The organism is Neorhizobium descurainiae, assembly GCF_051400715.1.
In the GTDB taxonomy this organism is placed as follows: domain Bacteria; phylum Pseudomonadota; class Alphaproteobacteria; order Rhizobiales; family Rhizobiaceae; genus Neorhizobium.
Genome location: NZ_JBLFFK010000004.1, coordinates 55202 through 426509, shown reverse-complemented (window position 1 = coordinate 426509; position 371308 = coordinate 55202). Strand labels below are relative to the sequence as shown.

Genomic DNA, 371308 nt, shown 5'->3' with positions numbered 1-371308 from the left:
CGCGGGGTGGAGCAGCCCGGTAGCTCGTCAGGCTCATAACCTGAAGGCCGCAGGTTCAAATCCTGCCCCCGCAACCAACGATCCCTGGAATTGCTCGTTATCGCTGGCGCGAAGACTTCATCTTCGCTGGCGATGGTAGCCCGTCGTCCTGCGGACCATAACCTCAAGGCCGCAGGTTCAAATCCTGCCCCCCAAAGCCTACCGAACAATCTCAATTTACAAACCATATCAAAGGCTCCGGGGAAACCTGGAGCCTTTTTGCGTTCATGGCCGTGTCCGCAGGCTCAAAAGCACGACCCATCCGAGGACGCGCCATCATACATGTCCCGATAGCGGTTTCGGCAGATAATCCTGCTCCAATTCGGCGACATCCTCATTGGTCAGCCTGATCCGAAGCGCGGCCACTGCATGTTCGAACTGTTCGATGCGGGATATCCCAACAATGGGCGCCGTGATCGCCGGACGGCTGGCGACCCAGGCATAAGCGATCTGCGCCATCGGTTTGCCGTGGCGCTCCGCGACATTCCGCAATCTTGCGATGACCGCATCATCCGTGGCCTTGGAGCGGTCGTAAAGCGAACGCGCGGTGTTGTCTGTCTGTCCCCGCTTCGTGTCGCTGTCTGCCCGCCCGGCAAGCCGGCCCCGCGCAAGCGGGCTCCACGGCACGACGCCGATGCCTTCGCTGAGGCAAAGCGGCAGCATTTCCCGCTCTTCCTCGCGGTAGATCAGGTTGTAGTGCGGCTGCATCGATACGAACGGCGCCCAGCCATGCTGGCGCTGCAGGCCGATCGCCTTCATGAACTGCCAGGCAAACATGGAGGAGGCGCCGAGATAGCGCACCTTGCCGGCGCGCACGACATCGTTCAGCGCGTCCAGCGTCTCTTCGAGCGGCGTGTCGTAGTCGAACCGGTGAAGCTGGTAAAGGTCGATGTAATCGGTTCCGAGGCGTCTTAGGCTGCCGTCGACGGCCTCAAAGACATGCTTGCGCGAAAGTCCCCAGTCATTCACGTCGCCGCTCATCGGATTGTAGAGCTTGGTGGCGATGACAAGTTTGTGGCGCGGCACGAGATCGAGCAGGACCTTGCCGACAATCTCCTCGCTCCTGCCCAGCGAGTACATGTCCGCCGTGTCGAAGAAGTTGATGCCGAGCTCGACCGCGTGCCGGAGGATTTTGGCGCTCTCTTCCTGATCGAGCACCCAAGGCGCCCAGTCGCTCGATCCGAAGGTCATGCAGCCCAGAGCCAAACGCGATACTTTGAGCCCCGTGCGGCCCAGGTTGACATAATCCATTGATACACCTCATGCTTCGGGAATGACACTGCAAGCGCGGTCTTCGCATTGGCAGGCCATTAAATTGGAAGTTTTCCAGGCAATCAATTGCCTTGCTGTCAAAATATGCAAATTTTTATCAGGGGGCTTGTCATCCTCATATTGCGTGATACGGTCAGTGTATCAATCGAGTAATACACGCATGTTCACCATCGACGCTTCCAGCATTGACCGCTCTCTGCCGGTTCCGGTCGGCAAGCAGCTCTATGGACTTTTGAGCTACATGCTCTCCTTCGGCGACATGCCGAAGGGAGTGAAGCTCCAGTCCGTGCGCCAGCTTGCGGCGGAGCTCGACATCGCGCCGATGACGGTGGCGGAGGTCTACAAGCAGCTCCGCGCCGAAGGGCTGGTGGAGATCAGGCCGGGGCTTGGCGCATTCACGGTCTATGAGCCGAACCGGCAGGTCGGCCGCATGGCGCCGGCCAATGCGCTCGGCGCCGATATCGACCATCTTTTGGAGAAAGCGGAGGGACTCGGCATCTCGCCGATCACTCTCGCGTCGATGGTGCAGGCACAGGCGAAGCTCAGAAAGCCTCGCGTCCATCTCAATGTCGTCTTCGTCGCGATCTTCGAGGCGCCGGGACGGGATTACATCGAACAGATCCGGCCGACATTCGCGGCGAATGACGTCATCGGCCTTGTGACCGTCGATCAGGTGCGCGAGAGCGAAGACATCCGCCGGCAATGCAGCGAGGCCGATCTCGTCCTCACCTTCGTGCATCGCGAGGCGGAACTGCGCGGTCTTGTGCCGGACGCCAATATTCTGGCGTTGCGCTTCATTCCCTCCGAACGCACCCGCCAGTCGCTCGCTCTCCTCGACCCCCGCATGCGGATTGCCGCCGTCACCCAGCTCAAGGACTACATCGCCATCATGCGTCCGAGCGTGCGCGAATTCGCGCCGCACATCTCGGACATTACCGTCGCGTGGTCCTATGACGAGAACCTTCCCGACATCATCGCCCGCTGCGACGTGGTGATCTACGCCTCCGGTGCGGATCACGTCGCCGATCTTGCCGGACCGAACAAACGCTGCTTCGAATACCGGCATGCGCCGGATCCGGGCGTGCTGGAGAACCTTCTGGCGCCGGCGCTCGCCGAACTGCGCCACAACAAAATCGCCGCCGGCGGCAACGCGCCAGCCAAGGTTTCCGACCTCGCATCGCGGAGAGCCAAAACCCGCTGAACCTCGACGCTTTGAACGGCTCATAACCAATAAGGGAACAGACATGAGCAAAGCATTATCGATCACCGCAGCCTTCCTGCTTGCAGGGTTTTCCTTCACCGCACTGTCTTCGGCTGAGGCAGCGACCGTGACCATCGGCACCGACGTCGACGCCGGCACGCTCGACCCGCGGCTTGCCCGCGATACGACAGCCTATCGCGCCACCGATCTCATCTATTCCGGCCTTGTCCATCTGACGCCGAGCCTGGAAGCCAAGCCGGACCTCGCCGAAAGCTGGGAGACGCCCGATCCGACGACCTGGATCTTCAAGCTTCGCCCGAACCTGAAATTCTCCGACGGCAGCCCGCTCACGGCCGACGACGTGGTCTTCACGTTCAACACCATCCTCAACAAGGACTTCAACGCGCCGATGCGGGCGCTTTACACGCCGATTTCGGCGGTCGAGGCCGTCGATCCGCAGACCGTCAAGTTTACGCTGTCGGCGCCTTATGCGCCGCTCTTGAGCTATCTCGACATCGGCATCGTGCCGAAGGCGCTCGTGGAAGGCGGCACGGACATCGCGCTGAAGCCGGTCGGCGCCGGGCCGCTGAAACTCGCCTCCTGGACGCGGGGCAGCGCGATCGAGCTCGAAGCCAACCCGAACTATTGGGGTGAGAAGCCGAAGGCCGACAGGGTCAGCCTCAAGATCATCGGCGATGGCTCGGCCCGTGCCCAGGCCTTCGAGGCCGGCGACCTTGATGTCATCCAGTCTCCGCTCGCGCCCCAGGACGTGAAGCGTCTCGAGGCCGACGACCGTTTCGGCCATGCCATCCAGGCCGGCCTCGGCGTCACCTACGTGAACTTCAATACCAAGGATCCGCTGCTTTCCAGCCCGAAGATGCGCAAGGCGTTTTCCATGCTGATCGATCAGAAGACCATCGTCGACGACATCTATCAGGGTGTCGATCAGGTGGCCTCCTCGATCATCCTGCCGTCGTCCTGGGCCTATTCCGCCGATATCAAGCAGCCCGGCTTCGACATCGAAGGCGCCGCGGCGCTTTTCAAGGAGGAAGGTTGGGCCGATGCGAACGGCGACGGCATCCTCGACAAGGGCGGCAAACCGCTGACGGTGACGCTTTCGACCCATAGCGAGGATTCCAACCGCGTCCAGACGGTCGAATTCCTGCAGGCGATCTTCCAGGCGGCCGGGGTCGATGCCAAGACGCAGATCAGCGACTGGCCGTCTTTCTCCGCCAATTACGTCCAGAAGAGCCAGCACCAGATTGCGCTTCTCGGCTGGCTGAACATCGTGGATCCGGACCGGTTGTTGTTCGCGCAGCTCACCACCGGCGGTTCGACCAACTGGGGCGGTTATTCCAACCCGGCCGTCGATGACCTTCTGAAGCAGGGCCGCTCGGCAACCACGCAGGCCGACCGCACCGCGGCCTACCAGAAAGCCGCCGGGATCCTTGCGGACGAACTGCCCTATTACATCGTCTCCTATCAGGGCTATCAGCTCTTCTATTCCAAGAAGCTGCCCTTCGAAGTGCAGGCGACGCCGCGCGGCAATATGCGTGGCCTGGTCGGTCTCAAGGACTGAAATTCGCCGGGGCCGGCGCGTCCGGCCCCTGCTTGTCAGAGACATTGCAGCTCAGGGTGATCCGATGGCTTTCTCACAGCGTCTCGGCGCGGACTTCTATGCCAAAATACACCGCGAGATCCGCACCCGAATGGAAACGGCAGGCATCGATCTGTTGCTCCTCGATTCGAACGACGACGTCATCTACACGACCGGCTTTTCGCATTACACGACCGAACGGCCCGTCGTCTTCGCCATCACTGCCGCCGATGCCTTCCTGCTGGTCCCGGAGTTCGAGCGCACGCATGCGGCGCACCAGAAGATCGCGGCGGAACCGATCGTCTATTTCGAGTTTCCCGGCGTCGACAGACCGTTCGACGTGCTCGGCCGCGCCTTTCCGGGCTTCAAGGGCACGGTCGCTTACAGTCACACCATATCGCTTGCTCGCGTCCAGCCGATCGAGGCGGCGTTTGCGAATGCCGAGCGGGTGATCCCGAGCAACATCGTTCAGCAGATGCGGCTCAGGAAACATCCGGAGGAGATCACCCTCCACCGGGAAGCTGCGCGCCTTTCGGACCGCATGGTCGAGGTGGGCGCCGAGCTGATCCGCGAGGCCATGCGCGGGGGCGGGTCCCTGCCGAGCGAGGTCGAGATCGAATCCCACGTCTCGCGACATGCCATGCGGACGATGCACGAGGAGCATGAGGACGTCATGCTGGTTCAGGGCCTTGCAAGCGGGCTCGTCTATTCCGGCGCCCGTTCCGCTTTCCCGCACGGCATGCCGACCGGCAATCCGGTGAAGGTCGGCGAGAGCATCATTCTGTCGCTCGGCTGCCGCGTCGGCGGGCGCGCGGCCGAAAGCGAGCGAACCTTTTTCATCGGCGAGCCGTCGCAGATCCAGCAGGAGCACTATGCCGTCGCCTTCGAGGCGCAACGCATGGCCACCGCGGCGCTCATCGCCGGCAAGACCTGCGCCTCGGCCGACAATCTGGCGCTGGCCTATATACGCGACAGCGGCATGGGCGAATATCTCCTTCACCGCGTCGGTCACGGCATGGGCATCATGTTCCATGAGCCGCCCTGGGTGGAAGGTGGCGATCAGACCCTCCTTGAACCCGGCATGATCACTTCCAGCGAACCGGCGATTTTCGTGCCCGGTTTTGCCGGTTACCGCATCGCCGACACCGTGCTGATCACCGCCGACGGACCGGACAGCATGACGGCCTATCCCCGCCGTATAGACGAGGTGGTCATCCAATGACGCGTTTTCCGCCATCGATCGACATGGAAGGCGGCTGCCGATGCTGAGCTATGTGATCCGTCGTCTGCTGCTGCTGATCCCGATGGCCGCCGGCATGGTGATCGTCACCTTCGGTCTGCTGCTCCTCATCCCCGGCGATCCGGCCTCCGTGCTGCTCGGACAGGAAGCCTCGGCGGAGGCGATCAACAATCTGCGCAATACGCTCGGCCTCAACGATCCCTGGTATATCCGGCTCGGTTCGTATTTCGTTGCGCTTCTTCAGGGAGACATGGGCCGCTCCATCTTCCAGAACCAGGCCGTCTCGGAGATCATCGCCGGCCGGCTCGGCGCGACGATCGAGCTTGCGGTCGTCGCGCTCATCCTCGCCTGTCTGATCGGCATCTCGCTCGGCGTGCTCGCCGCGACGAAGCAGGGTTCGTTCATCGATACGGCCTCGATGATCTTTGCTCAACTTGGGGTCTCGATGCCGGTCTATTGGCTCGGTTTGCTCCTCATGCTTCTTTTTGCCGTTACGCTCGGCTGGCTGCCATCGATCGGGAGGGGAACTCCGCTTCCCGAAGCCCTGATCGCGGCGATCACAGGTCAGCCGGGCGTATTCCTCGATTCGCTTTCCCACATCATCCTGCCGGCGGTGGCGCTGGCCGCCAATTCGGCAGCGATCATCTCACGCCTGGTGCGCGCTTCGATGCTGGAGGTGCTGCGCGAGGATTTCGTCCGCACCGCCTATGCCAAGGGTCTGCGCCGGAGGCGGGTCATCATCCGCCATGCGCTGCGCAATGCGCTCCTGCCGGTGCTGAGCGTCATCGGCCTGCGCTTCGGAGCATTGCTCGGCGGCGCGGTATTGACCGAGAGCATCTTTGCCTGGCCCGGGCTCGGTCAGCTCACCATCACCGCGATCTCGCAGCGCGACCTGCCGCTCATCCAGGGTATCGTGCTCACCTTCGCAATCATCTTCGCGCTGGTGAACCTCGTCGTCGATCTTCTCTATGCGGCCGTCGATCCGCGCATCCGTTTGGGCTAGGTTCATGAGATTACCCAAGCGTTTCCGCAACATCTCCCTGATCCTCGGCGCGATCATCGTGCTGGCGATCGTCATCTGCGCCGTCTTCGCCCCCTATCTCTCGACGCACGGCATCGAGCAGATGGACATGCGCAACCGCTTCTCCGGCCCGACGCTGGCGCATTGGCTCGGCACGGACAATTTCGGCCGCGATCTCTGGTCCCGGTTGATCTACGGCGCGCGCGTTTCGCTTTTGATCGCCTGCATCTCGGTCTTTGCCTCGGCCACCATCGGGACGGCGGTCGGACTGGCCGCGGGGTATTTCGGCGGCTGGACAGACCTGATCCTGATGCGCATCACCGACATCTTCCTCGGCTTTCCGGCGATTGTCCTGGCGCTGGCGATCGTCGCCGTGCTCGGCCCCGGCATCGTCAATGTGGCGATCGCCATCATCGTCGTCGCCTGGACGGAATATGCCCGCGTGGTGCGCGCCACGACGCTGGTGCTGCGCGAGCAGAACTATGTGCAGGCGGCCAAAGCGCTCGGCGCGCATCCGTTCCGCATCTTGGTCAAGGAAATCCTGCCGAACGCCATGGGGCCGATCATCGTGCTTGCCTCGCTCGGCTTCGGCACGGCGATCATCGCGGAATCGGCCTTGAGCTTTCTCGGCTTCGGCCTGCCGCCGCCGGCGCCCACCTGGGGCTGGACGCTCGCCTACGGCACCCGCTTCATGCGCGACGAGCCCTGGCTGGCGATCATTTCCGGCGCGACGATCATGATCACCGTGCTCGGCTTCAACCTGCTGGGCGACGGCCTGCGCGATGCACTCGATCCGCGCCACCTCTCCCGCGCGGCCGGCAGGAAGAAATAGCAATCTTTCGGATCACACAGACAATGACAGCGAAAGGAAATGTCCATGGTCAAGTCGATCAACAAGCTCCGCCCCAAATTCACCACCCATGCGGACGGCAGCGATGCCGTGCTCTTCATGCACGAGCTGGTGGGTGAGGAGGACGGACCGACGATCGGCATTTCCGGCTCGATCCACGGCAACGAAAATGCCGGTTCGCAGGCGATCGTCGACCTCTACCGCATCCTGAAGGACCAGCCGCTCAAGGGTCGCATCCTTCTGCTGCCGGTTGCCAATTCGCGCGCCTTTGCCGTCAATCACCGTTTCACGCCGATCGACGAACTGAACCTCAACCGAGAATTCCCCGGCAATCCAAAGGGCAACTACACCCAGCAGCTCGCTTATGCGATCGCCGCCGAATTCCTGGACAAGATCGACATACACCTCGACCTGCATTCCGGCACCGACCGCCCCACGGTCGATTACGTCTACATCTGGAACGACGAGCCGCTGTCGCGCGCCTTCGGTTCCAAGGTTCTGTATCGCCCGGTCCAGGGCAAGGACGGCACCGTCTATTCCGGCACGACCAAGTCGGTGACGATCGACAAACGCGGCATTCCGGTGGTGGTCGTGGAACTCGGCGGCGGCATTGTCGACCAAGGTCCCTATGTCGACCGCACGGTGGCGGGTCTTCTCAACATGCTGCGCCATCTCGGGGTGATCACGGGCGACGTGAAGCCCAATCCGAAGCAGGTCGTGGTGAACGAGATCGCCGGCGTGCGCCCGACACAGGCCGGATGGCTGGAACCGCTGGCGCCTGCAAACGGCGAGCTGATCAAGCGCGGCCAATTTCTCGGCCGCGTCGTCAGCCCCTATACTTTCGAGGTCTTGGAAGAAATCCCGACGCCCTTCGAAAACGGCATCATGATCATGCAGCACCTCTCCCGCAACCTCGTGGAATCCGGAGACTACGGCTACATGGTCGGCAATATGGAAGGCGCGACCGACTGATCATCGGCCGCCGCTTTTATGGGATGAACGGATGGAAAATCGGGCAACAGAGACAGCCGAACCGGTGCTGGCCGTCAGCGACCTGAACGTCGAGATCCTCGGGGAGAACGGGGCCTTCCCCGTGGTTTCCGAGATGAGTCTTTCGGTCCGTCCCGGCGAAACGGTCTGCATCGTCGGCGAAAGCGGCTGCGGCAAGTCGATGACCGCGCTGGCGCTCCTGCGCCTTCTTCCCGACAGCGCCCGCATCGCATCCGGCTCCATCAGAATCCATGGCGAGGATTTCCTGGCCATGGATCAGCGGCATGTCGAGGATTTTCGAGGCGACAAGATCGCCATGATCTTTCAGGAGCCGCTGACCGCGCTCAATCCGGTTCTGACGATCGGCGAGCAGATCGCCGAGTCCGTCCGCCAGCATCGCAAGGTCGGCAAGCGCGAAGCCTTCGCGCGCGCCGTCAAATGCCTTGAGCTGGTGCAGATGCCGGATTCGGAGCGGCGCGCGCGGCAATATCCGCACGAGCTTTCCGGCGGCATGCGGCAGCGGGCGATGATCGCCCTGGCGCTCGCCTGCGAACCGAAGATCATCGTGGCGGACGAGCCCACGACGGCGCTCGACGTGACGGTGCAGGCGCAGATCCTCGGTCTCATTTCCGACCTGCAGAAACGGCTCGGCACAGCGCAGATCCTGATTACCCACGATCTTGGCGTGGTGGCGGAGATCGCCGACCGGGTGATCGTCATGTATGCCGGCCGGCGGGTGGAGGAATGCAGTGTCTACGAACTCTTCGACAACCCGATCCACCCTTACACGATCGGTCTGATGGGGGCCGTGCCCCACAGGGGCGATCCCGAAGCCGCTCCCGAGCGGCTGACCGACATTCCGGGCACCGTGCCGCCGCTTTGGGATCTGCCGAAAGGCTGCGCCTTTGCGCCGCGCTGTCCAGGCGCCTCGGCCCGCTGTCTCGAAGAGCGCCCGCCCTTTATCGAAAAGAAACCCGGCCACTTCGCCGCCTGTTGGGAGCATGACGATGTCTGACGGCGCTTCCTCTCCCCTGCTCGCGGTCGAGAACCTGAAGGTGCATTTCGCCATCCGCGCCGGTATCTTCCAGCAGCGTGTCGGCGAGGTGAAAGCCGTCGACGGCGTTTCCTTTTCGATCGATGCCGGCGAGACGCTCGGCCTTGTCGGCGAAAGCGGCTGCGGCAAATCGACGACCGGTCTTGCCCTCATGGGGCTGGTGAAGGCCACCGATGGCCGCATCGCAATGAAGGGCGCCCAGAGCGTGACACAGATGCGGTCGGTGCCGAAATCGCATCGCCGCCGCATGCAGATCATCTTCCAGGATCCCTTCTCTTCGCTCAACCCGCGTCAGCGGGTGCGTGACATCATCCGTGCGCCGCTCGATATCCATGGGATCGGCACGGCGGAGGAACGGCGCGCCGAGGTGGCCAAGCTGATCTCGCTGGTTGGTCTTCGGCCGGACCAGGCCGACAATTTTCCGCATCAGTTCTCCGGCGGCCAAAGGCAGCGCATCGGCATTGCCCGCGCGCTGGCGCTGAAACCCGACATCATCGTCTGCGACGAACCGGTTTCCGCTCTCGACGTCTCCGTGCAGGCGCAGATTCTCAACCTGCTTGCCGACCTGCAGAAGGAATTCGGCCTTTCCTATCTCTTCATCTCGCATGATCTGGGCGTCGTCGAGCACGTCTCGCACCGGGTCGCTGTCATGTATCTCGGAAGGATCGTCGAGACCGGATCGAAAAAGGCAATCTTCTCGAAGCCGTTGCATCCCTATTCCGAACTGCTGCTGCGTTCGGCCCCGGCGCACGATCCGCACAAGCGGCACCGGTTCAGCGCCGTCAGCGACGACATTCCGAGCGCCACGCGAAAACCGTCCGGCTGCGCCTTCCATACCCGCTGCCCGCTGGCGACCGATATCTGCCGGCAGGTCGAGCCGGTACTCGAACAGAAGGCCGATGGCCAGTCCGTCGCCTGCCATCATCGCTAGAGAGGGTTTCATGATGATCGAAGATCTTGTCGAACTTCTCGCCGAGCCCGGCCAGCCGAATTTCTTCTACGACGCATTGGATGCTGCGCTTGCCCACCGCGTCGGGCATAGATTGCTGACCTTGCTCTACAAGGACGGTGAGGAAGTGGCGCGCGTCTATTCCAACATGCCGGACGTCTACCCGGTCTTCGGCCGCAAGCCGATGGGGGTCACGCCCTGGGGCGACCTTGTGCTGCGCCGACAGCAGCCGTTTCTCGGTCGCGATCGCGAGGCGATCAAGTGGGCCTTCTTCGACCACGAACTCATCGAAAGCCTCGGCCTTGGCTCTGCGATCAATATTCCCGTCGTCTATGACGGTGAGACGATCGGCACGATCAATCTGCTGCACGAGGAGCTCTTCTACACCGAAGAGCATGTCGGGATCGCACGGCGGTTCGCGCCGCTTCTGATCCCGGCCTTCCTCGAAGCCCGCCGCGGCAACATCACTCCCACCACCTGACGAGGAGCGTAATCGTGACCGCCTATCTTTTCGAAAACGCCCGTATCGTCGACGGAACCAGCCCGGAGGCCGGCGAACCCACAAGCGTACTCGTCGAAGGCAATCTCATCCGCGATGTGGGACCATCGGCCGGAAGCGAGAGCGCCGAGCGGATCGACCTTGCCGGCCGCACGCTGATGCCGGGCCTCATCGATGCGCATGTGCATGTCATCGCAGGCATGGCCAATCTCGGCCAGAACGCGAAGCTGCCCGATCCGGTCGTCACCGTCCGCGCCTTCAAGATCATGGGCGAGATGCTGATGCGCGGCTTCACCACCGTTCGTGACCTCGGCGGTGCGACATCCGGCCTCGTTGCCGCCGCGGCGGAAGCGCCATGGCCCACGCCGCGGCTCAATATCTGCGGCAAGGCGCTGTCCCAATCCGGAGGCCATACGGACTATCGCGGTCCCTACGACGACACACCGGCACTGAAGACCGGCCACACGCTCGGCAATCTCGGCCGTATCTGCGATGGCGTGCCGGAAGTCCGCAAAGCGGCCCGCGAAGAGCTCAAGTCCGGCGCCCATTTCATCAAGGTCATGGCGAACGGCGGCATCGCCTCGCCAACAGATCCCATTCATTTCCTCGGTTTTTCCCGCGAGGAATTGATGGCAGCCGTCGAAGAGGCGGAGAATGCCGGCACCTATGTTGCCGCGCATCTCTATACGGACAAGGCGATCCTCCGGGCGATCGAATGCGGCATCCGCTCACTGGAGCATTGCAACCTGATCGTGCCCGAGACGGCGAAGCTCGCCGTCGAGAACGGCTGCATCGCGGTGCCGACGCTGGTGACCTACGAGAAGCTCGGCGTTGAAGGTCCGGCACTCGGCTTGCCGCCTGCTTCGATCGCCAAGGTGGATTCGGTGCGGCTCGCCGGGATGGAATCGCTCGCGATCATGCGCGAAGCGGGGCTTTCCATGGCTTTCGGGACGGACCTGCTCGGGGAAATGCATCGTCATCAGTCGGAAGAATTCGTCATCCGCTCCCGTGTTCTTCCCGTCCATGAAGTGATCGCCGCCGCAACCCACGTCGCGGCGAAGCTGTTGCGGATGGAAGGCAAGATCGGCTGTATCGCACCAGGCGCCTTCGCCGACCTCATCGTCGTTGACGGCGATCCGCTCAAGGACATCTCGCTCCTGACCAGGCAGGGCGCCCATCTGCCAATGATCATGAAGGACGGCGTGTTTATAAAACGCGGGTGATGGAAAGGGCCGTTTCCGGCTTCAGACCTCTTCGCCAGTCTCGCCGATATCCCAGTAGAGTCCCGCCATCATCGCCAGCCCCTCGCGGACGATCGAAATCGGCAGATGCTCGTTCGCAGCGTGCTGCAGGCAGCCGGGATAGGAATGCGGGATCCAGATGGTCGGCAGGCCGAGCAGGTCGGAGAAGATGTTGTTCGGCAGCGAACCGCCGAGATTGGGCAGAATGGCCGGCGGTGCGTCCAGCGTCGTTTCGATCGAGGCGGCGACACGTCCCACCCAGGGGTGGTCCGGATCGAGGCGGCTCGCGAGGAAGATCGCGTCGGTCGGATCCTTCACCACGACCCGGTCGTAACCGGCATCCTTCAGCGCCTTTCGGACAGCCGGAACGACCGCATCCGGATCGACGCCGACCGGGAAACGGAGCTGCACGCGGGCGCGGGCCTTCGGCGGAATGGCGTAGAGCGGCTGGGCGAGGTTGCCGCATTCCATCTCCATCACCTCGAAGGAACTCCAGGCGAAGACCTTCTCTTCCGGCGTCAGCCCTGGCTCGCCCCACCAGGGTTCGATAGGCGGGTCATCGGCAGCCGGGGTGATCTTGCAATCCTTCAGCGCGGCACGGACGTTTTCCGGGATCGAGCCGGGCGTCATTTCGCGCACTTTGATTTTACCCGTCCGGTCCACTAGTGCGGCGATGGCGTGGCAGAGCTCGATTCCCGGATTGGAGAGGATGCCGCCCCAATTACCTGAATGCTGGAAGCTTTCCCGCGCATTGATCTCCAGATGAAAGGACATGCCGCCGCGGGCGCCGAGGAAGATGGTCGGCCGGTCGAGGGCAAGCCGCGGGCCGTCGGAAGCGATGAAGACGTCCGCTTTCAGCTCGTCTCTATGGGCGGTGCACATCTCTTCCAATCCCAGAGAGCCGGATTCCTCGCCCATCTCGATCAGGTATTTGAGATTGAAGCCGAGCGAGCCCTTGACCGCCAGCAGCGCCTCGATCGCGGCGAGGTTCACCGCATGCTGGCCCTTGTTGTCGGCAGTTCCGCGGCCGTACCAGGAGCTATTCTTCTCGGTCATCTCGAACGGGGAAAGCCCCTCTTCCCATTGACCCTCGAGTCCTGCAACGACGTCGCCATGGCCGTATTGCAAGACGGTCGTAAAGCTCGGGTCCTCGATACGTTCTGCGAGCAGGAAGGGGCCCGGTGCCAGCTCGTTCTCGTAGATCTTCGTGGTGAAACCGAGCCGTTCGAAGAGGGGCTGCATGTCGTCGGTCACATAGCGCCAGAGGTCCGGCTTGTTGGACGCGACACGGCTGGCGGACGGGATTGCCACCCGCTTGCGAAGCGCCGCCTCGAAGGAGCCGTCATCGAGATAACCCACGGCCTTGTCGATCGTCGCCTGGCGGGAGGGGGCAGTCGTCATCGTGGCATCCTCGGGATTTCAGGCGGTTCTGGCGTCGGCGGTCGGCGAAATCGCCTGCGCGCTCGACAAATCGAGATCGAAATGACAGCGGAACATGCCGCCGGTCCCAGTCGTCTTCTGCGGCGGCGCCATGCTGCGGCAGACATCTTTTGCAAAGGGACAACGCGTGTGGAAACGGCATCCGGAGGGCGGGAAGGCCGGATTGGGCAGTTCGCCAGCGATCGGATGCAGCGTGCGGTCACTGGTATCCATGTCCGGGGCGGCATCGATCAGGAGGCGCGTGTAAGGATGGCGGGGCTTCAGGAACAGCTCTTCCGACGGCGCCTCCTCGACCAGCTCGCCGAGATACATGACGCCGATCCGATCGGCCATGATCCGCACGACCGAGAGATTGTGGGTGATGAACAGGCTGGTCAGCGCCAGGTTCTTCTGCAGGTCGCGCAAAAGGTTGAGGATCTGCGCCTGGACGGACACGTCGAGCGCCGAGGTCGGCTCATCGAGGATCAGGAATTCGGGCTCGCCCGCGAGCGCCCGGGCGATGCAGATGCGCTGGCGCTGGCCGCCGGAAAACTCCTGCGGATATTTTTCCGCATCGGCCGGCGACAGACCGACCTGGATCAGCAGTTCATCGACGCGGGCGCGAATGGCCGCACGGCCCTGGCGCAGTTTATGGACGCGGATCGGTTCGGCAATGATGTCCTCGATCGTCCAGCGGCCGTTCAGCGAGGAATAGGGGTCCTGAAAGATCATCTGCAGGCGCGGCGCCCTGCCGGCTCGATCCTTGCGGAAGGCGATCTCGCCTGAAGTCGGCTCCATGAGGCCGGAGACGAGGCGGGCAAGCGTGGACTTGCCGCAGCCGCTTTCGCCGACAAGGCCCATTGTCTCGCCATGCCGGACGGCGAGGCTGACGTCGCTGACCGCCTTCGTGCCGCCCGCGTGGGTCTTCTTCAGCCGCTCCAGAAGGCTTTGGTTGCGACGATAGACCTTGCTGACATGGTTGAGGACGAGAAAATCCTGTGCGCTCATGCAGGTTCCCTTTCCAACGGGTGGAAACAGGAAAACGCAGCGCTTTCCTTTGTGGTCAGCGGCGGGATGGCCGTGCGGCAGTCGCCTTCCGCCTTGAAGCAGCGCGGATTGAAAGCGCAACCCGGCGGGACAGCCCCAAGCCCCGGCATGGCGCCCGGAATCTGATCGAGCCGCACTTCGCCGTCGGCCGAAGGCATCGGAGTGGCCCGGATCAGGCCGCGCGTATAGGGATGCTTCGGCGCGTTGAAGAGTTCGCCTACGGGGCTGATCTCGGCAACGCGTCCGGCATAGAGCACCGCCACGCGATCCGCCATCTTGGCGATCACGCCGAGATCATGGGTGATCAGCATCATGCTCACCCTGCTCTCGCGATGGAGGTCGCGCATGAGCTGCAGGATATGTGCCTGGACCGAGACATCGAGCGCTGTCGTCGGTTCGTCGGCGATGACCAGCGCCGGGTTGGCGCAGAGCGCCAGAGCGATGACGATGCGCTGCCGCATGCCGCCGGAAAGCTGGTGGGGATAGCGCCTGAACTGCACCTCAGGGTTCGGCAGGCCGACGCGCTCGATCCATTCGAGCGCCTTTTTCTTCGCCCTGTCGCCGCCGATCTTCAGATGCGCCTCGATCGTGTCGCAGAGCTGTCGGCCGACTGATATGACCGGGTTGAGGCTGGTCATCGGGTCCTGGAAGATGAAGCCGATCCTGCCGCCACGGACGCTGCGCATCGCCTTCGGCGAAAGCTGGTCGAGGCGTTCGCCGGCGAGCGTGATCGTGCCACCTGTGCGTTTCAGGGGCGGGACGAGGAGATCGATAATGGCCGCGCCGGTGATCGACTTGCCGGCGCCGGATTCCCCGACGATGCCGAGCACCTCGCCCGGATTGATGAAGAACGAGACCTTGTCGAGCGCGGTGATCAGGTGGCCGTCGCGATTGATGGTGACGGTCAGGTCGCGGACGTCGAGAAGCGGTGTCGTCATGAACGGCCTCTCAGTCGCGGGTTGTAGACATCGCGCAGGTGGTCGCCGAGGATGTTGACCGAAACGACGAAGGCGACGAGCACGAGGCAGGGCCAGACGGATATCCACCATTCGCCGGATTGCAGGAAGTTGTTGCCGTTGCGGATCAGCGTGCCGAGCGACGGTGAGGTGACCGGAATGCCGATGCCTAGGAAGCTCAGCGTCGCCTCGGTGATGATGGCGATGCCGAGATTGATGGTGGCGATGACGAGCACCGGCGCCATGACGTTCGGCAGGATGTGCAGGACGATGATCGAGAGATTGCTGCGGCCGGTGATGCGGGCAGCCGAAACATAATCCTGGTCGCGTTCGATCATGACGGAGGAGCGGATGGTGCGGGCATATTGCACCCAGAAGGCGATGCCGATCGACAGGACCACGATGGTGATGGCGGTTGTGACGCTGCGTTCGGCCCCCAGCGCGGCACGGGCTGCGCCATCGATGATCATGGCGAGCAGCAGCGCCGGGTAGGCGAGCTGGACATCGGCGACGCGCATGATGAAGGCGTCCACCTTGCCGCCGACGAAGCCGGCGATGAGGCCAAGGCCGCCGCCGAGCACAAGGCCGATGACGACCGACAAAAAGCCGACGATGATCGAGGTGCGCATGCCATAGGCCATCGCCGTCAGAAGATTGCGGCCCTGGTCGTCAGTGCCGAGCGGGAAATCCGGCATGCCGTCGGCCATCCACATGGGCGGAATGAAGCTGTCCATCACCGACATGCCGGAGAATTCGAACGGGTTCAGCGATACCCAGGGAGTCACGAAGGCGTAGACGAGCAGCGCGAGAATAACGAAAGCGCAAAAGGTCGGGCCTGGCGCCTTGCGCATCGCGCGGAGGAGTTTCGACAGGCGGCTGCGGCGTACCGTTGGAACGGACGGAGTGTTGACGACAGGCGTCATGATTGCCTCCTCAACACGCGGGCGTCGATCAGCGGATAAAGCAGTTCGACGACGAGATTAATGACCATGAAAACCAGGCCGACGAAGATCAGATAGATGGCGATGACCGGAATGTCGGCTGCCTGGATCGACTGCAGGAAGAGCGAGCCGAGTCCCGGCCAGGCGAAGACGTTTTCCGTTACCACGGAAAAGGCGATGATGTTGCCGAGCTGCAGGCCGAGCATGGTGATGACCGGCAAGAGCGTGTTCCTGATGGCGTAGACATACCAGATGCGCGCTTCCGACAGGCCCCGTGCGCGGGCGAAACGGATATGCTCGCTCTGGCCGACCTCCATGAGCTGCGTGCGCAGCATGCGGATGATGAAGGCGACCTGGAAGGTAGAGAGCGTCGCCGCCGGCAGGATGATCGCCCGCCAGCCGGAGACGGAGAGCAGGCCCGTCGTCCAGAAGCCGAGATCGACGACCGTGCCCCGCCCGAAGGACGGAAGCAGGCCGAGCTGTACGGAAAAGACGGCGATCAGCAGCAGGCCGACGACGAAATTCGGCAGGGTGATGCCGGCCGTCGAGATCAGCATGATGAAGCGGCCGAACAGCGAGTTCGGGTGGACGCCGCAGTAAATGCCCGCCGGCACTCCGACCAGAATGGTGATCAGCAGGCTGACGAAGGCGAGCTCGATCGTCGCCGGCAGGCGTTCGGCAATCAAGTTGGCGACCGGATCCTGCGTGCGGTAGGACATGCCGAAATCGCCCTGCAGGAGATTGCCGAGAAAATGCAGGAAGCGTGTCCCGAGCGGCTGGTCGAGGCCAAGCCTGGCGATCAGTTCCATGCGCTCGTTAACGGTCGCGTCCGCGGAGAGAAGCGCCGCCAGCGGATCGCCGATATTGGCGACCAGCAGGAAGGCGATGAAGCTGATCACGAGCAGGACGATGATCGTCTGAACGATCCGTGACGCGGCATAATTCAGCACTACGAAATCCTCAGCAGCAGGTATCCCCGAGCTGGTCAAGAAAGGCGACGCAGCGTTCGAGCTCGGAAATCGCAACCGACTCGTCCGGCTGGTGCGCGTCGGCGATATCGCCCGGACCGATGACGACCGAAGGGACGCCGGCGATCTGGAAGATGCCCGCTTCCGTGCCATAGGGAACATAGCGAGGTTCCGTGCGGCCGAGAAGCGTCAGGAGCTCCTTGTCGAGCGCCGGGTCGTCGTTCGGTTTCAGGCCGGGAATACGCGCCTGGACATCGAAGACGATGCCGCAGGAGGGATCGATCGCCTTCATGGCCGGCTCCAGCTTCTCGGCCGCAAAACGCTTCATGTGCTCCAGTACGGCGATGTCGCTTTCACCCGGAATGATGCGCATCTCCCAGAAGAATTCGCAGTTTTCCGAGACGATGTTGCCGTGAAGGCCGCCTTTGATGACGTTGACCTGAATGGTCGAATAGGGCGGGTCGAGGCCTTCGAACTGCGGTCCGTTGCGCATGTCCTCGCGGATCTGATTGATCTCGGCGATCATGTCGCCAGCCACCATGACCGCGTTGACGTAACGGTCCGGCTGGGAGGAGTGGCCCGGCTTGCCCTTGATGCGGCACCAGCCGATCAGCCCGCCCTTGTGAGCGGCGATCAGATCCATGCCAGTCGCCTCGCCGATGACGGCGAGACGCGGTTTCAGGTCGCTTTGCCCCACCCATTCCGCCATGCTGCCGACGCCGGTGCAGCCGACTTCCTCGTCATAGGAAAAGGCGAGATGGATCGGCTTCTTGAGGTTCTTTTTCGCAATGCCGGGTGCGGCGGCAAGACAGCAGGCGAGAAACCCCTTCATGTCTGTCGCACCGCGGCCGATCAGCCGCCCGTTCGCTTCCCTGAGCGTCCAGGGATCGCCGGTCCAGGCCTGGCCTTCGGTCGGCACGACGTCCGTATGACCGCTGAAGATGATGCCGCCCGACGCTTCCGGACCGATCGAGACGAGCACATTTGCCTTGTCGCCTTCGGCATTGGGAAAGCGCCGGACACGCGCCCCGAAGGGAGCGGTCTGGTCTTCGACATATTTGATCAGGTCGAGGTTCGAAACTGCGCTGACCGTCGGGAAGGAGACAAGTCCGGCGAGCTGCTTCGTAATGTCCTGCTTAGTGATACCGGGGGCAATGGTCATTACTTCACCGTGAAATAGCGCAGCGGGTAAGCAAGGTCGGCGGGCTGCACGACGGTGACATTGTCCTTCACGCCCCAGAGAATGTTGAGCTGGTGAAGCGGAATGAAGCCGACATCCGCCTTGATGAGCTTGAAGGCCTGCTTGATGAGATCGGTGCGCTTGGCCTGATCGGTTTCCTTGCCGATCGCGTCGATCAGCTTGTCCACTTCGGGGCTGGAGTAACCGCCGATGTTGAAGGCGCCGAGGCCGCTTTTCGGATCGCGGGTGGCGGCGATAGAGGTCAGGAAGATGTGGGCGTCGTAGGTCGCAGGTGAGTAACCCAGCATGGCGAGGCTGGTATTGTATTCCGGCGGATTGACCTGGGTAGCCCAGCGGCTGGTCGCCTGGGCGCGCGGCTCGACCTTGATGTTGATGCGGGCGAGCGAGGCGGCGACCGCAAGGCAGGTCGGCTCGTCGTTCATGAAGCGGTCGTTGGTGCAGTCGAGCGTGACGGAGAAGCCGTTCTCATAACCGGCTTCCTTCATCAGGGCCTTGGCCTTGTCGATATCCGGCTTGACCGGTGCGCCGAGCGTCTCGTCGAAACCGTTGACTTCATGGCCGATCGGCAGGCCGACCGGAACCGAATAATTGCGCATGATGCGCTTCTGGATCGCGCCGGTATCGATCGCCAGTTCCATGGCCTGCCGGACCTTCAGGTCCTTGAAGGGGTTCTTGGTCTTTTCGCTGCCGAAGACCAGGCTGTCGCGGGCGACATCCGGCTGGATATAGATGGTGCGAAGATCGGGGCCTGCCTGCACGCGCAGCCCATCGGCCTTCTCGATCCGCTCCGCGTCCTGCGGCGGCACGCCGTCGATCATGTCCACTTCGCCGGAGATCAGCGCCGAGACGCGTGTCGAAGGATTCGGGATCACGAAGAAGGTGGCGTTGTCGATATTGCCGGTCTTCTTGTCCCACCAGCCCGGATTGGCGGCGAAAACGGTCTTCACGCCCGGATCGCGTTCCTTGATGACGAAGGGACCGGTGCCCATGGCGTTGCGGTTGGCGAAGGTCTCGGTGGCGTTGTTGGCTGAACCCGGCTGGACGGCGCCGTTCGCCTCGGCCCATTCCTTGTCCATGATGAACCAGTTGGTGACCTGGTTCGGCAGGATGGGGTTCACGGCGCGGGTCTTGATACGGACCTTGTAATCGTCGATTTTCTCGATCGAGGCGATCGAATTCAGATTGGCCTTGATGCCGCCGGCCTGGCCGCGCGTTAGAGAGAAGACCACGTCGTCGGCGGTAAAGGGATTGCCGTTCGAGAACTTGACGCCCTGGCGGAGGTTGAATTCCCAGGTGGTGCCATCGATCTGCTTCCAATCGGTCGCAAGCGCCGGTTCCAGCTTCTGGTCGGCACCGCGGCGAACAAGTGGTTCATAGACATTAGCGAGCACGGCGAAAATAAGCGTATTCGAGACTGCATGAGGATCGAGCGTATAGGCGTCGAGCGGGCCTGCGAACTTGAAATCCGCGGCTTCGGCATTGGCGGCCAGCGGAACCGCCATAGCTGCGGCGATCGTGCCCAGCAGCATCTTACGTTTGAATGGGGAAAACGAGAAAGACATCATGCTCTCCTAAGCGCGCCACGGAAAATCTGAATGCGGGCAACGGCCAGATATTTTAAATTTAAAATATCTGCGGAAAGGAAGCTCATAAGGTGCGGACATGCAGCGTTCCCTGTCGTTGCTGAAATGCCTACTTGCGAGGCTTGAGGCAAACAATAGGCGATTTCGGGAAACATGCAAGCATGTTTGATCAAATGAGCGAAACTCTTTTAAGGAAGCAAATATGCAGGCAGCCGTCATCCTCCCGCTCGCGTCGGATGAAGGGGGTATATAAGATATTCAATGAGTTATTTCACAAAAAAGAGCTTGCGGCTCAGTTCCTGGCGAACATTGGTCCGCCCTTGTGGGCGGGAAAGCCGTAGCCGTTGATCATCACAAGGTCGATATCGCCCGGCCGGGCGGCGATGCCTTCGGCGAGCAAAGCCTCGCCTTCCGCCGCCATGGCATCCAGCAGGCGTCGAAGAATTTCGTCTTTGGAGAAAGCGCGCGGCGTGATGCCCTTCCTGACGCGGGCGGCTCCGATGATCGCGGTCACTTCAGGATCGATCGTCCTCTTGCCCTCGGGATAGGCGTACCAGCCGCGGCCGGCTTTCTGGCCGAGGCGGCCTGCCTCGCATAGCTTATCGGCAATCTCGACGTAACGGGCCGAGGGATCGCGGGTGGAGGCCTGCCGCTTGCGGCGCGCCCAGGCGATTTCAAGCCCTGCCATGTCATAGACGGCGAAGAGCCCCATCGGGAAACCGTAGTCTTCCAGTGCGGCATCGATCTCGTGCGGCAGGGCGCCGTCCTCCAGCAGGAATTCCGCCTCGCGGCGATAGGCGGAGAATATCCGGTTGCCGATGAAGCCTTCGGTGACGCCGGTCACGACCGGCAGTTTCCGCAGCTTCCTGGCGACGGCGAGCCCGGTCGCCAATACATCCGGTGCTGTCTCGGCGCAACGCACGACTTCCAGCAGGCGCATCACGTGGGCGGGCGAGAAAAAATGCAGGCCGAGGACCCGTTCCGGGTTGGCGGTCGCGGCGGCGATCTCGTCCGGGTTCAGATAGCTGGTATTGGTCGCCAGCACCGCATCCATCCGGACAACCTTGTCGAGGCGCCGGAAAAGATCGGTCTTGACGGCGAGATCATCGAAAACCGCTTCGATGACAAGGTCGCAGGAAGCGAGATCGGCGTCCGATGCGGTCACCGAGAGCTTGGCTTTCTGGGCTTCGAAACCGGTTTGATCGAGGCGGCCTGATGCGACGCTGCGCTCCAGCAGACCGATAACGCGTTCCCGGCCCTTCTCTGCGGCTTCCGGCGTCTGGTCGAGTCCGATGACCGCGTATCCGGCGCTAAGCGCCGCGACCGCGATGCCGCTTCCCATCAAGCCGAGGCCACAGATGCCGATCGTCGAGACCGGGCAAGCCTCGACGCCTTCCAGGCCCTCGACCTTGGAGGATTCACGTTCGGCGAAGAAGACGTGTCGCAATGCCGCCGCCTCGCGGCTGTCGCGGAGCGCGAGGAACGTGGCGCGCTCGTCTGCCAAGCCCTCCGCGAAGGGACGGGTCGAGGAGGTAACCAGCCGCACGGCTTCGGCCGGTGCCCTCTGGCCGCGCGCCTTGGCGAGGATCTTTGCCGAGGACTTTTCGATTTCGGCCGGATCGGCCGTGGCGACGGTCAATTCACCTGCGCGGCGGAGCGGTTCGCCGACGAGCTTCAGTGCGGCCGAAACGGCGGCTTCCACAAGTGCACCCGGAACGATCTCGTCGACGATGCCAAGCGAGAAGGCCTCTTCGGCCTTCACGGTACGTCCGGAGGCGATGAGATCGAGCGCTGCCGGAATACCGATCAGGCGCGGCAGACGCTGCGTGCCGCCAGCACCCGGCACGATGCCAAGCTTCACCTCCGGCAGACCGACCTGGGCGGCGGCGGAAGCGACGCGATAATGGCAGGCAAGAGCCAATTCCAACCCGCCGCCGAGTGCAGCGCCGTTGAGCGCCGCAACGACCGGCTTCGAGAGCGTTTCGATCTTCTCGATGACGGCGGGCAGTGTCGGTTCGATGGCCGGCTTGCCGAATTCCTTGATATCGGCGCCGCCGATGAAGGTCTTGCCGGCGCCGGTGATGACGACGCCCGTCACATCGGCTGCCGCCTCCGCATGGAAAAGCGCTTTTTCAAGCCCGGCGCGGACATCCGCGGATGTCGCGTTGACCGGGGCGTTGTCGATCGTGACGACCAGGATCCCGTTCCGGGCCGTAGCCGAACTTGGGGCCGAAACCGTTGCGGAAAATGCGGTCGTCTCGCTCATGGTCTTCAATCCGGAATGACGGCGGTTGCCTGAATCTCGATCTTGGCGCGGTCTTCCACCAATGCCACGACCTGAATCGCTGCCATGGCCGGAAAATGCTTGCCCATGACCTCGCGATAGGCCTGGCCAATGCCCTTCAGATTGTCGAGATATTCGGCCTTGTCGGTGAAATACCAGGTCATCGTGGTGACGTGTTCCGGCCTTGCGCCGGCTTCTGCCAGCACGGCTACGACGTTTAAAAGCGTCTGGCGCACCTGGCCAACGAAATCGTCCGTTTCGAACCGGCACTGGGCGTTCCAGCCGATCTGCCCGCCGACGAAGACCTGGCGGCCGGTGGCGGCGACGCCGTTGGCGTAACCGATCGGTTTGGCCCAGCCTTCAGGCTGCAGAATCATGTGCATCTTTCTTCTCCAAATGCTGTGTGAGCGCTGCGCGCATATCGTCCGGCCAATGACAGGCCTTGTGTGTTTCGAGGGAGGTGGCGACCAATCGCTGCTTCGCAGTCCAGAGCAACCGGTCGCCCGCCTTTACCTCGTGTTCGAGGTCAACCGAGCTGTTGCCGATCCGGACGACCCTGACGGTGAAATTCATCATGTCGCCGTGGAAGCCGGGACTTTTGAAGGTCAGATCCAGAGTCACGGTCGGAAGGCCGACTTTCCGTTCATTGATCATTTCCGGCCAGGCAAAGCCGATCGCCCTGAAGAACTCTTCGTAAACCCCGACGAGAACGTTGAGGTAGGAGGGGAAGTAGGCGATGCCGGAAGGGTCGCAATCTCCGAAGTTCAAGCGGCGGGACGTGGTGTAAGCCATGATCGCCTCACGTCTTCAGAAGTTCGCGGGCGATGATGAGCTTCTGCACTTCCGTTGCGCCCTCGTAGATGCGCAGCGCCCGGATTTCCCGATAGAGGCTCTCGGTGATCTCGCCGCTCTTCACGCCGCGGCCGCCGAAAATCTGCACGGCGCGGTCGATGACCGTCTGGGCATTTTCGGTCGCGACCATCTTGGCCATGGCGGCTTCCTTGGTGGTCGGCAGACCCTGCACGTCGCGACGCCAGGCCGCGCGATAGGTGAGCAGCGCGCCGGCATCGATTTGTGCGGCCATGTCCCCGAATGCGGCCTGGGTGAGCTGCAGGTCGGAAAGGTGGTTGCCGAACATCGGCCGCGCCTTGGCATAAACGACCGCTTCGTCTAGCGCGCGTTTGGCAAAGCCCAGGGCCGCGGCTGCAACGGAAGCGCGGAAGATGTCGAGCGTCCGCATCGCGATCTTGAAGCCTTCGCCGGGGCTGCCAAGCAGGCGCGAGGCGGGGATGCGGCAATTCTCGAAGCGGATCGTCGCCAGCGGATGCGGGGCGATCACGTCGATCCGTTCGGCGATCAAGAAGCCCGGATCGTCGGCGAAGATCACAAAGGCGGAAATACCGCGCGTGCCGGGTGCCTCGCCGGTGCGGACGAAAACTGTATAAACGTCCGCGATGCCGCCGTTTGAAATCCAGGTCTTTTCGCCTTCGAGAACATAGTGGTCGCCGTCCTTACGCGCGGCGCAGGCCATGGCTGCGACATCCGAGCCGGCTTCCTTCTCGGACAGAGCGAATGCCGAAATCCATTCGCCGGACTGCGCCTTCGGCAGCACCGTGCGGCGCAGTTCCTCCGATCCGGACAAGCCTATCGCGCCGGTGCCGAGGCCCTGCATAGCGAAAGCGAAGTCGGCGAGCCCGTCATGCCAGGCGAGCGCTTCGCGGGTCAGGCAGGCGGCGCGGGAATCGATCGGTTCCTTGCCGCCGGCGCCGGTGGCGGCGTCCAGCAGGCCGGCTTTTCCAAGCGCCTTGACGATCGAGCGGCAGGCGCCGTCCGTATCCGAATGGTCGATGGCCGACAGCGCGCCCGAGGCCGCGAAGGCGTCGAGCTTATCGGCCAGCGCCTTATGGCTCTCGTCGAAAAACGGCCAGTCGAGGAAATCCCGACTCGGACCTTTGAGGGTCGTGGGCGTCGCCATCAGTTGCCCTCGAAGACCGGCTTGCGTTTCTCGGCGAAGGCTTCGAAGGCGCGGCGGAAATCCTTGGTCGCCATGCAGACTGCCTGGGCCTGGGCTTCGGATTCGATCATTTCGTCGATGCCCATGGCCCATTCCTGGTTCAGCATGGTCTTGGTCATCGTATGCGCAAACCACGGACCGTCGGCCAGCGAATGGGCGAGCTTGATCGCCTCAGCCTCGACCTCCTCGGCCGTATGCAGGGCGTTGTAGAAGCCCCAGGCCTGCCCCTCCTCGGCGCTCATGGAACGGCCGGTGAAGAGCAGTTCGGCGGCGCGGCCCTGGCCGATGATGCGAGGCAGTATCCCGCAGGCGCCCATGTCCGCACCGGCCAAGCCGACACGGGTGAAGAGAAACGCGGTCTTGGCTGCCGGTGTCGCCAGCCGCATGTCGGAGGCCATGGCGAGGATCGCGCCGGCGCCGACGCAGATGCCATCGACGGCGGCCACGATCGGCTGTGGGCATTTCCGCATCGCCTTGACGAGATCGCCCGTCATGCGCGTGAAGGCAAGAAGGTCCGGCATCGCCATATGGGTCAGCGGCTCGATGATTTCGAAGACGTCACCGCCGGAGGAGAAATTACCGCCTGCGCCGGTCAGAACGACAGCGCGGATATCGGACGCATAAACGAGATCGCGGAAGAGATCGCGCAGTTCCGCATAGCTTTCGAAGGTCAGCGGGTTCTTGCGCTCCGGCCGGTTCAGGCGGATTGTCGCGACACGGCCGTTTTCACTCACTTCCCAGAGGAAATGCCTGGGCCGGTAATCGCGAAAGCTGCGTCTCATTTCTCTCATCACGTCGCTCATGCTCATTTCCTCCCGTCGCCGGCCGGCCGCCTTGTCAGGTGGCCGTGACGCATCTTCCGTGTATTAGTCGTTGGCCGAGGGTGGCAGGAAATCCACCTCGTGCGCAGCGGAAACCTTCACGATTTCCTCCACGTCGGTCATGTCGCTCAGCTCCCCGAAAAGCTCCGGAAGCTTGCGGGCCGGCGAGACCCAGAAGAGCGCCCGGCACGGCTTGTCGGATTTGTTGAAATAGCCGTGAGGAACGCCGCGCGGCATGCGGACCAGATCTCCGGCCTTTGCCTTGACCCATTGGCCATCAAGCTTCAGATCGAGTTCGCCTTCCTGCACAAGGATGAACTCGTCCTGGGTCGGGTGGATATGCACCGGCACGAACTGTCCCGGCAGGCTGTTCGTCTCAAAGGCGAAGGTGTCGTCGCAGACCGCCTTCGGAAAATAGACCTGACCCAGGATGTTCCAGGTGGTGCCGTTATATCCGCTACCGTTCTTGGTAACGCCCTTTTCCAGTTCCATCTTGCGTCTCCCAGCTTTCGTTCCGTGATTCATGCCCGGCCAACTAGCCTGTCATGACTTCTCCCCCGGCAACTGCGATTGCCTGCCCGTTGATCGATGCCGCTCCGGGCGATGCCAGCCACAGAACCGTGTCCGCGACTTCCTCCGGCTTCACCAGCCGTCCTTGCGGATTGCTCCTGGTGAATTCCTTCAACGTCTCTTCGGACGTGCGGCCGGTCTTCGCAACGATCGTCTCGATCGAGCGGGCGATCAGCGGCGTATCGGTGAAGCCCGGGCAGACGGCATTGACGGTGATGCCTGTTTTCGCCAGTTCGAGTGCCAGCGACCGGGTGAGGCCGACGACGCCGTGTTTGGCGGCGACATAGGCCGAGACATAGGCATAGCCCGTCAGTCCGGCCGTGGAGGCGATGTTGATGATGCGGGCACCCGCGCCATAGGACTTGAGATCGGGCAGCACGGCCTGGGTCACCAGGAAGACACCGGTGAGGTCCACGGAGATCACCCGGTTCCACATGTCAGGCGAGGTCTTTTCAAAGGGCGCGCTCGGGCCTTCTCCGGCATTGTTCACCAGGATGTCGACCGGGCTGAACGCAGCGCGCGCCGTCTTCAAGCCGTTGTCGATGGCGATCTCGTCGGTCACGTCGAAGCCATCCGCAACGCAGACCCTGTCGGTTCCAAGCGTCTTCGCCAGCGCCTCCAAAGGCCCGGCCCGGCGGCCGGCCAATGTCACGCGCGCCCCGGCCTCGACCAGCGCCGTTGCGATCGCCGCGCCGATGCCTGAGCCCGCGCCGGTGACAAGGGCATGGCGATTGGCAAGCCTGGCCGAAGTCGCTTCGCTCATGACGCCTTCCTTACTTCGCCACTGCCGGCCCGGGTGCGGGTGCGGCAGTGGCTGCCGCGGCTCGGGCGAGGTTTGTCTCGTATTGCGACTTGCCGGAATAATACTGCTTCGGCCACGGAATGTTCGTCAGGCCGATCTTTGCGGCTTCGTGCAGCACCCAGGCGGGATCGGCGAGATGCGGACGGGCGACGGCGCAGAGATCGGCGCGGCCGGCGGCGATGATCGAATTGGCATGATCGGCTTCCGAAATCGCGCCGACGGCAATCGTCGGAATGCCGATCTCGTTACGGATCTTGTCGGAAAAGGGCGTCTGGAAGAGGCGGCCATAGACCGGCTTTTCTTCCTTCCACACCTGGCCGGACGAGCAATCGATCAGGTCTGCGCCGGCCTCCTTGAACATCCCGGCAAAGAGTGCGGCGTCTTCCGGCGTGTTGCCGCCCTCGAACCAGTCGTGGCAGGAAAGGCGCACCGAGATCGGCTTGTCCTCCGGCCAGACCTTGCGGATCGCCTTGAAGACTTCGAGTGGATAACGGGCGCGGTTCTCGTGGCTGCCGCCGTATTCGTCGGCGCGGATATTGGTCAGCGGCGAGAGGAAGCTCGACAGCAGATAGCCGTGGGCGCAGTGCAGCTCCAGCCAGTCGGCACCGGCTTCCGCGGCGTATTTCGCGGCGCGTACGTGATCGGCCTTCACCCGGTCCATGTCGGTGCGGTCCATCGCCTTCGGCACCTGACTGTTTTTGAGATAGGGGATCGCGGAAGCCGAGATCAGCGGCCAGCCGCTTTCCTCCAAGGGCTGGTCGATCCCTTCCCAGGCGACCTTGGTGCTGCCCTTGCGGCCGGCATGGCCGAGCTGGATGCCCACCTTGGCGGCGGAATTGTCATGCACGAAATCGACGAAGCGTTTCCAGCGCGCCGCCTGCTCGTCGTTCCAGAGGCCAAGGCAACCGGGGGTGATGCGTGCATCCGGCGAGACGCAGGTCATTTCCGCAAAGACGAGGCCGGCGCCGCCGAGTGCGCGGGAGCCGAGATGGACGAGATGGAAATCGTCCATCAGCCCGTCCTTGGCGGAATACATCGCCATGGGCGACATGACGATGCGGTTCGGCAGATGGGTTTCGCGCAGCGAATAGGGCGTGAACATGGGCGGCAGGGTGCGGCCTTTGCCGCTAACATCAAGGCCGTTCTTCTTGGCGAACCAGCGTTCGTAACCCTCAAGCCATTTCGGATCGCGCAGGCGCAGGTTCTCGTGGCTGATACGCTGCGAGCGGGTCAGCATGGAATACATGAACTGCTCCGGCTCCAGCGTATCGGCATAACGCTGGCCGACCACCTCGAACCACTCCATCGCGTTGCGGGCCGCGTTCTGAATGCGGGCGACGTCGACGCGGCGGATTTCCTCATAAGTTTCGAGGACTGCCGGAATCTTGTCTTTCGTATGCCCCAGCTTGTTGAACTGGTTTGTGAGTTCGATCGCGTCGTCGATCGCGAGCTTGGTGCCGGAACCGATCGCAAAATGTGCGGTATGGGCGGCGTCGCCCATCAGGACCACATGAGAATTGCCGTTGAAATGGCTCCATTTGCCGCAGATCAGCCGGTTGAAGTTCAGCCAGGCGCTCCCACGCAGATGCCGCGCATTGGTCATCAGCTCGGCACCTTCCAGCACTTCCGAGAAGAGGTTCTGGCAGAAGTCGATCGAGCCCTGCTGGTCCATCTCGCCGAGGCCGTGCTTTTCATAGGCTTCTTCGGTCGTCTCGACGATGAAGGTCGAGGTCTTGTCGTCGAACTTGTAGATATGCGCCTGGAACCAGCCGTGCTCCGTCTTGCGGAAATCGAAGGTGAAGGCGTCGAAGAGCTTGTTGGTGCCGAGCCAGATATAGCGGTTCGGGCGGACGACGAGATCCGGTTCGAAAACGTCCGGATAGCGGTTGCGGACCTTCGAATTGAAGCCGTCGGAGGCGATGATCAGGTCGGCATCCGGATAATCCGTGTCGCCGTTGGCCTCCGTCTCGAAGACCAGTTCGACGCCAAGTGCTTCGCATCGGCGTTGCAGGATGTTCAGAAGCTTCTTGCGGCCGATGCCGACGAAGCCATGCCCGGACGTGCGCTGGCGCGTACCCTTGAAGAGCAGCTCGATATCGTCCCAATGGTTGAAGGCATCCTCGATTTCGGCCGCACTTTCCGGGTCCCAGGCCCGCATGGAGACCATCGTCGCGTCCGAGAAAACCACGCCCCAGCCGAACGTGTCATAGGGCCGGTTGCGCTCGACCACCGAGATCGAATGCTCGGGATGAAACTTCTTCATCAGGAGCGCGAAATAAAGACCCGCGGGACCACCACCGATACAGACGATGCGCATATCCTAGTCCTCCTGACGTTCTATCATTCATTATTTTAAGTTTAAACTATATGGCGTTTGATCAAAGCGTCAAGCGGATAATTCCCTCGACATGGCTTTTATCGGACCGCCTCTTCACGCTTCGCTTTTTCGCTCCAGCCAGCCCGGATCGTATTCGGGCAGCGGGATGGCGTCGAGAAGCGCGCGGGTGTAAGCGGCGGAAGGCCTTGCGAAAACCTGCTCGCAAGGACCTTCCTCGACGATCTTTCCGAGCCGCAGTACATAGACATAGTCGCAGACGGCGCGGATGACAGAGAGATCATGGCTGATGAATGCCATGGCAAGCCCGAGCTCGCGTGTAAGGTCCTTCAGCAGTCTCAGCACCTGCGCTTGAGTGGAGACGTCGAGCCCGGAGACGATCTCGTCGGCCAGCACGAAATCCGGCCGCATCAGCGCGGCACGGGCAATGCCGATACGCTGGCGCTGACCGCCGGAAAGCTCATGCGGGTAGCGGTCGAGGCAGGCGATGGGCAGGGAGACGCGTTCGAGGACGGATCTTACTCGCTCCAGCGCCGAAGCCGTATCGCTCGCCAACTCGTGCAGCAGGAGCGGACCGGTGAGGATGCGGCGGATCGTATGGCGCGGATTGAGCGAGGCCATCGGGTCCTGAAAGATCATCTGCATGCGCCGGCGCAACGGCCGCATCTCGCCTTCCGGGATGTGGGTTATGTCCTTGCCGTCGAAGATGATATTGCCGGCGGAGACATCGACGAGGCGCAGCAGAGCACGTCCGAGTGTCGTCTTTCCAGAACCGGATTCGCCGACGATGCCGACGGTCCGGCCTCGGCCGATGCGAATATCGATGCCGCGCAGGACCGGGGTCGCGGGCGTGACGCCGAACAGGCCGGCACGCTTGCCATAGGTGACTTCGATACCGGTGGCGGTGAGAAGGTTGCTCTCCATCAGCTGATCCCGATCTCCCGGCGAAGTTCGTGGAAGACGGCTTCCGGCACGGGCTCCAGTCCGGCATCCGGCCGGTCGTAACGTGGCCCGGCGGCGATCAGCGCCCTGGTGTAATTGTGCTGCGGGCTTCCGAGCACGGTGCGTACAGGCCCTTCCTCGACGACTTTGCCGGCATAGAGGAGCGTGACGCTGTCACAGATCTGCGCAACAATGCCGAGGTCGTGGGTGACGAACAGCACACCGGTGCCATGGGTTTCCTGCATGCGGCGGATAAGGCGGAGGATTTCCTTCTGCACGGTCACGTCGAGCGCAGTCGTCGGCTCGTCGGCGACGACCAATTCCGGCTCGATGGCGAAGGCCGCGGCGATCAGCACACGCTGTCGCATGCCGCCGGAGAGTTCGTGCGGGAAGCTCCTCATCACCCGATCCGGATCGCGGATCTGCACGTCGGCGAGCAGTTGCAGCGCGCGAGCTTCGGCTTGCTTGGCCGACATGCCGCGCTTCAGCCTCAGGCCGTCTGCGAGCTGTGCCCCGATCGGGCGGGCGGGATTGAGCGCCGTCTGCGGGTCCTGCGGGATAAGCGCGATTTCCGATCCCATGATGCCGCGAAGTTCCGGCGGCTTCATTGCCAGCAGATCGCGGCCCTTGAAATCGATCCGGCCGCCGGTGACGCGCACCGTGCGCGGCAGGATGCCGAGGATCGCCTTGGCGATGGTCGATTTGCCGGCGCCGCTTTCGCCGACGAGACCGCGCACTTCGCCTTGTTCCAGCGTCAAACCGACATCGCGCAGCACGGGCATGCCGCCTTCGCGATCGGAGACGGCGGAAAGACCGGTCACGGTGAGCAGGGTTTTCGTCATCGCCTGAGCACCGGATCGAGCGCCCGGCGCAGGCCGCTGCCGAGCTGGTTGAAGGCGAGGACCGTGGCGAAGAGCAGGCCAAGCGGCGCGACGAGCAACCACCAGGCATGATGGATGAGCTGGCGCCCTTGCGCGATCATGCCGCCCCAGGTCGGCGTGTCTGAGGACACCGACAGGCCGACAAAGGAAAGGATCGCCTCGACCACGACGGCGATACCCATTTCGAGACTGACCAGCGCGATCAGCACCGGCACGACGTTCGGAAAGATTTCCCGCGTCAGGATTTTTATGCGCGGGAAGCCGACCGTGCGGGCGGCGGTCACGTAGTCGAGCTGCGCCTGGGCTAATGTTTCGGCGCGCACCACGCGACAGAAGCGGGTCCAGTCGATGATAACGATCGCGGCTATGACGGAATGCACACCGGAGCCGAAGACCGCGACGAGCAGAATCGACAGAAGAACGGGCGGGAAGGCCATCCAGATGTCAACGATCCGCGAAATGATCCGGTCCGTCCAACCGCCATACCAGCCGGCGAGCAGGCCAAGCACGGTGCCGATCAGCGCTGCGAGGCTTGCAGAAACGAAGGCTACGAACAGTGCGATCCTGCTGCCGTGAAGCAGGCGGGAGAGCACGTCGCGGCCAAGGTCGTCGGTGCCGAGATAGTAACCGGGTTCCGCGCCGTCGAGCCATACCGGCGGCAGAGAGCCGAGCATGAGATCCTGCTCCAGCGGGTCCTTCGGCGCAATCCAGGGCGCGAACACTGCGATGACGATGAGGAGCAGGATAAAGCTGCCGCCGAGTAGCACTTTCGGCTCCGTGAGTAGGCTTCTCGATCGCGACGGTGCGGGACGAGGCTTTGTTGTCTGGACGGCGATGGTGACGGGTTCAGCCATGGCGTAGCCTGGGATTAAGCGCCACGGCGAGAAGATCGACGGCGAGATTGATGACGATGAAGATCGCCCCGAAGATCAGCACGAGGCCCTGGATCAGCGGCAGATCGCGGTTGATGACCGCATCGATCGCCATGTTGCCGATACCGGGATAGGCGAAGATGCGTTCGACGATGACCGTACCGCCCACAAGGAAGGTGAATTGCACGCCGGTCAGCGACAGCGCCGGCCCTACGGCATTGCGGAGCGCCTCCTGCAGCACGAGCCGGGTTTCCGACATGCCTTTCAGCCGCGCCAGCAAAACGTAGTCCTGCACCATTGCCTCCAGCAGCGTTTCCTTGAGGATGCGGGTGACGACGGTGGCGAGCGGTAGAGCGAGCGCCAGCACGGGCATGACCATATGGGCCGAGACATCGAGGAAGACATTGAAGCGCAGGCGCACCAGGCTTTCGAGCAGGTAAAATGAGGTTAGGAAATCGATCGACAGTGTCGGGTCGATGCGGCCGGAGAGCGGAAAGACTGGAATGAAGACGCCGAGCACGAGGACAAGCGCCAGCGCCCAGACGAAATCCGGCACCGCAAGCAGCACGCCGTTCGTCGCGTCGATTGCAGGCTCCAGCGGCGTGCGGCGGAAGAGCGTGCCGATGACCGCCACCGCGCCGCCGACAGCCAGGGCGACGATGAGGGCGGCGAAGGCGAGTTCGAGTGTGGCGGGGAGGCGTCCAAGCAGCAGTTCCAGAACATCACGACGAAGCGAGATCGACGTGCCGAAATCGCCGACCAGCGCTGCCTGAAGCCACACTCCGAATTGCGCCGGCAAGCTCAGGTCGAGGCCGTATTTGGCGCGCAGGGCGGCGATGTCGCCAGGACTCGCGCCCGGCGCGATCATCATGGCGACCGGATCGCCCGGTACGACGCGAAGGAGCACGAAGACGATCACGGCAACGCCGAACAGCGTCACCGCCGCCATGATCAGTCTGTTGAGGATGGATACGGCGATCATCTGCATTCCTGGATTTAGTGCCCCTCATCCGGCTGCCGCCACCTTCGCCCCGCGAGCGGGGAGAAGGATGTGCCGCGCCGTCGTGTTCCATCGCGGCCGCGAGTTTGGCACGTTCCCTCGCCCCACGTGCGGGGAGAGGGTTGGGGCGAGGGGCAATCCGCCAATCAGGCCTTCGACACCAAGGTCGGCTGCAGGGCGCCGGAGACGATCGGCACGACCTTCAGCTTGTCCTTATAGACGATCGGCTGGACATACTGCAGCAGCGGGATCACATAGCCCTGTTCGGCAATATATTTGCTGACCGCCTTCCAGCCGTCGATGCGCTTCTCCTCGTCCTTTTCTCCCCAGAGCGGCATGATCATGTTGTCGAGGTCATCCGTGTTCCAGACCGAATGCGGCGAGGGGCCGAACATCGCAAAGCCGGTCGAGGTGGTCGGGTCGCCGATCGCGTTGCCCCAGTTGTAGAAGGCGGCGGGTGCCAGCTGGTCGGCGGCGCGCAGTTCGTAATGCTTGGCGATCTCGTAGACTTCGATCTCCGCCTCGATACCGACCCGGCGCCACATGCCGACGATCGCCTGGATCATTTCGTAATCCTTCGGCTTGAAGCCGCGCGTCGTCTGGATCTTGAACTTCACCGGCTTGTCGGTGGAATAACCGGAAGCGGCGAGGAGTTCCTTTGCCTTCGCCTGATCGTAGCCGACCTTGATGGATGGATCGTAGGCATCGTATTCCGGTGCCTCGAGCGTGTCGATCGGCACGCCGTAACCCTTCAGCAGCCGATCGACGATCGCCTTCTTGTCTATGGCGTGATGGGCGGCGAGACGCACGTTCTTGTCGAGCATCGCGTCGATATTGTTGATGAAGATCATGCCGATGTCGGAAATCGGTGCAGCGACGCCCTTCAGCCCCGCCTTTTCCTTCAGGCGGTCGTATTCCTCATAGGGGATTTCGAGCGTGATATCGGAGGAGCCGGATTCGATCTCAGCGACGCGGCTCGTCGCATCCGGCACGAACTTGAAGATGACGGTATCGAAAGCGGGCTTGCCACCATAATAGTTCGGATTGGCTTTGAGGCGCAGGAAGGCATTGCCTTCGTAAGCGTCGAACATATAGGGGCCGGTGCCGACCGGCTTCTTCTCGAAGCCTTCGGCGCCGACCTTTTCATAATAGGCTTTCGGCATGACGTAGCCGGTCAGGAAAGCCATCCATTTAAAAAAAGTCGGGTCGAACTGCTTGACGTCGCCGGTGATGCGCTTGCCGTCGATCTTGTAGTTGCCGGCGGTCGACCAGACGAATTGGATCGGATTGCCGGTCTCCTGCCTGGCGGCACGTTCCAGCGACCAGACGATGTCTTCCGGCGTGAAATCGGAGCCGTCATGCCATTTGACGCCCTCGCGCACGTCCATCCAGACCTGCGTCTTGTCGTCGTTCCAGCCCCAGGCGGTGAGAAGTCCCGGCTGAAAGGAAAGGTCAGGACCCTGGCCGATGAACTGGTCGAAGATCGAGCGGTAGATCGCTTGGATCGTCGGATTGACGGCAGAAGGGCCGACCGTCGGGTCGAAGGAAGGCAGGTTGACGTTATAGGCAATCGTCAGCGTCGAGCTGTCCTGCGCGAAAACTGTATTACGTCCGGAAAATATGCCTGTCAGAAAGGTGGCCGCGCCAAGACTCAAGGCCTGGCGCCGAGAGAGCGTCATCATGATCTAACTCCATTGTTCCCACTCGGCCGAACTTGCGGACAGGCAGTCCGTGTCGGGCTCGCTTGTTGAATGGTTGAACGTTAAAATAAGTGCTGAACGGCGGCAAGGATTATTTGTAACCAAAGCGAGCGACTTTCGCGGTGGAGAGCATCCAATAATATGCATAAGCATATAAAATGATACTTAGAGGCTTCTGGAGAAGCGCCTTTGGAGGGCTGCAATAAGCCGGTCACCCCCGCAGGTAATTGTGAATTGACAAACGCGTCACGCAGAAAATATGCTTTTGCAAATGTTTGGAACTTGAAGCCGGAAAGGCAAAAGGGGAACTGCCATGGCCGAACGATCTTTTGCCCGCGAAGTGCAAGATTTGAAGCTTGGGGAAGGCGATATTTTCCGCGGCGAGGGCATCCTCGCAATCACCAAGGCGCTGCTCCAATCCGGCGTTTCCTACGTCGGCGGTTATCAGGGTTCGCCGATCTCGCATCTGATGGACGTGCTGGCCGACGCCAAGGACGTGATGGAGGATCTCGGCGTGCATTTCGAGACCTCGGCGTCGGAGGCCGCCGCCGCAGCCATGCTGTCCGCCTCCGTCATGTACCCGGTGCGCGGTGCCGTGACCTGGAAGTCGACGGCGGGTACCAATGTGGCGTCGGACGCGCTCTCGAACCTTTCCTCCGGCGGCGTGAACGGCGGCGCGCTGATCATCCTCGGCGAGGATTTCGGCGAGGGCTCCTCGATCATGCAGGAGCGTAGCCATGCGTTTGCGATGAAGTCGCAGATGTGGCTGCTCGATCCGCGGCCCAACCTGCCGTCGATTGTTCAGGCGGTGGAGGACGGTTTCGAGCTTTCGGAAGCCTCGAACACACCGGTCATGCTGCAGGTCCGTATCCGCGCCTGTCACGTCCACGGCCAGTTCGTAGCCAAGGACAACAAGCGGCCCGCCTATACGCTGAAGCAGGCGCTGGAAAATCCTGTCCGCGACGTCAACCGCATCGTGCTGCCGCCGGCGAACTTCATCCATGAAAAGGACAAGCTGGAACGCCGCTGGCCGGCCGCCGTCAACTTCATCAAGGAAAGGAAGCTCAACGAGTTCTTCGGTCCGGAAGAAGGCGAGATCGGCATCATCATGCTGGGCGGCATGTACAATGGCGTCATGCGCGCTCTGCAGCAACTCGGCCTTGCGGATGTCTACGGCAATTCGTCGATCCCGCTTTACGTGATGAACGTCGCCTATCCGACAATCGATGACGAGGTCGTCGACTTCTGTATCGGCAAGAAGGCCGTCATCATGGTGGAAGAAGGGGCGCCGGAATACATCGAGCAGACCCTTCACACCCTGATGCGCCGCCGCGATATCCAGACCAAGCTGCACGGCAAGGACATTCTGCCGCTCGGCGGGGAATATACCGCGCCCGTTATGATGAAGGGCCTCAAGGCCTTCATCGAGATGTATGACCGGATGCTGCTCGGCAACCAGCCGCCGGTGCCGGACCCGACGCCCATCCTCAACGATCCGAAGGTGAGGGCGCTTGCCGAAGTGGTGCCTGCGCGTCCGGCCGGTTTCTGCACGGGCTGTCCAGAGCGGCCGATCTTTGCGGCCATGAAGCTGGTCGAGAAGGAACTCGGCGAGCATCACGTCTCGGCCGATATCGGCTGTCACCTCTTCTCCATCCTGCCGCCTTTCAACATCGGCGGCACGACCATGGGCTACGGCCTCGGCCCGGCCTCGGCTTCGGCTTTCAACGTCGAGGCCGGGAAACGCTCCATCGCCGTGATGGGCGACGGCGGCTTCTGGCACAACGGCCTTGCGACGTCGGTCGGCAATGCGGTCTTCAACAAGCAGGACGGCGTCATTCTCGTCGTCGACAACTATTATTCGGCGGCGACCGGCGGGCAGGACATCCTGTCGTCCCGGGCCATCAATCCGAACCGCAAGACGAACAATTCCATCGTCAATGCGGTGAAGGGCATCGGCGCCACCTGGGTGCGCCAGATCGACCGCACCTATGATGTCGCGAAGATGCGCGACACGCTGAAGGAGGCGCTGACGACCAAGGAAAAGGGGCCGAAGATCATCGTTGCCTCTTCCGAATGCATGCTGAACAAGCAGCGTCGCGTGAAGCCGCAATTCGCCAAGGCGGTGAAGGACGGCAAGCGCATGGTGAAGGAACGCTTCGGCGTGGACGAGGATGTCTGCACGGGCGATCATGCCTGCATCCGGCTCTCCGGCTGCCCGTCGCTTTCGGTGAAGCACACCGACGATCCGCTCAAGGACGATCCGGTTGCGGCGATCGACAATTCATGCGTCGGCTGCGGCAATTGCGGCGAGGTTTCGGAAGCGGCCGTCCTCTGTCCGTCCTTCTATCGCGCCGATGTCATCCATAACCCGACCGGCTGGGACAGGTTCGTCTCCCGCATGCGCAATGCGGTGATCGGCTGGCTGCAGGCTCGCCGCGCCGCCGGCCGCGTCGTTTTTGCGGATTGAGGATAGGCCATGAACGAGACCGTGAACCCGAAGTCGTTGATTGCCTCCGACAAGCCGCTCACGCTTGCCATTCTTGCCATGGGCGGCCAGGGCGGCGGCGTGCTGGCTGACTGGATCGTCGGCCTTGCCGAGGAACAGGGCTGGATGGCTCAGTCCACCTCCGTACCGGGCGTTGCCCAGCGCACCGGCGCGACGATCTATTATATCGAGATGCTGCCGGCCAGGGATGGGGTCTCGCCGATCTTTTCGCTGATGCCGACGCCCGGCGACGTGGATGTCGTGCTCGCCGCCGAACTGATGGAAGCCGGCCGCTCCGTGCTGCGGGGCCTCGTCACGCCCGACAAGACGACGCTGATCGCTTCCACGCATCGTTCCTATGCGGTCGGTGAGAAGGAAAAGCCCGGCGACGGCACGGGCGATCCGACTGTGGTGGTGGGCGCCACGGACTTCGCCGCCAAGCGTACCATCGCTTTCGACATGGACACCCTGGCGCTGAAGAACGGCAGCGTCATCTCCGCTTCAATGTTTGGAGCCCTTGCCGCGGCCGAAGTGCTGCCTTTTTCCAAAGAGGCTTTCGAGGGGACGATCCGGGGTGGCGGCAAGGGCGTGGAGCCGAGCCTCAAAGCCTTCAATGCGGCCTACGACCGCGCCAAAGCCAGGCCGCGCGAGGAAATCGCCGCCTCACCGTCGAAACGCTTCGACGTCATGCCGGAAACCGCCGGCCATCCGGAGCTCGACCGGCTGGTGCACCGCCTGCGCGCCGAATTTCCGGAAGCGGCCTGGCCGCTGCTTTTTGCCGGCGTCAGGAAGCTTACCGATTTTCAGGATCCGGCCTATGCCGGCGAATATCTCGACCGCGTCGGCAAGCTTCTCACCCTCGACCGTGCCAATGGCGGTGAAGAAAGGGATTACGCCTTCACGGTCCAGTCGGCGAAATATGTGGCTGTCGCCATGGCCTATGACGATGTCGTCCGCGTCGCCGACCTGAAGACGCGCGGCTCGCGCTTTGAGCGGGTCCGCAAGGAGGTCGGCGTCAAGCAGAATCAGATCCTCTACATGACCGAATATATGCATCCGCGTATGGAGGAGGTCTGCGGCACGCTACCGAAGGGGCTGGGCCTCTGGATCGAGAGCCGCCCGAAGCTTTTCGCCTGGCTCGATCGCCGCATCAACAAGGGCCGGCGGGTACAGACAGGCACGCTCTCCTGGTTCATGACGCTTTATATACTCGCAGCTCTGCGCCGCACGCGCCGCGGTACGCTGCGGCATATGCGCGAGACCGAGCACCGGGAAGCCTGGCTCAATGCGGCCGCCTCGCTTCTGCCGCGGAATTACGATCTCGCGGTCGAGGTGATCAACAATCGCCGGCTGGTGAAAGGCTATTCCGACACGCATGCGCGCGGCCTTTCGAAGTTCGACCGCGTCATGTCGGCACTGACCACACTGCAGGATCGCGAAGACGGCGCAGCCTGGATGAAGCGCCTGCGGCAGGCGGCGCTTCTCGACGAGAACGGCATCGCCCTCGACGGCGCGCTCAAGACGGTGGCGACGCTTTAAGCATATCAGACACATTTACGCCGTGATCCCGTTGCTTTTGCTGCGCGTCCGATCAAAGTCTATACGCGCAGCTTCTCAGCATCGGCAGTCGAAATGGAATCCACGGATCGTCAGCCTAGCCGCTTTCGAGACCTCCTTGAGGCGTATCGCCCTTACCTCATCGCTTTGGCGATGCTGGCGGTTTTCGCGTTCACCACGTTTGCGATCTACGATCTGACCACTGAGGTGAGCTATGACGATGTGGTCGAAGCACTCGGCAACACACGCTGGTCCTCGATCGGCCTTGCGGTCTTCTTCACCGCATTGAGTTTTGCCGCCCTCGTCGGCTACGACGTGAACGCGCTCACCTATATCGGCCGGTCGCTGCCCATCGTACCGGTCGCCATGACTGCGTTCAGCGCCTATGCGGTCGGTAACACGGCGGGGTTCGGAGCGCTGAGCGGCGGCGCCATACGTTTCCGGGTCTATTCGCGGCTTGGTCTTTCGCCGGACGATATCGGCCGGGTCATCGCTTTCGTGACGCTGGCTTTCGGCCTCGGATTGCTTGCCGTTACCGCGCTTGCTTCACTCGTCACGGCACCGAGGATCGGTGACATTATCGGTATCGGCGGCGGCTGGGTTCGTGGTGGAGCGATCCTGATCGTTGTATTGCTTTCCGCTCTGGTGATCCTCGGACGCAACGGGCGTACGATCTCGGTCGGCGGATTGAGCGCTCGTCTGCCGGATACCCGCACGTCTTCGCAGCAGTTCCTCATCACCGCGCTGGACATCGCTGCCTCGGCGTCGGTCCTCTATGTCCTCCTGCCGCAGACGGAGATCGGCTGGCCTTCCTTCCTGGCGATCTATGCCACCGCGGTCGGCCTTGGCGTGCTGAGCCATGTGCCGGCAGGCCTCGGCGTCTTCGAGACGGTGATCGTCGCGGCCCTCGGCAGCGCGGTCAGCATCGATCAGGTGCTCGGGAGCCTGGTTCTCTACCGCGTCATCTATCACGTCCTGCCGCTGCTCATCGCGACATTGGTGGTGATCGGCGTCGAAATCCGCCAGCTTGCGCATCATCCCGTCGCCTCGACGCTTCGAAAGCTGGAATTCCGGCTCGCACCGCCGCTGCTCGCGACATTCGCGATCATCGCCGGCACCATGCTCATCTTTTCCAGCGTGACGCCGACACCGGATTCCGACCTCGATTTCCTAGCCGGCTATCTGCCGCTGCCTCTCGTGGAAGGTGCGCATTTCATCTCCAGCATTCTCGGCCTCATCCTGTTCGTTGCAGCGCGTGGGATCGGCGCACGATTGGACGGGGCCTGGTGGACAGGAATGATCTGCAGCGTGCTGGCGCTCGTTTTCGCCTTCGTGCGCGCGATCGCTCCCTTCGAAGCGGCGTTTCTTATCGTCCTCCTGGCCGGCCTCTTTCTCAGCGCGAAACAGTTCGACCGTCGGGCATCTTTGTTCGGTCAGGTGCTGACGCCGAGCTGGATTGCCGCAATGCTCATCATCGTGGCTGCGGCCGTCACCGTGCTGCTCTTCGTCTATCGCGAGGTGGAATATAGTCACGAGCTCTGGTGGCAGTTCGAATTTTCCGAGGAGGCGCCGCGCGGTTTGCGCGCTGTTCTGGGGCTGGCGATCTTTGCAGCAAGCATCTCGCTTTTCAGCTTGCTCCGGCCGGCCGTCCGGCGTTCGCCGCCGTCGACCTCCGGCGATCTCAATCGGGCGATCGAAATCGTGATGGCGCAGGACAATGCCGACGCCAATCTTGTCAGAATGGGCGACAAGCGGCTTATGTTCTCCGACAGCGGCAAGGCCTTCATCATGTACGGCATTCAAGGCCGTTCCTGGATCGCGCTCTTCGATCCGGTCGGGCCGCAGGGGGAAATGGCCGATCTCGTCTGGCGCTTCGTCGAGGAGGCGCGAGCACAGGGCGGGCGCGCTGTCTTCTACCAGATATCTCCAGGCCTCCTTTCCCATTGCGCCGATGCTGGGTTGAGAGCCTTCAGGCTGGGTGAACTGGCGATCGTCGATCTCTCGCGCTTCGATCTCAAGGGTGGACGGCTCGCCGGGCTTCGCCAGGCACTCAATAAAGGCGTGCGTGAGGGACTGGAGTTTTCTATCGTCGATCCGCCGGATGTGATGGCGTCGATCGAAGAGCTGAGGCAGGTTTCAGACGCGTGGCTCGCGGAGCATAATACGCGCGAGAAGACCTTTTCGCTGGGCGCCTTCCGGGACGATTATGTCGCTTCGCAGCCGGTGGCGGTTCTGCGCAAGGCGGGGCAGATCGTCGCCTTCGCAACGCTTTGCGTCACCGACACGAAACAGGAGGGAACCGTCGATCTGATGCGCTTCTTGCCGGATGCGCCGAAAGGCTCGATGGATTTTCTATTCGTGAAGATCATGGAATATCTTCGCGATGCGGGTTATGCACGTTTCAATCTCGGCATGGCGCCGCTTTCCGGCATGTCCACCCGCGAGGCTGCTCTTGCCTGGGACCGGATCGGCAGCGTGGTGTTCGAACACGGCGAACGGTTTTACAATTTCAAAGGGTTGAAAGCTTTCAAGTCGAAGTTCAATCCCGTCTGGGAGCCGCGTTATCTGGCTGTGGCGGGCGGCGTCAGCCCCGCTATCGTGATGATGGACGCGACGCTTCTGATCGGCGGCGGCTTGAGAGGAGTGGTCGGTAAATGATGTTTCTGCGTTCTCTTTGCATCGTACTTGCGGGTCTGTCGTTCTGGACCATGACGGCTGCCGCCCAGCAGCAGGATTACCAGACGGGCATGATCCCGTCGCCGCGCGTCATGCTGCCGAACAATGGCAACGATCTGCAAGGCATTGTTTTCCTGATTTCCGATGCGCAGGGTTGGGGTGCCCGGGAAGAGACGCAAGCGCAGGCGCTGCTGAATGCGGGTGCCGCGGTGGTCGGCATCGACTTTCCCGCCTATATCAAATCGCTTGCCGCCGATGACGGCGATTGCATTTACATGGTCTCCGATATCGAGGACGTGTCTCAACAGGTGCAGCGGCGGATCGGAAACCCGAATTACCGGCATCCGATCGTCGCCGGCATCGGGGAGGGCGGGGCGCTGGCGCTGGGCATGATCTCCCAGAGCCCGAATGCGACGATCGGCGAAGCGATCGCAGTCGATCCGCTGGCGGGCATTCCGCTTGCCAAGGAACTCTGCACGCCGGCTTCGAAGCAGGTAGTCGGCAACCGGACGGTTTACGGCTTCGACGACGGAGCCCTCCCTGCGGCCGTGACAATCGTCTCGACCGTTTCCGGGGATGCTGCCGGCAAGGCGCATGGCCAGCGCCTGAAGCAGGAACATCCCGAAGTGGAGCTTGTGGACTCCGGCGAGACGCCGGATGCGGCATTGTCCCGGGTCCTCCTGGAGCATATCGCAGCCGCGAGCCAGAACGGCCAGCCGCTCGACCTGCCGCTCACGGTCCTCGACGCCAAGCCGGCCATGAACACCCTGGCGGTGATCTATTCCGGCGACGGCGGCTGGCGCGACCTCGACAGCGAAGTGGGCGGCTACCTGCAATCTCAGGGCATTCCGACAATTGGGGTGGATTCGCTCCGCTATTTCTGGTCCGAGCGCACGCCGCAGGAAACTGCCGACGATCTCGCGAAGATCATCGAGCACTACCGGCGGCATTGGGGGGTCGAGAACGTGCTGCTGGTCGGCTATTCGTTCGGCGCCGACGTGATACCTGCAACCTACAATCTTCTGCCGGCAGCCGACAAAGCCAGGGTGAAGCAGATCACGCTGCTCGGTCTGTCCCATGAGGTGGATTATGAGATCTCCGTCACCGGCTGGCTCGGCGTCGCCACCGCCGGCAAGGGCGGCGATCCCGTGGCCGACATCACGAAAATCGATCCGAAGCTCGTCCAATGCGTCTATGGCACGGATGAGGATGACGATCCCTGCCCGACGCTCAAGGATCGCGGCGTCGAGGTCGTGCCGATCGACGGCGGGCATCATTTCGACGAGAACTACCAGGCGCTCGGCAAGCGGATTCGCGACAGCCTGCAGGGGCGCTTGAAATAGGCGCTTTGGTTCTTCCTCGCAGGTCGTTCGAGCCGTTTACCTTGTCGGCGTTTCAGATCTCGTGCTTGCGGATGTTGACGAGAATCTTGTGAAGCGTGCCCGTGAAGGCGCGATATTCCTCCTCGTCGATACCGTCGAACATCCTCAAGAGGGAATCGTACATGGTCGGCCAGAAGCGCGCGAAGGCCGCACGCCCTTCTTCCGTGATCGTCACGTCGCGGATACGCATGTCTTCCGGCCGCGGCGTGCGGCGGATGTAGCCCTGTTCCTCCAGCGAATCGAGCGTCCGGCTCATGGTGGATTGCTCGATAACGGCAAAGACCGAAAGCTCGTTGATGGTGAGCGAAGCGGAGACGCTCAAGACTGCGAGCGTGCGCATCTTGGCGGTCGACAGGTCATATTCCCGCAGTTCCTCCGCCATGTTGGAGTTCCAGCGGGCGATGATGCGGTTCATCAGGTAGGGCGCAAAATGGTTGAGGCCGATCTCGCCCATGGTTGGACGGTCCACCTGATCGCCTTCCTGATGCCGGCGCAGCACCACGCCTGAAAACCGTTCTGCCATAAGCCCTCTTTGATGTCTCAGATCGCCGCGTCTTCAGCGCAGCGACGATGCCAGCAGAAAACCGGAGCCACCCGCAAGCCCCGGTCCAGGATGGGTCGAGGCGCCGATATGATAGAGGCCCGGCACGTGGGTGCGGTGGTTAACAGACGACTTGAAAGGCCGCCAGAGGAAAAACTGGTCCAGCCCGCAGAAGCCGCCATAGGGATCGCCACCCACGAGGTTCATGTTCATCCCTTCCAGATCGGTGGGTGAATAGGCCCGGCGGGCAAGTTTTATCTCCGAAAAGTTCTCAATGTGACGGGCGATGAACGCCTCTGTCCGGTCGGCATAGCGCTCGCGCACTTCCTCGCTCCAGCGACCATCCGCGGGTGTCTCGATCTCGCCAGCGGCATCGCCCTTGATGAAGCGCGGCGCCTCCGGAAGCTGAAGCCATAGGATTGATTTTCCTTCCGGCGCCCGCGACGGGTCGAAGCTCGCCGGCTGGCCGACGCAGACGGTCGGTTTGGCAGGAAGCAATCCGCGTTCGCATTCGTTGGTGGCGCGCGAAACACCGTCGAGGCCCGGCGTCAGATGCAGGAGCGCAACCTTGCCCAGTTCCGGATCGCCCTTCCATCGTGGCGGCGCGGAGAGGGCGTAGTGAATCTGCATGTTGCCTTTGCCGTAACGATAGCGGGCAACGCTTTCGCGAGTTTCTTCCGGAGCGGGCTGCGGCCAATCCTTGAGCAGCCGATCATAGATTTGGTTGGGCGTCGTGGAGCAGATGACGCCCGCTGCCGCGTTGATCGTTTCGCCACCTGAGAGCCGTACGCCGGCGGCTTTGCCCCCCGTGCCCGAGAGAATGCGTTCGACATCGGCGCCGGTGCGGAGCGCGCCGCCTTGATCGGTGATCAGCCGTTCGAAAGCTTGGACAAGGTTGACGGCACCTCCTTTGACGATCGGGCAGCCGGCAAGCTCGATCGCGAAACCGATCACTTTGACCATCTCGGCGGAATAGGCGCTTTCCGGCGAAAGCCCGCAATGCAGCACCCAGGGGGCCCAAAGGGCATGAGCGGCGTCGGATTTGTAGGTGGTTTCGAGATAGCCGCGCGCCGGCGTCAACGCATCGCCGAACCAGGCGGCAAGCTGGCGCAAGCCTTTGCTCCAGCCCCGCCCGGCTACGGCTTTCAAAGTTGTGCCGGACCAGAGCGCGCCACTCAGCAGCGAGAAAAGGAAGGGAGCATCCGCTCCGAGCAGGTTCATTTCCCTGTCGAAGGTCTTGCCGTCACCCTCGGCCAGAGCTTCAAAAATTGCGATATTGCGCTGCCGGTCCTTTGAAAGGATGACCGACGAGCCGTCCGGTCGCAGCACGCCGGTCGGCAGGTCCGCATGGGCGAATTCGAGGCCGCGTGCTTCGAGATCCTTGCCGAGCGCGCCATAGGCAGGCGAGGTCAGGAACAGCACCATCGTGGTCGCCATCACGTCGTGAACGAAGCCGGGCTCGGTGATCTCCTCCGTACGGAGGCAGCCGCCGATACGATCGTTGCGCTCCAGGACAAGGACCCTTTTGCCCTTCTTGCCGAGCATGGCGGCGGCGACAAGCGCGTTGATGCCGCTGCCGACGATGATGTAGTCGAAATCCGCCATGCCGCCCCTTCTCTCCGCTGGATACAGAAAGGGCCGGACCGCGAGCGATCCGGCCCGGAAGGTCAGCCGGCGATGAGAGCCAGCGCGCGGACCGGCGAGCCGGTGCCCTTGACGATCTTGAGCGGGGCGGCGATCAGCACGGCGCCCTTCGGCGGAAGCTGGTCGAGGTTCGAGAGCGAAGCGAGACCATACTTGTTGTTCTTGTGCATAAGGTTGTGGGCCGGGAAGGGCGGGTTCATGCCGCCGGCCGAACCGGCATCGGTCCCAACGGTTTCCTGGCCCCAGCCGATGATGCCCTTGGACAACAGATATTCGATCGCTTCGGCGGTCGGACCCGGCGAGTGCGGTCCGTTCTCGTCGGCGTTGAGGAAGGTCTCGGTGGAGCCGTTGCGCTTGTACCAGTCGGAGCGCATCAACACCCAGGTCCCGGCCTCGATTTCGCCGTGCTCGGCTTCCCACTCCTTGATGCTTTCGACGGTCAGCAGGTAGTCCGGGTTTTCGGCGGCCTCCTTGGAGCGGTCTATGACGTTGACGGGAGCGACGAAATTCTGCGGCGGAATGGTATCGGTCGTGTTCTTCGGATTGTCCTTGCCGGTGATCCAATGACAGGGCGCGTCGAAATGGGTGCCGGTGTGCTCGCCGAGCTCCAGCCAGTTCCAAGCCCAGAAGGGGCCGTCCTGATCGTAGGCCGAGATGGTGTGGACGGCGACCTTCGGCGTGTTCTTGCCGAACTGCGGCGGCAGGTAGAGGACGGGGGTGTCCGGACCGAGCGGCGCCGTCAGATCGACCACCTTGACCGAGCCGGAAAGAAGAGCAGAAGCGAGACTGGAAAGAGCGTTGGAAGACATGGTTCGGGTTCCCCTTGAATGACCGGTTTCATAAGCCGGGCGGCAGCCGGTTCCTCTCCGGGTGTCGCTAACCGATGGCGCGAGCCTATTGCAGAAAATATGAGGATGCAAGCAATCTGGCCGAGCCGCTTTTCGCAATTCCTGCTCATTCGAACGCGGCTGGGGAAGGGGCGGATTTCGCCAAAAGTGATATATAAAGGTGCCGAAATGTCTTGCACCAATATGCTTCGCATAACAGCCGGGCTGGCAGCGCCTCTTGATGTGGTTTCGGGAAAATGTATGCATATGGATAAATAGCGAAACCGAGAGGACGAGGATGACGGCTTATGACGCGGTGGTGATCGGAGCCGGCCATAACGGACTCGCGTCGGCTATCCATCTCGCCGCGCATGGCTGGTCGGTGGCGGTGATCGAAGGCAGGGACGAGCCGGGCGGCGCGGTGAAAACCCGCGAATTGACGCTGCCGGGTTTCCGGCATGATTTTGCCGCCATGAATCTCTCCATGTTCGCCGGTTCGCCGTTCTTCGCAGCCTATAAGGAAGAGCTGATCGGCCATGGGCTTGGCCTTGTGCCGGCCAAACATTGCTTCGCCAGCGTCTTTCGGGACGGGACCTGTCTTGGTGTCTCGACCGACATGGAGGAAACCGCCGGTGCAATCGCCGCGATCTCTTCCGAGGACGCTGATGCATGGCGGAAGCTTTTGGCCGAGTTCGCGGCCGATGCGCCGCATATCTTCGCCTTGCTCGGTTCGCCCATGCCCTCTTTTGCCGCCGCGAACGTGGTCTGGAAGGCATGGCGGCAGAAGGGGAGCGGCTGGCTTTACGACACGGCGCGCATGCTGCTCGCTTCGCCGCGCGATTTTCTCGACGCGCGTTTCAAGCACGACAAGGTCAAGGCGATGATGAGCGCCTGGGGCCTGCATCTCGATTTCGCTCCGGATGTCGCGGGCGGTGCGCTCTTTCCTTATCTCGAAAGCATGGCGAACCAGGCTTTCGGCATGGTGATCGGCCAGGGTGGTGCCGATACGATCATCAAGGCGATGACGGGACTGCTGAAGACGAAAGGCGGCGAACTGCTGCTCGGCGCGCCGGTGGAGAGGATCGAGATGTCGGGTGGCGCGGCAACCGGGGTAAGGCTTTCGGATGGTCGGGTGATCACCGCGCGCAAGGCGGTCATTTCCAATGCACATCCCAGGCTGCTCTTCGGCAAGCTGGTCGATGCCGACCCGGCACGTGAGGCTTTCGACCGCAAGATTGCGAGCTTCCGCGCCGGACCGGGTACGATGATGATCCATCTGGCCATGAATAGTCTGCCGGATTGGAAGGCCGGGGAGGCCCTGAAGAGTTTCGCCTATGTGCATGTGGCGCCGGATCTCGCCATGATGTCGCGGGTCTATTCCGAGGCCATGGCCGGCCTGCTTCCTTCCGAGCCGGCGCTGGTGGTCGGTCAGCCTACGGCACTCGACCCGTCGCGGGCACCAGCGGGCAAGCACGTGCTCTGGGTGCAAGTGCGCGTATTGCCTGCGGAGATCCGCAGTGACGCGTCAGGCATGATCGCGGGCACGGACTGGGATGAAGTCAAGGAGGCTTATGCGGATCGTGCACTCGATCTCCTCGAAGGTTACGCGCCGGGTACGAAAGCAAAAATCCTCGGCCGGGCGATCTTCTCGCCGCTCGATCTCGAGCGCGAGAACCCGAACCTGATCGGCGGCGACAATCTTTCCGGAAGCCATCATCTCGACCAGAATTTTCTGTTCCGGCCGGTCGCCGGCTATTCGCGTTACAAGACGCCGGTGAAGTCGCTCTATCTCTGCGGGGCCTCCACCTGGCCGGGAGCGGGAACCGGCGCCGGCTCCGGCTTCATGTTGGCGAAGGTGCTGGCCGGCAAACGCTAAGCGCACGAACCTTTGACATTTCAAATATCAGCTTTTAGAGCTTTCTGAGTGAAAGAGGCTGCATTCGGAATGGCAGAAGCGGAAGCGATCAACATCGATCTGGAGATCATCGTGCATGGCGCTCAGGGGCGCTCTAAGCCCGAACTGCGTCTCTGGCTGCGCATGCTCTCGACGACCAAGCTGATCAGCCAGGAAATCCGACGGCGGCTGAGAGCCGAATTCGGCGCGACGCTGCCGCAATTCGACCTGATGGCGCAGCTCTATCGCGAGAAGGAGGGCTTGCGCCTCGGGGAGCTTTCCAAGCGCACCATGGTGACGAACGGCAATGTCACCGGTCTCGTCGAGCGGCTGGAAGCGGATGGTTACGTCCAGCGCGTGACGCCGGACGGCGATCGACGTGTTACCGTCGCGAAGCTCACCGAAAGCGGCATGACGTTTTTTGCTGCCATGGCCACCGCCCATGAAAGCTGGCTGCAGGAGATGATGGCCGACGTCGATCCGCAGATGATTGCGACACTTTGGTCCGAAATTGGAGCGGTGAAGAATTCCGCCAGCAATCACCTTTCCGGCGCCGTCTTCGAATAGTCCTTAAACTACCGCTTCTTTTCCTTGTTGAATTTCTTTTCGAGCAGGCTCACCAGCCGCACCATCGGCCAGAGGAAGGCGATGTAGATCAGCGCCGCGCCGATCAGCGGCGTCGGATTGGCATGCAGCGCCTGGGCGTCGGTCGCTTCCTTCAGAAGTTCAGGAAGCGCCACCGTCGAGGCGAGCGACGTATCCTTGAACATCGAGACGCAGTTGTTCGTCATCGGCGGGATGACGATGCGGATCGCCTGCGGCAGCACGACCTTGCGGAGCGTCACGAGAAAAGGAATGCCGAGAGCGGAGGCCGCCTCGAACTGGCCCTTCGGAATGCTCTCGATGCCGGAGCGGAAGACCTCGGCCGAATAGGCGGCCATGACGATCGAGAAAGCGAGCCCCGCAGAGGTCCAGGAGGAAAGCCGGATGCCGACAAAGGGCAGCGCGTAATAGATCATGATGAGCACCACGAGCATGGGGGCGGCCCGGAAGATGTCGATATAGAGCACCATCAGGTAGCGCACCGGCTTCGGAGCATAGAGGCGCAGCAGCCCGATCACCAAGCCGCAGGGAATGCCGAAACCGATGCCGGCGATGCCGAGCAGGAACGTGTTCACCAATCCGCGCAGCAGCGGGAAAAAGGAGAGGCTCAGGACTTCGAGATTGAAGAATGTTTCGAGGAGGGTCATGTCCGTGTGCCTCTATATCCATGAAAATGCCGGCCGTTGCCGGCCGGCACGATTGAAGCGAAAACCGTCGATAGCCGGCTCAGAGTTTCGGCAGCGGCTGTTCCACGGCGGAAGCGGAGCCGGCGGCCGGATCGCTGCCGAACCATTTCTTGTGGATGGCGGCGAGCGTACCGTCCTTCTTCATCGCGGTAATCGCATCGTTTGCCTTGGCAAGCAGCGGATGGTCCTTGCTCATCATCAGACCATACTGTTCGCCGGTCTTGATGCGAACCTTGACGGCGAGGTCCTTCATCTTGAGGAAAGCGTATTCCATGCCCGGGACGTCGCTGACCGCAGCGTCGGCACGGCCGGCGGAGAGGTCCATCAGCAGGTCCTGCTGAGCGTTGTAGCTCTTGATCTCGCTGATGCCGTATTTCGCCTGGTTGTCCTTGCTCCACTTGTCCCCGGTGGAGCCGGCCAGCACGCCGACAACCTTCCCCTTCAGATCCTCGACCGCGGAAAGGTTGGCCTCCTTGCGGGTGGCGATACCCATATCGGAATCGTAATAGGGCTGGGTGAAGGACTGGCTGGCGAGACGTTCCTTGGTGATGGTGATCGAGGAGATCGCCACATCGATGCGCCTGGAGGAGACGGCGGCGAACAGAGCCTGGAAGCCGAGGTCGGAAATTTCGACCGTCATGCCGAGGCGTTTGGCTACCTCATTGACGATGTCGACCTCGAAGCCTTCAAACTTGCCGTCGGCGGTTTTGTATTCGAAGGGCGGGTTGCTCGGATAGGAGCCGACAACGAGCGCTTCAGCGGACGCAAGGCCGGCGCTCGCCAGGGACAGGACGGCGGCGCCCGCGAGGCCCATGAAGGCACGGCGGAAAAGGGTGATGATCATTGATTTCGTTCCCTCTGTTTCGTGACCGGAGGCTCTCTCCCGATCGAACGGTGTTTTCTTGTCGGCGATGAATGAAACTAACTCAATCGGGCTCTCCTCCAGAGCGAAGCCGCGAGCGTTTCATATCCTCTTTCAACGCGCGTTTGCAGGGGATCGTGATGGAAAATCCGGCCGGTTTCAAGCGAAAAGATTGAAGCTTAAATCATGTCCTGAATGGTCGTTACTGACGGCAAGCGCGTTTCAAAAATAGTTTAAGTCTAAACTTGTTTTTCCTCGGCTATGGTCCGATAGTAAGCCCTCGATACGGGGAACAGAGGCCGCCGCCCAAGCGTTGCGGCCGTGGAAAGCAGGAAATCCAGCCATGCGTTTTGCCTATTTTGCCTTCTTCGAAAACACCGATGGCAGCCAGCTTGCCGTGAGCAAGGCGGATGTCGAGACCGTCGCGGAGATCGTCAGGCTGACGCCGGGGCTTACATCGGCCAACCTTTATGCGCCTGAGACTACGGACGACATGTTCAACGAGAAGGAGCTGCCGCCGGTCTTCGGCATGCAGCTCTATTTCAACGAGTTGACCGAGCTTGAAGAGGCCATGGCGCCGGCCGGCCATCTGCAGCAGCTTGCGGCTTCCGGCGTGCTTTCCAGCATCCGCGGCGCCAGGGCGACGCAGCAGGCTATGTATGTGCGGCCCTTTCCGGTCGACGACGGCAAGCTCGATACCGAAAAGAACGGCAATCCCTGCTCCTATGTCGTGCATTATACCGGTCCGGCCGAAGACCTGAACGTCTGGCTGCATCATTATGTCAGCCACCATCCTCAGGTGATGCGCACCTTTCCGGGCATCCGGCAAATCGAGGTGCTGTCGCGCATAGACTGGTGCGGTTTCCTGCCGTGGGAACGGGTCAACCACATGCAGCGCAACCGGGTGATGTTCGACAGTCCGGCAGCGCTGCAGGCAGCACTGCGATCTCCCGCGCGCATCGCCATGCGCGAGGACTTCAAGACTTTCCCACCCTTCGAGGGCGGCAATTCCCACTATCCCATGGAGACGCAGATTATTCGTCCCTGAAGGATAAGGGCCGTCACAGGTGTGAAGCTATTCGATCCGGTAGCTCGCCTCCGAAAGCACCGGAGACCATTCCATGTTGACGTCGTCCGGCGGCACCGCGGCCAGCAGGCTTCGGGTATAGGGATGCTGCGGATCGGCGAAGACGGTTTCCGTTTTGCCGCTTTCGACGACTTCACCACGATACATGACCATGACCCGGTCGCAGAGATAGCGCACCACGGAGAGGTCGTGCGAGATGAACAGCATCGAGAAGCCGTGTTCGTCGCGCAGCTTCAGGAGCAGATCGAGAAGCTGGGCCTGGACAGAGACGTCGAGGCCGGAAACGATCTCGTCGGCGACGAGAATGCGCGGCAAGGTGCATAGGGCGCGGGCGATGTTGACGCGCTGCTTCTGACCGCCGGAAAGCTGAGAGGGAAAGCGCATGGCCGCATCCGGCGGAAGCCCGATTTCCTTCAACAGCTCGGCCGCCCGGTCCATGCGTTCGCGGGTGCTGTTGTGCAGGCCGGTCGCCTCGTTCGCCTGCGTGACGATGCTGCCGATCCGCCTTCGCGGGTTGAGCGCCGATTGGGGGTCCTGGAACACCATCTGGATATATTCCCGGCGATAGGCTTTTTCCGCGTTGCCGTTTGCAGTCACGTCGCGGTCGGCAAGCGTGATCCTGCCCCCGGTTGGCGTGTCGAGGCCGACGACCAGGCGGGCGAGCGAGCTCTTGCCGCTGCCGCTCTCCCCCACGATTCCGACGAATTCGCCCTCGCCGAGGGTGAAATCGACACTGTTGACCGCCTTGAAGCTGCTGCGCCTGGCGAAGGGGCTCCAGGCGGTCGTATAGGCCTTGGTAAGCTTTTCGCCCAGCAGATGCGCTTTGGCCGATGCGGCCTCGCGGCCGGGAGCCAACGGCGGCGGCACGATCTCCGGCGTCTTCTCCGTGCGAATGCAGGCGGCGATGTGGTTCGGCCCGATATCGGCGAGCGGCGGTTCGCTCTCGGTGCAAGCCTCGACTGCGTTCGGACAGCGGGAGGCGAAGCGGCAACCTTTCAGCTCCTTCAGGACGCGCAGGCCGGGCATGCGCTCCGGGAGGATGAAAAGGCCGCGGCGCGGGCCGCTGATCGTTGGGTTGGCGAGCTGCAGACAACGCGTATAGGGATGCGCCGGTGCAGAGAATAGCTGTTTTGCCGGGCCGCGTTCGGCCGGGCGGCCGGCATAGAGCACCATGATCTCGTCGCTGATCTGCGATGCAAGCCGCAAATCGTGCGTGATGAAGATCACCGCCGTGCCGTCGCGCCTCTGCATTTCGGCGATCAGCTTGACGATGCGGGCCTGGATCGTCACGTCGAGTGCCGTGGTCGGTTCGTCGGCGATCAGAAGGCGCGGGCGGCTGGCAAAGGCCATGGCGATCAGGATGCGCTGGCACATGCCGCCGGAAAGCTGGTGCGGATATTTGTCGAGCAAGGCTGCGCCATGCGGCAGATGCACCGCTTCGAATTCCTTCAGAGCCCGCTCGCGCCAGTTCTCGCCGGGCGCGAGACCGATGCGCAGCAGATGTTCCTTCATCTGCTGGCCGACGCTCAAGACCGGGTTGAGGCCCGAAAGCGGTTCTTGCGGGATGAAGGCGATGTCGCGGCCGAGCAGGCTGCGGCGGCGTTCCGGCGCCATGCTCACCAAGTCCTCGCCGTCGAATTCCAGCGTGCCTTTGGTGACCGCGAAACCCTTCGGCAGGTATTGCGAGATCGTGCGGCCGATCATCGACTTGCCGGCGCCGGATTCCCCGACGAGACCGAGGATTTTTCCCGGCTCCAGCGAGAAGTTGAGGTCGGTCAGGACCGGAAAGCTTTCCTTCCCGCCGAGCGATTCGACGCAGAGGTTGTGTGCGGAGAGGATAGGCCCAAGGGAATTGGTCATCAGGTGCGCTCCGTCTGGGTGAGGCGCGTATCGAGGGTGCGGCGCAATCCGTCGCCCAGGATATTGAAGCCGAAGACTGCGAAGAAGATCGCGAAGATCGGCGCGATCAGGTTGAACGGGGCTTCGTAGATGTTCTGGCGCGCGTCGGCGATCATCTGGCCCCAGGCGGCGGTTTCCGAGCCGACGCTCATGCCGACGAAAGAGAGAATCGCCTCGACGATGACGGCAACGCCCATTTCCAGGCTCATCAGGGTGATGAGGAGCGGCAGCGTGCCGGGCAGGATTTCACGGGTGATGGTCCGCCAGTGGGAGAATCCGACGAGCTGGGCGGCGGCGACATAGTCGCGTCGGCGCAGGACGATCACCTCGCTTCGCAGCACGCGGCAGAAGCGCGTCCAGTCGACCAGGATGATCGCCAGCACGACATTGCGCAGTCCCGTGCCCAGGCCGACCATGAGGATGAGCGAGAGGATGACCGGAGGGAAGGAGAGCCAGATCTCGACGACGCGGCCGATCAGCCAATCGACCCAGCCGCCGAAATAACCGGCGATATGGGCGAAGATCGCACCGATGATCATCGCGCCGATCGAGGCGGTGAAGGCGACGGTCAGCGCCACCCTGGCGCCGTAGATCAGCCGCGACAGGATACAGCGGCCGAGACTGTCGGTGCCGAGCGGAAACATGGGATCACCGCCGTCCGCCCAGGCAGGCGGCGTCAGGATGCTCAGGAGGTTCTGCTCGTTCGGATCGTTCGGCGCCAGATAAGGCGCGAAGATCGCGCAGACGGCAAGGATGAAGATGATGACGAGGCCGGTCTGGACACGGCCGGATTTCAGCCAGAGCGGAAGCGGTCGCATGTCAGCGCACCCTCAGTTTCGGGTTGAGGACCAGGTAGAGGCTGTCGACCACGATGCTGATCACCAGAACGGCGATGCAATAGGTCAGCCCCGCACCCTGGATGATCGGCAGGTCGGCGTTGCGGATCGCATCGACCATCAGGTTGCCCATGCCCGGATAGGAATAGATGATCTCGACGAGAAGCGTGCCGCCGAAGAGAAAGCCGAACTGCACGCCCATGAGGCTCAACGCCGGCAGGATGGCATTCTTCAAGCCATGGCGGATCAGGATGCGCTTTTCGGAGAGACCGCGCAGCCGCGCCTGCTGAATGTAATCGTCCTGATAGGCATCAAGCAGGCTTGATCGCAGCACGCGCATCAACGAGGGCGAGAGCGCGATGCCGAGGGCCAGGCATGGCAGGATCATGTGCTGCAAGGCATTGAAGAAGGTCGAGATATTGCCGGTGATCAGGCTGTCGATCAGCAGGAATCCGGTGACGACGGGACGCTCGAAACCGGGGCTCAGCCGCCCGGTGAAGGGCAGGACTTCGAAGAAGACGCCGAAAATGAGGAGCAGGAACAGGCTCCAGAGGAATTCCGGGAGCGAGAGCAGCAGGATGGAGAAGAAATCCATCACCGCTTCGGCGCGGGTGCCGCGTACATAGAAGAGGAAAAGCCCGCCGGCGAGGCCGAAGACGGTGGCGATCACCATGGCAATGACGGCAAGCTCGATGGTGGCGGGCAGCGTCGAACCGATCAGTGACGTCACGTCCTGGCGGAAATGGATGGAGCGGCCGACATCGCCCTCCAGCAGCTTGCCGAGCCAGATGCCGTATTGCTCGTAGAGCGGCCGGTCGAGCCCCATTTCCTTGCGCATGGCCTCGACCTCCTCGACCGTCGCATTCGGCGGCAGCGACATGGCAGCCGGATCGACCGGAAGGATGCGCAGGATGCAGAAAAGAAGTGCGGAAACAATGAGCAGGATCGGTATCGCGGTGAGGACGCGCTTTACCAAGAGCTTGGCAATGGTCGCAAACATGCGTTTGCCCCGTATTACGATGTCAGGGAAAGGGTCCGGACGCATCCGGACCCCCTAGAGATTTCATAGAGATCAGCTTATGACCAGGACATAGTGCTGCCGAGAACCCAGGCATTGCCGTATTTGACGTAGTTGAGGTTCTTCTTGCGCACAAGCGTCTGGACGCTCTGCAGGATCGGGATGTTGGCGCCCGTTTCGACGGCTTCCTTGGCCACGTCCTTGTAGCCGGCGATGCGCTTCTCATAGACGGGTTCGACAAAGAGCTTGAGGATCTTGTCGCCGATTTCCTGACCCTTCCAGGCGCCGAACGGCATCTTCGGGTTCATGAGATAGCCGGAGAAGATTTCCGGGTCGCCGGTGGCGTTGTCGAAACTGTAGAGGGTTGCTTCCGGCAGCTTACCGCCGCGGTTCAGCTCGAAATATTTCGAATATTCGATCTGCTGCAGCTCGACTTTCAGGCCGACCTTCTGCCACATCTGGACGAGGGCGCGGGCGATGTCGAAATCGCTCGGGAACTGGCCGTTGGTGGCGGCCAGCGTAAACGCCGCCGGCTTGTCGGCGGTGTAGCCGGCATCGGCCAGCAGCTTCTTCGAGAGATCCGGATCGTAGGAGAACTTGTAGTCCTCGATATAACCCGGCGTGCCCGGCGTGGCCGGAATGGAGAGCGGAACGGCGGCACCGCCGTAGAAGGCCTTGGAGAGCGCGGCCTTGTCGATGGCGTGATGGGCGGCAAGGCGAACGGCCTTGTCGGCAAAACCCATGTCATTGCGCATCTGGAGCAGGATCAGGCGGGTGAAAGGGTTGATCTCGGCCGTCAGACCTTCGGTCTTGCCGAGGCGTTCGGCTTCGCGAACCGGGATGTTGACGGTCAGGTCCACCTGGCCGGACTGGATGGCGGCGGTGCGAGCCGAAGGGTCCTTGATGATGTCGATCGTGACGCGCTTGATCTTCGGCTTGGCGCCGAAATAATCGTCGTTGCGTTCCAGCACGATGCGCGAGTTCATCTGGTAGTCGACGAGCTTGTAAGGACCGGTGCCGATCGGCTTTTTGGCGAACTCCTCCGGCCCGACGGATTCGACATATTTCTTCGGCACGAGATAGCTGCCGAGGAAGGCAAGCCATTGCGGCGCAGTCGGTGTCGCAGCGGAAAACTTCATGACGCCTGATGTCGGCGAGGTGATCTCGATATCGGTCAGCGTGCGCCAGGAATTGGCGATATCGAGCTTCAGGCCCGATTTGATACGCTCGACGAAGGTGTATTTGAAATCCTCCATCGTCATAGGGTCGCCATTGTGGAACTTCACGTCGCTGCGGATCTCGAAGGGCATGGAGAGGCCGTCCGGCTGCAGTTCCCATTTGGTGATGAGGTTGGGAATGAGCTTCAGGTCGGGCGCCTGATCGAGCGGCTGGTCGAAGACCAGCTTAAAGATCGGCTGCGCATCCGGAACGAAACGCAGGTTCGGGTCCCAGGACGGCACGTCGCTGGGCCAGCCGATGGTGACATTGTCGGAGCCTTGAGCAAAGGCAAAGGTGGCCTGCGAGAGCACTGAGCCGCCGACGGCGGCAAGGCCGAGCATCTGCAGGAGATTTCTGCGGTCGATTTCGAAAGTCATGGCGATCCCTCTGGTTCTTTCCATCGGCACAAGGGCCGACGGACCTGCGGCGGTTTTCTGAAAACGCTAGCCTGCAATCCTGCCAGGGGCTTCTGATGGTCCTGTCCGATGCCGTTCTTTGCGGCAGTCCCCATAACAATTGAGGGGATGGTAGAACGAGGTATAAATTACTTCAAGCCTAAAATTTCGGATGGCGCAAAATTGAGAATCGGAGCGTCGTAGGTGGTTGGAAAGGCCGGAAAAGCGGGTTCTTGCATGAACGGGAAGTTGCAAGATCCGGTAGGCGGCAATCGTGCGGCGGTGCCGGGATGCCCCTTCGCAAAAAATCCCGTTGACGTGCTTTCCTATTATTTTATGCTTAAAATGCCTTTTAGGGAAAATGCCTCCAACGGCGCGAGGGGAAATCTCATGATCGATCCGCATTGCCATTCCAGCAGCATCATGGTGGAGCGCCCGGCGGCGGTCGCTTTCGAGCTCATGTCGGACGGGCTGAAGCAGGGGCAGTGGGCCTGGGGCAGCCTCAACCGCACCGAGGTGGAGCCGGGGCTTTTCTGCGGCACGTCAACATTCACCGGCAAGCAGACATTCGTGCGGCTGAATGTCGACCGAGCCCGTTTCCAGGTGGACTACGAGGTCGGCGGCTCGAAAGAGACCATGCAGTTCCGCAATATGTCGAGGGTCATCCCGGGGGAGCTTCTCCGCATGGGACCGGATAAATGCGTGGTGACACTGCTCACCTGGCGACTGGAGACACAGACGGATGCGGAATGGATTCAGTTCGGCACGATTCACGAAGCCGAGATGTTCCTGATCAAAGGCCTGCTTGAGCGGGCATAAGGACAAGAATCATGCATTCTCCCTATCTGCTCTTCGAATATCAGGCGCTGAAAAATCCGGATGCGCCCATGCTGATCGCGCCGAAGAGCGCCAGGTTGCCATACGCGCCCGACGGTTTCCGTTACAGCTACGGTGAGGTCCTTGCGCGCGTCAGCCTCCTGAAGCAGAAGTTTGCGGATGCCGGATACGGGATCGGATCGCGGGTGGCGCTGCTCCTCGAAAACAGGCCCGAGTTCTTCGACTATTGGTTGGCGCTGAATGCGATCGGCGTCTCGATCGTGCCGATCAATCCGGATCTCCGCCATGACGAGCTGCTCTTTCAGCTCGACATGGCCGAGGCGCCGCTGATGGTCGTGATCGCGGAACGGCTGGATGAGTTGCGCGATATCAGCCCGGGGAAAGTAACGGTAATTGCCGTTGGCGACGACATTCCATCGTCTCCGGAGCCTCATGAGGCGCGTCCCGGCGGACCCGAACAGGAATGTGCGCTGCTGTTCACGTCCGGCAGCACCGGAAAGCCGAAAGGCTGCATCCTGTCCAACATTTACTTCGTCACCGTCGCCGAATGGTACACGACCCAAGGCGGTATCGCGCAAATGAGCGAGGGAGCTGAAGTGGCGCTGACGCCGCTGCCGATGTTCCACATGAACGCGCTCGGCTGCACGGCCGTCGGCATGATCATGAAGGGTGGCGTGATCGTCCCGCTTGACCGCTTCCATTCGAGTTCCTGGTGGGCTTCGATCGCCGATTCCGGCGCAACCATCATTCACTGCCTCGGCGTCATTCCCGCGATCCTGCTCCAGCTTCCGGTGGTCGACGCTGAACGAGCGCATCGGGTAAAATTCGCGCTGGGGCCCGGCGTCGATGCGCGCCACAAGATCGAGTTCGAGGCGCGCTACGGCATTCCGATCGTCGAGGCCTGGGCGATGACGGAAACCGGCGGCCGTGCGGTTACGACGACGGCCGCGGACGACTATACGCCCGGGCTGCGCTGCATCGGCCGACCGCGCGAGGGCATGGATTTCCGCATCGTCGATGACGCCGGCAACGACGTCGAGCTCGGCAAGCCGGGCGAACTTCTGGTGCGCGCCAACGGAGAAAATCCGCGCGACGGGTTCTTCAGCGGGTACCTGAAGGACGAGAAAGCGACCGAAGAAGCCTGGGAAGGCGGCTGGTTCCACACGGGCGACGTCGTCTATGCGGATGAAAAGGGGCTTCTCTATTTCTTCGACCGCAAGAAGAGCATCGTCCGCCGCAGCGGTGAGAATATCGCCGTTCTGGAAGTCGAAGCAGCCCTTGCCAAGGATTCGCGCGTGAAGGCTTCCGCCGTAACGCCGGTACCGGACGAGTTGCGCGGCGAAGAGGTCTTCGCCTTCATTGTCGAAAGCGAGGCGGTGGAATTGGGCGAACCCGTAGAGAGAGCAAAGCGGGTCATCGAGGCGGCTAGCGCGCATATCGCCTATCACAAGCTTCCCGGTTATGTCGTCTTCATCGACAGGCTGCCGGTGAGTTCCACCCAGAAACTGCAGCGGGGCGAGATCAAGACCATGGCCGCCAAGGCCGTCGAAGATGGTTCGGCGATCGACCTGCGCAAGCTGAAAGCGTCAATCCGGAAGACGGGCTGACGCGGCTTTCGGGTGGGAACATTCTCTGCTATATAATAAATCAAAGCTAAAATCCTTATATGGAGGCTTGCATGACCCCGGAAAAGATCCTCTACGAGACCGCCGTTACCGCCCATGGCGGGCGCGAAGGCAAAGCCCAGAGCGTCGACGGCGGTTTTTCGGTCAATCTCTCCGTTCCGAAAGGGCTTGGCGGACCGGGCGGCGAAGGCACCAATCCGGAGCAGCTCTTCGCGGCCGGTTATGCCGCCTGCTTCCTCGGAGCGGTCAAACTCGTTGCCCGCAACAGGAAGGTTGCGCTGCCCGACGATACCTCGATTACCGCCAGGGTGGGGATCGGTCCGGTGCCGGTGGGCTACGCGCTGGCGGTCGAACTCGTCGCGTCTCTGCCGGGCATTGATCGGGTCATGGCGGAAGAGATCGTCGCCGGCGCGCATGAGCGCTGCCCCTATTCCAATGCCACCCGCGGCAATGTCGACGTGAAGCTGACGGTCGCCTGATGGCGCTTTCCCGCGCGCGGCAGTCTTATGATGGCGTGGTGCTGGCGGTGCCGGTGACGGTGCCTTACCAGCGCTATTCCATCGAGCGCGCACATTGGTGGATGGGCAAGGCGCTCAGGGCACTGGCGGAAGGTGCAGGGATCAGCCATAAGGATTTCGACGGCTTTTCGGTGTCGAGCTTCACGATGGGACCGGACAGCGCTATCGCGCTGACCCAGCATTTTGGTCTCACGCCGCGCCATCTCGACCATGTGCCGATGGGCGGCGCTTCCGGCATCGTCTCGATCCGCCGCGCGGCCCGGGCCGTGCAGGCGGGCGATGCGGATATCGTCGCCTGCGTTGCCGCCGATACCAATCGGGTGGACGGTTTCCGCAACCTGCTTGCCGGCTTCTCGCGCTTCTCCCAAGACGCGGTATACCCGTATGGCGCCGGTGGGCCCAACGGCAGCTTTGCGCTGATCGCCCGCCATTACATGGATCGTTACGGGGCGACGCGCGAGGATTTCGGCAAGCTCTGCGTTGCCCAGCGCGATAATGCGCTCAAGAATCCGCATGCCCTGATGAAGAAACCGCTTACGCTGGAGCAATATCTGTCGGCGCGACCCATCGCCGAGCCTTTCCATTTGTTCGACTGCGTTATGCCCTGTGCCGGCGCCGAGGCCTTTCTGGTAATGCGGGAAGAGACTGCGGCCTCGCTCGGGCTGCCGTTCGTGCGGCTGCTCTCGGCGATCGAACGGCACAATGCCTTTCCGGATGACCCGGTGCAGGTGCGCGGCGGCTGGGCGATCGATCGCGACGAACTCTACGGCATGGCGGGTGTCGGACCCGGTGACGTGGATTTCGTCCAGACCTATGACGATTATGCGGTCATTTCGATGATGCAATTCGAAGACCTCGGGTTCTGTGCCAAAGGCGAGGGACCGGATTTCGTGCGGCAGCACACGTTTACAATCGACGGCTCCTTTCCGCACAACACGTCGGGCGGCCAGCTTTCCGTCGGCCAGGCAGGTGCGGCCGGCGGACATCTCGGTATCACCGAAGCGATGCGCCAGCTTCTTGGCGTTGCGGGTGGTACGCAGGTCAACGATGCGAAGCTCGGTCTCGCTTCCGGCTTCGGCATGATCAATTACGACCGCGGGCTTGCCTCGGCGGCCGCCATCCTGGCGAGGGCCTGATGACCGAACCGCTTGCCAAACCGAACAAAAAGAACCCGCTTGCCCGTACGCGGCAACCGCTTCTGCCGCCCGCTGCCCGCAGCCGTAAGGCGCATGGGCTGACACTTGCCGCGGCGACGGGCCGCTTCATGCTGCAATGCTGCGGCGAATGCGGACAATATATCTATCCCGCCCGTGAAGCTTGTCCGAACTGTCTTTCTGCCGACCTGCCTTTCAAGGATGCGCCGACACGCGGGGTGCTGCTTTCGGAAACCCGGATCGAGGTGACCAGCGATCCCTATTTCCGTGAGCACATGCCCTGGCGCACCGGTCTCGTGCGGCTCGATTGCGGGCCAAGCGCGGTCGTACACCTGCATGGCGATTGCGGCGGCCCCGGCAGTCAGGTCACTTTGTCACTGCAGCTCGACCGTGCCGGCCAGGCCGTGCTCTTCGCCAGACCCGTTTCGGAGACGCCGAATATGGAAGACGATCCCCAATGGCGGGAAATGACCGCCGATCCGAAATACCGGCGGGTGCTGATCACGGACGGGCGCAGTCCGATTGCCGTGGCGCTTGCGATTGCACTGAAAAAAGCGGGTGCGGCGAAGATTTTCGTCGGTGTGGCGGATCGGTGGAAGCCGTTCGAACAGCAGAAGGCGCTCGAAGCGATCGAAGGGGTCGAGCTCGTCAATCTGGATTTGACCAGCGAGCGTTCCGTCCAGGAGCTTGCGATGGATATCGGGGCCAAGGTGGAAATCCTGATCAACACCGCCGACCATGTGCGGCCGGCACATCTCTTCAACGCCGGTGCGATCAATATGGCGCGTGAAGCGATCGACCATACCTTCATGGGGCTCATGCGGCTGGCTCAGGCGTTCGGGCCGGTGATGCGGTCGCGAGGCGCCGACGGCAAGACCGGGGCCGTCGCCTGGGTCAACGTGCTTTCGGTTCACGGGCTCGGCAACGCGCCGCAGTTCGGCGTGCATTCGGCGGCACATGCGGCCTGCCTTTCGCTGTCGCAATGGCTGCGGGGCGAACTTCGCCACGGCGGCGTGCGAGTGATCAACGCTTTCACCGGGCCGCTCGATACGGAGTGGTTCCAGACCATGCCGCCGCCCAAAGTGGCGCCGAAGGCTCTGGCGGATACCGTCGTCGACGGGCTGAGGCGCGGACTGGAAGACATCTATGTCGGCGATGTCGCCAAGGACATCGAGGCGCGGCTGTTCGACAATCCGAAGGCGGTGGAGCGGGAGGCAGGCCAATGAGCGGGGATATTCTCGCCACCTTTGCAGGTGCACTGGCGAGGGGGCAGATCCGCATTGTCGATCTTACCCATACGCTTTCGCCGGATTTTCCGGTTATCGTCATGCCGCCGGAGCTTGGGCAGTCGGCGCCGTTCCGCATGGAGCGGATTTCCCGTTACGATGCGGCCGGGCCTGCCTGGTACTGGAACAATCTTTCCTTCGGCGAGCACACGGGTACGCATTTCGACGCGCCGGTCCACTGGTATACGGGCCGCGACCTGCCGCTCAATTCCGTGGATACGCTGCCGCCGTCCGACATGATCGCGCCTGCCTGTGTGATCGACTGTTCCGCGGAAGCGGCGAAGGATGCGGATTTTCTGCTGACTGTCGCCGACGTGGCCAAATGGGAAAAGAAGCACGGCCGCATCCCGCCACGGTCCTGGGTGCTGTTGCGCACCGACTGGTCGAAGAAAACGGGCGCCGCCTACGCGAACCTTCTCGCCGACGGCGCCCATACGCCAGGGCCGGATGCGGAAGTGATGCGCTTCCTGGTCGAAGAGCGAGACATCATAGGCTTCGGAACCGAGACGATCGGCACGGATGCCGGTCAGGCCGGGCATTTCTCACCGCCCTATCCGGCGCATCACTATCTGCATGGCGCAGGGCGATACGGGCTGCAATGTCTCGCCAATCTCGACCAACTTCCAGCGACCGGAGCGGTGATCGTATCCGCGCCGTTGAAGATCCAGAACGGATCGGGCAGTCCGCTCCGCGTGCTGGCGCTGGTTCAGGAGCGCTCCACCGGATGAGAGCCGCTCGCCACGCGCCGGGCTGCGGTGTCGTAGAAGCTCGTCAGCAGTTCCAGCATCTCCGTGGCATCGCCGAGCCCCTGTTCCGCGTGATCCATCTTCTGGATCAGCGATACCAGCAGGTGCCGCCGCAGCGTCCGGTAGTCCTGGGTGAGCTTGGTGCCTTTGCGGCTGGGCGTATAAAGCGTGTCCTTGCGAGACCGGCCTTTGACGCGCTCGATGAGCTGCAGGGTCTGCAGCTTCTTGATGGCGTATTGAATATTGGCGGTGTCGTCGCGGCCGAGCAGGCGGGAGATTTCGCCGAGTCCTTTCGGCTTGCTGCGGTAACGGATCGTGTGCAGGATGGCGGTGTCGAGGCCGCTCAAGCCGGCGCCGGCAAGCTCGCTCGAGCATTCCGACTGCCAGCGCAGGAAGGCTGCGGAAATCCGCCACAGCGACCATTCGAACTCCGTGAGCGCCGCTTCCGATACTTCCACGGTCGGGTCACTCAGCGGGTTCTCGGTCGTGGTCATGCGGCTCTCCGGACTGTTCCTGTGCCGGGAGTAAAGCTTTAAATTGCCGTTTTGACGAGAGCGATTTGGCGTCAACGGCAAACGAAAGAGGGGACAATGCGCATCTTCTGGCAAAGCTTCATCGATGCCACCGCAAGCGCCGCATATATGAAGCGGCTTTCGGACTATCTGAACGGCATTGCCGAACCGGGCACGACGGTGGATGTCTTCGGCATCAGCCCGCCGGACCGGCACTTCGGGCGGCTGGCGGAATTCCGTTGCGCCGCGATCGCCATCGACAACGGGCTGGAAGCGGCAAGCCGCGGTTATGATGCCGTCGTCATCGGCCATTTCCAGGATCCTGGCCTTTACGAGCTCAAATCGGCATTGACGATCCCGGTGATCGGCGCGGGTGAGGTCTGCATGCACTATGCCGCGCGGCTCGGCCGGCGCATGGCGCTCGTCACGCTCGATGACGTCTTCCAGGTCTGGCATTACGAACAGGCCGACCTCTACGGCCTCGGAAGCCGCGTGCGGCATGTGGCCGGCATGAATTGCGAACCGTCGGATTTCAGCGCCGCCTTTGCCGGTGACGACGAGGCGCGCAAGCGGATGCTCGCGAATTTTACCGCCTGCGCCGAGCCGTTGGTACGGGACGGAGCGGACGTGGTCGTGCCGGCGGGCGTGCTTCCCGGCCTGCTGGTGGGTGGCGAATACGGGTTCAAGGTGCTGCATGCGCCGGTGGTGAACACAGCGGCGGTGGCTCTGAAGAGCGCCGAAATGGACGTGCGGCTGCAGAAGATCAACGGCATCGAAGTCAGCCGCGGGCCGTTCTGCGCGCTCGCCAATGAGGGTGCGGTCGAGGATTTTCGAACGTTCGTCGCCAAGGGGCGTCAGGCGCCGCTGTTCCCGAGCGGCACCTGAGAGTCACATGACCAGTATCAGGCGCCCGCGGGAGATGGCGCCTTTTTCCATCAGCCTGTGGGCTTCAGCCGCTTCGGAAAGCGGCATGGTGCGGGCGACCTGCGGTTTGATGACGCCGGCGCCGGCCAGGTCCATCATCGCCTGCAGGGCGGACTTGTCGTCGGTCACCATGGCGCGGGTGACTTTTACGCCGAACTCGGCGCTGCGATCCCTGATCGGATCGGCCACCAACCAGACGAGGTGGCCACCCTTTTTCAGAACCTTGTAGGACTTGTCGTGAATGTCGCCGCCCATCAGGTCGAAAACGATGTCCTGCTCCTTCAGGACTCCGGAAAAGTCCTCCCGGTCGTAAGCGATCACCTGGTCGGCTCCGAGGCCGAGAACGTAATCCCGGTTGGTCGAGCGGCAGGTGGCGGTGACCCTCGCTCCGAGATGGTGACAGAGCTGGACGAGGAGACCTCCGACCGCACCGGCGCCCGCGTGGACCAGCACCTTGTCGCCGGACTTGACCTCGGCCGTGCGCACCGCGATCCAGGCGCTCAAGCCGGCATTGGTCAACGCGACAGCCTCGACGGTCGAAAGACTGCCGGGGATTTTAACCGCATTTTTCTCGTCGACGGCGATCATTTCAGCATAGCCGCCCTGGGTGAAGACGCCGGCCGTGACGACCACTCTATCGCCGGCTCTGAATTCGCTGACGCCGTCGCCTACGGCGACCACCGTGCCGCCGCCATCGCGCCCAGGCACGCTGGGCATCGGCAGCGTGAAATGGCTTTTCAGGTGTCCGGCGCGGAGCTTCCAGTCGAAGGGTGTGACGCTCGCGGCCTCGATCTTGACGAGGACCCGGCCCGGCCCGGCAACCGGATCGGGCAGATCGACATAATGCATCACCTCCGCCGGACCATGTTCGCTGTATTGAATGGCCTTCACGGTGTCATCCCTTGAAATTGACCGGATATTTCGGCTTCTCGCCTCTCAGCACGGCCGCGACATCCGCAAAGACCTTGCTGCGCACTTCGGCATAGCTCTGCGTCGAATAATGCGCCGCGTGAGGAGAGACGATGACTTGCTCGAGAGCCAGGAGTGGGTTGTCCGGGGACGGAGGCTCTTTCTCGAATGTATCGATGCCCGCGCCGGCGATATGGCCGCTCGTGATCGCTTCGGCCAATGCCCCTTCGTCCACCAGGCCACCGCGTGAGACGTTGATGACGAAGGCACCCCTCTTCATCTTCTTCAACGCCTCGGCCGAGACGATGTTGCGAGTTTCGGGTGTCGCCGGAATGTGCAGCGAGACGAAATCGGCCTGAGCGAAAAGTTCATCCAGGGAAACCGGCCTGGCTCCGGCAGCGGAAATCTTCTCGGCAGGCATATAGGGATCGTAGGCGATGATCTCGTAGCCGAAGGTCTTCGCCTTGCCGGCGGTCAGACGGCCGATCTGACCGAAACCGATGAGGCCAAGAACCTGCTTGCTCGGCCTTGTGATGCCGGCGCCATCGTCCATCGCGAACCAGCGGCCCTTGCGGACCGCGCTGTCATAGGTCTTGAGCTTGCGAGCCAGCGACAGGATCAGCGCCATCGCGTGGGTGCTCACCTCGTCGATATTGGAATCCGGCACGTAGGTGACCTGCACGCCGGCTTTGGTGCAGGCTTCCACATCAATGGAGTCGAGGCCGACGCCGAAGCGGCCTATGACCTTGAGGTTCTTGAGTTCGGAGAGGACGCGCGCGGTGATCGGCTCGCGCAGCACCATCAGCGCGTCGGCATCTTTCGCTTCGGCGATCAGCGCGTCTTCGGTGAGCAGGGTCTTTTCGATGAAATCGGCGCCGAGCCCTTCGAGATAGGCGAGCTGTTCCGGCTCGACGGTGAGCATGCCGTCGGTCTTGATGATCTTCATGGCTTCACCTCACGCGTTGCGGGCGGCTGCGGCGCCGGCGGCAAGGCTCGCCCCGAGGAACATGGTGTCGCTGGCGAGCAGATAGAAGCTGATGCCGGCTTCGGCCCATTTGCCCACATCATCGGCCGAAGGACGGAAGATGCCGACCGCCTTGCCGGCCTTGCGGGCGGCGCTGGTGATGGTGGTGATCGCAGCGTTGAGCTTTTCTGCGCCGGCCGGACCCATGGCATCGATTGAGACGGAGAGGTCGCCGGGGCCGATGAAGATCACATCGACGCCCTCAACGGCAACGATTTCCTCGACATTGGCAAGTCCTTCGGCGGTCTCGATCTGGATCGCCAGAACGAGGTTTTCATTGGCCGCTTTCAGGTAGTCGGGAATGCGGTAGCCATAGGCGGAGGCGCGGCCGGGGCCGACGCCACGCTCGCCGACCGGCGGATAACGGGTGGCCATGACCGCGGCCCTGGCCTGAGCGGCGGTGGAGACGCGCGGTACCAGCACGCCGGCGGCGCCCGCATCGAGCACCGAGGCGATCCATTCCGATCCATGGCTCGGTACGCGCACCATGGCCGGCACGCGATGCGCATCGGAAGCGCGCACCAGGTTTTCGATCAACTCGCGGTCGATCTGCGAGTGCTCGGCGTCGATGCACAGGAAGTCGAGTCCGGTCGCGGCCGTCACCTCGATCGCGACGGGATGGGGTATGGCGGCGAAGGTGCCGATCACCCGTTGATGGCCGATGCACTTCTTGCGGAAATCATTCATGACGATCCTCTGGAGATTTGTCCCTCTGCGGGTTTGGCTGGCGCTGGCCGTCTCAAATAAAGTTTAAGCCTAAAATTATTGGCGCTGCAAGCCGAATAACGAGGGGTGGTTGAATAAAGCATGCCTCCGTTTCTGCCCGTAATCCGTATACTAATTCTACGAAGAGAAACTCATTTGTGGCGATATTTCACGAATTTCGCTTGAAATTTGGAGCAAACAGTATACTGATTGCGCAGGAGGTTCCATGCTGAAGCCGAGTGACAATCTGGTGGATGCCATCTGTTCCGACCTGCGGTTGAAGCTGCAGCGGAGTGCGATTTCTCCGTTCGATCGATTGGTCGATACGGAGATCGCTGCGGCGAAGGGCATTTCCCGAATGCCGGCGCGCGAGGCGCTGTTACGGCTGGTGGCCGAGGGCTATCTGGTCGGCACGACTCGCGGTTTCATGGTACGGGAATTATCGCCGGAGGACATTTCCGGCCTGTTCGAAGTGCGCAGGCAGCTCGAGCCCAGGGCGGCGGCGAGTGCGGCGCGCGACATGACGCCCGAGCTCGAGGAAGAGCTGACCGCAGCAATGAGGCGGATTGAGCAGGCCCTTGGTCGAGGCGACATTCCGGCGCTGCTGGCCGCCAACCTGGATTTCCGGAATGCGTGGCTCAAGGCCGTCCGCAATCTGCATATGGCGGCGACGATTTCCCGTTTCATGGATTATTTCCAGTCGGTGCGGCTCGGAACTTTTGCCGATCCTAATACTGCCGGGCAGTATATGGATGGGCTGTCGCGCATCCATGCAGCCTTTCTGGCGCACGATCCGCTGATGGTGCAGGACCGGATGATGCTTTTCATGTTCGCGGCGGAGGAGGCCTATCTCTCCGTTCGCCGGCGCCAGTTGGAAGCGGAGGCGAAACATTCCGCCCGCAGAAAAAACGCCAGATGAGGAACGGTATGATCATCAAGCAGCATCCGCTCAAGGGGCCGAGCAGGTTGAAGCTCGGAGTGTTTTCCGCCAATGCGGATGGCGGCCTAGCCATCACCGACGTGCCGGAACGCTGGCAGGCGCGCTGGGAGGACAATCTCAACGCCGCACAGATCGCCGATCGCGGCGGACTCGATTTCTTCCTGCCGATCGCCCGCTGGAAAGGGTTCGGCGGCAAGAACCGGGTACGCGAATGGTCCTTTGAGACCTTTACCTGGGCGGCCGGGCTTGCTTCCGTCACGGAGCGGATCGGGCTTTTCATGACGGTGCACGTGCCGCTCGTGCATCCGCTCTATGCTGCGAAGGCGCTTGCCACGGTGGACCATATCAGCAGCGGTCGTGCCGGCCTCAACATCGTCTGCGGCTGGAACCCAAAGGAGTTCGGCATGTTCGGCGTACCTTTGGTGGAGAAGGGATACGATCAGGCGGCGGAATGGCTGGAGATCATGGAACGGGCCTACATGTCGGACACGCCGTTCGACTATGAAGGCACCTATTACAAGCTGAAAGACGTCGTCAGCCGCCCGGCAAGCCTCCAGTCGCCGCGGCCGGTTACCATGAACGCCGCCTTTGGCGGGCCGGGCCGTGATTTCGCGGCGAAGAACTGCGAATATCTCTTCACCACCTTCACCGAGATTTCCGAGGCCGGGAAGCATGTGGAAGACATCAAGAGCCGGGCAGAGAAGCTTGGCCGCGATGTCGGCGCCTACACGGTCTGCCATGTGGTCTGCCGCGAAAGCCAACAGGAGGCGGAGGACTATTATGAGCGTTATGCCGTGACGCTTGCCGACCAGGAGGCGGTCGAGGCGCACATGGCGGGCAAGAAGGAATTCTCCCAATCACACGACAGGGAATCCTATGATCGATACCGCAAGCGGTTCGCCGGCGGCGCGGGCGGTTATCCGCTGGTCGGCACGCCAGAGAAGATCGTCGAAGATATGATCGCCATTTCCGAACAGGGGTATTCCGGCATCGCCATGTCCTTCGTCAACTATACCTATGAGCTGCCTTTCTTCTGCGACCGGGTCATGCCGCTCCTGAAAAAGGCGGGGCTGCGGGTTGAATGACCATGAATTCCGTCAACGAAGAGGTCGAGGCGACGCGGCTCGCTTTCCGTGAGGGGATGTCGCGACTGGCTGCGGCTGTGAACGTCGTTACGACCGATGGGCCGGGCGGGCTCGCCGGCTTTACTGCGTCGGCTGTCTGCAGCGTAACCGACCGGCCGCCGACGTTGCTCGTCTGCCTCAACCGGTCGAGTTCGGTCGCCGGCATGTTCGAGAAGAACCGCGTGCTCTGCGTCAACACGCTCGCCGCCGGCCACGAGGCGGTGTCGAAACTGTTTGGCGGATCGACGCCGCAGGAGGATCGCTTTGCTGTCGGCGACTGGATCGTGGGGACCACGGGCTCGCCACGGCTCACCGGTGCAATCGTCGCATTCGATTGCGAGGTGGAGAATGCGATCCAGAGCGGCACGCATCATGTGCTGTTCTGCCGGGTGATCGGCGTCGCCCACGGCGCGGATGATGACGAAGCGCTCGTCTATTTCCGCAGGCGCTACCATCACTTGAAATGAACAGGCCGGGCGGGGGCGCCGGGCCCCTCGTTTCTTACCTCGCCTTGGCGACGATCTCGCCGAGCACCGTGTCGAAACGGTCGATCTCCTCGAACTTGTTGTAGTGTACCATGGAGACGCGCATGCAACCGGCCTCCATCGTGAGGCCAAGGCGCTTCATAAGGCGCGGCGCGAACATGTGGCCGTCGCGACTGCCGATACTGTTCCTGCCAAGTTCGGCGGCGAGATATTGCGGCGTCAGGCCGGGAATATTGAAGCAGATGGTCGGCACGCGCTTCTCGACCTGTGCCTCGTCGGAAATGCCGTAGATTTCTGCGCCATGCTTCTTCAGAACGGAGAGCATCTTCTTGGACAGCGTCTGCTCGTAGGCGCGGATCGCACCCATGGCGGCGGCGATCGCGTCGCGGCGGGAATGTTCGCCGGAGGGCAGGAACTCACGACCGAGCTCCTCGAGGTAGCGCACGGCGGCATCCATACCGGCGACGTTTTCATAGGTGAAGGTGCCAACCTCGATCTTGTAAGGCGGAACGTCCGGAATGAAGTCTTCCTTGAAGGTCGGCAGCTTCACCAGTGCGTCGTAGCGGCCCCACAGGAAACCCATATGCGGCGAGAAGTTCTTGTAGCCTGAGCAGACGAGATAGTCGCAACCCCACGCCTGCACATCGATCAGGCCGTGCGGGCCGTAATGCACGCAATCGAGGAAAACTTCAGCGCCGGCCGCATGCGCCAGCTTGCCGACGGTTGCGACATCGACGATCGTGCCGATCGAATGGGCGGTGACGGTGCAGGCGACGAGTCGGGTCTTGTCGTTCAGGAGCGGCTTCAAGTCTTCGGGATGCAGCATGCCGTCATCGCGCATCCTCCACCAGACGATCTTGGCGCCATCTGCTTCGAGCGCCAGCCATGTGGCGATGTCGGCGTCATGGTCCATGTCGGTGACGATGATCTCGTTACGCTCGTCGAGCATCTTGGCAATACCGAGGCTGACGAGGCGGATGAAGGAGGTTGCGTTCAAGCCGAACGAGATTTCTTCCGGACGATAGGCGTTCACCAGCAGGCCGACGCTGACCCGGCCCTCTGCCACCGTGCGGTCGACGCCCTGGCTGTGCAGGTAGGGCGCCATGCGCTGCACGTTGCAGTCCACAAGATGAGCGGCCACGGCATCGACAACCGTTTGGGGAACCTGCGCACCGCCGGCGTTTTCGAAGAAGATGAAGTCCTTGTATTTTTGCAGCGCCGGAAACTTGGCGCGGACCTTCTCGACCGGAAAAGCCTTGGCGATGTTGTCGCCGGCCGTGACATGCGTGTTCATGGAATTCTCCCAGATGCAGATTTTGGATGAAATACGGCGGCAGGTGACAAGAAACTATCCTCTGTTATCCTTGCTTCACTGCCGAATGAGCATTTGATCAAACTTTCAGATGTTCTATTGTGCCCTCGGGATTTGATCAAGGGAGAATCGCGTTACGGGACTAGGGTGTTCGGACAGCGAGAAGACTTGAAGAGCGCGGCCTCTTATGCGAGGCCTGGTTGTGATGTGAAAGAATTAGAGGACAGGAATGGCGGATACGGGGCTTTCGAAGGTGACGTCGCGCGTGACCGTTCAGGATACGGTCTATGAACAGTTGCGCCGCGCGCTCATGTGGGGCTCCTTCGCGCCCTCGCAGGCGATCACCATTTCGTCGCTGGCAACCGAGTTCGGCACCAGCCATATGCCGGTGCGCGAGGCGCTCCGGCGGCTCGCGGCAGAGAACGGCCTGGAGATCGGCCATAACGGATCCGCCCGGGTTCCGGCCGTCTCGCGCCGGCGGCTCGATGATCTCTGCCAGGCGCGTATTGCCCTTGAGGGATTGGCGACAGAACTTGCTGCGGCACATATGACCGGCGAGGACATCGACCGCTCCGAAGCGCTCGCCCGTGAGCATGAGGAGACCGGCAAGGCCGGCGACGTCTATGGCATGCTGCGCAAGAACCAGGCCTTCCATTTCGGCATATACGAGATGTCAGGTTCCGAAGTGCTGCCGCAGCATATCGAGATGCTCTGGCTGCGTTTCGGCCCCTACATGCGGATGCTGACCAATTACGTGGAAAAGGAATTCGACAAGGGTGTCGTACACCCCTTCTCATCCTATCATTTCCAGATCGTGGAGGCATTGCGCGAGCGGGATGGCGCGCGCGCCAGGGAATTGATGGTCGGCGATATTCTCGCCACACAGGTTCTCTTGCGAGACATGTGCCCGGATTGACCCCGGCGCGGTCTCCGGGGTCATATCTCTTATTGGCGGCTTACTGGGCGAGGCCCAGCGAGGCGAGATATTCAGCTGAAGCCGGAATCTTCGACTTGTCCTTGATCTCGACGATCAGGCGCGGATTGCTGGTGAGGTCGGCAAGTGCCGCGAAGACCGACCGCCAGTGAATGTTGCCTTCGCCGAGCGCCCAGTGGCGGTCGGCGTAACCGTCGGCATCCTGCAGATGCACGTGCTGCAGCCGATTGCCGGCGGCTTTCACGTAATAATCGACCGGCGGCGCACCGGTGGAGCCGTGAGCGTATTGGGCGTGGCCGGTATCGATCGAGACGGCGACCGCGGGTGAGTTGAAGCTCTCGGCAAGTGCCACGCGGGCATGCTGGTCGATGTCCTCGATGTTTTCGAGGACGATCACGGCGCCGATATCTTCTGCCTGCTTGACGGCGTCGCGCATGGTCAAATGCACGTGTTCGATCATCCGGTCGTGCTCGCCTTTGTTGTTGTCCAGGTTGTTGTAGGACCAGGTGGAATAGGGGCTGTGGGCGACCATCTGGGTGGCGCCGATGGCGGCACAGACATCCAGGCCCTGTCTCAGGCGCCTGGCGACGACGGCACGAATATCCGGGTCTTGCGAGGCGATGGTAAAGCCCCAGAACGGTCCATGGATGCCGAGACGGCCCTGGTAGCCGTTGAGCAGTTTCCTGGCACGCTCCGCAAGTGCCGCCCAATCGCTATTGAGGACATCGGCCGTAGTGAAGTCCTGCAGTTCGAGATCGCGCTGCTTCTCGAAAAGCCAGCTGCGGTGAATTTCGAGCTCGTTCAGCGTCATTGCGGCGCCGATCACGGGAAGGGAAGACATGGAAAAACTCCATCGGAACAGAGGAAATGTCGGGAGGGGCGTGCCGGAGAAAAGACCCAGCGCGGGTTCCATGCCAGAATTTTGTGTCGGCAATATTACATTTGTAACACGGTTTCGCGAAATTTGCATCCGTGTTCAATTTCATCAAATCGCAAAAATAGTGTCACGGAACTGATACACGGTCCCGCGAAATACCCCCGCAATTTCGGGGTAGTGGCGAGCGAAGAATTCTCTTCCCACCGTTGCAGGCCAGGGGCGCGATCCTCCAGGCGGAAAAGCCAGACTCTCCGAGCAGCATTTCGGCTCCCGTGCGCGAGAGCTGAACGAGTCCGATCATCAACCTGAAGCCAAAGGAGAGACTTCCATGGTCAATCTTACCCGTCGCAGCACGCTCGGCCTGGCCGGCGCTGCTGCCGGCTCGCTGATCCTGCCCCGCTTCTCGATTGCCCAGGGTGGAAAGCGCCCATCCGTGACGATCGCCGTACAGAAGATTACCAACAACAACACGCTCGACATCTGGTACGAGCAGTCGAATGTCGGCGAGCGCGTCTTCTTTCCGAACCTCTGGGAAGGCCTGATCCTGCGCGACTGGATGGGCAATCAGGGTCCTGTTCCGGGCCTTGCGACCGAATGGAAGCGCATCGACGACAAAACCATCGAGCTGAAGCTGCGCCAGGGCGTGAAGTTCCACAATGGCGACGAACTGACGGCCGATGACGTCGTGTTCAGCTTCTCCAAGGAGCGCGTCTTCGGCAATACCGAACCGGCGGGCGGCAAGACGATCTTCGCTGACGAGCACAAGCCGGCGACCGTCAAGGAACTGCCCGCATCCGTGCCCGGCGTAGGCCGTCGCCTGTGGCCGGCGCTCGCCGGGATCGAAGCCGTCGACAAGTATACTGTGCGTCTGCACAACGCGACGCCGGACGTGACGCTGGAGGGCCGCCTCTATTCCGGCGGCAGCCAAATCGCCAACCGCCGGGCCTGGAACGAGGCGGCCAGCTATACCGAATGGGCACGCAAGCCTGTCACGACCGGCCCCTATATGGTCGGCGAATACAAGCCGGATGTATCGCTGACGCTGGTGGCATTCGACCAATACTGGGGTGGCCGCCCGCCGCTCGAGCAGATCCGCTTCGTCGAGGTTCCGGAAGTCGCTTCCCGCGTCAACGGCCTGCTCTCCGGCGAGTACGATTTCGCCTGCGACCTTCCGCCGGACCAGATCGCTGCCGTTCAGGCCGCTTCCGGCCTGGAAGTCCAGAGCTCGACCATTTGGAACCATCGCGTTTCGGTCTTCAATGTCCAGAACCCGGTTCTCGCCAATCCGCTGGTGCGTCGCGCGATGACGCATTCCATCGACCGCAAGGCGATCGTCGAAGCGCTGTGGGCAGGTAAAACCGTGATCCCGGCAGGGCTGCAGTTCGAATCCTTCGGCGCAGCGGACATGTTCATCGAAGGCTGGGCACCGCCGGAATACAACCCCGAACTGGCGCGGGACCTGTTGAAGCAGGCCAATTACAAGGGTGATGCCATACCCTACCGCCTGCTCAACAACTATTACACCAACCAGACCCCCAACGCGCAGATCATGGTCGAGATGTGGAAACAGGTGGGCCTGAACGTCGAGATCGAGATGAAGGAGAACTGGGGACAGATCCACGATCCGGCCGGCGTCAAGGGCGTCCGTGACTGGTCTGCCTCCAACACCATCAACGATCCGATCACGCCGATGGTCGTGCAGTTCGGGCCCAACGGCGAAGTCCAGCAGAAGAAGGACTGGACCAATGCCGAGCTGAACCAGCTTTCCACGGTGATGGAAACCTCGACCGATCGTGGGCTGCGCAAGAAGGCGATCGCCCGCATGCTGGAAATCTGCGAGCGCGAAGACCCCGTCTATCAGGTTCTGCACCAGAACGCCGTGTTCACCGGCATGAAGTCCTCGCTGAAGTGGAAGGCCGCTCCGGCCTTCGCCATGGACTTCCGTGCATCGAACTGGGTTCTCTGACCGGGTCCTTCCATTTCGCTCCGGCGGCCTATCGGTCGCCGGGGCCTTTGTTTTTCAATGATGAAAATGCCTCACGGGCCGGAGACGGCAGGAGGCAGGATTGGGAGCGGATATGGGTGCAGCATCGTCCAATCTCGTGGAATTGCGCGACCTGAAAGTCGCCTTCGACGGCGTTCAGGTCCTGCATGGCATCGACCTCGATATCCGGCGGGGCGAGGCGCTGGGGCTCGTCGGGGAATCGGGTTGCGGCAAATCGGTCACGTGGCTTGCGGCCCTGGGACTGTTGCCCGGGAAAGCCAGCGTTACCGGGTCGGTCCGATTGGAGGGCCGTGAAATCTCCGGCGCCTCACGTGAAGCCTTCGAGCAGGTGCGGGGCGGGCGGATCGCGATGATCTTCCAGGACCCTTCGAGTTCGCTCAATCCCGTGCTGCGTATCGGCCGCCAGATCATCGAAGCGTTGGCCCTTCACCGCGGGCTCAAAGGCGAGGCGGCCAAGGCCGAGGCGCTTCGGCTGCTGGACATGGTGGGCATTCCCGATCCGCGCCGACGCTTCGATCTCTATCCCCATGAGTTCTCCGGCGGCCAGTGTCAGCGTCTGATGATCGCCATGGCGCTGGCCGGCGAACCGGATTTGCTGGTCGCCGACGAGCCGACCACTGCGCTCGATGCGACGATCCAGGCGCAGATACTCGATCTCCTGATCCAGTTGAGAGCCGAAACAGGGATGGCGACGGTCTTCATCAGCCATGACCTCGGCGCCGTCAGCCAGGTCTGTGAACGGGTATGCGTCATGTATGCGGGCCGGATCGTCGAGGAAGGCACCACCGCACAACTCTTTTCCGAGCCCCGGCACCCCTACACGCGCGGCCTGTTCGATGCGATCCCGCGGATCGACGGTCCGCGCCAGAGGCTCATCCCGATACCGGGTACGGTTCCCAATCCCAAACATCTGCCGGAAGGCTGTGCCTTCTCGCCGCGCTGTTCGCGGGTGGCCGAAGCCTGCCGCAGCGAGCGTCCGCCGCTCCTGTCTTTGAGCGACGGAAGGCAGCTTGCCTGCACACGGCCGGTAACGGTCCAGGAGACTGCCGGGACAAAGACCAGAGTAGCGGAGGAAATGCTGCAATGACCGCGCTCATAGAAGCGGACAACCTCGTTCGCATATACCAAATCCGCCGTGGCCTTTTTGGCCGGCCGCATCCGGTTCGCGCCGTGGATGGAATTTCGCTGGCCATCAAGCCGGGTGAGACGCTCGGGATCGTCGGCGAATCCGGTTCCGGCAAATCGACGCTCGGGCGCATGCTGCTCGGCATCGACACCGCCCAGGGCGGAGAAATCCGCTTCGAGGGCAAACCCATGCCGCCGCTCCGTACGCCCGAATGGCGGACCTTGCGCGCCAAAATGCAACTTATCTACCAAGACCCGCTGGCTGCGCTCGATCGCCGTCTGACGATCGCGGAGCAAATCGGCGAACCGCTGGAGGTTCACAAGCTCATTCCGAAGCAGCATCAGGCCGCTCGCGTCGCCGAGCTGATGGCTGCGGTCGGCCTGCGTCCGGATCAGGCGGGGCACTATCCGCACGAGCTTTCCGGCGGGCAGCGCCAACGTGCCGTCATCGCCCGGGCGCTCGCCGCGCGCCCAAAGCTTCTCGTCTGTGACGAGCCGGTTTCCGCGCTCGACGTCTCCATCCAGGCCCAGGTCGTCAACATGCTGCGCGACCTGCAGGAAGCAAACGGCATAGCCATGGTCTTCATCAGCCATGATCTCAAGGTCGTGCGCAACATCGCCGATCGCGTGGCGGTCATGTATCTCGGCCGGATCGTCGAGGAAGCGTCGTCCGACGTCATCTTCCAGTCGCCCCAGCATCCCTACACAAAGGCGCTCGTTTCGAGCGTTCCGGTTCCCGGCAAGCGCCTGGAAGGGCGCGTCATCCTTCAGGGCGAGCCGCCGAACCCGGCCAACCGTCCGCCCGGTTGCGCCTTTCATCCGCGCTGTCCGTTGGCACGCGACATCTGCCGTACCGTCGTGCCGGAACTTAGGCAGATCGGCGGCGGCCGGACGGCTGCCTGTCACGTGGTGGCGGGTGAAACCGCGGCGATCGCGGCATAAGGGAGGTTGCGATGATCCGTTTCATAGCCGTGCGAATCCTCCGGGCAGCGATCACCATCCTTGCCGTCGTGACCTTCGCTTTCGTCGTCCTGCGCATGTCGGGCGATCCGGCGCAGGTGATGCTCGGTCCCGATACGCCGCAGGAATCCGTCGATGCTTTCCGCCGCGCCTGGGGCCTCGACCAACCGCTGTGGATACAGTATCTCGCCTATATCAAATCCATTTTCACCGGCGATTTCGGCGTGTCGATGCGCGACAAGGCGTCCGCGCTGGAGCTCGTCCTCCAGCGGGTGCCCGCGACGCTGCAGCTCACGATCCCGGCATTGTTGCTGAAATTGGTGATCGGCATTCCCGCCGGCGTCTATGCGGCGCTGCATCGCCAGAGCTTCACCGATCGCGGGGTGATCCTGCTTGCTGTTTTCGGCTTCACCATTCCGTCTTTCGTCATGGGCCTTCTTCTGGTGCTCATCTTCGCGGTTATCCTGGGTGTGCTGCCCTCCGGCGGCCAGGACACTTGGGTTCATGGCATCCTGCCGACGCTCACGATGAGTATCGGGGGCATCGGCATCCTTGCTCGCTTCTCCCGCAGCGCGATGATCGAGGTGATGGGGCAGCCCTATATCCGCACCGCTTCGGCCAAGGGCCTGAAATGGCATGACGTCGTCTGGAGCCATGCGCTGCCGAATGCCGCGGTGCCGATCGTCACGATCGTCGGCTTCATGGTGGGCTCCCTGATCGCCGGCGCGGTGGTCGTCGAATCGATCTTCTCGTGGCCGGGAATCGGACGCCTGCTGATCGTCTCGGTCAGCAATCGCGACCTCGCCGTCGTGCAATGCATCCTGCTGATCATCGCAGCCGCGATGGTCGTTTCCAATCTGGCCGTCGACCTGCTCTATGGTTGGCTCGACCCCCGTCTTCGCTCAGCCGCGTCGCATTGAGGAGAACTGAGATGGCTTCGATCGATCTGTCGGGCACCCTGCGGGCGCCGCGCTGGTATGCGGCATTCATCACGCGGATTCGCCGCAATCTGCCATTCACCGTCGGCCTTGGCATTCTCTGGCTTTTCGCCATGGTGGTGGTCGCTATTTTCGCCGATCAGATCCGCCCGTACAATATAACGGCTATGGATCTGACGAGCCGCCTTTCGCATCCGGGCGGATTGAAACATCTCCTCGGCACGGACGAACTTGGCCGCGACGTTCTTTCGCGTCTCATCCAGTCCATCCGCGTATCGCTGGTCATCGCCTTCGGGGCGACGATCATCTCCGCGGTGTTCGGCACCGTGCTCGGTTTCGCCGCTGCGCAATTCCGCGGGTTCGTGGAACACCTCGTGCTCGTGCTGGCCGATTTCCAGGCAGCGCTGCCGTTTCTCATCATGTCTCTGGCCGTGCTTGCCTTCTTCGGCTCCTCCATGGTGCTGCTCGTCTGCCTCATGGGGTTCTACGGCTGGGAACGTTATGCGCGCATCGCCCGCGGCCTCGCGATCTCCGCCGGCGCGCAAGGCTATGCGGCCTCGGTGGTGCACCTCGGCGCGACGCCTGCGCGGGTCTATCTCCGCCACATATTGCCGAACGTCGCCTCGACGCTGATCGTCTCCATGACTTTGACCTTCCCGGAAATCATCCTGATGGAAAGCGGGCTTTCCTTCCTCGGCCTCGGCGTTCAGCCGCCGGAGACGAGCCTCGGCAACATGGTCGGCTTCGGCCGCGAATATCTGACCCGCGCGCCATGGATCATGCTCGCGCCGTCGATCGTCATCATGCTGACCACGCTGTCGATCAGCATTGTCGGCGACTGGCTCCGCGACAAACTCGACCCGACCATTTCGTAACCCTGCGAGGGCGGGGGTGAGTCAGGGAAGTGGCAAGGGACCGGCAACGATGCGGTGTAAAATACGGCGGAATCCGGCCCTGTTTCATAAACTCGCCACTTGAGTTTCCGTAATCATGCCGTTAAATCTCACGCCACCAGGACCGGGCCCCTCTGACAGTTCATCCTTGAACTGTGATGTCGGACTGGATTGTCCAACTTGGGTGCCTGGAGTTCGTGGACATCACGCGACGATAACGGCGGTGACCTACGACAGGCGGTATGCCGGTCGTAAGCGTTCCAAGCTCGTCTCGATCCACGGTGAGGGCACTCACCCGCGCTAATAGATTGGGTGCCAAATGATGGAATTCTTTACGCCGGAGGCGGTATCCGCCCTCCTGCAAGTTATCATGATCGACCTCGTGCTGGCCGGCGACAATGCGATCATCATTGGTCTTGCCGCCGCCGGCCTTCCGAAGGACCAGCGTGCCAAGGCGATCCTCGTCGGTATCATCGCCGCGACGATTCTGCGTATCGGCTTCGCGCTCGCCACGACGCAGCTTCTGCAGATCGTCGGCCTGCTGCTCGCCGGCGGCATCCTGCTGCTTTGGGTCTGCTGGAAAATGTGGCGCGAGCTGCGCACCCCGCATCACCATGAGGAAGAGGCAAGCGAAGCGCTTGCCAATGCCGATCTCAACGCGGACGGCTCGGTCGCCGGCGGGGCGCCGCGCAAGACCTTCGCGCAAGCTGCGTGGCAGATCATCATTGCCGACGTGTCCATGTCACTCGACAACGTTCTGGCCGTCGCCGGTGCCGCCCACGAGCATCCCGAGGTCCTGATTTTCGGCCTTGTTCTATCGATTGCTCTCATGGGTGTTGCCGCAAGCTTCATCGCCCGCCTGCTCAACAAGCATCGCTGGATCGCCTATGTCGGTCTCGCCGTCATCCTCTACGTCGCGCTTGAAATGATCTGGCGCGGTGCCCACGAGGTCCTGCCGTATCTCGGGATGTGATCATCTTGGAATGGCACGGCAAGCTGCCGTGCCATTCCATTTCCGGGTGGCCGGTTCCGCCCGTCTTTCCCGAACCGTTTTCCCTGGCTCAACCAAAACTTATGCCGCGGCAGCAGAACCTATTCGTCAGGCCGCTGATCTGCTTTTATGTCTTCATCCGAGCTTTGGCGCCTGGGCGCCGGCCGCGTTGCGGGTGGAATACGCGGGTTCGATTTTGGAGGAGATGGGCCCGTCCGCAGGGCGCTCGTGAGTGATCATCTGGGAAAGCTATGACCGAACCCTGTTACGATGTCGCCCATCTGGGCCATGTGGAACTCTATTCAGACCGTTTCGACGAGACGCTCGATTTCTTCACCCGCGTCTATGGACTGACGGAAAGCGGTCGCGAGGGCAACAGCGTCTATCTGCGTGCTTATGACGATTATGAATTCCACACGCTGAAACTCACCAAGCATCATACGACCGGCGTCGGCCATATCGGCTATCGTACCGCTTCTCCGGAAGCGCTGGAGCGCCGCGTCAAGGTGATCGAGGAAAGAGGCTGGGGCGTCGGCTGGACCGACGGCGACCTCGGCCATGGCCGCGCCTATCAGTTCAAGAGCCCGGATGATCATCTCTTCGAACTCTATTTCGACACCAGGGAATATGTGGCGCCGCCGGAAGAAAAGCCGGCGCTGAAGAACATTGCACAGCGTTACCATGGCCGCGGCGCGTGCCCCCGCCGCCTCGATCACGTCAACCTGCTTGCCGCCGACGTCAGCCAGATCCGCGAGTTCATGACAACGGCTCTGGGCAGCCGCGTCACCGAGATGATCCAGCTCGACAACGGCCGTCTCGGCGGCTGCTGGTTCACCATCAACAACAAGACCTACGATCTCGCTTGCTCCGAGGATCATACCGGTTCGCATGGCCGCTTTCACCACGTCACCTATGCCTGCGACCAGCGCGAGGACATCCTGCGCGCCGCGGACATCTTCCTGGAAAACGGCGTGCATATCGAATCCGGCCCGCACAAGCATGCGATCCAGGGCACGTTCTTCCTCTATGTCTGGGAGCCGGCGGGCAACCGCGTCGAGCTCGCCAATTCCGGCGCCCGCCTGATCTTGCGTCCCGATTGGAAACCGGTCGTCTGGACGGAAGCCGAGCGCAAGAAGGGCCAGGCCTGGGGCATGAAGACGATCGAGACTTTCCATACGCACGGCACGCCGCCCGTCGCGCACAAGTAAGAGGTATCCCATGGCAAAGACAGCATTGGTCATCAGCGCCCATTCGGCGGATTTCGTCTGGCGTTGCGGCGGCGCGATCGCGCTGCATGAGGAAAAGGGTTACGAAGTCACGGTCGTCTGCCTCTCCTATGGCGAGCGGGGCGAAAGCGCCAAGCTTTGGAAAAACCCGGGCATGACGCTGGAAAAGGTGAAGGCCGCCCGCCGCAAGGAGGCGGAAGCTGCTGCCAAGGCGCTCGACGTCACCGATATCCAGTTCTTCGACCTTGGCGACTATCCGCTTGTCGTGGATCAGGAAGCGAAGTTCAAGCTGGTGGACGTCATCCGCAAGGTGCAGCCGGAATTCATGCTTTCCCATTCCAAATGGGATCCCTACAACACCGACCATATGTACACGACGCAGGTGGCGCTCGATGCCCGCATGATCGCACAGGCCTGGGGCCACAATCCCGGCGAAAAGGTCCTCGGTGCGCCGCAGCTCTATCTCTTCGAGCCGCATCAGACCGAACAGATGGAGTGGAAGCCGGACGTCTTTCTCGACATCTCGCCCGTCTGGGAGAAGAAGTGGGCGGCCATCCAATGCATGGAGGGCCAGGAGCACCTCTGGGATTTCTACAAGAACGTCGCCGAAAACCGCGGCAATCATTTCATGCGCAATTCCGGCGGTCAGTCCGGCGGCCGCAAGTCGACGCATGCGGAAGGCTTCCAGTCGGTCTTCCCGCGCACTGTCGATGAACTCTGATAAGGGATGAACTCTGATGTCGGTCGTCGTTCAGAATATCGAGCGCGCGGATCAGTCGGTGATCGACCGCCTGGCCGCCTGCGGCGTCGCCACGGTGCATGAGGCGCAAGGCCGAAAGGGCCTGTTGGCGAGCTACATGCGGCCGATCTATCCGGGTGCCCGTCTGGCGGCAAGCGCCGTCACGATCTCGGCGCCTCCCGGCGACAATTGGATGGTTCATGTGGCAATCGAGCAGATCAAGGCCGGCGACATCCTGCTGCTGGCCCCGACCAGCCCCTGCGAAGACGGTTATTTCGGCGACCTTCTCGCCACGTCGGCGCTGGCACGGGGCTGTAAAGGCCTGATCATCGATGCGGGCGTTCGCGATGTGGCTGACCTGACCGAAATGAAATTCCCGGTCTGGTCGAAGGCGATCTTCGCACAGGGGACGGTCAAGGAGACGCCCGGCTCCGTCAACGTGCCGGTCGTCTGCGCCGGCGCCTATGTCCGTCCGGGTGACGTGGTCGTCGCCGACGACGACGGCGTGTGCGTCGTGCTGCGCGAAGAGGCGGAAGCGGTGGCGAAGAAGGCGGAAGCGCGCGTTGCCGCTGAGGATGACAAGCGTAAGCGGCTTGCAGCCGGCGAACTTGGGCTCGACATCTACGACATGCGCGGCCGGCTCGCTGAAAAGGGTTTGAAGTATATTTGAGTGGTCCGTTGCACGTCATCCTCGGGCTTGTCCCGAGGATCTACCCATATCGACCGTTTGCAGATCCCCGGGACAAGCCCGAGGATGACGGCGGAGAGGGTTGAAGCCTTTTCCGACATACCCGGCAGCGAAATTGCTTCTCCTTTTCCGACAGGGGAGAAGAGGGAGATGACAATGACTGAAACCGAAACCGGTGTCCGGTGCATGTGGATGCGCGGCGGCACGTCCAAGGGCGGGTATTTCCTGGCGGAGGACCTGCCGACCGATCGCGATGGCTTTTTGCTGCGGGTCATGGGATCGCCCGATCCGCGTCAGATCGACGGCATGGGCGGCGCCCATCCGCTGACCTCCAAGGTCGCGGTGGTGCAGAAATCCGAGCGGGAAGGAGTCGATGTCGATTATCTCTTCCTGCAGGTTTTCGTCGATCAGCCGATCGTCACCGATGCGCAGAACTGCGGCAATATCCTTGCCGGCATTGGACCCTTTGCCATCGAGCGCGGGCTGGTGCCGGTGAAAGGCGAAAAGACCGAAGTCTCCATCTTCATGGAGAATACCGGGCAGATCGCGATCGCTACGATCGAGACGCCCGGCGGCAAGGTGAACTACAAGGGCGATGCGAGGATCGACGGCGTGCCGGGGACATCCGCACCGGTACCGATCGTGTTTGCCGATACGGCCGGCTCCTCCTGCGGCGCGCTGTTGCCGACCGGAAATGCCGTGGACGAGATCGAAGGCGTCGCCTGCACGCTGATCGACAACGGCATGCCCTGCGTCGTCATGCGCGCCGACGCGCTCGGCATCACAAGCACGGAAAATCCGAAGGAACTCGAGGCGAACCAGGAATTGCGCGCCAAGCTGGAGGCGATCCGGCTGAAGGCTGGGCCTCTAATGAACCTTGGCGATGTCGCCAGGAAATCCGTGCCGAAGATGACGATGGTTTCGCCGGCGGCCGCAGGCGGAGCGATTTCCACGCGCACCTTCATTCCGCATTCCTGTCATGATGCGATCGGCGTGCTCGGCGCCGTCAGCGTCGCGACGGCCTGCCTGCTGCCGGAAGGTCCGGCGGCAGAGCTGGCGGTCATTCCGGATGGGGATGAGAAGCTTCTGTCGATCGAGCATCCGACGGGTGAGATGAGTGTCATCGCCACCATGAAGAATGGCGAGGTCGATCGCGCGGCGGTGCTGCGCACGGCGCGCAAGCTCTTCGACGGTGTGGTTTTTGGCGATTAGCATGGGGCAAGGAATATGAAAATCGCATTCCTGGGCTTCGGCGAAGCGGCGCGTGCCTTCCATGACAGCCTCGCGCCGAAGTTCGATGACGGCGAATTCCAGGCTTACGACCTGCTGCTCGACAGGGCCGAAAACGCCGGAGAAATGCAGGCGGCGATGACGAGCCGAGGCGTGAAGCCCGCTGGATCGCCGGCAGGGCTTGCCGATGCCGAATGGATATTCAGCGCTGTCACCGCCGATCAGAGCCTCGCTGCGGCGCAGTCGATCGCGCCGCATCTCGGTCAAGGCGCGCTCTTCATCGATATCAATTCCGTCTCGCCCGACCGCAAGCGCGAGACCGCCGCCCTGATCAATGGAACGGGTGCGGACTATCTCGATATGGCCGTCATGGCGCCGGTGCACCCGAAAGGCCACGCCACGCCGGTTCTGCTCGCGGGCAAGCTGGCGGCCCCGCTTCTGGAGCGGTTTCAAGGTCTCGGATTCAATGCGGACGTCGCCGGTGAAGCGCCGGGTTCGGCGACCGCCATCAAGATGGTGCGTTCCGTTTTCGTCAAAGGCCTGGAGGCGATCACCATCGAGGCGCTGCTCGCCGCGGAAGCCTCCGGCTGTTTCGAGGAGATCGTTTCTTCGCTGTCTCAGAGCTTTCCCGGCCTCGACTGGTCGAAATTCCCCGATTATCAGTTCGAACGCACAACCCGGCACGGCCGCCGGCGCGCTGCCGAAATGCGAGAAAGCGGCGCCACGCTTGATGCGCTCGGTCTCAATGGCGGTATTGCGCGGGAGACCGCAGCCATCCAGGACGCTATGGCGGCGAGCGGCGTGAAGCCGTCCGGTGATCTTCGAGACACCGTCGCCCGTGTTCTCGCGGCGCGCCGGACGGCGAAATAGCGGCCGGTATCCCTCAAACGCGTCTTGTATACCCGCCGGCTTTTCGAGCCGGAATGCGCGCTGTTTTTCCCTTCTCAACCGCCTGTATACACTGCACTTGGCCAAATCGTCGGATATCGCTAAGATTTCCGGATCGACAGGCGCAGGTTGCGCCGCCCTCGCCACAGGCAAAGGTGCTGATTTGGAAGAGAGTGCAAGAACAACCCACACGATGCGCGCGCTGATGGAGCTGCGGAAGAAGATCCTCAGCGGCGACTATCCCGGCGGCACCCGGCTCTTCGAGGTTCCGCTCGCCGAAACGCTGCAGATTTCCCGCACGCCGGTGCGCGAGGTCATGTCGCGCCTGGCGGAAGAAGGACTGCTCGATCGTCTGGCGAATGGCGGCTTTGTCGTGCGGAGCTTCACCTATGCGGATGCGGTCGATGCGATCGAGCTGCGCGGCGTGCTGGAGGGTACGGCTGCGCGGCTTGCTGCAGAACGCGGCGTTTCTCAGGCCGGGCTTGATCAACTCCGTGAGCTGCTGGCACGACTGGAGGATTGTTTCGGCCAGGCTTCGGATGACGTGGATCTGGAAGCGTATTCCGAGGCGAATGCAAAATTTCACACCGCGCTTGTCGAGCTCTCCGGCAGTACGGTGATCCAACGCGAAGTCGAGCGTGCGACGCGGCTTCCCTTCGCCTCTCCCTCCGCTTTTCTCTCCGGGCGGGCGCATGTCGCGGCCTTTCGCCAGTCTCTCCATATCGCGCAGGATCAGCACCGATCGATGGTTTCGGCGATTGCCGGACGGGAGGGCGCGCGCGCGGAGTTCATCGCCCGCGAGCACGCACGGATTGCCCGGAAGAACCTCGAATATGCCGTCTTCGAGGATCCGGAACTGATGCTTATGGTTCCTGGCCTCGTCCTCCTCAATTCCTGACGGATTCCCTTATCGGTTTTCCACCTGCCGGCGGCCTTCGGTTTACCATCCGGAGGCCGATCGTCAGCCTGCCGAATATTTTCCCTTGAATTTGTCCGCTGATGTCGTCATGTATACATGACACTTCAAACCATAGGGAGGAATTCCGTGACCCAAGCCAATCTTACGCAAGTTTTGAAGGATGCCGGCAACACTGTCGAGCATCTGCGCAACTCCAAGACCGGTATCTATGTATACCCGGTTGTCGCCCCGGAGTTCTCCAACTGGCGTTCGGAACAGGCCGCATGGCGCGAAGGCGCCGTTCTCTTCGACCAGTCTCACCACATGGACGAGCTGATCGTCGAAGGTCCGGATGCGGCAAAATTCCTCGAAAGCCTGGCGATCAACAGCTTTGCGAATTTCGGCGTCGACCGCGCCAAGCACTATGTTCCTGTCACACCGGCGGGCCATGTCATCGGCGACATGATCATCTTCCGGGAAACGGAGGAGAAGTTCGTCCTCGTCGGCCGCGCGCCGACCGCAAACTGGCTGCTCTACAACGCCTCCCTCGGCAAGTATAACGTCAAGCTGACGCACGATCCGCGTTCTCCGTCGCGTCCGGACGGCAAGCTGGTCACCCGCGTTCACTATCGCTTCCAGATCCAGGGTCCGGATGCGCCGAAGGTCTTCGAAAAGATGAACGGCGGCCCGATCCCGGAGATCAAGTTCTTCCATGTCGATTGGATCAACGTTGCGGGCCGCAAGGTTCAGGCCTTGCGTCACGGCATGGCCGGCGCACCGGGGCTCGAAATCTGGGGTCCGTATGCGGAGAAGGACGAGGTCCGCGCCGCTATCCTGAAGGCCGCCGAAGAAGCAGGCGTCGACCTGCGCCCGGTCGGCAGCCGCGCCTATGCCACCAACACGCTGGAATCCGGCTGGATTCCGTCGCCGCTTCCGGCGATCTATACCGGCGAAGAGCTCCAGGCCTATCGCGACTGGCTTTCCGCCCAGAGCTATGAAGCCAGCGGCTCGATCGGCGGCAGCTTCGTCTCCGACAATATCGAAGACTACTATCTGAACCCCTACGAACTGGGTTACGGCGTCTACGTCAAGTTCGACCATGACTTCGTCGGTCGGGCCGCCGTTGAAAAGCAGAAGCAGACACCGCAGCGCCGTAAGGTGACGTTCGAATGGAACTCGGACGACGTCGTGAAGGTCATTGCTTCGGCCTTCCAGCCCGGCGAGCAGGCTGCCAAATGGATCGACTTCCCGCTTTCCAACTACGCTTCGTCGAGCTTCGACAAGGTTCTGAAGAACGGCAAGGTCGTCGGTCTCTCCATGTTCAACGGTTACAGCTACAACGAACGTTCGATGCTGTCGCTCGGCGTGGTCGATGCCGATATCAAGGAGAACGACATCCTGACGCTCGTCTGGGGCGAGCCGGATGGCGGCACTTCCAAGACCTCGGTCGAGCAGGGTCACGGCCAGGCCGAGATCCGCGTCCGCGTCGCGGCCGTTCCCTACGCTCAGGAAGCCCGTGAAAATTACGCCGAAAGCTGGCGCACAAAGAAGGCCCTCTAATCACGAGGCGTGCGAGAAAGCATTTTCTCGCACGCCGCTCCGTCCGTTTGGTCGGACAGTCATCATTGGTGTAAACGGGGGGAGGATCGATTATGGCACTGTTGAATCTTTTCAAAAGCAAACAGGAAGAGCGGTCCGCAGAGCCGGCCGGCTTCCGTGATCTCATCGATGGTTATTCCATCGAGGTCATGCCGCGCACGGCGGCAAAGATCGAAGATTTCAAGACGCTGCTGCCGAAGGGCACAAGGGTCTATATCGCGCATATCGACGGCACGCCGATCGAGGAAATGGTCGAGACGGCGAAGCGCCTGACCAACGACGGTTTCCAGGTCATGCCGCATTTTCCGGCGCGCATCATTCCGAGCCTTGCGACGCTCGAAGACTGGATCAAGCGTTACCACAACGAAGCGGGTGTCGAACAGGCGCTGCTGCTCGGCGGCGGCATTCCGAAGCCGGTAGGCGATCTCGAAAGCTCGCTGCAGCTCATCGAATCCGGCTTGTTTGACCGCTACGGCTTCAAGCGGCTGCATGTCGCCGGCCATCCGGAAGGCAACAAGGATATCGATGCCGACGGCAGCACGAAGATCGTCGACGAGGCGCTGAAACTCAAGCAGGCCTTCTCCGAACGCACCGACGCGGACATGGCCATTGCCACCCAATTCGCTTTCGACGCGAAGCCGGTCATCGCCTGGGCGGAACGTATTGCCGCTGCCGGTGTGAAGCTGCCGATCCATCTCGGCATTGCCGGTCCGACCAAGCTGCAGACGCTGATCAAGTTCGCGATCGCCTGCGGTGTCGGTCCGTCGCTTACCGTGCTGCAGAAGCGCGCGCTCGATTTGAGCAAGCTTCTGGTTCCCTACGAGCCGACCGAGGTTCTGGCGGATATCGCTGATTACAAGGCCGCCCATCCGGAAAGCCTCATCGAGCAGGTCCACGTATTCCCGCTCGGCGGCATTCGTGCCAGCGCCGAGTGGATGAACGAACAGCTCACCGGCGAGCGTCACGTCTTGCCGTGATTTTCGAACTGCGGGCAGGTGATCGACCTGCCTCGCCGCGCCGCTGCCAGGAGGAGAGAAGGCAGGGGAGGAGACAGGGATGGATTATCCCAATCTGCGTCACATTCGTTTGTTTTGCGCCTGTCTGCGCACCGGTTCGCTCACTCAAGCCGCCGACATCGTTGGCGTCACCCAACCTGCCGCCTCGCAGGCGATTTCCCGTCTCGAAGATCTCTTCGGCTCGCGGCTCCTAGAACGCGGCCCCGGCCAGGCGATGTCGACGCCGGAGGGACGTGTCGTGCAGGCGCGTTCTCTGCGGGCGTTGGAGCTCATTCGCACCGGTTGCCAGAAGCTCCAGGCGGATTCCGGTTCCCGCGATTCGGGTGCCGACGCGCGGCTGACGATCTCCCACCTTCGGGCTTTGCAGGCTTTCGCGCAGGCCGGCGGTTTTCCCGGCGCCGCGCGCATCCTCGAACAATCGGGGGCGGCGGTTCAGCGAACGGCGCGCAATGCAGAGGCCGTCCTGGGGACGAGCCTTTTCGAGGCAGACGGTCGCACGACCCGACTTACCAGCGCCGGGCGCGCCGTTGCCCGGTGGGCGGGTCTTTCGCTGAAGGAGCTCGGCAACGCCACCGAAGAGGTGCAGGAGCTGCGCGGCAGGTTCGACGGTCTGGTTTCAATCGGCGCGCTCCCCATGGCGCGCACCACCATCGTGCCGGATGCCATTGCGGCACTTGCCTTCATCTATCCGATGGCACGGTTCGAGATCCTCGAAGGCAGCTATGAGCAGCTCATCAGCGATCTGGAAATGGGTCATATCGATTTCCTCATCGGCGCGCTCCGCAGCGGTATCGCGGCGTCGCTCGTGCAGGAACCGCTCTTCGATTTCCGGCTTGCAGTCGTCGCCGGTGCCGGTCATCCGCTTTCCGGGAAGGCGGATGTGGCGCTCGCCGAGCTTGCCGCCTATCCCTGGGTCGTGGCACGCAAGGGCACACCGAACCGGAGCACATTCGATACGCTGGCCAAGAGGTTTCCGGAAGGACAGCGAAGACAGGGTACGGTCGAGACCGGCTCGTTGACGGCCTTGCGCGGCATCCTGATGCAATCGGATCGGCTGGCGCTGCTTTCCCGCCATCAGCTCAGGCATGAACTGAAAGCTGGTTTTCTCACGCTCCTGAACTATGAAGTTCCGGGAAAGCCTCTTTCGATCGGCATCACCACCCGCCGGAACTGGCAGCCGACGGCTCTCCAGGCGGAATATCTGGCGGCAATCCGCCGGGTGGTGGCGACGGAGGAGACGGTGAGCGCAACGGAAGGGGCGCACCTGCCGTCGCTGAAGGCTGCCGAGTAGCGCCACTTGCCATTGCATAATTCGCGCTTATCGTTATTCCCGCATGTATCGGGCCGGTCTGATGTCGCGCGCCGTCAAAAGAGAGCGGGAGCATCTTGAGAAAGAAGGCCGTCAACAGTCTCGAACGCCTGCAGGCGGTGCTCGATGTCTTCACCGAAGATCATCTGGAATGGACGCCGGAAGAGCTGATGGAGGAACTAGGCTACAGCCGGCCGACACTCTACCGCTATCTGAAGATCCTCAAGGACAGAGGTTTCCTGACCTCCATGCCCAATACCGGTTTCACTCTTGGGCCGAGGGTGGTGGAGATGGATTACCTTCTCCGAAAATCCGACAATCTCCTCCTTTCCGGTGAACCCTACCTGCATCAGCTGACAGGGCGGTACGAATGCACGGCGCTTCTGGTTCGGTGGTACGGTGAAAAGATCCTCTGCGTCGATTCCCTGAGTTCCAGCCATGAGGCGATCAGCAGCTATCCGCGCGGACGCCCCATGCCGCTCAGCCGCGGCGCGATCGGCCGTTCCATCGTGGCATTCCTGCCGCGCCGCAATCTGGTGCCGCTGATCCAGCGCACGCTCGGCGAATGGCAGGCTGCGGGTGTCGGCGATACCGTCGAAGCCGTTCTGGATGCGCTCAAATCCATCCGCAAAACGGGTTATGCCCTGGCCTATGGCGAAGTGACGCCGGGTGTCGTCGGCTTTGCGGCGCCGATCTTCGATGCCGGCCAAAGCCCGATTGCAAGCTTCTCCGTATCCATCGCCCAGGAGCTCGTACGTGGCTCCGTCGCGGAGGAGATCGGGCGGGACGTAAGACGCGCAGCCGGTGAGATCAGCGCCGCGCTTGCCTCCCATCGTCACAAAATTTTAAGTCAATAATCTCATATTGCAAGAAAATTGGTTGACTTGATGCGTTTGCCTGCCCATGGTGAGGGCAAGCTGCCCAGCACTTGCGCATGATTTTTTCAAAGCTTCCGAGGCACGTCCGCCGGAACAAGATTGGAGGAGCATTCCATGAAGAAGATCGATATTTTCAACCACATCTGGCCGAAGCCGTTCTTCGACCGCCTCATCGGCTATATCGGCACGATGACCGATGTCACTATGCGCAGCGGCGCCGTGCCGATGATGACCGACCTCGACCGCCGTTTCCAGGTCATGGACATGTTCGGCGAAGACTACCAGCAGGTCCTGTCGCTCGCCTCGCCGCCACTCGAGAAGCTCGCCGGCGCCGAGCGCGCCCATGACCTCGGCCAGATCGGCAACGATTCGATGGCCGAACTCTGCCGGAAGTATCCGGAACGCTTCCCGGCCTTCATCGCCACCGTGCCGATGGAAAACCAGGAATGGATGATGAAGGAAACCAAGCGCGTCATCGAGGATCTCGGCGCGCACGCCATACAGATATTCACCAATTACAGCGGCAAGCCGCTCGACCTGCCGCAGTTCGAGCCTTTCTTCGAATATATGGCCAAGGCCGGCAAGCCGATCTTCCTGCATCCCTCGCGCGGCGCGAACTTCCCGGACTATCTCACCGAGGACCGCTCCGAATACGAAATCTTCTGGACCTTCGGCTGGCCCTACGAAACCTCGGCCGCTATGGCACGCCTCGTCTTCTCGCGCATGTTCGACAAGTACAAGGGTCTGAAGATCGTCACCCACCATGCCGGCGGCATGGTGCCGTTCTTCGAAGGCCGCGTCGGCGCGGGCTGGGATCAGATGGGCAAGCGCACGTCTGATCGCGATCTTTCGGTGGTGTTGAAGGCGCTGGAGCGCCCGCATCTCGAATATTTCAAGGAATTCTTCGCCGATACCGCGAGCTTCGGTTCGACCAAGGCGATCGAGCATGCGATCGAATTCTTCGGCGAGGACCGCGTCGTGTTCGCATCCGACGCGCCGTTCGATCCGGAAGGCGGCCCGATGTACATCCGCGAGACCATCAAGGTTCTCGACAACATGAACATTTCGGACGCCACCCGGCAGAAAATCTACGAGGGCAATGCCCGCAAGCTGCTCGGCTTGAAGTAAGCGGCCAGGCTTTCATTCAATGGAACGCGCGGGTGCCAAGACGCCCGCGCGTTTTTCATTGGGCCGGTCCGCCAAGCCGGGCGATATATCGTTGCGCCGAGCGGGCGACGATCTCCTGTCCATCCTGGCGGACGTTCTGGTGCGAAAAGGCGCCGTAGATGCGCTCGAATGGCCAGGGAGCGAGCCGCTCGGCCACATCTGCGACTTCCGCAGCGCTGAGCGGCAGCATGTTGGGATAGCTCCACATGAAGGAGATGTAATCGGCACCGGGCGTCACCTGCACGATGTCGCCGGCAAGCAGCACGCCCCGATCGTCATCTCCTGTCCAGTGCAACATCGTGCCGCCGGCGAAATGCCCGCCGCCGCGGACAAGCGTTATGGCGGAGGAAAGGACAAGGGCATCGTCCTCCCAGAGCCGGATATAGTCGGATGAGCGGCAGATCCATTCCCGGTCGGCTGCATGCAGGTAGATGGGTGCATCGAATGCCGCGGCCCAATCCTGCATCGTCGTGTAGTAATGGGGATGCGAGATGGCGATTGCGGTGAGGCCACCCAGAGCCTCGATGATGGTCTTGGTCGCATCGTCGATGAGCGCGATGCAATCCCAAAGCACGTTTCCCGATGGTGTCCGGAGAAGCAGGGCGCGTTGGTTGATGGCGAAAGCCGGCACGGTCTGGATCGCCATCAAGCCCGGCTCAAGTTCAAACCAGGTGTTGCGATGCGTCCGAGCCAGCTTTTCCGGCGTCGTCCACGTCTGTCCGGAGACGGGCACATATTGTCGCTCATCGCTGCAGATCGGGCAGATTTCCGGCGCTTTATCCGTCTGATTGAAAGAGGTGCCACAGGCGCAGCAAAGAAAAATCGTCATCGGATCCTCCCGCGTGGTTTGACCACGCTTGTCATCAAACTGATAAGAAACGCCATCCGCGGCGGAAAGGAAAGCCGTCGCTTCCTTTTCGGTCAGAACGTTCACATTCTCGTCGATAGATTCATCCTTTCCAAAGAGCGGACCGGTAAGGTCCGCATGGATTTTCTTCATGCATCGAGGATCGAATGACAGCCCCGAAGGCAGTCCGGCTGTTGAACCTGGATATCCTGCGCCTCATTTCGGCGCTGATGGTGCTGGCGTTCCACTACGGTTTTCGCATGCGGCTTTCCGGCGAGGGCGGCGGAACCGGCTTCCCGGAGCTGGCACCCTTTGCCATGTGGTTCGATACGGGTCTGCTGATCTTCTTCGCCATTTCCGGTTATGTCATCACCCTGTCGGCGGAGGGCCGTTCCGCCTATGATTTCGCTATCGGGCGTTTCGCGCGGCTCTGGCCGACATTCATCGTCTGCGCGAGTATCACCGCGATAGTTCTGTCCCTCTGGCCGGTGCCGACCATCGATCCACCAACCGTGAGGCAATGGCTGGCGCATCTTGCCATCATCTCGCGTGGTCTCGGCCAGCCCTTCCTCGATGGCGCCTATTGGACGATCGCCTACGAAATCATCTTCTACGGCTGGGTTTTCGTGATGATAGCGAGCGGTGTTTTCGAGCGCGGCTGGCGCGTCGTTGTCGTGATCTGGCTGACGATTTCGGTCGTCAACGAGGCCGTGGTCGGCAGCGGGGCGATCCAGAAGCTGCTGATCACCGAATATTCCGGCTATTTCGCCTTCGGTTTGGCGCTCTACAAGGCGCAGAAGCATTTTTCGGCGGCGAATCTCTGCGTCCTCGGCGCAGCCGCCTGCTGGGCAATCGTAACGCCGTTCCTTACCGAGCCGGACTTCGTCGAAATGTACGGACTGAATCGCTCCGTCATTGGCCTTGCATTGATCGGCCCGGCGGCATTGGTCGTCATGACCCTTGCTGCATTGGCGCCGTCACTGCGCATCCGTCCTGCCGTGGCGATCGGTCTCGGTGGGCTTACCTATCCGCTCTACCTGCTCCACCAGAATATCGGTTATGCCGTATTTGCCCATTTCGGCACGGAGCAGAACCGCTGGCTCGTCGCGCTCGTCCTGATCGCCATTCTGTTGTTCGTTTCATGGGTGATCGCCCGTACAATCGAGCCGATGGCAAGGCGGACGATCATCCGCGCCGCCGGTCAATTGAAGATTGGCTTCGGGCGTTTGAAACAGCGGGCAGCGTAATTCAAAAAAGGCCATGCTTGCTTCGTCCGCTTGCGGAAGCTTGGCCGGCCGCAATGATCAGTCGAGGGATTTGTGATTGGTGCGGAGATAGTCCATCAGGTCTGCCGCGGGTTTTGACAAAGGCCGGCGAAGCGAAGCGATCTGGCGCACGTCGAAGGTCAGGTCGCCGCCGGCGAAATCGAGCTTCGTCAAAAGGCCACGCTCGATATCCGCCGAGACGCTTCTTTCCAGCGAGCAGGCTATGCCGACGCCTGCCGCCACGAATTCGCGCAGGAACTGATATTCCGTTGCCTGGGCCGCCACCTTCACATGCGCAATGCCCGCATTTGCAAGCAGTTTCGAGACGCCGCGGCCGAACTGCGAGGAGGGAGGCGGGCCGACGAAATCGTAGCGCGCCACATCCTGCGGCCTGATCCGCTTGCGGCGGGCGAGCGGGTGGTCAGGGGAAGCGATCAGCACCAGTTTTTCGCGGCCGATGATCTCGGCGCGCATGCCTCGGATATCCTCATTGCCGAGAAAACAGCCGACATCCGCCAAGCCGTCGCGGACTTCGGCAAAGACGTCCTCCTGCTTGCCGATTCTCAAAACCAGCTGGACATCCGGCCGCGACAGGGCGAAATCCGTGATTTCCTTCTTCAAAACGAAGTTCGCGAGGCTGCGCTGGCAGGACAAAACCACCTGCTGGCCCGTCTCTCCGCGAATTTTTATCACCTCGGCCCGCATATCATCGGCCTCGGCAAGCAGTTCGCGCGCATGTTGCAAGACGCTGCGGCCGATCTCGGTCAGAAGCGGCTTACGGCCGCGCCGACGCACGAAGATCTGGCCGCCGATCTCCTTTTCGATCGCCATGATATGCGCGCTGACGGAGGGTTGGGCGATGCCGAAACGATCTGCCGCGGCCGCGAAGCTTCCCTCCTCGACCACTGCAACCAGAACTTCCATTCGCCGCAGCGTGACATTGAACATGGTGATAACCTATAGCCTATAGGCTATCAAACCTAAAGCCCCCAAACCCGTTGCTAGTTGCCGTCCTGATCGATCAAATACTGATCGAGGGTGAGGAATGACGAGGACGATCTGCTTGGGAGCTGGCGCGCTGACCATCAGCCGGAGTGTCCCGCCACCTGAAGCCGAAGTTTCGGCAATCCCTGGAGACATAGCATTCCGCACGTGGCCCGCGTGCGGGCAGGAGGACGCATGAATATTGTCGGAATTGATATTGGCGGTACGTTCACCGATCTCGTCGGCTACGTCGATGGCAGGATCGTGACGTCGAAAACCTCGACCGTGCCCGCCGATCCGACCCAGGGCATCGCCCGCAGCCTGGAACTCGCGAACTGCGATCCCGACGCGCTCAACGAAATTCTTCACGGTTCGACGATAGCCATCAACACGGTGCTGGAGCGCAAGGGCGCCCGCACGGCCCTGATCACCACTCACGGTTTCCGTGACGTCTATGCGATCGGCCGCTCGAACCGTATCCAGGCCTTCAATCTGTTCTTCAAGCGCCCACAGCCGTTGGTGCCACGCAGCCTGACCTTCGAAATTCCGGAACGCATTCTGGCTTCCGGCGAAGTTCTGGAAGCACTGGACGAAAAGGCGGTTGCGGGCATCATTTCCGAGATCGAGGCGGCCGGCGTCGAATCCGTTGCGGTTTGCCTGCTGCATTCCTGGGCCAATCCCTCGCATGAGCGCCGCGTCGGCGAGATACTGCGCCGGGCGCTGCCGAGTGTTTTCGTCACCCTGTCTCATGAAATTCTCCGCGAATATCGCGAATACGAACGCTCCTCGACGACCGCGCTCAACGCCTTCGTCGGCCCGCGCGTCGAGGGCTATCTCAAGCGGCTTGAAACCTATCTCCGCTCCGGTGCCTTCGGCGGCAAGATCCATATCATGCGATCGAATGGCGGCGTCATGTCGATCGGGCAGGCGCAGGAACAGCCGGTCTCGATGATGGAATCCGGTCCGGTCGCCGGTATGATCGGCGCGGGCCGGCTCGCCAGGATACTCGGCCTCAAGCGTTGCATCGGGTTCGACATGGGCGGCACGACCGCCAAATCGAGCCTGATCACCGATGGAGCGCCGGCTATCGAAACCGGTTACGTGATCGGTGAAGAGGCAGACGGCCAGCCGATGCAGCTGCCGGTCGTCAATATCGTCGAAGTCGGCGCCGGCGGCGGTTCGATCGCCTGGGTGGATAATGCCGGTGGCCTGCATGTCGGTCCGCAGAGCGTCGGCGCCGATCCGGGCCCTGCCTGCTATGGCAAGGGGGCGGACCTGCCGGTCGTCACCGACGCGGACCTGATCCTCGGCCGCATCAATCCGCAGCGTTTCCTGAATGGCGGCATGCCGCTCGACAAGGCCGCTTCCGAGCGGGCGATGATGAACAAGGTCGGTACGCAGCTAGGGCTCAATGCCGTGGAAGCGGCGCTCGGTGTCGCCAAAATCGCGGACACGTCCATGTCGCTTTCGGTGCGTGCGGTCTCGATCCACAAGGGCATCGACCCGCGCGACACCGCCATGATCGCCTTTGGCGGCGCCGGACCGCTGCATGCGATTGCGATCGCCCGCGAAATATACATCCCGCAGGTGATCATCCCGAAACTGCCGGGTACGTTCTCGGCTCTCGGCATGCTGATGGCCTCCTGGCGGCAGGACTTCGTGCAGACCTTCATCGGCCGCGTCGGCGAACTGACGGAAGAGGCGGTGAACAAGGTTTATCAGGAACTTGTCGCCAGTGCCCGCGAACAGATGAAGCGCGACGGCATCTCGGAAACCGAAGCCGATTACCGCTTCTTCGCCGACCTGCGTTATGCCGGCCAGGAGCATGCGATCTCGATCCCGATCGAAGCGACCACCCAGCTTTTCGGCGACACTAACGAGGTCCGCAAGCGTTTCGACGCCGAGCATGATCGCCGCTACAGCCAATCGGCCCCGACCGAAGCGCTGGAAATCGTCAGCCTGCGCCTCGTGCTGACCGCCGCCCGCACCGACAATGTCGCCGAGGAATGGCTGTCGCGCCCGTGGGAACCGGAGGCGGAAGCCGAGGTCGGCAGCCGCGAGGTGGTGTTCAATGACGCCTCCAAGCCGCTGAAGACCGCCATCTACTGGCGCCCTGCTCTGCCGGCCGGTTTCAAGCTCACCGGTCCCGCCGTCATCGAGGAGCCGAACTCCACCATCCTGATCCATCCCAGCGATGAAGTGGTCGTCCACGAAGCCGGCCATCTCCTGGTGACGCTCGCCAAGCAGAGCGAGGAATAAGACATGACCCCGATGAAGAACGATCCGATCACCGTCGAAGTCGTCCGCAATGCCATCGTCGCCTATGGCGACGAGATGGCCGAGGCGCTCTGCAAATCCGCCTACAACATGATGATCTACGAGGTCCGCGACTATTGCTGCGGCCTGATCGACACGACCGGACGGATGATCTCGCAGAACCGCGGCGGCCTGCCGATCTTCCTCGCCGATCTCGGCATCGCGGTCGAGGACGGGATCAAGAAATACGGCCTCAAGGGTTTCGAAGAAGGCGATGTCCTTGTCATGAACCACGGCCATATCTGCGGCCAGCACCTGAACAACGTCGTCGTCTATGCGCCCTGCTTCCATGAAGGCGAGCTGATCGGCTTTGCCGCCAACCGCGCTCACTGGGTCGATATCGGCGGCGGCCGTCAGGGTTTCGGCTCCAACGCCACGACGGATATCTTCTCCGAAGGTCTGCAGATGCGCTCGCTGAAAATCTACAAGGCCGGCGAGCTGAACGACACGCTCTATCAGATCATCCAGGACAACATCCGTTATCCGGATGCCAGCCTCGGCGATCTTCGCGCCCAAATCGCATCGTGCCAAATCGGTGCCAAGCGTTATTCCGAACTCGTCGCCCGTTACGGCCGCGACGTGGTGGAAGGCTGCGTCGAAACCATCTGGGACCATGCCGACAAGGCGGTCCGGCAGGTCATCGAGCGCATTCCGGACGGCACCTATTCGGCCGAAAGCTATCTCGACAACGACGGCCGCGATCTCGCGACGCCGCTTAGGATCGCCATCAAGGTGATTGTGTCCGGTTCGACCATCACCGTCGATTTCCACGGCATGCATCCGCAAGTGAACGGCCCCTTGAATTCCGGCCGTTCGGGCGGCATCGCGGCGGCCCGCGTCGCCTTCAAGGCGCTCACCTCGCCGGAGCTCGATGTCAACGAAGGCTGCTTCCGGGCTCTCAATGTCGACCTGCCGGATGGCACCATCCTTTCGGCCCGCCCGCCGGCCGCACTCGGCCAGTGGAGCATAGCTCTGCCGACCGTCATCGACACGATCCTCAAGGCGCTGGCGCCGGCCGTGCCGGAACTCATTCCGGCGGCTCATAAGGGCGACATGGGCGGCTGCTCCTTCTTCGGTTTCTACGACGACGGCTCGCGCTTCCTGCTGATGAACATCTTCGGCGGCGGCTGGGGCGGTCGTCCGCATGAGGACGGCGAATCCGCTGCCGTCTCCGTCTGCCAGGGCGACGTGCGCAACACGCCGGTCGAGCTGCAGGAGATCAAATATCCCTTCATCATCGAGCGTCATGCGCTCAGACCGGATTCCGGCGGCGCCGGCGAACATCGCGGCGGCCTCGGCATCGAGCTCACCTATCGATGCCTGCGCGCCTGCCGCGGCAATATCAACTTCGACCGCACTGTCACTCCGCCGTGGGGTCTGCATGGCGGCAAGACGGGCGAAATCTCGATCGCGATCATCGACGGCGCCGACGGCACGCAGCAGAAGGTCCACAAAGCGACCGACGTGCAGTTCAAGCCGGGGGACCGCATCACCTTCCTGACCGCCGGTGGCGGCGGTTACGGCGATCCGCGCAACCGTTCGCGCTCCGATCTCGAAGAGGACATCTCCAACGGTCTCGTTTCGCCGGAAGCGGCGGCTCGCGACTACGGTTATGGCGAACCGGCTCTGCCGCGCCGTATCGCGGTGAACGGCTGAGGGGCGTGGCGATGATCGGCGAAATCCGCAAGAAACGGTTGATCGAGGCGATGCTGGAGGCGGGGTTGGACGGTCTCGTGCTCTACGGCAATGCCTGGCAGAACGACTACCTGCGTTATGCCGCCGATTTCGGCATTCTCGAAGGCGAGGGACTGGCGGTCGTCACCCGCGACGGCAACGTGATCCTCTATCTCGACGATCAGCTGGAGGGCGAGCGCGCTTCCGTCGAGTGCCCCGAGGTGAAGACCGTTGTGGCGGACGACCTGATCGGCACGGTTTCCGGTGTCATCGCAAGACTCGGCAACAGCCGCATCGCCGCCGGTCCCAAGCGCCATCTGCCCTACGGTCTCGCGGCTCAGCGCGGCGACCTTAGGTTCGAGGATGCGACGGCGCTGGTCGATCGCCTGCTGATGGTGAAGTCGGCCGACGAGCTGAATGCGGTGCGCAGTGCCGCCCGGCTGGCTGACGAAGGTTATGCGGTGTTCCGCAACGCCGCCGCCGTCGGCAAGAAGGATTACGAGCTGATCGCCGAGATCGAATCCTTCTTCCGCAATGAAGGCGTCGACGACAATTTCATGATCATCGGCGTCGGTGGTCCGGAAGTGCGCGGCATGGCGCCGCCGCTCGGCAAGGTGCTGAAGCCCGGCGATTTGGTGACGACCGAGCTCACCCCTTGCGTCAACGGCTATTACGTCCAGATCTGCCGGACACTGGTGATCGGCGAGCCGAGCGAGGCGCAACGCAGGGTTTTTGGTATCTATAACGATGCGCTGGAAGCCGGGCTTGCGGTCGTCAAACCGGGCGTCACGGCGGCAGATATCGCTCGCGCGGAAAACGAAATCTTCCGTGCTCACGGGCTGGGTGACTATGTCACCAGCGAATATACCCGCGTGCGTGGTCATGGCCTTGGCCTCTTCCCGGATACCAAGCCGCATATCCTCGAGGATGTGAACACGGTGATCGAGGAGGGCATGTCGCTGATCGTGCATCCGAACACCTACAATCCCGAGATCGGCTATTTCGTGCATGGCGACTCGCTGATCGTCCGCGCCGACGGGCCGGAAATCCTGACGAAGACGCCGCGCCAGTTCTTCTCGGTCGATGCGAGGAGGGTTGCGGCATGAGACACGGGCTGATCCTCTGGCGCGAAGACGAACTTTCGCTTTCCGACGTGAAGGCCCGGCAGACCCGTCTGCAGCAGGCGATCGCAGCAGCCGGCCTGGACGGGCTGCTGATCTACACGAACCATGTGCGCTCGGCCGGTGTGACCTGGGTTTCCGGTTTCACGCCCTATTGGTCGGATGGACTTGTCCTGGTGCTGCGCGAAGGCGCTCCGATCTTCCTGACCGCGCTCTCCAAGCGTGTCGGCGAATGGGTGAAGTCCGTCGCCCCGGCTTTCGAAGTTGCGCATTCGCCCTTCCCCGGCAAGCTTGCCGGCGAGCGGCTCGCCATGGTCGGTGCCAAGCGACTTGGCGTGGTCGAGCTGGACCGCATGCCGGGCGGTGTGGTGGACGAGATTCTATCCGTCCTTCCGGCCGAGCTTTCCGATGCGACCGACCTGTTTACGAAAGTTCGCGGTCAGGCTGATCGTGCCGAGCTGAATCTTGTCCGCCATACGGACAATCTCGCTCGCGAGGCATTCAAGGCCGGTGATGTCAAAAGCAGATATGCGGGTGATTTCACCGGTCCGGTGGAGCGCGCCGTACGGTTGGCTGGCGCCGAGGAATGTTACGTTGCCGTGGCGCCTGATCTTTCGAAGGATCGGCGATTTATCCGAACGGGTAAGGCCGAACTCGGCCGGACTTTCGCGGTGCGGCTCTCGGTCGCCTATAACGGGGTGTGGGTCCGCCGCATCGAGACTTTCTCTTCCGTTTCCGAAATCGCCGCCCGTCTCGCCTCCGTGAGCGTCGAGCTGGACAGGGTCGCTCCCAATCTTCCGGCGGACAGTTCGAGTTCGGCTTTCTACCTGCCTGACGGTGCAAAGCTCATCGATTGGCATCTCGAAGCGCCTTACGGCACGCGGCCCCTCAAAGTCGTCGCGGATGCTGGGACACCGCTTGCTACTCCGGTGCCCTACGGCATCCTGACGGCAGCTTTCACGCTTGATGGCGGAACGATCGTGGCATCACGGCCTGTCGGTCTTGGTGGCAATTCGTTGCGAGAGGCCGCCGCATGAACGCACGTGATCTCGTGTCTATTCTTCTGGCGATCGATGGCGGAGACCGGAAGCTCCGCGATCTCGTCAACCTGCATACCGTCGACGCGCTTGTCTGTCTGGCGGCCGGTGCCGGTGTGAAAGAAGCTTCCTCCTTGCTTGCCTTCTATCGCGAAACCGGTGCCGGCGACGCAATCTCCTCTGCTGCGGGCGCGTCGGCGGTTATCAGGTTCACGGAATGGGATGCGATCCAAGTGCCCTCTTGCGCTACGCCGGATGCCATGGCGGTGCCGGCGGCGCTGGCTTTTGCGCAGGACTACGGAACTTATGTGAAGGCCGTTGCGGCCGGTCATTCGGTCGGCGTGGCGCTTTCGGAAGCCGTGGGCGGCGTTGCGGCATTGCCTGAAACCTGGCCCGGCCTGTTCGCGGCGCCGGCGGTTGCTGCGGTCAGCGCGGCGATCGCGCTCGGTCTTTCGGAAGAGCGGATCGCGCAGGCGCTGGTGCTCGCCATGGCTGGCTGTTCCGGTAGAAACGGGCGGCCTTCCGGCATGCCTTCGGCACGTTGGCTGGCGATCGGCGAGGCGACGTTCAAGGGCATCCGCGCGGCACTGGCTGCAAAGGCCGGCATCAAAGGCGATCTCGATCTGCTGTCTCCCGCCTGGATGAAGGGACAAGCCGCTGCCGCCGGCGCTCTGGAGGCAAAGCATGTCGATCCGATGGCGATCGCGCGCGTGGGCGTGAAGCCTTTCGTCTCGGCCCGCCAGGGGATGAACGCCATCCAGGCTTTTTCCAGTCTGCTGGAGAAGGGCCTTGATCCGGATGCGATCGAAACCGTGCAGGTCTTCCTACCGCCGGTCGCAGTTCCGGTCGTCAGCCGGCCACTGAATACCGAAGACCGGCTTTCGACCATCGCCCACCTCGGCCTGCAGTTGGGCATTGCCGCCTATGAGCCGCTGCGACTGATGGACGTGGATCGCAGCCGGCCGTTCGATAAGGATGTCCTGGATTTCGCTAGGCGTGTCACGATTACGGCAGATGATCGTCTTGCCGCCGAAGGCTGGCCGGCGCGGGTTGTCGTCTCGGAGAAGGGGCAGACACGCGAGACTGTCTGGCCGCAGAATTATGGCGAGAGCCCGCAGAGTGCTCTCGATCGCAAACTCGAAAGTTTGCCGACGGCCGTGATGCGGCCATTGCAGCGGATCGAGGCGGCCTTCGCGGGAGCCGATCTCTCGGTGGTCGCGGAGGCGCGTGGCCTGATACGAAACCTGACCGATTCCCGGCCCTCGGAGAGCGAGGCAGCCTGAAGAGACTCTGAAATTAAGTCATGACGGATGCCGCAGAGGAGTGCCGGCATCTCATAAGGAGGAGAGAGAATGCTGAAATTCCTGACAACATTGGCGACTGCGGCGGCATTTACCGCGCTGTCCTGGCAGATTGCGAGCGCCCAGGCGATCGAAAAGACCGATATCACGGTCGGCCTGCCTCTCAACACGTCGACCCTGCTGCCGATCTACGTGGCGGACGCTCAAGGCTTCTTCAAGGAAGAGGGCGTCAACGTGAAGGTCGTCGCCTTCAAGGGCGGTACCGAACTGGTGCGCGGCATGGTCGCCGGTGCCGTCGATATCGGCGTCGGTGCCTTCTCCGAAGCGTTGGTCGGCGTCGAGACCGGCCAGGGCGTGAAGATCTTCTACGGCGGCTTCAACATGGCGGTCTTCGACTGGTATGCCGTGCCGTCGATCAAGACGCTCGACGAAGCCAAGGGCAAGCGCTTCGGCATCTCGACTTTCGGCTCATCGACCGACTTCCTGACCCGTTACGCCCTCTCGACCAAGGGCATCAATCCGAAGACGGATGTGCAGATCGTCCAGGGCGGCGGTTCGGTCCCGCGTCTTGCCGCGATGGAAGCCGGTCAGCTCGAAGTCAACATCTTTGCAACGCCGGAAAAGTTCATGGCGGCCGATCGCGGCTTCAACCTGATCCTGCAGCAGAAGTCGATCGCCCCCGACTTTCCGTTCCACGTCTTCTATGCGCGCGAGGACTTCATCAAGAACGATCCGAACGCCATCAAGGCCGTGCTGCGCGGTTTCGCCAAAGCGGTCCGCTGGGCCAAGGAGCACAAGGAAGAATCAGTCAAGCTTCTAGCTTCCAAGCTCGGCCTCGAAGAGAAATATCTGAGCCGCGGTTACGACGATTTCATCGACGAAATCTTCGAGGACGGCCGTATGCCGAGCGAAGCCGGCATGAAGACCTTCTGGGACATCGGCATCATGAACGGCACCTACAAGGAGCCGATGCCGGTCGACAAATATTGGGTCGGCACGTTCCACGACACCTACGACGAATGGAAGCCGTAAGTCTCCGTTTGTATGATAGTATAACGAGCGGGCGGAGGTCCGCTCAGGAGGAAAGAGAAGTGGCGCAGATTGAAATCCGCGATCTCGGGATCGATTACCGCAAACCGAAGAGTGATGAGGTGTTTTCCGCCGTAGACGGCGTAGCGCTCTCGATCGAGAAGGGCGAATTCGTCACCATCGTCGGCTCCAGCGGCTGCGGCAAGAGCACGCTTCTGATGGCGGTAGCGGGCCTCGTGAATCTGTCGCGCGGCTCGATCCGGATCGATGGCAGGGGGGTGACCGGTCCGGGTCCCGACCGCGCCGTCGTGTTTCAGGAGCCGTCGCTTCTTCCCTGGCGGTCGGTTCGCGGCAACGTCAAGTTCGGGCTCGAAATGCAGCGCTGGAGCGGGGGTAGCCTCGATGAGAGGGCGATGCAGATGATCCGCCTCGTCGGTCTCGGCCGTTTCTCCGATTACCAGCCGCACCAGCTCTCCGGCGGCATGCGTCAGCGGGTCAACATCGCCCGCGCGCTTGCCGTCGATCCCGAAGTGCTGCTGATGGACGAGCCTTTCGGCGCGCTCGACGCTCAGACCCGCGAGATCATGGGCACCGAGCTTTTGCGCATCTGGGAGCGTGACAAGAAAACCGCGCTGTTCGTTACCCACGACATCGACGAGGCGATCTTCCTTGCGGACAAGATCGTGGTCATGGGCCGTAACCCCGGCCATATCAAGGAAGTGATCAAGGTCGATCTGCCGCGCCCACGTGACGAGGCCGTGCTCGACAGCGAGGATTTCCACAATCTCCGCAAGCGCCTGCGTGCCCATTTGGCGGAAGATATGTCCAGCATGCAGCTGGTGCAGGAGGTCGCATGAGATCGGCAGAAATCACCGCCGCACCGGCGGAAGCCAGACAGGTGTCTTTTTCTTTCCTGCGTCCGTCCCGTTCAGCGGTGGTCGGCATGCTGGCCGTCCTGTCATTTCTCATTCTGTGGCAGGTGGCGCCGTCGATGGGCTGGGTGAACGGCCGGTTCACCAGCCGGCCGACCGAAGTTTTCCTCGCCGCGATCGATATATTCAGGAATGACAATTTTCTCTATCATGCGCGTATCAGCCTGACGGAATTCGTCGCCGGCTTTGCGCTGGCGATCGTCGTGTCCATTCCGCTTGGCGTGCTGCTCGGCACGTCGAAGATCGCACGCTATCTGATCGATCCGCCGCTGATGGCTCTCTATATCGCGCCAACGCTGGTGCTCCTGCCGATCCTGGTCATCTGGCTCGGCATCGACATGGCGCCGAAGATCGCGGTCGTCTTCCTCGGCGCCGTCTTCCCGATCGTACTGAACACGATGGCCGGGATGAGCGAGGCCGATTCGAAACTTCTGCGCATGGCGCGTTCGTTCGGAGCATCCAAATTCGACATCTTTTCGCGTGTGCTGGTGCCTGGCTCGCTGCCCGCATTGCTCACGGGCATCAGACTTGCTGTCGGCCGCGCCGTGCTCGGCGTCGTGGTGGGCGAGCTCTTCGTGTCGCAGGCGGGCATCGGCTACCAGCTCAATCTCTATGGCCAAGCCATGCGCATCGACCGGCTGCTCGTCTACGCGCTGGTTGTCAGCGCCTTCGGCTATACGCTGACGATCCTGGTCCGTTCGGTGGAAAACAAGGTCCGCGATTGGAGGTCGAAATGATTGCCGAACTCTTCTACCGCCGCCAGGCACTGGTTCTCGGCACGCTGTCGATGATCGGCCTCGTCGTTCTTTGGCAAATCGCCGTCGACGGCGATTTCATCAACCCGTTCTTCATCTCCACGCCAAGCCAGGTCTGGGCCGAATTCGTCGCCCAGTTCCAGGACGGCCAGGTTGCGGCCAATGTCGGCGCGACGCTTTACTGTTTCGCCTGGTCGATGGGGCTTGCTACCGTGGTCGGCATCCTGCTCGGCATGCTGGCCGGCTGGTTCTCGGATGTGGAAGCGGCGCTCGAACCCTTCATCTGGTTCAAATATTCCGCGCCGACAGTCGCCTTCTATCCGCTCTTCGTCGCCTGGCTCGGTTACGGCACGCCGACAATCATCGCGATCGCCTTTCTGTTCGCGCTGACACCGATCTATGCCAACACGCTCTCGGGCATCAAGAATACCGATCGGGACCTTGCCCGCGCCGCCCGTTCCTTCGGGGCGAAACCCTACGACATCTTCTTCCGCGTCGCGCTGCCGGGTTCTGTCCCTGTCATGGTGGCCGGTCTTCGCCTCGGCGTCGGCCGCGCGCTGACCGGCGTCGTGGTGGCCGAACTCTTCGGCGCCAATGCCGGGCTCGGCTACGCAATCACCTATTACGGCCAACTCATGCAGACGACCAAGATGATGGTGTCGATCGTCATCGTCATCCTGCTCGGCGTCATCCTGACCCAGATCCTGTCATTCCTGGAATCCAGGACCGACTCCTGGCGCATGGATACCGGCAGCTGAAACCATCGAGGATAGAGCCATGAAGATCATCGATTCCCATTTCCACTGGTGGCCGCGGTCGATTTTCGAGCCGCTCTTGAAGCGCGAAGGCTTTCCGAAGGCAGTGGTGAACGCGCGCGGCGGTTACACCTATCACGGTGCCAACGGCCGCCGCGGCACGGTGGCGAGCTGGAAGGAGTGGTTCGATCTCGACGAACAGCTCGGCTATATGGACAGCCTCGGCCGCGACATCTCGGTCGTCTGCTCGATCGGACCTCTCTCGGTCTATTTCTCCGAGCTTCCGGGGGAAGAGGGCCGCGATGCGGCGCTCGCCTGGAACGAGGAAATGGCCTGGGCGCAGCGGCGTTATCCCGGCCGTGTCTGGGCTTCGGCGGCCATTCCGCTCGTCGATACGAAGGTCGCCATCGAAGTGCTGGACGATGCCGTCAGCCGGCTCGGTCTGATGGGCGTCAACCTGCCAGGCAGCGTCGGCAAGGAAGGCATGATCGACGATGAGCGGTTGGAACCCTTCTACAGCCGGGTGGAAGAACTCGGCCTGCCGGTCTTCCTGCACCCGACCGATGCGGTCTTCGCCGACCTGCTTCAGGGGTATAACGACGCGCTGCATCTCAGCCTTGGCCGTGTGATGGAAGTCAGCGCCGCGGCCTCGCGCCTCATCCTCTCCGGCATGCTGGAGAGGCATCCGGGGCTTAAGGTGGTCATGTCGCATACGGGCGGCGCACTACCCTACCAATCCGGCCGCATGGACAAGAACTCCAAGACCGCCGGCCTGCCGAAGCCGGTCAGTCATTATCTTCACCGCATGTTCACCGATACGGTCTCGCCGCATTCGGCCGGCATGAAGTTCGCGATCGAATATTTCGGCACGGACAACGTCATGTACGGCACGGACTATCCGTGCTGGGATCCGGCCGTCTGCTTGAAGCTGCTCGATGAGATCGAGATGACGCCTGCGGTGAAGCAGAAGATTTTTTACGACAACGCAATCCGCATCCTCGGGCTGAAGCTGTCGACGGCCGCCGCGGCCTGATCTTACCATATTTCCGGACATATCCTGTTCGTCATTGAACATGGACCGAATGGAAACCGCATCCTAAGTTGTTTGAGGCCGCCGGGGAGGGTGGCGAGGAGGAGCAGCGAATGGATCGCATGAAGAACAAGGTCGTTCTCGTGTTTGGCGCCGGTTCGGCCGGGCCGGGTTTCGGGAACGGCAAGGCCGCCGCCGTCGCCTATGCCCGCGAAGGCGGCAGCGTCGTCTGCGTCGATGTCGATCTCGATGCAGCAAGGAATACGCTTGAGGTCATCGAGACCGAGGGCGGGGTGGGTTTGGCGCTGGCCGCCGACGTCACGAAATCCTCGGATATTGCCGCCGTCGTCGAAAAGACCATGGAGCGCTTCGGCCGCATCGACGTACTGCACAACAATGTCGGCATCAATGTGCCGGGCGGCGCGGCGGAGGCCACCGAAGAGAGCTGGCGGCGGGTAATGGACGTCAATCTCACCAGCGCATTCCTCACCTGCAAGGCGGTCCTGCCCATCATGGAACGTCAGGGGAGCGGCGCAATCATCAATATCTCGTCGCTCGCCTCCATCCGATGGACCGGCTATCCCTACGTTTCATATTATGCATCCAAAGCCGCTCTCAATCACTTCACCCGGGCGATCGCGATCGAATATGCCGCAAAGGGTATCCGCGCCAACGCGATCCTGCCGGGCGTGATGGACACGCCGCATATCCAGAAGCAGATCAGCGGCTACTACGGTTCGGCAGAGGAGATGAAAGCCAAACGCGATGCGCTTTCGCCTATGAAACGCCAGGGAGACGGCTGGGACATTGCCTGGGCGTCGGTTTTCCTGGCCTCCGACGAGGCAAAATATATCACCGGTATCGAGCTTCCGGTGGATGGCGGACTGCATGTCACGGTTTCGGGAAGCGTGACTTCCTGAGGTGCAATTCTGTTCCGTAATATGGATCGATTTTGCAAATTTTTCCTCATTCCGATGTTTTTAGGCTTGCTTAAACCTCCTGGGTTGCGCACACTCGCGCAATCCGAAGAAAAGTGATCCACATCATGGATCGATGCGGATGGCTGGAGGAGCCTTTCGTCGGGAGGAAGGAACGGATCGTCAGGGAGGGCGGATCGTTCATTCGCGGTTATCAAGCCTGCGGTCGTTCCGAGGTGAAATCTTCCGGCCTGCGCCCGGCGCAGCATAGAGGAGGGTGACGCGTGACGGCAGCCAACAATACGATCGAGCCGATGGACGAGGCTTCGCTGCTGGCCGGCCTCGAAGGTGTGGCGCCCCAGCAAACCGGTTCCGTCTGGATGCGGCCCATAGAGGCGGTTGCGGCGATGCTGCTTATCGCCATCATCGCGCTCCTGCTGACAGGCGTGGTTTCCCGCTACGTCTTTTCACTGCCGATCATCTGGATCGACGAGGTCGCGTCGATTTCTTTCCTCTGGCTTGCCATGCTCGGCGCGGCCATGGCCGTCGACCGTAGCGAACATCTGCGGCTTACGCTTTTCGTCGGGATGCTGCCCGAAAAGGCTCAGGTACTTGCCGGTACGCTTGCCATGCTGCTGATGGCGGCTTTCCTCGGCGTCATGCTGCGGCCTGCCTATGAATACGCGATCGAGGAATCCTACATCACCTCGGCAGCCCTCAATATTCCGATGAGCTATCGCGCTGCGGCACTGCCCGCAGGCGTCGCGCTGATGCTCGTTCTGGCGCTCGTCAAGGCGCTGAAGGGCTCCGGCATTCGGCAAATAGCCATTTCCTTAATGGCGATCGGTGTCGTGACCGGTCTGCTCTGGCTGGTGGGTCCGAGCCTCAAAGAGATCGGCAACTGGAATATCCCGATCTTCCTGGTCGGCTTCGTCGCGCTGTTCCTGGTGCTCGGCGTGCCGATCGCCTTCTGCTTCGGCCTCGGAACACTCGCCTTTCTTTCCTTCACGACGTCGGTACCGGTCTTCGTGATGATCGGCCGCATGGACGAAGGCATGTCGAGCATCATCCTGCTTTCCGTGCCGATCTTCGTGTTGCTCGGCTGCATCCTCGACGCGACGGGCATGGGCAAGGCGATCGTCGAGTTTCTCGCCTCGCTGCTCGGCCATGTGCGGGCCGGCATGTCCTATGTATTGCTCGGATCGCTCTTTCTTGTATCCGGTATTTCAGGCTCCAAGGTTTCGGATATGGCGACCGTCGCGCCGGCGCTGTTTCCGGAAATGAAGCGGCGCGGCCATAAACCGCCGGAAATGATCGCATTGCTGGCGACAGGCGCGGCCATGGCAGAGACCGTGCCGCCTTCGATCGTGCTGATCGTACTGGGGTCTGCGGCGGGCGTGTCGATCGCCGGCCTCTTCACCTCCGGTTTCGCGATCGCCATGGTCTTGTTGCTGGTGCTTGCGATACTGGCGCGATGGAAATCCCGGCATGAGGCCATGGAAGGCGTCCGGCGTGCGCCATTCGCCGCCATCAAGAAAACCCTGCTGATCGCAGGGCCTGCGCTCGTCCTGCCCTTTTTGATCCGTACTGCCGTCGGCGAAGGCATTGCAACCGCGACCGAGGTATCGACCATTGCGGTGCTCTACGCGATGATCATCGGCGCCGTCCTCTATGGCGGTATCAGCCTCGGCCGGATCTATTCGATGCTTGTCGAAACGGCGGCATTGTCGGGTGCGATCCTGATGATCCTCGGGGCTGCTTCGGCCATGGCCTGGGCTCTCACCCAGACAGGGTTTGCCGCGCAGCTCGTGACAGCGGTGCAGGGCCTGCCGGGCGGCTGGATGACGTTCATGGGTGTCTCCATCCTGATCTTCATGGTGCTCGGCTGCGTGCTCGAGGGCCTGCCGGCGATCGTGCTGATGGCGCCGATCATGTTTCCGGTCGCTCGCACGCTCGGCATCAACGACATCCACTATTCCATGGTGGTGGTGACGGCGATGAATATCGGCCTCATGACCCCGCCGATCGGCATCGGTTTCTACATCGCCTGCAAGATCGGCAACGTTTCGCCGGACGAGGCCATGAAGGCCATCTGGCCCTATATCGGCGCACTGATGGTCGGCCTTCTGGTGATCGCAGCCGTGCCTACCTTCTCGACGGTCTTTTTGTAACGGCCTTGAGACACATAACCGGGAACTGAAATCGGAGGAGGATTTCATGAACGTCAACCGCAGAACGCTGCTCTTGGGCGCGGCCGCGACAGGCATCGCCACGACCTTTTCGATCCGTACGCGGCCGGCCAATGCCGCCGAGTTCACCTACAAGTTCGCCAACAACCAGGCGCTCACCCACCCGATGAACGTCCGCGCCAAGGAGGCCGTCGCGAAAATCCAGGAGGAGAGCGGCGGCAGAATGGCGATCAACATCTTCCCGTCGAGCCAGCTCGGCGCGGATACGGACATGCTGAACCAGGTGCGTTCGGGCGGCGTGGAGATGTTCAGCCTTTCGCCGATCATTCTCTCTACCCTCGTGCCGAATGCGTCGCTCAACGGCGTCGGCTTCGCTTTTCCGAGCTACGACCAGGTCTGGCCGGCCATGGACGGCGATCTCGGCAAATATATGCGCGGCGAGATCGAGAAGAAGGGTCTGCTGACGCTCGAGAAGATCTGGGACAACGGTTTCCGCCAGATCACCTCTTCCAAAGGACCGATCGAGACGCCGAAGGATCTCGAGGGCTTCAAGATCCGCGTGCCGGTGAGCCCGCTCTGGACCTCGATGTTTACTGCCTTCGGCTCGGCGCCCGCCTCCATCAATTTCGCGGAGACTTATACCGCACTGCAGACCGGCATCGTCGACGGCCAGGAAAATCCGCTCGCCATCCTGACGACGGCCAAGCTCTACGAAGTGCAGAAATACGTCTCGATGACGAACCATATGTGGGACGGTTTCTGGATCCTGCTCAACCGCCGCTCCTGGCAGGCGCTGCCGGAGGACCTGCAGCAGATCGTCTCGAAACATTTCAATGCCGCCGCCGAACTGCAGCGCAAGGACGTCATGGGTCTCAACGCAAGCGTCCAGGCCGAGCTGGAAGGCAAGGGCATGAAGTTCAACAAACCGGACGGCGCGCTCTTCCAGGAGAAGCTGCGGACGGCGAACTTCTACAAGGACTGGAAGGCGAAATACGGCGACGAGGCCTGGGCGATCCTCGAAAAGGCCGTCGGCAAGTCGCTGGGCTGACGAGCCGATCAATGCAGGTGGGAAGCGGCCTATGGAGCAGATAATCGAAAACCTGTCGGGTCTTCCGAATGGTGCCGCTTCCGGTTCCGGCGCGCAGGCGGTGGAAAGGGCCTTGCAGCTCCTTTCCATCGTCGGGCGCGCTGCGGAAAAAGGGATTGCTCTCGGCGATGTTGTTGCCGAGAGCGGGCTGAACAAACCCACCGCCCGGCGGCTGCTCATGGCACTGATGCGGTCACGCCTCGTCGAACAGGATGAGCTTACCCGCCGGTATTATCTCGGCGGGGAGCTTTACGTTCTGGGCATGCTGGCGTCGCGAAGGCATGGCCTGCTGGAAATGGCAGGCGAAAGCCTGAGGCGACTTTCCGGCGTCTCCGCCGATACGAGCTTCGTCTCGATGCGCCGCGACGACTACGCCGTCTGCCTGCATCGCGAAGAAGGCACGCATCCCGTGCGCACGCATGCGCTGCTGACCGGCGATCAGAACCCGCTCGGCGTCGGCGCCGGTTCGCTCGCCATGCTGGCCGCGCTGCCGGATCAGGAGATCGAGGCGATCATCGGCCGGATCGAAAGCGTCATCGCCGTACAGTATCCGGGCTATTCGCCGGAGATCATCCGCGAGGACGTCGCCCATACGCGGGAGAGGGGCTATGCGCTCAATCCGGGACGGGTGATCGCCAATTCCTGGGGCATCGGCCTGGCGATCCTGCTGCCCGACGGGCGGCTTGCCGGAGCGCTGTCGATTGCGGCGATCGACAGCCGCATGGGCGAAACCCGCCAGAAGGAACTCGCGGGTCTGTTGCGGCAGGAGGTGGAGCGGGTGCAGGCCAAGCTGGTGACGCTCTTCAGCTCTGAAAAGCCGGTGCTTCGGAAGGTATCGCAGGCAGTGCGGCCACGAACACCGGAACCGGTTTGAAACGAAGGAGAAGATCATGGCAGGAGCAGAGATCGTCGGTTGGGCCCATTCGAAATTCGGCAAGTCCGAAGCGGGTTCGACCCAGGAACTGATGGCCGAGGTGATCAATCCGGCCCTCGAGCATGCAGGGATCACGGCGAAGGATGTCGACGGCATTTTCGTCGGCGTCTTCAATAACGGCTTTTCCAAGCAGGATTTCCAGGGCGCGCTTGTGGCGATGGCGGCCGACGGGTTCGATCACGTGCCGGCGGTGCGCTTGGAAAATGCCTGCGCGACGGGCTCGGCTGCGCTCTATTCGGCGCTCGATTTCATCGCGTCGGGCCGCGGCAAGATCGCGCTGGTCGTCGGGGCCGAAAAAATGACGGCGCTGCCGACGAAGGAGACCGGCGATATCCTGCTTTCCGCTTCCTACCGCGAAGAAGAAGCGGATGTAGAAGGTGGTTTCGCAGGGCTCTTCGGCCGTATCGCCAGCCACTACTTCCAGCGTTACGGCGATCGTTCGGAAGAACTGGCGATGATCGCCGCCAAGAACCATTCCAATGGCATGAAAAACCCCTATGCCCATATGCAGAAGGATTTCGGCTTCGACTTCTGCAACACGGTTTCCGACAAGAATCCTTATGTCGCCGCGCCGCTCCGGCGCACCGACTGCTCGCTTGTCTCGGATGGCGCTGCCGCCTTGGTGATCGCTTCTCCAGAAGTGGCCGCGGGCATGAAGCGCGCCGTGGCCTTCAAGGCGCGCAACCACGTCAACGACGTCCTCGCCATGTCGCGGCGCGATCCGATCGCTTTCGAAGGGGCGCGGCTCGCCTGGCAGAAATCGCTCGGCGAAGCCGGTGTCTCGTTGGACGATCTGAGTTTCGTCGAAACGCATGACTGCTTCACTATAGCCGAACTCATCGAATACGAGGCCATGGGACTTGCGAGGCCCGGCGAAGGCTACCGCGTCATTCGTGAAGGCATCACACGAAAGGACGGGCGCATGCCCGTGAACCCGTCCGGAGGCCTCAAGTCCAAAGGTCATCCGATCGGCGCGACCGGCGTTTCCATGCATGTCATGACGGCGATGCAGCTCTGCGGCGAAGCGGGCGAGATGCAAGTGCCGAATGCGAAGCTTGCCGGTGTCTTCAACATGGGTGGCGCTGCCGTCGCCAACTACGTCTCCATTCTGGAGCGGACGAAATGAATGTGGCCAACTCGGTTGCTGTTGGAGGCCAGGCCGATCCGAAAGGCGGGCTTTCGCCTTGCTCGACGCGGGTGATGAACCTCGCTCGTTTCGTGACGCAGGCGATGCGCCGCGAACCTCAGGGTATCGCGCTCGTGTGGGCGGACAAGATCTGGACCTGGGAGGCGTTCGAAGTGCGCATCGATGCTATGGCGGCGGCGCTGCAACGGCGTTTCGGGGTAGTGAAAGGCGACCGCATCCTCGTCCAGTCGCAGAACTGCAACCAGATGTTCGAATCCATGTTCGCCTGCTTCCGGATCGGTGCGGTCTGGGTGCCGACCAATTTCCGGCAGACGCCGGAGGAAGTCGCCTATCTCGCGAAGGCGAGCGGCGCGACCGGCATGATCTGCAATGCGGCCTTCCCGGATCATGCCCGCGTCGTGCGCGAGAGCAACGCGGAAATCGGTTTTGCCATCGCCATCGGCGATGCCGACTTCGGACCTTCCTACGATGCTATCGTGGAGAAGTTCCACGGCACGAAGCCCACCGAGGCGCGTGTCGAACGTGACGATCCATGCTGGTTCTTCTTCACCTCCGGCACGACCGGGCGGCCGAAGGCGGCGGTGTTGACCCACGGCCAGATGGCCTTCGTCGTCAACAATCATCTCTGCGACCTGATGCCGGGCGTGACGTCGGCGGATGCGGCGCTGGTCGTGGCGCCGCTGTCGCATGGAGCCGGCGTCCACCAGCTCACGCAAGTCGCGCATGGGGTGAAGACAATCCTGTTGCCGACGGAGAAATTCGACATCGAGACCGCCTGGGCGCTGGTCGAGACGTGGCGCGTCTCGACCATGTTCACGGTGCCGACCATCCTGAAGCTGCTGGTCGAGCATCCGGCGGCGGAAAAATACGATCATTCTTCGCTGCGCTATGTCATCTATGCCGGCGCGCCCATGTATCGGGAGGACCAGAAGCGGGCCATGAAAACGCTCGGTCCGGTCATCGTCCAGTATTTCGGGCTCGGCGAGGTGACGGGCGCGATCACCGTGCTGCCGCCGGCGCTGCATTCGGCCGAGGACGGTGAGGATGTGAAGATCGGCACCTGCGGGATCGAGCGCACCGGCATGCAGGTTTCCATCCAGAATGATGCGGGCGGGGAGTTGGAGCCGTACGAGACCGGCGAGATCTGCTGCATCGGTCCGGCGGTTTTTGCGGGCTATTACGACAATCCCGAGGCCAATGCGAAAGCGTTCCGCAACGGCTGGTTCCGCACCGGCGACCTTGGCCACATGGACGACCAAGGCTTCCTCTACATCACCGGCCGCGCTTCCGACATGTATATTTCCGGCGGCTCGAACGTCTATCCGCGTGAGATCGAGGAGAAGCTGCTCACCCATCCCGATATCAGCGAAGCGGCGGTTCTCGGCGTGCCGGATCCGCTTTGGGGCGAGGTGGGTTATGCAGTCTGCGTTGCCAAACCGGGCGCCCACGTCACCGAGAAGGAGATGTTTGCCTTCGTCGACGGCAAGATGTCCCGCTACAAGATGCCGAAGCGTTTCATCTTCTGGGATGCGCTGCCGAAATCCGCTTATGGCAAGATCACCAAGAAGATGATCCGCGAAGAGCTATTGGCGCGGGGCGAGATGGATCGGAAGCCGGCTAATGACAGGCAGGCACTTCGCCGGCTGGAGCACCCGGGTCCTCCGGCGCCGGTGCGGCGCGAAGCGGTGGGGACCGAACTGAAACCGGTTGAAGGCGTGCTTCGGCCGGGAGAGGTTTTTCTGGACGGCATTGCCCGCGTCTTCGCGGAAGCCCGCTGCAAGGGCGGTTTCGTCACCATCGAGGGCGGTGCCTGCGATCCGTTCCGCTATGTGCTCCCGGCCTTTTCGCCGGATGCCGCGCATGCCGCCTGGTACAGCGCGACCTTCGCGCCGGCAGCGGGCGGCAGGTTTCAGACGGCCACCGCCATCTTCGGCGAACGCGACGGCACGCCGTTCCTGCATTGCCACGGCATCTGGGACACGGGCGAAAGTGCCCTCCGGATGGGCCATGTTCTGCCCTTCGACAGCGTGGTGAGCCAACCGGTTGCGGTCAAAGGCTATGGCAGCGTAATGGCCACTTTCGACTCCATTCCCGATCCCGAAACGAATTTCACCCTCTTTTCCGTCAGGGGTGGGGACGGAAAGGGCAATGGCGTCCTGCTGCGGGTGCGGCCGAACGAAGACGTCGCAACAGCTGTCGAGGAGGTCTGCCGAACGCACGGTATCGACAGCGCCAGGGTCTACGGCATCGGCAGCATCAATGAGCCCGTGTTCGAAGACGGACGCCGCGTCGTTTGCCTGGCAACCGAAATCGCCATCGAAAACGGCGTTCTGGAGAAGACGCCCGAGGGCCTGTGCGTTTCACTGGATGCGGCGGTCGTCGATACCGACGGTGTCCTCTATCACGGCAGGCTTGCCCGGGGTGACAACCCCGTCGGCGTCACCTTCGAACTGGTCATCGTCGAAAACAGGGAGAGCTGAACATGCGGAGCGTCGTCGTCACAGGTGCGGGATCGGGGATCGGCCTTTCGACGACGGAGCTTCTGATCGAGGGAGGCTGGCACGTGGTTGCTGCCGATCGCGACACCGATGCGCTGGCGCGCCTCGACGGGAAGCTCGGAAACCGCAGCGCGCTGCTTACGCCCGTGATGCTCGACGTGACGGATGAGGCAGCAGTGGCGCGTTGCCGATCAGTGCCGGATGCTGGCGGCTCCGCTGGCGGCGCTGGTCAACAGTGCCGGTATCGCGGCCAACGTCCGGTTTGCGGATACGACGGCCGATATGCTGCGACGGATCTATGAAGTGAATGTCGTCGGCGCCTTCTCGCTGTCTCAGGCGCTTGCGCCGATCCTTCGCGAAAACGGCGGCGGTTCGATCGTCAATATTGTCTCCGTTTCCGGCATCAAAGGCAATCTCGGCCGCTCCGCCTATGGTGCCTCGAAAGGCGCGCTGATCACGCTCACCAAGATCATGGCGGTAGAGCTTGCCGATGACCTGATCCGCGTCAACGCCATTGCGCCGGGGCCGATCGAGACGCCGATGGTGCGGGAAGCCCACACCGCCGTGACGCGGGAGGAATGGCATCGTACCGTGCCGATGCGGCGCTATGGCCAGCCGGAGGAGATCGCGTCGGCCATCGCATTCCTGATCGACGGCCGTCAGTCGTCCTATGTGACCGGGCAGATCCTTGCCGTCGACGGAGGCTTCACGGCAGCAGGGCTCATGGCTTGAACCAATCCGGCACAGAGCGGGCTTTGTGACACTATCTTCATGAAAATCGCCAGTGCCGCATGCCGGGTTTTCGTTGACAAGCCTTTGCGTACATTAAAAACTGCTTTTATCCGATGGCAGCCACGGGGGGACGTCCATGTCTAGGCGCGCGTTTTTCGGCCTTTCCGCTCTTCTCATTTCCGCATTCGCTCTGGCCTCGCCCTTGGCGGCGGCTGAACGTCGTGTCGAGACCACGCAGGATGGCGATTATCTAGGCTTCGATCTCCGGACTGTGAAAAATGTCAGCCAGGAACAGTGCGAGGCGGCCTGCATCGGAGACAACGCCTGCAGGGCCTTCACCTACAATACCAAAGCCAAATGGTGCTTCCTGAAATCGGATTACGGCCAGCTCAACACGTTCCAGGGCGCGGTTGCCGGCAAGATCGTCGAGGTGGCAGTCGAGCCGGACATCGGCGCTCCGCCGAAACTGACTTTCCTCTCCGAGGACCTGTTGCAGCAGGCGCGCGAGCAGAAGGACGGGCTGACGCTCGGAGACAATCAGCAGGGTTATGGCGTCGAAAACCTGAAGACCATTGCCCAGAGAGAGCTGCTCGCCGGCAATGTCGATACGGCGATCTACAATTTCAAAGGCGCGCTTTCGATCACGCCGGACGATGGCGCACTCTGGATCGAGCTTTCGCGCGCTGCCGGTACGGCGAACGATAACAGCAGTGCCGCCTCCGAGGGGACGCTTGCCGCAATCAACGGCTACCAGCTTTCCCGCACGACCCAGAGCCGCGCCGATGCGCTTGCGGTTATGGCTGCGGCGCTTGCCAAGCAGGAGAATTACCGCGCCGCGTTGAATGCCTACAAGGCAAGCCTCGCACTGGCGAGTGCCCGAACGGTTCAGGCCGCTTATAACGATTTGCGCGAACGTCAGGGCTTTCGCGTGACGGGCAACACGGTCGATGCCGACAGCGCCAATCCGCGCACCTGTGTGCAATTCTCCGAACCGCTGGTGAAAGCGGGCGTCGATTATGCGCCCTTCGTCGTGCTCGATGGCCAGGCTCCGAAGGCGATGGAAGCCAAAGATAACCAGATTTGCGTCGAAGGCCTCACCCATGGCCAGCGCTACAAGCTTTCGCTTCGCCGTGGTCTACCCTCCTCCGTCGACGAGCCGCTGGTCGCCCAGGTCGATATCGACATCTACGTCAAGGACCGTTCGCCGACGGTGCGGTTTACCGGCGACAGTTTTGTGCTGCCCTCGACCGCCCGCCGCGGCATTCCGATCGTTTCCGTCAACACGGAAAAGGCCGACCTGAAGCTCTACCGTGTCGGTGACCGCAACATCGCTTCGCTGCTCGCCAATTCGCAGTTCCTCACCCAGATGGACGGCTACAATGCCAGCCAGATCGAGCAGCAGAGCGGCGAACTCGTCTGGCAGGGGACGATCGATATCGGCCAGGAGCTCAACAAGGACGTGGTGACGAGCTTCCCGGTCGATGAGGCGCTGCCGACCCGCAAGCCGGGCGTCTATATGCTCACTGCCGTGGCTTCGAATGCCGTCACCCAGGAATGGGACAGCAAGGCGACGCAGTGGTTCGTCGTTTCGGACATCGGGCTTACCACCTATGCCGGCACGAACGGGCTACATGTCTTTGCCCGTTCGCTCGGCTCCGCCAAACCGATCGCCGGCGTCGATCTGCAGCTTCTCGCCAAGAACAACGAAATTCTCGGCACGGCAAAGACCGATGCGGATGGCCGCGTCGTCTTCACCGCCGGGCTGATGCGCGGCACGGCGGCCATGGTGCCGGCCGTATTGACGGCTCAGAACAGCGGGCAGGATTATGTCTTTCTCGACATGACCCGCGCCGGCTTTGATTTGTCTGATCGCGGAGTGACCGGCCGTCCGGCGCCGGGTGCGATCGACATCCTGCCCTGGACGGAGCGCGGCATCTATCGCCCGGGTGAAACGGTGCATGCGAGCGCGCTCGCCCGTAATGTCGATGCGACGGCGATCGAAAACCTGCCGCTCACCTTCGTCTTCCTGCGGCCGGATGGTATCGAGGACCGGCGCATGGTCGAGAATGGTTCTCTCGGTGGTTATGCGCTCGATCTGCCGCTGCTCGATACCTCCATGCGCGGCACCTGGACCATGCAGATCTTCACCGATCCTAAAGGGTCGGCGATCGGCGAGAAAACCTTCCTCGTTGATGATTTCGTGCCGGATCGCATCGAATTCGACATGACGAGCGAGGCGAAGCAGATCGAGGCCGGCCAGCCTGTCCCGGTCAACATAGACGGCCGCTTCCTCTACGGCGCACCCGCCGCCGGTCTCAATCTCGAAGGCGAGATCGCGCTGAAGCCGACACGCGAGAATGCCGCTTTCCCCGGTTACCAGTTCGGCCTGGCCGACGAGGAGGAGACGGAAGCCGTACGCATCCCGCTCGATGCGCTGGAGCCGACTGATGATGAAGGCAAGGCGACTTTCGATGCGGATGTCAGCGACGTGCCGTCGACGACCCAGCTCGTCAATGCCGATATCGTCGTGCGCATGCAGGAGGCAGGCGGCCGCGCGGTCGAGCGCTCGCTCACCCTGTCGGTCAAACCGGACGGCGCCCGCATCGGCATCAAGCCGGAATTTACAGGTGATCTCGCCGAGAATTCGGTCGGCAACTTCACCGTCATCGTCGTCGATCCGGATGGCCGGAAACAGACGATGCAAGGCCTGCCTTGGAAGCTGATCAAGATCGAGCGCGATTACCAGTGGTATCGCGATGGTTCCTCCTGGCGTTTCGAGCCGGTAACCCGTACCAGCCAGGTCTCGGACGGTACCGTCAATGTGACGGCCGACGGTGGAAAGATTTCCGTGCCGGTCAACTGGGGCCGTTACCGTCTCGAAATCGAGACCGCTGACGTCGGTGGCCCAGCATCCAGTGTGGAATTCGATGCCGGCTGGTTCGTAACGGCGACCTCGACCGAGACACCGGATGCGCTTGAGATCGCGCTCGACAAATCGAGCTACAAGGTCGGCGAAACCGCCAAGCTGAAGGTTTCGTCGCGTTACGCCGGTGAACTGATGGTCACCTCTGGTTCCGAGGACCTGATATCAGTGCAGAACGCCGGCATCGGCGCGAATGGCGGCGAGGTGGAGATTCCCGTCACGGCCGATTGGGGCGCAGGTTCTTACGTCACCGCAACGCTTTACCGTCCCGGCGAGGCCCAGGAAAGCCGCATGCCGATGCGCGCTATCGGCATTACCTGGCTGAAGGTCGATCCGGAAAGCCGCGATCTGCAGGTCTCGATCGATGCGCCGGAAAAGACCCTGCCCCGCCAGCCGCTCGATATTTCCTTGCAGGTTGCGGGAGCGGGTGCCAACGAGGACGCCTATGTCACGGTTGCTGCGGTGGATGTCGGCATCCTCAATCTGACCCGTTACGAACCTCCGGCGCCGGACGACTGGTATTTCGGCCAGCGCCGCCTGGGTCTCGAAATCCGGGATCTCTACGGCCGGCTGATCGACGGTTCGCTCGGTGCGACCGGCCGGTTGCGCACCGGCGGTGACGGCGGCAGCGTGGCGTTGCAGGGCAGTCCGCCGAAGGAAAAGCTCGTCGCCTTTTTCTCAGGTGTGGTGAAGCTCGATGCGGAGGGCAAGGCGAATGTCTCGTTCGATATCCCGCAATTCAACGGCACGGCGCGTGTCATGGCGGTCGCCTGGTCCAGGACGGGCGTCGGGCATGGCGTCAAGGACGTGGTGATCCGCGATCCGATTGTCGTCACCGCAAGTCTGCCGCGTTTCCTGGCGCCTGGCGACCGGAGCAATCTGCGCCTCGATATCGCTAACACGGATGCGCCGGCAGGTGACTATCAGCTTGCCGTCACCACCAGCGACGCAGTTTCCGTGGAGCAGAGCGGTTCAGAGACGGTCAATCTCGCGGCTGGCGGCAAGGCGAATATCACCCTGCCGATATCCGGTGTCGAACCCGGCGACGGGACTGTGTCGGTCCGCCTTTCGAATGCATCCGGCCTCTCGTTGGAGCAGGTGCTCAACATTCCGGTGCGGCCGCCGGCGATGCCGGTCACCGAGCGCCGGCTTGTCGAGCTTCGTCCGGGCGCGAGCTTGACGGTCGATTCCAACCTGCTCGCCGACAGCATCCTGCCGGGCGCGTCCGTCAGCGTGAATGTCAGCCGGTCCAACGCCTTTGACATTCCGGCGCTGCTGATGAGCCTCAGCCGCTACCCCTATGGCTGTGCCGAACAGACGACGAGCCGCGCTTTGCCCCTTCTCTATCTCAGTGAGATGGCGGTTCAGAACGGATTGGCGGACGATGCCGAGGTCAAGAAGCGGGTGCAGGATGCGATCCATCGCGTGCTTTCTTACCAGTCTTCTGCCGGCAGTTTCGGCCTCTGGGCACCGGGCGGCGGCGACCTGTGGCTTGATTCCTATGTGACGGACTTCCTTTCCCGTGCCCGCGAGCAGGGATACGATGTGCCGGAACAGGCGCTGGTGCAGGCGCTCGAAAGCCTGCAGAATTCCTTGAGCTACACCAACAACGTCAAGGATCAGGGCAACGAGATTGCCTATGCGCTCTACGTGCTCGCCCGCAACCGCAAGGCCGCGATCAGCGATCTGCGTTACTATGCGGACACGGCGCTGAACGACTTTCCGACCCCGCTCGCCAAGGCTCATATCGCCGCGGCGCTCTCGCTCTATGGCGACGCCCAGCGGTCGCGGAGCATCTTCGCAGATTCCTTGCGGATGTCGGAGGATGCGCAGATCCATAAGGTCAGTCTGGTTCGTTCGGACTACGGCTCCTCCTTGCGCGACGGTGCTGCGGTTCTGGCGCTCGCGGCCGAAAGCCGGCCGGTGCCGCCGATCGTTCCGGCCTTGGCGGATATCGTCGCCAAGGAATGGGGCGCCAAGAAATATACCAGCACCCAGGAGCAGACCTGGATGCTGCTTGCCGCCCGCGCGCTGCAGAACGGCGACAATAACCTGCGGCTCGAAGTCAACGGCGCCGAACATCGCGGCACGCTGATGGCGCAGATGACGGGTGACGCGCTGATCGACCATCCGGTGACCATCCGCAACGATAGCGGGGATCCTTTGTCCGCGGCGATCACCACGGTCGCTGCGCCTGCCCAGCCTTTGCCGGCCGGGGGCGACGGTTTCGAGATCACCCGCACCTACTACAATATGGCCGGCGAAGAGGTGAATGTCAGCGAGGCACAACAGAACGAACGCTATGTCGTGGTGCTGAACATCACCGAGACCAATGAATGGCCGTCGCGTATCGTCGTCACCGACCTGCTGCCGGCCGGTTTCGAGATCGACAATCCCAGCATCGTCAACAGCGCCAATCTTTCCAATTTCGACTGGATAGAGGAAGTGCAGGCGGCGCATACGGAGTTCCGCAACGACCGTTTCGTCGCGGCTTTCGACCGCAGCGCCGGCGACAATCGCCAGATCACGCTGGCCTATGTCGTTCGCGCCGTGACGCCGGGCGTCTACGATCATCCGGCCGCACAGGTGGAGGACATGTACCGTCCGCAATTCTCGGCGCGTACGGCGACGGGCAAGATGGAGGTGGTCGCCGCACAATAAGCGGCGGTCGCGGACTTCGATGAAGCGCAGGTGGAAACTCTCGATCGGTCTCGGCGGCGGCCTCGTCCTTACGGCGGCGTTGGTCATCGGTCTCGATGCGGCCGACAAGGCCTTTCCGCCGCCGCTCGAAAGGGCGCAGGTCGTTTCGCCGGAAGTGCTGGATGCGGATGGCGAGCTGTTGCGCGCCTTTGCAACGCCTGAAGGCCGCTGGCGGCTGAAGACCGCGGTGGAGGATGTCGATCCGCGCTTCCTGAAGATGTTGGTCGCTTATGAGGACCGGCGCTTCTGGGACCATGGTGGTGTCGATCCACTGGCGCTCGGCCGTGCGGTGTTGCAACTCGTCACCAATGGCCGCATCGTCTCCGGCGCCTCTACGCTCTCCATGCAGGTGGCGCGGCTGATCGAACCGCGCGAGACCCGTTCAATTTCCGCCAAGCTGCTGCAGCTTGCCCGCGCCATCCAGATCGAACAACGGCTCGGCAAACAGGAAATCCTCCAGCTTTACCTGACCCACGCTCCCTATGGCGGCAATCTGGAAGGGGTGCGCGCGGCAAGCCTTGCCTATTTCGGCAAGGAACCGCGTCGGCTGACGGTGGCGGAGGCTGCGCTTCTCGTCGCCCTGCCGCAGTCGCCGGAAAGCCGGCGGCCGGATCGGCATATCGAAGCGGCCAAGATGGCGCGCGAACGTGTGCTCGTGCGCTCCGCCGTGGCGGACGTGTTGGGAGGCGGCGAGGCGGAACGCGCGGCAGGTGATTCCGTTCCCACCCGTCGTCTGCAATTGCCCGCCTATGCGGCGCATCTGGCGGAAGCCGCGATCCGCAAGCAGCCGAAGGCCGAAGAATACAGGACGACGCTCAAGCGCAGCATTCAGCAGGGATTGGAACAGGTCGCCCGGGAGGCGGTGACAAAACTCGCGCCCAAAGTGTCACTCGCCATGGTGATGGCGGATGTCACGACCGGCGCGATCGTCGGCGAAGTGGGATCGGCCGATTATTTCGATGCCGGCCGCTCCGGCTGGATCGACATGACGCGCGTCTATCGTTCGCCGGGTTCGACCTTGAAGCCCTTCATCTATGGGCTTGCCTTCGAACAAGGCCTGGTGTCACAGGAAACGATCATCGAAGACCGGCCGGCGGATTTCTTCGGCTATCGCCCGAAGAATTTCGACATGAGCTATCAGGGCGATGTCAGCGTGAGGCAGGCATTGCAATTGTCGCTCAACGTGCCGGCCGTACGGCTGCTTGATGCGGTCGGGCCGTCGCGGCTGATGATCCGCTTCCGGCGGGCCGAGGTGCGGCCGGTCTTGCCCCCCAACGAAGCTCCGGGCTTGGCGATCGGTCTCGGCGGTGTCGGCATCACGCTCAAGGATCTGGTGCAGGCCTATGCGGCACTCGCCAACCGTGGTGAACCGGTGAGGCTCGGCAATGGCATCGAGGATCAGCCGGGTTTGATCGAAGGCGAGCCGTTGCTGGAGCCACAGGCGGTCTGGAATGTCGCGGATGTCCTCTCGGACGTCCTGCCGCCGCAGGGCAGCCGGAGACTCGGCATCGCCTACAAGACCGGCACGAGCTACGGCTATCGCGACGCCTGGTCAGTGGGTTTCGACGGGCGGTATGTGCTGGGCGTCTGGGTCGGGCGGCCGGATAACGGCGCGGTGCCGGGCATTGCCGGCTACCAGACGGCGGCGCCGATCCTCTTCGAAGCCTTCTCGAAATCCGGCGTGCCGATCACGCCGCTGCCGCCGGCTCCGGCCGGTGCTGTGCGCCTTGCGCAATCCGACCTGCCTATCAGCCAGCGGCGTTTCTCGATGACGGCAAGCGGGCTGATTTCTGCCTCGGCACGTGAGCCGGCACCGCAGATCGTCTATCCTCCGGAAGGAGCCCGGGTCGATCTCGGCGCGCGTTCGGGAGAGATTTCGCCTTTGGTGCTGAAGTTGCAGGGCGGGCGCGCGCCCTTCCGCTGGCTCGCCAACGGCAGGCCGCTTGCCGAGCTTTCCCACCGCCGCACCAATGAGTGGACGCCTGATGGAGCCGGCTACTCGACACTGACGGTGATCGACGCCGCCGGCCGGGCCGCCAGCGTCAAAATTTTCGTCGAGTGATCAGGCGGCGGTCGCCGCCTTCTTCCTCGCGACACGGGCCCGGATGGATTCGATGTCAGCGCGTGGTGTCGCCGCAAACAGCGTACGGGTATATTCGTGCTTGGGGTCCGAGAAAACCTCGTCACGCGTGCCGTATTCCACCGCCTCGCCGAAATACATCACCATCACCTCGTCGGCGATATAGCGCACCACGGACAAGTCGTGGCTGATGAAGACGTAGGTGAGGCCGAATTCGTCCTGCAGGTCGGCGAGCAGGTTCAGAACCTGGGCTTGGACCGAAAGGTCGAGCGCCGAAACCGGCTCGTCCAGCACCAGCAGCTTCGGGTTCAGCATCAACGCGCGGGCAATGGCGATACGCTGGCGCTGGCCGCCGGAGAACATGTGCGGATAGCGGTTGTAATGCTCCGGGCCGAGGCCGACCTTCTTCAGCATTTCGGTAGCGCGGTCGCGCCGCTCGCCGGCCGACATGCTCGTATTGATCGCCAGAGGTTCGCCGAGCACGTCGCCGATCTTCTGGCGCGGATTGAGCGAGCCGTAAGGATTCTGGAAGACGATCTGCACCTTCTGGCGCATTTCCTGGGTCAGATGGCCGGGGCGCGTATCCACTTTTTGGCCGTCGATCAAGAGATCGCCCGACGTGGGCTCGTCGATGAAGGTCAGCATGCGGGCGAGCGTAGACTTGCCGCAGCCGGATTCGCCGACGATCGCCAGCGTCTTGCCGCGCTCAAGCTTGAAGGAGACGCCCTTCACCGCATGGATGATCTTCTTCGGCTTGAAAAAACCGGCCGGCAGTTCGTAATCGCGCTTGATGTCACGTACTTCGAGCATGGTTTTATCGGTCAGGGTATCGCTCATGCGCGTGCCTCCGGTGCGGGTTCCGGATTGCCGTCGAAGAAGGCGGAAACGGTGGTCAGGCGGTCGCCGGTGGCGTTTTCCGGCAGAGCCGCCAGCAGCGCCTTCGTGTAATTGCTCTTCGGGCTTTCGAAGAGGGAGAGAACATCGGCTTCCTCCATCTTGCGGCCCTTGTATTGCACGACCACGCGGTCGGCGGTCTCCGCCACGACGCCCATGTCGTGGGTGATCATGATGAGGCCCATGCCGTTCTTCGCCTGTAGCGACATGATGAGGTCGAGGATCTGTTTCTGGATCGTCACGTCAAGCGCGGTGGTGGGCTCGTCGGCGATCAGGAGCTTGGGATTGCAGGCGATCGCGATCGCGATCATCACGCGCTGGCATTGCCCGCCCGACATCTGATGCGGGAAATGGTTCAGCCGCTCCTCCGGATTCGGCAGGCCTACCTGCTTGAAGAGCTCGATGGCGCGAGCGCGGCGGGCTCTCCTGTCGAGGCCGAGATGGATGCGCAGCACTTCCTCGATCTGGAAGCCGACGGTGAAGCAGGGGTTCAGGCTGGCGATCGGCTCCTGGAAGATCATGGCGATATCCTTGCCGATCAGCTTGCGGCGGTCGGCCGGGCTAATCCCTTGGATATCGCGGCCCTCGAAGAGCATGCGGTCGGCGGTGATCTTCGCGGTCCAGGGCAGAAGCCCCATGACGGCGAGCATGGCGACGGATTTTCCGGAGCCGGATTCGCCGACGATCGCGAGCACTTCACCCTTTTCGACGGACAGCGAGACGCCGTCGACCGCCTTGAACCAGCCGGTCGCGGTTTCGAATTCGACGGTGAGGTTGTCTATTTGCAGAAGCGCCATGATATCAGGACCTCTTCAGTTTCGGGTCGAGCGCATCGCGCAGGCCGTCGCCCATCAGGTTGATGGCGAGGACGGTGATGAGGATGGCAAGGCCGGGGAAGGTGACGACCCACCAGGCGCGCAGGATGAATTCGCGCGCTTCGGCAAGCATGGTGCCCCATTCCGGCGCCGGCGGCTGGGCACCCATGCCGAGGAAGCCGAGCGCTGCCGCATCGAGGATCGCGTTCGAGAAGGAGAGTGTCGCCTGCACTATCAGCGGCGCGGTGCAGTTCGGCAGGATGGTGCGGAACATCAGGCGCAGCGGGCCGGCGCCGGCGAGGCGCGCGGCAGTCACGTAGTCGCGGGTCTTTTCAGCCATGACAGCGGCGCGGGTGAGGCGCACGAAATGCGGCTGCAGGGTGAGCGCGATGGCGATCATGCCGTTGGTCAGGCTGGGGCCGAGTATCGCGACGAGCACGAGAGCGAGCAGCAGCGACGGGAAGGCGAGGATGATGTCCATCAGCCGCATGATGACGGTATCGACCCAGCCGCGGTAATAACCGGCAATCAGGCCGACGAGGATGCCGCCGACAAGCGACAGCGTCGTCACGAATACGCCGATGAAGAGCGAATATTGCGCGCCGTAGATGAGCCGCGAGAGGATGTCGCGACCGACCGGATCGGTGCCGAGCAGGTAGCCCGCGCGGCCGCCTTCGGTCCAGATCGGCGGAACCAGGACGGCGTCGCGATACTGTTCGAAGGGCGAATGCGGCGCGATGACGGGTGCCAGCACGGCAACGACGACAAGCAAAAGGAAAACGAAGAGGCCGATGACGGCGCCACGGTTTTCGGAGAAATAGAACCAGAATTCTTTCAGCATCTGGCGGCGCATGGCGGAGCTGGAAACCGGCTCCTGCGTCCCGCTGCTGGTTTTGTCGATGATGGCATCGGCCATGGGATTTTCTCCTTCTTAGTGCCGGATACGGGGGTTGATCAGGCCGTAGAGCAGATCAACGATGAGGTTGACGAGCATGATGATGCCCGCAATCAGCAGAAGACCGCCCTGGATGACCGGATAGTCGCGGCGGAAGACGCTATCGACCATCCACTTGCCGATGCCCGGCCAGGAGAAGATCGTCTCGGTGAGGATCGCGCCTGCGAGCATGACGCCGATCTGCAGGCCGATCGTCGTGATGACCGGGATCATCGCATTGCGCAGCGCATGGATGCCGACGACGCGGAAGGGAGAAAGGCCCTTGGCGCGGGCGGTGCGGACGTAATCTTCCGACAGCACTTCGAGCATGGCGGAGCGCGTCTGGCGGGCGATGACCGCAAGCGGAATGGTCGCGAGCACGATCGAGGGCAGCGCCAGATGGCTGAGCGCGGAGGCGAAGGCGCCCTTCTGGCCGGAAAGCAGCGAGTCGATCAGCATGAAGCCCGTGACCGGCGGAAAGAAGAACATCAGCGAGATGCGGCCCGACACCGGCGCCCATTGCAGAATGCCGGAGAACAGGATGATCAGCAGCAGACCCCACCAGAAGATCGGCATGGAATAACCGACGAGCGCAATGCCCATCAGCCCCTGGTCGAAGATCGAGCCGCGCTTGATCGCCGCGATGACGCCCGCCGGAATGCCGAGGACGATCGCGATGACGATGGCGCAGAAGGAGAGCTCGACGGTCGCCGGAAAAAGCGCCCAGAACTGGTCGAGGATCGGCTGTTTGGAAACGATGGACGAGCCGAAGTCACCGGTCAGCACGCCGCCGAGATAATCGAGATATTGGATCACCAGCGGCCGGTCGAGGCCCAGCTGCTGGCTGATCAGCGCGTGGCGTTCTGGGGACATGACGCGCTCGCCGGAGAGCAGCGCGACAGGGTCGCCGGGCAACAATCGGATAAAGGAAAAGGCGATGATCGAGACCCCGATGAAAGTCGGGATCAACACGGCGAGGCGCCGCAAAAGGAAGCCAAACATTCTAAAACCTTCAGTGGTTTTTGGTTCTTGACCGATTCAGAGCCTTGTCAAGCCATGAAAACGGCAATCAGGGCGTCTCCGCCACATTTTTCGGCGTCTCATAAGAAAATGCCGCGGGAAACGCAACGCGTCCCGCGGCAAAAACATCGTGAACCGACAATTACTCGGCGATATCGACCGCTTCGAAGGTGAAGTCGCCGAGCGGGCTCTGGGTGAAGCCGGTCACGCCCTTGCGCATCGGAACGACGGAGAGGGAGTGATCGAGCGTTGCCCACGGAGCTTCGCGCTTGAACACCGTCTGCGCCTGCTCATAGAGCTTGGTGCGCTCGGCCTGGTCCGATGTGACCTTGGCCTTCTTCACCAGGTCGTCGAACTCCTTGTCGCACCACTGAGCGCGATTGTTGCCGCCGACCGCGTTGCAGCCGAGCAGGGTATCGAGGAAGTTGTCTGGGTCGCCGTTGTCGCCCGTCCAGCCGAGGATGACGGCACCGTCGCGATCCTTGGCCTTGGAGCGGTCGAGGTATTCGGCCCATTCGTAGGAAACGATTTCGACCTTGACGCCGATCTTGGCGAAATCGTCCTGGATGATTTCGGCAGCACGACGGGCATTCAGCATGTACGGACGCGAAACCGGCATAGCCCAGACCTTCATGGAGAGGTCCTTGACGCCGGCATCGGCCAGCATCTTCTTGGCGGCGTCGAGGTCGTAGGCGTCGTCCTGCGTGGCTTCGCTGTAGGACCACATGGTCGGCGGGATCGGGTTCTTGGCCGGGGTCGCCATGCCCTGGAAGACGGCATCGACGATCGCCGGCTTGTTGATCGCCTTGTTCAGCGCCTTGCGGACTTCGACCTTGTCGAACGGAGCTTGGGTCGTGTTGTAGGCGAGATAGGCGACGTTCAGGCCTTCCTGCTCGAGCACGGTCAGGTTCGGGTCGGCCTTCATGGACTTGACGTCGGCGGCGTTCGGATACGGCATCAGGTGGCATTCGCCGGCCTTCAGCTTCTGGTAACGGACGGCGGCATCCGTGGTGATGGCGAAGACGAGATCGTCGATCTTCGGCGCGGGACCCCAGTAATCGGCGTTCTTCTTGTAGCGGATGACGGCGTCCTGCTGGTAACCGACAAAGGTGAACGGGCCAGTTCCGACCGGCATCTGGTTTAGCTGTTCCTTCTTGCCGGCGGCTTCGAGGCTGTCGGCATATTCCTTCGAGGCGATCGAAGCGAAGGGCATGGCGAGGTTCGCGAGGAACGGTGCTTCCGGACGGTTGAGGGTGAATTTCACCGTCAGGTCATCGACCTTTTCGACCGACTTGATCAGTTCCGGAAAGCCCATGCCGGCGGCGTATTCCCAGGCCGCGCCGGGGATGTACTGGTTCCATGCGTTCTTCGCATCGATCTGGCGACCGATCGAGAAGACGACGTCATCGGCATTGAGGGCGCGGGACGGGGTGAAGAAGTCGGTGGTCTGGAACTTCACGTTCGAGCGAAGCTTGAAGGTGTAGACCGTGCCGTCGGCGGAAATCTCCCAGCTTTCGGCCAGGCCTGGCTCGGGTTGGGTCGTGCCCGGCTTGAACTCGAGCAGTCGGTTATAGACCGGGTGTGCCGAGGCATCGAACGTCGTTCCGGCGGTGTAGAGGCCCGGGTCGAAGCCTTCCGGGGAACCTTCGGAGCAATAAACGAAGGTTTTGGCGCTAGCCGCGCCGGCGAAGAACGTTGCCGACAACAGCGCTGCGGCGAGAGTGAGCTTGTATTTCATATCGGTCTCCCAATGACCTTTGGCCGGCAACGCGCCTAGCCCGGTTGTTTCAGTTAGTATGGGGCGTTCTCTGCGCTCCAAGCCTGATATTCTTGTTATTCACCTCCTGGCCGGCGAATCCGAATAATGCCGGCCCTTCATATTTTCATTTCTCCTGGCGGGTCCGTCGCGGTCTTCAAGTCGCGCATGTCCCCTGTCCTTGATGCGGATCAAGAACCACGCCCGCTTCATTTATTGGAAAAATTTCCACAAATTCGGCCAAATCCTAGTCACTTCTTATTGTTTTCGGCTCGTTCCTGAGATTTGCCGGCGGGCCGTGGCGCGGGAGCATAGCGATTATGGTCCGGTTGTCGAGATGCTAACATTCGCGTCTTGATCACATCCGCATTCCCATTGCGCAACATATCCGCATTGCCGATTTTTGCTGCGTTGCCGCATTGCCATCGAACGAGAATGGAGTACGGTTCGGGCCTTCCGGACAGCATTGATGCATCGAGGCAATGGTTTCATGACGACAGGCAATTCCAATCTCCCCCTCGTTTGGGATTTCATCGACCGCAAGAAAGAGGTTTTCACCGAGCTTGCGGGCCGCGTTTGGGAGACCCCGGAAACCTGCTACATGGAGAAGCTTTCGGCCGCCGCGCATCGGGAAATGCTGGAAGCTCAGGGCTTCAGGATCGCTGAGAACGTGGCCGGCATCCCGACCGCGCTGATCGGCGAGGCGGGGGAAGGCGGCCCGGTGATCGCGTTCCTCGGCGAATACGACGCTTTGGCGGGTCTCAGCCAGCAGGCAGGTGTTGCCCACCACGAGCCGCTCGTCGCTGGCGCGAACGGTCACGGCTGCGGCCACAATCTTCTCGGATCGGCATCGCTTCTTGCGGCAACGGCGTTGAAGGACTGGCTGGAAAAGACCGGCACCCCCGGCCGCGTGCGTTATTACGGCTGTCCGGCGGAAGAGGGAGGTGCTGCTAAAGCCTTCATGGTTCGCGCCGGTGCGTTCGACGATGTCGATATCGCGATCAGCTGGCACCCGAGCAATTTCGCCGGCGTGCAGCGGGAAACCTCGCTCGCCAATTGCCGTATCGATTTCACCTTCACGGGCCGCGCCTCCCACGCATCCGCCGTGCCGGAGCTTGGCCGCAGTGCGCTCGACGCCGTCGAACTGATGAATGTCGGCGTCAATTATATGCGCGAACACATGCCGTCCGATTGCCGTATCCATTATGCGGTGCTCGACACGGGCGGCATTTCGCCGAACGTCGTGCAGGCGCATGCCAAGGTGCGCTACGTGGTGCGGTCACCGGAATTACCGGGCCTTCTTGCGCTCATCGACCGAGTGAAGAAAGTTGCCGAAGGAGCGGCGCTGATGACCGAGACGAAAGTGGAGAGCACGATCCTTGCGGGTGTCTCCAACCTCATCGTCAACACGCCGCTGATGGATGTGATGCAGGATGTCTGGGACAGTATGGGGCCGCCCGCTTTCAACGATGCCGATATCGCCTTCGCCGAGAAGATCCGCGCGACTTTGACGCCGGAGGACATTGCCGCGAGCTGGAACCAGGAGCGCCTGGAGCAAAGGGACATTCCGCTTGCGGATTTCATCCTGCCGGCTCACAACGAGGTGCGGCAGATGGGCGGCTCGACGGATGTGGGCGACGTGAGCTGGGTCGTGCCGACCGTTCAGGCTTATGGCGCGACGCTCGCCATCGGGACGCAGCTCCATACCTGGCAGGTCGTGGCGCAAGGTAAGAGCCCGCTTGCCCACAAGGGCATGGTTTCCGCCGCCAAGGCCATGGCTGCGACCGGGCTTGCGGCGATCGAAAGCGAGCAGCTTCGCGAGGCGGCCTGGGTAGACCTCAAGAAGCGGCGCAGGGGACAGGACTATACCAGCCCCATTCCGTCCGGTGCCGAGCCGCCCGTCGCGGCGATGACGCTCAAGTAACCAAAAACATTGATTGAAACGTCAATTGTTTTGAACTCCAGGGGCGCCGAAAGCGGCGATTTGGGCTGTCCAATATCGCCGTTTCCGCCTATGAGATTTTTATGCGCTTGCATGTCTCACAGGAGGTCCGTCGTGACTGTTCAGCCCAATTCCATTGAAGCCCGCGACAAGGCTTACCAGCTTCATTCCTATACCAATGCCCGCGCGCTGGAGCGCGACGGTTCGCTGGTGATCGACCGCGGCGAGGGCGTCTACGTCTACGACAACAACGGCAAGAAATATATCGAGGCGATGGCTGGCCTCTGGAGTGTCGCCGTCGGCTTCGGCGAGAACCGCCTTGTCGAGGCGGCAGCCAGGCAGATGGCGAAGCTGCCCTATTACCATACCTTCACGGCCCGCAGTCACGGTCCTTCGATCGAACTGGCCGAAAAGCTGATCCAGATGGCGCCGGTGCCGATGTCGAAGGCTTATTTCACCAATTCCGGCTCCGAGGCCAACGACACGGCGATGAAGATGGTCTGGTACCGCTCGAACGCGCTCGGCAAGCCGGAAAAGAAGAAGATCATCTCCCGCATCAAGGGTTATCATGGCGTGACGATCGCCAGCGCAAGCCTGACAGGCCTGCCGAACAACCACCGTTCCTTCGATCTGCCGCTGCCAGGCATCTTCCATACGACCTGCCCGCATTATCGCGTCTTCAAGCAGGAAGGCGAAGCCGAGGCGGCCTTCGTTGAGCGCTGCGCCAGGGATCTCGAAGACCTGATCCTGAAGGAAGGCCCGGAGACGGTCGCGGCCTTCATCGGCGAGCCGGTCATGGGGGCGGGCGGCGTCATCGTGCCGCCGGCCGGTTACTGGGAAGCGATCCAGAAGGTGCTGAAGAAATACGACATTCTCTTCATCGCCGACGAGGTCATCTGCGGTTTCGGCCGTACCGGCAAGATGTTCGCCACCGAGACCTTCTCGCTGCAGCCGGACATCATCACCCTTTCCAAGCAGATATCTTCGTCCTACCAGCCGATCTCGGCACTTCTCATCAACGAGAACGTCTATCAGCCGCTCGCCGATGAATCTGCGAATATCGGCACGTTCGGCCATGGGGTGACCGCGGCCGGCCATCCGGTTGCGGCGGCCGTGGCGCTGGAAAACATCGCGATCATCGAAGAGCGCGATCTCGTCGGCAACGTGCGGGCGCTGGCGCCGAAATTCCAGAGCCGGTTGAAGGCACTGGAAAGCCATCCGCTGGCGATCGAAGCCCGCGGCATCGGCCTGATCGGAGCCCTGGAATTGAAGCCGCGCGACGGATTCGCTGCCGGTGAGCTTGGCCCGAAGCTGCTCGCGGTCATGGTGGAGAAGGGGCTCATCTCGCGCGCCATCGGAGACTCGCTGGCGCTCTGCCCGCCGATGATCATCACTGAAGCCCAGGTAGATGCGGTCTTCGATCTGTTTGAAGCTTCGCTTGAAGCTTTCCAGAAGCAACTCGCCGCCTAACGGTCTTGTCGGAGCCGGACTTAAGGTATTGGTTCGGCTCCGATTGCGCAAAACGCGAGCGCGTCTATATTTCGCGTTATGCTTGATCTCGCCGAGACCTATTGGCCGCATATCCTCTTTACCATTTCGGTCGTGGCGGGAACGGCGGCGGCTATCCATGCCGCCATGACCAAGGAGGAGGTTCGCTCCGCGATCGGCTGGGTCGGCATCATTGTTCTTTCCCCCATCGTTGGAGCGGCTCTTTATCTGATCGCCGGCGTCAACCGCATTCGCCGCACCGTCATCAGCGACCGCCGGGCATTGTTGGTGCAGGGCCAGATTCGTGCTGATTTCGCCTCCTATGATGCGCTGAATGCGCTTGTTATCGACAAATTCGGCCAGCGATTTCGTGCGATGAAAACCCTCGGTGACCGGGTGACCCATCATCACCTGACAACCGGCAACACGATTGTGGCGCTCGATACCGGCGACGAGGCCTATGGCGCGATGCTGAAGGCGGTCGGCCAGGCGAAGCGAAGCGTCATCCTCGAAACCTATATCTTCGACCGCGATCGCATCGGAGTCCGCTTTGCGGATGCGCTGATTGCCGCCGTGAAGCGGGGCGTCGAAGTGCGCGTCCTGATCGATGCGGTCGGCGCGCGCTATTCGGTGCCGAGCATTCTCGGCTTGCTCAGGGACGGCGGCGTGATGGTGGACGTGTTCAACGGCAATGTCATCATGGGCCTGCGCCTGCCTTATGCGAACCTCAGAACCCACCGCAAGATTCTGGTGGTGGATGGCAGGGTCGCCTTCACCGGCGGCATGAATATCCGCGAGGGCTTTTCCGGCGAGTTCAGCGGCGACAAATGCTCCTTCGATACCCATTTCAAGGTCACCGGGCCTGTGGTTGCGGATCTTTTCGCAATTGCTGCCGCTGACTGGATGTTCGCTGCCGGTGAAGCTCTCGAAGGAGAAGCCTGGGCACTCGAACCGCCGGATGCCGAACCTGGTGCTCCGGTCATCATCCGTGCCGTTTCGTCCGGTCCGGACCGTAGCGTCGAGACGAACCACAAGATGCTGATGGGCGCCTTTTCGGTGGCGCGCTCCTCCATCCGCATCGTCTCTCCCTATTTCCTGCCGGACCGGGAATTGATCACCGCGCTGGTGACCGCGGCACGACGTGGCGTGACCGTCGATATCGTCGTGCCCACCTCCAACAATCTGGTACTGGTCGATCGTGCGATGACGGCTCAGTTCGACCAGATGCTGAAGAATTATTGCCGCATCTGGCGCGCCTCGGGTCCCTTCAATCATTCCAAGCTGATGGCGGTTGACGGCTGCTGGGCCTATGTCGGCTCTTCCAATCTCGATCCGCGGTCGCTCCGGCTCAATTTCGAGGTGGATCTCGAAGTTCTCGACCGTCCGTTTGCGGAAGCCCTGGAACGCAGAATCGATCTGGCGATTTCTTCCGCAACCGAAGTGACGCTCGAGGGGTTAAGAGCAAGACCCTTCCTGGTGCGTCTCATCGAGCGCGTGCTTTGGCTGGGTTCGCCCTATCTCTAGCGCCGGTGCTGGATCAATGGGCGGATTGCCGTATAAGTTTGTGCATCTGCGAACAATCTCTCAGGACCATGCGGGAAAAACGCCCAAATCTTCCGACAAGCATTCTGGCGTCAATCCGGGCACGCAAGAACCGGGGCGCCGGCGCTTCCGAGCCGCATGATCGCAGCAAGGGCATGCTCATCGCTTCATACAACGTGCATAAATGCGTGGGCATCGACGGCAGGTTCGATCCGGCCCGTACCAGTCATGTGATCCGCGAAATCGGCGCCGATGTGATCGCGCTGCAGGAGGCCGACACCCGCTTCGGCGAGCGGCGCGGCTTGCTGGACCTTGCCTGGATGGAGCGGGAGACAGGGCTTCAACCCGTTCCAGTCAGCGGCGTGGCAAAAGCGCATGGCTGGCATGGCAACGTGATCCTCTTTCGGGAAGGCCTGGTGCGCGACGTCCACCAGGTGAAGCTGCCGGGGCTTGAGCCGCGGGGGGCGCTGATCACTGAACTGGAGCTCGAAGGCGGCAGCACGTTCCGGATCATTGCCGCGCATCTTGGTCTCCTCAACCGATCGCGACATCAGCAGACACGCATGATCCTCGACATCCTGAGTTCCCGCGACGAGCAGCCGACCGTGCTGATGGGCGATCTCAACGAATGGCGGCTCGGGGACCGTTCCTCGCTGAATACGCTCGCGACCGTTTTCGGCCTGCCGGCGGCGGTCCCCAGTTTTCCTTCGCGGCTGCCGGTGCTGGCACTCGACCGGATCATGGTGAACCGGCCGGGATTGATCGATACCGTGGAAGCCCATGATACCCCGCTGGCCCGGCTCGCCTCCGATCATCTGCCGATCAAGGCCTTGCTGAAGCACCGCATGCTGCCGGCGGCGCAGCAAAGTGCGGCCGGCTGAGAGTACGTCCATTCAGTCTTTACCGAAGCGGGAACCGTCGATAGGTTTGCCGGCGACCCGCCTGCCATTTTCTGAACTGGACCTTCCGCATGACCGATATCGCAATGATCGAAGCCGCCCGTGCCCGCCTCGATGGTCACGTGCGCCGCACGCCCCTGCTCTCGTCTCCATTCCTCGACGAGATCGCCGGACGCCGCGTCTTCGTAAAGCCGGAATGCCTGCAGCATACGGGTTCGTTCAAGTTCCGCGGCGCCTGGTCGGCCATTTCCGCGCTTTCGGCGGAGGTGCGGGCCAAGGGCGTGATCGCCTTTTCGTCCGGCAATCATGCGCAGGGGGTGGCCCTGGCGGCGAAGATGCACGGCATTCCGAGCATCATCGTCATGCCGTCGGATGCGCCGCGCATCAAGATAGAGAACACCCGCGCCTATGGCGCCGAAATCGTGCTCTACGATCGTGCCAACGAGGATCGCGACGAAATCGGCGCACGTCTGGCGAAGGAGCGCGAGCTAACGCTGATCAAGCCGTTCGACGAACCATTGGTCATTGCGGGCCAGGGCACGACCGGTTTGGAAATCGCCGAGCAGGCAAGGGAAGAAGGTGTCGGGAAAGCCGACGTGCTGGTGCCCACCGGCGGCGGCGGCTTTATTTCCGGCATCGCCCTGGCGCTCGCGGCAAAAGCCCCGGATTTTCTGGTGCATCCTTGCGAGCCGGAAGGTTTCGATGACGCCACGCGTTCGCTCGCTTCCGGCAGGATCGAGCGGAATGCGACGCAATCCGGATCGCTCTGCGATGCAATCGTGACGCCGCAGCCGGGCAACATCACCTTTCCCATCATGTCGAGGCTTTGCGGGCCGGGTCTTGTCGTCACCGAGGACGAGGCGTTGCATGCCGTGGCGCTCGCGTTCAGCCGCCTGAAGATCGTAGTCGAGCCGGGCGGTGCCGTAGCCCTGGCGGCAGCCCTTTTCCATGGCGAGACGCTGGGCGAGACGGTCATCGCAGTCTGCTCCGGCGGTAACATCGACGGCGATATCTTCCGGATGGCGCTCGACCGGCATGGCGGTTGAATGCATGCCCGGCGCCTCCGGGCATAATAAACCGTTAATCTCCGAAATCTGCCATTAAGGAAAAAGGATTTTCTACGGAACACATTGCTCCGTGGAACATTATCTCTATCGGCTTAATCGAGATAAGGTAGCATAAAGAAACGCTCGAAGAGGCGGAGTGAGAACCTGGGAGACATCCATGCGTCAATTTCAGCATTCGACACGGTCTTTCCCTGCCCGCAGCACCACCTTCGTCGGCAAATGGCAATGGGCCGCCAATGCGGCCCTGGTGGCGGCAGCCTTCGTTTTCGTCGGCGCCGTGACGCTCGGCCTTTTCCCGTAAGTTTCCGGTCCTCCCAGACCAATAAGACACCTCCCCGGCTTGGAGCCATGGGAGGTGTTTCGTTTTCCGGTTATTTTACCGGCAGATACGCTTCGGCGAGCTCCACCCAGAAACTGGTGCCGATCGGCAAGGCATCGTCGTTGAAGTCGAAGCCCGGGTGGTGCAGCGGCGGATCGTTGTCGGTGCGCTTCGTACCGAGCAGGAAATAGCTGCCCGGGCGCTCCGCGAGCATATAGGCGAAATCCTCGCTTCCCATGGAGGGGCGCGGCAGATCGACGACCCTGTCCTTTCCGAGGACACGGCTGGCGAGATCACGGACGAAGTCCGTCTCCACCTTGTGATTGATGGTCGCCTCGTAGCCGCGCTTGTAATCGATCGTGACGCTCATTCCGTAGCTTGCGGCCTGGCCCTCGGCGATCATGCGGATGCGCCTTTCCAGCTCGTCGCGGACGTTCGGGTCGAAGGAGCGGATAGTCAGCTTCATCTCCGCCCGTTCCGGAATCACGTTGCTCGCCATGCCGGCATGGAAGGCGCCGACGGTCACGACCGTCGGGTCGAGCGGGTGGATGTTGCGGGAAGTGACAGTCTGCAACGCCATGATGATGCTCGCGCCGCAGACAATGGGATCCGAGGTGTCCTGCGGTTCGGCGCCATGGCCGCCGCGGCCGTTGACCGTGATGCGGCATTCATCGACCGCGGCCATCATCGCGCCCTCCTTCACGCCGATCTGGCCGAAGGGCAGGCTCGGGTCGTTGTGCAGGCCGAAGACGGCGTCGCACGGAAAGCGCTCGAAGAGGCCGTCGTCGATCATCAGCTTGGCGCCGCCGAAATTCTCCTCCGCCGGCTGAAAGATCAGATGGATCGTACCGTCGAAATTCTTTCGCTCGGCGAGGATTTTCGCGGCGCCAAGCAGCATGGCCGTATGGCCGTCGTGACCGCAGGCATGCATGAGACCCTTGTTCTTGCTGGCATATTCCAAACCGGTTTCTTCCTCGATCGGCAGCGCGTCGATATCGGCCCGGATGCCGACGGACCGGTTGCTGGTCCCGTTCTTCAGCGCCGCGACAAGTCCGGTCTGGCCGAGCCCGCGGGTGACCCGGTAGCCGAGTTCGGTGAGCTGGCCAGCGATGAAATCGGAGGTGTTGAACTCCGAAAGACCGAGCTCGGGATGTTGATGAAGGTAGCGGCGGGTGGCCACGACCTCGGCCATATAGTTGGAAAACTGGATCGTCATCGCTCGAAACCCCGAAAGTTCGGTTGGACATCTGCAGGGCGAAACAAGATCGCTTGGCGCCGGACAATGCATAGCAGCGCGGATCGGCGGAGGTAACCCGTTTCTCGTCGAATTCGGCCGCTTTGGGCTGTCTGGAGCGTTGTGAATTCGAGATGTTGCGTCAGGCTGCAAATCTCCCACGTAATCAAGGACCTGTCTCGTTCAGCTTTCATTCAGGCTGGCCCGGTTAGAGGCGGAAGATGTGTTCATCCGCAGATAGCGGGCAATAGATTTCGGTCAATCATTTGCAATATCAGTGCCGCCCTCTATTTCCCTGTTCGCGGATTTGCCTTGGGCTTGGTCACCATAATCACAATGATGACTGGCGCTCCCGAAGCAGGCCGAGTAAGTCGAGGCCGACAAACCCTTGAGAAATTTTCACCAGAAGCCGCATCCATGTCCTTTCACAATCCGCCAGCTTCCCCGCGCGAAACCGAAGCCAAGCAGATCGATCACAACGATTCGATCCGCTCGACCTATTTCAACATCGATGCCCTGAGGGAATGCGGCGAGAAGCTTGGCAGGGATGGTGCGCCCGGCCTGCCCGGCATCATGGAATTCGACTTCTTCAAACGGCATCACGAGAACGAGAAGGAGATCTTCCGGGTCTACCGGGCGACTGCGGCCGACGTGGATGCCGGCGCGTCGATCACGCCTGCGGCGGAATGGCTGCTCGACAACTATTATATCGTCGAAGAGGCGATCCAGGAGGTTCGCCGCGACTTTCCGAAGAAATTCTACCGCCAGCTCCCGACGATGAGAGTGGATGGGCAGGAGATGCCCCGCGTTCTCGTGCTTGCCTGGCTTTATGTCGCCCATACGCATAGCAGTCTGTCGCGCGACGGGCTCGCGGCCATGGTCGAGGGGTTCCAGGTCAGGGAACCGCTCGAGATCGGCGAACTCTGGGCGCTTCCGTCGTTCATCCGTTTCGTGCTGATCGAAAACCTGCGTCGCATCGCGACCCGCGTCGATCGCTCGCGCAACATGCGCCGTCGCGCCAACGAGGTCGCCGACGAGATCATCCGCCTCAACGACGAGGCGGCCAGCGCCGGCCTGCTCAAGGGCATCGAGGAACTGACGAGCGACCATACGTTCATCACCCAATTTCTCTACCGTTTGCGCAATGCGTCCCAGACCTCCGGTTTCGCCATCGCCTGGCTGGAGCAGCGGCTCGATCAGGCCGGCACCGATGTCGAAGAGGTGATGCTCGCCGAGCAGAACCGCCTCTCGTCCGGCAACGTGACGATGGGCAACATCATCAAGAGCCTGCGCGAGATAGACGACACCGAATGGAGTGTCTGGTTCGAGGACGTCTCGCAGATCGACAAGATCTTCCGCGAGCGCACCGACTATGAGGCGCTCGATTTCGGTTCGCGCAACGCCTATCGCAACCGCATCGAGCAGATCGCCCGCCGTTCCCACCGAAGCGAGGCCGAGGTTGCGGAAGCGGCCATCCGGCTGGCCGAACAGGCGGCGGCAGAAGAAAGTTCCGATCCGCGCGAAACCAATATCGGCGCCTTCGTCGTGGGTCGCCGTCGTAAGGAACTGGAGGCGGCGGTCGGCTACAGGCCGCTTTTCGTCCAGCAGACCGTCCGCCTCGTCCGCCGTCTCAACTGGTTTGCGATTGCCGGCCCGGTGATATTCCTCACCGTGCTGGCGATGGCGATCGCCGGCTGGTTCCTCGTTCAGGCGGATATTCCCCTGCCGGTGGTCTTCTTCTTCCTGCTGATGTTCGCGCTGCCGGCCTCGGAAGGTGCAACCGGCCTCTTCAACACGCTCGTGACCTATGTGGTACGGCCAGCGCGGCTGGTCGGCTATGAGTTCAAGGAAGGTATTCCCGAAGAAGCTCGGACGCTGGTCGCCGTACCTTGCCTGATCACGGATAGGGATACGGTGGACGAACTCGTCCGCAATCTCGAGGTCCATTATCTCGCCAATCCGCGCGGCGAAATCTATTTCGCGCTTCTGAGCGACTGGCGCGACAGCAAGCTCGAGGAAACGGATGCCGACCTCGAAATTCTCGACTACGCCAAGCGCGAGATCGCCGCGCTCAGCGCCAAGTATGCCCATGACGGCAAGACGCGTTTCTACCTTCTTCACCGCCGGCGCCTGTTCAACCCGAACGAGGGCGTCTGGATGGGTTGGGAGCGCAAGCGCGGCAAGCTGCACGAGCTGAACCTGCTGCTGCGCGGCGACCGTGATACGAGCTATCTGCCCGGTGCCAATACCGTGCCGGAAGACGTCAAATACGTTATGACGCTCGATGCCGACACGCGCCTCATGCGTGATGCCGTGACCAAGCTCGTCGGCAAGATGCACCATCCGATCAACCAGCCGGTGCTCGATCCGAAGTCGAACCGCGTTGTTCACGGCTATGCCCTGATGCAGCCGCGCGTCACCCCTTCGCTGACGACCGGCAAGGAAGCGTCCGTCTTCCAGCGCGTCTTTTCGGTCGGCCGGGGTCTCGATCCTTACGTCTTCACCGTCTCCGACGTCTACCAGGACCTGACGGGCGAGGGCAGCTTCACCGGCAAGGGACTCTATCACGTCGATGCCTTCGAGGCGTCGCTCAAGGGCCGGATCGACGAGAATTCCATTCTCTCGCACGACCTTCTCGAGGGCTCTTTCGCACGGTGTGCGCTCGTCACCGACGTGGAACTCGTCGAGGATTTCCCGGTCCGCTATGAGGTGGAAGTCTCGCGCCAGCATCGCTGGGCCCGCGGCGACTGGCAGCTCCTCCCTTATATCCTCGATCCGAAGCGTGGCGTCACCGCGCTCGGCCGCTGGAAGATGATCGACAACCTGCGCCGGTCGCTGACCCCGATCGCCTGGTTCTTCGCCTCCGTGCTTGGCTGGTACTTCATGGACCCGCTCGGCGCTCTGATCTGGCAAATCCTGCTGATCTTCTCGCTGTTCGTCGCTCCGACGCTGTCGCTCGTGACCGGCCTTCTGCCGCGCTCCACCGACATCGTGCCCGGCGCGCATTTCTACTCCGTCTGGTCGGACATGCGCTCCGCCAATGCGCAGGTCGCGCTCCGCATCGTCTTCATCGCCGATGCCGCCTGCATCATGACGGATGCGATCGCTCGCTCGCTCTATCGACTTTTCTTCAGCCGCAAGCTCATGCTGGAATGGCGAACGGCCGCCTCGATCCAGTCGAGCGCCCAGGGCAGCCCGCAGGATTACTACCGGGCCATGTGGCATGCGCCGACGATCGCCGTCCTCAGCATCATTCTGTCGGCCATTCCCGGCGACAACGCTTTCCTCGTCGGCATACCCTTCGCCGTGCTGTGGATATTCTCGCCGCTCGTCGCCTGGTATGTCAGCCAGTCGGCGGAGACGGAGGACCGCCTCTTTGTGCCGGAACAGGTCTCGGTCGAACTGCGCAAGATCGCCCGCCGCACCTGGCGCTATTTCGAGACCTTCGTCACGCTCGAGCAGAACTACCTGCCGCCGGACAATTTCCAGGAAAGGCCGGATCCGATCATCGCCAAGCGTACGTCGCCGACCAATATCGGCGTCTACCTGCTTTCGACGATCTCCGCGCGCAATTTCGGCTGGATCAGCTTCACCGACACGATCGAGCGGATCGAGCAGACGATCTCCACCATCGAGAAGATGGAGAAGTTCCGCGGCCATCTCTTCAACTGGTATCATACGGATACGCTGAAGCCGCTCGGCCAGCGTTATATTTCTGCGGTGGACAGTGGCAACCTCGCCGGCCATCTGATCGCAATCTCGTCCGCCTGCCGCATCTGGGCGGAAGCGCCATCGGCGCATCTGCAGGGCAATCTCGACGGAATCGGCGATGTCGCCGGCATTCTTGCGGAAACGCTGAAGGCCCTGCCGGACGACCGCAAGACGGTTCGTCCGTTGCGCCGCCGCCTCGAAGAACGCATCGCCGGCTTCGGCAACGCGCTGGCAGCGGTCAAGCGCGAGCACGAGTTCGCTTCGATCCGCATCATCAATCTCGCCGTTCTGGCGCGCGACATCCAGAAGCTCGCGACCAATCTGGACCACGAGGTTCGTTCCACGCAAAGCGATGAGGTGACCCGCTGGTCGGCCTCGCTCGTCAATGTCTGCGAGGCGCATATCGCCGACAGCGTCTTCGACAATTCCAATATCGAACCGCTGCGCGAGCGGCTGATCGCGCTGCGCGATCGCACCCGCAACATCGCCTTCTCGATGGATTTCGGCTTCCTGTTCCGGAAAGAGCGCCGCCTGCTTTCGATCGGCTACCGCGTCGAGAGCAACGAGCTGGACGAGGCCTGCTATGACCTCCTGGCTTCCGAGTGCCGTCTGACAAGCCTCTTCGCGATCGCCAAGGGCGATCTTCCGACGGAGCATTGGTATCGCCTCGGCCGTCAGGTCGTGCCGATCGGCGCGCAGGGCGCGCTCGTCTCCTGGTCGGGCTCCATGTTCGAATATCTGATGCCGCCGCTCGTTATGCAGGAGCGTCAGGGCGGCATCCTCAACCAGACCAACAATCTGGTGGTGAAGGAGCAGATGAACCACGGCAGACGGCTCGGTACGCCCTGGGGCATTTCCGAAGCGGCGTTCAATGCCCGCGACCATCAGTTCAACTATCAGTATACGAACTTCGGCGTGCCGACGCTGGGCCTCAAGCGCGGCCTCGGCCAGAATGCGGTCATTGCGCCCTACGCGTCGATTCTCGCCAGCCAGTACGATCCGATCGCCGCGGCGGAGAATCTCGCGGAATTGCGCTCGCTCGGCGCGCTCGGCATGTTCGGTTTCCACGATGCGGTCGATTTCACGCCGACCCGCGTGCCGGAAGGCAAGCGTTGCGCGGTGGTCTATAATTACTACGCCCACCATCACGGCATGTCGATCGCAGCGATCGCCAACGTCGTCATGAACGGCCTGCTCCGCGAGCTTTTCCATTCCGATCCCGTCGTCGAGGCGGCGGAACTGATGCTGCAGGAAAAGGCGCCGCGCGACATTCCGGTCATGAGCGCCAAGCACGAGGAAACGCCCGGCAAGGGCCAGGGCGAACTGTTGCGTCCGGAGATCCGCACCATCAACAATCCGGCCACCAAGGACCGCGAACTGGTGCTGCTGTCGAACGGCCATTACTCGGTCATGCTCACGGCCACCGGCTCCGGCTATTCCCGCTGGAACGGCATGTCGGTCGCCCGCTGGAAGCCCGATCCGACCGAGGACCGCTGGGGTCAGTTCCTGTTCCTGCGCGATACCGCGACCGGCGATTGGTGGTCCGCGACCGCCGAGCCGCGCCGCGCGGAAGGCGAGAAGACCAGAGCGATCTTCAGCGATGAACGTGCCGAATTCCACAAGACGATCGGCGATCTGACGAGCACCGTGGAGTGCATCGTCGCCAGCGAACACGATGCCGAAGGCCGCCGGCTGACGCTGCTCAACATGGGGCCTGAGGACCGCTTCATCGAAGTGACGTCCTATATGGAACCCGTTCTTTCCGCCGAGGACGACGACAACGCGCATCCGACGTTCTCGCGCATGTTCGTCCAGACGGAGATCGGCAAGCGCGGCGACGTGATCCGCGCGTGGCGCAACAAGCGCAATCCGAACGATCCGGACATGATCGTCGCGCATCTGGCGGCGGACAATGCCGGCTCGGCGCGCCCGACCGAATTCGAAACAGACCGCCGAAAGTTCCTCGGACGCGGCCGGACCCTCGGCGAGGCTGCCGCCTTCGATCCCGGTGCGACGCTTTCGGGCATGGATGGTTTCACGCTCGACCCGATCCTGTCGCTCAGGCGCGTCGTCCGCGTGCCGGCCGGCAAGAAGGTCAGCGTCATCTTCTGGACAATTGCCGCCCCGAAGCGCGACGAGCTCGATCAGGCGATCGAACGCTATCGTCATCCGGATGCCTTCCAGACCGAGCTCACCCAGGCCTGGACGCGCACGCAGGTGCAGATGCGCCATCTCGGCGTCTCGTCACAGGACGCCGCCGCCTTCCAGCATCTGGCGCGCTACCTTATCTATCCGGACATGCATCTGCGCGCCGACCAGGCGACGGTCCACGCTCACATGCAGCCGCAATCGTCGCTCTGGCCGTCTTCGGTCTCGGGCGATTTCCCGATCTTCACGCTGCGCATCAACGACGATGCGGACATGGCGGTGGCGAAGGAGGCGATGAGCGCGCAGGAATACCTGCGGTCGCGCGGCGTGATCTCGGATCTCGTCATCTTCAACGAGCGTGCGGCCTCCTATGCGCAGGAAATGCAGCACGCGATCGAATATCTCTCCGAAAACGCCCGTCGTCTCGGCCAGCAGGAGGGGCAGCGCCAGCACGTCTTCTCGCTCCGCCGCGACATCCTGGACGAAGCAGGCTCCGACGGCCTGATCGCCGCATCACGGGTGGTGCTGCATGCCCGCAACGGCAAGATCATCGATCAGCTCAACCGCGCGGCCTCCATCTTTGCGCCGCCGAAGGATCAGGAGATCGAGATCGATCGCCGCCCGCTGCTGAACGGCGATATCTTCCAGGCTGCGGCGGAGACCGAGGCGCCTGCCGACCTCGAGTTCTGGAACGGCTTTGGCGGCTTCTCGAAGGACGGCAGCGAATATGTCATTCGGCTGCGTGGCGGCCAAGCGACACCGCAGCCGTGGATCAACGTCATCTCGAACGAGAAATTCGGGTTCCACATCTCGGCGGAAGGCGCAGGTTTCACCTGGGCACGGAATTCCCGCGATTATCAGCTGACGCCGTGGACCAACGATCCGGTCATCAACCGGCCGGGCGAGGCCTTCTATGTCGCCGACCGGGATAGTGGTGCCGTTTTGACGCCTTTCGCGGCGCTGTCGCGCAAGCCGGAGGCGAAGTTCGAAACCCGGCACGGATTGGGCTATTCGGTCTTCTCCAGCGAGGAAGACGGCCTGAAGATCGAGCTCACCCAGACCGTCGATCGGACCCGTGCGGCTAAGCTGACCTCGATCCTGCTGCATAACGGCGGTTCCGAAGCCCGCAAGCTGCGCGTCTACGGTTACGCGGAATGGCTGCTCGGCAGCAATCCCGCGCGGTCGATCCCGTTCATCCTGTCGAGCCGTGACGAGGAAACGGGTGCGCTCTTCGCCACCAACCCATACAGCATCGACTACCGTCGCTTCGCCTTCATGGCAATGAAGGAAATGCCATCGGGCTTCACGAGCAGTCGCCGCGAATTCATAGGCCGGTTCGGCTCGATTCAGATGCCGGCCGCGGTGACGTCCGCTTCGCCGCTCAACGGCTCGCTCGATCTCGACGGCGATCCCTGCGCAGCGCTTGCTTACGACATCGAACTGGCGCCGGGCGAGCAAAAACAAGTCACCTTCTATCTCGGCGATGCGGATACGAAGGAAGATGCCCAGGCGTTGATCTCGGAGCTGCGCGGCGAGGAATTCGGTGCGATCCTCGAGAAGAACCGCGGTTTCTGGAAAGGGTTCACCGGCCGCCTCAAGATCTCGACGCCGGAGAAGTCGCTCGACCATATGGTCAACCACTGGCTGCCTTACCAGGCGCTCGGCTGCCGCATCATGGCCCGCACCGCCTTCTATCAGGCATCCGGCGCGTTCGGTTTCCGCGACCAGCTCCAGGATACGCTGGCCTTCCTCGTGCACGAGCCGTCGCTCGCCCGCCGCCAGATCGTCAACGCGGCGTCGCGGCAGTTCAGGGAAGGTGACGTGCAGCATTGGTGGCTGCCGAATTCCGGCGCGGGCGTGCGTACGATGATCTCGGACGACGTGGTCTGGCTCGCCTATGCGGCGCATCAGTATATTGCGGCGACCGGCGACAAGTCGCTGCTGGATGAAGAGCTTGCCTTCCTCGAAGGACCGGTTCTCGAAAAGCACAAGCACGACGCCTTCTTCACGCCGGAAATTTCGACGGAAACGGCAAGCCTCTACGAGCATGCGGCAAGGGCGCTCGACCTTGCGATCACCCGCACCGGCGACAATGGCCTGCCGCTGATCCTAGGCGGCGACTGGAACGACGGCATGAACCGCGTCGGCGTCGGCGGCCGTGGCATGAGCGTCTGGCTTGGCTGGTTCCTGGCGGCCGCACTTCGGAACTTCCTGCCCTATGCTACCGAACGGAACGAGCGTCAGCGCGTCGAGCGCTGGACGGGGCATCTCGAAAGCCTCAAGCAGGCGCTGGAGAAGGCCGGCTGGGACGGCAGCTACTATCGCCGCGGTTACTTCGACGACGGCTCGCCGCTCGGCTCCAGCACCAGCGACGAATGCCGGATAGACTCGCTCGCCCAGTCCTGGAGCGTGCTCTCCGGCGAAGGCGATCCGGATCGCTCCCGTCAGGCCATGGATGCGGTGCTCGACAAGCTCGTGGACGAAGAAGCCGGCATCATCCGCCTCTTCACGCCGCCCTTCCAGGACACCCGCAAAGATCCCGGCTACATCCGCGCCTATCCCCCGGGCGTGCGGGAGAACGGCGGTCAGTATACGCATGCGGCGATCTGGGTCGTGCTGGCGCTGGCGGCTCTGAAGCGCGGCGACGATGCGTGGAAATGCTTCCAGATGCTCAACCCGATCAACCATGCGCTCGATCGTGACGCCGCCGAAACCTATCGCGTGGAACCCTATGTGGTTGCGGCTGACGTCTATGGCCACGGGTCCTATATCGGCCGGGGCGGCTGGAGCTGGTATACGGGTTCGGCCGGCTGGCTCTACCGTGCGGCGGTCGAAGGCATATTGGGCATCCGGCGTCAGGGCGACCGGCTGTTCGTCAACCCGGTCCTGCCTGCCGGCTGGAACGGCTTTGTCGCGGAGCTCACGATCGATGACGCTGTCTACAAGATCAATGTCGAGAACGGTAAGGTCAGCATCAACGATACGATTGTGAGCGAAACGGAGGGCTTCCTGTTGAGCGGGTCTGCCGCGAAACGGCTGCCCGAGCCGGCTCAAAGCTGACAGCCCTGCCATCAGGATCAATCAAAACAAAACCCGCCGCCATTCACATTCACATGGCGGCGGGTTTTTCGTCTGTATTCCGGATGCGGTCAGGCGGGCTGCGCGACCGACCCGGCCTCATCATGTTCATCCTCATCGCCCAGGAGGCCGCTGGTTCTCAGAAGCGAAGCGAAGCGCCCGCCGAGATGGCTGAGCTCGTCGTAGCTGCCCATTTCGGCGATCCGGCCGTTGTCGAGGAAGATCACCTTGTCGGCGTCGCGGATCGTCGATAGCCGGTGGGCGATGATGAAGGTCGTGCGGTTCTTGCGCAGTCTGTCGATCGCCGCCTTGACGCGGGCTTCCGTCTCCACGTCAAGCGCGCTGGTTGCCTCGTCGAGTACCAGGATCGGTGCGTTCTTGAGGATGGCGCGGGCGATTGCGATGCGCTGGCGTTCGCCCCCGGAAAGGCGGTTGCCGCGTTCGCCGACCGAGGTGTCGTAGCCGGTGAGCCGGCTCTCGATGAATTCGGTCGCGGCGGCAGCCTCTGCCGCCGCGACGATCTCCTCCTCGGTCGCTCCTTCGCGGCCGAGGCGGATGTTCTCGCTGATCGAACGGTTCAGGAGGCCGGCATCCTGGAAGACGGTGGCGATGGATTGGCGCAACGATTTGCGCGTCACCGTTCCGGTATCGGTGCCATCGATCAGAATTTTTCCCTCTTGAGGATCATAAACCCGTTGCAGGAGATTGATGAGGGTCGTCTTGCCGGCTCCGGTCGGGCCGACGATCGCTACCGTTTCTCCCGCCCTGGCGGTGAAGGAAATGTCATGCACGCCCTGGCTCGTATTGGCAAAGCCGAACGAGACGTTGCGGAACTCCACCTCACCCCGGACGTCGCCGAGTTCGCGGGCGCTCGCCGGTTCGGCGCGCTCTTCGACGGAATCCTCGAGTGCGAAGAAATCCTCGAGCTTGGCGCGCGCTTCGAATATCTGGGTGGCGAACTGACGCAACAGATCGAGGCGGCCGATCAGCAAATTCGCGAAGCCGATGAAGGCGACGACGTCGCCGACACGGATTTCCCCCTGCTGCACCAGAACGGTCCCGATGACCAGGATGACACCCATGGACACCGTCGAGGCGGTGCGGTTGAGGCCGCTCGCAAGCGCCCACCAGTCAAGCACGGGATATTGGGCGGCAAGCAGGTCTTTGGTGTAGTCCTTCAATGCTTTGGTTTCCGCCTCGATACGATTGTAGCTGTGCAGCACGGAAACGTTGCTGATCGAGTCGCTTACATGGGAAAAGACGTTATGGTAGTGGTTCTCGACCGAAGCCTGTCCTTCCTTCGTCCGGTTCATCACCGTAACGCCGATGACCCAGTAAAGGACGCTCAGCACCAAAAGTACGATGCTGAGCCGCCAATCCATGGAAATCGCGGTCGGGACCAGGAGAACGAGGGCTACCGCCGTTGCAAGGTGGGTGCGCATGAATTCCAGCCAGAGGCCGAACAGGCTTTCGGCCGCACGCAGCAGCGTATGCAGCGCGTTGGACGTGCCCCGCTGATGATGCCAGGCGAGGGGCATGGAAATGATGCGTCCGAAAGCCTCGGTCAGCAGCGATGCCCGCCGGCCGTGGGCGAGCCGGTCTGCTTCGCGGGCGACGAGCACATAGGCGACGGTGTTGAAGACGCCGAACCCGGCCCACAGCATCAATACGGGAGTTACGGCGCTGCCGGACGAAATCGCATCGATGATCCGGCCGAACAGAATCGGTTCGGCAATGGTAATGACGGCAAGCACGATATTGGCAATAACGACCGCAGTTACCCGCCAACGGTTTTTGGCCAGATATTTGAGAGCTCGTGCATAAACCTGGAACAGCGTCAACTGGCGCAACCTCATCGATATAGAGCCGCCATGGCGGCGGCGCCCGGAACGTAAAGGTCGGAAACGGCAATTCCGCGACCGACGCAGGAGATAATATCCTTCTGCCAGAAATGTTTCACCGAGAGCAAGGCTTCGCGAATTCCGTGTTTTAGCCGAGGCGCAAATAATTCCTGCAAAGCCGCCAAGGGGGCTAGATTTAGCGGTATACCTTCAATGAATGCTAACTATGCTAATTGACTATGAAAGCGGGAAGTAACTGAAAATTAACGTAAAGCGAAAAGCGTTTGAATTAGCATTCGGGGGCCAAGTCTTGAACATTCAATTACTCGTACAACTTCTGGTACTTGCAGAAGAAGCCAAGACGGAAGCGGAACTGACGGGCCAACTGGAATCCCTGCTGAAAGCTTATGGCTTTGAATATTATGGTCTCCTCATCCAGCCGCGCTTCAATCAAGATCCTGTAAATCTGTCTCTCGCCAGCCGCTGGCCGGAAGGCTGGTCGGAAATCTATGTAGGGCGCAAATACGTTCTCGTCGATCCGACCATTCGCATGCTCAGCATTGCCCAGAGGCCCTTCCGCTGGCGCGACGCGGTCACGAAACTGAAAAACGATCCCCATCGGCAGCGTATGCAGCGGATGATGCAAGAGGGCGTGCGCTATGGCCTTCTGGACGGCTATATTTTCCCGGTGCATGGCCGCAACGGGCTGCTCGGCAATATGACGGTCTGCGGCCGGCCCGTGGATCTCTCTCCAGCCGAATTGGCGCTCTTCGATGCGGCAGCCAAGAAAATCTTTTGGCGTTTCATGGAACTGCGCGGCCGGGCGGAAGAACTGGAGGCCGTCGCAAAGGTGGACACCCAGCTCACCCGCCGGGAAATGGAAGTCATCGTGCTGCTGGCCGATGGCCTGACCTCCAACGAGATCGCCAAGTCGCTGGACATTTCCAGCCATACGGTGGACTGGTACATCAATGGACTCCAGGAAAAGCTGAAGGCCAAGAACAGGCAGCACGTGGTCGCCTCCGCCTTTCGTCTGGGGCTCGTCATCTGAGCGCAAGCCCATTTGATGCATGCGACATAAATTTGACATCCCGCTCTTTGGTAAATTGCACTTGCTTGATTAAGGCGATACTGATTTCTTTGCAGTGCAGCATTTTCTCGATGGCGCCTGGGGAGGTCCGTTTTGCCGATTTCGAAGATTCTCGTTGCCAACCGCTCTGAAATCGCCATCCGCGTGTTTCGCGCGGCCAATGAGCTGGGCATCAAAACGGTCGCGATCTGGGCGGAGGAGGACAAGCTCTCGCTGCATCGCTTCAAGGCGGACGAGAGCTATCAGGTGGGGCGTGGCCCGCATCTGTCGAAGGACATGGGTCCGATCGAGAGCTATCTTTCCATTCCGGAAGTGATCCGGGTCGCGAAGCTTTCCGGCGCCGATGCCATCCATCCCGGCTACGGCCTCCTGTCCGAAAGCCCGGAATTCGTCGAGGCCTGCAACGATGCAGGTATCACGTTCATCGGCCCGACGCCGGAAACGATGCGCCAGCTCGGCAACAAGGTCGCCGCCCGCAACCTGGCGGTCTCCGTGGGAGTGCCGGTCGTGCCGGCGACCGAACCGCTGCCGGACGATATGGCAGAGGTGGCGAAGATGGCCGCGGCGATCGGCTATCCGGTGATGCTGAAGGCGTCCTGGGGCGGCGGCGGTCGCGGCATGCGCGTCATCCGCTCCGAGGCAGATCTGGGGCGGGAGGTGACGGAAGCCAAGCGCGAGGCGATGGCCGCCTTCGGCAAGGACGAAGTCTATCTGGAAAAGCTCGTCGAGCGCGCCCGCCACGTGGAAAGCCAGATTCTCGGCGACACGCATGGCAATGCGGTGCACCTCTTTGAACGTGACTGTTCGATCCAGCGCCGCAACCAGAAGGTGGTGGAGCGCGCTCCGGCGCCTTATCTCACCGAAGCCCAGCGCCAGGAGCTGGCGAGCTATTCGTTGAAGATCGCCAAGGCGACGAACTATATCGGCGCCGGCACCGTCGAATACCTGATGGATGCCGATACCGGCAAATTCTACTTCATCGAGGTGAACCCGCGCATCCAGGTCGAGCATACGGTGACCGAAGTCGTCACCGGCATCGACATCGTCAAGGCGCAGATCCACATCCTCGAAGGAGCGGCGATCGGCACGCCGGAATCGGGCGTGCCGAAACAGGCGGACATCCGCCTCAACGGCCATGCCCTGCAGTGCCGGATCACCACGGAAGATCCGGAGCACAACTTCATCCCGGACTATGGCCGCATCACCGCCTATCGCTCGGCGGCCGGTTTCGGCATCCGCCTCGATGGCGGCACTGCCTATTCCGGCGCGGTGATCACCCGCTATTACGATCCGCTGCTCGTCAAGGTGACCGCCTCCGGCGGAACGCCGCAGGAAGCGATCAGCCGCATGGACCGAGCATTGCGCGAGTTCCGCATCCGCGGCGTGGCGACCAACCTCACCTTCCTGGAAGCGATCATCGGCCACCCGAAGTTCCGCGACAATTCCTATACGACACGGTTCATCGACACGACACCGGAGCTCTTCGAACAGGTGAAGCGGGCCGACCGGGCGACCAAGCTGCTCACCTATCTGGCCGACGTCACCGTCAACGGCCACCCGGAGGTAAAGGGCCGGCCGATGCCTTCGGAGCAGGCGGCAAGGCCGGTTCTGCCCTATATCAACGGACCCATCCCGGACGGCACGAAACAGAAGCTCGATGCGCTCGGTCCAAGGAAGTTCGCGGAATGGATGCGCAACGAACAGCGCGTGCTTTTGACCGACACGACCATGCGCGACGGGCACCAGTCCTTGCTCGCGACCCGCATGCGCACCTATGACATCGCGCGGGTTGCCGGCGTCTATGCGCGGGCGCTTCCCGACCTCTTCTCGCTGGAATGCTGGGGCGGGGCGACCTTCGACGTTTCCATGCGATTTCTTACCGAAGACCCGTGGGAGCGGCTGGCGCTGATCCGCGAGGGAGCGCCGAACCTGCTTCTGCAGATGCTGCTGCGTGGCGCCAACGGCGTCGGCTACAAGAACTATCCGGATAACGTGGTGAAGTACTTCGTCCGTCAGGCGGCGAAGGGGGGCATCGACCTCTTCCGCGTCTTCGATTGCCTGAACTGGGTCGAGAACATGCGCGTCTCGATGGATGCGGTCCAGGAGGAGAACAGGCTCTGCGAGGCGGCGATCTGCTATACGGGCGATCTGCTCAGCAGCGCGCGACCGAAATACGACCTCAAATATTACGTGGCTCTCGCCGAGGAGCTGGAAAAGGCCGGCGCGCATATCATTGCCGTCAAGGACATGGCCGGCCTCTTGAAGCCCGCTGCTGCCAAGGTCTTGTTCAAGGCGCTGCGCGAGGCGACCTCGCTGCCGATCCATTTCCACACGCACGACACGTCCGGCATCTCGGCGGCCACCGCGCTTGCGGCCGTCGAAGCGGGCGTCGATGCCGTGGATGCCGCGATGGACGCGCTCTCCGGCAATACGTCGCAGCCCTGCCTCGGCTCGATCGTCGAAGCGCTTTCGGGCAGCGAGCGCGATCCCGGCCTCGATCCGGAATGGATCCGCCGCATCTCCTTCTATTGGGAAGCGGTGCGGGGCCAGTACGCCGCCTTCGAGAGCGACCTCAAGGGACCCGCTTCGGAAGTCTACCTGCACGAAATGCCGGGCGGCCAGTTCACCAACCTCAAGGAACAGGCCCGCTCGCTCGGGCTCGAGACCAAGTGGCACAAGGTGGCGCAGGCTTACGCGGACGCCAACCGGATGTTCGGCGATATCGTCAAGGTGACGCCGTCCTCGAAGGTGGTCGGCGACATGGCGCTGATGATGGTCTCGCAGGACTTGACCGTCGCCGATGTCGAGAACCCCGCCAAGGACATAGCCTTCCCTGAATCGGTGGTCTCGATGCTGAAGGGCGATCTCGGCCAGCCGCCGGGCGGTTGGCCGGAGGCGCTGCAGAAAAAGGCGCTGAAAGGCGAACAGCCCTATACGGCCGTGCCGGGTTCGCTTCTGCCGCCGGCCGATCTCGATGCGGAGCGGAAAGTCATCGAGGGCAAGCTCGAGCGCAAGGTCGACGACTTCGAATTCGCCTCCTACCTCATGTATCCGAAGGTGTTCACGGATTTCGCCCTGGCCGCCGACACCTATGGGCCGGTCTCGGTCCTGCCGACGCATGCCTATTTCTACGGTCTTGCCGACGGCGAGGAGCTGTTCGCCGATATCGAGAAGGGCAAGACGCTGGTCGTCGTCAACCAGGCGATGAGCGCCACCGATGCTCAAGGGATGGTGACGGTCTTCTTCGAGCTGAACGGCCAGCCGCGCCGCATCAAGGTGCCGGACCGGGCGCATGGTGCCTCCGGCGGGGCCGTGCGCCGCAAGGCGGAGACCGGCAATGCCGCCCATCTCGGCGCGCCGATGCCGGGCGTGATCTCGACGGTCGCCGTTTCCGCCGGCCAGTCGGTGAAGGCCGGCGACGTGCTGCTCTCCATCGAGGCCATGAAGATGGAAACGGCCCTCCACGCCGAAAAGGACGGCACCATCGCCGAAGTGCTCGTCAAGGCCGGCGACCAGATCGATGCCAAGGATCTGCTGATCGTTTACAGCGGCTGATTTTTAGCCGCCGTCGCTCGTCCGGATTTTTCGGCCGAACCGCTCGCCGAAAATGATCAGCAGGCCGGCGCCGCCGATAAGGATTGCACCCAGCGTCACATTGGCGGCGGGCACATCGCCCCAGATCAAGTATCCGAGCACGAAGGCCCAGACGAGCGCCGTATATTCGAAAGGCGCCAGCACCGAAACCGGCGCCCGCCGCATGCCTTCGAAAAAGGTGTATTGGGCCAAGCCTCCGAGCAGTCCGACGCCGAACAGCATGGCGGTCGTGGCAAAATCGACGTCCTTCCACTCGACGATCAGCATGCCGGCGGTCAGCACGATGAAGAAGAAATTGGTGATCGTCATCTGTACGAGGCTCGTTTCGTGCAAGGCGGTGCGCCGGAGCAGCACGGTCGAGAACGCCCAGAGGCAGGCGGCCTGCAGCGCCAGGTAGACGGGAAGCGAAATCGTGAGTCCCACCGGATTGCTGGCGACGACGACGCCTGCGAAACCGACGATGACGGCCACCCAGCGGGCGAGCGTGACATGTTCCTTCAGCATGGGACCGGCCAGCAGCGTGGCAACGACCGGTGCCGCGAAATAGAGCGTGGTGAGTTCGCCGAGCTGGAGGGATTTCGCAGCGGTGTAATAGGAAAGCCAGGCGGTGATGAGGAACAGGCTGCGCACCGCCATCGGCTTGACGATGTTGGAGGTGGCTGCCCGCTTGGCAAGACGCCTCCCGCCGATGAAGAGACAGCAGAGGACGACCGTGACGCTGCGAAAGAACAGAATCTGCCAGACGGTGACGGACTCGACGAGCAGTTTGATGACGGCATCATGGCTGCTGAAGATGAAATAGGAGAGCGTGATCAGCAGGATGCCGAGGCCGTAGGGAGTTTTCAAAGGACACCGGGCCCGCGTACCGGACTATGGTTGGGGCTGAAATGAATGCAGGTTTGATCTCAGAAACCGGAGTTTGCCGCGACTGTCAATCTCGGCTCCGGGGGGTTGTTCAGGTTTCCTTCAGATACAATTTGTGAGACGGGGAGCGCCTAGACCCGTTGCAAATTCAATCGATTTAAATGATGATCGCCGCAACCTGAGGATTGATTCATGGATACCCGTGCCGCCACCCGTCCCTCCGAAGCTCGCGCCTTCATCACCCGCGAACGCGTGGGCGTGGCGCTGCTTTTCCTGATGAACGGCTTCATGGTCGGCGCCTGGGCTCCGAAGATCCCGGAATTCGCCAGCCGTCTCGGATTGAGCGAAAGCACGCTTGGCTTGATGATCCTGATCTTCGGCCTGGGGTCGCTGGTGATGATGCCGCTTGCCGGCAGCCAGATCGCCCGGTTCGGTTCCAGCCGCGTTTCCAAGTACTCATCCGTCCTGCTCACGCCGACGCTGCTGCTTCTCACCTGGGTCGGGAACATATGGGCCGGAGCCGTGGCGATTTTCCTGTTCGGCGGACTGATCGGTGCGATGGACGTCGCGATGAACGCGAACGCGGTTGCGGTCGAGAAACACATGCGCCGGGCCATCATGTCTTCCTGTCACGCCTTCTGGAGCCTTGGCGGCCTCCTGGGCTCTTCGACGGGCGGTTTTCTGATCGAGCATATCGGCGTTTCGGCGCATGCGATCCTTGTCACAATCCTCGCCGCACTGATGATCGTCGCTGCCTGGCGGATCGTCTTGCACGACGCGCCGCATCCGGACGAACACAAGCGCGGCGGTAGCCGTCTGCCGCTCTCTCCGCTTCCCTGGCTGATCGGCATCATGGCGCTGTTCTGCATGATCCCGGAAGGCTCGATCCTCGATTGGGGGGCGCTCTATATGCGCAATGAACTCGGAGCGTCCGTGACCCTGTCCGGCTTTGCCTTCGCAGCCTTCTCGCTCACCATGGCGACGATGCGTTTTGCCGGTGATCTCATCCGCGACCGTTTCGGCGCCGTCCTGACGCTACGCGTGTGTGCGGTCATATCCATTCTCGGCTTGCTGGTGATCGGGTTCGCACCCAACGCATCGATCGCGATCGCCGGTTTCGCGCTCACCGGCATCGGCATTTCCAACATCGTGCCGATCGCATTTTCGGCCGCGGGAAACATGCCGGGCATGGCGGCCGGTGTCGGTCTTTCCGTCGTCACGACCATGGGCTATTCCGGCATCCTGGTGGCGCCTTCGGCGATCGGCTTCATCGCCGAGCATACGGGGCTTGCGGCGATTTTCGCCGGCCTGTCGGCACTGATCCTTGTCGTGCTTCTGCTGTCGCGCCTCGCCAGACATGCGGACAATGCCCATCATTGATACCATGTCGGCCTGCTGGGCCGGCAAGCCGTCAGGCGGCGCGATAAAGTGAGCATCCTGACTGTTGACAAGCCGCAAGCCATAAGCCACCTGAAAGGCGCTCCTAATTCCAAGGCGATGAGAAGCTGCATGTCCTCACCCGTCGATTACGATCCGAAGCCTCGCCGCGCTACCGTTGCCGTCGATGTCGGCGGCGTTATCGTCGGTGGCGGTGCGCCCGTCGTCGTCCAGTCGATGACCAACACGGATACAGCGGATGTGGATGCGACGGTGGCTCAGGTCGCTGCGCTCTATAGGGCAGGCTCCGAAATCGTCCGCATCACCGTCGACCGCGACGAGAGCGCCGCTGCCGTGCCGAAAATCCGCGAGCGGCTGCTGCGTCTCGGCATGGACGTGCCGCTGGTCGGCGATTTCCACTATATCGGCCACAAGCTGCTCGCCGACCATCCCGCCTGCGCCGAGGCCCTCGCGAAATACCGCATCAACCCGGGCAATGTCGGCTTCAAGGACAAGAAGGACAAGCAGTTCGGCGACATCATCGAGATGGCGATCCGTTATGACAAGCCGGTGCGCATCGGCGTCAACTGGGGGTCGCTCGACCAGGATCTCCTGACGACGCTGATGGACCGCAATCAGGAGCAGGGTTCGCCGCTCTCGGCCCGCCAGGTCATGCATGAGGCGATCGTGCAGTCGGCTTTGATTTCGGCCGAGCTGGCGGAACAGATCGGCCTGCCGCGCAACCGCATCATCCTGTCGGCCAAGGTCAGCCAGGTGCAGGACCTGATCGCCGTCTATTCCATGCTTGCAGAGCGCTCCAACCATGCGCTGCATCTGGGCCTCACCGAGGCCGGCATGGGATCGAAGGGCATCGTCGCCTCCTCGGCCGCCATGGGTTATGTGCTGCAGCAGGGCATCGGCGATACCATCCGCGTTTCCTTGACGCCGGAGCCGAACGGCGACCGCACCCGCGAGGTGCAGGTGGCGCAGGAGCTTCTGCAGGTCATGGGTTTCCGGCAGTTCGTCCCGGTCGTCGCCGCCTGTCCCGGCTGCGGCCGCACCACGTCGACCGTCTTCCAGGAACTTGCGCAGAACATCCAGAACGACATCCGCAAGAACATGCCGGTCTGGCGCGAGAAATATCCGGGCGTCGAGGCGCTCAACGTCGCGGTCATGGGCTGCATCGTCAACGGCCCGGGCGAAAGCAAGCATGCGGATATCGGCATCTCGCTGCCGGGCACCGGCGAAACGCCGGCAGCCCCGGTCTTCATCGACGGCAAGAAGGCGATGACGCTGCGGGGACCTAATATCGCGGCCGATTTCGAGAAGCTGGTGATCGACTATATCGAAAGCCGTTTCGGCCAGAAGACGGCAGCGGAATAGCCGCTTGCGCCCTCAGGCGATTGTCGCCTAGGGCTATGTAGCATGAAATCGAGTCCTGCTGTTGACGGCGGATAATGCACCGGAAACGCAGGTCCGCTTCTTCGTCTGTGGTCAACGGCAAGGACATGCCGTCCCTCCTCGCTATTGCCGCAATTCATGGTAAATGAGATGTCGCCACAGACGACGGGGACATCGATTTACATGCTCAAGAAAATCGCAATCGTCGCGCTTTGCGCGACCTATCTTTCTGCCTGCACCACGACCGATCCCTATACGGGAGAACAAAAGGTTTCCAATACCGCCGGCGGTGCGGCCATCGGCGCCGGCCTCGGTGCGCTTGGCGGCTTGGTCATCGGCGGCGGCAACAAGGGCCGCAACGCGCTGATCGGCGCCGCCATCGGCGGTCTGGCCGGCGGGGCGATCGGCAACTATATGGACAGCCAGGAGGCCGAACTGCGCGCGCAGCTGCAGGGCACCGGTGTTTCCGTCACCCGCGCCGGCGACCGCATCATCCTCAACATGCCGTCGAACATCACCTTTGCGACTGACCAGGACCAGGTGATCCCGCCCTTCTACCGCACGCTGGATTCCGTCGCTATCGTGCTCAACAAGTTCGGCAAGACCTATATCGACGTGAACGGCCATACGGATTCGACCGGCAGCCTGCAGCATAACCAGGGGCTGTCCGAGCGCCGCGCCGCTTCCGTCGCGAACTATCTGGCAAGCCGCGGCGTCGATCAGCGGCGCATGTCGACGATGGGCTTCGGTCCGTCGCAGCCGGTCGCTTCCAACGCGACGCCCGACGGGCGTGCGCAGAACCGCCGCGTCGAAGTGCAGATCGCGCCCATCACGCAAGGCTGATTGAAAAAGGGCGAGCCGCTCAGATGCGGCTCGTCAGTAACTTCAGGCCGGCGGCGCTATAAAAGATCGCCATCGTGCCTTCGATCCAGCGCCGCGCGGCCTTGTAGCCGCGCAGTGCATGCGGTGTCGAAAAAAGCATTGCATAGCCGATGAAGATCATCAGGCTGGAGGTGATGCAGACGCCGACAATCAGGACGATTGCCGCGGTCGGTGCGTTTTGCGGCAGGCCGAGGGAGATAATCGCCAGCCAGGCGAAGATCGCCTTCGGATTGGTAACGTGGATTGCATAACCGCGCAGCCAGAGCTGGCGGGCGGTATAGCTTGTCTTGCTATTGCCGATCACCGCTTTGGAATCGGGCAGGCGAGCCGATTTATATGCCTTCCAGGCGAGATAAATCAGATAGAGGCCGCCCAGCACCTTCAGGATTTCCAATGCGATGGCGTAGTTGCGCAGCAGGGTCGCAAGGCCCAGTGCTGCGGCACAAGCCCAGGTGAAGGAACCGCAGCTGATGCCAAGTGCCGTGATCAGTCCGGCACGGCGGCCCTGTGAGATCGAGGCGCCGATGATAGCGAAATTGGCCGGGCCAGGGCTTGCGACGTTGATGATATAGGCGACATAGGCCGGCCACATATATAGCAGGTAACTCAGGACGTCCGGCATGCTTTCCCCCGGAGGTGTTAGTTGTTCCGGCTGGCGATGAAGCGTGCCGTCTCCTGCAGAATAAGCGCCTTTTCGCCGTAAGGCGCAAGCAGATCGACGGCCTCCTTCGTCAGAGTGTCGAGCCGTTCCTCGGCCCAGGCCTTGCCATGCAGCGCGACGAGCGTGCCTTTGCCGCGGGCGGCGTCCTTGCCCGTCGCCTTGCCCAGGGTCGCGGCGTCGGAGGTCAGGTCGAGAAGGTCGTCGGCGAGCTGATAGGCGAGGCCGATCTTCCGGCCGAAAGCCCGCAATCGGTCGCGATGCTCGGGGTCCGATCCGGCGATGATGGCACCTGCCTCACAGGCGAAGCGCAGGAGCGCACCGGTCTTCATCGCCTGCAGCGTCACGATGCCGGCTTCATCCGGCGGGTTCCTCTCAGCAGCGAGATCGAGCGCCTGTCCACCCGCCATGCCGCCGGGCCCGGCGGCTCGGGCAAGGGCAAGGACGAGCTCCGCCTTCAGCCGGTCGGTGAGCTCGGTTTCCGGCGCGGCGATGATGTCGAAGGCATAGGTGAGCAGGCTGTCGCCGGCAAGGATCGCGGTCGCCTCGTCGAAGGCCTTGTGCACGGTCGGGCGGCCGCGGCGCAGGTCGTCGTCGTCCATGGCAGGCAGGTCGTCATGGATCAGCGAATAGCAATGGAGGCATTCGAGCGCCGCGCCGATCCGGAGTGCAGCGTCGGACGGTCCGCCGAGCAGGGCAGCGCTCTCGCGGACGAGGAACGGCCGGAGCCGTTTTCCGCCATTTAGCGATCCGTGGCGCATGGCGGCCATGAGGTGTGGCGGGCGGGCGATCTCACCGGAGAGACGGGTATCGGACAGCAGCGACGAAAGCAGGGCTTCCGTCTCGGCGGCGCTCTGCCGCAGGCGTCTCTCGAATGCGGTCGTCGTGTCCGTCATGGCCCGCTGTTTGACATGCCGACTGCCGGCTGGCAACGGCGATCTATCGCGTCACGGGAAGTTTTCGGCAGCAGACTGGCCTTGGCTTCGTTCAGCGGCTATGAAACCCGAAACAAGGGACGAGCGGGATATTGGACATTACGCCCGAACAGCACGCGCAGGAGGAGGAGCCCGTGAGGGTCGGACGGCGCCGGCGCCTATTTCCCAGCGGGGTGATCCGGCGGATCGTGCAGGTGGCGCTCGTCCTCGTACTGCTGCCCTATCTGCTGATCCTCATCTATGCCCTGCCGTTCATCCGCCCCGTCTCGACGCTGATGCTGTCGGAACTGGCGCTGTTGCGCGGCTACGACCGGCGCTGGGTCAGCCTCGAGGACATTTCTCCGAATCTCGTTCGTTCGGTGATGATGTCGGAGGATGGGCAATTCTGTTTCCACGGCGGGATCGACTGGGCTCAGATGCGCGGCGTGGTGGCGGACGCTCTCGAAGGCGAGGCGACGCGAGGGGCCAGCACCATTCCGATGCAGACGGTGAAGAACCTGTTCCTCTGGAATGGCCGTTCCTTCATCAGGAAGGGGCTCGAACTGCCGCTTGCGATCGGCGCCGATTTCGTCTGGTCGAAGCGGCGGATGATGGAAATCTATCTCAACGTCGCCGAATGGGGGCCGGGCATCTACGGCGCGGAGGCGGCAGCCCAGTATCATTTCAAGACATCTGCCGCGAAACTGAGCGCCCGCCAGGCGGCCCTGCTCGCCGTCTCGCTTCCCAATCCGATCATTCGAGTTGCCGGCAAACCCAGCCGCGGCGTTCAGCGTCTGGCAGGCGTGGTCGAGCGGCGGGCGCGCAATTCCGGCGATTACATCAAGTGCATTTATGATTGAGTTCTCGCGATTTCATTGGTCGCATTCGGCTGACGCGATTATAGCCTGAATGAACCAACCGGAGAGGCTCATGGAAAAGCTCACCCTTTATATCGGCAACAAGAATTATTCTTCCTGGTCCTTCCGGCCCTGGATCGCGATGACGGCGGCTGGGATTCCTTTCGAGGACGTGGTGATCCCCTTCGATTTTCCGGCTGGCAATCCGAAATTCAAGCCGGTCTCGCCCACCGGCCGGGTTCCGGTGCTCCATCATGGCGATGTCCGGGTGTGGGAGTCGCTGGCGATCATCGAATACGTGGCCGAGCTTTTCCCCGACAAGGGCCTCTGGCCGAAGAGTGCGGCGGATCGCGCCGTTGCCCGCTCGATTTCCATGGAAATGCTCTCCGGCTTCCGGGCGCTGCGCGGTGCCTGCCCGATGAACATCCGCCGGCCGAAGCGCAGGATCGATCTGCCGGACGGTGTGATGGGGGATGTGGCGCGTATCGAGGCGATCTGGCGTGAACTTCGGACGAAGTCCGGCGGTCCGTTCCTGTTCGGTACATTTACCGGGGCGGATGCGATGTTCGCACCCGTCGTCAACCGCTTCGATGTCTACGATCTGGTGACGGACGACGAAACGCTCGCTTATATGGCGGCGGTGAAGTCGCACCCGGCCTGGCTGAAATGGCAGGAAGCGGCCGTGGCCGAACCGTGGATCGTGCCGGAAGACGAGGCATAGGCGGAAATCTCGAAAAATTCCGGCTAGGGACTGGTCAAAGCCCTGCCGGACATGTATAAGCCCGCCAAATTTCCGAGATCGAGACGTGATGAGTTCGGCCTCAGTTCCGGCCGGAGATCATGTTTTGCACGAAGTGGAGTAACAGAAATGGCTGTACCGAAGAGAAAAACGAGCCCGTCGAAGCGCGGTATGCGCCGCTCCGCTGACGCACTCAAGGCTCCGACCTATATCGAAGACAAGAACTCGGGCGAACTGCGCCGTCCGCATCACATCGACCTGAAGACCGGCATGTATCGTGGCCGCCAGGTCCTGACGCCGAAGGAAAACGCGTAAGCGTTTGCTGCGGAAGTTTGCTTGAAGGGCCGGCTTTGCCGGCCTTTTTTGTTTCTGTGGTGCCTTGGCGTCGCGATCCGCCCGGCCGGCCACTACGTCTCGATCGGACTTAGAGATTGTCCAGCCGGCTCTGAAGGTTGCGGAGTTGTTCCTTCAGTTCGTCGATATCCTTGGAATCCGCCTTTTTCGAAGTGGGCTGCGGCGGCTGAGCGGTGAAGGGCGAGAACATCTGCAGAGCCTGGCGGAACATTTCCGTGTTGCGGCGTACCTGCTCCTCCATCATCTGCATCGGGACCTGCAGGTTCTTTCCGAGCGGCGTGTCGCCGAAGGCGCGCGTCATCTGCTCGCGCATCTGCGTCTGCTGGTCCGCGAAAGCCTTCATCGAGTGTTCGAGGAAGGTCGGCACGACCATCTGCATCTGGTCGCCGTAATAGGAAATCAGCTGCCGCAGGAATGAGATCGGCAGCAGCGTGTTGCCCGTCTTCGATTCCTGCTCAAAGATGATCTGCGTTAGCACGGAATGGGTGATGTCCTCGCCTGTCTTGGCGTCCTGGACGACGAATTCCTCGCCTTTTTTCACCATCTTTGCCAAGTCCTCCAGCGTCACGTAGGTGCTGGTGCCCGTGTTGTAGAGGCGCCGGTTGGCATATTTCTTGATTATGATTTCGCCTTCGGTCTTCGCCATGATTGCCTCCTGCTCCCGTCGATATGGTTTGGTTTTTATGAATGGCATGCTTCTCCCGACAGGAATGTAAGCCTAAATGACGCGGACTGACAATCGATTTGTGCGGCGCGGCGATCGCTTTGTTGCGCAGCAAATTCGCGGAATCTAAGGATCATTTCGAAAGCGTTCGCGGGCCCGCTGAACGTTCGGCGTTCGTCTGACGCTCGTTTGGCGCGCGTTTGACTCTGGGACCAAGCTTTGTCAGTCTCGCGGGCAAAGATCGAATAAGAGGAGACGTCCATGACCAATCCATCCATCGTGATCGCAGCCGCTGCGCGCACCGCAGTCGGCTCCTTCAACGGCGCGTTTGCCAATGTCCCGGCGCATGAGCTGGGAGCTGCCGCGATCAAGGGCGCGCTTCTTCGCGCAGGCGTCGATCCATCCGAAGTGGACGAGGTCATCCTCGGCCAGGTATTGCCGGCCGGCGAGGGCCAGAACCCGGCCCGTCAGGCGGCGATGAAGGCCGGCGTGCCGAAGGAGGCGACCGGCTGGGGCGTCAACCAGCTTTGCGGCTCGGGCCTGCGCGCCGTGGCACTCGGCATGCAGCAGATCGCGCTCGGGGATGCGAAGATCATCGTCGCCGGCGGCCAAGAATCCATGTCCATGGCGCCGCACTGCGCACATCTGCGCGGCGGCGTGAAGATGGGCGACTTCAAGATGGTCGACACCATGATCAAGGACGGTCTGACGGACGCCTTTTACGGCTATCACATGGGCATCACCGCGGAGAACATCGCCCGCCAATGGCAGCTCTCCCGCGAGGAGCAGGACCAGTTCGCCGTCTCTTCCCAGAACAAGGCGGAGGCTGCCCAGGTCGCCGGCCGTTTCAGGGACGAGATTATCCCCTACGTCATCCAGACGAGGAAGGGTGACGTGACGGTGGAGAACGATGAATATATCCGCGCCGGTGCGACGCTCGACGCCATGGCGAAACTTCGCCCGGCCTTCGACAAGGAAGGTACGGTGACGGCGGGCAACGCGTCCGGCATCAATGACGGCGCGGCCGCAGCCGTGCTGATGACGGAAGAGGAAGCTGCCCGCCGGGGCATCACGCCCATGGTGCGTATCGTTTCCTGGGCAACCGCCGGCGTAGATCCTCAGATCATGGGAACGGGGCCGATCCCTGCCTCGCGCAAGGCGCTGGAGAAGGCCGGCTGGCGGGTTGGCGATCTAGATCTCGTCGAAGCAAACGAAGCCTTCGCAGCGCAATCCTGCGCCGTCACCAAGGATCTCGGCCTCGATCCTTCGATCGTCAACGTCAATGGCGGCGCGATCGCGATCGGTCATCCGATCGGCGCTTCCGGTGCGCGCATCCTCAATACGCTGCTCTTCGAGATGAAGCGCCGTTCCGCCAGGAAGGGACTTGCCACGCTCTGCATAGGCGGCGGCATGGGTGTCGCCATGTGCCTGGAAGCCATGTGATGGCTGTGGCGTCTGTGGATAGCTAGCCTGCCAGCGTAGCCAGGCTTCGCGACGGGCTATCGCTCTGACGAAAGCCTGTCAAAATAAGTCAGTATCCGATCACGTAGAAGGATCGGCGCGATACGAGAAGGGGAAAGGCTGCATGAGCAGAGTGGCATTAGTGTCGGGAGGAACGCGGGGAATTGGCGCGGCGATTTCCAGCGCATTGAAGGCCGCGGGTTATCGTGTTGCGGCCAATTTCGCCGGCAACGAGGAAAAAGCGCGAGCCTTTCACGACGAGACAGGCATCCCCGTCTTCAAGTGGGACGTCTCCAGCTATCAAGCCTGCGTGGAAGGCATCGCCGGGGTCGAAGCCGAACTTGGCCCGGTCGAGATCCTCGTCAACAATGCCGGCATCACCCGTGACGGCATGTTCCACAAGATGACCCCGGACCAGTGGAACGAAGTAGTCGGCACCAATCTCACCGGCCTTTTCAACATGACGCATCCGGTCTGGACCGGCATGCGGGACCGCAACTTCGGTCGCGTCATCAACATCTCTTCCATCAACGGCCAGAAGGGGCAGATGGGGCAGGTGAACTATTCCGCCGCCAAAGCCGGCGATCTCGGCTTCACCCGGGCGTTGGCCCTGGAAGGCGCTGCGAAGAACATCACCGTCAATGCGATCTGCCCCGGCTATATCGCCACCGAAATGGTGCGGGCGGTGCCGGAAAAGGTGCTGAACGAGCGGATCATCCCGCAGATCCCGGTCGGCCGGCTCGGCGAACCGGAAGAGATCGCCCGGTGCGTCGTGTTCCTCGCCTCGGACGAGGCAGGCTTTATCACCGGATCGACGCTCACGGCAAACGGCGGCCAGTTCATGGCCGGCTGATTTCCGGCGTTAACCCTATCGTCCGGGTTGTTCCAGGAAACGTGCTCGGGATTGCGATTTCTATGGTTAAGATATTGTTTTCCTACGACATATCGTAGTGAACAAACCGGGAAATGGGCGATGTCGCCGATTCGTCGGCGATTCGTTTCGGCTTTGGCCAAGAGGTTAACGGCGAGGATTTGCAGATAAAACAAAACCGGCGCCGATTGCTCGGGCGCCGGTCTTGAGGGCTTGGATTGCTGATCGGCGATCAGCGGCAACGCGCCTCGTAGGTGCGGCCATAACGGTCGCGATAGACGCAGTAGCCGCGGCGCTTTTCGGATTCGCCGATTGCGGCGCCGACGAGACCGCCTGCAACGGCGCCGACCGCTGCACCGCCCCAGCTATTGGTGGCAACACCGCCGATCACCGCGCCGGTACCGGCGCCGATCGCCGTGCCGCGCTCAGTGGAGGTGCAGGAGGCCAGAGCGCCGACCATGCAGCCCACAATCAGAATCTTCTTCATGTCAGTTTCCCTTCCCTTGGTACATACGGCTGCGCCGCTCTTAGATCCTGCCCATCAGCAGCAGGATGATGATGATCAAGACGACAAGGCCCAATCCGCCCGACGGACCATAGCCCCATCCTCGGCTATAACCCCAATTCGGCAATGCGCCAATCAGTAGCAGGATGAGGATGATGAGCAATATGGTTCCGAGCATGATTTTTCCACTCCGCTAGACAATCCGGTATGGATTTGGCGAGGAAACGTAGCTCAGCGATTTTTGTTCCAGCGGTCCAAGGCCTTGTCCTCTCACGTGTGGTTAAAGGACGTTAGTCGACGTTAACACGTGCATGGCGATTCGCGTATGGATGCGATCCTTTCGAAGTTTTCTTGCGCCACGTCCTTAAGCTTACCTACCATATCTTGTGAGAACAAAAGCGGAAAACGAAGATGTGAGCGATTCGTCGGCGATTCGTTCCAGCTTTGGTCCGAATCTTAATTCCCGTCTCAGAGGATACTCCAACTCCCTGAATCTGTTTAAAAAAGGTTAACCATATCAATGGATTGACTCTTCCGATTCTCTATGAAACCGCTCCGCGGGAACGATGCTCCACCGATCGAGAGCGGAAGGCCGCCCCGATTCAGGATGTCGTGGCGGAGAAGTGAGTCGCATCAATATATAGCCGTGAACAAAGACTGAATCCTCTTGAGTCTGCGATTCGTCTCCGATTCGTTCGCGTCTGTTCCTCGCGGAAAAAACATGAGCCGCCGAATGCCGACTGGAGCGCGCTGGATCAGGGAATTCTTCGGCCGCAAAACCATTCTTCAGGCTTGCGTTTAGCGGCACGGATCGCCATCTGTTGCGTGGCTTGAGGTTTTCGCGGAAGCGGTGCCCCGGGCCATACTTGATCGCGCGGAACTTGGCTTTGAATTTCCAGTCCATGATGTTCAGCGGGCGCGGCGTCACCGCCGTCCTCGGCCCTACCAATACCGGCAAGACCCATTACGCCATCGAGCGCATGGTCGCGCACGGCACCGGCGTCATCGGTCTGCCGCTGCGGCTGCTGGCGCGTGAGGTCTATACGCGTCTGGTGGAAAAGGTCGGAACATCGCAGGTTGCGCTGGTGACCGGCGAGGAGAAGATCACCCCGCCCAACGCCCGCTTTTCGGTCTGCACCGTCGAGGCGATGCCGCGCGAGACCAAGGCCTCCTTCGTTGCGATAGACGAAGTGCAGCTCGCCGGCGATCTCGAGCGGGGCCATATCTTCACCGACCGTATCCTGCATCTGCGGGGCCGCGATGAAACCCTGCTGCTGGGTGCGGGCACCATGCGGCCGATCCTCGAAAAACTGCTGCCGGGGATCACCGTTGTCGAGCGGCCGCGTCTGTCCCAGCTCTTTTATGCCGGTCAGAAGAAGATCACCCGCCTGCCGCAGCGCTCGGCCATTGTCGCGTTTTCGGCCGACGAGGTTTACGCAATCGCGGAACTCATCCGCCGTCAGCGCGGTGGCGCGGCCGTGGTGCTCGGTGCTCTCAGTCCGCGCACCCGCAATGCCCAGGTCGGTCTCTACCAGGCGGGCGATGTGGAATATCTTGTCGCGACCGACGCGATCGGCATGGGCCTCAACCTCGATGTCGATCATGTCGCCTTCGCGCAGGATCGGAAATTCGACGGTTACCAGTTCCGAAACCTCAACCCGGCAGAACTCGGGCAGATTGCCGGCCGTGCCGGCCGGTATCTTCGGGACGGAACATTCGGTGTGACGGGTCAGGTCGCGCCGTTCGACGAGGAATTGGTGGAACGAATAGAAGGACACCAGTTCGATCAGGTGAAAGTGCTGCAGTGGCGTTCGAAGAATCTCGATTTCTCTTCCCTGCGGGCGCTGCGCGAAAGCCTCGACGCCCCTCCCACCGTGCCGGGACTCGCTCGGGCGCTTCCCGCAACGGACAGCCAGGCCTTTGATTATCTTTCCCGTTATCCGGAGGTCAAGGATGCCGCGACGACGCCCGAACGGGTCGAGAAACTGTGGGAAGCCTGTGCGCTGCCGGATTATCGCCGGATCACGCCGGCGCAGCATGCGGACCTCATTTCGACTCTTTTTTCCGATCTTGTGCGCTACGGGACAGTGAACGAAGACTTCATGGCCGAACAGGTCCACCGTGCCGATCGGACCGACGGCGAGATCGACACTTTATCGGCCCGAATCGCGCAGATCCGGACCTGGACCTACGTCTCCAACCGCCCCGGCTGGCTTGCCGATCCGACACACTGGCAAGAAAAGACACGGGAAATAGAGGATAGGTTGTCGGACGCGCTACATGAAAGGTTGACGAAACGCTTCGTTGATCGCAGGACATCTGTGCTCATGAAGCGCCTGAGAGAGAATGCGATGCTGGAAGCTGAAATCAGTGTGAATGGTGATGTCTTCGTGGAGGGACATCACGTCGGGCAATTGGCCGGATTCCGGTTCACGCCCGTCGCGGGAGCGGAAGGCCCCGATGCCAAGGCGGTGCAGGCGGCCGCCCAGAAGGCGTTGGCGCTGGAATTCGAGGCACGTGCAGCAAGGCTCTACGCGTCGGGCAACAGTGATTTTGCCGTCGGCTCAGATGGTTTCGTGCGCTGGCTCGGCGAACCCATTGCCCGCCTTGCCGCAAGCGATCATGTCATGCGTCCGCGTGTCATCCTGCTGTCCGACGAACAGCTCACCGGCAACGCCCGCGAGCACGTACTCGCCCGTATCGAGCGCTTCGTCAATCATCATATCGCGACGGTCCTGAAACCGCTCGACGACCTGTCGCGCGCCGAGGACCTGCAGGGCCTTGCCAAGGGGCTTGCCTTCCAGCTCGTCGAGAATCTCGGCGTGCTCTTCCGCCGGGACGTTGCCGACGAGGTGAAGTCGCTCGACCAGGATGCGCGCGCCTCGATGCGCCGCTACGGCATCCGCTTCGGCGCCTATCATGTCTTCATGCCGATGCTGCTGAAGCCGGCGCCGGCCGAGCTCATCACGCTCCTCTGGGCGCTCAAGAACGACGGTCTGGACAAGCCCGGTTACGGCGACCTGATTCCGGCGCTTGCCGCAGGCCGCACCTCGGTCGTCGCCGATCCGGGGTTCGAGCGGATGTTCTACAAGCTCGCGGGCTTCCGGTTCCTCGGCAAGCGCGCGGTGCGCATCGATATCCTCGAGCGTCTGGCGGACCTCATCCGCCCGCTCCTTCAGTGGAAGCCCGGTTCGGCGCCGCGTCCGGAAGGCGCCTATGACGGCCGCCGCTTCATGACCACGACCGCGATGCTCTCCATTCTCGGTGCGACGCCGGACGATATGGAGGAGATCCTGAAGGGTCTCGGCTACCGCGCCGATTCCGTGAAGGCGGAAGAGGCTCAAGCTTTCCTGGCGAACCAGGAGGCGAGTGCGGCGGGTGCTGTCGCTGTCGCGCCGGAACCGGCTGGAGAAGCATCGGAAGCCTCCGCGGCCGACGACGCGGATGCAAGCGACGCCGCGGAAGCCTCGCCGGATGCAGTTGCAGCCTCCGTTCCGGCCGAAGAGGTGGCTGCAGACGCTGCGGAACCGGTGGCCGCCGAGCAGGCGGAGCCTACTCAGTCCGAAGCTGCAAAACCTGCCGAGGCGGAAGAGCCGAAGCCGGTTCTCCTCTGGCGTCCGGGCGGTGGCCGCGACAGTCAGAGGAGCGGGCGCCCCCAGCATGGGGATCGTCGAGGGCATGGTGGCAAGCGTCCGGCCGCCGGTGAAGCCGGCCAGGGAGGTCAGGGCCGCCGCGACGATCGTCGGGACGGTGAGCGCCGCGACGCGCGTCAGAACGCCGACAGAGACAGGGATCGCGATCGCCGCGAGGGCGGCAGGCCAAATCGAGATAACAATCGTGGCGACCGGCCGAATCGCGGCGAACGTCCCGAGGGCGGACAGCGGCCCGATCGGAACGACCGCGGCAAAGCGCCGCAGCCGGCCCGTTTTGAAGCCAGGCCCCCGCGCAAGGAGAAGCCGATCGATCCGGATTCGCCCTTTGCAAAACTTGCAGCTCTCAAGGAGCAGATGAAGAAGTGAGGCCATGACCGAGAAGGGGCCACAGGACGGTTCGCGCCAGCGTATCGACAAGTGGCTTTTCTTCGCCCGAATGGTGAAGTCCCGCTCGCTGGCTCAATCACTGATCGCTGCCGGTGCGGTGACGGTGAACGGAGAGACCTGCAGCCAGCCGAGCCGGATGATCAAGCCAGGTGACCGGATCGAACTCATTCTGGAGCGGCGGGATATCGTACTGATCGTTCGCGCCGGCGGTGCTCGCCGTGGTCCGTTCGAAGAGGCGAGGCTCCTTTACGAGGACCTGACACCATCGCCCGACGAAAGGAAGAGGCTCACTCCTTTTGAGCGCGCGCAGCGGGGTCTCGGGGCAGGCGGGGCTGATGACGACCATCGCTGAGGACCTGAACCCGGGAAATTGCGGCTCCGGAGAATAAAGCTTCCCCCAAACGGGCTTCGGAAAGATTGTTTATCCTTGCTAAACAAGGCCAAAGGCTTTACCTGACAGTCGAAAAGCCGGATCGCCTGCCTTCTGTTCTCGTCGCAGTTAGGGTTTCGTCTCTCCCGGCTTTCCGGTGTGCCGGCGCCTCTCCATGCCGTCGGCTCCGCCGCTGATCCGCGATAGTCCTGGAGTGCCGCATGACGTATGTCGTGACCGACAATTGTATCCGCTGCAAATATACCGACTGCGTCGAAGTTTGCCCGGTCGATTGTTTCTATGAGGGCGAAAACTTCCTCGTCATCCATCCGGACGAGTGCATCGACTGCGGTGTTTGCGAACCGGAATGTCCCGCCGAGGCGATCAAGCCGGATACGGAGCCGGGCCTCGACAAGTGGCTGAAGCTGAATGCGGAGTTTGCTCAGATCTGGCCGAACATCACGGTCAAGCGCGATGCCCTGCCGGAGGCCAAGGAGATGGACGGCATGGAAAACAAATACGAGCAGTTCTTCTCTCCCGAACCCGGGAAGGGGGACTGAATCCTGCCGGAACGGCATGGCTTGGCAAGGGTTTCGATTCGCTTTGCCTTTTTGTTGGGCAGAAGCCGGGCGTTGCCCTCTGTGCACATGCAAAAGCAAATTATTGATTTCCGCACTTTTTTGTGGTAGACAACAAGAACTGTTCCACAAGGCGGCACTCGCGTGCCCAAAAAACATCACGAAAGCAACAGATCACCCAAAAACGCGGTATCCGTGACATTGCAAGGCTTGATTGTTGTCGGTTGCAATTGGCAATGGGGTCTGTTTTTCGCGCGCGTTGGTCGGACCAGTATGGAGTGACCCGACGGTTTCCCCCGTCTCATCCGGGCCTGACAGACCCGGTTTCCCCGACCCGAAAAACGGGTGAGTAACAGGGAGTTTGTGAAACGAATGACGACCCAGCAGAAAAAGAATTCTCCCGCACGCCAAGGTTTCAAGACCGGTGAATCGATTGTTTATCCCGCTCATGGCGTAGGTACGATTACCGCCATCGAAGAGCAGGAAGTCGCGGGCATGAAGCTTGAGCTTTTCGTAATCGATTTCGAGAAGGACAAGATGCGCCTCAAGGTGCCGGTCGCAAAGGCCGTGAGCATCGGCATGCGCAAGCTGTCCGAAACGGATTTTGTCGAACGTGCTCTTAAAGTTGTTCAGGGCAAGGCTCGCGTGAAGCGCACCATGTGGTCGCGCCGCGCTCAGGAATATGATGCGAAGATCAATTCCGGCGACCTGATCTCGATCGCCGAAGTGGTGCGTGATCTCTATCGCGCCGAGAACCAGCCGGAGCAGTCCTATTCCGAGCGCCAGCTCTATGAAGCTGCGCTTGATCGCATGGCCCGCGAAATCGCGGCGGTGAACAAGATGTCCGAAACGGAAGCCGTCCGCCTCGTCGAGGTCAACCTTGCCAAGGGGCCGAAGCGCGGGAAGACTCTCGAGGAAGACGAAGCCCAGGAAGAAGCGGCCTGATCCGCAGCCTATAACATTTTTTAAAAGCCCGGCCTTGTGCCGGGTTTTTTATTGGAACTTTTTCCCGTTCTCCGCGTTTTCCCGCCGGTACGGCGAACCGACTTTGCAGCGGTTCTCGTCCTGAAGACGCAGTGCGGGGCGAATATCAGGCTCTTCGGCCGGTGTGAATCCTCGCGGAACTCAAACGAGGGGAGCAAGGCAGCAGGAACCTCCACCGCCTTTCGTGTCGCAGGTATGGTGCCGGGGTCTCGCTGTTTTGTCGGATCAAACCGTTCACGGAGAGCACGATGACAGCCATGTCCGCAGACCGTACCATGATCAAGATAGCAATGTCGGCTCCCTATCTCGCCCGGGACGAGGAGCGTGATCTGGCGGTTCGCTGGAAGGACGATCAGGATCAGGATGCACGCAACCAGATCGCCCTTGCACATATGCGTCTCGTGATCGCCATGGCCTCCAAGTTCCGTGGCTTCGGATTGCCGATGAGCGACCTCGTTCAGGAAGGGTATGTAGGGCTGCTCGAAGCGGCGGCAAGGTTTGAGCCCGCGCGAGACGTGCGTTTTTCCACTTATGCCAGCTGGTGGATCCGTGCGTCCATGCAGGATTACATCCTCCGCAACTGGTCGATCGTGCGGGGCGGCACCAGTTCCGCCCAAAAAGCCCTGTTCTTCAATCTTCGCCGGCTGCGGGCCAAGCTTGCGCGCGGCGACTCCAATCTCACCGCACGTGCCATTCACGAAGAGATCGCCGTGGCGCTGGGCGTGAGCGTGGCCGACGTCCAGACCATGGATGCCAGGCTTTCCGGCAGCGACGCCTCCTTGCAGGCCCCATCGATCGCCGGGGATGCCGATAGCGGCGAGCGGCTCGACATGCTCGCCAGCGCCGAACCGCTGCCGGACGAACAGGTTTCGGGCATGATCGACGGCGAGCGGCGCCTGAAGTGGCTGCAAGGCGCGCTGACCAAGCTCAATGAGCGGGAAAAGAAGATTATCCGCGCCCGTCGCCTGACCGACGAGGGCGCGACGCTCGAAGCGCTCGGCGCCGAACTCGGCATTTCCAAGGAGCGTGTGCGGCAGATCGAAAGCCGGGCGATCGAGAAGCTCAAGTCGGCGCTGGTTTCCGCCAACCCGCAGATGGCGGCCGCCTGCTGAGACGGCGTCGCCTGCTTATTCCGAAATGATCTTGACCCTTTGGCCGGGCGAGACCGTCGCACCGGCGGGTAACGCGTTGATGAGCTTGAACAGGTCGAGCTTACGGTCCGTGCCCATCATGCGCGCCGCCAATGAGGCGAGAGTATCGCCCTGCGCGACGGTGACGATACGCACCCTCAGCGGCTTAAGGGTGGCGATCTCCTGCGGCGTCATGCGGCGGAAGCTTGTCCGCAGCGTCTCGGCGGTGGTTTGAAGTACCGGACTGCCCTTCGGCACCGCCGTCAGGAAGCGGAAGATCTGATTGTCGACGCGGACAACGGTGACATCGAAATCCCAGCGTTCCGCGGAGGCACGCGCCGTCGCGGCGGGAAGCCCGTTGACCTGGACCGCGCGCACCGTATCCGGCTGCAGCCCGGCCACCCAGCCGCTCGTCAGGTAATTGGTCAGACTGTTGTTGTCGCCGGCGGCAACGCCATCGAAGCGGATTGCCGCCTCGCCGGGGCCGGTGGCCAGAACGGCTTCCACCTTGTTGTCGATGCGGAAGTCTGGCGGCACGTCAAAGCGGATGCCCAGGCCTCCATGCATGAAGGTCTGGCCGCGGACATAGCCCTCCTGCGGGCTGTCGCCATAGAGCAGGCCGTCGATGCCGGCGAGATAATAGTCGCGGCCCCGGTCGCCGACGCTGCCCTCCTGGCCGAAATTGCGGGCATGGCGACGCGCCAGATCGACGCGTTGGGCCGAATTCGGATGGCTCGACAGGAAGTCGAGGCTCTGGTCGCTGTCCGGATCGACAGCCGAATAGCGGGCATAGGCGGCCATGGAATCCAGGAAGCGCGCCGCGGCGTAAGGGTCGTAACCCGCTTCGCCCAGCATCCGCACGCCTATCACGTCGGCCTGCAATTCTTGCTGACGCGAGAACGCCGCGAGGCGGAGCTTGCCCCGGGCAAGCGCCTGCTTGCCGGCAAGATCGCTGGAGAGCACTTCGGCGACCACGCGGCTCGCGATCACCTCCGCTTCCTCGCGCCGCTGGCGTTCGATGCCGTGGTTGGCGGTCACATGGCCCATTTCGTGCGAGAGCACGGCTGCAACCTCCGAGGCGTCGTTCGCGAGCGCCAGGAGGCCGCGCGTGACGTAGAGATACCCCCCCGGCAGGGCGAAGGCGTTGATCGCCGGCGAGTTCAGGATGGTGATGCGGAACGACTGGCTGGGGTTTTCCGAGACGGCGGTCAGCGCGCCGGCGATCCGCGCGACCAGCCGCTCGGTCTTGGCGTCATGGTATTCCCCGCCGTAGCTCGCCACGATTCGAGGATGCTCACGTGCGCCCATCTGTGCTCGGGGATCGTTTTTCTGTACTTCGTCGACGATCTGCGGCGAATTGGAGGGCGCGACATTCGGCGTGTAGGCCTGCTCGAAGATCGACTGGCAGCCGGCCAGCAATGCGCCGCTCAGCAAGACGGTGCTCAGCGCCTTGAAGCCGGGCATGAAACGGGTTCTTGGCCAGACAGCCGGGATCACTCTGCCGCGCCTCATCGTCCTCGTGTTCCGCACCACCATTCCCAAGGTCCGCCATCCGGCTCCGGAGACTCATTCTCCCGGGGCAGCCGGTTCCTTCTTCCATGTTCCGCTTAGCGATTTTTGCGTCGCATGCACAGACATCTTATTGAGATATGCCTTACTGGCGCGTTTGCAAAGAAAATCCCCGCAGCCCCTCGCGATTGCCATCGCGGCACGTCCAAATTGTGGCGGGCCGGATAACGGACGGTTCAGCGGAGTTTTGAAACGTGATCGGATCCCGCTTGCCCTCAGCCGGACAGGAAATCGGCGATTGCCGGAATGTCGCGCCGGCCAAGAAACTCCTTCGCCGGTGCCTGAAGCAGAACCCGGCCGTGGTCGATGAAGATCGCGTGGTCGGCGAGCCGTCCGACCTCGTCCGGGTCATGGGTGACGATCAGAACCGTGTTGCGGGTTTCCCGATGCAGGTCGAGAAGCAGGTTGGCCATCGAAAGCCGCAGGCCCGGATCGAGTGCGGCGAAGGGTTCGTCCATCAGCAGGACAGGTTTTCTGCGCACGAGAACCCGCGCGAAGGCTGCCCTCTGCCGCTCGCCGCCGGAGAGCGTGCCCGGCATGCGTTTATCGAAGCCGCCAAGGCCCACGCGCACCAGCGCCTCCGAGATCGCCTTCCGGTCTCCCGCGGAGAGTTTCAGAGACGGGCTGATCCCAAGGCCGACATTGGTGAAGAGATCGAGGTGGGTGAAGAGGTTGTTGTCCTGGAAGATCAGCGAGATCGGCCGTTCCGAGGGGTGCCTGTCCGTCGCATCTTCGCCCGCGATCAGGACGCGGCCCTGATCCGGCGTCTCGAACCCGGCGACGAGGTTCAGCAGGGTCGATTTGCCGGAGCCGGAAGGTCCGATGACCGCCGTGACCGCTCCGGCGGGCAAGGCGCAGTCGAAACGGAAATCCTTCGTGCCGAGCCTGAGTTCCACCTTCTCCAATGCGATGCCGTCAGCCACGACTTGCCTCTCTTTGCCCGGCCGTGCCGAGAATTGCCAGACCCAGGCAGATGACGCCGAGGATCAGCGCCAGCCCGTCCGCATCGTTGGTGCGATAGCTGGATAGCCGGCTATAGACAAGCCACGGCAAGGTGGTCAGCTCGTTGGAGCCGAAAAGCGCCACGGCCCCGAGATCGCCGAGCGACAGGGCCATCGCGAAGGAGAAAGCTGTCAGGAGCGGCTTTGCAAGAACCGGAAGATCGATCCGCCAAAGCCGGGACAGACCGGAAATTCCGAGGCTGGCGGAAAGTCTGCCCGCCCGCTTGCGGTGCGTTTCGATGGCAGGCGTCAGCACGCGCATGACGAAGGGAAGCGCCATCAGCGTGTTGATGACAGCCACCAGAGCCGGTGCGAAGCGCGTCACGTCGCCGAGAGGCCGCAGCATGAGGAACCAGCCGGTGCCGAGCACGACGGGCGGAACAAGCAATACCAGGTAGGACGTGCCGCTTAAAAGGACGGAAAATCCTCTGGCCGCTCTGCCGGGCCGTTTCATGTCGGCGATTGCCTCCCGCGCGGCAACGATCGCCAGCGATGTAAGGATCGTCAGCAGCCCGGCGGCAAGCGCGATCGCGAAACTCGTGCGGGCGGCATGGAGGAAAGCTGTGCTGGTGACGAGGCCCCAGAGGCTGGCTTTGAAGCCCGCCGTCACGATCGATGCCAAGGGCAGGATGAGGAAAGTCGTGGCGAGCAGGATGACAAGCGCATCCCAGAACAGCGCCGAAAATGTCCGGCCGTCGAAGCGGCGGGTGATCCGCCCGGCCGTTGAACCGGTATCGTCCGGCGCGGGAAACGATGCGATGACGATCAGGATCAGCGCCGTGACGGCGATCTGCAGAAATGCCAGCGCAATGGCGCGGGGCGGGTCGAAATCGAAGCGCAAGGATTGATAGATCGCCACTTCCAACGTGGTCGCGGCCGGTCCGCCGCCGAGCACCAGGACGAGCGTGAAGCTTGTCGCGCACAGCATGAAGATCAGCCCGGCGACGCCGGGAATGACGCGCCATGCGGCCGGCCACTCGATGAAGCGGAAGACGGAAAGGGGTTTCATGCCGAGGCTGGCGGAGAGCAGCCAATATTCGGCGGGAAGCCGCTCCAGCGCCGCGAGCAGCAGCCGGGCTGCAAGGGGCAGATTGAAGAAGACATGGGCGAGCAGGATGCCCGAGAGGCCGTAGATGCTGACCGGCTGGTCGAGGCCGAGCTTCAACAGCAGGCTGTTGACGATGCCTTGCCGGCCCCAGATGCCGATCAGTCCCAGCGCGCCGATCAGCACAGGCAGGCCCATCGGCAATGCCATCAGCCGGATGATCCACAGCCGTCCCGGAAAGCGCGGACGGCGGGCAAGCGCCAGGGCCACGGGAATTGCGAAAGCGACCGACAATGCTGTCGAAAGCGCAGCCTGCCACAGGGTGAAGCGCAGGATGCGCCAGGTATAGGCTGTGAAGAGCCGCGTCTGGGCAGTCTCCATGTCCCAGGAAAGCAGGGCTATGATCGGCGCGCCGACGAAAAGGGTGATGCCGAAGAGGCTCATCAGGCCCCAGGCAATTCCCCGTTTCCGCTCGGCGTGCGTCAGCAAAATCGAGACCTTAGTTCATGCTCATGGCGGTGAGCCATTCGTCGATCCAGGCCTGCCGGTTCCTGGCCACTTCATCCGAACCCATCAGGAAGGTCTTCTTGGGCTGCACCAGTTTGCCGAAAGCCGCCGGTAGCGGTTCGGATGTTTCGGCGGCAGGCATCATCCAGTTGGTGGTCGGAATAACATCCTGGAATTCGGGGGAGATCATGAACTTCAGGAACTGCCTTGCGAGATCCTTGTCGGCGGACTGCTTGAGCATGCCGCCCACCTCGATCTGGATGTAGTGGCCTTCCGAGAAGGATGCTGCCTGATAACGGTCGGTCTTTTCCTCGACCATATGGTAGGCGGGAGAGGTCGTATAGGAGAAGACCATCGGCACTTCGCCCTTGGTGAAGAGGCCATAGGCTTCCGACCAGCCGGGCGTCACCGTCAGCACGCGGTTCCTGAGTTTCGCCCAGGCTTCCGGTGCCTGGTCGCCATAGACGGACTTCATCCAGAGCAGCAGGCCGAGGCCCGGGGTCGAGGTGCGCGGATCTTCGATGGCGATCTTCTGCGCAGGATCGCCTTCCACGAGCTCCTTCAGGCTCTTCGGCGGGTTCTTCATGACCTCGGTATCGTAAACCACGGCGAAATGCCCGTAGTCGTACGGGATGAAGGTGTCGTCGCTATAGTTGCCCGGAACTTTGACCGCGGAGGTGTCGAGCCCGTGCGGTTCGAAAAGACCGGTCGCTTTCGCTTCCGAGATCAGGTTGGTGTCGAGGCCGAGCGCGATGTCGGCATCCGTGCTTTGGCCTTCCAGCTTGAGGCGCGTGAGAAGTGCCACACCGTCGGCGACGCCGACGAAATTGAGCTTGCAGGCACAGGTCTTTTCGAAAGCTTCCTTGACCCTGGGACCCGGACCCCAGTCGGAAACGAAGCTCTCATAGGTATAGACGGTCAGCGTCTTTTCCTGAGCGTGAACGGATACGGAGGGAAAAAAGCCGGCTGCGGCCGCGAATATCGAAAGAACGATCCTGCGCATCAGCGCCTCCTTTATTTACGATAAGAGGAATAGGCGCTGATCATGAGCCGTCTAATCCCTCCGCCGGTGTTAACCGGATCAGGTTCCGCGGGTTGGCAAAGCCTCTCAGCCGCGTTTGGCGCGGCACCCCGTTAGAGCAGATCAGATGTAGCGGCGGCGCGATTGACTGGCAAGGGGTTGCGCGTCGCGGTCAGGCGGCGCTCATGTCCCACAGGGGGCGACATCGCTCAACCCGAGTTCCGCCGGAAGACCTTGAGCTCGCGTGGGACGATAGCCATGGCGCCCAAACGGTCCGCGATCGCATAGTCTATCGATTGTTCGAGCACCTTGGGCGGAACCGGCTTTGTCAGAACGCCGAGAAAGCCCTTCTCGCCGTCTTCGATGTCTTCGGGATTTCCGGTCATGAAGATCACGGTTACGCCATATTGCTCGGCGAGTTGCCGGCCGATAGCCGGTCCGGTTCTGCCGTCTGCAAGATTGACGTCGATGATGGCGATGTCCGCGCGTGACGCCAATTCCAAAGCGTGCTTGCGGGCATTGGCAAAACCCGCCACCTTCAACCCCATGTGCTCAACGGTTTCGGCGATATCGAGGGCGATCAGAAACTCGTCCTCGACGATCAGGACCTGTTGATTCATTGCTTCCCTGGGCAGCCGACGACGCGGTACTTTTGTCAGCATTGGATGTCCCCATACGGTTTCCGGTTCCCAATTCGGGCCGATGACACCAGCCGGCGTTCGGCCCACGAATGCGGGTCGAACGGGGAGTGCGCGGGAATGTTCCGTTTTGCGACAGATCTCGTGCTCTAAACGGTTGTTATAGATAACAATCCGTTAACTCAGCCTTCCAGCTCTTCGCGCAGCATTTCAAGCTCGAGCCATTCCTCTTCCATCTTCGTCAGGCTTTCCCGCAGTTTCTCCATTTCCGCCGCGAGCTTGTTGAAGGCGGCGGGGTCCTTGGAGAAGAGGTGGGGATCCGCCATCTTCTTCTCGCGCGCGGCGATTTCCGCTTCAGCCTTGGCCATTTCCTTCGGCAGGGTTTCGAGCGCGAATTTCTGCTTGTAGGAGAGTTTTCCTTTGGTCTTCGCCGCTTCTGCAGCAGGAGCTGCGGCCTCTGTCTTCGGCTTTTCGGCTTTCTCTGCCCTGCGTCTTTCCTCCTGCGCGCCTTTCCGCTGGGCGAGCATGTCCGTGTAGCCGCCGGCATATTCGATCCAGTGGCCGTCGGGCGCCTCCGGATTGACAGGCGCGATCGTGGAGGTCACGGTACGGTCGAGAAAATCGCGGTCGTGGCTGACGAGGATGACGGTTCCGTTGTAGGCCGCGACGATCTCCTGCAAGAGGTCGAGCGTCTCGATGTCGAGGTCGTTCGTCGGTTCGTCGAGGATCAGCAGGTTCGAGGGTCTGGCCATGATGCGGGCGAGCATCAGCCGGGCGCGCTCGCCGCCCGACAGATTCCTGATCGGGGTGCGGATCTGCTCCGGCTGGAACAGGAAATCCTTCATGTAGCCTGCCACATGCCGCTGCTCGCCGTTGACAAGCAGCGTCTCGCCTCGGCCGTCCGTGAGATAATGGGAGAGCGTGTCTTCCGGGTTCAGGTCCTCCCGCTTCTGATCGAGTGTCGCGATCTCCAGATTGGTGCCGAGCTTCACCGTGCCGCTGTCCGGCGCGAGCTGACCCGTCAGCATCTTCAGAAGCGTCGTCTTGCCGGCGCCGTTCGGGCCGACGAGGCCGATCCGGTCGCCGCGGTGGACGCGGATCGAGAGGGGAGCGACGATCGGGCGATCGTAGGCCTTGCTGATGTTTTCGGCTTCGATCACCAGCTTGCCGGATTCGCGGCCTTCGGTGATCTCGGCCCGCACCGTACCCTGCGGCCCCTTGTGGCCCCGATAATTGGTGCGCATGGTCTGCAATTCGCCGAGACGGCGCATGTTGCGCTTGCGTCGCGCGGTGACGCCGTAGCGCAGCCAATGTTCCTCGCGCTCGATCGCCTTGCCGAGCTTATGTTGCTCCAGCTCTTCCGCCTCCAGCACCTCGTCGCGCCAGGCCTCGAAATGGGCAAAGCCCCTGTCCAGTCGCCTGGAGGCGCCACGGTCGAGCCAGACTGTAGCGGTCGAGACTTTTTCGAGGAAACGGCGGTCGTGGGAGATCAGCACCAGCGCGCTCTTCGTCTTGCGCAACTCGTCTTCCAGCCATTCGATGGTCGGCAGGTCGAGATGGTTGGTCGGCTCGTCGAGAAGCAGGATATCCGGCTCGGGCGCCATGACGCGGGCGAGCGCCGCGCGGCGGGATTCCCCGCCGGAGAGGGTCCTCGGGTCTTCCTGTCCGGTGAGGCCGAGATGTTCCAGCAGATAGGTGACGCGGTAGGGGTCGTCGCCGGGGCCGAGACCCGCCTCCGCGTAGGCCTGCACGGTCGGGTAACCGGCGAAATCCGGCGCCTGTTCGAGATAGCGGATGGTGGAAGAGGGGTGGCGGAAAACCTCGCCCGATTGCGGCTCCACCATGCCGGCGGCGATCTTCATGAGCGTCGACTTGCCGGAACCGTTGCGGCCGACGAGGCAGATGCGATCGCCCGGTTCCACCTGCAGACCGGCGCCGACCAGCAGCGGCGCGCCGCCGAAGCTCAGGAAGATGTCATCCAATTTCAGAATGGGAGGTGCCAACCGTCAGGCTCCTGTAAAGTCGTAGGGGCGGGCGAGGATCATCGCCCTGCCGCTCTTTAGATGGAATTCCAGCGGACCTTCCGCAACATTCGAGACGGTGCGGGAGGAGCCGAAGGGCAGCGAAAAGTTTTCCAGCGGATAACGCGCGCCGATGATATCGAGCCCTTCGAGCGCCGAGAAACCGATGATCGAAAAGAGCGAGCCCTTCGGCAGGTCGAGCACCTTTTCACCCGGAAGCAGCGGCACGGCCTCCTCTTCGCCGGACGTCAGCAGGATATCGAAGCCGCGCTCGGCAAGGCTCATGGCGTGAAGGAGATGCTGAAGCGCATGGTCGCTGCGTTCGCCGCCGAGCGCACCGGCAAAGATCAGCTTCGTGGCGCCGCGGTCGATCGCTTCCGCCGTGGCGATTTCTCCATCGGTCTCGGTCTTGGCGGGCGGATAGGTCCGCTGCTCCACGTCCGGCCATTGCCCGGCAAGCTCGGCATCGGTGGAATCGAAATCGCCCACCCAGAGTTCCGGCTGTGCGCCGAGTGCCGCCGCATGCCGCATGCCGCTGTCGGCCGCGATGAAGCGGCTGGCGCCGACCGCTTCTCGCAGGCGGTCGGTGACGGTCAGATTGCCGCCGAGCAGAATGGTGAACGTCGAATGGCTCATGGGCATTGCCCATAGCGCAAAGCGGTAGGTCAGGGAAAGCTGTTGCGCCGCCGAAGCCAAGCTTTTAGTTTGCGGCTCGTTCTTTCGATCGGGATGCCAAGATGCAGTTTGAGGGTACCGCGGACTATATCGCCGACAAGGATCTCATGGTGGCGGTCAATGCCGCGATCCGGCTCGAGCGTCCGCTGCTGGTCAAAGGCGAACCCGGAACCGGCAAGACGGAACTCGCCCGGCAGGTGGCCGCGGCGCTTAACCTCGATCTCATCGAATGGAACGTCAAGTCCACCACCAAGGCGCAGCAGGGGCTTTACGAATACGATGCCGTCTCGCGGCTGCGCGACAGCCAGCTCGGCGACGAGCGCGTCCACGATGTCGCCAATTACATCCGCCGCGGCAAGCTCTGGCAGGCTTTCGCGTCCGACAAGAAGGTCGTGCTGCTGATCGACGAGATCGACAAGGCGGATATCGAATTCCCGAACGACCTCCTGCAGGAACTCGACCGTATGGAGTTCCATGTCTACGAGACCGGCGAGACGGTGAAGGCGAGGGTCCGGCCGATCGTCGTCATCACCTCCAACAACGAGAAGGAGCTGCCGGATGCCTTCCTGCGCCGCTGTTTCTTCCACTATATCCGCTTCCCGGATGTCGAGACGCTCGCCCGCATCGTCGAGGTGCATTATCCGGGCATCAAGCAGGTGCTCGTCCGCAATGCGCTGACCCAGTTCTATGAAATCCGCGAAATGCCAGGGCTCAGGAAGAAGCCGTCGACGTCCGAGGCGCTCGACTGGATCCGGCTTCTCGTTTCCGACGGCGTCGATCCGGCCGACCTGCGAGGCGACGTGAAGAACGCGCTTCCGAAGCTGCACGGCGCACTCTTGAAGAACGAGCAGGACGTGCATCTCTTCGAACGGATGGCCTTCATGGCGCGGCGGGAGCGATGAGCAAGATTTTGCTCCCATTGACGAGAGGCTGAGCAAGGCGTATTTGAAACGCCGTCATTCGTGGTGATTTGGCCGGCCGGCTTGCAGCCACGTAAAAAAAGTCGCTAAAGGGCCGCGAGAAGATGACTTCCCACGGACCGGTCGCGATTTTTGTCGCCGCCGGTTTTTTATTTTGTGGGTTTAGACATGCCGATCAAGATTCCCGATACGCTGCCCGCATTCAGCACCCTTGTTTCAGAGGGTGTGCGGGTGATGACCGAAACCGCGGCGGTGCGGCAGGACATTCGTCCGCTGCAGATCGGGCTCCTCAATCTCATGCCGAACAAGATCAAGACCGAGCTGCAGATGGCACGCCTCGTCGGCGCCACGCCGCTGCAGGTGGAATTCTCGCTGGTGCGCGTCGGCAACCACAAGGCCAAGAATACATCGGAGGAGCATCTGCTCTCCTTCTACGAGACGTGGGAAGAGGTGAAAGACCGCAAGTTCGACGGCTTCATCATCACCGGTGCTCCGATCGAGACGCTGCCCTACGAGGAAGTCACCTATTGGGACGAGATGGAGAAGATCTTCGACTGGACCACGACCAACGTGCATTCGACGATGAATGTCTGTTGGGGCGCCATGGCCGCGATCTACCATTTCCACGGCGTGCCGAAATACGAGCTGAAGGAAAAGGCTTTCGGCGTCTATCGCCACCGTAATCTCGCGCCGTCCTCCGTCTATCTCAACGGCTTCTCCGACGACTTCCAGGTGCCGGTGTCGCGCTGGACGGAGGTGCGCCGTGCCGATGTCGAGAAGGTGCCGAGCCTCGAAATCCTGATGGAGTCGGACGAGATGGGCCTTTGTCTCGTGCACGAGAAGAAGGGCAAGCGTCTCTACATGTTCAATCATGTGGAATACGACTCCACTTCTCTCGCGGACGAGTATTTCAGGGACGTCAATGCCGGCATTCCCATCAAGCTGCCGCACGACTATTTCCCGCATAATGATGACACGCTGACGCCCTTGAACCGTTGGCGCAGCCATGCGCATCTTCTCTTCGGCAACTGGATCAACGAGATCTACCAGACGACGCCCTATGAGCCGCAGAAAATTGGCGAGCTGGAGAAGATCGGCACGGAATAGATCGGCGCGATGTTCATCCCCTTCTTCCTGCGTTTGAGAGAAGCAAAGATCCCGGTCACGCTGCGGGAGTTCCTGGCGCTTCTCCAAGGCATGGAGGAGGGGCTGGCGGATTTCGACGTCGAGGCGTTCTATTTCCTAGCCCGCGCCGCGCTGGTGAAGGACGAGCGGCATATCGACAAGTTCGACCAGGTATTCTCCTCCCATTTCCACGGACTGGAGACAGTGTCGGGCAAACCGGGCCTCGATATCGCGAATATTCCCGAGGAGTGGCTGCGCAAGCTTATCGAGAAACACCTGACGGAGGAGGAAAAGAAGCTCGTCGAGTCGCTCGGCGGTTTTGAAAAGCTGATGGAGACGCTGCGCCGGCGACTGGAGGAGCAGAAGGGCCGGCATCAGGGCGGATCGAAATGGATAGGCACCGGCGGCACGTCGCCTTTCGGAGCCTATGGCTACAATCCGGAAGGTGTCCGCATCGGGCAGGAGGAGTCGCGCCATCGCCGGGCGGTGAAGGTTTGGGACAAGCGCGAATTCCGGGATTTCGACGACAGGGTCGAACTCGGTACGCGCAACATCAAGCTGGCGCTGAAGCGGCTGCGGCGCTGGGTGAGAGAAGGAGCGGCGGAAGAGTTCGATCTTCCCGGCACGGTCCGCTCCACGGCCGAACACGGCTATCTCGACGTGCAGACGCGGCCCGAGCGGCACAACGCTGTCAAGCTCCTGATGTTCTTCGACGTCGGCGGGTCGATGGACGGCCATATCCGCGTGGTAGAGGAGCTGTTCTCGGCGGCGCGGGCCGAGTTCAAGCACATGGAGCATTTCTACTTCCACAACTGCCTTTATGAGGGCGTCTGGAAGGAAAACCGCCGCCGTTCGGACCGGGTGGCGACGCTCGATCTCATCCGCAGTTATGGCGCAGACTACAAAGTGATCTTCGTCGGCGACGCCTCGATGAGCCCTTACGAGATCAGCCATGCGGGCGGCTCGGTCGAGCATTGGAACCAGGAGCCGGGACAGGTCTGGATCCAGCGCGTCACCGAGCACTTCCGCCGCTGCATCTGGCTCAATCCGGTGCTGCAGGATCATTGGAACCATACGACCTCGATCGGCATGATGCGGCAGCTCATGACCGGCCGCATGTTTCCGCTGACGCTCGGCGGTCTGGAACAGGCGACGCGCGCACTGACCCGGTGACTCAAGGATTTTCTTGATGACGGCGTTGCAGCTTGCCGCCAAATCGCGCAGTTTGCCGCCAAAGATATTGCGGAGGAAGTATTCATGGCGCATCGGGATTTCGAGGTTTTCGGCACGACGGAGAAAGGCGAGCCCGTGTATCGGGTCAGAATTTCCGGCGGCGGATTGACGGCTTATGTTATGACCTGGGGCGCCGTCATCCAGGATCTCAGGCTCGAAGGCCATCAGCCGCCGCTCGTGCTCGGCTTCGAGACCTTCGATCTCTATCCGGTCCACTCGCCCTATTTCGGGGCGACTCCGGGCCGCTGCGCCAACCGCATCGCCGGCGGCCGTTTCACGCTCGATGGCAAAGAATATCAGCTCGAGATGAACCAGCCGGGGATCGGCCACCTTCACGGCGGCACGGACGGGATCGGCCGCAGCAACTGGACGATCGTCGACCATGCGTCGGACAAGGTCGTGCTGCGGATCACAGATCCGGATGGCCGCGCCGGTTATCCAGGCAATTGCACCATCAGGGCGACCTACCATCTCAAGGATGACGGCGTGCTGTCGGTGGTCTACGAGACCACCACCGACCGGCCGACGCTCGCCAATATCTGCCAGCATTCCTATTTCAATCTCGACGGCCGCGAGGATGCGCTCGGCCACGACATCATGATCGCCGCCGACCATCTCGTTGCCGTCGACGAGAAGCAGTTGCCGACCGGCGAGCTGACGGCGGTCGCCGGCACGCCGTTCGATCTCGGCGACATGGGACCGATGAAGCGGTTCGATGGCGGCAAGCAGGTCCTGTTCGACCATAACTACTGCCTTTCGACGGAACGCACCGAAAAGCGCCCGGTGGCCCTGGCGCGCAGCATCTATTCCGGCGTTTCGATGGAAGTGCGGACCACCGAGCCCGGCGTGCAGTTTTATGCCGCCTTCAAGCTTCAGGAGCTTCCCGTGCCGGGCCTGGAAGGCCGTCGCTATGGCCCCTTCGCCGGCTTCTGCCTGGAAACCCAGGTGTGGCCGGACGCCATCAACCACGCAAATTTTCCGAACGTCGTGCTGCGCCCCGGCGAAGTGCTGCGGCAGGAGACGGATTATGTCTTTTCGAAACAGTGATGATGATCGGTCTCGTCCCGGCTGGATGGCCGTGTGAAAAATAAACGTTGGTCATACAAATCCGGGATGCGCGTAAAGTCCGTAAATCTTTGCGTCCATATCAAATTGTTCCCTGCCGTTGGCCAGCGAAAACAAGCTTTCGCTGGCCGGTTTACATTGTGGAATGCGGTTCAATTCTGCCGTTAGTTAAATTTCAACCGATCCTGGACTAATTTTCTTCAGGATTGCCGCCGCCGGCGAGTGACCGCCCTCTGAGAGAACATATGAACGACATCGTCATCAGGAAGCCGCTTTCCACACGGCTCACTTTTTTTGGATTCGCGGCGGTTCTTTTCGCGAGCGGTGCGATCGGCGGCCTTGCCTGGGATCGTCAGTCGCGCATGACCGACCAGGCGCTGCAGACTGAACTTGAAAGCGACCTTGCGGTGGTCCAGGACGATATGGCGGCCCAAAGGCGCGCCGCCGCAGCTCTCGCCCTGACCATCGCGGCCACTCCTGAAACGGCGCCGTTGATCCTCGCCAACGGCAGGCAGGACCTGCTCGCCCGCTATTCGAACATGAAGGCGGTCAAGGATGCGAGCGGCATCGAGATGATCACCTTCAGCGACGCCGGCGCCAATGTGGTCGCCCGCGTGCATGATCCGGATGTCTTCGGCGACAATATCAAGGCACGCCGGAAGATGGTGGCAACCGCGCTCGCTGAGAACAAGCTCGTTGCCGGCATCGAGACCGGCCGCACCGCCGTCAGCCTGTTTGCGACCGCTCCCGTGGTCCAGGACGGCAACGTGGTCGGCGTCGTCGACGTTGGCCTGAAGCTCGTCGATTCCTATTTCGCCCGCCTGACGAAGGAAGTGAACGCCGATGTCGCGCTTTACACCAAAGGCACAGACAAGTTCGACAAGCAGGCGTCCACCTATTCCGGCGATCCGATCCTGACACCTGCGGAACTGCAGGAGGCTTACGACACGGGCAAGGTCCGCCGCTATGCGGATATCGGCGGCAGGAACTATGCCGTCGAGGCTGTGCCGCTGCTCGACTTTTCCGGCGCCAAGGTCGGTGTTCTCGAAATCGCTTCGGATATCACGCCTCTCGTGCAGGCCAGCCAAACGGCGATCTGGATGACGGTTGCCGGCAGCGTGATCGTCTCGATCCTGTCGCTTATCGGTTTCCTGATTTTCGCCCGCTCGCTCGGCAATACCGTGCGTCGTCTGACGACCACGATGGCGAAGCTCGCATCCGGCGATCTCTCCGCCGAAGTGACGGGCCAGGAGCGCCAGGATGAAGTCGGCGCGATGGCGCGTGCCGTACAGGTTTTCAAGCAGGCCGCCGAGGAGAACATCCGCCTGGAGCGGGAAACGGCGGAAGCCCGCGAAGCGCAGGAAAGCCAGCGCCAGCGGCAGTCGGCGATCGACAACGCCAAGGCGGAGGATCTGCGCAGCTTCGTTCATGCGATCGAAGACGGCTTCAACGGTCTTGCCGGCGGCGACCTGACCGTGCGAATGGACCGCCCCGTCGCTGCGGAATTCGAGCCGATCCGGGCAAAGTTCAACAGCTCCGTCGCCAATCTCGAAGAGGCGATCGGCTTGGTCGTGGGTGCCGTCGGCACGATTCGCGCCGGTCTGCAGGAAATCTCGATCGCTTCGAACGATCTCGCCAAGCGCACCGAGCAGCAGGCCGCGAGCCTCGAGGAAACGGTTGCCGCTCTCGGCCAGGTCACGTCCGCCGTCAACGAAAGCGCCAATGGCGCAAGTCATGCCCAGGGCGTTGCCACGCTGGCGCAGGAGAAGGCGCAGCGCGGCGGTGAAATCGTCGCCAAGGCGGTCGCCGCCATGGCCGCGATCGAAACCTCGGCCGAACAGATCAACCGCATCATCGGGGTGATCGACGATATCGCCTTCCAGACGAACCTCCTGGCTCTCAACGCCGGTGTCGAGGCTGCCCGCGCGGGAGAGGCCGGCCGCGGCTTTGCGGTTGTCGCCCAGGAGGTCCGTGGGCTCGCCCAGCGGTCCGCCGACGCCGCGAAGGAGATCAAGACGCTGATCTCCACCTCGTCGGCTCAGGTCAAGCAGGGCGTCGAACTGGTCACCGCTTCGGGCAAATCGCTCGAGGACATTGTCGGCGAAGTCGCGCAGATGGGTAATTTCGTCAACACGATCACATCCAGCACCAATGAGCAGGCGACGAGTCTGAGGGAAGTCGCCGCCTCCGCCGACCAGATGGACAAGGTGACCCAGCAGAACGCGGCGATGGTCGAGGAAACCACTGCCGCGGCGCAGAGCCTGACGCAGGAAACCGATAACCTTGCGGAGATGGTGACCCGCTTCAAGACGAATGCCCGGTCCGCCTCCCACGGATATTCCGCTCGCGGCTATCGTTCCCGCGCCGCCTGATCGACGGCCGTTTCCGAAGCCAGGAGGCGCGTCTTCAGATAGGATTTCAGCGCCGCAGGATGACGCTGACATCGGCATCGATGTAAGCCCCGGATCGCGTCGGGGTCCTTGAAGGCAGCGCCGTCGGTAACCAGGCAGTTCTCTGCCGCAACAGAGCTTTCGGCTCTTGTTATTTCGGCGGCTTGTCCGGCTTGGCCAGTATGAAATCGCCGAATTCCATAGGGAAGGGAAACAGGATCGTTGAAGTCTTTTCGCCGGCGATGACGTTCAACGTGTTCAGGTAACGAAGCTGCATCGCTTCCGGCTGCCTGGCGAGGATTTCGGCTGCCTCAAGCAGCTTCGCCGCTGCCTGCTGCTCGCCCTCGGCGTTGATGACCTTCGCCCGACGCTCGCGTTCGGCCTCTGCTTGACGGGCGATGGCACGAATCATGGATTCGTTGATGTCCACATGCTTGATCTCGACATTGGCAACCTTGATGCCCCACGCATCGGTCTGGACGTCGAGGATTTCCTGGATGTCGTTGTTGAGCTTGTCGCGTTCGGCCAGCATCTCGTCGAGATCATGCTTGCCGAGCACCGAGCGCAGTGTCGTCTGGGCGAGCTGGCTTGTGGCCGTCATGAAGTCCTCCACCTGAATTGTCGATTTCTCGGGGTCGATGACCCGGAAGTAAATCACGGCATTGACCCTCACCGAGACGTTGTCGCGGGAGATGACATCCTGGCTGGGCACGTCGAGCACCCGCATACGCAGATCGACCCGTATCATTTGCTGGACGTAAGGGATGAGCAGGATCAAGCCCGGGCCTTTGACGCCGGTGAACCGCCCAAGCGTGAAAACGACGCCGCGTTCGTATTCCCGCAGGATCTTGATCGCCGATACGACGATGAGCAGCAAGAGGAGGATGGCTACGAGATAGAAGACGATATCTGCAAGCATGCCCATGACATTTCCTCCTCGTTCGGAAGGCCGCTATTCTTCTCGCGGGCTGTGAGCGACTTCAAGCGTCAGTCCGTTTCGGCCGATTACGTTCACGTTGTCACCGGCGGCGAGCGGTTCGGCGGAAATGGCCTTCCAGCGTTCGCCATGCGCGATGACATAACCTGATGTCTCTTCCCAACTGTCCACCTTACCCGAAATGCCGATCATCTGTTCGGCCCCGGTAACGACGTTGCGGCGGCGTGAGGAGAACGCGAGGCGGGCGATGACGACACTGAGCGCAAGGCTGACGACCGCAATGCCACCCAGCACGGGCCAAGAGATCTCCAGGCCGGGAATATCCGGTTCGAACAGAATGGTTGCACCGAGTATCAGCGCTATCCCGCCGCCAATGCCGAGGGCGCCAAAGGAAGGCGAATGCGCCTCGGCCACCGTCAATCCGACGCCAAGGGCAATCAGCCCTATGCCGGCGTAGTTAACCGGCAGCAACGCCAAAGCATAGAGACCCAGCAGAAGGCAAATACCGCCAATCGTGCCGGGGACAAATGTCCCGGGGGTGAGGAATTCGAAGATCAGGCCGTAGATGCCGACCATCATGAGGATGAGCGCGATGTTCGGATCGGTGATCACGGAGAGCAGTCGGGTCCGCCAGTCGGGTTCGAATTCCTGAACCGTAAGCCCGGTTGCGTCGATTCGGATATCCGTTTGGCCCACCCGTACCGTACGGCCCTGCGCCTGCGTCAGAAGATCGTCGATGGTGGCGGCCGTGAAATCGATGACGTGCTCCCGGGCCGCGGCGGTCGAAGAAAGGCTCGCAGCTTCGCGCACGGCCCGTTCCGCCCAATCGGCGTTGCGATTGCGTAATTCGGCAAGTCCGCGGATGAAGGCCGCGGCATCGTTGACCGCCTTTGCCTCGCGGGCTTCGCGGGGAGGCTGTCGCTGTGTGCCGGCCGGCTCATTGGGAGCATCGCGCTCCGGCTCCGTACCGCCGTCGAAAGGCCCCCCGCCGATTGCGACCGGTGTCGCCGCGCCCAGATTGGTGCCAGGCGCCATGGCCGCTATATGGCTCGCGTAAAGGATATACGTACCGGCGCTGGCCGCACGCGCGCCGCTGGGCGCCACGAAACTCGCGACCGGCACGGGCGAAGCCAGGATCGCGCGGATGATGTCGCGCATCGACGTATCGAGACCGCCGGGCGTGTCCATCTGCAGGATGACCAGGCTGGCTCTCTGATCGTTTGCGTGTTGAAGACCGCGTCTCACATAATCGGCAGTTGCCGGACCGATGGCGCCGGTCACCTTCAGCACCACGGCAGCGCGTGCTGTTTCGGAGGGCAGCGGGGCGGCCGAAGCCAAGGCCGAACACAGAGCCAGCATCAACGCGAGGGTTGACAGCATTCGCCGCCAAAATCCTGGATATTGCACTATCTTTCGCTGAGCGCACATCCTCTTGAAGATATGGCGGAGCTGCGAAACGGTAAGGGCGGAACCTTCCTATGTTCAGGCAGAATCGGCAAGAATGTCAGGAATGGCTGCCGGTATAGACCTTGAAGAAACTGGAGCGGGCGAAGGGATTCGAACCCTCGACCCCAACCTTGGCAAGGTTGTGCTCTACCCCTGAGCTACACCCGCTCATCAATCCGTCGGTCCGGGGTAGTTCGCTGGACCGAAGATCGCGGCTCGTTGCCGGCGACGGGCGCTATATGGCCCAGACTTTTTTCAAATGCAACAGGGAAATGACGATTGGCGGCAAGAAAAATTTCGGTTCCGCCAGACTCTTCCGGCCGCCGGCTCCGTGCAGGAACCGGCGGCCGCCTTGCCTCAGGAGGCGGGACAGACCGCCCCGGAATCCACCCAGGCGCGGATCAGTTCGCCGAACTCGGCCTGTGTGCCCGGCACCGGCTCGCGGCCGGCGCCCGGGTTCCAGCCCCAGCCGACCAGCTCGTCATGCGCCATGTGCTCGACCAGCTCGTCCATGGTCATGTCGCCGTTGCGGGCCGGATCCTTGATCTGCTGACAGATCTGGCCGAGCGTCTTGCCCTCCCAGGCCATCTCGATCGGCGCGAGGTGCCAGGCGGGATTGCCGGGGATGCTCTTGATCGTATCGGCTTGGCCGACGACCGGCGTGTTCTCGGCGCTGTGGCAGGTGGTGCATTGCATGCCGGGAAGCCCCATGCCGCCGTCGCCGCGGAAGACCGGCGGCTGGTGCGGATGCATAGAGGCTCCCTGCAGCGGTCGGTCCGTCGCGGGGTGGCAGTTGACGCAGCGCGGATGCTGGATGACCTTGCCGGCTTCCGTGAAGAGCGCCACGGAGCGTTCCCCCTCGTTGGCGATCGACTGGAACGAGGAGGCGGGTCTTAGCGGGCTCGCGTCGGTCCTGGCGTCCTGCGCCACCGAGACGGGCGTAAGCGCCGTCCCGGCGGCCACGAAGAGACAGCCGGCGGCAACGCTGGTCAGAGCGGAGCCGGTGAGAGCGATTTTCAGGTTCATCGGTCGTTGGTCCTCATCCTGAGTCGTTAGGCCGAAACGATATTGACGATCGGAAGCTGCCTCACCGGTGCTCCGGTCAGGCTTCGCCAGGCATTGGCGACCGCCGGACCGACGGGCGGCACGCCGGGCTCGCCCACACCGGTCGGCCTTTCGGTCGACTTGATGATCTCCACCTCCACGTCCGGCATCTCGTCGATGCGGATCGATCGGTAGTCGTGGAAGTTCGACTGCATGATCCTGCCGCCCTTGCCGAGCGTCACCGCATCGAAGAGGACTGCGCCCAGGCCGTAGCCCACGCCGCCTTCCATTTGCGCCTTGATGACGTTCGGGTTGACCGCAACACCGCAGTCAACCGCACACCAGACTTTGTGCACGCGTGGCGCCCCATCCGGGCCGACCGAGACCTCGACGACCTGGCCGACATAGGTGCTGAAGCTTTCCACCACGGCGACGCCACGGGCGCGGCCATCGGGTATTTTGGAACCCCAGTTCGCCATTTCGGCGGCTTTCCGCAAAACGCCCGCATGGCGCGGCTTTTCCGTCAGGAGCGCGAGGCGGCCTTCCACGGGATCGCGGCCGATCTTCTGGAAGAGCTCGTCGACGAAGGTCTCGACCGCAAAACCCGTATGGGTATGGCCGACCGAGCGCCACCAGAGCGGCGGCACGACGAGCTGGACGTTGTGCGAGGTCACCTTCAGATTCGGGATCGCGTAGGGCAGGTTCGACGCACCCTCGACCGAAGTCTCATCGAGATCGGCCTTGCCCATGATCGATTGGCCGACGATCACCTGTTCCCAGGCCGTGATCTGCCCTTCGGCGTTGATGGCGCCACGCATCCTGTGGGCATACATCGGACGGTAGTAGCCGCCGCGAATGTCGTCCTCGCGGGTCCACATGTGCTTCAGCGGACGGTTTCCGCCGCTTGCCGCATAGACGGCTGCCGCTTCCTGCATGTAGGGCGAACCGAACTGCGCCTTGCGGCCGAAGCTGCCGCCGGCGAGCTGGGTATTTACCCGCACCTTCGTTTCGTCGAGGCCCAGAATCTGGGCCGCAACCGTCTGGTCCATGCCCGGGAACTGCGCACCGTTATAGATGTCGACCGATCCGTCCGCCGCCTTGATGAAGACGGCGTCGAGCGGCTCCATCGGCGCATGGGCGAGGAAAGGAAAGACGATTTCCGCTTCCACCGTCTGCAGGCCGGGCGCCTTGAAGGCTTCATCGACATTGCCGTTGTTGGCAGCCTCCAGCCCCGGCTCGCGGAAGAGCCTCGAATAATCGGCGGCGAGTTCCTCCGATGAACGGGTTTCGGCCTTGGAAAGGTCCCATTCGATGCTCAGCGCATCGCGTCCCTTCAGAGCGGCAAAGGTGTTGTCCGCATAGACGGCGATGCCCTGCGGCACCTGCTTCACGTCAACGACGCCCTGCACCTTGCGGGCTTCGGTATCGTCGAAGCTCTTCACGGTGGCGCCGAAATGTTCCGGATGAGCGACAACCGCGATCAGCAGGTCGTCCGGGGTGATGTCGAGCGTGAAGATCGCCGTGCCGTTGGTCTTGCCGTGGGTGTCGAGCTTCGGCAGTTCCGTGCCGATCAGCACGAAATCGGCCGGGTCCTTGAGCCTGGGCTCGGCAGGTGGCGTCTGGCGGGCGGCCCTTTCGGCAAGCGCGCCGAAACCGCTCTCCCTGTTGGAGGCGGCATGTCTGATGCGGCCCTTTTCCACGGTGATTTCGGCAGCGGGCACGCCCCATTCCTCCGCGGCCGCGGCGACCAGCATGGCGCGGGCCGTGGCGCCGGCCTTGCGCATCTGCTCGTAGGCGTTGGCGATCGAGCTCGAACCGCCCGTGCCCTGGAGGCCGAAGGAAAGGTTGGCATAGACCTTGTTGTCGGTCGGCGAGTGCACGGCGCGCATTTGGCCCCAGTCGGCGTCGAGTTCCTCGGCGACCAACGTCGCAAGGCCGGTAAACGGGCCCTGGCCGAATTCGATGTGCTTCGAGAGCACGGTCACCGTATCGTCGGTGCCGATCTTCACGAAGGCGTTCATCGGGGCCAGCGCGGCATCGCCGCCGGCCTGTACGCCCGTCGGTGCGGCGGTGAGCATTTTCGGCGCGATCGCCACGCCGATGACGAGACCCGAACCGGCGAGAAAGCCGCGGCGGGTGGCGGTGATATCATGCAGCGTCATGGCTCAGCCCTCCATCGAACTGGCGGCGTTGTGGATCGCCGCGCGGATGCGATGGTAGGTGGCGCATCGACAGATATTGCCGGCCATCGCGCCGTCGATATCCGCGTCGGTCGGTTTCGGCACCATCTGGAGGAGGGCAACCGCCGACATCACCTGTCCGGACTGACAGTAGCCGCATTGGGGTACGTCGAGACCGGCCCAGGCGGTCTTCACCGCATCGGCCTCCTTGCCGGAAACGCCTTCGATGGTGACGACCTCGGAGCCGTCGACCATCGAAATCGGGGTGATGCAGGAGCGGCGCGGCATGCCGTCGAGATGCACCGTGCAGGCGCCGCACTGGGCGACGCCGCAGCCATATTTGGTGCCTGTGAGCTTTTCGAAATCGCGCACGACCCAGAGAAGCGGGGTATCGGGGTCGCCGTCGAACGTTCGTTCCTGTCCGTTGAGCGTGAAGGTGACCATGGCCAGACCTTTCGTGTGAGAAGCCGGACAATGCGCCGGCAATGGGATTAAAGCGGCTGCTATCGGCCAGGCCGATATCGGGGACGCGGAAAAGCGGTGCGTCGAAATCAAATGAAAAATGGGAGCTTCTTATTTTTATTATGGTTGCGGAGGCTGCTCCAATCGGATGGACCTCCGGTTATGATAATCTGGTCGATCCCCCCGCAAGGTTCAAGCGCCTCACGAGATCGTGTGCGTTGCGCTTGGCCCGGGAGAACATTGGGGCTATAGTCCCGCTGCCCGCCAATAGAACTTCCTTGAGAATGACCGACACTCTACCGAAAACCGCCGAGGACCTTTTCCGCTTCCTCGACAGCCTCAATATTCCCCATTCGACCAAGAGCCATCCGCCGGTTTTCACCGTTTCGGAATCGGAAAGCCTGCGCGAGGAAATTCCCGGCGGTCATACGAAAAACCTCTTCGTAAAGGACAAGAAGGACCGGCACTTCGTCCTGACGGTGGAGGAACGCGCGAACGTCGATCTGAAAACGGTTCACAAGGTCATCGGCGCCGCGAGCCGCGTCTCCTTCGGCAGGCCGGAAAAGCTGATGGAATATCTCGGCGTCATTCCGGGAGCGGTGACGGTATTCGGCGCTTTCAATGACACGGGCCGGAATGTTACCTTCGTGCTCGACGAAGACCTGATGAAGCATGATATCGTCAACGGCCATCCGCTTTCGAACGACGCCACGACGTCCATCGGCCGTGACGATCTCGTCCGTTTTCTGGAAGCGACGGGTCATCCGCCGCTTGTCTTGAAAGTGACGGACTGACATACGATCTTTGCGAGCAAGTCAGACAGTATGGAACGCGTTCCTGGGAGAACATTCATGAGCGGCAGCGACAATCCCTATGGGGGTTCTTACGGCGGACAAATGACCGCCTCGGCCAATTACGGCGCAGCACCGGCCGCTCCGCCCGCAGACGGCTCCCACATCAAGGACACCAGCACGGCCGGCTTCACGAAGGACGTGTTGGAGGAATCCCGCCGCCAGCCGGTCCTCGTGGATTTCTGGGCGCCCTGGTGCGGCCCCTGCAAGCAGCTCACGCCCGTTCTCGAAAAGGTCGTCAACGAGGGCCAGGGGCGGGTGAAGCTCGTGAAGATGAACATCGACGATCATCCGTCGATCCCGGGCCAGCTCGGCATCCAGTCGATCCCCGCCGTGATCGCATTCGTGGACGGCCGCCCCGTCGACGGCTTCATGGGTGCGGTTCCGGAAAGCCAGGTACGCCAATTCATCGACCGGCTGGCGGGACCGCCGGGTGCCGATCAGGCTGCCGAGATCGAATCGGTGCTGGCCGAAGCCGAGACCTTGCTTGCCGGTGGCGATATCCAGGGGGCTGCGCAGCTTTACGGCGCCGTATTGCAGGCCGATCCGGAAAATGCCAAGGCCGCGGCGGGGATGATGCAATGCCTGATCGCCATGGGCGATCCGGCCCGTGCCAGCCAGATGCTCGCCTCCCTTCCGGAGGAGCTTGCCAAGGATCCGGCGATCCAGGCGGTCGCCAGGAAGATCGAGCAGATCGAGGAAGCCCGCAAGCTCGGCGATCCGGTGGCGCTGGAACATCAGCTTGCCGCCAATCCGGACGATCACGAGGCGCGGCTGAAGCTTGCCAAAATCCTGAACGTCCAGGGCGAGCGCGAACAGGCAGCCGATCACCTGCTGACGATCATGCGCAAGGATCGCGCGTTCGACGACGATGGCGCACGCCGCCAGCTGCTGCAGTTCTTCGAGGTCTGGGGACCCAAGGATCCTGCGACGATCGCGGCGCGGCGCCGGTTGTCCTCCATCCTCTTTTCGTAGCCGGCTCTTTTCCATGCCGCTCGATCCGGGTGCGGTCTTGCGTTCTCGAACGAGTGCCCCACATTATTCGGGGCAGCAATCTTATTCGGTGGTCTGGGCCGGTGGTCTGGGAGGTGTCGGACCCATGCATGTGGGAAACGCGAGATATGTGAAGCGGGAGGACCTGCCGGAGAAGGTTCCCGTTTTTCCTCTCACCGGCGCACTGCTTCTGCCAGGCGGACAATTGCCACTCAACATCTTCGAGCCGCGTTATCTCGCCATGTTCGATGCGGCACTCGCAGGCGACCGGCTGATCGGCATCGTTCAACCGTCGCTTCTGGAAACCGGCGAACCGGCGGAAAGTCCGCGCCTCCCGCTGTCCAACGTCGGCTGCATCGGCCGCATCACCTCGTTTGCCGAGACGGGCGACGGCCGTTACATCACCTCCATCAGCGGGGTCTGCCGCTTTCGGCTGCTCAGCGAAGTGGGGCAGGGCCATCCCTATCGCACCTTCAAGATTGCACCGTTCATGGCGGATCTCTCCGCGGAAGATGACGAAAGCACGGTGGATCGCGTCGAGCTCCTGCGCGTCTTCCGCGCCTATCTGGATGCCAACAAGCTGGAGGCGGATTGGGAGAGCGTCGAGCGCGCCGGCAACCGGACGCTCGTGAACTCGCTGTCGATGATGTCGCCTTTCGGTCCGGCGGAAAAGCAGGCTCTGCTCGAGGCGCCGGACCTCAAGACACGCGCGGAGACGCTGATCGCCATCACGGAGATCCTGCTGGCGCGGGACTTCGGCGATTCCGACACCATTCTCCAGTAGGCCAGCGCATGGACGAGAGGCTCAGCAAGGTAGACCCGAAACTTCTCGAATTGCTCGTCTGCCCGTTGACCAAGGGGCGGCTTTCCTTCGACCGGGAGACCAACGAGCTGATCTCGCAAAGCGCCCAGCTTGCCTATCCGATCCGCGACGGCATCCCGATCATGCTGGTTTCCGAGGCCCGCAAGATCGAGAAGTAAGGCCGATCAGATCGCCCGCCCCGCGAGCAGTTTCGGTCCGTCCTCGCCGGTCTTGCCGGCGGCCTGATCGATGAAGAACTCCTTGAGCTTCGGGAGGCGGTCGACAATGCCGAGCCCGAAATCACGGGCGATGCGGATCGGCGTGATGTCGTTGGAGAACAGCCGGTTCAGGACGTCCGTCGTCACCCCCATGCGGAACGTGTCGAAACGCCGCCAGGACTGATATCGCTCCAGCACGTTGAGCGCGCCGATATCGAGGCCCAGACGGTCGGCCTCCACCACCGTTTCCGCCAGGGCGGCGACGTCCTTGAAGCCGAGATTGAGGCCTTGGCCGGAGATCGGATGGATGCCGTGCGCCGCGTCGCCGGCCAGCGCGAAGCGCGGTGCCACGAAGGCGCGTGCGAGCGTCAGGCCGAGCGGGAAGGCGCGCCGCCCGCCAACCACCCGCAGCTCGCCGAGCTTGTGGCCGAAGCGGCGCTGCAGTTCCTCTTCGAAGACCAGATCGTCGGAGGCGACCAGCCGGTCGGCTTCCGGCGTCCGTTCCGTCCAGACCAGCGAGGAGCGGTTGTCGGTGAGCGGCAGGATGGCGAAGGGGCCGGAGGGCAGGAAATGTTCTTCCGCCACGCCCTCATGCGGCCGCTCGTGGGCGACGGTCGCGACGATGCCCGACTGGCCGTAGTTCCAGGTGACGGTCCTGATGCCGGCCATGTCGCGAAGCCGGGAGCGCACGCCGTCGGAGGCGACCAGCAGACGCGTCTCGATGGCGGAACCATCGGAGAGCGAAACGGCGCAGCGGGTGCCGCCCGTCTCGAAGGCGGTCACGGAGACACCTTCGCGGATCGCAATGCCGAGCCGTTCGGCGGCGCCGCGCAACGCCCTGACCATGGCGACGTTCGGCACCATATGGGCAAAGGGGCGGCCTTCTTCGACCGCGCCGTCGAAGGTAAGGAAAACCGGTCTGACCGGGTCGGACGTGCGGCTGTCCGTGACGATCATCCGGTTGATCGGCTGGGCCTCGGGCGCGATCTCGTCCCACACGCCGAAGACCTCCAGCATGCGCGTCGCCGCGGCGATGATGGCGGAGGCGCGCTCGTCCTTTTCCCAGGCACCGGCGGGAGCGGCTTCGATCACTTCGATCTTCAGATGCGGCGCCGCTTGCTTGGCCGCGACCGCGGCAGCGAGACCCACATAACCGCCCCCTGCAACCAGCATGTCCAGCATCGGCTTAAGCTCCCGTGAGACTTGAGAATATCATGCCATGCATATAGACCATCGGGCAGCCGCTTCCTATCGTCGGAGTCCGTCATAATGTCGCGCCAGACCGCATCCTCGTCCGCCGCCATGGAGGAACTGATCGCGACGCTCGACCTCGAAAAGCTCGAGGAAAATCTCTATCGCGGCGTAAGCCCGGACGCCGGCTGGCAGCGGGTCTTCGGCGGCCAGGTCATCGCCCAGGCGCTGATGGCCGCCCAGCACACCGTCGATGCCGATCGTTTCGTGCATTCCCTGCATGCCTATTTCATGCGCCCCGGCGATCCTTCCGTGCCGATCCTCTATCAGGTGGAGCGCATCCGAGACGGGTCAAGCTTCACCACCAGGCGGGTCGTGGCGGTGCAGCACGGCAAGGCGATCTTTTCCATGTCCGCCTCCTTCCAGATCGAGGAGGAGGGGTATGAGCACCAGATCGACATGCCCGCCGTCACCCAGCCGGAAGACCTGATGGGCGAGAAGGAGTTCAAGGAACTCTTCCTCCAGCAGGCGCCGGAGTCGGTCCGGCGTTACTGGACCCGGGAGCGGCCGATCGAGATCCGGCCGACCTCGCTCGTGCACTACCTGACCCGGGACAAGCTCGAGCCGCGTCAGGATATCTGGGTTCGCACCGTCGGCGAGGTGCCGGCGGATCGTCATTATCAGGCGGCCGTGCTCGCCTGGCTTTCCGACATGACCCTGCTCGACGCCTCGCTCTATCCGCACGGCACGTCCATCTTCGATCCGGCGCTGCAGGCGGCAAGCCTCGACCATGCCATGTGGTTTCACCGGCCCGTCACATTCGGCGACTGGCTGCTTTACACGCAGGACAGTCCCAGCGCCTCCGGCGCACGCGGCATGACCCGCGGCAGCATTTATAGCCGTTCCGGCACGCTGATCGCCTCCGTGGCGCAGGAAGGATTGATTCGGAAAAAGGCAAATGAATAATTCTTGTGCAATTTTTAAAATTTGCACAAGGTTTAGCCGCCTTTGAGCCACTCAACTGCCCTTTTCTTAGGATCGTTTTTATAAGTGTTTATATTTCAATAAGTTATAGGCCCGTCCGAATCTGGCACGCCCCTTGAATGTAATCTGCCAGTCGCTGTCATGATCTGCCGGCGATGAGGAGAGTCGGCCTGATGCCGAGGACAACCAAAGGATGGGAAAGTCAGATGAAAATCGTGATGGCCATTATCAAGCCGTTCAAGCTGGATGAGGTGCGCGAAGCCCTCACGGCTGTCGGTATCCAGGGCCTGACCGTCACCGAAGTCAAAGGTTACGGACGCCAGAAGGGACACACCGAAATCTATCGCGGCACGGAATATGCCGTAAGTTTTCTGCCGAAACTGAAGATCGAAATCGCCGTCCCCTCCGACCTCGTCGACAAGGCCGTGGAAGCGATCGCCTCGGCTGCCAAGACCGGCCAGATCGGCGATGGCAAAATTTTCGTCTATTCGATCGAGCAGGCCGTGCGCATCCGTACCGGCGAAACCAATACAGAAGCACTTTAAGCACGGGCTGACAGGGGAGTTTTCAAGCTATGCAATTCAACAGGATTTCTACTTTGGGACGGCTGGGCGCCGCTGCTGCGGCACTTTTCGCTCCCATCGTCGCCTTTGCGCAGGACACTGCCGCGCCGGCGGCAGCGGCCGCTCCGGTTCCGGACAAGGGCGACACAGCCTTCATGTTCATCGCCACTCTTCTCGTGCTGTTCATGCTGATGCCGGGCATCGCGCTCTTCTACGGCGGCCTGGTGCGTGCCAAGAACATGCTGTCCGTGCTCATGCAGTGCACCGTCGCCGGTTCGGCCATCATGCTTGCCTGGGTCATCTATGGCTATTCCTTCGCCTTCGGCGGTGGGACCTCGCCCTTCTGGGGTGGTACTGCCAAGCTGTTCCTTTCCGGCGTGACCATGGATTCCACGGCTGCGACCTTCTCCGACGGCGTGGTCATTCCGGAATTCATCTTCGTGATGTTCCAGATGACCTTCGCGGCCCTGACGCCCGCGCTAATCGTCGGCGCCTTCGCAGAGCGCATCAAGTTCTCGGCTTCGATCCTGTTCTGCCTGCTCTGGGTCACCTTCGTCTACTTCCCGATCGCACACATGGTCTGGGACGCGAACGGCCTGATCTTCGGCTGGGGCGCGCTTGACTTCGCCGGCGGCACTGTCGTCCACATCAACGCCGGTCTCGCCGGTCTGATCGGTGCGATCATGGTCGGCAAGCGGACCGGTTACGGCAAGGACATGATGGCACCGCACTCCATGACGCTGACGCTCGTCGGTGCGGCCATGCTGTGGGTCGGCTGGTTCGGCTTCAACGCCGGCTCCAACCTCGAAGCTTCCGGCGGCGCGATGCTCGCAACCGTCAACACCTTCGTCGCCACGGCTGCGGCCGTTCTTTCCTGGTGCGTCGTCGAAACCTTCGCCCGCGGCAAGGCTTCCCTGCTCGGTGCCGTTTCCGGCATGATCGCCGGCCTGGTCGCCATCACCCCGGCTGCCGGCATTGCCGGTCCGATGGGCGCGATCGTCATGGGCCTTCTCGTTTCGCCGATTTGCTATTTCTTCATCTCGGTCATCAAGAACAAGTTCGGCTATGACGATACGGCCGACGTGTTCGGCGTTCACGGTGTGGGCGGTTTCTTCGGCGCGCTCGCGACCGGCATCTTCGCCTCGTCTTCGCTGGGCGGCATCGGCTACGCGGAAGGCGTGACGATGGGCGGCCAGTTCATGACGCAGCTCTATGCGGTCATCGTCACCATCGTCTGGTGCGGCGTCGGATCGGTGATCCTCTACAAGATCGTCGATCTCATCGTCGGCCTGCGCGTCACCGTCGAAGCCGAGCGCGAAGGCCTCGACCTCTCGACCCACGGCGAAGCCGCCTATCACTCCTGATTCACGGTTGCGGCGGCGGGCGATCGCCGCCGCCTCAAATCCCGTCGCAGCTTGCTTATCGAGCTGCATCGGCCCGGGCTTCGGTCCGGGCTTTTTTATATTTTTCAGGCCTCCGGCTGCTCATCGTGGTTAAAGGCACATTAACCTCCCTTACGCTATTCTCCGCTGGAATTGCGTGAATCGGCCGGCGGCTTGCCGATTCGCGTGAGGAGTTGCGTTTCAAAAACAGCGGGCAGGTACGATGGGCAGAAGCAGTTCGGCGGCTATGGCAAACCGGTCCACCCGCTTGGCGCTGACCGCCTTCGTGTTGAGGCAGGCGCTGGCGCTTGCCGGCTTCGGCATCGTCTTCGCGCTGGGCCTGGCGGTTGCCGCGCTCGCCACCTGGAACGTCGCCGATCCGAGCTTCTCCTACGCGACCGACAACGCGCCCACCAATATCCTCGGCTTTTCCGGGGCCGTCTTCGCGGACCTGATGATGCAGTTCCTGGGCCTTGCGAGCATCGTGGCGCTGCTGCCGGTGCTTGCGCTTGCGCTTGCGCTGATCTCCGGCCGCAAATACGACCGCATTCCGGCCCGTCTCGCGGCCTGGGGCGGCGGAACGCTGCTTGCGACCGCGACACTCGGCTGCTTTCCCGCGCCGCTTACCTGGCCCATCCCGAACGGTATAGGCGGCGTGATCGGCGACATGATCCTCCGGTTCCCGGCGCTTTTCGTCGGCGCCTATCCGACCGGAATGGTGGCGATCGTGCTCGGCTGCATCTTCACCGGTCCGTGCATCTGGCTCATGCTCTTTGCCTCCGGCCTCGTGGGCGAGGCTTTCGAGGAGGAGGCCGAGGACGACGATCAGCCGGTCGCAGCGGCGAAGGGCCGTTCGAAGCGCGACGAGGTCGAGGAGGAAGACGAGGAGGACGGCTTTGCCGGCTTCCTGGCCTTCGGCGCGCTCGCCCACTACTGGTATATCGCCCAGGCGCGGCTGCGCCGGCTCGCCGGCATCAAGCCGCGGGCGCGCATGGGCTTCGATCAGCCCTACGATTTCAACGAGGACGAGTTCGGCACGTTGAACGAGCCCGTCCGCGCCAAGGCGGCTCCGGCCGCTGCCGGCCGCCGCATGGAGCCCTCGCTCGACGGTCCTGTCGAGCGCGTCGCCGGTTCCCGGCGCATCGTGGCGCCGCCGCCGATGTCCGCCCACGACGACGACGATGATTATGACGACGATCCGCCGTTCGACATGGACGACATGCCGCCACGCCCCGCCGGCATTCTTGCCGATGATGACGATGACGCGCCCTTCGTGTCTTCCCGCACGCCGCAGCCCGTCGGCGGCCGCGCCCAGCCGCGGGTCGTGCCCGCCGCCGCGCCGCCCAGGCCCGGCGCTCGCGTCGCCCGCGATGCACAGACCTCGTTCATCTCGCCGGCCGGTTTCCAGCTCCCCTCCGTCCATCTTCTGAACGAGCCGAAGGCCGTTGCCCGCGATGCCTCGCTTTCCGCCGACGCGCTGGAGCAGAATGCCCGTTTGCTGGAAGGCGTTCTCGAGGATTTCGGCGTCAAGGGCGAGATCATCCACGTGCGCCCCGGACCGGTCGTGACGCTCTACGAACTGGAGCCCGCGCCCGGCATCAAGTCCTCGCGCGTCATCGGCCTTGCGGACGATATCGCCCGTTCGATGAGTGCGATCGCCGCCCGTGTCGCCGTCGTGCCCGGCCGCAACGCGATCGGCATCGAACTGCCGAACCGCATCCGCGAGACCGTCTATCTGAAGGAAATGATCGGCAGCAAGGATTTCGAGGCGAGCAAGGCGAAGCTCGCCATGGCGCTCGGCAAGACGATCGGCGGCGAGCCGGTCGTGGCCGACCTCGCGAAGATGCCGCATCTGCTCGTCGCCGGCACGACCGGTTCCGGCAAGTCGGTCGCCATCAACACGATGATCCTCTCGCTTCTCTATCGCTATACGCCGGAGAAGTGCCGCCTCATCATGATCGACCCGAAGATGCTCGAACTCTCCGTCTATGACGGCATTCCGCACCTTCTGTCGCCGGTCGTCACCGATCCGAAGAAAGCCGTCGTGGCGCTCAAATGGACCGTCCGTGAGATGGAAGAGCGCTACAAGAAGATGTCGAAGATCGGCGTACGCAATATCGACGGCTTCAACACCCGCGTCGAGCAGGCGATGGAAAAGGGCGAAGTCCTGACCCGCACCGTCCAGACCGGTTTCGACCGTCAGACGGGCGAGGCGGTCTACGAGACGGAGGAATTCGATCTCGAGCCGATGCCCTACATCGTCGTGATCATCGACGAGATGGCCGACCTGATGATGGTCGCCGGCAAGGATATCGAAGGTGCGGTCCAGCGCCTGGCACAGATGGCGCGCGCCGCCGGCATCCATGTCATCATGGCGACCCAGCGTCCGTCCGTCGACGTCATCACCGGCACGATCAAGGCGAACTTCCCGACCCGCATCTCCTTCCAGGTCACGTCGAAGATCGACAGCCGCACGATCCTCGGAGAGCAGGGCGCCGAACAGCTCCTCGGCATGGGCGACATGCTCTATATGGCAGGCGGCGGCCGCATCCAGCGTGTCCACGGCCCCTTCGTGTCGGACACGGAAGTCGAGGAGATCGTCTCCTACTTGAAAACGCAGGGCGCGCCCCAATATCTCGATGCGATCACGGCCGATGACGACGAGGACGGCGACGGCGGCGGCCCGGCCGGCACCGCGAACTTCTCGGATTCGGACGACCCTTACGATCAGGCGGTGGCGATCGTGCTGCGCGACGGCAAGGCCTCGACGTCCTATATCCAGCGCCGTCTCGGCATCGGCTACAACCGGGCCGCCTCGCTCATCGAGCGGATGGAGCAGGAGGGGCTGATCGGGCCGGCCAACCATGCCGGCAAGCGCGAAATCCTGGTGCCGACCGAGGGCGACATTCTCGAACGGTAGGCTTTCGGGATCGCCATCAAGCCGCCGCCTTTCGCGCCCAGAAGTTCAAGGAAGGAGACCAGAATGAAGAACGAAAAACCCATCCTTTCCGGTATGATCGGCCGCAGACAGTTTTCGCTCGGGCTGATGGGATTGGCGGCGGCAGCCTTCGCGCCGGGCACGAGCTTCGCACAGGGCGCCGGCTCGGCAGCCGCGCAGAAGATCGCCGACCATTTCTCGTCGGTCAAAACCATGATGGGCGAGTTCGTGCAGTTCGGTCCGCGCGGCGAGCAGACCGGCGGCAAGTTCTATATCGAGCGGCCCGGCAAGCTGCGCTTCAACTTCGAGGACCCATCGCCGATCCGCGTCATCGCCGACGGCAGGAATGTCGTGATCGGCAACCTGAAGCTCAAGACCTGGGATATCTACCCGCTCTCCAAGACGCCGCTGAGCCTGCTGCTGGCCAACCGCATCGATCTCGGCAACCAGATGGTGCGCGACGTCAAGCAGGAATCCGATCTCACCACGATCGTGCTCGGCAACAAGACCGTCTTCGGCGATTCGACCATCACCATGATGTTCGATTCCAAGACCTTCGACCTGCGCCAATGGACGATCACCGACGCCCAGAACAAGGACACGTCGGTGATGATCTACAATGTCCAGAACGGCGTGAATTTCGACGAGAAGGTCTTCACCATTCCCTACGACGACGTGAGAAAAATGTAATCGCAATCGCTTGCGGGAACCGGAAGGCCGCGCGTCTGCACGGCTTTTTTGCTTCTCAGGGCCGATAAAATTTCCTAAACCTCGCGGCGACACGTCGGGGGTTCGATCAATGACATTTTCCATCGCCACCTGGAACATCAACTCGGTGCGGCTGCGCATGCCGATCGTCGAGCAGTTCCTCGTCCGCCACAGGCCGGACATCCTCTGCCTCCAGGAAATCAAGTGCCGGGAGCCGGAGTTTCCGCTCCAGCCGCTCAAGGACCTCGGCTACCAGCACATCATCATCCACGGCCAGAAGGGCTATCACGGCGTCGCCATCGCATCGAAGATTCCGCTTCTCGAAGACCACCGCCAAAATTACTGCGGCGTCGGGGATGCGCGACACATCTCGGCAATCTTCGAGCGTGGCTCCCGGCGCATCCGGCTCCACAATTTCTATGTGCCGGCCGGCGGCGACGAGCCGGACCGGACGATCAATCCGAAATTCGGCCACAAGCTCGATTTCGTCGAGGAGATGAAGGCTTTGCGGGCCGACGCCATGCCCGGCATTTCCTCTATCCTCGTCGGCGACCTCAACATCGCGCCGCTGGAGCACGATGTGTGGTCGCACAAGCAGCTCCTGAAGATCGTCAGCCATACACCAGTCGAGACCGAAGGCATGAAGGAGGTCATTGCTAAGGGCGGCTGGCTGGACCTGATGCGCCAGCACACGCCGGAGCCGGAAAAGATCTACACGTGGTGGAGCTATCGCGCCAAGGACTGGGAAGCGGCCGACAAGGGCCGCCGGCTCGACCATATCTGGTCCTCGCCCGACCTCGGGCCGTTCCTCGACCGTATCGAGGTGCTGAAGGAAGCGCGCGGCTGGAACCAGCCTTCCGACCACGTGCCGGTGACAGCGGTGTTCAAGTTCTGAGATTCAAAGGAGGTGCTTCTGCTCCTCATCCGCCTGCCGGCACCTTCTCCCCGCAGGCGGGGAGAAGGACATATGCCGCTCCGTTTTCCGTTCCCATTGCTTGGGGCACGTCCCCTCTCCCCGCCTGCGGGGAGAGGGTTAGGGTGAGGGGCAAAAAGAGAGGGTAACGGCTTTACGCGAACCTGTGCCCCATCGCCGCCGCCGCTTTGGCGAGCCCGGTGATGTTGTCGCGGATGCGGCTTTCGATCACCCGGCCGACGTCGGGATATTCCTCCAGCAGGCGATGGAAGAGGGAGCGGCTGATCTTCAGCGCCTCGGCCTCCTCGACCGCCATGGCGGTGAACTTCCGTTCCACCATGGTGATGAGCGCGAGTTCGGAAAGCAGCGTGCCGCGGCCGACCGTCGCTTCCACGCTCACCTCGCCGTTGCGGCCCGCCGTCAGCAGCTCGAAACGGCCCTTGGATACGACGAAGGCCGATTCCGCCGGCGACCGTTCCCGGAACAGTTCCTGGCCCGGAGACACCTGCCGCCGTTCGGCACCGAAGGCGATCAGGCGCAGCTGGTCGCCGTTCATCTCCCGGAAGAGCGGAACCTCTGAAAGCAGCCGGATATCGTCGGTGAGGGACATGGGCTAAATCACGGTACGATCTTGTAGCCGCCGTTCTCGGTGACCAGGATTTCCGCGCTGGAAGGATCGCGCTCGATCTTCTGGCGCAGGCGGTAGACATGGGTTTCCAGCGTGTGGGTGGTGACGCCGGAGTTGTAACCCCAGACCTCTTCCAGGAGCACGTCGCGGGTGACGACCTTCTGGCCGGCGCGGTAGAGATAGCGGATGATCGCCGCTTCCTTTTCGGTCAGCCGGATCTTCTTGCCGTCCTCGGTGGTGAGCAGCTTCTGGCTCGGCTTGAAGAGATAGGGGCCGACCGTGAAGGTGGCGTCCTCGCTCTGCTCGTATTGGCGAAGCTGCGCACGGATGCGCGCCAGAAGCACGGCGAAGCGGAACGGCTTCGTCACGTAGTCGTTGGCGCCGGCCTCCAGCCCGAGGATCGTATCGGAATCGGTATCGTGACCGGTGAGCATGATGATCGGCGCCTTGAAGCCGTTCTTGCGCAGAAGCTTCACCGCTTCGCGGCCATCCATGTCCGGCAGGCCGACATCCATGATCAGGAGGTCGATCTGGGTGCTCTTGGCGGTCTGCAGCGCCTTGGCGGCATTCGCCTCCTGGAGGATCGAGAACTCGTCATAGAATGACAACTGTTCCACCAGGGTCTCGCGCAGGTCGTCGTCGTCATCCACCAGAAGTATCGTACGCGCTGCCATGCTTCCTGCCTTTCGTCTCGCCGGTCGCTTCGGAAGCCGGAAATTTCGGCCTTCCAAAGCGTGATCAGGGCCTTCGATCTAAATCCCATCGTGCTATGAATTCAAACGAAATCATATTCAAAGCAAAAACTTGTGAGAAAAATGCAGCGTTTTCGCGATGGCTCGTGTTCCAAGCCGAATGTCGTCACCGTCCGGACGGCGCCCCGGAGCCGTCAGCGCGCCATCGTTTCCTTCGGCGGCATCACCGTGCCGGCGGCTCTCGGGCGGTCCGGAACCACGCCCTTCAAGCGGGAAGGGGACGGCGCGACGCCGATCGCGGCAATGCGCCTCCTTCACGGTTTCTTCCGCGGGGAGAGGGTGCGCCTGCCGCCGACAGCCCTGCCGGTCAGTCGCATCCGCAAGGATATGCTGTGGTGCGACCAGCCGGAGCATCCGTCCTACAATCGTCTGGTCAGGGCGCCCTTCCGGCCGAGCCATGAGGACATGCTGCGGGCCGACGGGCTCTACGACATCTGCCTCGTGCTCGACTGGAACATTACCTCGCGGCGCCGCCATCGCGGCTCGGCGATCTTCTTCCATCTCATCAAGCCCGGCTATCAGCCCACCGCCGGCTGCATCGCCGTCAGCCTTCCGGATATGAGGCGGCTCCTCCGCTTCATGCGCCGCGGCACGGTCGTGCGCGTCCTCTGATATCGTGTGCACTGCCCCGCGGTTGTCGTACTGCCGTAATAACAGAACCTTAAAGTTTAGAACGGCTCAAAACTAGACGCCGTAATTCAACTTTGGAGGCAGTGAGATGACCGAACATCTTTCCCAGAAGATATTCCCGACGACCCAGCTCGAAGATGCGGATGGCGAAGGTCATAATTCCAGCATCAACCCGACGATGGGCGAGATCATCAGCAAGCGCTTCTCGCGCCGCAACTTCCTCCAGGGTTCCTTGGCCGTTTCCGCGATTGCCGCGACCGTCAGCCCCGTGGCTTTGATGACCGCCGAAAAGGCGCGTGCCGCCGGTGCGTCGGCCTTCTCCTTCCCGGAAGTCGAAGCCGGCGTGGATGCCAATCACCACGTCGCCGAAGGCTATAGCGCCGACGTCCTGCTGCGCTGGGGCGATGCGATCTTCCCGGATTCCCCGGCATTCGATCCCACCAAGCAGACTGCTGCGGCGCAGGCCCGCCAGTTCGGCTACAACAACGACTATGTCGGCTATATTCCGCTGGAAGGTTCATCCGAGCACGGCCTGCTCGTCGTCAATCACGAATACACCAATCCGCATCTGATGTTCCCGGGCCTCGTGACGATCGCCGACGGCAAGATCAAGCAGGGGCCGCTCAACAAGGAACAGGTCGATATCGAGATGGCTGCGCATGGCGGCACGATCGTCGAGATCCGCAAGGTGGACGGCAAATGGCAAGTCGTGCCGGAGGGCCGTTATAATCGCCGCGTCACTGCCGCAACGGAAATGCAGCTCACCGGTCCCGTCGCCGGCAATGACCGCGTGAAGACCTCTGCCGATCCGACCGGAACCCGCGTCATCGGCACGCTCAACAACTGTGCCGGCGGCGTCACGCCCTGGGGCACCTACATCATGGCCGAGGAGAATTTCCACGGTTACTTCTCCGGCGAGCTGCCGGCCGACCATAAGGAAGCCGCCAATTACAAGCGCTACGGCGTTCCGGAAGGCGGCTATGAATGGGCGAATTTCTACGATCGCTACGACCTCGCCAAGGAGCCGAACGAGCCGAACCGCTTCGGCTGGATCGTCGAGGTCGACGTCATGGACCCGGCCTCCACGCCGAAGAAACGGACGGCTCTCGGCCGCACCAAGCATGAAGGCGCCGAATCGATCGTGGCCGAAAACGGCAAGGTGGTCTTCTATCTCGGCGACGACGAGCGTTTCGACTATGTCTACAAGTTCGTGACCGACGGCACCTACAATCCCAATGATCGCGCCGCGAACCTGAGCCTTCTCGACACCGGCACGCTCTATGTCGCCAAGTTCGACGAGGGCGGCACGATGCAATGGCTGCCTCTGGTTCACGGTCAGGGTCCGCTGACCGCCGAAAACGGCTTTGCGAGCCAGGCCGACGTCCTCATCGAGACGCGCCGCGCCGGCGACCTTCTCGGCGCCACCAAGATGGACCGCCCGGAAGACGTGCAGCCGAACGGCGTCAACGGCAAGGTCTATGTCATGCTCACCAACAACACCCGCCGCAAGGCGGAACAGGTCGATGCGGCCAATCCGCGCGCCGAGAACGCGTTCGGCCACATCATCGAGATCACCGAGGACGGCGGAGATTTCACCGCCACGTCGGGCAAGTGGGAAGTGCTTCTGAAATGCGGCGATCCTTCGGTTGCGGCGGTCGGCGCGACCTTCTCCACCGAGACGACGAAGAACGGCTGGTTCGGCATGCCGGACAACTGTGCGGTCGATTCGGCCGGCCGCCTCTGGGTCTCGACCGACGGCAACAACAACAAGGCGACCGGCCGCACGGACGGTCTCTGGGCCGTCGATACGGAAGGTGAGGCGCGGGCGACGTCCAAGCTCTTCTTCCGCGTGCCGGTCGGTGCGGAAATGTGCGGCCCGCTCTTCACGCCGGACGACGAGACGGCCTTCGTCGCCGTCCAGCATCCGGGCGACGGCGGCGACGATTGGGAAGGCCACGGCCGTCCGTCCTATTACGAGGATCTCTCGACGCGCTGGCCGGACTTCAAGGACGACATGCCCGTGCGTCCGGCGGTGCTCGCCATCACCAAGATCGGCGGCGGCAAGATCGCCGTCTGACGCGCCGCTTGCGACGACAACAGGGCCTCGCTGCAATCGGCGGGGTCTTAGACTGCCGACAAAGGCAAGAACTTCTCTTCCGTCATGCTCAGGCCTGTCCCGAGCATCTGCAAACCATTGATGTTTGCAGATCCTTGGCACAAGGCCGAGGATGACGGGAGGTTTGTGAGCGAGCCGGGCTAGCTGTCGGCCGCGGGCTTTTCATATGGCCGGCTCACCCGCGTATTGCCGTCACTTAAGCGAACGCGGCGTGACGAAGCGTTCGAGGCGACCTGATCCCTCGCTGATCTCCCGCCAGTCGGCGGCGTCGAAATCGATCACGGCAAGCCCGGCGGTCGGAAACTTCTCCGCCATCTTCCGGCGGGCATCGGCATTCCCCGTGCCCGTCAGCAGAAGCGCAAGTTCCTGAAGGCCAGGATTGTGTCCGACGATCAGGACGTTGCGGTAAACGGGCTCGACCTGCGCGAGGATGTCGAGAATTTTCATCGCGGATACTTCGTAGACCCCGGCATGGTCGCGCACTTCCCCATCCCCCGGTAACTCGTCCCGAACCAGCATCCAGGTCTCCCGGGTGCGCCGGGCAGGGGAGACGAGAGCAAGGTCGGGAAGAAGCCCTTCGCGGGCCATATAGTCGCCGATCAGCGGAGCCGCTTTCCTGCCGCGCGTCGCGAGCGGCCGCTCTTTATCCGCCACGCCCTCGGGCCAGGCGGATTTCGCATGCCGCAGCAGTATCAGCCTGCGGCCGGGGTCGTCCGATCTCTTTTGCGGTCGCTTGGACATGGCAGCCATTATGATGCCAAAGCGTCCGTTTGTCTGCTGTCGAGTCTATTGCCTGCCTTCAACAAAAAACCGCCCCCGGGGAGGGGCGGCATTGTTTTCCGTGATCGGGGAAGTCTGGATCACTTCCACTCGCGGATATCGACGAAATGGCCGGCGATCGCGGCTGCGGCGGCCATGGCCGGCGAGACGAGATGGGTGCGGCCCTTGTAGCCCTGACGGCCCTCGAAATTGCGGTTCGAGGTGGAGGCGCAACGCTCGCCCGGCTTCAGCCGGTCGTCGTTCATGGCAAGGCACATGGAGCAGCCCGGCTCGCGCCATTCGAAGCCCGCTTCCTTGAAGATTTTGTCGAGGCCCTCGGCTTCGGCCTGTTCCTTCACGATGCCCGAGCCCGGGACGATCATGGCGGAAACGGTCGAAGCCACCTTCCTGCCCTCGACGACCTCGGCGGCTGCGCGCAAATCCTCGATGCGGCCGTTGGTGCAGGAGCCGATGAAGACGCGGTCGACCGCGATATCCGTCATCCTGGTGCCGGGCTTGAGGCCCATATATTCCAGCGCGCGCCACTTGGAGGCCCGCTTCGTCTCGTCCTGGATGTCGTCCGGGTTCGGCACGGTGCCCTGAACGGAAACCACGTCCTCGGGCGAGGAACCCCAGGAGACGATCGGCGGCAGGTTGGCGGCGTCGAGCACGACGACCTTGTCGAAATGCGCGCCTTCTTCCGTGTGCAGTGTCTTCCAGTAGTCGAGCGCCATGTCCCAGGCCTTGCCCTTCGGTGCGCGCGGCTTGTCCTTGATGTATTCGAAGGTCGTCTCGTCAGGCGCGATCAGGCCGGCGCGGGCGCCGCCTTCGATCGTCATGTTGCAGACCGTCATGCGGCCTTCCATGGAGAGCGAACGGATCGCTTCGCCGGCGAATTCGATGACGTGGCCGGTGCCGCCGGCGGTGCCGATCTCGCCGATGATGGCGAGGATGATGTCCTTGGCGGTGACGCCTTCGGGAAGCTTCCCGTCGACGCGCACCAGCATGTTCTTCGCCTTCTTCTGCACCAGCGTCTGGGTGGCGAGCACATGCTCCACTTCGGACGTGCCGATGCCGTGCGCCAGTGCGCCGAAAGCGCCGTGGGTGGAGGTGTGGCTGTCGCCGCAGACGATCGTCATGCCGGGCAGGGTGAAACCCTGTTCGGGGCCGACGATATGGACGATGCCCTGGCGGACGTCCTTTTCGGAATAATATTCGACGCCGAAATCCTTGGCGTTCTGGGCAAGCGCCTCGACCTGAATGCGGCTTTCCTCGTTCTTGATGCCTTCATGGCGGTCGGCGGTCGTGGGAACGTTGTGGTCGACGACGGCCAGCGTCTTTTCCGGCGCCCGGACCTTGCGGCCGGCCATGCGCAGGCCTTCGAAAGCCTGCGGCGACGTCACCTCGTGCACGAGGTGACGGTCGATATAGAGGAGACAGGTGCCGTTTTCGTCTTCGGAGACGACGTGGTCGTCCCAGATCTTGTCGTAAAGGGTCCGAGGGGCAATGTGCTGTGCGCTCATGGCTGCTATCCGTAAAGCTGAATGGAACGAGGGATTTCTGTGGGGCAGCCGCAGGCTGCCTCGTGCTGAGAAGATCAGCTAAGTCGGTCGCAAAGCGCCCCGGATACGCGCGCGAAGAAGCGTGCCGGCAGGCGCTTGTGGTCCTGCAGCACGATGAACTGGTTCGCGAGGCATCCGAATTTCGATCCCATGGCGGCTCCAATAACAGTTTTCCGCAAAATCGGCAATCGGTTTGCGTCGGCGGAAACCTGTCGCATCGCTGTCATAAAGTTTTCGCGGAAACGTGCTTGATCTCCTTTTGAGAACGGAGGGATGTTCAAGATGTCCGAACCCATGGAAGACCAGCTCAGCCGCATCAAGGACGAGATCGCCGACAGCTTCGATGAAGAGCTTGAGATGCAGATGGAGGAAGACCGGCTCGATGAGCTGGTCGCCGAGGGCATGTCGGAGCCCGCCGAACCGACGCTCGATCGCAGGATTTACTTCCGCGAGCTCTTCCGTCTCCAGCACGAGCTCGTCCGCCTGCAGGACTGGGTGCAATACAAGAAACTGAAGATGGTCGTGCTCTTCGAGGGCCGCGACTCCGCCGGCAAGGGCGGCGCCATCAAGCGCGTCACCCAGCGCCTCAATCCGCGTGTCTGCCGCGTCGTGGCGCTTCCGGCGCCCACCGAGCGCGAGCGGAACCAGTGGTATTTCCAGCGCTATGTGCCCCACCTGCCGACCGCCGGCGAAATGGTGCTTTTCGACCGCTCCTGGTACAACCGTGCCGGCGTCGAGCGCGTCATGGGCTTCTGCACGAAGGACGAGCTGGAGGAATTCTTCCGCTCCGTGCCGGAATTCGAGCGCATGCTCGTGCGCTCCGGCATCATCCTCGTCAAATACTGGTTCTCGATCACCGACGAGGAGCAGGAATTCCGCTTCAAGATGCGCATCCACGATCCGCTGAAGCAGTGGAAGCTCTCGCCGATGGATCTGGAAAGCCGGGTCCACTGGGAGGAATATACCAAGGCCAAGGAAGAGATGCTGGAACGCACCCACATTCCGGAAGCGCCCTGGTGGGTCGTGCAGGCGGTCGACAAGAAGAAGGCGCGGTTGAACTGCATCGCCCATCTTCTTTCCCAGGTGCCTTACGAGAACGTGCCGAAGGAACCGATCGAGCTGCCGGGCCGTGTCCGTCATGACGATTATATCCGCCACCCGGTGCCGCCGGACATGTACGTGCCGGACGTCTATTGAACCTGACGGGACGGCGGCGCTTCGCCGCCGTCTCCGGTCATCGCTCAATCCGCCTGCGCATCCGGTGTTCGATGCCGCGCAGCGCCAGCGACAGGCCGATCGTCAGCAGCAGGTAGATATAGGTGACGATCGAGTAGGTCTCGAAGAAACGGAAGGATCCTGCGGCATAGACCTTGGCCATCTGGGTGATGTCGGCGATCCCGAGCACCGAGACGAGCGAACTATCCTTCACCATCGCGACGAAGTCGTTGGACAGCGGCGGGAAGATCACCCGCATCGCCTGCGGGAAGACGATCAGCCGGAAGCGCTGGAAGCGGGTGAAGCCGAGCGCCTTGGCCGCCTCGTTCTGTCCCTCGTCGACCGACTGGAAGCCCGCGCGAAAAATCTCGGCGATGAAGGCGGCATAGCCGATCATCAGCGCGATCACCGCCCTTGAGAGCAGCGAGAGGTCGCGCACGAGAAGCGTCGCCGCCCAGCCGCGCTCTATCAGCGGCGTCAGCGCCCAGTTCCAGAGCGCCACGAAGCCCGGCGCGCCGACGAAGGCGATATAGAAGAGCAGGACGAGAATCGGGATGCCGCGGATCAGTTCCACATAGAAGCGGGCGATCTGCCGGAGCAAGAGGCTGTCCGACAATCCGGCGAGCGCGATCCCCAACCCCAGCGCCGTCGCCAGCGAAAAAGCTGCGAGCGTCACGCCGATGGTGATGCCGATGCCTTTGACGACCACGCCGAAGACCTGCGCGTAAAGATCGTTGAACGCGATGACGGCCGCCAGCCCGAGGCAGAGCACACCGAAGGCGGCCAGCCACCAGGGAAAATCCCCTGGCGCTTCGGTTTTCCGGCGCGGAGGCGCCATAACCTACTGGCCCATCTTGTAGTCGAGGAACCACTTCTTGTTCAGCGCATCGAGCGTGCCGTCGGCCTTCAGCGCCGCGATCGCCGCATTGACCGGCTGGACGAGATCCGAACCCTTCCTGAAGATGAAGCCGAAGTCCTCCGCGCCGAGCGGCTCGCCGATGATCTTCAGCGAACCGCCGGAGGCCTTCACATAGCCTTCGCCGGCGGTGCTGTCCGTCAGCACCAGATCGACGTCGCCCGCCTTCAGCGCCTGCACCGTCGCTCCGAAGGTCTCGAAAAGCTTGATGCGCGGGTTCTGCTCGTTGCCGTCGAGGATCCCGTAGACCGCCGTGTAGAACGGGCTCGTTCCGGGCTGCGCGCCGATCAGGCCATTTTCAAGCGCAGCAAAGCTCTCTTCATCGGTGAAGCGTTTCTCGCCGCCGCGCACCAGCATGAGCTGCTGCGAGCGCATATAGGGATCGGAGAAGTCCACCTTTTCCTTGCGGTCGTCCTTGATCGTGATTCCGGTCATGCCGATGTCGTATTGCCCGTCGGAGACCGCCTGGATCATCGCGTCCCAGCTCGTGTTCTGGTACCCGACCTTGAAGTTCAGCCGCTTGGCGATCTCGTTCATCGCGTCGTATTCCCAGCCGATCGCCCGGCCGGATTTCGGATCGACGAATTGCAGCGGCGGATAGGCGTTTTCCGTCACCACCACGACGGTGCGTCCCTTGAGGTCCGGCAGTTCGTCGGCGGTGCCGACCGTCGGGGCAAGAACGAGCGCGGCGAGGCCTGCGAGAAAGGCGCGTCGGGTGGGCATCGAGAACTCCTCAAGGATCGATCGGCCCGAAAATCTCACATTTCAAAACCGGATGGCAAGGAGCGCCATTCCGCAATGGTTCCGCGAAAATAAAAAAAGGCGGCCCGGGAGCCGCCTTTTTCGAAAATGATCGTCCGAAGCTTATTCGGCAGATGCTTCCGCAGCCTTCGCCGCTTCGGCAGCTTCTGCCGCTGCCTTTGCTTCTGCGGCTTCCGCTGCTGCCTTTTCGGCGGCGAGAGCCTGGGCGGCGGCGATCTTCTCGGCTTCGATACGTGCCTTCTCGTCGGCAACGGCCTGGCGCTCGGCTTCGTTCAGCTTGCGGGCGCGGGTGCCGGTGTTCTCGACGATACGAGCCGACTTGCCGCGACGGTCGCGCAGGTAGTAAAGCTTGGCGCGGCGGACCTTACCGCGGCGGACGACGTCGACGCTCTCGACGAGCGGCGAGTAGACCGGGAAAACACGCTCGACGCCTTCGCCATAGGAGATCTTGCGAACGGTGAAGTTCTCGTTGAGGCCGCCGCCGGAACGGGCGATGCAGACGCCTTCATAGGCCTGCACGCGGGTACGGCTGCCTTCCGTCACGCGGACGTTGACGCGAACGGTGTCGCCCGGGGAGAATTCGGGAAGCGTGCGCTTGGCTTCGATCTTGGCGACCTGTTCGGCCTCAAGCTGCTGAATGATGTTCATCGTTTCAAACCTTTGGTTCTTCTGAAACAGCCAGAGCGCTCGATATACCTTTGGTCAAAGCCTCGGGGTTCGCCTTACCGGCAGAGCGGATTCGCCATTCTTTGTTGCTGGTCGACGGGAGATTTCCCATTTCCGCGTGCGCCAATACACGAAACAAACCCGCTTGTCATCCTTCGATTGCGATTTTGTAACGAAATGCCGGCTGTTGCCGCCTCATGTCGAAGCAGCTATGTCACGCTCAAGGGATGAGGAAACACCATGACAATCACGATGATGGCGCTGCTCGCCGCCGCGGGCTTTCTGTCGGGGGCGGTGAACGCGATTGCCGGCGGCGGCACGTTCCTGACATTCGGCGCCATGACGCTTGCCGGCATTCCGCCGATTTCCGCCAACGCGACCTCCTCGATCGTGCAGTTTCCGGGCTATGTCACGTCGACCATCGCCTATTGGGACGAGATTTCCCACCGCTGGCGCAGCGCCCTGCTGCTGGCGGTCGTTTCGGTCGTCGGCGCCTTCGGCGGCGCGTTCCTGCTGCTCTCGCTCGACAATCCTTCCTTCCGGCAGATCGTGCCCTGGCTGCTCGCCGCGGCGACGGCCGTCTTCGCCGCCGGCCCCTGGCTGAGGCCGAAGGCGTCGGCCGAACGCTCCGCCAATTCGCCCGCCTGCGTCATCGGCCAGTTCCTGACCTCGATCTATGGCGGCTTCTTCGGCGCCGGCATGGGCATCATGATGCTGGCGGTCCTCGGGGTCACCACCGGCGGCACCTATCACCACCTCAACGCGCTGAAGAACCTGCTGGCGGTGCTGATCGCCGCGGTGGCGATCGTCGTCTTCGTCGGCGGCGGGGTGATCGCCTGGCCCGAGGCGCTCGTCATGATCCCGGCGGGCGCGCTCGGCGGCTATGCCGGCGTGTGGATGGCCAGACGCGTGCCGCAGGCGGTGCTGCGCTGGTGCGTCGTGGCCGTCGGTATCGGCCTGACGATCTACTACTTCGTCACCGGCTGATTTTCATAAAGGTCCGGCCGCCGCTCGGCCGTCAGCTTCCTCGCTTCTTCCAGCCGCCATTTCTCGATCGCCGCGTGGTTGCCGGAGGTGAGCACGGCCGGGATTTCCCGTCCTTCGAAGACCTGCGGCCGGGTATATTGCGGATGTTCGAGCAGTCCGTTCTCGAAACTCTCATGCGTGCCGGAAAGCGCATTGCCCATGACGCCCGGCAGGATGCGGACGACGGCGTCGAGCAGCGTCAGCGCCGCCGGCTCTCCGCCGGAAAGAATATAGTCGCCGATCGAGACCTCTTCGAGGTTGCGCGCGTCGATCACCCGCTGGTCGATCCCCTCGAAACGCCCGCAGACGATCACCACGCCCTCGCCGGCGGCAAGCTCGCGCACCCTTTCCTGCGTCAGCGGTTTGCCCCGCGGGCTCATCAGCAGGCGCGGACGGGTATCCTCCCGGGAGACGTGGTCGATCGCCTTCGCGAGGATATCCGGCCTCAACACCATGCCGGCGCCGCCGCCGGCCGGCGTGTCGTCCACCGTGCGGTGCCTGTCTTCCGCGAAATCGCGGATCTGCACCGTGTCGAGCGACCAGTGGCCGCGTTCCTGCGCCTTGCCGGCCAGGGAGACGGCGAGATGTCCCGGAAACATTTCCGGATAGAGCGTCAGGATCGTCGCGCGAAAGGTCATTATTTGCCCTTGCGGGGAAAGCCCGTTGCCGGACCGTCTTCGTCCGGGGTTTCGGTCAGCCCCGCCGCCTGCGGGTCGATCAGGATCTTGCCGCCTTCGAGGTCGATTTCGAGGACCGCCGCTTCCGAAAAGGGGATGAGCGCCGGCCGGCGGCCGGGACCCTTGAGCTCCAGCAGGTCGCCGGCGCCGAAATCGTAGACCGCGCTCACCGTGCCGTAGCTCTTGCCGTCCTGGTCGATCGCTTCGAGACCTTCGAGATCGGCGTAATAGAACTCGTCGTCCTCCAGCTCCTCGTCCGGCAGGTTGTCCCGTTCGATGAATAGCTCGAGGCCGTTCAGCGCCTCGGCGGCATTGCGGTCGTTGATGCCCCGGAAGCGGACGATCGCGACATTCTTCGCCTCGCGGATTTCAAGGATCTCGAAGACGCGGCCGTCCTCGCTGTGCAGGTTGCCGTAGTCGCCGAGCGCGGTCGGATCGGCGGTATAGGACCGCACGCGCACCTCGCCCCTCAGGCCTTGAGCGGCGCCGATGGTCGCCATCAGAACGGGGTTTTCGAGCTTGGGCATGCGGTCGTGATCTCGGTTGTCTCAGGTTCCATTTAAGCGCAACGTAAAGAAATGCAAACAGCAAAACGGGCAGCGCGTCGCCGCACTGCCCGTCGTCATGAAGAACGGTCGCGAAAGCTTACGCTTCGGCGGCAGCAGCTTCCGTGTCGGCGGCCTTCTGGGCGCGCTCGGCGGCGCGTTCCTGGGCTTTCTTGCCCGGCTTTGCCTTTTCCGGGTTGTTGCGTGCGTCACGCTTGGCGATGCCGGCTTCGGCGAGGAAGCGCAGAACGCGGTCGGTCGGCTGGGCGCCCTGGTCGAGCCAATGCTGGATGCGGTCGGCGGTCAGTTCAACGCGCTTGGCATCGTCCTTGGCGAGCATCGGGTTCCAGGAGCCGAGCTTTTCGAGGAAGCGGCCGTCGCGCGGCGAGCGGGCGTCCGCGACGACGATGTGGTAATACGGACGCTTCTTGGAGCCGCCGCGGGCGAGACGAATTTTCAGGGACATTGCATTTACTCCTTGGGACTTTTCTTGAGGCCGTCGTCGGACGGGCTGCTCATGCGGTTTCTTTCGTGCCGCCGTGTTCGGCGGCGATGGCTTCATGATGCCGGATGACTTCCTTGATGACGAAGTTCAGGAACTTCTCGGCGAAATCCGGATCCAGATGCGCTTCCTTCGCCAGGCGGCGAAGACGCTCGATCTGGTATTCCTCGCGCGCCGGGTCGGCCGGCGGCAATTCGTACTGGGCTTTCAGGACGCCCACTTCCTTGGTGCAGCGGAAACGTTCCGCCAGCATGTGCACGAGCGCCGCGTCGATGTTGTCGATCGACTGGCGATAGCTCGCGAGCCTGGCCTTCACTTCGGGATCAACCACGAACTCCTCCCTCACTTCTTCTTCGGCAGGCCGGGAAGGCCCGGAAAACCGCCGCCCAGACCCGGCAAACCACCGGGCAGCTTGGCGCCGCCGCCGAGGCCCGGCATTCCGCCGCCCGGCAGGCCCGGCATCGAGCCTGGCTTGAGGCCTGCGGCTTCCGCCTGCTTCTGCAGGGCTTCGAGCTGTTTCGGGTCGAGCTTGGAAAGGTCGGGCATGCCGCCCATTCCCCCCATGCCTCCGAGGCCCATCTTGCTCGCCAGGCCGCCCATCATCTGCTTCATCATGCCGCCTTTGCCCTTGCCGCCCATCATTTTCATCATGTCGGCCATCTGGCGGTGCATTTTCAGAAGCTTGTTAATGTCGGAGGCGTCAGTGCCGGAACCGGCGGCGATGCGCTTCTTGCGGCTGTGCTTCAGGATATCCGGGTTGGCGCGCTCGGCCTTGGTCATCGACTGAATGATGGCGATCTGGCGGTCGAACATCTTGTCGTTCATGCCGGAGGCCGCGAGCTTGTCCTTCATGCCGGCCATGCCCGGCATCATGCCCATGATGCCGCCCATGCCGCCGAGCGACTTCATCTGGCGAAGCTGGTCGGCGAGATCGTTCAGGTCGAACTTGCCCTTGGCCATCTTCTCGGCCATGGCGCGCGCCTTATCGGCGTCGATATTCTCCGCGGCCTTCTCGACCAGCGAGACGATGTCGCCCATGCCGAGAATGCGGTCGGCGATGCGGCGGGGATGGAATTCCTCCATCTCCGTCATCTTCTCGCCGGTACCGATCAGCTTGATCGGCTTGCCGGTGACGGCGCGCATGGAAAGGGCCGCGCCACCGCGGCCGTCGCCGTCCATGCGGGTCAGCACGAGGCCGGTGATGCCGACGCGCTCGTCGAAATTGCGGGCGAGGTTGACGGCGTCCTGGCCGGTCAGGCTGTCGGCGACGAGCAGGATTTCATGCGGATTGGACTTCCGCTTGATCTCCGCCATTTCCTGCATCAGCGGCTCGTCGATATGGGTGCGGCCGGCGGTGTCGAGGATCACGACGTCATGGCCGCCGAGCCTTGCGGCCTGCACGGCGCGCGCGGCGATATCGGTCGGCGACTGGCCGGCGATGACCGGCAGCGTATCGACGCCGGTCTGGACGCCCAACTGGCGGAGCTGTTCCTGGGCTGCCGGGCGGCGCGTGTCGAGCGACGCCATCAGCACCTTCTTCTTCTCGCGGTCGGTCAGCCGCTTGGCGATCTTGCCGGTCGTGGTCGTCTTGCCCGAGCCCTGAAGGCCGACCATCATGATGACGACCGGAGCCGGCGCATGCAGGTCGATGCCGACGCCTTCGGAGCCCAGCATCCCGACGAGTTCGTCATGGACGATCTTGACGACCATCTGGCCGGGCTTGATCGATTTCAGGACTTCCGCGCCGACGGCCTTTTCGCGCACCCGGTCGGTGAAGGAGCGGACGACTTCCAGCGCCACGTCCGCTTCGAGCAGCGCACGGCGAACCTCGCGCAGAGCGGCGGAGACATCCGCTTCGCTCAATGCGCCACGGCCGGTCAGTCCACTCAAGATGGAGCCAAGACGGTCCTGGAGGCTTTCGAACATCGTTTCTTCCTTCTCGCGTTTCGGGATCACCCGAAACGTCGGGTCTTTCCGCGACAAAAACAAGACGCCCCAGGAGAGGGCAAAGCCAAAAAGCACCCGAGGGCGCAACGCGCTGTCGGGTGTTGACCTCCGGGCTCGGTAAAATCGGCCCCGGTCGGCGGCTCCAAGTTCTCGACTTGTCAGCAGATCGCCGGGCTTAAACAGGAAAAGAGGCGGGGAGTCAAGATGCGGGGCGGTTTGCGCCGTAGGCATCTGTCTCAAATGAAGTTATCTTGCCGATATGAATCGTCGCAAATTTCTCAAATGGTCCGGTGTTGCAGCGATCGCCGCACTGTTCGGTGGCGTCGCCGCACGAGGAGCCATGGCTGCCAACAAGTATTATTCCGGCCCCGTCTCCGATCATTTCGACGGAGCCGCGTTCTTCAATCCGGGTGGCGTGGAACCGCGTGGTGGTTTCGATCTCCTGCGCTGGAAGCTCGGTGGGGGCAATATCGCCTGGCCGGAGAGTTTTCCGAGCCCCTTTCCCCAGGCGGTGCCGGAAACCCGCATTTCGGGCAGCCGGCTTGTCGTCACCATGGTCGGACATGCCTCGATGCTGATCCAGGTCGCCGGCCTCAACATTCTGACGGACCCGGTCTGGAGCGAGCGGACCAGCCCGTTTTCCTTCATCGGTCCGAAACGGGTGAATCCGCCGGGCATCCGAATGGGGGACCTGCCGCCGATCGATCTCGTCATCGTCACCCATAACCACTACGACCATCTGGATTTAGAAACGCTCCGGGTATTGCAGAGCCGCGACAGGCCGCATTTCGTCACGCCGCTCGGCAATGACACCCTCATCCGGTCGCGGGTGCCCGATGCGCGGATCACCGTCATGGACTGGGGTGGGCGCGAGAAAGTCGCACCCGGCATCGCGCTTCATTGCGAACCCTGCCATCACTGGTCAGCGCGCGGCATGGGCGACCGGCGGATGGCGCTCTGGGCCGCCTTCGTTCTGGAGACGCCGGCCGGCAAGATCTACCATGTCGGCGATACCGGCTTTCACGACGGCATCAACTACCGGGCGGCGAGAGAGAAGCATGGAGGCTTCCGGCTCGCCAACCTGCCCTTCGGCGCCTATGAGCCGCGCTGGTTCATGAAGGCGCAGCACCAGAACCCGGAAGAGGCGGTCGAGGGCCTGCGGCTTTGCGACGCCGCCTTCGTCGCCGGCCATCACTGGGGCACGTTCAAGCTGACGGACGAGGGTATCGAACAGCCGCTCGAGGCACTGCATGCGGCGCTCGACAAACGCGGCATCGCTCGCGAACGTTTCCGGCCGATGCGGCCCGGCGAAGCCTTCGAGGTGCCTTCCGTCTCCGCTTGAGCAGCAAAACCGTTGCGCAAATGCGACAGCGCACTCTCCCTTCTCCCCAGCGGGGAGAAGGTGCCCGCAGGGCGGATGAGGGGGGCGAAGCCAACATCCAGCACGGCGTTTGCCGCGTGTGCACCCCCTCATCGCCTCGCTTTGCTCGGCACTTCTCCCCGCTGGGGAGAAGAGGGCGCAAGCCGAACTCGCTCGGTTCTTCCATATGCGGTATGCCGAATAGCGGCGCTTGTTCTTCTGGGGAAGCCGCCGCCTCCATCCGATCTCCCCCCTTGAGGGGGAGATGCCCGGCAGGGCAGAGGGGGGTGCGGCGGCAGGCATCCACCGGCACTGATGGATGAAACGCAAACCCGTCTGAGCCTTGTCAATCACTTGACCTCTTTCTCATCCCCGCCCTCCCGCCTCATGCCTACAATCTCCCCGTCCCGCATCGGATACACCGGAAGGCGTTCCGGCGAGGCGGGGCCGGCGCGGGTGTTGAGGGGAAGACGCAAAGCCTCACCATCCGGGTTCGCGGAAAATGGTCTCCCTCCGGCGACACGGGGAGAGGTGACGGGCAACGGACCGGCCCATCATCTCTTGATGCCCGAAAGAGCGCGCCGGGCGTGCCTGTGCGGCACACAGGGTGGCCGGCTGGATGGTTTCGCCGGACTTTTCTGTCCGTCCGCGTCAAGCGGATAGTCCGGCGGCGGCGTCATGGATTGTTGGCGATAACTCGGTTCGCCCGTGGTCCATGAGGTCAGACGAACACCGTCCGGGAAGGCCAAGGCAGAGGGACCGAAGTCGCGGATAAAAACCGCCGAACGGGGCGCTGAGAGGTGTCACCTATTAAACTAACCTAAGAGGCAGCTTTCAGCGCCCCGTCCGACTTGAAAAATTTCCGGATCGCCAAGGGAGGATTCCGTCTCTCGTCCCCCCGGGGCTTGACCCGAGGGCAAGGAAGGGCGCCGTCCATCTCTGGCCCACTGGTAATTCCCGCGCAATTCCGCCATATACGGCCGGGAAGTGGGCATTTCGCCCGCAATGGATCGGCGCCATGACAGATTTGGTCGAATTCGCGAAGATGAACGGGCTTGGCAACAAGATCCTGGTCGTCGACATGCGCGGTCGTTCTGACAAAGTCACGCCCGAGGCCGCGATCGCGCTGAATGCCGATCCGGCCACCCGATTCGACCAGATCATGGCGATCCATGATCCCAAGGCCCAGGGCACCGACGCCTTCATCGATATCCTGAATTCCGACGGCTCCAAGGCGCAGGCCTGCGGCAACGGCACGCGCTGCGTCGTGCAGGCGCTTGCCGCCGAGACCGGCCGTAAGGCCTTCACCTTCCAGACGGTCGCCGGCATCCTGAACGCCGTCGAGCACGAGGACGGCACGATCTCGGTCGACATGGGCAGGCCGGTCTTCGAATGGAACCGTATCCCGCTCTCGGAAGAATTCTTCGACACGAGCCGTATCGAACTGCAGATCGGCCCGATCGACGCGCCGGTGCTGCACTCGCCGTCCGCCATGTCGATGGGCAATCCGCATGCGGTCTTCTGGGTCGACCGCGATCCGATGAGCTTCGATCTCGAACGCTTCGGGCCGCTCCTCGAAAACCATCCGATGTTTCCGGAAAAGGCGAATATCACGCTGGCGCAGGTCACCTCGAATTTCTCGCTGCGCACCCGCACCTGGGAACGCGGAGCGGGCCTGACGCTCGCCTGCGGTTCGGCTGCCTGCGCCTCCGCCGTCTCCGCCGCGCGCACCGGCCGCACCGGCCGCCGGGTGACGATCGACGTCGCCTCCAGCCCGGTCCGCCAGCCGCTTACCATCGAATGGCGGGACGACGATCACGTGGTGATGACCGGCCCGGCCGAATGGGAATGGTCCGGCAAGGTGAACCCCACGAGCGGCACGTTCACCAGAGATCAGGAGCCCACTATTGGCGAGCAGGAGGCTCAGGTCCATTGAGCGGCGTCGAGGTCATCACCTTCGGCTGCCGGCTCAACACCTATGAATCGGAAGTGATGCGGGCCGAAGCCGAAAAGGCGGGGCTGAACAACGCCATCCTCGTCAATACCTGCGCCGTCACCGGCGAGGCCGTCCGCCAGGCCGGCCAGGCGATCCGCCGCGCCCGGCGCGAAAATCCGCATGCGCGCATCATCGTCACCGGCTGCGCAGCCCAGACCGAGAAGCAGACCTTCGCCGACATGGCGGAAGTGGATGCCGTGCTCGGCAACGAGGAGAAGCTGAAAAGCGCCTCTTATCGCGGCCTGCCGGATTTCGGCGTCTCGGCGGAAGAAAAGCTGCGCGTCAACGACATCATGAGCGTCCGGGCGACGGCGCCGCAGATGGTGAAGCATATAGACGGCCATGTGCGGGCCTTCATCCAGGTGCAGAACGGCTGCGACCACCGCTGCACCTTCTGCATCATCCCCTATGGCCGCGGCAATTCCCGTTCGGTGCCGATGGGCGCGGTGGTCGATCAGGCTCGAAAGCTCACCGAAAGCGGCTATCGCGAGATCGTGCTGACCGGCGTCGATGCCACCAGCTACGGCGCCGACCTGCCCGGCCAGCCGTCGCTCGGCTATCTGGCGAAGACCCTCTTGAAGCAGGTGCCGGACATCCTGCGCCTGCGCCTGTCGTCCATCGACAGCATCGAGGCAGACGGGCATCTCTGGGACCTGATCGCCGACGAGCCCCGTTTCATGCCGCATCTGCATCTCTCCCTGCAGCACGGCGACGATCTGATCCTGAAGCGCATGAAGCGGCGGCATTCCCGTGCCGAGGCGCTCGCCTTCACCGAACAGGCCCGGCGGTTGAGGCCCGAGATCGCCTTCGGCGCCGATATGATTGCCGGTTTCCCCACCGAAACGGAGGAGATGTTCGAGAATGCCGCCACGCTTGCGGAAGAGGCGGGCATTTCCTTCCTGCACGTCTTCCCCTACAGCCCGCGGCCCGGCACGCCGGCGGCGCGCATGCCGCAGGTCGATCGCGGGCTCATCAAGGATCGGGCGGCGCGGCTCCGCGCCCGGGGCGAGGCGCTGCATCGCGCCCATCTCGACCGCATGGTCGGCACCGAGCAGGCGATCATCGTCGAGAATAATGGCATGGCGCATACGGAAAACTTTTCGCTGGTTGCGGCACCCGGGCTTGTTCCCCGCGACCTCAAGCGCGTTATGATGACCGGGCATAACGGCAAACATCTGGAAATGCAGGTGATGCCGGCCTCTGTGGCAAGCAGGGCGGCGTAACCGGAACGGATTTCTCATGGCATTGGGCTTCATCAAACGAGTCTTCACCTTCGGCAAGCCCGCCGAGGAACAGGCGCCGGAGGCGGCAAGGCCGGAGGATGCCCCTGCCGTCGCGGCGGAGCTGGAGCCCAAATCCCGCGCCGAAGATCTGCCCGTCTCGCCCGTCGATCCGGTGGCACTGACGGAGATCGAGACCGCTGGCGGGCCTGCGGCGGATGTAGCGGCGGAGAATGTTGAGTTTTCCGAACCGGAAAGGGAGGAAGAGGAAACGCTGCCGATCCTTCCGGGTGCGGAGAACGTATCCGATATCGGTGTTGTGCCGCTGTCTCTGCTGGAGGCGGAGGAAGAAGCCGCTCTTACGGAAACACCCCCCTCTGTCCTGCCGGACATCTCCCCCTCAAGGGGGGAGATCACGGATGAGCTGCCGGCTTCCCCATCCGACGCCGACGATGTTTCAACGACTTCGGAGCCTGCTCTCGGGCAGGGCGCGAACCACGAGCCGATCTCCCCCCTTGAGGGGGAGATGTCCGGTAGGACAGAGGGGAGTGTTTCCCCAGAAGGTGAGGGTCGTGGGACACCCAGCCTCCCCAAAGGCTTCTCCACCTCCCGCACCGAGCCTGCACCCACCCCCGCTGCTCTCGCCCCGAAACTCTCCTGGTTCCAGCGTCTCCGTGCCGGCCTCGCCCGTACGTCCTCGCAGCTCACCGGTCAGATCTCCGCGCTCTTCACCAAGCGCAAGCTGGACGAGGATACGCTGGAGGAACTGGAGGACCTGCTGATCCAGGCCGATCTCGGCGTCGAGACGGCGATGCGCATCACCGGCGCGCTATCGTCCGAGCGCTACGGCAAGGATGTCACCGGCGAGGACGTCTCGCGCATCATGGCGGACGAGATCAGCAAGGTCCTTTCGCCGGTCGCGAAGCCCCTGCAGCTCGATCTCAATCACAAGCCGCATGTCGTCCTCGTGGTCGGCGTCAACGGCACCGGCAAGACGACGACGATCGGCAAGCTTGCCGCAAAGCTCTCTGGCGCGGGCCTCAAGGTCATGCTCGCCGCCGGCGATACTTTTCGCGCGGCCGCCATTGAGCAGCTCAAGATCTGGGCGGACCGCACAGGTTCGGAATTCATCGGCACCAAGCTCGGCGCCGACGCGGCGGGGCTCGCCTACGACGCCTATGAACAGGCGAAGGCGAAGAAATCGGACGTGCTGATCATCGATACCGCCGGCCGGCTGCAGAACCGCACGGAGCTGATGGCGGAGCTCGAAAAGATCGTTCGAGTGCTCGGCAAGCTCGACCCGGACGCGCCGCATACCGTGCTGCAGACGCTCGACGCCACGACCGGCCAGAACGCCATGAGCCAGGTGGAGATCTTCCGCAACGTCGCCGGCGTCAGCGGCCTCATCATGACCAAGCTCGACGGAACGGCGCGCGGCGGCATCCTCGTCGCCATCGCCGCCAAGCACAAGCTGCCGGTCTATTTCATCGGCGTCGGCGAGGGCGTCGACGATCTCGAACCGTTCGAAGCGCAGGATTTTGCAAGCGCCATTGCCGGTTTGACGCATTGATGACACAGAAAGACGATTTGGCTTCGCCACACAGGCTTCAAAGTTGGGACCCATGCAGACGATCGAAAGCGACACCACGCCGACCAAGGAAGAAAAGCAGCATCCGATGCTGAAACTCGCGCTGGAGATCGGACCGCTTCTGATCTTCTTCTTCGGCAACCTGCGCGGCGAGTGGCTGGTCGAGAAGCTGCCGGCCCTTTCGGCGATCGGCGGCCCGCTTCTGATCGCGACGGCCCTTTTCATGGTCGCGACCGTCATCTCGCTGGTCATCTCGAAGATCGTCTTCCATCACCTGCCGGTCATGCCCTTCGTGTCGGGCGTTGTGGTGCTGGTGTTCGGGTCGCTGTCGATCTGGCTGCAGGACGAGACCTTCATCAAGATGAAGCCGACCATCGTCAACACGCTATTCGGCGTGGCGCTGCTCGGCGGCCTTCTTTTCGGCAAGTCGCTGCTCGGTTACGTCTTCAACGCGGCGTTCCAGCTCGACGAGGCCGGCTGGAAGAAGCTCACCCTGCGCTGGGGCATCTTCTTCCTTTTCCTCGCCGTGCTGAACGAGGTCGTCTGGCGCAACTTCTCCGATGCGGCCTGGGTCAACTTCAAGGTCTGGGGCACGATGCCGATCACCATCGCCTTCACGCTCGCCCAGATGCCGCTCATCATGCGGCACACTCTTCCCGATCCGGCCGCGGAAACGGAAAAGTGACGGCAACCGACCTTTCCAATCCCGGTTCGTCCGCGAAGCGCTGGCTTCTCGTCGCGCTCGCTCTTTTCCTCGCTCAGATCGTCATTCTCTATGCGATCGGCCGCATTCCGATCTGCGAATGCGGTTATGTGAAGCTCTGGGAAGGCGGGGTGAACACGAGCGGCAATTCGCAGCACCTCTCCGACTGGTACACGCCGTCCCACATCATCCATGGCTTCCTCTTCTACGGCCTCGGCTGGCTGATCCTCCGCCGCGCTCCGATGACCGCAAGACTTTCGCTCGCTGTACTGATCGAGGCCGCCTGGGAAATCCTGGAAAACTCGCCTTTGATCATCGACCGCTACCGCACGGCGACCATGGCGCTCGGCTATTCCGGCGACAGCATCGTCAATTCGGCGATGGATACGGTCTTCATGGTGCTCGGCTTTTTCGCGGCCGCGCGCCTGCCCGTCTGGCTGACGGTGGCGGTCGCGATCTTCTTCGAGTTGCTGACCGGCTACATCATCCGCGACAACCTGACCCTCAACGTGCTGATGCTCGTCTGGCCGGTGGATGCGATCCGGGAATGGCAGGCGGCGCTGCCCTGAACAACTGATCAGCTTGCGGCGGCAGCCTTCTCGATAGCCGGCAGAAGTTCCTGCGTCAGGCTGCGCTCGTCGAAAGGGCCTACCTTCTTGTAGAGGATCGTGCCGTCCGGGCCGACCAGATAGCTCTCCGGAATGCCGTAGACGCCCCAGTCGATCGCAGCCTTGCCGTTCGGGTCGACGCCGATCGCCTTATAAGGATTGCCGAGTTCGCCGAGGAAACGCAGCGCGTTGTCGTTGCGGTCCTTGTAGTTGATGCCGACAATGTTGAGCCGGTTGTCGTCAGCCAGCGCCTTCAGGATCGGATGTTCCTGCCGGCAGGGCACGCACCAGGAGGCGAAGACGTTGACCAGCGTCAGCTTGCCTGTGACCGCAGCGTCGGTCAGGGCCGCCGTGTTCGAACCTTCGAGCGGCGGCAGCGCCAGCGAGGGGGCCTTCTTGCCGATCAGCGCGGAGGGAATGGCGGAAACGTCGAGGCCGTTGACGTCCTGGTCGTAGAGCATCTTGCCGGCAACCCCGGCAAAGCCGATGAAAACGACGAGCGGGATGGCCGCCAGCGCGTAGCGGGCGAAACCCTTGCGTTCGACTGGCCGGTTTTCGGCTTCCGCGCTCATGTCACGTCACCCTTCGCCTGCGCCGAACGACGTCGGATGCCGGAGGCCTCCAGTTCGGCCAATTCCTTCCGCCGGGCGCGGCCGTCGAGCCACACCCAGCCGATGAGACAGAGAGTGACGAGAGCAGTCACGGCATAGGACATGGCGATGTAGAACGTGTGGGTCATGTCACGCCTCCCGTTCGCCGCCGGCCATGCGGGCCGCCATCCGGCGCTGCGCGGTGACGCGGCGGCGCCAGATCTCGTTGCGCATCGCCATCACATGAAGCGTGAAGAAGAGCAGGGTGAAGGCGATCGCCATGACCAGCAGGGGCCAGAGGAATTCCGGATCGATGGTCGGGCCGTCCATGCGCATCACGCTCGCCGGCTGATGCAGCGTGTTCCACCAGTCGACCGAGAATTTTATGATCGGAATGTTGACGAAGCCGACGAGGATCAGCACGGCGGAGACGCGGGCGGCCCGCGACGGATCGTCCATGGCGCGGTTCAGCGCGATGAGCCCGAGATACATGAGGAAGAGCACAAAGACGGAGGTCAGCCGCGCATCCCAGACCCACCATGTGCCCCACATCGGCTTGCCCCAGAGCGAGCCGGTGGCGAGCGCGATCAGCGTGAAGCCGGCGCCGAGCGGTGCTGCGGCCTTGTGGGAAACGTCGGCCAGCGGATGACGCCAGACCAGCGTGCCGATCGCCGAGGCGGCCATGACCGTGTAGCACATCATCGACAACCAGGCGGCGGGCACATGCACATACATGATGCGCACCGTCTGGCCCTGCTGGTAATCGCCCTCGGTGGTGAAGCTCAGATAGAGGCCGACCGCAAAGAGGATCGCCGTGATCGCCGCCATCCAGGGCAGGATGCGCGCCGCCAGCGCCAGGAACCGCGTCGGATTGGCAAGGTCGCTGAATTTGGTGATGGCGAGGCTTTCGGGCATGGAATCTTTCTAAAGTGCGATGGCGCCTGTCATGTTGATCCTAGTCAATCAGCGGCATTCTTCAACGCCAGCGCAGCACCAAGCGGACCGAGCACGGCAAAAAACATCGTGATGGCCACCAAAATCAAGAAAGGCGACATAAAAGGGGCAGGATCCTCGACGGCCGCATAGGAGGCGCTGACGCCGAAGATCAGCACGGGGATCGCAAGCGGCAGGACGAGGATCGAGACCAGCAGCCCGCCGCGCGGCAGCGCCACCGCCACCGCTGCGCCGACCGCGCCAATGAAGGTGAGCGCCGGCGTGCCGACGAAAAGCGTCAGCATGGTCGCGCCGATCGCCACCTCGTCCATGTTCATGAAGAGGCCGAGGAGCGGCGAGGCGACGACGAGCGGCAGGCCGTTGCCGAGCCAATGGGCCAGACATTTGACGAGCACGGTCAGGACGAGCGGATGCTCCTGCATGAGGAGAAGATCGAGCGAGCCGTCCTCCCGGTCCGTCTGGAACATCCGGTCGAGGCCCAGCAGGGCGGAAAGCAGTGCGCCGATCCAGACGATCGCCGGACCGATGCGCGAAAGCAGATTGAGATCCGGCCCGACGCCGAAGGGGATGACGGCCACGACCGTCATGAAGAACAAGACGCCGATCAGCGCCCCGCCGCCGGCGCGCACGGAAAGTCTGAGGTCGCGGAGGAGGAGGGCGGTCATGGTTGCTTTCGTCCTTGGGCGAAGAAAAACCCCTCCCCAACCCCTCCTCGCAAGGGGGAGGGGTTAACCTGCGGCACTCCCCGTGCCCCAAACCGCCCATTATCAGTCGAAACCCCGGCGCTGGGCGAAAGAGCTTGCATGGGGAATGCAACGGTGCGGCAGATTAAGCCCCTCCCCCTTGTGGGGAGGGGTGGGGGAGGGGTGTCCATGCATGTCCGCATCACCAACTCTCCTCCATCACACCCGCAAATCCCGCCATCTTGAGCTCCTTTGCATTCTCCAGCCCGAGCGGCTGGTGGGTCGCGGCGAGCAGGATGCCGCCTTCGGCGAGATGCGCCTTGATGAGATCGGTGAAGACCCTTTCGGCACTTGCGTCGAGCGCCGCGGTCGGCTCATCGAGGATCCAGACCGGGCGGTGTGAGACGAGCAGCTTGGCAAATGCGATGCGGCGCTGCTGGCCGGCGGAGAGATAGCCGAAGGGGAGATGGGCGATGCCGCCGAGGCCGACGGCCTCAGCGGCCTCCGCGGCCGAAAGACCGGTGCCGCCTTCGAAATTGCCGAAAAAGCTCTTCCAGAAGGAAAGGTTTTCGGAAACGGAAAGCTCCGCCTTCATCGCGTTGCGGTGGCCGAGATAGTGGCAGGCTTCGGCGGCGCGCATGCCCGATTCGGCCGCGTCGGAATGCCACGTCACCCGGCCGGTCTCTGGATGCAGCAATCCGGCCACGACGCGCAGCAGCGTCGATTTCCCGGAGCCGTTGCGGCCCGTCAGGACGAGCGCCTCGCCGGCTCCGAGATCGAAGGAGATGTCCTTGAAAATCAGGTCTTCGCCGCGCCTTGCGCTTAAGGTTTCGGCCGTCAGCCGCATGCTCGGGACCTTCGTTCGGATTTCGCTCATCCCGATTCAAAAAATTGTTCGAGATCACGCTTCAAGTGTCTGGAACCCTTCTTAGAAATTATCTATAAGCGGTGCAACCACGCCAGCGGCCGGCGTGATTTCCATCTTGCGCCGAACCTGAAGACCCACAAATCTTCTCGTGCGGACAGCGGAAATGGTCGCACCCGCATCCTGATGTGCATGAAGTGCATAGGCGTCCGCACGCGCGTGTAGGCTCTTACGTATCAGCGGGGTTATTTTCCGTGGCAAAATCTCTCGACAGCTTCAATTGTCGTTCCGTCCTGACCGTGGGCGGCAAGGACTATGTCTATTACAGCCTGCCCAAGGCAGAGCAGAACGGTCTTCCGGGCGTTTCGAAGCTTCCCTTCTCCATGAAGGTCCTTCTCGAGAACCTGCTCCGCTTCGAAGATGGCCAGTCGGTCACCAAGGAGCAGATTCTTTCGGTCGCCGAATGGCTGAACAACAAGGGCCTCGCCGAAAGCGAAATCGCCTACCGTCCGGCGCGCGTGCTGATGCAGGACTTCACCGGCGTTCCGGCCGTGGTCGATCTCGCCGCGATGCGTGACGGCATCAAGGCGCTCGGCGGCGATCCGGAAAAGATCAACCCGCTCGTGCCCGTCGATCTCGTCATCGACCACTCGGTCATCGTCGACGAATTCGGCACGCCGCAGGCGTTTGCCCGCAACGTCGAGCTGGAATACCAGCGCAACGGCGAGCGCTACCGCTTCCTGAAATGGGGCCAGCAGGCGTTCGAGAACTTCCGCGTCGTTCCGCCCGGCACCGGCATCTGTCACCAGGTCAATCTCGAATATCTCGGCCAGACCGTCTGGACGAAGGAAGAGGACGGCGAAACGATCGCCTATCCGGACACCTGCGTCGGCACCGATTCGCACACGACGATGATCAACGGCCTCGGCGTTCTCGGCTGGGGTGTCGGCGGCATCGAAGCGGAAGCGGCCATGCTCGGCCAGCCGGTCTCCATGCTGCTGCCCGAGGTCATCGGCTTCAAGCTCACCGGCAAGCTCAAGGAAGGCGTCACCGCGACCGACCTGGTGCTCACCGTCACGCAGATGCTGCGCAAGAAGGGCGTCGTCTCCAAGTTCGTCGAATTCTTCGGCCCGGGCATGGACAACATGCCGCTCGCCGACCGCGCCACGATCGGCAACATGGGTCCGGAATACGGCGCGACCTGCGGCTTCTTCCCGGTCGACGGCGAAACGATCCGCTACCTCACCATGTCCGGCCGCACCAAGGAGCGCATTGCGCTCGTCGAAGCCTATTCGAAGGCTCAGGGGATGTGGCGCGAAGGCGACGGCGCGGACCTCGTCTTTACCGACACGCTGGAACTGAACCTGAGCGACGTCGTGCCGTCGATGGCCGGCCCGAAGCGTCCGGAAGGCCGTATCCCGCTGGAAGGCATCGCTTCCGGCTTCGCGACCTCGATGGAGAACGACTACAAGAAGCCCGGCCAGCTTTCCAACCGTTATCCGGTCGAAGGCACCGATTTCGATCTCGGCCATGGCGACGTGGCGATTGCCGCCATCACCTCCTGCACCAACACCTCCAACCCGTCGGTGCTGATCGCAGCCGGCCTTCTCGCCCGCAACGCGGTCGCCAAGGGCCTGAAGTCCAAGCCCTGGGTCAAGACCTCGCTGGCGCCCGGATCGCAGGTCGTCGGCGAATATCTCGAGAAGTCCGGCCTGCAGAAGGATCTCGATGCCCTCGGCTTCAATCTCGTCGGCTTCGGCTGCACGACCTGCATCGGCAATTCCGGCCCGCTGCCGGCGCCGATCTCCAAGACGATCAACGACAAGGGCCTCATCGTTTCGGGCGTGCTCTCGGGCAACCGCAACTTCGAAGGCCGCATCTCGCCGGACGTCCAGGCGAACTATCTCGCTTCGCCGCCGCTCGTCGTCGCCTACGCGCTCGCCGGCACGGTGCAGAAGGACCTGACCAGCGAGCCGATCGGCGAGGACAAGGACGGCAAGCCGGTCTACCTCAAGGACATCTGGCCGACCTCGCATGAAGTGCAGGAGTTCATCCAGAAATACGTCACCCGCGAGCTTTACGAGACGAAGTATGCGGATGTCTTCAAGGGCGACCAGTATTGGCAGGCCGTCAACGCTCCGTCGGGCCAGACCTATGCCTGGGACGACAATTCGACCTATGTCCAGAACCCGCCCTACTTCGTCGGCATGGGCAAGAAGGGTAGCGGCATCAAGGACATCAAGGGCGCCCGCGTTCTCGGCCTCTTCGGCGACAAGATCACCACCGACCACATTTCTCCGGCCGGTTCGATCAAGGCGGCTTCGCCCGCCGGTGCCTATCTCACCGAGCATGGCGTCGGCGTAGCGGACTTCAACCAGTACGGAACGCGCCGCGGCAACCATGAAGTCATGATGCGCGGCACCTTCGCCAACATCCGCATCCGCAACCACATGCTCGGCCCCAACGGCAAGGAAGGCGGCTACACCATCCACTATCCGTCGAAGGAAGAGATGTCGATCTACGACGCCGCGATGAAGTACAAGGAAGAAGGCGTTCCGCTCGTCATCTTCGCCGGCGTCGAATACGGCAACGGTTCGTCTCGCGACTGGGCCGCGAAGGGCACCAACCTGCTCGGCGTCAAGGCCGTCATCGCCCAGTCCTTCGAGCGCATCCACCGCTCGAACCTGGTCGGCATGGGCGTCGTTCCTTTCGTCTTCGAGGAAGGCACGACCTGGGCGAGCCTCAACCTCAAGGGCGACGAGACCGTCACCATCGAGGGTCTCGAAGGCGACATCAAGCCGCGCGAATGGAAGACCGCCAAGATCACCTATGGCGACGGCACGGTGAAGGAGATCAACATCCTCTGCCGCATCGATACGCTCGACGAGGTCGTCTACATGAACAACGGCGGCATCCTGCAGACCGTTCTGCGCGACCTCGCCGCCTGAGCGACGAAATGAACATCCGCCGGAGCTCGGCTCCGGCGGATGCATTCCGGCATGCTCCCGCCTGAGGCTACCTGCCCTTGACCGTCGTCATCCTCATCGGAATGGCCGTCACCGTCTTCCTGACATCGCTACTCTCGGGCATTTTCGGCATGGCGGGCGGGCTGATCCTGCTCTGGGTCCTGCTGTTCCTCTATCCCGTCGGCACCGCGATCGCCATCCACGGCGTCATCCAGATGGTGTCGAACGGCTCCCGCGCCTGGTTCTCCCGCGCCTATATCGACTACGGGATCCTCGGCATCCTGGGTCTCGGCCTCGTCATTTCGAGCATCATCCTGCTGATCGTCGACTACCAGCCGGACTTTATCGTGGTGTCGATCGCGATCGGGCTGATGCCGGTCCTCGTCTGGCTGCCGGTCTCGAAGCTGCGGCTCGACGCGTCCAAGCCGCATCACGCGCTTGTCTGCGGACTGATCGCCGGGGCTCTGACGGTGGGCGTCGGCGTTTCCGGCCCGACGATCGACATCTTCTTCATCCGCACGATGATGGACCGGCGCAAGGTGATCGCCACCAAGGCGGCGGTGCAGGTGGCCTCGCATGCCACCAAGGTGGTGTTCTACTGGAACGCGGCGACCGCCCTGCCGCCGGCCGACTGGGCCTCGATCCTGATCGCGGCGCCGATCGCCATTCTCGGGGCAAGGGCCGGCAACGACATCCTGCAGAAGATGACGGATGCCAATTTCCGTGCCTGGACGCGCTGGATCGTCACCGGCGTGGGAGCCGTTTATTTCACGCAGGGCATGCTGAAGCTGATTTGACGGAGCTTGGGTCCCAGGGCGGATGCCGTCCAAGGAAATGTGTCAGGAAGACGATCAATTATCCGGTCCTCACCCCTTCGTGACTTTCTCTTGAGGCGGCAGGATGGTTACTTTCCGCCAGCCCGTACGTTAGCCGTCGATCGCTCTTGATTGCCGCGAGCAATCGTGGATAACAGTTACCCTGATAAAAAAGGTCAGCCACCCATGCCGCTCCGCTTCCGCTCCGTAATCCTTCTTGCGGGCCTGCTTTACGCAGGCGTCACGCTGGCGGGAGAAGTACGGGCGCCAAAGGGCGTGGTGGAGCTCTTCACCTCCCAGGGTTGCTCCTCCTGCCCACCCGCGGATGCGACGCTCGGAAACCTGGTGGCGCAGGGCGATGTGGTGGCGCTCTCCTATCATGTGGATTACTGGAACTATCTCGGCTGGACCGACACGCTGAGTTCGCGGGAGAACACCGAGAGGCAGTACGGTTATGCCAAGACGCTCGGCCGCAGCGGCGTCTACACGCCGCAGGCGATCATCAACGGCCGCGATCATGTGAAGGGAACGGATATTTCCGTCATCAATGACAGGGTCACGCAACTCGGCGCGGCAGGCGAAGGGCTGATCGTGCCGGTCACTGCGGTCATGCGCGGCGACGAGATCGAAATCGAGATCGGCGGCGGCAAGGGGCGGGCGGATGTCGTGGTCGCCTATTTCACCAGGCGTCAGCAGGTGGAAGTGACCAAGGGCGAGAACAGCGGCAAGAACATGGAATACTGGCATGCCGTCTATGACGTGCAGTCCGTCGGCACGTGGAACGGCCAGAGCATGAAGCTGACCCTGCCGGGCAAGCTGATGGGCAAATCCAAGAAGGACGGCTGCGCTATCCTGCTGCAGGCCTCCGGTCCCAGCGGCGAGCCGGCGGCCATCCTCGGCGCCACGATCCTGATGGCCGGCCGCAAGAAATACTGACCCGGAAATATTTGCCGAGGACCGTTGCGCGGTCGTCGGATCCTTGTTCGGGTGAGGTGTCGGCGGCCCGATCCGGAAACATTGGGGGGCTGGGGGTAAGGGTCAATGTACCAGACCGGGCCATATGGCGCGAGAACCGCGCCAACCAACGCAATCAATCTCGCTTCGAAATCAGGCACTGTTTTGTTCGAAATGGGGCAAGAATAAAAACGTGCGGCGGTCCACAGGAGAGGCCGCGGATCTCCATTTAGCCTTGAAACGCTCCAGGCTCTCGGGCACACTGTCACATCTCCGACATCGACGAGTTTGGGAGCCTTGATGACCGATCAGCCGGAATTGCCGGGGGCGCAGAGACCCCAGGACACAACCGTCGTCGTCAACCTCAGCGAATACAGGCAGAGCCGCGATCCCGTCCCGGTGACCTTCCACCGGCGCGAGCTCGACGCGATTCTCAGAATCTACGGCCGCATGGTCGGCGAAGGGGAATGGAAGGATTACGCGATCGACCACCTCAAGGACCGCGCGGTCTTTTCCGTTTTCAAGCGGTCTGGCGAAATGCCGCTCTTCCGGATCGAGAAGAACCCGAAGCTCGCCAACAAGCAGGGCGCCTATTGCGTGCTCAACACGCACGGCACGATCCTCAAGCGCGGCCATGAGCTGCCGCAGGTGCTCAAGGTCTTCGACAAGGTGCTGAAACTGATCGACTGAGCGATCCGATCCTTTCGGATTTTATCGCAGCCGCAATCCCGAAGCCGCTTTCCGGCGGCGTGCGCCTATTCGGCAAACAGCGAGCCGGGATAGGCATTCCGGTCAGGAGCTGTCGCGGCGCCCTCGCCAAGTGCTGCCTGCATCAAAACCGTGTCCAGCCATTTCCCGTGCTTGAAGCCGGTGCCTTTCAGCGTGCCGGTCAGCTCGAAGCCGAGGCCGCGATGAAGAGCCACGGAAGCGGCGCTCGCGCCGCCGATGACGGCGACCATCTGCCGGAAGCCGAGCGCTTCGCAGCGGACGAGCAATTCCTTGAGCAGCGCCCGGCCGATGCCCTGACCGCGCGCTTCCGGTGCGAGATAGATCGAATCCTCGACCAGCCAGCGATAGGCCGGGCGGGTGCGGAAGGCCGAGGCATAGGCGTAGCCGAGAAGCGCGCCGCCTTCGCCTTCGGCGGCGATATACGGATAGCCCTTGCTCCTGATCCCTTCGAACCGGCTCATCATCTCCGCCTCTCCCGGCGGGACGATCTCGTAGCTCGCAGTGCCGTTCAGCACGCTGTCGCGGTAGATTTCGGTGATGGCGGGAAGATCGGCCAAGGTGGCGTCGCGGAGGCGGAAGGTCATCGGGGCAGGCAGTCGTTGAAGAGAATGTCCGAACCTATGCCGCGTCGCGGAGGCGGGCAACAAAAAAGGCGACCCGAGAGCCGCCTTCTTCGTATTCATGTCCGGTGCCGTTATTCGTCGCGATTGCCGAGGAACTGCAGCAGGAACGTGAAGAGGTTGATGAAGTCGAGGTAAAGCGTCAGGGCGCCCATGATCGCCTTGCGGCCCATGACGGCCACGTCGTCGCCATCGTAGTACATTTCCTTGATCTTCTGCGTATCGTAGGCGGTGAGGCCCGCGAAGATCAGCACGCCGATCACGGAGATGGCGAAGCCGAGGGCAGACGAAGCCAGGAAGATGTTGACCACCGAGGCGATGATCAGGCCGAAGAGGCCCATGATCAGGAACGAACCCATCGCCGACAGGTCCTTCTTGGTCGTGTAACCGTAGAGCGACAGGGCGCCGAAGGAGGCGGCCGTGACGAAGAAGGTCTGCACGATGCTCTGGCCGGTGAAGACCAGGAAGATCGAGGACAGCGACAGGCCCATCAGCGCGGCATAGACCCAGAAGGTCGTCTGCGCGGCTGCGACGCTCATCGAGTTGATCCGGAAGCTCAGGAAGAAGACCATCGCCAGCGGAGCCAGCATGACAACCCACTTAAGCGGGCTGGCATAAAGCAACTGGCCGAAAGCCGTAAGCTGGCCGTCGGCAACTGCCATCTGCCATGTCAGGAAGGCCGCTACGCCGGTGATCGCAAGCCCGAGTGCCATCAGGTTGTAAACCTTCAGCATATAGGCACGGAGGCCCTCGTCGATCATCGCACCGGATTGGACGCGGGTCTGCGCCATTCGGTTCTGGTAGTTGTTGAAGTCAGCCATTGTTTCCTCTTTAAGCTCCGAAGTTAGTCACGGTGTCGGGCCCCCTTTGTCAGACCCAGGCGCCGCTGCGGAGCTTCAGCAAGCCTGCCGTCAAATATGATGTGAGTTTGCTTCACATACAAGGGGTTCCGCAAGCGAAAACGCAAGCCGCAGGCGTAATTTAGCAACCTATGGGACGTTCCGGCAGGATTTTGATCCGGGAGTTAATGGAAAACGCTACCTATGGGCGAGTCACAGTTCGCGGAGCACCGGCGCCGCCTTCTGGCCGAGGATCCGCCAGGTGCCGGCGAGACCGATCCCGACGGTCAGCACCAGCGAAACGGCGAGGGTGAGGAGTGCCACGTCCGGCAGGAAGGTCGACGGCATCCGCATGATGCGGCTGACCACGAACCAGGCGGAGGCGCCGCCCGCGACAAGTGCGAAGATCGCGGTCGCCGCGCCGAGGATCATGTACTCGTAGGAGAAGGCGCGCATCAGCATATGCCTCGTGCCGCCGAGGGTCTTGAGGATCACGGCATCGTGGGCCCGGGCGCGGTTGCCGGCGGCGAGCGCACCGGCGAGGACCAGGACGGAAGCGATGAGCGCCACGGCCGCCGCAGCACGGATCGCGGTCGCGAGCTGGCCGACGAGCTGGTCGACGATGTCGATCGCATCCTTCACCCGCACGCTGGTGATGGTCGGATAGGCATTGGTGACGGCGCGCAGGATCGAGGCCTCCTCCTGGGCGGTGGCGGAAGGATCGGTCAGCGTGGCAAGCCAGGCATGCGGTGCCCCGCGGAAGGTGTTGGGCGAAAAGACCATCACGAAATTGATGGAGAGCGATTCCCACTCGACATTGCGGAAATTGGCGATGCGGGCGGTGATGTTGCGGCCGAGCACGTTGACGGTGACCGTATCGCCGAGCTTCAGGCCGAGCTCGCCGGCCTCTTCCGCCGTGAAGGAGACGAGCGGTTCGCCGGAATAGTCGGCCGGCCACCATTCGCCCGCCGTCAGCGTCGAATTTTCCGGCAGAGTCTCCTCATAGGTGATGCCGCGATCGCCGCGGAGCACCCAGCGGCCGGCGGGCGGCACGTTCATCTGCGCCACGTCCTCGCCGTTGAAGGCGAGAATCCGTCCGCGCAACATGGGCGCCTGGGTGACCGTTCCCTCGGGCGCCTGCTGTCTCAGGATGTTCAGGAAGCCTTCGCGCTCCGATCCCTGGATGTCCACGAAGAAGAAGTTCGGCGCCTGCGCGGCGATCTGGCCGGTAAGCTGCCGGCGCATGTTGCCGTCGATCAGCGCCAGCGTCACCAGCAGGGCGAGGCCGAGACCCAGCGAGAGCACGACGGAGGGAGTGAGGGCGCCGGGCCGATGGATATTGCCGATCGCCAGCCGCAGCGCCGGGGAATTGACGCGCGGGCTTCTTCTCGCCAGCGCGGCGATGAGAGCGGCGACAAGCCTGAGAAGGACGAAAGCGCCCGCGACGGCTGCCAGGAAGACCGAGGCGACGAAGCGGTCCTCGGCGGAGGCGATCGAAAGGGCGGCAAGGGCGGCAAGCGCCAAGCCTGCCGCGAGGAGATAGGGCCAGGAGGGCAGGCGGGCATCGTCGAAGGACTGTTCGCGGAAGAGCGCCGTCGCCGGCACTTCGCGGGCGTGGCCGAGCGGCAGGATCGCGAAGGCGAAGGTGATCAAAAGGCCGAAGAGGGCGGCGAGCGCCAGCGCCGACGGATAGAAGGTCACTTCCTTCGGAACCGGCAGGACGCCTTCCAGGAACTGCAGTGCGACGAAGGGCGCAATCGCGCCGATGACGAGGCCGATGACGATCCCGACGGCGGCGAGGATCATGATCTGGATGAGATAGATCAGGGTGACGACCGAAGCGGGGGCGCCGAGGCATTTGAAGGTCGCGATCGTCGTGCGCTTGGCGTCGAGGAAGGCCCGTACGGCATTCGCCACGCCGACGCCGCCGACGATGAGCGCCGTCAGGCCGACCAGGGTCAAAAACTGCGAGAACCGGTCGACATTTTCGGTAAGGGACGGCGCGGCGCGATCGCTGGTCCGGATCGCCCAGCCGGCGCTCGGGAATTCCCGGTTGGCGCGGGGGGCAAGCGTCGAACGGATCGCCGGATCGTCGAGGCGCACCTTGTAAGCATGCTCGACGAGACTGCCCGTGGTAATCAGGCCCGAAGCGGTCAGGGCGTCGCGGCTGACGAGAAGGCGCGGCGCGAAACCGAAGCCATCGGAAAGAGCGTCGGGCTCGGCGGTGATCGTGCCCTTCAGGGTCAGCCTGGCATTGCCGAGCAGGAGCTGGTCTCCTTCCCGGATGCCGAGACGTTCGAGAAGCAGGGGGGCGGCCAGCGCGCCGAAGGTTTCCCCGTCCCTCGCGAGCAGGCCGGAAAGCGGCGCGGAGGGTTCGGAGCCGAACGTGCCGTAGAGCGGATAGGCATCGTCGACGGCCTTCACCTCCACCAGCGCCTGTTCAGAACCATCCGGCTTGCGCGCCATGGAGCGCAGGCTGGTCGAGACGGAAACCTGGCCGAGGCCGTCAAGGAAGGCGCGCTCCTCCCCCGTGGCTTCCCGGTTGTTGAGCTCGAAGCGGATGTCGCCCGCGAGAATCTCCTGGCCCTGGCTGGCGATGGCGCCGGTGATCGCGCGAGAGACCGAATTGACCGCGGCGATCGCACCGGTGCCGAGCGCGATGCAGGCGAGAAAGATATAGAAGCCGCCGAGCCCGCCGCGCATTTCCCGGAGAGCCAGGCGGAACGCAATCGATAAGCGAGGGAGCGTCAGCCTCATGCGGAGACCGCCTGAGCCGGAGCGTGAACGGCGCTGTCGCCGACGATTTCGCCGGAGCGGACGCGGATCTGCCGCGAGCAGCGGGCGGCGAGCGCATTGTCATGGGTGACGAGCAGCATGGTCATGCCGCGCTCGGCCTGCTTGGCGAACAGGAGATCGGCGATCTGCCGTCCGGTCTCGGTGTCGAGATTGCCGGTCGGTTCGTCGGCGATCAGCACGGAAGGCGAGGGCGCGAGCGCCCGGGCGATCGCCACCCGCTGCTGCTCGCCGCCGGAAAGCTGACCGGGATAGTGATTGAGACGTTCGCCAAGGCCAACGGCGGCGAGCTCGTGCCTGGCGATGTCAAAGGGGTTCCTAACGTTCGCCAGTTCGAGCGGGACGGCGACGTTTTCCAGCGCCGTCATATTGGCGATCAGGTGGAACGACTGGAAGACGATGCCGATGTTGCGGCCGCGGAAATCGGCCAGCGCGTCCTCGGAAAGCGTGTGAAGAGGGGCGCCGTCGATGACGATCTCGCCGCTGTCCAGGCGTTCGAGGCCGGCCAGAACCATCAGAAGCGTCGATTTGCCGGAGCCCGAGGGGCCGACGATGCCGACGGCTTCCCCTGCGCGGATTTGGAGATCGATCTGCTTCAGCACATGCACGGACGCTGCGGCACTGCCCAAGGTCAGATCGGCCTTCGTCAGCGTGATGATGGTTTTAGTCAAATCGAACCGTCCTATATAGCGTGAAGCCTCAACCCGAATGCCGCGCCGCGGTAGCGTCCAATCTAGGAGACGGATCGTGAGTTTTAAAGCAAGCCTCCTTCACTTCATCGTCATGTCCGCGCTGGCATTCTCCGCGTTTGCGGCGCGGGCGCAGGACGCCGGGGGCCAGGGTGGGGCGATTGAGCTCGTCGGGTTCGGGGACAGCCTGATGGCGGGCTATCAGCTTGCACCCTCCGAATCCTACACGGCGCAGCTCGAAGCGGCCTTGAAGGCGAAGGGCCACGACGTCGCCGTCACCAATGCCGGGGTTTCCGGCGATACGACGGCCGGCGGCCTTTCCCGCATCGACTGGTCGGTGCCGGACGGCACGGATGGCGTGATCCTGGAGCTCGGCGCCAACGACGCCCTTCGCGGCATCTCGCCCGAGCAGTCGGAAAAGAACCTCGACGCCATGCTTTCGCGTCTCAAGGAACGGAACATTCCGGTCCTGCTCGTCGGCATGCTGGCGCCGCCGAACATGGGCGGCGACTATGCCGAGCGGTTCAATCCGATCTACCGGCGTCTGGCGGACAAATACGGCGTGCCGCTTTATCCCTTCTTCCTCGACGGCGTCGCGACCGTCGAGGGCATGCAGCTCGACGACGGCATGCATCCGAACGCCAAAGGCGTGGCGGCGATGGTCGAAAGGACGCTTCCGCCCGTCGAGCGCTTCCTGGGGGACATCAGGGGCAAAGAAAAATAAGGGCTTGCACGGAACCCGGTTGCATGATTCGCTGTTAGCGTCTGCAAAAGATTCGAGGAGGTCCCCGTGCCGAGACTTTTCACCGCCCTCGAAATTCCGCGCAACGTGGCCATGAGCCTCTCTCTTCTGCGCGGTGGGCTGCCCGGGGCCCGATGGATCGACGTCGAGAACTATCACATCACCTTGCGCTTCATCGGCGACGTCGACGGCCGCACCGCCGACGAAATCGTCGACCGGCTGGACCGGATCGACCGGCCCGAGTTTCAGGCGACGCTGACGGGGATAGGCTCGTTCGGATCGAAGAAGCCCCATTCGGTGTGGGCAGGGGTGGCTCCCTCTCCGGAAATGTACGCACTGCAGTCGGAAATCGAACGGATCTGCCAAAGGATCGGCCTGCCGCCCGATCCGCGCAAGTTCACGCCGCATGTGACGCTTGCACGGCTGAAGAGCTGCCGCCTGGACGACGTGGTGCATTATCTCGCCGGCCGCGGCAATTTCTACACGGCGCCCTTCACAGTTTCGCGCTTCGTCTTGCTGTCCTCGAAGGAATCCGTCGGCGGCGGGCCGTACCTCACGGAAGAGGTTTTCCCGCTGCAGGAGGTGAGCTACGGCCATTCCCATGCGGCCGATCGGGAACCGGTAAAGGGCCTTCTTTAACGGGAAGGCCTTGCCTGACGATCGGGACTTCAAGCGTGTCCGGGTCATGGACCAGGCATTCTTGCGCCGCAATTGAACTCCATTCTCGACAAACCCATATTGGGGCACATTGGGATGTGCGGCGTGAAAGGACGTCGGGCAAAACGGAGCGACCATGGACGACGTGAAGATCGGCGAGATTCTTCTGCCGGGCGACGAGGACACGCAGGACCGCCAGGAGCGGCAGGTGCGTGCCAGGTTCTGGCCGACGCTCAAGCGCGCGGTGCGGCAGGTCCCCTTCAGCCGCGATCTGATCGCCGCCTATTACTGCGCAGTCGATCCTGCGACGCCGGTACGCGTGCGCGGCACGCTTCTCGCGGCGCTCGCCTATTTCGTCGTGCCTGTCGATTTCGTGCCGGATGTCTTCGCATTCGTGGGCTTCACCGACGACATCGCGGTGCTGGCCGCCGCCTTCCGGATGATCCAGGGCCATATCGCCGACCGCCATTACGAGGCCGCCGATCTCTCGCTGGCGGACAATCCCGACATCGCTTCAGGCGTGCGCGGCAAATAGCCGCAGTTGCGTCACGTCTCCGAAACCGGCTCCTCGAGCGCCCTTCGCAGGCGTTCGAAGGCAAGCCTGATCCGCGACTTCACCGTACCAAGCGGCAGGCCTCTGGACGAGGCGATCTCCGAATGGGTCTGGCCGAGGAAAAAGGCGGCGCGCACGAGTTCCATCTGCTCGTCGGGGATCTGGGCAAGGGCGTCGCGCACCCGCGCATCCCGTTCCTCGCTTTCAAGAAGGGTATCTACGCCCGGCGCCTCGGTGAGGAAGAACGTAGGCTCGTGCGCCTCCCGCAGATGCCTGGCGCGGCGTTCCGCATCGATCCGGCGATTGCGCGCGATACGAAAAAGCCAGGTGGACAGAGAGGACCGGGCCGGATCGTAGAGATGGGCCCGATGCCAAAGAACGGTCATCACTTCCTGCACCAGTTCCTCCGCTTCGTCCGGTGTCATGGACCGCTTGACGAGCCAGGATTTCAGACGCGGCGCGAAATGATCGAAGAGCATGGCAAAAGCCATCTGATCTCGCTCATCGGCCACTCTCTTCACCAAGTCGGCGAAGTGGTCTTTGTCCTCTGGATTCATTTATTTCCGCGCGCACCTTCCAACGAGATTCGTTTCATATTCAGCCATTCTAATGTCCATTGGAAGAGCCGCGAGAGAGGACAAACTCTTGCCCCAATCCTTGTGTCACTGATTGCCGCAACGCATGAGATTTCCCTGCCGAATGGGTCCTGTCGACCTGCGAGGAGACCAGCTCCGCGCATGGCGGCGGCAGGTGGGACACTCATCGGATTGAAACGGCGTGGTTGACGGTTTGGTAACCAGGATTAAGTCAAAATGAACCGAATCAGCATCATGCTTGGCAAGGCTTGCCCGCGCGGGCCGCTGGAATAGACAAAACCGGCAGGAGATCATGTCTGTAAGAATAATCGCAACCGCATTGGCGCTCACCCTGGCGAGCGCCGGCGTCGTATCCGCCCAGACGCCGACCCGTATCCAGCAATTCAAGGCATGGGGTGCTTATTCATACAAGTCGGGCAACAGCACGGTCTGCTACGTGCTCTCCGTTCCGACCACGAAAGAGCCCGCGGCGGTCGACCACGGCGATATCTTCTTCATCGTGTCCCAGCGCCCGGGCCAGAACATCTCCTACGAGCCGCAGGCGATGATGGGCTATCCGCTGCAGGCGAACTCCAAGGTCACCGTCACCATCGACGGCAAGAGCTTCGTGATGTTCACCAAGGACAAGGCCGCATGGGTCGAGAACGCGGCGGAAGAGCCGGCGCTGGTGGCGGCCATGAAAGGCGGCACCAACATGAGCGTCAGCGCCGTATCCGGCCGCGGCACCAAGACGTCGTATGCCTATTCGCTGTCGGGCATTTCCGCTGCATTGAAGCAGATCGAGACCTGCAGATAAGCGGGTTTTGCATGGCGCTTGATGAAGGCCGGTCCCTACCGGCCTTTTTGCGTTTTCGGGAAGAATAGTGACGCGGCGGCGATTTGATGATAAAGCCCGGCTCAACGACGGTCCGGCGCGCAAAGCGTCCCGAGGACCGAGACAGGTTTCACACACAGACATGCCCTTGTCCCCGCGCCGGAACCGTGCGGGAAAGGGCCATGTGTTCGATGGGATAAGACAATGTCGGTTTCAGAGGCGATCGCCGCCCCACTCAAGACGCCGCTCGTGCCGCGGCCGGACCTGATGTCCGGCAAGCCTTCGCTGATCGGGCTCACGCGCGAGGCGATGGCGGACGCATTGAAGGAAAAGGGCGTGCCCGAGCGGCAGGTCAAGATGCGGGTGAGCCAGCTCTGGCACTGGCTCTACGTGCGCGGCGTTTCCGACTTCGACGCCATGACCAATGTGGCGAAGGACATGCGGGAAATGCTGAGAACGCATTTCACGATCTCCCGTCCGGAAGTCGTCGAGGAGCAGATATCCAACGACGGCACGCGCAAATGGCTCTTGCGCTTTCCGCCGCGCGGCGCCGGCCGGCCGGTGGAGGTCGAGACGGTCTATATTCCGGAAGAGGGCCGCGGCACGCTCTGCATTTCGAGCCAGGTCGGCTGTTCGCTCACCTGTTCCTTCTGTCACACCGGCACGCAGCGGCTGGTGCGCAACCTGACGGCGGAGGAAATCCTCGGCCAGCTTCTCCTCGCGCGCGACCGGCTCGGAGATTTCCCGGGCCTCGATGCGCCGGCGAACGCCTTCGTGCCGAGCGGAGACCGCAAGGTCACCAATATCGTCATGATGGGCATGGGCGAGCCGCTCTACAATTTCGAGAACGTCAAGACGGCGCTGCTGATCGCGTCGGACGGGGACGGCCTGTCGCTGTCGAAGCGGCGCATCACGCTGTCGACCTCCGGCGTGGTGCCGGAAATCTACCGCACCGGCGAGGAGATCGGCGTGATGCTGGCGATCTCGCTGCATGCGGTGCGCGACGAGCTGCGCGACATGCTCGTGCCGATCAACAAGAAGTATCCGCTGAAGGAGCTGCTCGAGGCCTGCCGCAGATATCCGGGGCTCGCCAACTCGCGCCGCATCACCTTCGAATACGTGATGCTGAAGGACGTCAACGACAGCCTGGAAGACGCCAAGCTGCTCGCACAGCTCCTGAAGGGCATTCCGGCCAAGATCAACCTGATCCCGTTCAACCCCTGGCCGGGCACGAACTACCAGTGCTCCGACTGGGCGCAGATCGAGAAGTTCGCCGATTTCATCAACCAGGCCGGCTACGCCTCGCCGATCCGCACGCCGCGCGGCCGCGACATCCTCGCCGCCTGCGGCCAGTTGAAGTCGGAATCGGAACGCATGCGCAAGACCGAGCGCCTCGCCTTCGAGGCGATGATGATCGCCGGCCACGGCGAGGACGACTGAGACTTCCGATAAATATTCTTCGGGGCATGTCGATCCGCTTGCATCCCGTTCGTTATCGGTCACCATCGCAATAGGGCGATTGGTTACCGAGGAGACGGACATGAAATACATGGCGCTGATCTATGTGAACCCGAACACGCTTACGCCGCCGGATTCGCCGGAATTCGGCAGGATGATGGGCGGCTACCAGATTGCCAACGAGACCTACAAGAGGGACGGTGTCTGGGTTGCCGGCGACGCGTTGCAGCCGGCGACCACGGCAACGACGGTGCGCGTGCGCAACGGCAGGACCGAGACCATGGACGGCCCCTTCGCGGAGACAAAGGAGCAGCTCGGCGGTTTCTACATCTTTGATTGCGCCAATCTTGATGAAGCGATCAAATATGCCGCGATGATCCCGCATGCCGCAACGGGCTGCGTCGAAGTGCGGCCCATCATGGTCTTCGACCGCTGATGGGCGAGGGCCCGGCAGGGGCTCCGGTTGCCGAGGCGATCGACAGGATCGCCCGGCAAGACGGAGGACGCCTCCTTTCCAATCTTGCCGGAGCGCTGCGAGATCTCCAGCTTGCCGAAGACAGCTTGCAGGATGCGCTCGAATCCGCACTCATCCATTGGAACAGGAATGGCCTGCCGGCTTCGCCGAATGCCTGGCTGATGCAGGTCGCCCGCCGGAAGGCGATCGACCGGCTGCGACGCTCCGCCAATTTCCAGGCGAAATCGTCGGAGATCGCCCACCTCATCGAAATGGAAAAGGAATCCGCCACATCGGATGAACCGGACCAGATCGGCGATGAGCGCCTCAAACTGATTTTCGCGTGCTGTCATCCGGCGCTCGACCGGAAGACCTGCGTGGCTCTCACGCTGCGCTCCGTCTGCGGGCTCAAGACCGAAGAGATAGCGGATGCCTTCCTCGATGGTCATGAGGCTATGGCTCAGCGGCTGGTGCGCGCCCGTCACAAGATCGCCAAGGCGGGTATCGCCTACGAGGTCCCGGGGCATGACGGCTGGGCAACGCGCCTGGAAAGCGTGCTCGCCGTCATCTACCTGATCTTCAACGAAGGATATGCGTCGGGGGGCGATCGGCATATCCGCGCCGATCTCTGCGAGGAAGCGGTCAGGCTGGGACGGCTGCTGACCGAGCTTCAACCCGGCGAACCGGAGATCGAAGGGCTGTTGTCGCTGATGCTGCTGCATCATGCGCGGAAGGATGCGCGGATCGGCGCCGCCGGTGAGATACTGACGCTTGAAACGCAAGACCGGCGCCTCTGGGACAAGGCCGGGATACGGGAGGGAGTTGCGCTGATCGAACGGGCGCTGCAGCGCGGCCGTCCCGGAGCCTACCAGTTGCAGGCAGCGATCATCGCCGTGCATGCGGAGACGCCGAGTTTCGCAGACACGGACTGGCAGCAGATTGCCTGGCTGTATGGAGAACTCGCCCGCACCGCAGATAATCCCGTCTACGAACTCAACCGGATCGTCGCGCTTTCCTATCTGGAAGGGCCGGTTGCGGCGCTGGCTCGCCTCAAGCCCATCGCCATGGCGCTGGTGCAGTATCAGCCCTTTTACGCCGTGCAGGCGGATCTGTTTGCCCGCGCCGGTCAGCCGGATCAGGCAAGGCTTGCCTACCGCCGAGCCATAGACCTTTCGCAATCCGATTCGGAGAGGCGGTTTCTCTCAGGCTGCCTGGAGGCGCTTCCGGGTCGGCCGGCCGGAACGTGATCCCTATCGCGCCTGCGTGAAGAAGATCTTCGCGGCGAAGATCGAGAAGACGCCGGCGAAGGTGTAATCGATGCCGCGCAGAACCTTCGGATTGGCCTGCAGCCAGCCGGCGAGCCAGTCGGCGGCGAGCACGACGATGAGGTTCACCGGCATGCCGATGACGATGAAATAGATGCCGAGGAAGATGAGCTTCCCGGTGACGGCCGGATCGCCGGCGATGACGAACTGCGGCAGGAAGGTCATGAAGAAGATGATGACCTTGGGGTTCAGGATGTTGACCCAGAAACCGGTGGAGATATTGGCGAGGGGACTGCTCTTCGTCCGCTCCACCTGCTGCACGGAAAAGCTGGAGCCGAAGCGGATCGCCTGGATGGCGAGCCAGAGCAGATAGGCCGCACCGCCGGTCTTCAGGATGAAGAAGGCCGTCGGCGAGGCGGTGATCAGCGCCGAGATGCCGAAAGCCACCAGGAGCGTATGGCAGACGACGCCGAGACTGGTGCCGAGCACCACGAAGAGCGCCGGCCGGCGCCCCTGGGCCAGCGCGCGGCTGATCGACAGCGTCATGTCCGGTCCCGGCGTCAGCGCCAGAAGCAGACCCGCGGCGGTGAAGGCGAGAAGAGTCGGAAGGCTCGGCAGGAAATCCATGGGCACGCTCGAAAAGCCGAATAAGAGATGTCCCATCTATCCGGCTTTCGAAGGGATGCCAATCGATCGATCAGCGTTTGGCGATGAATTCCTTCGACGCTTCGGCGAAATCGGGATGCCAGCGCGACAGCGGCGGGCGGTTCTCGACGATGTCTCCGGCGGCCCAGAGGATGCGGCGTTCGTCGGTCAAGCGGTCCACTTCGTTGTCCGGGCACAGGATGTAGAAGTCACCGCGTTCGAGGCTCGTCAGCATGAACTCGACCGTCTGTTCGGGCGTCCAGGCACCAGCCGGCTTTTCGGTGCGGTCTCGCCTGGTCAGCCCGGTGTAGACGAAGCCGGGGATCAGAAGATGTGCCGTGACGTTGCAGTTCGGCGTATTGCGCAGCTCATGCTGCAGCGCCTCGGTGAAGGCCTTCACGCCGGCTTTCGCGACATTGTAGGCCGGATCGCCGGGCGGCGTGGTGATGCCTTGCTTGGAGCCGGTGTTGACGATGAGCGAGGGCTCGCCATGGGCGATCATGCCCGGTCCGAAGATGCGGCTGCCGTGGATCACGCCGAGAAGGTTGACGGCGAAGACATTGTCCCAATTGGACTGCGGGCCGAACAGGCCGCTGCCCGGCTGGATGCCGGCATTGTTCATCAGCACGTGCACACGGCCGAAACGCTGCAGGACGGCACGTTCCAGGGCGGCGATCTCATCCGGCCTCGACACGTCGGTGCCGATCGCGGCGACGTCCGTCTCGCCGTTTTCGGCAAGGGCTGCGACTTCGCGGCAGGCATCCGAAAGACGGTCGCCTTCGAGATCGGCAAGCACGACCGTAAGACCCATGCGGGCGAATTCCTTTGCGGCGGCAAGGCCGATGCCGGAAGCGGCACCGGTGACGACGGCGACATTTTCCTTCTTCAGAGCGGGATGAGTAACGGCCATTAAAAGTCTCCTCTATGACGCTGCTGTTCAAAGGTCCGCGGGATATGGTACCCTCATCAAACCCTGTCAACATGACAGAAGCGTCACCGGAGCCGGCTTCATGGGCAAGATGACATCGATCACCGTGGATGAGGAACTGACGGCATTCATCGAGAGACAGGTGAGTGACGGTCACTACAGTTCGGCGCGCGAGGTTATCGAGGCGGCCTTGCGGCTTCTGCGCGACAGCGAGGACGGGCTTGAAGCCATCCGGGCCGCCATCGACGAGGGTGAGGCGTCAGGCGAACCGGAACCTTTCGATTTCGACGATTTTCTGCGGGGGAGGCATGCGGAGGCGGGTCGCGGCCGGTAGCAGCTTGTAAATCCATCCCCGGTTTTTCTTGCGTGCCCGGAGAAACTCGCTAAAAGTGCCGCAATTCCCGATCCGGCGGGTTCTTCAGGCCCGCCGCCACCCGCAGACGGACGTAATCGACATGGCACTCCCGAAAGACGTAAAGAAAGTCGTTCTCGCCTATTCCGGCGGCCTCGACACCTCGATCATCCTGAAATGGCTGCAGACCGAACTCGGCGCCGAGGTGGTGACCTTCACCGCCGATCTCGGCCAGGGCGAAGAGCTGGAGCCGGCCCGTAAGAAAGCGGAAATGCTCGGCATCAAGGAGATCTATATCGAGGACGTGCGCGAGGAATTCGTGCGCGATTTCGTCTTCCCGATGTTCCGTGCGAACGCCGTCTACGAAGGCGTTTACCTGCTCGGCACGTCGATCGCCCGTCCGCTGATCTCCAAGCATCTGATCGACATCGCCCGCAAGACCGGCGCCGATGCGATCGCTCATGGCGCGACCGGCAAGGGCAACGACCAGGTGCGTTTCGAGCTCTCGGCATATGCTCTGAACCCCGACATCAAGATTATCGCGCCGTGGCGCGACTGGTCGTTCAAGAGCCGCACCGACCTGCTTGAGTTCGCCGAAAAGAACCAAATCCCCGTCGCCAAGGACAAGAAGGGCGAAGCGCCTTTCTCCGTCGATGCGAACCTGCTGCACTCCTCGTCCGAGGGCAAGGTTCTGGAAGATCCGGCGCAGGAAGCTCCCGAATACGTGCATATGCGGACGATCTCCCCGGAAGCCGCGCCCGACAAGGCGACCGTCATCAAGGTCGGCTTCAGACGAGGCGACGCGGTTTCCATCAACGGCGTCGAGATGTCGCCGGCGACCCTGCTCGCCACGCTCAACAATTACGGCCGCGACAACGGCATCGGCCGTCTCGACCTGGTCGAGAACCGCTTCGTCGGCATGAAGTCGCGCGGCGTCTACGAGACCCCCGGCGGCACGATCCTGCTCACCGCCCACCGCGCGATCGAGAGTATCACGCTCGACCGCGGTGCTGCCCATCTCAAGGACGAGCTGATGCCGCGCTATGCGGAGCTCATCTATTACGGCTTCTGGTTCTCGCCGGAGCGGGAGATGCTGCAGGCGCTGATCGACAAGAGCCAGGAGCATGTGGAAGGCGAAGTGACGCTGAAGCTCTACAAAGGCAACGTCATGGTCATCGGCCGCGAGAGCGGAAAGTCGCTCTATTCCGACAAGCTCGTCACGTTCGAGGACGACCAGGGCGCCTACGACCAGAAGGATGCGGCAGGCTTCATCAAGCTCAACGCGCTGCGCCTGCGCACGCTCGCCAAGCGTAACCTCGCCAAGTAAGCCGCGAATTCTACCGCATTGCCGGAGCCCGCTTCCTGGAAGGGAGGCGGGCTTTTTCATGTCCCTCATGCTGGGCGGCTGGCGATCCGGAAGCCGATGTAACCGAGCACCGCGATGATATGCATCGCCGGGATGATGATGCCGAAGGCAGGCAGCGGTGCGCCGATCGAGGCGGCGGCGACACCGCCGACGAATCCTGCTCCCATCTGGATGAAGCCCATCATGGCCGAGGCCGAGCCGGCGATATGCGGAAAGGGCATGAGACCCGCCGCGGTCATATAGGGCGACACGAAAGCGATGCCGAAGGCGCAGAGCGCCACCGGCCCCATGACGGACAGGAAGGATGGGGCCAAGAAATGGACCGAGAGCGCCATGACGATGCCGCCGCCACCGCTGAATACCAGTCCGACGATGGGAGCGCGTTCGGCCGGCAGCCATTTGGAGATGACCCGGAGACAGACGGACCCCATCAGGAAGAAGCCGGATTGCATCAGCATGCTCATGCCGAACTGGGTCGGCGTAAGCCCGACCTTCTCGATCAGGATGAATGGCAGGACGGCCGCCTGCGCATACATCGAGCCCACCGCGCCGGCGAGAACGAGCGCCGTGAAAAGGAAGCGCGGCAGCGCGACGATTTCCGTGTAGGCCTCAAGAAGGCGAAGCGGCTTCAGCCGGCTTCGGTCCGGTATCGTCGTCTCTTTCAGGCAGACAGTCGACAGAAAAACCAGGAGCGCCCCGAAGCCGACCATCAGCAGGAAGACCGATCGCCAGCCGAAGGCAGCGAGTGCAAGGCCGCCGACCGTCGGTCCCAGCGAGGGGCCGATCGCCAGAATGATGCCCATCGTGTTGATGATCCGGGCCGCTTCTCCGCCGTTGAACTGGTCGCGGACGATGGCGCGCGACACGGTGATGCCGACGGAGGCGCCGATGCCCTGGATGAGGCGGCCGGCGAGAACCCATTCCACCGTCGGGGCAAAGGCGGCAAGCAGTGAGCCCGCAAGGTAGATCAGCAGAAAACTCAGCGATGCCGTCTTGCGTCCGAAGGCATCCGAGACCGGGCCGGCGACAAGCTGCGCCAGCGCGAAGCCTGCGAAATAAAGCGACAGCGACATCTTGATCGCCGCTTCCGTGGTGGCGAAGGCACGAACCAGTTCGGGCATGGCCGGCGTATAGATCGCCATGGAGATGGGGCCGATCGCGGTCAGCAAGGCGCCGATGATCGTGGTGCGGCGCTCGCTCATCAGCGCGGGTGTGCGGGGCATGCTGTCAGCCTTCATCGGGTGCAGTCTGGGCTATTTGGGAAAGGCTGATGGCCTGGAGGTTGGTGTTGAACGCGGTCAGCGTTTCCCTGAGCGCTCGGTTGTTTTCCTCGCTCAGGCCCTCGGTCGCCTGGAGGAGGATAACGTTGAGTTCCTTCCGGATCGACGCGATCATCTCTTCGGACGTCTCCGTGAGGGTTATCCGCTTGGCGCGGCGGTCGTAGGAGCATTGCTGCCTTTCGATCAGCCCCAGCGACTGGAGCTTGTCCAGATAGGCGCAGAGCGTCATCGGTTCGACGCCCATGCGGGCGGCGATGTCGAGCTGCCGGCTGCCGTCCGCCGCGGCGATGTTGAGCAGGGCGCGCGCTTCGCCGGGCGTCAGACCGAGCCCAGCTTGCGCGATGCGCCGTTCGAAAGCCGTGCGGAGAAGGCGTGCGCTGTCGACGATCAGAAAACCCAGTGTATCCATATTCGGCCTGGCACTCGCCCTTCGATGGAGCATTTCATAAGGCACCCTTACTATCTTTCGGATGTGAGGCAAACGGAAAACAGGCACGGGATTGCATTGACAGCGGCAAAACCCGCGGCGAGATTGTCGCAGCCTTTCCGACGGAGCAAATCATGTCTTCTTCGCTGCTTGCCGGCGCCTTTCTCGCGGCGCTCGCCTATACGCTCATTCCGGGTCCCGCATTCCTGGCGCTTCTCGGCATCGGAGCGGGGCAGGGCCGGCAGGCCGGCGCCTTGTTCATGGGCGGGCATCTGGCGGGAGACATTCTCTGGTCTTCGCTGGCGCTGGTGGCGATTATCGGCGCGAAGACGATCGGCACGACCTTCTTCGACGCGCTCGGCGTCATCTGTGGCCTCTATCTCGGCTGGATCGGGTGGAGCGCGCTCAGGGCGAAACCGAAGGAGGAGGGCGGTGCGCTGATGACGGTCGAAAAGCCGCTTCGCCGCGGGCTGATTTTCGGGCTCACCAATCCGAAGGGCTATCCCGTGGCGCTTGCGACATTCACGGCGCTGCTCGCCGGCTCATCGGATGCGCTGGATTTTTCCGGACTGCCGATCCTGCTCGCCGTTTCGCTGTTGGGATTTCTGACCGCGGATATCGTGCTGATCGCGATCATCGGCGCGGGCGTCGTGCGCCGCTTCTATCGGAAACATGAGAGAGTGATCGTCCGGCTTTCCGGCCTGCTTTTCATCGGGTTTGCGGTGCAGGCGCTCTGGCATTCGGCACCGGGCCTCATCGGCTACCGGCGCGCTTGAGCGCTAGTGAGCGTGGTTCAGACTTCGAGAAATGCCATGACCGAGCGCAGGACGTCGGTACGGCGCGCATCGCCGAGCGACATGGCGATATCGAGCTGATTGCGGTAATAATCGTGGAAGTCGAAGCCGGTCTCGTCGGTGATTTGCGAAAGATCGATCAACTGTCCCTGAGCATCGATTGCATGGTTCGGGAGCTCTTCGGACAACGTGATGTAGGTTTCCTGGTCGATCTTTCCGGCCTGATAGTTCTCAAGGGCCAGCGCGCGCAGATCCCGCGGCGTGATGGCCGAGAAATCGACCGGCGATCCATCCGTTTCGGGCACCTGAAAGGTGATCTGGCCATGCCGGTCTTCCTGTAGCGAAGGCTTCTCGATCTTGTTGTTGTTTCGAGAATTGTCCCGCTGCAGCAAATTGGCAGACCAGCGCAAGGAAGTGATTTCCATGGCTATATCCTGAGTCACCGGATACTGCCGAAAAAGTACCTGCGGATACTGCACTGCGTCAAATGGTTAATGACCGTTAATTGTTGTGCATGATTTCTTGTCGGAACTCCAAATGAAGAGACGCATACCCATTCCTGCCGCCTTCTCCTATATGAAATGAGACGCATCGTTCTGAAGGATATCTGCATGTCTTCCAATCTTCCGCTGAACCCCGCCCTCGTGGAATGGAACGGTCATCATGGACTGCCGCGTTTCGACCAGGTGAGGGACGAGGATTTCGCGCCCGGCTTCGACGCCGCGCTCGCCGCCCACGAAGCGGAGATCGATGCGATCGCCAGCAATCCGGAGGAGCCGACATTCGAGAACACCGTCACGGCGCTGGAGATCGCCGGCGACGCGCTTTCGCGGGTTTCGGCGCTCTTCTGGGGCAAGGCCGGCGCCCATACGAACGATATCATCCAGGCGCTCGAGCGCGAGGTGGCGCCGAAATTGTCCCGCCACTATTCGAAGATCGGCATGAATGCCGCGCTCTTCGCCCGCATCGACAAGCTTTGGGAGAAGCGCAGCGAACTCGGCTTGACGGTCGAACAGGAGCGGGTGCTGGAACGCCACTGGAAGGGCTTCGTGCGCGCCGGCGCCAAGCTCGAAAAGGCGGAGCAGGAGCGGCTCGCCGATATCAACGAGAAGCTTGCGGGGCTCGGTGCCCGCTTCGGGCAGAATGTGCTCGGCGACGAGAAGAGCTGGTCGCTGAAGCTTTCCGACGAAGCCGAGCTTGATGGCCTTCCGCCGTTTCTGCGCGATGCAATGGCCGCCGCCGCTCGTGAACGGGGCGAGGCGGACGGCTATGTGGTGACGCTGTCGCGCTCGATCATCGAGCCGTTCCTGACGTTTTCCGCCCGGCGGGATCTGCGCGAGCAGGCTTTCAAGGCCTGGGCGGCGCGCGGGGAAACCCCGGGGGACACGAACAATCTCGGCATCGTCCGGGAGACGTTGGCGCTGCGCGCGGAGAAGGCGAAGCTGCTCGGATATGAGAATTTCGCGGCCTATAAGCTCGACAACACGATGGCCAAGACGTCGGAAGCGGTGAACGCGCTGCTCCGTCAGGTGTGGGAGAAGGCACGCGCCAAGGCGATGGAAGAGGAGGCGAGCCTCGGCGGCCTCATCGCGGAAGAAGGCAGGAACCACCCGGTCATGCCGTGGGACTGGCGCCACTATGCGGAAAAGCTCCGCGAGCGGATGTTCAATTTTTCCGAATCCGAATTGAAGCCCTATCTGCAGCTCGAAAAGGTGATCGAAGCCTGCTTCGACGTCGCCGGGCGGCTGTTCGGCATCAAGGCCGTCGAGGTGAAGGGCGTTTCCGCCTACCACCCGGATGTGCGGGTTTTCGAGATCCGCGACAAGGACGGCGCGCTGAAGGCGCTCTTCCTCGGCGACTATTTTGCCCGTTCCTCCAAGCGGTCGGGCGCCTGGATGAGCTCCTTCCAGTCGCAGCACAAGCTGCCGCTGAAGAACGGCACGACAGGCGAGCTGCCGATCATCTATAATGTCTGCAATTTCGCCAAGCCGGCCGAAGGCAAGCCGGCGCTGCTTTCGCTCGACGATGCCCGCACGCTGTTCCACGAATTCGGCCATGCGCTGCACGGGATGCTGTCGGATGTGACCTATCCCTCGGTTTCCGGCACGGGCGTCGCCCGTGATTTCGTCGAACTGCCCTCGCAGCTTTACGAACACTGGCTGACCGTGCCGGAGATCCTGGAGAAATACGCGGTGCATTACGAGACCGGCGAGCCGATGCCGAAGGCCTTGCTCGACAAGGTGCTCGCCGCCCGAACCTTCAATGCCGGCTTTGCGACGGTGGAGTTCACCTCTTCGGCGCTGGTCGACATGGCGTTCCATACGCGCGGGGCGGTGGACGACCCGATCGCGGTGCAAAGAGAGGTTCTCGACGAGATCGGCATGCCGGCTTCGATCGTCATGCGCCACGCGACGCCGCATTTCCAGCACGTGTTCTCCGGCGACGGATATTCGGCCGGCTATTATTCCTACATGTGGTCGGAAGTGCTCGATGCGGACGCCTTCTCCGCCTTCGAGGAGACCGGCAATGCCTTCGATCCTGTCATGGCGCGCAAGCTCAAGAACAATATCTACTCCGTCGGCGGGTCGATCGATCCGGAGGAGACCTACAAGGCCTTCCGCGGCAAGCTTCCCGATCCGCAAGCCATGCTGAAGAAGAAAGGGCTTGCGATGGTGGAGGAATTGGCAGGCAGCGACGCCTGAAGAATATCGGTCTTCTGGCGCTTTTGCATGCGGAGATACCAAGGGGTCGGCGGATGAGGATTTCGCCGGCGCGTCAAGCTCCGATCGCTGGCCCCCTTTCGCATTTGCGAAAAAGCATGTATTAGGCGCGCCAACGAAATATGGCGCGTCCTCCCGTTCATCGCGCCGCAGCCTCAGAGATCTCGAATATGGCACTTCGCAACATCGCGATTATCGCGCACGTTGACCATGGGAAAACGACCCTTGTCGACGAACTCCTGAAACAGTCCGGTTCGTTCCGCGAGAACCAGCGCGTCATGGAACGCGTGATGGACTCGAACGACATCGAAAAAGAGCGCGGCATCACCATTCTCGCCAAGGCGACCTCCATCGAATGGAAGGACACGCGCATCAACATCGTCGATACGCCCGGCCACGCCGATTTCGGCGGCGAAGTCGAGCGCATCCTTTCGATGGTGGATGGTGCGATCGTTCTCGTCGATGCCGCCGAAGGCCCGATGCCGCAGACCAAGTTCGTGGTCGGCAAGGCGCTGAAGGTCGGCCTTCGCCCGATCGTCGCGATCAACAAGATCGACCGTCCCGACGCCCGCGCCGAGGAAGTCGTCAACGAGGTGTTCGACCTCTTTGCCGCGCTCGACGCCACCGACGAGCAGCTCGACTTTCCGATCCTCTACGGGTCCGGCCGCGCCGGCTGGATGAATTTCGATCCGGCAGGCCCGAGCGACGAAGGCCTCGCGCCGCTGCTCGACCTGGTGGTCAGGCATGTTCCCGAGCCGAAGGTGGAAGAAGGTCCGTTCCGGATGATCGGCACGATCCTCGAAGCCAACAACTTCCTGGGCCGCATCATCACCGGCCGCATCGCTTCCGGTTCGATCAAGCCGAACCAGAGCGTCAAGGTTCTCGGCCAGGACGGCAAGCTGATCGAACAGGGCCGCATTTCCAAGATCCTCGCCTTCCGCGGCATCGAGCGCCAGCCGATCGACGAGGCGCATGCGGGCGATATCGTCGCCATCGCCGGCCTTTCCAAGGGCACGGTCGCCGATACGTTCTGCGATCCGTCTGTGACCGAAGCCATGCAGGCGCAGCCGATCGACCCCCCCACCGTCACCATGTCCTTCATCGTCAACGACAGTCCGCTCGCCGGCACGGAAGGCGACAAGGTGACCAGCCGCGTCATTCGCGACCGCCTGTTCAAGGAGGCCGAAGGCAACGTCGCGCTGAAGATCGAGGAAAGCGCCGACAAGGATTCGTTCTTCGTGTCCGGCCGCGGCGAACTCCAGCTTGCGGTCCTGATCGAAAACATGCGCCGCGAAGGCTTCGAGCTTGCCGTTTCCCGTCCGCGCGTCGTCATGCACAAGGACGAGACCGGTCAGCTCCTGGAGCCGGTCGAGGAAGTGCTGATCGACGTCGATGAGGAATATTCCGGCACGGTCGTGCAGAAGATGTCCGAACGCAAGGCCGAGATGGTCGAGCTGCGCCCGTCGGGCGGCAACCGCGTCCGCCTCGTCTTCTACGCGCCGACCCGCGGCCTGATCGGCTACCAGTCCGAGCTCCTGACCGATACGCGCGGCACGGCGATCATGAACCGCCTGTTCCACAGCTATCAGCCGTACAAGGGCGAGATCGGCGGCCGCGTCAACGGCGTGCTGCTTGCCAACGAAGCAGGCGAAGCCGTGGCCTACGCGCTGTTCAACCTGGAAGACCGCGGCCCGATGATCATCGATGCCGGCGAGAAGGTCTATATGGGCATGATCATCGGCATCCACTCCAGAGACAACGACCTCGAGGTCAACGTGCTCAAGGGCAAGAAGCTCACCAACATCCGCGCCGCCGGCAAGGACGAGGCGGTGAAGCTCACCCCGCCGATCAGGATGACGCTGGAACGGGCGCTTTCCTGGATCCAGGACGACGAGCTTGTCGAGGTGACGCCGAAATCCATCCGGCTGCGCAAGATCTATCTCGATGCGAACGACCGCAAGCGCTACGAGAAGTCGAAGATCGCCGTAGGCTGATTTCCAGTCACATTTCGAGCTTTCAAAAACCCGGCAGCGATGCCGGGTTTTTTCTGTGCCTTGGTAAAGCGCAGACTTGTGGCAAAGGTTAAAAACACGTTAACGTCTTCCCAGTCGTCCACATCAGAAGTCTGTGGGCAATTGGCCCTACCCCGAAAGGGGGAATGGCGGATCGCCCACGGCAGGACCTAAAGTAGCGTTATGAAGACGTTGTCGATCGATGTCCGCCGGGCGGAACCGGAAGATGCGCGAGCCATCTCGGAGGCGCACCGGGAGGCGTGGACCCAGGCTTATGCCGGGCTCATTCCTTACAAGCCGCTGACGCAGATGCTGGAACGCCGCGGCGAGGCCTGGTGGCGGAAGGCGACGCGCGGACCGGCGACATTGCTGGTTCTGGACGTCGCCGGGGAGATCGCCGGCTATGCGACGATCGGCCTGAACCGTGCCCGCTCCCTGCCGCAGGACGGGGAAATCTACGAAATCTATCTCCGTCCGGAATTCCAGGGCATAGGGCTTGGGCGGCGCCTGTTCGGCGAAAGCCGGCGGCTTCTCAAGTCGCTCGGCTGTGACGGGCTCGTCGTCTGGTGCCTGGAAGACAGTGAGCATGCGACGCACTTCTTCCGCCGGCACGGCGGAGTGGATATCGCCGAGGGCATGGAGGATTTCGGCGGTACGCAGCTCAAGAAGATCGGCTTCGTCTGGCCCTGACCAAAAAGGTCTTCGAGATCGCGGAACCTGGCCGCTTTCTCATTTTGCAGCGCCGCGAGCGGGTTAACATTCATCCCAAAGCCTTGTTGCTTTGCAGCATGATTCCCGCTATCCGACGCGTAACTTTGTCGAACTGATCGAGGAAAAGAATGCGTATCGATGCGATTTCCGTTGGCAAGAACCCGCCCGAGGACGTCAACGTCATTGTCGAAGTGCCCGTCGGCGGTCACCCGATCAAGTACGAGATGGACAAGGAAGCCGGTGCGCTGATCGTCGACCGCTTCCTCTATACGCCGATGACCTATCCGGGGAATTACGGCTTCGTGCCGCACACGCTGTCGGAAGACGGCGACCCGATCGACGTCCTCATCTGCAACACCCGCCCGCTCGTTCCCGGCTGCGTCATCAACGTCCGCCCGGTCGGCGTCATGGTGATGGAAGACGACGGGGGCAAGGACGAGAAGATCATCGCCGTGCCGGTGCAGAAGCTGACGCGCCGCTACGACAAGATCCACAACTACACGGACATGCCCGAGATCACGCTGAAGCAGATCGAGCATTTCTTCGAGCACTACAAGGATCTCGAGCCCGGCAAGTGGGTCAAGATCGGCGGCTGGCAGGATGTCACCGTTGCGAAGAAGCTGATCCTCGAGGCCGTCGAGCGCTACAAGGCGCAGAAATAAGCTTCAGCCCTTCGAGAGCGTCGTCAATTTCGTTTCCAGATCCTCCGGGTCGCCATCGATCCGGAGGATTTTTTTGCGCGCCGTTTCGCCGGAAATGATCGAAATGGAGGATTTGGGGAGGCGAAGCGTCCCGGCGATCAGCAGGACCAACGCCTTGTTGGCCTTGCCGTCTTCCGGAACCGCCGTGACCCGCGCCTTCAGAAAGGTCTCGCCGTCCGCCGCGGTCCCGATGCCGTCGACGCAATTGCGTCCCGCGCTCGGCGTGAGCCGGACCGCGAGCCGCACGTGATCGGAATGACTGCTGTAAGGGGCGCTCAAGCGACCAGCGGATAGATCGACGTCCACATCAGCGAACGGACGAAGAAGATGATCAGAAGCAGGATCACCGGCGAGATGTCGATGCCGCCAAGGTCCGGCATGAAGCGGCGGATGGGACGAAGCGCCGGCTCGGTCACGTTGTAGAGGAAGCGGCCGATCGCGTCCACGAACTGGTTCCGCGAATTGATGACGTTGAAGGCATAGAGCCACGAAAAGATGGCGCTGGCGATCAGCACCCAGGTGTAAAGGTTCAAGGCCAAATCGATGGTCTGAAACAGGGCGAGCATTCACGTCTCCATTTCTCTGTTGACAGACATGTAGACATTGGCGAACTAACGGGCAAGTGCCGCCCACCGGCCTCATCCGAATCATATCTAACGGGCGGCGGGCGCAATGCCGGCTTTCGGGCCGGCTTCCGGTTCCGCTGAAAGTTGCTGTTCCATGTCCATTCCCGCCCCGGGCGATCGCTTCGCCGCCTTCCGGCATACATCCTATACGCGTTTCTTCTTCGCCCGGTTCCTTTCCGCCTTCTCGATCCAGATCGTCAGCGTCGCCGTCGGCTGGCAGATGTACGACGCGACGCGCAACCCGCTCTATCTCGGTCTGATCGGGCTTTTCCAGTTCCTGCCGTCGCTGCTCCTGATCCTCGTCACCGGCTCGGTTGCCGACCGCTACAACCGCCGTGCCATCGTGGCGATCTGCATGGTGGTCGGGGCCCTCTGCGCCGGCGCATTGCTGCTGCTCACCCTCACGCATTCCTTCACGCCGTGGCTGGTCTTCGCGATCCTGATCGTTTTCGGCATCGAGCGCGCCTTCATGGGGCCGGCCGTGCAGTCGCTCGGGCCGAACCTCGTGCCGGAACAGGACCTGCCGAACGCGATCGCCTGGAACTCATCGTCCTGGCAGACTGCGGCGATCCTCGGTCCGGTGGCCGGCGGCCTGCTTTACGGCGTCAGCGCAGTCGCTGCTTACACGGTCGCGTTCGTCTTCCTGGTACTGGCCGGCCTTCTGGTCTTCATGATCCCGAAACCGGCGCAGAGGAACGCGGCCAACAAGGTGAGCTGGGGAGAAATCCTGGCCGGCTTCCGCTTCATCTCCGGCGAGAAGGTCGTGTTAGGCGCGATCTCGCTCGACCTGTTCGCCGTGCTGCTCGGCGGCGCCGTAGCGCTGATGCCGATCTTCGCGCGCGATATCCTGGAATTGGGGCCCTGGGGTCTCGGCATGCTGCGGGCGGCGCCCGGTGTCGGGGCGATCGTGGTGGCGATCTATCTTGCCTTCTATCCGATCCGTCACCATGCAGGACTGGCGATGTTTATCGGCGTGGCGCTCTTCGGCGCCGGCACGCTGATCTTCGGCCTGTCGGCCACCCCGTGGCTTTCCATCGCGGCGCTGATGCTGATGGGCGCCTCAGACATGATCTCGGTCTATGTGCGCGAGACGCTGATCGCGCTCTGGACGCCGGACGAGGTGCGCGGCCGCGTCAACGCGGTCAACATGGTCTTCGTCGGCGCGTCGAACGAGCTCGGCGAATTCCGCGCCGGCACCATGGCCTCGATCTTCGGCGCCGTGCCGGCCGTCGTCATCGGCGGGGTCGGAACGCTGGCGGTGGCGGTCATCTGGTCGCTCGGTTTCCCGAAGCTGCGCCGGATCGACAGCCTCGATGCGCCCGACCGTTGATGCCGGCGTTCAGCCGGCCTGAAGGGCCGGTCGGCGCTGCGTCTCGGTCTTCGTCCGCACGGTCGCCGAACGCTGGAAGACGATATCGAGGAAATTCCAGAGCCATTCCTTCAGCGGCGCGTCGAAGATCATCCGGCCTTCGAGATGCTCGCGGCCCTTCTGGGCGTTCGGCATGATGAAGCGGTGCTCGCCGTGCACGACCCAGCGCTGCATCATGGCGCGCGTCAGCTCCGCATGGAACTGCAGGCCCCAGGCATTGTCTCCGCAGCGGATCGCCTGGTTCGGATAGGCATCGCCTTCGGCGAGAAGCTGGACGCCGCGGGGTGTGTCGAAGCCTTCCTTGTGGAAGTGGTAGACCATCTTCGGCCAGTGCATCAGCAACCGACCATGCTCCGTCGGGCGCAGCGGATACCAGCCGATCTCGGTCAGGCCATCCTTGTCCGGCGCGATGGTGCCGCCGAGATGCCGCACCATCATCTGTGCGCCGAGACAGATGCCGAGAAAGGGCTTGTTCTCTTTGAGGGGCACTCCGATCCAGTCGATCTCCGCCTTCACGAAGGGATCCGGGTCGTTGGCGCTCATCGGTCCGCCGAAGATGACGGCGCCGGCGTGGCCGGCCATGGTTTCCGGGAGAAGGTCGCCCAGGACGGGACGGCGGATATCGAGGGGAAAACCCTTGTCGATGAGCATCTGGCCGACGCGGCCGGGAGAGGAACGCTCCTGGTGCAGGACGATCAGCACCGGAAGCTTCTTGGTACGTCGGGAAGGAAGCATCAGCATTCTAAATCCTCAGTCTCCTCCCTGATCTCCTCCCGTTGCGCGCGCGGCCGCCTGCTGGCGCTGCAGAACCCTGTCGCGCGCCGAGACGCCCAGAAGATCGGCGATCCTCCAGATCACGTGATCTTCGATCTCGTTCCGCTGGCCGTCCGCATAGACGATGTCCCAGAGGATGCCGAGAAGTTCGATTCGATCCCCTTCATCGACGAGATGCTTTCTAAGATCGGAAGTAAAACGGTAATAGTCAACCGCCTCGCTGCCGGCCTGATGGCCGACCTCGATCAGCGCCTTCAGGCGGTCCTCGCTGAGATCGTAACGCTCCCGCAGCAGATCGCGGAACTTCCGCTGCTCCTCTTCGGAGACGTTGCCGTCGGCCTCCATGACCTGGAAACAGAGCGCCACGAAGGCGACGCGCGGATCGTCCGGCGCGAACTCCTTCGAATGATGCGACGGTGCGAGCGTATGGAGAAAGGCCTGAATGCGGTCGAGCATGTTGAGCGAGGCCTTCTCCGTCTCAGAAGAGCCGGAGCCTCGTCGGAGACTGCGCGGCATCGGGATCTTTCACGCCCGGATCATCCGGCGGACGGCCGAAAAATGGAACCGGCTCCTCCTCACTTTCCGCCGTTTTTTCAGTCTCCGGCGTCACATTCGTGGGCGCTGGTGTTTTTGCTGCAACAGCTAAGTCCTTCGTCGCGGGCTTTGCAGGCTCCGGAGAGGGGGCGGGCTGAACGATGATCGGTTGCGGCGGCCTTTCCGCCTTTGTCTCGCTTACCGGCGGGAGGCTGGCGATCGCCTCCTCGGCGGCGAGCGAACCCTCCTCGACGGGACCTTCGAGCTGCCCGAAGGGAGCCTTCCATTCGAAGGCATCGAGCCGGCCGGTGACCGGCGAAAGCGGCAGCCACCTTTCCGAAACGAAGCCGTCGGCAACCCAGGCCGGATCGCGCGGGGCGCGCAGCGCCTGCGCCATCCAGCGGCGAACGCGGCCCTGGTCGCCGGTTTCTCCCTCCTCGATATCGGCCAACAGAAGATAGGCGCTTTCGCGAGGATCCATGCGGACAGCGGCTTCCGCCTTGGCGCGCGCCTTTTTGAATTCCTGCGCATCGAGGGCAGCCTGGGCGACGGCCAGCAGCGATTCGACATTGTTGGGACGCAGCGCTTCCAGCTTTTCGGCGCGCTTCAACCGGTCGGCCGTGCTGTCGCCGCTGCGGGCACGGACATAGGTGCGGGCGATCTCCGGATGCGGCCCGAGCTTCCAGACGCCTTCCAGAGTGGAGGCCGCCTTGCGGATATTGTCCTCGCGCAGCCAGGCCTTGGCGGCGATGACGGCGGCGGGCACCAGGTCCTTGGCGAGCTTCAGCGCCGCCATGGCGTCGTCCCGGGCACCCTTCGGATCGCCCTCCAGCCGGTCGCCGGCCTTGGCGGTCAGGAGCACGGCTTTCAGCCGGTCGGCCTTGGCCTTGTCGAGCACGTTGGCCATGCGCTGCTGGTCGAGCAGGCGGATCGCATCGTCCCAGCGGCCGGACTGGCTGCGGGATTCGAGCGTCGCCTGTGCGGCCCAGGGCAGGTAGGGAGCGTGTTCGACGGCCTTTTCCGCATATTGCCGGGCAGCCTCGTTGGCTCCGAGGCGGCGCGCTTCCATGTAGAGGCCCCGCAAGCCGAGTTCGCGCGTTTCCGGATCCTCCGTCATCTGCTCGAATTTCTGGCGCGCTTCATCGTGCTTGCCTTCGATGAGCGCCGTCTGTGCTTCGAGCAGGTGGATCAACGGCTCCTGGTCGGCGCTCAAGAGGCCGCGTGTGCGCAAGCTCATCTTGCGGGCGAGCAGCGCATTGCCGGCGCCGGCGGCGATGAGGCCGGTCGAAAGCGCCTGATAGCCGCGGTCGCGCTTTCGGGCACGGAAATAGCGGCGGACCGAATAGGGCGAGGACCAGATCACGCCTGCGATCCACCAGAGGATCATCGCGACCGCCACGAGCGCGACCACGATCGTGGCGGCGACCATGATGCTCGTCTCGATGAGATGGTCCTGCCAGGTGATGGAGATGAGGCCGGGACGGTCGGCAAGCCAGGAGAAACCCCAGCCGAGGGCGAGCACGACGACGAGGAAAAGGAAAAGTCTGATCATCCGGTTCTTTGGTCCTCAGCCTTTGGTGCCGGCGACGGCGCGCGTCAGCGTTCCACCCACGAGATTTTCCACCTGAATGCGGGCATCGAGCTTCTGCCTAAAATCACGCGAGACCGCCTTGGCGGGTTCCGGCAAGGCGTCCCACTCGCGGGCGGCCGTCTGGAGGTCGCCTTTGCGGAGGTTCTCTTCCATGCGGGCGACGACGGCTTCCGGCGTATCGCCCTCGACATCGCCCACTCGGCGCACCTTGACGACGGACATGGCGGAAGACAGGAGCCGTCCGGCAATGCCCTGGTCGGGATCCGGCTGGATGGTGACGGCTTCCAGCATGGCATCGGCAACCCGCGGGAATTCCCGCTGCAGCTCGATGCTGGAGGGTACGCCGACGGCGCCGAATTTCTGCAACTCGGCAATGGCCGGGTCATCGCCGGCGACGCTCGCGAAGGTCTGGAGTTCCGTTTCGAACGGCCCGCCGCGATCGATCGCCGCCTTCAGCGCGGCGGCGGCAACGGCGCGCGCCACCTGCTGTTCCGGTCCGCGATCGTTCAGCTTTGCTTCGGCCGCAATGATGCGATCCTCAAGCTGGTTGTTGTTGCCTGCGGTCGATTCGACGGCCGAGCGGAGAAGCGCGACGTCGTCTTTCAGCGCCGCAAGCGCCTGCTCGCTGGACGTATCCGGGGCTTTGGCCGAGGCTTCCAGCGCCGCGACGCGGTCGGCAAGAGCGGCATCCGGCGGGGCTGGCTGGTTTCTCAGCGTCTCTATTTCCTGCCGCAGCGCGGCAATCTCGGCGGAAAGGGCGGATGTATCCGAGACCGGCGCCGGCGCCGGCGTGGCGCCAGGGAGATAGCCCGCATACTGCATACTGCCTGCGAGCAGCAATGCGACGATGCCGCCGAAAATGCCTGCTGCGGCGAGCGTGGTGGCCGCGGGGCTGGTACGCTGGCGCGGGGCGGGAACCGGCTCCGGTTCGGGGGCGACGGTCGCGGGTTCCGGCTGTGGTGTGTTTTCGGGTGCGATCGGGGCCTCGGCCGTGGTTTCGGTGTCAAACGGCGGCTCCTCGGGTGTGAAGGAGGCCGAGACGGGTTCGTCGGTGGCGGAGACCTCCTGCGCAGGCTCCTCGGCAGGTTCGGCCTTTACGGGCTCCTCGACGTTTTCGGAAGCTTCCGCTGCCTGTTCGGCCGGAGTAAAGGGCTCGTCCGTATCGTTGCTGCGGACCGGCTCCGCCACGGCATCCGCTTCCTCGGCCGCGAGATCGATCGTAACGGGTTCTTTTTCTACCTTTGACCGGCGGGGCGGTTTTTCAGATACCATCTCGACCTCTTTTGCATGCGCTCACGGAAAACTAGTCGGTGGGTGGTTGGAAGGAAAGGGGCAGGCGGGATTTTGCCGCGGGCCTTCGATTAAAGAAGGGCGAGAAGCCCGTCTTCGTCAGGGTGATCGGCGATCTTGATATTTCTATGAAAATCCTGAGGCACGGCTTCCGCCACATTGTCGCTGAGGCAGAGGATCCGAATGAGGGCCAAGGCTGAGGCGTGCGGCGCGACAAGCTCGAAAAAAAGTGTTGCGCTTTCCCGGGAATAGAGAAGCGCCGCGTCCGCCGGTGGATCGAGCAAGGCCTGGCGGAGGGCGCCCTCATCATAGGCTATCGGCGTCATCTCGTAGATTTCCGCCGTCGCGAAAGGTATTTTTTCGGCCCGCAACCCGTCTTCGAATTTCGGAGAGCGCGGCTTTCCGGCGAGATAGAGAAGGGGGGGTGCAAGCGCAGGCGCTTCGCTTGCGACGAGCCCGGCCAGTTCGGCGCCGGTGCCGGGCCCTGTGCGGATGTGGCGAAAGCCGGATTCCGCTGCCGCTCGCGCCGTTGCCTCTCCCACGGCATAGAGGGTTTCGCCAAGATGCTGAGCAAGCCTTTCACCGAGCGAGGCAAGAACCCGCACCGCCTCGGCGCTGGTGATGGCCAGCGCAGCGTGTGGCTGCTTCAGCGCTAACTCCGCGGCTCCCGGATGATGAACGGCCCTGGTGAGCGGCAACAAGACCGGCTCCTGCCCAAGGCTCCGCAATTTTTCCGCAGTCCGCTGAGCGGAAACGTCCGGGCGGGTGACGAGGACCCGCACGGGCTCAGCTCCAGCCTTCGAAGAAGCCGGGGCCCGCGGCGGCCCGCACCGCTTCGCCCGCATGGCGCCCAAGCGCCTCGGCCTCGGTGCGTTTTCCCTCGACCTCGATCGAATGTTCCTTCCGGCCATCCGGCGTCAGAATCAGCCCCGAGAATTTCAGGTGATCGCCTTCGCAGACGGCATAACCACCGATCGGCGTACGGCAGGAACCGTCGAGAGCCGCAAGGAAAGCGCGTTCGCAGGAAACCGCGTCATGGGTCGGCCGGTCGTTGATCGGGTCGAGCAGGGTCTCGATTCGGGCATCGCCGATGCGGCTTTCGACGCAGATCGCGCCTTGCGCCGGAGCAGGCGGGAAGTCGGCGGGGTCGAGCAGTTCGGTGACGACGTCTTCCTTGGAGAGGCGTTTCAGGCCGGCATAGGCAAGCAGGGTCGCATCCACCTGGCCTTCGTTAAGCTTGCGCAGCCGGGTATCGACGAGCCCGCGGAAGGTGATGACGCTGATGTCCGGCCGGATGCGGCGGATCAGCGCCTGGCGGCGGAGCGAAGACGACCCCACTATGGCGCCGTCGGGTAGAGCCGTCAGCGTCGGCGCGGTGCGTCCGATGAAGGCATCGCGAAAATCCTCGCGCGGAAGATAGGCGGTCAGTTTCAATCCGTCGGGAAGCCTGGTCGGCATGTCCTTGGAGGAGTGAACGGCGAAATCGAGGTCGCCGGAGAGGAGTCCCTCCTCGAGTTCCTGGGTGAAGAGGCCCTTGCCGCCGAGCTCCGTCAGCGCGCGGTCGGTGATGCGGTCGCCAGTGGTCGACAGCACGACGATCTCGAACATTTCCTCCGGCAGACCGTGCGCCGCCATCAGCCGGGCGCGCGTTTCGGAAGCCTGGGCGAGCGCCAGCGGACTGCCGCGCGTGCCGATCCGGAAAGGTTTTGTTTGCATCCGCGTCATTCCATTGTTACCGGAGGCTTCGTAGACCGGATTATCCGGCATCGCAATCAACGAAGTCGGACCCATTGTCCCATGGCGACCTTTCTTCGCATCCTCGGCATCGAAACCAGCTGCGACGAGACCGCGGCGGCGGTCGTCGCGCGCCATGAGGACGGCCGCGGCGAAATCCTCTCCGACGTGGTGCTGTCGCAGCTCGACGAACATAGCATGTATGGCGGCGTCGTGCCTGAGATCGCTGCACGTGCCCATGTGGAGGCGCTGGACGGGCTGGTCGAGGAGGCGCTGCATCGCGCGGATGTCTCGCTCGACGAGATCGACGCGGTGGCGGCAACCTCCGGGCCGGGCCTGATCGGCGGGCTGATCGTCGGGCTGATGACGGCCAAGGCGATCGCGCGCGCCGCCGGCAAGCCACTGCTCGCCATCAACCATCTCGAAGGACACGCGCTGACGGCGCGGCTGACGGACGGGCTGTCCTTCCCTTATCTCATGCTGCTCGTCTCAGGCGGACATACGCAGCTCGTACTGGTGCGCGGCGTCGGCGAATACGAGCGCTGGGGTACGACAATCGACGATGCGTTGGGCGAAGCCTTCGACAAGACGGCGAAGCTGCTCGGGCTCCCCTATCCCGGCGGCCCGGCGGTCGAGAAGGCGGCGCAGACGGGCAATCCGGACCGCTTCTCCTTTCCGCGGCCGCTGGTCGGAGAGGCGCGGCTCGATTTTTCATTCTCGGGTCTCAAGACGGCCGTGCGGCAGGCGTCGACCGAGATCGCGCCGCTTTCCGATCAGGACGTCGCGGATATCTGCGCCTCGTTCCAGAGGGCGATCTCCCGCACGCTGCGCGACCGGATCGGCCGCGGGCTGGCGCGGTTCAAACAGGAATTCGCCAATCTCGACGTCGATCCGGCTCTGGTCGTGGCGGGGGGCGTCGCCGCCAACCAGGAAATCCGCCGCACGCTGCAGGCGCTCTGCATCGAGAACGGTTTCCGCTTCATCGCGCCGCCGCTCCGGCTCTGCACGGACAATGCGGCGATGATCGCCTGGGCGGGGCTTGAACGCCTGGCGGAGGATTTCCCGGCCGATCCGCTCGAAGTCGCGCCGCGCTCCCGCTGGCCGCTCGACAAGGATGCACAAGCCCTGCTTGGCTCGGGCAAACGGGGTGCCAAGGCATGAGCGGCCAGGAACGCATCGTGGTCATAGGCGCCGGCGCTTTCGGCACCGCGCTTGCGGCGGTCGTTGCGCTGGAAGGACGGCATCCGGTCACGCTGGTCGGCCGCGACCCCTCCCTGATGAGCGACCTGCGCGACGACCGGGTGCATAATGCCTCGCTGCCGGGCGTGCCTCTGCCGGATGCCCTGGAGTTTTCCGCGGAGCCGGACGCAATCGGCGAGGCGAGCCTCGTACTCTTCGCGATGCCCTCGCAGGCTCAAGCCGATGCGGCGAAGCACTATGGTCCTTATCTGGCTAAGGATGCGGTGGTCGTCACCTGCGCCAAGGGCATCGACAAGTCGTCCGGCCGGCTGCTGACGGAGGTACTGGAGGCGGACCTGCCGCATCATGCGGTTGCCGTTCTTTCCGGTCCCGGCTTTGCGGCGGACATCGCGCGAGGGCTGCCGACCGCGATGGCGCTCGCCGCTCCGGATAAGGCTCTGGCCGAGCGCCTCGCCAATGCGCTTTCCGGCCGGACCTTCCGCCTCTATGCCTCGACCGACCGGATCGGCGTGCAGCTCGGCGGCGCATTGAAGAACGTGCTGGCTATCGCCTGCGGCATCTCCGAGGGCGCGGGGCTCGGCGATTCGGCCCGTGCCGCGCTGATCTCGCGCGGACTTGCGGAAATGTCGCGGCTGGTCGAAGCGATGGGCGGCAGGGCCGATACGGTGCGCGGGCTTTCCGGCCTCGGCGACCTCGTGCTCACCGGCACCAGCCATCAGTCGCGCAACCTCCGTTTCGGCATCTCATTGGGCCAGGGCGAACCGGGCGATACGGTGGGCGGGCCGCTAGTCGAGGGGGCTTTCGCGGCGTCCGTCGCGGCGCAGCTTGGCCAGAAATTTTCCGTCGAACTGCCGATCACCGACGCGGTGGCGGCGATCATCGACGGCAGGCTCGACATCCGCACGGCCATGGAGCGCCTGATGACCCGGCCGATCACCACGGAATAACGTCACTTTAGTTAACCGCGCATCTTGTCCGAAAACCGCCTCACATTTTCGGGATGCGCTTAAATTCTTGTTTTTCGCATGTCGTTATCGCAAAACCGCAGCACACTTTTGCGCGACATGCTTTAGGAGAGACCGATGCTGTTTGCCTTCCTCTGCACCGACAAGCCCGGACATCTGAACGTCCGCATGGAAACCCGTCCGACGCATGTGGAGCATCTGAACAAGCTCAATGCCGAGGGCACGCTGAAGTTCGCCGGTCCCTTCCTTGATGACGAAGGCAAGCCGAACGGCAGCCTCGTCGTGGTGGAAGCCGCAGACATGGCCGCCGCCCGCGCGATCGCCGAGGCCGACCCCTATTACCTCGCCGGCCTGTTCGAGAAGGTCGAGGTCAAGGCCTGGAACTGGGTCTTCAACAAGCCGGCGGAGTGAGGCGACAGATGGCGTACTGGCTTTACAAATCCGAACCTTCCTCCTGGTCCTGGGAGCAGCAGAAGGCGGCCGGCGAAAAGGGAACCGAATGGACCGGCGTGCGCAACTATCTGGCGCGCAACAACATGCGGGCCATGAAAATCGGCGACAAGGGCTTTTTCTATCACTCCAACGATGGGCTGGAGATCGTCGGCATCGTCGAGGTCTGCGCCCTGTCGCATCCCGATTCGACCGCCAAGGACGATCCGCGCTGGGACTGCGTCGATATCCGCGCCGTGATCGACATGCCGAAGCCGGTGACGCTGAAGGACATCAAGGCCAATCCGAAGTTCGAGAAGATGTCGCTGGTGACATCGATGCGGCTTTCGGTGCAGCCGGTGACGGACGAGGAGTATTTCGAGATCTGCAGGCTCGGCGGTCTCGACAATCCGCCGCGTTCTCCGGACTGAGCCAGTCTTGAAGACCGATCCGCGGACCTTCATCCTCGAAAACACGGATCTCATGCGGCCGCCGCACGTGCCGGAAATCCGGCTGCATCTCGCAAGCGAAGCGCATGATCTCTGGCTGAAGACGGAGGAGGACCTGGAAAAGATCGGCCTGCCGCCACCCTTCTGGGCCTTCGCCTGGGCGGGAGGGCAGGGGCTCGCGCGCTATGTCCTCGACCATCCGGAAACGGTTGCCGGGAAACGGGCACTGGATTTCGCCAGCGGTTCCGGACTGGTGGCGATCGCCGCGAAGCTTGCGGGCGCGGCGGATGTGCTGGCGGCGGATATCGATCCGTGGACGGAGAGCGCCATAGCGATGAATGCGGCCGAGAACGGCGCCGATATCCGGTTCACCTCGGAGAAACAGATCGGCAGAGCCGTCGAGGCGGATGTCGTTCTCGCGGGGGATGTTTTCTATGATCGCGACTTTGCCAGCGCGCTGATTCCGTGGCTCGAGCGGCTCGCCGGCGAGGGCAAGCTTGTTCTGGTCGGAGACCCCGGGCGGAGCTATTGCCCGAAGGAGCGGCTCGAACAGCTTGCTGTCTATGAAGTGCCGGTGACGCGGGCACTGGAGGACAGTGAGGTCAAAAAGACGACAATCTGGCGGTTTATTTAGGTGAGGGTGCGGCGTTTCGGTTGGATGCGACCGCAAAAGCTCCGGGTCTCAATCCCCGCCGCGGATGACGCAGACGCCGGCCTCGAAAGAGCAGGCCTGTGAGGCGAAGGCGTTGCCGCCCATTTGCTGCTCGACGTCGATGATCGTGGCCTTCGGCGCGAGAGTGGACCGGCTCTGCTCACGCAGCGGCCAGTAATACTCGGCATCGCGCAGGAAATAGATTCCGTTGCCGCGAACCGGATAGGTTTCGAGGGCGCCGCCATAAAATCCGCCGAGCTGACGGGGGCGGCTGATCGAACGACCGGTGAAGCCGGCCATGCGGTCGATTTCCGCCGGCCGGTTCCAGCGGCCGTCGCCCTGGCGGTCCCAGCGGTTGTTCTCCACCCGATGATGACGGTGGCCGCGATCATTCCAGCGATCATGGGGCCAGCGGTCGCGGGCTTCAGCGGCTGCGGTGAATGCTGCGATGAGCGCAGCGGCGGCAAGGACAGGCTTCATGCGATTCGCGATCATGGCGAACTCCGGCAAAATCGTTAACGAAAGGTTAACACGAAATGGCGCATGGCGTCCTGGCGGCAACGAATTCTTTGTAAATCATGGTTAACGTGCCCGCCGGGTTTGAGCCGCGGCAGCCTTGAGAAAGACACAATCGATTAAATTCCAAATCCGCTTGAATTGTTCTTGTCGTCCGACATCCGTGCGATTAAACCACGCCAATGATGCAATGCACATTTCTTCGGCATTGCCGGGCGCCCCGCCCTTGATACCGCATACGACGCCGCGAGGTTCTGATGGCGAATGTGACAAACAACCGGCCCCTGTCGCCGCATCTGCAAATCTACAAATTCATTCCCACCATGGCGATGTCGATCGTCCACCGCATCACCGGCGGAGCGCTCTACTTCGGCACTCTGCTGGTCGCCGCGTGGCTGATCTCGGCTGCCTCCGGCGAGGAATATTTCAACTGGGTCAACTGGCTGTTCGGTTCGATCGTCGGCCAGCTCGTGCTGTTCGGCTATACCTGGACCCTTCTCCACCATCTGCTCGGCGGTCTGCGCCACATCATGTGGGACCTCGGCTACGGGTTCGAGAAGGAGTTCTCGACGAAGCTCGCCAAGGCCAATCTCGTCGCCTCCATCCTTCTGACCGTCCTCGTCTGGGCGATCGTGCTCATCGTCCGCTGAGGAGATCAATCATGGATATGCGTACTCCTCTCGGGAAAGTCCGCGGCCTCGGCTCGGCCAAGAGCGGCACGGAGCATTTCTGGCGCGTGCGGACCACGTCCGTGGCACTCGTCCCGCTTCTCGTCTTCTATATCGTCTTCCTGATCATCTATGCCGGCAAGCCTTATGCCGAAGTGGTCGGTGCGCTCGCCAATCCCTTCGTCGCCACGATCAACGGGCTGACCATCGTCGCGAGCATCATCCACATGCGTCTCGGCATGGAAGAGATCATCCAGGACTACGTCCATTCCGAAGGCATGAAGATCGCTCTTCTCATCCTCAACGCCTTCTTCTCCCTCCTTGTCGGCGGCCTCTGTCTTTTCGCCGCCCTGAAAATCGCATTTGCAGGATAACCCCGTCATGGCATCTGTCACTCCTCTCGCCCAGAACGGCAAGGCCTATACCTATGTCGACCATTCCTATGACGTGATCGTCGTGGGGGCCGGCGGCGCCGGCCTGCGCGCCACGCTCGGCATGGCCGAACAGGGTTTCAAGACCGCCTGCATCACCAAGGTCTTCCCGACCCGCTCGCACACCGTGGCAGCACAGGGCGGCATCGCCGCCTCGCTGCAGAACATGACGCCGGATAGCTGGCAGTGGCACCTCTACGACACCGTCAAGGGTTCCGACTGGCTCGGCGACGTCGACGCCATGCAGTACATGGTCATGGAGGCGCCGAAAGCAGTCTACGAGCTCGAGCACTATGGCGTGCCGTTCTCGCGCAACGAGGAAGGCAAGATCTACCAGCGCCCGTTCGGCGGCCATATGCAGAATTTCGGCGCCGGCCCGCCGGTGCAGCGCACCTGCGCCGCCGCAGACCGCACCGGCCATGCCATCCTGCACACGCTCTACGGCCAATCGCTGCGCAACAACGCGGAATTCTTCATCGAATATTTCGCGCTCGACCTGATCATGTCGGATGACGGCAGCCGCTGCACCGGCGTCGTTGCCTGGAACCTCGATGACGGCACGATCCATCGCTTCGCCGCCAAGATGGTAGTGCTGGCGACCGGCGGCTACGGCCGCGCCTATTTCTCGGCAACATCGGCCCATACCTGCACCGGCGACGGCGGCGGCATGGTGGCCCGCGCCGGTCTGCCGCTGCAGGATATGGAATTCGTGCAGTTCCATCCGACCGGCATTTACGGTTCGGGCTGTCTCATCACCGAAGGCGCGCGCGGCGAAGGCGGTTACCTCGTCAATTCCGAGGGCGAACGCTTCATGGAGCGCTATGCGCCTTCGGCCAAGGACCTTGCATCCCGCGACGTGGTTTCCCGCTGCATGACGCTGGAAATCCGCGAAGGCCGCGGCGTTGGCAAGAACAAGGACCACATCTTCTTGCATCTCGACCATCTGGACCCGGCCGTCCTGCACGAGCGCCTGCCCGGCATTTCCGAGAGCGCCAAGATCTTCGCCGGCGTCGACGTGACCCGCGAGCCGATCCCGGTCCTGCCGACCGTCCACTACAACATGGGCGGCATACCGACCAATTTCTGGGGCGAAGTACTGAACGCCGACAGCGCCAATCCGGAACGCATCCTGCCGGGCCTGATGGCGGTCGGCGAAGCGGGCTGCGCCTCGGTTCACGGTGCCAACCGTTTGGGCTCCAATTCGCTGATCGACCTCGTGGTCTTCGGCCGTGCTGCGGCGATCCGCGCCGGCCAGGTCATCGACCGTTCTGCACCGATCCCGGCGCTCAACACGGCGGCCTGCGACAAGATCATGGACCGCTTTGATGGCCTGCGGAACGCCAAGGGCGGCACGCCGACCGCCGTGCTGCGCGACAAGATGCAGCGGGCCATGCAGGAAGACGCGGCGGTGTTCCGCACCCAGGAATCGCTGGAATCCGGCTGCAAGCGGCTTTCGGAAATCTGGGGCGAACTCAGGGACATCAAGGTCACCGACCGTTCGATGATCTGGAACTCGGACCTCGTCGAGACGCTGGAATTGCAGAACCTGATGGCGAATGCGATCACCACCGTCTACGGCGCGGAAGCGCGCAAGGAAAGCCGCGGCTCGCATGCCCGCGAGGACTTTACGTCCGGTCCGTTCGGCGGCCGCGACGACGAGAACTGGCGCAAGCACACGCTCGCATGGGTGAACGAAGCCGGCGACGTGAAGCTCGACTACCGCCCGGTCCATACCGAGCTCATCGCAGACGGCATCGATCCGCACAAGATCGAGCCGAAGGCACGCGTGTACTGATCTCAAGGGACCTGGACCATGGTTGAACTCGCCCTCCCCAAGAACTCCCAGATGACCGAAGGCAAGGTCTGGCCGAAGCCGGAAGGCGCCAAGAACGTCCGGGAATACCGCGTCTACCGCTGGAACCCGGATGACGGCCAGAACCCGCGCGTCGACACCTATTACATCGATGTCGACGATTGCGGCCCGATGGTTCTCGACGGTCTGCTCTACATCAAGAACAACATCGACCCGACGCTGACGCTGCGCCGTTCCTGCCGCGAAGGCATCTGCGGCTCCTGCGCCATGAACATCGACGGCACCAACACGCTCGCCTGCACCAAGGGCATGGACGACATCACGGGCACCGTGAAGGTCTATCCGCTGCCGCATATGCCGGTCGTGAAGGACCTCGTCCCTGATCTCACGAACTTTTACGCGCAGCATCGCTCGATCGAGCCGTGGCTGAAGACGGTATCGCCGCCGCCGGCCAAGGAATGGAAGCAGAGCCACGAGGATCGCTTGAAGCTCGACGGTCTCTACGAGTGCATTCTCTGCGCCTGTTGCTCGACCTCCTGTCCGAGCTACTGGTGGAACGGCGACCGCTATCTCGGCCCGGCGGTCCTGCTGCAGGCCTATCGCTGGCTGATCGACTCCAGAGACGAAGCCAAGGGCGAACGCCTCGACAATCTCGAGGATCCGTTCCGGCTCTATCGCTGCCATACGATCATGAACTGCGCGCAGAGCTGCCCGAAGGGCCTGAATCCGGCCAAGGCGATCGCCGAAATCAAGAAGATGATGGTCGAGCGCCGCGTCTAAAATGATGACGAGAGGTAAGCTGCCGCTTCTGCGGCGGCTTCCCAAATTGCGCCGCTAAGCCCGGAATTGGAACAAAGCGGTCCGCGCGGCTTGATTTAGCAGAGCCTTTCGCGATAATTCCGCCGTCTTTCAACGGTAGCACGGGCGGCACGCAACCCGCGGGAGTTAGATGATGCAGTTCAAATATGTGGCGACGGGCCTTGTCCTTTTAGTAGCACTTGCCGGTTGCCAGCGTACTTCATACAGTCCCTACAACGATCTGCCTTCTCAACCCGCACCGCTTCAGGCCCAGCCTGTTCCGTCCGTCCAGGGCGGCCAGTTGCCGCCGCCTGGAGCTTCCAATCCCTCGCAGTTCCCGAATGCGCCGAGCGCCAACCCCAACATGGCAGCGCTCGATCCGAACGCCGCGGCGCCCGCAAGCGCCCTCGACGTCAAAAAGGAAGCCATGGTTGGCAACTGGCGTGTCTCGAACGCCGGCGCTTCCTGCGACATGTTCCTGACGCTCACCAATCTCGGCGGCGGTTCGCGCGGCGGTACCCGCGGCTGCGCCGGTGAGCTCACCACCATGGGGTCCTGGGAAGTTTCGGGCAAGACGGTCCAGTTCAAGAACCGTGCCGGCGACATTATCGGCCGGGTCTACAAGACCGCCGAGAACCGCTACGACGGCACGATGAATTCCGGTCAGCCCGTCAGCCTGAGCCGCTAAGCGGCTCACCTTCCCGAGGGCGTCCGGTTGGAACCCATTCCCGATTACACGGCGAGCGTCGGCGAGGAGCTGAAGGCGCTGACGGCGTCCGGCGTGCTGACGGCGGATGCCGCCCAGTTCGAAGTCGCGGCGAAGCTCGACCATGTGCTGACATGCCTCCGCGAGACGAAGCCGGCCAAAAAGAAGAGCGCACTCGGCTGGCTGTTCGCCAAGGGCGGCGGGCGGCCGCGGGAGATCCGCGGGCTCTACGTGCATGGCAGCGTCGGGCGCGGCAAGACCATGCTGATGGACATGTTCTTCAAGAAGGCGCCGATCGAGAAGAAGCGCCGGGCGCATTTCCACGAATTCATGGCGGATGTGCACAACCGCATCCACGAGCATCGCATGAAGCTGAAACGGGGCGAAACGCGGCAAGCCGATCCCGTCCCGCCGGTCGCCGCCGCGCTCTATGCGGAGGCGGAGCTTCTCTGCTTCGACGAATTCTCCGTCACCGACATCACCGACGCGATGATCCTGGCGCGTCTCTTCACCGAGCTTTTCGAACTCGGCTGCGTGCTCGTCGCAACGTCGAACGTGGCCCCGGCGGATCTTTATAAGGACGGGCTGAACCGCGGCCTCTTCCTGCCGTTCATCGCGCTGCTCGACAGTCGGGTGGATGTCGTAACGCTCGACTCGCCCACCGATTACCGCATGCAGAAGTTCGCCAGCCTGCCGGTCTACGTGACGCCGCTCGACCGGCGTGCCGATGCGGCAATGGAATCGGCCTGGCATCAGGTCACCGAGGGAGAAAAGGCGAGACCTGTCGAAATCCCCATGAAGGGCCGCAGCATCCATGTGCCTTCCGCCGCCGGACGGGCGGCGCGCTTCGATTTTGCGGATATTTGCGGCAAGCCACTGGGTGCATCGGACTATCTGGCGATCGCCGATCGGTTCGATGCCGTTTTCGTGGAGCACATACCGCAGCTCGGGCCGGAGAAGCGGAACGAGGCGAAACGGCTGATCAATCTGGTCGACGCGCTTTATGACCATAGCGTGCGGCTCTATGTCTCCGCGGCGACGGCGCCGGAGGATATCCTGCTGGAGCGGAAGGGGACGGAAGGCTTCGAATTCGACCGCACGGTTTCGCGCCTCTTCGAGATGCGAAGCCCCGGCTACCTCGCGTTGCATCAGGAAAAGCGGCGCGGAACTTGACGGTTTGGTGACAAAATTTCTTACGTTTACGTAAGAAATTTATGATCTAACCGATTGAAAAACTTGGCTCCAAAATAATCGATTGCCAATTTCTCTGGATGGCGGTATGCGGTCTGGCACATCGGCAGGTCCGCCATGGCCTTGCCCGTGAATTCGGATCTCGAAAGGAAGCTTTTCGATGGCGCGCAAGAAGATCGCACTTATTGGTTCTGGCATGATCGGTGGCACGCTGGCGCATCTCGCCAGTCTGAAGGAACTGGGCGACATCGTCCTCTTCGACATCGCCGACGGCATCCCTCAGGGCAAGGGTCTCGACATCGCACAATCCGGCCCGGTCGAGGGTTTCAACGCCAAGCTTTCCGGCGCCAGCGACTATTCTGCCATCGAAGGCGCGGACGTCTGCATCGTCACCGCCGGCGTCGCCCGGAAGCCCGGCATGAGCCGCGACGATCTGCTCGGCATCAACCTGAAGGTCATGGAGCAGGTCGGTGCCGGCATCAAGAAATATGCCCCGAACGCCTTCGTGATCTGCATCACCAACCCGCTCGACGCGATGGTCTGGGCGCTCCAGAAGTTCTCCGGCCTGCCGAAGAACATGGTCGTCGGCATGGCCGGCGTCCTCGATAGCGCCCGTTTCCGTCTCTTCATCGCCGAAGAGTTCAATGTCTCGGTCCAGGACGTCACCGCCTTCGTTCTCGGCGGCCACGGCGACACGATGGTGCCGCTCGCCCGCTACTCCACGGTTGCCGGCGTTCCGCTGACCGATCTCGTCAAGATGGGCTGGACCACCAAGGAGCGTCTCGAAGAAATCATCCAGCGCACCCGCGACGGTGGCGCCGAAATCGTCGGCCTCCTGAAGACCGGTTCTGCCTACTATGCTCCGGCCGCTTCCGCGATCGAGATGGCTGAATCCTATCTCAAGGACAAGAAGCGCGTCCTGCCGGTCGCCGCTCACCTGACGGGCCAGTACGGCGTGAAGGACATGTATGTCGGCGTTCCGGTCGTTCTCGGCGCCGGCGGCGTCGAACGCATCGTCGAGGTCGAATTCAACAAGGCGGAGGAGGAGGCCTTCCAGAAGTCCGTCGGCGCCGTCGCCGGCCTTTGCGAAGCCTGCATCAACATCGCCCCGGCTCTCAAGTAATCTGGCGCTGACGTCATCCAAACAGGGACAAACCCATGAACATTCATGAATATCAGGCCAAGGCTCTCTTGAAGGGCTACGGCGCGCCGGTTGCCGAAGGCGTGGCCATCCTGAAGGTCGAAGAGGCCGAAGCCGCCGCCAAGAAGCTCCCCGGCCCGCTCTACGTGGTTAAGAGCCAGATCCATGCCGGCGGCCGCGGCAAGGGGAAGTTCAAGGAACTTGCGCCGGAAGCCAAGGGCGGCGTGCGTCTCGCCAAGTCGATCGACGAAGTGGTTGCTCACGCCAAGGAAATGCTCGGCAACACGCTGGTGACCGCCCAAACCGGTGAAGCGGGCAAGCAGGTCAACCGCCTCTATATCGAAGACGGCGCCGACATCGAGCGCGAGCTTTACTGCTCGCTGCTGGTCGACCGTTCGGTCGGCCGGGTGGCCTTCGTCGTCTCGACCGAAGGCGGCATGGACATCGAGGCCGTCGCCCACGACACGCCCGAGAAGATCCATACGATCGCGATCGATCCGGAAGCGGGCGTGACGGCGGCAGACGTCGCTAAAATCTCCAAGGCCCTCGCGCTCGAAGGCGCTGCCGCCGAGGATGCCAAGTCGCTGTTCCCGGCGCTCTACAAGGCTTTCAACGAGAAGGACATGGCTCTTCTCGAGGTCAATCCGCTGATCGTCATGAAGAACGGTCGCCTGCGCGTTCTCGACGCCAAGATGTCCTTCGACGGCAATGCACTCTTCCGCCACGACGACGTGAAGGCACTGCGTGACGAAACGGAAGAAGACGCCAAGGAAATCGAGGCCTCCAAGTGGGACCTCGCCTATGTCGCGCTCGACGGCAATATCGGCTGCATGGTCAACGGCGCAGGCCTCGCCATGGCGACGATGGACATCATCAAGCTCTACGGCAAGGAGCCCGCGAACTTCTGCGACGTCGGCGGTGGCGCCGGCAAGGAGAAGGTGGCTGCGGCCTTCAAGATCATCACCGCCGACCCTAAGGTCGAAGGCATTCTCGTCAACATCTTCGGCGGCATCATGCGCTGCGACGTCATCGCCGAAGGCGTCGTCGCGGCGGTGCAGGAAGTCGGCCTCAAGGTTCCGCTCGTCGTTCGCCTGGAGGGCACCAATGTCGAGCTCGGCAAGAAGATCCTGAACGAGTCTGGTCTCGCCATCACGGCGGCCGACGACCTTGACGACGCGGCGAAGAAGATCGTCGCGGCGATCGAAGCCTAATCTGGAAGGACCGGAAAGAATGTCTATCCTCGTCAATAAAGACACCAAGGTCATCGTCCAGGGCCTGACCGGCAAGACCGGGACCTTCCATACGGAACAGGCGCTCGCCTATTACGGCACCAAGATGGTGGGCGGCGTTCATCCCAAGAAGGGCGGCGAATCGTGGTCGTCGGGCGTCGATGGCACGTCGCTGCCGATCTTCACGTCTGTCGCGGAAGCCAAGGACAAGACCGGCGCCGACGCGTCGGTCATCTATGTCCCGCCGGCCGGCGCCGCCGATGCGATCATCGAGGCGATCGAGGCTGAGATCCCCTTTATCGTCTGCATCACGGAAGGCATTCCGGTGATGGACATGGTGCGCGTCAAGGCGAAGCTCGACAAGTCGAAGTCGCGCCTGCTCGGCCCGAACTGCCCGGGTGTGCTGACGCCGGAAGAGTGCAAGATCGGCATCATGCCGGGCTCGATCTTCCGCAAGGGTTCGGTCGGCATCGTTTCCCGCTCGGGCACGCTGACCTACGAAGCCGTCTTCCAGACCTCCAACGAAGGCCTCGGCCAGACGACGGCCGTCGGCATCGGCGGCGACCCGGTCAAGGGCACCGAGTTCATCGACGTGCTCGAGATGTTCCTGGCCGACGAAGCCACCCAGTCGATCATCATGATCGGCGAGATCGGCGGCTCGGCGGAAGAGGACGCGGCGCAGTTCCTCAAGGACGAAGCCAAGAAGGGCCGCAAGAAGCCGATGGCCGGCTTCATCGCGGGCCGTACAGCACCGAAGGGCCGCACGATGGGTCACGCGGGAGCGGTGGTGTCCGGCGGCAAGGGCGATGCGGAATCGAAGATCGCGGCCATGGAATCGGCAGGCATCAGGGTGTCGCCGTCTCCGGCCCGTCTCGGCAAGACCTTGGTTGAAGTCCTCAAGGGCTGACGCCACATAAGGGACGGTCGCTGCCGGCAGATAGGCAGCGATCGATCCGACAAGCTTCGGACAGGCGAAGCGGTGCATGCCTTGCCTGTCCTGGTTGAGCGCCCCCCGATTAAGCTCTCGGGAACGCTTGCCGCCTCGGCGGCTCGAGATAGCAGACGATAAGACAAGAAAATGCGGATACCGGATATCTTCCGGTTCCGACCACGTCAGGAGGCGGGCGCGGCGCCCGCAAAAGAAACCATGGCACGGCAAGAAGCCAACGAGCAGTTCCTCATCACCTCTTTCCTCGACGGGCAGAACGCGGCCTATATCGAACAGCTCCACGCCCGGTACGAAAGCGATCCGGCGTCGGTTGCGCCGGAATGGCAGGCCTTCTTCAAGGCGCTCGCCGACAATCCGGACGATGTGAAGAAGGCGGCGAAGGGAGCTTCCTGGCAGCGACAGAACTGGCCTGTCGTCGCCAATGGTGAACTGGTCTCGGCGCTCGACGGCAACTGGCCGGCCGTGGAAAAGGCCATGGAGGGCAAGGTAAAGGCGAAGGCCGAAGCCGCCGCCGCGGTAACCGGCAAGCCGGTCAACGATGCGGACGTGCTGCAGGCGACGCGCGACAGCGTGCGCGCCATCATGATGATCCGCGCCTATCGCATGCGCGGCCACCTGCATGCCAAGCTCGACCCGCTCGGCCTTGCCGCTCCGGTGGAGGATTACAACGAGCTTTCGCCGACGGCCTACGGCTTCACGGAAGCCGATTACGACCGCAAGATCTTCATCGACAACGTGCTCGGCCTCGAATACGCGACCATTCGCGAGATGATCGAGATCCTGGAGCGAACCTATTGCTCGACGATCGGCGTCGAGTTCATGCACATCTCCAATCCGGAAGAGAAGTCCTGGATCCAGGAACGCATCGAAGGTCCCGGCAAGGGCGTCGAATTCACGCCTGAAGGCAAGAAGGCGATCCTCTCCAAGCTCGTCGAGGCTGAAGGCTACGAGCAGTTTCTCGACGTCAGGTTCAAGGGCACCAAGCGCTTCGGTCTGGACGGCGGCGAATCGCTGATCCCGGCGCTGGAGCAGATCATCAAGCGCGGCGGCCAGGAAGGTCTTGAGGAAGTCGTTCTCGGCATGCCGCACCGCGGCCGTCTCAACGTGCTCTCCCAGGTCATGGGCAAGCCGCACCGGGCGATTTTCCACGAATTCAAGGGCGGCTCCTTCAAGCCCGATGAAGTCGAAGGCTCCGGCGACGTGAAGTACCATCTCGGTGCTTCGTCCGACCGCGAATTCGATGGTAACAAGGTGCACCTGTCGCTGACCGCGAACCCCTCGCATCTGGAAATCGTCAACCCGGTCGTCATGGGCAAGGCGCGCGCCAAGCAGGACATGCTCGCGAAGGTCTGGGAAGGCGACATCATTCCGCTGAAGGAGCGGTCCAAGGTTCTGCCGCTCCTGCTGCACGGCGATGCCGCCTTCGCCGGCCAGGGCGTCGTGGCCGAAATCCTCGGCCTTTCCGGCCTGCGCGGCCATCGAGTCGCCGGCACGATGCATGTCATCGTCAACAACCAGATCGGCTTCACCACCAATCCGGCCTTCTCGCGCTCGTCGCCTTATCCGTCCGACGTCGCCAAGATGATCGAAGCGCCGATCCTGCATGTCAACGGCGACGATCCGGAAGCGGTCGTCTATGCCGCCAAGGTCGCTACCGAATACCGGATGAAGTTCCACAAGCCGGTCGTCGTCGACATGTTCTGCTACCGCCGCTTCGGCCATAACGAAGGCGACGAGCCGGCGTTCACGCAGCCGAAGATGTACAAGGTCATCCGCGGCCACAAGACGGTCGCGCAGATCTATGCAGACCGCCTGATCGCCGAAGGCCTGCTGAGCGAAGGCGAATTCGAGAAGATGAAGGCCGACTGGCGCGCCCATCTCGAGACCGAGTTCGAAGCCGGCCAGAGCTACAAGCCGAACAAGGCTGATTGGCTGGATGGCCAATGGTCGGGTCTGCGCTCGGCCGACAATGCCGACGAGCAGCGCCGCGGCAAGACCGCCATGCCGATGAAGCAGCTGAAGGAGATCGGCCGCAAGCTTTCGACCGTTCCGGAAGGCTTCAATGCGCATCGCACCATCAAGCGCTTCATGGAAAATCGCGCCCAGATGGTCGAGACGGGCGAAGGCATCGACTGGGCGATGGCCGAGGCTCTGGCCTTCGGTTCGCTTGCGGTGGAAGGCACCAAGATCCGTCTGTCCGGCCAGGATTGCGAGCGCGGCACGTTCTCGCAGCGCCATTCGGTGCTCTACGATCAGGATACGGAAGAGCGCTACATTCCGCTTGCCAATCTCTCGCCGACCCAGGCCCGCTACGAAGTCATCAACTCGATGCTCTCGGAAGAGGCGGTGCTGGGCTTCGAATACGGTTACTCGCTGGCACGCCCGAATGCGCTGACGCTCTGGGAGGCACAGTTCGGCGACTTCGCCAACGGTGCGCAGGTCGTGTTCGACCAATTCATCTCGTCGGGCGAACGCAAATGGCTCAGAATGTCCGGCCTCGTCTGCCTGCTGCCGCACGGTTACGAAGGCCAGGGGCCGGAGCACTCGTCGGCCCGTCTGGAACGCTGGCTGCAGATGTGCGCGGAAGACAACATGCAGGTCGCCAACTGCACGACGCCGGCCAACTACTTCCATATCCTGCGCCGGCAGGTGAAGCGCGATTTCCGCAAGCCGCTCCTCCTGATGACGCCGAAGTCCCTCCTGCGGCACAAGCGGGCCACTTCGACGCTTGCCGAAATGGCCGGCGAATCCTCTTTCCATCGCCTCCTCTGGGACGATGCGGAGGTGATCAAGGACGGTCCGATCAAGCTGCAGAAGGACAACAAGATCCGCCGCGTCGTGCTCTGCACGGGCAAGGTCTATTACGACCTCTTGGAAGAGCGCGAAAAGCGCGGCATCGACGACGTCTATCTGCTGCGCATCGAACAGCTCTATCCGTTCCCGGCCAAGGCTCTCATCAACGAGCTTTCCCGCTTCCGCAATGCGGAAATGGTTTGGTGCCAGGAAGAGCCGAAGAACATGGGCGCCTGGGCCTTCATCGACCCTTATCTGGAATGGGTTCTCGCCCATATCGATGCCAAGTACCAGCGCGTGCGCTACACGGGCCGGCCGGCAGCGGCATCCCCTGCAACCGGTCAGATGTCGAAGCATCTGGCGCAGCTCGAAGCCTTCCTCGAAGACGCGCTCGGCGGCTGATCTTTTCAGCCGCTCTCTCATCCATTTTCGCAAACACCATCTGACAGAATACGGAAACAGATCATGGCCACCGAAATCCGCGTACCTACTCTCGGCGAGTCCGTCAGCGAGGCAACCGTCGGCACCTGGTTCAAGAAGGTCGGCGACACGATCAAGGCCGACGAGCCGCTGCTCGAGCTCGAAACGGACAAGGTGACCGTCGAGGTTCCGGCGCCGGCCGCCGGCGTGCTCTCCGAGATCGTCGCCAACAACGGCGAGACCGTCGGCCTCGGCGCATTGCTCGGCCAGATTGCCGAGGGCGGCGCAGGCGCTGCCGCGGCTGCTCCGGCCGCCAGGCCTGCGGAAGCCGCTCCGGCCAAGGTCGCCGAGCCGGCCGCGGCTGCTCCCGCTGCCGCTCCAGCGCCTGCTGCTGCCGCTACTTCCATGCCGCCGGCTCCGGCTGCCGCCAAGATCGCTGCGGACAACAACGTTTCGACCGCCGAAATCGAAGGCTCCGGCAAGCGCGGGCAGGTCCTGAAGGGTGATGTGATCGCCGCCGTCGCCAAGGGCATTTCCGCTCCGGCGGCTGCGCCTGCTGCTCCGGCCGCCGCTCGCGGCCCCTCGACGGTCGAGGATGCCGCCCGCGAAGAACGGGTGAAGATGACGCGCCTGCGCCAGACGATCGCCCGCCGCCTCAAGGATGCGCAGAACACCGCCGCCATGCTCACCACCTATAACGAGGTGGACATGAAGGCGGTCATGGACCTGCGCAACAAATACAAGGACATCTTCGAGAAGAAGCACGGCGTGAAGCTCGGTTTCATGGGCTTCTTCACCAAGGCGGTAACGCACGCCCTGAAGGAGCTGCCGGCGGTCAACGCCGAGATCGACGGCACCGACATCATCTACAAGAACTACTGCCATATCGGCGTCGCCGTCGGCACCGACAAGGGCCTCGTGGTTCCGGTCGTGCGCGATGCCGACCAGATGTCGATCGCCGAGATCGAGAAAGATATCGGCCGCCTGGGCAAACTCGCCCGCGACGGCCAATTGTCGATGGCCGACATGCAGGGCGGCACCTTCACCATCTCGAACGGCGGCGTCTACGGTTCGCTGATGTCCTCGCCGATCCTCAACGCGCCTCAGTCCGGCATCCTCGGCATGCACAAGATCCAGGAGCGTCCGGTTGCGATCGGCGGCCAAGTCGTGATCCGCCCGATGATGTATCTGGCGCTCTCCTATGACCATCGCATGGTGGACGGCAAGGAGGCGGTGACCTTCCTGGTCCGCGTCAAGGAAAGCCTGGAAGATCCGGAACGCCTGGTTCTCGATCTTTAATTCGGGAACGGAATGATGGAGACGCTCGGGGTCACGGCAACGCCTTACATGACGCTGCTCGCCCTGAGCGTGATCCTCCTCGTCCTTCAAATCCTGCTGCAGGGCACGCTTGCAACGCGTGAGCTTGGCTCCAAATGGAATGCGGGGCCGCGGGACGAGGGGCTGGAACCGGAAGGCAAACTGGCCGGCCGCGCTGCGCGGGCGTCGAAGAATTTCCAGGAAACCTATCCGGCTTTCGTCGGCCTTCTGCTCGGCGTCGCCTTCTCAGGCGACGACGCATCGGGCTTAGGCCTGGTCGGCGGCTGGATCTGGTTCGTCGCCCGGATCGTCTACCTGCCGCTCTATCTGGCGGGCATTGCGTATTTCCGGTCCTTCGTCTGGCTGATCAGCATGGCCGGGATGCTCGCCATGATGATCGCGCTCTTCCGGTGATGCCATGATCGCTTTCTCCAAGTCATGGCTTCTGACGCTCTGCCTGATGCCGGCAATGGCATCGGCAGAGGAGCGGTGCGCGATCGAGAAGGCCGTATTCGTCGAGGCGGATGCGGGCACAGTGCTGTCGTTCAGGCCGGTGGGCTCGGATTCGGCGGCGGTCAGCCACCTTTTCACCATCACGGGTGGCAAACTGAAGCTCGACGGCCATGTCATGTATGACGAGGATGCGCGGCGCCCGGCCGGCATGGTGATGAACAACTGCCCCGAGGGCGATGCGACAGGGGCCGAACTCAGGGCCTGCACGGTCTGGACGGGTGTGCCCTATGCGCTCGATAAGGCGACGGGCCATATCGACATATTGGGCGCGGAGGGCACTCAGGCGCCGGACGCGGTCCTCATGCCCGGCATCGGTCCGGCGATCCGCCACTCGGCGCTGTGGGAGAAAAGCGGTCTCGGCCAGGTGCCCTGGGACCTTTACGAATTCAAGGAATGCAGGGCGGCGTGAGCCACGGCTCCTCCGCGGATTATCAAGAGAAGGATTGATGATGGCTTATGATCTCGTCGTAATCGGAAGCGGTCCGGGCGGCTATGTCTGCGCGGTGAAGGCTGCCCAGCTCGGCCTCAAGGTCGCGGTCGTGGAAAAGCGCGCCACCTACGGCGGGACCTGCCTCAATATCGGCTGCATTCCCTCCAAGGCGCTGCTGCATGCTTCCGAGATGTTCCACCACGTCGGCCACGGCATGGATGCGCTCGGCGTCGAGGTCCCGGCTCCCAAGCTGAACCTTGAGAAGGTGATGGCGCACAAGGACGCGACCGTGAAGTCGAACGTCGACGGCGTCGCCTTCCTCTTCAAGAAGAACAAGATCGACGGCTTCCAGGGCACCGGCAAGATCGTCTCCGCAGGCAAGGTCTCCGTGACCGGTGAGGACGGCAAGGTTCAGGAGCTGGAAACCAAGAACATCGTCATCGCCACCGGTTCGGACGTCGCCGGCATCCCGGGCGTCAATGTCGAGATCGACGAGAAGGTCATCGTTTCGTCCACCGGCGCCATCGCGCTCGAAAAAGTGCCGGAGCACCTGGTGGTGGTCGGCGGCGGCGTCATCGGCATGGAACTCGGTTCGGTCTGGCAGCGGCTCGGCGCCAAGGTCACCGTCGTCGAATATCTCGACAAGCTGCTCGGCGGCATGGACGGCGAGGCAGCGAAGCAGTTCCAGCGCATGATGCAGAAGCAGGGCATGGATATCCGCACGGAGGCCAAGGTCACCGGCGTGGAAAAAACGGCCAAGGGCGCCAAGGTCACCTATGAGCCGGTCAAGGGCGGCGAGGCGCAGACCATCGAGGCCGATGTCGTGCTGATCTCCACCGGCCGCAAGCCTTATACGGCAGGCCTCGGTCTGGAAGAGGCCGGCGTGAAGGTCGACAACCGCGGCCGCGTCGAGATCGACGATCACTTCAAGACCAATGTCGACGGCATCTATGCGATCGGCGACGTGGTGCGCGGCCCGATGCTGGCCCATAAGGCCGAGGACGAAGGCGTGGCGCTTGCCGAAATCCTCGCCGGCCAGCACGGCCATGTGAATTACGACGTCATCCCGAGCGTCGTCTATACCCAGCCGGAAGTCGCCTCCGTCGGCAAGACCGAGGAGGAGCTGAAAGCCGCAGGCATCGCCTACAAGGCCGGCAAGTTCCCGTTCACGGCGAACGGCCGCGCCCGTGCGATGCTCGCGACCGAGGGTTTCGTAAAGATCCTTGCCGACAAGGAGACCGATCGCGTTCTCGGCGGCCATATCGTCGGCTTCGGTGCCGGCGAGATGATCCACGAAATCACCGTGCTGATGGAATTCGGCGGCTCGTCGGAAGACCTCGGCCGCACCTGCCATGCGCATCCGACCATGTCGGAAGCGGTGAAGGAAGCCGCACTCGCCACCTTCTTCAAGCCGATCCATATGTGATCTCAACGGAGCGTTGCCCGGGCCATATCCGGGCGATGCTCATTCCTGCTCCGATGCACCTTTATAGAGTGTCTCGTAGTCCCGACCGCCATAGAAGATATGGTGATATTTATCATCTCGCCGACGCGATAGGCTATGACCGCGGATTTCTCGAACGGCACCGTCCGCAGGCCCATTTGAAGATCATCTCGCGAGCGCCCACCGTATGGAATGTCGCCAATCTTTCGACACCGGATTAGGATCCGCTTGACGAAGCGCTCGGCCACAGAGTGGCTGCCGCTCGCTTCGGCAATGTAATCATATATTTGCTGCAGCTCTCGCTTGGCTTCTGGTCGAAAGGTAACTTTAAGACGCCGCATCTCTGCCGGCTTTTTTCGCCCGCGCCATATAAGCAGCCATCTCGTCTTCCATCTCTTCCGCAGTCAGGCTTGGACGCGGATCATCGATCGAGCGGCGTATCCGCGCGCGAATTGCTTCCAGCCGCTCAGCATCCTCCAGCCGCTGACGTTGCCATACGCGCACTGCATTCCGCATCGCTTCGCTTATGGTTGCGAATTCCCCGGCTGCTACGCTCTCACGTACGGTCTCCATCAGATCCCGCGTCATGGTGATACTGAGTTTTTCGGCACTTTGCATGATCGACTCCTTTATTGCATAGTAGGATAAAATCCGACCGATTTCCACCTGCCCTTCCTGCTCCGGCGCGTACTTTATCAATTCCTGGATTAAATCTCAGACAGGTTCGCAGCTTCCGCTTGTGAGCTGAGTAATTGCCCATAACATGGGTGCCGTTGTTCCAGCCTCTCGGGAAAGGTCGAGAAATGGCATCCTTCTCCGTTCCGCAGCGGATCCTTCACTGGGTCATGGCTGCCCTGATCCTCTTCAACCTGCTCTTCACCGACGCGATGGAGACCTACGCAAGGCTTGCGTTTGGTGGCCAGACGCCGACGCCTGATCAGGTGAGTGCGGCGAACATCCACGCCTATGTCGGCATCAGCGTCCTTGCGCTCGGCCTCGTCCGCCTCTGTCTGCGCTTCGTCCAAGGCGTGCCCCCGGAGCCCAGGGAAGAGCCACCGTTCCTGCGCGTGGTGGCGAGGATCAGCCACTGGGCCTTCTATGCGCTGTTTTTCATGATGCCGTTCGCTGGCATAGGTGCCTATTACTTCGAAAACAGGACGGCTGCCTTTGCGCATGCCGGGCCGATGAAGCTCCTCATGTGGGCGCTGATCATTGCGCATATCGCCGGCGTGCTGGTGCACCAGTTCTATTGGAAGACCAATATCCTCAAGCGGATGACGAGTGGCGTCAGTTGACTGCCGTGACGGTGAAGCCCTGATCCTTCAGAAGCTGGACAAGGCCGTCCTCGCCCGGCAGATGGAGAGCGCCGACGGCGATAAAGGCCCCGCCTTCGGCGAGAATGGGGGCGGCGCGCTCGGCCATCAGATGGTTGCGCTTGGTCACCACGAGCTCCTCGAATTCGGCATAACCGGCATCGTCGCTGCCGTCGGGGGCGACCGCCTTCAGGAGCGGCATCGTGAGCCCGATGTCGCCGGAGACGTAAAGATCGGTCATGGTCTCGAAGACGTCGTCGAGTTTCGGCCCGAGCTTGATCGTCTCGACGAGCGACTTCATGTGCAGATCGATCGGAATGGCCGCCAGCGTCGAAAACTGCTCGGCAAATGTCTCCAGCCCCTTCACCGGCTTGCCGGCGGCTGCGGCATCCAGCGCGATCTGCTTGTCCAGAACGTCGGTGTTCTGCGCCTTGCGGGCCATCTCGCAGGCCGGAAGCGAAACGAAGGCCATCAGCATCCACGGTTTCATGCGGGATACGGCGGAAAGCGAGATGCCGCGCTGTTTCAGGCCGGCTTCGACAACCGCGAGGTCGTCCTTGGACAGCAGCTTGTCGATGGAGTTGCCGTCGGTGAACATGGTGAGTTCCGGCTTTGCCAGCATACCGGCCATCGCCTTCTTCTCGTCCAGGACCTCGTCCGATTCGATGACGACGGTCTTCGCCGCGGCACGGGCTTCAGCCGCTCCGGAAGGCATCTTCGACACCCGCGGATCGGAAACATGCATGGTGCCGAGGAGATAGGAGGGCGCAATTCCGTCCTTCTCGATCTTCCAGAAGATGCCTTTGCCGTTCGGTACCTTCGCGCTCTCGGCGATCACCCGGTCATATTCCTTCGGGTTCTCGGCCTTCAGCTCATCGAGGAGATTGCTGCCATGACAAGCCGGCGCTTCGGCGCGAGCGGGCGATAGCGAACCGAGGACCAGAAGAAGGGAAGCAAGCGCGATGACATGCGCGGCTGCCATCAGCCACAGCGTGAAATCCTGGGCGCGCCTGAAAAGAGCGGTAGCGGAAAAGGCGGGAGTCATCATGTCATCCGTCCGGAATGGTCGCCGGCACATTAGCAAGACCCATTCCACAAGCGCTTAACACAGATGGTTTAAATTTTCTTCATGCTCGCGGATGGGCGCGGTCGTAGACCTCCAGCAGCCGAGTGGAATCGACGCCGGTATAGACCTGGGTCGTCGACAGGCTGGCATGGCCCAGGAGCTCCTGGATGGTGCGCAGGTCGCCGCCACCGGCCAGAAGATGCGTTGCGAAGGAATGGCGCAGCGCATGCGGCGTCGCCGTCTCCGGCAGGCCGAAGGCGCTTCTCAGTTTCTGCATCTCGCGCTGGATGATCGCCGGCTGCAGCGGCCCGCCGCGCGCGCCGCGGAAAAGCGGCTTATCCGCTTCAAGATGATAGGGGCAGAGCTTGTTGTAGGAGGCTACTGCGTCGAACACGATCGGCAGCAGCGGCACGATACGCGTCTTGCCGCCCTTGCCGGTGATGCGGAGCGTGGTCGCGCCGGGCGTCAGGTCCGCGGGTCTGAGGCCAAGCGCTTCGGAGATGCGCAGGCCGCAGCCGTAAAGCAAGGTCAGGACGGCGGCGTCGCGCGCGGCGATCCAGGGCTCCTCCTGCAATTGCGCGTCGGTGGTGACGAGATTGAGCGCCTGGCGATCGGTGAGCGGCTTCGGGAGCGATTTCGGCTGCCTGGGAGCGCGGATCGCGCCGGCGGCTGCGGCGTTCACCAGACCCTTGCGTTCGAGATAGCGGAGCAACGAACGAAGCCCCGCCAGATGACGGCCGAGCGAGCGGGCTCCCGACCCTTCGCGGCGGCGTGCGGCGAGAAATGCGCGCAGGTCCGCCGGGCGCAATGTGTGGATATCCGAAAGCCTGGCCGGACCGCCCAGATGCGCGGTCAGGAACGTCAGGAACTGCCGGGTGTCGCGCTCATAGGCATCCAGCGTGTTTTCCGCAAGCCGCCGTTCGCTCGCCAGGCTTTCAAGCCACTCGCGGCGCTTCTCGACGAGATCGGGTGCGGCGATGATCAGCAGTTCGTTCAATCCGGGGCCTGTTGAATTCTGAGAATGAGCGCCCCAGATTGCTGTGGACGGCGTTACGAAATTCCTAAGGCTTCCTTAGCAAGTAGTAATTATGTCATCGTTCGAACATACGGGGCTGCGATAGCTTGCAGGTCCTGTCTGCGGGAGTTTTCATGGCGCGCCGTGCTTCTACGACCACTTTCGGTCAATTCGCTGAAACACTCGCTCTCGTTTCTCAAGGAAAACCAGGTCATATCGTCGATACGCTGATCGCCGAGCGTGGCCAGCGAATCGTCCAGAATCCGCTCTGGCCGGTCATGCGGCCGTTTCTCTATACGCTGCTGCGCTACGGGCGGGCGATCCAATTCGCCAACGACATTTCGAATCTGAACGGCTTCCAGTGCTTCGAATACATGAGCAATCTGCTGAAGCTCGATGTGACGGTCGCCCATGCCGGGCGCATACCCGAAAAAGGCGGTTTCATCCTCGTCAGCAATCACCCGACCGGCATTGCCGACGGCGTCGCCGTCTTCGATCTCCTGAAGTCACGCCGGCCGGACATGATGGTTTTCGCCAACCGCGATGCGGTGCGCGTCAATCCGCGTTTTGCCGAGATGATCATTCCGGTCGAGTGGCGGGAGGAATACAAGAGCAAGCTGAAGGCCCGCGAGACGCTGGTACTCACCAACAAGACGGTCGAGGAGGGCAAGGTCATGGTGCTCTTCCCTTCCGGCCGCATCGCCTATTGGGCTGACGGCCGGCTCAACGAGCGGCCGTGGAAGACGTCGGCCGTGGGGCTGGCGCGCAAATACAACATGCCCATCCTGCCGGTCCATATGCGGGCGCGCAATTCCGGCCTGTTCTACTGGTTCGCCAAATGGTCGACGGAACTGCGCGACATGACGGTGTTCTACGAACTCCTCAACAAGAAGGGCAACCGGTTCGATTTCACCGTAGGACAGATGATCCAGCCGGAGGAGCTGGAAGGCGATGCGGTGGAGGTCACCAAGGCACTCGAGCAGCATACGGTCTTCGAACTCGCGGCCGATGGAGATGCGAAGTTCATGATGACAGGGCGACCGCAGACGGCTTCGGCTGCCTGACCGGCTTTCCTTTCGAACGACGTCTGAGTAGAAATCGAGCATGCTGCTCCGCTCGATGTTCGCCGAAAACTACCGATCGCTCCGCAAGATTCGCATGGATCTCGCCGGCGTGAACCTGTTCATCGGCGAGAACGGCGTCGGCAAATCCAATCTCTACCGCGCGTTGCAGCTCGTCCAGGCGGCGGTGCGCGGCAATCTTGCGTATGAAATCGCGGCCGAGGGCGGCATGGCTTCGGCGCTCTGGTCCGGACCGCGTCGCGAGGAGAAGAATTTCCGTATCAAGTTCGAAGTCGAGGTGCTGGACGAGGAGCGGGCCGTCACCTTCCGCTATCGCGTGGAAGCGGGCTTGCGTCCGCCAAAAGCGGCCGCCGGCTTTGCCTTCGAGCCGCAGGTGAAGGCGGAGGAGCTTTCCGTCGAAACCGGCTCGCGGCCGGTGACGATGATGAAGCGCGCCGGACCGGGCATCATGGTGCGCGGCGAGCGTGGCCGCATGGAGGAATATCCGGAACAGGCGATGACGTCGGAAACCGCCATCGCACTGCTTGGCGACGCCGGGCATTATCCGGAGGTCGGCGCTTTCCACCGCATGGTTGACGGCTGGCGGTTCTTCCATGGTTTTCGTACCGACCGCGATTCGCCGCTCAGGCGGCCATGCCTTGCGGTGACCTCGCCGCTGCTCGACCAGGACGGCAGCAATATGGCCGCCGTCTTCGCGACGCTCGTCCATACCCGAGGAGACACAGTCGAGCTCGATGGGGCGATCGCATCGGCGTTCGGCGGAGCAAAGCTGCATGTGCCGGAGCCGGGAGAATATGCCGAATTCGGTCTCGTCTTTCCGGATTTTCCGCGGCGGGTTTTTCAGCCGCGCGAGCTTTCCGACGGACAGATCCGTTTTCTTGGCCTTGCCGCGGCGCTGATGTCCTATCGTCAGCCGCCGCTGATCGCGCTGAACGAGCCAGAATCGAGCCTCCATCCGGACATGCTGCCGCCGCTGGCCGACATGATCGCCGAGGCCGCCCGTTCGAGCCAGATCTGGATCGTAACCCATTCCGAACAGCTTGCCTCGGCTGTGGAGGAGCGCTGCGGAACACGGCCCAAACGCGTCATCCGGCAGGACGGCGCCACGTGGATCGGGGGCATGCGGCTCACCGGCGTCATGGATGACGACGATGACTAAACTCGTCTAGGGTTCACTTTTGTTCTCTTCCGGGGCATGGTGCGACCCGCATGAATACAGATTCCTCCGATCTCTTCGGTTCGCTGTTCGAGGCACCGCCGCTGGTCAGCGTCGTGCCTGTCCTGGTGCCGCTGCCGGTGCCGGGTCCCTATAGCTATGCTGTGCCGGAAGGCTTGGCAGTGGAGCCCGGTTCCGTCGTGCAGGTGCCGGTCGGACCCAGGCAGTTGATCGGCGTGGTCTGGGATGGCGAGAACGACGACAGGCTCGATCCGAAGAAGCTCCGTCCGATCACGCTCGCCTTCGATTGTCCGCCACTTTCGAAGGAGATGCGCGATTTCGTCGATTGGGTGGCGAGCTATACGCTTTCTCCGCCCGGCCTCGTGGCGCGCATGGCGATCCGTGCACCTGCCGCGCTGGAGCCCGAGCCGATGGTGGAGGGGCTTCGTTATCTCGGCGGCCAGCCGGAGCGGATGACGCCGGCGCGTGCCCGGGTGCTCGATCTCGTCAACGAAGAAGAGGTCCCTTGGACCCGCAGCGGGCTGGCGCATGCGGCGGGGGTCTCACTCAGCGTGGTGGATGGGCTCACCGCGCAGGGGGTATTCGAGACGGTTTTTCTGCCCCCGCCTCCGGTCGTCGCAAAGCCCGATCCGGATTTTGTCGCGCCGCGCATCGAGGGGCCTCAGAACGAGGCCGCCGAGGAGATCGTCGGCTCGATCCGGGCCGGCGGCTTTTCCACTTCACTGATCGATGGCGTGACCGGTTCCGGCAAGACGGAGGTCTATTTCGAGGCGATCGCCGAGACGTTGCGGCGGGGCAAGCAGGTGCTGATCCTATTGCCGGAAATCGCACTGACCACGAGCTTCCTCGAGCGCTTCCAGGACCGGTTCGGCGCCAAGCCCGGTGAATGGCATTCCGATCTCTCGCCGCGCATGCGCGAAAAGGTCTGGCGCGGTGTGGTGACTGGCGAAGTGCGGGTCGTGGCCGGTGCGCGTTCGGCGCTCTTCCTGCCGTTCGAAGAGCTCGGGCTCATCATCGTAGACGAAGAGCATGACCCCGCCTATAAGCAGGAGGACCGGGTCTTCTACAATGCCCGCGACATGGCGGTGGTGCGCGCCCGGATCGGCGATTTCCCGATCGTGCTCGTTTCGGCGACGCCTTCGGTAGAAAGCCAGGTGAATGGGCTTTCCGGCCGCTACAACACCGTCCATCTGCCGACCCGTTTCGGCGATGCGGCGCTGCCGGACCTGCATCTCGTCGACATGCGCCGGCATCCGCCGGAGCGCGGCGGGTTCCTGTCGCCGGTGCTGATCCGCGCGATAACGAAGACCATCGAAAAGGGCGAGCAAGCCCTGCTTTTCCTCAATCGTCGCGGTTATGCGCCACTGACGCTTTGCCGCGTCTGCGGCCATCGGTTCCAGTGCCCGCAATGTTCGAGCTGGCTGGTGGAGCATCGCTTCAAGAGTCAGATCCAGTGCCATCAATGCGGTTATTCGGAGCCGACCCCGGAAGCCTGCCCGGAATGCGGCACGCTCGATCATCTGGTCGCCTGCGGACCGGGCGTCGAGCGGATCGCGGAGGAGGTGGAGAAGCATTTTCCGGAGGCGCGCACGATCGTCATGTCGTCGGACCTGCTCGGCGGCGTCAAACGCATGCGGCTGGAACTGGAGGCGATCGCCAAGGGCGAGGCGGATATCGTCATCGGCACGCAGCTCGTCGCCAAGGGGCATAATTTCCCGCTGATGACGCTGGTGGGCATCGTCGATTCCGATCTCGGCCTTTCGAACGGAGACCCGCGCGCGGCGGAGCGTACGTTCCAGCTTCTCAGCCAGGTGACGGGTCGAGCTGGTCGGACAGGCCTGAAGAGCCACGGCCTCCTGCAGACCTTCCAGCCGCAGCATCCGGTGATGCAGGCGATCGTCTCGGGCGATGTGCAGGCCTTCTACGAGCGGGAGATCGCCGAGCGGGAAAAGGCGATCCTGCCGCCTTTCGGCAGGCTTGCCTCGCTGATCGTGTCCGCCGATACGCGTGCTGATGCGGAAAACCATGCCCGTGGTCTCAGGGCCGCGGCGCCGAAGGTTACGGGCATCTCAGTGCTCGGGCCGGCGGAAGCGCCGCTCGCGCTGGTGCGCGGGAGGCACCGTTTCCGGCTCCTGGTGCATGGCCGGCGCAATTCCGACATGCAGGCTTTCCTGCGCGCGATGCTCGCCAACGGTCCGAAACAGCGGGGATCGGTGCAGATCCAGCTCGATATCGATCCCCAGAGTTTCCTTTAGGGCACCCTTCTTTGCGACTTGTTTACCGCTTGCATTAGAATCGAGCGATTCGAACGATGCGAGGACCGGATGGAACTTTATTTTCCCACCGAACTGGGCGAGCAGCTTGCCTTTATCTGTGCCGCAGCGACGGCCGCTCTCGGACTTTTTGCTTTCATCTTCCCCGCCTCCATCCTGCGCCTGTCGGCGTTCCAGATCGGCGAGGTGCGGCCGGAGGGCTATGCCGCCGTCCGCTCGGCTGGCGCGCACCATTTCGGGCTTGGCCTCGCCGCCATCATGCTGGCGCAGGACTGGATCTATATGGTGCTCGGGATCGCACTCGGATTCGCGGCTCTCGGGCGTCTCGTTTCCTGCGCCTTCGACAGAGCCTTCACCCCCCGAAACATAGCATTTTTCTTACTTCAGGTTGTGCTTGCCGCAGGGCCGCTCGCCTATGTCTTCGGCACGGTTTGAAGCCACAATTTGAGACTGTGGGCGGCAGAGGCCTGAAAATCCTTCGGCTTTCGGTATAAAATGCGCTCCAAGCCCTTGCGTCGTGGGCTTTTTCCGTTATCAGGCGTGTTGCGGTGGCCTACATCCTATGCTAGACGGACCGCGAAAGTCGGAAAGGGTAGGGCGCCCGCTCTACAGGTTCTGAGAAATAATCAAACGATTTCAAGGTCTTGCTGCACCTCTCCCAAAGGGTCTGGCGCTTGGAAGGCAATACAGGGAAACTGTGCCCGTGGCTGACACGTCCCAGCTTATTTCCGGTGTAGCGGAGCGTTACGCTTCCTCGCTTTTCGAACTGGCTCTTGAGGCTGGTTCGGTCGATAAGGTCGGTGCCGATCTTGATCGGTTTCAGGCGCTGCTGGATGAAAGCGAAGACCTGCGACGTCTGGTCGCAAGCCCGGTCTTTTCCGCCGAGGAACAGCGCAACGCCGTTTCGGCCGTCGCCGACAAGGCGGGCATCGCGGGCATCGTCGCCAATTTCCTGAAAGTCGTTGCCGGCAACCGCCGTCTTTTCGCTCTGCCCGGCATGATCCGCGCCTTCCGCGTGATCGCCGCGGAGCATCGCGGAGAAATCACCGCCGAAGTCACCTCGGCGCATGCGCTTTCCGCAGCGCAGGAAACTGAACTCAAGTCGGCGCTGAAGGGCGTCACCGGCAAGGACGTCGCCATCGCCGTGACGGTCGATCCGTCGATCCTCGGCGGGCTCATCGTCAAGGTCGGTTCTCGTCAGATCGATACCTCCCTTCGCACCAAACTTTCCACCCTCAAGCTTGCATTGAAAGAGGTCGGCTGATGGATATCCGTGCAGCGGAAATTTCCGCAATTCTCAAGGACCAGATCAAGAATTTCGGCCAGGAAGCCGAGGTTTCCGAAGTCGGCCAGGTTCTCTCCGTCGGTGACGGTATCGCCCGCGTCTACGGCCTCGACAACGTTCAGGCCGGTGAAATGGTCGAGTTCCCGGGCGGCATCCGCGGCATGGCGCTGAACCTCGAAGCCGACAACGTCGGTGTGGTTATCTTCGGCTCCGACCGTGAGATCAAGGAAGGCGACACCGTCAAGCGGACCGGCGCCATCGTCGACGTTCCGGTCGGTCCGGAACTGCTCGGCCGCGTCGTCGACGCGCTCGGAAACCCGATCGACGGCAAGGGTCCGATCAATGCGACCCGCCGCGCGCGCGTCGACGTCAAGGCTCCCGGCATCATTCCGCGCAAGTCGGTGCACGAGCCGATGTCGACCGGCCTCAAGGCCATCGACGCCCTCATCCCGGTCGGCCGCGGCCAGCGCGAGCTCGTCATCGGCGACCGCCAGACCGGCAAGACCGCCATCATTCTCGACACGATCCTCAATCAGAAGCCGATCCACGACAACGGCCCGGAGAACGACAAGCTCTTCTGCGTATACGTCGCCATCGGCCAGAAGCGTTCGACCGTCGCCCAGTTCGTAAAGGTTCTCGAGGAACGCGGCGCGCTGCAATACTCGATCATCGTTGCGGCAACGGCTTCCGATCCGGCTCCGATGCAGTACCTCGCTCCGTTCGCCGGCTGCGCCATGGGTGAATATTTCCGCGACAACGGCCAGCACGCCCTGATCGGCTACGACGACCTTTCCAAGCAGGCCGTCGCATACCGCCAGATGTCGCTGCTGCTGCGCCGTCCGCCGGGCCGCGAAGCCTATCCGGGCGACGTCTTCTACCTGCATTCCCGCCTGCTGGAGCGCGCCGCCAAGCTCAACGACGACCGGGGCGCCGGTTCGCTGACCGCCCTGCCGGTCATCGAAACCCAGGGCAACGACGTTTCGGCCTTCATTCCGACGAACGTGATCTCGATCACCGACGGTCAGATCTTCCTTGAAACCGACCTGTTCTACCAGGGTATCCGCCCGGCCGTTAACGTCGGTCTGTCGGTTTCCCGCGTCGGTTCCGCCGCGCAGATCAAGGCGATGAAGCAGGTTGCCGGCTCGATCAAGGGCGAGCTTGCCCAGTATCGCGAAATGGCCGCCTTCGCGCAGTTCGGTTCGGACCTCGATGCTTCGACGCAGCGCCTTCTGAACCGTGGCGCCCGCCTGACCGAGCTGCTCAAGCAGCCGCAATTTTCTCCGCTCAAGACGGAAGAGCAGGTTGCGGTGATCTTCGCAGGCGTCAACGGCTATCTCGACAAGATCGCCGTCAGCGACGTCGGCAAGTTCGAGCAGGGCCTGCTGTCCTACCTGCGCTCCGAAGGCAAGGCGATCCTCGATACGATCCGTACCGAGAAGCAGCTTTCGGACGACACGCGCGCCAAGCTCAAGGGCGCTCTCGACAGCTACGCCAAGTCTTTCGCCTGAGACCGGATCAAAGCCTAAGGACCGATAACGGATGCCTTCACTCAAGGATCTGAAAAACCGGATCGCCTCCGTCAAGGCGACGCAGAAGATCACCAAGGCGATGAAGATGGTCGCCGCGGCGAAGCTGCGCCGTGCCCAGGAAGCGGCCGAGGCTGCCCGTCCTTATGCGGAGCGGATGAACAAGGTGCTGGCCGGCCTTTCGGCCGCCAATGCCGGCAATGCCGAAGCGCCGCTGCTGCTTGCGGGCACGGGCAAGGATCAGGTCCATCTCCTGATCGTCGCAACCGGCGAGCGCGGCCTGGCGGGGGGCTTCAACTCCTCGATCATCCGCCTTGCCCGCGATCACGCGCTGAAACTGCTTTCCCAGGGCAAGACGGTGAAAATCCTGACTGTCGGCCGCAAGGGCAACGACGTCCTGCGCCGTTCGTTCAAAGAGAACATCGTCCACTACATCACCTTCCGCGAAGTCAAGCAGCTTGGTTTCGTGCAGGCCGACGAAGTGGCGCACAAGGTGCTGGAGATGTTCAACGCCGGCGAATTCGACGTCGCGACGCTGTTCTTCGCGCGCTTCCAGTCCGTGATCTCTCAGATCGCGACCGCGCAGCAGATCATTCCGGCGAAGTTCGAGACGGCCGAGACGGCCAATGGCTCTTCCGCGCTCTACGAATACGAGCCGGGCGAACAGGAGATCCTCGAGGACCTGCTGCCCAAGAACATTGCCGTGCAGATCTTCCGGGCGCTGCTCGAAAACAACGCTTCCTTCTATGGCGCGCAGATGTCCGCAATGGACAACGCGACGCGCAATGCCGGTGAGATGATCAACAAGCTGACGCTCTCCTACAACCGTCAGCGCCAGGCGCAGATCACCAAGGAACTCATTGAAATCATTTCGGGCGCGGAAGCGCTCTGACGTAAGAAAGAGGGTAAGAATCATGGCTACCGCAACGGGCTCGTCCCTCGGCAAAGTGACCCAGGTTATCGGCGCCGTCGTCGACGTCGCTTTCGACGGCGACCTGCCGGCGATCCTGAACGCGCTTGAAACCGACAACAACGGCAACCGCCTCGTTCTCGAAGTCGCGCAGCACCTCGGCGAAAACTCCGTCCGCACCATCGCGATGGACTCGACGGAAGGTCTCGTCCGCGGCCAGCAGGTCGTCAACACGGGTGCTCCGATCTCCGTTCCGGTCGGCGACCAGACCCTCGGCCGCATCATGAACGTCATCGGCGAGCCGGTCGACGAGGCGGGACCGCTCAACACGGAAACGAAGCGCGCCATCCACCAGGATGCTCCCGCCTATGTCGAGCAGTCCACGGAAGCGCAGATCCTCGTTACCGGCATCAAGGTCGTCGATCTTCTCGCTCCTTACGCGAAGGGCGGCAAGATCGGCCTCTTCGGCGGTGCAGGCGTGGGCAAGACCGTTCTCATCATGGAACTCATCAACAACGTCGCGAAGGCGCACGGCGGTTACTCCGTGTTCGCAGGCGTCGGCGAGCGGACCCGTGAAGGCAACGACCTCTACCACGAAATGATCGAATCGGGCGTCAACAAGCACGGCGGCGGCGAAGGCTCCAAGGCCGCGCTCGTCTACGGCCAGATGAACGAGCCGCCGGGCGCCCGCGCCCGCGTCGCGCTTACGGGTCTGACCATCGCCGAGGACTTCCGCGACAAGGGCCAGGACGTTCTGTTCTTCGTCGACAACATCTTCCGCTTCACCCAGGCAGGTTCGGAAGTGTCGGCTCTGCTCGGCCGCATTCCGTCGGCCGTCGGCTATCAGCCGACGCTCGCGACCGACATGGGACAGATGCAGGAGCGCATCACCACCACCACCAAGGGCTCGATCACCTCGGTTCAGGCCATCTACGTTCCGGCCGACGACTTGACCGACCCGGCGCCGGCGACCTCGTTCGCCCATCTGGACGCAACGACCGTTCTGTCCCGTTCGATCGCCGAGAAGGGCATCTATCCGGCCGTCGATCCGCTCGACTCCACTTCGCGCATGCTTGACCCGATGGTCGTCGGCGAAGAGCATTACGAAGTCGCCCGTAAGGTCCAGACGACGCTGCAGCGCTACAAGTCGCTGCAGGACATCATCGCCATCCTCGGCATGGACGAACTGTCCGAAGAGGACAAGATGACGGTTGCCCGCGCCCGCAAGATCGAGCGCTTCCTGTCCCAGCCGTTCTTCGTCGCCGAAGTCTTCACCGGCTCGCCGGGCAAGCTGGTCGCGCTCGAAGACACGATCAAAGGCTTCAAGGGCCTCGTCAACGGCGAATACGACCACCTTCCGGAAGCCGCCTTCTACATGGTCGGCTCGATCGAGGAAGCGGTCGAAAAGGCCAAGAAGCTGGCGGAAGCCGCCTGATCCTGAACGAGATGGCGCGCGGGAGTTTTCCGGCGCGCCATCCCGCATGAAACACGAGAGCATCTTCGGCAAAGCCGATCGCCTTCGATGCTCTACCATTTGTTTTCACGCAATTCCGGACGCAAAACCGCTACGCACTTTTGCTGGAATTGCTCATAGGAAGTGGACCGTCATGGCCGACGCTTTCAACTTTGAACTGGTTTCGCCCGAGCGCCTGCTCGTCTCGGAAAAGGTCACCGAAGTGGTGATCCCGGCGACGCTTGGTGAAATGACGGTGCTGGCCAATCACGCGCCGACGATGACGACCATCAAGCCGGGCGTGGTTTCCGTGAAGCTCGCTTCCGGTCAGGTCAGCAAATACGTGGTCTTCGGCGGCTTTGCCGACATCCTGCCGACCGGCTGCACGCTGCTTGCCGAATCCGCCGTTCCGGCCAGCGAGCTGACCCGCGAGACGCTGCAGCGGCGGATCGAGACGACGCAGGCCGAGATCAACAAGGCCCAGAACGACGAACACAAGACGAAGCTGGAGCAGTTCCTGGCCGAGCTGACGCATCTCAACGGCGTCGTCATCCCGGCGTAAGCACAAGCTTTTCTCCGATGAAGTCGAGGCGGCCCGGGAGGTCGCCTTTTCTTTTGCCTATCGCTGGCCGGATAGTCGTCAGACGCCAGGGAGGTCAGACGATGCCCTCCCGCTTCGCGGGTTCGGCTCGGGCTGGCGGCAATTCATCGTCATGATCCGGCCGGCTTGTATCTCCGCGGGCAACAGTTTAGCCATCTGAGGCGGAGGAAGGCGATGATAGACAAGTTGGAATTCTTCATTGCGCTTGCGCGCGAGGGGCATTTCGGCCGGGCAGCCGAGGAGTGCGGTATCTCGCAGCCGTCGCTTTCGGCTGCGATCCGCCAACTCGAGGAGCAGCTCGGCGTGCAGCTCGTTCTGCGCGGGTCGCGCTTCCAGGGCTTGACCCCGGAAGGACAGCGAGTGCTGGAATGGGCGCGGCGGATCGTCGGCGACGCGCGCACGATGCGCGAAGAGATGCGCGCGGCGCGAAAGGGTCTCGCCGGACACATCCGGCTGGCGGTCATACCGACCGCGCTTGCCATGGTGCCGCGCCTGACCGAGCCATTTCAGGAGAGGCATCCCGATGTCACCTTTTCGGTGGTTTCCCGCAATTCGCTGCAGGTGCTGAGCCAACTCGACAATTTCGAGATAGATGTGGGCATCACCTATCTCGACAACGAGCCTCTCGGCCGCGTGACCAGCGTGCCGCTCTATTTCGAGCGTTACAATCTCGTGACCGCAGTGGGGACGCCGTTTGCCGATCGCGAAAGCGTGACGTGGAAGGAAATGGCCGATCTTAGGCTCTGTCTATTGACGCCGGACATGCAGAACCGCCGGATCATCAACCAGCATCTCGCGGATGCCGGGATCAGCGTGGAGCCGATGCTCGAATCGAATTCCATGGTCGTGCTTCTGTCGCATGTCGGCACCGGCCGCTGGGCGAGCATCATGCCGCGCAATGTGGCGCGTTCTTTCGGATTCGCCAGGCAAATCCGCACGATCCCGATCGTAGAGCCTGAGGCGAGCCATGTCGTCGGGCTTGTCGCCGCGCATCGGGAGCCTTTCACACCGCTGGTTTCCGCATTGCTTCACGAAGCCAGAAGCCTGGCGCCCGACGCCATGGCTTGATAGGTTTTTTCTATCGCCTGACCGATCTCCTTTATTGACGGTTGCCGCATGGGTTGCGAGACTCCATGTCACAGGCGAAGTGCGACTGTCGTACAGCTTCGCCAGCTTTCTGATCCCGCAGATCTTGCGACGGCCCCGGCGTTGAAACGAGGGATAAGGGATCAGCCGGGAGGCAAGAATATGAATATGCGCATTTCCGCCGGTGAGTTCACCGAGCGGTCGCTTCAGATCATCAGGGATCTGAAGCATCTGGAAGGGCCGATGCTGCCGATCCTGCATGCGATCCAGGCAGAGTTCGGCTACGTGCCGGATGAGGTGAAGCCGATCATCGCCAGCGAGCTCAACCTGTCGCGCGCCGAAGTGCACGGCGTGGTCACCTTCTATCACGAGTTCCGCGACCATCCGGCCGGCCGGCACGTTTTGAAACTCTGTCGCGCCGAAGCCTGCCAGTCGATGGGCAGCGACCGCATCGCGGATCGCGTGCGGCAGCTTCTCGGCATCGACTTTCACCAGACGACCCTCGACGGCGCGGTGACGCTGGAGCCGGTCTACTGTCTCGGGCTCTGCGCCTGCGCGCCCGCCGCCATGCTGGACGGCGAGGTCTATGGCCGGGTCGACGAGCACTGTCTTGGCGAAATCGTCGCGGAGTTAAGCCGATGACGGTCAAGATTTTCGTGCCGCGCGATGCCGCAGCGCTCGCGCTCGGAGCCGAAAAGGTGGCGAAGGCGATTACCCAGGAGATCGCAGCCCGCGGCCTCGATGCGAAAGTGGTGCGCAACGGCTCGCGCGGCATGTTCTGGCTGGAGCCGCTGGTCGAGGTCGAGACCGAAAAGGGACGCATCGCCTATGGCCCGGTCAAGGCAGGCGATGTGTCAGGCCTTTTCGATTCCGGTCTGCTGCAGGGCGGAGCGCATGAACTCTCGATCGGGCCGACCGAGGAAATTCCCTTCCTCAGAGAACAGACGCGGCTGACCTTCGCCCGCTGCGGCATCACCGATCCGCTGTCGATCGAGGACTATCGCAGGTATCGCGGGTTTGCTGGCCTTGAAAAGGCGATTGCCACGACGCCGGCCGATATCGTCAGGCAGGTCACCGACAGCGGGCTTCGCGGCCGCGGCGGGGCGGGCTTTCCGACCGGCATCAAGTGGAAGACGGTGATGGATGCGGCGGCTAGCCAAAAATACATCGTCTGCAATGCCGACGAGGGCGACAGCGCCACGTTTGCCGACCGGATGATCATGGAAGGCGATCCCTTCGTGCTGATCGAAGGCATGGCCATAGCGGGCATCGCGACGGGCGCCACCAAGGGCTATATCTATACCCGCTCGGAATATCCGCATGCGATCGCCACGATGACGGAGGCGATCGAGATCGCCCGGGCGGCGGGCATTCTCGGCCTGTCCGTCATGGGTTCGGCTCACGCATTCGATCTCGAAGTCCGCTCCGGCGCCGGCGCCTATGTCTGCGGCGAGGAGACCTCGCTGCTCAATTCGCTCGAAGGCAAGCGCGGCATCGTGCGCGCCAAGCCGCCGCTGCCGGCATTGAAGGGCTTTCTCGGCCGGCCGACGGTGGTCAACAACGTCATCTCGCTCGCCTCCGTGCCGGTCATCATGGACCGGGGTGCGGAGTATTATAAGAACTTCGGCATGGGGCGTTCGCGCGGCACGATCCCGATCCAGATCGCCGGCAATGTCAAGCATGGCGGACTCTACGAAGTCGCCTTCGGCCTGACGCTCGGCGAGATTGTCGATCGGATCGGCGGCGGAACCGCGACCGGCCGGCCGGTGAAGGCGGTGCAGGTGGGCGGCCCCCTCGGCGCCTATTTTCCGCGCGCTCTGTTCGATACGCCGTTCGATTACGAAGCCTTCGCGGCAAAGGACGGGCTGATCGGCCATGCCGGCATTACCGTCTTCGACGATACGGCCGATATGCTGAAGCAGGCCCGCTTTGCGATGGAATTCTGCGCCATCGAGAGCTGCGGCAAGTGCACGCCCTGCCGCATCGGCTCGACGCGCGGCGTGGAAACGGCCGACAAGATCAAACAAGGCATCGAGCCGGAGAAGAACAAGGCGCTGCTGGCAGACCTCTGCAACACGATGAAATTCGGCTCGCTCTGCGCGCTCGGCGGCTTCACGCCCTATCCTGTCATGAGTGCGATGACGCATTTCCCGGAGGACTTTTCGCCGGCGCCGATGGTGGAGGCTGCGGAATGAGGAGCGATCTGCAAAGCAGACGAAAAGCCAGTGATTTGGCTTTCCGAGCGACGAATGCCCGGAGCGATAGCGAAGGGCGGGTGGCGAAACCCCTCCCGCTCGCTTTGCTCGCCGCCCTCCCCACAGGTGGGAGGGCTCAATATGCGGCGCCGTCGCCATTCAAATCGAGGCAGAGCGGAGCCGCGAGACTTCTCCCCCCTTGTGGGGGAGATGGCCGGCAGGCCAGAGGGGGTGTTTCGGCTCCCACGTTGAAACTTCCCAACAAGGAGGCACACAATGTCCCTCGTTCATGAAATCGACTACGGCACGCCGGCATCGCGGTCCGAAGCCCAGGTGACGCTCACCATCGACGGTCGCCAGATCACCGTGCCGGAAGGCACGTCGGTCATGCGCGCCTCGATGGAAGCCGGCATCAAGGTGCCGAAGCTCTGCGCCACCGACATGGTGGATGCCTTCGGCTCCTGCCGCCTCTGTCTCGTGGAGATCGAAGGCCGGGCCGGAACGCCCTCATCCTGCACCACGCCGGTCATGCCGGGCATGGTCGTCCACACGCAGACCGGCCGGCTGAAGGACATCCGCCGCGGCGTGATGGAGCTCTATATTTCCGACCACCCGCTCGACTGTCTCACCTGCGCAGCCAATGGCGATTGCGAACTGCAGGACATGGCAGGCGCCGTGGGCCTTCGCGACGTACGTTACGGCTATGACGGCGACAACCATGTCAAGGCGCGCAACAATGGCGAGATCAACGTCAAGTGGATGCCGAAGGACGAGTCGAACCCTTATTTCACTTATGATCCGTCGAAATGCATCGTCTGCTCCCGCTGCGTGCGCGCCTGCGAAGAGGTGCAGGGCACGTTCGCGCTGACGATAGAGGGTCGCGGTTTCGGCTCGCGCGTCTCGCCCGGCATGCACGAGCATTTCCTCGATTCCGAATGCGTCTCCTGCGGCGCCTGCGTGCAGGCCTGCCCGACCGCGACGCTGACCGAGAAATCGGTCATCGCCATCGGTCAACCGGAGCATTCGGCGGTCACCACCTGCGCCTATTGCGGCGTCGGCTGCTCCTTCAAGGCGGAAATGCGCGGCGAGGAGCTCGTGCGCATGGTGCCTTACAAGGATGGCCAGGCGAACCGCGGCCATTCCTGCGTCAAGGGACGTTTCGCTTACGGTTACGCGACCCACAAGGACCGCATCCTCAACCCGATGATCCGCGAGAAGATCTCCGATCCCTGGCGGGAAGTGACCTGGGAAGAGGCTTTCGCGCATGTGGCATCCGAATTCCGCCGCATCCAGTACCAGTATGGCCGAGATGCGGTCGGCGGCATCACCTCCTCGCGTTGCACCAACGAGGAAACCTACCTCGTCCAGAAGCTGATCCGCGCCGGCTTCGGCAACAACAATGTCGATACCTGCGCCCGAGTTTGTCATTCGCCGACGGGCTATGGCCTCGGCCAGGCCTTCGGCACCTCGGCCGGCACGCAGGATTTCGACTCGGTCGAGCATTCGGATGTCGTGATCGTCATCGGTGCCAATCCGACCGACGGGCATCCGGTCTTCGGCTCGCGGCTCAAAAAGCGGCTGCGCCAGGGCGCCAAGCTGATCGTCATCGATCCGCGCCGCATCGATCTCGTGCGCACGCCGCATGTGGAAGCGGCCTACCATTTGCCGCTGCAGCCGGGCACGAACGTCGCGGTGCTCACTGCGCTTGCCCATGTCATCGTCACCGAAGGTCTGTTCGACGAAAAATTCATCCGCGAGCGCTGCGACTGGTCGGAGTTCGAGGATTGGGCGGCTTTCGTCTCAGAGGAGCAGCACAGCCCGGAAGCGACGGAAAAATTCACCGGGGTTCCGGCCGATCTCGTTCGTGGCGCGGCCCGGCTTTATGCCACGGGCGGCAACGGCGCGATCTATTACGGCCTCGGCGTCACCGAACACAGCCAGGGCTCGACGACCGTGATGGCGATTGCCAACCTTGCCATGGCTACCGGCAATATCGGCCGCCCCGGCGTCGGCGTGAACCCGCTGCGCGGCCAGAACAACGTGCAGGGCTCCTGCGACATGGGCTCGTTTCCGCACGAGCTGCCGGGCTATCGCCACATCTCCGACGATGCGACCCGCGACATTTTCGAGAAGCTCTGGGGTGTCACGCTCAACAACGAGCCGGGCCTGCGCATCCCCAACATGCTGGATGCCGCCGTCGAGGGCACGTTCAAGGGCATCTACATCCAGGGTGAGGACATCCTGCAGTCCGACCCCGATACCAAGCACGTTTCCGCCGGCCTCGAAGCCATGGAATGCGTCGTGGTCCACGACCTCTTCCTCAACGAGACCGCCAACTACGCGCATGTCTTCCTGCCGGGTTCGACCTTCCTCGAAAAGGACGGCACGTTCACCAATGCCGAGCGCCGAATCAACCGTGTCCGCAAGGTCATGAGCCCGAAGAACGGTTACGGCGATTGGGAAGTGACGCAGAAGCTTGCCCAGGCCATGGGGCTCAACTGGAACTACGCGCATCCGTCCGAGATCATGGACGAGATCGCGGCGACGACGCCGAGCTTCGCCAGCGTTTCCTACGACTATCTCGACAAAATGGGTTCGGTTCAGTGGCCCTGTAACGAGAAGTTCCCGGAAGGCTCGCCGATCATGCATGTCGACGGCTTCGTGCGCGGCAAGGGCAAGTTCATCCGCACGGAATATGTCGCGACCGACGAACGCACCGGCCCGCGCTTCCCGCTGCTGCTCACCACCGGCCGCATCCTCAGCCAGTACAATGTCGGCGCCCAGACCCGACGCACGGAAAACGTCACCTGGCATGCGGAAGACCGGTTGGAAATCCATCCGCATGACGCCGAGCAGCGCGGTATCAAGGACGGCGACTGGGTGAAGCTCGCCAGCCGTTCGGGCGACACGGCGCTGCGCGCGCTGATCACCGATCGCGTGGCGCCGGGCGTGGTCTATACGACCTTCCATCATCCGGACACACAGGCGAACGTCATCACCACCGACTTCTCCGACTGGGCGACGAATTGCCCGGAATACAAGGTGACGGCGGTGCAGGTCTCGCCTTCCAACGGTCCGACCGAATGGCAGAGCGATTACGACGAGCTCACGCGCCGCTCGCGGCGGATTGCGGGGAAGCTGGAGGCGGCTGAGTAGTGTTTTTTGTCAGCCGCTCCACCCCCCTCTGCCCTGCCGGGCATCTCCCCCTCAAGGGGGGAGATCGAATCGCGGCAACGTTTCGTCTCCAACGAGAGTGGAAGATTGGGGGAAGCCGGCAAGTCTTGCCAATCTCCCCCCTTGAGGGGGAGATGCCCGGCAGGGCAGAGGGGGGTATTTCGTGACCCACTTCAAAACCACCGCCGCAGCTCCCGAGATCGTCCGCCGCAACGGCGTCGTCCGCGCCGGTTCGCGGGTGGTGCCGGAAGAGGTGCCGGTCGCCTTTTCCTATGGCGGTTCCACGCATGCCGTGATGATGGGCACGCCGGCCGATCTCGATGATTTCGCAGTCGGCTTCAGCCTGACGGAGGGCATCATCGCCTCGATGGCGGAGATCGAGGCGATCACCGTCGTCGATGAAGGCCGGGGCCTCGACGTGCAGGTGACGCTCGCGGAAGAGAAGGAAGACGCATTGCGCGCCCGCCGACGTCATATGGCCGGGCCGGTCGGTTGCGGCCTTTGCGGCATCGAGTCGATCGACCAGGCGATACGGCCCGTGCCGGATGTCTCTTCCGTGCCGTTGGCGCTGACGACGAAGGACGTGGCGGAGGCGGCCGCGGCGCTCAACAGCGCACAACCGCTGCACCACGAGACCCATGCTGTGCACGGCGCCGGCTTTTTCGTGCCGGGGCAGGGGCTCGTTGCCGTTCGCGAGGATGTCGGTCGCCACAACGCCCTCGACAAGTTGGCCGGTGCGGTCATCCGCAAGGGTGTGAAGGGTTCGGACGGAGTGGTGGTCGTCACCAGCCGCATCTCGGTCGAGATGGTGCAGAAGACGGCGATCCTCGGAAGCCCGGTTCTGATCGCCATTTCCGCACCGACCGCGCTTGCCATCCGTACGGCGGAGGACGCAGGCATGACCCTCATCGCGCTGACGCGGGGTGAGGATTTTGAGATTTTCACGCGTACCGATCGCATTGCCACCGGAGTTGTCGCCGATGTCGCATGATAAGAGCCCGGAGCAGCTGGTGCTCGACAAGCTTGTCCGGATGGCGAACCAGATCGCCACCTTCTTCATGTCGCAGCCGGAGAACGTGCGTGCGGAAGGCGTGGCGACCCATATCAACAAGTTCTGGGCGCCGCGTATGCGCCGGCAATTCTTCGAGCACCTCGACAAGGGCGGAGAGGGCCTCCTGCCGCTCGTCATCGAGGCTTCGACGCTGATCCGCCGGCCGGAAGCCAAGGTCGGATCGGGCATCGGCGTCGGGGAGGATGCAAAGGAAGGTGCGCCCGGCGGCAAGGATCCGGGCGCAGGAGAATCGCTCTCCGAACCGAGTATTCCGGGGAGCGCGGCTTAGCTTCTTCGCGGCGACGCGCTTTACTCGGACCTAAGGCCATGACTCAGAAAACCGCAGCGGTTCACGCTGCGGGGTTTTTCGGGTGAAGGGACTTTAGAAATTTTCCCATTCCTGGGCCTTCACCTTCAGGTTCGCATGCGCCAGGCGCAACGGCGTCACATGGGCGTGGGCCGGGCGTGTCTCCCGTGCCACCGGCCTGGCTTCCGGCTGGCCGCCGACATCGAACTGCGAGAGCAGAACCCGGAGGCTTTCGGCCTCGCCGGCCAGCGAATGGCTCGCGGCCGTGGTTTCCTCCACCATCGCGGCGTTCTTCTGGGTCGCCTGGTCCATGTGATTGACCGCCTGGCTGATTTCCCGAAGGCTGGCGGCCTGTTCGCGCGAGGCCTCGACGATGGCCGTCACATTGGCGTGGATTTCCGTCACCTGGCCGGCGATCTCACGCAGCGCCGTTCCGGTCCGGCCGACGAGGCTGACACCGCTCGAAACCTGCTGGCTCGACGTGTTGATCAGCGTCTTGATTTCCTTCGCCGCTTTGGCGGAGCGTTGCGCCAGTTCGCGCACCTCTTGGGCGACGACCGCAAAGCCCTTGCCCGCCTCGCCGGCGCGTGCGGCCTCCACTCCGGCGTTGAGCGCCAGAAGGTTGGTCTGGAACGCGATATCGTCGATCACGCCGATGATGTTGGTGATCTCCCCGGAGGACTGGGCGATCTGGTCCATGGCTGCGATCGCGTCCCGGACAACGAGGCCGGATTGCTCGGCATGTTCCTTGGTGTGGGTCACGAGCCTGCCGGCCTCGTCGGCGCGGCGGCTCGAATCGCCGACCGTGTTGGTGACCTGCTCTAGTGCCGCCGCCGCCTCTTCCAGCGAGGCAGCCTGCTGTTCGGTCCGTTTCGCGAACTCGGTGGAGGCGTCACGAACCTCGTTCGACGCAGCGGCGATGCCGGCGGCATTCTTGCCGACGACCTGCATGGCGTCGCGCAGCTTGGCGGCGACGGTGTTGAAGTCGTGGCGGACCGTTTCCATCGTCGGCACGAAGGGCGTGCCGAGGCTCTGGTCGAGCTTGCCGTCGGCCAGGTCGAGCAGACCCTTGCCGAGTTGGCCGATGGCGCTCATGCGGGGCGTCACGTCGGTCGCGAACTTCACGACCTTGGTCACCTTGCCGCTCATGTCGCGGATCGGGTTGTAGGCCGCCTGGATCCAGATCTCCTTGCCGTGCTTGCCGTAACGCACGAACTCGTCCGCAATGAATTCGCCATCCGCGAGCCGCTTCCAGAATGCCCGGTATTCCTCCGAGGCGGCATAGGCCGGATCGCAGAACATGCGGTGATGCTTGCCCTTGATCTCCGAAAGATCGTAGCCGAGACCCTTGCAGAAATTTTCGTTGGCGGTGAGGATTTCGCCTTCCGGCGTGAATTCGATCACCGCCTGCGACCGTCCGATCGCCGCGAGCTTGCTGGCATCCTCGACAGCGGCGAGCTTGATCGCCGTGATATCGGTTGCAAACTTGATCACCTTGTAAGGCTTGCCGCCGCGGAAGACCGGGTTGTAGGAAGCCTGTATCCAGATATCCTTGCCGGACTTGGTAATCCGCTTGTATTCCCGCGCGTCGAATTTGCCGGCGGCGAGATTGGCCCAGAACGCCCGGTATTCCTCGGAGGCCGCATAATCGGGATCGCAGAACATGCGATGATGCTTGCCCTGGATTTCCGGCAACGCGTAGCCTAGCGCCTGACAGAAGTTCGCGTTGGCGTTGAGTATCCTGCCCGTCAAATCGAACTCAATGACGGCCTGTGACCGCGATATAGCATCGACCACGTGGAGAGCCTCCACGGCCTTACCTATCCCCAGCATCCCTATCTCCTTGAAAAGACGAAACCTAGTTACCTCTCCCGGTTTCGATCCTTCAGACCCTCCATGTGCGGCGGCTCTGAAATGTAACCCTTGGCTGCATTAGTGCATCGAAATATTAATAGGTAATTTAAGTAAATCGAAAATATCTGTTCTGCCGAATAAATCGGGATCGAAGACGTGTTCTTGTCTGAGGGGCATGAAAAAGGCCGCCGGAAATCCATCCGGCGGCCCGTGTTTGTTTCAGGCCGTCACCACGGCCCAGGTAGGCGGCAAAGGTTTCAGGCAGCCAGATCTTCGGCTTCGTTGCCCTTGAACATCTTGGCAAGGTTCAGGAAGCAGATCATGCCGTTTTCGTTGGCAATGATCCCTTCGGAGAAGGATTTGTCGAAGGAAGCGGAGATTTCCGGAACCGGCTGAACCTGACTGGAGGGAATGGTCAGAATATCGGAGACGCGGTCGACCAGCATCCCGATGATCATGTTATGGACTTCGGCCACGACGATGGCGCTGCGCTCATTGGCGACCGTACTCTTCATGCCGAGCTTGTAGGCGAGGTCGATGATCGGGATCACGGAACCGCGCAGGTTCATGACGCCGATCACGTCGGCGGGCGCATGCGGGATCGGCGTCGAAGGCGCCCAGCCGCGGATCTCGCGGATCGTCGTCGTCTTCACGCAGAACTCCTGATCGTGCAGGCGAAATGCAATGATCTCCAGCGTTTCGCCGCCGTAGCTTGTGGAGTTGATCGTCGTAGCCATCAGAATTCTTTCCAACTATCCGGTGCCTGGGCGGGAGCGGCGGCAGCGATGTGGAGCGCGCGACCGTTGCCGTGGTTTTGCGTGCCAGGAATGCAAAGGTCGTGCATCAGGTTACGCTTCGACAATCCTATGCGAAGAGTGTTGCCCAAATCTGAATGAAAAATGCGGAGTTTTGCCTGTCGGGATATTACGCCGACCGGGTGGGGCGGTCGAGCACACGCCGGCCGAAGAGGCTTGCCGTGAGTTCCACCATGATGCGGGCGCTTCGGCCGCGATCGTCCAGGAAAGGATTGAGCTCGACGAGATCCAGCGAGCAGACGAGCCCGGTATCGTGCAGCATCTCCATGATCAGGTGCGCTTCGCGGAAAGTGGCGCCGCCCGGCACGATCGTGCCCACCCCCGGCGCGATATCCGGATCAAGGAAATCGACATCCAGGCTGACATGCAAAAGGCCGTTCGCGGCGCTCACCGTTTCGATCACCTGGCGCATGATCGCGGCAATGCCGTGCTCGTCGATGGCGCGCATGTCGAAGACATTGACGCCGTGTTCGGCGATGAGCTTCCGCTCGATCTCGTCGACGGACCGGATGCCGACCTGGAAAACGTGTCTCGGGTTCACCATCGGCCGGTCTTGGTCGAGGATGGGGGCGAATTCCGCATGGCCGGTAAAGAAGGCGACCGGCATGCCGTGGATATTGCCGGAGGGCGAGGTTTCCGGCGTATTGAAATCCGCATGCGCATCGACCCAGAGCACGAAAAGCGGCCGGCCGATTTCGGCGGCGTAACGCGCCATGCCGGGCACGCTGCCCATGGAAAGGCTGTGATCGCCGCCCATGATGACCGGAATAAAGCCGGCCCTGGCCTTCTCATAGGTCCGGCTTTCGAGCGCCCGCGCAAATGCGCCGACGACGGGCAGGTTCTTCGCATCCCGCCGGTCTTCGAGATCGGCGGCCGGCTCCGGGCGGAGATCGCCGCTGTCGCTCACACGGAAGCCGAGGCCTTCCAGCGCCTTGGCGATGCCTGCCAGCCGGAAGGCGGCCGGGCCCATGGCGCAGCCGCCGCGGCCGGAGCCCTCTTCCAGAGGAACGCCGATCAGTGTGATGTCCTTGGAGGTCATTCTCTTCTCCTGGGGGCAGGCAGGACCAAATGGCTATGAAATCAGTATTCGCGCTCGTAAAAGATGCCGGCCTTGCCGCCTTCCGTGCCCGCGCCTGCCTTGAGTTTCACGCCGCGGCCGATATCGAGGTTGATCGTGGCTTCTGCTCCGCCCGAACCGCCCTGCTCGACCTGCACATAGGTGCGGTTGTTGATGTAGCGGCCGACCGATACGGTCGTCTGGCCCGTTTCGTCGGTGTTGATGTCGAGATCATCGACGCCGAGATTGCTGCGCAGCGTTTCGAGAAGCGAGGTGGAGCCGCCGCCGGCGAGCTGGGTGACGGCATCGGCGAGCTGGGCGATCTGCAGCGGCGAAAGCCGCGACATGGACTGGCCGAATATCAGCCGCGCCAGAACCTCGTCCTGCGGCAAGGCGGGCGAGGAGGAGAAGGTGATGGTCGGATCGTTCGCCACGCCCGTGACGTTCACCGTGATCGTCGTCTGGGCGGACGTCGTGGTGGCTTCCATGTTCAGGACCGGGATCAGGCCGCCCCCGAAGGTGATGTCGCCTTCGGTGAAATCGAGGCGCTTGGCGAGGATGACGATGCGCCCGCGGCGCATCTCGAAGCCGCCCGCGACGATCGGCGCCACCGCCGTGCCCGTGACGGTCAGCTCGCCGCCGAGCTCCGCATCGATGCCGCGGCCGCGGACGAATATGCCGTTGGGAGCGCTGATCTGCAGGTTGAGCGCGATCGGTCTCGAACTGCCCGTTGCATCTTTCGGCCGCAGCTCCTCCATCTGGCGCAGCACGTCCGGCGGGGCGTTGCGGTGGCGAATGTCGATGGCGGTGAGCGAGGTCGGAAGACGCGCGGGCACGGTGATCGCGGCCTTGGTGAGCGTCACCCGGCCGCCGAGAACCGGGCCGGAGGTCAGCGGTCCGGTGATCGTCAAGGCGCCGTCGGCCGTCGCGGCAAACAGCGTGCCGTCGGCATAGGTCGCCTGCGCAAGCGTGATCCTCAGGTCTGCCGGAAAGCCGGAGCCGGGCGCGATGCCGACCGAGCCCTGGGCGGATATGGTGCCGCCGCCGGAAAGCCGGCCGGAAAGCCTGGAAATGTTGGCGCTATTGCCGTCGAAGGAGACGTTGGCGGCAAGATCGGTCACTGCAAGGTTACGCCGCACATCGACAAACCGCGCGCCGGAAGAGGAGGCGGTGCCGGTGATCGCCGGTGCGGCCGCCGTACCCCTGATGGCGACGTCGACATTGCCGGTCCCTTCCAGCACGAAGCCCTGTGCCGCAAGCTGCCCGGCCAAGATGGAGAAGGGCAGTTGGCCGTTGAATTGCAGGTCGAGCGGCTTCTGGTCCGCAAGCGAAACCGAACCGCGGCCCGATAGCGAGATGCCGCCCCCGCCCGAAAGGCGGGTCTCGACCGTGACCGTGCCGTTCTGGAAGGTGCCATTGGCGGTGATGTTCAGTGCCGCAAGGCCTGCGGATGCGGTCTGGCTGACGCCGGCATCCGCCCAGCGAAGGTCATAACGGACAGCCGGCGCCTCCGGCGTACCGGTCGCGGTGACCGTGCCGGAAATCGTGCCGCGGGCGCCGAGGCTCGGCGCGAAAGCGTTGATCAGGCCGGCGGGCACGGCATTGGCGCGGGCGTTGATGTCGAGGGCCGGAACGCCGTTCTGAAGGATGACGCGTCCCGTGGCGGAGAGGTCGAGACCGTCCGAACCCGTCAGGCGGGTCGCGTCTAACGCGACTGTCCCGCCCGCGAAGCTTCCGCTTGCCTGAAGGCGAAACGGACTGATGCCAGCATCGCGCGTCTGGCGAAGCTGTGCATCACTCCATTCAAGATCATAGCGGATAGAGGGAGCGGAAGTGGTGCCGGTCGCATTGACGGTGCCGGAAATCGTGCCCGCCGCGTTGATTGCCGGAACGAAGGCGTTGAGCAGGTTCGCGGGCAGCGCCTTGATATTGGCGGTCAGATCGAGCGCCGAACCGGCCGTGCCATTGACGGTGACGCTGCCGTTGCCGGTTGCAAGCGTCAGGTCGGCAAGACGGGCGCCGCCATCGGCAATGGCGATGCGGGTCGGCGCGGCAAGCCGGATCGGTATGTTGCGCGGCGAGGCGGTAAAACTTTCGATCCCGACCGAAATATCCGCACCGGTCTGGACATCGCCGACGGCATTGAGCGGCGCGTTGTCATATTGGGCCGCGAGGTTGAAGCTTGTCCTGTTGTCGCCGTGGCTGACGTCGAGGTTGATGTCGTTGACGCCGACCGAACCCGCGCCGATGCGGGCGGCGCGCACGGTGCCTTCGGCCGCAATTGCCTTGATGTCGGGAACCGCAAGGTCGATATTCGGCTGCGCGATCTCGATCGAGCCGCGGCGGAGCGCATTGCCGGATGCCCTGACCACGGCGCCGGCCCGGCCGTCCGTATTGCTGAGCATGACCGTGCCGCGCAGATCGCCCTGCGCCAGCTGGCCGGCGAGGGCGGCCAGCAGCGAGACATCGGGAAAATCGAAGGTCAACTGGCCTTCCGGAAGAAATTCAGGCGAGAAATTCAACGCGCCGTTGAGCCTGTTGGGACCGACTTCGACATTGATTGCCGGTGCGCTTGTGCGGCCTTCGGTCGAGGCCACGTCGGCATTGATGCGGATCGGCTGGCTGTCCAGCGATCCCGTGGCCGCCAGCTTGCCCTTGGGCGCATTCGGATCGGCCGTTCCGTCCAGGGTCAGGCTCAGGTCCTGCAGCCTGCGGCCGGCCATCCGCGCATCGGCGGAGTTGACGATCGCCTTGACACCCACCGCGGTTATCGGACCGTTGGCAGAAATATCGAACCCTGCGGCCCCTTCGGCCTCCGGCAGCCAGCGCTTCAGGTCCGGCACACGGCCGGCGAGGCGGCCGGTCACGTTCTGGTTTTCGAGCAGGACGCTGCCGTGCGCCTCGACCGCATTGGATCGCATCACGAAGTTCTCGAGGCTCACGCGGCCGCCGGTGACCGCGTTGACATAGCCTTCGGCCGAGAGCTTGCCTTCGAACTTGGAGACCAGAGAAGGCGGCAGCACGGTGGGATTGGCGAAGATGCGGAAATTGCCGGTCACCGCCTGTTTCGACATGTCGTATGCGCCTGAAAGCGTACCGTTCACGTTGGGGCTGTCGAAGGTTGCCGCATCGAGGCCGATTGCCGGAGGAGCAAGCCTCAGCGGCGCATCGAGCGTCACCGGCCCGCGAATGATCCGGTCGAGATCGTCGCTTGCAAAATCCGTGCGCGCCACGGTGAACCGGCTGCGGATGCTGCCCGTGCGGTTGACGAGATTGAGATCTTCGCTTTCCGCCTGCAGGCGGATCTGACCGAAGCGGCCCTGAGGCAGTTCGGCGGCGTTCAGCGCGGCGGTGGCATTGAAACGCGCCGCGGAAGCGGCGCCCGTAAGGGTGAAGTTGATGCTCTCGAAGGAGAAGCGGCTTTCCTGGCCGTTGATAGGCCAGACGAAATCCACTGGGCCGTTGGTGCCGGTAAGGCCTGCAGTCAGGCTGTTGTCGCCGGTCGGATCCCAGGCCCCCTTTGCGGAAACCCTCACGGCGCCGGAGACAAGATCGCCGCGTTCGATGTCCACACGGCCGGACGGCGCGTAGACTGCGGCGATGTTGATATCCGTCGTGCCGTCGAACAAGGGACGGAAGGCAGGCGGCAGCAGCGTGGCGAGTTGGCCGCCGCCGGTCACCTCGACGCGATGCCGGCCGTTGTCGACCAGCATATGCTTGCCGTCGACCGCGATCACCGGCGTGCCGCCGACGCTGCCCTGCAATTTGCCGGCCCAGTTGGAAAGCGGTCCTTCGCCGTCGAGGGCCAACTGGACCGCCGGAGCGCCGGGCAGCCGCAGGAGACGGGCAAGCAGGCCGCCCTGCGGCTCGGAAACCGACGCTTTCAGGGTCAGGCGGTTCTCGGAAGGCGCATAGACCACGTCGGCGGCGGCCTTCGCGTCCGGTTCGTCCTTGCGGGTCGCCTCGAGATCGAGCGAGATGTCGGGACCGGTCGCGTTGATCGAGCCCTTGACCGAAAGCGAGAAATCCCGTCCGCCCGAAAGCGCCTGGGAGAGGTTGATGTCCGGCAGGTCGATCTGCGCCACGCGGATGCCGACCGGCAGCGGCGATCCCGAGGATGTCGACGTAGTCTGCGCCGGAGCCGGCGTTTTCGGCGGCCTCGGTGGGCGGATGAAGTTCACCGTCTCGGCGGAAATATGCTCGGCGCGGAAAACGCCGCCGACGAGTGCGGCCGGCGACCAGTCGATCTTGATGCCGCCGATCTGGGCATAGGGGCCTGCCTCGTCGGAAAGCGTGAGCGCGTCGATGCGCAGATCGCCGGTCAGAAGGCCTTCGGGCCGCGAGAAGGTTATGGTCCGGTCCGGGGTGGAGACGATCGCCGATATGCGGTCTGCCGCCACCCGCCCACCGACCGGGGTCAGCGCCACGAAAAGTATTACACCGAGCGCCATGACGAACAGGATCGCGACCGCGCCCAGCGCAGCCTTCAAGATCCATTTCAACAGGCGAACCATCAGCGTCATGCCCGGTCTCGTCACCCTCTCAAACTGCCCTTCAGAATGCCTGCCCTATGCCTGCATAGATACCGTATTGGCTACCGCCGTCATAACGCTGCAATGGAATTGCAACGTCCAATCGGAGCGGCCCGAAAGGCGTGGCATATCGCACGCCGATCCCCGCGCCAGTTCGTATATCAGAAAAATCAGGCATGATTCCGGTCGATACCGTACCGACATCTATAAAAGGTACAATGCCTATGTTTTCTGACACTTTTACCCTCACTTCGAAAGATCCCAGTGCATAGGATCGTCCGCCGGTGGCCTCGTCGTCGCTGTTATAGGGCGAAATCTCCCGGTAGGAATAACCGCGTACCGACCCTCCGCCTCCGGCGAAGAAGCGCCGCGTCGCGGGGATGCTTGCAAGACCGTCCCCGCCGACGAGCGCGCCTGCCGCAAGCCGTCCGGCAAGCACGACGCCATCCTCCTCCCCGAAGCTGAGATAGCTGGAGATGGAGCCTTCGAATGACGAAAAGACCGTATTGTTCAGAACCTCGTAGCTCGGCTTTGCCGCAAGGGTCGCGTGATAGCCTTCCGTGGGGTCCAGCTTGTTGTCGCGGGCGTCGCGCTCGAAGCCGAGCGGCAGGCTGACGGTGACATATTCGTTCTTGCCGAAGGCGTCGTCGGTATGGATCCAGGCCACTTCGCCGCCGGCAGTGAGCTTGTCCCTCTCGTTCAGCTCGTAGGAAATGCCGGCCGAATAGGTGACCGACTGCGCCTCGTAGGCATCCGGCGTCTCGCTCTTGGCTTCCAGGCGGGATTCGAATGTCGCCTCCGGCACGAAGGCGCCGGGCTTGGTGTAGATGATGCCGGCGGAATAGTCGTAGGTCGTCAGATCGGTCGTCGCCCCGATGCCGGAAACCTTCCCCTCGATGCGCAGCGATTCGGCCTCGCCGAAAAGGTTGCGGTGCCCCCAATATCCCTGGAGGCCGACGCCGTCGAGCGAGGAATATTCGGCGCCGAAGCCGAAATAGCGATGCTTGCCTTCCGAAACCTCGATGGTCAGCGGCAGCGAACCATCCGGTGCCAGCTTGTCCGCCTCGCGGATCGTCACGCTCGAAAAGACGCCGAGTTCGCGCAGTCGGTCGTTGGCCTTCTTCAACTGTTCGGGCGAATAAGGACCGCCTCTGTCGAGTCGCGAATAGCGGCCGATGAAAGCGGCGTCGACGCTGCGCGATCCCTTGACCGCCACGGCGCCAAACGGAGCCACGGGGCCGCCGACGGCGCCGAGCACCACATCGACGGTGTTGGTGCGATGGTCGGCGGTCACCTGCCTCTGGGTCAGTTTGGCGAGCGGCCGGCCCTCATCCTTGAGGTCCACAAGAAGCTGTTCGCCTGCCTTGAGGATCAGCCGCGAGCCTGCCTCGCCGCCGGGCACGAGATCGTATTTGGTGGGATCGCGGCCGGCGGCATCGCCATCGAATCGCACCGAGCCAAGCTTGAAGACGGGGCCCGGATCGATACGGACCGTGACGGGAACGGGGCCCGAGTGATCGAAGGTCGGAGTGGGCGGCAGGCTGTCGATGTCGGTGCCGGCAACGGAGATGTGCACGGTGCCGCCATAGCGGGCTTCTTCGTAGAGGACGGCGATCAGCCGGTCGCGATCCTCACGGGCCTTGATGACCACGCCGAGGTCTCCGGACACGGGTTGCTTCTCGTCGGTGACGAGGGACGCAGCCGATTCCAGGCGCTCCTTCAGATCCTTGTCCGCATTGCCCGTCTCGAGCGTCGCGTCGTAGCGGACGGGATCGATGACCTCCACCGCGTCGTCGTCGTCATCGCCGAAGAGCGTGATGCCGAAGATTTTGAAGGCATAGGCGTTGCCGGCAAGCGGCGGAGCGGACAGAAGGGCGGTGGCGAGCATTGCAGCGGCGCCTGCTCTCCTCAGCTTCCGTTTCTGTGTCCGCCCGGTGTGTTCGTTCCGCATACGCAAACTGACTGACGATTCCCCTATCGGAGCCTCCATGGCCCCCAAACGAGGGAACCTATCTAACGGCAAAAGACGGGGTGGGGTACCCCTTGTCGGTTTTTCGCGATGATTTCGCGAAAGAAAAAGCCCCGGAGCGGTGCTCCGAGGCCACAATTTCCATCTCAACCCGAGCGGTTATCAGTAACGGCGCGGGCAATCGTCGATATAGCGGCGGCCATAGCGGTCGCGGTAGTAGCACTGGCCGGGTTGTTCGGCGACGGAGCCGATCAACGCGCCGGAAACGCCGCCGATCGCGGCGCCGACGGCCGCGCCGCGGACATTGCCGGTGGCCAGGCCGCCGATCACGGCGCCGGATGCTGCACCAATGCCGGCGCCCTGTTCAGTTGCCGTGCAGCTCGCAAGCGAAGCGCCGACCAACAATAGCACCAAGGCCTTTCTCATGGGATCCTCCTGGGTTCGATCTTCTCGGCTGTCTGGGTTGTCGCAGCCTTTCAGCGGCTGTGGTCCCCCCACAACCATCGGGGGGAACAATAGGTCGCGGAACATAAGAGTCCATATGGCGAATTCATATTTTTGCATTCGTTTGCCGGTGGTTGCCGTGTCGCTTCTGTCGGGCGGTCGATCAAAATATTGCCGATTCCATACAAAGTAGCGGTTGATCCTCTCGGTAAAAAAGCAAATGATGATGGATGTGTCCGGGAGGGACACGAGGAGGAAAATGATGGCGAAAGTGACGTTGACCGTGAACGGCCGCACCGTGAGCGGCGATTGCGAGGATCGCACGCTGCTCGTGCATTTCATCCGCGAAAAGCTGGGTCTGACGGGAACGCATGTGGGCTGCGATACGGCCCAGTGCGGCGCCTGCGTCATCCATATGGACGGGCGCTCGGTGAAAAGCTGTTCCATCCTGGCGGTCCAGGCTTCCGGTTCGACGATCACGACGATCGAGGGGCTTGCCGGCCAGGGCGAGCTGCATCCGGTGCAGGCGGCCTTCAAGGAGCATCATGGTCTTCAATGCGGCTTCTGCACGCCCGGCATGGTGATGACGGCGGTCGACCTGATCAACCGCGAGGGCGGAACGCTGACGGAAGAAAAGGTGCGCGCAGGGCTGGAAGGCAACATCTGTCGGTGCACCGGCTACCACAACATCGTCAAGGCCATCCTGGCCGCCGACGCCGAAATGGCCGGTGGCCGGCAGGCGGCCGAATGAGGTTAAGCGAATAGGGAGTAGCGAATGGCGAATAGTTGGTCGCCTATGCGGCCGCGGCCGCTGTTCGAATTCCCTCTGTTCGCTACTTGCTATTCACTATTCGCTCATTTCTGGAGGAGATGAAAATGGGTGTTGAAGGAATCGGTGCACGCGTCGCCCGCAAGGAGGACAAGCGCTTCCTGACCGGCAAGGGCCGCTATACGGACGACATGATCGCTCCAGGCATGAAATATGCCTATTTCATCCGCAGCCCGCATGCGCATGCCCGGATCGGGAGCATCGATGCGAGCGCGGCGAAATCCATGCCGGGCGTCATCGACGTGCTGGACGGCAAGCAGCTCCAGGCCGACGGCATCGGCAACCTGATCTGCGGCTGGATGATCCACTCGAAGGACGGATCGCCGATGAAGATGGGCGCCTGGCGGCCGCTCGCAGCCGATACCGTGCGCTATGTCGGCGATGCGGTCGCCATCGTCGTGGCGGATTCACCCGGCGAGGCCCGTGATGCGGCGGAAGCCGTCGTCATCGACTACCAGCAGCTCCCCGCCGTGACGGAAGCGGTTGCCGCGCTTGCAGCCGGCGCCCCGCAGATCCATCCGGAGGCCCCCGACAACCTGATCTTCGACTGGCAGCTCGGGGACCCGGAAGCGGCGGACAGGGCGATCGCGTCCGCCGCGCATGTCACCGAAATCGAGATTCACAACAACCGTCTCTCTCCGAACGCGATGGAGCCGCGCGCCACGCTCGGCATCTACGATTCCGCCGAGGATCACTACACCTGCTACACGACGAGCCAGAACCCGCATGTTGCGCGTCTCGTGATGAGCGCCTTCTATAATGTCGCGCCGGAAAACAAGCTGCGCGTCATCGCGCCGGATGTCGGCGGCGGCTTCGGCTCGAAGATCTACATCTATCCGGAGGAAATCGTCTGTCTCTGGGCGTCGAAGAAGACCGGCGTGCCGGTGAAATGGACGTCCGATCGCACCGAGGCGTTTTTGACCGATGCGCATGGCCGCGACCATGTCTCCAGGGTGAAGATGGCCTTCGACGCGGACAACCGCATCACGGCGCTGAAGGTCGACACGATCGCCAATCTCGGCGCCTACATGTCGCTCTTCTCGTCCGCGGTGCCGACCTATCTCTATGCGACGCTGCTCTCCGGCCAGTATGCGATTCCGGCGATCCACGCGAATGTCCGGACCGTCTATACCAATACGGTGCCGGTCGATGCCTATCGCGGCGCCGGCCGTCCTGAGGCTACCTATCTGCTCGAGCGCACGATCGAGACGGCGGCCCGTGAGCTCGGCGTCTCGCCGGCGGAGCTTCGGCGGAAGAATTTCATCCGCTCCTTCCCGTACCAGACGCCGGTCATCATGAATTACGACGCCGGCGACTATGAAGCCTCGCTCAATGCCGCCATGCAGGCCGCCGACTGGAGCGGTTTCGCTGCTCGCAAGGCGCAGTCGGAAGCGAAGGGCAAAAAGCGCGGCATCGGCATGAGCTGCTATATCGAGGCCTGCGGCATTGCGCCCTCGGCGGCGGTCGGCTCGCTCGGGGCCGGGGTCGGGCTTTGGGAATCGGCGGAAGTGCGGGTGAATGCGGTCGGCACGATCGAGGTGCTCACCGGTTCGCACAGCCATGGTCAGGGCCATGAGACGACTTTCGCGCAGATCATCGCCGGCCGTCTCGGCCTGCCGATCGAAAGCGTCAACATCGTCCATGGCGATACGGACAAGGTGCAGATGGGCATGGGCACCTATGGTTCCCGCTCCGGCGCGGTCGGCATGTCGGCCGTCGTCAAGGCGCTCGACAAGGTGGAAGCCAAGGCGAAGAAGATCGCCGCGCATCTGATGGAGGCGGACGAGCAGGACATCGTCATCGAAAACGGCGAGGTAAAGGTCGCCGGCACCGACAAGGCGCTGCCGTGGTCCCAGGTGGCGCTTTCCGCCTATACCGCGCATAACCTGCCGGCCGGCATGGAGCCGGGATTAAAGGAGACCGCCTTCTACGATCCGGCCAATTTCACCTTCCCTGCCGGCTGCTATATCGCGGAAGTGGAGATCGATCCGGACACCGGCGAAACAGACATCGTCCAGTTCGTCGCGGCGGACGATTTCGGCAATATCATCAATCCGATGATCGTCGAGGGCCAGGTGCATGGCGGGCTGGCGCAAGGTATCGGCCAGGCGCTGCTGGAAAACGTGCGATATGACGAGAGCGGCCAGCTTCTGACCGCGAGCTTCATGGATTATGCCATGCCGCGCGCCGACGACCTGCCGTCCTTCAAGCTGTCGCACCAGAACACGCCTTGCCCGAACAATCCGCTCGGCATCAAGGGTTGCGGCGAGGCGGGAGCGATCGGTTCGCCGCCGGCGCTCATCAACGCCATCACCGACGCGATTGGCAACAACAGACTGACCATGCCGGCGACCCCGATGAAGGTCTGGCAGGCCCTGCACGCGGCCCACTGAGGAGGAAGAGACATGTACGCAACCAGCTATCATCGTGCTTCCTCGGTGGAAGATGCCGTCAAGCTCAAGGCCGCACATGAGGAGGGCAGATATCTCTCCGGCGGCATGACGTTGATCTCGACCATGAAGCAGCGGCTTGCCGCGCCGAGCGACCTGATCGACCTCCGCCATATTCCGGCTCTTCGCGGAATTTCCATCGACGGCCGCAAGGTGACGATCGGTGCCGCGACGCCGCATGCGGATGTGGCCAGCTCCCGTGAGCTTCGCGCCCTCTGTCCGGCAATCTGCGAGCTCGCCAGCCATATCGGCGATCCGCATGTGCGCCACATGGGCACGATCGGCGGGTCGATCGCCAACAATGATCCGGCGGCGGATTATCCTGCCGCCGTGCTCGGGCTCGAAGCCACCGTCGTCACCGACCGGCGGTCGATGGCGGCAGACGATTTCTTCACCGGCCTCTTCGAGACCGCGCTGGAGGAGGGAGAAATGGTGACCGCCGTCACGTTCGAGGCGCCGGAGAAGGCGGGTTACGCCAAGTTCAACAATCCGGCCTCGCGGTTTGCGATGACCGGCGTGTTCGTGGCGAAGCCGGCATCGGGCATACGCGTCGCCGTCACCGGTGCCGGGTCGGACGGCGTTTTCCGCCATGCCGGCTTCGAACAGGCGCTTGCCTCAAACTGGTCCGCCGACGCGTTGAACGGCGTTTCGGTCGATGCCTCGAAGCTGCTATCGGACCTGCATGCGGATGCCGAATACCGTGCCAACCTCGTCAAGGTCATGGCGAAACGGGCGGTCGCCGCGGCAGGCTGAGGACGAATCGCCGCCGTGGAAAGAAAGCGGGAGAAGAGCGGGGACGACACCCTTCTCCCAATCCCGTTGATGTGAATCAATTTCCATGTTTTCGGTGCCGCTTCGGTTTTGATTGGAATAATTCAAAAAAAGCGGGCCTTTTGCCGCAGATGGGTCTGATTCACGCATCGCGGGGTTGACGAAAGGCGCGGCTGAAACCAAAACCAAGGCAGGTTCTGGAGTGTGACATGGATTTCGAGGCATTTTTCAAGGGCGAACTGGACGGGCTTCACAAAGAAGGCCGTTATCGGGTGTTCGCCGATCTCGAGCGGCATCGCGGCAGTTTCCCGCGGGCCACGCGTCATACCCCGGAAGGTTCGAAGGAAGTGACCGTCTGGTGTTCCAACGACTATCTCGGCATGGGCCAGCACCCCGCCGTGATCGCGGCGATGAAGGAGGCCATCGATCACTGTGGCGCGGGTGCGGGAGGCACCCGGAATATTTCTGGCACGACCCATTACCACGTGATGCTCGAGCGTGAGCTGGCCGATTTGCACGGCAAGGAAGCCTCGCTGATCTTCACCTCCGGCTACGTCTCCAACTGGGCGACGCTCGGCACGCTCGGCCAGAGGATCCCGGGCCTCATCATCTTCTCGGACGCGCTGAACCATGCCTCGATGATCGAGGGCATCCGCTATGCCAAGTGCGAGCGGGTGATCTGGAAGCACAACGATCTCGACGATCTCGAAGCCAAGCTCGCGGCCGCCGACCCGAACGCTCCGAAGCTGATCGCTTTCGAATCCGTCTATTCGATGGACGGCGATATCGCCCCGATTAGGGAAATCTGCGATCTCGCCGACAAATACGGCGCGATGACCTATCTCGACGAAGTGCATGCGGTCGGCATGTACGGCCCGCGCGGCGGCGGCATTGCCGAGCGCGAGGGCCTGATGGACCGCCTGACGGTCATCGAAGGCACGCTCGGCAAGGCTTTCGGCGTGATGGGCGGTTATATCGCCGCCTCCGCCGCGCTCTGCGACTTCATCCGCTCCTTCGCCTCGGGTTTCATCTTCACGACGGCCCTGCCGCCGGCTCTCGCCGCCGGCGCCATCGCCTCGATCCGGCATCTCAAGGCCAGCCCGTTCGAGCGCGCCCGTCATCAGGACCGCGTCCGCAAGCTGCGCGGGCTTCTCGATCAGCGCGGCATTCCGCATATGCACAACCCGAGCCATATCGTGCCCGTCGTGGTCGGCGATGCGGCGAAGTGCAAGTGGATATCGGACATCCTGCTCGATACCTGCGACGTCTATGTCCAGCCGATCAACTACCCGACCGTGCCCCGCAAGACCGAGCGCCTGCGCATCACCCCGACCCCGCTTCACACCGATGCGGATATCGACCATCTGGTCGGCTCGCTGCACCAGCTCTGGTCGCGGTGTGCGCTGGCACGGCATGTGGCTTGATCGGGCTGAATACTGCCTAAGCGGCCATTTCCCTCTGCGCGATGATCTCACTGGCCCGACGGCGGGCTTCGGCATCGGCGGCAAAAACATCGGCCATGGTCGGGGCTTCGCCGAAAGCGACCATTTCGTCCATGACCTGCTCGGCGATGTCGGCCATGTTCAGGAAGCCGATGCGGCCGGCGCAGAAGGCATGGAATGAGATTTCCTCCGCCGCGTTCATTACCGCGCCCTGCACTCCGCCGCGTTCCAGCGCGGTGCGGGCGAGCCGAAGCGCCGGGAACCGTACTTCGTCCGGTGCCTCGAAGTCCAGCCGGGCGAGCTTGGCGAAATCCAGCCGTTCGACATTCAGTTTCGACCGGTTGGGATAGGTGAGCGCGTAGGCGATCGCGGTGCGCATGTCCGGGCAACCGAGCTGCGCCAGCACCGAGCCATCCGTGTAACCCACCATCGAATGGATGACCGATTGCGGATGGACGATCACCTCGATCTGGTCGGGCGTGAGGTCGAAGAGGTGCTTCGCCTCGATCATCTCCAGCGCCTTGTTGAACATCGAAGCGCTGCCGACCGAGATTTTCAGCCCCATCGACCAGTTGGGATGGGCCCTGGCGGCATCCGCCGTCACGCTCGCCATTTCTTCGCGCGTCCAGGTGCGGAACGGGCCGCCGGAAGCCGTCAGCACGATACGCTCGACTGCGTGATGCTGGTTGTCCTCGAGCGACTGAAAGATGGCGCTGTGTTCGCTATCGACCGGGATCAGCCGGCCGCCGCCTTCGGCCACGGCCTTGACGAAAAGCTCGCCGGCCGAAACCAGGCATTCCTTGTTGGCAAGTGCGATATCCGCACCGCGCTGGGCGGCAGCGAGCGTCGGGGCAAGGCCGGCCGTGCCGACGATCGCGGCCATCACCCAGTCGGAGTCCCGTGAACCCGCCTCGATCAGCGCCTCGCGGCCGGCGGCTACCTCGATGCTGCTGCCCGCAAGCGCATCCTTCAGAGCCGCGTATTGGCCGCCGTCAGCCGTGACGGCCAGTTTCGCGCCGCAGGTCTTCGCCTGCTCGGCCAGAAGCGCGATATTGGCATTGCCGGTGATCGCGACCACATCGAAGGCCTCGCGCCCCCCGAGCTGATTGACCACGTCGAGCGTGTTCACTCCGATCGAACCCGTAGAGCCCAGAATGCTGATGCGACGTTTGCCGGTACCGGCCATGATATCTTCCAACTCGTCAAACTGCGGTTGGTCTACAAGCGAAAGTCGCGGCTCACAAGAGCGGGCTTGAATTCCGTCCGGCTGCGACCAAGTGCGGCTTGATCCTCAAAGGTGCTTCAAGCGAAATAGGGCGATGAGCGAGACAAGGGAAATCCAGACCACTTGCGTGATTGCCGGCGCCGGCCCCGCCGGCCTGATGCTCGGCTTCCTCTTGGCACGGGCGGGCGTCGATGTCGTCGTGGTCGAGAAGCATGGCGATTTCCTGCGCGATTTCCGCGGCGATACGATCCATCCCTCGACGCTTGAAGTGATGCACGAACTCGGCCTTGCCGAGGAATTCCTGAAATTGCCGCACACGCAGGCACCAAAGCTTTCCGCCGAGATGGGCGGCAGGACCGTCACCATCGCGGATTTCTCCCGCCTGCCGGTGAGGCATCGCTTCATCGCCTTCATGCCGCAATGGGATTTCCTGAATTTCCTCGCCTCTCAAGCACGGCACCATCCGAATTTCCGGCTCTTGATGCAGGTCAGGGTGACCGGGCTTCTGGAAGAGCAGGGGAGGATTGCCGGGCTTGTGGCGGAGACGCCGGAGGGCAATCTGGCCATACGTTCCAAACTCGTCGTCGGCGCGGATGGCCGCAATTCGGCCGTGCGGGAAAGGGCAGGCCTCACGGTAGAAAGCTTCGGCGTTCCGAGCGAGGTCGCGTGGATGAAGCTGTCGAAGCAGCCGGGGGACCCTAACGAAGCGATGGGCCATGCCGGGCCGCGCCAGGGTTTCGTGCTGATCGACCGCGGCGATTATTGGCAATGCGGCTACGTCGTCCGCAAGGGTACGTTTGCGGAAATCCGCGAGAAGGGCATCGAAGCCTTCCGGCATATGGTGATCGCCGTCTCGCCGCTGCCGGCCGACCGGATGCAGGAAATTCGCTCCTTCGACGATACCAGCCTGCTTACCGTCCGTATCGATCGGCTGAAGCAATGGTGGCGGCCTGGCCTTCTCTGCATCGGCGATGCGGCGCATGCCATGTCGCCCATCGGCGGCGTCGGGGTCAATCTCGCGATCCAGGACGCCGTGGCAACCGCCAACATTCTCGCTGCGCCGCTACGGGAAAATCGCCTTTCCGATGCCGATCTGGCGGCGGTCGAAAGGCGTCGCAGCTTCCCGACAAGGGCGACGCAGAAGCTGCAGCTGATGATGCGCGGAAGCCGCCGCGCCGATCAGGCGGACGAAGACAAGCGAAAGGGTCCGCCGGCCTTCATCCGCGGCATCGCGCGCTTTCCGCTGCTGGCCCATCTCTCCGGCCGTCTGATCGGCCTCGGCTTCCGGATGGAGCATGTGAGGCCGCGCTGAAACGGCTTACGCGCTTCGCGGCATGCTTTATTTCTTGACGCCCATGACCTCGGCGCAGCGCGAGAAGCTGAGGCCTTCACCGTCCGTATCGTTCGTCGCGCGCAGCATGCGGATCAGCTTGTCCGGGCCGGTGGTGATCTGCAGCTCGCAGAAGAGCTCTTCCGAGCGGGCGGGCGAGACCATCCGGGTCACCGTCTGCTCAGGGACGCCAATCGTCGAGGACCGCGTCGTGGTGCTCGTGCTGCCGTCCGCATTCTTGCGCGTTTCCGTCGTGGTGCGGGTGATCTTGTTCGGATCGTTGACAGGCACCGTCTGGTACTGCGCCGGGATGTGGCGAGTGGTCTGCCCGCCAACCCAGGTGTAGATCGTGCCGCCGTCATTCAGCGGGAAGGTAGAAACGGGCGGTCCGTAATAGGTGAAGAACGAATCCACAGGCTGGCCGATCCACCGTGACTGGATCGCCTTGTTGGCTTCTTCCGTCGTCGTGCAGCCGACGATGACCATGGCCAGCACGCTCAGCGCGGCCGCCCAGGAAAGACGCATTTCCATTGATACACCCTAGACCTGACGCGCCACTTCCCCAAGTGGCAGCATGGCTTTTGTATGTTTGGTTAATTTTTCGTGCAATACAAAGTCTTGCCTGCGGTACAGGATGTCCACAGCCAGCGAAGAAACCTTTGACGTTACTTGCCGGTACGAAGCGACCAAACTTCCGGAGGCGCCATAACCAGCTGGGCTGTGGATATGGCCGCCGGTCGCGGCCGTTGAGCAGGAACCGGGGCTTCGAGCGGAAGTACGAGCTCTTCTTCCTCATCCGCCTGCGTCACGGCTGCGGTTGCAGGCGCGCTCATATCGTTCACCGCCATCAAGCCCGGCGAAGCAAGGTGTGGCGCGAAAGCCAGAATATATTCATCCGCCGGTTTCGGTGCCGGGGTCTGCAGCTCGCCGTCCTCATCGCGCTTCTCATAGAAGGCGTTGCCGCCGGCCACCGTCACGTAGTGCATGTTGTCATAGGGAAACTTCAGGCCCGCCTGGTGGAAGAACATGGCCTCCTTCACCTCGGGGTTCCGTTCTCCCCGAAGGATCGCGTCTGCGGCTCCATTCAGTTCCGGCGCCGTTTCCTCGTTCATCTTCCGCGTCATCAGGCCCGGTGCGAACTGCTTCTCCTGGGAGACCACGCCGCAAATGGTGTCGGGATAGGCGCCGGAAGTCAGCCGGTTCATGACCACGCTGCCGACGGCCATGAAGCCGTCTTTGCTCGACCGTTTGGATTCGAAATACATCGCCCGTTTCAGGCACTCGCGGTCGGCCGGCGTATAACTGTATACCTGCTTTCGCGGCATGTCGGCGATTGGCGCGACATTCGCTTTCACGTCATCTTTTGTGATGGATGAGGTCGTCTGTGACGATGTGCAGCCAGCCAGAAGGGCGACTGCGACCACGCATGCGGCCTTTCGCAAAGGCGCTTTGTCGATCGCTGTCATGAATGTCCCCGCGATAGATTTTCACAAATCATTTCAGCTTGAAAAGAATTGCCGGAAAGTGCGCGTCGGATCAAGCAAAATCTATAGAAGTCGAGAAGGTAAAGAAAATCATTCCGATCGACGAGAAAACGCGGTGCCGGCAGCAAAGGACGGACGACGATGGAAGTGGTAACAACGGGGATCTTGGGCCTGAGCGAGTTCAGTCGTCCTTGGACAGGGACACCTGCCGGTTTCGGCTTGCTGCAGCCCGATATCCCAATGGCTTCAGCATAAGTAAGCGCGTGGCTGACGCGAGCGGTGGGGGATGGCAAGGTGTCCAAGACTGTCTCACGCTGAGGCGGACGAGGTGGCGTTCGCCGGCGATGGACAGGAACTCGCGGGTGCTTCCGATGGCTATGTCTAAATTCGGCCCGGCGCAAATTCCATCGACCATAGACCGCTGGTCAGGTTTCGCCCGTGGGCGTATACTCTTCCGGCGTGCAGGTTCGGTCCGATGGCCCCGTTCTTCGCGTGGGTATCCATTCTGATCGTCGTTGTCCGCGGCAAAATCGGGAGGAAACTGTTATGGCGCATTTTCATGTGATCGCGGGAGGCAACAGTAAGGCGGCCTATCCCAACGTGCGGCGCATCGGCGTGGCAGATATCTTTAACTCCTTGCGTCAGGGGCTGGATGATTTCTGGACGAAGCCGTCACACTACGTCTTTCTCTGCCTGATCTACCCCGTGGCCGGCGTGGTCCTCGCGCATTGGACGTCGGGTGCCAATGCGCTGCCGCTGCTGTTTCCGTTGATGTCGGGCTTTGCGCTGGTCGGCCCGTTCGCAGCGCTCGGTCTTTATGAAATCAGCCGCCGGCGGGAGCTCGGCCTCGACACCTCCTGGCAGCATGCGCTCGAAGTCAGGCATTCCCCCGCGGTCCCAGCCATCCTTGCCATCGGCGTCATGCTGGCCGCGATCTTCATCCTGTGGCTTCTGGTGGCGCAATCGCTCTATATCAGCCTGTTCGGGCCGGAGCGGCCGGAATCACTGGTTGTTTTCGTGCAAGAGGTGTTCACGACGCCAAGGGGCTGGCAGCTGATCCTCTACGGCAATATCATCGGCTTCTTCTTCGCCCTGGCCGTGCTTTGCACCACGGTCGTCGCATTTCCGCTGCTTCTTGATCGCGATACCGGCGCGGCGACGGCGGTCTATACCTCGATGAAAGCCGTTGCGGTCAATCCCCTGGAAATCATGCTGTGGGGCCTCATCGTGGCGGTGCTTCTGGTCGTCGGTTTCGTGCTGTTCTTTGCCGGCCTTGCCATCGTGATCCCCGTACTTGGCCACGCGACCTGGCACCTCTATCGCAAGGTCGTCGAGCCGGTGTCCGTCTCGGCGAGCGGCACGGGCCGGTAGGTCGGTAAACCGGCTTCGGCGACGACCGTCAGGGCGCGGCGTTGAAGAAGGCGAGCCGGGTGAGGATGGTATAGTCCGCCTCAGAGACCATCAGGGCCGTGAAGACCAGCACCAATACCGGCGGCAGCAGGATGGCGTAGACGAGCGCCAGCCGCTCCCAGGCCATATGCATGAAGACGGCGACGATCAGCCCGGCCTTCAGCATCATGAACAGAAGGATAAGCGACCATCGTGCATAGCCCTGGATACCGACATAATCGACCAGGTAGGAAAAGGCACTGAGCACGAAGAGCAGGCCCCAGACGAGTAGATAGAGCCGGATCGGATGCTGCTGCTGTCCGGAGTGCGCCTGCACCTGCGCCGTTGTGTCGCTCATGATCGTCCTCCTTACCACAGATAGAAAAACGCGAAGATGAACACCCAGACCAGATCGACGAAGTGCCAGTACAACCCCATGAGTTCGACGGCCTCGTAGTGGCCCTTCCGGCTGGTGAAAAAGCCGCGCCGTTCCTCGTCGAAATCGCCTCGCCATACCTTGCGGGCGACGATGAGGAGGAAGATGACGCCGATCGTGACGTGGGTGCCGTGAAAACCCGTGATCATGAAGAAGGTCGACCCGAACTGCGCCGCGCCCCACGGATTTTCCCAGGGGCGCACGCCTTCCGATATCAGCTTCGTCCATTCGAAGGCCTGCATGCCGACGAAGGTCGCGCCGAGAAGTGCCGTCGCGAGCATCAGGGCGGCCGTCCTGCCGCGTTCGCGGCGATAGCCGAAATTGACCGCCATCGCCATGGTGCCGCTGCTTGAGATCAGAACGAAGGTCATGATCGCGATCAGGATCAGCGGTACGTTCTGCCCGCCGATATGGAGTGCAAAGACCTCACTTGGATTGGGCCATGCGACGGGCGTCGACATGCGGGCTGTCATATAGGCCAGCAGGAAGCACCCGAAGACGAAGGTGTCGCTGAGGAGAAAGATCCACATCATCGCCTTGCCCCAGGAGGCGGTTTTGAAGGCCCGCTGATCCGAGGAAAAATCGGCGGCAATCCCCCGCAGACCGGCCGGCCGAAAGTCGGGAGCGCTGTGGGGCTGGATAGACTGTGCCATCTGGAAGTCTCCCTAACTGAGCAGTTGTCGGCAGAGATCGAGGAAATCGTTCGCCAGCCCGGCAAAGAGCGCGAAGAGCACAAGCCAGACGGCGAGCATGAAATGGGAATAGAGCGTGCAAAGATCGATGCCGAGGCTAAGCCGCGCCGATGGAACATCGGCTGCGAATGACCTGACCGCGGTGCGGCCGACAATGACAAGCCCGCCGAGAATGTGCAGGCCATGCAGGCCGGTCAGCATGTAGAAGAAGCTGTTGGCGGGATTGTCGGCAAGCACATAGCCGGCCGCGTTCAGCTCCCGCCAGGCCTGAACCTGTCCTGCGAGAAAGAAGGCGCCCAGAACGAAACCGACGACAAGCGCCAGCCGCAGGGCTTCCATGCGGCCATGCCGCACCTCTCGTTTCGCCCATTGCAGCGCGGCGCTGCTGGTGGCGAGCAGGACGGTGTTCACCCAGAGCAGCCGGGGGACCGGCATCCCCCACCAGTCCGCCGATTCCATGCGCATGAAATAGGCGCTGACGGAAAGGCTGAAGAGGGCGCCGACGACGCCGAGAAACACGTAGAGGCCGATTTTAATCGCTGGAGCGGGTGGGTCTTCCCGGCCGGTTGCCGCTTGTACGGTGCTCGCTTCAAGCCAGGGCTTCGAGGTCAGCCGCTGCCCTGCCATCCACCAGGCGATGACGGCGCCGATTGCGGTGAGGAAGAGCAGGGTGACGTTCATGCCATCGCCTCCCGCGTGACGCTGCCGGTTGCAGGTTGGGTCTGCGGTATGAAATCCTCGGGCGCCCCCGGCACGCTGTAGTCATAGGCCCAGCGATAGACGACCGGCAGCTCCTTGCCCCAGTTGCCATGGGCGGGTGGCGTCTCGGGCGTCTGCCATTCGAGCGTCGTGGCGCGCCATGGATTGCCGCCTGCCTCCCGGCCCCGGAAAAGGCTCCAGACCAGGTTGAAGAGGAAGATCACCTGTGCGGCCCCGACGACAAGCGCCATGACGGTTATGAATACGTTCAGCGTGTGGGCCGACGGAGGAACGAACGCTGTCTCTCCCAGCTCGTAATAGCGGCGCGGCACGCCGAGCAGGCCGAGATAGTGCATCGGAAAGAAGATGGCATAGGTGCCGAGGAAGGTGATCCAGAAGTGGATATGGCCGAGCGCGTCGTTCAACATGCGTCCGGTCACCTTGGGATACCAGTGATAGATCGCTCCGAAGATGACGAGGATCGGCGCGACGCCCATGACCATGTGGAAATGCGCGACGACGAACATCGTATCGGACAGGGGCACGTCGACGACGACGTTGCCGAGGAACAGGCCGGTCAGACCGCCATTGACGAAGGTGACGATGAAGGCGAGCGCAAAGAGCATGGGCAGCGTCAGGTGGATGTCGCCGCGCCAGAGCGTCAGCACCCAGTTGTAGACCTTGATCGCGGTGGGGATGGCGATGATGAGGGTCGTGGTGGCGAAGAAGAAGCCGAACGCCGGGTTCATGCCGCTGACATACATGTGATGCGCCCAGACGATGAAGCTCAGGGCGCCGATGATGACGATGGCCCAGACCATCATGCGGTAGCCGAAGATGTTCTTGCGCGCATGCGTGCTGATGAGGTCCGAGACGATGCCGAAGGCGGGCAGCGCGACGATATAGACCTCGGGATGCCCGAAGAACCAGAACAGGTGCTGGAACAGGATGGGGCTGCCGCCGCCATGCTGCAACTGCTCGCCCATTTCGACGATGGCCGGCATGAAGAAGCTCGTGCCGAGCAGGCGGTCGAACAGCATCATGACGCAGGCGACGAAGAGGGCAGGAAAGGCCAGCAGCGCCATCACCGTGGCGGTGAAGATGCCCCAGACGGTCAAGGGCATGCGCATCAGCGTCATGCCGCGGGTACGTCCCTGCAGGACCGTCACCACATAATTCAGGCCGCCCATGGTAAAGCCGATGATGAAGACGATCAGCGAGGAAAGCATCAGCAGGATGCCCCAGTCCCTGCCGCCCGGCGTGCCGGACAGAACCGCCTGCGGCGGATAGAGTGTCCAGCCCGCTCCCGTCGGTCCGCCGGGCGCAAAAAAGCTGGCGACCAGGATCAGTACGGCGATGAGATAGATCCAGTAGCTCAGCATGTTCGCATAGGGGAACACCATGTCTCGGGCGCCGACCATCAGGGGAATGAGGTAATTGCCGAAACCGCCGAGGAACAGCGCAGTCAGCAGATAGATCACCATGATCATGCCGTGCATGGTGATGAACTGATAATAGCTGTCGGCGTCGATGAAGGCGAAATAGCCGGGAAATGCAAGCTGCAGGCGCATCAGCCAGGAAAGCGCCAGCGCTACCAGGCCGATCGAAATGGCCGTGACCGAATATTGCACGGCGATGATCTTGGCATCCTGGCTGAAGACGTACTTCGTCCACCAGCTTTTCGGATGGTAAAGCTCCACATCTTCGACTTCGGCGGACGGGACGGCGCCTGCGCTGCCGGCTGGAATCTCGACCATGATGTCTCCTCCCTTTCCTTCCGATGCGGGCTGGTCAGTTTGTCGGCTGCGGCTCCCTCGATGCCAGAAGCTGGGTGAACGTCTGCTGCTGTTCCAGCCACGCCTGATAGTCCGCCGCTTCGTCGACCACGACGGTCCCCCGCATCTGCGAATGGCCGACGCCGCAGAGTTCGGCGCAGAGAATCTCGAAAGTTCCCGTCCGCGTCGGCGTGAACCAGAAATAGGTGATCATCCCGGGGATCATGTCCATCTTGGCGCGGAATTCCGGTACGTAGAAATCGTGAAGGACATCGACGGAGCGCAACAGTATGCGCACCGGCTTGCCGACGGGCAGATGCAGCTCGCCGCCCTCGATGATGACGTCGTCGAGACCGGCCGTATCGTTCCTGTTCAGGCCCAGCGGGTTTTCGGGGGTGATGTCACGCGTATCCGAGCGGCCAAGCTCTCCGTCTGCTCCCGGCAGACGGAAGCTCCACAGCCACTGCTGGCTGACCACCTCGACCGGTGTGGCATCGTCGGGCACCGTGATGAACTGGTTCCACACCACGAGGCCGGGTGCAAGCATGGCGGCGACGCCGACGGCCGTTCCGGATGCCAGCAGCCATTCCAGTTTCCGGTTCTCCGGCTCATAGGCCGCCCGGTTGCCGGGTTTGTGCCGGAAGCGATAGACGCAATAGGCCATGAAGCAAACCACAGCCACGAAGACGACGCCGGTGATCCAGAAGGTGATAATGAGTGTGCTGTCGATATAGGTCCAGTTGGACGCGATCGGCGTCCACCACCAAGGGCTCAGCATGTGGAACAACACGGAGCCCAGCACCAGCAAGACGAGGATCAGCACAACAGCCATTTCCGCTCCTCCCTGAGCCGACCCGACCGTGGATAGGAAACCGCGTTCTACAAAATACGTTCTCAGTATCTCACAAGCGGAAAGAGCGGGCAATTACCGCAATTTGCGGATGTGTCTGCAAGGCTCCGTGCGACCGGCGCCCTGTAACCAGTTTCGGCATGAGGCGCTCAGGGTAGCGAAAAACGATTATCATTCATTGGAGGCAATGGTGATCCCGGCGCGATTCGAACGCGCGACCCCCAGATTAGGAATCTGGTGCTCTATCCTGCTGAGCTACGGGACCACTTCCCGCATCCATACAAAAGCCGCCCGGTTTAGCCAAGCCCTTTCCGCACCGTTATTCCGCCAGCCGGCGTTCGGCGAGCCGCACCCAATAGGAAATGCCGTAGGAGATCGCCTCGTCGTCGAAGTCGTAGTGCGGATTGTGGAGCGGCGCCGTGTCGCCGTTGCCGATGAAAATGAACGCGCCGGGACGCCGTTGCAGCATGAAGGCGAAATCCTCGCCGGCCATGGCAGGATCGACGTCGGTATCGACGTTGGAGGCGCCTGCCACTTCGGCTGCGGCGCCGATCGCGTGCTCGGTCTCGCGGTCGTGATTGACGGTGACCGGACACTTGCGCTCGTAGTCGATCGCCGCTTCCGCGCCATGGGCGCCGACGATGCCTTCGGCGATCTGGCGGACGCGCATTTCGGCAAGATCGCGGGTTTCCTCGCTCAGCGTCCGCACCGTGCCCCAGAGCGTCGCCTGATCCGGGATGATGTTGTGCGTCGTGCCTGCGTCGAACCGGGTCACCGAGATGACGACCGAGCGCAGCGGGTCGGTATTGCGGGCGGCGATCGCCTGCAGGCTGCCGACGAGCTGCGAGCCGATGAAGATAGGATCGATCGTCTTGTGCGGCTGAGCCGCATGGCCGCCGCGGCCCCGGATGGTGATGGTGAACCGATCGGGTGCGGCCATGATGCCGCCTTTGCGGATCGCGAACCGGCCGACCGGAATGCCCGGCATATTGTGCATGCCGTAGACTTCCTCGATACCGAAGCGCTCCATCATGCCGTCCTCGACCATCGCGAGCGCCCCGGCGCCTCCCTCTTCGGCAGGCTGGAAGATCAAGGCGACGGCGCCGTTGAAATTGCGGGTCTCGGCGAGATATTTCGCCGCACCCAGAAGCATGGACGTGTGCCCGTCATGGCCGCAGGCATGCATCCTGCCGGGCGTCCTGGAAGCCCAGGGCTTTCCGGTGATTTCGGTGAGCGGCAGGGCATCCATGTCGGCGCGCAGCCCGATCGTGCGGCCGCTCGTGCCCCTGCCGCGGACGATGCCGACGACCCCGGTGCGGCCGATGCCGGTCACGACCTCATCGACGCCGAATTCCTTCAGCTTCCGCTCCACGAAGGAGGCGGTGTTTTCAACCTCGTAAAGAATTTCAGGATTTTCATGGAGATATCGTCGCCACTCGCTGACCTCGCCCTGAAGTTCGGCGGCCCGGTTCAAAATCGGCATAATGTTCCCTGTTCTTGTTACTCACGCGGTTATGACTCGTCCTCCCCGGTGAATACTGCCCGTCATGATTGACGGAAGCAATCTTCTTTGCCATTGCTTGGCCACATAGGCCGCATATGCGCCGCACTCGTTAAGCTGCCCGAACGAGGAACTACCTTGCCAGATTTCCGCATCCGATCCGCGTCCGCCATCCGGCTGATCTCCGCCTTCACGGCACTCGGACTCTTAGCTTCCGCCGGAAGCGCCGCCGCCAATCCGAAGATGGTGGTCGACGTGAGGACGGGCAGGGTGATCGCCCACGAGGACGCCTTTCGCAAATGGTATCCGGCATCGCTGACCAAGCTGATGACGGCTTATGTCATCTTCAAGGAGCTCAAGAGCGGCAGGATCACGCTCGATACGCCGGTCATCATGAGCAAGAAGGCGACCGAGCAGCCGGCCAGCAAGATGTATTTCAAGCCGGGCTCCAGGCTGACCATGGACAGTGCGCTGAAAATCCTGCTGGTGAAGTCGGCCAACGACGTGGCCGTCGCGGTCGCCGAGACGGTGAGCGGCTCCGTCGATCAGTTCGTGGCGGCGATGAATGCGCAGGCTCAGAGCTTCGGCATGACGTCGACACGCTACATCAATCCGCATGGCCTGCCCGGCAAGGGACAGTATACGACGGCGCGCGACCTGGCGCTTCTGACGCTGCGCCTGAAACAGGATTTCCCGGAATATCAGATCTATTTCTCGCTGGAAGGCGTCGATACGGGCAAGAAACAGTATGCGAACTTCAACACGCTGATCGGCCGTTTCGACGGTGCCGACGGCATGAAAACGGGCTTCATCTGCGCCTCGGGCTTCAACCAGATCGGCTCGGCGACGCGCGACGGGCGTTCCGTGATTTCCGTGGTCCTTGGAGCCGACAGCCTTGCCGGCCGTGCGGACGACACCGCCAACCTGTTGCAGCAGGGGCTCACTTCCTCGCCGAACGGCGGCGTGCCCCTCGTCGCGCTTGCTCCTTACGGCGACACTGCCACCGTCAACGATGTCAGTGCCGAAATCTGCAATCCGAAAGCGGCCAAAGTGCGCAGCGAAACCCGCGACGATGCCGGCCGGACCATCCAGCATTCGCCGTATATTCATGAGATGAGCCGCCCGCCGGTCTACAGTTTTGCGGGCCTCATGTTCGGCGGCGAAGACGAGCCCGCTCCGGCGAAAGGCAAGACCGAGAAGATCGCCAACATACCGATCCCGCAGCCGCGCCCGACGTTTTAAATTTGGATTAGATCATGTCTTCTGCCCGCGACCGGATTCCGGTCTCCATCCTCACCGGCTTCCTCGGTGCGGGGAAATCGACGCTCCTGAACCGCATCCTCAAGGATCCGGGCACGAGCGACACGGCCGTGATCATCAACGAGTTCGGCGAGGTGGGCATCGACAACTTTCTCGTCGAAGCCTCCGGCGACGCTCTTGTGGAACTCTCCAACGGCTGCCTCTGCTGCACCGTGCGCGGTGAACTGGTCGATTCCCTGGCTTACATGATGGATGGCATCCAGACCGGCCGGCTGAAGCCGGTCCGTCGCGTGGTGATCGAGACGACGGGCCTTGCCGATCCGGCCCCGGTCATGCAATCGGTCATGGGCAATCCGGTGATCGCGCAGAATTTCGAGCTCGACGGCGTCATCACGGTGGTGGATGCGGTCAACGGGCTCTCGACGCTCGACCGCCACAGGGAAGCGGTGAAGCAGGCGGCCGTCGCCGACCGGCTCGTCATCTCCAAGCTCTCCATGGCGGATGCGGCGCAGGTCGCCGCGCTCAAGTCGCGGCTTGCAGCGCTCAATCCGCGGGCGCCGGTCGTGGATGGGGACGACGCAGAAGCCGGCACGGCATCGATCCTCGAAAACGGCCTCTACGATCCGGCCACGAAGATCGCCGACGTGGATCGCTGGCTGCACGATGAACTGGCGAACGACCACCACGCGCATGAACATCACGACCACCAGCATCATGACCACGATCATGACGGACATGACCACGGTCATGAGCATCACGGGCACGGACATCATCACGACGCGAACCGCCACGGCGACGATATCCGCTCCTTCTCGATCATCCATGACAAGCCGATCGATCCGATGGCGATCGAGATGTTCATCGATCTTCTCCGCTCGGCGCATGGCGAGAAGCTCTTGAGGATGAAGGCCGTGGTGGCGCTTTCCGACAATCCGGAGCGGCCGCTGGTCCTGCACGGGGTCCAGAGCGTCTTCCATCCGCCACAGCGCCTGCCGAAATGGCCGGAGGGCTCCGACCGCCACACGCGCATGGTGCTGATCACTCAAGGATTGCCGGAAGCCTTCGTCTCGGATCTGTTCGCCGCCTTCACCGGCCAGCCGCGGGTCGACAGGCCCGATCGTGCGGCGCTAGAAAGCAACCCGCTTTCCGTGCCGGGCCTGAGGATGTAGCGGGCTCAGATGGAATTGCCCCTCACCCTACCGCCAAGCGATACGTTGCGGAGAGGGGAAACGGTGCGGCATATCTCCTTCCCCCGTTAAAAACGGGGAGAAGGTGGCGGCAGCCGGATGAGGGGCCGTCCCCGGATCGGAGAGGTTAACCCTTGCGGATCAGGAAACGGTGGCCCGCTTCGGTCTTTTCCGAGCGGACGAGTTCATGGCCTTCCTGGCTGCAGAAATGCGGGATGTCGATGGCGGCAAGCGGGTCGGTGGTTTCGATGAGAAGTTCGGCGCCGCTTTCCATGGATTTCAGCCTGCGGCGCGTCTTCAGCACGGGCAGGGGGCATTTCAGGCCTCTCAGATCGTAGAGGCCGTCAATGGCCGACGTCATTCCGTGCTCCAGAACTTCCAGAACGGCTTTTTCTTGACTTCGGTGACCTGCGCCGGCGGCGCCGCATAGGCAAGCGGGTTCTGTTCCGGAACCGGAACCGTGGTCGTCGTGCCCTGGGCCGTGACGACGGTGGGGGCCGTCGCCGGTGCTGTTGCCGACGTGCTTGCGGTGGGCACCGAATCCTGCGCCATGCGCTCGGCGGCGGAGGTGGCGCGCGACGAAGGAGCGGCGGAAGCGAGCATCGTATTGGCCGGCTTGTTCCGAGCGGCCATGCGCTTTTCCATCATCTCCTTGAATTCGGCTTCGCTCATCAGCTTGCCGGCTTCGAGCGAGGTGCCGGTCGGCGCATAGGCAAGATCGCGGCCCTTGCGCTTGTCGGCGACAACCGCTTTTCGCTCGGCCTCGCTCGGCTCGTACCAGACCTTGCCTTCAAACTTGTCGATCGCCTTCTGGTAGGCGACCTCATAGGTCTTTTCGTAGGAGGTCAGCGCGGAGGCCAGTGCCGGCGGCGTCGACATGGGCGGGCAGGCCGAAGCGGCGTTGAACGTGCCGCTGCCGGTGAGCTGCTGGTTGAAGACGTATTTCTTCTCGCAGACGTTGACTTCCGGCGGCCGCTTGGTGACTTCGAAATTGTCGTAGCCGACCTTCAGCATCTTCCAGAAATCGTAATTCGGATTGTCGCGATGGCGCACCATGTTTTCCGCGGTCATGCGGAATGGCAGGGCTTGAAGCTGGACGGCGGTCTGGCCGCCCTTGAAGGCGTCGCGGGCGAAGGCGTAGATCTCCAGGACCTGTTCGTCGGTCATGGAATAGCAGCCGGACGACGAGCAGGCGCCGTGGATCATCAGGTTCGAGCCGGAGCGGCCGTTGGCTTGGTCGTAGCGGTTCGGAAAGCCGGTATTGATGGCCAGGTAATATTTCGAATAGGGGTTCAGGTGCGCCGGCGTCAGGCCGTAAAAACCTTCGGGAGCCTGGCGGTCGCCTTCCTTGACCTTGGGGCCGAGCTTTCCGGACCAGGCGCAGATGTCGTAGCTCTTGATGACTTCGAAGCGGTTGTCGGTCCTTGCCTTCCAGACCTCCAGCTTGCCCTCTTCCTTGAGGATGCGGATCATGATCGGCGAATTGCGCGGCATGTTCTTCTTCTGCATCTCCGCGACGATGCGGGAGGGCAGAGGCTGCTCGACCTTGTTCTTGACGGACTTCAAGTCGACGCTGGCCGAATCCAGCGTATCATTGCAGCCCGTCAGGGCGGTTGCGACGAGAAGGGTAAGAGCGATGTGTTTCAGGCGCATCGATACGGACCACGTGGATTTCGATAAGCGACCGGGATACGGTACAGGCTTCGATCAATAAAGCGGTAAGCTTTACATCTTCTTAACCGCTTCTATCCACCTGTCCAGCAAAACCACCCCGGCCCCACTGTTATCAGCAATGTGGCCAAATTTGGCTGTTTCGGCGGCGAATGTCGAGAGGTCAGAGGTTGCGGCCGATATCGAGGAACTTCTGGCGGCGCGCCGCCCTGACCTCCTCGCCCGAAAGCTTGCCGAGATCATCGAGCGCCGATGCGATGACCTTTCCGGTCGCGGCGATCACGGTATCGGGCTCGCGGTGCGCGCCGCCGATCGGTTCCGGAATGATGTCGTCGATAATGCCGAGCGCCTTCAGGTCGTCCGCCGTGATCTTCATGTTCGTCGCCGCTTCGCGGGCGCGGGTCGAATCACGCCAGAGGATCGAGGCGGCGCCTTCCGGCGAAATCACCGAATAGATGGCGTGTTCGAGCATGTAGACGCGGTTGCCGGTGGCGATCGCGATCGCGCCGCCCGAACCGCCTTCGCCGATGACGACCGAAACCATCGGCACCTTGAGCGCCAGACACATTTCGGTGGAGCGGGCGATGGCTTCCGCCTGCCCGCGCTCCTCGGCGCCGACGCCGGGATAGGCGCCCGCCGTATCGACCAGCGTGATTACCGGCAGACCGAAACGGCCTGCCATTTCCATGATGCGGATCGCCTTGCGATAGCCTTCAGGACGCGGGCTGCCGAAATTGTGCTTGAGGCGCGACTTGGTGTCATGGCCCTTTTCCTGGCCGATGACGGCGACGGGCATGCCGTTGAAGCGGGCGAGGCCCGCCTGGATCGCAGCGTCCTCTCCGAAATTCCGGTCGCCCGCGAGCGGCGTGAAATCGGTGAAGAGCTGTGCGGCATAATTGACGAAATGCGGGCGCTGCGGGTGGCGCGCGACCTGCGTCTTCTCCCAGGCGCCGAGCTTGGCATAGATTTCCTTGGTCGCCTCCCTGACCCTGGCTTCGAGCCTTCCGATTTCCTCGGACGTATCGATGCTCTCGTCTTCCGAGGCGAGCTTTTTCAGCTCATGGATCTTACCCTCGAGGTCCGAGATCGGCTTTTCGAAATCGAGATAGGTCTGCATGAGATCCGGTTTCCGGTTGTTTTATTTCAGGAACGCGGAGTTCCCATTTTCAGTTTGGGGCCTCTAATCCCGGTTTTTGCCCTGTTTTGCAAGAGGGTGATGCGTTTCGACCAGTTCGCGCAGCCGTTCTTCCAACACATGTGTATAGATTTGGGTGGTGGAAATGTCCGAATGGCCGAGCAGTTCCTGCACCACGCGAAGGTCCGCTCCGTTCTGCAGAAGATGGCTTGCGAAAGCATGGCGCATCACATGCGGGGAGATTGCGGCGGTTCTCAGTCCGGCGCGGGCGGCAAGGCCCTTCAGGTCGCGGGCGAAGACCTGCCGGGGCAGATAACCTTCCTTGCCGGCCGATGGAAAAAGCCACGGACTGTCGCCGGTGTGGTCTTCCCTTCGGGCGAGCGCCGCCTTTCGCGCCTCGCCATAGGACTTCATCGCGGCGATCGCCGAACGGGAAAGCGGCACGAGCCGTTCCTTGTTGCCCTTGCCGCGGATCACCAGGAAACGGCCTTCCTGATCGAGCACCTTGACCGGCAGCGAGACGAGCTCGCTGACGCGCATGCCGGTGGCATAGAGGAGTTCGAGCAGCGCCAGCATCCTGAGGCGGGTGAGCCGGTCCGGTCCGGGTTCGGCCGCTTCCCTTGCGGCAAGCTCCAGAAGCCGGGTCACCTCGTCCTCGCTCATGGTCTTCGGCAGCGCCCGGCCTTTTTTCGGCGCGTCGAGGACTGTCGTCGGATCGTCGCCGCGCAGCCCTTCCGCGTAGAGGAACTTGTAGAACTGGCGCATGGCCGAAAGCCGGCGCGCCTGGGACGATGCGGCAAAGCCCTGCCTGCCCAAATGGCTGAGATAGGCGGAGAGATCGGCGCTTCTGGCGGAGAGCGGCGACTTTCCCTTCGGAGCAAGGAAGGCATGCAGGTCTTCGAGATCGCGCTCGTAGGACGCGAGCGTATTGCCGGCCGCGCCCCGCTCGGCGCTCATCATTTCGAGGAAAGCTTCGATATGGGCGCGGGAAAGGTCGGTCATCTCCACCTGACGTTATCGCTGCGGGGCGGGGTTCAGCCGCTCGGAGGGAATGCGCACCGTCACGTCCCGTTCGCGCGGCTCCACCAGCACCACGAGCGCCACCATGCTTCCATAGACGATGCCTGCGATCACCGCCAGCACGAAGAGGAAACGGAAGAGGGTGGGCATTGAGGCGACCTGAATCTCCGCGAAGTTGCGTCGCAATATATCGATAAAGGTTTATATAACGGCAAGAACAAACTCTTCTCCGTGGCCTTTAACGGTTGCGACGGCTTGACGCTGCCTGAGCATTTGTCGATACCGTTTTTCGAAACGGACTTGACGATGATAGAAGCCCCGATACTCAGCGAAAAGGCGCGTGCCGTGCTCGGCAGGCGCAATCTGGTCTTTGTCGGCCTGATGGGCGCCGGCAAGTCGGTGATCGGCCGTCTGGTGGCGCAGAGCCTTTCCATCCCGTTCATCGATACGGACGCGGAGATCGAGAGAGTTTCCCGCATGACTGTCAGCGAACTCTTCGCGGCCTACGGTGAGGCGGAGTTCCGCTCCCTCGAGACCCGGGTCATCGAGAGGCTCCTGAGGAGCGGTCCGCGTGTCGTCTCGACCGGCGGCGGTGCCTTCATCAATGAGAATACCCGCCGGCAGATCAAGCGCGGAGGCATATCGATCTGGCTGAAAGCGGATCTCGATGTTTTGTGGGAGCGCGTGAACAAACGCGACCACAGGCCGTTGCTCAAGACGGAGAACCCCAGGCAGACGCTCGAAAACCTGATGATCCAGCGCTATCCGATCTACGCGGAGGCGGATCTCACCGTGCAGTCGGAAAATGTCCGCAAGGACGTGATGGTCAACGAGGTCCTGGCTGCCGTTGTCGCCATGGGCGATCGTTCCAGCGAAGGTGAATTGCAATGAATGTATCTTCCCGATCTCCTGAACGCCCCCTGGAGCGCACCGTGCATGTGCCGCTCGGCGAGCGTGCCTACGACATCCTGATCGGCCCCGGCCTGATCACGCGTGCGGGCGGCGAGATCACCGCGCGGCTCAAGGGCCGCAAGGCTGCGATCGTCACCGACGAGCATGTGGCGCCGCTCTATCTGGAAGCGCTGATGGACAGCTTGCAGACCGACGGCATCGAAGCCGTCTCGCTGACGCTTCCGGCCGGCGAGAAGACCAAGAGCCTGGAGCACCTGGCGACCGTCACCGACATGGTGCTGTCGGCCCGGATCGAGCGCAACGATGCAGTCGTTGCGCTTGGCGGCGGGGTGATCGGCGATCTGGCGGGGTTTGCGGCCGGCATCGTCCGGCGCGGCGTGCGCTTCGTCCAGATCCCGACCTCGCTCCTGGCGCAGGTCGATTCCTCCGTCGGCGGCAAGACCGGCATCAATACCCGCCACGGCAAGAACCTGCTCGGCGTCTTCCATCAGCCGGACCTCGTGCTGGCCGATTCGGCGGTGCTCGACACGCTCACCGAGCGGGAATTCCGCGCCGGTTATGCGGAGGTCGCCAAATACGGCCTGATCGACCAGCCGGATTTCTTCGCCTGGCTGGAGAAGAACTGGAGACAGGTCTTCGAAGGCGGCCCGGAGCGGATCGAGGCGATCGCGGTGAGCTGCCAGGCGAAAGCGGATGTCGTCGTCGAGGACGAACGCGAGACAGGGCGCCGGGCGCTGCTCAACCTCGGCCACACGTTCGGTCACGCGCTGGAAGCCGCCACCGGATACGACAGCCGCCGGCTGGTGCATGGCGAAGGCGTGGCGATCGGCATGGTGCTGGCGCACCAGTTCTCCGCGCGCATGAACCTTGCGAGCCCCGACGACGCGCAGCGCGTCGCGGCCCATCTCAAGGCCGTCGGCCTGCCGACGTCGATGAGCGACATTCCCGGAAAACTGCCGCCAACCGAAAAGCTGCTCGACGCGATCGCGCAGGACAAGAAGGTCAAGGGCGGCAAGCTCACCTTCATTCTCACCCGCGGCATCGGCCAGTCTTTCATCGCGAACGACGTGCCGTCGTCCGAGGTCTTGAGCTTCCTGGAGGAAAAGCGGCCGAAATGACGTCGAAGGGAGGTCTGCTGTCGCGCGCTGTCAACGCGGTGATCCGCGGCCTTCTGCGTTCGTCCGGCGTTTGCCTGTCGCAGGAGACGCTGTCGCTTTCCGGTCACGACGACCTGCATGCCGCGCTCGATGCACTTCATCGCGAAGGCAATTTCGATCGGCAGGATCGCGACCGCCTAAGCGGCCTCTTCGAGCTGGAAGAGCTCGAGGTCTCCGACGTCATGAAGCACCGCACGGTGATGCGGGCCGTCAATGCCGACGATCCGCCGGACGTGGCGGTCCGCACCGTGCTCGAAAGCCCCTATACGCGCATGCCGCTGTGGCGGAATTCGACCGAGAACATCATCGGCGTCGTGCATGCCAAGGATCTGCTGCGCGCGCTCGCCGAGCCGAACGCGCAGCCGGAAAACATCGACATCGTCAGGATCGCCCAGAAGCCGTGGTTCGTGCCCGACAGCACGAGCCTCAAGGATCAGCTCAACGCCTTCCTGCGGCGAAAAGTCCATTTCGCAGTCGTGGTCGACGAATACGGCGAGGTGCAGGGCATCGTGACGCTGGAGGATATTCTCGAAGAGATCGTCGGCGATATCGCCGACGAGCACGACATCGAAATTCAGGGGGTGCGCCAGGAGGCGGACGGTTCGATCGTCGTCGACGGTTCGGTGCCGATCCGCGACCTGAACCGCGCACTCGACTGGGATTTGCCGGATACGGAGGCGACGACGATCGCCGGCCTCGTCATCCACGAATCGAAGCTCATCCCGGAGGAGAGGCAGGCCTTCACCTTCTACGGCAAGCGCTTCATCGTCCTGAAGCGCGAGAAGAACCGCATCACGCGCCTGCGCATCCGTCCGGCCGGAGACGAGGCGCTGCCGGCGGAATAGCCTTTCGTTGCACCGGAGCCTTTACCGGAACATATTGGGATGCTCAGGAGGACGTATGATGAAGCATCGCATCTATTCAATCAGCGTCGCGAGCGTTTATCCCCACTATATCGCCAAGGCGGAGAAGAAGGGGCGCACCAAGGCAGAGGTCGATGAAATCATCTGTTGGCTGACGGGATACAGCCCGGAGACCTTGGGCGATCAGTTGGCGAAGAAGACCAACTTTGAGGATTTCTTTGCGCAAGCGCCTCAGATGAATCCTTCCCGATCCTTGATTACAGGCGTGATCTGCGGCATCCGCGTGGAAGAAATCCAGGAACCCACTATGCGGGAAATCCGCTACCTGGACAAATTGATTGACGAACTCGCGAAGGGAAAAGCGATGGAGAAAATCCTGCGGTATGCATCCTAGTTCCGCGAAAAGGGAAGGCTAAGCAATGCTTAAGTCGCCGGCCAAACTTCTTCTGGCGAGCGCCTGCGCGCTCTTGGCAGCAACCCAAGGAAATGCGTCGGAAACCCGCTGCGGGTGGTATGAAATGCCCACGTCCGGAAACCTCTGGCTCACCGATAAGGACGCAACCTGGAGCATAACCTCGCAAGGAGAGGCAGAGGGACCTGATGCCGTCGATGCGGAGAAGGCGCCTGCCTTCGACAGCAAGCAGTTCGTCGAAACGAACGTGCCGGGGGCAGGCTATGGCTACGGCTGTGCGTGCTTGCGGGTAGATGCCGACGCGAGGACGCAACGTATCACCAAGGTGTATTCGGGGACAATCCGGCCGCTTTCTGCCTGCCGTCATGATAAGACCTTACCGGCACCGCAAGGCTCATGACAGGGCGATGACCGCAACGGGCGCCAACGTGCCGCGACTCGTCGCAGGGGAATCGGGAAAAGATGGCGGTCGCCGCCGGCTAAGCGGCATTCTCATACTGGCGAGACCTTGGCCTATCGCCCCGTCATGCCTATCTAAGACCTGCTACCAGCGTGTCGGTTCGCCGGGTGCTGCGGCCTCCACCGCGAGGGCATGCAGGCCCGCGTCGAACTCGGATTTAAGCAGTTCATTCACCGTCCGATGCCGGTCGAGCCGGCTCATTCCGGCAAATTTCGCAGAGACGATGCGAACCCGCATATGGGTCTCGCCCGCTCCGGTGAACTGCGGCTGATGACCGGCGTGCTGATGGCTTTCGTCGAGAACGATCAGCCGTTCGGGCTCGAGGTTTTCGGTGAGCGTGGCTTCGATCCGGGCTTTGAGGGACATTTTTCGGCTCCGTTGCGACGTTCGGATCGCACATTGACGCGATGCAAAAAGGGGCATCCCAGAAACCAGTAACAAAGCGCTTTGTCAATTCTTGTCGTACCCAGCCGGCCATCCCATAATGAGGGCCTTATGAAGCTAGATTCCAAATATTTCGATCGTATCCGGACGCGCCGGAACAGGGAGCAGGAAACGGTCGCCCAAGCGCCGACCTGCCAGTGGGACGGGTGCGACAAGCCCGGCGTCCACCGCGCTCCCGTGGGCCGCAATGCGGAAGGCCAGTTTTTCCTCTTCTGTTTCGAGCACGTGAAGGAATACAACAAGGGCTACAACTACTTTTCCGGCCTTTCCGACGGCGAGATCGCCCGTTACCAGAAGGAGGCGGTGACCGGCCACCGCCCGACCTGGACGCTCGGCGTCAACAAGGCTGCGAAGCATGCGCCGCTCCATTCCACCATGCGTTCGGGCGGAGCGGCTGCGCACCGGTTCAAGGACCCGTTCGGTTTCGTGTCGCAGACCCGTCCGGGCGGCGGATCGCGCTTCGAGACGCAGGAACGCAAGCTGAAGACGCTCGAGGCGAAGGCCTTCGACACGATGGGGCTGACGGCAAGCGCCACGGCGACCGAGATCAAGAGCCGTTACAAGGAACTGGTCAAGAAGCACCACCCGGATGCCAACGGCGGAGACCGCGGTTCGGAAGAACGTTTTCGCGCCGTGATTCAAGCATATCAGTTGTTGAAGCAGGCGGGTTTCTGCTAAAGCCGTAAAAATTATGGCAGTGAGGATGACGGCCGGGCGGCGGCCCGCGCCTTGGAGAGATGATGAGTAAGATTGATTTGGATATTTCCAATCTTCCCGATACGACCGTTTCGGTCCGGGAAGTTTTCGGCATCGATACCGATATCAAGGTTCCGGCCTATAGCAGCGGCGATCCCTACGTCCCGGACCTCGACCCCGATTACCTTTTCGACCGCGATACGACCCTCGCCATCCTCGCAGGCTTCGCGCATAACCGGCGTGTGATGGTGTCCGGCTTCCACGGCACCGGCAAGTCCACCCATATCGAGCAGGTCGCCGCCCGCCTCAACTGGCCGTGCGTGCGCGTCAATCTCGACAGCCATGTGAGCCGTATCGACCTCGTCGGCAAGGACGCGATCGTTCTGAAGGACGGCAAGCAGGTCACCGAATTCAAGGACGGCATCCTGCCCTGGGCCTATCAGCACAATGTGGCGCTCGTCTTCGACGAATACGATGCCGGCCGTCCGGACGTCATGTTCGTCATCCAGCGCGTGCTGGAATCCTCCGGCCGCCTGACATTGCTCGACCAGAGCCGCGTCATCCGTCCTCACCCGGCCTTCCGCCTGTTCGCCACCGCCAACACGGTGGGCCTCGGCGACACGACCGGCCTCTATCACGGCACGCAGCAGATCAACCAGGCGCAGATGGACCGCTGGTCGATCGTGACCACGCTGAACTACCTGCCGCACGAGAAGGAAGTCGATATCGTCGCCGCCAAGGTAAAATCGTTCGGCAGCACGGCCGAGGGCCGCGAGACGGTTTCGAAGATGGTGCGCGTCGCGGACCTTACCCGTTCGGCCTTCATCAACGGCGATCTCTCGACCGTCATGAGCCCGCGCACGGTCATCACCTGGGCGGAAAATGCCGAGATCTTCGGCGACATCGCCTTCGCCTTCCGCATCACCTTCCTCAACAAGTGCGACGAGCTGGAACGCACGCTGGTTGCCGAACACTACCAGCGCGCCTTCGGGATCGAGCTGAAGGAAAGCGCCGCCAACATCGTTCTCGGAGCTTGAAGCCGAAGGGGCGAGGGTCATGGCAGGTCGCGGAGACAATTCGAAAGCCAAACCCGGCGGGCCGGTCGATACCGAGCCGTTGCGCCGGGCGATCACCGGCTGCGTGCGCTCGATCGCCGGCGACGCGGAAGTCGAGGTCACGTTCGCAAACGAGCGTCCGGGCCTTGCCGGCGAGCGCATCCGCCTGCCGGAAATCTCCAAGCGGCCGACGGCGCACGAACTCGCGGTGACCCGTGGGCTCGGCGATTCCATGGCGCTTCGGCTCGCCTGCCACGACACGAACGTACATGCCGCCATGTCGCCGCAGGGCGCCGATGCGCGCGTCGTCTTCGATGCGGTCGAGCAGGCACGCGTCGAATCGATCGGCGCGCTGCGCATGGCCGGCATGGCCGCCAACCTCAACTCCATGCACGATGAGAAATACGCCAAGGCGAATTTCTCCGGCATCGAGCGGCAGGAGGATGCGCCGGTCGGCGAAGCCGTCGCCATGCTGGTGCGCGAAAAGCTGACGGGGCAGAAGCCGCCGGAAAGCGCCGGCAAGGTGCTCGACCTCTGGCGTCCCTTCATCGAGGAAAAGACGGCGGGCGATCTCGACAATCTCAAGGGCGTGATCGAAGACCAGCAGGCCTTCGCCAGGCTCGTTCGGCACATGCTGACCTCCATGCAGATGGCGGAGGAGTTCGCGGACGAGGACACCGAGCCGGAGGAGATGGAGAACCCCAGCGAGGAAGACCAGCCGCGCAGCGGAGAGACCGAGAACGAGGAGGTCGAGGAAGAGGCCGGCTCGGATGCGGCTCCCGCCGAGCAGAGCGAAGCCTCCGACGAAGAACTCGACGAAGGAGAGATGGACGGCGCCGAAATGTCCGACGACGACATGTCCGACGACAGCGACGAGCATTCCGAGACGCCGGGCGAAACCCGCCGGCCCCAAAGCCCCTTCGACGATTTCAACGAGAAGGTCGATTACAAGATCTTCACGCAGGAATTCGACGAGGAGGTCATGGCCGAGGAGCTCTGCGACGAGGCCGAGCTCGACCGGTTGCGCGCTTTCCTCGACAAGCAGCTCGCCCATCTTCAGGGTGCGGTCGGCCGTCTTGCCAACCGCCTGCAGCGCCGCCTGATGGCGCAGCAGAACCGCTCCTGGGATTTCGACCTGGAAGAGGGTTATCTCGATCCGGCGCGTCTCGTGCGCCTCATCATCGATCCGATGCAGCCGCTCTCCTTCAAGAAGGAGCGCGATACGCAGTTCCGCGATACGGTCGTGTCTCTCGTCATCGACAATTCCGGTTCGATGCGCGGCCGGCCGATCACGGTTGCCGCCACCTGCGCCGACATTCTCGCCCGCACGCTGGAGCGCTGCGGCGTCAAGGTCGAAATCCTCGGCTTCACGACCAAGGCCTGGAAGGGCGGTCAGGCGCGTGAGAAATGGCTGGCGAGCGGCAAGCCCGCGACGCCCGGCCGTCTCAACGACCTGCGCCACATCGTCTACAAGTCGGCCGATGCGCCCTGGCGCCGGTCGCGCCGCAATCTCGGCCTGATGATGCGCGAGGGCCTGCTCAAGGAAAACATCGACGGCGAGGCGCTGATGTGGGCGCATCAACGCCTGATCCACCGTCCGGAACAACGTAAGATCCTGATGATGATCTCCGACGGCGCTCCGGTCGACGACTCGACGCTGTCGGTCAACCCCGGCAACTATCTCGAACGGCACCTGCGCGCGGTGATCGAGCAGATCGAGACGCGTTCGCCGGTCGAGCTTCTGGCGATCGGCATCGGCCACGACGTGACGCGCTACTACCGCAAGGCCGTGACGATCGTGGATGCGGACGAGCTTGCCGGCGCCATGACCGAGCAGCTTGCCGCTCTCTTCGAGGAAAATGCCGGCGCACCGGCGGGCCGTCTGCGGCGGGCCGGTTGAGGCCCGCGTTCTTGAAGCTTTCCCGCGTCGCGCTGTGGGCCGTCCTTTTCGGCGCGATCGCCTTTCCCGTGGCACCCGCCATGGAGAATGTAGCGGTCAGGGCGCGGGCGATCACGGAGTTCAAGCGAGGATCGGCGGAGACGCGGTTCGGTACCCTCGAATTCCTCGGCGGCATCGAGTTCTCGTCCTCTGACAGCCGGTTGCAATCGCTGTCGGGTATCCGCTTCCGCGCCGACGGGCGGAGCTTCGTCTCCGTGCTCGATACCGGCGGCTGGCTGACCGGCCGGATCGAACGGGATGCGGAAGGACGCCTTGCGGGTCTGACCGATATCTCGATCAACCCGATCCTGTTCCGGGGCGGGCGTCCGGGATCGAAATACAATACGGATGCGGAAGGGCTGGCACTGCGCCGGGGCCAGGCGATCGTCAGTTTCGAGCAGTTGCACCGCGTCGATGTCTATCCCGATCCGGGTTTCGAGACATCGGGACCGTTGAAAACCATCGATTTCCTCATTCCGCGCCACGAGTTGCGAAGGAATGCCGGCATGGAGACGGTAGCCGTCTCGCCCTCGTCAAGCCCGCTCAAGGGATCGCTGGTGGTCGTGACGGAGCACAGCCTGGACAATGACGGAAATCTGCTGGCGGCGATCCTGGAAGGGCCGCTCCGGGGTCCGTTTTCCGTGGTGCGCCATGATCCCTACGACGCGACAGACGGCGCTTTTCTGCCGGACGGCGATTTCCTGCTGCTCGAACGCCGCTTCAGCTTCATGGGTGGGCTCGGCATGCGCATCCGCCGGATCAAGGGCGAGAGCATCCGTCCCGGCGCCGTGGTGGACGGAGAAGTCCTCCTCGACGCCGACATGGGCTATGCGATCGACAATATGGAAGGGCTGGACGTCGTCGTCGGGCCGGAAGGCAAGCCGCATCTCATCCTGGTCTCGGACGACAACGGCAATATCTTGCAGCGCAATGTGATGCTGGAATTCCGGCTGAACCAGTAATTCAACCGGAGTGATGGTGATGCTCAGCGAGCCGGCGCCACCTGCGGCATCGGCTTCAGCACGTTCATCAGCGCGCCGTAGGGCAAGAGCAGGACGACGCCCACCAGGATCTTGACGACGAGATCACCGAGCGCCCAGGAAATCCAGCGCGGGGCTTCCGCCGTAAGGACGCCGAGGATCGGAGCCGAGGCGATCGCGAAATCCTCGTTCGGACCGATGAAGGCGAAAACGGGGGCGAAGGCGAGCGAGAAGAACAGCAGCGTGTCGAGCGCCGAACCGAGCAGGGAGCCGGCGAGCGGCGCGCGCCACCAGGTCTGGCGGCGCAGCCGGTTGAAGACCGAAATATCGAGAAGCTGGCCGATCAGATAGGCGGTGCCGGAGGCGACGGCGATGCGCGGCGCGGAAGCCAGGAAGGAAAGCGTCACGCCGACGACAAAGCCTGCAAGAACGACGCGGCGGGCGACCGAAGGTCCGAACTGCCGGTTGGCGAGATCGGTCACCAGGAAGGCGACGGGATAGATGAAGGCGCCCCAGGTCAGAAGATCGCCGAGGGCAATGCCCCAGAACGTGCCGATAACCGGAAACTGCACGAGGAAGTTCGAGGCGACGACGACGGCCGCCATGAGCAGGGCATAGATAAGGGTAAAGCGGGTCATTCGTATTTTTTTATCCTGGGTGATGCCACCAGTTGGAGTGCTATGCGGGCCAAGAGAAAAGGCTTGTCCGGTCTTACCCGTTCAAGCCTCCCTCAAAAGCCGGATGATATGTCGCGAAGCGATCAGGCGGCTTCGGCGGTCTTCTTGACGATCTGGCGGCGCAGCAGGCGGGCGCGCATCGACAGTTCGTTCTCGTCGGACTTCAGCAGGAAGGCATCGAGGCCGCCGCGATGCTCGACGGAACGCAGGGCGTGCGCGGAAACGCGCAGACGGAAGCGCTGGCCGAGAGCGTCGGAGATCAACGTGACCTGGCAGAGGTTCGGCAGGAACCGGCGGCGGGTCTTGTTGTTGGCGTGGCTTACATTGTTGCCGGTCTGAACGCCCTTGCCGGTCAGTTCGCACACACGAGACATGGATACACCTTTGTTCTTCTGCAATCGGATGGCTCTTCCGGACAATGCCCGGCGCGCCGATCCAACTGGTCCTGATTGGAAAGTTGCGGTTCTATAGTCAGTGAGACCCGCCGCGTCAAGCCAAAACCTCGGCCGGAGCCGGAGAGATTCCGCCTCTACCGGGATTATGCCGCTATTTTCTTGCCATTATGCCCGGTCTATATGTCGGCGGGAAGACGCTTGATCAGAGGAACGTGGCGTCGTCATCGTTCAGGGCGGAAATATGATCCTTCGCGGCCGTTTCGTCAGTGCCTTCATGCTCATCTTCGGGCTCACGGCGATGCCGCTCGGCTCGGCGGAAATCCGGCATGTCAGCGAATACGACATCTCGCTCGGCATCCTGCCGATCGCCAAGGCGTCGTTTGCCAGCGAATTCAACAGCAAGGATTACAAGATCACCGGCACGTTCAGGTCCGCCGGGATCGTGAACATCATCAGCCGGATATCCGCGGAAACGAACGTGAGCGGGCGCATGCAGGCCGACAGGCTGCAGGCCGACCGCTACAACCTCGTCTACAGCAACGGCCGCCGCACGCGGGTCTATGACGTCGAATACCGCAACGGCGACGTCACCGAAACGACGATCAAGCCCGCTCCGAGGCGCAATCCGGAAACCTGGATTCCGGTGACGGAGACGGATTTGCATTCCGTTCTCGATCCCTTGAGCGGCCTCATCTTTCCCGCGGACGCGAAGGTCTGCCCGAGCCGCCTGCCGATCTACGACGGCGAATCGCGCATGGATCTCGTGCTGACGCCCAAGGGTACAAGGCCGTTTTCGACGGACGGCTTCAAGGGAGAGGCGATCGTCTGCTCGATCCGCTACATGCCGAAATCCGGCTTCCGGCGCGGCCGCAGCGATATCGAGTATCTGAAGAAGATGCCGATGGAAATCTGGTTTGCCAAGGCGCAATCGGTGAATGTATATGCTCCCGTCTACGCCCGCATCCCGACGCGGATGGGCGACGTTTATGTGAAGGCCGTCAAATATGGCGGCTGACGCCGGTTCGTCGGCGTCAAGGGGGCACGAGTGAAAGTCCGGGGAACGTTGATCGGCTTTACGGCGATCCTGATGTGGTCGCTGCTTGCTCTGATGACCGCCGCCTCCGGCAAGATGCCGCCCTTCCAGCTCTCCGCCGTGACCTTCGCGATCGGCAGTCTGCCGGGGCTTCTCCTCTTCCTTGTAAAGCCCCGGCGCATCGCATTCCTGAAGCAGCCCCCGAAAGTCTGGATCACGGGCATCGGCGGCCTGTTCGGCTATCATTTCCTATATTTCACGGCGCTGCGGAATGCGCCGGCGGTGGAGGCGGGGCTCATCGCCTATCTCTGGCCGCTTTTGATCGTCGTCGGCTCCGCGCTGCTGCCGGGAGAGAGGCTGCGCTGGTACCACGTGGTCGGCGCGATCGCCGGCCTTTGCGGCACGATCGCCATCGTCTCGCGCAACGGCCTCTCCTTCGATGGCGCCTATACGCTCGGTTATGGCGCGGCTTTCCTCTGCGCCTTCACCTGGTCGGGCTATTCGCTGCTGACGCGGCGCTTCGACCGGGTCTCCACCGACGTGGTGACCGGCTTCTGCCTTGCGACCTCGGCTCTGTCGCTGGTCTGCCATCTGGCGCTGGAAACCACCGTCTGGCCGGCCGATGCGGGGGAGTGGGCGGCGGTCGTCGGTCTTGGCCTCCTGCCGGTCGGGGCCGCATTCTATGCCTGGGACTATGGCGTCAAGAACGGCGATATCCAGATCATCGGGGCGGCAAGCTATGCCGCGCCGCTTCTGTCGACGCTGATCCTGGTCGTCACCGGCTTTGCCGAGCCTGACTGGCGCATCCTGCTTGCCTGCCTGCTGATCACGGGCGGCGCAGTGCTCGCGGCGCGGGACATGTTCCGGCCGAAGCCGATCGCCGAGGCTGTTGCTGAATAGGCGTCTCCGAGGAACCGGAGGCGTTGGGGGGAGAAATGTCCGTCTTTTCGTCCGTCGTGCTGGCCGCGTCGCTTGCGCTCGCGCTTTTCCATTTCCGCTGGCTGGAGAGGCCGGCGAGCCATCCGCGCGCAGTGCTGAAAACCATGCCGGTGCTGTTGCTGGCTGTTTACGCCCTGCTCGCCGGTGCACCCTTGTTGCTCGTCGCGGCGCTGGCATTGGGAGCGCTTGGCGACGCCTGCCTTGCTTACGAGGGCGAGGCGGCTTTCATCGCGGGCCTTGCGGCATTCCTTTTCTCGCATCTTGCTTATGTGGCGCTGTTCTGGCCGGCGATCGAGCCGGGGTTGGTCGTCGGCAGCCCCTGGCGTTACGCCTTGGCCTGGACCTTCGTCGTCCTGCTGGGGATGATGCTTCTTGTGCTCTGGCGGCCCGCCGGCAAGCTCGTCCTTCCCATCGCGGTCTATGCGATCGCGATCATCGCCATGGCGCTCTCGGCGCTGATGCTCTGGCCTGTTCCGCCATCGGCGGGCGCAGCGCTGTTCGTGATGTCGGATGCGGCGCTTGCCGTTCAGAAATTTCTCGTGAAGCCCGGCTCTCCGGCAACGAAGCGGCTGAAATCCTTCGTCTGGGGCACCTATTACGCCGCCCAGCTCATCTTCACGCTGGCGTTCGCCGGATTGCCGCGCTTCTAGGAAACGCTCTAGGCCGAGGGTTCCCATCCCGGCGGCGCCATTTCGAAGCTCGCAAACTCGAAGCCGGGCGCGACCGTGCAGCCGACCAGCGTGAAGCGGCCGAGCGGCTCGGCGGCCTGCCAGGCATCCGCCGGCACCACGCCCTGCGGACGCTCGCCCTTCGCCAGATCGATGCCGAGCGTTATCGTTTCGACCGTCCTGCCGTCGGAAATCCTGAGCAGCAGCGGATCGCCCGCATGAAAATGCCAGACCTCCGCCGCATCGCGCACCCGGTGCCAATGCGACCGTTCGCCCGCCTGCAGCAGGTAATAGATCGCCGTCGAGTGGGCGCGTGCCGCGCCGCGATCGTCCCGGAAGGTCTCGACATACCAGCCGCCTTCGGGGTGGCGCTGCATGCCGAGCGCTTCGATGATGTCCTCGGCTTCCATTCAGAAATTGTCCTTGCGCTTGCGGATCTCGGCGAAGACTTCCTCGTTCGTCCTGCTTTCCATCAGCAGGTTGCGGCGGATGGCGGGATCGGCGGCGCGCAGGAAGGGATTGGTTTCCTTCTCCAGGCCCATCGTCGTCGGAATGGTGAACCTGCCGGCGGCGCGGGCTTCCTCGATCTCCTTCGCGCGGGCCTGCAGCCGCTCGTTGTCCGGATCGATAGTCAGCGCGAATTTGGCGTTGGAGAGCGTGTATTCGTGGCCGAAATAGACGGCCGTCTCGTCCGGAAGCACGGCGAGCTTCTGCAGCGAATGCCACATGTCGGCAGCCGGACGTTCGAAGATGCGGCCGCAGCCGAGCGCAAAGAGCGTGTCGGCCGCAAAGAGGATCTTGTCGTCGGGGAAATGGTAGCAGATGTGGCCGGCGGTATGGCCGGGCGTCTCGATGACGCGCACGAGGTGTTCGCCGAACTGGAATTCGTCTCCGTCCGCCATGGTCTTGTCGAGGCCGGGGATCGCCACCGCCTCGTTGAACGGGCCGATGATGTCCAGGCCGAATTTTTCCTTGAGCGCCAGGTTGGCTTCCACATGGTCGGTGTGGTGATGGGTCGTGAAGATATGGGTGATCTTCCAGCCGCGGCGGGCGGCGGCCTCGACGATCGGCTTTTCCTCCGGCGCGTCGACCGAAGCCGTCAGCCCGCTCTCCGGATCGTGCACGAGGACGCCGTAATTATCGCTTCGGCATGAAAAAACTTCGAGTTCCAGTGGTTTCATACGCTCGCCCCTATTGCTCAAATCTCTTTGCGGGACAATGTAGAGACTGCGTTCCCGAAGTCCAACCACTGCCTGACAGCATTTTTAGATGTCCGCCGATATCGTCGATCTCCGCGAATTCTATCACTCGCCTCTCGGCCACCTTGCCGAGCAGTCGATCGCGATGGCGCTGTCCTCGCTCTGGGCGCGGCTGCCGGAGGAGCGGCTGGTGGGGCTCGGTTACGCCGTGCCTTATCTCGACCGCTTCCGCTCCGATACGGAACGCACCTTCGCCTTCATGCCTGCGGGGCAGGGGGCGGTGAACTGGCCGGTCGGCGAACTCTCTTCCACGGCCTTGGTCTTCGACGAGGAACTGCCGCTGCCGGACAGTTCCATCGACCGCGTGCTGATGGTGCATTCGCTGGAATTCGCGGAAAACCCGCGCGAGACGCTGAAGGAGCTCTGGCGCGTGCTGGCGCCCGGCGGCCGGCTCGTGATCGTCGTGCCGAACCGGCGCGGCGTCTGGGCGCGCATGGAGCACACGCCCTTCGGCTCCGGCCGGCCCTATTCGCGCGGCCAGCTCACCTCGCTTCTGCGCGAGACGAATTTCACGCCGGGTGCGAGCGCCGAGGCGCTGTTCTTTCCGCCCTCGAAGATCCGCGCCGTCCTGAAGCTCCGCCATGTCTTCGAGCGCCTGGGCCGGCGCTTCTGGCCGGTTTTTTCCGGCGTCATCGTGCTTGAAGCGCAGAAACGTCTCTACCAGGGCCTGCCGGTCGCGGCGCGTGCCTCCCGCCGCGTCTTCGTGCCGGTGCTGGCGCCGCAGGGCGTGCCGACCACGCGGGTGCGGTAAGCCTCACGGCTTCAGGTCGAAGAGCGCAAGCGGCTGTCCGTCCATCGCGAAGGGAACGGATTCGTGCGTGTGCGCGATCTTCCAGCGGCCATCCTCACGTGCGAAGGTGACGGTCAGGCGAAACCAGAAACCGCTTTTTTCCTTGCCGATCTTCCGGCCGGCGAGCCATGCCAGCGCACTGCACCATGCGATGTCGCCCCCCACGCGCAGATCGGTATTCCGGATGTCATACTCAAGGCCGCCTTCCCAGGTATCCAGCCACGCCTGCAGGCCCGCCCTGTCGTTCCCGATCGCCTCCAGCGGCGGGGCGAGCGAGAATGTACGGACGGTGGCGGAATGGCAGGAGATGATCGCATCTGCATTCTTGTCGCGCAGCGCCTGCGCCCAATCGTCCAGCAAAACCCTGATATCGTCATGGTCTCCAACGCTCATGATTTTTCACTCCTTTGAGTTTGCTCCCCTGGAAGACGTATCGTCGACGGCATTTCTGACAATCGGCATAAAGAAATCGAATGGATGGCAGAAACCGGCATATCTCGACAAAGGCCGATTTCGGCTTTAATGCCACTTAAATCACCCGCCAATCCGGCATTTCCGAAAAGGTTGATCCGATGAGCATCGTCACGAGTGAGCCCGTTCCGCGTCCAGGCATACTGGATATCGCCGCCTATGTACCCGGCAAGGAACATGCTCCTGGCGTCGCTCGCGTCTTCAAGCTCTCCTCCAACGAAACGCCGCTTGGGGCAAGCCCGAAGGCGATCGAAGCCTTCAGGCAAGCCGCCGAGCATCTTGAACTCTATCCGGACGGACAGGCGCTGGCGCTGCGCGAGGCGATCGCCGCCGTGCACGGCCTCAACGTCGCGAATATCATGTGCGGCAACGGTTCGGACGAGTTGCTCGGCCTGCTCTGCCACGTCTATCTCGGCCATGGCGACGAGGCGATCATCACCGAGCACGGTTTTCTCGTCTACAAGATCCAGATCATGGGAGCGGGCGCCAAACCGGTCGAGGTCAGGGAGAAGGACTGCGCGGTCGACGTCGACGCGATCCTCGCCGCAGTGACGGAGAAGACCAAGATGGTCTTCATCGCCAATCCGGGCAATCCGACAGGCACCTATGTGCCGGTTGCGGATATCCGCCGCCTGCATGCCGGCCTGCCGAAGCATGTCATCCTCGTGCTCGATGCGGCTTACGCGGAATATGTGAAGAAGAACGATTACGAAGCCGGGCTCGAGCTGGTTTCCAGCAACCGCAACGTCGTGATGACCCGCACCTTCTCGAAGGTCTACGGTCTTGCGGCGCTGCGCATCGGCTGGATGTACGGCCCCGCCGGCATCCTAGACGCGCTGAACCGCGTGCGCGGCCCGTTCAACATGAATGCGCCGGCGATCGCCGCGGGTGCGGCCGCGATCCGCGACCAGGCCTTCGTCGAAAAGGCGGTCGAGCACAACATGCTCTGGCTCGACAAGCTCACCCATGCCTTTCAGGCGATCGGCCTCAAGGTCACCCCGTCGGTCACCAATTTCATCCTCATCCACTTCCCGGACGTGGACGGCAAGCGCGCCCCCGAGGCGGATGCCTTCCTGACGAGCCGGGGTTATATCCTGCGTGCGGTGAAAGGTTATGGCTTTCCGAACGCGCTGCGCATGACCGTCGGCTCGGAAGAAGCAAACCGCGGCGTCATCGAGGCGCTCGGCGAATTCATGAGTAGAAGCGTATGACCAGGCCGCATTTCGACCGGATCGCGCTGATCGGCATCGGCCTCATCGGGTCGTCGATCGCCCGCGACGTCAAGGAGCTGGGGCTCGCCGGCGAGGTGGTGATCTCCACCCGCAGCGCCGAGACGCTGACGCGCGCCGAGGAACTGGAGCTCGGCAATCGCTACGTGGCCTCCGCCGCGGAGGCAGCGAAAGGCGCCGATCTCGTCATCGTCTCCGTACCGGTCGGTGCCTCCGAAGCGGTGGCAAAGCAGATCGCCGGCAGCCTCAAACCCGGCGCCATCGTCACCGATGTCGGCTCAACAAAGGCGTCCGTCATCGCCCAGATGGCGCCGCATATGCCGGAAAACGTGCATTTCATCCCCGGCCATCCGCTGGCGGGGACGGAGAAGTCCGGTCCCGATGCGGGCTTTGCCGGCCTCTTCCGCGACCGCTGGTGCATCTTCACGCCGTTGCCGGATACCGATCAGGCCGCCCTCGACAGGCTCAAGGCCTTCTGGACGGCGCTCGGCTCGCGCATCGACGAGATGGACCCGCAGCACCACGACAAGGTGCTGGCGATCGTCTCCCACCTGCCGCATATCATCGCCTACAACATCGTCGGCACGGCGGACGATCTGGAGACGGTGACGGATGCGGAAGTCATCAAATATTCCGCATCCGGCTTTCGCGATTTCACGCGCCTTGCCGCCTCCGATCCCACCATGTGGCGCGACGTCTGCCTGCACAACAAGGATGCGATCCTCGAAATGCTGGCGCGGTTTTCGGAAGACCTCGCCTATCTGCAGCGGGCGATCCGTTGGGGCGAGGGCGACAAGCTCTTCGAGCTCTTCACCCGCACCCGCGCCATCCGCCGTTCGATCATTGAGGCCGGCCAGGACGTCGACGCGCCGGATTTCGGCCGTCATGCGCTGGACAAGAAATAACCTGGTCAGATCGGCGGGATCTCGCCGATCGGAATGAAGCCGCCGGCAAGGACCTTGCCGCGGTTGATGGTGAGGTCGATCGAGGCGTTGCTGCCGCCGCCGAGCGCGGAGAGCATCCGGGCGACGGTTTCGAGCGTCGGGGCGATGTCCGGGAAGGTCTCGCCGAGACTGTTGCGCCAGGCATCGATCTGCTCGATCCTGAGCTTCAGCCTGCCCGAGAGATAACCCCGCTCGTCGAAGGAAAAGGGACCTGAAAGGGTGATCAGCCGGCCCTCGCCGAGATCGGCGGAAAGGCTGCGCATCTCGCCCCTGGTGCCGTAAAGAACGAGCCCGTTCGGATCGGAGCCGTCGATCATCCCGGCGCGGCCCGCAAGCGTCACGTCGGCATTGGCCGTCAGCCGGGGAAGAAGCCGCGGCATATCCCTCATCGTCATGTCGGTGCCTTCCAGCGTCATGGCCGCATCGAGATCGTTGCCGTTCTGCCGCAGATGGATTTCCGTATGGCCGGCGCTGATGTCGAAGGTCTCGCCCGTCGCTGCCGATGCGATGCTGGTCTTGGAGTTCTCGATGACCACGGACGTGCGCTCGACGCCCTTGAGCTTGGTGATGAGGCTCGACTGGAAATTCTCCCAGGCAGATGAGACCGTCAGGCCATGGCCCGTGCGGATCTCGACCGGCGAATCGAGCTCCCAGACGATATGGCCGGGATCGTAGACCTGGGCGGCGGAACGCAGGGAGCCGAAGGTGGCGGAAATGCCGTTCACCCGGTCGTCGACGGCGACTTTCGAGCAGAACAGGCCGATCCGGAAGGGATAGCCGCGATAGTCCGCATCGTCGCACCGGGCGGAAATGCCGTTCCTCTCGTGGCTGCCGAGCTGGGCGAGCGTCCGTTCCCGCAGCGTCGAGGCCGCATAGAACCAGCCGGCGGTGTAAAGCGCGACGATCAGCACGACGCCGAAGGCGAGGAGCCATAATTTTCCCGTGACACCGCTTCGGCTTGACGCTGCCATGATGTTCTCCAATGGTGGCTTCGATTCTCGAATACGACGTGGCGTGGGATATGGACGAATTTTGGGTGTTTGGCTACGGGTCGCTGATGTGGAATCCGGGTTTTGCGTTTGAGGAAAGACGGCCCGCGCGCGCCTTCGGTTTTCGCCGTTCCCTCTGCGTATGGTCCTATGTGCATCGCGGCACGCCGGAACATCCCGGCCTCGTGCTCGGCCTCGACCGCGGCGGCTCCTGCCGCGGCGTCGCGTTCCGGGTGAATGGGGAGGGCCGGGAGGACGTGCTCGATTACCTCCGTCGCCGCGAACTCGTCACCAATGTCTACAAGGAGAAGATCCTGCCGGTTTCGCTCGGCGGCGGGCGGCAGGTGAAGGCGGTCGGCTACATCGTCGATCGTCAGCACGTGCAATATGCCGGCGCGCTCGACGTCGAGGAAGCGGCCCGGATCGTCCGCGCGTCCGTCGGCCAGTCCGGCCCTAACGATGCCTATGTCTTCAATACGCTTTCGCATCTCAAGGAGATGGGCATCCGCGATCATTGGCTGGAAGGTGTGGGTGCCGCCGTCTCGGGACGTCTTCAGGCGGCCGTCTGAGCCTTCAATTCCGCCAGGCGCTTTACCGCGGTCGGCGGCAACGGCAGATGCGGATTGGCCTCGACCGTTTCGACGAGCAGCCTGTCGCTCTCCCGCTCCAGCGTTTCGACCAGGTGCTCGTAGAAGGCGTCAGGGTCCATGCCGGGCGCGATCGGCGGCAGGATGCGCACCTTGAAATGGCCCGGATATTTGATGAGCTTGCGGCGGCCCCAGAACAGGCCCCAATGGGCGACGACCGGCACGACCGGCACCGCAACGTCGCGATAGATGCGGGCGATGCCGTAGCGGTATTGCGGTTCGGCTCCCGGCGGGCGGCGGGTCCCTTCGGGATAGATGATGAGCTGGCGGTCGTTCGCCATCTCTTCCCTGGTGCGCTGCATCACCTCGACCATGATCTTGCCGCGCGCGCCGCGATTGACCGGGATCATCCTCTGCTTGGCGGCGTACCAGCCGAACAGCGGAATCCACATCAGCTCCCGCTTGAGAATGTAGACGGGATCACGCTGAAAGGGGAGCAGTGCGAACGTATCCCATGCGGACTGATGCTTGGGTGCGAAGATGCAGCCGCCCTCCGGAATATTTTCCATGCCTTCGATCTCGAACGTTGCGCCGACGATCTTCGACATCAGCCAATTGTTCGAGGCGGCCCAGGCCTTGGGTATGCGATACGCTTCCTTGCGAGGCAGCACGAAATAGATCGGGCTCAGCACGATCATGCGGACGATGAGATTCGTATAAAAAGCGATGTTGAAAAGAACCGAACGCAAAAGCAGCATGAAGCGGAATTCCTTCTGGACAGGCGTTGCCTACACGAGATCGCCGCCTGAAAAAAGCATTCGGCGCACACAGCGCAAAGAATTCAGAGTGCGGGCTTTGCGGCCGTTTTGGTATCGCTGCCCGTGCGCAGCCCGGTGCCCCGCTCGATGCCGACCCAGTCGCGCAATGTGGCGAGCACGACCTTGACGTATTCGGCGAGCATGGTGCGCAGCACGTCCGGCTCGGCGAACCAGGCTTTGCGGGTGAGATCGGAGTTGACCACGGGATAGGCGATGAACTCGGTCACCGGATCGGCGCGGCGCAATTCGTGGAGGCTGCGCAGCATGTGGTAATTGTTGGTCACGACCAGCACGGATTTGTAGCCATGGTCATGGATCCAGCGGGTGATCTCGTTGGCATTGCCGATCGTGTCGATGGCGTCATAGCCGATATCCACGCAGCAGGCGAAGAGGTCCGGCGAGGCCTGGGTCACCTTGCGGATCTGATTGGGCGTGGTGGAGGGATGCGCGCCGGAGATCAGAAGCCGCTGTCCGGCTCCATCGCGCAGGAGGCCGAGCGCCTGTTCGATGCGCAGATAGCCGCCGGTCAGCACGACGATCGCGTCGGCCTTCACGCCGTCCGGCGCCCTGAGTGAGGTGACGGCGTTGGCGAACCACAGAAAGCCGCCGAAAAGCACGGCGATGCCGAGGACGCAGACCATGATGACGCGGCGCGCGACCCAGCGCAGCCGGCCCTGCCGCGAGAGCAGCCCCGCAGGCGGGCGCTGCGGCTTGCGATCCGCTCCATCGTCGGGTGTCATCTGGGCCGGTGTCATGACTGTCCATAGCCGGAGATTCGTGGCGAGAACAGGGCCAACCTATCGGGTCAAAGGGTCCGGTTCAAGAAGCGGGCAACCCGTCGGAACGCGCCGGATCGGAACGGATGAGATCGATTTCGTCGATCGTGCGCATGACGGTGAACCGGGCGGTCAGCGTCGTCAGCAGGGCGATCACGATCATCGTGGCGAAGATGCCGAGATAGCCGGTGACGCCGATGGTGAAGGAGCCGAAAAGCGCGGTCGCCTGGTCGCTCTCCGGCGTCGCCAGCGAATTGGCCTGCCAGATGTTGGCGACCGCGAACAGGGCTGCCGTCAGCGCGCCGCCGGCGGCCGAACCCTTGATGCTGATCTTCAAAAAGTGCTTCTGGAATTCGCTCGCCACGAAGGAGCTCTCCGCGCCGACGAAATGCAGCACCTCGACGATATGACGATTGCCGGAGAGCGCGCCGCGCGTCGCGAAGATGACGGTCAGGATCATCGCGGTGAACACCAGGATCAGGATTCCCGTGCCGATCAGCACCGTCGTATGCGCCATGGAGACCAGGCGGTCCACCCAGGTGCGGTGATCGTCCAGGAAGGCCTGCGGGATTTCCGTCTTCAGGAGATCGCGCATGGCCGCGAAATCGGGCGGGTTCTGCTCGTCGATGGTGACGATGACGAGGCGGGGCACGGGCAGATCGTCAAGGTTCAGCCCGGCGCCGAGCCAGGGCTCGAGAAGCCGGGCGGTGGCGTTCTCGTCCATGATCGTGCCTTCGCGCGTTCCGACGAAGGTGAGCGCCAGATCGCGGGCCTTCTTGAGCGCCGCCTCCATGTCGAGCCCTTCGTCGGGCTTGATCTGGATGGTGATCTCGCGGGAGATCTGGCTCTGCCAGCTCGCCGCCGTCGCTCTCACCATGGTGACCGCGCCAAGCGTCAGGCAGGCGAGGAAGGCCATGATGGCGATCACCACCATCAGCGCATTGCCCTGGATGTTGGAAGGCGGCAGGATCGGCGCCGTCGGCCGCACCCGCATCTCGGCGCGGCGCGGCTGCTGGGCCGGTTCCGCCGGCTGCGGATCGCTGCCGGGCTTCTGCCTCTTCGCGGCCTTCAGGATTTTCGGGTTGAGCTCATTCATAGATGTCGAGCCGCCCTTCGGTCAGGATCATCCGCCGGGCATCCACCTGATCCATCAAAGCCAGGTCATGGGTGGCGATCACGACGGCGGTGCCAAGCCGGTTGAGTTCGAGAAAAAGGCTGAGGAGCCGCCGCGCCATCGGCGGATCGACATTGCCGGTCGGCTCGTCGGCGAGCAGGATCTCCGGCCGGTCCATCAATGCCCGGGCGATCGCGGCGCGCTGCTTCTCGCCGCCCGACAGGACCGGCGGCAGAACGTTGATGCGTTCGCCGAGCCCGACCCATTTCAGAAGCTCGATCACATCGTTGCGATAGGAACCTTCCTCCTTGCCGCGGACCCTCAACGGCAGCGCCACGTTCTCGTAGGTGGTGAGATGGTCGAGCAGCCGGAAATCCTGGAAAACGATGCCGACGCGCCGGCGCAGCATGGGCAGTTCCGGGCGCGGGATCTGCGAGAGGTCGCGCCCGAACATATGGATGATGCCGCGTGTCGGGTGCAGCGACAGGAAGAGCAGGCGCAAAAGCGTCGTCTTTCCGGCGCCCGACGGTCCCGTCAGGAACTGGAACGACCGCTTCGGGATGTCGAAGGTCATGTCCCGGAGAATCTCCGGCCCCATCCCGTAGCGCAGGCCGACGTTTTCGAAATGAATCAACGGATGACCCAATCCTCACTCTTTAAACTTTTTGGTGCTCGTTATCTCTTAACGACCCGGGTAAACGAAGGGTTAAATCACGCGCGGAAAAGGGCTAATTTCGGGCCGCGTTTGCAAAGCGTTAACCACTCGAATTTACAACTGAGCGGGATTCGTTTCAATGCCCGCCACCCCCGAACACCGGGGAAAACGGGCCGAAGAGGGCCCCATGAGCACGTTCCGCAACGAGCAGGGCAGGACGGTCGTCCGCATGGACATCCTGCCCCCGGAAGCTGCCGGCAGGGGGAGGCGCGTGTTCCAGCCGCGCGGCGAAGTGGTCGACGCCCAGTTCGTCACCGTTCGCGAAGCCGCCCGGCGCGGATCGTCACCGCGCTTCGGCAACGACAACCGCCGCAAGCCGGCGCAGCCAGCGGCCGCGAAGCAGCCGTTCCCGGAGCGGATCGTCGCCGCCGGCGAGCGCGCTCTCGGGCGTCTTTCCGCGGATTTCTTCTCGGCGGTCGTGGCGGTCGTCTTCGTCCTGGTCTTCGGTCTCGCGGGCGGCTTCTCCTTTCTGTTCGCCGGTTCGGAAACGGCTAAGGCCGGTCCTCCTCTCGACATCACCCATGTCACCATGACCCCGCAGGATGCCAACGGCATGCGCGTGCTCCTGATCAACGGCATCGTCGAGAACCGCAGCGGCGAAAGCCTCGCCATGCCGTCGATCCGCGCGGAGCTGATGTCCGGCGAGGCGCTGGTGGCGAGCACGCTGATCTCGCCGCCGGTCTCCGCCATAGCGGGCGGCCAGAGCCGCGGTTTCTCGGCACGCGTGCCGCATCCCGGTGGAAAACTGCCGGACCTTCGCCTTTCGCTGACCGAGCGCGGCGCCTGAACCTTTCTATTTTCGTGCCGTTCGTGCTATCGGAGCGCTTTAACGGACACGGAGAGCCTCATGCCCGTCGTACGCGGCAAGACCATTGAGCCGCTTTACAGCCCCGAACAGATCGCCGAACGCAACCGGGCCATGGCCGCGGAAATCGCCGCCGGCCCGACCAAGGATCTGCTCGTCATCGCGATCCTCAAGGGCTCGTTCATCTTCGCCGCCGACCTGCTGCGCGCGCTGCACGACGTGGGGCTTGCGCCGGAGGTGGAATTCATCACGCTTTCGAGCTACGGCGCCGGCACGGTCTCTCAGGGCGTGCGCATCGTCAAGGACATCGACAGCGACGTGAAGGACCGCGACGTGCTGCTGATCGACGACATCCTCGAATCCGGCCGCACGCTGAAATTCGCCAAGGAGATGCTTTACGAGCGCGGCGCCCGCCACGTCTCGATCGCCGTGCTGCTCGACAAGCGGGTGAAGCGGAAGGAGGCGCTTGAGGCGGATTACGTCGGCTTCGAATGTCCGGACTATTTCGTCGTCGGCTACGGCATGGACGTGGCTTACGCGTTTCGCGAACTGCCCTTCGTCGGCGTCGTCACCGGCGACGCCTGATCCCGCTTGAGAAGGTGTTAACCATTCCGGCCCTGCAGCGTCTGATGTTTACTCCTCGACAAGGAAAGTCTGGTGATTTGCTCCCGATATGAAACACAACAGGGAGCGACAAGCGCCATGGCAAAGATCCTGATCACCGAGGACGAGGATTCGCTCCGCAGCTTCGTCGCACGGGCGCTCCAGCTCGACGGTCATGAAACATACGAGGCGGGCGACGGCGCCGAAGGTTTGGAAAAGCTGAGCCAGGGGCCTTTCGACCTGCTCCTTTCCGATATCCGCATGCCGGTCATGGACGGTATCGAGCTGGCCTACCAGGCTTCCGCAAAATTCCCGGACCTCAAGATCCTGCTGATGACCGGTTATGCCGAACAGCGCGAGCGCGCCGACGACCTCTCGGTCAAGATCGTCGATGTGGTGCAGAAGCCCTTCGCGCTTCCCGATATCCGCAGGGCCGTCGCCTCGGCGCTGGCAGCCTGAGGGCTGGCGCGGCCGTGACGCGCTAGAGATATGACATGACAAGCCAATTCCCCCGGTGCCAAGTTTGACGTTCAGCTACGCAGGACGCCGAGAGGCCACCCTCGATCGTCATGCTCGGGCTTGTCCCGAGCATCTGCAATGGGTTGTCATAATTGACGTGCGGTAGATCCTCGGCACAAGGCCGAGGATGACGTCGGAGGCGATCGGCTGCTTCCCTCCTTGCGCGGCAGAGCCAAATCATGGATTGCCCGTGAGGGGATGTCGTGCTGCCCCAATCGCCTACCGTATATCCAGCAGCCGTTCCAGATATTGCCGTTCGGCTTCGCCCGATAGCGCGTTGCCCAGCCGTTCACGGATAGCTTCGAGGATCTCGCGGGCGCGCTGGACGTCGATTTCGTCCGGCACCTTCACCTGATCGCCGAAATCCGGGCCTGACGTGGAGCGCGGCCGGCCGAGCGGATCACGTCCGTTCTGGCCGCCCTGCGAGGTCATGCCTTCGCCGGGGCCGCGGTCCTGGCCTTGGCCCTGTTGGCCCTGCTGCATGGCCTGCATCATCTGCTGCATCATGTTCTGGGCGCCCTGGCGCAGTGCGTTGAGCGCATTGCCCTGGCCCTGCACGGCCTGCTCGCCCTGGCCTTCGCCAAGCGCCCGACCGGCATTGCCCATCTCGCGCTGAGCCTCGCCGAAGCCTTCGCCGGGCTGCATGCCGAGACCCTTCAGGCCTTGCTGAAGTTCTTCGAGCTTCTTGCCGAGGCCTTCCTGCTGGGCGCGCAGGTTCCTCAGCGCCTCGCGCAGCTGTTCGGCGGTCATCTGGTCGGTATTCTGCTGCCCGCCCTGCTGACCCTGTTGACCCTGCTGCCCTTGCTGACCCTGCTGTTGCTGGCCCTGTTGCTGTTGGCCTTGCTGCTGCTGACCCTGCTGGCCCTGATCGTAGGGCTGCTGGCTCGGATCGCCGCGCTGCATGCGGTCGCGCAGCGCCTGGTCGAGCTGGAAGGTCTGATCCATCAGCCGCTGCTGTTCCTGCATGATCTCGCCGAGCTTGTCGATCTGCTGGCGCATCTGGCTGTTCTGCTGCTGGCCCTGCTGGCCGCGCTGCATGCGGCCCGCCTGCAGGTTGTTCATCATCCGCTGCATTTCGGAGAGAAGCTGCTGGGCGGCATCCCGATTGCCGGAGCGGGCCAGGTTTTCGATCTGGTCCATCATGTTCTGCAGGTCGCGCTGGCGGATGACGTTCTCGGCCTGCATGTTGTTCGGCGCCTGCGGGGCGTTCTGCATCCGCTGGGCGAGCTCGTTCATGAACTGCTGCATCGCGTCGCGCAGTTCCTGCATCAGCCGGGCGATCTCCTCGTCGGAGGCGTTGTTCTCAAGGGCGTCCGCGAGGTTGCGCTGGGCGTCGCGCAGCCGGCGTTCGGCGAGCGACAGATCGCCGTCCTCGATGCCGAGCGCGATCTCCCACAGATAATCGGCCGTATCCTTGAGCTGTTCGTCTGTGCGGGAAAGCTTCATGCGCTCCAGCGCCGAGCGGATCAGCAGGAAATGGCTGAGGTTGGGAATGGTTTCGTCGGGGCGGATCGCCAGCGCTTCGTTGAGCGCGATCGCTTTCGGCATCTGTCGGGTGTCGAGTGCGAAGACCTGGCGTTCTTCCGCGACGGCCGCGGCCAACGGCTCGGAGAAGCCGCGCGACGGCAGCACGATCTCATGGCTGGGGCTGCGGCCCGTCTGGCCGGCGCCGTCCTTGGCGACGAGCGTGACCCTGACGCGCTTGCCGGCGAGCGGATGTTCGACGAGGTTGCGGCTCGTCAGCCCCTTGACCTCCCGGCCGTTCTGGCGCGGCAGGTCGAGCCGGTAGTCCGGCGGCGGATAAAGCGGGGTCGCGCCGGCGTCCTGCTGCTCCACGGGTTCGATCAGCGCGTGGGCTTCGCGGATGCCGTAATCGTCCTTGCCGGTGAAGCCGATCTCCAGCGCGCCGTTGACGGAACGCCGCGGCTGGCCGTCAAAGGCGATTTCCGGCGGACGGTCCGGGATGACGTTGAAGGCCCAGGTCTGTCCGTTGACGGCCAGGCTGCCGCTCTCGGCGACGTTGAGCGCATAGGTGCGCGGAGGCAGCGGCTGGTTCGGCTGCGGTGCCGCCGCCGGCTGGGCGGGCGCCTGCTGCGCCGCCTGCTCGCCATTCTGCGGCTGTCCGTTCTGCTGCTGCCTGGCGGCCGCTTCCGCTGTCTTCTTGGCTTCTTCGGTGATCAGCGTCACCGTGTCTCCGCCCGTTTCGGGCGCGAAGACCACGTCCTCGCCGCCTTCGCCGCCGGTGACGCGCACCGTGAGCGCGGAATTCTGCGGGATGGAGACGGTGTTCGCATCGGGGTTCGCCTCGCGGCCCGTCAGGAAGATCGGAGCGCGGCCGGTATAGGAGGGCGGGGTCAGCCAGGCGTCGATGCGCAGATCCGGATTGATGCTCGGCGCGGGCGGGGCGGCGCGGAAGGCATCGGCCGGCGAGCCGCCGCCGTTCGAGAAGGAATAGCCGAGCGCCACGACGAAGACGAGCGCCGGGATGGCGCGCAGCGCGAAGCGGTCGTGCCTGGCGATATCGGGCTGCGGCAGGCCGGCATCGAGAGCTGCGATGCGCTCGGCCATGCGGATCTGGTGTTCCTTCCACAGCGCTCGGGAGTAAGGCGTTTCGAAGGCCGGTTCGTCCTCCTGCACGGCGACAGGCTGGTGGGGCAGGTTGTTGCGGTCTTCGAGAAGCCGGTCGGCCTCTTCCGGCGCCGGCCAGCGCAGCCGGCCGAAAGGAAGGATCGAATAGACGAAGGCAAAGGCGAAACCGCCGAGCAGAACCCAGCGCAGCCAGTCCGGCGCGATGCGGAAAATCCCGAACCAGGCGACCGACAGGAAGAGCGCCGCGATCCCCAGGGGGGCGAGCAGCAGCGGCAGGATACGCTCGAAAAACAGGACGATCCGCGCGAAGGAGCGCTTCAGCGCGACGCGGCGCGCAAGCACAGGATGCGATTCGAAGGCACCTTTGCGGGTGAAGCTCATGCGGTCCGTCTCCAGTCGTGGCGGCGCAAACTCAAGCTTTCAAGATAGCAGTCTTTGTGGCGAAGACGAGGGCAAGGGGCGGTTGGCCCCCATATTTTAGGCAGTTTCCCGCAAAAGTGAACGCCGCGTCAAAGGCTCACGCAAGCCACGCAGGAACGGAATCGAGGCCGATGAGCTCCTCGTAGGTGCCCCGCGGGCGCACCACGTGGAAATCGGCGCCCTTCACCAGAACCTCCGGCACCAGCAGGCGGGAGTTGTAGGTCCCGGCCTGGACGGCCCCATAGGCGCCCGCCGACGCGACGGCGATCAGGTCGCCGGGCTTCGGCGCCGCCATCTCCCGGTCGAGCGCCAGATAGTCGCCGGTTTCGCAGACCGGGCCGACCACGTCGCCCCTGATGCGCGGCGCATCGGCCGGCGGCACGACGACCGGGCGGATCATGTGATAGGCGTCGTAGAGCGTCGGGCGGATCAGGTCGTTCATCGCGCCGTCGACGATGACGAAGGTCTTTTCGCCGCCGTCCTTCACGTAGATCACCTCGGTCACCAGGATGCCGGCATTGCCCACGATCAGACGGCCGGGCTCGGTGACGATCCTGCAGTTCAGCGAGCGGAGCTGACGCTTCACCGTTTCCGCATAGGCGTCGGGAAGCGGCGGCGGGCTGTTGTCGTCCTTGTACGGGATGCCGAGGCCCCCGCCGATATCGACGTGGTCGATGCGGTGGCCGTCGGAGCGCAGCGCGTCGACGAGTTCGCGCAGCAGCCGGAAGGCATCCTCGAAGGGTTGCAGTTCGGTGATCTGGCTGCCGATATGCATGTCGATGCCGGTCACCTCGATGCCATCAAGCGTTGCGGCATGGGCATAGACGGCGCGGGCGCGCTCATAGGAAATGCCGAACTTGTTTTCCTTCTTGCCCGTGGAAATCTTGGCATGCGTGCGGGCGTCCACATCCGGGTTGATGCGGAAGGAGACATGCGCCTTCTTCCCCATTTTCCGGGCGCGGAGATTGAGGACCTCCAGTTCGGGCTCGGATTCGACGTTGAAGCAGTAGATGCCGGCTTCGAGCGCCAGATCCATCTCCTGCACGGTTTTGCCGACGCCGGAGAACATGATGCGGCTTGCCGGAATGCCGGCCGAAAGCGCGCGGCGCAGCTCGCCGCCGGAAACCACGTCGACACCGGCGCCGAGCCGGCCGAGCGTCTTCAGCACCGCCTGGTTGGAATTCGCCTTCATGGCATAGCAGACCATGGCGTCCACATCGGCGAAGGCCCCGGCGAAGACCTTGTAATGGCGCTCCAGCGTCGCCGTCGAATAGACGTAGAAAGGCGTGCCCACCGCCTTGGCGATTTCCGGGATCGGCACGTTTTCGGCGTGCAGCACGCCGTCGATATAGTGAAAATGGTTCACGTCAAAACTCGAAAATTACAGAAGCGGATCGAGCACGAAAGGCTTGTCGGGTACGGGTTCTTTTGCCCGCTCTCCGCTTTTGCGGATGTTCTGCTGCTCCACCGGCGTGCTCGGACGGTCGAGGTCGCCCTTGCGGCCGCAGCCCACGGCGACGACGCCGGCGAGGCTCAGCGCGAAAGTGATGCGGGCGATGTTCATCAGCGACTTCGGCATGCTCTTACCTATCTTTGGCACGGCTACGGAACTGTCATAGCGAAGTTCCACGTCCTTGTGCAGTGTCATTCCGGTATCACTTGGCCGGTATCACTTGGCCGTTCAGTTTCTCGCGCGCCACCAGGCGATCTGCTTCCTCACTTCCGCAGGCGCCGTGCCGCCGAAGCTTGTGCGGCTGGCGACTGAGGCATCGACCGTGAGAACGCCGAATACCTTTTCGGTGATCGCTGGATTGATCTCTTTCAGCTCTTCCAGTGAAAGCTCGGCAAGCTCGCAGCCTTTGCTTTCGGCCAATGCCACCGCCCGGCCGGTCACATGGTGGGCATCGCGGAAGGGAAGGCCCGCCTCGCGCACCAGCCAGTCGGCGAGGTCGGTCGCGGTCGAATAGCCGGAGCCGGCGGCGGCGCGCATGCGGTCGGCGCGGATCGTGATGTCGCGCATCATGCCGGTCATGGCGGCGATGGCCAGTTCCAGGTTCTCGGCGGCGTCGAAGACCTGTTCCTTGTCCTCCTGCATGTCCTTGGAATAGGCGAGCGGCAGCCCCTTCATGACGGTCAGGAGCGCGATCAGCGAGCCGTTGATGCGGCCTGTCTTGGCGCGCACCAGCTCGGCGGCATCCGGGTTCTTCTTCTGCGGCATGATCGAAGAGCCGGTGGAAAACGCATCCGACAGGCGCACGAAGCCGAATTGCGGCGTCGACCAGATGACGATCTCCTCCGCCAGCCGCGACAGATGGACGGCGCAGATCGCCGCGACCGAGAGGAATTCCAGCGCGAAATCGCGGTCGGAAACCGTGTCGATCGAATTGCGCGTCGGCTCGCGGAAACCGAGCGCCTTCGCCGTCATGTGGCGGTCGATCGGAAACCCGGTGCCGGCAAGTGCGGCGGCGCCGATCGGGCTTTCGTCGAGGTGGTCGATCGCGTGGCGCACGCGGGCGCGGTCCCGGCCGAACATTTCCACATAGGCCATGCAGTGGTGGCCGAAGGTCACCGGCTGGGCCGTCTGCAGATGCGTGAAGCCGGGCATCACCGTCTCGGCATGTTCTTCCGCGCGGTCGAGGAACGCTGCGATCAGGTCGGTCAGCATGCGTTCGGTCTTCGCAAGCTCCTCCTTCACCCAAAGGCGAAAATCGAGCGCCACCTGGTCGTTGCGGGAGCGGGCGGTGTGCAGGCGTCCGGCGGCAGGGCCGATCAGGACGGCAAGCCGCGCCTCGATGTTCATGTGGATGTCTTCGAGCTTCCTCGAAAATTCGAACTTCCCGCTTTCGATCTCTGACATGATCGTGTTCAGGCCAGACAAGATCTTGTCTTTATCTTCGCGGGAAATGATGCCTTTTTCGGCCAGCATGGCCGCATGCGCTATTGAGCCGCGGATATCCTGGGCGAAGAGCTTCTTGTCGAAACCGATCGAGGCATTTATCTCCTCCATGATCGCATCCGGCCCCGAGGCGAAGCGGCCGCCCCACATCTGGTTGGAGGATGTCGCGTCCTTCGTGCCGTCGGCCATGTGTGCCAAGTCCTGGAGTCATTGATGACGAACAAAAGACCTTTCGGCCTTCCTA

330 protein-coding genes, 3 tRNA genes, 4 pseudogenes and 2 riboswitches (1 of these 339 only partly in view) are annotated in these 371308 nt (G+C 62.6%); of the genes and pseudogenes, 196 read left to right on the top strand and 141 right to left on the bottom strand.

Features of this window, described 5'->3' with window-relative positions; translation table 11 throughout:
* A tRNA-Met gene (locus tag ACMGE0_RS10950) sits at positions 1–77 on the top strand.
* A gap of 238 nt (positions 78–315) precedes the next feature.
* On the opposite strand, the gene ACMGE0_RS10945 is transcribed toward ACMGE0_RS10950, so the two are convergent.
* Entirely contained in the window at positions 316–1290 is a 975-nt protein-coding gene (locus ACMGE0_RS10945) for an aldo/keto reductase (RefSeq protein WP_436815871.1), read from the bottom strand.
* A 181-nt stretch (positions 1291–1471) separates the two neighbouring features.
* On the opposite strand from ACMGE0_RS10945, the gene ACMGE0_RS10940 reads away from it, so the two are divergent.
* The 10 genes from ACMGE0_RS10940 (at position 1472) to ACMGE0_RS10895 (ending at position 11935) form a co-directional block, all read left to right on the top strand.
* Entirely contained in the window at positions 1472–2512 is a 1041-nt protein-coding gene (locus tag ACMGE0_RS10940; RefSeq protein ID WP_436815870.1) for a GntR family transcriptional regulator, read from the top strand.
* A 43-nt stretch (positions 2513–2555) separates the two neighbouring features.
* Positions 2556–4091 (top strand): ABC transporter substrate-binding protein, encoded by a 1536-nt coding sequence (locus ACMGE0_RS10935; RefSeq protein ID WP_436815869.1) that lies wholly within the window; start codon positions 2556–2558, stop codon positions 4089–4091.
* A 64-nt stretch (positions 4092–4155) separates the two neighbouring features.
* Positions 4156–5331: a M24 family metallopeptidase gene (locus tag ACMGE0_RS10930; RefSeq protein WP_436815868.1), complete on the top strand. Its 1176-nt coding sequence runs from the start codon at positions 4156–4158 to the stop codon at positions 5329–5331.
* A 40-nt stretch (positions 5332–5371) separates the two neighbouring features.
* On the top strand, positions 5372–6352 hold the full coding sequence (locus ACMGE0_RS10925) for an ABC transporter permease (protein ID WP_436815867.1): 981 nt from the start codon (positions 5372–5374) through the stop codon (positions 6350–6352).
* Positions 6353–6356: 4 nt separating this feature from the next.
* Positions 6357–7202 (top strand): ABC transporter permease, encoded by an 846-nt coding sequence (locus tag ACMGE0_RS10920; RefSeq protein WP_436815866.1) that lies wholly within the window; start codon positions 6357–6359, stop codon positions 7200–7202.
* Positions 7203–7247: 45 nt separating this feature from the next.
* Positions 7248–8192: a succinylglutamate desuccinylase/aspartoacylase family protein gene (locus tag ACMGE0_RS10915; protein WP_436815865.1), complete on the top strand. Its 945-nt coding sequence runs from the start codon at positions 7248–7250 to the stop codon at positions 8190–8192.
* Between the two features lie 31 nt (positions 8193–8223).
* Positions 8224–9225 carry an ABC transporter ATP-binding protein gene (locus ACMGE0_RS10910; protein WP_436815864.1) on the top strand — a complete coding sequence of 334 codons (1002 nt, stop codon included), beginning with the start codon at positions 8224–8226 and terminating at the stop codon, positions 9223–9225.
* The gene (locus tag ACMGE0_RS10905; RefSeq protein WP_436815863.1) at positions 9218–10195 is read left to right on the top strand and encodes an ABC transporter ATP-binding protein; all 978 of its coding nucleotides are present in this window, start codon (positions 9218–9220) and stop codon (positions 10193–10195) included. Before ACMGE0_RS10910 ends, ACMGE0_RS10905 begins: the two co-directional genes overlap by 8 nt.
* A gap of 10 nt (positions 10196–10205) precedes the next feature.
* Entirely contained in the window at positions 10206–10694 is a 489-nt protein-coding gene (locus tag ACMGE0_RS10900; protein ID WP_436815862.1) for a GAF domain-containing protein, read from the top strand.
* Between the two features lie 14 nt (positions 10695–10708).
* Positions 10709–11935 carry a metal-dependent hydrolase family protein gene (locus ACMGE0_RS10895; protein WP_436815861.1) on the top strand — a complete coding sequence of 409 codons (1227 nt, stop codon included), beginning with the start codon at positions 10709–10711 and terminating at the stop codon, positions 11933–11935.
* 21 nt (positions 11936–11956) lie between these two features.
* Here ACMGE0_RS10895 and ACMGE0_RS10890 read toward each other — a convergent pair whose 3' ends face one another.
* From ACMGE0_RS10890 to ACMGE0_RS10795, 20 genes are all read right to left on the bottom strand, one after another.
* On the bottom strand, positions 11957–13354 hold the full coding sequence (locus tag ACMGE0_RS10890) for a M20 family metallopeptidase (protein WP_436815860.1): 1398 nt from the start codon (positions 13352–13354) through the stop codon (positions 11957–11959).
* Between the two features lie 18 nt (positions 13355–13372).
* The gene (locus tag ACMGE0_RS10885) at positions 13373–14380 is read right to left on the bottom strand and encodes an ABC transporter ATP-binding protein (RefSeq protein ID WP_436815859.1); all 1008 of its coding nucleotides are present in this window, start codon (positions 14378–14380) and stop codon (positions 13373–13375) included.
* On the bottom strand, positions 14377–15357 hold the full coding sequence (locus tag ACMGE0_RS10880) for an ABC transporter ATP-binding protein (protein ID WP_436815858.1): 981 nt from the start codon (positions 15355–15357) through the stop codon (positions 14377–14379). The genes ACMGE0_RS10885 and ACMGE0_RS10880 overlap by 4 nt, the downstream gene beginning before the upstream one ends.
* A complete protein-coding gene (locus tag ACMGE0_RS10875) occupies positions 15354–16298 on the bottom strand; it encodes an ABC transporter permease (protein ID WP_436815857.1) in 945 nt (314 codons plus the stop codon). The genes ACMGE0_RS10880 and ACMGE0_RS10875 overlap by 4 nt, the downstream gene beginning before the upstream one ends.
* Positions 16295–17266, bottom strand: a complete 972-nt coding sequence (locus ACMGE0_RS10870; protein WP_436815856.1) for an ABC transporter permease — start codon at positions 17264–17266, stop codon at positions 16295–16297. Before ACMGE0_RS10870 ends, ACMGE0_RS10875 begins: the two co-directional genes overlap by 4 nt.
* 10 nt (positions 17267–17276) lie before the next feature.
* A complete protein-coding gene (argE, locus tag ACMGE0_RS10865) occupies positions 17277–18446 on the bottom strand; it encodes an acetylornithine deacetylase (protein WP_436815855.1) in 1170 nt (389 codons plus the stop codon).
* Complete coding sequence (locus ACMGE0_RS10860; RefSeq protein WP_436815854.1) at positions 18446–20047, bottom strand: ABC transporter substrate-binding protein; 1602 nt, start codon at positions 20045–20047, stop codon at positions 18446–18448. Before ACMGE0_RS10860 ends, argE begins: the two co-directional genes overlap by 1 nt.
* A 313-nt stretch (positions 20048–20360) precedes the next feature.
* Entirely contained in the window at positions 20361–22334 is a 1974-nt protein-coding gene (locus ACMGE0_RS10855; protein WP_436815853.1) for a 3-hydroxyacyl-CoA dehydrogenase NAD-binding domain-containing protein, read from the bottom strand.
* 5 nt (positions 22335–22339) lie between these two features.
* Complete coding sequence (locus tag ACMGE0_RS10850; RefSeq protein WP_436815852.1) at positions 22340–22735, bottom strand: RidA family protein; 396 nt, start codon at positions 22733–22735, stop codon at positions 22340–22342.
* Positions 22713–23144 carry an acyl-CoA thioesterase gene (locus tag ACMGE0_RS10845; RefSeq protein ID WP_436815851.1) on the bottom strand — a complete coding sequence of 144 codons (432 nt, stop codon included), beginning with the start codon at positions 23142–23144 and terminating at the stop codon, positions 22713–22715. The genes ACMGE0_RS10850 and ACMGE0_RS10845 overlap by 23 nt, the downstream gene beginning before the upstream one ends.
* Positions 23145–23151: 7 nt before the next feature.
* The gene (locus ACMGE0_RS10840; RefSeq protein ID WP_436815850.1) at positions 23152–24327 is read right to left on the bottom strand and encodes an acyl-CoA dehydrogenase family protein; all 1176 of its coding nucleotides are present in this window, start codon (positions 24325–24327) and stop codon (positions 23152–23154) included.
* Positions 24327–25175 carry an enoyl-CoA hydratase family protein gene (locus tag ACMGE0_RS10835; RefSeq protein WP_436815849.1) on the bottom strand — a complete coding sequence of 283 codons (849 nt, stop codon included), beginning with the start codon at positions 25173–25175 and terminating at the stop codon, positions 24327–24329. The genes ACMGE0_RS10840 and ACMGE0_RS10835 overlap by 1 nt, the downstream gene beginning before the upstream one ends.
* Before the next feature lie 57 nt (positions 25176–25232).
* The gene (locus ACMGE0_RS10830; protein ID WP_436815848.1) at positions 25233–25679 is read right to left on the bottom strand and encodes a cupin domain-containing protein; all 447 of its coding nucleotides are present in this window, start codon (positions 25677–25679) and stop codon (positions 25233–25235) included.
* 43 nt (positions 25680–25722) lie between these two features.
* Complete coding sequence (locus tag ACMGE0_RS10825) at positions 25723–26520, bottom strand: SDR family NAD(P)-dependent oxidoreductase (protein ID WP_436815847.1); 798 nt, start codon at positions 26518–26520, stop codon at positions 25723–25725.
* Positions 26521–26530: 10 nt separating this feature from the next.
* On the bottom strand, positions 26531–28876 hold the full coding sequence (locus ACMGE0_RS10820; RefSeq protein WP_436815846.1) for a bifunctional salicylyl-CoA 5-hydroxylase/oxidoreductase: 2346 nt from the start codon (positions 28874–28876) through the stop codon (positions 26531–26533).
* 114 nt (positions 28877–28990) lie between these two features.
* Positions 28991–29818 (bottom strand): ATP-binding cassette domain-containing protein, encoded by an 828-nt coding sequence (locus ACMGE0_RS10815; RefSeq protein ID WP_436815845.1) that lies wholly within the window; start codon positions 29816–29818, stop codon positions 28991–28993.
* On the bottom strand, positions 29818–30678 hold the full coding sequence (locus ACMGE0_RS10810) for an ABC transporter ATP-binding protein (protein WP_436815844.1): 861 nt from the start codon (positions 30676–30678) through the stop codon (positions 29818–29820). Before ACMGE0_RS10810 ends, ACMGE0_RS10815 begins: the two co-directional genes overlap by 1 nt.
* On the bottom strand, positions 30675–31571 hold the full coding sequence (locus ACMGE0_RS10805; RefSeq protein ID WP_436815843.1) for an ABC transporter permease: 897 nt from the start codon (positions 31569–31571) through the stop codon (positions 30675–30677). Before ACMGE0_RS10805 ends, ACMGE0_RS10810 begins: the two co-directional genes overlap by 4 nt.
* Complete coding sequence (locus ACMGE0_RS10800) at positions 31564–32571, bottom strand: ABC transporter permease (protein ID WP_436815842.1); 1008 nt, start codon at positions 32569–32571, stop codon at positions 31564–31566. Before ACMGE0_RS10800 ends, ACMGE0_RS10805 begins: the two co-directional genes overlap by 8 nt.
* A gap of 164 nt (positions 32572–32735) precedes the next feature.
* Positions 32736–34271 (bottom strand): ABC transporter substrate-binding protein, encoded by a 1536-nt coding sequence (locus tag ACMGE0_RS10795; RefSeq protein WP_436815841.1) that lies wholly within the window; start codon positions 34269–34271, stop codon positions 32736–32738.
* Positions 34272–34602: 331 nt separating this feature from the next.
* Between ACMGE0_RS10795 and ACMGE0_RS10790 the strand changes: the two genes are divergently transcribed.
* The 4 genes from ACMGE0_RS10790 to ACMGE0_RS10775 all read left to right on the top strand — a co-directional run bounded on the left by ACMGE0_RS10790 (position 34603) and on the right by ACMGE0_RS10775 (position 42350).
* Positions 34603–36756, top strand: a complete 2154-nt coding sequence (locus ACMGE0_RS10790) for a thiamine pyrophosphate-dependent enzyme (protein WP_436815840.1) — start codon at positions 34603–34605, stop codon at positions 36754–36756.
* A gap of 9 nt (positions 36757–36765) precedes the next feature.
* Positions 36766–38313: an indolepyruvate oxidoreductase subunit beta family protein gene (locus tag ACMGE0_RS10785; protein ID WP_436815839.1), complete on the top strand. Its 1548-nt coding sequence runs from the start codon at positions 36766–36768 to the stop codon at positions 38311–38313.
* A gap of 93 nt (positions 38314–38406) precedes the next feature.
* Positions 38407–40989, top strand: a complete 2583-nt coding sequence (gene mprF, locus ACMGE0_RS10780; RefSeq protein ID WP_436815838.1) for a bifunctional lysylphosphatidylglycerol flippase/synthetase MprF — start codon at positions 38407–38409, stop codon at positions 40987–40989.
* Positions 40986–42350, top strand: a complete 1365-nt coding sequence (locus ACMGE0_RS10775; RefSeq protein ID WP_436815837.1) for a virulence factor family protein — start codon at positions 40986–40988, stop codon at positions 42348–42350. Before mprF ends, ACMGE0_RS10775 begins: the two co-directional genes overlap by 4 nt.
* A gap of 52 nt (positions 42351–42402) precedes the next feature.
* Here ACMGE0_RS10775 and ACMGE0_RS10770 read toward each other — a convergent pair whose 3' ends face one another.
* The 3 genes from ACMGE0_RS10770 to ACMGE0_RS10760 all read right to left on the bottom strand — a co-directional run bounded on the left by ACMGE0_RS10770 (position 42403) and on the right by ACMGE0_RS10760 (position 45383).
* The gene (locus ACMGE0_RS10770; RefSeq protein WP_436815836.1) at positions 42403–42912 is read right to left on the bottom strand and encodes a MarR family winged helix-turn-helix transcriptional regulator; all 510 of its coding nucleotides are present in this window, start codon (positions 42910–42912) and stop codon (positions 42403–42405) included.
* A 33-nt stretch (positions 42913–42945) separates the two neighbouring features.
* The gene (locus ACMGE0_RS10765) at positions 42946–44535 is read right to left on the bottom strand and encodes a phytoene desaturase family protein (protein WP_436815835.1); all 1590 of its coding nucleotides are present in this window, start codon (positions 44533–44535) and stop codon (positions 42946–42948) included.
* A 62-nt stretch (positions 44536–44597) separates the two neighbouring features.
* Positions 44598–45383, bottom strand: coding sequence for a cyclase family protein (locus ACMGE0_RS10760; protein WP_085419857.1), 786 nt, complete (start codon positions 45381–45383; stop codon positions 44598–44600).
* Between the two features lie 316 nt (positions 45384–45699).
* Between ACMGE0_RS10760 and ACMGE0_RS10755 the strand changes: the two genes are divergently transcribed.
* Entirely contained in the window at positions 45700–47277 is a 1578-nt protein-coding gene (locus tag ACMGE0_RS10755; protein ID WP_436815834.1) for a phytoene desaturase family protein, read from the top strand.
* A 69-nt stretch (positions 47278–47346) separates the two neighbouring features.
* On the top strand, positions 47347–47862 hold the full coding sequence (locus ACMGE0_RS10750; RefSeq protein ID WP_436815833.1) for a MarR family winged helix-turn-helix transcriptional regulator: 516 nt from the start codon (positions 47347–47349) through the stop codon (positions 47860–47862).
* Between the two features lie 8 nt (positions 47863–47870).
* On the opposite strand, the gene ACMGE0_RS10745 is transcribed toward ACMGE0_RS10750, so the two are convergent.
* Together ACMGE0_RS10745 and ACMGE0_RS10740 are read right to left on the bottom strand one after the other, a co-directional pair.
* Positions 47871–48545 carry an amino acid ABC transporter permease gene (locus tag ACMGE0_RS10745; protein WP_436815832.1) on the bottom strand — a complete coding sequence of 225 codons (675 nt, stop codon included), beginning with the start codon at positions 48543–48545 and terminating at the stop codon, positions 47871–47873.
* Positions 48546–48624: 79 nt separating this feature from the next.
* Positions 48625–49422 (bottom strand): ABC transporter substrate-binding protein, encoded by a 798-nt coding sequence (locus ACMGE0_RS10740; protein WP_436815890.1) that lies wholly within the window; start codon positions 49420–49422, stop codon positions 48625–48627.
* 367 nt (positions 49423–49789) lie between these two features.
* On the opposite strand from ACMGE0_RS10740, the gene ACMGE0_RS10735 reads away from it, so the two are divergent.
* Positions 49790–50494, top strand: a complete 705-nt coding sequence (locus ACMGE0_RS10735) for a hypothetical protein (RefSeq protein WP_436815831.1) — start codon at positions 49790–49792, stop codon at positions 50492–50494.
* A gap of 27 nt (positions 50495–50521) precedes the next feature.
* Here the strand turns inward: ACMGE0_RS10735 and ACMGE0_RS10730 are convergent, their stop codons facing one another.
* The 4 genes from ACMGE0_RS10730 to ACMGE0_RS10715 all read right to left on the bottom strand — a co-directional run bounded on the left by ACMGE0_RS10730 (position 50522) and on the right by ACMGE0_RS10715 (position 55881).
* Entirely contained in the window at positions 50522–52393 is a 1872-nt protein-coding gene (locus ACMGE0_RS10730) for a dipeptide ABC transporter ATP-binding protein (protein ID WP_436815830.1), read from the bottom strand.
* Complete coding sequence (locus tag ACMGE0_RS10725) at positions 52393–53250, bottom strand: ABC transporter permease (protein WP_436815829.1); 858 nt, start codon at positions 53248–53250, stop codon at positions 52393–52395. Before ACMGE0_RS10725 ends, ACMGE0_RS10730 begins: the two co-directional genes overlap by 1 nt.
* Before the next feature lies 1 nt (position 53251).
* On the bottom strand, positions 53252–54268 hold the full coding sequence (locus ACMGE0_RS10720) for an ABC transporter permease (protein ID WP_436815828.1): 1017 nt from the start codon (positions 54266–54268) through the stop codon (positions 53252–53254).
* A 77-nt stretch (positions 54269–54345) separates the two neighbouring features.
* Complete coding sequence (locus ACMGE0_RS10715) at positions 54346–55881, bottom strand: ABC transporter substrate-binding protein (RefSeq protein WP_436815827.1); 1536 nt, start codon at positions 55879–55881, stop codon at positions 54346–54348.
* Positions 55882–56289: 408 nt separating this feature from the next.
* On the opposite strand from ACMGE0_RS10715, the gene ACMGE0_RS10710 reads away from it, so the two are divergent.
* From ACMGE0_RS10710 to ACMGE0_RS10685, 6 genes are all read left to right on the top strand, one after another.
* Positions 56290–56718: a hypothetical protein gene (locus ACMGE0_RS10710; RefSeq protein ID WP_436815826.1), complete on the top strand. Its 429-nt coding sequence runs from the start codon at positions 56290–56292 to the stop codon at positions 56716–56718.
* 11 nt (positions 56719–56729) lie between these two features.
* Entirely contained in the window at positions 56730–58343 is a 1614-nt protein-coding gene (locus ACMGE0_RS10705) for an AMP-binding protein (RefSeq protein ID WP_436815825.1), read from the top strand.
* 71 nt (positions 58344–58414) lie between these two features.
* Positions 58415–58840, top strand: coding sequence for an organic hydroperoxide resistance protein (locus tag ACMGE0_RS10700; protein WP_436815824.1), 426 nt, complete (start codon positions 58415–58417; stop codon positions 58838–58840).
* Positions 58840–60015 (top strand): thiolase family protein, encoded by a 1176-nt coding sequence (locus ACMGE0_RS10695; protein ID WP_436815823.1) that lies wholly within the window; start codon positions 58840–58842, stop codon positions 60013–60015. The genes ACMGE0_RS10700 and ACMGE0_RS10695 overlap by 1 nt, the downstream gene beginning before the upstream one ends.
* Positions 60015–61259 (top strand): SDR family NAD(P)-dependent oxidoreductase, encoded by a 1245-nt coding sequence (locus ACMGE0_RS10690; RefSeq protein WP_436815822.1) that lies wholly within the window; start codon positions 60015–60017, stop codon positions 61257–61259. The genes ACMGE0_RS10695 and ACMGE0_RS10690 overlap by 1 nt, the downstream gene beginning before the upstream one ends.
* Positions 61256–62047 carry a cyclase family protein gene (locus ACMGE0_RS10685; RefSeq protein WP_436815821.1) on the top strand — a complete coding sequence of 264 codons (792 nt, stop codon included), beginning with the start codon at positions 61256–61258 and terminating at the stop codon, positions 62045–62047. Before ACMGE0_RS10690 ends, ACMGE0_RS10685 begins: the two co-directional genes overlap by 4 nt.
* Here the strand turns inward: ACMGE0_RS10685 and ACMGE0_RS10680 are convergent.
* The gene (locus ACMGE0_RS10680; protein ID WP_436815820.1) at positions 62026–62559 is read right to left on the bottom strand and encodes a winged helix DNA-binding protein; all 534 of its coding nucleotides are present in this window, start codon (positions 62557–62559) and stop codon (positions 62026–62028) included. The genes ACMGE0_RS10685 and ACMGE0_RS10680 overlap by 22 nt on opposite strands.
* A 96-nt stretch (positions 62560–62655) precedes the next feature.
* Between ACMGE0_RS10680 and ACMGE0_RS10675 the strand changes: the two genes are divergently transcribed.
* Positions 62656–63462, top strand: coding sequence for an aspartate/glutamate racemase family protein (locus tag ACMGE0_RS10675; RefSeq protein ID WP_436815819.1), 807 nt, complete (start codon positions 62656–62658; stop codon positions 63460–63462).
* A 3-nt stretch (positions 63463–63465) separates the two neighbouring features.
* Here ACMGE0_RS10675 and ACMGE0_RS10670 read toward each other — a convergent pair whose 3' ends face one another.
* Genes ACMGE0_RS10670 through ACMGE0_RS10660 form a run of 3 tightly spaced genes read right to left on the bottom strand, consistent with a single transcriptional unit; the run spans position 63466 to position 66121 of the window.
* Positions 63466–64392, bottom strand: coding sequence for an NADP-dependent oxidoreductase (locus ACMGE0_RS10670; protein ID WP_436815818.1), 927 nt, complete (start codon positions 64390–64392; stop codon positions 63466–63468).
* Between the two features lie 4 nt (positions 64393–64396).
* The gene (locus ACMGE0_RS10665) at positions 64397–65356 is read right to left on the bottom strand and encodes a C-terminal binding protein (protein WP_436815817.1); all 960 of its coding nucleotides are present in this window, start codon (positions 65354–65356) and stop codon (positions 64397–64399) included.
* A gap of 9 nt (positions 65357–65365) precedes the next feature.
* Positions 65366–66121: an HpcH/HpaI aldolase family protein gene (locus ACMGE0_RS10660; protein ID WP_436815816.1), complete on the bottom strand. Its 756-nt coding sequence runs from the start codon at positions 66119–66121 to the stop codon at positions 65366–65368.
* 244 nt (positions 66122–66365) lie between these two features.
* Here ACMGE0_RS10660 and ACMGE0_RS10655 point away from each other — a divergent pair, with 244 nt between their 5' ends.
* Genes ACMGE0_RS10655 through ACMGE0_RS10645 form a run of 3 tightly spaced genes read left to right on the top strand, consistent with a single transcriptional unit; the run spans position 66366 to position 68670 of the window.
* Positions 66366–67058, top strand: coding sequence for a GntR family transcriptional regulator (locus ACMGE0_RS10655; protein ID WP_436815815.1), 693 nt, complete (start codon positions 66366–66368; stop codon positions 67056–67058).
* A gap of 11 nt (positions 67059–67069) precedes the next feature.
* A complete protein-coding gene (locus tag ACMGE0_RS10650) occupies positions 67070–68164 on the top strand; it encodes an LLM class flavin-dependent oxidoreductase (RefSeq protein ID WP_436815889.1) in 1095 nt (364 codons plus the stop codon).
* Complete coding sequence (locus ACMGE0_RS10645) at positions 68161–68670, top strand: flavin reductase (RefSeq protein WP_436815814.1); 510 nt, start codon at positions 68161–68163, stop codon at positions 68668–68670. Before ACMGE0_RS10650 ends, ACMGE0_RS10645 begins: the two co-directional genes overlap by 4 nt.
* A 34-nt stretch (positions 68671–68704) precedes the next feature.
* Here ACMGE0_RS10645 and ACMGE0_RS10640 read toward each other — a convergent pair whose 3' ends face one another.
* Positions 68705–69982, bottom strand: a complete 1278-nt coding sequence (locus ACMGE0_RS10640) for a cysteine desulfurase-like protein (protein WP_436815813.1) — start codon at positions 69980–69982, stop codon at positions 68705–68707.
* Between the two features lie 247 nt (positions 69983–70229).
* Between ACMGE0_RS10640 and ACMGE0_RS10635 the strand changes: the two genes are divergently transcribed.
* Positions 70230–70916: a GntR family transcriptional regulator gene (locus ACMGE0_RS10635; RefSeq protein WP_436815812.1), complete on the top strand. Its 687-nt coding sequence runs from the start codon at positions 70230–70232 to the stop codon at positions 70914–70916.
* A 40-nt stretch (positions 70917–70956) separates the two neighbouring features.
* Here the strand turns inward: ACMGE0_RS10635 and ACMGE0_RS10630 are convergent, their stop codons facing one another.
* The gene (locus ACMGE0_RS10630) at positions 70957–71775 is read right to left on the bottom strand and encodes a sugar phosphate isomerase/epimerase family protein (RefSeq protein ID WP_436815811.1); all 819 of its coding nucleotides are present in this window, start codon (positions 71773–71775) and stop codon (positions 70957–70959) included.
* A gap of 364 nt (positions 71776–72139) precedes the next feature.
* Here ACMGE0_RS10630 and ACMGE0_RS10625 point away from each other — a divergent pair, with 364 nt between their 5' ends.
* From ACMGE0_RS10625 to ACMGE0_RS10545, 17 genes are all read left to right on the top strand, one after another.
* Positions 72140–73777 (top strand): ABC transporter substrate-binding protein, encoded by a 1638-nt coding sequence (locus tag ACMGE0_RS10625; RefSeq protein WP_436815810.1) that lies wholly within the window; start codon positions 72140–72142, stop codon positions 73775–73777.
* 112 nt (positions 73778–73889) lie between these two features.
* The gene (locus ACMGE0_RS10620) at positions 73890–74903 is read left to right on the top strand and encodes an ABC transporter ATP-binding protein (protein ID WP_436815809.1); all 1014 of its coding nucleotides are present in this window, start codon (positions 73890–73892) and stop codon (positions 74901–74903) included.
* Positions 74900–75883, top strand: coding sequence for an ABC transporter ATP-binding protein (locus ACMGE0_RS10615; RefSeq protein ID WP_436815808.1), 984 nt, complete (start codon positions 74900–74902; stop codon positions 75881–75883). Before ACMGE0_RS10620 ends, ACMGE0_RS10615 begins: the two co-directional genes overlap by 4 nt.
* A gap of 11 nt (positions 75884–75894) precedes the next feature.
* Positions 75895–76821 carry an ABC transporter permease gene (locus ACMGE0_RS10610; protein ID WP_436815807.1) on the top strand — a complete coding sequence of 309 codons (927 nt, stop codon included), beginning with the start codon at positions 75895–75897 and terminating at the stop codon, positions 76819–76821.
* A gap of 11 nt (positions 76822–76832) precedes the next feature.
* Complete coding sequence (locus tag ACMGE0_RS10605) at positions 76833–77714, top strand: ABC transporter permease (protein WP_436815806.1); 882 nt, start codon at positions 76833–76835, stop codon at positions 77712–77714.
* Positions 77715–78051: 337 nt separating this feature from the next.
* Complete coding sequence (locus ACMGE0_RS10600; RefSeq protein WP_436815805.1) at positions 78052–78705, top strand: TerC family protein; 654 nt, start codon at positions 78052–78054, stop codon at positions 78703–78705.
* Between the two features lie 269 nt (positions 78706–78974).
* Entirely contained in the window at positions 78975–79931 is a 957-nt protein-coding gene (locus ACMGE0_RS10595) for a VOC family protein (RefSeq protein WP_436815804.1), read from the top strand.
* A gap of 10 nt (positions 79932–79941) precedes the next feature.
* Positions 79942–80670 carry a PIG-L deacetylase family protein gene (locus ACMGE0_RS10590; RefSeq protein WP_436815803.1) on the top strand — a complete coding sequence of 243 codons (729 nt, stop codon included), beginning with the start codon at positions 79942–79944 and terminating at the stop codon, positions 80668–80670.
* Between the two features lie 16 nt (positions 80671–80686).
* Positions 80687–81358, top strand: coding sequence for a 4-carboxy-4-hydroxy-2-oxoadipate aldolase/oxaloacetate decarboxylase (locus tag ACMGE0_RS10585; RefSeq protein WP_436815802.1), 672 nt, complete (start codon positions 80687–80689; stop codon positions 81356–81358).
* A gap of 174 nt (positions 81359–81532) precedes the next feature.
* Positions 81533–82588, top strand: a complete 1056-nt coding sequence (locus tag ACMGE0_RS10580; RefSeq protein ID WP_436815801.1) for a 4-oxalomesaconate tautomerase — start codon at positions 81533–81535, stop codon at positions 82586–82588.
* Positions 82589–82603: 15 nt separating this feature from the next.
* On the top strand, positions 82604–83476 hold the full coding sequence (locus ACMGE0_RS10575; RefSeq protein ID WP_436815800.1) for an NAD(P)-dependent oxidoreductase: 873 nt from the start codon (positions 82604–82606) through the stop codon (positions 83474–83476).
* Between the two features lie 211 nt (positions 83477–83687).
* Positions 83688–84392: a GntR family transcriptional regulator gene (locus ACMGE0_RS10570; protein WP_436815799.1), complete on the top strand. Its 705-nt coding sequence runs from the start codon at positions 83688–83690 to the stop codon at positions 84390–84392.
* 147 nt (positions 84393–84539) lie between these two features.
* Positions 84540–85952, top strand: coding sequence for a vanillate/3-O-methylgallate O-demethylase (gene ligM / locus ACMGE0_RS10565; RefSeq protein ID WP_436815798.1), 1413 nt, complete (start codon positions 84540–84542; stop codon positions 85950–85952).
* 92 nt (positions 85953–86044) lie between these two features.
* Positions 86045–86968, top strand: a complete 924-nt coding sequence (locus tag ACMGE0_RS10560; protein ID WP_436815797.1) for a methylenetetrahydrofolate reductase — start codon at positions 86045–86047, stop codon at positions 86966–86968.
* 79 nt (positions 86969–87047) lie between these two features.
* Positions 87048–88298 carry a LysR substrate-binding domain-containing protein gene (locus ACMGE0_RS10555; RefSeq protein ID WP_436815796.1) on the top strand — a complete coding sequence of 417 codons (1251 nt, stop codon included), beginning with the start codon at positions 87048–87050 and terminating at the stop codon, positions 88296–88298.
* A 95-nt stretch (positions 88299–88393) separates the two neighbouring features.
* Positions 88394–89173: an IclR family transcriptional regulator gene (locus tag ACMGE0_RS10550; RefSeq protein ID WP_436815795.1), complete on the top strand. Its 780-nt coding sequence runs from the start codon at positions 88394–88396 to the stop codon at positions 89171–89173.
* A 135-nt stretch (positions 89174–89308) separates the two neighbouring features.
* Entirely contained in the window at positions 89309–90322 is a 1014-nt protein-coding gene (locus ACMGE0_RS10545) for an amidohydrolase family protein (RefSeq protein ID WP_436815794.1), read from the top strand.
* Positions 90323–90377: 55 nt separating this feature from the next.
* Here the strand turns inward: ACMGE0_RS10545 and ACMGE0_RS10540 are convergent, their stop codons facing one another.
* Positions 90378–91190 carry an MBL fold metallo-hydrolase gene (locus ACMGE0_RS10540; RefSeq protein ID WP_436815793.1) on the bottom strand — a complete coding sequence of 271 codons (813 nt, stop codon included), beginning with the start codon at positions 91188–91190 and terminating at the stop codon, positions 90378–90380.
* A 185-nt stretch (positions 91191–91375) separates the two neighbouring features.
* On the opposite strand from ACMGE0_RS10540, the gene ACMGE0_RS10535 reads away from it, so the two are divergent.
* Entirely contained in the window at positions 91376–92455 is a 1080-nt protein-coding gene (locus tag ACMGE0_RS10535; protein ID WP_436815792.1) for an acyltransferase family protein, read from the top strand.
* A gap of 57 nt (positions 92456–92512) precedes the next feature.
* Here ACMGE0_RS10535 and ACMGE0_RS10530 read toward each other — a convergent pair whose 3' ends face one another.
* Positions 92513–93421, bottom strand: coding sequence for a LysR family transcriptional regulator (locus ACMGE0_RS10530; protein WP_436815791.1), 909 nt, complete (start codon positions 93419–93421; stop codon positions 92513–92515).
* 231 nt (positions 93422–93652) lie between these two features.
* Here ACMGE0_RS10530 and ACMGE0_RS10525 point away from each other — a divergent pair, with 231 nt between their 5' ends.
* From ACMGE0_RS10525 to pbpC, 20 genes and pseudogenes are all read left to right on the top strand, one after another.
* A complete protein-coding gene (locus ACMGE0_RS10525) occupies positions 93653–95716 on the top strand; it encodes a hydantoinase/oxoprolinase family protein (RefSeq protein ID WP_436815790.1) in 2064 nt (687 codons plus the stop codon).
* A gap of 3 nt (positions 95717–95719) precedes the next feature.
* Complete coding sequence (locus ACMGE0_RS10520) at positions 95720–97429, top strand: hydantoinase B/oxoprolinase family protein (protein ID WP_436815789.1); 1710 nt, start codon at positions 95720–95722, stop codon at positions 97427–97429.
* A gap of 11 nt (positions 97430–97440) precedes the next feature.
* On the top strand, positions 97441–98553 hold the full coding sequence (locus tag ACMGE0_RS10515; protein WP_436815788.1) for a M24 family metallopeptidase: 1113 nt from the start codon (positions 97441–97443) through the stop codon (positions 98551–98553).
* Positions 98550–99605 (top strand): aminopeptidase P family N-terminal domain-containing protein, encoded by a 1056-nt coding sequence (locus ACMGE0_RS10510; RefSeq protein WP_436815787.1) that lies wholly within the window; start codon positions 98550–98552, stop codon positions 99603–99605. The genes ACMGE0_RS10515 and ACMGE0_RS10510 overlap by 4 nt, the downstream gene beginning before the upstream one ends.
* The gene (locus ACMGE0_RS10505; RefSeq protein ID WP_436815786.1) at positions 99602–100888 is read left to right on the top strand and encodes an MmgE/PrpD family protein; all 1287 of its coding nucleotides are present in this window, start codon (positions 99602–99604) and stop codon (positions 100886–100888) included. The genes ACMGE0_RS10510 and ACMGE0_RS10505 overlap by 4 nt, the downstream gene beginning before the upstream one ends.
* Positions 100889–100957: 69 nt before the next feature.
* A complete protein-coding gene (locus ACMGE0_RS10500) occupies positions 100958–101938 on the top strand; it encodes an ABC transporter substrate-binding protein (RefSeq protein ID WP_436815785.1) in 981 nt (326 codons plus the stop codon).
* Between the two features lie 59 nt (positions 101939–101997).
* Positions 101998–102792: an ABC transporter ATP-binding protein gene (locus ACMGE0_RS10495; protein WP_436815784.1), complete on the top strand. Its 795-nt coding sequence runs from the start codon at positions 101998–102000 to the stop codon at positions 102790–102792.
* A complete protein-coding gene (locus ACMGE0_RS10490) occupies positions 102789–103604 on the top strand; it encodes an ABC transporter permease (protein WP_436815783.1) in 816 nt (271 codons plus the stop codon). Before ACMGE0_RS10495 ends, ACMGE0_RS10490 begins: the two co-directional genes overlap by 4 nt.
* Positions 103601–104380: an ABC transporter permease gene (locus ACMGE0_RS10485; protein ID WP_436815782.1), complete on the top strand. Its 780-nt coding sequence runs from the start codon at positions 103601–103603 to the stop codon at positions 104378–104380. Before ACMGE0_RS10490 ends, ACMGE0_RS10485 begins: the two co-directional genes overlap by 4 nt.
* A 19-nt stretch (positions 104381–104399) precedes the next feature.
* Complete coding sequence (locus tag ACMGE0_RS10480; RefSeq protein WP_436815781.1) at positions 104400–105410, top strand: amidohydrolase family protein; 1011 nt, start codon at positions 104400–104402, stop codon at positions 105408–105410.
* Between the two features lie 110 nt (positions 105411–105520).
* On the top strand, positions 105521–106327 hold the full coding sequence (locus ACMGE0_RS10475) for an SDR family NAD(P)-dependent oxidoreductase (RefSeq protein WP_436815780.1): 807 nt from the start codon (positions 105521–105523) through the stop codon (positions 106325–106327).
* 311 nt (positions 106328–106638) lie between these two features.
* Entirely contained in the window at positions 106639–108495 is a 1857-nt protein-coding gene (locus ACMGE0_RS10470; RefSeq protein WP_436815888.1) for a TRAP transporter large permease subunit, read from the top strand.
* 46 nt (positions 108496–108541) lie between these two features.
* A complete protein-coding gene (locus tag ACMGE0_RS10465; RefSeq protein ID WP_436815779.1) occupies positions 108542–109561 on the top strand; it encodes a TRAP transporter substrate-binding protein in 1020 nt (339 codons plus the stop codon).
* A 31-nt stretch (positions 109562–109592) separates the two neighbouring features.
* The gene (locus tag ACMGE0_RS10460) at positions 109593–110474 is read left to right on the top strand and encodes an IclR family transcriptional regulator (protein ID WP_436815778.1); all 882 of its coding nucleotides are present in this window, start codon (positions 109593–109595) and stop codon (positions 110472–110474) included.
* A gap of 16 nt (positions 110475–110490) precedes the next feature.
* Complete coding sequence (locus ACMGE0_RS10455; protein WP_436815777.1) at positions 110491–111660, top strand: acetyl-CoA acetyltransferase; 1170 nt, start codon at positions 110491–110493, stop codon at positions 111658–111660.
* A pseudogene (locus ACMGE0_RS10450) lies at positions 111657–113288 on the top strand (acyl-CoA synthetase); the annotation flags it as partial. The gene ACMGE0_RS10455 and the pseudogene ACMGE0_RS10450, both read left to right, overlap by 4 nt.
* On the top strand, positions 113283–114161 hold the full coding sequence (locus ACMGE0_RS10445; protein ID WP_436815887.1) for a PCC domain-containing protein: 879 nt from the start codon (positions 113283–113285) through the stop codon (positions 114159–114161). The pseudogene ACMGE0_RS10450 and the gene ACMGE0_RS10445, both read left to right, overlap by 6 nt.
* A 2-nt stretch (positions 114162–114163) precedes the next feature.
* Positions 114164–114911: pseudogene (locus ACMGE0_RS10440) on the top strand (SDR family NAD(P)-dependent oxidoreductase).
* A 136-nt stretch (positions 114912–115047) separates the two neighbouring features.
* Positions 115048–120495: an alpha-2-macroglobulin family protein gene (locus ACMGE0_RS10435; RefSeq protein WP_436815776.1), complete on the top strand. Its 5448-nt coding sequence runs from the start codon at positions 115048–115050 to the stop codon at positions 120493–120495.
* Positions 120496–120514: 19 nt separating this feature from the next.
* Positions 120515–122596: a penicillin-binding protein 1C gene (pbpC, locus tag ACMGE0_RS10430; RefSeq protein WP_436815775.1), complete on the top strand. Its 2082-nt coding sequence runs from the start codon at positions 120515–120517 to the stop codon at positions 122594–122596.
* Here pbpC and ACMGE0_RS10425 read toward each other — a convergent pair whose 3' ends face one another.
* The 5 genes from ACMGE0_RS10425 to ACMGE0_RS10405 all read right to left on the bottom strand — a co-directional run bounded on the left by ACMGE0_RS10425 (position 122597) and on the right by ACMGE0_RS10405 (position 128015).
* Entirely contained in the window at positions 122597–123451 is an 855-nt protein-coding gene (locus tag ACMGE0_RS10425; protein ID WP_436815774.1) for a dipeptide ABC transporter ATP-binding protein, read from the bottom strand.
* Positions 123448–124305, bottom strand: coding sequence for an ABC transporter ATP-binding protein (locus ACMGE0_RS10420; RefSeq protein WP_436815773.1), 858 nt, complete (start codon positions 124303–124305; stop codon positions 123448–123450). The genes ACMGE0_RS10425 and ACMGE0_RS10420 overlap by 4 nt, the downstream gene beginning before the upstream one ends.
* Positions 124306–124309: 4 nt before the next feature.
* The gene (locus ACMGE0_RS10415) at positions 124310–125176 is read right to left on the bottom strand and encodes an ABC transporter permease subunit (RefSeq protein ID WP_436815886.1); all 867 of its coding nucleotides are present in this window, start codon (positions 125174–125176) and stop codon (positions 124310–124312) included.
* A gap of 78 nt (positions 125177–125254) precedes the next feature.
* Positions 125255–126259: an ABC transporter permease subunit gene (locus tag ACMGE0_RS10410; RefSeq protein WP_436815772.1), complete on the bottom strand. Its 1005-nt coding sequence runs from the start codon at positions 126257–126259 to the stop codon at positions 125255–125257.
* A gap of 160 nt (positions 126260–126419) precedes the next feature.
* Complete coding sequence (locus tag ACMGE0_RS10405; RefSeq protein WP_436815771.1) at positions 126420–128015, bottom strand: ABC transporter substrate-binding protein; 1596 nt, start codon at positions 128013–128015, stop codon at positions 126420–126422.
* A 508-nt stretch (positions 128016–128523) separates the two neighbouring features.
* Between ACMGE0_RS10405 and ACMGE0_RS10400 the strand changes: the two genes are divergently transcribed.
* The 6 genes from ACMGE0_RS10400 (at position 128524) to ACMGE0_RS10375 (ending at position 135272) form a co-directional block, all read left to right on the top strand.
* The gene (locus tag ACMGE0_RS10400) at positions 128524–129957 is read left to right on the top strand and encodes a M20 family metallopeptidase (RefSeq protein WP_436815770.1); all 1434 of its coding nucleotides are present in this window, start codon (positions 128524–128526) and stop codon (positions 129955–129957) included.
* 132 nt (positions 129958–130089) lie between these two features.
* On the top strand, positions 130090–131445 hold the full coding sequence (locus ACMGE0_RS10395) for an aspartate aminotransferase family protein (protein WP_436815769.1): 1356 nt from the start codon (positions 130090–130092) through the stop codon (positions 131443–131445).
* A 78-nt stretch (positions 131446–131523) separates the two neighbouring features.
* Complete coding sequence (locus ACMGE0_RS10390) at positions 131524–132987, top strand: phospholipase D-like domain-containing protein (protein WP_436815768.1); 1464 nt, start codon at positions 131524–131526, stop codon at positions 132985–132987.
* A 68-nt stretch (positions 132988–133055) separates the two neighbouring features.
* Positions 133056–133886, top strand: a complete 831-nt coding sequence (locus tag ACMGE0_RS10385; protein ID WP_436815767.1) for an endonuclease/exonuclease/phosphatase family protein — start codon at positions 133056–133058, stop codon at positions 133884–133886.
* Between the two features lie 89 nt (positions 133887–133975).
* Positions 133976–134950: a threonine ammonia-lyase gene (locus ACMGE0_RS10380; protein ID WP_436815766.1), complete on the top strand. Its 975-nt coding sequence runs from the start codon at positions 133976–133978 to the stop codon at positions 134948–134950.
* A gap of 178 nt (positions 134951–135128) precedes the next feature.
* Positions 135129–135272, top strand: coding sequence for a hypothetical protein (locus tag ACMGE0_RS10375; RefSeq protein WP_436815765.1), 144 nt, complete (start codon positions 135129–135131; stop codon positions 135270–135272).
* Positions 135273–135342: 70 nt separating this feature from the next.
* On the opposite strand, the gene ACMGE0_RS10370 is transcribed toward ACMGE0_RS10375, so the two are convergent.
* Positions 135343–136506: a M20 aminoacylase family protein gene (locus ACMGE0_RS10370; RefSeq protein WP_436815764.1), complete on the bottom strand. Its 1164-nt coding sequence runs from the start codon at positions 136504–136506 to the stop codon at positions 135343–135345.
* 435 nt (positions 136507–136941) lie between these two features.
* Between ACMGE0_RS10370 and ACMGE0_RS10365 the strand changes: the two genes are divergently transcribed.
* Positions 136942–145443, top strand: coding sequence for a glycoside hydrolase family 94 protein (locus ACMGE0_RS10365; protein WP_436815763.1), 8502 nt, complete (start codon positions 136942–136944; stop codon positions 145441–145443).
* 89 nt (positions 145444–145532) lie between these two features.
* Here ACMGE0_RS10365 and ACMGE0_RS10360 read toward each other — a convergent pair whose 3' ends face one another.
* Entirely contained in the window at positions 145533–147302 is a 1770-nt protein-coding gene (locus ACMGE0_RS10360; protein WP_436815762.1) for a glucan ABC transporter ATP-binding protein/ permease, read from the bottom strand.
* A gap of 310 nt (positions 147303–147612) precedes the next feature.
* Here ACMGE0_RS10360 and ACMGE0_RS10355 point away from each other — a divergent pair, with 310 nt between their 5' ends.
* A complete protein-coding gene (locus ACMGE0_RS10355) occupies positions 147613–148353 on the top strand; it encodes a LuxR family transcriptional regulator (protein ID WP_436815761.1) in 741 nt (246 codons plus the stop codon).
* Positions 148354–148485: 132 nt separating this feature from the next.
* Positions 148486–151947: a pyruvate carboxylase gene (gene pyc, locus ACMGE0_RS10350; RefSeq protein ID WP_436815760.1), complete on the top strand. Its 3462-nt coding sequence runs from the start codon at positions 148486–148488 to the stop codon at positions 151945–151947.
* Positions 151948–151950: 3 nt separating this feature from the next.
* Here the strand turns inward: pyc and ACMGE0_RS10345 are convergent, their stop codons facing one another.
* Entirely contained in the window at positions 151951–152832 is an 882-nt protein-coding gene (locus tag ACMGE0_RS10345; protein WP_436815759.1) for a DMT family transporter, read from the bottom strand.
* A 210-nt stretch (positions 152833–153042) separates the two neighbouring features.
* Here ACMGE0_RS10345 and ACMGE0_RS10340 point away from each other — a divergent pair, with 210 nt between their 5' ends.
* From ACMGE0_RS10340 to ACMGE0_RS10330, 3 genes are all read left to right on the top strand, one after another.
* Positions 153043–154230: an MFS transporter gene (locus ACMGE0_RS10340; protein WP_436815758.1), complete on the top strand. Its 1188-nt coding sequence runs from the start codon at positions 153043–153045 to the stop codon at positions 154228–154230.
* 129 nt (positions 154231–154359) lie between these two features.
* Positions 154360–155610, top strand: a complete 1251-nt coding sequence (gene ispG / locus ACMGE0_RS10335) for a flavodoxin-dependent (E)-4-hydroxy-3-methylbut-2-enyl-diphosphate synthase (RefSeq protein WP_436815757.1) — start codon at positions 154360–154362, stop codon at positions 155608–155610.
* Between the two features lie 201 nt (positions 155611–155811).
* Positions 155812–156471 (top strand): YiaD family glycine zipper/OmpA-like lipoprotein, encoded by a 660-nt coding sequence (locus tag ACMGE0_RS10330; protein ID WP_436815756.1) that lies wholly within the window; start codon positions 155812–155814, stop codon positions 156469–156471.
* A gap of 19 nt (positions 156472–156490) precedes the next feature.
* Here the strand turns inward: ACMGE0_RS10330 and ACMGE0_RS10325 are convergent, their stop codons facing one another.
* The gene (locus ACMGE0_RS10325; RefSeq protein ID WP_436815755.1) at positions 156491–157132 is read right to left on the bottom strand and encodes a LysE family translocator; all 642 of its coding nucleotides are present in this window, start codon (positions 157130–157132) and stop codon (positions 156491–156493) included.
* Positions 157133–157149: 17 nt separating this feature from the next.
* On the bottom strand, positions 157150–158064 hold the full coding sequence (locus ACMGE0_RS10320; protein WP_436815754.1) for a polyprenyl synthetase family protein: 915 nt from the start codon (positions 158062–158064) through the stop codon (positions 157150–157152).
* 131 nt (positions 158065–158195) lie between these two features.
* Between ACMGE0_RS10320 and mtgA the strand changes: the two genes are divergently transcribed.
* The 3 genes from mtgA (at position 158196) to rpmF (ending at position 159993) form a co-directional block, all read left to right on the top strand.
* On the top strand, positions 158196–158942 hold the full coding sequence (gene mtgA / locus ACMGE0_RS10315; RefSeq protein ID WP_436815753.1) for a monofunctional biosynthetic peptidoglycan transglycosylase: 747 nt from the start codon (positions 158196–158198) through the stop codon (positions 158940–158942).
* A 70-nt stretch (positions 158943–159012) separates the two neighbouring features.
* Positions 159013–159660 carry a glutathione S-transferase family protein gene (locus ACMGE0_RS10310; RefSeq protein ID WP_436815752.1) on the top strand — a complete coding sequence of 216 codons (648 nt, stop codon included), beginning with the start codon at positions 159013–159015 and terminating at the stop codon, positions 159658–159660.
* Between the two features lie 147 nt (positions 159661–159807).
* A complete protein-coding gene (rpmF, locus tag ACMGE0_RS10305; protein WP_003535764.1) occupies positions 159808–159993 on the top strand; it encodes a 50S ribosomal protein L32 in 186 nt (61 codons plus the stop codon).
* Between the two features lie 109 nt (positions 159994–160102).
* Here rpmF and phaR read toward each other — a convergent pair whose 3' ends face one another.
* On the bottom strand, positions 160103–160678 hold the full coding sequence (phaR, locus tag ACMGE0_RS10300) for a polyhydroxyalkanoate synthesis repressor PhaR (protein WP_436815751.1): 576 nt from the start codon (positions 160676–160678) through the stop codon (positions 160103–160105).
* A gap of 279 nt (positions 160679–160957) precedes the next feature.
* Between phaR and ACMGE0_RS10295 the strand changes: the two genes are divergently transcribed.
* A complete protein-coding gene (locus ACMGE0_RS10295) occupies positions 160958–162139 on the top strand; it encodes an acetyl-CoA C-acetyltransferase (RefSeq protein WP_436815750.1) in 1182 nt (393 codons plus the stop codon).
* Between the two features lie 142 nt (positions 162140–162281).
* Positions 162282–163010, top strand: coding sequence for a beta-ketoacyl-ACP reductase (locus ACMGE0_RS10290; protein ID WP_436815749.1), 729 nt, complete (start codon positions 162282–162284; stop codon positions 163008–163010).
* A 250-nt stretch (positions 163011–163260) separates the two neighbouring features.
* On the opposite strand, the gene ACMGE0_RS10285 is transcribed toward ACMGE0_RS10290, so the two are convergent.
* Together ACMGE0_RS10285 and ACMGE0_RS10280 are read right to left on the bottom strand one after the other, a co-directional pair.
* On the bottom strand, positions 163261–163515 hold the full coding sequence (locus ACMGE0_RS10285; RefSeq protein ID WP_436815748.1) for a YMGG-like glycine zipper-containing protein: 255 nt from the start codon (positions 163513–163515) through the stop codon (positions 163261–163263).
* Positions 163516–163555: 40 nt separating this feature from the next.
* On the bottom strand, positions 163556–163711 hold the full coding sequence (locus tag ACMGE0_RS10280) for a DUF3309 family protein (RefSeq protein ID WP_105374655.1): 156 nt from the start codon (positions 163709–163711) through the stop codon (positions 163556–163558).
* 703 nt (positions 163712–164414) lie between these two features.
* On the opposite strand from ACMGE0_RS10280, the gene ACMGE0_RS10275 reads away from it, so the two are divergent.
* The 5 genes from ACMGE0_RS10275 (at position 164415) to ACMGE0_RS10255 (ending at position 170617) form a co-directional block, all read left to right on the top strand.
* Positions 164415–167552: a helicase-related protein gene (locus ACMGE0_RS10275; protein ID WP_436815747.1), complete on the top strand. Its 3138-nt coding sequence runs from the start codon at positions 164415–164417 to the stop codon at positions 167550–167552.
* Between the two features lie 4 nt (positions 167553–167556).
* Positions 167557–167925, top strand: a complete 369-nt coding sequence (locus tag ACMGE0_RS10270; protein WP_436815746.1) for an RNA-binding S4 domain-containing protein — start codon at positions 167557–167559, stop codon at positions 167923–167925.
* Positions 167926–168164: 239 nt separating this feature from the next.
* Entirely contained in the window at positions 168165–168503 is a 339-nt protein-coding gene (fdxA, locus tag ACMGE0_RS10265) for a ferredoxin FdxA (RefSeq protein WP_436815745.1), read from the top strand.
* 390 nt (positions 168504–168893) lie between these two features.
* The gene (locus ACMGE0_RS10260) at positions 168894–169466 is read left to right on the top strand and encodes a CarD family transcriptional regulator (protein ID WP_436815744.1); all 573 of its coding nucleotides are present in this window, start codon (positions 168894–168896) and stop codon (positions 169464–169466) included.
* A 287-nt stretch (positions 169467–169753) separates the two neighbouring features.
* Positions 169754–170617 carry an RNA polymerase factor sigma-32 gene (locus tag ACMGE0_RS10255; protein ID WP_436815743.1) on the top strand — a complete coding sequence of 288 codons (864 nt, stop codon included), beginning with the start codon at positions 169754–169756 and terminating at the stop codon, positions 170615–170617.
* A 15-nt stretch (positions 170618–170632) separates the two neighbouring features.
* Here the strand turns inward: ACMGE0_RS10255 and ACMGE0_RS10250 are convergent, their stop codons facing one another.
* The 7 genes from ACMGE0_RS10250 to ACMGE0_RS10220 all read right to left on the bottom strand — a co-directional run bounded on the left by ACMGE0_RS10250 (position 170633) and on the right by ACMGE0_RS10220 (position 179079).
* Positions 170633–172099 (bottom strand): M48 family metalloprotease, encoded by a 1467-nt coding sequence (locus ACMGE0_RS10250; RefSeq protein WP_436815742.1) that lies wholly within the window; start codon positions 172097–172099, stop codon positions 170633–170635.
* Between the two features lie 320 nt (positions 172100–172419).
* Positions 172420–173127: a thiamine ABC transporter ATP-binding protein gene (locus ACMGE0_RS10245; protein WP_436815741.1), complete on the bottom strand. Its 708-nt coding sequence runs from the start codon at positions 173125–173127 to the stop codon at positions 172420–172422.
* The gene (thiP, locus tag ACMGE0_RS10240; RefSeq protein ID WP_436815740.1) at positions 173120–174739 is read right to left on the bottom strand and encodes a thiamine/thiamine pyrophosphate ABC transporter permease ThiP; all 1620 of its coding nucleotides are present in this window, start codon (positions 174737–174739) and stop codon (positions 173120–173122) included. Before thiP ends, ACMGE0_RS10245 begins: the two co-directional genes overlap by 8 nt.
* A gap of 10 nt (positions 174740–174749) precedes the next feature.
* Complete coding sequence (gene thiB / locus ACMGE0_RS10235) at positions 174750–175775, bottom strand: thiamine ABC transporter substrate binding subunit (protein ID WP_436815885.1); 1026 nt, start codon at positions 175773–175775, stop codon at positions 174750–174752.
* Between the two features lie 23 nt (positions 175776–175798).
* Positions 175799–175901, bottom strand: a riboswitch (TPP riboswitch).
* 86 nt (positions 175902–175987) lie between these two features.
* Entirely contained in the window at positions 175988–176440 is a 453-nt protein-coding gene (locus ACMGE0_RS10230) for a response regulator (protein WP_436815739.1), read from the bottom strand.
* A gap of 158 nt (positions 176441–176598) precedes the next feature.
* A complete protein-coding gene (locus ACMGE0_RS10225; RefSeq protein ID WP_436815738.1) occupies positions 176599–178419 on the bottom strand; it encodes an ABC-F family ATP-binding cassette domain-containing protein in 1821 nt (606 codons plus the stop codon).
* Between the two features lie 3 nt (positions 178420–178422).
* On the bottom strand, positions 178423–179079 hold the full coding sequence (locus tag ACMGE0_RS10220; RefSeq protein WP_436815884.1) for a thiamine diphosphokinase: 657 nt from the start codon (positions 179077–179079) through the stop codon (positions 178423–178425).
* Between the two features lie 95 nt (positions 179080–179174).
* Between ACMGE0_RS10220 and ACMGE0_RS10215 the strand changes: the two genes are divergently transcribed.
* The 5 genes from ACMGE0_RS10215 to ACMGE0_RS10195 all read left to right on the top strand — a co-directional run bounded on the left by ACMGE0_RS10215 (position 179175) and on the right by ACMGE0_RS10195 (position 185827).
* Entirely contained in the window at positions 179175–180014 is an 840-nt protein-coding gene (locus ACMGE0_RS10215) for an AAA family ATPase (RefSeq protein ID WP_436815737.1), read from the top strand.
* Between the two features lie 50 nt (positions 180015–180064).
* A riboswitch (SAM riboswitch) is annotated at positions 180065–180142 on the top strand.
* Between the two features lie 58 nt (positions 180143–180200).
* Positions 180201–181139 (top strand): homoserine O-acetyltransferase MetA, encoded by a 939-nt coding sequence (gene metA / locus ACMGE0_RS10210; protein ID WP_436815736.1) that lies wholly within the window; start codon positions 180201–180203, stop codon positions 181137–181139.
* 9 nt (positions 181140–181148) lie between these two features.
* Positions 181149–182330, top strand: a complete 1182-nt coding sequence (locus ACMGE0_RS10205) for a vWA domain-containing protein (protein WP_436815735.1) — start codon at positions 181149–181151, stop codon at positions 182328–182330.
* Between the two features lie 84 nt (positions 182331–182414).
* Entirely contained in the window at positions 182415–183437 is a 1023-nt protein-coding gene (locus ACMGE0_RS10200) for an aldose epimerase family protein (RefSeq protein WP_436815734.1), read from the top strand.
* A 263-nt stretch (positions 183438–183700) separates the two neighbouring features.
* The gene (locus tag ACMGE0_RS10195; RefSeq protein WP_436815733.1) at positions 183701–185827 is read left to right on the top strand and encodes a methyl-accepting chemotaxis protein; all 2127 of its coding nucleotides are present in this window, start codon (positions 183701–183703) and stop codon (positions 185825–185827) included.
* Between the two features lie 169 nt (positions 185828–185996).
* Here the strand turns inward: ACMGE0_RS10195 and ACMGE0_RS10190 are convergent, their stop codons facing one another.
* The 6 genes from ACMGE0_RS10190 to ACMGE0_RS10165 form a co-directional block, all read right to left on the bottom strand.
* Positions 185997–186770 (bottom strand): slipin family protein, encoded by a 774-nt coding sequence (locus ACMGE0_RS10190; protein ID WP_436815732.1) that lies wholly within the window; start codon positions 186768–186770, stop codon positions 185997–185999.
* Positions 186771–186797: 27 nt separating this feature from the next.
* Positions 186798–188162: an NfeD family protein gene (locus tag ACMGE0_RS10185; RefSeq protein WP_436815731.1), complete on the bottom strand. Its 1365-nt coding sequence runs from the start codon at positions 188160–188162 to the stop codon at positions 186798–186800.
* A gap of 159 nt (positions 188163–188321) precedes the next feature.
* Positions 188322–188396: transfer RNA gene (locus tag ACMGE0_RS10180), tRNA-Gly, on the bottom strand.
* A 189-nt stretch (positions 188397–188585) separates the two neighbouring features.
* A complete protein-coding gene (locus ACMGE0_RS10175) occupies positions 188586–189254 on the bottom strand; it encodes an Isoquinoline 1-oxidoreductase subunit (RefSeq protein WP_436815730.1) in 669 nt (222 codons plus the stop codon).
* A 26-nt stretch (positions 189255–189280) separates the two neighbouring features.
* The gene (locus ACMGE0_RS10170) at positions 189281–191434 is read right to left on the bottom strand and encodes a xanthine dehydrogenase family protein molybdopterin-binding subunit (protein ID WP_436815729.1); all 2154 of its coding nucleotides are present in this window, start codon (positions 191432–191434) and stop codon (positions 189281–189283) included.
* 3 nt (positions 191435–191437) lie between these two features.
* Positions 191438–191896, bottom strand: coding sequence for a (2Fe-2S)-binding protein (locus ACMGE0_RS10165; RefSeq protein WP_436815728.1), 459 nt, complete (start codon positions 191894–191896; stop codon positions 191438–191440).
* Positions 191897–192198: 302 nt separating this feature from the next.
* On the opposite strand from ACMGE0_RS10165, the gene ACMGE0_RS10160 reads away from it, so the two are divergent.
* The 4 genes from ACMGE0_RS10160 to ACMGE0_RS10145 all read left to right on the top strand — a co-directional run bounded on the left by ACMGE0_RS10160 (position 192199) and on the right by ACMGE0_RS10145 (position 194739).
* The gene (locus ACMGE0_RS10160) at positions 192199–192708 is read left to right on the top strand and encodes a prolyl-tRNA synthetase associated domain-containing protein (protein ID WP_436815727.1); all 510 of its coding nucleotides are present in this window, start codon (positions 192199–192201) and stop codon (positions 192706–192708) included.
* Positions 192709–192765: 57 nt separating this feature from the next.
* Entirely contained in the window at positions 192766–193740 is a 975-nt protein-coding gene (gene trxA / locus ACMGE0_RS10155; protein WP_436815726.1) for a thioredoxin, read from the top strand.
* Positions 193741–193864: 124 nt separating this feature from the next.
* The gene (locus ACMGE0_RS10150) at positions 193865–194542 is read left to right on the top strand and encodes an LON peptidase substrate-binding domain-containing protein (protein ID WP_436815725.1); all 678 of its coding nucleotides are present in this window, start codon (positions 193865–193867) and stop codon (positions 194540–194542) included.
* An 8-nt stretch (positions 194543–194550) separates the two neighbouring features.
* The gene (locus ACMGE0_RS10145; RefSeq protein WP_436815724.1) at positions 194551–194739 is read left to right on the top strand and encodes a Trm112 family protein; all 189 of its coding nucleotides are present in this window, start codon (positions 194551–194553) and stop codon (positions 194737–194739) included.
* A gap of 6 nt (positions 194740–194745) precedes the next feature.
* On the opposite strand, the pseudogene ACMGE0_RS10140 reads toward ACMGE0_RS10145, so the two are convergent.
* Positions 194746–195963, bottom strand: a pseudogene (locus ACMGE0_RS10140) (ubiquinone biosynthesis hydroxylase); the annotation flags it as partial.
* Between the two features lie 84 nt (positions 195964–196047).
* Between ACMGE0_RS10140 and tesB the strand changes: the two are divergent.
* The 6 genes from tesB to ACMGE0_RS10110 all read left to right on the top strand — a co-directional run bounded on the left by tesB (position 196048) and on the right by ACMGE0_RS10110 (position 203439).
* Complete coding sequence (tesB, locus tag ACMGE0_RS10135; protein WP_436815723.1) at positions 196048–196935, top strand: acyl-CoA thioesterase II; 888 nt, start codon at positions 196048–196050, stop codon at positions 196933–196935.
* A gap of 224 nt (positions 196936–197159) precedes the next feature.
* Positions 197160–197498 (top strand): P-II family nitrogen regulator, encoded by a 339-nt coding sequence (locus ACMGE0_RS10130; protein ID WP_143531451.1) that lies wholly within the window; start codon positions 197160–197162, stop codon positions 197496–197498.
* 29 nt (positions 197499–197527) lie between these two features.
* On the top strand, positions 197528–198880 hold the full coding sequence (locus ACMGE0_RS10125) for an ammonium transporter (RefSeq protein WP_436815722.1): 1353 nt from the start codon (positions 197528–197530) through the stop codon (positions 198878–198880).
* Between the two features lie 241 nt (positions 198881–199121).
* Positions 199122–201818, top strand: coding sequence for an FtsK/SpoIIIE family DNA translocase (locus ACMGE0_RS10120; RefSeq protein ID WP_436815721.1), 2697 nt, complete (start codon positions 199122–199124; stop codon positions 201816–201818).
* A gap of 63 nt (positions 201819–201881) precedes the next feature.
* The gene (locus ACMGE0_RS10115; protein WP_436815720.1) at positions 201882–202526 is read left to right on the top strand and encodes an outer membrane lipoprotein carrier protein LolA; all 645 of its coding nucleotides are present in this window, start codon (positions 201882–201884) and stop codon (positions 202524–202526) included.
* Between the two features lie 109 nt (positions 202527–202635).
* On the top strand, positions 202636–203439 hold the full coding sequence (locus ACMGE0_RS10110) for an exodeoxyribonuclease III (protein WP_436815719.1): 804 nt from the start codon (positions 202636–202638) through the stop codon (positions 203437–203439).
* 172 nt (positions 203440–203611) lie between these two features.
* On the opposite strand, the gene ACMGE0_RS10105 is transcribed toward ACMGE0_RS10110, so the two are convergent.
* Both ACMGE0_RS10105 and ACMGE0_RS10100 read right to left on the bottom strand, forming a co-directional pair.
* Positions 203612–204067 carry a cyclic nucleotide-binding domain-containing protein gene (locus ACMGE0_RS10105; RefSeq protein ID WP_436815718.1) on the bottom strand — a complete coding sequence of 152 codons (456 nt, stop codon included), beginning with the start codon at positions 204065–204067 and terminating at the stop codon, positions 203612–203614.
* Positions 204068–204075: 8 nt separating this feature from the next.
* Positions 204076–204759: a response regulator transcription factor gene (locus ACMGE0_RS10100; RefSeq protein ID WP_085419732.1), complete on the bottom strand. Its 684-nt coding sequence runs from the start codon at positions 204757–204759 to the stop codon at positions 204076–204078.
* A 141-nt stretch (positions 204760–204900) separates the two neighbouring features.
* Here ACMGE0_RS10100 and ACMGE0_RS10095 point away from each other — a divergent pair, with 141 nt between their 5' ends.
* The gene (locus tag ACMGE0_RS10095; protein WP_436815717.1) at positions 204901–205449 is read left to right on the top strand and encodes a L,D-transpeptidase family protein; all 549 of its coding nucleotides are present in this window, start codon (positions 204901–204903) and stop codon (positions 205447–205449) included.
* A gap of 106 nt (positions 205450–205555) precedes the next feature.
* Complete coding sequence (locus ACMGE0_RS10090; RefSeq protein ID WP_436815716.1) at positions 205556–207544, top strand: PhoX family protein; 1989 nt, start codon at positions 205556–205558, stop codon at positions 207542–207544.
* Positions 207545–207775: 231 nt separating this feature from the next.
* On the opposite strand, the gene ACMGE0_RS10085 is transcribed toward ACMGE0_RS10090, so the two are convergent.
* Positions 207776–208324 (bottom strand): SixA phosphatase family protein, encoded by a 549-nt coding sequence (locus tag ACMGE0_RS10085; protein WP_436815715.1) that lies wholly within the window; start codon positions 208322–208324, stop codon positions 207776–207778.
* 119 nt (positions 208325–208443) lie between these two features.
* Positions 208444–209865: a 3-isopropylmalate dehydratase large subunit gene (leuC, locus tag ACMGE0_RS10080; protein ID WP_436815714.1), complete on the bottom strand. Its 1422-nt coding sequence runs from the start codon at positions 209863–209865 to the stop codon at positions 208444–208446.
* Positions 209866–210186: 321 nt separating this feature from the next.
* On the opposite strand from leuC, the gene ppk2 reads away from it, so the two are divergent.
* Positions 210187–211101: a polyphosphate kinase 2 gene (ppk2, locus tag ACMGE0_RS10075; RefSeq protein ID WP_436815713.1), complete on the top strand. Its 915-nt coding sequence runs from the start codon at positions 210187–210189 to the stop codon at positions 211099–211101.
* A gap of 37 nt (positions 211102–211138) precedes the next feature.
* Here ppk2 and ACMGE0_RS10070 read toward each other — a convergent pair whose 3' ends face one another.
* The 3 genes from ACMGE0_RS10070 to rplS all read right to left on the bottom strand — a co-directional run bounded on the left by ACMGE0_RS10070 (position 211139) and on the right by rplS (position 213445).
* On the bottom strand, positions 211139–211957 hold the full coding sequence (locus ACMGE0_RS10070; RefSeq protein ID WP_436815712.1) for an amino acid ABC transporter permease: 819 nt from the start codon (positions 211955–211957) through the stop codon (positions 211139–211141).
* Positions 211958–211960: 3 nt separating this feature from the next.
* Positions 211961–212758, bottom strand: a complete 798-nt coding sequence (locus tag ACMGE0_RS10065; RefSeq protein ID WP_436815711.1) for a basic amino acid ABC transporter substrate-binding protein — start codon at positions 212756–212758, stop codon at positions 211961–211963.
* A gap of 141 nt (positions 212759–212899) precedes the next feature.
* Positions 212900–213445: a 50S ribosomal protein L19 gene (gene rplS, locus ACMGE0_RS10060; RefSeq protein ID WP_436815710.1), complete on the bottom strand. Its 546-nt coding sequence runs from the start codon at positions 213443–213445 to the stop codon at positions 212900–212902.
* Between the two features lie 258 nt (positions 213446–213703).
* Here rplS and ACMGE0_RS10055 point away from each other — a divergent pair, with 258 nt between their 5' ends.
* Positions 213704–214450 carry a sulfite exporter TauE/SafE family protein gene (locus ACMGE0_RS10055; RefSeq protein WP_436815709.1) on the top strand — a complete coding sequence of 249 codons (747 nt, stop codon included), beginning with the start codon at positions 213704–213706 and terminating at the stop codon, positions 214448–214450.
* On the opposite strand, the gene trmD is transcribed toward ACMGE0_RS10055, so the two are convergent.
* The 5 genes from trmD to ffh all read right to left on the bottom strand — a co-directional run bounded on the left by trmD (position 214432) and on the right by ffh (position 218139).
* Positions 214432–215127 carry a tRNA (guanosine(37)-N1)-methyltransferase TrmD gene (trmD, locus tag ACMGE0_RS10050; RefSeq protein ID WP_436815708.1) on the bottom strand — a complete coding sequence of 232 codons (696 nt, stop codon included), beginning with the start codon at positions 215125–215127 and terminating at the stop codon, positions 214432–214434. The two genes, ACMGE0_RS10055 and trmD, sit on opposite strands and share 19 nt — an antisense overlap.
* Positions 215127–215693, bottom strand: a complete 567-nt coding sequence (rimM, locus tag ACMGE0_RS10045; RefSeq protein ID WP_436815707.1) for a ribosome maturation factor RimM — start codon at positions 215691–215693, stop codon at positions 215127–215129. Before rimM ends, trmD begins: the two co-directional genes overlap by 1 nt.
* A 118-nt stretch (positions 215694–215811) precedes the next feature.
* The gene (rpsP, locus tag ACMGE0_RS10040; RefSeq protein ID WP_436815706.1) at positions 215812–216177 is read right to left on the bottom strand and encodes a 30S ribosomal protein S16; all 366 of its coding nucleotides are present in this window, start codon (positions 216175–216177) and stop codon (positions 215812–215814) included.
* A gap of 49 nt (positions 216178–216226) precedes the next feature.
* Positions 216227–216544: a chorismate mutase gene (locus ACMGE0_RS10035; RefSeq protein ID WP_085419720.1), complete on the bottom strand. Its 318-nt coding sequence runs from the start codon at positions 216542–216544 to the stop codon at positions 216227–216229.
* Positions 216545–216555: 11 nt separating this feature from the next.
* Positions 216556–218139 (bottom strand): signal recognition particle protein, encoded by a 1584-nt coding sequence (gene ffh, locus ACMGE0_RS10030; protein ID WP_436815705.1) that lies wholly within the window; start codon positions 218137–218139, stop codon positions 216556–216558.
* 280 nt (positions 218140–218419) lie between these two features.
* Between ffh and ACMGE0_RS10025 the strand changes: the two genes are divergently transcribed.
* The 6 genes from ACMGE0_RS10025 (at position 218420) to ACMGE0_RS10000 (ending at position 225596) form a co-directional block, all read left to right on the top strand.
* Positions 218420–219502, top strand: a complete 1083-nt coding sequence (locus tag ACMGE0_RS10025; protein WP_436815704.1) for an MBL fold metallo-hydrolase — start codon at positions 218420–218422, stop codon at positions 219500–219502.
* Between the two features lie 1036 nt (positions 219503–220538).
* Complete coding sequence (dapF, locus tag ACMGE0_RS10020) at positions 220539–221456, top strand: diaminopimelate epimerase (RefSeq protein ID WP_436815703.1); 918 nt, start codon at positions 220539–220541, stop codon at positions 221454–221456.
* Positions 221453–222739, top strand: coding sequence for a tRNA (N(6)-L-threonylcarbamoyladenosine(37)-C(2))-methylthiotransferase MtaB (mtaB, locus tag ACMGE0_RS10015; RefSeq protein ID WP_436815702.1), 1287 nt, complete (start codon positions 221453–221455; stop codon positions 222737–222739). The genes dapF and mtaB overlap by 4 nt, the downstream gene beginning before the upstream one ends.
* Positions 222740–222755: 16 nt before the next feature.
* Complete coding sequence (gene ftsY / locus ACMGE0_RS10010) at positions 222756–224306, top strand: signal recognition particle-docking protein FtsY (RefSeq protein WP_436815701.1); 1551 nt, start codon at positions 222756–222758, stop codon at positions 224304–224306.
* Between the two features lie 52 nt (positions 224307–224358).
* Positions 224359–225009 (top strand): septation protein A, encoded by a 651-nt coding sequence (locus ACMGE0_RS10005; RefSeq protein ID WP_436815700.1) that lies wholly within the window; start codon positions 224359–224361, stop codon positions 225007–225009.
* Positions 225006–225596 carry a DUF2585 domain-containing protein gene (locus ACMGE0_RS10000; protein WP_436815699.1) on the top strand — a complete coding sequence of 197 codons (591 nt, stop codon included), beginning with the start codon at positions 225006–225008 and terminating at the stop codon, positions 225594–225596. The genes ACMGE0_RS10005 and ACMGE0_RS10000 overlap by 4 nt, the downstream gene beginning before the upstream one ends.
* An 8-nt stretch (positions 225597–225604) precedes the next feature.
* Here ACMGE0_RS10000 and ACMGE0_RS09995 read toward each other — a convergent pair whose 3' ends face one another.
* The 5 genes from ACMGE0_RS09995 to ccmA all read right to left on the bottom strand — a co-directional run bounded on the left by ACMGE0_RS09995 (position 225605) and on the right by ccmA (position 228709).
* Positions 225605–226207: a DsbE family thiol:disulfide interchange protein gene (locus ACMGE0_RS09995; RefSeq protein WP_436815698.1), complete on the bottom strand. Its 603-nt coding sequence runs from the start codon at positions 226205–226207 to the stop codon at positions 225605–225607.
* A complete protein-coding gene (gene ccmD / locus ACMGE0_RS09990; protein ID WP_436815697.1) occupies positions 226204–226374 on the bottom strand; it encodes a heme exporter protein CcmD in 171 nt (56 codons plus the stop codon). Before ccmD ends, ACMGE0_RS09995 begins: the two co-directional genes overlap by 4 nt.
* A gap of 1 nt (position 226375) precedes the next feature.
* Positions 226376–227140 carry a heme ABC transporter permease gene (locus tag ACMGE0_RS09985; RefSeq protein WP_436815696.1) on the bottom strand — a complete coding sequence of 255 codons (765 nt, stop codon included), beginning with the start codon at positions 227138–227140 and terminating at the stop codon, positions 226376–226378.
* Positions 227141–227184: 44 nt separating this feature from the next.
* Positions 227185–227844 (bottom strand): heme exporter protein CcmB, encoded by a 660-nt coding sequence (ccmB, locus tag ACMGE0_RS09980; RefSeq protein WP_436815695.1) that lies wholly within the window; start codon positions 227842–227844, stop codon positions 227185–227187.
* A 220-nt stretch (positions 227845–228064) separates the two neighbouring features.
* Entirely contained in the window at positions 228065–228709 is a 645-nt protein-coding gene (ccmA, locus tag ACMGE0_RS09975; protein ID WP_436815883.1) for a heme ABC exporter ATP-binding protein CcmA, read from the bottom strand.
* 272 nt (positions 228710–228981) lie between these two features.
* On the opposite strand from ccmA, the gene acnA reads away from it, so the two are divergent.
* The 4 genes from acnA to ACMGE0_RS09955 all read left to right on the top strand — a co-directional run bounded on the left by acnA (position 228982) and on the right by ACMGE0_RS09955 (position 234152).
* Entirely contained in the window at positions 228982–231675 is a 2694-nt protein-coding gene (gene acnA, locus ACMGE0_RS09970; RefSeq protein ID WP_436815694.1) for an aconitate hydratase AcnA, read from the top strand.
* A 77-nt stretch (positions 231676–231752) separates the two neighbouring features.
* A complete protein-coding gene (locus ACMGE0_RS09965; RefSeq protein WP_436815693.1) occupies positions 231753–232490 on the top strand; it encodes a TSUP family transporter in 738 nt (245 codons plus the stop codon).
* 204 nt (positions 232491–232694) lie between these two features.
* The gene (locus ACMGE0_RS09960) at positions 232695–233444 is read left to right on the top strand and encodes a DUF1223 domain-containing protein (protein WP_436815692.1); all 750 of its coding nucleotides are present in this window, start codon (positions 232695–232697) and stop codon (positions 233442–233444) included.
* A gap of 318 nt (positions 233445–233762) precedes the next feature.
* Positions 233763–234152: a DUF2794 domain-containing protein gene (locus ACMGE0_RS09955; RefSeq protein ID WP_436815691.1), complete on the top strand. Its 390-nt coding sequence runs from the start codon at positions 233763–233765 to the stop codon at positions 234150–234152.
* Between the two features lie 65 nt (positions 234153–234217).
* On the opposite strand, the gene ACMGE0_RS09950 is transcribed toward ACMGE0_RS09955, so the two are convergent.
* The 4 genes from ACMGE0_RS09950 to ACMGE0_RS09935 all read right to left on the bottom strand — a co-directional run bounded on the left by ACMGE0_RS09950 (position 234218) and on the right by ACMGE0_RS09935 (position 239114).
* Complete coding sequence (locus ACMGE0_RS09950; RefSeq protein ID WP_436815690.1) at positions 234218–234775, bottom strand: GNAT family N-acetyltransferase; 558 nt, start codon at positions 234773–234775, stop codon at positions 234218–234220.
* Positions 234776–234885: 110 nt separating this feature from the next.
* On the bottom strand, positions 234886–235632 hold the full coding sequence (locus ACMGE0_RS09945) for a Bax inhibitor-1/YccA family protein (RefSeq protein ID WP_436815689.1): 747 nt from the start codon (positions 235630–235632) through the stop codon (positions 234886–234888).
* A 231-nt stretch (positions 235633–235863) separates the two neighbouring features.
* Positions 235864–238407 carry an ABC transporter permease gene (locus ACMGE0_RS09940; RefSeq protein WP_436815688.1) on the bottom strand — a complete coding sequence of 848 codons (2544 nt, stop codon included), beginning with the start codon at positions 238405–238407 and terminating at the stop codon, positions 235864–235866.
* A complete protein-coding gene (locus ACMGE0_RS09935; protein WP_436815687.1) occupies positions 238404–239114 on the bottom strand; it encodes an ABC transporter ATP-binding protein in 711 nt (236 codons plus the stop codon). The genes ACMGE0_RS09940 and ACMGE0_RS09935 overlap by 4 nt, the downstream gene beginning before the upstream one ends.
* A 76-nt stretch (positions 239115–239190) precedes the next feature.
* Here ACMGE0_RS09935 and ACMGE0_RS09930 point away from each other — a divergent pair, with 76 nt between their 5' ends.
* The 3 genes from ACMGE0_RS09930 to ACMGE0_RS09920 all read left to right on the top strand — a co-directional run bounded on the left by ACMGE0_RS09930 (position 239191) and on the right by ACMGE0_RS09920 (position 241066).
* The gene (locus tag ACMGE0_RS09930) at positions 239191–239856 is read left to right on the top strand and encodes an arylesterase (RefSeq protein WP_436815686.1); all 666 of its coding nucleotides are present in this window, start codon (positions 239191–239193) and stop codon (positions 239854–239856) included.
* A gap of 66 nt (positions 239857–239922) precedes the next feature.
* Complete coding sequence (gene thpR / locus ACMGE0_RS09925; RefSeq protein ID WP_436815685.1) at positions 239923–240513, top strand: RNA 2',3'-cyclic phosphodiesterase; 591 nt, start codon at positions 239923–239925, stop codon at positions 240511–240513.
* Between the two features lie 154 nt (positions 240514–240667).
* Positions 240668–241066: a YkvA family protein gene (locus tag ACMGE0_RS09920; RefSeq protein WP_436815684.1), complete on the top strand. Its 399-nt coding sequence runs from the start codon at positions 240668–240670 to the stop codon at positions 241064–241066.
* 11 nt (positions 241067–241077) lie between these two features.
* Here the strand turns inward: ACMGE0_RS09920 and ACMGE0_RS09915 are convergent, their stop codons facing one another.
* The gene (locus ACMGE0_RS09915; RefSeq protein ID WP_436815683.1) at positions 241078–241641 is read right to left on the bottom strand and encodes a sigma-70 family RNA polymerase sigma factor; all 564 of its coding nucleotides are present in this window, start codon (positions 241639–241641) and stop codon (positions 241078–241080) included.
* A gap of 331 nt (positions 241642–241972) precedes the next feature.
* On the opposite strand from ACMGE0_RS09915, the gene ACMGE0_RS09910 reads away from it, so the two are divergent.
* The 4 genes from ACMGE0_RS09910 to ACMGE0_RS09895 all read left to right on the top strand — a co-directional run bounded on the left by ACMGE0_RS09910 (position 241973) and on the right by ACMGE0_RS09895 (position 245653).
* Positions 241973–242476 carry an invasion associated locus B family protein gene (locus ACMGE0_RS09910; protein ID WP_436815682.1) on the top strand — a complete coding sequence of 168 codons (504 nt, stop codon included), beginning with the start codon at positions 241973–241975 and terminating at the stop codon, positions 242474–242476.
* A 285-nt stretch (positions 242477–242761) separates the two neighbouring features.
* Positions 242762–243934, top strand: a complete 1173-nt coding sequence (rlmN, locus tag ACMGE0_RS09905; protein ID WP_495885021.1) for a dual-specificity RNA methyltransferase RlmN — start codon at positions 242762–242764, stop codon at positions 243932–243934.
* A 100-nt stretch (positions 243935–244034) separates the two neighbouring features.
* Positions 244035–244388, top strand: a complete 354-nt coding sequence (locus ACMGE0_RS09900; RefSeq protein WP_436815680.1) for a YciI family protein — start codon at positions 244035–244037, stop codon at positions 244386–244388.
* Positions 244388–245653: an RNA polymerase sigma factor gene (locus tag ACMGE0_RS09895; protein ID WP_436815679.1), complete on the top strand. Its 1266-nt coding sequence runs from the start codon at positions 244388–244390 to the stop codon at positions 245651–245653. The genes ACMGE0_RS09900 and ACMGE0_RS09895 overlap by 1 nt, the downstream gene beginning before the upstream one ends.
* Before the next feature lie 3 nt (positions 245654–245656).
* Here the strand turns inward: ACMGE0_RS09895 and ACMGE0_RS09890 are convergent, their stop codons facing one another.
* Positions 245657–246298 carry a LysE family translocator gene (locus tag ACMGE0_RS09890; RefSeq protein WP_436815882.1) on the bottom strand — a complete coding sequence of 214 codons (642 nt, stop codon included), beginning with the start codon at positions 246296–246298 and terminating at the stop codon, positions 245657–245659.
* Between the two features lie 70 nt (positions 246299–246368).
* Complete coding sequence (locus ACMGE0_RS09885) at positions 246369–247226, bottom strand: SDR family NAD(P)-dependent oxidoreductase (protein WP_436815678.1); 858 nt, start codon at positions 247224–247226, stop codon at positions 246369–246371.
* A gap of 100 nt (positions 247227–247326) precedes the next feature.
* On the opposite strand from ACMGE0_RS09885, the gene ACMGE0_RS09880 reads away from it, so the two are divergent.
* Together ACMGE0_RS09880 and ACMGE0_RS09875 are read left to right on the top strand one after the other, a co-directional pair.
* Entirely contained in the window at positions 247327–247578 is a 252-nt protein-coding gene (locus tag ACMGE0_RS09880; RefSeq protein WP_436815677.1) for a type II toxin-antitoxin system ParD family antitoxin, read from the top strand.
* A gap of 121 nt (positions 247579–247699) precedes the next feature.
* Complete coding sequence (locus ACMGE0_RS09875) at positions 247700–248923, top strand: argininosuccinate synthase (protein ID WP_436815676.1); 1224 nt, start codon at positions 247700–247702, stop codon at positions 248921–248923.
* A 65-nt stretch (positions 248924–248988) separates the two neighbouring features.
* Here ACMGE0_RS09875 and ACMGE0_RS09870 read toward each other — a convergent pair whose 3' ends face one another.
* Both ACMGE0_RS09870 and ACMGE0_RS09865 read right to left on the bottom strand, forming a co-directional pair.
* A complete protein-coding gene (locus tag ACMGE0_RS09870; protein ID WP_436815675.1) occupies positions 248989–250185 on the bottom strand; it encodes a multidrug effflux MFS transporter in 1197 nt (398 codons plus the stop codon).
* 4 nt (positions 250186–250189) lie between these two features.
* Positions 250190–250651, bottom strand: coding sequence for a MarR family winged helix-turn-helix transcriptional regulator (locus ACMGE0_RS09865; RefSeq protein WP_436815674.1), 462 nt, complete (start codon positions 250649–250651; stop codon positions 250190–250192).
* A gap of 152 nt (positions 250652–250803) precedes the next feature.
* Here ACMGE0_RS09865 and ACMGE0_RS09860 point away from each other — a divergent pair, with 152 nt between their 5' ends.
* Positions 250804–251445: a LysE family translocator gene (locus ACMGE0_RS09860; RefSeq protein ID WP_436815673.1), complete on the top strand. Its 642-nt coding sequence runs from the start codon at positions 250804–250806 to the stop codon at positions 251443–251445.
* 17 nt (positions 251446–251462) lie between these two features.
* Here the strand turns inward: ACMGE0_RS09860 and ACMGE0_RS09855 are convergent, their stop codons facing one another.
* Positions 251463–251888, bottom strand: coding sequence for a hypothetical protein (locus ACMGE0_RS09855; RefSeq protein ID WP_436815672.1), 426 nt, complete (start codon positions 251886–251888; stop codon positions 251463–251465).
* A gap of 186 nt (positions 251889–252074) precedes the next feature.
* Here ACMGE0_RS09855 and ACMGE0_RS09850 point away from each other — a divergent pair, with 186 nt between their 5' ends.
* The 4 genes from ACMGE0_RS09850 to ppa all read left to right on the top strand — a co-directional run bounded on the left by ACMGE0_RS09850 (position 252075) and on the right by ppa (position 257568).
* Positions 252075–254165 carry a M3 family metallopeptidase gene (locus ACMGE0_RS09850; protein ID WP_436815671.1) on the top strand — a complete coding sequence of 697 codons (2091 nt, stop codon included), beginning with the start codon at positions 252075–252077 and terminating at the stop codon, positions 254163–254165.
* Between the two features lie 188 nt (positions 254166–254353).
* Positions 254354–256177: a translational GTPase TypA gene (gene typA / locus ACMGE0_RS09845; RefSeq protein WP_436815670.1), complete on the top strand. Its 1824-nt coding sequence runs from the start codon at positions 254354–254356 to the stop codon at positions 256175–256177.
* A gap of 201 nt (positions 256178–256378) precedes the next feature.
* On the top strand, positions 256379–256885 hold the full coding sequence (locus ACMGE0_RS09840; protein ID WP_436815669.1) for a GNAT family N-acetyltransferase: 507 nt from the start codon (positions 256379–256381) through the stop codon (positions 256883–256885).
* A 149-nt stretch (positions 256886–257034) separates the two neighbouring features.
* Complete coding sequence (ppa, locus tag ACMGE0_RS09835) at positions 257035–257568, top strand: inorganic diphosphatase (RefSeq protein ID WP_436815668.1); 534 nt, start codon at positions 257035–257037, stop codon at positions 257566–257568.
* Positions 257569–257571: 3 nt separating this feature from the next.
* Here the strand turns inward: ppa and ACMGE0_RS09830 are convergent, their stop codons facing one another.
* Both ACMGE0_RS09830 and ACMGE0_RS09825 read right to left on the bottom strand, forming a co-directional pair.
* Complete coding sequence (locus tag ACMGE0_RS09830) at positions 257572–257886, bottom strand: DUF167 domain-containing protein (RefSeq protein ID WP_436815667.1); 315 nt, start codon at positions 257884–257886, stop codon at positions 257572–257574.
* Positions 257883–258173, bottom strand: a complete 291-nt coding sequence (locus ACMGE0_RS09825; RefSeq protein ID WP_436815666.1) for a YggT family protein — start codon at positions 258171–258173, stop codon at positions 257883–257885. Before ACMGE0_RS09825 ends, ACMGE0_RS09830 begins: the two co-directional genes overlap by 4 nt.
* 154 nt (positions 258174–258327) lie before the next feature.
* Between ACMGE0_RS09825 and ACMGE0_RS09820 the strand changes: the two genes are divergently transcribed.
* Positions 258328–259563: an MFS transporter gene (locus ACMGE0_RS09820; RefSeq protein WP_436815665.1), complete on the top strand. Its 1236-nt coding sequence runs from the start codon at positions 258328–258330 to the stop codon at positions 259561–259563.
* A 9-nt stretch (positions 259564–259572) separates the two neighbouring features.
* Here ACMGE0_RS09820 and ACMGE0_RS09815 read toward each other — a convergent pair whose 3' ends face one another.
* The 6 genes from ACMGE0_RS09815 to hemC form a co-directional block, all read right to left on the bottom strand.
* Positions 259573–260343, bottom strand: a complete 771-nt coding sequence (locus tag ACMGE0_RS09815) for a glutamine amidotransferase (protein ID WP_436815664.1) — start codon at positions 260341–260343, stop codon at positions 259573–259575.
* A 9-nt stretch (positions 260344–260352) separates the two neighbouring features.
* Positions 260353–260832 carry a tellurite resistance TerB family protein gene (locus ACMGE0_RS09810; RefSeq protein ID WP_436815663.1) on the bottom strand — a complete coding sequence of 160 codons (480 nt, stop codon included), beginning with the start codon at positions 260830–260832 and terminating at the stop codon, positions 260353–260355.
* 22 nt (positions 260833–260854) lie between these two features.
* Complete coding sequence (locus ACMGE0_RS09805; protein ID WP_436815662.1) at positions 260855–262462, bottom strand: heme biosynthesis protein HemY; 1608 nt, start codon at positions 262460–262462, stop codon at positions 260855–260857.
* Positions 262463–262477: 15 nt separating this feature from the next.
* On the bottom strand, positions 262478–263773 hold the full coding sequence (locus ACMGE0_RS09800; RefSeq protein WP_436815661.1) for a COG4223 family protein: 1296 nt from the start codon (positions 263771–263773) through the stop codon (positions 262478–262480).
* Positions 263774–263862: 89 nt separating this feature from the next.
* The gene (locus ACMGE0_RS09795) at positions 263863–264573 is read right to left on the bottom strand and encodes a uroporphyrinogen-III synthase (protein WP_436815660.1); all 711 of its coding nucleotides are present in this window, start codon (positions 264571–264573) and stop codon (positions 263863–263865) included.
* Positions 264574–264577: 4 nt separating this feature from the next.
* Positions 264578–265507: a hydroxymethylbilane synthase gene (hemC, locus tag ACMGE0_RS09790; protein WP_436815659.1), complete on the bottom strand. Its 930-nt coding sequence runs from the start codon at positions 265505–265507 to the stop codon at positions 264578–264580.
* An 81-nt stretch (positions 265508–265588) separates the two neighbouring features.
* Here hemC and tsaD point away from each other — a divergent pair, with 81 nt between their 5' ends.
* From tsaD to ACMGE0_RS09765, 5 genes are all read left to right on the top strand, one after another.
* Positions 265589–266686, top strand: coding sequence for a tRNA (adenosine(37)-N6)-threonylcarbamoyltransferase complex transferase subunit TsaD (gene tsaD / locus ACMGE0_RS09785; RefSeq protein ID WP_436815658.1), 1098 nt, complete (start codon positions 265589–265591; stop codon positions 266684–266686).
* Positions 266683–267672: an NAD(P)H-dependent glycerol-3-phosphate dehydrogenase gene (locus ACMGE0_RS09780; protein ID WP_436815657.1), complete on the top strand. Its 990-nt coding sequence runs from the start codon at positions 266683–266685 to the stop codon at positions 267670–267672. Before tsaD ends, ACMGE0_RS09780 begins: the two co-directional genes overlap by 4 nt.
* A gap of 135 nt (positions 267673–267807) precedes the next feature.
* A complete protein-coding gene (locus tag ACMGE0_RS09775; protein WP_436815656.1) occupies positions 267808–268101 on the top strand; it encodes a YciI-like protein in 294 nt (97 codons plus the stop codon).
* An 8-nt stretch (positions 268102–268109) separates the two neighbouring features.
* On the top strand, positions 268110–268550 hold the full coding sequence (locus ACMGE0_RS09770; protein WP_436815655.1) for an EVE domain-containing protein: 441 nt from the start codon (positions 268110–268112) through the stop codon (positions 268548–268550).
* A gap of 7 nt (positions 268551–268557) precedes the next feature.
* Complete coding sequence (locus ACMGE0_RS09765) at positions 268558–269202, top strand: class I SAM-dependent methyltransferase (protein ID WP_436815654.1); 645 nt, start codon at positions 268558–268560, stop codon at positions 269200–269202.
* A gap of 48 nt (positions 269203–269250) precedes the next feature.
* Here the strand turns inward: ACMGE0_RS09765 and ACMGE0_RS09760 are convergent, their stop codons facing one another.
* Positions 269251–269715 carry a hypothetical protein gene (locus ACMGE0_RS09760; RefSeq protein WP_436815653.1) on the bottom strand — a complete coding sequence of 155 codons (465 nt, stop codon included), beginning with the start codon at positions 269713–269715 and terminating at the stop codon, positions 269251–269253.
* 278 nt (positions 269716–269993) lie between these two features.
* Between ACMGE0_RS09760 and sdhC the strand changes: the two genes are divergently transcribed.
* The 14 genes from sdhC (at position 269994) to lpdA (ending at position 285561) form a co-directional block, all read left to right on the top strand.
* A complete protein-coding gene (sdhC, locus tag ACMGE0_RS09755) occupies positions 269994–270386 on the top strand; it encodes a succinate dehydrogenase, cytochrome b556 subunit (protein ID WP_436815652.1) in 393 nt (130 codons plus the stop codon).
* 11 nt (positions 270387–270397) lie between these two features.
* Entirely contained in the window at positions 270398–270778 is a 381-nt protein-coding gene (gene sdhD, locus ACMGE0_RS09750) for a succinate dehydrogenase, hydrophobic membrane anchor protein (RefSeq protein WP_436815651.1), read from the top strand.
* A 7-nt stretch (positions 270779–270785) separates the two neighbouring features.
* Positions 270786–272630, top strand: coding sequence for a succinate dehydrogenase flavoprotein subunit (gene sdhA / locus ACMGE0_RS09745; RefSeq protein ID WP_436815650.1), 1845 nt, complete (start codon positions 270786–270788; stop codon positions 272628–272630).
* 18 nt (positions 272631–272648) lie between these two features.
* The gene (locus tag ACMGE0_RS09740) at positions 272649–273428 is read left to right on the top strand and encodes a succinate dehydrogenase iron-sulfur subunit (protein WP_436815649.1); all 780 of its coding nucleotides are present in this window, start codon (positions 272649–272651) and stop codon (positions 273426–273428) included.
* A gap of 172 nt (positions 273429–273600) precedes the next feature.
* Positions 273601–274134: a protease inhibitor Inh/omp19 family protein gene (locus tag ACMGE0_RS09735; protein WP_436815881.1), complete on the top strand. Its 534-nt coding sequence runs from the start codon at positions 273601–273603 to the stop codon at positions 274132–274134.
* Between the two features lie 27 nt (positions 274135–274161).
* Complete coding sequence (zapE, locus tag ACMGE0_RS09730) at positions 274162–275325, top strand: cell division protein ZapE (protein WP_436815648.1); 1164 nt, start codon at positions 274162–274164, stop codon at positions 275323–275325.
* 178 nt (positions 275326–275503) lie between these two features.
* The gene (gene mdh / locus ACMGE0_RS09725) at positions 275504–276466 is read left to right on the top strand and encodes a malate dehydrogenase (protein WP_436815647.1); all 963 of its coding nucleotides are present in this window, start codon (positions 275504–275506) and stop codon (positions 276464–276466) included.
* Between the two features lie 35 nt (positions 276467–276501).
* Positions 276502–277695, top strand: coding sequence for an ADP-forming succinate--CoA ligase subunit beta (sucC, locus tag ACMGE0_RS09720; RefSeq protein WP_436815646.1), 1194 nt, complete (start codon positions 276502–276504; stop codon positions 277693–277695).
* Between the two features lie 19 nt (positions 277696–277714).
* Positions 277715–278620: a succinate--CoA ligase subunit alpha gene (sucD, locus tag ACMGE0_RS09715; protein WP_436815645.1), complete on the top strand. Its 906-nt coding sequence runs from the start codon at positions 277715–277717 to the stop codon at positions 278618–278620.
* A gap of 240 nt (positions 278621–278860) precedes the next feature.
* Positions 278861–281857, top strand: a complete 2997-nt coding sequence (locus tag ACMGE0_RS09710; RefSeq protein WP_436815644.1) for a 2-oxoglutarate dehydrogenase E1 component — start codon at positions 278861–278863, stop codon at positions 281855–281857.
* A 63-nt stretch (positions 281858–281920) separates the two neighbouring features.
* Positions 281921–283174, top strand: coding sequence for a 2-oxoglutarate dehydrogenase complex dihydrolipoyllysine-residue succinyltransferase (gene odhB, locus ACMGE0_RS09705; protein ID WP_436815643.1), 1254 nt, complete (start codon positions 281921–281923; stop codon positions 283172–283174).
* A 15-nt stretch (positions 283175–283189) separates the two neighbouring features.
* Positions 283190–283606: an MAPEG family protein gene (locus ACMGE0_RS09700; protein ID WP_436815880.1), complete on the top strand. Its 417-nt coding sequence runs from the start codon at positions 283190–283192 to the stop codon at positions 283604–283606.
* A 4-nt stretch (positions 283607–283610) separates the two neighbouring features.
* The gene (locus ACMGE0_RS09695) at positions 283611–284114 is read left to right on the top strand and encodes a hypothetical protein (protein WP_436815642.1); all 504 of its coding nucleotides are present in this window, start codon (positions 283611–283613) and stop codon (positions 284112–284114) included.
* A gap of 40 nt (positions 284115–284154) precedes the next feature.
* Positions 284155–285561: a dihydrolipoyl dehydrogenase gene (lpdA, locus tag ACMGE0_RS09690; protein ID WP_436815879.1), complete on the top strand. Its 1407-nt coding sequence runs from the start codon at positions 284155–284157 to the stop codon at positions 285559–285561.
* 2 nt (positions 285562–285563) lie between these two features.
* Here the strand turns inward: lpdA and ACMGE0_RS09685 are convergent, their stop codons facing one another.
* Positions 285564–285920 (bottom strand): type II toxin-antitoxin system RelE/ParE family toxin, encoded by a 357-nt coding sequence (locus ACMGE0_RS09685; protein WP_436815641.1) that lies wholly within the window; start codon positions 285918–285920, stop codon positions 285564–285566.
* Positions 285907–286197, bottom strand: coding sequence for a ribbon-helix-helix domain-containing protein (locus ACMGE0_RS09680; RefSeq protein WP_436815640.1), 291 nt, complete (start codon positions 286195–286197; stop codon positions 285907–285909). The genes ACMGE0_RS09685 and ACMGE0_RS09680 overlap by 14 nt, the downstream gene beginning before the upstream one ends.
* A gap of 185 nt (positions 286198–286382) precedes the next feature.
* On the opposite strand from ACMGE0_RS09680, the gene ACMGE0_RS09675 reads away from it, so the two are divergent.
* On the top strand, positions 286383–286874 hold the full coding sequence (locus ACMGE0_RS09675) for a cytochrome b (RefSeq protein WP_436815639.1): 492 nt from the start codon (positions 286383–286385) through the stop codon (positions 286872–286874).
* On the opposite strand, the gene ACMGE0_RS09670 is transcribed toward ACMGE0_RS09675, so the two are convergent.
* Together ACMGE0_RS09670 and ACMGE0_RS09665 are read right to left on the bottom strand one after the other, a co-directional pair.
* The gene (locus ACMGE0_RS09670) at positions 286867–287940 is read right to left on the bottom strand and encodes a TraB/GumN family protein (RefSeq protein ID WP_436815638.1); all 1074 of its coding nucleotides are present in this window, start codon (positions 287938–287940) and stop codon (positions 286867–286869) included. The two genes, ACMGE0_RS09675 and ACMGE0_RS09670, sit on opposite strands and share 8 nt — an antisense overlap.
* A gap of 79 nt (positions 287941–288019) precedes the next feature.
* Positions 288020–288955, bottom strand: coding sequence for a tyrosine recombinase XerC (locus ACMGE0_RS09665; protein ID WP_436815637.1), 936 nt, complete (start codon positions 288953–288955; stop codon positions 288020–288022).
* Between the two features lie 152 nt (positions 288956–289107).
* Between ACMGE0_RS09665 and ACMGE0_RS09660 the strand changes: the two genes are divergently transcribed.
* The 15 genes from ACMGE0_RS09660 to ACMGE0_RS09590 all read left to right on the top strand — a co-directional run bounded on the left by ACMGE0_RS09660 (position 289108) and on the right by ACMGE0_RS09590 (position 307075).
* Positions 289108–290037 carry a GNAT family N-acetyltransferase gene (locus ACMGE0_RS09660; RefSeq protein WP_436815636.1) on the top strand — a complete coding sequence of 310 codons (930 nt, stop codon included), beginning with the start codon at positions 289108–289110 and terminating at the stop codon, positions 290035–290037.
* Between the two features lie 40 nt (positions 290038–290077).
* Entirely contained in the window at positions 290078–291214 is a 1137-nt protein-coding gene (locus ACMGE0_RS09655; RefSeq protein WP_436815635.1) for an AAA family ATPase, read from the top strand.
* A 50-nt stretch (positions 291215–291264) separates the two neighbouring features.
* Complete coding sequence (locus tag ACMGE0_RS09650; protein WP_436815634.1) at positions 291265–293487, top strand: primosomal protein N'; 2223 nt, start codon at positions 291265–291267, stop codon at positions 293485–293487.
* Positions 293488–293556: 69 nt separating this feature from the next.
* On the top strand, positions 293557–293940 hold the full coding sequence (locus ACMGE0_RS09645; protein WP_436815633.1) for an AGROH133_08824 family phage infection protein: 384 nt from the start codon (positions 293557–293559) through the stop codon (positions 293938–293940).
* 262 nt (positions 293941–294202) lie between these two features.
* The gene (locus ACMGE0_RS09640; protein ID WP_436815632.1) at positions 294203–294769 is read left to right on the top strand and encodes a F0F1 ATP synthase subunit delta; all 567 of its coding nucleotides are present in this window, start codon (positions 294203–294205) and stop codon (positions 294767–294769) included.
* Positions 294769–296298, top strand: coding sequence for a F0F1 ATP synthase subunit alpha (gene atpA, locus ACMGE0_RS09635; protein WP_436815631.1), 1530 nt, complete (start codon positions 294769–294771; stop codon positions 296296–296298). Before ACMGE0_RS09640 ends, atpA begins: the two co-directional genes overlap by 1 nt.
* A gap of 31 nt (positions 296299–296329) precedes the next feature.
* The gene (locus tag ACMGE0_RS09630) at positions 296330–297208 is read left to right on the top strand and encodes a F0F1 ATP synthase subunit gamma (protein ID WP_436815630.1); all 879 of its coding nucleotides are present in this window, start codon (positions 296330–296332) and stop codon (positions 297206–297208) included.
* A gap of 22 nt (positions 297209–297230) precedes the next feature.
* A complete protein-coding gene (gene atpD, locus ACMGE0_RS09625) occupies positions 297231–298661 on the top strand; it encodes a F0F1 ATP synthase subunit beta (protein WP_436815629.1) in 1431 nt (476 codons plus the stop codon).
* Positions 298662–298833: 172 nt separating this feature from the next.
* A complete protein-coding gene (locus ACMGE0_RS09620; protein ID WP_436815628.1) occupies positions 298834–299241 on the top strand; it encodes a F0F1 ATP synthase subunit epsilon in 408 nt (135 codons plus the stop codon).
* A 213-nt stretch (positions 299242–299454) separates the two neighbouring features.
* On the top strand, positions 299455–300348 hold the full coding sequence (locus ACMGE0_RS09615; protein ID WP_436815627.1) for a LysR family transcriptional regulator: 894 nt from the start codon (positions 299455–299457) through the stop codon (positions 300346–300348).
* A gap of 180 nt (positions 300349–300528) precedes the next feature.
* Positions 300529–301008 carry a formate dehydrogenase subunit gamma gene (locus ACMGE0_RS09610; RefSeq protein ID WP_436815626.1) on the top strand — a complete coding sequence of 160 codons (480 nt, stop codon included), beginning with the start codon at positions 300529–300531 and terminating at the stop codon, positions 301006–301008.
* Positions 301005–302561, top strand: a complete 1557-nt coding sequence (locus ACMGE0_RS09605) for a formate dehydrogenase beta subunit (protein ID WP_436815625.1) — start codon at positions 301005–301007, stop codon at positions 302559–302561. The genes ACMGE0_RS09610 and ACMGE0_RS09605 overlap by 4 nt, the downstream gene beginning before the upstream one ends.
* A 276-nt stretch (positions 302562–302837) precedes the next feature.
* On the top strand, positions 302838–305717 hold the full coding sequence (gene fdhF, locus ACMGE0_RS09600) for a formate dehydrogenase subunit alpha (protein ID WP_436815624.1): 2880 nt from the start codon (positions 302838–302840) through the stop codon (positions 305715–305717).
* A 181-nt stretch (positions 305718–305898) separates the two neighbouring features.
* Positions 305899–306726: a formate dehydrogenase accessory sulfurtransferase FdhD gene (gene fdhD, locus ACMGE0_RS09595; RefSeq protein WP_436815623.1), complete on the top strand. Its 828-nt coding sequence runs from the start codon at positions 305899–305901 to the stop codon at positions 306724–306726.
* Positions 306716–307075: a formate dehydrogenase subunit delta gene (locus ACMGE0_RS09590; RefSeq protein WP_436815622.1), complete on the top strand. Its 360-nt coding sequence runs from the start codon at positions 306716–306718 to the stop codon at positions 307073–307075. Before fdhD ends, ACMGE0_RS09590 begins: the two co-directional genes overlap by 11 nt.
* Before the next feature lie 93 nt (positions 307076–307168).
* Here the strand turns inward: ACMGE0_RS09590 and ACMGE0_RS09585 are convergent, their stop codons facing one another.
* From ACMGE0_RS09585 to ACMGE0_RS09560, 6 genes are all read right to left on the bottom strand, one after another.
* Positions 307169–308926 (bottom strand): methyl-accepting chemotaxis protein, encoded by a 1758-nt coding sequence (locus ACMGE0_RS09585; RefSeq protein ID WP_436815621.1) that lies wholly within the window; start codon positions 308924–308926, stop codon positions 307169–307171.
* Positions 308927–309204: 278 nt separating this feature from the next.
* A complete protein-coding gene (locus tag ACMGE0_RS09580; protein ID WP_436815620.1) occupies positions 309205–309684 on the bottom strand; it encodes a chemotaxis protein CheW in 480 nt (159 codons plus the stop codon).
* Between the two features lie 187 nt (positions 309685–309871).
* Positions 309872–310801, bottom strand: coding sequence for an arginase (gene rocF, locus ACMGE0_RS09575; protein ID WP_436815619.1), 930 nt, complete (start codon positions 310799–310801; stop codon positions 309872–309874).
* Positions 310802–310842: 41 nt separating this feature from the next.
* Complete coding sequence (locus ACMGE0_RS09570; protein ID WP_436815618.1) at positions 310843–315342, bottom strand: translocation/assembly module TamB domain-containing protein; 4500 nt, start codon at positions 315340–315342, stop codon at positions 310843–310845.
* A gap of 31 nt (positions 315343–315373) precedes the next feature.
* Positions 315374–317302, bottom strand: a complete 1929-nt coding sequence (locus ACMGE0_RS09565) for an autotransporter assembly complex protein TamA (RefSeq protein ID WP_436815617.1) — start codon at positions 317300–317302, stop codon at positions 315374–315376.
* Positions 317303–317482: 180 nt separating this feature from the next.
* Positions 317483–317746 carry a YMGG-like glycine zipper-containing protein gene (locus tag ACMGE0_RS09560; RefSeq protein ID WP_436815616.1) on the bottom strand — a complete coding sequence of 88 codons (264 nt, stop codon included), beginning with the start codon at positions 317744–317746 and terminating at the stop codon, positions 317483–317485.
* Between the two features lie 280 nt (positions 317747–318026).
* Here ACMGE0_RS09560 and ACMGE0_RS09555 point away from each other — a divergent pair, with 280 nt between their 5' ends.
* The 4 genes from ACMGE0_RS09555 to hemA all read left to right on the top strand — a co-directional run bounded on the left by ACMGE0_RS09555 (position 318027) and on the right by hemA (position 323238).
* Entirely contained in the window at positions 318027–318515 is a 489-nt protein-coding gene (locus tag ACMGE0_RS09555) for a (2Fe-2S)-binding protein (protein ID WP_436815615.1), read from the top strand.
* 125 nt (positions 318516–318640) lie between these two features.
* The gene (locus ACMGE0_RS09550) at positions 318641–320986 is read left to right on the top strand and encodes a xanthine dehydrogenase family protein molybdopterin-binding subunit (protein WP_436815614.1); all 2346 of its coding nucleotides are present in this window, start codon (positions 318641–318643) and stop codon (positions 320984–320986) included.
* A gap of 12 nt (positions 320987–320998) precedes the next feature.
* Positions 320999–321796: an FAD binding domain-containing protein gene (locus ACMGE0_RS09545; RefSeq protein ID WP_436815613.1), complete on the top strand. Its 798-nt coding sequence runs from the start codon at positions 320999–321001 to the stop codon at positions 321794–321796.
* Between the two features lie 227 nt (positions 321797–322023).
* On the top strand, positions 322024–323238 hold the full coding sequence (gene hemA / locus ACMGE0_RS09540; RefSeq protein ID WP_436815612.1) for a 5-aminolevulinate synthase: 1215 nt from the start codon (positions 322024–322026) through the stop codon (positions 323236–323238).
* Between the two features lie 16 nt (positions 323239–323254).
* Here hemA and dxr read toward each other — a convergent pair whose 3' ends face one another.
* Positions 323255–324442 carry a 1-deoxy-D-xylulose-5-phosphate reductoisomerase gene (dxr, locus tag ACMGE0_RS09535; protein WP_436815611.1) on the bottom strand — a complete coding sequence of 396 codons (1188 nt, stop codon included), beginning with the start codon at positions 324440–324442 and terminating at the stop codon, positions 323255–323257.
* A gap of 133 nt (positions 324443–324575) precedes the next feature.
* On the opposite strand from dxr, the gene ACMGE0_RS09530 reads away from it, so the two are divergent.
* On the top strand, positions 324576–325793 hold the full coding sequence (locus tag ACMGE0_RS09530; RefSeq protein WP_436815610.1) for an FAD-dependent oxidoreductase: 1218 nt from the start codon (positions 324576–324578) through the stop codon (positions 325791–325793).
* A gap of 27 nt (positions 325794–325820) precedes the next feature.
* On the opposite strand, the gene ACMGE0_RS09525 is transcribed toward ACMGE0_RS09530, so the two are convergent.
* Both ACMGE0_RS09525 and ACMGE0_RS09520 read right to left on the bottom strand, forming a co-directional pair.
* A complete protein-coding gene (locus ACMGE0_RS09525; protein WP_436815609.1) occupies positions 325821–326342 on the bottom strand; it encodes a hypothetical protein in 522 nt (173 codons plus the stop codon).
* Positions 326343–326476: 134 nt separating this feature from the next.
* A complete protein-coding gene (locus ACMGE0_RS09520; protein WP_436815608.1) occupies positions 326477–327277 on the bottom strand; it encodes a cell wall hydrolase in 801 nt (266 codons plus the stop codon).
* Between the two features lie 564 nt (positions 327278–327841).
* Between ACMGE0_RS09520 and ACMGE0_RS09515 the strand changes: the two genes are divergently transcribed.
* Entirely contained in the window at positions 327842–328666 is an 825-nt protein-coding gene (locus ACMGE0_RS09515; RefSeq protein ID WP_436815878.1) for a DUF2189 domain-containing protein, read from the top strand.
* A 28-nt stretch (positions 328667–328694) separates the two neighbouring features.
* On the opposite strand, the gene ACMGE0_RS09510 is transcribed toward ACMGE0_RS09515, so the two are convergent.
* From ACMGE0_RS09510 to ACMGE0_RS09480, 7 genes are all read right to left on the bottom strand, one after another.
* On the bottom strand, positions 328695–329042 hold the full coding sequence (locus ACMGE0_RS09510) for a cytochrome C oxidase subunit IV family protein (RefSeq protein ID WP_436815607.1): 348 nt from the start codon (positions 329040–329042) through the stop codon (positions 328695–328697).
* A gap of 11 nt (positions 329043–329053) precedes the next feature.
* The gene (locus ACMGE0_RS09505) at positions 329054–329773 is read right to left on the bottom strand and encodes a heme-copper oxidase subunit III family protein (RefSeq protein ID WP_436815606.1); all 720 of its coding nucleotides are present in this window, start codon (positions 329771–329773) and stop codon (positions 329054–329056) included.
* 12 nt (positions 329774–329785) lie between these two features.
* On the bottom strand, positions 329786–330493 hold the full coding sequence (locus tag ACMGE0_RS09500) for a cytochrome c oxidase subunit 3 (RefSeq protein WP_436815605.1): 708 nt from the start codon (positions 330491–330493) through the stop codon (positions 329786–329788).
* Positions 330490–332268, bottom strand: a complete 1779-nt coding sequence (gene ctaD / locus ACMGE0_RS09495) for a cytochrome c oxidase subunit I (protein ID WP_436815604.1) — start codon at positions 332266–332268, stop codon at positions 330490–330492. The genes ACMGE0_RS09500 and ctaD overlap by 4 nt, the downstream gene beginning before the upstream one ends.
* A 34-nt stretch (positions 332269–332302) precedes the next feature.
* Positions 332303–333118: a cytochrome c oxidase subunit II gene (locus ACMGE0_RS09490; RefSeq protein ID WP_436815603.1), complete on the bottom strand. Its 816-nt coding sequence runs from the start codon at positions 333116–333118 to the stop codon at positions 332303–332305.
* Between the two features lie 206 nt (positions 333119–333324).
* A tRNA-Arg gene (locus ACMGE0_RS09485) sits at positions 333325–333401 on the bottom strand.
* Between the two features lie 54 nt (positions 333402–333455).
* Positions 333456–334619, bottom strand: a complete 1164-nt coding sequence (locus tag ACMGE0_RS09480) for a M20 aminoacylase family protein (protein WP_436815602.1) — start codon at positions 334617–334619, stop codon at positions 333456–333458.
* A 156-nt stretch (positions 334620–334775) separates the two neighbouring features.
* On the opposite strand from ACMGE0_RS09480, the gene ACMGE0_RS09475 reads away from it, so the two are divergent.
* Positions 334776–335879: a D-alanyl-D-alanine carboxypeptidase family protein gene (locus ACMGE0_RS09475; RefSeq protein WP_436815601.1), complete on the top strand. Its 1104-nt coding sequence runs from the start codon at positions 334776–334778 to the stop codon at positions 335877–335879.
* Between the two features lie 14 nt (positions 335880–335893).
* Complete coding sequence (locus ACMGE0_RS09470; RefSeq protein WP_436815600.1) at positions 335894–337066, top strand: CobW family GTP-binding protein; 1173 nt, start codon at positions 335894–335896, stop codon at positions 337064–337066.
* Between the two features lie 145 nt (positions 337067–337211).
* Here ACMGE0_RS09470 and ACMGE0_RS09465 read toward each other — a convergent pair whose 3' ends face one another.
* From ACMGE0_RS09465 to ACMGE0_RS09445, 5 genes are all read right to left on the bottom strand, one after another.
* On the bottom strand, positions 337212–337445 hold the full coding sequence (locus tag ACMGE0_RS09465) for a sulfurtransferase TusA family protein (protein ID WP_436815599.1): 234 nt from the start codon (positions 337443–337445) through the stop codon (positions 337212–337214).
* Positions 337442–338737 (bottom strand): L,D-transpeptidase family protein, encoded by a 1296-nt coding sequence (locus ACMGE0_RS09460; protein WP_436815598.1) that lies wholly within the window; start codon positions 338735–338737, stop codon positions 337442–337444. Before ACMGE0_RS09460 ends, ACMGE0_RS09465 begins: the two co-directional genes overlap by 4 nt.
* Before the next feature lie 181 nt (positions 338738–338918).
* Positions 338919–339872 (bottom strand): acetyl-CoA carboxylase carboxyltransferase subunit alpha, encoded by a 954-nt coding sequence (locus tag ACMGE0_RS09455; protein ID WP_436815597.1) that lies wholly within the window; start codon positions 339870–339872, stop codon positions 338919–338921.
* Positions 339873–339935: 63 nt separating this feature from the next.
* Positions 339936–340892 (bottom strand): site-specific tyrosine recombinase XerD, encoded by a 957-nt coding sequence (xerD, locus tag ACMGE0_RS09450; protein ID WP_436815596.1) that lies wholly within the window; start codon positions 340890–340892, stop codon positions 339936–339938.
* Between the two features lie 12 nt (positions 340893–340904).
* Positions 340905–341060, bottom strand: coding sequence for a hypothetical protein (locus tag ACMGE0_RS09445; protein ID WP_143531447.1), 156 nt, complete (start codon positions 341058–341060; stop codon positions 340905–340907).
* Positions 341061–341216: 156 nt separating this feature from the next.
* Between ACMGE0_RS09445 and ACMGE0_RS09440 the strand changes: the two genes are divergently transcribed.
* From ACMGE0_RS09440 to ACMGE0_RS09420, 5 genes and pseudogenes are all read left to right on the top strand, one after another.
* Complete coding sequence (locus ACMGE0_RS09440; protein ID WP_436815877.1) at positions 341217–341801, top strand: shikimate kinase; 585 nt, start codon at positions 341217–341219, stop codon at positions 341799–341801.
* Positions 341798–342940, top strand: coding sequence for a 3-dehydroquinate synthase (gene aroB, locus ACMGE0_RS09435; protein ID WP_436815595.1), 1143 nt, complete (start codon positions 341798–341800; stop codon positions 342938–342940). Before ACMGE0_RS09440 ends, aroB begins: the two co-directional genes overlap by 4 nt.
* 11 nt (positions 342941–342951) lie before the next feature.
* A pseudogene (locus ACMGE0_RS09430) lies at positions 342952–343824 on the top strand (HlyC/CorC family transporter); the annotation flags it as partial.
* A 55-nt stretch (positions 343825–343879) separates the two neighbouring features.
* Positions 343880–344236: a DUF2200 domain-containing protein gene (locus ACMGE0_RS09425; protein WP_436815594.1), complete on the top strand. Its 357-nt coding sequence runs from the start codon at positions 343880–343882 to the stop codon at positions 344234–344236.
* A 25-nt stretch (positions 344237–344261) separates the two neighbouring features.
* The gene (locus ACMGE0_RS09420) at positions 344262–344654 is read left to right on the top strand and encodes a DUF4087 domain-containing protein (protein WP_436815593.1); all 393 of its coding nucleotides are present in this window, start codon (positions 344262–344264) and stop codon (positions 344652–344654) included.
* A gap of 144 nt (positions 344655–344798) precedes the next feature.
* Here the strand turns inward: ACMGE0_RS09420 and ACMGE0_RS09415 are convergent, their stop codons facing one another.
* Positions 344799–345080, bottom strand: coding sequence for a BolA family protein (locus tag ACMGE0_RS09415; RefSeq protein WP_436815592.1), 282 nt, complete (start codon positions 345078–345080; stop codon positions 344799–344801).
* A 129-nt stretch (positions 345081–345209) separates the two neighbouring features.
* Between ACMGE0_RS09415 and ACMGE0_RS09410 the strand changes: the two genes are divergently transcribed.
* From ACMGE0_RS09410 to ACMGE0_RS09395, 4 genes are all read left to right on the top strand, one after another.
* Positions 345210–345836, top strand: a complete 627-nt coding sequence (locus ACMGE0_RS09410) for a J domain-containing protein (RefSeq protein ID WP_436815591.1) — start codon at positions 345210–345212, stop codon at positions 345834–345836.
* A gap of 62 nt (positions 345837–345898) precedes the next feature.
* Complete coding sequence (cobS, locus tag ACMGE0_RS09405) at positions 345899–346891, top strand: cobaltochelatase subunit CobS (RefSeq protein ID WP_436815590.1); 993 nt, start codon at positions 345899–345901, stop codon at positions 346889–346891.
* Positions 346892–346910: 19 nt separating this feature from the next.
* Entirely contained in the window at positions 346911–348809 is a 1899-nt protein-coding gene (gene cobT / locus ACMGE0_RS09400) for a cobaltochelatase subunit CobT (RefSeq protein ID WP_436815589.1), read from the top strand.
* A 32-nt stretch (positions 348810–348841) separates the two neighbouring features.
* Entirely contained in the window at positions 348842–349810 is a 969-nt protein-coding gene (locus ACMGE0_RS09395) for an esterase-like activity of phytase family protein (protein WP_436815876.1), read from the top strand.
* Between the two features lie 23 nt (positions 349811–349833).
* Here ACMGE0_RS09395 and ACMGE0_RS09390 read toward each other — a convergent pair whose 3' ends face one another.
* Together ACMGE0_RS09390 and rpmB are read right to left on the bottom strand one after the other, a co-directional pair.
* Entirely contained in the window at positions 349834–350466 is a 633-nt protein-coding gene (locus tag ACMGE0_RS09390; RefSeq protein WP_436815588.1) for a queuosine precursor transporter, read from the bottom strand.
* Between the two features lie 122 nt (positions 350467–350588).
* Positions 350589–350879, bottom strand: a complete 291-nt coding sequence (gene rpmB, locus ACMGE0_RS09385; RefSeq protein ID WP_037157063.1) for a 50S ribosomal protein L28 — start codon at positions 350877–350879, stop codon at positions 350589–350591.
* A gap of 262 nt (positions 350880–351141) precedes the next feature.
* Here rpmB and ACMGE0_RS09380 point away from each other — a divergent pair, with 262 nt between their 5' ends.
* From ACMGE0_RS09380 to ACMGE0_RS09370, 3 genes are read left to right on the top strand one after another with little or no spacing between them, the layout of a single operon-like run.
* Positions 351142–351915 (top strand): DUF3108 domain-containing protein, encoded by a 774-nt coding sequence (locus ACMGE0_RS09380; RefSeq protein ID WP_436815587.1) that lies wholly within the window; start codon positions 351142–351144, stop codon positions 351913–351915.
* A 30-nt stretch (positions 351916–351945) separates the two neighbouring features.
* On the top strand, positions 351946–352833 hold the full coding sequence (gene yddG, locus ACMGE0_RS09375) for an aromatic amino acid exporter YddG (protein ID WP_436815586.1): 888 nt from the start codon (positions 351946–351948) through the stop codon (positions 352831–352833).
* Between the two features lie 35 nt (positions 352834–352868).
* Positions 352869–353522: a lysoplasmalogenase family protein gene (locus ACMGE0_RS09370; RefSeq protein WP_436815585.1), complete on the top strand. Its 654-nt coding sequence runs from the start codon at positions 352869–352871 to the stop codon at positions 353520–353522.
* Between the two features lie 8 nt (positions 353523–353530).
* Here ACMGE0_RS09370 and ACMGE0_RS09365 read toward each other — a convergent pair whose 3' ends face one another.
* Together ACMGE0_RS09365 and gloB are read right to left on the bottom strand one after the other, a co-directional pair.
* The gene (locus ACMGE0_RS09365; RefSeq protein ID WP_436815584.1) at positions 353531–353950 is read right to left on the bottom strand and encodes a cupin domain-containing protein; all 420 of its coding nucleotides are present in this window, start codon (positions 353948–353950) and stop codon (positions 353531–353533) included.
* Positions 353951–354721 (bottom strand): hydroxyacylglutathione hydrolase, encoded by a 771-nt coding sequence (gene gloB, locus ACMGE0_RS09360; protein WP_436815583.1) that lies wholly within the window; start codon positions 354719–354721, stop codon positions 353951–353953.
* 88 nt (positions 354722–354809) lie between these two features.
* Here gloB and ACMGE0_RS09355 point away from each other — a divergent pair, with 88 nt between their 5' ends.
* Positions 354810–355550: a class I SAM-dependent methyltransferase gene (locus tag ACMGE0_RS09355; protein WP_436815582.1), complete on the top strand. Its 741-nt coding sequence runs from the start codon at positions 354810–354812 to the stop codon at positions 355548–355550.
* A gap of 3 nt (positions 355551–355553) precedes the next feature.
* Here the strand turns inward: ACMGE0_RS09355 and ACMGE0_RS09350 are convergent, their stop codons facing one another.
* Positions 355554–355982 (bottom strand): nuclear transport factor 2 family protein, encoded by a 429-nt coding sequence (locus ACMGE0_RS09350; protein ID WP_436815581.1) that lies wholly within the window; start codon positions 355980–355982, stop codon positions 355554–355556.
* 179 nt (positions 355983–356161) lie between these two features.
* On the opposite strand from ACMGE0_RS09350, the gene hisC reads away from it, so the two are divergent.
* A complete protein-coding gene (gene hisC / locus ACMGE0_RS09345; protein WP_436815580.1) occupies positions 356162–357271 on the top strand; it encodes a histidinol-phosphate transaminase in 1110 nt (369 codons plus the stop codon).
* Positions 357268–358194 carry a prephenate/arogenate dehydrogenase family protein gene (locus ACMGE0_RS09340; RefSeq protein WP_436815579.1) on the top strand — a complete coding sequence of 309 codons (927 nt, stop codon included), beginning with the start codon at positions 357268–357270 and terminating at the stop codon, positions 358192–358194. Before hisC ends, ACMGE0_RS09340 begins: the two co-directional genes overlap by 4 nt.
* A gap of 5 nt (positions 358195–358199) precedes the next feature.
* Here ACMGE0_RS09340 and ACMGE0_RS09335 read toward each other — a convergent pair whose 3' ends face one another.
* Positions 358200–359204: a DUF2125 domain-containing protein gene (locus ACMGE0_RS09335; RefSeq protein ID WP_436815578.1), complete on the bottom strand. Its 1005-nt coding sequence runs from the start codon at positions 359202–359204 to the stop codon at positions 358200–358202.
* A 38-nt stretch (positions 359205–359242) separates the two neighbouring features.
* On the opposite strand from ACMGE0_RS09335, the gene ACMGE0_RS09330 reads away from it, so the two are divergent.
* On the top strand, positions 359243–359791 hold the full coding sequence (locus ACMGE0_RS09330) for a gamma-glutamylcyclotransferase (protein ID WP_436815875.1): 549 nt from the start codon (positions 359243–359245) through the stop codon (positions 359789–359791).
* Here ACMGE0_RS09330 and ACMGE0_RS09325 read toward each other — a convergent pair.
* From ACMGE0_RS09325 to ftsE, 4 genes are all read right to left on the bottom strand, one after another.
* A complete protein-coding gene (locus tag ACMGE0_RS09325; protein WP_436815577.1) occupies positions 359776–360567 on the bottom strand; it encodes a lysophospholipid acyltransferase family protein in 792 nt (263 codons plus the stop codon). The genes ACMGE0_RS09330 and ACMGE0_RS09325 overlap by 16 nt on opposite strands.
* Positions 360568–360650: 83 nt before the next feature.
* Positions 360651–361382: a YdcF family protein gene (locus ACMGE0_RS09320; RefSeq protein WP_436815576.1), complete on the bottom strand. Its 732-nt coding sequence runs from the start codon at positions 361380–361382 to the stop codon at positions 360651–360653.
* Positions 361383–361446: 64 nt separating this feature from the next.
* On the bottom strand, positions 361447–362397 hold the full coding sequence (locus tag ACMGE0_RS09315; RefSeq protein WP_436815874.1) for a cell division protein FtsX: 951 nt from the start codon (positions 362395–362397) through the stop codon (positions 361447–361449).
* A gap of 94 nt (positions 362398–362491) precedes the next feature.
* On the bottom strand, positions 362492–363151 hold the full coding sequence (gene ftsE / locus ACMGE0_RS09310) for a cell division ATP-binding protein FtsE (RefSeq protein WP_436815575.1): 660 nt from the start codon (positions 363149–363151) through the stop codon (positions 362492–362494).
* Positions 363152–363359: 208 nt separating this feature from the next.
* Here ftsE and ACMGE0_RS09305 point away from each other — a divergent pair, with 208 nt between their 5' ends.
* The 3 genes from ACMGE0_RS09305 to ACMGE0_RS09295 all read left to right on the top strand — a co-directional run bounded on the left by ACMGE0_RS09305 (position 363360) and on the right by ACMGE0_RS09295 (position 365099).
* Positions 363360–364019, top strand: coding sequence for a hypothetical protein (locus ACMGE0_RS09305; protein ID WP_436815574.1), 660 nt, complete (start codon positions 363360–363362; stop codon positions 364017–364019).
* A gap of 60 nt (positions 364020–364079) precedes the next feature.
* Positions 364080–364622 carry a hypoxanthine phosphoribosyltransferase gene (gene hpt, locus ACMGE0_RS09300; protein WP_436815573.1) on the top strand — a complete coding sequence of 181 codons (543 nt, stop codon included), beginning with the start codon at positions 364080–364082 and terminating at the stop codon, positions 364620–364622.
* 117 nt (positions 364623–364739) lie between these two features.
* Positions 364740–365099, top strand: a complete 360-nt coding sequence (locus tag ACMGE0_RS09295) for a response regulator (protein WP_436815572.1) — start codon at positions 364740–364742, stop codon at positions 365097–365099.
* A 279-nt stretch (positions 365100–365378) separates the two neighbouring features.
* On the opposite strand, the gene ACMGE0_RS09290 is transcribed toward ACMGE0_RS09295, so the two are convergent.
* The 4 genes from ACMGE0_RS09290 to argH all read right to left on the bottom strand — a co-directional run bounded on the left by ACMGE0_RS09290 (position 365379) and on the right by argH (position 371253).
* Positions 365379–368129, bottom strand: a complete 2751-nt coding sequence (locus tag ACMGE0_RS09290) for a TIGR02302 family protein (protein ID WP_436815571.1) — start codon at positions 368127–368129, stop codon at positions 365379–365381.
* A gap of 136 nt (positions 368130–368265) precedes the next feature.
* Positions 368266–369534: a diaminopimelate decarboxylase gene (gene lysA / locus ACMGE0_RS09285; protein ID WP_436815570.1), complete on the bottom strand. Its 1269-nt coding sequence runs from the start codon at positions 369532–369534 to the stop codon at positions 368266–368268.
* Between the two features lie 15 nt (positions 369535–369549).
* Positions 369550–369816, bottom strand: a complete 267-nt coding sequence (gene lptM / locus ACMGE0_RS09280; RefSeq protein ID WP_436815569.1) for an LPS translocon maturation chaperone LptM — start codon at positions 369814–369816, stop codon at positions 369550–369552.
* Between the two features lie 33 nt (positions 369817–369849).
* A complete protein-coding gene (gene argH, locus ACMGE0_RS09275) occupies positions 369850–371253 on the bottom strand; it encodes an argininosuccinate lyase (protein WP_436815568.1) in 1404 nt (467 codons plus the stop codon).
* A gap of 24 nt (positions 371254–371277) precedes the next feature.
* Between argH and tlpA the strand changes: the two genes are divergently transcribed.
* Positions 371278–371308: the 5' portion of a thiol:disulfide interchange protein TlpA gene (gene tlpA / locus ACMGE0_RS09270; RefSeq protein WP_436815567.1), read on the top strand. Its footprint extends 638 nt past the window's final position; 31 of the gene's 669 nt are visible here — the first part of the coding sequence; its start codon is at positions 371278–371280; the stop codon falls past the right edge of the window.

Coding starts and splice junctions, on each gene's coding strand:
- ACMGE0_RS10945 (WP_436815871.1), bottom strand. CDS start 1,290: ATGGATTATGTCAACCTGGGCCGCACGGGGCTCAAAGTATCGCGTTTG.
- ACMGE0_RS10940 (WP_436815870.1), top strand. CDS start 1,472: ATGTTCACCATCGACGCTTCCAGCATTGACCGCTCTCTGCCGGTTCCG.
- ACMGE0_RS10935 (WP_436815869.1), top strand. CDS start 2,556: ATGAGCAAAGCATTATCGATCACCGCAGCCTTCCTGCTTGCAGGGTTT.
- ACMGE0_RS10930 (WP_436815868.1), top strand. CDS start 4,156: ATGGCTTTCTCACAGCGTCTCGGCGCGGACTTCTATGCCAAAATACAC.
- ACMGE0_RS10925 (WP_436815867.1), top strand. CDS start 5,372: ATGCTGAGCTATGTGATCCGTCGTCTGCTGCTGCTGATCCCGATGGCC.
- ACMGE0_RS10920 (WP_436815866.1), top strand. CDS start 6,357: ATGAGATTACCCAAGCGTTTCCGCAACATCTCCCTGATCCTCGGCGCG.
- ACMGE0_RS10915 (WP_436815865.1), top strand. CDS start 7,248: ATGGTCAAGTCGATCAACAAGCTCCGCCCCAAATTCACCACCCATGCG.
- ACMGE0_RS10910 (WP_436815864.1), top strand. CDS start 8,224: ATGGAAAATCGGGCAACAGAGACAGCCGAACCGGTGCTGGCCGTCAGC.
- ACMGE0_RS10905 (WP_436815863.1), top strand. CDS start 9,218: ATGTCTGACGGCGCTTCCTCTCCCCTGCTCGCGGTCGAGAACCTGAAG.
- ACMGE0_RS10900 (WP_436815862.1), top strand. CDS start 10,206: ATGATGATCGAAGATCTTGTCGAACTTCTCGCCGAGCCCGGCCAGCCG.
- ACMGE0_RS10890 (WP_436815860.1), bottom strand. CDS start 13,354: ATGACGACTGCCCCCTCCCGCCAGGCGACGATCGACAAGGCCGTGGGT.
- ACMGE0_RS10885 (WP_436815859.1), bottom strand. CDS start 14,380: ATGAGCGCACAGGATTTTCTCGTCCTCAACCATGTCAGCAAGGTCTAT.
- ACMGE0_RS10880 (WP_436815858.1), bottom strand. CDS start 15,357: ATGACGACACCGCTTCTCGACGTCCGCGACCTGACCGTCACCATCAAT.
- ACMGE0_RS10875 (WP_436815857.1), bottom strand. CDS start 16,298: ATGACGCCTGTCGTCAACACTCCGTCCGTTCCAACGGTACGCCGCAGC.
- argE (WP_436815855.1), bottom strand. CDS start 18,446: ATGACCATTGCCCCCGGTATCACTAAGCAGGACATTACGAAGCAGCTC.
- ACMGE0_RS10860 (WP_436815854.1), bottom strand. CDS start 20,047: ATGTCTTTCTCGTTTTCCCCATTCAAACGTAAGATGCTGCTGGGCACG.
- ACMGE0_RS10855 (WP_436815853.1), bottom strand. CDS start 22,334: ATGAGCGAGACGACCGCATTTTCCGCAACGGTTTCGGCCCCAAGTTCG.
- ACMGE0_RS10850 (WP_436815852.1), bottom strand. CDS start 22,735: ATGCACATGATTCTGCAGCCTGAAGGCTGGGCCAAACCGATCGGTTAC.
- ACMGE0_RS10845 (WP_436815851.1), bottom strand. CDS start 23,144: ATGGCTTACACCACGTCCCGCCGCTTGAACTTCGGAGATTGCGACCCT.
- ACMGE0_RS10840 (WP_436815850.1), bottom strand. CDS start 24,327: ATGGCGACGCCCACGACCCTCAAAGGTCCGAGTCGGGATTTCCTCGAC.
- ACMGE0_RS10835 (WP_436815849.1), bottom strand. CDS start 25,175: ATGAGCATGAGCGACGTGATGAGAGAAATGAGACGCAGCTTTCGCGAT.
- ACMGE0_RS10830 (WP_436815848.1), bottom strand. CDS start 25,679: ATGGAACTGGAAAAGGGCGTTACCAAGAACGGTAGCGGATATAACGGC.
- ACMGE0_RS10825 (WP_436815847.1), bottom strand. CDS start 26,520: ATGAGCGAAGCGACTTCGGCCAGGCTTGCCAATCGCCATGCCCTTGTC.
- ACMGE0_RS10820 (WP_436815846.1), bottom strand. CDS start 28,876: ATGCGCATCGTCTGTATCGGTGGTGGTCCCGCGGGTCTTTATTTCGCG.
- ACMGE0_RS10815 (WP_436815845.1), bottom strand. CDS start 29,818: ATGGAGAGCAACCTTCTCACCGCCACCGGTATCGAAGTCACCTATGGC.
- ACMGE0_RS10810 (WP_436815844.1), bottom strand. CDS start 30,678: ATGACGAAAACCCTGCTCACCGTGACCGGTCTTTCCGCCGTCTCCGAT.
- ACMGE0_RS10805 (WP_436815843.1), bottom strand. CDS start 31,571: ATGGCTGAACCCGTCACCATCGCCGTCCAGACAACAAAGCCTCGTCCC.
- ACMGE0_RS10800 (WP_436815842.1), bottom strand. CDS start 32,571: ATGATCGCCGTATCCATCCTCAACAGACTGATCATGGCGGCGGTGACG.
- ACMGE0_RS10795 (WP_436815841.1), bottom strand. CDS start 34,271: ATGATGACGCTCTCTCGGCGCCAGGCCTTGAGTCTTGGCGCGGCCACC.
- ACMGE0_RS10790 (WP_436815840.1), top strand. CDS start 34,603: ATGGCCGAACGATCTTTTGCCCGCGAAGTGCAAGATTTGAAGCTTGGG.
- ACMGE0_RS10785 (WP_436815839.1), top strand. CDS start 36,766: ATGAACGAGACCGTGAACCCGAAGTCGTTGATTGCCTCCGACAAGCCG.
- mprF (WP_436815838.1), top strand. CDS start 38,407: ATGGAATCCACGGATCGTCAGCCTAGCCGCTTTCGAGACCTCCTTGAG.
- ACMGE0_RS10775 (WP_436815837.1), top strand. CDS start 40,986: ATGATGTTTCTGCGTTCTCTTTGCATCGTACTTGCGGGTCTGTCGTTC.
- ACMGE0_RS10770 (WP_436815836.1), bottom strand. CDS start 42,912: ATGGCAGAACGGTTTTCAGGCGTGGTGCTGCGCCGGCATCAGGAAGGC.
- ACMGE0_RS10765 (WP_436815835.1), bottom strand. CDS start 44,535: ATGGCGGATTTCGACTACATCATCGTCGGCAGCGGCATCAACGCGCTT.
- ACMGE0_RS10760 (WP_085419857.1), bottom strand. CDS start 45,383: ATGTCTTCCAACGCTCTTTCCAGTCTCGCTTCTGCTCTTCTTTCCGGC.
- ACMGE0_RS10755 (WP_436815834.1), top strand. CDS start 45,700: ATGACGGCTTATGACGCGGTGGTGATCGGAGCCGGCCATAACGGACTC.
- ACMGE0_RS10750 (WP_436815833.1), top strand. CDS start 47,347: ATGGCAGAAGCGGAAGCGATCAACATCGATCTGGAGATCATCGTGCAT.
- ACMGE0_RS10745 (WP_436815832.1), bottom strand. CDS start 48,545: ATGACCCTCCTCGAAACATTCTTCAATCTCGAAGTCCTGAGCCTCTCC.
- ACMGE0_RS10735 (WP_436815831.1), top strand. CDS start 49,790: ATGCGTTTTGCCTATTTTGCCTTCTTCGAAAACACCGATGGCAGCCAG.
- ACMGE0_RS10730 (WP_436815830.1), bottom strand. CDS start 52,393: ATGACCAATTCCCTTGGGCCTATCCTCTCCGCACACAACCTCTGCGTC.
- ACMGE0_RS10725 (WP_436815829.1), bottom strand. CDS start 53,250: ATGCGACCGCTTCCGCTCTGGCTGAAATCCGGCCGTGTCCAGACCGGC.
- ACMGE0_RS10720 (WP_436815828.1), bottom strand. CDS start 54,268: ATGTTTGCGACCATTGCCAAGCTCTTGGTAAAGCGCGTCCTCACCGCG.
- ACMGE0_RS10715 (WP_436815827.1), bottom strand. CDS start 55,881: ATGACTTTCGAAATCGACCGCAGAAATCTCCTGCAGATGCTCGGCCTT.
- ACMGE0_RS10710 (WP_436815826.1), top strand. CDS start 56,290: ATGATCGATCCGCATTGCCATTCCAGCAGCATCATGGTGGAGCGCCCG.
- ACMGE0_RS10705 (WP_436815825.1), top strand. CDS start 56,730: ATGCATTCTCCCTATCTGCTCTTCGAATATCAGGCGCTGAAAAATCCG.
- ACMGE0_RS10700 (WP_436815824.1), top strand. CDS start 58,415: ATGACCCCGGAAAAGATCCTCTACGAGACCGCCGTTACCGCCCATGGC.
- ACMGE0_RS10695 (WP_436815823.1), top strand. CDS start 58,840: ATGGCGCTTTCCCGCGCGCGGCAGTCTTATGATGGCGTGGTGCTGGCG.
- ACMGE0_RS10690 (WP_436815822.1), top strand. CDS start 60,015: ATGACCGAACCGCTTGCCAAACCGAACAAAAAGAACCCGCTTGCCCGT.
- ACMGE0_RS10685 (WP_436815821.1), top strand. CDS start 61,256: ATGAGCGGGGATATTCTCGCCACCTTTGCAGGTGCACTGGCGAGGGGG.
- ACMGE0_RS10680 (WP_436815820.1), bottom strand. CDS start 62,559: ATGACCACGACCGAGAACCCGCTGAGTGACCCGACCGTGGAAGTATCG.
- ACMGE0_RS10675 (WP_436815819.1), top strand. CDS start 62,656: ATGCGCATCTTCTGGCAAAGCTTCATCGATGCCACCGCAAGCGCCGCA.
- ACMGE0_RS10665 (WP_436815817.1), bottom strand. CDS start 65,356: ATGAAGATCATCAAGACCGACGGCATGCTCACCGTCGAGCCGGAACAG.
- ACMGE0_RS10660 (WP_436815816.1), bottom strand. CDS start 66,121: ATGAATGATTTCCGCAAGAAGTGCATCGGCCATCAACGGGTGATCGGC.
- ACMGE0_RS10655 (WP_436815815.1), top strand. CDS start 66,366: ATGCTGAAGCCGAGTGACAATCTGGTGGATGCCATCTGTTCCGACCTG.
- ACMGE0_RS10645 (WP_436815814.1), top strand. CDS start 68,161: ATGACCATGAATTCCGTCAACGAAGAGGTCGAGGCGACGCGGCTCGCT.
- ACMGE0_RS10640 (WP_436815813.1), bottom strand. CDS start 69,982: ATGAACACGCATGTCACGGCCGGCGACAACATCGCCAAGGCTTTTCCG.
- ACMGE0_RS10635 (WP_436815812.1), top strand. CDS start 70,230: ATGGCGGATACGGGGCTTTCGAAGGTGACGTCGCGCGTGACCGTTCAG.
- ACMGE0_RS10630 (WP_436815811.1), bottom strand. CDS start 71,775: ATGTCTTCCCTTCCCGTGATCGGCGCCGCAATGACGCTGAACGAGCTC.
- ACMGE0_RS10625 (WP_436815810.1), top strand. CDS start 72,140: ATGGTCAATCTTACCCGTCGCAGCACGCTCGGCCTGGCCGGCGCTGCT.
- ACMGE0_RS10620 (WP_436815809.1), top strand. CDS start 73,890: ATGGGTGCAGCATCGTCCAATCTCGTGGAATTGCGCGACCTGAAAGTC.
- ACMGE0_RS10615 (WP_436815808.1), top strand. CDS start 74,900: ATGACCGCGCTCATAGAAGCGGACAACCTCGTTCGCATATACCAAATC.
- ACMGE0_RS10610 (WP_436815807.1), top strand. CDS start 75,895: ATGATCCGTTTCATAGCCGTGCGAATCCTCCGGGCAGCGATCACCATC.
- ACMGE0_RS10605 (WP_436815806.1), top strand. CDS start 76,833: ATGGCTTCGATCGATCTGTCGGGCACCCTGCGGGCGCCGCGCTGGTAT.
- ACMGE0_RS10600 (WP_436815805.1), top strand. CDS start 78,052: ATGATGGAATTCTTTACGCCGGAGGCGGTATCCGCCCTCCTGCAAGTT.
- ACMGE0_RS10595 (WP_436815804.1), top strand. CDS start 78,975: ATGACCGAACCCTGTTACGATGTCGCCCATCTGGGCCATGTGGAACTC.
- ACMGE0_RS10590 (WP_436815803.1), top strand. CDS start 79,942: ATGGCAAAGACAGCATTGGTCATCAGCGCCCATTCGGCGGATTTCGTC.
- ACMGE0_RS10585 (WP_436815802.1), top strand. CDS start 80,687: ATGTCGGTCGTCGTTCAGAATATCGAGCGCGCGGATCAGTCGGTGATC.
- ACMGE0_RS10580 (WP_436815801.1), top strand. CDS start 81,533: ATGACTGAAACCGAAACCGGTGTCCGGTGCATGTGGATGCGCGGCGGC.
- ACMGE0_RS10575 (WP_436815800.1), top strand. CDS start 82,604: ATGAAAATCGCATTCCTGGGCTTCGGCGAAGCGGCGCGTGCCTTCCAT.
- ACMGE0_RS10570 (WP_436815799.1), top strand. CDS start 83,688: ATGCGCGCGCTGATGGAGCTGCGGAAGAAGATCCTCAGCGGCGACTAT.
- ACMGE0_RS10560 (WP_436815797.1), top strand. CDS start 86,045: ATGGCACTGTTGAATCTTTTCAAAAGCAAACAGGAAGAGCGGTCCGCA.
- ACMGE0_RS10555 (WP_436815796.1), top strand. CDS start 87,048: ATGGATTATCCCAATCTGCGTCACATTCGTTTGTTTTGCGCCTGTCTG.
- ACMGE0_RS10545 (WP_436815794.1), top strand. CDS start 89,309: ATGAAGAAGATCGATATTTTCAACCACATCTGGCCGAAGCCGTTCTTC.
- ACMGE0_RS10540 (WP_436815793.1), bottom strand. CDS start 91,190: ATGACGATTTTTCTTTGCTGCGCCTGTGGCACCTCTTTCAATCAGACG.
- ACMGE0_RS10535 (WP_436815792.1), top strand. CDS start 91,376: ATGACAGCCCCGAAGGCAGTCCGGCTGTTGAACCTGGATATCCTGCGC.
- ACMGE0_RS10530 (WP_436815791.1), bottom strand. CDS start 93,421: ATGTTCAATGTCACGCTGCGGCGAATGGAAGTTCTGGTTGCAGTGGTC.
- ACMGE0_RS10525 (WP_436815790.1), top strand. CDS start 93,653: ATGAATATTGTCGGAATTGATATTGGCGGTACGTTCACCGATCTCGTC.
- ACMGE0_RS10520 (WP_436815789.1), top strand. CDS start 95,720: ATGACCCCGATGAAGAACGATCCGATCACCGTCGAAGTCGTCCGCAAT.
- ACMGE0_RS10515 (WP_436815788.1), top strand. CDS start 97,441: ATGATCGGCGAAATCCGCAAGAAACGGTTGATCGAGGCGATGCTGGAG.
- ACMGE0_RS10510 (WP_436815787.1), top strand. CDS start 98,550: ATGAGACACGGGCTGATCCTCTGGCGCGAAGACGAACTTTCGCTTTCC.
- ACMGE0_RS10505 (WP_436815786.1), top strand. CDS start 99,602: ATGAACGCACGTGATCTCGTGTCTATTCTTCTGGCGATCGATGGCGGA.
- ACMGE0_RS10500 (WP_436815785.1), top strand. CDS start 100,958: ATGCTGAAATTCCTGACAACATTGGCGACTGCGGCGGCATTTACCGCG.
- ACMGE0_RS10490 (WP_436815783.1), top strand. CDS start 102,789: ATGAGATCGGCAGAAATCACCGCCGCACCGGCGGAAGCCAGACAGGTG.
- ACMGE0_RS10485 (WP_436815782.1), top strand. CDS start 103,601: ATGATTGCCGAACTCTTCTACCGCCGCCAGGCACTGGTTCTCGGCACG.
- ACMGE0_RS10480 (WP_436815781.1), top strand. CDS start 104,400: ATGAAGATCATCGATTCCCATTTCCACTGGTGGCCGCGGTCGATTTTC.
- ACMGE0_RS10475 (WP_436815780.1), top strand. CDS start 105,521: ATGGATCGCATGAAGAACAAGGTCGTTCTCGTGTTTGGCGCCGGTTCG.
- ACMGE0_RS10470 (WP_436815888.1), top strand. CDS start 106,639: ATGGACGAGGCTTCGCTGCTGGCCGGCCTCGAAGGTGTGGCGCCCCAG.
- ACMGE0_RS10465 (WP_436815779.1), top strand. CDS start 108,542: ATGAACGTCAACCGCAGAACGCTGCTCTTGGGCGCGGCCGCGACAGGC.
- ACMGE0_RS10460 (WP_436815778.1), top strand. CDS start 109,593: ATGGAGCAGATAATCGAAAACCTGTCGGGTCTTCCGAATGGTGCCGCT.
- ACMGE0_RS10455 (WP_436815777.1), top strand. CDS start 110,491: ATGGCAGGAGCAGAGATCGTCGGTTGGGCCCATTCGAAATTCGGCAAG.
- ACMGE0_RS10445 (WP_436815887.1), top strand. CDS start 113,283: ATGGATCGGAAGCCGGCTAATGACAGGCAGGCACTTCGCCGGCTGGAG.
- ACMGE0_RS10435 (WP_436815776.1), top strand. CDS start 115,048: ATGTCTAGGCGCGCGTTTTTCGGCCTTTCCGCTCTTCTCATTTCCGCA.
- pbpC (WP_436815775.1), top strand. CDS start 120,515: ATGAAGCGCAGGTGGAAACTCTCGATCGGTCTCGGCGGCGGCCTCGTC.
- ACMGE0_RS10425 (WP_436815774.1), bottom strand. CDS start 123,451: ATGAGCGATACCCTGACCGATAAAACCATGCTCGAAGTACGTGACATC.
- ACMGE0_RS10420 (WP_436815773.1), bottom strand. CDS start 124,305: ATGGCGCTTCTGCAAATAGACAACCTCACCGTCGAATTCGAAACCGCG.
- ACMGE0_RS10415 (WP_436815886.1), bottom strand. CDS start 125,176: ATGCGCCGCCAGATGCTGAAAGAATTCTGGTTCTATTTCTCCGAAAAC.
- ACMGE0_RS10410 (WP_436815772.1), bottom strand. CDS start 126,259: ATGTTTGGCTTCCTTTTGCGGCGCCTCGCCGTGTTGATCCCGACTTTC.
- ACMGE0_RS10405 (WP_436815771.1), bottom strand. CDS start 128,015: ATGAAATACAAGCTCACTCTCGCCGCAGCGCTGTTGTCGGCAACGTTC.
- ACMGE0_RS10400 (WP_436815770.1), top strand. CDS start 128,524: ATGACGACAGGCAATTCCAATCTCCCCCTCGTTTGGGATTTCATCGAC.
- ACMGE0_RS10390 (WP_436815768.1), top strand. CDS start 131,524: ATGCTTGATCTCGCCGAGACCTATTGGCCGCATATCCTCTTTACCATT.
- ACMGE0_RS10385 (WP_436815767.1), top strand. CDS start 133,056: ATGCGGGAAAAACGCCCAAATCTTCCGACAAGCATTCTGGCGTCAATC.
- ACMGE0_RS10380 (WP_436815766.1), top strand. CDS start 133,976: ATGACCGATATCGCAATGATCGAAGCCGCCCGTGCCCGCCTCGATGGT.
- ACMGE0_RS10375 (WP_436815765.1), top strand. CDS start 135,129: ATGCGTCAATTTCAGCATTCGACACGGTCTTTCCCTGCCCGCAGCACC.
- ACMGE0_RS10370 (WP_436815764.1), bottom strand. CDS start 136,506: ATGACGATCCAGTTTTCCAACTATATGGCCGAGGTCGTGGCCACCCGC.
- ACMGE0_RS10365 (WP_436815763.1), top strand. CDS start 136,942: ATGTCCTTTCACAATCCGCCAGCTTCCCCGCGCGAAACCGAAGCCAAG.
- ACMGE0_RS10340 (WP_436815758.1), top strand. CDS start 153,043: ATGGATACCCGTGCCGCCACCCGTCCCTCCGAAGCTCGCGCCTTCATC.
- ispG (WP_436815757.1), top strand. CDS start 154,360: ATGTCCTCACCCGTCGATTACGATCCGAAGCCTCGCCGCGCTACCGTT.
- ACMGE0_RS10330 (WP_436815756.1), top strand. CDS start 155,812: ATGCTCAAGAAAATCGCAATCGTCGCGCTTTGCGCGACCTATCTTTCT.
- ACMGE0_RS10325 (WP_436815755.1), bottom strand. CDS start 157,132: ATGCCGGACGTCCTGAGTTACCTGCTATATATGTGGCCGGCCTATGTC.
- ACMGE0_RS10320 (WP_436815754.1), bottom strand. CDS start 158,064: ATGACGGACACGACGACCGCATTCGAGAGACGCCTGCGGCAGAGCGCC.
- ACMGE0_RS10310 (WP_436815752.1), top strand. CDS start 159,013: ATGGAAAAGCTCACCCTTTATATCGGCAACAAGAATTATTCTTCCTGG.
- rpmF (WP_003535764.1), top strand. CDS start 159,808: ATGGCTGTACCGAAGAGAAAAACGAGCCCGTCGAAGCGCGGTATGCGC.
- phaR (WP_436815751.1), bottom strand. CDS start 160,678: ATGGCGAAGACCGAAGGCGAAATCATAATCAAGAAATATGCCAACCGG.
- ACMGE0_RS10295 (WP_436815750.1), top strand. CDS start 160,958: ATGACCAATCCATCCATCGTGATCGCAGCCGCTGCGCGCACCGCAGTC.
- ACMGE0_RS10290 (WP_436815749.1), top strand. CDS start 162,282: ATGAGCAGAGTGGCATTAGTGTCGGGAGGAACGCGGGGAATTGGCGCG.
- ACMGE0_RS10285 (WP_436815748.1), bottom strand. CDS start 163,515: ATGAAGAAGATTCTGATTGTGGGCTGCATGGTCGGCGCTCTGGCCTCC.
- ACMGE0_RS10280 (WP_105374655.1), bottom strand. CDS start 163,711: ATGCTCGGAACCATATTGCTCATCATCCTCATCCTGCTACTGATTGGC.
- ACMGE0_RS10270 (WP_436815746.1), top strand. CDS start 167,557: ATGACCGAGAAGGGGCCACAGGACGGTTCGCGCCAGCGTATCGACAAG.
- fdxA (WP_436815745.1), top strand. CDS start 168,165: ATGACGTATGTCGTGACCGACAATTGTATCCGCTGCAAATATACCGAC.
- ACMGE0_RS10260 (WP_436815744.1), top strand. CDS start 168,894: ATGACGACCCAGCAGAAAAAGAATTCTCCCGCACGCCAAGGTTTCAAG.
- ACMGE0_RS10255 (WP_436815743.1), top strand. CDS start 169,754: ATGACAGCCATGTCCGCAGACCGTACCATGATCAAGATAGCAATGTCG.
- ACMGE0_RS10250 (WP_436815742.1), bottom strand. CDS start 172,099: ATGCCCGGCTTCAAGGCGCTGAGCACCGTCTTGCTGAGCGGCGCATTG.
- ACMGE0_RS10230 (WP_436815739.1), bottom strand. CDS start 176,440: ATGCTGACAAAAGTACCGCGTCGTCGGCTGCCCAGGGAAGCAATGAAT.
- ACMGE0_RS10220 (WP_436815884.1), bottom strand. CDS start 179,079: ATGCCCATGAGCCATTCGACGTTCACCATTCTGCTCGGCGGCAATCTG.
- ACMGE0_RS10215 (WP_436815737.1), top strand. CDS start 179,175: ATGCAGTTTGAGGGTACCGCGGACTATATCGCCGACAAGGATCTCATG.
- metA (WP_436815736.1), top strand. CDS start 180,201: ATGCCGATCAAGATTCCCGATACGCTGCCCGCATTCAGCACCCTTGTT.
- ACMGE0_RS10205 (WP_436815735.1), top strand. CDS start 181,149: ATGTTCATCCCCTTCTTCCTGCGTTTGAGAGAAGCAAAGATCCCGGTC.
- ACMGE0_RS10200 (WP_436815734.1), top strand. CDS start 182,415: ATGGCGCATCGGGATTTCGAGGTTTTCGGCACGACGGAGAAAGGCGAG.
- ACMGE0_RS10195 (WP_436815733.1), top strand. CDS start 183,701: ATGAACGACATCGTCATCAGGAAGCCGCTTTCCACACGGCTCACTTTT.
- ACMGE0_RS10190 (WP_436815732.1), bottom strand. CDS start 186,770: ATGGGCATGCTTGCAGATATCGTCTTCTATCTCGTAGCCATCCTCCTC.
- ACMGE0_RS10185 (WP_436815731.1), bottom strand. CDS start 188,162: ATGCTGTCAACCCTCGCGTTGATGCTGGCTCTGTGTTCGGCCTTGGCT.
- ACMGE0_RS10175 (WP_436815730.1), bottom strand. CDS start 189,254: ATGAACCTGAAAATCGCTCTCACCGGCTCCGCTCTGACCAGCGTTGCC.
- ACMGE0_RS10170 (WP_436815729.1), bottom strand. CDS start 191,434: ATGACGCTGCATGATATCACCGCCACCCGCCGCGGCTTTCTCGCCGGT.
- ACMGE0_RS10165 (WP_436815728.1), bottom strand. CDS start 191,896: ATGGTCACCTTCACGCTCAACGGACAGGAACGAACGTTCGACGGCGAC.
- ACMGE0_RS10160 (WP_436815727.1), top strand. CDS start 192,199: ATGACCGACACTCTACCGAAAACCGCCGAGGACCTTTTCCGCTTCCTC.
- trxA (WP_436815726.1), top strand. CDS start 192,766: ATGAGCGGCAGCGACAATCCCTATGGGGGTTCTTACGGCGGACAAATG.
- ACMGE0_RS10150 (WP_436815725.1), top strand. CDS start 193,865: ATGCATGTGGGAAACGCGAGATATGTGAAGCGGGAGGACCTGCCGGAG.
- ACMGE0_RS10145 (WP_436815724.1), top strand. CDS start 194,551: ATGGACGAGAGGCTCAGCAAGGTAGACCCGAAACTTCTCGAATTGCTC.
- tesB (WP_436815723.1), top strand. CDS start 196,048: ATGTCGCGCCAGACCGCATCCTCGTCCGCCGCCATGGAGGAACTGATC.
- ACMGE0_RS10130 (WP_143531451.1), top strand. CDS start 197,160: ATGAAAATCGTGATGGCCATTATCAAGCCGTTCAAGCTGGATGAGGTG.
- ACMGE0_RS10125 (WP_436815722.1), top strand. CDS start 197,528: ATGCAATTCAACAGGATTTCTACTTTGGGACGGCTGGGCGCCGCTGCT.
- ACMGE0_RS10120 (WP_436815721.1), top strand. CDS start 199,122: ATGGGCAGAAGCAGTTCGGCGGCTATGGCAAACCGGTCCACCCGCTTG.
- ACMGE0_RS10115 (WP_436815720.1), top strand. CDS start 201,882: ATGAAGAACGAAAAACCCATCCTTTCCGGTATGATCGGCCGCAGACAG.
- ACMGE0_RS10110 (WP_436815719.1), top strand. CDS start 202,636: ATGACATTTTCCATCGCCACCTGGAACATCAACTCGGTGCGGCTGCGC.
- ACMGE0_RS10105 (WP_436815718.1), bottom strand. CDS start 204,067: ATGTCCCTCACCGACGATATCCGGCTGCTTTCAGAGGTTCCGCTCTTC.
- ACMGE0_RS10100 (WP_085419732.1), bottom strand. CDS start 204,759: ATGGCAGCGCGTACGATACTTCTGGTGGATGACGACGACGACCTGCGC.
- ACMGE0_RS10095 (WP_436815717.1), top strand. CDS start 204,901: ATGCAGCGTTTTCGCGATGGCTCGTGTTCCAAGCCGAATGTCGTCACC.
- ACMGE0_RS10090 (WP_436815716.1), top strand. CDS start 205,556: ATGACCGAACATCTTTCCCAGAAGATATTCCCGACGACCCAGCTCGAA.
- ACMGE0_RS10085 (WP_436815715.1), bottom strand. CDS start 208,324: ATGTCCAAGCGACCGCAAAAGAGATCGGACGACCCCGGCCGCAGGCTG.
- leuC (WP_436815714.1), bottom strand. CDS start 209,865: ATGAGCGCACAGCACATTGCCCCTCGGACCCTTTACGACAAGATCTGG.
- ppk2 (WP_436815713.1), top strand. CDS start 210,187: ATGTCCGAACCCATGGAAGACCAGCTCAGCCGCATCAAGGACGAGATC.
- ACMGE0_RS10070 (WP_436815712.1), bottom strand. CDS start 211,957: ATGGCGCCTCCGCGCCGGAAAACCGAAGCGCCAGGGGATTTTCCCTGG.
- ACMGE0_RS10065 (WP_436815711.1), bottom strand. CDS start 212,758: ATGCCCACCCGACGCGCCTTTCTCGCAGGCCTCGCCGCGCTCGTTCTT.
- rplS (WP_436815710.1), bottom strand. CDS start 213,445: ATGAACATCATTCAGCAGCTTGAGGCCGAACAGGTCGCCAAGATCGAA.
- ACMGE0_RS10055 (WP_436815709.1), top strand. CDS start 213,704: ATGACAATCACGATGATGGCGCTGCTCGCCGCCGCGGGCTTTCTGTCG.
- trmD (WP_436815708.1), bottom strand. CDS start 215,127: ATGACCTTTCGCGCGACGATCCTGACGCTCTATCCGGAAATGTTTCCG.
- rimM (WP_436815707.1), bottom strand. CDS start 215,693: ATGCCCAAGCTCGAAAACCCCGTTCTGATGGCGACCATCGGCGCCGCT.
- rpsP (WP_436815706.1), bottom strand. CDS start 216,177: ATGTCCCTGAAAATTCGTCTCGCCCGCGGCGGCTCCAAGAAGCGTCCG.
- ffh (WP_436815705.1), bottom strand. CDS start 218,139: ATGTTCGAAAGCCTCCAGGACCGTCTTGGCTCCATCTTGAGTGGACTG.
- ACMGE0_RS10025 (WP_436815704.1), top strand. CDS start 218,420: ATGAATCGTCGCAAATTTCTCAAATGGTCCGGTGTTGCAGCGATCGCC.
- dapF (WP_436815703.1), top strand. CDS start 220,539: ATGACAGATTTGGTCGAATTCGCGAAGATGAACGGGCTTGGCAACAAG.
- ftsY (WP_436815701.1), top strand. CDS start 222,756: ATGGCATTGGGCTTCATCAAACGAGTCTTCACCTTCGGCAAGCCCGCC.
- ACMGE0_RS10005 (WP_436815700.1), top strand. CDS start 224,359: ATGCAGACGATCGAAAGCGACACCACGCCGACCAAGGAAGAAAAGCAG.
- ACMGE0_RS09995 (WP_436815698.1), bottom strand. CDS start 226,207: ATGAGCGCGGAAGCCGAAAACCGGCCAGTCGAACGCAAGGGTTTCGCC.
- ccmD (WP_436815697.1), bottom strand. CDS start 226,374: ATGACCCACACGTTCTACATCGCCATGTCCTATGCCGTGACTGCTCTC.
- ACMGE0_RS09985 (WP_436815696.1), bottom strand. CDS start 227,140: ATGCCCGAAAGCCTCGCCATCACCAAATTCAGCGACCTTGCCAATCCG.
- ccmB (WP_436815695.1), bottom strand. CDS start 227,844: ATGACCGCCCTCCTCCTCCGCGACCTCAGACTTTCCGTGCGCGCCGGC.
- ccmA (WP_436815883.1), bottom strand. CDS start 228,709: ATGCGGCTGACGGCCGAAACCTTAAGCGCAAGGCGCGGCGAAGACCTG.
- ACMGE0_RS09960 (WP_436815692.1), top strand. CDS start 232,695: ATGCCGCTCCGCTTCCGCTCCGTAATCCTTCTTGCGGGCCTGCTTTAC.
- ACMGE0_RS09955 (WP_436815691.1), top strand. CDS start 233,763: ATGACCGATCAGCCGGAATTGCCGGGGGCGCAGAGACCCCAGGACACA.
- ACMGE0_RS09950 (WP_436815690.1), bottom strand. CDS start 234,775: ATGACCTTCCGCCTCCGCGACGCCACCTTGGCCGATCTTCCCGCCATC.
- ACMGE0_RS09945 (WP_436815689.1), bottom strand. CDS start 235,632: ATGGCTGACTTCAACAACTACCAGAACCGAATGGCGCAGACCCGCGTC.
- ACMGE0_RS09940 (WP_436815688.1), bottom strand. CDS start 238,407: ATGAGGCTGACGCTCCCTCGCTTATCGATTGCGTTCCGCCTGGCTCTC.
- ACMGE0_RS09920 (WP_436815684.1), top strand. CDS start 240,668: ATGGACGACGTGAAGATCGGCGAGATTCTTCTGCCGGGCGACGAGGAC.
- ACMGE0_RS09915 (WP_436815683.1), bottom strand. CDS start 241,641: ATGAATCCAGAGGACAAAGACCACTTCGCCGACTTGGTGAAGAGAGTG.
- ACMGE0_RS09910 (WP_436815682.1), top strand. CDS start 241,973: ATGTCTGTAAGAATAATCGCAACCGCATTGGCGCTCACCCTGGCGAGC.
- rlmN (WP_495885021.1), top strand. CDS start 242,762: ATGTCCGGCAAGCCTTCGCTGATCGGGCTCACGCGCGAGGCGATGGCG.
- ACMGE0_RS09900 (WP_436815680.1), top strand. CDS start 244,035: ATGAAATACATGGCGCTGATCTATGTGAACCCGAACACGCTTACGCCG.
- ACMGE0_RS09895 (WP_436815679.1), top strand. CDS start 244,388: ATGGGCGAGGGCCCGGCAGGGGCTCCGGTTGCCGAGGCGATCGACAGG.
- ACMGE0_RS09890 (WP_436815882.1), bottom strand. CDS start 246,298: ATGGATTTCCTGCCGAGCCTTCCGACTCTTCTCGCCTTCACCGCCGCG.
- ACMGE0_RS09885 (WP_436815678.1), bottom strand. CDS start 247,226: ATGGCCGTTACTCATCCCGCTCTGAAGAAGGAAAATGTCGCCGTCGTC.
- ACMGE0_RS09880 (WP_436815677.1), top strand. CDS start 247,327: ATGGGCAAGATGACATCGATCACCGTGGATGAGGAACTGACGGCATTC.
- ACMGE0_RS09875 (WP_436815676.1), top strand. CDS start 247,700: ATGGCACTCCCGAAAGACGTAAAGAAAGTCGTTCTCGCCTATTCCGGC.
- ACMGE0_RS09870 (WP_436815675.1), bottom strand. CDS start 250,185: ATGCCCCGCACACCCGCGCTGATGAGCGAGCGCCGCACCACGATCATC.
- ACMGE0_RS09865 (WP_436815674.1), bottom strand. CDS start 250,651: ATGGATACACTGGGTTTTCTGATCGTCGACAGCGCACGCCTTCTCCGC.
- ACMGE0_RS09860 (WP_436815673.1), top strand. CDS start 250,804: ATGTCTTCTTCGCTGCTTGCCGGCGCCTTTCTCGCGGCGCTCGCCTAT.
- ACMGE0_RS09855 (WP_436815672.1), bottom strand. CDS start 251,888: ATGGAAATCACTTCCTTGCGCTGGTCTGCCAATTTGCTGCAGCGGGAC.
- ACMGE0_RS09850 (WP_436815671.1), top strand. CDS start 252,075: ATGTCTTCCAATCTTCCGCTGAACCCCGCCCTCGTGGAATGGAACGGT.
- typA (WP_436815670.1), top strand. CDS start 254,354: ATGGCACTTCGCAACATCGCGATTATCGCGCACGTTGACCATGGGAAA.
- ACMGE0_RS09840 (WP_436815669.1), top strand. CDS start 256,379: ATGAAGACGTTGTCGATCGATGTCCGCCGGGCGGAACCGGAAGATGCG.
- ppa (WP_436815668.1), top strand. CDS start 257,035: ATGCGTATCGATGCGATTTCCGTTGGCAAGAACCCGCCCGAGGACGTC.
- ACMGE0_RS09825 (WP_436815666.1), bottom strand. CDS start 258,173: ATGCTCGCCCTGTTTCAGACCATCGATTTGGCCTTGAACCTTTACACC.
- ACMGE0_RS09820 (WP_436815665.1), top strand. CDS start 258,328: ATGTCCATTCCCGCCCCGGGCGATCGCTTCGCCGCCTTCCGGCATACA.
- ACMGE0_RS09815 (WP_436815664.1), bottom strand. CDS start 260,343: ATGCTGATGCTTCCTTCCCGACGTACCAAGAAGCTTCCGGTGCTGATC.
- ACMGE0_RS09810 (WP_436815663.1), bottom strand. CDS start 260,832: ATGCTCGACCGCATTCAGGCCTTTCTCCATACGCTCGCACCGTCGCAT.
- ACMGE0_RS09805 (WP_436815662.1), bottom strand. CDS start 262,462: ATGATCAGACTTTTCCTTTTCCTCGTCGTCGTGCTCGCCCTCGGCTGG.
- ACMGE0_RS09800 (WP_436815661.1), bottom strand. CDS start 263,773: ATGGTATCTGAAAAACCGCCCCGCCGGTCAAAGGTAGAAAAAGAACCC.
- hemC (WP_436815659.1), bottom strand. CDS start 265,507: ATGCAAACAAAACCTTTCCGGATCGGCACGCGCGGCAGTCCGCTGGCG.
- tsaD (WP_436815658.1), top strand. CDS start 265,589: ATGGCGACCTTTCTTCGCATCCTCGGCATCGAAACCAGCTGCGACGAG.
- ACMGE0_RS09780 (WP_436815657.1), top strand. CDS start 266,683: ATGAGCGGCCAGGAACGCATCGTGGTCATAGGCGCCGGCGCTTTCGGC.
- ACMGE0_RS09775 (WP_436815656.1), top strand. CDS start 267,808: ATGCTGTTTGCCTTCCTCTGCACCGACAAGCCCGGACATCTGAACGTC.
- ACMGE0_RS09770 (WP_436815655.1), top strand. CDS start 268,110: ATGGCGTACTGGCTTTACAAATCCGAACCTTCCTCCTGGTCCTGGGAG.
- ACMGE0_RS09760 (WP_436815653.1), bottom strand. CDS start 269,715: ATGATCGCGAATCGCATGAAGCCTGTCCTTGCCGCCGCTGCGCTCATC.
- sdhC (WP_436815652.1), top strand. CDS start 269,994: ATGGCGAATGTGACAAACAACCGGCCCCTGTCGCCGCATCTGCAAATC.
- sdhD (WP_436815651.1), top strand. CDS start 270,398: ATGGATATGCGTACTCCTCTCGGGAAAGTCCGCGGCCTCGGCTCGGCC.
- sdhA (WP_436815650.1), top strand. CDS start 270,786: ATGGCATCTGTCACTCCTCTCGCCCAGAACGGCAAGGCCTATACCTAT.
- ACMGE0_RS09740 (WP_436815649.1), top strand. CDS start 272,649: ATGGTTGAACTCGCCCTCCCCAAGAACTCCCAGATGACCGAAGGCAAG.
- ACMGE0_RS09735 (WP_436815881.1), top strand. CDS start 273,601: ATGCAGTTCAAATATGTGGCGACGGGCCTTGTCCTTTTAGTAGCACTT.
- mdh (WP_436815647.1), top strand. CDS start 275,504: ATGGCGCGCAAGAAGATCGCACTTATTGGTTCTGGCATGATCGGTGGC.
- sucC (WP_436815646.1), top strand. CDS start 276,502: ATGAACATTCATGAATATCAGGCCAAGGCTCTCTTGAAGGGCTACGGC.
- sucD (WP_436815645.1), top strand. CDS start 277,715: ATGTCTATCCTCGTCAATAAAGACACCAAGGTCATCGTCCAGGGCCTG.
- ACMGE0_RS09710 (WP_436815644.1), top strand. CDS start 278,861: ATGGCACGGCAAGAAGCCAACGAGCAGTTCCTCATCACCTCTTTCCTC.
- odhB (WP_436815643.1), top strand. CDS start 281,921: ATGGCCACCGAAATCCGCGTACCTACTCTCGGCGAGTCCGTCAGCGAG.
- ACMGE0_RS09700 (WP_436815880.1), top strand. CDS start 283,190: ATGGAGACGCTCGGGGTCACGGCAACGCCTTACATGACGCTGCTCGCC.
- ACMGE0_RS09695 (WP_436815642.1), top strand. CDS start 283,611: ATGATCGCTTTCTCCAAGTCATGGCTTCTGACGCTCTGCCTGATGCCG.
- lpdA (WP_436815879.1), top strand. CDS start 284,155: ATGGCTTATGATCTCGTCGTAATCGGAAGCGGTCCGGGCGGCTATGTC.
- ACMGE0_RS09685 (WP_436815641.1), bottom strand. CDS start 285,920: ATGCGGCGTCTTAAAGTTACCTTTCGACCAGAAGCCAAGCGAGAGCTG.
- ACMGE0_RS09680 (WP_436815640.1), bottom strand. CDS start 286,197: ATGCAAAGTGCCGAAAAACTCAGTATCACCATGACGCGGGATCTGATG.
- ACMGE0_RS09675 (WP_436815639.1), top strand. CDS start 286,383: ATGGCATCCTTCTCCGTTCCGCAGCGGATCCTTCACTGGGTCATGGCT.
- ACMGE0_RS09670 (WP_436815638.1), bottom strand. CDS start 287,940: ATGATGACTCCCGCCTTTTCCGCTACCGCTCTTTTCAGGCGCGCCCAG.
- ACMGE0_RS09660 (WP_436815636.1), top strand. CDS start 289,108: ATGGCGCGCCGTGCTTCTACGACCACTTTCGGTCAATTCGCTGAAACA.
- ACMGE0_RS09655 (WP_436815635.1), top strand. CDS start 290,078: ATGCTGCTCCGCTCGATGTTCGCCGAAAACTACCGATCGCTCCGCAAG.
- ACMGE0_RS09650 (WP_436815634.1), top strand. CDS start 291,265: ATGAATACAGATTCCTCCGATCTCTTCGGTTCGCTGTTCGAGGCACCG.
- ACMGE0_RS09645 (WP_436815633.1), top strand. CDS start 293,557: ATGGAACTTTATTTTCCCACCGAACTGGGCGAGCAGCTTGCCTTTATC.
- atpA (WP_436815631.1), top strand. CDS start 294,769: ATGGATATCCGTGCAGCGGAAATTTCCGCAATTCTCAAGGACCAGATC.
- ACMGE0_RS09630 (WP_436815630.1), top strand. CDS start 296,330: ATGCCTTCACTCAAGGATCTGAAAAACCGGATCGCCTCCGTCAAGGCG.
- atpD (WP_436815629.1), top strand. CDS start 297,231: ATGGCTACCGCAACGGGCTCGTCCCTCGGCAAAGTGACCCAGGTTATC.
- ACMGE0_RS09620 (WP_436815628.1), top strand. CDS start 298,834: ATGGCCGACGCTTTCAACTTTGAACTGGTTTCGCCCGAGCGCCTGCTC.
- ACMGE0_RS09615 (WP_436815627.1), top strand. CDS start 299,455: ATGATAGACAAGTTGGAATTCTTCATTGCGCTTGCGCGCGAGGGGCAT.
- ACMGE0_RS09610 (WP_436815626.1), top strand. CDS start 300,529: ATGAATATGCGCATTTCCGCCGGTGAGTTCACCGAGCGGTCGCTTCAG.
- ACMGE0_RS09605 (WP_436815625.1), top strand. CDS start 301,005: ATGACGGTCAAGATTTTCGTGCCGCGCGATGCCGCAGCGCTCGCGCTC.
- fdhF (WP_436815624.1), top strand. CDS start 302,838: ATGTCCCTCGTTCATGAAATCGACTACGGCACGCCGGCATCGCGGTCC.
- ACMGE0_RS09590 (WP_436815622.1), top strand. CDS start 306,716: ATGTCGCATGATAAGAGCCCGGAGCAGCTGGTGCTCGACAAGCTTGTC.
- ACMGE0_RS09585 (WP_436815621.1), bottom strand. CDS start 308,926: ATGCTGGGGATAGGTAAGGCCGTGGAGGCTCTCCACGTGGTCGATGCT.
- ACMGE0_RS09580 (WP_436815620.1), bottom strand. CDS start 309,684: ATGGCTACGACGATCAACTCCACAAGCTACGGCGGCGAAACGCTGGAG.
- rocF (WP_436815619.1), bottom strand. CDS start 310,801: ATGACCTCCAAGGACATCACACTGATCGGCGTTCCTCTGGAAGAGGGC.
- ACMGE0_RS09570 (WP_436815618.1), bottom strand. CDS start 315,342: ATGACGCTGATGGTTCGCCTGTTGAAATGGATCTTGAAGGCTGCGCTG.
- ACMGE0_RS09565 (WP_436815617.1), bottom strand. CDS start 317,302: ATGCGGAACGAACACACCGGGCGGACACAGAAACGGAAGCTGAGGAGA.
- ACMGE0_RS09560 (WP_436815616.1), bottom strand. CDS start 317,746: ATGAGAAAGGCCTTGGTGCTATTGTTGGTCGGCGCTTCGCTTGCGAGC.
- ACMGE0_RS09555 (WP_436815615.1), top strand. CDS start 318,027: ATGGCGAAAGTGACGTTGACCGTGAACGGCCGCACCGTGAGCGGCGAT.
- ACMGE0_RS09550 (WP_436815614.1), top strand. CDS start 318,641: ATGGGTGTTGAAGGAATCGGTGCACGCGTCGCCCGCAAGGAGGACAAG.
- ACMGE0_RS09545 (WP_436815613.1), top strand. CDS start 320,999: ATGTACGCAACCAGCTATCATCGTGCTTCCTCGGTGGAAGATGCCGTC.
- hemA (WP_436815612.1), top strand. CDS start 322,024: ATGGATTTCGAGGCATTTTTCAAGGGCGAACTGGACGGGCTTCACAAA.
- dxr (WP_436815611.1), bottom strand. CDS start 324,442: ATGGCCGGTACCGGCAAACGTCGCATCAGCATTCTGGGCTCTACGGGT.
- ACMGE0_RS09530 (WP_436815610.1), top strand. CDS start 324,576: ATGAGCGAGACAAGGGAAATCCAGACCACTTGCGTGATTGCCGGCGCC.
- ACMGE0_RS09525 (WP_436815609.1), bottom strand. CDS start 326,342: ATGGAAATGCGTCTTTCCTGGGCGGCCGCGCTGAGCGTGCTGGCCATG.
- ACMGE0_RS09520 (WP_436815608.1), bottom strand. CDS start 327,277: ATGACAGCGATCGACAAAGCGCCTTTGCGAAAGGCCGCATGCGTGGTC.
- ACMGE0_RS09515 (WP_436815878.1), top strand. CDS start 327,842: ATGGCGCATTTTCATGTGATCGCGGGAGGCAACAGTAAGGCGGCCTAT.
- ACMGE0_RS09510 (WP_436815607.1), bottom strand. CDS start 329,042: ATGAGCGACACAACGGCGCAGGTGCAGGCGCACTCCGGACAGCAGCAG.
- ACMGE0_RS09505 (WP_436815606.1), bottom strand. CDS start 329,773: ATGGCACAGTCTATCCAGCCCCACAGCGCTCCCGACTTTCGGCCGGCC.
- ACMGE0_RS09500 (WP_436815605.1), bottom strand. CDS start 330,493: ATGAACGTCACCCTGCTCTTCCTCACCGCAATCGGCGCCGTCATCGCC.
- ctaD (WP_436815604.1), bottom strand. CDS start 332,268: ATGGTCGAGATTCCAGCCGGCAGCGCAGGCGCCGTCCCGTCCGCCGAA.
- ACMGE0_RS09490 (WP_436815603.1), bottom strand. CDS start 333,118: ATGGCTGTTGTGCTGATCCTCGTCTTGCTGGTGCTGGGCTCCGTGTTG.
- ACMGE0_RS09480 (WP_436815602.1), bottom strand. CDS start 334,619: ATGCCGATTTTGAACCGGGCCGCCGAACTTCAGGGCGAGGTCAGCGAG.
- ACMGE0_RS09470 (WP_436815600.1), top strand. CDS start 335,894: ATGTCTTCTGCCCGCGACCGGATTCCGGTCTCCATCCTCACCGGCTTC.
- ACMGE0_RS09465 (WP_436815599.1), bottom strand. CDS start 337,445: ATGACGTCGGCCATTGACGGCCTCTACGATCTGAGAGGCCTGAAATGC.
- ACMGE0_RS09460 (WP_436815598.1), bottom strand. CDS start 338,737: ATGCGCCTGAAACACATCGCTCTTACCCTTCTCGTCGCAACCGCCCTG.
- ACMGE0_RS09455 (WP_436815597.1), bottom strand. CDS start 339,872: ATGCAGACCTATCTCGATTTCGAAAAGCCGATCTCGGACCTCGAGGGT.
- xerD (WP_436815596.1), bottom strand. CDS start 340,892: ATGACCGACCTTTCCCGCGCCCATATCGAAGCTTTCCTCGAAATGATG.
- ACMGE0_RS09445 (WP_143531447.1), bottom strand. CDS start 341,060: ATGCCCACCCTCTTCCGTTTCCTCTTCGTGCTGGCGGTGATCGCAGGC.
- ACMGE0_RS09440 (WP_436815877.1), top strand. CDS start 341,217: ATGATAGAAGCCCCGATACTCAGCGAAAAGGCGCGTGCCGTGCTCGGC.
- aroB (WP_436815595.1), top strand. CDS start 341,798: ATGAATGTATCTTCCCGATCTCCTGAACGCCCCCTGGAGCGCACCGTG.
- ACMGE0_RS09425 (WP_436815594.1), top strand. CDS start 343,880: ATGATGAAGCATCGCATCTATTCAATCAGCGTCGCGAGCGTTTATCCC.
- ACMGE0_RS09420 (WP_436815593.1), top strand. CDS start 344,262: ATGCTTAAGTCGCCGGCCAAACTTCTTCTGGCGAGCGCCTGCGCGCTC.
- ACMGE0_RS09415 (WP_436815592.1), bottom strand. CDS start 345,080: ATGTCCCTCAAAGCCCGGATCGAAGCCACGCTCACCGAAAACCTCGAG.
- ACMGE0_RS09410 (WP_436815591.1), top strand. CDS start 345,210: ATGAAGCTAGATTCCAAATATTTCGATCGTATCCGGACGCGCCGGAAC.
- cobS (WP_436815590.1), top strand. CDS start 345,899: ATGAGTAAGATTGATTTGGATATTTCCAATCTTCCCGATACGACCGTT.
- cobT (WP_436815589.1), top strand. CDS start 346,911: ATGGCAGGTCGCGGAGACAATTCGAAAGCCAAACCCGGCGGGCCGGTC.
- ACMGE0_RS09390 (WP_436815588.1), bottom strand. CDS start 350,466: ATGACCCGCTTTACCCTTATCTATGCCCTGCTCATGGCGGCCGTCGTC.
- rpmB (WP_037157063.1), bottom strand. CDS start 350,879: ATGTCTCGTGTGTGCGAACTGACCGGCAAGGGCGTTCAGACCGGCAAC.
- ACMGE0_RS09380 (WP_436815587.1), top strand. CDS start 351,142: ATGATCCTTCGCGGCCGTTTCGTCAGTGCCTTCATGCTCATCTTCGGG.
- ACMGE0_RS09370 (WP_436815585.1), top strand. CDS start 352,869: ATGTCCGTCTTTTCGTCCGTCGTGCTGGCCGCGTCGCTTGCGCTCGCG.
- ACMGE0_RS09365 (WP_436815584.1), bottom strand. CDS start 353,950: ATGGAAGCCGAGGACATCATCGAAGCGCTCGGCATGCAGCGCCACCCC.
- gloB (WP_436815583.1), bottom strand. CDS start 354,721: ATGAAACCACTGGAACTCGAAGTTTTTTCATGCCGAAGCGATAATTAC.
- ACMGE0_RS09355 (WP_436815582.1), top strand. CDS start 354,810: ATGTCCGCCGATATCGTCGATCTCCGCGAATTCTATCACTCGCCTCTC.
- ACMGE0_RS09350 (WP_436815581.1), bottom strand. CDS start 355,982: ATGAGCGTTGGAGACCATGACGATATCAGGGTTTTGCTGGACGATTGG.
- hisC (WP_436815580.1), top strand. CDS start 356,162: ATGAGCATCGTCACGAGTGAGCCCGTTCCGCGTCCAGGCATACTGGAT.
- ACMGE0_RS09340 (WP_436815579.1), top strand. CDS start 357,268: ATGACCAGGCCGCATTTCGACCGGATCGCGCTGATCGGCATCGGCCTC.
- ACMGE0_RS09335 (WP_436815578.1), bottom strand. CDS start 359,204: ATGGCAGCGTCAAGCCGAAGCGGTGTCACGGGAAAATTATGGCTCCTC.
- ACMGE0_RS09325 (WP_436815577.1), bottom strand. CDS start 360,567: ATGCTGCTTTTGCGTTCGGTTCTTTTCAACATCGCTTTTTATACGAAT.
- ACMGE0_RS09320 (WP_436815576.1), bottom strand. CDS start 361,382: ATGACACCGGCCCAGATGACACCCGACGATGGAGCGGATCGCAAGCCG.
- ACMGE0_RS09315 (WP_436815874.1), bottom strand. CDS start 362,397: ATGCGGGTGCGGCCGACGGCGCCGATCCTGCCGCCTTCCAACATCCAG.
- ACMGE0_RS09305 (WP_436815574.1), top strand. CDS start 363,360: ATGAGCACGTTCCGCAACGAGCAGGGCAGGACGGTCGTCCGCATGGAC.
- hpt (WP_436815573.1), top strand. CDS start 364,080: ATGCCCGTCGTACGCGGCAAGACCATTGAGCCGCTTTACAGCCCCGAA.
- ACMGE0_RS09295 (WP_436815572.1), top strand. CDS start 364,740: ATGGCAAAGATCCTGATCACCGAGGACGAGGATTCGCTCCGCAGCTTC.
- ACMGE0_RS09290 (WP_436815571.1), bottom strand. CDS start 368,129: ATGAGCTTCACCCGCAAAGGTGCCTTCGAATCGCATCCTGTGCTTGCG.
- lptM (WP_436815569.1), bottom strand. CDS start 369,816: ATGACACTGCACAAGGACGTGGAACTTCGCTATGACAGTTCCGTAGCC.
- argH (WP_436815568.1), bottom strand. CDS start 371,253: ATGGCCGACGGCACGAAGGACGCGACATCCTCCAACCAGATGTGGGGC.